The following is a 448065-nucleotide window of genomic DNA, read 5'->3' as shown; positions in this document are numbered from 1 at the left end:
GCCCGATCTACTCCTCGGAGAAGAAGACTTATCAACTGGCTGACGGTCAGGACCAATTGGTCGTCGACCTGAAGTTCAGCAAGGACGGCGTCAACTACATCAAGCGTTTCACCCTGAAACGTGGCCTGTATGACGTGACCGTCACTTATCTGATCGACAACCAGAGCGCTCAGCCTTGGTCCGGTTCGATGTTTGCCCAGCTGAAACGCGATGCAAGCGCCGATCCATCGTCGACCACTGCTACCGGCACCGCGACTTACCTGGGCGCCGCCCTGTGGACAAGTTCCGAGCCGTACAAGAAAGTGTCCATGAAGGACATGGACAAAGGTCAGCTCAAGGAAACCGTCACCGGTGGCTGGGTAGCCTGGTTGCAACACTACTTCGTGACTGCATGGGTTGCTCCGAAGGGCGAAAACAACATCGTTCAGACCCGTAAAGACAGCAAAGGCAACTACATCATCGGTTACACCGGTCCTTCGTTGACCGCTGCACCGGGTGCAAAAGTCGAGACCAGCGCTGTTCTGTACGCCGGTCCGAAAAGCCAGGCAGTGCTGAAAGAGTTGTCCCCAGGTCTGGAACTGACCGTCGACTACGGCATTCTGTGGTTCATTGCCCAGCCAATTTTCTGGCTGCTGCAACATATCCACGCCATCGTCGGCAACTGGGGCTGGTCGATCATCTTCCTGACCATGCTGATCAAGGGGATTTTCTTCCCTCTGTCGGCCGCCAGCTACAAGTCGATGGCCCGCATGCGCGCCGTGGCTCCGAAACTGGCTGCACTGAAAGAGCAACATGGCGATGACCGGCAGAAAATGTCGCAAGCCATGATGGAGCTGTACAAGAAAGAGAAGATCAATCCGCTGGGTGGCTGCTTGCCGATCCTGGTGCAGATGCCGGTTTTCCTTTCGCTGTACTGGGTTCTGCTGGAAAGCGTGGAAATGCGCCAGGCGCCGTTCATGCTGTGGATTACCGACCTGTCGATCAAGGATCCGTTCTTCATCCTGCCGATCATCATGGGCGCGACCATGTTCATCCAGCAGCGTCTGAACCCGACTCCTCCGGATCCGATGCAGGCCAAGGTCATGAAAATGATGCCAATCATCTTCACGTTCTTCTTCCTGTGGTTCCCGGCTGGTCTGGTGCTGTACTGGGTTGTGAACAACTGCCTGTCGATTGCTCAACAGTGGTACATCACGCGTAAGATCGAAGCGGCGACGAAAAAAGCCGAGGCGTAACTTACTCTGTGGATAACACCACTCAAAACGCCCCCTAGTGGGGCGTTTTGCTATCTGCCACTTTTGTCTGGATACCGGTTTATGAGCGCACCTCGTGAAACCATCGCAGCCGTCGCCACCGCTCAGGGCCGTGGCGGCGTGGGCATCGTTCGAATTTCCGGGCCGCTGGCCAGCGTTGCGGCCAAAGCCATCAGCGGCCGCGAACTGAAACCGCGGTTTGCCCACTACGGCCCGTTCTTCAGTGACGATCAACAGGTGCTGGATGAAGGTCTGGCGCTGTATTTCCCCGGGCCGAACTCGTTCACCGGCGAGGATGTGCTGGAACTGCAGGGCCACGGTGGTCCGATCGTCCTCGACATGTTGCTCAAGCGCTGCCTGGAACTGGGCTGTCGCCTGGCCCGTCCCGGTGAATTCAGTGAACGCGCCTTCCTCAATGACAAACTCGACCTGGCCCAGGCCGAGGCCATCGCCGACCTGATCGAAGCCAGTTCTGCACAGGCTGCACGCAACGCGTTGCGTTCCTTACAGGGTGCGTTTTCCCAGCGTGTGCATAACCTCACCGAACAACTGATCGGCTTGAGGATTTATGTCGAGGCAGCCATCGATTTCCCGGAAGAAGAAATCGACTTCCTCGCCGATGGCCACGTGCTGAGCATGCTCGACAAGGTTCGTGACGAGTTATCCACCGTCTTGCGCGAAGCCGGACAGGGTGCATTGCTGCGTGACGGCATGACCGTGGTGATCGCCGGTCGTCCGAATGCTGGCAAATCCAGTCTGCTCAACGCATTGGCCGGTCGAGAAGCCGCCATCGTGACTGAAATCGCCGGCACCACCCGGGATATCCTGCGCGAACATATCCACATCGACGGCATGCCACTGCATGTCGTGGACACCGCCGGTTTGCGTGATACCGACGACCATGTGGAAAAGATTGGTGTCGAGCGAGCGTTGAAGGCCATCGGCGAAGCCGATCGAGTGCTGTTGGTGGTCGATGCTACGGCCCCGGAAGCTGCGGATCCGTTCGCGTTGTGGCCAGAATTCCTTGAAACCCGACCAGATCCGGCGAAGGTCACCCTGATTCGCAACAAGGCCGATCTCACCGGTGAAGCCATTGCCCTGGAAGTCAGTGAAGATGGCCACGTGACCATCAGCCTGAGCGCCAAGTCTGCCGGTGAAGGCCTGGACCTGCTGCGTGATCACCTGAAGGCCTGCATGGGTTACGAGCAGACCTCGGAAAGCAGCTTCAGCGCACGCCGTCGTCACCTTGAAGCCTTGCGTCATGCTAGTGCGGCTCTTGAACACGGTCGCGCGCAGCTGACTCTGGCGGGTGCCGGCGAACTGTTGGCAGAAGATCTGCGCCAGGCTCAGCATTCCCTCGGGGAAATTACCGGGGCGTTCAGCTCTGATGATCTGCTGGGACGGATCTTTTCCAGCTTCTGCATCGGTAAATAGCCCTTCCGTTGTCCACAGACAGGTCCATTCGCGACCTGTCTGTCTCTCCTCTTTGACTTCCCTTCCTCCAGTGCCGGACAGATTTTCTGTTCCTGAGCGGATTTTCCGCGTCCGCGATTCCTTCATTCGTCCGATTTCTGTGGATTAAGCCCTGTGAATAACTGCCGCTGAGGGCAGTTGATAACAGGGCCTGAAAACTGAACATAACTGCCTCTGTGGATAACCACCTCATTCATCCACAGGCTTACACCGGTTATCCAAGGGCCTCCTGAGCACATGGGCACAGGGTTTTGAATCGCTGTACATATTGAATATTAAGGCCTGTAGCAATCTATCCACAGAAATGTTGGGCAGTAAGAATAAGCTTTAAAACAAAGGTTTTATAAATTTCTCTCTTTTTTATTCTTTTAACCGCGAGTTCTCCACAGCTGGTTAATTTTTGTGCAAAGGGTTCTTTAGGAAGGGCGAAGTCCCTATACTTATCGACCAGGTCCAGAAACCTGATCTCAAACTATTCCTGAATTACCTACTTAAGCAGGCACGAGGTGCGTGGTGGATTTCCCTTCCCGTTTTGAAGTGATCGTCATCGGCGGCGGTCATGCCGGTACCGAGGCAGCACTGGCCTCAGCACGCATGGGTGCAAAAACCCTTCTGCTGACGCATAACGTGGAAACCCTCGGAGCCATGAGTTGCAACCCGGCCATCGGTGGCATCGGCAAAAGCCATCTGGTCAAGGAAATCGACGCCCTCGGCGGCGCGATGGCCATGGCCACCGATAAGGGCGGCATCCAGTTTCGCGTGTTGAACAGCCGCAAAGGCCCGGCCGTACGAGCGACCCGTGCGCAAGCCGACCGGATTTTGTACAAAGCCGCTGTCCGCGAAATTCTGGAAAACCAACCGAACCTGTGGATATTTCAACAAGCCGCTGACGACCTGATCGTCGAGCAGGAACAAGTACGCGGTGTTGTCACGCAAATGGGTCTGCGTTTCTTCGCTGATTCCGTTGTGCTGACTACTGGTACGTTCCTGGGCGGACTTATCCACATCGGTTTGCAGAATTTCTCTGGCGGTCGCGCCGGTGATCCGCCGTCGATCGCCCTGGCGCACCGTCTGCGTGAACTGCCGCTGCGTGTCGGTCGCCTGAAAACCGGTACGCCTCCGCGTATCGACGGCAAGTCTGTGGATTTCTCGGTGATGACCGAGCAACCGGGTGATACGCCGATCCCGGTGATGTCGTTCATGGGCAACAAGGAACAGCATCCACGTCAGGTCAGCTGCTGGATTACTCACACCAACGCCCGCACCCACGAAATCATCGCCGCGAACCTCGATCGTTCGCCGATGTATTCCGCGGCCGGCGAGATTGAAGGCATTGGTCCGCGTTATTGCCCTTCGATTGAAGACAAGATCCACCGCTTTGCCGACAAGGAAAGCCATCAGGTGTTCATCGAACCGGAAGGTCTGACCACCCATGAGCTGTATCCGAACGGGATATCCACAAGCCTGCCGTTCGACGTGCAATTGCAGATCGTGCAATCGATCCGCGGCATGGAAAACGCGCACATCGTGCGTCCGGGTTATGCGATCGAATACGACTACTTCGATCCGCGCGACCTGAAGTACAGCCTGGAAACCAAAGTTATCGGCGGTCTGTTCTTCGCTGGCCAGATCAACGGCACCACCGGTTACGAAGAAGCCGGCGCCCAGGGTTTGCTGGCCGGCGCGAACGCCGCGTTGCGTGCGAAAGGCAAAGAAGCCTGGTGCCCGCGTCGCGATGAAGCGTACATCGGAGTATTGGTCGACGACCTGATCACCCTCGGTACCCAAGAGCCGTACCGCATGTTCACTTCCCGTGCCGAATACCGCCTGATCCTGCGTGAGGACAACGCCGACCTGCGTCTGACCGAAAAAGGTCGCGAACTGGGTCTGGTCGATGACGCGCGTTGGGCAGCGTTCTGCAAGAAACGCGAAAGCATCGAACTCGAAGAACAGCGCCTGAAAAGCACTTGGGTTCGCCCGAATACGCAGCAGGGCGATGCGATTGCCGAGAAATTCGGCACGCCGCTGACTCACGAATACAACTTGCTCAACCTCTTGAGTCGTCCGGAAATCGACTACGCTGGTCTGGTCGAAGTGACCGGGCAGGGCGCCGAAGATCCACAGGTCGCCGAACAGGTCGAAATCAAGACCAAATACGCCGGTTACATCGACCGTCAACAGGACGAAATCGCCCGTCTGCGTGCAAGCGAAGACACGAAACTGCCTGTGGATATCGATTACACCAACATTTCCGGTCTCTCCAAGGAGATCCAGAGCAAGCTTGGCGCGACTCGTCCCGAGACGCTGGGCCAGGCTTCGCGGATCCCGGGTGTGACCCCGGCAGCGATTTCGCTGTTGATGATTCATTTGAAAAAACGCGGCGCGGGCCGTCAGTTGGAGCAAAGCGCTTGAGTTCTAAGGTCACTTCGCAACACGCCGAAGAGTTATCCACAGGAGCCCGCGAGCTCGGTGTCAATCTCACTGAAACCCAGCACGAATTGCTGCTGGGTTATCTGGCCCTGTTGATCAAATGGAACCAGGCCTACAACCTGACCGCCGTCCGCGATCCGGACGAAATGGTTTCCCGTCACTTGCTCGATAGCCTCAGCGTGATGTCGTTCATCGAAAACGGCCGCTGGCTGGACGTCGGTAGCGGCGGCGGCATGCCGGGGATCCCTTTGGCGATCCTGTATCCGGACTCGCAAGTGACCTGCCTGGACAGCAACGGCAAGAAAACCCGCTTCCTGACCCAGGTCAAACTCGAACTCAAACTGGATAACCTGCAAGTTATCCACAGTCGCGTCGAAGCGTTCCAGCCTGCACAGCCGTTCAACGGGATCATTTCCCGGGCGTTCAGCAGCATGGAGAACTTCACCAACTGGACTCGCCACCTTGGCGACGCCGATACACGCTGGCTGGCAATGAAGGGCGTCCATCCGGCCGATGAGCTGGTAGCATTGCCGGCAGACTTCAAACTCGATAGCGAACACGCCCTGGCCGTACCCGGTTGCCAAGGCCAACGCCATCTGCTGATACTGCGCCGCACGGCATGATTGGGAACACAAGCAAGAATGGCTAAGGTATTCGCGATAGCGAACCAGAAGGGTGGTGTGGGCAAGACCACCACCTGCATCAACCTCGCAGCATCCCTGGTCGCGACCAAGCGCCGGGTGCTGTTGATCGATCTCGATCCACAGGGCAACGCCACCATGGGTAGCGGTGTGGATAAACATGGCCTGGAAAACTCGGTCTACGACCTGCTGATCGGCGAATGCGATCTGGCCCAGGCCATGCACTACTCCGAACACGGTGGTTATCAACTGCTGCCGGCCAACCGCGATCTGACGGCGGCCGAAGTGGTGCTGCTGGAAATGCAGATGAAGGAAAGTCGTCTGCGCAGCGCGCTGGCGCCGATCCGTGAAAACTACGATTACATTCTGATCGACTGCCCGCCGTCGCTGTCGATGCTCACGCTGAACGCACTGGTCGCCGCTGACGGGGTGATTATCCCCATGCAGTGCGAGTACTTTGCGCTCGAAGGTTTGAGCGACCTTGTGGATAACATCAAGCGCATTGCCGAACTGCTGAACCCGAACCTGAAAGTCGAAGGCCTGCTGCGGACCATGTACGACCCGCGCCTGAGCCTGATGAACGATGTATCGGCCCAGCTCAAGGAACACTTCGGCGATCAGCTGTACGACACGGTGATCCCGCGCAACATCCGCCTGGCCGAAGCCCCGAGCTACGGTATGCCGGCGCTGGCCTACGACAAGCAATCGCGTGGCGCGCTGGCCTATCTGGCCCTGGCGGGCGAGATGGTTCGCCGTCAGCGCAAAAATTCACGCATCGCCGCTGCTCAGCCAACTTAAGGAATCCCCATGGCCGTCAAGAAACGAGGTCTCGGACGAGGACTGGATGCACTGCTGAGTGGTCCGACTGTCAGCTCGCTGGAAGAACAAGCGGCGCAGGCTGACAGCCGTGAGTTGCAGCACCTGCCACTGGACCTGTTGCAGCGCGGCAAGTATCAGCCACGCCGGGACATGGATCCGCAGGCGCTGGAAGAGCTGGCGCAGTCGATCAAGGCCCAGGGCGTGATGCAGCCGATCGTGGTTCGCCCGATTGGTGGTGGCCGCTTTGAAATCATCGCCGGTGAACGTCGCTGGCGTGCAAGCCAGCAGGCCGGGCAGGAAACCATCCCGGCCATGGTCCGTGATGTGCCGGATGAAACCGCGATCGCCATTGCGCTGATCGAGAACATCCAGCGCGAAGACCTGAATCCGATCGAAGAAGCGGTGGCCCTGCAGCGCTTGCAGCAGGAATTCCAGCTCACCCAGCAACAGGTCGCCGAGGCTGTGGGTAAGTCCCGCGTCACGGTGGCCAACCTGCTGCGCCTGATTGCGCTGCCGGAAGTCATCAAGACCATGCTGTCCCACGGCGACCTGGAAATGGGCCATGCCCGTGCATTGCTCGGTCTGCCGGACAATCAGCAGGTGGAAGGGGCGCGACATGTTGTCGCACGCGGTCTTACCGTGCGCCAGACTGAAGCACTGGTTCGTCAGTGGTTAAGTGGCAAACCCGAGCCCGTCGAACCCTCCAAACCCGACCCGGATATCGCTCGCCTCGAGCAACGTCTGGCCGAGCGCCTAGGCTCTGCGGTGCAGATCCGCCACGGGAAGAAGGGAAAGGGTCAGTTGGTGATCGGTTACAACTCTCTCGATGAGCTTCAGGGTGTGCTCGCACACATCCGCTGAAACAATTCCTCTTGTAGCGCGCAGTCGGAAATCACTACCTGACAGTTGAATAGGGGCAGAACCGCCCCTATACTCTGCGCGCATTTTGTCGGCACAAATTATGCCAAGTTATTGAATTTCGGCAGCCGACCATTGGAGAGCAATAGTGATGGAAACCCGCAAGCCAAACCGCCTGCCGTTCCATCGCCTGGCGGTTTTTCCGGTGTTAATGGCTCAATTTGTCATTTTGCTCATTGCCGCTTTGGCGCTCTGGCAATGGCACGGAGTCGTTGCCGGATACTCGGGACTTTGCGGAGGCCTGATAGCCTTGCTGCCCAATGTTTATTTCGCTCACAAGGCATTTCGGTTTTCCGGCGCCCGAGCAGCCCAGTCCATCGTCCGGTCGTTCTACGCCGGCGAGGCAGGCAAACTGATTTTGACGGCAGTGCTGTTTGCACTGGTGTTTGCAGGTGTGAAGCCACTGGCGCCGATTGCTGTATTCGGCGCCTTCGTGCTGACTCAGTCGGTCAGCTGGTTCGCTCCCCTGCTGATGAGAACAAGACTTTCGAGACCTTAGGGCGTTTGAGGCAACCATGGCAGAAACAACCGCTTCGGGCTATATCCAGCACCACTTGCAGAACCTGACCTTTGGTCAGCTACCCAACGGCGGCTGGGGCTTTGCCCACACCGCAGCAGAAGCCAAGGAAATGGGCTTCTGGGCTTTCCACGTCGATACCCTCGGCTGGTCGGTCGCGCTGGGTCTGATTTTCGTTCTTCTTTTCCGCATGGCGGCCAAGAAGGCGACTTCCGGTCAGCCAGGTGCACTGCAGAACTTCGTTGAAGTGCTGGTCGAATTCGTCGATGGCAGCGTGAAAGACAGCTTCCATGGCCGTAGCCCGGTGATTGCACCGCTGGCACTGACCATCTTCGTCTGGGTGTTCCTGATGAACGCCGTCGACCTGGTACCGGTCGACTGGATTCCTCAGCTGGCCATCCTGATTTCCGGCGATCACCACATCCCGTTCCGCGCCGTGTCGACTACCGACCCGAACGCGACCCTGGGCATGGCGTTCTCGGTTTTCGCACTGATCATTTTCTATAGCATCAAGGTCAAGGGCCTCGGCGGCTTCATCGGCGAGCTGACCCTGCACCCGTTCGGCAGCAAGAACATCTTCGTTCAGGCGCTGCTGATCCCGGTGAACTTCCTGCTGGAATTCGTGACCCTGATCGCCAAACCGATCTCTCTGGCTCTGCGTCTGTTCGGCAACATGTATGCCGGCGAGCTGGTGTTCATCCTGATCGCTGTGATGTTCGGCAGCGGCCTGCTCTGGCTCAGCGGCCTGGGCGTTGTTCTGCAGTGGGCGTGGGCTGTGTTCCACATCCTGATCATCACCCTGCAGGCGTTCATCTTCATGATGCTGACCATCGTCTACCTGTCGATGGCGCACGAAGAAAACCATTAAGACCAGTCTCGACTAGTCTGATGTCCTTCCCGGTAAAACGGGAAGGGGCTCCTCACGGGGCACCATGAAACGATTTGTTTTACCGCTTTAATCTAAAAAACCTAAACCATACGACGTAAAAGTCGGGAGGAAAGATGGAAACTGTAGTTGGTCTAACCGCTATCGCTGTTGCACTGTTGATCGGCCTGGGCGCACTGGGTACCGCAATTGGTTTCGGCCTGCTGGGCGGCAAGTTCCTGGAAGGCGCAGCGCGTCAGCCAGAAATGGTTCCAATGCTGCAAGTTAAAATGTTCATCGTTGCCGGTCTGCTCGACGCCGTAACCATGATCGGTGTTGGTATCGCTCTGTTCTTCACCTTTGCGAACCCGTTCGTTGGTCAAATCGCTGGCTAATCATTCGGATTTTCCGAGTGATTTGGTGTGATGGACAACGTAACTGCGAGGTGTTGGCGTGAACATTAATGCGACCCTGATTGGCCAGTCCGTTGCGTTCCTGATTTTTGTACTGTTCTGCATGAAGTTCGTATGGCCTCCGGTCATCGCAGCTCTGCACGAACGTCAAAAGAAGATCGCTGATGGTCTGGACGCTGCCAGCCGAGCAGCTCGCGACCTGGAGTTGGCCCAAGAGAAAGCGGGTCAGCAACTGCGCGAAGCGAAAGCTCAGGCAGCTGAAATCATCGAGCAAGCCAAGAAACGCGGTAACCAGATTGTCGAAGAGGCCGTTGAAAAGGCCCGCGTCGACGCTGACCGTGTGAAGGTTCAGGCTCAAGCCGAGATCGAACAGGAACTGAACAGTGTCAAAGACAAGCTGCGCGCCCAAGTGGGCTTGCTGGCTGTCGGCGGCGCCGAGAAGATCCTGGGTGCCACAATCGATCAAAACGCGCACGCAGAGCTGGTTAACCAACTGGCTGCTGAAATCTAAGCGAGGGCGATCATGGCAGAACTGACCACGTTGGCCCGACCTTACGCTAAGGCGGCCTTCGAGCACGCTCAGGCCCACCAGCAACTGGCCAATTGGTCAGCCATGCTCGGCCTGGCTGCAGCGGTGTCGCAAGACGACACCATGCAGCGCGTGCTCAAGGCCCCGCGACTGACGAGCGCAGAAAAGGCCGCCACGTTCATTGACGTGTGCGGCGACAAGTTTGATGCCAAGGCACAGAACTTCATCAATGTCGTTGCCGAAAACGACCGTCTCCCGCTTCTGCCGGAGATTGCTGCTCTGTTCGACCTGTACAAGGCCGAACAAGAGAAATCGGTAGACGTTGAAGTGACCAGTGCTTTTGCATTGAACCAAGAACAGCAAGACAAACTCGCCAAGGTTCTCAGTGCACGACTCAACCGGGAAGTGCGCCTGCAAGTTGCGGAGGATGCTGCCCTTATAGGTGGTGTCGTTATCCGCGCCGGCGACCTGGTTATCGATGGCTCGATTCGCGGCAAAATCGCGAAACTTGCCGAAGCATTGAAATCTTGAGTTTGAAGGGGCAGCAGAGCAATGCAGCAACTCAATCCTTCCGAAATAAGTGAAATTATCAAGGGCCGCATCGACAAGCTCGATGTGACCTCCCAAGCCCGTAACGAAGGCACTGTCGTCAGCGTATCTGACGGCATCGTGCGGATTCACGGTCTGGCCGACGTCATGTACGGCGAGATGATCGAGTTTCCGGGCGGCGTCTACGGTATGGCCCTCAACCTGGAGCAAGACTCCGTAGGTGCCGTTGTATTGGGCTCCTACCAGTCTCTGGCTGAAGGCATGAGCGCCAAGTGCACCGGCCGCATCCTCGAAGTTCCGGTTGGTAAGGAACTGCTGGGTCGCGTTGTCGACGCACTGGGTAACCCTGTTGACGGCAAAGGTCCGCTGAACAACACCTTGACCGACGCGGTCGAGAAAGTTGCTCCAGGCGTGATCTGGCGTAAGTCGGTAGACCAGCCTGTACAGACTGGCTACAAGGCTGTCGATGCCATGATCCCTGTCGGCCGTGGCCAGCGTGAGCTGATCATCGGTGACCGTCAGATCGGTAAGACCGCTCTGGCGATCGACGCGATCATCAACCAGAAAGACAGCGGCATTTTCTGCGTCTACGTTGCAATCGGTCAGAAACAATCGACCATCGCCAACGTGGTTCGCAAGCTGGAAGAAAACGGCGCCCTGGCCAACACGATCATCGTGGCTGCCAGTGCTTCGGAATCTCCTGCGCTGCAATTCCTGGCACCGTACTCCGGTTGCACCATGGGTGAATTCTTCCGCGACCGCGGTGAAGACGCGCTGATCGTTTATGACGATCTGTCCAAGCAAGCAGTGGCTTACCGCCAGATTTCCCTGCTGCTGCGCCGTCCACCAGGCCGTGAAGCTTACCCAGGCGACGTGTTCTATCTCCACTCCCGTCTGCTGGAGCGCGCATCCCGCGTTTCGGAAGAATACGTAGAGAAGTTCACCAACGGCGCAGTGACCGGCAAAACCGGTTCCCTGACCGCACTGCCGATCATCGAAACCCAGGCTGGCGACGTTTCCGCGTTCGTTCCGACCAACGTGATTTCCATCACCGACGGTCAGATCTTCCTGGAATCGGCCATGTTCAACTCGGGCATCCGCCCTGCAGTGAACGCCGGTGTTTCGGTATCCCGTGTGGGTGGTGCCGCTCAGACCAAGATCATCAAGAAGCTGTCCGGTGGTATCCGTACCGCTCTGGCTCAGTACCGTGAACTGGCGGCATTCGCCCAGTTCGCTTCTGACCTGGACGAAGCGACCCGTAAGCAACTTGAGCATGGTCAGCGCGTTACCGAGCTGATGAAGCAGAAGCAATACGCACCAATGTCGATCGCTGACATGGCGCTGTCGCTGTATGCCGCTGAGCGTGGGTTCCTGACTGACGTTGAAATCGCCAAGATCGGCAGCTTCGAACAAGCGCTGATTGCTTTCTTCAACCGCGATCACGCCGATTTGATGGCGAAGATCAACGTGAAGGGTGACTTCAATGACGAAATCGACGCTGGCATGAAAGCCGGTATCGAGAAGTTCAAGGCCACCCAAACCTGGTAAGCCGCAGCGGGAGCCGCAAGGCTCCCGCTTGCTAACCTGATAGGTGTTACATGGCAGGCGCAAAAGAGATTCGCAGTAAGATTGCGAGCATCAAAAGCACGCAAAAGATTACCAGCGCCATGGAAAAAGTGGCGGTCAGCAAAATGCGCAAGGCACAAATGCGCATGGCTGCTAGCCGTCCTTATGCGGAGCGTATCCGCCAGGTAATTGGGCATCTGGCCAACGCCAACCCGGAATACCGCCACCCGTTCATGATCGACCGCGCCATCAAGCGCGTTGGTTATGTCGTAGTGAGCAGTGACCGTGGTCTGTGCGGCGGCTTGAACACCAACCTGTTCAAGGCCCTGGTCAAGGACATGGCGGTAAACCGCGAAAACGGCGTCGAGATTGATCTGTGTGTCGTTGGTAGCAAGGGGGCGGCCTTTTTCCGCAACTTCGGCGGTAACGTCGTTGCAGCTATCAGCCACCTGGGTGAAGAGCCGTCGATCAATGATCTGATCGGCAGCGTCAAGGTGATGCTGGATGCTTATCTGGACGGCCGTATTGACCGCCTGTCCGTGGTATCCAACAAGTTCATCAACACCATGACGCAACAGCCTACCGTGGAGCAGTTGATTCCACTGGTGGCAACCCCGGATCAAGAACTCAAGCACCACTGGGACTATCTCTACGAACCGGATGCCAAGGAGCTGCTGGACGGCTTGATGGTCCGTTACGTGGAGTCGCAGGTCTACCAGGCGGTGGTCGAGAACAACGCGGCTGAACAAGCTGCGCGGATGATCGCGATGAAGAACGCTACCGACAACGCCGGTGATTTGATCAGCGATTTGCAGCTGATCTACAACAAGGCGCGTCAGGCTGCGATCACCCAAGAGATCTCGGAAATCGTCGGCGGCGCTGCCGCGGTTTAACGGTTCAAATATTCAGAGGATCCAGCTATGAGTAGCGGACGTATCGTTCAAATCATCGGCGCCGTTATCGACGTGGAATTTCCACGCGACAGCGTACCGAGCATCTACAACGCGCTGACAGTTCAAAGCGCGGCCGCAACCACTCTGGAAGTTCAGCAACAGCTGGGCGACGGCGTGGTTCGCACCATTGCGATGGGTTCCACCGAGGGCTTGAAGCGCGGTCTGGAAGTTACCGATTCTGGCGCAGCCATCTCCGTACCGGTCGGTAAAGCGACCCTGGGCCGGATCATGGACGTCCTCGGTAACCCGATCGACGAAGCTGGCCCGATCGACACCGACGAGCGTTGGGGCATTCACCGTCCAGCGCCTTCGTTCGCTGAACAGGCAGGCGGCAACGACCTGCTGGAAACCGGCATCAAGGTTATCGACCTGGTTTGCCCGTTTGCCAAAGGCGGTAAAGTCGGTCTGTTCGGTGGTGCCGGTGTAGGCAAAACCGTAAACATGATGGAACTGATCCGTAACATCGCCATCGAGCACAGCGGTTATTCCGTGTTCGCCGGTGTGGGTGAGCGTACTCGTGAGGGTAACGACTTCTACCACGAGATGAAGGACTCCAACGTTCTGGACAAAGTGGCACTGGTTTACGGTCAGATGAACGAGCCGCCGGGAAACCGTCTGCGCGTAGCACTGACCGGCCTGACCATGGCCGAGAAGTTCCGTGACGAAGGTAACGACGTTCTGCTGTTCGTCGACAACATCTATCGTTACACCCTGGCCGGTACTGAAGTATCCGCACTGCTGGGCCGTATGCCTTCGGCAGTAGGTTACCAGCCGACCCTGGCTGAAGAGATGGGCGTTCTGCAAGAACGTATCACTTCGACCAAGGAAGGTTCGATCACTTCGATCCAAGCGGTATACGTACCTGCGGACGACTTGACTGACCCGTCGCCAGCGACCACGTTTGCTCACTTGGACGCCACCGTCGTTCTGTCCCGTGACATCGCTTCCCTGGGTATCTACCCAGCGGTAGACCCACTGGACTCGACTTCGCGTCAGCTGGACCCGAACGTGATCGGCAACGATCACTACGAGACCGCTCGTGGTGTTCAGTACGTGCTGCAGCGTTACAAAGAACTGAAGGACATCATCGCGATCCTGGGTATGGACGAGCTGTCGGAAGCCGACAAGCAGTTGGTAAACCGTGCTCGTAAGATCCAGCGTTTCTTGTCGCAGCCGTTCTTCGTGGCTGAAGTCTTCACCGGTGCTTCGGGTAAATACGTTTCCCTGAAAGACACCATTGCTGGCTTCAAAGGCATCCTCAACGGTGACTACGACCACCTGCCAGAACAAGCGTTCTACATGGTTGGCGGCATCGAAGAAGCGATCGAGAAAGCCAAGAAACTGTAATCCCGGCGCCCGGCAACGGGCGCTCATTTAGGTTGAGGCAATCAGATGGCTATGACAGTCCATTGCGATATCGTCAGCGCGGAAGGAGAAATCTTTTCCGGCCTGGTCGAGATGGTGATTGCGCACGGTGCTCTGGGTGATCTTGGTATCGCTCTGGGCCACGCGCCGCTGATCACGAATCTCAAGCCGGGTCCGATCCGCCTGATCAAGCAAGGCGGGGAAGCCGAGGTGTTCTACATCTCCGGTGGTTTCCTCGAGGTTCAGCCGAACATGGTCAAGGTGCTTGCCGATACCGTGCAACGTGCCGCCGACCTGGATGAAGCTCAGGCTCAAGCAGCTCTCAAGGCTGCCGAAGCTGCTCTGCATGAGAAGAGCGCAGATTTCGACTACGGAGCTGCGTCCGCACGTCTGGCCGAGGCTGCAGCTCAGCTGCGCACCGTCCAGCAGATCCGCAAGAAGTTTGGCGGTTAATCCGTCAGCCACTTGTTGTGCGATTGATAAAAAAGGGTAGCCTCGGCTACCCTTTTTTCTTTTCCGACTTTCAAAAACCCGGTCGCAGTTGCTGACCACCCAGGATTGGTAGCCAGTCATGTCTCTTGAAATCGTTATCCTCGCGGCCGGTCAAGGCACCCGTATGCGTTCGGCACTGCCGAAAGTGCTGCACCCGATTGCCGGTGACTCGATGCTCGGCCATGTTATCCACAGTGCCCGTCAACTTGATCCCCAGCGCATTCACGTGGTCATCGGCCATGGCGCCGATGTGGTGCGCGAGCGGCTGGCCGCCGATGATCTCAATTTCGTGTTGCAGGACAAGCAGTTGGGCACCGGCCATGCGACTGCCCAGGCAGTGCCGTTCATCACCGCCGACACTGTTCTGATTCTCTATGGTGACGTGCCGCTGATCGAAGTCGAAACCCTGCAGCGTCTGCTCAAGCACGTTGTGCCAGGGCAGATGGGGTTGTTGACCGTCGAACTGGACGACCCGACCGGTTATGGCCGCATCGTGCGTGATGCCAGCGGCAAGGTCGCGGCGATTGTCGAGCACAAGGATGCCAGCGAAGCACAGCGCGCGATCACTGAAGGCAATACCGGCATTCTCGCGGTACCTGCCAGCCATCTGGCTGACTGGATGGGTCGCCTGTCGAACAACAACGCCCAGGGCGAGTATTACCTGACCGACGTGATTGAAATGGCGGTCGGTGATGGCCTGGTGGTTGCGACCGAGCAGCCCCATGATCCGATGGAAGTGCAGGGTGCCAACGATCGCAAACAACTGTCCGAACTGGAGCGCCACTATCAGTTGCGCGCTGGCCGTCGTCTGATGGCTCAGGGTGTGACCCTGCGTGACCCGGCGCGGTTTGACGTGCGTGGTGAAGTGACCGCCGGTCGCGATGTGCTGATCGACGTCAACGTCATTCTCGAAGGCAAGGTGGTCATCGAAGACGACGTGGTGATCGGCCCGAACTGTGTGATCAAGGACAGTACTCTGCGCAAAGGCGTGGTGATCAAGGCCAACAGTCATATCGAAGGTGCAGTGCTCGGTGAAGGCAGCGATGCCGGCCCGTTTGCACGCCTGCGCCCGGGCACCGTGCTGGAGGCTCGCGCCCATGTGGGTAACTTTGTCGAACTGAAAAACGCCCGCATGGGCGAGGGCGCCAAGGCCGGACACCTGACCTATCTGGGCGATGCCGAGATAGGTGCCCGCACCAACATCGGCGCCGGCACCATCACCTGCAACTACGATGGTGCGAACAAGTGGAAAACCGTGTTGGGCGAAGATGTGTTCATCGGCTCCAACAACTCGCTGGTGGCGCCTGTGGATATCTCCGCGGGTGCAACCACCGCAGCCGGTTCGACCATTACCCAGAATGTGGATAACGCTCAGTTGGCCGTCGGCCGTGCGCGGCAGAAGAACATCGATGGCTGGAAACGGCCGGAGAAGATCAAGAAGAGCTGAGTTATCCACAGCGCTTCAATCTGAAAAATCGCTGCCTAAGGGCAGCGATTTTTTTTCATCCCCGTCTTGACGGTTTTGCTGCGATAGGTTTTGATTGCTTTCATTATCTTTCGAATCGAAACTTAGCGCGCCATGTCGAAACGCAACACACCCCAACGTCGCCACAACATTCTGGCCTTGCTCAATGAGCAGGGCGAAGTCAGTGTCGACGAGCTCGCCAAGCGTTTCGAAACCTCGGAAGTTACGATTCGCAAGGATCTGGCCGCACTGGAAAGCCATGGTCTGCTACTGCGCCGTTATGGCGGAGCGATCACCATGCCCCAGGAACTGGTGGCCGACGCCAGTCAGAACGTTTCCAAATACAAACAGGCGATTGCCCGTGCGGCGGTCAGCCGTATTCGCGAACACGCCCGCATCATCATCGACAGCGGCAGCACCACGGCCGCGATGATTCCCGAGCTCGGCCAGCAGCCGGGTCTGGTGGTGATGACCAACTCCCTGCACGTCGCCAACGCCTTGAGCGAACTCGAACACGAACCAGTCCTGCTGATGACCGGTGGTACCTGGGATCCCCATTCGGAATCCTTTCAGGGCCAGGTCGCCGAGCAGGTACTACGCTCTTACGACTTCGATCAGTTGTTTATCGGTGCCGATGGCATCGATCTGGTGCGTGGCACCACCACGTTCAATGAACTGCTCGGCCTGAGCCGGGTGATGGCGGAAGTGGCGCGGGAAGTGATCGTGATGGTCGAGGCCGACAAGATCGGCCGCAAGATTCCAAACCTGGAGCTGCCGTGGAGCAGTGTCCATACCCTAATCACCGATGATCGCCTGCCGCAGGAGGCACGGGATCAGATTCAGGCTCGCGGTATCAATTTGATTTGCGCGACGGTCAGTCAGGAGAAATAAGCATGTGTGGAATTGTCGGCGCGGTAGCTGAACGTAACATCACCGCCATCCTGGTCGAAGGCCTCAAGCGCCTCGAATACCGGGGTTATGACAGTGCCGGTGTGGCGGTGTACACCAATGACGGCACGCTGGAACGCACCCGTCGCGTGGGTAAGGTCAGCGAACTGGACGCAGCCCTGGCGGAACATCCGCTGATTGGCCGTCTCGGTATCGCCCACACCCGCTGGGCAACCCATGGCGCGCCGAGCGAACGCAACGCCCACCCGCATTTCTCCGGCAACGTCGCGGTGGTGCACAACGGCATCATCGAAAATCATGAAGCGCTGCGTGAGCAACTCAAGGCGCAGGGTTACGTGTTCTCTTCCGACACCGACACCGAAGTCATCGCCCACCTGCTGACTGAAAAACTCAAGGCGCTGCCGGACCTTTCCGACGCCCTGAAGGCGACGGTCAAGGAACTGCATGGCGCCTACGGTCTGGCGGTTATCCACGCGCTGCAACCGGATCGCCTGGTCGCGGCTCGCAGCGGCAGCCCGCTGGTGATCGGTCTGGGTCTGGGCGAAAACTTCCTCGCTTCCGACCAACTGGCCCTGCGTCAGGTCACCGACCGTTTCATGTACCTGGAAGAGGGCGATATCGCCGAAATCCAGCGTGACAAGGTGCAGATCTGGGACGTGACCGGCAAAGCCGTCGAGCGCCAGACCGTGCAGTACACCGACGGTGCCGAAGCCGCCGACAAAGGCGAGTTCCGCCACTACATGCTCAAGGAAATCCACGAGCAGCCATCCGTGGTGCAACGCACGCTGGAAGGTCGATTGAGCTCGGATCAGGTGCTGGTGCAGGCGTTCGGCCCGCAGGCCGCCGAGCTGTTCGCCAAGGTGCGCAATGTGCAGATCGTGGCGTGCGGCACCAGTTATCACGCCGGCATGGTTGCCCGTTACTGGCTCGAAGAGCTGGCGGGGATTCCGTGCCAGGTCGAAGTTGCCAGTGAGTTCCGCTACCGCAAGGTGGTGGTGCAGCCGGATACACTGTTCGTCACCATCTCCCAGTCCGGCGAAACCGCCGACACCCTGGCCGCCCTGCGCAACGCCAAGGAGCTGGGTTTCCTGGGCAGCCTGGCAATCTGCAACGTCGGCATCAGTTCGCTGGTGCGCGAATCCGACCTGACCCTGCTGACCCAGGCCGGTCGCGAAATCGGCGTGGCCTCGACCAAGGCGTTCACCACGCAACTGGTCGGCCTGTTGCTGCTGACCCTGTCCTTGGGTCAGGTCCGCGGCACTCTGGAAAAAGGCGTTGAAGCCCGACTGGTCGAAGAATTGCGTCGCCTGCCAACTCGCCTGGGCGAAGCGCTGGCCATGGACAGCACCGTGGAAAAAATCGCCGAACTGTTCGCCGACAAGAACCACACCCTGTTCCTCGGTCGTGGTGCGCAATACCCGGTAGCGATGGAAGGGGCGCTGAAGCTCAAGGAAATCTCTTACATCCACGCCGAAGCCTATCCGGCCGGCGAACTGAAGCATGGCCCGCTGGCGCTTGTGGATAACGACATGCCGGTGGTGACCGTGGCGCCGAACAACGAACTGCTCGAGAAGCTCAAGTCCAACCTGCAGGAAGTCCGTGCACGTGGCGGCGAACTGATCGTGTTCGCTGACGAAAAGGCCGGTATGACCAACGGCGAAGGCACCCACGTGGTGCAGATGCCACACATCCACGACATCCTGTCGCCGATCCTCTACACCATCCCGCTGCAACTGCTGTCGTATTACGTCGCGGTGCTCAAAGGCACTGACGTGGACCAGCCGCGCAACCTGGCGAAGTCGGTGACGGTGGAATAAGTTATCCACATGGGTAACCCGCAATAAGCGGTCACAACCTGGAGGCCCATTGGGGCCTCCAGGTTGTGGCATGTTCCCCACTTTTTGTTACCGAACACCCCAGCAAGGCGCAACGCCACGCTTCTTTAACAGTCTCCCGCCGCTCAAAACACTCCCTGTAAAAAAAACTGAAATACGCCGCAACCCTTGATTTTGGCGCTCTCCAGCCATGTCTGCAGTTCTTGTTGGATAGCTTCTCAGCAAGTTGGCCGTTCAATTGCATATGCTTGTATGTACAAGTAAAGACGTATGCATACGAGTTGAAAGAAACCGAGCATCACGTCCACTGATTCGCTTGTCGCGCCAAGGGGCGCACAAGCCGCTTGCCCATCGCCAGGGTTGGTTTGAATTGATCGCTGAGGAGTCTTTTTCGTGACTGACAACAACCGTACCAAATTCCGTGACGTTGAAATCCGCGCTGCCCGCGGCAACAAGCTGACCGCCAAGAGCTGGCTGACCGAAGCGCCGCTGCGCATGCTGATGAACAACCTCGACCCGGAAGTGGCCGAGAACCCGAAAGAACTGGTGGTCTACGGTGGCATCGGCCGCGCTGCGCGCAACTGGGAGTGCTACGACAAGATCGTCGAAAGCCTGACCAACCTGAACGACGACGAGACCCTGCTGGTGCAATCCGGCAAGCCGGTCGGTGTGTTCAAGACCCACAGCAATGCGCCGCGCGTACTGATCGCCAACTCCAACCTGGTGCCGCACTGGGCGACCTGGGAACACTTCAACGAACTGGACGCCAAGGGCCTGGCCATGTACGGCCAGATGACCGCCGGCAGCTGGATCTACATCGGCAGCCAGGGCATCGTCCAGGGGACTTACGAAACCTTCGTCGAAGCCGGTCGCCAGCATTACAACTCCAACCTCAAGGGCCGCTGGGTCCTGACCGCCGGCCTCGGTGGCATGGGTGGCGCCCAGCCACTGGCTGCAACATTGGCCGGTGCTTGCTCGCTGAACATCGAATGCCAGCAGGTGAGCATCGATTTCCGCCTGAAAAGCCGCTACGTCGACGAGCAGGCCAAAGACCTCGACGACGCGCTGGCGCGCATCACCAAGTACACCAAAGAAGGCAAGGCGATCTCCATCGCGCTGCTGGGCAACGCTGCGGAAATCCTCCCGGAACTGGTCCGTCGCGGTGTGCGTCCGGACATGGTCACCGACCAGACCAGCGCCCACGACCCGCTCAACGGCTACCTGCCGGCCGGCTGGACCTGGGACGAATACCGCGCCCGCGCCAAGACCGAACCGGCCGCTGTGATCAAAGCCGCCAAGCAATCGATGGCGGTGCACGTCAAGGCGATGCTGGACTTCCAGAAGCAAGGCATCCCGACCTTCGACTACGGCAACAACATCCGCCAGATGGCTCAGGAAGAGGGCGTCGAGAATGCCTTCGACTTCCCGGGTTTCGTTCCGGCCTATATCCGTCCGCTGTTCTGCCGTGGCATCGGCCCGTTCCGCTGGGCGGCGCTGTCGGGTGATCCGCAGGACATCTACAAGACCGACGCCAAGGTCAAAGAGCTGATCCCGGACGACGCGCACCTGCACAACTGGCTGGACATGGCCCGCGAGCGCATCAGCTTCCAGGGTCTGCCGGCACGTATCTGCTGGGTCGGCCTGGGCCAACGCGCCAAGCTCGGTCTGGCGTTCAACGAAATGGTTCGTCGCGGCGAATTGTCGGCACCGATCGTGATCGGTCGCGACCACCTCGACTCCGGCTCGGTCTCCAGCCCGAACCGCGAAACCGAATCGATGCAGGATGGTTCCGATGCCGTCTCCGACTGGCCACTGCTCAACGCCCTACTGAACACCGCGAGCGGCGCGACCTGGGTGTCGCTGCACCACGGCGGTGGCGTCGGCATGGGCTTCTCCCAGCACTCGGGCATGGTGATCGTCTGTGACGGCACCGACGAAGCGGCCGAGCGTATCGCTCGCGTACTGCACAACGACCCGGGCACCGGTGTGATGCGCCACGCCGATGCCGGTTACCAGATCGCCATCGACTGCGCCAAGGAGCAGGGCTTGAACCTGCCAATGATTACTTCGGTTAAAGGAGCCTGAACATGACTGCACTGAACCTGATCCCTGGCCAACTGAGCCTGTCCCAACTGCGTGACGTCTACCAGAACCCGGTCAAGCTGACCCTCGATTACAGCGCTGCTGCGCAGATCGAAGCTAGCGTCGCCTGCGTCGAGCAAATCCTCGCCGAGAACCGCACTGCCTACGGCATCAACACCGGTTTCGGCCTGCTGGCCTCGACCCGCATCGCCAGCGAAGACCTGGAAAACCTCCAGCGCTCGCTGGTGCTGTCCCATGCCGCTGGCGTTGGTCAGCCGATCAGCGATGAGCTGGTGCGTTTGATCATGGTGCTCAAGGTCAACAGCCTGAGCCGTGGTTTCTCCGGCATCCGCCGCGTGGTGATCGATGCGCTGATCGCCCTGATCAATGCCGAGGTTTACCCGCACATTCCGTTGAAAGGTTCAGTAGGCGCATCCGGCGACCTCGCGCCATTGGCGCACATGTCGCTGGTGCTGCTGGGTGAGGGCAAGGCGCGTTACAAGGGTGAGTGGATGGAAGCGACCGAGGCGCTGAAAGTCGCCGGTCTGACCCCGCTGACGTTGGCGGCGAAAGAAGGTCTGGCGCTGCTCAATGGCACTCAGGTTTCTACGGCATTCGCGCTGCGCGGTCTGTTCGAAGGTGAAGACCTGTTTGCCGGTGCACTGGCGCTGGGCGGTCTGACGGTGGAAGCGGTGCTCGGTTCGCGCTCGCCGTTCGACGCGCGTATCCACGCTGCCCGTGGCCAGAAAGGCCAGATCGACACCGCTGCTGCCTATCGCGATCTGCTCGGCGAGCGCAGCGAAGTCTCCGACTCGCACCAGAACTGCGAAAAGGTTCAGGACCCGTACTCGCTGCGCTGCCAGCCGCAAGTCATGGGCGCTTGCCTGACTCAGTTCCGTCAGGCTGCCGAGGTGTTGGTTATCGAGGCCAACGCCGTGTCGGATAACCCATTGGTATTTGCGGCCGAAGGCGACGTGATTTCCGGTGGCAACTTCCACGCCGAACCAGTGGCCATGGCCGCTGACAACATGGCTTTAGCCATCGCCGAAATCGGTTCCCTGAGCGAGCGTCGCATCTCGCTGATGATGGACAAGCACATGTCGCAACTGCCGCCGTTCCTGGTGGCCAATGGCGGGGTGAACTCCGGTTTCATGATCGCCCAAGTGACTGCGGCCGCCCTGGCCAGCGAGAACAAGGCGCTGGCTCATCCGCATTCGGTGGACAGCCTGCCAACCTCCGCCAACCAGGAAGACCACGTGTCGATGGCCCCGGCTGCCGGCAAGCGGCTGTGGGAAATGGCCGAAAACACCCGCGGGATTCTCGCGGTGGAATGGCTGGCGGCGGCGCAAGGTCTGGACCTGCGCAACGGCCTGAAGACCTCGACCAAACTGGAACAGGCCCGGGCGATTCTGCGTCGCGAAGTGCCGTTCTACGAGAAGGACCGCTTCTTCGCGCCGGACATCAATGCAGCGACCGAGCTGCTGGCTTCGCGGACGCTGAATGAGTTGGTTCCGGCGAACTTGCTGCCGAGTCTGTAAGTGCCTCATCGCCAACAGGCTGTCTTCCACTCTGCGTGGAGGCCGGCCTGTTGGCGTTTCGATTTTTGCGTCGAATAACAATAAATAAGGACGAAAAATGCAGCAGCCAGCAAAAGGTTTGAAACGCGGGCTTTCGGCCCGACACATTCGCTTCATGGCCCTGGGATCCGCAATCGGTACCGGGTTGTTCTACGGTTCTGCCTCGGCCATCCAGATGGCCGGTCCTGCGGTTCTGCTCGCTTACCTGATCGGTGGCGCGGCGGTGTTCATGGTCATGCGCGCCCTGGGCGAGATGGCGGTGCACAACCCGGTCGCCGGCTCGTTCGGGCATTACGCGAGCACCTATCTCGGCCCGATGGCGGGCTTCATCCTCGGTTGGACCTACGCGTTCGAAATGGTCATCGTCGGCATGGCCGATGTGACGGCGTTCGGCATCTACATGGGCTTCTGGTTTCCGGAAGTCTCGCGCTGGATCTGGGTGCTGGGCATCGTTTCGGTGGTCGGCGGCCTGAACCTGTGCAACGTCAAAGTCTTCGGTGAAATGGAGTTCTGGCTGTCGTTGCTCAAGGTCGCGGCTATCGTCGCGATGATCCTCGGCGGCTTCGGCATCATGTTGTTCGGCATCAGCACCGCCCCCGGGCAGGCGACCGATATCAGCAACCTGTGGACCCAGGGCGGCTTCATGCCCAATGGCGTGGGTGGCCTGATCGCCTCGTTTGCGGTGGTGATGTTTGCCTTCGGTGGTATCGAAATCATCGGTGTGACCGCCGGTGAAGCCAAGGACCCGCACCGTGTGCTGCCCAAGGCGATCAACGCCGTGCCGCTGCGCATCCTGCTGTTTTATGTGCTGACGATGTTGGTGCTGATGTCGATCTTCCCGTGGCAGCAGATTGGCAGCCAGGGTAGCCCGTTCGTGCAGATTTTCGACCACCTGGGCATCAGCTCGGCGGCCACGATTCTGAACATTGTGGTGATCTCGGCGGCGGTGTCGGCCATCAACAGCGACATCTTCGGTGCGGGCCGCATGATGTACGGCCTGGCGCAGCAAGGGCATGCGCCGAAAGGCTTCGCGCGCCTGTCACGCAATGGCGTGCCGTGGCTGACGGTGATTGTGATGAGCTGCGCGCTGTTGCTGGGCGTGTTGCTGAACTACCTGATCCCGGAAAACGTGTTCCTGCTGATCGCTTCCATCGCGACCTTCGCCACGGTGTGGGTCTGGCTGATGATTCTGTTCACCCAGGTGGCCATGCGTCGTTCCATGACGGCCGAGCAGGTGGCGCAACTGAAATTCCCGGTACCGTTCTGGCCGTATGCGCCGATGGCGGCGATTGCCTTCATGCTGTTCGTGTTCGGCGTGCTGGGTTACTTCCCGGACACCCAGGCAGCGCTGATCGTCGGCGTGGTCTGGATCGTGTTGCTGGTGCTGGCTTATCTGACGTGGGTCAAACCGGCGGCCGGGCAGGCTGCGCGGGTGACCAGCGATCAGCCGGTTTCTCAGCCTTGATCTGATCGAAGGGGGCGCCCGGGATATACCGGCGCCCCCTTCACGCATCACTTCTTCGGCGATTTGCTGCCGTTGGGGATGTGCAGGTAAGACATCACGCTTTCGGTCAGCTCGGTCGCCAGTTTGACCGCTTCCTTGTTGCGCGCCATCACGCCTGCGACCAGTCCCTCGATCAATGCCAGCATGGCCACGTTGGAGCTGGTCAGCACCGGATGATCGCAGGGTGCAAACAGCACATGCTCGGCAATGCTGGTGAGCGGCGAGGCCGGTGAGTCGGTGATCGCCAGTACCGACGCGCCGCGTTGGTTGGCGAATCGGGCGAGTTGCAGGGTGTCGAGGGAATAACGCGGCAGGGAAATCGCCAGCAACACATCCTGATCGGTGATCGCGGCCAGTCGGTACGCGGCGTTTTCGTTGCCGCCCTCCATGCTGATGGCGGTGGCGTCGGCGCAGAACGGCATCAGGGTCGAGGCGGCGAGGCCGGCGAAGTAGACGCTGTTGCCGAATCCGAGGATGTAGATCTTGCGCGCAGTGGTCAGCCGGGTGACGAACGCTTCGAAGGCCTCGGCGTGGTTGTTGGTCGCCGCCGTGGCCAGGTTGCTGCTGGCGCTCTCGATCTGTTCATGCAGGCCGAACGCTCCGCCCGGACGATGAGCCAGTTCATTACGCAGCTTGTCGACCGGCGACACCATCTGCTGCAACGTCGCTACCAGTTCAGCCCTCATGCCCATGTAGCCACCGAGGTCCATCGCCTTGGCCAGTCGGTTGACGGCGGCGGGCGAGGTCGATGTTTCGTGGGCCATTTCCTCGATCGTCAGCGTCGCGGCTTTCAGCGGATGACGCAGGATGAAGTCAGCCACCTTGCGCAGCGACGGCGGCAGATCGGCAACGATTTCCGCCAGTTTGCGCATGACCGGTGCGGCGTAGACCGTGGTGTCTTTCGATGGGCTGGGCATATCCGGATCAACAGTTCCTGAAAGTGAGAGAAGGGCTGCGCCTGACAAGGTTGGCTGGAGTGTATCCGAAGCCAACCGTTGCAGGACAACGCCGAGCGAAGCGGTCGGGCTTACTTCAGGCTCCCGGCCAGAAACTGCTGGAGGCGTTCTGACTGCGGATTGACCAGCACTTCACGTGGATCTCCGCGCTCCTCGACCAGCCCTTTGTGCAGGAACACCAGTTGGTTGGAGACCTCGCGGGCGAAGCCCATTTCGTGGGTCACGACCACCATGGTACGACCCTCCTGGGCGAGGTCCTGCATGACCCGCAGCACTTCGCCCACGAGTTCGGGATCGAGCGCCGAAGTCGGTTCGTCGAACAGCATCACTTCCGGTTCCATGGCCAGTGCGCGGGCAATCGCCACGCGCTGCTGTTCGCCACCCGACATGTGGGCGGGCCAGGCATCCTTGCGATGCGCCACGCCGACTTTGTTCAAATAGTGCTCGGCCTTTTCCCGGGCCTCTTTCTTGCCCACGCCCAGTACATGCACCGGGGCTTCCATGACGTTTTCCAGGGCGCTCATGTGCGACCACAGGTTGAAATGCTGAAACACCATCGACAACCGTGAGCGCATGCGTTGCAACTGCCGGGGTTCGGCTGCCTTGAGCCCGCCCAGTTTGTTCGCCACCAGTTTCAGCGGTTCGCCATTGAGCACGATGCTGCCGGCGTTGGGTTGTTCCAGCAGGTTGATGCAACGCAGGAAGGTGCTTTTGCCTGACCCGCTGGAGCCGATGATGCTGATCACGTCGCCAGCCTGGGCCTGCAGGGACACGCCCTTGAGCACCTGGTGGGCGCCGTAGCTTTTGTGCAGGTCCTGAATTTCAAGTTTGTACATGGTGTGAACTCTCTGGCATCAGTCGCTGAGCAAGCGGCCTTGGCGAATAGGGGTGAAACCGGCGACCTTGGCCAGCCACAGACCGGGTTGGGCAAAGCGCAGGCGTTCGCGGGCATAGAGCACGCCGTCGGTGCAGGCGCGGACGATGCTGTGACGGTCGTTGAGCGGATCATGGACTTCGAAAAGAGGATCGCCGACCTTGACCCGCGCCCCCAGCGGTTGCAGGAAACTGACCACGCCCGGGTGCGGCGCACAGGCGTACTGCGCGCCGGCGAACGGCATCGCTTCGCAACGACTCGACGGCGCTGGCGGCCATTCACCGTTGATCAATCCCTGTTCGGCGAGGTAGCCGAGAATCGCCTGCGCACTGTGGGTGCATTGCTCGCGTTCGGTGTCGGCCATGCCGCGCAATTCGATGGTGGTCGCCGCGCAGGCCAAGGGAATGGTGGCTTCCGGGAACAGCTCGGTCAGGCGCAGCCACGGCACCGCGCAAGCCTCGTCGAAAGCACTGCCGCCAGCGTCTTCGGCCAGCAACGTGACCTCGGCACCCAGGCGTGCGGCCAGTGAATGCAGGCGTCCCCAGTGTTGCGGCATGGTGTAGAGCAGCATCACCGACTCGAAATCGCAATGCAGGTCGAGCACCACATCGGCGTCACAGGCATGTTGCAGCAACAGGCGACGCAGGCCATCGAGTTCCGAGGCCGGTGGCGGCATGTCGGCGAGGGTGTCGATCAAGGCGCGGCGGATCAGCGCGATGTTGGCGTCGGCGTCATCGCCCAACCGGCCTTTGAGCAGCGGCGCCACGGCTTCGGCCAGCTCCGGGAAGTCGCGATTGAAGTTCTTGCCGCTGGCGAACTCGAAGCGACCTTGATGGGTGGCCTGGAACATCTGGGCGATGCCGATCGGGTTGGCCATCGGCACCAGCTCGATCACGCCGTTCAGGCGACCCTGTGCTTCCAGTTCCAGCAGGCGGCGCTTGAGCTCGACGGCCACGCGCATCCCCGGCAACTCGTCGGCATGCAGGGAGGCCTGGATGTACGCCTTGCGCGGGCCGGCGCCAAACCGGAACACCGACAGTGTCCGTTCGGTGCCCGAAGCGCTCCACGGCAACAGGTATTGAATCTTTTCCATGTCAGCTCCTTAGTGCTTGCGCGGTGCCAGGTAGGCCAGCCAGCGGCGTTCGGCCAGCTTGAACAGGCGCACCAGAATGAATGTCAGGGCGAGGTAGACGAGGCCGGCGGTGATGAACGCTTCGAACGGCATATAGAACCGCGAGCTCACCGTGCGTGCCGCGCCGGTGATATCCACCAGCGTGACGATCGAGGCCAGGCTGGTGGTTTGCAGCATCATCAACACTTCGTTGCTGTACTGCGGCAATGCCCGGCGCAAGGCCGATGGCAGCAAGATGCGGCGGTACAGGGTCAGGCGGGACATGCCCATCGCCCGGGCGGCTTCGATTTCGCCATGGGACGTGGACTTCAGACTGCCCGCCAGCAATTCCGCGCTGTAGGCACTGGTATTGATGGCGAACGCCAGGCAGGCACAGAACGTGGCGCTGGAGAGGTAAGGCCAGAGCACGCTTTGGCGCACCGCTTCGAACTGCGCCAGGCCGTAATAGATCAGGAACAGTTGCACCAGCATCGGCGTGCCGCGAATCACGTAGGTGTAGAGCCACGCCGGGAAGCTGAGCAGCGGCGAGCGCGACACCCGCATCAGCGCCAGCGGAACCGCCAGGACCAGCCCCAGGCTCAGGGAAATGAGCAGGACTTTGAGGGTCAACAAGGCGCCGTCGAAATACAGCGGCAGGTTTTCCCAGATCAGGTTGTAGTCGAGAATCATCGGCAGGTTCTCCTCACAACTCGGCGGCTTTGATGCCGACCGAATAGTGTTTTTCCAGAGCACGCAGCACCAGCAGCGACACGCTGGTGAGCATCAGGTACAGCGCCGCCACCGCGATGAAAAACGTGAACGGCTCGTGGGTGGCGTCGGCGGCGTTCTTGGCCTTGAACATCATGTCCTGCAGGCCGATGACCGAAATCAGCGCGGTGGATTTGGTCAGCACCAGCCAGTTGTTGGTGAACCCCGGGATGGCGAAGCGAATCATCTGCGGCACCAGAATCCGCCAGAACACTTGCGTGCCGCGCATGCCATAGGCCGCACCGGCTTCCGCCTGACCTTTGGGGATGGCCATGAAGGCACCGCGAAAGGTTTCCGAGAGATAGGCGCCAAAAATGAAGCCCATGGTGCAGACGCCAGCGATGAAGGGATTGATGTCGATGTAGCGGGTGTAACCGCACGCCAGGGCGATGCGGTTCACCAGATCCTGGCCGCCATAGAAAATCAGCAGGATCAGCACCAGATCGGGAATGCCGCGAATCAGGGTCGTGTAGCCTTCCCCGAGCATGGCCAGCCATTTGAGTGGCGACAGGCGAAACGCCGCGCCGATCAGGCCCAGGGCAATGGCCAGCGACATGGAGGTCAGGGCCAGGTTGATGGTCAGCCAGGCACCATCGAGAATGCTCGATCCGTAGCCGTGGAGCATGATGAAGTTCCTCAAGCGTGCGCCCGAAGGCGCGCAAGACAAGCCCGAAGGGCGCCCGCAGCGGGCTGGCGCCGGGCGGAGACGACGGTTTATTCGCCGTAGATATCGAAGGCGAAATACTTGCCCATCACTTGCTGGTATTTGCCGTTGGCGCGGATGGCGTCGATCGCCGCGTTCAGGCGCGCCGTGTTGGCGACGTCACCTTTGCGCACCGCGATCCCGGCACCACGGCCGAAGTATTTCGGGTCGTTGATGTCCGGCCCGGTCAGGGCGAAACCTTGTCCGGCCGGTGTCTTGATGAAGCTTTCGTCGGTGTTGACGATGTCGGCGAGGGTGGCGTCCAGGCGACCCGAGGCAAGGTCGAGGAAGGCTTCGTTCTGCGAGCCGTAGCGCACCACGACGACGCCGGCTTTTTCCAGTTGCTCGGTGGCAAACCGGTCATAGGTCGATGAGCGTTGCACGCCGAGTTTCTTGCCCTTGAGGTCCACCAGCGGGTCGTTGATCACGCTGCCGGCCTTCATCGCGAACTTGCCCGGCGTGTGGTAGTACTTTTTGCTGAAGTCGACCGACTTCATCCGGTCTTCGGTGATCGACATCGACGACAGCACGGCGTCGATCTTGCGCACCTTGAGCGACGGAATCATGCCATCGAACTCCTGAATGACCCACTCGCACTTGACCTTCATCTCTTCGCACAAGGCGTTGCCGATGTCGTAGTCGAACCCGCTGACACTGCCTTCTGGCGTTTTGTAGGAAAAGGGTGGGTAGGCGGCTTCGATACCGATACGCAGGCTGTCTTCATCGGCATGGGCCATGAAGCTGAATGCGCACAGCGCCAGAGCACCTAGAAGTTCTGTCTTGTTCATTTTGTCGACTCCTGGGAGGGCGTTAGGAAAACAGGTGCCCGCCATCCGGGTGGCGCGCTGGATCATTCCTGTGATCGGCGAGGTTATAAATGACACGAAATAAATCATTCATCAATACAGCTGAAAATAAAAATATCAATTCTGGATCGACGGTCGTTCGGCCATGCCCGTTGAAGATCGGGGACTGCCTATAATGCGAGGCGGTTTTTCATCCACTTCGGGGACACCATGGATCGTTTCCAGGAAATGCAGGTTTTCGCGGCCGTTGCTCAGGAGCAGGGCTTTTCCGCGGCGGCGCGGCGCTTGGGTCTGTCGGCGGCCAGCATCACCCGGGCGGTGGCGGCGCTGGAGCAGCGGATCGGTACGCAATTGCTGATTCGCACCACCCGCAGCGTGCATCTGAGCGAGGCGGGCCAGCGTTACCTGGAAGACTGTCGGAGGATTCTTGCCGAGGTGCAGGAAGCGGAAGACTCCGCCGCCGGCAGCCACACCCAGCCCCGTGGGCAATTGACGGTGACCGCGCCAGTGCTGTTCGGCGAGTTGTTTGTCACACCGGTGATGGCGGGTTATCTGACGCAGTACCCGGACGTTTCCATCAACGCCTTGCTGCTGGATCGCGTGGTGAGCATGGTCGAGGAAGGGGTCGATGTGGCGATCCGCATCGGTGATTTGCCGGACAGCAATCAGCATGCGATCCGGGTCGGTGAGGTGCGCCGGGTGATTTGCGGCTCGCCTGGGTATTTTGCCGTTCACGGTCGGCCAACCCATCCACAGGCGTTGGCGGGCGCGCCGGTGGTGGCGACTTCAGCCATCGGCCAACTGCGCAGCTGGCCATTTCTGGAGGACGGTGAACCCTTGAGCGTCAGGCCCGAGCCTCGGCTGGTGGTCACCGCGAATCAGGCCGCGATTGCGGCCGCTTGCCTGGGACTTGGATTGACTCGGGTGCTGTCTTATCAGGTTGCCGGCAAGATCGCCTCCGGTGAGCTGGAAATCGTTCTCGCCGAGTACGAGTTGCCGCCGCTGCCAATCCATGTGGTGTATCAGGGCGGGCGCAAGGCGCCGGCCCGGGTGCGCAGTTTTGTCGATTACACCGTGAACGCCTTGCGTGAGCATCCGGCCCTGAAAAACGCGGCGTTATTTCATCCAGAGAAATAATGGATTGCGTTTGCTGGTGATTCTGTTGTTTTCGCGATAGGTGGAAGATGACTGCCACGGCCGCCGACCCTCCTGAGCGGCACCTAAGCCCTGCGGAGTCGACCATGCAAGCGATCAAACTCTACAACTTCCCGCGTTCCGGCCACGCCCACCGGGTCGAGCTGATGCTGTCCCTGTTGCAACTGCCGACCGAACTGATCTTTGTCGATCTGGCCAAGGGCGAGCACAAACAACCTGATTACCTGGCGATCAACAGCTTCGGGCAAGTGCCGGCCATTGATGACAACGGCGTGGTGCTGGCCGATTCCAATGCGATTCTGGTGTATCTGGCGCAGAAGTACGGCAACGGTCGTTGGCTGCCGAGCGACCCGGTCGGCGCGGCGCGCGTCCAGCGTTGGCTGTCGGCAGCGGCCGGACCGATTGCCTTTGGTCCGGCGGCGGCGCGGCTGGTTACGGTGTTCGGGGCGAAACTCAACGCCGATGAAGCGATCACCCGTGCGCACAACCTGCTGAAGGTGATGGATCTGGAACTGGGCAAGACCCCGTATCTGGTCGGAAACGAGCCGACCATCGCCGACGTCTCGGCCTACAGCTACATCGCCCATGCGCCGGAAGGCAATGTGTCGCTGGACGACTATGCCAACGTGCGCGCCTGGCTGGTGCGGGTTGAAGCATTGCCCGGTTTCATCGGCATGCCACGTACCGTCGCCGGTCTGCAAACCAGCGCCTGAGGTTCACCATCCAGACTGCGCCGCTGGCGTGGGGGAGAGGTCGTCATGGAACGTTCACCCTGGCACGCCGGCGAGCGACAACTGCAAGCGCAGGTCGGCGTTGCCGAGCGCATGGAGGAATTCGGTCGTAAGGTGATTCGCACCTGGATGCCGGATCAGCACCGTCAGTTCTATCAGCAATTACCCTTCATGCTGTTCGGCGCGGTGGATGCCGATGGCCGTCCGTGGGCCAGTGTGCTGGAGGGCGAGCCGGGTTTCGCGCACTCTCCCGAACCGACGCAATTGCACTTCGACAGTCTGCCCGCCGTTGATGACCCGGCGCAGTTACAGGCCGGTGCGGCCATCGGCCTGCTCGGCATCGAGTTGCATACCCGTCGGCGCAATCGCCTCAACGGCCACATTGGCAACCTGGGTACGAGCGGCTTCGACTTGACGGTCGATCAGTCCTTCGGCAACTGCCCGCAGTACATTCAGTTGCGCCAGTTCCAGCGAGTGCCGCTGGCAGACCCGCAAACCCGGCGTGCCGAGCATTTCGATGGGCTCGATGACGCGGCGGTCGCGCTGATCGAAACAGCCGACACCTTCTTCGTCGCCAGTTACGTCGATGTCGACGGCGAGCGCTCGGTGGATGTTTCCCACCGTGGCGGCCAGGCCGGTTTCGTGCGAGTGGAGGGCAATCGCCTGACCATCCCGGATTTTGCCGGCAACCTGCACTTCAACACCCTCGGCAACCTGCTGCTCAATCCCCGGGCTGGCTTGCTGTTCATCGACTTTTCCACAGGCGACCTGTTACAGCTCAGCGGCCGCACCGAGGTCATTCTCGACGGGCCGCAGATCGCAGCCTTCCAGGGCGCCGAGCGGTTGTGGACGTTCGAGGTGGAAAAAGCGGTGCGGCGTCCGGGCGCGTTGGCCCTGCGCTGGCGCTTCGACGGCATGTCGCCGACCAGTCTGCTGACCGGCACCTGGGCTCAGGCCGACGCACGTTTGCAGGCCCAGGCCCTGGGAGACAGCTGGCGGCCGCTGCGGGTGGCGCGGATTGAAGCGCAGAGCCAGCACATTCGTTCGTTCTACCTAGAACCCGTGGATGGGGCCGGTTTGCCGGTGTTTCAGGCCGGGCAACATCTGCCGCTGCGCTTCAAACTCGATGGCGAGGTGTTCATCCGCACTTACAGTCTGTCGGGTGCGCCGTCGGATGATTTCTTCCGGATCAGCGTAAAGCGTGAAGGGCGGATATCGACGCATCTGCACGATCAGGTGCGCGTCGGTGATGTACTGGAGGCGCGCTCGCCCCAAGGGCATTTCACCGTGGCGCCGCTGGAGCGTCGGCCCTTGGTGCTGCTGGCGGCCGGGGTCGGGATCACGCCGTTGCTGTCGATGCTGCGTGAGGTGGTGTATCAGGGCCTGCGCACCCGACGGATTCGTCCGACCTGGCTGATCCAGAGTTCTCGCAGTCTTGCCGACCAACCGTTTCGCGCGGAGCTGGACCGCTTGCTGGAGGACGCCGGCGATGCGGTGCGGGTGTTGCGCCTGCTCAGCCAGCCGGAGCCCGATCTGGTGGAAGGCGAGGATTACGACCTGCACGGGCGCATCGACGGCTCATTGCTGAGGAACCTGCTGGACGTCGAGGACTTCGATCAGATCGACTTTGTGCTCTGCGGCCCCGGCGGTTTTACCCAAGGCCTTTACGACAGCCTGCGTGAACTGGACGTGCGCGATGACCAGATTCACGCCGAAACCTTTGGCCCCTCGACCCTCAAGCGGCAGGCCGATCCGGACGCCATCGTGATCGAACAATTGCCGGCCGCCACCACCTCGGTGCCGGTGGTCTTCGAGCGTTCGGCCAAGGAAGCGCGGTGGCAGCCCGATGGCGGCAGCCTGCTGGAGCTGGCGGAAAGTCGTGGCTTGCGCCCCGAGTTCAGCTGTCGGGGTGGTTCGTGCGGCACCTGCAAGACGCGGCTGATCAGCGGTGCGGTGAATTATCCACAGCCCCCGGCCGAAGTGCCGGAGGAAGGACAAGTGCTGATCTGCTGTGCGGTGCCGGCGCAAAGTGCCCAGCCGCTGGTGCTGGATCTGTAGAGGATCAGGCGTAGGACAGCGCCTTTTCCTCCAGCAATTCCTGATACAGCGCCGTCCACTTGCGACCCATTTCGTCGGCTGTGAATAACTGCCGGTAACGGGCTTCAGCCTTGACGCCCATTTCGGCGGCGCGAGTCGGGTTTTCCCACAGGGTGCGCATCGCTTCGCGAAACGCCTGTGGATGACTTGGCGGCACGACCAGTCCGGTTTCGTTGTGGATATTGATGTAGCTGGTGCCGGTGCCGATCTCGCTGGAGATCATCGGCTTGCCGTACATCGCGCCTTCCAGCAGTGAAATGCCGAACGCTTCCGAGCGCAGGTGCGACGGGAAGACAATGGCGTAGCTCAATTGCAGCAGGGCGACCTTGTCTTCATCGCTCAGGCGTCCGAGGAAGTGGATATTGCGCAGCCCCAGCGCAGCGGCCTGGGCGTGCAGTTCCTGCTCCAGCGGGCCGGCACCGACGATCACCACCGGGTAGTCCACGTCTTTCAAGGCATCGAGCAGGATGTGCAGGCCCTTGTAGTAGCGCATCACCCCGACGAACAGGAAAAACTTATCCCCAAGCTGCTGGCGCCAGCGGTTCATGCGCTCGACGTCGGGTTGTGGATAACCGGCCTTGTTCAAGCCGTAGGGGATGACGCGGGTCTTGTCCTGGAACTGCTGCAACACATCGCTGGTGTGCAGGTAGTTCGGCGAGGCCGCGACAATCCGGTCGGCGCTGGCGAGGAAACGGTTCATCAGCGGACGATAGAGTTTGAGCAGGTTCTTCTGGCGAATGATGTCCGAGTGGTAGGTCACCACGCTCGGTTTGTTCACGCCGCTGGCGAAATGCACCAGGTCCATGAACGGCCACGGGAAGTGGTAGTTGATCACGTCGGCTTCGGCGGCCAGTTCGCGAAACTGTTTGAACACGCTCCAGGAAAACCCGGTGGAAGCGAACTGGATATCGAGCCTGGCCCGATGCACTTCGTGCTGGCCCAGTTGCAGCACCGCCGGCTCGGGATTGGCGCTGAGGGTCAGCACCTGGCCTTCGATACCATGCTGGGCACCGCTTTCGCAGAGCTGGAAGATCACTTGCTCGATGCCGCCGACCGAGTCAGGCAGGTACGTCTTGAAAAAATGAAGAACTCGCATTCAACCTCCCAAAGCCTGGCGGTAGGCGCCGGCCGTGGCCTGCGCGCAACGCTTCCAGGAAAAAAGCCGTGCCTGCTGCAATCCGGCTTCTCGGCATGCCTGCCAATGCACTTGATCGTCGATCAGGCGGCTCAGCGCATCGCGCAAGCCTTCTGCATCGTCAGCTTCAATATAGTTGCCGGCAGCACCCGCGACTTCCGGCATCGCCGAGGATCGGGTGACCACCACGGGCGTGCCACTGGCCATCGCTTCCAGCACCGGCAGGCCAAAACCTTCATACAACGAGGGAAAAACCAGCGCCCGGGCGCCGGCCAGCAATTGCGCCACCTGCTCATCCGGCAAGTAGCCGAGCAGGCACACATGACCGCTGGCCAGGGCCTGACGCAATTCGTCACTGAACTGCTCACGCTGCCAGCCGGCCATGCCGACGATCAACAGCGGGAAGCGCTGGCGCACGGCTTCGGGCAATAGCGCGTGAGCGCGCAGGGCCAGGCTCAGGTTCTTGCGCGGCTCCAGGGTGCCGACACACAGGAAATACTCCCGCGCCTCCACGGCATGGGCCTTGAGTACGGCGTCGATGGCTTGCGGCTCGCGCGGATGAAAGCGCTCGGCGACACCCAGGGGCGCCACCACGAAGCGTTCGGCGGGCAGTCCGAAATAGTCTTGGGCTTCGTCGGCGATGGCTTGCGAGTCGGTCAGAATCACCCGCGCCTGCCGGATGCCGTCGGCCAGCCGCCGCTCGATTTCCTTGAGTCGTGCCTGCGGCTGGGTGTCCGGGAAATGCAGGTGCGTCAGGTCGTGCAGGGTGATCACGGTCGGGCCGTCGAAGGCCAGCGGCCACAGGCTCGGTTCGTGGTAAAGGTCGATGTCGGGCGTGCGGCCCTGATCGAAGCGTTTCTGCTCCAGCCAGCGGCGGGCCTGATAGGCGCCGGGGATCTTGCGCAGCATCGGGGTCAGGCGCGAGTAACCGGGCATTGCCGCTTCCGGCAACTGCGAACTCCAGCCCCAGCCGTGGAACAGCGCCACGTCGATATCGGTTTGCGCGTGCAAGGCGTTCACCAGCTCGACGACGTAGTGGCCGATCCCGGTGCGTGGTGCCTGGAGAATCCGCGCGTTAAGGGCTATGCGCATGGGACCTCGCTTGCGCCGCAGGCGCTTGCAGCACATGGCGTGCGGTGCGTTCGGCCAGTTGCTGACTGGCTTCGCGCCAGCCGATCCATTGCCAGTCGGCCACATTGCGGGCAGCGGGGAATTGGCCGCTGCGCTCGAAGGCGATCACCAGGTCGGCGAGGCATTGCGGGTCCTGCAAATCGAAATAGGCCATGAACTCGCCGCCGATCTCACGGAACACCGCGATATCGCTGCCCATCGCCGGCAATCCGCGCTGCATGGCTTCCACCAGCGGCAGGCCGAAGCCTTCGACGAACGACGGGAACACCAATGCGCTGGAATGGGCATACGCGTGTTCCAGGCTGGTGTCGCTCAGGTCGTTGAACATGAACAGGCGCCGGTTCAGTTCGCCGTGGTTGCGCACCCGGGCGAGCAGGGCGTCGCACTTCCAGCCGATGCGTCCGGCGATGCACAGCCGAGCATTCGAACCGGCCGCCCAGGCACGTTCGAAAGCATCCAGCAGATAGTCGTGGTTCTTGCGCGGCTCGATGGTGCTGACCATTAGGAACATCGGCTCCGGTGTGGCGAACAGACGTTCCAGGCGCGGCTCGACGGCGGCCTCGACGCTCTGCAGATCCAGCTCCGACCCGAGGTGGAAATAGTCGAACCAGCGTTTTTCGACCTGTGCCGAACCGAGGCGGCGCTGCACTTCCTCATGAACCTGATCGCGCACCGTGGCGGAAATCGCCAGATAGCCATCGGCGGTGCGGGTAATCCAGTCGAACCATTCGCTGAAAACCTGCACCAGCCGCGTGTCGTAAAACTGCGGGTGGGTCAGGGGAATCAAGTCGTAGATCACTGCAACGATGCCCACGCCTTCGCGTTTGAGCCGTTCGGCATGCAGGAAAAAGTCCGAGTGCCAGGACGAATCCAGCAACACCAGGTGATCGCCCGGCCGGTGTTGCAAAGGCTCGCAGCGCTGGGGCAACTGAAAGCGGTTGACCTGCTCGACCAGCCGCAACGGAATGCCGAACAGGCCGAACGACGCCAGGCGATAGCTGACGTATAGCGCACGTCGTGTCAGTTGGGTCCGGCAACGACTGTCGAGGCGCTGATGCAGTTGCCAGAAACGATGGGCCAGCCGCTCCAGGCGCTCGCCAAACGTGACGACGGCGTTGAGCAGCGGCGAATCCAGTGGCGCCAGACGTGTCACGCGGTACAGCTTGCCCTTGAGCAAGACCACCGGCACGCACTCGACACCTTCGGCGCTCGGCGGCAATTGCTTGATGACGTTGCGCACCACCCGCTGAATCCCAGAATTGATTTTCGGGTGCCGGAACACGTGGGTGCATTCGACCAGCAACCGGGTCATGGCGCGCGCTCTGTCAGAGCAGCACCGGCATTGCGGGTTATCGAGGCCTTGGCGTTGAGCCACGAGCCACCGACAAAATCCTCCTGGCGGCCGTTGATCACATGAAACACCAGGCCATAGTCACGCCACTCGAAGTTTCGATCCAGATGGGAGTCCAGGCGCGAAAGACTCAGCGATACCGAGTAATTGCCCTTGCCCAGTCCCATCACGAAGGCAAAGCGATAGGTGAAGCGCTCTCCGGCGTGCAGGTCCGTCAGTGCCTTGTCGAGGCGATGGGTATTGATGCCATACATCATCATGCCCAGGCGATCCTTGATCAGGAAGCCGAGCACCAGTCGTTCAATGTCGCTGCGTACTTCGACCTGCACTTCCAGCACCACCGGCTGACCGACCTCGACAGCATCGATGGAACGCTCCTGTTCATCCAGCAGGCGCACCCCGAGAATGACGGCCTCACCGGTGCCGGACACGGTCCGCACTTCGCCGCCGGTGAGTTTTTCCTGACGCACGACCTGGCCTTCGCGTTCGGCCATCACGGCGTTGTAATAATCGAGTACCACTTCCGGCTTGTCGTACATGGCCATGTGGCCGTCCTTGAGCAGGATGGCCGAGTCGCAGATCGACTGGATCGCAAAGCGGTCGTGGGACACGATCAGCAATGTGGTGCCCGCCTTGCGGAAGCTGCGAATGCGGTCGAAGCTTTTGTGCTGGAAGTAGGAGTCACCCACCGACAGGGCTTCGTCGACGATCAGGATATCCGGTCGCCGTGCGGTGGCGACGCTGAAGGCCAGGCGCATCTGCATGCCGCTGGAATAGGTGCGGACGGGATGGTCGATGGCCTCGCCGATTTCTGCGAAATGTTCGATGTCGGGCATCAATGCTTCGATTTCGTCGACCTGCATGCCCAGCAGCTGCCCGGCCATGATCGCATTCTGGCGGCCGGTAAAGTCCGGGTGAAACCCCATGCCCAACTCCAGCAATGCGGCGACGCGACCTTCAGTCTCGATCTTGCCGCAGGTGGGTTGGGTGGTGCCGGTGATCATCTTCAGCAACGTGCTTTTACCCGCACCGTTGGCGCCGACGATGCCCACCGCCTCACCGGGGGCGATTTCGAAAGCGACATCCTGCAACACCCAATGCTGGCTGTGGCGCTGCGGGGAAAACGGGATCAGCCATTCCGCCAGGCGACTCCAGCGTGTCGGATACTGTTTGTAAGCCTTGCCCAGGCCGGTTACGCGGATATGCCCCATCAGAGTTCATCCACCATTTCACCGACGCGCCTGCGAAACAGGCGCAGGCCGATCAGGCACATCACCAGCGAGGCAATGAACACTGGCAGCAGGGAGTTCCAGACGGGCCACTGCCCGTACAGGAACAGGTTCTGATAGCTGCCGATCAGGTTGGTCAACGGGTTGAGTTGCAGCAGGCGCTGGACCCACTCCGGGAGGATGCTCATCGGGTACACGATCGGCGTCAGCCAGAACCAGAACTGCAGGCAGATGGCGAAGAGCTGGCCGACATCGCGAAAGAACACGTTCAATACGCCGAGGACCATGCCCAGTCCTGCGCAGAACATCATCTGCAGCGCAATCAGGGGGATCAGCGCCAGCAGTGCCATGCCCGGCCAGCGCCCGGTGATCAGCAGAAACCCGAGGAACAGGCCGATGATGATGGCAAAGTTGATCGCCGCGTTGCAGAGCACAATCACCGGCAGGCAGATTCTGGGGAAGCTGATTTTCTTCAGCAGGTTGGCGTTGTCCAGAAACATATTCTGGCTTCGCAGGGTGATTTCGGAAAACAGCCCCCATGCCAGCAGACCGGCGCAGAGGTAAATGCTGTAGGCCATGCTGTCATCCACGCCCGGCAAGCGAGCGCGCATGATGTGGGAAAAGATCACGGTGTAAACGATGATCATCGACAGCGGATTGAACACGGGCCACAAGGCCCCCAGCAGTGAATTGCGATACCGCGATTGAAACTCTCGCTGCACGCTGCCGAGAATGAACCCTCGATAGTCATGCAGCGAGCGGTACAGGGAAAACAGCATTTAAACCGTCCTGCCGTATTGGTCTTCGAAGCGGACGATGTCGTCCTCTCCCAGGTATTCGCCACTTTGCACTTCGATGATCACCAGATCGATCACACCGGGGTTTTCCAGACGATGCTTGTGCCCGGCGGCGATGAACGTCGATTCGTTCTTCGCCACCAGCGTGGTGCCACTGCCGTTGTTGGTGACCTTGGCCATGCCTTCGACCACCACCCAGTGTTCGTTGCGGTGATGGTGCATCTGCAACGACAACTTGCCGCCAGGCTTGACCACGATGCGCTTGATCTTGAAGCGCGGGCCTTCCTCGAGCACGGTGTAGGTGCCCCACGGACGGCTGACCGTGCGATGCAGGCGATAGGCTTCGTGGGACTTGTCCTTGAGCTGCTTGGCCACCCGCCGAACGTCCTGCGCACGGTCGGCGTGGGCCACCAGCACGGCGTCGGCGGTGTCGATGACGATCAGGTCTTCCACACCCACGGCGGCCACCAACCGGCCTTCGCTTTGAACGAAATTGTTGCGGCTGTCGATGAAGATCGCTTCGCCGCTGGCGCGGTTGTTGTCGGCATCGGCCGGCACCAGCGCCGCGACGGCGCCCCAGGAACCGATATCGCTCCAGTCGAAACTGGCGGGTACGACCACGACTTTTTCCGAGCGCTCCATCAACGCGTAGTCGATGGAAATGTCAGTGATCTCGGCGAACAGCGCCGGTGACAGTTCCTGTTGCAGGTAACCGGTGGTCTCCAGCGGCTCGCTCGCCGCCATGCAGGTGCGGGTCTGTTCGAGCAGTTCCGGAGCGTGCAGTTGCAGTTCGGCGATCAGCGTTGCAATGGAGAAACAGAACATCCCCGAGTTCCACAGGAAATTGCCGCTTTCCAGGTAGTGGGTGGCGGTTTGCAGATCGGGTTTTTCCACGAAACGCTGCACTTTGGCCGCGCCCCTGGCATCCAGCGGCGCACCGGTCTCGATGTAGCCGAAGCCGGTTTCCGGGGCGGTCGGCACCACGCCGAAGGTCACCAGATAACCGTCCTTCGCCAGATTGACCGCGTGTTCGACCGCACTCTTGAGCGCGTCCTCGTTGACGATCAAGTGGTCGGCGGGCATCACCACCATGATCGCCTCGTCGCCGTGCAGGGCTTGTAGTGCCAGCGCCGCAGCCGCGATGGCCGGGGCGGTGTTGCGCCCGGAGGGCTCAAGCAAAAAGTGCCCGCGATGCCGGGACAGGCGCGCGGCCTGATAGTGATCCTTGCTCTGGAAGTAGTACTCGCGGTTGGTCACCGTGACGATGTCGCCCCAGCCGTCCAGCAGACCGGCGGCACGCCGATAGGTCTTGCCCAGCAGCGACTGGCCGTCGGGCAGGGTCATGAACGGTTTCGGGTGGCCCTCGCGGGACACCGGCCACAAACGGGTACCGGCACCGCCGGACAGAATCACGGGGATCAGCATGGCCTACTCCTTGGCGACGCGTTTCATGTCCGCATCCATCATCATGCGGATCAGGGTGTCGAGGTCGGTTTTCGGTTTCCAGCCCAGCACGCGCTGGGCCTTGGTCGGATTGCCGAGCAGCACTTCGACTTCGGCCGGGCGGAAGAACGCCGGGTCGATCTTCACGTAGTCGCGGTAGTTGAGACCCACGTGATCGAAGGCGATGTGGCACATCTCGCGCACGGTGGTGGTCACCCCGGTGGCGACCACGAAGTCGTCAGGCTTGTCCTGTTGCAGCATCAGCCACATGGCCTCGACGTAATCGCCGGCAAACCCCCAGTCGCGCTTGGCGTCGATGTTGCCCAGGGCCAGTTCCTGCTGTTTGCCCTGCTTGATCCGGGCGGCCGCGTCGGTGACCTTGCGGGTCACGAATTCGATGCCGCGCAGTGGCGATTCATGGTTGAACAGGATGCCGCTGCTGGCGTGCAGGTTGAAACTTTCACGGTAGTTGACGGTGATCCAGTGGCCATAGAGTTTGGCCACGCCGTACGGGCTGCGCGGGTAGAACGGGGTGTTCTCGTCCTGTTGCTCGGCCTGGATCAGACCGAACATTTCGCTGGTGGACGCCTGGTAGAAACGCGTGTGCGGGCTGAACTGGCGGATGGCTTCAAGCAGGTGAGTCACGCCCAGGCCATCGACGATGCCGGTGGTCACCGGTTGATCCCAGGACGCAGCGACGAAGCTTTGCGCGGCGAGGTTATAGACCTCGTCCGGCGCCGACTTGATGACCGCGCGCTGCACCGAGCAGGCGTCGGCCATGTCGCCGTCCAGGTACACGATGTCGGCTTCAACGCCCATTTCCCGCAGGCGCCAGCGCGAGTCGCTGCTGCGCCGCGCCACCAGGCCGTGAACCTTGTAACCCTTGTCGAGCAGCAGTCTGGCCAGATACGCGCCGTCCTGGCCGGTGATCCCTGTGATCAATGCACTTTTTGTCATTCTTGTCGTACTCGCTTCTCCCAGTCGGACAGGATCGCCCGCAGGGATTGTTGTATAGAGATTTGCGGCGTCCATCCTGTGGTCTGGGCGAGCCGTTGATGGCTGCCGCAGACACGACGCTGATCCGCGCGGCGCATGCGCGCGGGGTCCTGAACCAGTTGCAGCTCGACCTCGGCCAGGTCGCCCATCTGCTCGATGAGGCTGCGGATGCTTTGCTCATGGCCCGAACAAATGTTGTAGACCTGTCCCGGCGTGCCTTTTTCCAGCAACGCGAAATAGGCCGAAACCACGTCGTCGACATCGAGGAAGTCCCGGGTGACATCGATGTCGCCGACTTCCAGTTGCGGCGCTTGCAGCCCCTGCTTGATGCGGTTGATCTGCCGCGCGGCGCTGGCGATGACGAAGCTGTCTTTCTGCCCGGTGCCGATGTGGTTGAACGGACGCGCCACCAGCACTGGCCAGCCCTCGCTCAGGCCCCATTGCAGGCTGAGGAATTCGGCGGACAGTTTGCTCACTGCGTAGGGATTGCGCGGGCAGGGCGGTTGCTGTTCGGTGATCGGCAGTGCGGACTCGTCGACCTGACCGTACACGTCGCCGGAACTGACATACAGAAACGGGCCCTTGAAGCCTCTGGCCTTGAGCGCCTGCAACAGGTTCAGGGTGCCGAGCAGATTGATGTCGAAGGTGCGGGCCGGATCGCGGAACGCTTCGGGGACGAATGTCTGACCGGCCAGGTGAATCACGGCGTCAGGCATTTGCGGCCAGAGGTCGATGAGGCTTTGCGGGTCCGTCAGGTCAAAGGGCGAAGCGGCAGGCAGCAGTTCCCATGCCGAGTCATTGCGCCCCAAACGCGACTGGATATGTTGTCCCACGAACCCACTGAGGCCCGTGATGAACAGACGTTTTTTCAAACAGCGACCCCTTGGTCTTTAACTTTCACCGCTTCCCACAGGCTTTGAGGGGATGTCTGTCTGACCGGGAAAAAATCCGGCCGCAAGACGGGTGAAGTCGTTGTTGTAGTTGTTTGGTTGCCAATCTGTGCCAATTGCTCGGCAATTTCAACCGACCAAACCGTGACCGGTCAGTTCTCGTCAGCGTAGCCCGGTTTTTCTCGCCGGGCGGTTCACGAATCCTGAACGGATGTGTTTAGAATGCCCCTCGTCGCGGTTTCCCGAGCGTTGCCCAAGTGGTTGCGCAATACGGTGAAACTGACCACTAAAACAAGAACGACGACGTGCTTCGGACACAGGACGACTGTCGGCCATGCCGACCCGATCCGATGCCTGGCCGTCATAGCGTGAGGCTGCCGGGATGGCGGTCGCACCGTGGGATGCCATGAATTTCATTCTCTACTCGGACGTCAACGACCGCTCCATCAGCCAGAGTCTCGGGCGTCCTGAATACAGCTATTACTTCGTGCTCAAGGCCTATCGCCCGGTGCTCGAAAGTCTGGGGCGGGTGCATGTGGTGTCCGCCCGCGACGAAGTCGATCCACTGTATCGACAACTGCTCGCCTCCGGCGAAAGCAGTGTGTTCCTGTCCTTCACCCCGCCGCAAAATACCCCGACCGATCTGGAATGCCCGACGATCTGCGTGATTGCGTGGGAGTTCGATTCCATCCCCGATGAGTCATGGGACGGCGATCAATGTCAGGACTGGACGCAAATGCTTGCCCGACAGGGACGGGTCATCACGCTGTCGAGCCACACTGCCCGGGCAATCCGACGAGCCATGGGCGAAGACTTTCCGGTCCTGGTATTGCCGACCCCGCTGTGGGAGAACTTCGCGGCCATTCGTGAGCAACATGTCAGCGCGCCGATCAATCCCGGGGCGACGCTGGCGATCAAGGGCTGCATTTTCGACAGCCGCACGCTGGGACTCTCTGCCGATGACCTGCTGCCCAAACCGCTGACCGCCGAGCAACTGGCGGACATCGAGGCGCGCCGCCCGCCACCCCTGACACTCAAGCGTCGACTGGTCATTGCCCGTCATTACCTGCGTCTGTGGGTGTTGAACCCTAGCGATCAACCCGAGCCCATGGCCCGTGTGAAATACCTGCATCACGGCTACTGGGAAGGCTTTCGCGATCTGTTCTCGAACAAGGCCCATGCCTGGCTCGAACGACGCCTGCCGAACATTGCCGGCCCCCATGAAGTGGCGGTGGACGAACCACCACCGCTGGACTTGCCGGAGACCTCGGGGGTGGTCGAAACCACGGTCGATGGCGTGATCTACGTGACCGTGTTCAACCCCAAGGATGGCCGCAAGAACTGGCATCACTTGATCACGGCGTTCTGCTGGGCCTTTCGCGAAACGTCTGACGCAACGCTGGTGCTGAAGATCACCCAGAACGATCTGGCGTCCTATTACAGCGAACTGATGACCTTGCTCGCGCAACTGACGCCGTTCGCCTGCCGGGTGCTGGTGCTGCACGGCTATCTGGACGATCCGCAGTATGCGCGGCTCTACCAGGCTGCCAGTTTTTACGTCAATGCTTCGCGCTGCGAAGGCCTGTGCCTGCCGCTGATGGAGTTCATGTCCAGCGGTAAACCGGTGATCGCTCCGGATCACACGGCGATGGAAGACTACATCGACGATTCGGTGGCCTTTGTCGTCAAGTCCAGCGAAGAGCTGACGATCTGGCCGCAGGACACCCGCATCATCTACCGCACCCTGCGTCACCGACCGGACTGGGGCTCGCTCAAAAGTGCCTACGAAAACAGTTACCGGATGGCCAAGGCGCAACCGCAGGACTATCGCCGAATGTCGGTCGCCGCCGTCGAGCGCATGCACGACTACTGCGCCTTCGCCCCGGTGCAGCAGCGCCTGGCGGACTTCTTCGGCCTTGAGCCAGCGGCCGCCGATGCCGCCCCCGTGACGGACAACGCCTCATGCTGATCATCATTCATTCGGAAACCAACCAGCACACCATCGCGCAGAATCTTGGCCGTTCCGAGTACAGCTATTACTTCGTGCTCAAAGAATACCGGCCGGTGCTCGAGCGTCTCGGGCGGGTGGTGGAAGTGACGGACCCGGCCCGCGAAGTCGACGCGCTGTATCTGGAATGCCTGGCCCGTGGCGAGCCGTGCGTGTTCCTGTCGTTCTCGCCGCCCCATCGCACACCGATTCATCTGGCTTGCCCGACGTTGCCGGTGTTCGCCTGGGAGTTCAGCACTATCCCCAACGAGCCTTTCGACGGCGAGCCACGCAATGACTGGCGCACGGTGTTGCGCGCCTGCGGGGCGGCGATCACCCATTCCAGTTACACGGTCGACGCGGTGCGCGAGGCCATGAGCGACGATTACCCGATTGTCGCGGTGCCGGCGCCCGTGTGGGATCGCTTTGCCGCCCGGGGCGCACAGCTGCAAGGCCAGCCCTCGACGGGGCCGGTGCGACTGAAGATCAAGGGACTGGTGGCCGACAGTCGTCAGCTCGATCTCGACGCCTTCGGCCCGAAGCATCTGCGCCGTGGCAAAGGCATCGACTTCGAGGCGCCGGTCCGCGAGCAAGAGTTGTTGCTGGATGGCGTGGTGTACACCTCGGTGTTCAACCCCGGCGACGGACGCAAGAACTGGGAAGACATGCTCAGTGCGTTCTGCGTGACATTCCGTGAGGTCGAGGACGCAACGCTGGTGCTCAAACTCACCCACCACGATGCCGAAGAGGCCCTCAGCGACATCCTTCATCATCTGTACAAAAACCGCTCCTACCGCTGCCGCATCGTGCTGATCTACGGCTACCTCGCGGACGCGGACTACGAGCGACTGGTGCAGGCGACCCGTTACGTGGTGAACACGTCCTACGGCGAGGGCCAGTGCCTGCCGCTGATGGAGTTCATGTCCTGCGGCAAACCAGCGGTGGCGCCACGCACCACGGCGATGATCGATTACCTGAGCGAGGACAATGCGTTCCTGGTCGAGTCCACCGACGAACTCACCGCGTGGCCCCACGATCCGCGCAAGGCGTTCCGCACGCTGCGTTACGTGACCAACTGGGCGTCGGTCTGCGTCGCCTACCGCGACAGTTACGACGTGGCGAAAAACCAGCCACAACGTTATGCACAAATGTCGTCTCAAGCCGTGCTGAGCCTGCAAGGATTCTGCAGCCAGGCCGTGGCCGAGCAGCGCTTGCAGGACTTTCTGGCGCAGCTGTTCGAACATCGTGAGATGACAACCGTCGAGGTCTCCGGCTCATGATCCGCGTGCTGACTCGAAGCTTGCGACCTCGTCCGGTGATCATCGCCCGCCAACCGCTGCAAACCCTTTCGCCCAACGTCGACCCTTTTTCTGGAGCCAACCCATGCTGAGACTTTTGAAGAAACTCACGGCATCGACGCCTGCACAGCCTGCCGCGCCGGTGGTCGAGGACGTCGACACGTTCCAGCTCGGCTTGCGCGATGCCATGCTCAGCGGCTGGTTCAATCATGACACCGGCGAGCTGTACAAAGGCTTCACGGTGGGCCCCGAGGACACACTGGTCGACGTCGGTTGCGGCGACGGCGGCAACATGCAGTTCTGCGGGATGCGCGGGGCGCGGATCATCGTCGCCGACATCGACGCAGCCAAGATCGAAGCCGCCCGCCAGCGGCTCAGCGAAACCTCGGCCCGCAGCGTCGAGTACCACGTCACCGACGGCAATCCGCTGCCGATCGCCGACAACACCGCGACCCGCGTGGTGTCCACTGAGGTGCTTGAACATGTCGACGATCCGGCACAGTTCCTCGCCGAACTGGTGCGGATTGGCCAGCCGGGCGCCCTGTATCTGCTGAGCGTCCCGCACCCCAGTTCCGAAGATGTGCAAAAAGGCATCGCCATACCGGAGTACTTCGAAAAGCCCAACCACATTCGCATCATCAGCGAGGAGCAGTTCAAGGCCATGGTCAGCGAAGCGGGCCTGGAGATCGTCAGCCACAGCCAGTACGGTTTCTATCGGTCACTGTGGATGTTGCTGTTCTGGGAAGCCAACGTGGATCTGGGCAGCCCCGATCATCCGTTGCTCAATCAATGGACCAAGACCTGGGAGACCGTGCTCAATTCGCCGCGTGGCACGCAGATCAAACATGCGCTGGACAGCGTCATGGCGAAAAGTCAGGTCATCATCGCCCGTAAACCGTAGCGCGTTTTTTCCGGGAGCGGCCGCGCTCCCGTCGGTTTTGTGTAACCTTGCAGCCTTGTGTTGCCAGGGATTTGCACGTCATGCGGTTTCTTTTCGGGCTGTCGGCATTGCTTGCCACAGCCCTGCTGCTGTCTGCCTGTGAGCGTCAGGAAGCAGCGCCTCTCGATCAACAACTCTACGTCTGGCAACGCCAGTGGACGCCGGGCCATGAGGCGGCGCTCAAGGGCAGCCGCACTGATTTCTCGACCTTGCGGGTATTGGCGTTGCAGGCTTTCCCACAAGCAGGCTGGAGCCGGGCGCGGATCGATCCGCAATTGCTGAAAAGCGATGGCCGGCCGCTGATCGCGGTGATTCGCCTCGATGGCCAGCTCAAGGCACTGGATCAGGATCAGGTCACGGCGCAGATCCTTCAGGTGATCAATGACTGGCAAACCCAGGGACTCACGCTGGCCGGGGTCGAGATCGATCACGATGCCGGCAATGCGCGGCTGCCCGCGTACGCTGACTTCCTCCTTCATCTGCGCGCAGCGTTGCCGTCATCACTGCCCTTGAGCATCACCGCATTGCCGGCCTGGCTCGACAGCCCGCAACTGCCGGCGCTGCTGGCAACAGTCGACAGCAGCGTGCTGCAGGTGCATGCGGTCAGCGATCCGCGACGCGGTCTGTTCGACCCTGAGCAGGCGCGCGACTGGGCGAAGCGCTGGGGGCGGATCAGCGACAAACCGTTCTACCTGGCCCTGCCGGCTTACGGTGTAGCGTTGTTGCCGGACAGCGGTGGCGCGCCGGTGGTGGAAAGCGAAGTGACGCTGGAGCGAGGTGGCGAGCGCCGCGAATTGCTGGCCGATCCACAGCAACTGAGCCGACTCGCCAAAGCACTGCGCGAGGATCGACCGGCGCACCTGGCCGGGCTGATCTGGTTCCGCCTGCCGCTGGCCAATGACCGCCGGGCGTGGAGTCTGACCACGTTGCGTGCGGTGGCCCGAGGCGATGCGCTGTCCAGCAAACTCGACTTGAGCTTCAAGGCGCAGGACGGCCTCTACGACATCACGCTCGGCAACGCCGGCAACCTTGATAGCCCCTGGCCTGCGCGCGTTCGGGTAAAAGCCAGCGGCTGTGAAGGCGCCGATGCGCTCGCCGGTTATGCATTGCAACAGACTGCGGATCTGCTTACCTTCACCCGCTTGCGCGACGGCCGATTGCCGGCGGGCGGACAGCGTGCGATCGGTTGGGCACGTTGCGCAAATATTGATCAAGGAGGTTCGCATGTTGACCCGTAACTGGCCCCGCCATCTGCTTTGCCTGAGCCTCAGCCTGCCGCTGGGATCGGCGCTGGCCTGCGGCCCGGATTTCCCGATGCGTCTGCTCGACGATCGCGGGCAATCGCTGGCGGAACTGCCGGAGGGCAACTTCAAGTTCGAGATCAATCGCCTCGGCAAAACCATTGCCGGGCTGAAGAACGTCACGGCGGTCACCTACAACCCGGATGACATCTATGGCGAACCCAAGGAGCCCGCTGAACTGCGTGAGAAGGCCGAGCAGCAGGGCCTGAGCGCGGAGCAGCAGGCGCTGGTCAAGCAATTGCGCAGCCTGACCGATGCGCGTCAGGTTGAAGTGCAGGGCGCGAGCCTGCCGGCGGAACTGCGTCTGTATGTGGCGGGCGCCGTGGCGTTCGGCACCGGTGATCATCAACTGGCCGTCGAGTACTTCCGCCAGTTGCTGGCGCTGCCGGCCGATCAACGCGCGTTGCGCAGCACCTGGGCCGCTTATTCGCTGGGCCGGGCGTTCTTTGCCATGAGCAGCGAAGCAGGCGATGCGCTCGACGCGTTGGAAAACGCCATCGAAGCCTTCCGCCAGACGCGGCAACTGAGCATCGACGGTTTCAGCGATCCGCTGGAGCTGGGCGTGGCCAGCCTCGGCGAAGAAGCACGAGCGCTGCGCACGGCGGGCAGTTGGGACAAGGCCATCGAACTCTATGCCACGCAAAACCTGCATGGCTCGAACGTCGGCTACACCTCGCTGAAGCTGTTGATGAACGATCTGGCCGAAGAACCCGAGGATCGACTGGAAAAGTTGCTGCGCGGCAAAGCGGTGCAGCAACTGGTGACCGCGTCGTTGATCAGCCGGATCGGCTGGTCATTCGGCGACGAGCCGCCGAATGAGAAAAAACTGATCAAGGCGTTGCAGGAGAGCACGCGCGGCAGCCTCGATAACGCTGATCGTCTGGCGGCCATGAATTATCAACAGGGCGACTACGCCAGCGCCAAGGCGTTCCTCGAACACGCCGGCGACAGCGGCCTGGCGTGGTGGCTGCGGGCGAAACTGGCGGTGCGCGATGGCGACAAGGTCGCGGCGGCTGCGGCCTATGCGAAAGCTGCGCAAGCGTTCCCGCAGGGTGAATCCTGGGGCGAGCGGCGTACCGCCGACTGGAATCTCGAATCCCTTCAGCCCAAATGCCGGGTCGAGGGTGAAAGCGCGATTCTGGCGCTGCAACGTGGCGAGTACCTGCAGGCCTTCGATCAGTTGTATCGCAGCCAGAGCATTTACTGGTTCGACGCTGCGACCGTGGCCGAGCGGGTGCTGACGGTCGAGGAGCTGAAAAACTACGTCGATACCAACGTCCCGGCACCGCCCGCGCTGAGCCAGCAGGATCGTGACAATTACGTGCCGCTGCCAGTGGCCGCGAGCCTGCGCAATCTGCTGGGTCGGCGTTTGTTGCGTGAAGGGCACTACAAAGAAGCGGTCGGTTATTTCGACAATGCCGATCTGCAGAACAAGGCCCGGCTCTATGGCGAGCAACGTCTGAAGGCCGATTCGGCGTGGTGGCCGACCAAGCGTGCCAGCGCATTGTTCAATGCGGCGTGGACGGCCCGAGAGTGGGGCATGGACATCCTGGGCTACGAAATGGCGCCGGATTACGCGACCTTCGGCGGCAACTACAGCCTGGAAACCGCTGAGCTGAAAGTCGGGCCGCTGGTGAGCGAGGCCGAAGTGCAACGCCAGAAGGCCAGCGAAGCGCAGCCGGATGAGCGATATCACTATCGGTTTGTTGCCACAGCGCTGGCCAACCGTGCGGCGGATAACTTGCCGCACACCAGCCAGGCGTTCGCCGCCGTGCTGTGTTCGGCCGCCGGCTGGAACAGCAGCCTGGAAGAACAGAGCGCGTTGTACAAACGTTATGTCGACGAAGGGCCGTACGTTCTGTGGGCCGTGGATTTCGGCCATCAGTGCCCTTATCCGGACTTCGAAAACGCTGACAAGCGCTATGTCACTCAGGTGACCGACTCGGTGCGTTCGACACTGCGGCCATACAAGTGGCCGGTGCAGATCGGTGCGATTGTGGTCTTCACTGCGGTGGCGTTGTCGCTGATTGCCCGCCGCCAGCGCAAGGCCCGCAAAGCCTAAGCCTGCTGGACGAACGTCAGGCGCACGGCGAAGCCGATCAACAGGCTGCCGAACAACCACTGCTGCACGCGTTGGGCCGTTGGGCTGTGTTTCAGCCAGCGGCCCAGCGCCGTGCCGAGCAAGGCATAGGCGCTGTCGAACAGCAATCCAGCGGCCACCAGCATCGCGCCGAGCACCGCAAACTGCGTCAGCACCGGTGCGCCATCCGCCACGATGAACTGCGGCAGCAGCACCGAGCAGAACAGCAAGGCTTTCGGGTTGAGCAGATTGGTCAGCAGGCCACGACGGATTGCGGCGCGCCACTGCCCATGGCCGTCCGTTACGGTGCCGGCGTTCAGATCAGGCAGCAGCGTGGTGCGCAGGCATTGAATGCCGATCCACAGCAAGTACGCCGCCCCGGCCATCCGCACCGCATCGAACGTCCACGGTGCAGCCTTGAACAGCGCCGCCAGCCCCAGCGCCGCGAGTGCGACATGACAGCCTCGGGCAACCGCCAGCCCCACCGCCGTGGCAAGTGCTGCGCCGCGACCCTGGCGGGCACCGGTCTGCAACAGCAGGATCATGTCCGGGCCGGGCAGCAGATAGACCACCGCCAAAGCCAGGAAAAACAGCCAGAGACTTGCCATGTCGCACCCCTTTCGTTGTCGATTCGGTGCAACCAGTCTATGACCGAGGGGCAGGGCAGGTGCTTGCGTAGTTCGCTTCTATAACTGTTGAGATTGGCATAACCTGCTTTCTTTTTGCGGTTACACCATCAGGATCTGCCAACCATGAAACTCGACGCCTTCGATCGCAAGATTCTCGCCGCGCTGCAACGGGACGGGCGCCTGAGCAATGTGCAACTGGCGGACGAGATCGGTTTGTCCGCGTCGCCGTGCCTGCGCCGGGTGCGGATGCTCGAAGAGGCGGGGGTGATTCGCGGTTATCAGGCGAACCTGGACCGTGATGAGGTGGGGCTGGGGCTGACGGTGTTCGTCGGGGTCAAGGTGGAACGACACAACGATGAACAGGCCGAGGCGTTTCACCGGGCGGTGACAGCGTTGCCGGAGGTGATTTCGGCGTTTCTGGTCTCAGGGGAATCGGATTTTCTGCTGCAAGTGGTGGTGCCGGACTTGCGCGCCTACGACCGGTTTCTCACTGGCTGCCTGCTGAAGCTGCCGGGCGTGAGCGACATTCGCAGCAATTTCGCGATTCACACGGTGAAGACCCCAGGAGCGCTGCCCCTGGGGCATTTGCCGTCCTGATACTTCCCGCATTGCGCGGGAAGTATCCGCGAAGTGCTTACATCTGCGTTGCCATGCCCTCGACATTCATCGCTGCCTGACGCAACGCCTCGGAACGGGTCGGGTGAGGGTGGCAGGTCAGCGCAATGTCTTCGGCCGACGCGCTGAACTCCATGGCCACGCAGTACTCGCCGATCATTTCACTGACGCTCGGGCCGACCAGGTGCACGCCGAGGACTTCGTCGGTGTGCGCGTCGGCGAGGACTTTGGCAAAACCTTCGGTTTCGTGATTGATCTTCGCCCGGCTGTTGGCGGTGAACGGGAACTTGCCGACCTTGAAGGCCCGGCCTTCAGCCTTGAGCTGCTCTTCGGTCTTGCCGACGCTGGCCAGTTCCGGTCGGGTGTAGATCACGTTGGGGATCAGGTCGTAGTTGACCTCGCCCGCCTTGCCGACGATCTGCTCGATGCAGGCCATGGCTTCGTCTTCGGCCTTGTGCGCAAGCATCGGACCCGACGTGACATCCCCGATCACCCAGACGCCAGGTGCTTCGGTGCGATGGTGTTTGTTGGCAAGCATGCCGCGTTTGTCGGTGCTCAGGCCGACGTTCTCCAGGCCCAGGCCTTGGGTGTAAGGACGGCGACCGATGGCGACCAACACGTAATCGGCTTCCAGCAGCTCGGCGGTGCCGCCGGCTGCCGGTTCGATGCTCAATTGCACGCCGTTGGCCGAAGACGTGGCGCTGGTGACTTTGGAACTCAATTTGAAACTGATGCCCTGTTTGCTCAGCGAGCGTTGCAGGGTCTTGCCGGCCTCGCCATCCACGCCCGGGCAGATGCGGTCGAGGTATTCCACCACGGTCACCTGCGCGCCGAGCCGCCGCCAGACCGAGCCGAGTTCGAGGCCGATCACGCCGGCACCGATCACTACCAGATGCTTGGGCACTTCGCTCAAGGACAGGGCGCCGGTGGAATCGAGAATGCGCTGGTTGTCGATTGCCACGCCGGGCAGGGGAGTGGGTTCGGAGCCGGTGGCAATGACGATGTCGGTGGCGGTCAGTTCGATGCGGCTGCCCTGATCGCCGGTCACGCTGACTTTTCCGGGACCGTCGATGTGGCCCCAGCCCTTGATCCAGTCGACCTTGTTCTTGCGGAACAGGAACTCGATGCCTTTGGTCAGGCCGGCGACGCTTTCGTCCTTCTGCTTCATCATTTGCGCGAGGTTGAGCGTCGGTTTGACCTCGATGCCGAGGTTGGCGAATTCCGCCCCCATCGCCGCGTCGTACAGTTCGGACGCATGCAACAGCGCCTTGGACGGCATGCAACCGACGTTGAGGCAGGTGCCGCCCAGCGTGGCGCGGCCTTCCACGCACGCGGCCTTGAGGCCCAACTGGCCGGCGCGGATCGCCGCGTTATAACCGCCGGGCCCACCGCCCAGAATCACTACGTCATAGTTGCTCATGCGCTTACTCCTGGCTGAAGAATGCGGATCGCTAAAAATTACGTACGTAATATGTGCGTTTCCGGACATTTCGGTCAAGGCTTCAGGAACGCGACAGGTTGGGCATCCTTGAATGTGAAATTGAGTACAAATATTTCACGGATTTCGTTATATCGTAACGAGTTGTGCAGTGAGCCAAGGGTTTTGGGGGGTTATGCAAGTCGATCTGGACGTTGATGGCACGCAAGTGACCGGTTTGCCGCGCTTTCAGCAGGCGTCGGCTCAGGGTCGCCGATTGCGCCGGTTGGCCATCGGACTCGGCGGGTTGGCCGTGGCCGGAGGGGTGCTGGCGTTTTTTGTTGGCCTGTTCGCCTCGCAATCGCTGTGGCCGGCGCTGTTGGTCAATCAGAGCGCGGCGTTGCTGGTGCTGGTCGCCGGGCTGCAATCGGCGTGGTGGGTGGCCGATTGGCGGGCGCGGGTGATCAACCCGGTGGTGCCGGTGACGGCTGTCGACGAGACGCCCGCGCCGGACGGCTGGTACGAGCGGCTGCTGGATCGGCTGAGCCGACGCAGCCTGCATGTGCTGGGACAGATCGGCGCGGCAACCTTGTGGCTGGGCGGTCTGGCGCTGTTGGCGTTGCTCGGCATCGAGCAGGTGTGGAACCTGGCATTGCCTTCGGCTGCGGTGGGTTTGTCCGCTTCCGTCAGCGCGGCGATTGCGCTGCTGCTGGCGTTCGGTCTGCTGGTGTTGGAGCGGCAACTGGCTCAGGAAAACCCGGCGCAATGGCCCGAGGCGGGAGCGCTGGCGCAGCTGGTTCGAGTGGTCATCATCAGTCTGGTACTGGGTGCATTGTGCTTGCTGTTTGCCAGCGAGAATTCGGTCTGGCCTGTGCGACTGGCGGTGTTGATCGGCATCCTGCCGGGGCTGGTCGCGCTGGAGTTGTTGCTGCGTGCCGTGCTGTCGCTGTTCAGTCCGCGCCGCGAACAACTTGAGCCGGTACTGCTGGCCCGCAGTTTCGTCGCCGATCTGCTGCGCTGGCCGCCGCAACCATTGCTCGCCTTGCAACACGAATTGCACAACCGCTTCGGTATCGATCTGCGGCAGATCTGGGCCTTCAGTTACATGCGCCGGGCGTTCCTGCCGGTGTTGGTGCTGGTGGCGGCGGTGGGCTGGTTGCTCACCGGCATTCATGAAATCCCGCTGCAAAGTCGTGGCATCTACGAGCGCTTCGGCAAACCGGTGCAGGTGTTCGGCCCCGGTTTGCATGCCGGCCTGCCTTGGCCGCTGGGCCGGGTGTTGAACGTGGAGAATGGCGTGGTGCATGAACTGGCGACCAGCGTCGGCGAGAACCCGGCACCGGTTCAGCCGGATCCGGCGGAAGGGCCGGCCCCAATCACCGCCAACCGCTTGTGGGATGCCAGCCACGTCAACGATAAATCCCAGGTCATCGCCAGCAGCCGTGGCGAGCAACAGAGCTTCCAGATCGTCAACATGGACGTGCGTTTCGTCTATCGCATCGGCCTCAGCGATCAGGCAGCGTTGGCCGCGACGTATAACAGCGCGGATGTTCCGACGCTGATCCGCAGCACTGCGAGCCGGATTCTGGTCCACGATTTTGCGTCACGCACCCTCGACGGTTTGCTGGGGCAAGACAGGGTAGGGCTGGCAGATGAAATCGGCCGCGCCGTGCAAAACGATCTTCAGAAGCTCGACAGTGGCGTGGAAATTCTCGCCACGGTGGTCGAGGCGATTCACCCGCCGGCCGGTGCGGCCAACGCCTATCACAGCGTGCAAGCGGCGCAGATCGGCGCCCAGGCGTTGATCTCTCGTGAGCGTGGCGCGGCTGCCGAAGCAAGTAATCAGGCGCAGTTGCAGGCCAGTCTCGCGCGCGATCAGGCCAGCGCCAATGCCCACGAAACCAGCTCGACCGCCCGCGCGGCGGACCTGAAGTTCAGCGCCGAGCAAAAAGCCTACGCCAGCGCCGGCCAGGCCTTCGTGCTGGAGCAATACCTCAGCCAGCTCAGTCAGGGACTGGGCAAAGCCAAACTGTTGGTGCTCGACCATCGTCTGGGCGGCAGCAGCAACGCGCCGACCATCGACCTGCGTACGTTCACGCTGCCGGCTGACCCGACGCCGGCGCGCACCACCGCTCAACCAGGAGCCACCCATTGAGCCAGTCGCATACTCACGATCACCATGACCACAGCGGTCACGACCATGCTCATGGCGGCCATCACCATCACGGGCATCACCACCACCATCATGGTGCACCGGAAGAGGCGGGGCCTTTCCCGTGGCGACGCATGGGCTGGGCTGTGTTGCTGGTGGCGTTTGCCATCGCAGCGGCAAGTCTGGTGCAGGTGCGCTCCGGCGAAGCCACAGTCATCACCCGTTTCGGCAATCCGTCCCGGGTGTTGCTGGATCCGGGACTGAGCTGGCGTTGGCCGGCACCGTTCGAAGCAGCGATCCCGGTGGATCTGCGCCTGCGCACCACCTCGAGTGGCTTGCAGGACGTCGGTACCCGCGACGGTTTGCGCATCATCGTGCAAGCGTACGTCGCGTGGCAGGTGCAGGGCGACGCGGACAATGTTCAGCGTTTCATGCGCGCAGTGCAGAATCAGCCAGATGAGGCAGCGCGGCAGATTCGCACCTTTGTCGGCTCGGCACTGGAGACCACCGCCAGCAGTTTCGACCTGGCCAATCTGGTCAACACCGATGCCAACCAGGTGCACATCGCCGATTTCGAAGCGCAGTTGCGTCAACAGATCGATCAGCAGTTGCTCGCCACTTACGGTGTGCGCGTGGTGCAAGTGGGTATCGAGCGATTGACATTGCCGTCAGTGACACTCACCGCGACGGTCGACCGGATGCGCGCCGAGCGTGAAACCATCGCCACCGAACGCACGGCGATCGGCAAGCGTGAAGCCGCGCAGATTCGTTCCGGCGCTGAACGTGATGCGCGAATCGTCCAGGCTGACGCGACGGTGAAAGCAGCCGAAATCGAAGCGCAATCGCGGGTCGAAGCGGCACAGATTTACGGCCGCGCTTATGCCGGATCGCCGCAGCTGTACAACCTGCTGCGTTCGCTGGATACCCTTGGCACTATCGTCACGCCGGACACCAAATTGATCCTGCGCACCGACGCCGCGCCATTCCGTGTGTTGGTGGACGGTCCGCCGAATATGGACAGCAAGACCGGAACGCAGCCATGAGTAAAGTTCCACGTGGAACAAATTCGTTGAACAGTCCGTGGATTCAGGCGGGACGTCTGGCGTTTTTTGCCCTGTACGCGGTGACGGTGTTGGCGGCGTTGGCCTGGGCGTTTTCCAACGTGCGGCAGATCGACCCGCAGAATCGCGCGGTGGTCATGCATTTCGGTGCACTGGATCGCATCCAGAATGCCGGGTTGTTATTGGCTTGGCCGCAGCCGTTCGAACAGGTTGTTTTGCTGCCGGCGGCGGATCGGGTCATCGAGCGTCGAGTGGAAAACCTGTTGCGCAGTCCTGCTGCAATACAGGCCGATCGCGTTGCGACGTTCGCCACACCGCTGAGCGATGCATTGGCCGGTTCAGGCTATTTGCTCACCGGTGATGCCGGGGTGGTGCAGCTGGATGTGCGGGTGTTCTACAAGGTCACCGATCCCTATGACTTCGTGCTGCAAGGCGACCATGTGCTGCCGGCACTGGATCGACTGGTGACCCGCAGTGCGATGGCCCTGACGGCGGCGCGGGATCTGGACACCATTCTGGTGGCGCGACCGGAACTGATCGGCGCCGACAATCAAGCCGCCGAACGACGTGAACGCCTGCGCGGCGATCTGGTTCAGGGCATCAATCGTCGCTTGGCCGAATTGAAGGCGAGTGGGCAGGGCATCGGTATCGAAGTGGCGCGGGTCGATGTGCAATCGAGTCTGCCCGAGCCGGCGGTCGGTGCTTTCAACGCCGTACTGACCGCCAGCCAGCAGGCCGACAAAGCGGTGGCCAATGCCCGCACCGACGCTGAAAAAATCACCCAGACCGCCAACGAACTGGCCGACCGTACCTTGCAGGTCGCCCATGCCCAGGCCGGTGAGCGATTGGCAAAAGCCTCCGCCGATACCGCGACCGTATTGAGTCTGGCCCAGGCCCGACAACAGGGCACTGACCCGCAAATGCTGTTGCGCCTTTACCGCGAGCGGATACCGAAGATTCTCGGCCAGGCCGGTTCGGTCACCACGGTCGATCCGAAAGACGATTCCCGCCTGATCATTCAGGGAGCCAGTAAATGACCGCCACTACCGCCGCACCGAGCCTGTTGTCCTCGGCCGAGCAACGTCGCGCTGCGCGCCAATTGACCCTGGCGATGCTCGCCCTTGGCTTGCTCGGGCTTGGTTTGATCTGGCGCTGGTTGATGCCGGAGCAAACCGGTGTCAGTCAGTTGCTGCTCGGTGTTGCTTCTTTGCTGGTCGCAGTGCCGGTGATGCGTTCGGCGTGGTTCAGCCTGCGTTACCCAAGCCTGCACGGCATCACCGACCAATTGATCGCACTGGCGATGCTCGGCGCCTGGGCCACCGGTGACCTGCTCACCGCCGCGCTGTTGCCGATCATCATGATCTTCGGCCATGTGCTGGAGGAGCGCAGCGTGATTGGCTCGCAGGAGGCGATTCACGCGTTGGGTCAACTTACTCGCAGCCATGCACGGAAAATCCAGGCGGACGGCACCGTCATCGAAGTCGATAACGGCACGCTCAAGGCGGGTGACACCGTTGAAGTCCGCGCTGGTGATCGGGTGCCAGCGGACGGTCGGGTGTTGTCCGGCCAGGCCAGCCTCGACACAGCGTCGATCACCGGTGAGTCGGTGCCGGTGGAGGCGGGCGTCGGAATGACCGTGTTTGGCGGGGCGATCAACCTCGATGGTTTGCTGCGTATCGAAGTGACCCGCACCGGCGATGAATCGACCCTGGGCAAGGTCATCGCGCTGATGCAGAACGCCGAGCGTTCCAAGCCACCGATCACCCGTCTGCTGGAACGTTACGCCGGCAGTTACATGGTGCTGGTGTTGCTGCTGGCGGCGGTGACCTGGTTTGTCACCAACGATGCTCAGGCAATGTTGGCGGTGCTGGTCGCAGCCTGTCCTTGCGCGCTGGTGTTGTCGGCGCCGGCCATAGCGATTGCCGGCGTGGCGGTCGCGGCGCGGCACGGGATTCTGATCCGCAGTTCGGCCTTCCTTGAAGAGTTGGCTGACCTCACGTCCCTGGTGGTCGACAAGACCGGCACGCTCACCTACGGCACGTTGCGTTTGCAGTCGATCAACAGCGCGCAGGCGGATCACGATTCGGTGATGGCGCTGGCTGCCAGTCTTGGCGCAGCCAGCAGTCACCCGGTCAGTCGTGCACTGGCGGGTCTGGTTCATGCGGACAACGTGCTGGTACTGACCGACATTCACGAACGACAAGGTTTGGGTGTGGTCGCCAAGACGGAGCAGGGTGAAGCGGCACTCGGTCGCCCGGAACTGTTTGCGCAACTGGGCATCCCGACCACATCGGTTCCCGATCACGACGGCCCGATCGCCGGCCTGGCCTTGAACGGTGAGTTTCTCGCCTGGCTGTTGCTCGCCGACAGCGTCAAACCGGAAGCACGATTCGCCTTGAGCGAACTGCGCGAATTGGGCCTCGGTCGGCAACTGTTGTTGACCGGCGACCGTCAGAGCGTGGCGCAAACCCTGGCGCGGGATGTCGGCCTGCATGAAGTCGAAGCCCAGGCCTTGCCCGAAGACAAACTCAATCGAGTGTTGAAGGAAATCGACAACGGTTTCCGGCCAATGGTGGTCGGTGACGGCATCAACGATTCGCTGGCACTCAAGGCCGGTGTGGTGGGGGTTGCGATGGGGGCGGGCGGTGCGGACATCGCATTGGCGTCCGCCGACATCGTGCTGATCGGCAGCGATCTGCGCCGTCTCGGCACTTGTGTGCGCCTGAGCCGCCAATGTCGGCGCACGCTGCAGGTGAACGTGATCATCGGTCTGGGCTGGACGCTGGCCATCGTCGTGTTCGCCGCGTTCGGCTGGCTGGGCGCCGCCGGGGCGATGATCGCAGCGTTGCTGCACAATCTCAGCACACTGCTGGTGTTGGGCAATGCCGGTCGCTTGTTGCGATTCCAGGAGCCCCTGTTGAAGCTGAACGAGCAGAATTGATCATTTTTCGAACTGTGCGCCGGTCTTGAAGTCTTCAGAGAAGGCGCACTGAAGCACGGAGATCGGTGCCGTTGCAGCCACGTTGGCTGATAGGTGGCGACTATCGAATCGATAGCCAGCTAATTTTCAAGGATGGTCTACCCTCAGATCAGACGTCTGAAACCAGGGGGATATTCCATGCTCGCGCAACTTCCACCGGCCTTACAGAATCTGCAGCTTCCGCTTCGCCTGCGACTCTGGGACGGCCATGAATTCAATCTGGGCCCGACGCCCAGCGTCACCATCGTGGTCAAGGACCCGTCGATGGTGACCCAGTTTACCCATCCAAGTCTTGATGCGCTGGGGGCGGCGTTCGTCGAGGGCAAGCTCGAACTCGAGGGCTCGATCAGCGAGGTCATCCGGGTCTGCGATGAATTGAGCAACGCGTTGCTCGACGAGGACGAAGACAGTCAGCCGGTGCGAACCGTGCACGACAAGGAAACCGACGCCAAAGCCATTTCCTACCACTACGACCTGTCCAACGCGTTTTATCAGCTGTGGCTGGACAGCGACATGGCGTATTCCTGCGCCTATTTCGAAACCGGTAGCGAAACCCTGGAGCAGGCCCAGCAGGCGAAGTTCCGGCACCTATGTCGCAAGCTGCGCCTGCAACCGGGTGACTACTTGCTGGATGTGGGTTGCGGCTGGGGCGGTCTGGCGCGTTACGCCGCCCGTGAGTTCGGTGCCAAAGTCTTCGGTATCACCCTGAGCAAGGAACAACTGGCGCTGGCTCGGGAGCGCGTCAAAGCCGAAGGCCTGGAAGACCAGATCGAACTGCAACTGCTCGATTACCGCGATCTGCCGCAGGACGGGCGTTTCGACAAAGTGGTGAGCGTCGGCATGTTTGAGCACGTGGGTCACGCCAACCTGGCCGAGTACTGCAAAACCCTGTTCGGCGCGGTGAAAGAGGGCGGTCTGGTGATGAACCACGGCATCACCGCCAAGCACACCGATGGCCGTCCGGTGGGACGCGGTGCCGGGGACTTCATCGAAAAATACGTGTTCCCCAACGGCGAGCTGCCGCACCTGGCGATGATCTCGGCCGAGATCAGCGAGGCCGGTCTGGAGGTCGTCGATGTCGAAAGCCTGCGTCTGCATTACGCGCGCACGCTGGACCACTGGAGCGAACGGCTGGAGGACAACCTCGAAGCGGCCGGCAAACTGGTGCCGGATCAGGCCCTGCGTATCTGGCGCCTGTACCTGGCCGGTTGCGCCTACGCGTTTGCCCGGGGCTGGATCAATCTGCACCAGATTCTCGCGGTGAAGGCCCACCCCGATGGCAGCCATGAACTGCCGTGGACCCGCGACGACATCTATAACCCTTGAGCTAGAGAATCGGTGAAATCAGCCGGGCGATCCGCATGCCGAGTTGTTGCAGGCGGTGGATCTCCCGGCCTTCTTCCTTGGCGATTTCGTAGGCCTGGGCAAAGTCTTCATTGAGCATCTGTTCCACGTGGCCGGCGAATTCGCTGTCGACCGTCAGCAACATCACTTCGAAATTCAACCGGAACGAACGGTTGTCCAGATTGGCGCTGCCGATGGCGCTGATTTCGCTGTCGACCAACACCACTTTCTGATGCAGGAAACCCGGTTCGTAGCGGAACACCCGCACCCCGGCGCGCACCGCTTCGAACGCATAAAGGCTCGACGCGGCGTAAACGATGCGGTGATCGGGGCGCGACGGCAGCAGCAATCGCACATCGACACCGCGCAGCACCGCGAGGCGTAATGCGGCGAAAACCGCTTCGTCGGGGATGAAGTAAGGGCTGGTGATCCACACACGTTCAGTCGCGGCATGGATGGCTTCGACGAAGAACAGCGAACAGGTTTCGTAGGCATCCGCCGGGCCGCTGGCCAGCAGTTGGCAGAGCACGCCGTCTTCCGGATAGACGTCCGGCAGGATCAGCGGCGGCAGCGTACGTGCGGCCCAGAACCAGTCTTCGGCAAATGACTCCTGCATACACGCGACCACTGGGCCGCGCACCTGAACGTGGGTGTCGCGCCAGGGTGCCAGGGGTGGTTTTTCGCCCATGTATTCGTCGCCGACGTTATGCCCGCCAACGAAGCCGATCATTCCGTCGACCACGACAATCTTGCGATGGTTGCGGAAATTCACCTGGAAGCGATTGAGCCAGCCGCTGCGGGTAGCGAACGCTTTAACTTCGACTCCGCCATCGCGCAGGGCCTGCACGTAACTGTGGGGCAGGGCGTGGCTGCCGATGCGGTCGTACAGCAGATGAATCGCAACGCCTTCTGCGGCTTTCTTCAGCAGCAGCTCGCGCAGGCGCTGGCCGAGGTGATCGTCGTGAATGATGAAAAACTGAATCAGCACGGCTTCCCGAGCCTGGTCGATTGCGTGGAAAATCGCGTCGAACGTGGCGGTGCCGTTGATCAGCAATCGCACTTCATTGTTGGCCAGGCACGGCATGCGGCCCAGCTTCGGCATCGCCCGTAGTGAGTCGTAGGCATTCGAGGCGCGAGCGGTCAGGGCTTCCTCTACCCACGGCCGCCAGTTGAGTTCGGAAACGGCCTGACGCATCTGTTCGTTGGCCTGACGCCGGGCCTTGATATAACCGTCGAAGGTGCTGCGACCGAACACCAGGTAGGGAATGAGGGTGAGATAGGGAATGAAGATCAGCGACAGCGCCCAGGCGATCGAGCCTTGTGCGGTACGGACGGTCAACACTGCATGGATGGCGGCAATCGTGCCCAGGCTATGTATCAGAGCGATCAGATAACCGAAGATGTGCGGTCCAAAATAATCCATGGGGCAACCTTGCTCCTGAAGATTCAATGCTTAACAGACCATGTTCCTTTGCGGTTGTCGCTATTTTCTTTTTAGCCATGAAAGCAGGCCATGAACCGAAACAAGCGGCCGGCGTCTAACGGCCACTACTGATCAGGAGTTTTTCAATGAACGTTCGTCTGCTGGGTTTGGCGCTGGGTCTGGGGTTGGCCTTGCCGTTGGTTGCTCAGGCGCAAATGCTGCAGCCGGGGTTGTGGGAAATGACGTCGAGCAACGTAAAGGTCGATGATCAGGCCATGGACGTGCAATCGATCCTCGGCCAGATTCAGGGCCAGATCTCCCCGCAACAGCGGGCGGCGCTGGAGAAGCAAGGGATCAACATCGGTGGCAAAGGCATCCGTGCCTGCCTGACGCCGCAGCAAGTGGCGACCAACGATATTCCGCTGGCAGACCCGCAGTCGGGCTGCAAACAGCAGATCACCGAGCGCAACGGCAACCAATGGAAATTCCGTTTCAGTTGCCCGCGAGCCTCGGGCACCGGTGTGGCGACGTTCGTCAGCGATCGTGAGTTCACCACCATCGCCAACGGCACGTTCAATGCCATCGGGATCAACCAGAAGGGCAGTCTGGAAACCCGCGCCGTGTGGTTGGGCCAGGATTGCGGCACCGTCAAACCAAGAGCCTGAAAATCGAACCGCCCCCACAACAGTGTGGGGGCGGTTTTTTCTAGCGCATGAACCGCAACGGCAATCCCTGACACCCGTCATGCAGCCGATTGTCGTGCCACGCAACCTGTCCCGACACCAGCGTCGTACTCACCCGATGGCGAAAGCTTCGACGAGCAAACGGCGTCCATCCGCACTGTGACAGGATCGGTTGTCGTGATACCGCGACACCCTCGGGCTCTGGCTGAATCAATACCAGATCCGCCCAATAACCCTCCCTCAAATAACCGCGATCCGGAATGGCAAACAGGTCGGCCACCCGGTGGCTGGTCTTTGCCACCAGCGTGGTGATCGGCAGCACGCCATCCGCTACCAGTTCCAACAACGCCGGCAACGCATGTTGCACCAGAGGCAGGCCGGACGGTGCCTGGGCATACGACAGCTGTTTCTCCGCCCAGGTATGCGGAGCGTGATCGCTGCCGATCACATCCAGTCGATTGCTCGACAAGGCCAGACGCAGGGCATCGCGATCAGCCTGGCTTTTGATCGCCGGGTTGCATTTGATCTGGTTGCCGAAGTCCGGATAGTCGCGATCATCGAACAGCAGGTGATGCAGGCAAACCTCCGCCGTGATGCGTTTATGCGCCAGAGGTTTGTCCTCGAACAGTTGCAGTTCCCGGGCGGTGGTCAGGTGCAGCACGTGCAGGCGAGTGCCATGGCGTTTGGCGAGATCTACCGCCAGTGAAGAAGAGCGATAGCAGGCCTCGGCATTACGGATCAGCGCATGGGCGTCGGGAGGGAGATGATCACCGAACTGATCGCGCAACCTGACGGTGTTGGCCTCGACGCTCGGTGTGTGTTCGCAATGGGCCAGCAGGATCGTCGGCACCTCGGCGAACAATCGTTCCAGCGTTTTGGGGTCATCAACCAGCATGTTGCCGGTCGACGCCCCCATGAACACTTTGACCCCGGCCACTTCACTGGGATTGAGCGCTGCGACGGTGTCCAGGTTGTCGTGACTGACGCCGAAGTGAAAGCCGTAGTTGGCCACCGAGTTGATCGCCGCTCGACGCTTTTTGTCGGCCAGCGCTTCGAGGGTGAGGGTGGCCGGGTTGGTGTTGGGCATGTCCATGAAACTGGTGATGCCACCGGCCACAGCTGCGCGGGATTCGGTGTAGATGCTGCCTTTGGTTGGCGAGCCCGGCTCACGGAAATGCACCTGGTCGTCGATCATTCCCGGCAACAGCCATTGGCCGTTGGCGTCGATTTCCAGTGTGGCGTTTTCTCCGAAGATGCTGCGGCCGATCTTGACGATGCGACCGTGGCTGACCAGCAGATCGGCGTAGAACTCATGCCCGTCATCAACCAGGCGCGCATTGCGAATCAGCACACTGTTCATGGTTCAGAACTCGTTCTGCAGGGCTTTGTAGCCGCGCACCAGATCGACGTTGGTGCGCGCCACGTCTTCGGAAAACTCCGAAGCGCTGACGCTCACCGGCGGGAATTGCGAGAGGTCGGTGTTCGGGCCGATGCGGGTGGTGGAGGGCACGTAGAACGCATCCGGCAGATCCCGGCCATCGACCACCGAGTTGTGCCGCACCACGCAACCGTTGCCGACCACGCAGTTGAACAGCACGCTGTTGAAGCCGATGAACACCCGGTCGCCGACCTTGCACGGGCCATGCACGATCGAGCGGTGGGCGATGGAGCTGAACTCACCGATGGTCACCGCCGCGCCGGATTTGGAGTGGATCACCACGCCATCCTGGATGTTCGAGTTGGCGCCGATGGTGATCGGCTCCATCTCGCCCGAGGCGTCTACTTCATCGGCGCGAATGACGGCGTAGGGGCCGACGAATACGTTTTCGCCGATCACCACTTTGCCGCAGATGATCGCGGTTTTATCGACGTAGGCAGACTCGGCAATTTGCGGCAGATCGCCGGAAGGATTTTTGCGGATCATGGTTGGCTCAGGGCGTCGTAAAGGGTGTTGAGGTTGTATTCGAAGAGGCCGGTGAACGTGCTGGCCGGACCCGACGCGGCGAGGGCATCGGAGTACAGCGTGCCGCCGATGTGTGCGCCGCTTTCATCGGCAATCTGTTTGAGCAGGCGCGCGTCTTTGATGTTTTCCATGAACACCGCTTTGACCTTGGCTTGGCGGATCTGGGTGATCAGTGCAGCGACTTCGGCGGCGGAAGGTTCGCGCTCGGTGGACAGACCTTGCGGCGCCATGAAGTCGATCCCGTAGGCTTGTCCGAGATAACCGAAGGCGTCGTGGCTGGTGACGATCTTGCGGTTGCCCGGCGGCAGGGAGCCGAGCTTGGCCTTGGCTTCGGCGAGGAGGGCGTAGATCTGTTTCAGGTAGGCCTTGCTGTTGCGTTCGTAGTCGGCTTTGTTCGCTGGGTCGGCGGCGATCAGTGCCTTGGTGATGTTGGCGACATACAGCTCGGTGTTGGCCAGGTTGTGCCAGGCGTGAGGGTCGGGAACGGTTTCGCCATCTTCATCCAGAGAGCGGGGAATCACGCCGTGGCTGGCGCTGATGACGGTGGCTTTGGTGTCGGTGCTGGTCACCAGCCGATCCAGCCAGGGTTCAAAACCCAGCCCGTTCTTGACGATCAGTTTGGCTTTCAGAAGTGCCTTGGCATCGTCCGGCGTCGGTTCGTAGGTGTGGGCGTCGGCGTCCGGGCCGACCATGTTGGTGATCTGGATATGCTCGCCGCCGACCTGATGCACCATGTCGGCAAGGATGCTGAAACTGGTGACCACCGGCAGTTTCTCCGCCGCCGACAATGACATCGACAGCATCAGGCTGAACAACACAAGTAGAGCGCGCATCGGGAAACACCTCATTGGGATGTGAGCAAGGGCGGGCGACGCAGCAGGCCGTGAACCGGCCCGAGCACGACGGACAACAGGTAACCTATGCCCGCGACCAGCACGATGGCCGGACCGCTGGGCAGCGAGTAGTAGAACGACAGCAACAGACCGAGCCACACCGACAGGCAACCGATGACTGCGGCGATGGCGATCAGGATTGGCAGGCGCCGGCTCCAGAAGCGTGAAGCGGCGGCGGGCAACATCATCAGTCCGACCACCATCAACGCGCCGATGGCCTGAAAACCGATGACCAGGTTGAGTACCACCAGAGTCAGGAACACGCCGTGGGCGATCGGGCCGAGTCGGCTGACGGTGCGCAGGAACAGCGGATCGAGGGTGTCGAGCAGGAGCGGGCGATAGATCAGCACCATGGCAATCAGACTCAGCAGCGAAACGCCCAACATGCCGTTGAGGGTCGGTCCGTCGACCGCCAGTGCCGAGCCGAACAGCAAGTGCAACAGGTCGAGCCGTTTGCCGGCGATGCCCAGAATCAACACGCCGCTGGCCAGGGAGATCGGGTAAATGGCCGCGAGGCTGGCGTCCTCGCGCAGGCCAGTGCGACGGGTGATCCACGCGGCGAGTCCGGCCATGCTCAGGCCAGCGCCGAGTCCGCCGAGGGTCAGCGCGGGCAGACTCAGGCCAGCAAACCAGAAGCCGAGCGCGGCACCGGGAAGGATGCCGTGAGCGACGGCGTCGCCGATCAGGCTCATGCGTCGCAGGATCAGGAACACGCCCAATGGCGCGGTGCTGCACGCCAGCAGCAAACCGCCGAGCAGTGCCCGGCGCATGAACACGAACTCAAGGAACGGTTGCCAGAAATGCGCGGCGGCGTGCATCAGGCCACCTGCACGTTGGGTGTTTGCTGGATCAGTTCGACACTGGGGCCGAACACGCAGCCGCTGTGTTTGATCAGCAGCGTTTGTGGAATGTGTTGGCGGACAGCGGCGAGGTCGTGGCCCACCATGACCAGTGTCCGGCCTTGCTCATGCCAGGTATGCAGGTGTTGCCAGAGCAATGCCTGACCCAGTTCATCGAGAGCGGCATGGGGTTCGTCGAGCAGCAGCAAAGGCGTGTCGGCGAGACTCAGGCGAGCGAGCAGGGCGCGTTGCAGTTCACCGCCGGAGAGGGCCATCAACGGGCGCTGTTCAAGGCCACTCAAGTGCCAATCTTCAAGTGCCTGGGTGAGGCGTTGTGCGCGCAATTGCGTTGACAGTCGACGCCCCCAGAAACCGGCGGCTACCAATTCCTGAAGACTGATCGGGAATTGTCGGTCCAGGTGCTGTTGTTGAGGGAGGAATGACAAGCCGCTTTGGCGAGGGACGCCTAATGCAACGGCGCCGGCCAAAGGTCTCTGCAGTCCGGCGATGACTTTCAGCAGGCTGCTTTTGCCGCTGCCGTTGACACCGATGATGGCGGTCAGGCTGCCGCGTTCCAATTGAAGGCTCAGGGGTGGAGTGAGGGGTTGGCCGGGTGATCCCCAACTCAAGGACTGGAAACGAATCATGCGGTCTCCCGGCGCCAGTGACTTTCTGCGACCGCATCGTGGGCGTGGAGGCTTTCGGCGTGGATCACGCATAGGTGGAATTCGCGGATGCCGGGTGAGCGACGCAGCGCCAGATTCAGGCGGCGCGCGGCGTCTTCGCAGAACATCAGGTTCTGGCCATTGGCGAGGGCGAAGGCTTGTTCGTCGGCGCGCTTTACGGCGGTTTGCACGGCGGTGCCGAGGGCCGCTTCGGCATCGTTGATGCTCGAGGTCAGCGGCAAACCATCGACGAATTCATCCAGGTGCAGATGCAGTTGTGCGGTGCTGCGTTGGCTGTGGGGCGTTGCGACGATCCCCTGAGTCGAGCCCAGCCAGGCCAGAACCTCGGCATGTTGCAACGGCTTGTTGGCGAAGTCGTCGACGAATTGCTGCTGGATCAATTGCCTCGCCAGAGCGGCAGAGCAGGGGCAAGTCGAGGAGTAGGCCACTTCAATTTTCAGTTCCACGTGGAACACTGTGTTTTTCAGCGTGGCTGCAATGGTCACCGGATAGGTTTTCCATCCTGCCAATGGGCTGACCAATGCGGGCCTTCTGAGCAGCAAATCCGTATGGATATTCAAATAGGCGCTGTTGGCCAGGCCTTCATGGCTGTCGAGAAAACGCTGCAAAACCTGGTGCAGAAGTGCGGGAGTGAGGTTCTGTTGTTCCAGCGTTTCCAGCGCCAGATACAACCGTGACATGTGAATGCCACGGGCTTCGCCGTCATCGAGGCTGACACCCGCATCGGCTTTTGCTGCCAGGCGTTGGCCCTCGATAAAGACAGGTAGAGCGATGCCACGCATTCCCACCCAATCAAGCGGCAAAGCTTGGCGGGCAGCTTGCGCGGCGATATCCGGCAGCGTCAGCGCATTCATGTTCAGTACCATCGTGTTGATTGAATTTGATGTTACATTATAACAATTCAAATCACGATGCCTTTTTCATGAACGGGCTTTCATATGCACAGACGCCATTTGCTTAACCTGATGTTGGCCAGCGCTGCTTTGGCTTTTCCTTTCAGTGTCAGCGCCACACAAATTCGCAATGCACGCCTCTGGCGTTCGGATGACAAGCTTCGGTTGGTCTTCGATTTGAGCGGGCCAGTGAGCTACAAGACGTTCACGCTGAGTGCGCCGGATCGTCTGATCATTGACTTGAGTGGTGCCAGTTTGAGTGGCGATTTCAGCCAATTGGCGCTCAGCGAAACGGTTATTCGCAGCATCCGCTCCGGGCACTTTGGTAAGGGTGATACCCGAATCGTTCTGGATTTGAGTGGTCCGGTGCAGCTCAATACCTTCCTGCTGGCACCTCAGGATGGGCAGGGGCATCGCCTGGTTCTGGATCTTTTGAGCGATTCAAAAGTGGCAGCGCCGAGCGTTCCACGTGAAACACCCGGGAAAACCAATCATCCAAAACGAGACATTATTGTCGTGGTCGACCCTGGTCATGGCGGTAAAGACCCTGGTGCAGTCGGTGCAAAAGGCGAGCGTGAGAAAGACGTTGTGCTCTCGATTTCACAGCTGCTCGCCCGTCGGTTGAAGCGGGAAAAAGGCTTCGATGTGAAGCTTGTACGCAACGACGACTTCTTTGTGCCGCTACGCAAGCGCGTTGATATTGCCCGTCAGCACAAGGCCGACATGTTCATTTCGGTGCACGCGGATGCCGCGCCGCGTCTGACTGCTTCCGGCGCATCTGTGTATTGCTTGTCTGAAGGTGGCGCGACGTCGGCCACTGCGCGCTTCATGGCGCAGCGGGAAAACGGCGCGGATCTGCTCGGTGCAACCAGCCTGCTGAATCTGAAGGACAAGGACCCGATGCTCGCCGGGGTCATTCTCGATATGTCGATGAACGCCACGATCGCCGCCAGTTTGCAGTTAGGCAGCACGGTGCTGGGGAGTCTGGCGGGCATCACCACGCTGCATCAAAAGCGTGTGGAGCAAGCAGGATTTGCGGTGCTGAAGTCACCCGATGTGCCGTCGATTCTGGTGGAAACCGGGTTCATTTCCAACGCGCGGGACAGTCAGCGGCTGGTCACAGCACGCCATCAGCAAGCGGTGGCTGATGGATTGTTTGAAGGGTTGCAGCGTTATTTCCAGAAAAACCCACCGACCGACAGCTATATCGCCTGGCAGCAGGAGCAGCAACAAGCGCGTGTCTAGCAGCCCGTGAGTCGGCTGCAGGTGAACTTCCCGGTGCTTCCGCCGGAGCTGGAGAAGCGGTTGATCGTCGTCCAGCCCACCCGGCGGTTGTAGCCTACCCAGGCTTCGCCGTCGGAAGCGATCCCGGTGAAGAACGTCAGTTGCCCGTAAATGCTGTTGGTTTGCGCCCAGTAACGTTGGCCAATCTTCTCGAAGCCCCGCAAATAAATCGTCTTGCCGGCGGTGTTGACGCTATAGGCGTTGCCATTGGCATCGACACACGCCAGCAAGTTAGCGCTGCGCGTGCAGGTAGCGAGCCCTGGGACTTGTGCCCATACGTCGAAGGCCAGCAAGGCGAGACCGAGGAGTGAGCATTTCAGCGCAGTTTTCATGAGGCGGCTCAAGGGCGAAGTGTTTCCAGCTTCCAGCCCTTTGTCATTTCCGGCAAGAAGAAAGTGGATCTTTAATATTGTTATACTATAACATAAATTCGATCGGGCTTTCCGTGGCTCCTGTATTCAAGCGTCTGCTTCTCTGACGGTCTCGTCGAAGCCCAAGAACGCCTGCCGCCGAGAGCGTTTCCTGCGTTTAGCTACCGTTTGATGAGGTTTACCCCATGTCTTCCCCGCTTCCCGTGACCGTTTTATCCGGCTTTCTCGGCGCCGGAAAAAGTACACTTTTGAATTACGTACTACGTAACAGAGACGATCTGCGTGTGGCTGTGATCGTCAATGATATGAGCGAAATCAACATTGATGGCAGCGAAGTTCAGCGTGATGTCGACCTGAACCGCGCAGAAGAAAAACTCGTGGAAATGAGCAACGGCTGTATCTGCTGTACATTACGCGAAGACCTTCTGGAGGAGGTCGCCAAACTGGCCCGGGAAGGTCGATTCGATTATCTGCTGATCGAATCCACCGGCATTTCCGAGCCACTGCCGATTGCCGAGACCTTCACCTTCCGCGACGAGCAGGGCCAAAGCCTCGCGGACATCGCTCGCCTCGACACCATGGTCACTGTAGTCGACGGCCTGAATTTCCTGCCTGATTTCCAGGCCGCCGAAAGCCTGGCCTCCCGTGGCGAAATTCTTGGAGAAGAAGATGAGCGTTCGATCACCGATCTGTTGATCGAACAGATCGAGTTCGCCGACGTTCTGTTGATCAGCAAGATCGATCTGATCAGCAGCAGCGAACGGGAAGAGCTGATGGCGATCCTCAAGCGGCTCAACGCTAACGCCGAAATCATCCCGATGGTGATGGGCGAAGTGCCGCTGGCGAAGATCCTCAACACTCACCGCTTCGACTTCGACAGGGCCGCAACCGCCCCGGGCTGGCTTCAGGAATTGCGTGGCGAACATGTGCCGGAAACCGAGGAATACGGCATCGCGTCCACGGCTTACCGCGCGCGTCGCCCCTTTCATCCTCAGCGTTTTTTCGACTTCATCGATCGGCCCTGGCTGAACGGCAAGCTGCTGCGCTCGAAAGGTTTCTTCTGGCTTGCGAGCAAACCCACGGATGCCGGCAGCTGGTCCCAGGCGGGCGGTTTGATGCGCCACGGTTTCGCCGGGCGCTGGTGGCGCTTCGTGCCAAAGAATCAGTGGCCACAGGATCAGGAAAGTACCGCTGCGATCATGGAAAACTGGACCGCCAGCGTAGGAGACTGTCGTCAGGAGCTGGTATTTATCGGCCAGAACATCGATTTCGCACAACTCAAGTCAGCCCTGGATGACTGCCTGCTCACCGAAGCCGAGATGGCGCTCGGTGTTGAAGGATGGCGATTACTGGCCGATCCGTTCGGCCCTTGGCATGACGAGGCCGCGTGATGCTTGCCCTCAAACCGTTGCAAAACAGAACGCGTCAGCAAGTCCTCGGCCCGACCCCACAAGCGCTGGCGAGCATCCTGGAAGATGAAATCAACCTTGCCGTCTGGCAGCGGCAGCTTCCGCTGCATGTCGCCGATTTCGCGAGATTGTTGCTTTCATTGGATGAGCCCTACGCCGAAGCGCTGAGCCTCGAATTACACGACGAAGACACCGAACCGGACCTCACTGGCCTGGCCAGTGGATTCCGTGATCTGGAAGGCTACGAAGGTTTTATCGCCGACCTGAAATGGCTGGTCAGCGCCTTCGCCTGCCTGCTCGGGGCACGGCGGATTGGCCTGCGCTTGCGTGTGCTGGACAAGGCGATGTGCCCGCGTTTTCACGTTGATCATGTGCCTGTCCGACTGATCACCACCTACGCCGGCATTGGTAGCGAGTGGCTGAAGGAAGGGGAAATGGATCGCCGGCAACTGGGAAAACCACTCGCCGAACCGCAGGAAAAATCGCGGATTCAGCAACTGACGAGCGGCGAGGTGGCGCTGCTCAAAGGAGAAAAGTGGCACGGCAACGAAGGTTTCGGCCTGATCCATCGTTCTCCGCAACCGGCTTCGGGTGAACGGCGTCTGATGCTGACCCTCGACTGGCTGGGCTGATGCCTCAAGGCTTGAGCCAGTTGCCCTGGCTCTGGCTTTCGCAGTACGGCTTCAAATAGGCCGCATCGGTGGGCACGCCGTAATAGTGGATATCCTGGCGATAAGGCATATTGGCGACTTGCGCGTTGCTGCACACGCCAAAAGCCCCGGTTGGGCACTGATCGACGTACTGCACGTCGACTGTCTGCCCCGCCAGAGTGGGTTTGCAGAAGCCGTCATTGAACAGTTTCTCCGGGATGTTGCGGTTCTGCTGGCAGACCTTCACGTCGAGGCGTTCCGCCTGGCTGTGCACCACACAGGCCTGGGCCAGCGCCTCGCCCGACACCAACGCCAACAGCAACGACCATCCCATCCACCGCATTCCCGACCTCCAGAAAACCTTGATCATGTTGCAGAACATTCCCACCCACGTCATCGCAGGTCCCTTGGGCGCCGGCAAGACCAGCCTGATCCGCCAGCTCATGGCGCAGCGACCGGCCGGTGAGCGCTGGGCGGTGCTGATCAACGAGTTCGGCCAGATCGGCCTCGATGCTGCGCTGTTGACCCGGGACGCCGATGGTATCGCACTGGGCGAAGTGGCCGGGGGCTGTTTGTGTTGCGTGAACGGTGCGCCGTTTCAGATCGGGCTGGGCCGTTTATTGCGCAAGTCTCAGCCGGATCGCCTGTTCATCGAGCCTTCCGGATTGGGGCATCCGGTGCAGTTGCTGCAACAACTGAGCGAGGCGCCATGGCAAGGCGTTCTCGCCGTCCAGCCCTGCGTTCTGGTGCTGGACGCCCAGGCACTGGTGGCGGGCAAGACACTGCCTCCGGCTCAACAGGAGGCGATCCCGAATGCCGGCCTGCTGGTGTTGAACAAGGCAGAAAGCCTCGATGAATCCGAGCGTGAGCTGATCGTCCGCCAGCTACCGCCGGTCAGGCTGATCTGGACACAACAGGCGTCGTTGCCCCTGAGCGAATTACCGGGTGTGACAGCTCAAGCGCAAGCGGGTGTGGATAAGTTGATCGTGCCCAAGGGGCTGGCGCAGATGCCGGCCGTCTGGAGCGATCCGGCTTTGCCGATTTGCCTGAGTCAGGCGCAGGAGGGCGGCTGGAGCATCGGCTGGCGCTGGCACCCAAGCCAGACGTTTGACGTGATTCGCATCACTCAGTGGCTGGAATCCCTGCACTGGCGCCGGGCGAAGCTGGTTATCCACAGCCAGGACGGCTGGCGGTCAGCCAATGCGCTGGATAACACCCAACTGGACTGGCAGCCCAGTGAGTGGCGCAGGGATTCACGGATCGAGCTGATTTTCGACCAGCCGCAGGCGATCGACGAGTTGCAGGCAGGATTGGCCGGCTGTCGGATTCAAGCGGCCTGACTCAAGGCTTCCACTTGGTGTGTTCCTGGCGCCACTGGCTCAGCTCGATCACTTGCGCGGTCGGCTTGGCCACTTCCACCACCGGCGGGGTGTCGTCGAACGGTGCAGGGTAGGGCGCCAGTTCGATCTGAGCGCTGTGGGGGCCGAACTGGGTGATGGTGCCGTTGTGACGGGTTTCGCCGGTCACGGTGAATTCGAAGTTGTAGACCCGGGCCAGACGTCGACGGCCACTGGCATCCTTGATGAAACCGATCTTCTTCAGCGCCACGTTGCCGTCGAGCAGTTCGACGCCGACATTCACACAATGCTGCTTGACCCGTTCCAGCGCTCGCTCACGCAGGCCGTGGTTGTGCCACAGCCACGCGCCGGCAACGGCGAACAGCATCAGCACGAAAATGTTTTCCAGGGTCAGCATCAACAAGAAACTCCAAAAGTTGGCATCAGCTTAACTGCGTCGCCGGTCTGTCGTACAGGCTGCGTTTCGTCGCATACTGCGCGGCTTGAATTTCAATCGTTTTACGGAAAAATCCGAATGAAACGTACGCCTCATCTGCTCGCCATCCAGTCCCATGTGGTGTTCGGCCACGCCGGCAACAGCGCTGCGGTTTTTCCGATGCAGCGGGTCGGGGTCAATGTCTGGCCGCTCAACACCGTGCAGTTCTCCAACCACACTCAATACGGCCAGTGGGCCGGGGAAGTGCTGGCACCGCAGCGGATCCCGGAACTGGTTGAAGGTATCGCCGCCATCGGTGAATTGGGCAATTGCGACGCGGTGCTGTCCGGCTATCTCGGCAGCGCGGCGCAGGGCCGGGCGATTCTCAGTGGCATCGAGCGGATCAAAGCGGTCAATCCCAAAGCCTTGTACCTGTGCGACCCGGTGATGGGTCATCCGGAGAAAGGTTGCAGCGTGCCGGCCGAAGTCAGCGACTTCCTGCTCGACGAAGCCGCAGCGGTGGCTGACTTCATGTGCCCGAACCAGCTCGAGCTGGACAGCTTCTCCGGGCGCAAGCCGCAGTCGCTGTTCGATTGCCTGGCGATGGCGTGGGCGCTGCTGGCGCGCGGGCCGAAGGCGGTGTTGGTCAAACATCTGGATTACCCGGGGAAACCGGCGGATGGCTTCGAGATGCTGCTGGTGACGGCTGAGGGCAGTTGGCACCTGCGTCGTCCGCTTCTGGCGTTCCCACGTCAGCCGGTCGGTGTGGGCGATCTGACGTCCGGCCTGTTCCTGGCGCGGGTGCTGCTCGGCGACAGTCTGGTGGCGGCGTTTGAATTCACCGCAGCGGCGGTGCATGAAGTGCTGCTGGAAACCCAGGCCTGCGCCAGCTATGAGCTGCAACTGGTGCGGGCGCAGGACCGGATCGCTCATCCGCGGGTGAAGTTCGAGGCGACGGCGATCAGCCTCTGATCATTGCAGCGCTCGCAGGCATGGCCCGCGAGCGCTCTGTCACTCAGGCGTCGCCCTTGATTTCCTGATAGCGCTTTTCCAGCTCCTGGCGAATCTGCCGGCGCTGCTGGGCCTGCATGTAGCGACGTTTGTCTTCGCTGTTCTGCGGTTGCAGCGGCGGTACGGCGGCCGGTTTGCGCTGATCGTCCACCGCAACCATGGTGAAGAAGCAGCTGTTGGTGTGGCGCACCGAGCGCTCGCGAATGTTCTCGGTGACCACTTTGATGCCGACTTCCATCGAGGTGTTGCCGGTGTAGTTGACCGACGCCAGGAAGGTCACCAGTTCGCCGACATGGATCGGCTCGCGGAAAATCACCTGATCCACCGACAGGGTCACCACGTAGCGGCCGGCGTAGCGGCTCGCGCAGGCGTAGGCCACTTCGTCGAGGTATTTGAGCAGGGTGCCGCCGTGGACATTGCCAGAGAAGTTGGCCATGTCGGGGGTCATCAGTACCGTCATCGACAGCTGGGCGTTTCCGGGTTCCATAACGTTCTCACGGGTCAAGGCAGGGTTGCTGGAAGAAGCACCTCTGCGGGTGCCTGGTCGCTTTTCAAAACCACCGTTATCGGGACGCCGGGCAACTGGCCGCCGTCACGCCCGGATCGATCTGTTTCCATATATTGCACCGCCTTTCAGCCGGAAGTCGCGGTGTTACCCTGCAAAAGCCCACCCCAAGGGCGATTCCTACACCTAAAGCGGATTTTTACTCAGCTCGCCCAGACGTTTTCAGACGCCTGCCGCGAGCATCGTCATTCAAGGAGCCCACGCCATGCATGCCATCAGCTTTATTCAGGATCTGGCAGTGATCATGCTGGTCGCAGGCGTGGTGACCGTGCTGTTCCACCGTTTCAAACAGCCGGTGGTGCTCGGCTATATCGTCGCCGGCTTCATCATCGGCCCGCACACGCCGCCGTTCGGCCTTATCCACGACGAAGAAACCATCAAGACCCTCGCCGAGCTGGGGGTGATTTTCCTGATGTTCTGCCTGGGCCTTGAGTTCAGCCTGCGCAAGCTGTTCAAGGTTGGCGCCACGGCGTTTATCGCGGCGTTCCTGGAAATCATCCTGATGATCTGGATCGGCTACGAAATCGGCCGCTGGTTCGACTGGAACACCATGGATTCGCTGTTCCTCGGCGCGATCCTGGCGATTTCCTCGACCACCATCATCGTCAAGGCGCTCAACGACCTGAAGATGAAGAACGAGCGCTTCGCCCAGTTGATCTTCGGCGTGCTGATCGTCGAGGACATTCTCGGCATCGGCATCATCGCCTTGCTGTCGAGCATCGCGGTCAGCGGCACGGTGAGTTCCGGCGAAGTGTTTTCCACGGTCGGCAAACTCTCGCTGTTCATGATCGTCGCGCTGGTCATCGGTATTCTGCTGGTCCCGCGATTGCTGGCCTATGTGGCGAAGTTCGAAAGCAACGAGATGCTTCTGATCACTGTGCTCGGCCTGTGCTTCGGCTTCTGCCTGCTGGTGGTCAAGCTTGAATACAGCATGGTGCTCGGCGCATTCCTGATCGGCGCGATCATGGCCGAGTCGCGGCAATTGCTGAAGATCGAACGCCTGATCGAACCGGTTCGCGACCTGTTCAGCGCGATCTTCTTTGTCGCCATCGGCCTGATGCTCGACCCGATGATCCTTCTGCAATACGCGTGGCCGATTGCGGTGATCACCGTCGCCGTAGTGCTGGGCAAGATGTTGTCCTGCGGCCTCGGTGCGTTTATCGCTGGCAATGACGGACGCACCTCACTGCGGGTCGGGATGGGCCTTTCGCAGATTGGCGAATTCTCCTTCATCATCGCCGCGCTGGGCATGACGCTGCAGGTGACCAGCAACTTTCTTTATCCGGTCGCCGTAGCGGTCTCGGTCATCACCACGCTGCTGACGCCGTACCTGATCCGCGCGGCCGATCCGCTGTCGATCAAGCTGTCTGCTGCCATGCCGCAGCGTCTCGGGCGGGTGTTCGGGATGTATGGCGAATGGCTGCGCAGCATTCAGCCGCAGGGCGAGGGCGCGATGCTGGCGTCGATGATCCGGCGGATTCTGTTGCAGGTCGGGGTCAATCTGGCGCTGGTGATTGCGATCTTCTTTGCCGGCGCGTTCTTTGCCGGGCGCCTCTCGACGTGGCTGCAGGACTGGATCAGCGATCCGAGCTGGCAGAAGGCGTTGATCTGGGGCGGGGCGTTGCTGCTGTCGCTGCCGTTCCTGATCGCGGCCTATCGCAAGCTCAAGGCGCTGTCGATGCTGCTGGCCGAGATGGGCGTGAAGCCGGAGATGGCGGGGCGTCACACACAGCGAGTGCGCCGGGTGATCGCCGAAGTGATCCCGATCCTCTCGCTGCTGGTGATTTTCCTGCTGCTGGCAGCCTTGTCGGCCAGTATCTTGCCGACCAACAAGTTGCTGGTGCTGGTCGCTGTCGTCGCGGCCGCCGTGGCGGCGCTACTCTGGCGCTGGTTCATCCGGGTACACACGCGGATGCAGGTAGCCTTGCTGGAAACCCTCGACAACCACAAGGAATCGTCGGGGCATTGATCCGGCGGGGCGGCTGGGGGGATCAGCTTTCCAGCCAGACGTCCCGTGCCCAGTGCCAGACCGATTCCCAGGACTCTTCGGTGATCAGCTCTTCTTCGCCGGACCACAACACCACGGTGCCGTCTTCTTCGACGCAGTAGTAGTTGTCGCCGTCCTGGCAGATCGGGATCAGGTCGCGCGGCACGCCGGCGTCCCAGGCGTTGGCCGCCACATCCGGCAGGTAGGTGTGGGACTGCGGGTCGGTGACGGTCACCGGCTCCAGGCTGCCGTAAACCACGTCGCTGACGGTCAGCAGAAATTCCTTGAAGACAAACGGGATGTTGATGAAGAGCTCTTCTTCGACTTCCACCAGTTGGTCTTCGTCAGGCAACTCCAGGGGAACCGGTACGGGTTCGTTGGCTTCGCGCAGTTGTTCGATGATTTCTTCCACGTCCGGGATCCTCTTGCTTGAATGGCGCGGTTTATATGGGGCGGTTTATACAGTAGCTCGCTATAGATGCAACCGCGAAATAGAAAACCCCGGCCGAGGCCGGGGTTTTTATTGCTGCGGGTAAAACGTCGGAGGTGATCAGCCGTTCTGGCGGATACCGGCGACCAGCCAAGGCTGGTTGTCGCCCTGCGGACGTTCCATGTTCCAGCTTTCGTTGAACACTTCGCCCTGGTCGAAACGCGAGGTTTTCGACACACCGGTGAAGGTCAGGGTCGCGATGGTCTTGTCCGCACGATCATCCACGCCATCCAGTTGAACCTGAAGGTTGTCGATGTAGGTGGACTGGAAGCCATCACCCAGATCAGCACGCTCACGCTTGAGGAAGTCGAGCATTTGCGGGGTCACGAACTCGGCGATCTTGTCCATTTCGTTGGCGTCCCAGTGCTGCTGCAACGCCTGGAAGTGGCTGCGGGCGGCTTCGAGGAAGCGCTGCTCGTTGAACCAGGCCGGTGCGTTGATCACCGGACGGGCGGCAGCCGGAGCGGCCGAACCACCGAAGATCGAACCCATGGCAGCCGGCTTCTGCTCGAACACTTCACGCTGCATCGGCGCGCCGGCCGGAGCGAACTGCTCCTGCTGCTTGCGGCGACGAGCGGCGATGAAGCGGAAGATCACGAACGCGATCACGGCCATGATCAGGATGTCGAAGATCTGCATGCCCTGGAAGCCGCCGCCCATGAACATGGAAGCGAGCAGGCCACCGGCGGCGATGCCGGCCAGAGGACCGAGCCATTTGGAAGCGCCACCGGCCTTGGCGGCGGCGCCAGCGGCACCGGCAGCGCCCGAGGTCGCTGCCGCGCCGCCGACGCTTGGAGAAGAAGGAGCCATCTGGCTGGTCTGGTGCGTCGGCGCAGCGCCGGCGCTTTTGCCACCACCAAAGCGCTTGGCGTTGGCGTCGAGGCTCATCGTCAGGCCGATGCACAACGCCATGGCGATGCTAAGAAAACGTTTCATAAAGGGAATTCCCGTTTGTGGAGACACGCGCGCCATGTTGCACAGCTGAAATGTCACTGGCTAGCGAGAGAGTGTTTCGGGCTTTTGCCTGACAGGTTACGTTCAGCTCGGTCGAGGCAATAAGGCCATGTACTTTTGTCTGTAGGAAAAGTAGGTACGTTCAGTGGGAAATTGATCAGCGTCGAAACACCAACATCACCACGCCAGCCGTGATCAGGCCGATGCCGCCCCATTGGCGCAGGTCGAGTTTCTCACCCAGCAGGATCACACCGAGCACCGCCACGAGCACCACGCTGAGCTTGTCCACCGGGGCGACCAGCGAGGCCGGTCCGACTTTCAATGCCCGGAAGTAGCACAGCCACGAAGCCCCGGTACCCAGGCCCGACAGCAGCAGGAACAGATAGCTCTTGGCAGAGATCGATCCCAAGGACTGATATTGGCCCGTGGCGTACAAAATCAAGGCCAGACTGACGAGTACCACGATGGTGCGCAGGAGGGTGGCGAAGTCGGAGTTGACGTTTTCGATGCCCACCTTGGCGAAGATCGCCGTCAGTGCGGCGAAGGTGGCCGAGAGCAGGGCCCAGAATGTCCAGGAGGAAAAGAAGCCAGAGCCCATGTTTCGTACCTTTCAGGATTGAACCGTTGCCGTGTGATCGTTCCCACGCAGACGCCTCGACGTGGGAACGATGAGCAACTTTAGATTGCTTCCAGCTTCGCGTAACCCAGCATCAGCCACTTGCTGCCTTCGCTGAAGTTCACCTGAACCCGCGCCTGGGCGCCGGCGCCTTCGAAGTTGAGGATCACGCCGTCGCCAAAGATCGAGTGCCGTACGGCCTGGCCGAGGCTGAGACCGGTTTCCGGGATCTCGGCGCCGCTGAACAAGTTGCTGCCGCTCATCGACTGGTTGCCGCCGAACGGTCGGCTGACGCTGTTCGACAAGCGCACTTCCTGAATCAGGCCTTTCGGTACTTCCCGTACGAATCGCGACACCTTGTTGTAGGTTTCGCTGCCGTACAGGCGTCGGGTTTCAGCGTAGGTCATCACCAGGTTCTGCATCGCCCGGGTGATGCCGACGTAGGCCAGGCGCCGTTCTTCTTCAAGACGTCCCGGTTCTTCCAGGCTCATCTTGTGCGGGAACAGGCCTTCTTCCATGCCCACCAGGAACACATAAGGAAATTCCAGGCCCTTGGCGCTGTGCAGGGTCATCAACTGAATGCTGTCTTCGTGCTCGTCGGCCTGGGTGTCGCCGGCCTCCAGCGAAGCGTGGCCGAGGAACGCCGCCAGTGGCGTCAGGTCTTCGTCTTCTTCGGTGTTCTCGAAGTTGCGCGCGGCGCTGACCAGTTCCTCAAGGTTTTCCACCCGGGCCTGGCCTTTCTCGCCTTTTTCCGCTTCGTGGTAAGCGATCAGGCCGGATTGCTCGATGACAGTCTGAGTCATCAGGTGCAATGGCATCTCGGCGCACTTGGCGGCGAGGTTCTCGATCAGCTCGATAAACGCGCCGAGGGCGCCGGCGGCACGACCGGTCAGGCCTTTATTGGCCACCAGTTGGCGCATGGCTTCCCACATCGACACATCGCTGTGACGGGCATGGTCGCGAATCGCTTCGACGGTTTTTTCGCCGATGCCGCGAGCCGGGACGTTGATGACTCGTTCCAGCGCCGCATCGTTGCCGCGACCTTCCAGCAAACGCAGGTAGGCCATGGCGTTCTTGATTTCCGCCCGCTCGAAGAAGCGCTGGCCGCCATAGATGCGGTACGGAATGCGTTCGCGCAGCAAGGCTTCTTCCAGAACGCGGGATTGGGCGTTGGAGCGGTAGAGAATCGCGATATCGCTGCGGGCCAGGCCGGTTTTCAGCGCGCTTTCGATGGTTTCGACAACGTAGCGTGCTTCATCGTGTTCGTTGAACGCGGCGTACAGGTTGATCGCTTCGCCGTCGCCGCCGTCGGTCCACAGCTCTTTGCCCAGGCGCCCTGTGTTGTTGGCGATCAAGGCGTTGGCGGCTTTCAGGATGCCAGCGGTGGAGCGGTAGTTCTGCTCCAGACGGATGGTCACCGAGTCCGGGAAGTCGGAGGAATACTGGTGAATGTTCTCGATTTTCGCGCCGCGCCAGCCGTAGATCGACTGGTCGTCGTCGCCAACCACCATCAGGCTGTCACCGCCCTTGCCGAGCAGACGCAGCCAGGCGTACTGCACGGCGTTGGTGTCCTGGAACTCGTCCACCAGAATGTGCCGGAAACGCTTCTGGTAATGCGCCAGCAGGCCCGGATGGTCGCGCCACAGGTCGAGGGCGCGCAGCAGCAGTTCGGAGAAGTCGATGACGCCGGCGCGCAGGCAGGCAGCCTCGTAGGCTTCATAGATGCCGCGCATGGTGGCCAGGTACAGATCGCCGCTGGCCTGAATGTGTTGCGGACGCAGACCTTCGTCTTTCTGCCCGTTGATGAACCATTGGGCCTGACGGGCCGGCCAGCGCTGTTCGTCCAGCCCCAGCTCACGGATCACCCGTTTGACCAGTCGTTGCTGGTCATCGCTGTCGAGGATCTGGAAGGTCTGGCTCAGCCCGGCTTCCTGCCAGTGCGCCCGCAACAGGCGGTGCGCCAGGCCGTGGAAGGTACCGACCCACATGCCGGCCGGGTTGATTCCCAGCAATTGCTCGATGCGGTGACGCATCTCGGCAGCGGCCTTGTTGGTGAAGGTCACCGACAGGATCGAGTGGGGCGAGGCGTTTTCGACCTGGATCAACCAGGCGATACGGTGCACCAGCACTCGGGTTTTGCCGGAGCCGGCACCGGCCAGGACCAATTGACGACCAACGGGAGCCGCTACGGCCTGGCGTTGGGCATCGTTGAGGGAGTTCAGCAGAAGGGAGAGATCATCGCGCATCGGGGCATTCTAGGGTGCGCCGCAGGCCCGGGCAAACCGAGCTTTGCATTAGCCGATGAAAGTGCTGCCAATGACGACCGGTCGGTCACCGGCTACAGGCGTTGGCCCGCCTCGCTTCGGGGCTTTCGCGGGTGTCGGGAGGCCGAAAAGTTTCGGCGAAATTATGATCTGGAGCAGTTTGGCAAGTGGTTGGGCTTGTGTATGCTCCGTCCACGTTTCCGGGCGCATGCTCACACTTATAAGAACAAGAACGTTGCCTATGACCCTCAGCTTCGACCTGTCGGGCCCCTCTGTGGAACCCCGGGTGATCCGCAAGCATTACGCCACCCAGATGGCGGTCGAGCGCACGCGCCTTCTTTATCAGGGTTCGCTGTTGCCCACCCTGTTCATGTTGATCAATGGTCTGGTCTGCGCCGGTCTGCTCTGGAGCCCGCAGCGTTACTTCGTGGTCAGCGTCTGGATGGTGTGGCTGCTGTCGCTGGTAGCGCTGCGGGTGATTCAGGTCGCGGCCTTCGATTCGGCGATTCCCGATCGCCAGGCCCAGCCGATCTGGGGGCGGATGTTCCTGCTCGGTTCGACCATGACCGGCCTGACCCTGGCCGGCGCCGGCATCGCCCTGGTCCCGGCCGACAACTTCATGCAGCAAGCCTGGGTGTTCGGCCTGATCGGTGCCGCGACCCTGTCGGCCAGCGTGGCTTATGCCGTGAGCATTCCCGCCTTTCTTTCCTTTACCTTGCCGTGCCTGCTGCCGGCCATCGGCTATCTGTTCTGGGGTGGTGACGAGCAGGCGCGTGGCTGGGGCTGGCTCGGGCTGATTTTGCTCGGCTCCCTGAGCGTGGTGGCGTGGCAGGTCAATCGGCTGATCGACCGCGGTTTGCTACGACGCTTCCAGAATCAGCACCTGATCGAGCATCTGCAACAGGCGCAATCGCGCAGTGAACAGCTCAATCAGGAGTTGGCGAAAGAAATCGAGCACCGCCGCTGCGCCGAGGGCAAATTGCACGAAGCCCAGGTCGAACTGGAAGATCGTGTGGCCCAACGCAGCCGTGAGCTGGACGCCGCCAATCAGGCCCTGAGCAAAAGCGAAGCGCGCCTGGCGCTGGCGTTGAAGGCCAGTGAGCTGGGGCTGTGGGACTGGAACCTGCAGACCGATGAGGTTCACCACACGCAGATTCAGGAGCTGTTCGGCATTGACCCGGAATACGTCACCGGGCTGCTCAGGCATCTGCGCCCACGCTTGCACCCGGAAGATGTTCCGGCCCTCAAGCGAGCACTGATCGAGCATTTGAAGGGGCGCACCGAGGATTATCAGATCGAGTACCGCGTGCGTCATGGTGACGGCCACTGGGTCTGGATCGAAGACCGGGGGCGTGCGGTGGAGCGCGACGACAGCGGACGGGTGATCCGCATGGTCGGCACCCGGCGCGACATCAGTGTCAGCAAAAGTCTGGAGGCCCAGCAGCAATTGGCGGCCACGGTATTTGAGGCCGCCAGCGAAGGCATTGTGATCCTCGACCCGAACTATTCGCTGATCGCCATCAATCAGGCTTTCAGCCGGGTCACCGGTTACGACATCGACGACATGCTCGGGCGCAACGTCGTTGAACTGCCGTGCAGTCGTGATGCCCGCCGACATTACGTTGCCATCCGCCACGCGCTGGAGCAGCACGGCAGCTGGCAGGGCGAACTGGTGGAGACCCGCAAGAACGGCGAGTTGTACCCGCAGTGGCTGCAACTGAATGCGGTGCGCGACAGTCGGGGAAATGTGAGTCATATCGTCGGCTTCTTCGCCGATCTGTCGGCGCGCCGCGAATCCGAAGAGCGCATGCGCTACCTGACCCACTACGACGAACTCACCGGCCTGGCCAACCGCTCGCTGTTCCGCGAACGCCTGCACGAAGCCCATCAGCGCGTGCGGCAGGGCGGGCGGCGGAGTCTGGCGCTGCTGCACATTAATCTGGATCGATTCAAGCTGCTCAACGACAGCCTTGGCCACGAGATTGCCGACCAGTTGCTGCAAAGGATGTCGCGGCGTCTGGTCAGTGCCTTGCCGGAAGCCGACACCATTGCCCGGTTGTCCGGCGACGAGTTCGCGGTGCTGTTCGATGCCTATGGCAACCTGTCGAGCCTGGCGCGGGTCGCCACGCGACTGTCGGCCAAACTGCGCCTGCCACTGACGGTAGAGGGGCATGAACTGGTGGTCAGCGCCTCGATGGGCATCAGTATGTTGCCGGACAACGCCCGGGAGATTTCCGCGCTGGTCAGCCAGTCGAATATGGCCATGCAACATGCCAAGCATCTGGGCGGCAACAACTTCCAGTTCTACACCGACAGCCTGCAAGCCAGCACGCTGGAGCGTTTGCAGTTGGAAAACCAGCTGCGCAAAGCCATCGAAGACCAGCAACTGAATGTGTTCTACCAGCCGAAACTGTGTCTGGCGACTGGCCGTCTCAATGCGGCCGAAGCGCTGGTGCGCTGGGATCACCCGACCATGGGCCGGGTGCCGCCGGGGGACTTTATCGGTCTGGCTGAAGAGACTGGGTTGATTGGTCCGATTGGCGAGTTCGTACTGCGCCAGGCCTGTTGGCAGGCTTGCGAATGGCAGCGTCAGGGGCTGGCACCGATCCGGGTTTCAGTGAACCTGTCGGTGCATCAGCTGCGCCAGGGAAAACTGGTCAGCCTGGTGCGACAAGTGCTGGAGGAAACCGGCCTGGCGCCGCACTACCTCGAACTGGAACTGACCGAAAGCCAGTTGCTCGACAGCGTCGAACACATCATCGCCACGTTCCAGCAGCTGCGGGATCTGGGGGTGAAACTGGCGATCGACGATTTCGGCACCGGCTATTCATCGCTGAGCTATCTGAAGCGGATTCCGGTGGATTACGTGAAGATCGATCAGGCCTTTATCCGCGGGTTGGGCGAGGGCAGCGAGGACGCGGCGATCACCCGCGCGATCATCGCCATGGCCCATGGTTTGTCCTTGAAAGTGGTGGCCGAAGGCGTCGAGCGGCCGGAGCAACTTGAGTTCTTGAAGGCCGAAGGCTGCGACGAGGTGCAGGGGTATCTGATCAGCCGTCCGGTGGAGGCTGCCGGTCTGGCCGGGTTGTTGCGCCAGCAGGAAATTCCCCGGTAAAGGGCTACATGCAGCGCATGTCGCCTGATCCGGGGCGATCCAGTTACGCATTGAGCAGGCAAAATGCGGATTCATGTAGTATAACTACAAGCTTGCTACATCCTTGGCATCTGGCCAAAGCACATCTTTCCATAACAAGAGTCCAGCCCCTTGAATCTGCTGCAACACATCGCCCAGTCACGTCACCTGTTACGCAAGTCGGAGCTCAAGGTCGCCGACCACGTGCTGCTTGACCCTGCGGCAGTGATGCACAGTTCCATGGCCGACCTGGCCCATAGCGTCGGCATCAGTGAGCCGACCATCGTGCGCTTCTGTCGCGCCATCGGTTGCTCCGGTTTTCAGGATCTGAAACTCAAGCTCGCGCAAAGCCTTGCGGCCGGTGCCAGTTTCGGTCAGTTCGCGATCCATGAAGACGATTCCGTCGCCGACTACAGCCTGAAGATTTTCGACACCACGTTGCACACGCTGATGGAGGTTCGCGAGAAGCTCGATCCGCTGGAATTGCAGCGAGCAGTGACGCTGATGTCGCAGGCCCAGCGCGTCGAGTTCTATGGTTTTGGTGCGTCGGGCGCGGTGGCGGCGGATGCGCAGCACAAGTTCTTCCGCCTGCTGCTGACTGCTGCGGCGTATTCCGACCCGCACATGCAGGCGATGTCGGCGGTGACGCTGAAGCCGACCGACGTGGCGATCTGCATTTCCCAGTCCGGCCGTTCCAAAGACCTGCTGATCACCGCCAACCTCGTGCGCGAGAGTGGTGCATCACTGATCACCTTGTGCCCGAGCCAGACGCCGCTGGCCGAGCTGTCGACCGTCAACCTGGCAATCGATGTTCATGAAGACACCGAAATCTATACGCCGCTGACCTCGCGTATCGCCCACCTGGTGGTGATCGACGTGTTGGCGATGGGCGTGGCCATGGCGCGCGGGCCGAGCCTGGTCAACCACCTCAAGAGCGTCAAACGCAGTCTGCGCAGCTTGCGGCTGTCGCCAAAATCGGTGAAAGCGCTGGATGACTGATGGTCATGGGGTGAAGGCAATCTTCATCTGCCTGTAACCCCGACGCAGCCAAACCGTCATCCCTCGCGCCTATCGTGAAACTCCCGTAATCGCCTTGGGAGACTCGAAATGGCTCAGCCTTACGAAGAACGCAACAGCGCCGCGAAAACCCGTCGTCAGCAGGAAGACCAGCGCCGCATGGAATTTCGCCGCGCTATCGAAGATCGCTTCGAACTCCGTCAGCTTCAGGCCGAAATCGGCGATTTTCCCGAGGACATCAATCACTGGCAGGCAGCGCCTTCAGCTTCCCGTCGAAGCGCTCAACCAGCGCGCTGATCTGCACCCGTTCGCTGCGGATAAACGCCAGGAAGGCGTGGGCCACCGGTGACAACCGTTTGGCTTTGGCTTGCACCAGGCACCAGCTGCGCAACAGCGGCAACTCTTCGACCGGCAGCTCCACCAGGCCGCCGGTCGCCAGCTCCAGGTTCAGGGCGTGGCGCGTCAACAGTGCCAGGCCCAGACCCGCCAATACGCACTCACGCTGAGCTTCCGCCGACGCCACTTCCTGGGTCTGGGTGAAGTGCACGCGCTTCTCCTTGAAGTACTCCTCGCAAGCCAGTCGTGTTCCCGAGCCGGGTTCGCGAATCAGCAGGGTGTAGGGCTCCAGATCCTGCAAACGCAGCGGCCCCATGTGTGCCAGCGGATGGTCCGGTCGGGCGGCCGCCACGATCGGGTTGTTGAGGAACGGCAGGAACTCCAGACCCATGTCCTGCGGCACCATCGACATGATCACCAGATCGTCGCGGTTGTCGGAGAGGCGACGAATCACCTGGCCACGGTTGACCACCGTCAGCTGCAGATTCACTTCCGGATGTTGGCGTTTGAATGCTGCAAACAGGTGCGGCACGAAGTATTTGGCGCTGGATTCCACCGCCAGTTTCAACTGGCCCTGCAGCGAGCCCTGCATGTCCGACAGCTGCATGTCGAGGTTTTCCAGGCGGCCGAAGATGTCGCGGCTGGCGCGCTGGAGTGCTTCGGCCGCCTCGGTCATGTAGAGTTTTTTGCCGACGTAATCGAACAGCGGCTGCCCGATCAGCTCTTCGAGCTGACGAATCTGTAGGCTGACGGCCGGTTGTGTGAGAGACATTTCCTCGGCTGCGCGGCTGTAGGAGCGCAAATCACACACTTCGTTGAAGATCTGCAATTGACGCAATGTCATACGCATCAAGGACTTACGCATTTTCTACAGGCTCTGGCCGCTGGCTGGTGCAACGACTATAAGTCTTTACTTATGCCTGACCCAATTTTTATTCATTTTTGTTAATCCCTTGTGAGCGCTAGTGTGAAGGCGCGACCAGATTGAAACATTTGGTCACGCGTCGACCTGGGTCTAGCAGGTCGTGGGTACCACCGGCTCAAGGGAACCTCCAAGTGATAACAAAGATCCTGATCGCCAACCGTGGTGAGATTGCCGTACGAATCGTGCGTGCCTGCGCCGAGATGGGCATCCGCTCGGTTGCGATTTTTTCCGACGCCGACCGGCATGCCTTGCATGTGAAGCGTGCGGACGAGGCCCACAGCATTGGTGCCGAGCCGCTGGCCGGTTACCTGAACCCGCGCAAGCTGGTGAACCTGGCCGTGGAAACCGGCTGCGATGCACTGCACCCCGGCTACGGTTTCCTTTCGGAAAACGCCGAGCTGGCAGACATCTGCGCCGAACGCGGTATCAAATTCATCGGCCCGTCGGCGGAAGTCATCCGCCGCATGGGCGACAAGACCGAAGCACGCCGCAGCATGATCAAGGCTGGCGTACCGGTGACGCCGGGCACTGAAGGCAACGTCTCGGGCATTGAAGAGGCGCTGACCGAAGGTGATCGCATTGGTTACCCGGTGATGCTCAAGGCCACCTCCGGTGGTGGCGGTCGCGGTATCCGTCGCTGCAACAGCCGCGAAGAACTCGAACAGAATTTCCCCCGGGTCATTTCCGAAGCCACCAAGGCCTTCGGTTCGGCAGAAGTGTTCCTGGAAAAATGCATCGTCAATCCGAAACACATCGAAGCCCAGATCCTCGGTGACAGCTTCGGCAACGTGGTGCACCTGTTCGAGCGCGACTGCTCGATTCAGCGCCGCAACCAGAAGCTGATCGAAATCGCCCCGAGCCCGCAACTGACCCCGGAACAGCGCGCCTACATCGGCGACCTGTCGGTGCGCGCGGCCAAGGCCGTGGGTTACGAGAACGCCGGCACCGTGGAGTTCCTGCTCGCCGAGGGCGAGGTGTACTTCATGGAGATGAACACCCGGGTGCAGGTGGAACACACCATCACCGAAGAAATCACCGGGATCGACATCGTCCGCGAACAGATCCGCATCGCCTCCGGCCTGCCGCTGTCGGTGAAACAGGAAGACATCCAGCATCGCGGTTTTGCCCTGCAATTCCGGATCAACGCCGAAGACCCGAAAAACAACTTCCTGCCGAGCTTCGGCAAGATCACGCGCTACTACGCCCCCGGCGGCCCGGGCGTGCGGACCGACACGGCGATCTACACCGGCTACACCATCCCGCCGTTCTACGACTCGATGTGCCTGAAACTGGTGGTGTGGGCACTGACCTGGGAAGAGGCGATGGACCGTGGTCTGCGCGCCCTCGACGACATGCGTCTGCAAGGGGTCAAGACCACCGCCGCGTACTACCAGGAAATCCTGCGCAACCCGGAATTCCGTAGCGGCCAGTTCAATACCAGCTTCGTTGAAAGCCACCCGGAACTGACCAACTACTCGATCAAGCGCAAACCCGAAGAGCTGGCCCTGGCCATCGCCGCCGCCATCGCCGCCCACGCAGGCCTGTGAGGAATAGAACAATGACTAAAAAGATTTTCGTAACCGACACCATCCTGCGCGACGCCCACCAATCGCTGCTCGCCACCCGCATGCGCACCGAAGACATGCTGCCGATCTGCGACAAGCTGGACAAGGTCGGCTACTGGTCGCTGGAAGTCTGGGGCGGCGCGACCTTCGACGCCTGCGTACGATTCCTGAAAGAAGACCCGTGGGAGCGCCTGCGCCAACTGCGCGCCGCGCTGCCCAACACCCGTCTGCAAATGCTCCTGCGCGGCCAGAACCTGCTGGGCTATCGCCATTACAGCGATGACGTGGTCAAGGCGTTCGTCGCCAAGGCCGCAGTCAACGGTATCGACGTGTTCCGCATCTTCGACGCGATGAACGACGTGCGTAACCTGCGCGTGGCCATCGAAGCGGTGAAGGCTGCCGGCAAACACGCCCAGGGCACCATCGCCTACACCACCAGCCCGGTGCACACCATCGACGCGTTCGTCGCCCAGGCCAAGCAAATGGAAGCCATGGGTTGCGACTCGGTGGCGATCAAGGACATGGCCGGTTTGCTGACCCCGTACGCCACCGGTGAACTGGTCAAGGCACTCAAGGCTGAGCAATCGCTGCCGGTGTTCATCCACTCCCACGACACCGCCGGTCTGGCCGCAATGTGCCAGTTGAAGGCCATTGAAAACGGTGCCGACCACATTGACACCGCGATCTCCAGCTTCGCCTGGGGCACCAGCCACCCGGGTACCGAATCGATGGTCGCAGCCCTCAAGGGCAGTGAGTTCGACACCGGTCTGAACCTGGAACTGCTGCAGGAAATCGGCCTGTACTTCTACGCCGTGCGCAAGAAGTACCACCAGTTCGAAAGCGAATTCACCGCCGTCGACACCCGTGTTCAAGTCAACCAGGTACCGGGCGGGATGATTTCCAACCTGGCCAACCAGTTGAAAGAGCAGGGCGCGCTGAACCGCATGAACGAAGTGCTGGCAGAGATCCCGCGCGTGCGCGAAGACCTCGGCTTCCCGCCGCTGGTGACCCCGACTTCGCAGATCGTCGGCACCCAGGCGTTCTTCAACGTGCTGGCCGGTGAGCGTTACAAGACCATCACCAACGAGGTGAAGCTCTACCTGCAAGGCGGCTACGGCAAGGCGCCGGGCACCGTGAACGAGAAGCTGCGTCGTCAGGCCATCGGCAGCGAAGAAGTGATCGACGTACGTCCGGCCGATCTGCTCAAGCCGGAAATGACCAAGCTGCGTGCCGATATCGGCGCACTGGCCAAGTCCGAAGAAGACGTGCTGACCTTCGCCATGTTCCCGGACATCGGCCGCAAATTCCTCGAAGAGCGTGCCGCCGGCACCCTCACCCCGGAGGTGCTGCTGCCGATCCCGGAAGCAGGCAAGGTGGCTTCGGCCGGCGGCGAAGGCGTGCCAACCGAGTTCGTCATCGACGTCCACGGCGAAACCTACCGCGTGGACATCACCGGTGTCGGCGTCAAGGCCGAAGGCAAGCGTCACTTCTACCTGTCCATCGACGGCATGCCGGAAGAAGTGGTGTTCGAGCCGCTCAACGAATTCGTCGGTGGCGGCAGCAGCAAGCGCAAGCAAGCTTCGGCACCAGGTCACGTCAGCACCACCATGCCGGGCAACATCGTCGATGTGCTGGTCAAGGAAGGCGACACCGTCAAGGCGGGCCAGGCTGTGCTGATCACCGAAGCGATGAAGATGGAAACCGAAGTCCAGGCCGCGATTGCCGGCAAGGTCACTGCCATTCATGTTGCCAAGGGCGACCGGGTGAACCCGGGCGAAATCCTGATCGAGATCGAAGGCTGAGATAACGGCCTCGATACAACGCTTTAAACCTCGGGGGGGGCATGTGCTCCCCTTTTTTTTGCCTTTCAGGCGCTGCCGCAGTGAGCGGCAGCGCCCGACCGGGGCTCAGAACGCCATTCGCCACTGGCCCGATACGCCGTGGTTGCGACTGTCGGTGCCGATTTCTCCGGTCAGACCGACACCCACAGCGTGGCTGTTCGAGATCGCCAGATCCAGCCCGGTGTCGAGCTGCAGACTGTTGCGATCCAGTTCGGCGCCGTAAACGGTGTAGTCATGGCCGCCGGTGGCCAGCCGTTGGCGGGTGCTGGTGTAGGTTTCGCCGTAAACGTGTTTCCACCCCGCGCTGAATCGTGGCGTGAGGCGCATGCCGTTATCCAGCGTGCTGACTTTCGCCATGCGCAGGCCGACGGTGGTGTTGAAGTTGCCTTGGGATTGGGCGTGAACCTTGAGCGCCGCCGCCCCACCTTTCTCGGTGTAGCCATCACGCTGGTAGCGTTGGTAGCCGAGGCCGGCAAACGGTTCGATGCTGACGTTGGCCCGGCCAAGGTTGTATCCCGACTCGATGAACGCTTGCTGGGTGCTGGCGTGGTAGCTGCCCTTGAGCCGTTCATGGAAGCGACCGAACGAGACTTCGCGACGGGTGCTGCCTTCATGGCTGCTCCAGGCTGCACCGAGCCGAAGTGACAACGGACCGGTCTGGCGCAAGGCATAAGCGCCCAGGTGCCAACTGTCGAGATCGCCGTCCAGTTCTTGGCTGTCGATGCGCGTGTCGGAGGTGCCGCCCATCAATCCCAGACGCCATGCTTCATCGATGCGCCAGTCCGCACCGAGTAGCAGTCCCTTGGTGGAGTGCTGCATGGGCTCCACATCGCGATCCAGCTTCCCGCCGTGTCCGAGGGCTTGCAGCCAGACCCTGCCGGTGTCTGCGTTACCGGCCGCATGGCGTGGTGAGTTTCCCGGTGAGTCGTGGGCATTATCGAGTTGGTGCATGGCCGACAGCAGGCTGGCGCTGACCGGCGTGACGCTGCTCAGGGTTGCCTTGGCGAGGTTGGCGTTGCTGCCGCCGGCGAGTTGATCGTAGGCGATGGGGGCCGTGGTTTCGTCGGCAGCGAGCAGGGCTTCGATAGCTGTGTTGCCGGCGGATGGAGGGGAATCCGTTGACGGTGGTTGGTCAACCACTTGGGTTTGTTGAGCTGCGGGCGTTTCGGCCAGAACCGGTTCCGGTAAGGGCGTTGGTTTTTCGATGCTTTCTTCGAGCGCGCTGCCGCTCTCTGTTGTGGCGACTTTCTTGGGTTGAATGTTATCGGATGTGTGAGCGGGTACTGCCGGAACCTCAGTGCTGACGGGGTTTGTTTCGGGTGTCGGAACGATCCTTTCTTCACGCGGTGTTTCTTCGGCGAGACTGAGTGGAGCAGGTATTTCCTTCTTCTTGCGCGGCTTTTTGACCTTCACCTCGATATCGACGTGCGCGCCGGGTTCTGATTGCTCCGCCAGTGAAAATTCTACGCAACCGATAGCCAGCGCAACCGCCAGGACAAGATGTTGGAGCTTGTATTTGCATTGAATGGGCATTCAGTTTGGCCTCATGAAGGATGAGGCCAAACTTTAAAAGTCGAGGCCGGTACACCGATGCCGGGCGATTCCGAGCCGGGCGCAGGGGATGACGTCTGCTTTTGTAGCCCGGTCGGTGGCGAGTGATGAGCCTGCCCTTGTTTACCCGGTCGACCAGATGCCTTTGCCTACAACCCCCGCTGAAGTATCGATTGGCGAAACCTCAGAAACTCATCTGCCACTGCCCGATCAACCCGTGATTGCGACTGTTATTGCCAATCTCGCCGCTGTAGCCGAGCCCCAGCGTATGCCGCGCCGAAACGCCCAGGTCCAGCCCAGCCTCGAGAACCAGGCTGTCACGATCCAGCGAGCTGCCATCGACGCTGAACGCGGTACCGCCCACGACAAATGCCTGACGGGTCGAGCTGCTGACATCGCCATACGTGTGTTTCCAGCCTGCGGCCATGCGCGGGGTCAGGCTCATACCGTTTTCGAGCGAGTTCAGGTGCGCCAGGCGCAGACCGACGGTGCTGCTGAAGTTGTCCTGAGTCTGACTGTCGACTTGTAACGCCGCCGCGCCACCCTTTTCCTGATAGCGGTCGCGGTGATAGCGCTGGTAGCCGAGGCTGGCGAACGGTTCGGCGCTGAGCCGCCCGCTGCCCATGGCGTAGCCGAGTTCGGCGAAGGCTTGCTGGCTGTTGGCGTCGTAATCGCCTTTGGGGCGGTCACTGAAACCGTTGAACGCAATTGTGCGTTTGCTCTCGCCCTGATGACCGCTGTAAGCCGCGCCCAGACGCAAGGCTATCGGGCCGTTTTGATGCTGGGCATAGACCCCGGCGTGCCAGCTTTCGACATTGCCATCGACGCCGGTGGCGTCCAGATCGGTCTTCGAATAACCACCGAGCACGCCCAGTCGCCATTGTGGATTCAGCGCCCAGTCGGCACCGAGCACGCTGCCCTTGGTGCGTTGTTCCAGACTGCCATTGCCATGTTCGCCATCGAGCTTGCCGTAGCCGCCGATGGCTTGCAGCCAGAGCCGGCCCTGAGCATTGGGATCATTCAGGTTTCGGGCTGCGGCCGGTACGCCGTTGGCGGCGAGGATCGGTGTGTCGCGCTGATCGAGGCCGACCATCAAGCCGGGACTGCCGCCCATCTGTTGCATCGCCGAGAGCATGCTGCTGCCGACCTGGCTGCTGGCGCCGAGGGTGGCGCTGGTCAGGTTGGCGTTGCTGGCGCCGGCCAGTTGCTCGATGGCTGCGCCTGCACTGCTTTGAGTGGTGTTGAGCAAGGCGTTGTACAGCGCATTGTTCTTGCCCATCGAGGCCAGGCTGTTGGCCGCGTTGCTGCCGTTACCGGTGGCGGCGAATTCATTGAACGCCACGTCGTTGCGGGTGTAGGTCAGGTCGACCTGAGTCGGCGTGTAGGCGAGGGTTGGCGTGAGGAACGCGTAGTCGCTGGTGACCGCGCCAAACGTACCGTTGACCCGCGCAGCCTGCAGCACCGTGTAATGGCTCTGCCACGGATACGTGCCGCTGCCGGGATTGACCGCCAGTGTCGCGCCATTGAGGTTGGCCGTGCCGCCGACCTGGACCGGCGCGCTGCTGCCATCGGCGTTGACGCCGTAGGCGAGGGTGGATGCGCTGCCCATGTTCAAGTCGTGCACGATGGTTGCTGTACCGAGCCGGGTGTCAGTGCGCAACGTGCCATTCAGGTTGAGGTTGCTCACCGAACCACCGCCGGCATACACACCACCGGCGTCCACGGTCAGGTTGCCGGCGATGCCGCCCTGGTTGATCAGGGTGGCGCCGTTGCGCACGGCACCGCCGTCGCTGAAATCGCCGCTGCCGGTGAGGGTCCAGGCGCCTTGTTTGACCTCCAGCCATTCGAAATTGAGGCTGTTACCGAAGCTGCCGCCCGCCGCGTCGTCCATCACTACCCGGTCGTAACCGGTGCCGCCATCGACCACGCCGACAAAGCGGCTGCCGTTGCGCAGTGTCAGGCTGTCGTTGCCACCGCCCAGGTCCAGCGCCAGGCCGTTGCTGCCGGTGATCGTGCCGCCGTTGATCACGTTGTCGGCGAACTCACCGACGAACTTCACGCCGAAACCGTCGAGCCCTTGAATGGTGCCGTAGTTTTCCAGCGTGGTGGCCGCCAGCCCCGAACCGCCGCTGCCGTCGTCCACCAGAATGGCGCTGTTGGCACCGCTGATCAGGGCACTCTTGGCGTTGAGAATGTAACCGCCGCCCAGCGCGATGCCTTCACTGCCGTTGGCGAAACCACCCTTGTCCACACCGCCGGCGCCAACGCCTTGAATGGTGCCGTAGTTTTCGATGTGGGCGATTTTGTCGATGTCCACGCCGTCACCGTCGCCGTTGGGCTGCAACCCGGAATACGCACCAGTGATGGTGCCGTGGTTGATCACCGTGCCGTCGCCGTCGGAACCGAAACCGGAACCATTGCGCCCGGTGATCTGCCCGTAGTTGACCAGCGTCGCCCCGAGGTCGGTGGTGATGCCATGTCGGCCGCCGGAAATCACGCCGTAGTTGGTCACGCTGACACCGGTTGCGGTGTCGATATCGATGCCGTCGAACTTCTGGTCGGCGTTGTGCGAGTCACCGGTCGAGATCTCGCCATAGTTGCTGATGGTCGCGTTGGCGCCGGTCTTCATGCCGTCGCTGGCGTCGCCGCGAATCAGCCCGCCTGCGCGGTTGATGATGGTGCTTTTCACCCCGTCGCTGCGCAACGCATCCAGATCCAGGCCCTGGCCGGTGGTCGAGCGAATGGTGCCGCTGTTGTCGATCAACAGGCTGCCGCTGACGAAGTTGCTGTCGATGCGAATCGCGTCGTTGGAGCCGAGAATCTGTCCGCCGCTGCGGTTGTAGATGGCGTAATTGCGCGCCTGGGTCAAATCGCCGCTGCTATCAATCGCCCGGCCACCGCTGGAAATGATCTTGCCGGCGTTATCGATGATCACGCCGACACCGCTGGTGCCATCCTTGAGACTCACGGCCTTGCCGCTGTTGGTAATGCTGCCCGGCGCCGAAATCGTCAGGGTGTCGTTGCCGCCCAATGTCTGCGACGCGGTGGTGGCGGTGTCGATTTGCACGGTCTTGCCGTGGGCGGCGCTCGTGGCGATCAACAGGGCGGTGGCGAGCGACAGGCGCTGAGGCGGGAACGACATGGTGAGAACGTCCTTTTTGTTCTAAGCGGGGCGTTCTGTATAGCGGAGGGTTTTTACAGAATGATGTCCGTGACGAACTCGGCTGCATCTGCATTATTTTGCATCTATCGCGAAGTTCAGATGCCTTATCTGCACTTTACTGCAGATAAAGTGCCTCATTTTTCTTCACGAATGCACTATATTGCAGTTTAGATCGACGAATTATTTGTCGGAATGCATTTAATTGCAGGTGATGACCGCATGCACAACCTGACATTGCAGATATTCGACGCCGGCAAATGGCACGACGCGATGGTGTTGAGTTTCGACGCGCCCGACAAAGGTTTCGAAAGCCGTTGCAGTTTTGGTTATGAGACGGCGTATCTGGTCTCAAACATTGAGGCCATCGGATCTCCTTTTTCCAAGGCCGTGAGTGCGTTGTATCCCCTGGATTGGGAAGGTCGGCGATCCATCACGCCTGCATTCATGCATGACATTGCACCGGCAGGCGCCGCTAAAAGGTTTCTCCTCGCACGTCTGGGGCAGGAGAAACCTGCAGACATCGGTGCCGATCTTTATCTGCTCGGACGCTGCACTCCGGCTCCGATCGGCAACATGCGAATAAAAGAATCAGCCGAGGTTGTCGATGAGCGCAAGCCCATCGGGTTTGAGCGCCGGGAGGTCATCAGCCGTGACCACCGGTTTCTTGAATACGCCTATGAAATGGGGGCTGCGATTGGCGGTGCGACAGGGGCCGGAGGCGAAGCGCCCAAGATTCTTCTGGCTGAGGATCGCGCCGGTCTTTTGTACCCCGATGCAGTGCTGGATGATGAAAACGTCCGCCAGCATTGGTTTGTGAAATTCGCCCGGAATAAAGGCAGTCAAACCGATCAAGACATCCTGCGCAGCGAGTTCCACTACTACCAGGCGCTTCAGGCGCTTGGTATCGAAACCGTCGCAGCAGAAGGTCTGGCGTTAGAGGAAGCGAACAAGCCCAGCTTGTGGATGCAGCGTTTTGATCGCCAGGTGACAGAGCAAGGTGTAGAGCGTTTTGCCGTGGAGTCGATCTACTCGCTGGCCGAGGTGACGACGCCGGGAAGCGCTATGAATCATATGGATGTCATTCGCATGCTCGCCAAGCTGTGGCGCAAAGCGGGGCAAGCGGATCAGATTCCGGCGTTGGTGGCGGACTATTTACGCCGGGATCTGATCAACAAAATTCTTGGCAACTCGGATAACCACGGTCGCAACACTGCAATCATTCGCGATGTGGACTCGTATCGTCTGGCCCCCATTTATGACCTGGCTCCCATGGTCATGGATGACGAAGGGGTAACTCGCACGACCAAATGGCCAAAAGAGCTGGAGAGGGCGGGGGATGTCGATTGGCGGGGCGTATGCCGCGCATTGGCGGACATTTCCGATCCTGATGATCCATTGGCAGCGTTGTCCGACGCGCCGGAGTCTTTCGAGCGATTGCGTGAAGATGCGCAGTGCCTGGCCGAGTTGCCGGACATCTTGAGCGCCAGCGGTTTGCCTGAGCGGACAATGAATCATCCGGGCGTTCACCTGAAAAACCTGGAGCAACGATTGAAAGAGTGGGATCTGAAATGAGCATGACCGTCGCCGAGCGCACCGTGCTCATCGAAAGCATTCAAGAAGCACTGGCTCAAGGAACAGTGGAAATCGGTGAAGCCGTTCGCCGTTTGCGCGTGGAGGTGACCGGGTTGCATCAGACCCAGTTTGCGAGGATGTGCAAGATTTCGGTGCGTACGTTGGTGCACATCGAACATGGAGAGGGTAATCAGACGCTCAAATCGCTGAACGCCGTGTTTCGCCCGTTCGGGCTGAAGATGGGTGTGGTGCGGGTTCGACGCGATAACAACTGAACCCGCAACGCAACATACTTGATTTCGATTGAGCTTTAAGCGCGGCACTCAACCAAGCCTTTCACCTGCCCCTCAGCCGTCTGATTCTCGTCGCTCAGCCAGCGCGCGAACCCGGCCGCAATCGCCGGCCATTCCGAGTCCAGGATCGAGTACCACGCGGTATCACGGTTCTGGCCCTTGACCACCATGTGCTGGCGGAACACACCTTCGAAGCTGAAACCCAACCGCTCGGCCGCGTATTTGGAGCGGGCGTTGCCGTTGTTGCATTTCCATTCGAGGCGACGGTAGCCGAGGGCGAAGGATTCCTTGGCCAGCAGGTAGACCGCCTCGGTGCTTTTCGGCGAGCGCTGCATCGGCGCGCCGAAGGTGACGTGGCCGATTTCGATGCGGCCCTGGGCCGGGACGATCGACATCAGGCTGAGGATGCCTTGCACCTGGCCGCTGGCGCGGTCGATGACGCTGAAGAAGTACGGGTCGCTGTGGGCAGCATGGTTGTTCAGCCAGTCATTGAAAGCACTGCGCTCCGGAAACGGGCCGTAGGGCAAGTAATCCCAGAGTTTCGGGTCGGCGCCCGGGCCTTGCAGGGCGTTGAACAGGTCGTCGCCATGGCGCGCCGGGTCGAGTTTTTCCAGGCGGATGAAGCGGCCTTCGATCAGGGTGGTGGAGGGCGGCGGCACGCCTTTCCAGTCGGCGAGAGAAATCGTCATGCGCGTGGCTCCTTAAATGGCTTTGCGAAACTGGATGAAACCCGGACGCTCGGCGATGCGTTCGTAGAGCTGGATCGCGGTGGCGTTGGTTTCGTGGGTCAGCCAGTGCACCTTGCAGCAACCGTCGGCCTTGGCGGTGGCGTAGACGTGTTCGATCAGCAGACGACCGACGCCGGTGCCACGGGTTTGCGGCTCCACCAGCAGGTCTTGCAGGTAGCAGGAGTTTTCGATGCTCCAGTTCGAACGATGGTAGATGAAATGCACCATGCCCACCGCTTTGCCGTCGGCCCAGGCGAGGGCGGCGTGGGTCGGTTCGTTCGGGTCGAGAAAACGCTGCCAGGTGCTTTGGCTGACGGCGTCCGGCAATTCAGTGTTGTAGAAGCGCAGGTAGGCCTGCCACAGCGGCAGCCAGGCCGCGTGATCGGCGGCGCTGACCGGGCGAATGTCGATCTGACTCATGGTGATTTCCTTAACGCATCAAGTGAGCGAGGGTTTGATCGTTGATGTCGGGGCTGGCGGCCAGGCCTTCGCGCACGCCGGCGATGTCTTCGGGGCTGCGGTTCTGGCTGAGCTTGCGCTTGCCTTCGAGACGGTCGATCGGAATGGCAAACCCGACGATGGCCTTGAGCATGCCGTCGATGTAATCGGCCGGTGCATCGTCGACCGACCAGGGCTGGGCGCGGCCGGCCTCATGGCGATTGGTGAGGGTGCTGACAATGTCCAGCAGACGACCGCCATCGCTGAAGGTTTCGGCGTGGCCATAGGCGTGGACGGCGACGTAGTTCCAGGTCGGCACGACTTTGCCGTGCTCGGCCTTGCTCGGATAAAAACCCGGGCTGACATAGGCATCGGCACCGGGAAAAATCAGCATGGCCTCGGCGCCGTCGCGCAGGTCTTTCCACTGTGGATTGGCCTTGGCCAGATGCCCGTACAGCGTGCCGTTCGGGCCTTGTTCACGATGCAGCAGCACTGGCACATGGCTGGCCTGCAAGCCCTGTTCGCCGTGAGTCACCAGAATGGCGAGGCGGGTGGCGAGGATCAGTTCGTGCAGTTGGGACAAGTCGTCGATGGCAAAGGCGCGGGGCGTGTACATGGAGAAATTTTCCTTGGCGAATGCCTGCATCGTAGGCAGGCTATTGGTCTGTTGTAAGAGCCATTGATGACCAATTTCATAGGTCCATTGCCATGCCCGATTCGACCACGCTGTCGCTGCCGTTCAACCCTGCTGGCATTGAGCTCGACCGCCGTAAAGGCCTGAGCCGTCAGCTCTATCAGGCCTTGCGCCTGCGGGTGCTCGACGGGCGCCTGGCCAGCGGCACACGCCTGCCGGCCAGTCGCGATCTGGCGGCAGCGCTGGGGATTTCCCGCAACAGTGTGGTGCGCGCCTACGATCAGCTGTATGCCGAAGGTTTCATCGAAGGGCGGGTCGGGGACGGTACTTATGTGGCGCAGTTGCCCCAATCGACGACACCGACGAAAAAATTATCCACAAAAGTATCCACAGGGTTTTCAACAGGCTTACCCACAGCCTTATCCACAAAACCGGTCGATTCCACTGGGGATTTATCCAGCAAAGTTATCCACAGCGGTGCGATGCAGCGGCTTGAACAGAACCATTTGCCTACGCCGCCGAGTGGTCCGCCACGGGCTTTCAGGGTGGGTGTTCCGGCGTTCGATCTGTTCCCGTTCGACGTCTGGGCCAAGCTGAATGCGGCGTTCTGGCGTAAACCCGATTTGCAGCAACTGTGTTACGGCGACCCGGCGGGCGATGCGCGGTTGCGTGGACTGATCGCTGCCTATTTGCGCAGTTCGCGGGGCATGCAGTGCTCGGCTGAGCAAATTGTGATCACCAGTGGCGCACAGCAAGGAATCAGCCTTTGTGCACAGTTGTTGGTGGAGCCAGGCGCCGGGGTCGGCATCGAGAATCCCGGCTACCGCGCAGCGGGTCATGCGTTCGCATTGGCCGGTGGTCGATTGCACGGCATTGCGGTGGATGAGGAGGGCATCGATTGCGCAGCACTGGCGGCCGCCGAAGATTGCCGGGTGGCCTATGTCACGCCGTCTCATCAATACCCGACCGGGGTGGTGATGAGCCTGGCGCGACGCCTGGAATTGCTGGCCTGGGCCGAGCGCACCGGGGGCTGGATCGTCGAGGACGATTACGACGGCGAATATCGCTACACCGGCGCGCCATTGGCCCCGTTGGCTGCGCTCGATCGCCAGGGTCGCGTGCTGTACGTCGGCACCTTCGGCAAAGTCGCGTTCCCGGCGCTGCGCCTGGGTTATCTGGTGTTGCCGCCGGGGTTGGTGGAGGCCTTTGCACAGCGGCGTGCGGTGGATGTCCGGCATTCCGAGGTGAGCACCCAGGCGGTGATGGCCGAGTTCATGGCGGCCGGGCACTTTCAGCGACACATCCGGCGGATGCGCCGTGCTGCACTCAGCCGGCGCAATGCGCTCATCAATGGTTGGCCCCAGGGTTTGGCGGGTGTCGGCGAACTGCCGGCCGTGTCCGCCGGACTTCATTTGACGGTGGCGGTCGACAGCGTGGCCCGCGAACAGCAATTGATCGAACAGGCCGCCAGCGTCGGGGTGGAAGTCCATGGCTTGAGCAAGTACTGGCTGCCGGACTCGACGACGCCGATCGATCAGCGCGCCGGTCTGGTGCTGGGTTTCGCGGCGGTGCCGGAGCCGGCGATCGAGTCGGCTCTGGCCCGCTTGCGCGAAGTCTGGCGCAGTTAATCATCTTTCGGTCGAGCGTCCGCCTGTGGTTTGAGGAACAGGTCGCGCACCTGCGGATCGACGATACGCCGTAGTGCATTGTCGACGGCGTCGAAGGTGTCCAGTGTCTGGCGGGTCTTGTCATCCAGCGTTTGCAGATACGCATCGGCGAATTTCAGGTGGGCGATGGTGTACAGCTCATCCGCATCCCCGAGCTGGTCGTAATGAAAGTGCGCCACCCATAGCGGTTTGTTTGCGTTGGCCTTGTCGAGAATCCGGTACTCCTGAAAGTAGTCCCCGCGATGCCGGGTGCGAATGCGTCCGCGTGGGTCCTTGATCACGTTGACCTGCCCGTTGTCGTGCAGCCAGTGGAAATAGGTTTCCCGAGGTTTGCGTTGTTTGAGCATGGTTGCGTAGGTCGCAATGCCGTCGGCGTGGGTGCGGGTTGCGCCTTCGCGCAGGCTTGGGATGAGGGAGGCGATGGGCCAAGGATCCTTCCTGGCATTTTTTTTTCGGGTGATCGCGCTGTCGACGTCGATGGCCATCTGTTTGAGGCGGTCGACTTGCTGTTCGAACATGTCGCGGATGTCAGCGGGAATACGCCCCGGTCGCTTGGCGTCCTCGCGGGTTTTCCTGTTGAAGCTCTCGATGTTCGCTTCAAGCGCCATTGCCGCTGAAACAATACCCTCGTCATCGGCGGGCGCCGTCGGTTCGGGTCTTTGCGCGGTGAGTTTGACGAACGATGTCTCGGCCTCCGACTCGCCGCTCTGGGCCATGGGGGCTGACTCACCTGTTTCGGGGCGTGGACGACTTTTGCTCACCTTCACTTTCGGCTGCGACGTTGAAGGCTGCGGCCGGGACTTGACGGGGGCGGGTCGTTCTTCCGGTTCGGGCAATTCTGTGGTCAGGCGTTCGCGGGCCACTTCATGAAACTCGCCGATCAGCTCGCGAACCCTGTCGAGCCTGGCCTGAACGAACTGGCCGGGATGGGCCGCAGGCAATTGCTCCACGCGTTCACCGAGGCTGGCGAAGAGATCGTTCCACTGCGACAAACGTTCGATTCGCGCGTGTTGTCCGTTTGCGATCACCGCGTTTTTACTCAGCAGGATCAGCTCATGACTGGCATCGGCAGCCGTGGCCGTGATGATCCCGATCGCGGCGCGGGCGGCGTTCATGGCGGCTCCTGGCTTCTCCTCCACACAGCGCTCGTAGGACATGCCGATTTCATTGGCCTTGAGATCGAGTGTGTTGAAGTCTGGCAGCAGCAATTCCAGCCTCGTGGCCACTTCTCTGGCCTTGGCTGAATGGCTGTTCAATATCTGGAGCGAGCGATCCAGGGTCTGCAGGGTGCCAATCATTTCGTCGCTCAACGCGGTGGCGACGGTGGCGATTTCGATCTGTTGCTTGCGTGGTACCAGTGTGTGTTGGTTCGCGCTGTCGACAAAGATCTGTGTGGTCTTGGCGTACATCCGCATTTTCACCCGCAGCCACGAGCCGAAACAGCGGTGCTGACCCAGGGTCAGGCTCATCAGTCTGGCCTGGTGTACCGAGCCACCGCCACCCGCCAGACGCCAGCTTTCGAGCTGGTCCAGCGCCTGGGTGTACTCATTGCCCAGCTTCGTGGCCCTGTCCAGATAGACGGATGCGGAGTGCTCGAAGCCGGCTTCGCTGGTGTCCCGTGGAAGGGCTACCAGCGCTCGCAGCAGTTGTGTTTTCGCCTCTGTTTCGTGTGCTTCAAATTGCTCCAGCTCAGTCCAGGCAGCCTCCATTGACTGCTTTTTGGAGCGGCGGAACGCCTCGATCCGGCTTTTCGGCATGCCGCCGCGCAAGCGCAGTTTCGGGTCCCAGTGCCATTGCCCGGCAGTCTCGTCGTATGTCAGCGCCATGCCGATACGCAGTGGATCGGCCGGATCGACGATATGCACCGGCTCGTCTGCCCGGGCGATCACCTGGAACCAGCGCGTACCGACCCGGGCGCAGGTCTTGCCGTCGAGGGTGTACAGGTGAGTGACTGGTGAGGCCTGTTTCCCGCTCAAGTCAGGTGTGGCGATCTTGAAGCGGTCGAGCATCGCGATGAAGCGTGCGCTGGTGTCGGGTCGCAGCAGTGTCCCTTGCTCGAGTTGGGTGAGATGCGCGGCAGGCACCTCGCCAGTGATGGCAACCGGGTCGAGCGTGACTGACGGTGTGACTTCTGGTGCGGACTCCTCTTTCTCCGGCGACAGTCGGGCCGTTTCGCGGGATTCCTTCTGGTGCGGCAGCCACGAGCGGTTGCGTCGCGCCACGACGCGTTGGGTCAGGATGATGCCGAGCGTCAGCAGAACATCGGCGGTGGATTGCCAGGCCACGAGGGTGTCGTCGCGTTCATGGGCATCGATCGCCTGCTGGATCTGCGTGATGGTCTGCCAGACCCAGACGGCGGTACCCGCCGCGCCGCTCATGAAGTTCGCAGCAACGCTGAACATCGCCCAGCCGCTGTCCGCCAGAAGTGCCCAGCGTCGTTCGCTGTTGGACTGCGACTGGCGGTTTGCAAGATCGACCAGTGCCTGGCTGTTGACGGTGTACAGCGAGGCAAGGATGTCGCCGCCGAGGGGGGTGTCCGCCAGTTCGATCGGGCCGGTCAGGTCAAGGTGCATGAACGGTTCGGTGGCCAGTTGAGTGACGATCCACGGCGAGGGCAGACCGACCGGGAAGGCGTACTGTGAGTACTCGAAACTCAGTGCTGCACTGCCCAGCCAGGCCAATACCGAATTGCGCAGTTCGCCATCCTGATACAGCGCGTACATCAGGTTTTGCAGAGAGGCGAACTGCATCAACGGGGTATCCAGCAGCGGCCGGTACAACAGGCAAGGACCCTGGGTATGGTCTCGCGGACAGATGATGAACATGTTGGCGACAACGTCCGAACGCCTGCTCAAGCGGCGGCGAGGGACGAATGCCAACGGACGGATCGTCACCGAGTGTTCGGCTGTTGGAAGTTTGCGGGTGATGGCATCCATCAATTGGCAGACGTAGTCATAACCTTGCTGATCGACGTCGCCCTGGTGCTGGAGCTTGCATTCCAGTGCAAGCATCGGCAGGAGTATCGGCAGCTGGCGCATGTAGCGGGTCTTTTGCTCGCCCGCCCGGATCGGGTCATCGATCAGTGCGCGTTTGATCAGTTGCGGGTAATGACCGCCGATGTCGACTTTTTCGGCGATGGTGGTCAGAAAATCCACAGTCAGCCAGGCCGGTACGACGTGGCCATCATCGAAGGCGACCGTGGCCAGATAGGGCGGGGCGTTTTGCAGGGCGAACTCACCCAGGGTCTCGTGTATTCGGTCAAATGGATTGGGCAGGGTGAAACCACCGCTTTCGAGGCTGTTGGTCACACTGATCCGCAGGTGTTCCAGAGGCAGTTCGGCGGCGCCCTCGGCGCTTTTGTCGGCGATGATTGCTTCGCGCATGCGGCGTTCGGCGTAGGGCTTGATCAGGGGAATGTCGTCATCCCTGAAAACACCCTTCTCGACGTCGTCACGCAAGGTGCCGAGCTCGGCAATGTAGCGACTATAGTCCTGCAGATCACGGAGGGAGCCGGCTTGCAGCCAATCGGGAATGGCCTCTTCCAACTGGTCGAGCCGGGCTCGTTCGAGCGGATTGAAACGACCGCGGCTCTGTCTTGCGGGGGAGGCATGGGCACTGATCGACTGGTTGGCGGGGTCAAGTGCCTCGATCGCGCCGAGCTGATTGCTGATCAGCGCCTGTGCAACGGCGTCGAAGATATGCCCTTCGGGTTCGATCAGGCGCCATTTCAGGGAGCGCCCGGACAGCTCGGGATCGAGTCGCTGTGGCAATGTTTCGCCTAGCGCGACCAGCGACTCGAAGGACTCATAGCCATCGGCAACGGTGTACATCAGGATCCGTTGCCGCTGTTTGACGGTGGCAGTCAGCACCAGTGCGCCGGCAATGAGCAGGTGCGTGCTGTCCTTGCCGTCAACCAGGTCGATGTCCATCAGGCAGGCTTTCAGCCCGCTGAAATCGCTGTTCACTGTCGAGCGTTCTGCCCGATCCGGATGCTGCGCAACAAATCGCGCCAGTGCGCACTCGTCGGCATCCCAGCCACTGGCCGTCTGCACATTCGCGGCCGAACACAACAGGTCGGACAGCTCTTGCCAGCGCGGCTGGGTGCCGGCGGACTCATTCCAGTAATCGAGTTGGCGCTGCTGGTATTCGAGGAACAGAAACGGTGCAAGGTCGTTCACCAGCGAGGTGACGTCGTCCATGCTCACCGGCAGGAGGATGGGCGGAGTGGCGTCGGGTGTGCGGGTCAGGAAGTGCTCGCCTTCGATGTAATCGGCCGTGGTTCTGTTCAAGCAGTGCTGGATAAAGGCATGGGTCAGGGATTCGAAGGCAAAGACCCCGGTGGCGTTCTGTGTGGCATCGGTTTCGCGCAGAGGCGTCGCGAGCATCGTGCGATCCGGATCGATGTGTTGGCCGGGATGGCTTTTCATCAGTGCTTCGCGCAACAGCGCCGAGGCGACTTGATGCAGCGAGTAGCCCCGGCCGGTCAGTTCGACCAGCCGGCTCTGTTTCAGCAAGGGAGGGGAAACGCTGGGCGTAGCGGCGGCGGCAGGTTCAGTCATGGTCGTGTCCATGGGGGAAAACCGGCACATTAAAATTCCGGCCACGGCACGCGGCGGTACATAGATCTTGCAGGCAAAAAAAGACCCGCGGAGGCGGGTCTTGGTGGGGCGGAACGTTTCAGGTGCCGGACTTGATCTTGGTCCACGCCCGGGTGCGTGCCCGTTCTGCATCACGCGGCAACGGTTGCAGGGTGTAGAGCGTATTCATCGCCGCATCCGTCGGGTACAGGTTGGGGTTGTTGCGGATTGCCGGATCGACATGTTCGGTGGCGTCCTTGTTCGGGTTCGGGTAACCGACAAAGTCGCTGACCGGCGCGATCACCTGCGGTTGCAGCAGGTAGTTGATGAAGGTGTAGGCGTCCTGCGGGTTCTTCGCTCCTTTCGGGATGGCGAGCATGTCGAACCAGATCGGCGCACCTTCCTTCGGCAGGCGCATGTCGACCACCACACCGTTCTTCGCCTCTTTGGCGCGATTGGCGGCTTGCGAGAAGCTGCCCGAATAACCGACCGCGACGCAGATGTCACCGTTGGCGATATCGGCCATGTATTTGGACGAATGGAAGTAGGTCACGTACGGACGAATCTTCATCAGCAAGGCTTCGGCCTTGGCGTAATCCGCCGGGTTCTTGCTGTTGGGGTCGAGGCCGAGGTGTTGCAGGGCCAGCGGCAGGATCTCCGATGGCGAGTCGAGCAGGGCGACGCCGCACTGCTTGAGCTTGCTGATGTTCTCCTCCTTGAAGATCAGGTCCCAGCTGTCCACCGGCGCGTTGTCACCCAGTGCAGCCTTGACCTTGGCCGGGTTGAAGCCGATCAGGATGGTGCCGTACATGTAAGGCACGGCGAACTTGTTGCCCGGGTCGTTGGCCTCGATCAGCTTCATCAGTTTCGGATCGAGGTGGTTCCAGTTCGGCAACTGGCTGCGATCCAGCGGCTGGAACACCCCGGCCTCGATCTGCTTGGCCAGGAACACGTTGGACGGCACCACCACGTCATAGCCGGAGTTGCCGGTCAGCAACTTGGCCTCCAGTGCTTCGTTGGTGTCGAAGATGTCGTAGACCAGTTTGGTCTGGCTGTTCTGCGCCTTGAAATCTTCCAGTGCCTTGGGGGTGATGTAGTCGAACCAGTTGTAGACGCGCAGGGTGCGTTCTTCGGCGTGTGCGGCGCCGCTCAGCAGTGCCGCACAAAGCGCGGGCGCGATGAAGTGCTTGAGTCTGTTCATTGTTCGAAACCTTCGAGCACGTTCACCGCGTTGATGCCGATTTCTTCCACCGCGTAGCCACCCTCCATGACGAACAGGGTCGGTTTGCCGAGAGCGGCGATGCGCTTGCCCATGGCCAGGTAGTCCGGGCTGTCGAGCTTGAACTGCGAGATCGGATCGTCCTTGAAGGTGTCGACGCCCAGCGACACGACGATGATGTCGGCGCCGTAGTTGTCGATCTCCTGGCAGGCCTGATCCAGCGCCGCACTCCAGACATCCCAGCCGGAACCCGCCGGCAGCGGATAGTTGAAGTTGAAGCCTTCACCGGCCCCTTCGCCGCGCTCATCTTCATAACCGAGGAAGAACGGGAATTCCGCTTCCGGGTGGCCATGGATCGAGGTGAACAGCACATCGCTGCGCTCGTAGAAAATCGACTGGGTGCCGTTGCCGTGGTGGTAATCGACGTCGAGAATCGCGACCTTCTTGTGGCCCTGATCGAGGAACGCTTGCGCTGCGATGGCGGCGTTGTTGAGGTAGCAGTAGCCGCCCATCAAATCGCCGGCGGCGTGGTGTCCCGGCGGACGGCACAGGGCGAAGGCTCCGCGCGCACCGCGCTGGATTTCCGCTTGTGCGGTCAGCGCCACTTGCGCCGCGCTGTACGCGGCTTGCCAGGTGCCGGCGGTGATCGGCGCGCCGCCGTCGAAGCTGTAATAACCGAGCTGGCCGTGCAGGCTGGTCGGCTTGACCTGACGCAAGGTGCGCGCCGGCCAGGTGTAGGGCAGCAAGTCGCCGTCGGTGTTGAATTCGGTCCAGCGCGCCCAGGCGCCTTTGAAGAAGTCGAGGTAGTCGCGGCTGTGGATGCGCTCGATCGGCCCGAGGCCGAAATCCTTCGGTGCTTCGACCGGGCCGAGGTTTTGGTTTTTCACCCGTTGCAGCACGTGGTCGGCGCGCGACGGCATCTCGAAGCAAGGCTTGAGCTGGCCGTCGATCAATTCGCAGCGGCCATGGTGCAGGTGGTGATCGTCAGAGTAGATCGTCAGCATTTGTTGTTCTCCGCAGGGGCTGATTCGGTTGACCCCAGTGTTGCGGCGCGGGGCGAATCGGAGAACGTCAGGAGCGGCCAAAAGGGGATCGATATGGCCAAAAGAACTGACCGAAATTCGCCCCTTGGATGGATAAGGCGCCCCAGGAAGAGGCGCCGTTCGGATTCAGAGGCGAGTAGCGGTTTTGCCAATGGCGGCTTGATGGCGATCAAGTACCTCAAGCCAATCCGGACGCTGTCGTTGTTCCAGCATCTTGCGCAATGCGCTGTAGGCATCGTCCGTACAGGGCTCACCCAGCGTTGGGTCGGCCCCTTTTTCCAGCATCAGCGTGAACAGCTCAAGGACCTGCTGGTGGTCGATCTCTCGATCCATGTCGCCTCTGGGGGCCTGGCTCGCGAGGAGGTACAGAACCGAATCCAGGCGGTCTCGTTCATGGCAACGTCCGGCAGGGTAGACAAGATTCAGCTGCGCACCGGCTTCAACCAGACGTTTTGCTGCCGAATAGTTGTTGCGGTAGATCGCTTCGTACAACGCGGTTCTCTGTTCTTTGCTTTGTCGGCGATCGAGGTTCTGAGGATGCTTGAGCAGCCAGTTGAACAGCTCGTCATCTTTACCCGATGTACGTTGCATCAGCAGGGTCTCACCCCGTGCATCGGGCTCGTCGATGGCGGCGCCGGCATTGAGCAGAAACTCGGTTCGCTGGCCCTGTTGCGGATCCTTGTCGGCTTTGAGGTCTTTGTTGAATGCTTGCATCACCAGCGGTTCGCTGCCGTTGATGCCGCTGGTTTCAGCCCCACGGTCGAGCAGCAGGCGGGCGATGGCGAAGTTCGGCGCATCCAGTGCGTGCAACAAGGCACTTCGGCCGTCCTCGGCCAGGGTTTTGGCCTGGAGGCCACTGTCGAGCAACTGCCGTACACGCGGTTCGTCCTGCTGGTCCACGGCCTCGATCAATGGCCATTGTGCCTGGCAGGCCTGAGGTTCGGCCTGGGCTAGTCCCAGCCTCTGAACCACGCGCTCCGGAACGCTCAGATTTCGCTGCAGGCGCAGACCGCAGTAAATCCGGTAATACTCCTGCGCCAATGCGTACTGGGTCGTGTAGGCGGGTGCTTTTTCATAGCCTTTCCAGGCCTGATCCGCGAGGTTGAGATAGACCGGAATGCGTTGTGGTGCGCGACGTGCTACTTCCAGCAGCCATTGCCGGGAACCTTCATCTGGCGCCAGGTCACTTTTCCAGTAAGCAATGTCGTTGAGCTGGCCGGGGAAGTCTTTCTGATCGGCACCGATTCGGCGAAAGTCCTGGTTCAAAAACAGCTCATCGACCTTCTTCAGTCCAGGGCCTTTGTCGCTGGCCTTGCTCAGTTGCTGGTGCAGCTCCCACAGTTGCAGGGCGCCGTCGCCAGCCTGGTAGGGCTGTGGATCGACTTCGATACTCAGAGGGGCGTCGGGTACGCTGTAACGCATGGCGTCCCGGGCTCCTTCGATGCCTTTGAGCCAGGTGTCGAGCACGGTTGCAGAGGTTTCCTGCAGCGGCTGGAACGACAGCAGGTGATCGTTGCGCACCCGCCCCAACGCCATCAACGGCTCACCGGGCGTGCGCCAGTCGATCAGCAGGTAGCGCTTGGTTTCCCAGCCATTGGTTTTGACACAGTCGAAACTCAGGGTATCGACCACGATACCCGGCGCGATGTCGGTGCGCATGGCCGACGAGCTCAGATTCATGTACTGAAACTCGGTGATGCAACTGTGAAACTCTTCGGCGGTGAGCAATGGGATCGGTCCCAGTTTGTGCACACGTTCGCGGTAGTTCTCATCGCTGTAAACGTTCAGGTAGAACAGACCGCGAAAGCTGCTGAGCAAGCCTGTCAGAGGTTTCGCAACTCCGGGCGTTTCAGCCGCGGCGGGGATCGGAATGATGGTTTTGCCATATTCGGGTGCGTCAACCACCGAGTGCGGCGGGAGCCCCCACCAGTTCAGTTCGATGGCCTGCGCGGCCAATGGCAGGTTGAACAGTGCAGCGAGCAAGGCGAGGCGTGAATAGCGACGGAAAAGAAGCATCAAGCAAAAACACCGGCAATGGGGGCGGGCCGCGTAATGTAGTGCAGTCAGTGGCGCGATGCCTGATTTATCTCAAGCGCGGAACTGACTCGGCGCCACACCGCTCCAGCGCATGAAGGCATGGCGGAAGCTCGCGGTCTCGCTGAAACCCAGGGTCTCGGCGATGCGGTAGATCGGCAACTGATCCTCGCAAAGCATCTGCTTGGCCCGTTCGAAACGCAGTTCGTCGAGCAGTTCCTGATAGCTGCAACCCATGTCTTTCAGATGCCGGCGCAAGGTGCGCGGCGAGCAGTTCATCTGTTGCGCCAGACCTTCCAGCCCCGGTGCGGCGTTGAGTTGTGCGGTCAGCAACTGGCGGATCCGCCCGAGCCACGCCTGCCTGCCGGTGAACTCGGTGTTCTGTTTGCGGCAACGTTCGGCCATGGCCTGGTGGGTGATGATGTCGGCCAGCGGCAGCGGCTGATCGAGCCAGCGCCGGTCGAAGGCAAAGGCGTTGTCCTTGGCACCAAAGTGCAGGGGCGCGTTGAAGTGTTCGGCGTAGCTGTCGCGGTAATCCGGCGCGGCGTGTTCGAAACGGGTGGCGAGTAGTGGCAGTGGATGGCCGAGCAGGTCATCGCAGATGACTTTCAGTGACACCAGACAGAACTCCGCGTTGAACACCGCCATCCCCGGGCTTTCGCGGTAATCGGCAGCGACGAACCAGATGCGTTCGCCGTCGTCCTCCAGGCTCAGCTCGAAAAGTGTTCCCAGCAGCGCCGGATAACGGATCGCCAGGCGCAAAGCGTCACCGAAGGTGGCACAGGTCAGCAGCGCGTAACCGAGGATGCCGTAGCAGGAAACGTGCATGCGCCGGCCCAGTTCCAGGCCGATGTCGTGCTTGAGCGCGACTGCGTTGGCGCAGACCTGCATCTCCTGATTGGTGGTGATGCGGGTGTCGGCCCGGCTCAGGTCCGCCGCGCTGATGCCGCTGCCGGCGAGCAGCGCTTCACTGGACAAGCCTTCGGTCTTGAACGTGTTGAGGATCAACGAGACCGCATTGAGTGTGGTGAGGTGGGAGTGGAGCATAAGATCTTCCAGCCTTGGGATGCTGGAAACGGCAGCAAGTTGCATGCCGGGCTGTGGGAGCAGAGGGGCTCCCACAGCTTGTTGCGATCAGATGAGTTCGCCGCACAGGTCGAGTTCGACCAGACGCCGCACTTCGGCCGTTTCAAGGCCTGCACCCAGCAAAGCATTCAACTTGCCGAACGCCGCCTCACGGGTCATGCCGCCACCGGACAACACGCCAGCGCCACGCAAGCGGCTGCCCGCTTCGTAGATATCCAGTTCCACACCACCTTCATGGCACTGCGTGACCGCAACCACGACGACACCTTTATCCCGCGCACGGCCGAGGCTGGCGAGGAACTCTGGATTGTCGCTCGGCCCGGTACCGCTGCCGTAGCACTCCAGCACCAGACCCTGAATGCCGCTGTCGAGCAGGCCGTCGATGATCCCGGAGCCGATGCCCGGGAACAACGGCAACACCGCAACCCTGGCCAGTTGCTTGGGCTGGTTGTAGTTCAGCGCGGCTGGCAGCGAGGTGGCTTTCACGCCGCCGCCCTGACGTTCCAGACGTTTGAACGGATGACGGCCAAAGCTGCGCACTTTCGCGCAACGGGTCGGGGCCAGCAGTTCGCCGTGGAAATACAGATGCACACCCGGCGCCAGGCCGTGGCCGAGGGCGACCAGCGCGCCGCTGAGGTTTTCCCAGGCGTCGCTGTCGGTGACGCCGGCCGGCAGCATCGAACCGGTGAAGCACACGCGGGCATGCAGGCCGAGCAACTGGAAGCTCATGGCGGCGGCGCTGTAGGCCAGGGTGTCGGTGCCGTGCAGGATCAGCACGCTGTCGCAGCCTTGCACATCAACGGCGTCGACGACGGCTTCACGCAGTTGCTGCCAGTAGGTCGGGGTCATGTTGGCGCTGTCGATCAGCGGCGACATCTCGCGAAAGCGCCACTGCGGCACCACCAGCTCAGGCTGACTGTGCAGGTAATCGCGCATCCGCGCTTCGAAACCGGAAGCCGGGGCCAGGCCGTTCGCGCTGGCCTGCATGCCGATGGTGCCACCGGTGTACAGCACCATGACGTGCTGGGCGGCAGGGTAGGTCGAGGAATTCATGGGGAGTTCTCCTGAACGAAGACAGCATGCGGTCGAGCATGACGCCGACCGCCGCTTGTGTCACGCCGGGCGCAAGACCTGCGCCCGGTTTTTACCCGATCAGCGTTGCGCTGCGGGGATGCCCTGCGGCTGAGCGTCAGCCTTGGCAGCAACCGACGGATTGGTCGGCCAGGCCTTCAGGTCCAGGTCCAGATCGGTAAATTTGCTGGAGTCGAACACTGGCTGGCTGACGCCGGCGCGGCGCTGCTCGTCGTAGTCACGCATCACGCGCATGCCGACCTTGAACAGCATGGCCAGGGCTATCAGGTTGACGAAGGCCAGGCAGGTCATGGTGATGTCGGCGAAGGCGAACACGGTCGACAGATCCTGCATCGAACCCCAGACCACCAGCGCCAGCACCAGGCCGCGGAAAGTCATCAGCGCAGCGCGGTTGCGGGTGAGGAACTGCAGGCTGTTCTCGCCCAGGTAGTAGTTGTAGAGGATGCAAGTGAAGACGAACAGCGACAGCGCGACGCTGACGAACATGCGACCCCAGTCACCGACCACGGCGGCCAGCGAGTTCTGGGTCAGGACGATGCCGTCACCTTCGAAGCCCGGGGTGTAGAAGCCCGACAGCAGGATCAGCAGCGCGGTGCAGGTGCAGATCACGAAGGTGTCGAGGAACACACTGAACGCCTGAACCACGCCCTGAGCGCCCGGGTGCTTCACGGCGGCCACGGCGGCGACGTTCGGCGCACTGCCCAGGCCCGCTTCGTTGGCGAATACGCCACGTTTCACGCCCATGACAATCGCGCTGCCGAGCAGGCCGCCGAAGGCCGGGTCGAGACCGAAGGCGCTCTTGAAGATGGTTTCCAGCATGGCTGGCACGTGTTCGATCTGGGTGCCGATCACGTACAGGGTCACGCCGATATAGGCCAGGGTCTTGATCGGTACCAGCAGGTCGGACACCGAAGCGATGCGCTTGATGCCGCCGATGAAGGTGATGGCCAGCAGCACTGCCAGGACGATACCGGTGTGTTGCGGGTCGAACGCAAAGGCGTTTTGCAGCGAGTGGGTCACGGTGTAGGACTGCAGGCCAATGAAGGCGAAGCCGTAGGTGACCAGCAACAGGATCGAGAACACCACCGCCATGCCTTTGAGCTTCAGGCCGTGCTGGATGTAGTAGGCCGGGCCACCACGGTACAGACCGTCGCCATCGGCGCGCTTGTAGACCTGGGCCAGGGTACATTCGAAGAAGCTGCTGGACATTCCGACCAGTGCAGTCACCCACATCCAGAACACCGCACCCGGACCACCGAGGGTCACGGCGATGCCGACACCGGCGATGTTGCCTGCACCGACGCGGCCGGCGAGGCTGAGCATCAGGGCCTGGAACGAGCTGAGTTGCCCGGCGCTGCCTTTGAGGCTGTCGCGGAACACCGCGAACATGTGGAAGAAGTGACGCAATTGAACGAAACGCGAGCGAATCGTGAAGTAGCTACCGAGCCCGACAATGAGCACGATCAGTACTTTCCCTGAGAGGAAGTCGTTGATGACTTCGAGCATGGATTTTTCCTCGCTGTTTTTTGTGTAAGCAAATACTGGATGGTCGGAAACATCGCGTTACACCGGTGTGCGTTCGGCACGACAGGCGAGGCGAGGGTTTCGTCCCGGTTCCATTTCGCGGGTTTGTTATTAGTTCGGGTTTCGCATGGGTTATGGCCTCGTTACCGACGACCGCTCACGCGAAGAGGGGCGGCACTATACCGATCAGTGCGGCGCCCGTCTGCACGGTTGTGGTGCAAGCGACGAAACGAGGCTTTGAAACACCCGACGTTACCGGCGTCGGGCTTTTGCGGGATGGCTCCCACAGAAGACGTTTGTCCTTTCAAATAGTTAAAAAAAAGGGCTTGGAGAATGATCTCCAAGCCCTCAAAAGGTGAGAGGTGTCTAGTCCCTCGACCTGGTGAGCGGTGCTACAAGTAACGCGTCGGATCAGCCTTTCAGAGGCACCAGACGCGGAGCAATCATGTTTTCCGGGCGCAGGATGTCGGCGAGCATGGCTTCGTCGAGCAGACCTTCTTCGCGCACCAGTTCCAGCACGCCGCGGCCGCTTTCAAGGGCGATACGGGCGATGCGGGTGGCGTTTTTGTAGCCGATGTACGGGTTCAGTGCGGTGACCAGACCGATCGAGTGTTCGACCAGTTCACGGCAGCGCGCTTCGTTGGCGGTGATGCCGACGATGCAGTGCTCGCGCAGCATGTCCATGGCGCGTTGCAGCAGGCGGATCGAGTCGAGGATCTTGAAGGCGATCAGCGGCTCCATCACGTTCAGTTGCAGTTGGCCGCCTTCGGCTGCCATGGTCAGCGCCAGATCGTTACCGATGACCTGGAATGCCACCTGGTTCACGGCTTCCGGAATAACCGGGTTGACCTTGCCTGGCATGATCGAGCTGCCTGGCTGACGCGCCGGCAGGTTGATTTCGTTGATGCCGGTACGCGGGCCGCTGGACAGCAGGCGCAGGTCGTTGCAGATCTTCGACAGCTTGACCGCGGTGCGCTTGAGCATGCCGGAGAACAGCACGAAGGCGCCCATGTCGGAGGTGGCTTCGATCAGGTCGGCGGCTGGAACCAGCGGTTGACCGCTGATCAGTGCCAGACGCTGTACGGCCAGGGCCTGATAGCGCGGGTCGGCGTTGATGCCGGTGCCGATCGCAGTGCCGCCCAGGTTTACTTCAGTCAGCAGTTCCGGGGCCAGCGTCTTCAGACGGGCCAGGTCTTCGCCCATGGTGGTGGCGAAAGCGCGGAACTCTTGACCCAGGGTCATCGGCACGGCGTCTTGCAGCTGGGTACGACCCATCTTCAGGACGTGGTTGAATTCTTGACCCTTGGCCGCGAATGCCTGAATCAGGCTGTCGAGGCTGGCCAGCAGCGCGTCGTGACCCAGCAGCAGACCCAGGCGGATCGCGGTCGGGTAGGCGTCGTTGGTCGACTGCGCCATGTTGACGTCGTCGTTCGGGTGCAGGTACTGGTACTCGCCTTTCTGGTGACCCATCGCTTCCAGAGCAATGTTGGCGATCACTTCGTTGGCGTTCATGTTGGTGGAGGTACCGGCGCCACCTTGAATCATGTCGACCACGAACTCTTCGTGGAAATCGCCGCGGATCAGACGTGCACAGGCTTCGCTGATGGCAGCGTGCTTGGCTTCGCTCAGGTGACCCAGCTCACGGTTGGCGTCAGCAGCGGCCTGTTTGACCATTGCCAGACCGACAACCAGCTTCGGGTAGTGCGAAATCGGAACGCCCGAGAGACGGAAGTTGTTCACCGCTCGCAGGGTCTGGATGCCGTAATACGCTTGAGCAGGGACTTCGAGGGCGCCAAGCAGGTCGTTTTCTGTGCGGAATGATGCAGCGGAGGACATGATAGAAATCATCTCGATATGGACCCGGTCTGTGCCGGAACGCTGCGAATGCTAGGCTTGTGGGAAATTTTGGGCCAATGCTGTTAAACACTGCCCTATGCACATTCGGCATAATGCCCGTGTGACGCCGCGTGCGCGGCAGACGTGTGACCTGTTTTGGTGCGTGTCCGGGAGGACGTGATGAATCTGGAAAGCAAATGGCTCGAGGACTTCAGTGCTCTGGCCGCCACTCGCAGCTTCTCGCAGGCGGCCGAACGGCGCTTCGTGACCCAGCCGGCCTTCAGTCGGCGGATCCGCAGCCTGGAGGCGGCGCTCGGGCTGACGCTGGTCAACCGCTCGCGCACGCCGATCGAACTGACGGCGGCGGGGCAACTGTTTCTGGTGACCGCGCGCACGGTGGTCGAACAGCTCGGCGAAGTGCTGCGCCACCTCCATCATCTGGAAGGCGGGCAGGGCGAAGTGATTCAAGTGGCGGCGGCGCACTCGCTGGCGCTCGGTTTCTTCCCGCGCTGGATCGCGCAACTGCGCAACGAAGGCCTGAACATCGCCACGCGGCTGGTGGCGACCAACGTCGGCGATGCCGTGCACGCGCTGCGTGAAGGTGGCTGCGATCTGATGCTGGCGTTCTACGACCCGGACGCAGCGATGCAGATGGACCCGGAAATTTTCCCGTCGCTGCACCTGGGGCAGACCGAAATGCTTCCGGTGTGCGCGGCGGACGCCAATGGCAAACCGCTGTTCGATCTTGAAGGCGAGGCCAGTGTGCCGCTGCTGGCCTACAGCGCCGGGGCGTTTCTCGGGCGCTCGGTGAACGGCTTGTTGCGCCAGCGTGCGCTGCGCTTCACCACTATTTATGAAACCGCCATGGCCGACAGCCTGAAAAGCATGGCCCTCGAAGGCCTCGGCATTGCCTGGGTGCCGCAACTGAGCGTGCGCAACGAGCTCGCCCGTGGCGAACTGGTGGTCTGCGGCGGCCCGCAATGGCACGTGCCGCTGGAAATTCGCCTGTACCGCTGCGCGCTGGTGCGCAAGGCCAATGTACGGTTGTTGTGGCGCAAGCTTGAAGGCGGTGCGGCACAATCTTCCTGAATGCGCTGGCGCTGACCTTTGAGTCAATAAAACCGGGGCTTTGGCTCATTTGACAGATGGTCGCATCGGGGGCTGTTTATTGCTTTCTTTGCGGTATACTGCGCGGCCTTCGGCCGGTTCGTCCGGCCATTTTTCCTACAACAAGCCACGCATTCTGCGTGGCTTGTTGTTTTTGACGCGCCTGCGGGCGCCCAGAGAGAAGAGGCGCGACGATGAGTGCACTGGTTGGCGTGATCATGGGCTCCAAGTCCGATTGGTCCACCCTTAGCCACACCGCCGATATGCTGGAAAAGCTCGGCATCCCGTACGAGGTCAAGGTGGTTTCTGCCCACCGCACCCCGGATCTGCTGTTCCAGTACGCCGAAGAGGCTGAAGGCCGCGGCATCGAGGTGATCATCGCCGGTGCCGGTGGCGCAGCCCACCTGCCAGGCATGTGTGCGGCCAAGACCCACCTGCCGGTGCTGGGCGTACCGGTGCAGTCGGCGATGCTCTCGGGCGTCGATTCGCTGCTGTCGATCGTGCAGATGCCGGCCGGCATCCCGGTTGCCACCCTGGCCATCGGCAAGGCGGGCGCGATCAACGCAGCCTTGCTGTCTGCGAGCATCCTGGGCGCCAAGCATCCACAATTCCACGCGGTACTGAAGACCTTCCGTGCCGAGCAGACAGACAGCGTCCTGGACAATCCAGACCCACGTATTGCCTGAGGTTGTTGAGATGAAGATCGGTGTAATCGGTGGCGGCCAGTTGGGTCGCATGTTGGCCCTGGCGGGCACCCCGCTGGGCATGAACTTCGCTTTCCTCGACCCTGCGCCGGACGCTTGCGCCGCTGCACTGGGTGAACACCTGCGGGCCGATTACGGCGATCAGGATCACCTGCGTCAGCTGGCCGATGAAGTCGATCTGGTGACCTTCGAGTTCGAAAGCGTCCCGGCTGAAACCGTGGCGTTCCTTTCGCAATTCGTGCCGGTCTACCCGAGCGCTGAAGCCCTGCGCATCGCTCGCGACCGCTGGTTCGAGAAGAGCATGTTCAAGGACCTGGGGATCCCGACCCCGGCGTTCGCCGACATCCAGTCGCAAGCCGATCTGGACGCCGCCGTCGCTTCGATCGGCCTGCCTGCCGTGCTGAAAACCCGCACCCTGGGTTACGACGGCAAGGGCCAGAAAGTCCTGCGCAAGCCTGAAGACGTGGTCGGCACATTCGCCGAGCTGGGCAGCGTGGCCTGCCTGCTGGAAGGCTTCGTGCCGTTCACCGGCGAAGTGTCGCTGATCGCCGTGCGCGCCCGTGATGGCGAGACGAAGTTCTATCCATTGGTGCACAACACCCACGACAGCGGCATTCTCAAGCTGTCGATCGCCAGTACCGATCACCCGTTGCAGGCCCTGGCCGAAGGCTACTCCAGCCGCGTCCTCAAGCAGCTGGACTACGTTGGCGTGATGGCATTCGAGTTCTTTGAAGTCGACGGTGGCCTCAAGGCCAACGAAATCGCCCCGCGCGTGCACAACTCCGGGCACTGGACCACCGAAGGCGCCGAGTGCAGCCAGTTCGAAAACCACCTGCGGGCCGTAGCCGGTCTGCCGCTGGGTTCGACCGCGAAGGTCGGCGAGAGCGCGATGCTCAACTTCATCGGTGTCGTTCCGCCGGTTGAAAAAGTCATCGCCATCGACGATTGCCACCTGCATCACTACGGCAAGGCGTTCAAGGCCGGGCGCAAGGTCGGTCACGCCAACCTGCGTTGCAAGGACAAGGCGACCCTCGAGCAGCAGATCCTCAAGGTTGAGGCGCTGATCGCCGAGTAACGAGAGTTTCATCTGGCAGCGGCGGAACCATTAGGGGCCGCCGTTCTCTGATGGCAGGATGCCAAAGTCTGGCTAGGCTATAGCCAATCAATCAGAGGGAAATGCCATGGGAATTATCGGAACCATTTTTATCGGCCTGATCGTTGGCCTGCTGGCACGGTTCCTGAAACCGGGCGATGACAGCATGGGCTGGATCATGACCATCCTGCTGGGCATCGGCGGTTCGCTGGCAGCCACTTACGGCGGTCAGGCCCTGGGCATTTATCACGCGGGCCAGGGTGCAGGCTTCATCGGTGCGCTGGTGGGCGCGATCATCCTGCTGGTGATCTACGGCCTGATCAAAAAGAACTGATCCAAAGCGACAAAGCCCTCTCTGCCAAACCGGTGGAGAGGGCTAGAATGCTCGGCGATTGACTGTTTCCTCCTTCCTGCGAGCATCTTCATGCGCCGTCTTCTGTTGACTCTCCTTTTGCTGGGCAGCGGTCTGGCCCACGCCGGCGATCTGCCGGAAACCGACTGGCTGGAACTGATGCCCAAGTCGGATCAGAAAGCCCTCGAGGCCATGCCTGAAATCGACCACAACTCCCCGGAAGCCACCGGCACCTTCACCGAGAAGGGCGGGATGAAGCAGGCCAAAGGTTTGCCGGCGGTGATGTACTCGACCAAGACCGTGGCGTCGATGAACGACAAACACATCCGTATCGGCGGTTATCCGGTGCCGCTGGAGTCCGACGCCAAGGGCCGCAGCACGTTGTTTTTCCTGGTGCCGTACCCGGGCGCGTGCATCCACGTGCCGCCACCGCCGCCGAACCAACTGGTGCTGGTGCGTTATCCAAAGGGTTTGAAGCTGGACGACATCTATACACCGCTGTGGGTGACCGGCACGCTGAAGATCGAAAAGGTCAGCAATGACCTGGCCGATGCGGCCTATGCGCTGGAAGCGGACAAGGTGCGGGTGGTGCAGGAAAAGGATCTGTAAATCCAAGCAGCAAAAAAAATCGCAGCACTGGGGCTGCGATTTTTGTTTTCAGAGTGGCTGGCTGCCGACGCTGACACCCATGGTGTGGCTGGCTTCCGGTGCCAGGGTCACCACATCGTCCATCACGTTCGCCGTCTCGATGCACAGCATGCGCTGCCAGCCATCGTTGTCCATGTCGCTGAACGCGGCGGCGCGGTCGATCCACGGGTTCCAGATCACTGCCGTGCGTGAACCGCTGGCGGTCAGCACAATGCGCCGTTCCCAGGCCGGATCGACGATGCTCAGTTGCGGCGGAGCATCGAGGTAGATGCGGTCGGTTTCCCCGGCAAAGCGCAAGTCACCGTGCTGGTTGTGCGTCTTCCAGTCATCCAGGGTCTCGATGTAATCCAGGCCGTCCACGCCTTCGACGCGCACGTTGCGCACATCGCTGACGGCGAAGTAACTGTGCAGCGCCTGGCTGATGCTGACGGTGTCGGCGCCCCGGTTGTGGCTGGTCAGGCTGATGTGCAGTTGGTCGTCGAGGCGCAGGGTCAGGGTCAGATCGACCTGATGCGGCCAGCCCGGAAAACCACCTTCCGGGTAGGGCAGCTTGAATTCCACTTTCAGGCTTTCGCCCTCGGTTTCGATACCGCCCAGTTCCCAATCCATCGCCCGGACAAAACCGTGAGCGGCGGCCGGTTCTTCGCTCACACGCATCGCCTGAACGCTCTGCGGGTTGCGGGCGAAGACGCCGAACCATGGCCAGCACACCGGCACGCCGGCGCGGATGCTCTTGCCGGTCTTGAACACGGCCTTGTCGTTCAGCCAGATCAGCGGCGGCTGGCCGTCCACCTGATAACTGAGGATGTGCGCGCCTTGCTGGGCGACCAGCACTTCAGCCTGACCGTGGCGGATGCGCCAGCAGTTCAATTCATCCAGTTTCACGGCTTCAACGTTGGGCGTGTTCATGGGACAACTCTCGAATCAGCAACTTGGGACGACTATCGACCTGCAAACGGCCGCGAGGTTTAACGTGCGCGTGGCGGAACGGAGCGAGTGCGACCGCTGCCATCGATGGCAACGAACACGAACACCGCTTCGGTCACCTTACGCCACTCGCTGGACAGCGGATCGTCGCTCCACACCTCGACCATCATCTGGATCGAGCTGCGACCGATTTCCAGGGTCTGGGTATAAAAGGACAATTGCGCGCCGACAGCCACCGGCACCAGAAACGCCATGCGATCGATGGCAACGGTCGCGACACGGCCACCGGCGACGCGGCTGGCCATTGCAGTGCCGGCCAGGTCCATCTGCGCCACCAGCCAGCCGCCGAAAATATCGCCAAAGCCGTTGGTTTCGCGAGGAAGCGCGGTGATTTGCAGGGCCAGGTCGCCTTGCGGGATCGGATCTTCTTGTTCGAGCTCTATCATGCCGGGGGTGCCTCTGACCCGTGACTCTTCGTTGGGTATTGCTGGTGGTAGCCGTCTTCAGGAAAAACGATTCAGCACCGAACATACTACGTTCGTCACGTTTTCCATAAGGCGTCTAAAGGGGAAACTCTGCGAAACCGGCTGGATCCACGCGCCAAGGCGACCAACGACGTTTTCGCACAGCAACCCCCTACAAGCGGGAGCAAGATTGCGAGTATATCGGTCGGTAGACTCCGCGACGACCGTCCGGTTCTCATTTCGACCGTCAAAAACGCGCCTCTATGTGCTTTTTCGAACAATTTGCTATGGTGCCGAACCTGCCCGAGCCACAGCCAGCGTTGTTGTGGCGGCAGATCCGACTATAAGAGAAGACCTTGCCATGACCACAGCGCCCTCGAGCCTCGCGCAGTCCGACCAACCCGCACGACCGTTGACCCGCAATGACTACAAGACTCTGTCGCTATCGGCCCTGGGGGGCGCGCTGGAGTTTTACGATTTCATCATTTTCGTGTTCTTTGCCACCGTGGTCGGCAAGTTGTTCTTCCCGGCCGACATGCCCGAGTGGCTGCGCCTGATGCAGACCTTCGGCATCTTCGCCGCCGGTTACCTCGCGCGGCCGTTGGGCGGGATCGTCATGGCGCACTTCGGCGACCTGCTGGGGCGCAAGAAGATGTTCACCCTGAGCATCTTCATGATGGCCGTGCCGACCCTGATCATGGGCCTGCTGCCAACTTATGCACAGATCGGCATGTGGGCGCCGATCCTGCTGCTGTTGATGCGCGTCATCCAGGGCGCGGCGATTGGCGGCGAAGTGCCGGGGGCGTGGGTCTTCGTTTCCGAACACGTACCCGGGAAGCACATTGGTTACGCCTGCGGGACCCTGACCAGCGGCCTGACCGCCGGCATCCTGCTGGGCTCGCTGGTCGCCACCGCGATCAACAGCATCTATACGCCAGTGGAAGTCTCGGATTACGCCTGGCGGATCCCGTTCCTGCTCGGTGGCGTGTTCGGTCTGTTCTCGGTCTACCTGCGCCGCTGGCTGCACGAGACCCCGGTGTTCGCCGAGCTGCAACAGCGCAAGGCCCTGGCCGAAGAAGTGCCGCTGCGCGCGGTGCTGCGTGACCATCGCGGTGCGATCGCCATTTCGATGCTGCTGACCTGGCTGCTGTCCGCCGGCATCGTCGTGGTGATCCTGATGACCCCGACCGTGCTGCAGACGGTCTATCACTTCTCGCCGACCACCGCGCTGCAATCCAACAGCCTGGCGATCGTGTTCCTGAGCCTGGGCTGCATCATTTCCGGTGCATTGGCCGATCGCTTTGGTGCCGGTCGTGTGTTCGTGTTCGGTTGCCTGGGCTTGCTGATCAGCTCCTGGACCTTCTATCACAGCCTCGCCGATCACCCGAACTGGCTGTTCCCGCTGTATGCGCTGACCGGTTTTCTGGTCGGCACCATCGGCGCGGTGCCGTATGTGATGGTCAAGGCGTTCCCGCCGGTGGTGCGCTTCAGCGGTCTGTCCTTCTCTTATAACGTCGCTTACGCCATCTTCGGCGGCCTGACCCCGATGGTGGTCAGTCTGCTGCTGAAGGAAAGCGCGATGGGGCCTGCCTATTACGTGGCGGTACTGTGCGGGATGGGGATCCTGGTCGGCGCCTGGCTGTGGAGCAAGGGCCGGTAATTCACGCCGCTGAATCAGCCTCACACGTTCGGTTACAACTGAAAGGCCAGCCTTCCGACAGGGGATGCTGGCCTTTCATCCAATTGTCATATTTCAGCCATAGAGTGTTCACACGGCCTGCTGATACTTGGCCCCGACTTAACACCCCCTATCTGCTAGGAGTAAGGCATGAAACTGAAGCGTTTGATGGCGGCAATGACTTTTGTCGCTGCTGGCGTTGCGACCGCCAACGCGTTCGCCGCTGTTGACCCGTCGATCCCGAGCTACACCAAGACCACTGGTGTGTCGGGCAACCTGTCCAGCGTCGGCTCCGATACCCTGGCCAACCTCATGACCTTGTGGGCCGAGAACTACAAAAAAGAATACCCGAACGTAAACATCCAGATTCAGGCCGCTGGCTCCGCCACCGCGCCACCTGCGCTGACCGAAGGCACCTCCAACCTGGGCCCGATGAGCCGCAAAATGAAGGACACCGAACTGGCGGCCTTCGAACAGAAATACGGCTACAAGCCAACCGCTATCCCGGTTGCCGTGGACGCCCTGGCTGTATTCGTGCACAAGGACAACCCGATCCAGCACCTGACCATGGAACAGGTTGACGCGATCTTCTCGTCCACCCGTCTGTGCGGCGCCAAAGCCGACGTTAAAACCTGGGGCGACCTGGGCGTGACCGGTGACCTGGCCAACAAGCCGGTTCAACTGTTCGGTCGTAACTCGGTATCCGGCACCTACGGCTACTTCAAGGAAGAAGCCCTGTGCAAAGGCGACTACAAGCCTAACGTCAACGAACAACCAGGCTCGGCTTCGGTCGTGCAGTCGATCAGCTCCTCGCTGAACGGCATCGGTTACTCGGGCATCGGCTACAAGACCGCCAGCGTGAAAACCGTTGCTCTGTCGAAGAAAGGCAGCACCGATTTCATCGAAGACACCGAAGAAAACGCCCTGAACGGCAAGTACCCGCTGTCCCGTTTCCTGTACGTATACGTCAACAAAGCCCCGAACAAGCCTCTGGCCCCGCTGGAAGCCGAGTTCGTGAAACTGGTTCTGTCGAAACAGGGCCAGGAAGTGGTAGTGAAAGACGGCTACATCCCACTGCCGGCCAAGGTTGCTGCAAAAGCACTGGCTGACCTGGGCCTGCAGGAAGGCGGCGCTGAAGTCGCAAAAAAGTAACAAACTGAGTCAGGGGTGAACCCCGCCTGACTCACGTGTGGGGCCCGGCCCGCAAGCGGCCCGGCTCCCACACTCCCCGAATTCTTTTATCCACTGCCAGTGCCCTGCTGGCGGCGGATTTGGTGCGTCACTGCATTGTCATCTTTCTGTCATACAGGATCGCTAGGGTGTGCGCATGAATGATCTGGCCAATTCCAAAATGACTACGAACCCTCCCAAGCGCATTGACTTCAATACGCCTGAGTTGCAACGCAAGCGCCGCATTCGCGCGCTCAAGGATCGCTTCACCCGCTGGTACGTCCTCGTCGGCGGTCTGGCGGTGCTGGCAGCCATCACCCTGATCTTCTTCTTCCTCGCTTACGTCGTCGCGCCTCTGTTCAAGGGCGCTGACCTGACCGCGAAAGATGCAATCACCCCGGCCTGGATGCAGGACGCCGGCAAGCCACTGATGATTTCGCTCGAAGAGCAGAATCAGGTGGCCATGCGCGTTTCCGACAAGGGCCAGGCGCTGTTCTTCGACATCGACAGTGGCGCTGAATTGAAGCGCGTCGATCTGCCGTTGCCGGCAGGCGCCAGTGTGACCTCCATCGGCGAAGACCAGCCGGGTCATCCGCTGGTGGCCGTGGGCCTGTCCAACGGTCAGGCGCTGGTGTTCCGTCACACCTATAAAGTCAGCTACCCGGATGGCAAGAAAACCATCACCCCGGCGGTCGAGTTCCCGTACGGCGAGACGCCGATTGCGCTGAACGAGAGCGGCGGTGCGCTGGAGCACGTCAGCCTCAACGCCACCGACTCGACGCTGATGCTGGTCGGCTCCACCGGTTCGCAACTCAATGTGCTGTCGCTGACCAGCGAAGAAAACATGATGACCGGCGAAGTCACCAACGAGCAGAAACGTATCGATCTGCCGCAGATGACCGAGCCGGTGAAAAACATCTTCGTCGATCCGCGTCAGCAATGGCTCTACGTGATCAACGGCCGTGCCCAGGCCGATGTGTTCAGCCTGCGCGACAAGAGCCTCAACGGTCGCTACAAACTGCTGGAAAACGCCGACGCGCAAGTTACCGCTTCCACCCAGCTGGTGGGCGGTATCTCGCTGATCGTCGGCGACTCCACCGGTGGCCTGGCCCAGTGGTTCATGGCCCGTGACACCGATGGCGAACTGCGCCTGAAGCAGATCCGTACCTTCCAGATGGGCAAGACGCCGATCGTTGAAATCACCGCTGAAGAACGTCGCAAGGGCTTCCTGGCCCTGGATGCCAGCGGCAAGCTCGGCGTGTTCCACAGCACCGCGCACCGCACCTTGCTGGTCGATCAAGTGGTCGAAGGCGAGGGCCTGTTCGGTCTGTCGCCGCGTGCCAACCGTGTGATCGTCGAGGCCGGCGGCAAGCTGCAACCGCTGCTGCTCGACAACCCGCACCCGGAAGTCTCGTGGAGCGCGCTGTGGAGCAAGGTCTGGTACGAGAACTACGACGAGCCTAAATACGTCTGGCAATCGACCGCTGCCAACACCGATTTCGAACCGAAACTGAGCCTGTCGCCGCTGACCTTCGGCACCCTGAAAGCCGCGTTCTACGCGATGCTGCTGGCTGCACCACTGGCCGTTGCTGCTGCGATCTACACCGCGTACTTCATGGCCCCGGGCATGCGCCGCAAGGTCAAACCGGTGATCGAGCTGATGGAAGCGATGCCGACGGTGATCCTCGGCTTCTTCGCCGGCCTGTTCCTCGCGCCGTATGTGGAAGGGCATCTGCCGGGCATTTTCAGCCTGCTGATGCTGCTGCCGATCGGCATCCTGGTCGCCGGTTTCACTTTCAGCCGCCTGCCTGAATCGATCCGCCTGAAAGTCCCGGATGGCTGGGAAAGTGCGCTGCTGATCCCGGTGATCCTGTTCGTGGGCTGGCTGTCGCTGTACATGAGCCCGTTCATGGAGAACTGGTTCTTCGGCGGTGACATGCGCATGTGGATCTCCCACGACCTTGGCATCACCTACGACCAGCGCAACGCACTGGTGGTCGGTCTGGCCATGGGTTTTGCGGTGATCCCGAACATCTACTCGATCGCCGAAGACGCCGTATTCAGCGTGCCGCGCGGCCTGACCCTGGGCTCGCTGGCCCTCGGTGCCACGCCGTGGCAGACCATGACGCGCGTGGTGATCCTGACCGCCAGCCCGGGCATTTTCTCGGCGCTGATGATTGGTATGGGCCGTGCGGTCGGTGAAACCATGATCGTGCTGATGGCCACTGGCAACACCCCTGTCATGGAAATGAACCTGTTCGAAGGCCTGCGCACCCTGGCCGCCAACGTCGCGGTGGAAATGCCGGAGTCGGAAGTCGGCGGCAGCCACTACCGCGTGCTGTTCCTCTCGGCGCTGGTGCTGCTGTTGTTCACCTTCGTCATGAACACCCTCGCGGAACTGATTCGTCAGCGTCTGCGCAAGAAATACTCGTCGCTTTAAGAAAGGTAGAAGTCTGTGAAACAGAACTCCCTGAATGGATGGTTCAAGAGCGGCGCCCCGGGCGTCTGGATCAGCGGTGGCGCGGTGTCCATCGCGGTCATCATGACCATTGGCCTGCTGGCGGTGATTGCCGTGCGCGGTCTGGGTCACTTCTGGCCGGCGGATCTGATCCACGCCAGCTACGACGTCCCGGGCCAGGGCAATCACCTGGTCATCGGCGAAGTGGTGCAGAAGGAAGAAGTGCCGCGTGCACGTCTGAAGAGCGCCGGTCTGCCGGTGCCGGACGCCGGCCCGGAATTCATGACTCGCGAGCTGATCAAGGTCGGCAACCGTGACCTGAACGGCAACGACTTCACCTGGATCGTCGGCGAGTGGCTGACCAACCAGACCACGCCGCCAGAGCTGATGGCGATCGAGCGTCGCGAGTGGGGCAACTTCTACGGCTACCTGGTCAACGTCAAACAGGACGGCAAGGTGATCGCCGAAGGCGAAGCGGCCTGGCCGGAGCTGCAAGCGCGGATCAACCGTGTGAACGGCCTCGCCGCGCAGCTCAAGTCGCTGGAAAAAACCGACATCGGCGCGATCAACGCCGGTCTCGAGCGCATCCGTCTGCACGGCCGCAAACTGGAGCTGGAAGGCAAACTCGACGCCACCGCGCAAGCGGACATGGATGCCGAGCGCGCCGAGCTGAACGCCCGCTATCAAGACGTTGAAGCCCGTCTGGCCGACCTGCACGCGCAGTTCAACCGTGACGCTTTGACCGCTCGTGATGCCAACGGCAAGGAAATCGAAATCGGCCTGGGCAAAGTGGTTCACGCCTACCAGCCGAACGCCATGAGCACCTTCACCAAGGTCGGTTTCTACTTCAGCAAGATCTGGGAATTCCTGTCCGACGATCCGCGTGAAGCGAACACCGAAGGCGGGATCTTCCCGGCCATCTTCGGCACCGTGATGATGACCCTGATCATGGCGATGATCGTGACCCCGTTCGGCGTGCTGGCGGCGGTGTACCTGCGCGAATATGCCAAGCAGAACGCCCTGACCCGGATCATCCGGATCGCGGTGAACAACCTCGCGGGTGTTCCGGCGATCGTCTACGGCGTGTTCGGCCTGGGCTTCTTCGTCTACGTGCTGGGTGGTTCGGTCGACCGCTTGTTCTTCCCGGAAGCGCTGCCGGCACCGACCTTCGGTACGCCGGGTCTGCTGTGGGCTTCGTTGACCCTGGCGCTGCTGGCGGTGCCGGTGGTGATCGTGGCCACCGAAGAAGGCCTGGCACGGATTCCCCGCACCGTGCGTGAGGGCTCGCTGGCCCTCGGCGCGACCAAGGCTGAAACCCTGTGGAAGATCGTGATCCCGATGGCCAGCCCGGCCATGATGACCGGCATGATCCTCGCCGTGGCCCGCGCCGCCGGTGAAGTGGCGCCGCTGATGCTGGTGGGCGTGGTGAAACTGGCGCCGTCGCTGCCGGTGGATGGCAACTATCCGTACCTGCACCTGGACCAGAAGATCATGCACCTGGGCTTCCATATTTATGACGTCGGCTTCCAGAGCCCGAACGTCGAAGCCGCACGACCGCTGGTATACGCCACCGCGTTGCTGCTGGTGCTGGTGATCGCCGTGCTCAACCTGTCGGCGGTGTGGATTCGTAACCACCTGCGCGAGAAGTACAAGGCGCTGGACAGCTGATCGCCGTTACAAGAATTGAAGGGCTGCCGGCCTGATTCCCGGCAGCCAACCGAACCGAATTTGTTAGCACAGGGAGCCTCCCATGCAGCACGAAACACATACCCACGGCATCAACATGTCTGCCCTGGGCCGCGACAAGCAGAGCCTGAACCTCGAACAGGAAACCGTGGCCATCGAAGTGCCGGGCCTGAGCCTGTTCTACGGCGAGAAACAAGCGCTGTACGACGTCAGCATGAACATTCCGAAACAGCGCGTGACCGCCTTCATCGGCCCGTCCGGCTGCGGCAAGTCCACGCTGCTGCGTACCTTCAACCGCATGAACGACCTGGTGGATGGCTGCCGTGTCGAAGGCGCGATCAACCTCTACGGCAACAACATCTACCGCAAGGGCGAGGACGTGGCCGAGCTGCGTCGCCGGGTCGGCATGGTGTTCCAGAAGCCTAACCCCTTCCCGAAGACCATCTACGAGAACGTGGTCTACGGCCTGCGCATCCAGGGCATCAACAAGAAACGCATCCTCGACGAAGCCGTCGAGTGGGCGTTGAAAGGCGCGGCCCTGTGGGACGAAGTGAAAGACCGTCTGCATGACTCGGCACTCGGCCTGTCCGGTGGTCAGCAGCAACGTCTGGTGATCGCCCGTACCATCGCCGTGGAACCGGAAGTGCTGCTGCTCGACGAACCGTGCTCGGCCCTCGACCCGATCTCGACCCTGAAAGTCGAAGAGCTGATCTACGAGCTCAAGTCCAAGTTCACCATCGTCATCGTGACCCACAACATGCAGCAGGCGGCACGGGTGTCCGACTACACGGCGTTCATGTACATGGGCAAACTGGTGGAATTCGGCGACACCGATACCCTGTTCACCAATCCGGCCAAGAAGCAGACCGAAGACTACATCACCGGTCGTTACGGCTAGCAGACACTGGTTGTCGCTCACTGAATTGACGCTGCGGCCCGCCGCACCTTACCGGACGCTCCAAGGACGCCAACATGATTAGTAAAGAAGGCCTTACCCACCACATTTCCGCGCAGTTCAACGCCGAACTGGAAGAAGTGCGCAGCCACCTCCTGGCCATGGGCGGGCTGGTCGAGAAGCAGGTCAACGACGCGGTCACCGCGCTGATCGAGGCCGACTCGGGTCTGGCCCAACAAGTGCGCGAGATCGACGACCAGATCAACCAGATGGAACGCAACATCGACGAAGAATGCCTGCGCATTCTGGCCCGTCGTCAGCCAGCGGCTTCCGACCTGCGTCTGATCATCAGCATCTCCAAGTCGGTGATCGACCTGGAACGCATCGGCGACGAAGCGACCAAGATCGCCCGTCGTGCGATCCAGCTGTGCGAAGAAGGTGAAGCGCCGCGCGGTTACGTCGAAGTGCGTCACATCGGCGACCAGGTGCGCAACATGGTCCGCGATGCGCTGGACGCGTTTGCCCGCTTCGACGCCGATCTGGCGTTGTCGGTGGCGCAGTACGACAAGATCATCGACCGCGAATACAAGACGGCCCTGCGCGAGCTGGCGACCTACATGATGGAAGACCCACGCTCTATTTCGCGGGTCTTGAGCATTATCTGGGTGCTGCGTTCGCTGGAGCGGATCGGCGATCACGCACGCAACATCTCCGAGTTGGTGATTTACCTGGTGCGCGGCACCGACGTGCGCCACATGGGCCTCAAGCGCATGAAGGAAGAAGTTGAAGGAACAAGTGGTGAAACCGCTAATGTTCCGGGCGATGCTGACGATAAGTAAGATTGCCTGAGAAAAGCGCCCGGCCCTTTGGCCGGGCGTTTTTGTTTCTGCTTTTCAGAAGGCAGAAGCGAATTAAAAAGCAGCACCCGCGAACGAAAAGTCCCGGCGTGACTGAAGAGTTTTGGCAATGTGCCATCAGCCAGCGTTATGCTTGCCGGGATTTTAATAGGGGTGTTGGATGAGCAAGATCAGTGTGTTGGTCGTGGACGATGCATCGTTCATTCGTGACCTGGTGAAAAAGTGCCTGCGTAATTACTTCCCGGGGATCCGCACCGAGGACGCCGTCAACGGTAAAAAGGCTCAGGCCATGCTGGCCAAGGAAGCGTTCGACCTGGTCCTGTGCGACTGGGAGATGCCGGAAATGTCCGGCCTCGAACTGCTGACCTGGTGCCGTGAGCAGGACAATCTCAAGACCATGCCGTTCGTCATGGTCACCAGCCGTGGCGACAAGGAAAACGTGGTACAGGCGATTCAGGCCGGCGTTTCCGGCTACGTCAGCAAGCCGTTCACCAACGAGCAACTGTTGACCAAGGTCAAGCAGGCCCTGAACAAGGTCGGCAAGCTCGACACCCTGATGAACAGCGCCCCGACCAAGATGAATTCGGCGTTCGGCAACGACTCCCTGAGCGCGCTGACGGGCGGCAAGGCAGCGGTCATCGGTTCCGCACCGGCGGCAGCTCCCGTGAATCCGTTTGCCAAACCTGCTGCAGCGGCCCCGGCACCTGCCGCCGCGCCACAGCGTGGTCTGCTCAACAGCCCGCCCGTGAAAGCACCGGCAGCCTCCGCCGCTCCGGCCAGCGGTCGTGGTCAGGGCCAGCTGCGCCTGCCAAGCGGCACCCAGCAATGCGTGATCAAGGCCCTGAGCATCAAGGAAGCGCTGCTGGTGGTGAAACGCACCGACACCCTGCCGCAGATCCTCGACAGCGCCGTACTCGATCTGGAGCAGGGCGACAACGCCGAAATCGCCCGCCTCAACGGCTACCTGCACGCCATCGTGGCGCATGAGCAGAAAGCCGACAGCGACTGGCTGCAACTGACCTTCCGTTTCGTCGACCAGGACGCGCAGAAGCTCGACTACATCTCCCGCCTGATCGCACGCGGCACGGCGCAGAAGCACTTCGTTCCGGGCGCGTAAGCGTCGCGGCCAAAAAGGTCGCAGCCTGGGGCAGCCCCGCAAAGGATGGTATTCCAATGCGGGAGCAGCCCAGGGCTGCGACCTTTTGTTTTGTGCTGTGCCAAATTTGAAACATCTGTCGACTAGCCTGGTCTGCTTCAGCTGCTAGGCTCATTCCCAGGCCTTACTCGACAGAACTTTTGCCCATGCCCCTGCGCCTGCTGTTTTTCTGTGGTCTGCTCATGGCCTCCACCTCGACTGTGGCCATGACGATCTACAAATCCACCGATGCCAACGGAGTGGTTTCGTACAGCGACCGTCCGAGCAAAGGCTCCCAGGTGTTCGTGTTTCAGGACCGGATGGTCGAGCGCCTCGAACGCCAGGTCTATCTCGATATCAAGAAGCAGAAGGGCACGGACGTGGTGTTCGTGCGCAACGACCTGTATGCGCCGGTCGAGGTTGCACTGGCGTTTACCGGGATGAGCAACGTGCGTGGCGCACCGGCTGAAACGATCCGCCGGGTGCTGCCGGCGCGCAGCAATACGCGGCTGGCGTTGCTGACGGCGGTGTCCGGCGGCAAGCCGCTGGTGTACACCCCGATGTTCCAGTATTCCCTCGGTGACCCCGCTGGCGCGGCTCAGAGCTATCGCTACCCGTTTCCATGGCGGGGCGGGCCATTCCGTCTGAGTCAGGGTGCCAATGGCGACTACAGCCATTACGGGCCGAAGAACAAATACGCGATGGACATCGCCATGCCGGTCGGTACGCCGATCATCGCGGCGCGGGCCGGTGTGGTGGTGAAGACCGAGAACTCCCAGAGCGGGCGCGGCACCGATCCTTCCGGCAATTTCGTGCGGGTACTGCACGACGACGGCACGATGGGTGTGTATCTGCATCTCAAGCAAGGGTCGGTGGGTGTGCGGGAAGGGCAGCGAGTGGCGGTGGGCAGTCCGCTGGCGCTGTCCGGCAATACCGGCAACAGCAGCGGCCCGCACCTGCACTTCGTGGTGCAGCGCAATACAGGAGGGGGGCTGGTATCGATTCCGTATCAGTTCAACCAGCCACTGGGGGCGTTGCCCAACTTTGCGTTGGGCAAGCGATAATCCCCGTCAGTCGAGCATCAGCACCTTGGCCAGAATGATCTTCGGGCCTTTCATCTTCTTGATGATGATCCGCAGACCTTCGACTTCCAGCACTTCTTCCTCTTCCGGCACCCGTTTCAGGGTTTCATAGATCAGCCCGGCGAGGGTTTCGGCTTCGATGTGATCCAGGTCGATACCCAGCAGGCGCTCGACCTTGAACAGCGGTGTATCGCCCCGTACCAAGAGTTTGCCCGGCTGATAGGCGAGGATGCCGCGCTCGGCCTTGCGGTGTTCGTCCTGGATATCGCCGACCAGCACTTCCAGCACGTCTTCCATGGTCAGGTAGCCGATGATGTTGCCGTCGGCCTCTTCGACCACGGCGAAGTGCGAGCCGCCCTTGCGGAACTGCTCAAGCAGCTGCGACAGCGGCATGTGTCGCGATACGCGCTCCAGCGGACGGGTCAGTTCGGCGAGGTTGAACGACTCGGGAATGTGATCCAGCGCCGCCAGCTCCAGCAGCAGATCCTTGATGTGCAGCAGGCCGACGAACTCCTGGCGCTCGCTGTCGTACACCGGATAGCGGCTGAACTTGTGGCGACGGAACATCGCCAGGATTTCTTTCAGCGGGGCGTTGAACTCGAGGGTGATCAGGTCTTCCCGGGAGTTGGCCCAGTCGACCACTTCCAGCTCGCCCATTTCCACCGCCGAGGCCAGCACGCGCATGCCCTGGTCGCTCGGGTCCTGGCCACGGCTGGAGTGCAGGATCAGTTTCAGTTCTTCACGGCTGTAGTGGTGCTCGTGATGCGGGCCGGGTTCACCTTGCCCTGCGATGCGCAGGATGGTGTTGGCGCTGGCGTTGAGCAGGTAGATCGCCGGGTACATGGCCCAGTAGAACAGGTACAGCGGCACCGCCGTCCACAGCGACAGCAATTCGGGTTTGCGGATCGCCCAGGATTTGGGTGCGAGTTCGCCGACCACGATGTGCAGGTAGGAAATGATGAAGAACGCGGTGAAGAACGAAATGCCTTTGACGACTTCGGCCGACTGCACGCCGACCGCGCTCAGCAGCGGCTCGAGAATGTGCGCGAACGCCGGCTCGCCGACCCAGCCCAGGCCGAGGGAGGCGAGGGTGATACCGAGCTGGCACGCCGAGAGGTAAGCATCGAGCTGACTGTGCACCGTGCGCAGGATGTGCCCGCGCCAGCCATGCTGTTCAGCGATGGCTTCGACCCGGGTCGAGCGCAGTTTGACCATGGCGAACTCCGCCGCAACGAAGAAGCCGTTGAGCAGAACCAGGATCAGAGCGAAAAGAATCATGCCGAAATCGGCGAAAATGGTAGCGAGGGACAAGCCAGGGGAAGGGTCCATGATGGAGTTTTGCGGGTTCCGTGTGATTCGTAAGAGAGAAGAAATCGCGCCTGAAAGGCAGGCGCAAGTCAGCCAATGTAGCGGCTGACCTGGCGATTGCCTAGTCCGGCATTACTCAGCGGCGCTGATGACCCGTGCCTGGGCGACCTGCGCCGGGGCGAAATGGCAGGTGAATGTGCTGCCGTGGCCGGGCACGCTGCTGATCTCCATCCGTGCGCGGTGGCGCAGCAACACGTGTTTGACGATGGCCAGGCCCAGGCCCGTGCCGCCGGTGTTGGAGTTGCGGCTGGAGTCGACGCGGTAGAAGCGTTCGGTCAGGCGCGGCAGGTGTTTGCTGTCGATGCCGATCCCGGAATCCTGCACGCTCAGGTGCGCGCCCTGATCGTCGCCCCACCAGCGGATGCGGATATTGCCTTCGGCCGGGGTGTATTTGACGGCGTTGAACACCAGGTTGGAAAACGCACTGCGCAGTTCCGCCTCGCTGCCCTTGAGCAGGATGCTGGTGTCGGCTTCCAGGGTGATGCGCTGATTCTTTGAGCCTGACAACTGCTGCGCATCGCTCTTGATCGACTGCAGCAGGGTGTCGATATGCACGGGCTGGTTGTCCGACGGGTAATCGGTGGCTTCCAGTTTGGCCAGCAGCAGCAAGTCGTTGAGCAGGGTTTGCATGCGTCCGCCCTGTTGCTGCATCTGCTGCAGGGCGCGGCTCCAGCGCGGGTTCACTTCCTCGACGTTGTCGAGCAGGGTTTCCAGGTAGCCACAGATCACCGTCAGCGGTGTGCGCAGCTCGTGGGAGACGTTGGCGATGAAGTCTTTGCGCATCTGTTCCAGCTGATGAATGCGCGTGACGTCGCGCACCAGCATCAAGTGTTCGTTGTTGCCGTAGCGCGTGAGGTACAGCTGGATGCGTACGCGGTCATTGGTCGGCGAGGGGATTTCCAGCGGTTCGGCGTAGCTTTCCTGCTCGAAGTATTCCTTGAAGCGCGGATGGCGAACCAGGTTGGTCACCGGCTGGCCGCTGTCCTGTGGGGTTTTCAGGCCGAGCAGGGTTTCGGCGGCGCGGTTCCACCATTCCAGGTTGCCGTCGCTGTCGAGCATGATCACCGCGTCTTTCAGCGCGGCGGTGGATTCCTGAACGCGGTCGATCACCGCTTGCAGGCGTCCGCGTACCCGTTGGTCGCGGCGTTGCAGGTGGTAGATGCTGTCGAATACTTCACCCCACAGGCCATAGCCGTCGGGCGGTGCTTCATCGGGTTGGTGCAGGCGCAGCCATTCGTGCAGGCGCAGCAGTTGCTTGAGCGTCCAGGCCAGGTACAGGCCCAGTCCCGCCGCCAGACTCCAGCCGTAGTAGCCGGTGATCAGGCCGATCACCAGGCAGCCGGTGACCAGCAACAGCATGTGGCGAATCAGGGTGCCATGCCAGTTTTGGTTCACGGAAAATGCGGTCCTTGTCTGCGGGGAGGGCGCTCGGCTCAGGCCTTGGTGGAGAACCGATAGCCAGTGCCGCGCACGGTTTGTACCAGATTTTCGTAGGCGTCGCCGAGCGCCTTGCGCAGGCGTCGGATGTGCACGTCGACCGTGCGCTCTTCAACATAGACGTTGCCGCCCCAGACCTGGTCCAGCAACTGGCCACGAGTGTAGGCACGTTCCTGGTGGGTCATGAAGAATTGCAGCAGACGGTATTCGGTCGGGCCCATTTCGGCCGGACGGCCGTCGATGGTCACGCGGTGGCTGATCGGGTCGAGCAGCAGGCCGCCGACTTCGATTGGCGCTTCGCCATCGGTCGGACCGGCGCGACGCAGCACGGCCTTGAGGCGTGCCACCAGTTCGCGTGGGGAAAACGGTTTGGTGATGTAGTCGTCGGCACCGACTTCCAGACCCTGGATCTTGTTGTCTTCTTCGCCCTTGGCGGTGAGCATGATGATCGGGATGTCCCCGGTCAGCTCGTCACGCTTGAGGCGGCGGGCCAGCTCGATGCCGGAGGTGCCGGGCAGCATCCAGTCGAGCAGGATCAGGTCCGGTTTGCGGTCGACGATAATGGCGTGCGCCTGCTGCGAGTTCTCTGCCTCGAGGCAGTCATAGCCGGCCATTTCCAACGCAACGGCGATCATTTCGCGAATGGGCGCTTCGTCGTCGACGATCAGAATGCTCCTGCCAACCATGCCTTAATCCTCTTGTCATTTAACTGTCTTGCGCCGCATTAGATAACGGAATTATTGCAGTCGTGTGACAGTATTTTAGTCCAGCGGCGATTGTGCAGATCCTGAACTAAGCTCTAAGTCCGAATCCTGACAACCACAAAAGAAGGTTTCCATGACTCAAATGACTGCTTCCTTTAAGGCTTTGCTGATGGCTGCCGCCCTGACTCTTCCTGGACTGGCGATGGCGGCCGAGCCGGCCATGATGAAAGACGGCATGATGGTCGATCACAAAGGCATGACCGTTTATACGTTCGACAAGGACGCTGGCGGCAAGTCGATGTGCAACGGCGATTGCGCCAAGAACTGGCCACCGATGATGGCTCCGGCGGGCGCCAAGGCCGAAGGCAAATGGACGGTCATCAAACGTGATGACGGCATGATGCAGTACGCCTACGACGGCAAACCGCTGTATACGTTCATGAAGGACGAGAAGCCTGGAGAGATGAAAGGCGATGGGATGAAGGACGTGTGGCACGTGGTTCACGAGCACAAGTAAGCCATTCGCAGTGAAACCGGATCGCGGCCCGCAGGCATTGCCTCGGGCCGCGATGCTTTGAGGTCAGCGCAACGCGTAATCCAGCACGATCCCGACGAAAATCGCCAGTCCGGCCCAGTGGTTGTGCAGGAACGCCTTGAAGCACCGCATCCGATCCCGGTCGCGGGTGTACCAGAACTCCCAGGCGTAGCACCCGGCCGCCACCAGCAGGCCGAGGTGGAACCACATCCCCAACTCGAACTTCGACCCGGCCAGCAACAGGCAGCCCAGCGACAGTGCCTGCAAGGTCAGGATGATCACCCGGTCCGCCTCGCCGAACAGGATCGCCGTGGATTTCACGCCGATCTTCAAGTCATCGTCGCGGTCGGTCATCGCGTAATAAGTGTCGTAGCCCACCGTCCACAGCAGGTTGGCGATCCACAGCAGCCAAGCCGTTGCCGGCAGCTCACCGGTTTCGGCGGTGAACGCCATTGGCATGCCCCAGGAAAACGCCGCGCCCAGCACCACCTGCGGGTAATAGGTGTAGCGCTTCATGAACGGGTAAGTGAACGCCAGCGCCAGGCCACCCAGCGACAACCAGATCGTCGCGGCGTTGGTGCACAGCACCAGCAGGAAACTCACGCCCATCAGCAGGGCGAAGAACACCAGCGCCTCTTTCGAACTGATCCGGCCGGCGGCCAGCGGGCGTTCGGCAGTGCGCTTCACATGGCCGTCGACCTTGCGGTCGGCCCAGTCATTGATCACGCAACCGCCGGCGCGGGTCAGTACCACGCCGAGGACGAAAATCACGATGTTGGCCAGCGACGGCGAGCCTTTGCCGGCAATCCACAGGGCCCAGAGCGTCGGCCACAGCAGCAGGTAAATGCCGATCGGCTTGTCCATCCGGGTCAACTGAATGAAATCCCAGGCACGCGGGTTCAGGCGATTCAGGGATTTGAGCAGGCTTTGATACATCAGCAGTTCTCCGGACGGGCGCGGACGGCTTCCCACAGCGTAGGCAGGAAAATCTCCGCCACCAGTACGCTCAATGCACCACGGTCGAAACGCGAGCGGCGGCCCCACAGTCCGGGAGCCCGGGAATCCTCGGGTAGCCAGTGTTCCGGGTAATGGCAGACTTCGATGGCGCGCCGCTGGAACGCGTGATCGCAGAACAGCAGTTCGCCCAGCGAGCGGCTGCCCAACTCATCCATATGCAACCCGTCGCCCTGCAAGGCACTGCGCGACGCCACGCTGCGGGCGAACACCCAGGCCTCGCCATGACCGCGCAGATACACCTCGCGCACCCAGCCTTCGCTGCCTTCGGCCAGCTCCAGCGCCGCGCATTCGTCGTCGCGCAGGGTCTGCCAGCCTTCGAACAGCGGCGTGACGCTGAAGCCGTCATCGGACAGGCGGGTCAGGCGGCGGGTCAGGGAGCCTTCGTCGAACAGCCAGTCGAGCGTGGACGTGTCGGGGAGGGGGTTCAGGTGGCTTTGCAGGCGCCACAGCGGGGCGTTTTTGAGTTGCACAATGAGTCATTATTGGCAGCAAATGAGGCGGCGAGCTTACCATGGCGAACCGCGAGTTTGATTGATCCGGGCCGCCATTGCGCCGAACAGGCTTGCATCTGGCCGGTACGATCAGTACAAAACGCCCTGAGCCGGACGGCAGCGCTGCACCATCGACCGTCCGCGCCGGCTAAAGCCTGAATCCTGAGGAAGTACCTGAATGAAGAAGTGGCAATGTGTGGTCTGCGGCCTGATCTATAACGAAGCCGATGGCTGGCCGGACGACGGCATCGCGCCGGGCACCCTGTGGCAGGACGTGCCGGAAGACTGGCTGTGCCCTGACTGCGGCGTCGGCAAGATGGACTTCGAAATGATCGAAATCAACTGAGCACCCACAAGGAGTAAGGCATGAGCGCACCTGTCGTAATCGTCGGCACCGGGCTGGCGGGTTACAACCTGGCCCGTGAGTTTCGCAAACTCGATGGCGAAACCCCGCTGCTGTTGATTACCGCCGATGACGGTCGCTCCTACTCCAAGCCGATGCTCTCCACCGGCTTCGGCAAGAACAAGGACGCCGACGGCCTGAGCATGGCCGAACCTGGCGCCATGGCCGAGCAATTGAAGGCCGAGATTCGCACGCACACCCGCATCAGCGGTATCGACGCGGGCCACAAGCGGTTGTGGATCGGTGAGGAAGCGGTGAGCTATCGCGACCTGATCCTCGCCTGGGGTGCCGAAACCGTGCGTGTGCCGATTGAAGGCGATGGCGCGGATCTTGTGTTCCCGATCAACGATCTCGAAGACTACGCACGGTTTCGCGCGGCGGCGGCGGGCAAGCGTCGGGTGTTGCTGCTCGGTGCCGGCCTGATCGGCTGTGAGTTCGCCAACGACCTGATCCTCGGCGGTTATGAGGTACAACTGGTTGCGCCGTGCGAGCAAGTGATGCCGACCCTGCTGCACCCGGCCGCAGCGGCAGCGGTGCAGGCCGGGCTGGAAAGCCTCGGTGCGCGTTTCCACCTCGGCCCGGTGCTGACCCGACTGCAAAAAGTCGCCGATGGACTGGAAGCCCACCTGTCCGACGGCCAGGTTGTCCCTTGCGATGTGGTGGTGTCGGCCATCGGTCTGCGCCCACGGATCGATCTGGCGGCAGCAGCCGGTATCCAGACCAATCGCGGCGTGATGGTCGACCGCCATCTGCAAACCTCTCACGCCAACATTTACGCCTTGGGCGACTGCGCCGAGGTCGACGGGCTGAATCTTTTGTACGTGATGCCCCTCATGAGTTGTGCGCGAGCGCTGGCACAGACCCTGGCCGGCAACCCGACGGCGGTGAACTACGGGCCGATGCCGATCACGGTTAAAACGCCGGTCTGCCCGCTGGTGGTTTCGCCGCCGCCACGGGGCCGCGAAGGCGTCTGGACGGTCGAAGGGCAGGGGGCCGACGTCAAGGCGCTGTGTCACGACGCAGAAGGGCAATTGCTCGGTTATGCCCTGACTGGCGCGGCGGTGATGGAAAAACTCGCGCTGAACAAACAGCTTCCGGCCTTGCTGGCGTAAATACCGGTCGTTCTGTCGGAATCACCCCGCTTTTGCCCCCACAAAGGTCGCGGGGAGACTGGCGCCGCCCTTAACCGCGTGCCATCCTCACTCCCGTCTGCCGCAGAGTAGAGCCTGCGGCGCCTTGGGCGCTGTTCCAACGAGAACAGCACGGACATAACAACAAAAAACCGACTCAAAGGGGCTTCACTAATGCGTAAACCAGAACTCGCCGCTGCAATCGCTGAAAAAGCGGATCTGACCAAAGAGCAGGCCAACCGCGTTCTCAACGCCGTCCTCGAAGAAATCACCGGCGCCCTGCATCGCAAGGACAGCGTCACGCTGGTGGGCTTCGGCACCTTCCTGCAACGCCATCGCGGTGCCCGCACCGGCAAAAACCCGCAAACCGGTGAGCCGGTGAAGATCAAGGCCAGCAACACCGTTGCGTTTAAGCCAGGCAAATCGTTGAAAGACAGCGTCAATCCATAATTGCGGCGCACTCCCTGAGTAACGGGGGAGAACCGTAATGAAAAAATGGGCACACCGATTGCGGTCGGGTGCCCATTTTTTGTGGCCGTATGTCGAGTCATTTACGTCGGAAACAGGCTTTTCCGTTTCCAAAGTTGACGGCGAGGCAGTCGGGTTCGATGGCTAGTTGCAGATCGTTGAACAGCACAGAGAGATCGCCGTTGGCAGGGTCAGGATAGGTTTGCCAGTCCAGCGTCGCCCATCGAGTTTCCGGCATCACGGTGAACCATTCGATGTCATCAGGCGAATTTTGAGTATGCAGACCGATTTTCTCCAGTGTCCTATTTGGGGAGAAGGGTTGTGTCAGCTTGGTCTGCTGCGAATCTGCCCAGACCTGCTTCAACGTCGAGCCATCTTCGAATTTCCAATAAACATCCACCGGCTGGATAGCGGGTGGTGAGATCGGGTCGAAGTGATACAACGTCAACCAGTAGTTATGGGCAACTCGCTGTTGCTCTTCCTGTGACAGATATCGGCTGGTAGTCGCCAGATCAAATCCGGTGGGTTGTTCGAACGTTAAGGGCTGGTTTTTTCGTTTCTTCCAGCCAATGTTGAAGGCGCGGCTATCCGGCGAAACATCGAACCATTGATCTGCCCCGTGATTGTGATCTGTGCCAAAACCAATTTTCTTCAGCGTTCTCTTGGGATCGAAAGGAAGCCAGAGGTCAGTTTGTTGATTTGAACTCAATACTAATTGGCCTCGCGGACCTGAATTGAACTCAAAATAGACAGTCACGGGTTTCAGGGGCGGTGGCGGAGGTTGGCGATCGTACCGTAGCTCTAAAACGTAGCTTTCTTTAGCCAACTCATTTTTTTCGTTGTCGGCATACTCCTTGAGTTCGACCAGCGTTCTCTCGCGTGAAAGATTGTAGGAAAGCTTCTTTGCTGGTTGGGTGGCAGGATCCTGCTCCAGCATGAGAGTGTTTTCCTCGACATACCAATTTCCCTTGGCGACACCGCCAGCCGAACCATAGGCGATACCGGCAGAAAAGGTGCCGTCCTTACGCAGCAACAACTCCGCGCCCATCTCCATTGCACCTTGAAGGTAGTAATGGCCGTCCAGTGTGCGGACATCTGCGTAGGCCTCGGTGAAGGGAAAACTCAAAAAAGCCGCCATTAACAATATTTTTAACTCCATGTAATCACTCTCCTTACCAGCTTTCAAAGGGGATGCCGAATTGTTCGATGTAAGCCTTGGACTCTTCAGCGAGCGGTCGATGCCTTCCGTTGGACCTTCCATCGTAGGGGCCTTTGGGATTGATCGTGCCCTGGACCCGCATGACTTCGGTCGACAAAAGACATTGGCCGCCCAGCCAGACCTTGGCGATGCCGCCGGGGGCGAGGCCAATGATCACCATATTTCGGTAATCCGTGATCCATTTGCCGTCTGCCCGACAGAACGTTTGCTCACTCTTGAGCATGGTTCGGCGAGCCAAATCCGGGATTTCTATGTAGGCTTCGTAGGTTTGTGGCTCAGCCATGGACTGCCAGCGCACGTAGACCAGTCGCGGTAGTGCGGCCTCCCTGATATATCGACCTTTGCCTACAGGATGTTCCGGCCATCCTCTCGGTTGTCCCCGAAAAATGGCGGGTACACCTTGATTGAGTGGTCGAGGATAAGCGATGGCTGGAACTCCCCTGGCTGCACCTCGAAAAATTCGCTTATTGACGTCCACGACGTCTGCGGTTTCGATCCAGACCTGCATGTAGTCGGGTGCAAAAAACCTGAGGTTCCAGTCTTCGTAAGGCAGTGATCTTCTGTCGCCGAATGCACAGCCACCCAGCAACACAGCAAATGTCAGCGCAAAGCCAATTTTGAGCATGCACGAGTTCTCACGCATTGGGGTGCACCATGCGAACATACTTATCGGCGGGGCGATTGATAAACAGGATGTTCAGCTCAGTTTCGTTGAATCCCTTCGCAGCATTCCAGTTTGACGACAGATGAATGTAGCGTTGAGAGAGTATCTCTTGCTCATTCAGGCTCAGACCGATACTGCGTGTTTCACCCAGCGCATAAGTCATTATTTTTTTGGCGATACCTCTGAGTTCTTCCGGTAATGGATATTTCTGATCTTCTTCATCAATCGTATCGAACTCGACCCCATTCCTGGCTGCTAACTCCCGCATGACGCGCAGGTAAATCAGGGACAGATCATTGCGCACGATCCGTTCGCTGTAGACCGCTGCATACACATTCTTCGATTTCCGCCTGTCGCCCTTGACGTTACTGACCGTTTCCACCACCCAGCTCTTTACTTGAAGGGGCAGCCCATAGAGTTTCAATTGGTCTTGGCGTCGGTAGAGTTCTTGTTCAGCCAACCGATAAGCGTTGGTCGACGACGAAGGGGTATTAAAGTCCACATCGCGGCTGCAGCGCGGCTTGCTAAGCAGAACCCGTTCAACAAGATTCGGCAGATACCCGCCTCCCAGGTCAGAGTGGACGCCTGGCAGCACAATATCGGCGTTGCCGGCACTGTTGAGCGAAAAGTTGTGGCGACGCTCGTCCTGGGCAACCAGGTGCACGATTTTCTTCGCGAGGTCGGGCGCCAGATACAGATTGACGCCGGGGTTGTTGGCATCATGGACACTGAAATCGCCGTCGGCCATGCTTCCTATGGCGGCAGCCGTGTCGAAGATTCCGATGAAGTTGATGCTGACATCAATGTTGACCCGCCAGGAGAAGTCCTCAAGGAACAATGACGATTCCGCTGGCAGTAGCTGCGCCAGCGGGCTTTGCTCACCTTTCAACACTTCATTGGCGAAGTGCCTCGCAGCAGCGGCGCCACGGCTGAAGCCGAAGATATCGAACTGAACTGAATCAACCTTCCGGTTGGGGTTTGCCAACTCAAACAGACGAACTCCTTCGAGGATGCTTGCTGGACTTTGTTTGACTCTCGCCAGTACACCTTGCGCACCTGTGCCTGTCAGTTGCGAAAAAAACGAGTCGCCCTTGCGCCCTCTCGTACCGATACCATCAAGGTAAATGGGGATATACCCGATAGTTTCCTCTTCAGCTAATTGCCGGTTTCGGTCATCGATATACAATTCGTATAACTTCGCCACATTGCTCGCATCATTCCCATAACTGTTATCCGGCACATTGCCCTGCCCGTCATACCCATGCGATTGGCAGAACTGTCGAATGTCCTCGGCTTCCTCCTCAAGATTTACATCCCGCGCATAGCAACCTTTCACCTGCTCGCTGTTGAACAGATTGTTCCCCGTCCCATCGAAAAACACGCCGATCCGCAACGTAATCCCGGCAGGCTTTTCATCCTCCAACTCGACTTCTTCTTCCTCTTCTTCGAGTTCGCTGTTTTCCGGAGCTTGAGTAGAGGCAGCTGAACTTCCAGCGGCCAGGGCCGCCGCCATTTCGGCCGCTGGAAGTTCAGCTGCTTTACCTGCGGATAACTTTCCCCCCGTCACAATCTCGGTACTGCTGTGGATCCCGCCTTCGTCGATCACGATGTGGTGACCGCCCGCTTTCAGCGTGATGCTGGCGCCCGCATCCAGTACCACGCTTGAGCCGGCCTTGATCTGCACTTGCTGTCCCGCCTTGACGGCAATGACCTTTCCGGCAGATGTCTGGCTGCTGCCCTGGATGCTTTCCCATCGATCACGCCCGACTTCCAGCCGACTGTCATGGAGAATCTGCCGCTCCATGTCGCGTTGGGCACGCAGATAAACCAGTTCCTGGCCGGCACGGTCTTCAAGCGTCAGTTCGTTGTAGCCGCCGGTGTCGGGTGAGCTGCGACTGCGCAGCACGGTTCGGGTCTTGTGCTCGGGCAGTTTGTAAGGCGCAGGCGTGAGTTTGTTGATCACGCAGCCGGTGATCAGCGGATGGTCGGGGTCGCCCTCCAGAAAGGTCACCACCACTTCCATCCCAATGCGGGGGAGGGTGACGGCACCGAAGCCGTTTCCGGCCCAGCTCGACGACACGCGTACCCAGCAACTGCTGCGTTCGCTGTTCAACGCGGCCCGGTCCCAGGGGAATTCGATCTTCACGCGACCGAATTCATCGCAGTAGATCTCTTCACCTTTTGGCCCGGTCACCCGCGCGGTCTGGCTCACCAGCGGTGGCCGGTGCGCAGGCAGAGGCGGGCGGAAAACCACATCGGCAGGAATGGCGCGGAAGCTGTTGCGGTATCCCTGGGTGAAACCGTCGGTGGGCTTGAGTTGGTTGGTGGCCGATTCCTCCAGCACTTGAGGTTGTCGCCCGGTGTGGGTGACTTCAAGCAACTGCCAAAGGCCGTTGCATTGCTTGCGGGTGTGTTCGGTCAGCTCGAACAGGTAACCACAGCGCAGGGTCGGCTGGTTGCTCTGGCCCTCGGCCGTTTCATAGTCGGCGCGATGGCGCTCCAGGGCCTGACGGGCAAGTTGTTTGCCGCGTTTTTCGTTCTCCATCGCTAATGGGTAGCGATAGTCTTCAAGTCGCGGCGTGAACCCGGCGCTGAAGCGGCTTTCCAGCAAGAGATGCGGGCGTTTCAGATCGTAATCGCGGCGTGTGACATGACTGGTGCGTGTTCGGGCGTGCAGCGAAAACCGGCTGACCACCGGGTACTCGGGCACCATCCCACAATCCTGCCGATAGGGAGTCGCATGCAGAGTTGGCAGGAACACCGTGTCATCGGTGAACAGCAGCAGATGCCCCTTGGCCGAGTGTTGGTGATGCCACGCAATACCTTCTTCGGCGCACAACCGCTGGATGAACTCGAAATCGGTTTCACCGTACTGGGTGCAATACGCACGTGGTGGCAAGGTCTGGACATGGAACCTGAACGCATCGGCAAGGATGCTGTGCCGTTTGAGCACTTGCGTGATGATCTGCGGGACAGTCTGGTTCTGGAAAATCCGTTGGTCGTGACTGAACTGCAAATAGTGAAGCTCTGGAACCAGTGTCAGGCCATAGTGCGACAGTCGCTTTTCCGACTCACCGGCCTGCACATTCTCGATGCGCCCATGAATACCTTCGCCGTCCAGCCCGAATCGCAGGAACGCCGGCTGCCCCAGCAAACTTTCCACGTCGAAGTCAGGGACCTCGCTGACGAGTTCAACCTTGATGGCATAAAGCGTGCTGACGGCCTCGGAGCCTTCGAAAGCCAGTACCTTGAAGTCGTTGCGAACGGCGGGGATCTGCAGCGTAAAGTACGCAGAACTGACAGCTCCAGACATACGCTTGTCCTTAAGCAGAGAGGGAAATTTGGCGTGATGTCAAAACCCTCCCTGGTCTGCGCACGCGAACATTGCCCGGCACGCTAACAAGGCATGAAACAAATTTATGTAAGAAGAGTCCCTGGTTTAAGTCGGAGTATTCCGTGTTGTAAAACAACCTCAGGGTTGTGGGAAATGCCTGTGGGAAAGTGATTCAAGGCGATAAAGAACCCGCGCGATAATCCTGTCTGTGCAGGTATTCCAACAATATTCAACATATGAATTGCCATCAATTTGATGGCACTTTTATTGTCCGCAGTTGTCGCCATTCATTTGTTAATAGATGAGGGTGTATTTTCGGAAGCGTCCTACTTCAATTTTTTTCCGGTTTTGTCATGCTTTCATCCGTATTTATGGAACGGGCGTGCCATCACTGTTGCTGGCTTTCGCTGGGCGCTCTAGATCAATGCTTACGGGGTTGGAGGCCGAAAATGTGAAATATAAACCGATATCGGGGAAACCCCTGTCGCATATAGGGCGATCTCCTACACATCCCAATGAACAGTTCGTCTTGTTGTTTAATCGGATGCTTGCTAGTGGCCATCATTGTGATTACGATGCGCGCACTTGAAAGAGCACACACTCAATTGGATGAGTCTTCTCACTGCTCTTCGATACTGTCCCCGCGCCGCAGCAACTCCAATAGGCGCACGACCGTAATCCAAATAAAGGCCATGGATGTCCTACTCAAGCAAACTTTCCGCCCATTACCTCGAACTCGCTAAAGTCTCTGTTTCCAAAGAGAATTTCGCGGGCGAAGACGTTCGTTTTTCGAGCGAATTCGAGGCCCTGGAAAGCGAGCTGGCCAAAGCCTCGTCGATGCACGAAAGCGGGCAGATCGACTGGCTGAAAATCCGCGAAAACAGCGAAAACCTGCTGCGTACCCAATCCAAGGATTTGCGTGTTGGGGCCTGGCTCGCCTGGTCGTTGTACCAGCGTGAATCCTTCCCCGGGCTGCTCGCCGGCCTCGGTTTGCTGCACCACTTGTCGGAAAACAATTGGGCCGAGGTCCATCCGCTCAAACCCCGCACCCGGGCCGCTGCCATCGGCTGGCTGGTGCCGCGTCTGGAGCAGGTGATCACCGAGAACATCGCGATCAAGGAACAGTTGCCGATGTTCCGGCAGTTGTCCGAGCATCTGTCCGGTCTCGATGCGGCCTGTACCGAACATCTGGGCGATGATGCGCCGCTGCTGCTGCCGCTCTCCCGCCGCCTGAAAACCATGATCCAGCGCGCCGCCGACAACCAGCCGGCCCCCGGTGTTGTGGGCGCGGCGGTGGCGCAGGTCAAACAGGCCGCCAGCCAGTTGCTGGCGCCCGGCGCGCCGATCGACAACGAGAAAGAAGCCCACAAGGCCCTGCGTGCCCAGCAGGAAAGCGCCCGTCCGTTGTGCGCCTGGTGGCTCAAGCAGAAGGCTACCGACCTGCGCGCCCTGCGCCTCAACCGCACCTTGCTGTGGATGACGATCGACGCGGTGCCCGAGCGCAACGCCGAGCAGATCACCATGCTGCGCGGGTTGCCGGTGGACAAGCTCAAGCAGTATCAGGACCGTTTTGACCAGGGCAAATACGCCGACCTGCTGGTGGAACTGGAGGCGAGCCTGGCGAAGGCGCCGTTCTGGTTCGATGGCCAACGAATGGTCTGGGAATGCCTCCAGAACCTCAACGCCGAGCTCGCCATGCGCGAAGTGGAAATCCACTTCGCGCTTTTGGTTCAGCGCCTGCCCGGCATCATCGAGTTGCGATTCCATGACGGCGCGCCGTTCGCCGATCCGTCCACCCGGGCGTGGATCGCCGGCAACGTCATGCCGCACCTGCAAAGCGCCAGCGCGCCGCGCAAGGTCGAGTCCGATGACGTCCAGACTCAGCCGGCCTGGGAAAAGGCGCTGGAAGAAGTCCAGCCGATCCTGCGCAAGGAAGGCCTAAAACCGGCGGTGCAGATCCTCAAGCAGGGCCTGCAATCGGCTCACGGCGGCCGCGAACGCTTCTTCTGGCAGTTCGCCCTCGCGCGGCTGTGCTTCCTGGCCAAGAAATACGAACTCGCCAAGAACCAGCTCGAAACCCTCGATCAGACATTACAGGACTCAGGCCTGCACGCCTGGGAGCCCGATCTTGCATTGGAAGTGCTGCACCTGCTGCACAGTTGCTGCGAGTTGTTACCGCAGAACCATGCAGTGCGTGAACGCAAGGAAGAGATTTATCGCAGGCTGTGCCACCTCGATCTCGAAGTGGTACTCGAATAGGCCCCAGGGCCACAACCGCAAGGAGAAAAGCCATGGCCAAAGAAGGCTCGGTAGCCCCCAAGGAACGCATCAACGTCACCTTCAAACCCGCCACCGGCGGTGCTCAGGAAGAGATTGAACTGCCGCTGAAGCTGCTGGCAATCGGTGACTACACCCACCGCAAGGACGATCGCAAGATCGAGGATCGCAAGCCGATCAGCATCGACAAGATGACCTTCGACGAAGTGCTGGCCAAGCAAGAGCTGCAGCTGACACTGAGCGTACCGAACCGTCTGCAGGAAGATGGCGAAGCTGACGAACTGGCCGTGCAACTGCGCGTCAATTCGATGAAGGACTTCAACCCGGCCAGCCTGGTCGAGCAAGTGCCTGAGCTGAAAAAGCTGATGGAACTGCGCGACGCGCTGGTGGCCCTCAAAGGCCCGCTGGGTAACGCACCTGCGTTCCGTAAAGCCATCGAAGGCGTGCTCGCCGACGATGAATCCCGCGGTCGCGTACTCGGTGAGCTGGGCCTGAACGCCGCAGCCCCGGACGCCTGAGACTCCAGCAGCCAAGGAAGCCAACACAATGAGCACTAGCGCAGCACAACAGAACGCCGCTGAAAACGGCGAATACAGCATCCTCGACAGCATCATCGCCGAAACCCGCCTGACGCCGGACGACGAAGCCTACGACATCGCCAAGCGCGGTGTGTCGGCGTTCATCGAAGAGCTGCTCAAGCCGCAGAACAACGGTGAGCCGGTCAAGAAAGCCATGGTTGACCGCATGATCGCCGAGATCGATGCCAAGCTCAGCCGTCAGATGGACGAAATCCTGCACCACCCGGACTTCCAGTCGCTGGAATCGTCGTGGCGTGGCCTGCAACTGCTGGTCGACCGCACCAACTTCCGCGAAAACATCAAGATCGAAATCCTCAACGTCTCCAAGGACGACCTGCTGGACGACTTCGAAGATTCGCCGGAAGTGATGCAGTCGGGCCTGTACAAGCACATCTACACCGCTGAATACGGCCAGTTCGGTGGTCAGCCGGTTGGCGCGATCATCGCCAACTACTACCTGTCCCCAAGCTCGCCGGACGTGAAACTGATGCAGTACGTGGCCAGCGTATCTTGCATGTCCCACGCGCCGTTCATCGCCGCTGCCGGCCCGAAATTCTTCGGCCTGGAAAGCTTCACCGGTCTGCCGGACCTGAAAGATCTGAAAGATCACTTCGAAGGCCCGCAATTCACCAAATGGCAGAGCTTCCGTACCTCGGAAGACTCCCGCTATGTTGGCCTGACCGTTCCGCGTTTCCTGCTGCGTAACCCGTACGACCCGGAAGAAAACCCGGTCAAATCGTTCGTGTACAAGGAAAACGTTGCCAACAGCCACGAGCACTACCTGTGGGGCAACACCGCTTACGCGTTCGGCACCAAGCTGACCGACAGCTTCGCCAAGTTCCGCTGGTGCCCGAACATCATCGGCCCACAGAGCGGCGGCGCCGTTGAAGACCTGCCTCTGCACCACTTCGAAAGCATGGGCGAAATCGAGACCAAGATTCCTACCGAAGTTCTGGTTTCCGACCGTCGTGAATACGAACTGGCCGAGGAAGGCTTCATCTCCCTGACCATGCGTAAAGGCTCCGACAACGCGGCGTTCTTCTCCGCAAGCTCGGTGCAGAAGCCGAAGTTCTTCGGCATCAGCGCAGAAGGCAAGGCTGCAGAGCTGAACTACAAGCTCGGCACCCAACTGCCGTACATGATGATCGTCAACCGCCTGGCTCACTACCTGAAAGTGCTGCAGCGCGAGCAACTCGGTTCGTGGAAAGAGCGTACCGACCTCGAGCTGGAACTGAACAAGTGGATCCGCCAGTACGTGGCCGACCAGGAAAACCCGAGCGCCGAAGTGCGTGGCCGTCGTCCGCTGCGCGCTGCGCAAGTGATCGTCAGCGACGTTGAAGGCGAGCCGGGCTGGTACCGCGTCAGCCTGAACGTGCGCCCGCACTTCAAGTACATGGGTGCCGATTTCACCCTGTCGCTGGTTGGCAAGCTGGACAAAGAGTAAGAGCGACTCATGGACGGATACGGCAGCCTTTTCGAACGCCTCAACGGCGACGCGGAACTACGCAAGGGCAGGAGCCTCGAGGCTTCTGCCATGGCGTCGGTGGCTGCCCATCTGGCCAAAATGCTCAGCACCCGGGCCGGCAGCGTGCAAACGCTGTCCGACTACGGGTTGCCCGATCTCAATGACATGCGTCTGAGCCTGCACGACTCCCTGAGTCAGGCCCGCCTGGCCATCGAAAGCTTCATCGAAGCCTACGAGCCGCGCCTGAGCAACGTGCGTGTCATTTCCCTGCCGCGTGACCACGATCAGCTTCGCCTGGCCTTCAGCATCGAAGGCCTGCTGGAAGTCGAGGGTTTCAAGCGTCAGGTCAGTTTCGCCGCGCGCCTGGATGGCAGCGGTCAAGTGAAGGTCAACTAAGGAGAACCCCGATGTCTGGCAAACCCGCTGCACGTTCCACCAGAAAATCCGGGTTCGTTCTCCTGATGGCGGTTCCCTTGTTTCTGGTGATGTTCATCGTATTGAAAGTGCTCAGTTCGCTGACTGCAAAGCCATTGAAAATCTATGAAAGTGAATCCGGTAAATGCCATATCTCCCGATATGCACCTGATTACGCGTTCCTGGGCGTGATGGGCGGTATTTTCGAACTGTTCAGCAGTCAGTTTTTCTACCGTGTTTACGCAACAGACGGTCGGCTCTTGAAAACGTCGGAGTGGAATCTGTGGATGAGGGAAGGCGACCCAGGCGCTGCCCCGGAGTTTCAAGGCGAGATGATTTTATATCCGGGCTCTGAGGGCTGGGAAAGTTGGGTAATTCCAGAATGCCGGTGAGAAAAGTCATCGTGGGTTTGCCTGTCTACCTGCTGGTCGGTGCGCTGTATTTTTTCGTCCATGATTTTGGTGTTGTTTTTTATAAAGCGCATATGGGCGGTTTTACTGATCGAGGTGTCGGGACTGGCATCACTGCTGAGCTGACGTTTTATTTTTTTATTGTGGTCAATGCTGCAGTTTTTTTTATGCCCTGGCATTCGATAAAGCTTGGTTTGATCGCGGTGATGGTGGGCGTGATCATGCTTTATTTCCTGCCTGACAACCCGGTGAGAGCGATGGCTTACAGCGCCCTGACAAGTGTCATGAGCCTGTTGGCGTTGAGCGTTCGCTGGATGGTCGAACAGCAGATTTCGCGACGTTGGCAGGAAGCGCCGTGAGTTCCTCCTCGTGGGTGAAGTGGGGGCGTAGCGCGTTGCTGCTGCTTGCCCTGGCTTTCGTTGCCTTGGTTGCAGCTGCCTGTTACGTGAAAACGGCGGCGTCTCGGCTTGCACACGTGTACTCCACGGACTGGAACGACGCCGGTACTTGCTACATCCAGTCCTACATTCCGCAGTATTCGGCCGTCGGCATACCGGGAATGATCTTCAAGCTGTTTGCCAGCGAAGCCTTTTTCCGGGTCTACGCAAAAGACGGCACGCTGCTGAAATCGTCCGAATGGTTGCTCTGGCAGAACGAGTTCACCACCGATGAACGCTCGCAGTGGGTGTACGGTCACGCGATCTACCCGACAGCGACGGGTTACGAAGGCTGGAATATTCCAGCGTGTGGTCAAGAAATGAACAGTCATCAAGCCAAGGTCAACTAAGGAGAACACCGATGTCTGGCAAACCTGCAGCACGCGTATCCGACCCCACCGCTTGCCCGCTTCCCGGCCACGGCACCAACCCGATCGCCGCCGGTTCCGGCGACGTGTTCTTCGACGGCCTCGCGGCCGCCCGCGAAGGCGATGCCTCCGCGTGTGGTGGTGCGCTGGTCGGCGGTTTGGCCACAACTGTAAAAATCAACGGCAAGTCAGCTGCTACCGTCGATTCCGAAGGTACGCATGGGAACAAGGTTACGGCGGGTTCCGGCACGGTGATTATTGGTAACTCGCATTCGCCGGTGCCGTTTGTGCCGCCGTTGCCGCTGATGCTGTTCTCTCACACACAACACGTAGTGATGAAAGATCAGGACGGCAATCCATTGCAAGGTATTCCTTACTGCATCCGAAACGCCAAAGGAGAAGTCATTACGGGTAGAACCGATGCAATGGGTAGAAGCCAACTGGTCGGTGGTAAAGAAGGTGAAAGTTTTGATTTTCACCCGGCAGTCAAGGAGCTCGAAAAGTGAGTGCTGAAGTACTTTCGATGTTGACCATGAGGTCGGTGGCGCTCACTCCGAAAGCCGAACAGGCAGGTAAGGAAGTTGTTCTCAAGGTTTTTTGGGCAACCACTGAGCATTGGGATGAAACATACATCGCCAACTACCATAAAGAAGTACCTGCAATCGTTGAGCGGCTAATGAGTTCCCAATATAAGAACTCGGCCGGAGAGACGAGAAATAATGAATTCACCTGTGAGGATTTTGCGATCAGGGTGTTGTCGGAGTTTGCGCAGAAGTACGGACTTCCCGTTAAATTGACAACGGGTGTTAGAACATACCGGAATATGGAGAATTACAATCCAGGTCAGCATTCCGATTACACCTCCGATCAGTATGGTTTCGCTGAGATGGTGATGAAGAGCTATGGCGCTCGCGACATGCAGAAAGTCGATGTCAACACCGTTGTAGTCGCGTCTCCGACAGAGCTGATGTCAGGCGATATTCTGGCTCAGGCAAAAGACAAAGATAAGGGCATCGCTCACCACATTCAGCTAGCCCTTGAAGTAGCTGATGACAGGATTGATATCCGTCAGGGCAACGCCGCTTTGCCCATCGTTCGACCATTCACCTGGATTGTGACCGCCCTCGGGATGAATATGGCTGACCCTCAGAGCATCCTGTATGCAGGTGTTCCCGTTCAAAAAGGGTACTTTGAAAAGACTGGGGAATCCTGGACCTACCATAATCCAGGTACGGGAGTCGTGAAGGAAAATTATCTTTCCATCTTTGAACTTTATCGTTGGAATTTTCTCGAGTTCAATAAGGAGTAAAGAGATGGAAAGGTATTTCCTTGATTTAATCGATGATAACTATTTTGGCGATCTCGCCCTTGTTTGTTTTGTTGTTGGTTTACTGGGGCTGTTTCCGAAGTTTCGCAACAACAGGATTCATCAAGTGCTGAATTTTCTGTGTGTGATGGCTATTCCGCTGATGTTTGCCATCGGGGTTTATTACATGATGAGTTCAGGGGTGTGACCTTGGCGTCGGTGGCGGGTCGTTCGGCGGGGAGACTGTCGCTGTTTTTTTCTGGGAACATGAAACCGGAATGAACACCTACGTCCGCGTTGCCATGTGCCTGGCTTTCCACGTCGCAGGATGCGTTGCGTACACGTTCCTGAACGACGCTGTGGTCGATGCCTATAAAGCCTTCAATGGCGGCTTTACCACGCGTGGCGTGGGCATCGGTATCGCGCATTACACGTTCATTTATATTTTTTTCGGGGTGAATGCACTGGCCGCCGTTCTCCCCAGCCTGTGGGGCAAACTCGCTTTGCTCGCGCTGATGGTTGCCTGGATTTTGTTCATGATGGTGCCCCACAACCCCTTGCGTGCGCTGTTCTACACCGTGGCCCAAGGTGGCGTCACGTTGCTGGCGATTCTGCTCACGCAGGTCATTGAGCTGCGTTGGGAAAACCGCCTGCTGACGGGGCGGACGTTGCCTGCCCGTCCTTCGCAGGAGGTGGTCGCACCCGCTCAGGCCGCCTCGGCCGGGGGTGCGTATGAATAGCCGTCGAGTCATCGGTCTGACCGTGCATGTGCTGGCCTGCGTGATTTATATCGTCCTGAATGGCTATGCCGTGCCCGCCTATAAACAGCTGGTCGGTGGGCTGACCTCGCGTGGCGTTGCCATTGGCATGGCGATGTACCTGATTTTCTACTTTTTCGTTTCTCTGAATCTGATTCTGGTCTTCATTCAGCGCCAGGCCATTGCGTTTGGCCTGGTGATTTTCATGATGCTGACGATCCTGTTTTACCTGCTGCCGCAGTATCCCATCCGGGGTTTGGCGTACTGCGCACTTACGGGTGGTTTGACGGTTGGCGCGATCCTGCTGACCAGCGCCATAAATTCGGTGTACACCCGCTGGCGCCGGCAGACTGGGGCGCAACCGCTGACGATTCATCCGCGTCGAGCGACATCGCGAATGCTGTTGGTGGCCGCGCTGGTCGGTGTGTGCATTTGTACTGTTTTGCTGGGGTTGAAGATTTTCGGTGGTGTAACGGCAGAGCCCATCACCCGGCACTCGAACGATTCGGGCGAGTGCTATCTCGTAACCTACGCGCCTGGCTATCACAAGCTGGGATTGATCGGGGGTGTGTTCGAGTTGTTCGCCAGTGAGTACTTTTTCCGCGTGTACACCGCTGACGGCACGCTGCTGGAATCGTCCGAATGGAATTTTCGGGTGACTGAAGTTTTTGTTGAGCCTCCGGATTTCAGAGGCGCGACGGTGCTGTATCCAGGTACGCAGGGTTATGAAGACTGGTGGGTGCCGGAATGCGCCTGATCGCCAAAAACAACCAGTGCACAGGCTTCGACAAGCGCGATGTGCGCACATGGTGCACGCCATGATGCCTTGGCCGCGCGTATGGAAATGGCTCAACCACCTGCTGAGCCTGATCGGAGCATTGGCAATCATCGCGGTCGTGATGGTCGTGAGCAAATTGAGCTGGAGTCACTCGAAAAAACCGGTATTGCCCGGTCATCCCGACGCGGTTTGGCGTGGTGCCGAGGATGGTGGCGACTTCATCGAAATTACCCGGTCGAGTCCACCGGACTACTTCATTGAGGTGCGCTCAGAGGGCGGCAGTCTCGTCAAGGAAGGCTGGGTGCGCTTCGCCACTCACGATGGCAAACCGTTGACGATGAATCGGGTCAGCGCTTTCGACGGTGAATACCTCTTCGTTGATTCGTACGTGCCGGTCACGACGAGCAAGGGAGGGCGTGTTCAGTGAAATTCAGCGCCTGCATGACATCGCTGTCGGCGATTGGCCTGTTGTTCGGGGGCTGCACGACGCAGCTGGTTTATATAAACGACATTTACCTCGTCAACACCTGTGGCGTACCGCTTGAAGTGCAACCGCAGCATTCGACCAACTGGTTGCCGCCGATCACGCCGCGTCTGGTTGCACCGGGCGAGCGAGTCAGTGTTGCCAGCTACAAGTCCTACGGTGAAGACGTCGAAGAGCAAATCAGCGGTCGCTATTCGCTCTTTGTGAAAGGGCCGGAGCGTGAGCGCCTCGTCAGCGCAGATGAAATGCGCCACGCCTTGCTCGGTGCCAAACGCGAGCGCGATGGACTGCAACGCAGCTGGATTCTCAAGGATGGAGTGTTTTGCCCATGATCGCGGTATCCGACGAGATGCGCATGTATCTGATGTTCATCGCCGACAGCAATCTGTTCGGCGGCATCGCGATCCTGAGTTTTATGTTGATCGTCACGGCGATCAGCAAACGTCTGCGCCAGTCATGGTTGCATCGAGCACTGACGTTCATGGTTCTGGTTTCGCTGGTCACAATCGAACTCGCCGGCGGTTACTACTCATCGGTGCCTCCCGCATGAATACATCGCTGACGCTGCTTAGCCGCGCGCAACTGAATTTCTTCATGGCTGCCTTGTGGTCGCCATTGCTGCTCATGCTGGCGTTTTCATCCTATGGCCTGTGGATCGGCGAATATTCGACATTCCATTCGTCCGAGACCCACTGGGTGTACCTGTTGTGGTTCGGTATGCCCGGGCTGTTGTTGTTTGCGCTGTGGGTATCGCGGGCCGCGAAGAACCGCAATGAGCAGCAGGCGCTGCGGATGGTCTGGTTGGCACCGTTGAAGTTCATCCCTTTCTACGCGGTGCCATGGATGCTTTATGGCTTGTGCAGTCTGGTCGTCGGGCCGTTCAACGATGCTTTCATGGCCTACGGCTGGATTCTGCTCGTGCCGTACCTCCTGATCGCCGGTTACTGCTGTGCCGGCGTGACGGTCGCGCTCTACAGGATATTTTTTTGATGAGTTCCACTACCAGGCAGGTAACCCGTGTCCTTTAACCACTACTACCAAAGCGAACTCACCGCACTGCGCCAACTGGGCCGCCGTTTCGCCGAGCGTAGTCCGGCGTTGGCGCCGTTCCTGGGGCAGGCCGGGCGGGATCCGGACGTGGAGCGGTTGCTGGAAGGCTTTGCGTTTCTGACCGGGCGGCTGCGCCAGAAGCTCGATGACGAGTTGCCGGAGCTCAGCCATTCGCTGATGCAGTTGCTGTGGCCGAACTACATGCGCCCGCTGCCGGCGTTCAGCATTCTGCAGTTCGATCCGCTCAAGCGCTCGGGGCCGGCGCTGAAGGTCGAGCGGGATACGCCGATTGAAAGCGTGCCGATCGAAGACGTGCGTTGCCGCTTCCGCACCTGCTACCCGACCGAAGTCATGGCGCTGGATCTGGCCGCGCTGAACTACTCGGTGAAGGGCGACGGTTCGCTGCTCAGCCTGCGCCTGGAAATGAGTGCCGACGGCCACCTCGGCGAGCTGGAGCTGAGCAAGCTGCGTCTGCACTTTGCCGGTGAGCGCTACATCAGCCAGATGCTCTACCTGAGCCTGCTGCGCAACCTCGACGGCATCGAACTGATCCCGCTCGACGGCGCCGGCAAGCCTATCGACGGCGTGAGCGGCAAGCCGATGGCGTTCAAGATTCCGGGCGACCGCGTCAAGCCAGTGGGTTTTGCCGAAGAAGAAGCGTTGATCCCGTATCCGCTGAACACCTTCCGGGGCTATCGCTACCTGCAGGAATACTTCGCTTTCCAGGACAAATTCCTGTTCGTCGATGTCCACGGTCTGGACATTCTCAAGGCGCTGCCGGAAGACACCCTCAAGCAGATGCGTGGCCTGGAATTGCGCTTCGACATCCGCAAGAGCGGCATCATGCGCATGCGTCCGACGACGGATAACGTGAAGCTGTTCTGCACACCGATCGTCAACCTGTTCAAGCACGACGCGCTGCCGATCCGCCTCGACGGCAAACAGGATGAATACCTGCTGCTGCCGGCGGAATTCGATCTGGAAAACTGCGGCGTGTTCTCGGTGGAAACCGTGACCGGCTGGAAGCCCGGCGGCCTCGGTTATCAGGAATACGTGCCGTTCGAATCCTTCGAGCACGACCCGAGTTTCGATGTGCCCAACAGCCGTCCGCATTACAGCATCCGCCAGCGTTCGTCGCTGCTGCACGATGGCCTCGACACCTACCTGAGCTTCGGCATTCGCCACACCGAAGCCCACGAAACCCTGTCGATCGAGCTGGTCTGCACCAACCAAAACCTGCCGCGCAAACTCAAGCTCGGGCAGATCTGCATGGCCTGCGAAGAGACCCCGGAGTTCCTGAGTTTCCGCAACATCACCCCGGCCACGTCCAGTTTTGCGCCGCCGCTGAACCGTGACTTCCTGTGGAAGCTGATCAGCAACATGTCGCTTAACTATCTGTCGCTGGCCGACGTCAATGCACTGAAGGTGATTCTCGAAACCTACGACCTGCCGCGCTACTACGACCAGCACGCGGAGAAGGTCAGCAAGCGCCTGCTCGGCGGTCTGAAACTGATCAAGCATCACCACGTGGACCGGCTGCACCGTGGTCTGCCGGTGCGCGGTTTGCGCACCGAACTGACCATCGACCCGGAAGGGTATATCGGTGAAGGCGACCTGTTCGTCTTCGCCTCGGTTCTCAACGAGTTTTTCGCGCTTTACGCCAGTCTCAATTCGTTCCACGAGCTGCGAGTAAAAAGCACACAGGGAGAGGTGTACCAATGGACACCACGTATGGGTCTGCAGCCCCTGCTTTAAGCGGGCTGACCCGGGTAATACGCGAGTACTCGCTGTTTCAGGCCGTGTTGCTGGTGATCGACCGGCTGCGCGACGCGCACCCGTACCTGAGCGAAGACGATCTGTACGACCAGCTGGAATTCCAGGCCAACCCGAGCCTGGGATTTCCCGGCAGCGACGTCGATCGCGTGGAGTTTTTCGAAGAACACGGGCAGATGCGCGCGCGCCTGCGTTTCAACCTGATCGGCCTGGTCGGTTCCGGTTCGCCGCTGCCAGCGTTCTATGGCGAGCAAGCTCTGGGCGACAGTGAAGACGGCAACCCGACGCGCAACTTCCTCGACCTGTTCCACCATCGCCTGCAACGCCTGCTGCTGCCGATCTGGCGCAAGTATCGCTATCGCGCGAGCTTCCAGAGCGGTGCGGTTGACCCGTTCTCGTCGCAGCTGTTCGCCCTGATCGGCCTCGGTGGCGACGAGATCCGCCGGGCCAAGGAACTGAACTGGAAACGCCTGCTGCCGTACCTCGGCCTGCTCAGTCTGCGGGCGCACTCGGCGGCGCTGATCGAAGCGGTGCTGCGTTACTACTTCAAGCACGAAGACCTGGTCATCGAGCAGTGCATCGAGCGCCGCGTGGAAATCCTCGAAGAGCAACGCAACCGCCTCGGCTTCGCCAACAGCGTGCTGGGTGAAGACCTGGTGCTGGGCGAACACGTGCGCGACCGCAGCGGCAAGTTCCGCATTCACATCACCGAACTCGACTGGGAACGCTTCCACGAATTCCTGCCCATCGGTTTCGGTTACCAGCCGCTCTGCGCGCTGGTGCGGTTCACCTTGCGTGACCCGCTCGATTACGACATTCGCCTGGTGCTGCGCCCGGAAGAAATCCGCGAACTGCGCATTGGCGAGAAGAACGACTGTCGCCTGGGGTGGACCAGTTGGCTGGGCTGCGAGAAAGCAGACGGCGTGGTGACACTCGGCAGCAAAATTCATTAAGGACGTGAGCCATGATCAACGTAGACCTGCAACAACTCATCCAGGCGCTGGACGCCGAAACCCGTCGCGATCTGGAGCGTTCGGCCGAGCGCTGCGTCGCTCGTGGCGGCAGCAAGATTCTGGTCGAAGACCTGATGCTGGGCCTGCTGGAGCGCCCGAACGGTCTGCTTTCCCGCGCGCTGCAAGATGCCGACGTTGACGCTGGCGAACTGAGCGCCGCTCTGCAATCGCGGGTTGAACACAGCGCTTCGCGCAACCCGGTGTTCGCGCCGGAGCTGGTGCAGTGGCTGCAAGACGCGCTGCTGGTGGCCAACCTTGAACTGGGCCAGACCTCGGTCGAAGATGCGGCGCTGATCCTCGCGCTGCTGCGCAACCCGATGCGCTACGCCGGCAGTCGCTACCAGCCGTTGCTCGCCAAACTGAACATCGATCGCCTGAAAGAATTTGCCCTGTCGCAACAGCCGCAAGCAGCGGCCAGCGGCAAGCCGGCCGCCCAGGGCGAATCGCTGCTGGAGCGCTTCACTCACAACCTGACCCAACAGGCCCGCGACGGCAAACTCGATCCGGTGCTGTGCCGCGATGGCGCGATCCGCCAGATGGTCGACATCCTCGCCCGTCGCCGCAAGAACAACCCGATCGTGGTCGGTGAAGCCGGTGTCGGTAAAACCGCCATCGTCGAAGGCCTGGCCTCGCGCATCGCTGCCGGTGAAGTGCCGCAAGTGCTCAAGGGCGTCGAGTTGCTGTCGCTGGACATGGGCCTGTTGCAGGCCGGCGCCAGTGTCAAAGGTGAATTCGAGCGTCGTCTGAAAGGCGTGATCGACGAGGTCAAAGCCTCGCCGAAGCCGATCATCCTGTTCATCGACGAAGCCCACACCCTGATCGGCGCGGGTGGCAATGCCGGCGGTTCCGACGCGGCCAACCTGCTGAAACCGGCGCTGGCCCGTGGTGAACTGCGCACCATCGCCGCGACCACCTGGGCCGAGTACAAGAAATACTTCGAGAAAGACCCGGCACTGGCCCGTCGTTTCCAACCGGTTCAGCTGCACGAACCGACCGTGAGCGAAGCAGTGACCATCCTGCGTGGCCTGGCTCAGGTCTACGAGAAGAGCCACGGCATTTACCTGCGCGATGATGCGGTGGTGTCGGCAGCGGAACTGTCCGCACGTTACCTCGCCGGTCGCCAACTGCCGGACAAAGCGGTCGATGTACTCGACACCGCCTGCGCCCGCGTTCGCATCAGCCTCGCCGCTGCCCCGGAAAGCCTGGAGCGCCTGCGTGGCGAGCTGGCTGAAGGTGGCCGTCAGCGCCAGGCCCTGCGCCGCGATGCCGAAGCCGGTCTGCTGATCGACCACGAAGCGCTGGATGCACTGGAAGCGCGTCTGGACGAAGCCGAAGACGAAATGGTCGCACTGGAAACCCTGTGGACCGAGCAGAAACAACTGGCCGAGCGCCTGCTGGAACTGCGTCAGCAACTGGCCAAGGCCCGTGAAGCCGCTGCGGTCGAGCCGGTTGTCACCGTTGAGGAAGACGCCGAAGGCACCGTGATCGAAACCCACGCAGCCGAAATCGACGAGGCCCTCAGCGTCGAAGCGCTGGAAGCGCAACTCAACGAAACCCACGGCGCCCTGACCGCCGCTCAGGTCAAGGAGCGTCTGGTCAGCTTCGAAGTCTGCCCGCGTCTGGTGGCCGAAGTGATCAGCGCCTGGACCGGCGTACCGCTGGCGCAACTGGCCCGCGAACACAACGCCAAAGTCGCAAGCTTCGCCACTGACCTGCGCACCCGCATCCGTGGTCAGGAACAAGCCGTCCACGCACTGAATCGCTCGATGCGCGCCACCGCTGCCGGTCTGAACAAGCCTGACGCACCGGTCGGCGTGTTCCTGCTGGTGGGCCCGAGCGGCGTCGGCAAGACCGAAACTGCTCTGGCACTCGCCGACCTGTTGTACGGCGGTGACCGCTTCATTACCACCATCAACATGTCCGAGTTCCAGGAGAAGCACACTGTTTCCCGCCTGATCGGTGCACCGCCAGGCTACGTCGGTTACGGCGAGGGTGGCATGCTCACCGAAGCCGTGCGCCAGAAGCCGTACTCGGTGGTGCTGCTCGATGAGGTCGAGAAGGCCGACCCGGACGTGCTCAACCTGTTCTACCAAATCTTCGACAAAGGCGTGGCCAACGACGGCGAAGGGCGCGAGATCGATTTCCGCAACACGCTGATCCTGATGACCTCGAACCTGGGCAGCGACAAGATCAGCGACCTCTGCGAAGACGGCGCGCGTCCGACCGCCGAAGTGCTGGAAGAAACCATTCGCCCGGTGCTCAGCAAACACTTCAAACCGGCGCTGCTGGCGCGGATGAAAGTGGTGCCGTACTACCCGGTCGGCGGCCCGGTGCTGCGCGAGTTGATCGAGATCAAACTCGGTCGTCTGGGCGAGCGCCTGAACCGTCGTCAGCTGGATTTCAGCTGGTGCCAGAACCTCGTCGATCACCTGTCCGAGCGCTGCACCCAGAGCGAAAGCGGTGCGCGCCTGATCGACCACTTGCTCGATCAGCACGTGTTGCCGCTGGTGGCCGACCGCTTGCTCGACGCCATGGCCACCGGTGAAAGCCTCAAGCGCGTGCATGCGACGCTCGACGGCGACGCCAGCGTGACCTGCGAGTTCGCCTGAGGTGAGTGTGATGTTCACTCAAGTGCCGCAGCCACTGCTCTATGCCGAAGCCTTGCTGGCGCAGTTCGCCAGCCTGTCGCGCTCGGCGGACGGTGCTGCGCTGCTGGGTGACTTCGTGCGGGGCGTGGCCGGGTTGAGCGGTTGCGAATTGACGCAGCTGTACCTGCTCGACGCCACGCACACCAGCCTCGGAATGAACGCCGAGTGCCTCGACGGCTTGCTGCAACCGCGTGGTGCGGCGAGCCTGCCGGCGGATTACAACGGCGAGCAATTGCTGCAGTTCGCCCTGTGCCAGAACCGCGTGGTGTGCCTCGACGACCTGGGCGGCAGCCTGCACGAAACCAGTTTCCTGCCGGCATCGTTCGCGGCGTGGCAGTCGCTGTTGTGCGTGCCGCTGGTCAACGGGCAGAAGGCGGTCGAAGGCCTGTTGCTGTGCGCCAGCCGTCGCCACATCAACCTGCAAGGGTTTGCCGATTCCCTCGGTCAGCTCGGCTCGTTCGTGCTCGGTCAGTTGCATTTGCTGCAACGTCTGCGGCAACCCATGGATGCGGCGGCGCCAGTGGTGCGCAGCCTGCCGAGTGCCAGCGGCTACGGCCTGATCGGCAAGAGCGCAGCGATGCGCCAGACCTACTCGCTGATCAGCAAAGTCCTGCACAGCCCGTACACCGTGCTGTTGCGCGGCGAGACCGGCACCGGCAAGGAAGTGGTGGCGCGTGCGATCCACGATTGCGGCCCGCGCCGGTCTCAGGCGTTCATCGTGCAGAACTGCGCGGCGTTCCCGGAAAACCTGCTGGAAAGCGAGCTGTTCGGCTACCGCAAAGGCGCATTCACCGGCGCCGACCGCGACCGCGCCGGGCTGTTCGACGCGGCCAATGGCGGGACCCTGTTGCTCGACGAAATCGGCGACATGCCGCTGGCGTTGCAGGCCAAATTGCTGCGGGTGTTGCAGGAAGGCGAGATTCGTCCGCTGGGTTCCAACGACACCCACAAGATCGACGTGCGCATCATCGCCGCGACGCACCGCGACCTGTCGGTGCTGGTCAGCGAAGGCAAGTTCCGCGAGGACTTGTACTACCGCCTCGCGCAATTCCCGATCGAGTTGCCGGCCCTGCGTCAGCGCGAAGGCGACATCCTCGATCTGGCCAAGCACTTCGCCGACAAGGCTTGCGTGTTTTTGCAACGGGATCCGGTGCGCTGGTCGGAAGCGGCGCTGGATCACCTGTCCGGTTACACCTTCCCCGGCAACGTGCGCGAACTCAAAGGTCTGGTCGAACGGGCAGTGCTGTTGTGCGAGGGCGGCGAGTTGCTCGCCGAGCACTTTTCGCTGCGACTGGAACCGGCGCCGGCGCCGGAAGACCACTGCGGCCTCAATCTGCGCGAACGACTGGAAGCGGTCGAACGCAATCTGCTGCTCGATTGCCTGCGCAAGAACGACGGCAACCAGACGCTCGCCGCCCGGGAACTGGGCTTGCCCCGGCGCACGCTGCTTTACCGGCTAGGCCGTTTGAACATCAATCTGGGTGACTTCGATGGGTAGGCAAAAGTCCGTCGGTTTCACCTCGTCCGCTTATATCAGCGCCGCCCGAAAGGGTCGGCGCTTTGTGCTTTGTCTACACCTGGAGACCCTCTGATGTCTGTTCGTCACTGGCACGCTGTCCTGCTGACCCTCGTCGTTCTATGCGGCCTCGGCGGCTGTAGCGGCAATTACAAATTCAACGATAACGATTACCGCCCATTGGGTGATCCGCAGGCGGTCAATCGCGGCAAGTGACCGCAAGGAGCATCAAACATGGAATTGGTTTTCGAAATGCTGAACACCAAGCAGTTCGTGCCCACCGAGCTGTGCCAGCGGACCTTCAAACAGGCCGGCGGCGTGATCGGGCGGGGTGAGGACTGCGACTGGATCATCCCTGACCGCAAGCGTCACTTGTCCAACCACCACGCGATCGTCAGTTATCGCGAGGGCACGTTCTTCCTGACCGACACCAGCAGCAACGGTGTCCAGGACGGCGACAGCGGCGCACGCCTGCACAAGGGCGAACCGGTGCGCATCGAGCACGGCAGCACCTACGTGCTGGGCGACTTCGAGATTCGCGCGCGTCTGGTGCGCGACCCGGCGACCTTCGACGGTGAAGCGGGCCTGCCACGGGCCGCCGGCACCATCATTCCGGACGACGCGTTCCTCGACCTCGACCCGCTGAAGTCGCTGGAGCAGCAAGAGCGCGTGTACTCGGAATTCGAGGAAATGCTCGCGCCGGTCACCGACCCTGAAGACTCCCGTCAGCGCGCCGACTATGCGCGCATCGACATGGAAAGCCTGATGGTGCCGGAGCTGATCGTCGAGCCCAAGCCTGAACCTGCGCCGGCACCGAAAGAGGTCGAGCGTCAGCCACAGGGTTTCTGGGATCACTTCGGTGCAGCGCTGGGTGTCGATCTGAAAGGCCTGAGCCATGACGAGCGCGAAGCGCTGGCGGTCAATGCCGCACGTCTGCTGCGCCAGAGCATCGGCGGCCTGCAACAGAGCCTGCGCACCCGCTCCGAGCTGAAAAACGAACTGCGTCTGGCACAGACCACCGTGCAAGGCACCAACAAGAATCCGCTGAAATTCGCCGTCGATCCGAGCGAAGCGCTGGACATCCTGTTGCAGCCGCACAAGCCTGGCCACTTGCCGGCCGAGCAGGCGATCTCCCGTGCGTTCCGCGACTTGCAGGCGCATCAGGTGGCGCTGCTGACCGCCAGCCGCGCGGCGGTGCGCGGCACGCTGGAGCACTTCTCGCCGGAGCAGTTGACCCTGCGTTTCGAGCGCGACAACAAGCCGTTGCTCGCCACTTCCGGCGGCCGCTGGAGAGCGTTCAACCGCTACCACCACGCGCTGCGTCAGGACGATGAGTGGAGCGAGCGCCTGCTGGCCCGCGACTTCGCCCAGGCTTACGAAGAACAGATCCGCCTGATCTCCACCCTCCACACCGACCACCAAGGATGATGCGCATGTCTCGCCGCTCGACCGCTTTTTTCCAGACGCTGACCGCGCTCACCCTGTTGGTGCTGCTCGCCGGTTGCTCGTCGATGTCGCCGTATTCGAAAGTGACCAAGATCAACCTCAAGATCACCGGCAGCGATCAACTGAACCCGGACCTCAACGGGCGTCCGTCGCCGATCGTGGTGCGCCTGTTCGAACTCAAGCACCCGGTGACCTTCGAGAACGCCGATTTCTTCAGCCTCTATGAGCGCGCCAAGGAATCCCTCAACCCGGACCTGGTGGCCAGCGAAGAACTCGAACTGCGCCCGGGTGAAACCGTGGAACTGAAACTCAGCGTGGAGGAGGGCAGCCGCTACATCGGCATCCTCGCCGCCTACCGTGACCTGCCGGAAACCAAGTGGCGCCACACGTTCCCGATCACGCCGCTGGAAGTCACCGAAGCCGATCTGACGCTGGACCAGGCCGGTATCCGCAAAACCAACGAAGTGCTCGCCAAGGCGGATGACTGATCATGAATACCCATAAAGTCATCTGGCAGGAAGGCATGCTGCTGCGTCCGCAGCACTTCCAGCACAACGACCGCTACTACGATCACCAGATGAAGACCCGCACCCAGTTGCTGGGCGGCTACACCTGGGGTTTCCTGAATCTCGAGATCGACTTGCAGTTCCTCAACATGGGAAAACTGGTGATCAGTGAAGCCTCGGGGATCCTGCCGGACGGCAGCCTGTTCGAACTCGGTGGCAACACCGAACCGCTGGCGCTGGACGTGCCGCCGAACACCGGCAACATGCCGATCTACCTGGCGCTGCCGCTGGTCACCGGTAACCACATCGAGGCCCGTCGCCCGGAGCAGTCCGACGTGCTGGCGCGTTACACCGCTTATGAAACCGAAGTGGCCGACTCCAACGCCGGCGACGATTCGGCGAGCCAGGTCAAATGCGGTCGCCCGGACTTCAAGCTGTTGCTCGGCGAGCAGCAGAGCGACCAGGCTTACGTGAAACTGAAGATCTGCGATGTACTCGACACCACGCCGGACGGCGTGATCAGCCTCGACCCGGACTTCGTGCCGACCTACATTCAGGCCCACGCTTCCAGCTACCTGCTGTCGTGCCTGAAAGAAGTGATCAGCATGCTCGGTCACCGTGGCGACACCATTGCCGAGCGGATTCGTTCGAACGGCAAGGTCGGCGGCGCGGAAATCGGCGACTTCATGATGCTGCAACTGATCAACCGCACCGAACTGCTGCTGCGCCATTACCTGGGCCTGGAGCAGGTTCACCCGGAAGAGTTGTACCGCACGCTGCTGACCATGCTCGGCGATCTGGCGACCTTCTCCAGCGACAGCAAACGCCCGCGTCTGGACAGCCGTTACTCCCACGCCGACCAGGGTGCGAGTTTCCGCAAACTGATGGAGTCGATCCGTCAGGTGTTGTCGATGGTGCTGGAACAGCACGCCATCGAGCTGATCCTGCAAGCGCGTCAGTACGGGATCATCGTGTCGCCGCTGCACGACCACAAACTGCTGGGCTCGGCGTCGTTCGTGCTGGCAGCCAGTGCCAACTGCGACTCCGAAGAACTGCGCAACCGCTTGCCTGCGCACCTCAAGGTCGGCCCGGTGGAGCGCATCCGCCAACTGGTCAACCTGCACTTGCCGGGGATCAAGGTCAAACCGTTGCCGGTGGCCCCGCGGCAGATCGCGTTCCACTCGAACAAAACCTATTTCATCCTCGAACTCAGTTCCGAAGACCTGGCACAACTCGAGCGCTCCGGCGGCTTCGCGTTCCACGTGTCCGGCGAATTCGCCGAGCTTGAACTGAAATTCTGGGCCATCAGGAACTGACCGACATGATCAAGGACATGGAACACAACCAGGACGATAAAACCGTCCTGCTCGACCGTCAGGGCCATGGCCCGGCGGCGAGTCCGCTGACCGACTTCGCTGCGCCACCGCGTTTCGAACAACTGGAAGAACGGATGATCTACGCCGCGCGCCTGCGCCCGGCGGAGGCCTTCAACATCAGCCTGAATTCGCTGGTGGCGGCGTCGTCCGAACTGCTGTCGGAAGTGGTGCGCCTCAAGCACAGCGAAACCCGCGAAGACCTCTACGCGCTCAACGAGCGCCTGACCGCCGGGCTCAAGCTGTTTGAAGTGCGCGCCCTGCACAACGGCGCCGAAAGCAGCCAGGTGATGGCCGCGCGTTACGTGCTCTGCACCGTGGTCGACGAAGCCGTCGTGACCACGCCGTGGGGCAACGAAAGCGAGTGGTCGCAGATGAGCCTGCTCAGCAGCTTCCACAACGAAACCTTCGGTGGCGAGAAGTTCTTCCAGCTGCTCGATCGGCTGTCGAAAAACCCGGTCAAGCACCTGCCGATGCTGGAGCTGATGTACCTGTGCCTGTCCCTCGGTTTCGAGGGCAAGTACCGCGTACAGGCGCGCGGCATGCTGGAACTCGAAGGCATCCGCGACGCCCTGTACCGGCAGATCCGTCAGTTGCGTGGCGACGTGCCGCGCGAATTGTCGCCGCAGTGGGAAGGCCTCAACGATCAGCGCCGCAACCTGGTGCGCATCGTGCCGGCGTGGATGGTGGTGCTGTTCACCTTCGTCTGCCTGGTGATGATGTATTCGGGTTTCGCCTGGGTCTTGGGCGAGCAGCGCGACACCGTGCTGCAACCTTATCAGCCGCTTGATCCGGCCGCGGTCCAGCCGCAGTCGCAGCCGTAAACAGGGACGTGTGATGAAAAAGTTTTTCAAGAAAGTCGGCGCCTTCCTGCGCCAGACCTGGGTCTGGACCTTGCTGCTGGTGCTGTTCGTGGCCCTGCTGGTGTGGTTCGTCGGCCCGTTGTTGGCGGTGGATGACTACAAGTTCTGGGAAGGTTCGACCTCCCGGTTGCTGACCATCAGCGTGCTGTTCCTGATCTGGGGCCTGACCATGGTCTTCGTCAGCTGGCGCGCCGGTATCCGCAAGAAAGCCGTCGAAGAAACCGAAGATGGCCAGGACCGTATCCGTCGTGACGACCTGATCGAAGAAGAGCAGAAAGAGTTGAAGGAGCGTTTCAAGGACGCCCTGAAAACCCTGAAGACTTCGAGCCTGTATCGCGGCCGCAGCGAGCGCTGGCGCAGTGACTTGCCGTGGTACTTGCTGATCGGCCCGCAGGCCAGCGGCAAGACCAGCCTGTTGGACTTCTCCGGGCTGGAATTCCCGATCAACAAGATCGACCGCAAGCTGACCCGTGACACCCACGGCACCCGTCATTGCGACTGGTACTTCGCCGATCACGGTGTGCTGATCGACACCGCCGGCCGCTACCTGACCCAGCCGGATTCGGAAGTCGACGGCAGCGCCTGGACCACTCTGCTGGAACTGCTGCGCAAGCGTCGTCGTGGCCGTCCGCTGAACGGTGTGCTGGTGACCATTCCGGTGGAAACCCTAACCAGTGGCAGCGAGCAGGACATCGACACTCTGGCTCGCCAGGTGCGTGCGCGTCTGCAAGACGTCTATCAGAAGCTGCACGTCGATGTGCCGGTGTATCTGGTGCTGAGCAAGGCTGACAAGCTGCTGGGCTTCGACGAGTTCTTCGACCAACTGACCCGCGAAGAAAGCGATCAGGTGCTGGGTACCAGTTTCCGCAAGGATCAGGTCGGCACCGACGTGGCTGTGCTGCGCAGCGAGTTCGAAGAGCTGCTGCGTCGCCTCAACAGCCAGGTGATCATGCGCATGCACTCCGAGCGCGACACCCAGCGCCGTGGCCGCATCCTCGACTTCCCGCACCAGATGGGCCAGATCGGCGAGCGCCTGTGCCTGTTCGTCGACATGGCGTTCACCGGCAACCGCTACCAGCGTGCGACGCAACTGCGTGGTTTCTACCTGACCAGCGCACCGCACCTGACCCACGAAATGGATTCGACCACCGCCGGCATCGGCGCGAGTCTGGGCATGAGCGCCGGCGTGCTGCCGACGCTGCGCAGCGGTCGTTCGCGTTTCATCCACCACTTGCTCAGCCGGGTGATTTTCCCGGAGGCTGATCTGGCCGGTCTGGACAAGCGCGAACGCAGCCGTATCCATTGGGGCCAGCGTGCGTTGTACGTCGGTGCATTGGGTGCACTGGCGCTGTTCGGCATGCTCTGGGCCGGTGGTTTCTCGGCCAACTACGAGCGTCTGGAAAACCTGCGCAATCTGGCGCAGAACTGGACCCAGCAACGCACGGCACTGTCGCCGCGCGATGACGCCATGGGCACGCTGAAAACCCTCGACACCAGCTACGCCGCGACTCAGGTGTTCCCGAAGAAGGGCGACGCTGCGTACCACGAGCGCGTTGGTCTGTATCAGGGCCAGGACGTCAATCCGGTGGTCAAGGAAGCGTACGAGCGCGAGCTTGAAAAGCAACTGCTGCCACGAGTTGCAACCATGCTCGAAGGCCAGATCCGCGCCAACATGAAGGACCGCGAAAAGCTGATCAACAGCCTGCGCGCGTACCTGATGCTGAACATGAAGGATCGTCGCGACGCGGCATGGCTCAAGGACTGGGTCGCCACCGACTGGTCGCAGCGCTACACCGGCAACACCGCGGTGCAGAACGGTTTGAACGCGCACCTTGAGCGTCTGCTGAAGCTGCCGTTTATCTACCCGCTCAACGAGCAACTGGTGACTCAGGCGCGTCAGGTTCTGCGCAGTGAATCGCTGGCAAACGTGGTTTACCGCATGCTCCGTGAGCAGGCGCGCAACCTGCCGGACTATCGCTTCAGCCAACATCTCGGCCCGCAGGGCTCGCTGTTCATCGGCACCGAATACGTGATCCCGGGCTTCTACACCCAGACCGGTTATCAGCAGTATTTCTCGGTACAGGGTTCGGCGCTGGTGACCGACATCCTGCGTGACAACTGGGTGCTGGGCGAAGGCGCGGGCATCAGCGACATGGATCTGCGTCGCCTGATGGTCGAGCTGGAGCAACTGTACTTCCGCGACTATGCCAACTACTGGAGCGAGGCCGTTGGCCAGGTGGCACTGCCGCCGATCAGCGATGCCGGTGAAGGCGCCGAGCAACTGGCGGGCCTGACCTCGGCCAACTCGCCGGTGCTGGCGCTGTTGACTGAAGTGCGCGAAAACACCCGTTTCCAGGCAGCCCCTGAGCCGGTGGATGAAGCCGGTGACGCCGCCGATGCGCTGGCGGGGCAGAAGGGCAAACTGGGCAAGGTCGGCAAACTCGCTTCCGCTGTCGCGGACAAGGCTTCGGCCATGAACGTGGCGAAGAACCTGCCGGACACCGCCAAGAAGTCCCTGCAACGTCGCTTCGAACCGCTGCACAAGCTGCTCGACGACAACAACGGCCCGGCCGCTGACCTGACTCCGGCATTCGCCGCGCTCAACGACCTGCAACTGCAACTGGCGGGCCTCGCCCGTTCCAGCACGCCGGAGCAAGCCGCGTTCGAACTGGCCAAGACCCGCATGAGCGGCCAGCGTGATGCGCTGACCAACCTGCGCAATGCGTCGGGTCGTCTGCCGCGTCCGCTGAGCGTGTGGTTCAACGTGCTGGCCGAAGACTCGTGGCGCCTGGTGCTCAACGATGCCTACCAATACCTGAACGGTCGTTATCAGAGCGAGCTGTACAGCGTGTATGGCAAGACCATCAACCAGCGTTACCCGTTCAGCGCGTCGAGCACCAGCGACGTGGCGATCAGCGATTTCCGCGAGTTCTTCCGGGCTCAAGGCACCATCGACCGCTTCTTCGACAGCTACATGCGTCCATTCGTCAGCGGTGATCCGGGCAGCTACCGGATGCGCAGCATCGACGGTCGCAGCCTGCCGGTGTCCAAAGTCTTCCTCGACCAGATGGCGGCTGCACTGAACATTCGCCAGAGCTTCTTCTCGATCAACCCGGCCGAGCCGACCGTGCAGTTCAAGCTTGAGCCGTACACCCTCGATCCGGCCGTCAGCCGTTCCGAGTTCAAGTTCGGCGACAAGACCATGGAATACCGCCACGGTCCGATCCTGCCCATGAACTTCAAGTGGCCGACCGATGCTGAAGACGGTCGCACCAGCCTGGTCATGGACAAGATGGCCGGTCGCCCGATCGGTATCGAGAAGAACTCCGGCCCGTGGTCGCTGTTCCGTCTGTTCGACCTGATGCAGACCGAATACCTGACCGGTCGTGACGTGCTGGTGCTGAAAGCCGACGTGGGTGGCCTGCGCGCCAACTACCTGCTGACCAGCCAGCGCACGCCGAACCCGTTCGACATGGGCGTGATGCGCACCTTCCGTATGCCGGTGCAGCTCTGATGCTGGTGGCCAGTCCCTGGCGCAGCGCGGCGCGAACCGACCCGGGCAAGGTGCGGTCGCGCAACGAAGATGCCTTCCTCGACACCCCGCAGCATGGGCTGTGGGTGGTCGCGGACGGCATGGGCGGTCATCAGGGTGGCGACATTGCCAGCCAGTTGATCGTCGCCAGCCTGGCTGAACTGCCGCAGCACGAGGACTTCGACGAACGCCTCAAAGCTATCCGCCAGTGTCTGCACTGGCTGAACCGGCGCCTGGGGCAAGAGTTGACCGTCACCGCCGGGCGTCACGACAGCATCATGGGCAGTACCGTCGTGGCGCTGCTGGTGGACGGCAATCGCGCGGCCTGCATCTGGGCCGGCGACAGCCGTTGCTACATGTGGCGCGGGCAGCGGTTGTATCAGCTGTCGAAGGACCATTCGCTGCAGCAACAACTGATCGACGAGCAACAGATGAGCGTCGAACAGGCAGCGGCGCACCCGGCAGCCCAGGCCTTGACCCGGGCGGTCGGCGCGGCGGAACAACTGACCCTGGATGTGCTGGAACTCGAGGTCTATCCGGGCGATGTGTTCCTGCTGTGCAGCGATGGTTTGTATCAAGGCTTGAGCAGCGATGCCCTTGGCAACGCTCTCAGCCTGGCGGCGCCGCATGTGGCGCTGGAACGTCTGTTCGACGGTGCCCTGCGGGGTGCCGCTCGCGACAATCTGACTGCCGTGGTGATCCGCCAATGACTGAAATCGAATCCTCAGTCGACGACTTGTTGATGAGCGAAGAGCAGGCCAACAACCTGACCTACTTCGCCTTCGCCAAGGAAAACAAGGCAGAGCCTTTGCTGGCGCCAACCAAGGCCAGCATCGGTGCACTGCCGGACGTACTTGCCGGCCGCTATCACCTCGAGCGTCTGCTCGGGGCCGGCGGCATGGGTGCGGTTTACCGGGCCCGGGATCTGCTGCACGAACAGTTCGGCGATCCTGATCCTTACATTGCGCTGAAAATCCTCAGCGAAGAATTTGCCGAGTCGCCGGACGCCAGCGCCTTGCTCTACAGCGAGTTCGCCCTGACCCGACGCCTGCGCCACGACAACGTGCTGCGACCGCACACGTTCGAAGTGGACACTGATTGCCAGCGTGCCTTCATCACCATGGAACTCATGCGTGGCCTGACCCTGGACAAACTGCTCTGCGAGCGGCCGCTGGGCCTGCCGTGGAAAGAACTGCGCGACATCGCGCTGCCGCTGCTCGACGCGCTGGCCTACGCCCACCGTCGCGGCGTGCTGCACGGTGACATGAAACCGAGCAACGTCATGCTCTGCGAAGACGGCGTGCGCCTGTTCGACTTCGGTCTCGGGCAAGCCGAGGAGGGCATCCTGCCCGGCCTGCCGCACCTGAGCCGCGAGCGCTTCAACGCCTGGACCCCGGGTTACGCCGCCCCCGAACTGCTTGAGGGCCAACCGCTGTCGGCCAGCGCAGACGTGTACGGCGTGGCCTGCGTGATCTATGAACTGGCGGGCGGCAAACACCCGTTTCGCCGCTTGCCCTCGACCCAGGCCCGTGACGAACACCTGGATCGCGAACTGCAAGCCCCGGCAAATCTGCCGACACACTGCTGGCCCGCGCTGCGCACCGCGCTGGCCTTTGACGCGGCAGAGCGCAACATTTCTGCCGACCAATTGCGTGACGCCTTGGGCGCCACTTCGTCCTGGCTGCAGCGTTTGCGGCTGAGGGCGTAACGGATGACATTCGAACAGGGAGCACACTATGTTCAACCCAGCTAACGAAACGCACTTCAGCCTGACGGTCGAAGACTACGTAGGCGACCTGCAAGTCCTGTCGTTCACCGGCACCGAAGGCATCAGCCAGCCGTTCCGTTTCGACCTGGAACTGGTCAGCGAAAACCCGGATCTGGACCTGGAAAAACTCCTGCACAAACAGGCATTCCTCGCCCTCGACCCGCAAGGCTCGGGCATCCACGGCCAGATCTACCGCGTCGCCCAGGGCGATGCCGGCAAGCGCCTGACCCGCTACAAAGTCTCGCTGGTGCCGCAGCTGCAATACCTGCATCACCGCACCAACCAGCGCATCTACCAGCAGATGTCGGCGCCGAAAATCATCGCGCTGATCCTCGACGAGCACGGCATCAAGGGCAACGCCTACAGCTTCCAGCTCAGCCAGCCGTGCCCGGATCGCGACTACTGCGTGCAGTACGACGAAACCGACCTGCATTTCGTCCAGCGCCTGTGCGAAGAGGAAGGGATTCACTACCACTTCCAGCACAACCCGAAAGGTCACCTGCTGGTGTTTGGTGATGACCAGACCGTGTTCCCGAATCTCGGCCAGCCGACCGCGTATGTGCAGGGCAGCGGCATGGTCGCCGAAGAGCCGGTGATCAAAGGCTTCCGGCTGCGCCTGGAAACCCGCACCAGCCGCACCACCCGCCGCGACTACGACTTCGAAAAGCCGCGCCTGCAAATGGAAGCAGCCTACAAACCGGACGGCGAAAGCACTGAACCGGATCTCGAAGACTACGACTACCCCGGCCGCTTCATCGACCGCGCGCGGGGCAAGTTCCTCAGCCAGCGCGCCCTCGAACGCCACCGCGCTGATTATCGTCAGGCCGAAGGTCGCGGCGACCAGACCAGACTGGTCAGCGGCCACTTCATGGAAATGTCCGACCACCCGCGCAGCGAGTGGAACGACCTGTGGCTGCTCACCGAAATCTTCCACGAAGGCAAACAGCCGCAAGTCCTCGAAGAGTCGGTGACCAGCGACACCACCGACAACAAGGACGACTTCCACCAGGGCTACCGCAACACCTTCCTCGCCACCCCGTGGGACGTGTTCTACCGCCCGGCCCTCGAACACCCGAAACCCCGCGTGCTCGGCAGCCAGACCGCCATGGTCACCGGCCCCAAAGGCGAAGAAATCCACTGCGACCAATACGGCCGCATCAAGGTGCAATTCCACTGGGACCGCGAAGGCCTGGCCGACGACAAGACCAGCTGCTGGCTGCGCGTCTCCAGCAGTTGGGCCGGCGACCGCTACGGCGCCATCTCCATCCCGCGCATCGGCATGGAAGTCCTCGTCACCTTCCTCGAAGGCGACCCCGACCAACCACTGGTGACCGGCTGCCTGTACCACAAGGAAAACCCGGTGCCCTACGCCCTCCCGGCGAACAAAACCCGCACCGTCTTCAAAACCCTCAGCTCCCCGGGCGGCGGTGGCTACAACGAACTGCGCATCGAAGACAAAAAAGGCGCCGAACAAATCTTCATCCACGCCCAGCGCGACTGGGACGAAAACGTTGAGCACGACCAGAAAATCCGCGTCGGGAATGAACGCCACGACACCGTGGTGAAGAACACCTACACCGAACTCAAGGCCGAAGAACACCGCACCACCATCAGCGACCGCAAGATCGAAGCACGGATGGACGACCACCTGACCATTGGTGAGAACCAGCATGTGAAGCTCGGGACGGCGCAACTGACGAGTGCCGGGAAAGAGATTCACATCAAGGCTGGGGACAAGATTGTCATTGAGGCGGGGACTGAGCTGACGATTCTCGGCGGCGGCAGTTTCATCAAGCTGGATGGCGGTGGTGTGACCGTGGTTGGGCCGGTGGTGAAGATTAATGCTGGCGGGTCGGCGGGGAGTGGCACCGGGATCGGGATTAAACCGCCGGTGTTGCCGGGGGCGGCGGATAAGGATAAGGCGGGGAGTTTGATGGATCAGGCGATTGCGAATGCGCCACAAGAATTGAAGCCTGAAGTGGATTATCCGTTTTCGCTCTGAAGTCAGCGCATGACGGATTGGAAAAATGTTTGAATACGGACACAAACTATGTTGATTAGCCCCCCCTTTGCTCCTATAGCTGCTGCAAATGAGCGAGATCAAGATTACTTAAGCCGAGCCATGATCGGTGGTGAGCCGGGAAACGGTGCTTTCCCTGTCAGTCACGATATGGGATGGCATGGTGGTATTCACCTGACAGCCCCAGAATCTGGTAATGCACACTTACCAGTCCGTTCAATTGCAGATGGAGTTGTTGCTTATTTTCGAGTGCCAGAGCCTAAAACCGATGCATTGGATCACCCTCTTAATTACCGCGGAGGCTGGACCGATAGCGGGTGTATAGTTATAAAGCACGAAACAGAAGTGGGAGAGGGAGCACAAGCAAAAGTTGTGTTTTACTCAATTTATATGCATCTGTCATCGATAGCTCTGGCTGATATTCATAAAGGTTTGCGTGTCTATAGAAAGGATGTGTTAGGGGCGGCTGGTAGCATATATGGTGCGGATAATAAAATTCATTTTGAAATAATTGCTAGTCAAGAACACGTATCGCGGTTGGTGGGACGGGCTAGCGAAAAGCTAGCTATTTTGGCAAGTGGCCGGACTGATAGTCACTGGGGAGATACGCACTTTCATCTTCCGCCGGAAGTTGTTTTTTATGCTGAGCCACCTAGCGATCTCAGAAGCGCGATAAATAGTTCTGCGATAATCCATCGTCCGACAGAAGCATATTTTGTCAGAATGAACTACGACCAAGGTCAGTGTACTGTTACTACCTATGATGAGAAAGGTCAGAAGAAAGGAGAGCGTAGAGAAGCTCAAGATTATGAGTATAAGCTATATAAAACCGCATCTACGGTTTATCCTGACTGTCCAAGTGCTGGCTATGAGCTGCTAAAGTTCGGAAAAGTACTTGGTCCCGATCAACTTCAACCAGTCGATGCCGCTCATTGGCGTCAAATTGCATATTCAGATGGAGTGGGTTGGGTCAATCTCAATGGGCCCACTGTTACATTTTACAGTGATGCGGATTTTCCTCATTGGTCAGGCTGGCGCTTGGTAGATGATGACAATAATGGAGACGGACGCTGTCAATCACGTATTGTCTTGGATCTATTAGGTGTGGTGGAAGTCCCATCAACACAAGAGGAGCGCGAAGCATGTAAATCTTTATTGTTGCTGCAAGAAAACCAGGAAAAACTGAAACGATTGATCTTTAAGTTTCCTAGTGAATGGAAGAAGAGTGATTTCAATGGTCGCTACGGTTGGTTGTTGGAAGGAACTATACCTATCGTAACGTCGGAAGGCTTTCAGAAACTAAAGCTGCATTATGAAATGTTAGCTTTTTGGGAGGATGGTGAATTTAATGATATTGATTCAGAACACTGGCACTTTCATCCAAAAGTTTTTGTGGAGACTTTTAGGAAGTGTGCTTGGTTTAGTTTGGAAGAGTTGGCATATACGCTGCCGAAATATCACTTTTACACTCAAGTAGGTAGCAACTGGGTTGCGACGACAGTAGGCAATCCTAATCTATTTCAAATATCGCACTCGGCGGCCAAGACTAGGTTGAGCTTGTATTATGTTAATTTGAACAAAGCTATGATTAAATATGGCATAACAACAGTCACTCGAAGAACGCATTTTTTGGCGCAAGTAATACTAGAGACAGGGCGCTGGAGAACCGTCACCGAAGTTGGGACAGGGAGCCCACATCCAAGCTTGCCCATGGCGCAATATTATGCAGCTTTTTATGGGCGTGGAATTATGCAGCTGACGTGGGCCGGACTATATGAGAAATACGGCATTTACAGATCTGTAAGATCTCTACCTACTGTTCCCAATGGAGGTTACGACGACCCAAGAATTACAGCCACCTCTACTCACTACTGGGAGGACCCCACTCTACGCGATTCCCATAACCAAATTATTGGGGTTGTCGGTACTCCGCATCGTTGGGCGCCGCGATATGATCCAAACTTGATTGAAAGTGACTCGTACAATGCGTGTGATAGTGGCGGTTTTTTTTGGGTGTCGACATTTATTAATCAGTCTGGCGCTATGAATATTAATAGACATTGTGATAAACCTTTTACCCCTGTAATAGTCGGTGCTGTTTCTACAGTGGTTAATGGTGGTACTAATGGCTATCATGAAAGGCAGGCTTATGCACAGTACATATATCGATTTTTAAGTGAGTCTACTGATACAAGTTCTACGGTGAACTTGAGTACCCCGAGACAGCATATTGTCGTGCAGTTTGCAATGAGTCGGCCATCATGAAGAATATCGTAATTCTATTTTCTGTATATATATTGAGCACTGTTTTTGCGTTTGGCGATGGAGGGGGAAAGGTTCCAGAGGTTGTAAACGTTCCAGAAGTCGTGCGGCTGAAAATTTTAAAAGAAAATGAAATGCAAAGCGCGGATGTGCATTTTTTACCTAGGGGTACAGTTGGTTTTAATGGCGCGTATGTAAGTGCGGTTGTGTTCGAAGATAAAATTAAAAACTGCTCGGTTTTTATATACTCTGAGGATGATCTCTACGGGGCATATGACGGGGTGCCTTGTGAATTTATAGGCACAGCCGAAATAGATTGGTCAAGAGGGGCGGTGGTGCCGGATATCTACTATAGAGTTAATGTATTTTCGCTTAGGTTAGGTGCTAACGTTAATGACCTTGTTGCATTTTATTATGACTCCGATGCAAAGAAATTTTGCGAAAGTAAGTCATTGGCTACCTGGCTGACAAATGGGAATAAGAATATCCGTCCTAATCTAAATGATGGGATTTGTGGCACCGTTCAATAGAACGCAAAAGAAAAGAAGGAAAAAGGGGACGGATTTATTGATAAAGAGGGGACGGATTTATTTGTTCTGGATGATTCGACTAATCGGACTGCTGTTTTCTATCTATAGTGGTGCTGCTTATTCTAGTTCAGTAGAGCATGGCCTGGTATGCAAGGAAGCTGATCAGAATTCCGATTCCGCTAGCTTGGCCCTTTCTTTTGAAGGGGAAATCTTTTTTCTTGATAATACTGATCGCGGATGCCGGTCAGATTATGTTGTTAGAGAAGCGTCAGGAGCAGAGAATGAAGTTGTTATATTTTCTTATCCAACAAGTGATGATATGGGCCTAAATGCTCAGGTGATGATTTTTTCTGCTCTAGCTAAGGGCGGAAAAGCCAACTATATCGGAGATATTCCTGCTAGTGCTTCGGAACTGGAGGATGGGACTTACAAAGACATTCAACAGTCTGGTGGTTCAATATACAAGAATTTTTATCGTATTGAAGACTTTAGAGATGTGATTTTGACGCGAGGCAAAGAGTTAATTATTTCTGGTGAGTATTGTGTTTATAAGGAAATAGATGCCGCTGTTTGCCAGAAAGTGCGAGGTACCTTTAAAAAGCCTTTGTGCGTTCTCAACAGTGGCGAGCGTAAAGTCTTTGCTGATATGAGTGAGTGTGCTGATATGAAAGAGAACTTTTAAGAGTTTACGAAGCCAGAACCAAGGAGTGAAAAGGGGACGGATTTATTTGGCTAAAAGGACATTGTGATGAAAATTTTGTTTCTGCTGTTCAGTGGTTTTTATTTCATTGCATTTTTTTTGCCAATTGCTCAACCAGCATCTCTGGATAGCTGTGGTGTTTTAATTCCCGAGGTTCCCGGCTTCAAGTTGAACGTGAGGGCAGAGGGTGGTGTGTGCTATGGCGAACTTGTTTCGAATGTCAATTTAAATCCAGATGTTTTGACAGAAGAAAATGTTTTCCTGATTGAGCCTGTTGAGTTTGAAAAGAGCTTAGCAGCATCTGGACGTTTTGATGGAAGTGGTAGATATATCTACAACTACGCTGCGGATGCTTCGTTTCAGCAAGGATTGGAAACGGGAACGGTAGATCTTGCTCATTCGTCAGCGTCGGGTTCCGCCGAAGTCAGAGTATTAATATCTCCCTTCATGCTCTGGAGTTCTGATGATGAAGTTGCCGCTGCCGAGAGCAAATTCTCTTTGGAAAAGAATGGCCTGTGGTTCGATTGCTTTTATGGGTTGAAAGGTGTGAAAGGTGCGACAGTCACATTTTCTGCATGTTTACCTAGGTCAAATCTAAAAAGTGATCCGAAGCTAGGTGATATTAAAGCGTCATTTGAGGCTGTGATGCCTAGCAAGATTTAGTTAGATAAAGCGCAAAGAGGGGCGAATTTATTTGTTGCGCTCGGTTTTGCGAAAATAGATTAGTCCGGTTTTTTATCTATTTTCTTCGATTCTTCGTATGGGGTCGGCCTTTCTCAAGGTGTTGTAAGGCCTGGTGAAAATTATTTTATTATGAATGTTTGATATGAAATATTTAGCTTTTTTTATAGTCGGTATTGTTCCATGTTTAACATGGGCTTCTGATAGTGAAGTCTGCAATGTTCAGAAGGATTCAGTCAGTTTTATTTCCGATTGGAAAATCGGCGAAAGCAAAATTAAAGTGTTGTCGACACAAGACGGCAAGGAGCTTCTAGTCGATCATGGAAGGGTCGTTTTTGTCGGCGATTTGAATGATGATGATATCGATGATTTCATCTTTGAAGCATCAACTGGTGTCGGCTCAAGCGGTGATCGAGTTTTTAGTTTTTTACTTCAGTGCCACGGGTATTTGAAGTTGATTGGTGCTAGCTACTTTGCAAAAGTTAAAGTTCTGGATTTTGGAGGTGAGCAGGAAAACGTTTTTAAAGATATCAAGGTTTATTCGTATAAGCGGGAGTCAAACGGCAGAATAAAATACAAAGATGGAGAGCCCTTGACTACTCCGCACATTTGGCGATTCAACTCTGAGTCTCAGAAGTACGAAGGGGAGTCGGAGTAACTGGGGTCGGCGGGTAAGTATCAAAAGAGGTGGGTTTGTCTGTTGCGCTCTTTGGTTTTTATGGCGAGATGTTTAAATAGATCTGCATCACTTGTTAGTCGATCAAGCTCAGGCGAGATGATTTACAAGCTTTTATTGATTTTCCAGGTAAACAAAGGAATGAAAGTGTTTAGATTCGGCGTTGTTTTCTTGCTGTCATTGCTGTCGTCTCTTGCCAAGGCAGAGGGAACGTTTATCGCAACGGTGCTTCAGGCAGATTTTTCCAAAGATCCAGAAATACGACTGCTCGTCAGGGTTCTCGACGTAGGAGGGGGGCCGGGTGATACCTCTATGGCTCTTCGTAAAGAGTGTCTGGAGCGGGTTAAGTCAGCCGATCGCCCCGGTCCGGACCCATGCTTTTCGATTGAAATCACCGAGAGCAAAAAACAACGGGCCATCGTTCGCCAAACGCTGCTGAATGATCCTCAGCGCTCAACCGACCCGATCTATCTGGAGATTGTTTACCAGTCTGAAGTCAGTGCGACCGATCCGACCAATCATCATAGGCGCTCTGCCTGGCTGAAGATTGAAGAGAACGGTTTCTACAATTGGAACAACGAAACCAAGCAGGCGTTGGCGGACGTTGTGTGGCCAACTGCGTCGAGTGGGACGCTTGATCTGGTTGTTACGGATACGGATGCACTGCTCAACCTCGTTTACCGGGAGCGCATGGAACGGTTGGACGAAAATGCACAGAAAGGCCTGAGAGAAACCCAAAGGGCCTGGATGAAATTTCGCGATGCGGAGTGTCTGCCTGAGCCGAAATCGTCTAAGTCGGTTTTCGGGGAATGGTCGGACTCCTGTTTGATTCGCGCGACGATAGAGCGAGCCCGTCAATTGGCTATGGCTCCGGACAAGAGCAAACAGTGAACTAAAGCATTTGATCAGCAGGTTTATGGAGTGGGTGAGTCTTGAAAGGATTGTCGCTGTTTTCAGTTTTGTGTTTTTCATGTTGTGCATTTGCAGGCAACGCACGAGGGCCGGTCGTCGATATATACAAAGCCGATGTCGCTTACGTTTCCGGAAAACTGGTCCGTTACTACCAAACGTTCGATAGTCCCTGCGTCAATATTCAGATTCTCAAGCCTGGGGGACAAGGGGCTGCAAGCGACTCGATGGAGTTCTGCGACATTGAAGGGAAGAACTTTAACAACGGCTTCTCCGACGTCTCATTGGATAAGGCCACGTTTTCCGACACCGAATTGCAGTTGACCTTCAAGCTGATGTCGCTGGTTGGAGTGAATGAAACTACCGAATTATGCAGATTCCGCGTTGATGGTGAACATCTCGCAGAACCTGAATGTACGGCGCAGTAAGGGTCGTGCATTGCATATCGGTCAGCCATGCCATCGGAGATTCAGAGTGAAAGTCGTTCCCCTGTTGTTCCTGGCGTTGACGTGGGCGTTGTCCGCAAACGCAGCGCCAGCCGGTGTCAGTACAAGCCATACAATGCCCACCGCGATGGTCGCTGCACTCACAAAGGAAGACCAAATGCCTGCCGAGAGTTTTCGCGCCATTGCAGATGGCGTGGTGAACTGGAGCGGTGGAACGATAGCTGCCGTGGTGATTGAAGATCCGAATGGTATTTGCGCGATTTACAGGTATCAAGACGGCCGGTTGGATCTGCCTTTTGACGGCGTGCCTTGTAAGTTTCTGGGGCCACCCACGCTGATGTCGGACAGAAAAACTGCTTTGCCCGATGTCGTGTTCGCCGTCGAGTTGTTTGTCCCCAACCGGGGCGGGATGGCCAAGCACAAGGTCGCGTTTTATTACGATGCCGAGAAGAACGCTTATTGCGAGAGTCAGTCGCTTGCGAGTTGGTATCTGTTGGGAAATCGGGCGCTGGCTCCTAATCTTCGGGACGGTCAGTGTGTAGCGGGATCGGAATAGGCCCGTGCCCCTGATCTCTCATAAGGAAATGAACGTGAAAAAAGCACTTCTTCTGCTGGTCAGCCTCTTCCCCCTGATGGCTTATGCGGAGGTCACCACCGAATCACTTTGCTTCGAACTTTCACAGGACAGCCCGGTGAAGTTCGAACTGCGTACCTACTACGACTCATCCAGCAAGTGGTCAGGTGGATTCGTCAAGTACGCCAAGTCCAGCGAGCCGATTTCCATTGTGCTGACCGACTCCGAAAGCGAAATCCTCGACCCGGAAGCCCCTTGGCAACACACCCGGACGTGGTCTGAAGTGGTTTACGGCAAAGTAACGGGCACCTACGAACTGATGACTCAAGGCTCGCAGATTGTCTCGATGTCGTACACGAAGAAGTCCAACGGCAAGACATACAGTTTCATGGTCAATACCTTTGTCGACTCGACACTGGAGTCCGGATGCAAGTGGGAGTAGGGCGAGCACATGCCATTCAAAACTCTGGCGCTATCACTGCTCGGCCTGCTGTGGACTGTGCCGGTGTGGGCCGAAACCACCACGTTTATTCCCACCCAAGGCGTCGAAGCAACATGGGTTCTCGAAGGTTCCACGCTGAACGTCTCTGTTAAAAGCGCAGCCCATAGCGAGTCGCAGGCAATCGATTTTCAAGCGGAAAAACCGCTGCATATGCAGATCGGCGATTTCAATTTCGACGGTATGAAGGACTTTTCTGTCTGGCAGATTGATGACGGGATGGGTACTTACTCCTACTTCAGAGTCTTCATCTACCAACCTGAGACAAACCGTTTCGAAGAGGCTAAGCCCGATTGCGGCGATGGCTTCGTCAACCTGCGCGTAGACAAAAAGCGTAAGGCGTTGCTCAGCACTTATTGGGGCATGAGCGGGCCAGAGCAATGCATTACCCGATTCACCAAACGCAAGACCTGAATGGCTCAAGGAAGAACACTGTTGAAACGATTTTTTGCGGTACCGAGTTGCGGTATGACAACACGCAGGCTGAATCAGTGGCTTTCCGTTGCATTGTTGAGCACCGGCCTGTTCACAAGCGCCTTCGCCTCTACTGAACAGCAATGCCCGGCTAACAACTTCGCTGACTTCGTCAAAGCCTTTTCATTGGACTCGGCGGTACAGAAAGCGTTTACCGCGTCGCCGATTCAGGCAACTCATGTCGTGGCTGAAGGCAACATACCCAAGGTTGTCGTGCGCAGCGTCAAGCATTTGCCCGCCGATGAATTGAGCGTGCTGGGTACGGTAAATGCTGCCGCGTTGAGCCTGTCTACCGAGATCGCATTTCCGAACAGGGTGGTCGTGCGTGATCAGCAGGGTACCTTCTTGAAGATTTTCGTCTTCAAACACAGCGACTGCTGGGTGCTGAACAGTGTTGAAGACTGGACGCTCGAAGCGGTGATGGATGACGTGGCTCGAACAGATCACCCTTCACCCGGTGAGCGCGAGTTGAAGAAAGGCGTGATGTTCGATCGGCTGGTCAACAAGGCATCAGGTGAATCCGGTGTCTCTTTGTACGCGGCAGCGCTGGACAGCTATGTGGACGGCGCCCGCAAAGGTTCGGCCCAGGCGGCAGTGGCGGCCGCGGGAATCAGTCTTTCCGGGCAGGCACCGCGATTGCCGAATGAACAGATTCTGGAGCTCATGAATCAGGCATTTCAGAGTAATCCCGACAATGGCGTGTTCCTCTCCTTGTTTTACTGCGATGAGGGTGAGTACGACGATCACAAGGCCTGCATCGATCCGCAAAAATCGATGGCGACATTGGAAAGCGCCGCGCTACGAGGCTCTAGCCACGCACTCCTGCGATTGGGTGACGTCTACGAAGCCGGCACGGTCGTCGCTGCTGATCTGCCCCGTGCAATGGCCTGTTACCGCGAGGCCAGCAAGACCGAGCTTAAGTCGGGCCCTGCTGCGGTCGAGCGCTTGTCGGCCCGAGGCGTCGTCATGGACAACTCAATTGAATGTATTGGCGCAGGTGGCACTCAGTGAATGTCGCGCGTTGGATGTTTTGTGCATTTGTGGCGATGTCAGTCTCGTCAGTCAGTTTTTCCCAAGATGCAGGTTGTGAGGCAGTAGCGGCTGGGCAACGTGACGAGTGCGCAGAAAAAGCGATGAAGGCTGCCGATCGTGTCCTTAATGACAGTTACGACGCGGTGATTGATAGAGCAGGGTTTCGGTATATTTTTCAGTACCAGTCTCGGCATGAAGAGCATAAGGCGTTTCTAGATCGACTGAAAAACTCCCAGCGGGCATGGATAAAGCTGAGGGATTCGAACTGCAGGCTTGAGGGGTTTGAGAATGAATGGGACACGACATCCTATTCTGCAGATCTGAACAGATGCGCCGCGAAGATGAGTCTGGAGAGAGCTTCATATTTGGACGGTATCCTTCCTGCACATTGATGTTGTACTGATTAATGTTTTTGCTTGGTTGGGTGGGGATATGGGAATGCGTAATAAGGCCATTCAATTGAGCGTGCCCCAATCCTGTTTCACCTGGGGGCTCGCGTTCTGCACGGCACTTCTATCACCGACAGTATTTGCTCAAGAATCCACCTGCGAGTTTCACGACGTCCAGTCAACCCTTGAGGTGGTCAGTTGCCTCAACGAGGGCGCCGTGGAAGTCTTGAAGCTGTCGCCGCGCAATCATCCAGCTTATGAGAGTGATATAGACCGCCTCTCTACGTTTATCGTGCGGGGTCATGACCTCAACGAGGTCAAGAAAACGGTGGGGATGAGTGCTTTGTCGTCGCCCTACAACTTGCTCGTCAAGTTGCCGAATGCTGAGGGAATCATGTATTTCGATCAGTTGCCCGAATCAGCCACTAAAAAACTGACGATACCAGGCTGGGTACTGATGGATGCGCGGGATGTCGTGTATGAACGACAGGGTGGCGGGGAAGGTTTTGGACTTGTATGCAGTACCCATGGAAAAGCGACCGGCTCTGAATATGTAGTCGTCACCCAATGTAATGGCTTTTACGAAGAAGATATTGCCAGGTTGAAGAGTTTATTCGGCGTGATCGACGCTCACTCCGCGCAATAGAGATCACTGAACGCGACCAAACGTTTTGTCTTCGCGCGACTGACACCCCCCATTTTCCTTTAAACTCCCCGCCCTCAAGGAATACGCTCAGGACACGGAATGCCAGCCCCCTCTTTCTCTCTTCGCTCCGCGATGGTGCTTTGGCTGTATGCCGCGGCAATCGTGCATGTGCTCGCCGGTCTCACGTTGACCTGGGCCGGTCATTCCGGATTACTCGACGGCTATTTGCACACCCTCGAACTCGCCTTCTGGGGCGCCGATGCGGTTCCCGCCGCCGGCCACGAGCAGCAGGTGTGGTGGCTCGCACTGTTCGGCGCGACGCTGCAAAGTTATTCGCTGTACATGCTCGCGTTGGTGCATCTCGGCAACCGTCTTAGAGCTCCCGCAATTTGGGGATGGTTGATGGCGGGCGTGCTGTTATGGGCGCCGCAGGACATGTGGCTTTCGGCGCAACAGCAAGTCTGGTCGCATCTGTGGCTCGACGGTTTTGCGCTGCTGGTGCTGTTGCCGCCGCTGATCTGGTTGTTGCGTCATGATCGTCGGAAGTCTCCGCCAGAAAGGGCCGTGAGCAAATCCAACCCGTTTGCCGGCGGCGCCTACAAGCGGGTACTGATCACCGGTGGCACCGGGTTTATCGGTGAAGCCGTGGTCAATCAGTTACTCGACGCCGGCCACACGGTCAGCGTGTTGGCGCGGGATCCGTTGAGAGCGGCGAACCTGTTTGACGGTCGCGTTCGCTGTGTGCGTTTGCTGAGCGAACTCGGCTGCGACGAACCCTTCGACGTGGTGATCAATCTGGCCGGCGCACCAGTCGCCGGGCCGCGCTGGAGCCCCGAGCGGCAGGCGCAACTGATCGCCAGTCGGGTCAACACCACTGAAGCGTTGATGACCTGGCTGAAAAACGCCAGGCACAAACCCGCGCTTTGGATTCAGGCCTCGGCCATCGGTTTTTACGGTGTGCGTGATGCCAGCGAAAGCCTCGATGAACAGGCCAGTAAGGGCGTCGGTTTCATGGCCGAGCTCTGTGCGCGTTGGGAGGCTTCGGCGCAACCCGCGACGCAGTTTGGCGTGCGTCAGGTTGTGCTGCGCCTCGGCGTGGTGTTTGGTCCGGGCGGTGCGCTGCTGCCATTGCTGATTCCGTTTCGCCTGGGTTTCGGCGGGCGCATGGGCGATGGTCAGCAGATCATGAGCTGGGTGCACCGCGACGATGTAATTCAGGTAATCGCTCGATCCTTCCACGATGAAAATTTGCGCGGCACCTACAACATGGTCGCGCCTGAAACGGTCAGTCAGGCAGCGTTCGCCGAGAACGTCGGCAAGGTCCTCAAGCGCCCGGTGTGGTTCCACATTCCAGCCGCGCCAGTGCGTGTGTTGGCCGGGGAAATGGCTCAGCTGTTCTTCGACGGTCAGCGTGTGGTGCCGCAGCGTTTGAGCGAGGCGGGCTACACGTTCCGCTATCCGACCCTCGACGCCGCGCTGCGCGATCTGGCCTGAGGATCGCCCATGAGCAAGCCTCTGATGTACCTGCTGGCCGGCAACGGCAGCGCCGCCGATTGGTGGGATGACGCGCTGCCGCATTTTCAGCGTTACACCGTGGTGCCGCTGGAGCTGCCGGGCTTCGGCGCCAACCCGCAGCCACCCTGCGAGGATCTGGCGGATTACGCCCAGACCTTGTTGGCGATGACGCAAAAGGGCAGTGCGATCATGGCCGTCGGGGTCAACGCTTTGCTGGTGCTGCATGCGCTGCAACGTCGGCCCGGGCACTTTTCTCGCAGTGTATTGCTGGCGCCGGTGGGCGCCTTTTTGTGGCAGCGCCGATTGCCGGCGCTGATGTCACCGCTGCCAATCCGCAAGTCCATTCATTGGCTGCTGTCGAACAGACCCACGCTGTTCGCGCGCAAGTTTTCCAACCAGACTTGGACGCCCGCGCAGTACCAGCGCATGGGCGCCGGTTATGCGCGCTGCCGTGCGTTTGTGCCGCACTGGGATCTGATCCGTGCCGACACCGCGCTGCCCTTGCTGGAGTGGATCACCGACCCGGTCGAACTGGTCTGGGGCGATCAGGACAAGGTGCTTGGCATCGAACAAGCGGCGGCATGGTCGGCGATTCTTGCGCGCGCGGATCTGACCATCAGCCTGAAACCCGGTTGGGGTCATTACCCGTGGATCGACGCGCCCGCGCAGTTTGCGCAGTGGCTGGAGTCGGGCGAGCGCGGCTTCGTCGCGCACACCAAGGGCGGGCGTTTGCGTCTGGCGGAACTGGCCCGGCAACCGGTGCCGACGGCGCTGACTCTCAACGATTGCAACGATCCGCGACTACCGACCTTTCTCGCCAGCCAACCACAGGCGAGCTGGGCGGTGCGTTCCTCCAGTTATGGCGAAGATCAGGCCGACTCGGCGAATGCCGGTTTGAGCACGACCTATCTGCGCGAGCCGGCCGCCAACGTGCCAGCGCGTATTGCCGCGCTGACTGCCGAAGGTGTCGAGGAAGTGGTGGTGCAGCGCTTCATCACGCCGCAGGTGTCGGGCATCGCGTTTGTGCGTCATCTGTCGGTGGAACTCGAATGGGTTGAAGGTCATCTTGAGTCCCTTGCCGACGGCCAGATCAGCCCGGAACGAGCGACGCTTTCGCGGCTCGGCGATGCCTGGCGCAGCGGCACGTTCACGGCCACCCATGGGTTGGCCGAAGACGTGCTGTGGCGCTTTCTCCAGGATGTCTTGCGGGTGTTTCACTATGTGCCGGGCGATGTCGAATGGGCCTGGGACGGTACGCAACTGTGGCTGCTGCAATACCGGCCGATCAGCGACTACGGCTGGCGCCGGCACCTGACTGCCGCCAACATCGCCGAGATCCTGCCGCCGCAACCCAGCGTGCTGGTGGAGTACGCCCAGCGCCGGGCCGCCGCGAGCATTCCGGCGATCATGGCCCGTTGGGATGCGCGGGTGTTGCAGGACAACGAACCGTTCACGGCGGTATTTGGCGGCGCGTCCTACATCAACAACGACCTGTTTCTCGCACGATTGGCCGACTGGGGCATCAGCGCCAGCAACTATGCCGGTGAAGTCGGCGGCGCGACTCCACATCTGCCGTGGCGACCGCTGCGGATGATGCGTTCGCTGCCGTTGTTTTTGCGCATGCAGCGTATCGCTCGCGGGCATTTGCTGAGCCTTGAACACGGCTTGCAGCGCTTCGACAAAGAGCTGACCGACCTCGTCGCCCAGGGTGCTGACGGTCAGCAACTGGCCGACTGGTTCACCCGGTTTTATGTGTTCGTGGTACAGGGCAATCTGTGCATCGCCACGGCGCTGGCCAGCAGCGGCGGGGACTGGCTGGGCCGACCACCCACCGCTTACGACAACCTGGAAAACAGCCCCCATCGACTGCCATGGGAGACCGATCCCGCCACACCTCGACCCGCGTCGAACGCGCTGCCCTTACAGGCCTTCCCGCAATGGTCAGGGCTGATTCACCTCGCTCACTCGACCGGCCTGCCGGGCCTGCGTGGTTACTACCTGCAAGTGCGCGAGTGGTATCGCGACAACCTGATGCGCATCTTCTTCCGCCTGCATCACGCCATGCCGCTGGCGGATCGCGATCACTGGTTTGCGCCGCACCCGGACATCCGCACGCGCGACGGCAGCTTCTGGCAGGACGGCCGCGAAGGTGCCGAACAGGCCACCGGGTTCATGATTTACCCGGGGCAGGTGAGGGGCATTCTTGGCGCCGACATCTTGCTGGAAGACACCCTCGATCCGGGGCGTCATGCGCACTATCAGGCCGCGCGGGCGGTGATTGCGCGAATGGGCGGGCGGTTGTCGCATGGTTCGACGTTGTTGCGGGAACTGCGCAAGCCTTCGGCGGTGATGCCGCAGGTGGATCTGGCGTGGATCGGGTGCGAAGTGTTGTATCGGGATGGTGAGCTGGAATTGATGAATTCGAAGGATGTGAAGTGAAGCGACTGTCGTTGATGTGTATGGCCTGGTTGCCGATGGCGAGCATGGCGATGGATGTGTGCAATTCCGAGTCTGATACCAAGCACTTTCTCTCTCAGTGGTCAGAGAGTCGAGATAACAAGCCTGACGACATACTTTCCGGCCTCCACAAGGACCAATTTTCTGTGGAGTACGGCAAGGTTGTGTACCGCGGTGATCTCAATGACGACGGTCAGGAAGACTTCATTTTCACCTCCTACTCAAGTCGCGGATCAGCGGGTGACTCAACCTTCGCCTTCCTGATCCAGTGCCATGGTTACTTGAAGCATGTCGGTGGAGATTATTTCGCCAGAGTGAAGGTCTTGGATGGTCCGCCCAAGAACGGCGGAGACTTCAAAGACATCGCAATCTATTCCTACGTCAGGGATAAGCGCGACCAGATCAGTTACATGGGAAAAGACGCGTTAACTCGGCGTCATCTATGGCAATTCAACCCGCAGACACAGCGTTATGAAGGTCAGTCCGAGTAAGCCAACGGTTTCCCACTGCAGTTATGGAGTTAGTACTTGAAAGGATTTTCGATTGTTCTCGGCAGCTTGCTATCAGCTGCCTCTTCCATGGCATTCGCCGCCGATCCCGACTTCAAGGATTACGCCGTCACCCCCGTTTTCAGCGGCCCCAACCATGAACCGGTGCAGCAGGAACAAAGCAACCCGGTCATGGACGGCACCCGGGCGAAGGCCCTGCAAGGCAAGGTCAACTTCGCCGGCCATTACATCCTGTACAGGTTCGGCTGTGGCGGCGGCGCCATTTGTGGCGAAGTGCTGGACGCCCAGACCGGTGATGTCGTTGGCGGTCTTCCGAATGCCTATGACGGCAGCACTTTCGACACGACGTATTTGCCCGATAGTCGCTTGATCATCATTTCCGGCGTCACGCTCGATGGTGAAGAAGACACCCAGGGAAAACGCCTGGAAAACCGTAACCGGGATCGGTACTACGAATTCGTAAACAATGAGTTCCGGCTGCTTGGCATGACCAACGTGGAATCGCCGTCAATTGATGAGGAATGAGTGGATGAACCGACTACTCGCGGGCAGCCTTTCGCTGTTGCTCTCGTTTCCAGCTTTCGCTGCTCCCAAGGACGCCTACACCCAGCGCGATGTCATGCAATGTGGCGGCGTTGAAGTGGTGATGGTGTCGTCCTGCCGATCCGTGACGGTGGATGACGCGGAAACCCACCTCATCCCGGTTTGCTCCGACCAGACGATCAACATCGGCGGCAAAGTCTTGCGCCGCAACATCGACAAGGTTTCACAGCTCACGTCTGACGGTAAGAAAGCGAAGATGCTGAGTAACGTTGTCGTGGCGATGGATTGTGTGAAAGGAACCAAGGGCAGTCTTGTTTCGATAGGTGGCTACGGCGGTTGCGGTGCCTGTCCTGAATGGCACGGGTATTACTCGACAGTGGGGCGATTGGAGCAATACAGCTTCGATAATAATCAGCGCTCATTTGGTTCGAAGGGGTCCTGGGAAGAACTGATCAAGGCTTATGGCGTGACCAAGAGGCAGCTGCAGTCGGAAAGTCCCTCGGTTAAAAGGATCGACTATGGGCAGCCTTAAGCGGGTATTGATGATCGGCAGTCTGTGCAGCGCTATGAGCGCCTTTGCCGAGGACCCGCCGATAGTCGGTGTCGACGGGCACACGGTGTCGTTTCGGGCTACAGAATGGACGATGCCCGGTGTGGATTCGGCGACCGCATGGTTCACCGCCAATGGCAAAACCTTCCCGCTCTTTGGCGCCGATATTGGCGCCGATGGGCACTCCAATATGCTCAGTCCTGACAAGAAAACCTTGCTGCTCGACCCAGTGATATTCGGCATGTTGTCGGACGAAAATGGTGAAGAAAAGTTGGTGTCGCAACAGCATTGCACGGTTATCTCAATGGAGACTGGTTGCGTGTTGGCTGATCGTTCGGCCACTTTTTGTGTCGGGCAGTGGAAGGGCAATCAATGGGTTACCGAAGACGGCGATGTGCTCACTCCCGCCCTGGAGACGAGGTCTCCAAAGGACTTGCTGAAACATGTCACAAGTAACGAACTGGCGCAGTCTCGCGCAGAGTCCATCGAATGGGGCCTGGTCTATTTAAGTCCGGAGTCCTACATGGCGTGTCATGCCCCGGCGCAAAATGTTCAGGCCTATAACGACTTGGGCTTTTACCTGGCCGAGGGCGGCAAAGATGAGCTGGCGCTGAAGTTCTATCGCGGCGTTGAGGCCGTCGGCAAACGCACAGTGCTGATGTTGAACATCGCCGATTCACTCTGGCGCCTTGATCGCAAAGACGAAGCGCAGCGCTATTACAACCAGTACCGCGACGCGATGAGTGCGGACGGCAAGGCGCAGAAAATACCTCAACGCGTAGTTGAGCGATCCGTCATTCAGGGAATGAAACATTGAACATGTTTGTGCGCTTTATCGCGTTGTCCTTAGGCCTGCTGTCCGCTTCAATCGCGCTCGCTGAGGACAACTGCAAAGTCATTACGGTGAGCTGGCAATACGACGAGTGCGTGGAAGCTGAGCGGAAAGATGCCGACGCGAAACTCAATTCCAGCTACAAGAAATTGTTGGCTCGGTTCGAGTCTGGGTGGGAGTCTGAGCCTGAGGAGGGGAAGGCTTTCATGGTCATCGCCAGAGACTCGCAACGGGCCTGGATCAAGTTGCGCGACGCCACGTGCCCCCTTGAAACCACGGCTGCACAATTCGGGTCGGCGGCGCATACCATGGTTATCAACAAATGCGTCACCAGAATGAGTCTGGAGCGTGCCGTCTATCTTGACGCTATCGCACCTGATGGCCCGAGTGAGGTGGTCAATGTCGTTAACGTTTCGAAAGCTGCTTCTCAGCGTTTCGGCGATGTTGTGGTTCGCTATATCACTACGTTTGGCAACCCATGCCTGAACGTTCAAATTGTTGCACCGGATGGTAACTGGAAGGTGCTTTCCTCTACGCGGTTTTGCAGCTTTGACGGCAAACCGTTTTGGTCGGGTTATTCCTCTGCGGGGTTTGAGGATCATGTGTTCGCAGAAGATGGTTTGCATGTGACGCTTAGCCTGACAGAGCTTCGTTCTACTGGCGCCAAGCGCCTCGCCTGTGTGATTCCGATTCAGAACGAGCAGATCAAAGAGCTGAAATGCGGCGCACCTAAGTCCGGTTCCTAGTCGGCCAGGTTCTCCCGCGGCGTATCTGGACATCATCTGAATGAATCAAGGATCGAAGAAAGTGAAACGCGTTTTGCAGAGTGTTCTCTGCGTACTTACTTGTTATGTCATCGTCCCGGGTTCTCCCGCACTCGCTGCGCCCCAAGTCCTCAAGGAAATCCCGGCGAGCCTGCTGGGTGATGGGTCACGGCAAAACGTGTTCGTTCTGGCGGGAGATGCGGACGAGGCATCCAACCGGTTGTTGATCGCGCCGGTGCAAGCACGCAATGAGGACGTATTGCTCGATACGTCCAAGGCGTTGCCTCTGACGAAGAGTCAGTACTCGTCTGTTCTTCTGGATAGTTTCAGCGTTCGGGTTTTCAAAGGTCGGCCCGGTGTCATGACGGTTGTGAGTCCACTAGAGGAAGAGGCTCTGGTCAAGCAGCGGTTCGTTGACGCGGGGGACTACATTACGCTGGTGACCAATGAAGAAGACAATCCGGTTTATAACTTCAATCTTTTGTTCACCTTCAATAACGGCTCAAAGCAGTTTGAGCTGAAGAAAGTGCTGCTAGTGGTCAATAACAACTCCTGCGATCGTTCGCTTGTGAGCGTAGCGGAGTTTCCGATTGAGACGCTGGGCCCAACCACTCTGGCTTCATTCAACGGCCTTGAAGCGCTTAAAAAGTTGCGGGCTGCAAGCGTTGGCGGCTCGCAGGGCGGTTATAAAAAACTGATGACGGTCGATTCTGCTGATCTGTTGGATATGGCGCTGGCAGCCTACCGAAAGGGTGATGACCTCTCCTTCAAGGATACGATGAGCTACGCGTTGATGGACGGTGGCTCGCATGACACGTGCCCGCCCGACAGCTACATCGTCGAAAAGTACTACTACCCGCAGCGTCCCGGTTGGTCCAACGACTTCGGTTTTCTACTCGGCGAAGCGGGGCATTACGCCGAGTCGATTGAGTTGCTGAATGCAGTGATTGCCAACAACCCGGGCCGGACAGTTGCCTATCTGAATCTCGCTGATAGCTATTGGGGTGCGAACGATAAAGAGCGGGCATCGGCGGCGTACAAGCAATACGCGTCGCGTATGTTGGACGCGGGAAAGGCTTCGAAAATTCCTGCTCGGGTAGCTGAGCGCAGTGCCGGAGTGTCCGGATCATGATCAAACTCAAGGCGTTTTTTGGGCTGGTCGCGGGTGCTTCTTTGACTGCTTTGCTGGTTCCTGCGCATGCCAAGGAAACCTGCAATCCCGACAGCTTTTCCAATCCCGATATGATTATTTGCGGTCAGCAAACTTTCGAGAAAGTCGATGCGTTGTTGAATGAGCAATACAAGAAAGCGTTGGTCAGTTTGGCGCCTGCCGACAAGAAACAACTGACTGATGTGCAAAAGAAGTGGGTGCGCTTCAAAGAGGCGTATTGCGAGGATATCTATCAGTCGGCTTTGCCCGGTGCAGAGGCGCCCATCGAAAAGCTTGGGTGCCTGGTGCAAACGACCAATGCCCGGTTGGGGGAATTGGTTGCTCTACAGACTGGCATGATGATTGATGGCTTCTACAAAGCGGCATCCGCAATGGCCGGGGCCGGTGAGAACCGGGAGAAGGAAATGGTGGCCTCAATGGAGCGATTGGGAGGGGCGGAGCTCGATGATCCGCTATTTAAGCAATACGCTAGTGGGCACTGTGAAATGAGCGAACGTGTGCTCCGGGAAGATTTAGTCTATTGCACGGCGCGAATGCGCTTTCAGTTGCCTCTGAACCGTTAAGGATTGATCGGTTTGAAATCATTGTCTGTGTTTCTTCCTGCGTTTTTACTTCTCTGTCCACTGATGGCCCACAGTGAGATCAAAGCGGAGGTTTATTGCTTTCGCTCGAAAGAGGGCAAAAGCATCAATTTCGAATTCAGAACCTACTACGACTCCGTTTTGAAATGGAGCGGAGCGGGGGTCAGGTACAGCACCTCGAAGAAAGCTATTGATCTGGTTCACCGCAGTACTGAACAAGAAGAGTTGTTGTATGGGCGTCCGTATCAGTACACGACGACTTGGGTTGAAGTGGCTGACGGTGCGCTGACAGGTGAGTATCAAATGGTCACTCAGGGCGGCCGGGTGGATGGGATGACTTACACAAACTACAAATCTGGAAAAAAGTATTCGTTTGACCACGCTTTCAACATGGAGCCGTCACCAAAAGCGGGCTGTCAGTGGTGAGTCGTAATCACTGAAGAAGGGGACTCAACGTCCCCTTTTTTCCGCCCGTCATTCAGCTACGGCTTGGCTTGGTAATCTCGAAACTCAATGTGATCGAGCGTGCCTTCCACCATCAAGCGCACGCCATCCGCCATTCTGCTCAGGCCCAATGCCATCGAGCGGCGGGGGCCGTCGAGGTCGTCGGCCAGGTTGGCGGCGAAGGCGCTGATGGACAGGAGGTCTTCGGAGGCGTTGGCCATGAGGGCTTCGGCGTCGGCGTTGGGGCAGAGGGCGAACAGGCCGCCGAGGCGTTTGGGGCGTGGGGCTCTGGGTTTGAAGTGGTGGTCGAGGGCGCGTTCGGCGGCTTCGTGGAGTTTCTTTGAATCGGGGGATTCGTAGGGGGAGGTTTCTGGCGTTTCGGGTGGATTGGGTGTTGGTTTGATCATGGATGTCATCCCTGGAGTTAAGACGCTGACACCGTTTCGCTTTGCACTTCGAAATAGGTGGCAGCTGTGCGTTGGTGTGCAAGACCGGTCCAGGTGCCCGGCAGACCCGAAGGTCTCCGACGCACAGCCGCCATAACGATCCGCGAGCATAGGAAAAGGCTCGGCGAAATGCCATTGCGATTGTGCACCTGAACCGGACTTGCACGTCCGAGTCACCGATTTTGCGGCGACACATAGAGGCTATCGACGATGTTCCAGCCTGCCTAGTTCATGGACAGCACCGCAGTTTGAAGGACATTTCCCAAGGATTTGCGGGGTAGAGGAACAAGAAACCACTGCTATCGGCAGCTCCTACAGGAATGTGTTTCTTCAGGTGTAGGACGGGGGTGGTGTGACGCGGAGCGTCACGGGATGCATTCCCACGCGGAGCGTGGGAGCGATCAGGTTCAAGAATTGGGAAGCGTGACTTGGCAGTCATCATGCGAGAAAAGACCTACATCGTCTTCTATCAGTCTTGGATAGTGGCGAATTCGTCCGAATCCCTTACACTCCCCCAGCCGTTCATTTTCCTTTTGAGGCTGTGCGCATGAAATTTCGTTTTCTTCTGTGGATGCTGGGTCTGTTGATGGGTAAGGCCAGTCGGACAAATCCTGCGTTCCAGCAGCAGTTGGGTGACAAGGATCTGGTGTTTCAGCTACAGACTCTGGACGGGAAAGTGGCGCGGCATTTCGTGGTGAAGGATCAACGCATTACCAGCAAGTCCGGGGTGGTGGCGGAGCCGGCGTTTGCGATTGCCTTTAAAGACGCGGCGTTCGGGTTTGCCACGATGCAGGCGAAGAACAAGCAGTTGGCGTTCATGCAGGGGATTCAGGACAAGTCGATCCAGCTCAAGGGCAACCCGGCGCTGGTGATGTGGTTTCAGGGGTTGATGAAGTATTTGAAGCCGCGGAAGGCCAAGCCGAAGGCTGCTTGAGTCTGAGGTGAGGCGGTGACGCGGAGCGTCACGGGCTGCATTCCCACGCAGACGGTTCGACGCCTCGACGTGGGAACGATCAAACGATCAACAAAAAAGGCCCCACACTCGTTTGAGTATGGGGCCTTTTTTATAGGCGCAAATCAGGCCTGGCTAAACTGCGAAGCCAGTTCACGCAACAACACTTCAGCCTCAAGCACTTTGCTGACGACGTCATTGGCCTTGTCGCGAGTCAGGCCAACGCGCTCCAGCAGCGCATCCGGAATGTCTTCATCCGGCCCGGAGCCAATCCCGCGACCGCGCAGCAGGCGCACGGCCAGGCAGACGAGGTTCGGGTATTCGGCGTAGGCGCCGTCGTAGTTCGGGTCGTGCTGGAAGCGCAGGGCGGTGGCCAGTTCGTCCGGCATGTCCCAGTAGCGCATCAGCCAGGAGCCGATCTGTTCGCGGCTGATGCCCAGCAGGTGTTGCTCGACATAGCTGTGGCACAGGTGCGGGTTGACCTCCAGGTGGCGGCAGATCAGCGAGAAGTGCGGCGGGAACACGTGGGCCAGCAGCAGGTAGCCGAAGTTGTGCAGCAGGCCGGCGAGGTAGGTCAGGCCGGCTTCCGGGCGCTGGGCGCGCGGCATGGCGCGGGTCAGGCCTTCGATGACGGCGGCGGTGTAGATCGACTGCTGCCAGTACGGCGTGGTGTGTTGCGGGTGATCCTTGGGCAGGCTCAGGGTCTTGCCGAGGGCCAGGCCCAGCGCCAGGTTGATCACCAGATCGAAGCCCAGCACGCGGACGATCGCGTCTTCCACCGAACGGATCTTGCCCGGCGAAGCGTAGTACGGCGACGCCGCCCAGCTCACCACTTGCGCCGCCAGCGCCGGGTCGGTTTCGACCACGCCGGTGATGTCGTCGATGGTGGCGTTCGGGTCGACGCGCAGCTTGATGATTTTTTGTGCGGTTTCGGCCAGCGGCGGAATCTCGATGGTCGCTTCCAGACGTTGCTGGATGCGCCGCGCGGTGAACGCCTGCACGGCCTGGGTGATTTCCTCGCGGTCATCGTCCGGGCGGTCGAGGTTCGGGCGGATGCTGCTCAGGGCTTCGCCGAAGTTGGCGGCGCTGGCCTTGGTCAGCATGGTCTTGAAGTCTTCGCTGGCGATTTCCAGCAGCAGGCCCGGCTCGCCGGAGTTGATCAGCAACTTGGGCTCGCGCAGCAGGCTTTCTTCGTAGAGACACGGCGAGCTGGTCAGCGCCGGCAGGCCCGGCAGCAGGCTCAGGCTGTGTTTGCCGAGCATCTTTTCCAGGCGCTCGGTGGACACGGCGGTCAGGCGACGGCCCGTCAGCTCGGCGAGGCGGTTGAGATCCAGCAACTGGCTCTGTGGAAACAGCACCATCAGCGCACCGACTGCGTCGTCCAGCAACACGGCCTGCACTTTGCGCGAGGCGTTGAGGCCGTGGTGGTCGAGCACTTCTTCGTAGGCGACGCCCAGCTTGTTGAGCAGCAGCCGAATAACAGACGGAGCGTGCGGGGATTCGGGGGCGAGAGCAGCTTCGGTCATGGTCTGTATCCGTTTTTGAAACAATTGCTGGAGTATAACCAGCTTGGTTGGAACGAGCTTTGAGAAACTGCGACGGTGCTCACACTTGGCCGTATTGCTGCCCGTGTCGCAGCCATCGGTCGAGCAGCGGGCTGACGTGGGTGGGCCAGCGTTCGAGCAATGCCTGGGCGGCATCGCGCACGGCGGGCAGCAGATCGGCGTCGCGCATCAGGTCGGCGACCTTGAATTGCAGCAGACCGGTCTGGCGGGTGCCGAGCATTTCGCCGGGGCCGCGCAGTTCGAGGTCTTTTTCGGCGATGACGAAACCGTCGTTGGTCTCGCGCATGATGCCCAGGCGCTGGCGGCCGATCTGTGACAGCGGCGGATGGTAGAGCAGCACGCAATGGCTGACTGCGCTGCCCCGGCCGACGCGGCCGCGCAACTGGTGCAGTTGCGCGAGGCCCAGACGCTCGGGGTTTTCGATGATCATCAGGCTGGCGTTGGGTACGTCGACGCCGACTTCGATCACGGTGGTGGCGACCAGCAGTTGCAGGTTGCCGGCCTTGAATTCGGCCATGACGGCGGCTTTCTCGGCGGGTTTCATGCGGCCGTGGATCAGCCCGACCTTCAGCTCGCCAAGGGCGGCGGTGAGGTCTTCGAAGGTGGTTTCGGCGGCCTGGCAGGTCAGCTCTTCGGACTCTTCGATCAGCGTGCACACCCAATAGGCCTGACGGCCCTCGGCGCAGGCGCTGCGCACCCGTTCGATGACTTCGACGCGGCGGGTATCGGTGACCAGCACGGTGTTGACCGGGGTTCGGCCGGGCGGCAGTTCGTCGAGGATCGAGGTGTCGAGGTCGGCGTAGGCGCTCATCGCCAGCGTCCGGGGAATCGGCGTGGCGGTCATGATCAATTGATGCGGGCACATGCGCCCGCCGACGCCTTTCTGCCGCAGCGCCAGACGTTGTTGCACGCCGAAGCGGTGTTGTTCGTCGATGATCACCAGCGCGAGGTTCTTGAACTGCACTTCGTCCTGAAACAGCGCGTGAGTGCCGACCACCATCGGTGTGCCACTGGCGATCTGTTCCAGCGCGGCGACGCGGTTCTTGCCCTTGAGCTTGCCGGCCAGCCACGCCACCTCGATGCCGAGCGGTTCGAGCCAGCGCTTGAAGGTGATGAAGTGCTGCTCGGCGAGGATCTCGGTCGGCGCCATCAGTGCGACCTGATAACCCGCCTCCAGCGCTTGCAGCGCGGCGAGGGCGGCGACCACGGTTTTACCCGCGCCGACGTCGCCCTGAATCAACCGCAGCATCGGTTCGTGCTGACTGAGGTCGTAGGCGATTTCGTTGCCGACTCGTTGCTGAGCGCCGGTCGGGTTGAAGCCGAGGTTGGCCAGGTATTTCGGAGGCAGCTTCGTGGCTTTAGGCATCGACGGTGCGCGCAGGGAGCGCATGCTTTCGCGCAGGCGCTGCTGGGACAGTTGATGGGTCAGCAGCTCTTCGAAGGCCAGGCGATGCTGGGCCCAGTGATGGCCGAGGGCGAGTTCATCGACGTCGGCATCGGCGGGTGGGTTGTGCAGGTAGCGGATCGCATCGGCCAGTGGCGCCAGTTGATAGTCGCGGGCCAGTTCGGTCGGCAGCCAGTCGGGCAGGGTGGCCGGCTTGAGCAGGGTCAGCGTCTGCATGCACAACTGGCGCAGACGGGCCTGGGTCAGGCCTTCGGTCAGCGGGTAGACCGGGGTCAGGGTCTCATCCACCGGCGGCGGTTCGTCGCCGTTGATGGCGCGGTATTCCGGGTGGTAGATCTCCAGCCCCGAGGCGCCGGGCCGGGCTTCGCCGTAGCAGCGAATCCGCGTGCCGCGCTTGAGGCCTTCTTTCTGCGCGTTGCTGAAGTGGTAGAAGCGCAGGCTCAAGCCGCCGGTGCCGTCCTGCAAGCGCACGACGAGGCTGCGGCGCCGGCCCATGACCACGTCGGCGCCGCTGACGGTACCTTCGACCACGGCGTCCTGCCCCGGCCGCAATGCGCCGATCGGTACCACGCGGGTGCGATCCTGATAACGCAGCGGCAGGTGGAACAGTACGTCCTGAAGGTTTTCCAGGCCGACCTTGGCCAGTTTCTCGGCCATGGCCTCACCGACACCCTTGAGTGCGGTGACCGACACCTGCGACAGCTCAGACATGACGCTGGCTTAACCGGCCGTGACCGGCGCGGCGGGTTTGGCGACCGAGCACAGGCGAATGGAGTCGGCGAGGATCTCGATGGCTTTCGGCCTTGGGAAGCTTGCGCGCCAGGCGATGGCCACGGTGCGGAACGGCACTGGTGCCGACAGTGGACGCACTTCGATCACGCCCGGAGCGTAGTGATGGCTGTCTACCGCCGACAGCGGCAGGATCGAGATGCCCAGGCCGGACGCGACCATGTGGCGAATGGTTTCCAGCGAGCTGGATTCGACCGTGGTGTGCTTGGCGCCGTCGTTGCCCTTGGTCAGGGTCGGGCAGGCTTCCAGCACTTGATCGCGGAAGCAGTGGCCTTCGCCGAGCAGCAGCAGGCTCTTGTCGTTGAGCAGCGCGGCGTCGATGGATTCTTTCTGGGTCCACGGGTGCTGGGCCGGCATCAGGACGTAGAACGGCTCGTCGTAGAGTTGCAGGGTCAGCACGTCGGCTTCGTTGAACGGCAGGGCGATGATGATCGCGTCCAGTTCGCCGTTGCGCAGTTTGTCGCGCAGCACGTGGGTGAAGTTTTCTTCGATGTACAACGGCATCTGCGGGGCGACCCGGTGCAGTTGTGGAATCAGGTGCGGGAACAGGTACGGGCCGACGGTGTAGATCGCACCGACTTTCAGCGGGGCGGTCAGCTGGTTCTTGCCGGCCTGGGCCAGTTCGCGGATGCCCTGGGCCTGTTCTAGCACTTTCTGCGCCTGGGCGACGATGCCTTCGCCGACCGGGGTCAGGCGCACGGCGCTTTTGCTGCGCTCGAAAATCAGCACACCGAGTTCGTCTTCAAGCTTTTTCACGCCCACCGACAGGGTCGGCTGGCTGACGTGGCAACGCTCGGCCGCGTGGCCGAAATGCTGCTCTTGGGCGAGGGTAACGATGTAGCGTAATTCTGTGAGGGTCATAGCAAGCGTCCATGAAGATGCGGGCCAAGCATACCGGCTGCAATCGATAGACGCACGTTATCAGACTGAGTGATGAATGCGACACCGGGCAATGCCGGTTTGCCGTTTGCAGATATGAGAAAGGCACCTTTCGGTGCCTTTCTGGCGGGATCGAGCCGTGTTCTGCCAGTGCAGATCAGCGGCGGCGTTCCAGCGAGTAAACAAACGGCGCAACAATTTCGATTGAGCCATTGGTCAACATGTCGGCCGGTGGCTTGGGCAGCGGTTGAGCGCGGCGGATCATGTCCAGGGTGGCCCGGTCCAGATCGGCGTTGCCGGAGCGGCCCACCAGTTCGAACGACAGCACGTTGCCTTCGGCATCGACCACGAAACGCAGCCGGTTCAAGCCTTCCTTGCCCCGTGCCTGTGCGCTTTGCGGGTACTTCTTGTACTTCTGCAAATGCGCGAGCAGGGTGCCCTGCCAACTGGCCTTGGCCGCCAGTTGTGCTGGCGACGGGCCCGGTGCCGGCTGGGCGGATTTCTCCGTCGGCGCCTGGGTCTGCTGAGTTTCTGCCGGTTTTTCCTCGGAAGGTTTTTCCTTCACAGGCTCCGGTTTCTTCTCAACCGGCTTTGGCGGTTGCGGCTTCGGCTTGGGTTTCACTGGCTTGGGCACGGCAATTTCTGCCTTGGGGGCTTCGGCTAGCTTGGGGATCGGCAGTTCTTCGACCGGAGCCGGTGGCTGCGGTGGCGTGACGACTTTCGGCGGTGCAGGCGGTGGCGGGGCCGGAACCGGTGCCAGCTCGACCATCATTGCCTGGGGCGGCAATTCGATGGGCGGGCGGGCGGTCCAGTTCAGCGCCAGCGCGATGGCCAGCGCATGAACGCCCAGCACCACGGCCAGGCTACCGCTGTAACGCGTCAGCTTATGGCGCGTCGTGATCATTTCTTGACTGCGCTCTCGAGTCCGACCAGACCGACCTTCAGGTAACCGGCGGCGCGCAGGTTGTCCATCACGCTCATCAGGTCGCCGTAGTCCACGCCTTTGTCGGCCTGGAAGAAGATCGTCGTGTCTTTCTTGCCTTTGGTCCGGGCGTCGAGGGTGGCGCCGAGGGCTTCGGCCTTCACTTCGTCTTCGCCGAGGAACAGGCGCTGGTCAGCTTTCACGCTGAGGAACACCGGTTTCTCCGGCCGCGGCGCCGGTTTGGCGGTCGAGGCAGGCAGGTCGACCTTGATGTCCACGGTGGCCAACGGAGCAGCCACCATGAAGATGATCAACAGCACCAGCATCACGTCGATGAACGGCGTGACGTTGATTTCGTGGTTCTCGGCCAGATCGTCGTCTGCGCCTTCTTTCAAATGCAGGCCCATGGCCGATTACCCCACTTTCACCATGTGCGGTTGCGAGCTGCTGCGCTCAGGCTGGTGGTCGAGGTCGCGGCTGACCAGCAGCAGGACTTCTGCCGACGCATCGGACACCTGAGCCTTGTAACCGGCGATGGAGCGGGCGAACACGTTGTAGATCACCACCGCCGGAATTGCAGCGACCAGACCCAGTGCGGTGGCCAGCAGCGCTTCAGCGATGCCCGGTGCCACGACGGCGAGGTTGGTGGTCTGGGTTTTGGCGATGCCGATGAAGCTGTTCATGATGCCCCACACGGTGCCGAACAGACCGACGAACGGTGCGGTGGAACCGATGGTGGCGAGTACGCCGGTGCCGCTGCTCATGTTGCGGCCACAGGCAGCCACCAGACGCTCGAGGCGGAAGCTGACGCGTTCCTTGATGCCTTCTTTCTCGCGTGCGTTGGTCGACAGGCGCATCTCTTCAAGGGCGTCGTGAACCAGCAGGTTGGCGAGGGTGCCTTCCTTCGCCGCAGTGGCGCTGGCTTCTTTAAGGGTGGTGGCTTTTTTCAGGGCAGCGATTTCGCCACGCAGACGACGCTTGGCGCCCATCAACTCAAGGCCCTTGGCGATCCAGATGGTCCAGGTGATGATCGAAGCGATGGCCAGGCCGATCATCACGATTTTCACGATGATATCGGCGTTCTGGTACATGCCCCAAGGCGACAGGTCGTGGGCCATGCCCAGGGTGTTGTCGGCTTCGAGGACTTCAGGTGCGTCTTCGGCGCTGGCGTCCACGGCCTGAACCGGGTCGGTCGCGGCCGGCGCTGCGGCAGGGGCGGCCGGTGCAGTCTGCTCGTGAGCGGCTGGAGTGGCTGGCGCCTGAGCGTCAGCGAAAGCGGCGGTTGGCGCCAGCATCAGGCTGAGGAGCAGGGCAGCCACCGCGCTCCAGGCGCGAGGTCGTTTGGTTGGCGAAGCGGGGATTTGATTGCGTGTCATGCTGGCCGGACCTGAGATAGAAAAACGGTGATGCTCTTCCAGGCCTCGTGAGGCCGAGAACAAAAGTGGCGTGCATTATTGCAAGTAATTCTTGTTAACAAAAGTAATAGAGTTGCTTTTTTTCCTTCATTGCTAGCCGCTCGTCCCCTGCCAAGGCTAGTCTGTCGCTTTCCGATGGGAGATTTTTGATGTCCGCGCCCTCTGTTTTGATCGCCGGTTGCGGTGATGTCGGCAGCCGTCTGGCAAAGCAATTACTGGCTGCCGGTTTTCAGGTGTATGGCCTGCGCCGGGATGTTTCACGTTTGCCGGAAGGCGTTATCGGTGTGGCCGGTGACTTGTTCAATGAAGATTGCCCCGAGACCTGGCCGGTCGGCGCCGTGGATTATCTGGTGTATTGCGCGGCCGCGACCGAGCACGATGAAGCCGGTTATCGCGCGGCTTATGTGCAGGGTTTGCAGCATGTGCTGGAGTGGTTGAACGACTACGGCCAGGTGCCAGACCGGCTGCTGTTTGTCTCCAGCAGCAGTGTTTATGGTCAGCAGGACGGTGAGTGGGTGGATGAAACCTCTGCGACCGTCGCTGCCGGGTATTCCGGTCGGTTGATGCTGGAAGCCGAGCAGGTTGCGCTCAGCAGCGGCATTCCGGCGAGTATCGTGCGTCTGACCGGCATTTACGGCCCGGGCCGTGAATGGCTGCTGACCCAGGTGCGGCGTGGCTATCGCGTGGCGGTCGATCCGCCACTGTATGGCAATCGCATTCATGCCGATGACGCGGCGGGGTTGCTGGCGTTTCTGCTGGAGGCGGATCGCAAGGGTGTGGCGCTGGATGACATCTACATCGGCGTGGACGATGCGCCGGCACCGCTGGCCGAGGTGGTGGCGTGGCTGCGCGAGTATCTGGAAGTCACCGAATGGTCGGAAGACGAGAGCGTGCGTCGAACCGGCAGCAAGCGTTGCAGCAATGCGCGGGCGAAGGCGTTGGGCTGGGTGCCGACGTATGCGAGTTATCGCGAGGGGTATGCCGCGATTCTTGAAGGTCGCTGCTGACTTCCTTCCGGACGTAAAAAAGGCGGGAGCAATGGCTTGCTTCCGCCTTTTTTGTTTCAAGCGCAGATCACTGCTTCTCGAGTAACCACTTGCGTTCGCCGGGGCTGAACTGCGGTTGTTCGTCCGCCAGTGCCGTGTTCACGGCCTGCAGGATTTCCAGTTCCTTGCCCTTGCGCACAAAGATCCAGTTATTGCCCTGACCGTTCTGCTGCAGCCACATGCTGTCGTTGCCGCTGCTCATCGACGCGCAGTCGCCTGCCAGGCACAAGGCATAGCGGTCGGCGCCGGGCAGGCCGGAGACTTGCCCGTCAGCCTGGAATTGCACGGTGGCGCCTTCGCCTTGGCCGCTGGCGATCTTCCAGTTGCCACCCAGATAAGCTGCGTAGAGTGCGCGCTCGAAGCTGGCACCGATCGGTGCGCCTTCCGGCACGGGGATCTGGGCACGGTCGAAGAGCTGCTGTGGTTCGTTTTCGCTGGCGGCCTGGTGCAACTGGCCACCGTCGCGCTTCAGCTCGCTGCCGGAGCTGCCGTAGAAATCGACTTTCCAGGCGCCGGACTGTTCGCCCAGCAGCCGTCCTTCGACGTTCTCAAAACCGTTGGTGAAGCGGGCCTGACTGGCCTTGGTGTTGATGTCCCATTCCAGGTTCGGGCCGTAGGCCTGAAGCGCTTCGCGCAGGGGGCCGCCCTTGGCGGCGGCATCGATGGCGACCTGGTTGATCCAGGTGCCGCTGATGTCACGGTCGGCAGGGTTGCTGGCGCAACCGCCGAGGAAAATGGCGAGCAGCGAGAGAGCAAGCGCTTTGCGCATGGTGGAATCCTTTCAAAACCTTTTCTTTACCGCAGAGCAGTCGGCGCGACCTTGAAGGGCCGCGCCGTGCGCATTACTCGATGACCAGAATGGCATCCATTTCAACCTGCGAACCCTTTGGCAGGGCAGCAACGCCGATGGCGGCGCGCGCTGGGTACGGCTGGTCGAAGTACTTGCCCATGATCTCGTTGACCTTGGCGAAGTGGCTCAGGTCGGTGAGGAAGATGTTCAGCTTGACGATGTCCTTGAACGAACCGCCGGCAGCTTCGGCCACGGCTTTCAGGTTCTCGAAGACCTGGACGGTCTGGGCTTCGAAGCCTTCGACCAGTTCCATGGTTTTCGGGTCCAGCGGGATCTGGCCCGACATGTAGACAGTGTTGCCAGCCTTGATCGCCTGGGAGTAAGTGCCGATGGCGGCCGGGGCCTTGTCGCTGGTGATAACGGTCTTGGTCATGTATGACTCCTTGTAATGTTTGAGTTATGCACGCATGCGGGTGATGCGGATCACCCCGGTCAGGGCGCGCAGTTTCTTGATCACGCGGGCCAGGTGCACACGGTCGTGGACGCTGACCACCAGTTGGACGACGCTGATGCGGCCATCGCGTTCGTCCATGCTGATTTTCTCGATATTGCCGTCGGCCGCGTTGACGCTGCTGGCCAGCAGGGCGATCAGGCCGCGCTGGTGCTCCAGTTCGACGCGCAGTTCGACGTTGAATTCGCCGGTGACATCCTTGGCCCACGAGAGCTGGATGCATTTTTCCGGGTTGTGGCGGATCTCGCTGATGTTGCGGCAGTTGTCCAGGTGAACGACCATGCCTTTGCCCGCCGACAGGTGACCGACAATCGGGTCGCCCGGGATCGGCGTGCAACATTTGGCGTAACTGAGCACCAGGCCTTCGGTGCCGCGAATCGCCAGCGGACCTTCCGGGCTTGGCAATTGTTCGCCTTCGCCGAGCAGTCGGCGCGCCACGACGTAGGCCATGCGGTTGCCCAGGCCGATGTCTTCGAGCAGGTCTTCGATCAGTTCGAGGCGGTACTCGGTGAGCATCGCCTTCACGCGTTCGGCCGGAATCTGTTCCAGCGCGCTGTCGAAACCGTTGAGTACCTTGTTCAGCAGGCGTTCGCCGAGGCTGATGGACTCGGAGCGGCGTTGCAGTTTCAGCGCATGGCGAATGTGGGTCCGCGCCTTGCCGGTGACCACGAAATTGAGCCACGCCGGGTTCGGCCGCGCGCCGGGGGCGCTGACGATCTCGACCGTGGAGCCGCTTTGCAGCGGTTCGGACAGCGGTGCGAGACGACGGTTGATCCGGCAGGCGATGCAGCTGTTGCCGACGTCGGTGTGCACCGCATAGGCAAAGTCGACCGCCGTGGAGCCTTTGGGCAGCTCCATGATCCGGCCTTTGGGCGTGAACACGTAGACCTCGTCCGGGAACAGGTCGATCTTCACGCTCTCGATGAATTCCAGCGAGTTGCCAGCACGTTGCTGCATTTCCAGCACGCCCTTGACCCACTGACGGGCGCGGGCATGGGTGCCTTTTGGCTGTTCGTCGCCGCTGGATTTGTACAGCCAATGGGCGGCGATGCCGTTGTTGGCCATCTCTTCCATTTCGCGGGTGCGGATCTGGATCTCGATCGGCACACCGTGCATGCCGAACAGCGTGGTGTGCAGCGACTGATAGCCGTTGGCCTTGGGGATCGCGATGTAATCCTTGAAGCGCCCCGGCAACGGTTTGTACAAATTATGTACAGCGCCCAGCACGCGGTAGCAGGTATCGACCTTGTCGACGATGATCCGGAACGCGTAGACGTCCATGATTTCGTTGAAGGCCCGACGCTTGCCGCGCATTTTCTTGTAGATGCCGTAGAGGTGTTTCTGGCGACCGCTGACTTCACCCTGGATGCCGTCGATGGCGAGGCAGTGGCCAAGGGACTCTTCGATCTTGTTGACGATTTCCTTGCGGTTGCCCCGGGCGCGTTTGACCGCCTGGTAGATCCGCGCGGAACGCATCGGGTGCATGGCCTTGAAGCCGAGGTCTTCGAACTCGATGCGGATCGCGTGCATGCCCAATCGGTTGGCGATGGGTGCGTAGATCTCGAGGGTTTCCTTGGCGATGCGCCGGCGTTTTTCGCCGGACAGCACTTCCAGCGTGCGCATGTTGTGCAGGCGGTCGGCGAGCTTGACCAGGATCACGCGAATGTCGCGGGCCATGGCCATGGCCATTTTCTGGAAGTTTTCAGCCTGGGCTTCGGCCTTGGTCTCGAAGTTCATCTGGGTCAGTTTGCTGACCCCGTCGACCAGTTCGGCCACGGTTTCACCGAATTGCGCTTGCAGCGCTTCTTTGGCGATACCGGTGTCTTCGATCACGTCATGCAGCATCGCGGCCATCAGGCTCTGATGGTCCATGTGCATGTCGGCAAGAATATTGGCCACGGCAAGAGGATGCGTGACGTACGCCTCGCCACTGCGGCGGCGTTGGCCGTCGTGGGCTTGTTCGGCGTAGAAATACGCTCGGCGGACCAGGTTGACCTGGTCGTTGCCGAGGTAGGTCGATAAGCGATCGGCGAGGGCGTCTATGCTCGGCATGATAACTCCTGCCGTAGGCTGTGATCCCGCGCCGTGCTACGTCGACCAGGCATAGGCTTAGACGGCCTCGTTGGACTCGTCCTCGAACGCAGCGAAGACCGGGTCTTCGTGGACGATTTCCTGCTCGGCGATGAACTCGTAGCTCATCAGGCCTTCAGCGATTTCACGCAGCGCAACTACGGTCGGTTTGTCGTTTTCCCACTGTACCAGGGGCTCTTTGCCGCCGGTGGCCAGTTGACGGGCACGCTTGGTAGAGAGCATGACCAGCTCAAAGCGGTTTTCCACGTGTTCTAGGCAGTCTTCAACGGTTACGCGGGCCATGGTATTCCTCGGAGCGAATGCAATATGCGCGCTGCCCGGTTGGGCGAGCGGACTCAACAGTTTAAAAAATCACCAGCGATTAGGGAAGCGCTGATTTTTTGACCAGACTCTTCAACGCGCTGCAAGCACCAATGTAAAGCCCTTGCAGCGGTTTTGGGAAGTGCTGTTTCAGCCCAGCAATTCAGCCAGCAATTTGCCGAAACGCACTTGTTGGCGTTTCTGTTGCAGCTGATTGGCGCGGAAAATCGCTTTCAGATCGTCCAGCGCGTGGGCGAAATCGTCGTTGATGATCAAGTAGTCGTACTCGACGTAGTGGCTCATCTCGCTGACCGCTTCACGCATCCGGCCGTCGATGATCTCGTCGCTGTCCTGGCCGCGGTTGGTCAGGCGCTGGTGCAGGGCCTGCAGCGATGGCGGCAGGATGAAGATCGAACGGGCCTGCGGCATCAGCTTGCGCACTTGCTCGGCGCCTTGCCAGTCGATTTCCAGAATCAGGTCGTGGCCTTCGTCCAGGGTCTGCTGCAGTCGGCTTTGCGAGGTGCCGTAGAAGTTGCCGAAGACTTCGGCGCGTTCCAGGAAGTCGCCGTGCTCGCCCATCTTCACGAACTCTTCGCGGGTTACGAAGTGATAGTTCACGCCGTCCACTTCGCCCGGGCGCATGGCGCGGGTGGTGTGGGAAATCGAGACGCGGATTTCCGGGTTGGCGTCGGTCAGGGCCTTGACCAGACTGCTCTTGCCCGCGCCCGAAGGGGCGGAAATGATGTACAGGGTGCCGGTGCTGTGGGTCATGTCGGGGTAGCCTTACTCAATATTCTGCACTTGTTCGCGCATCTGCTCGATCAACACCTTGAGGTTGACCGCCGCCTGGGTGCTGCGCGGGTCGAAGGCCTTGGAGCCCAGTGTGTTGGCTTCGCGGTTGAGTTCCTGCATCAGGAAGTCCAGGCGCCGACCGGCGGCACCGCCGGATTTCAGCACCCGGCGAACTTCGATGATGTGGGTGCTCAGGCGATCCAGTTCTTCAGCCACGTCGCTCTTTTGCGCGAGCATGACCATTTCCTGTTCCAGGCGCTGCGGGTCCATCTCGGCCTTCATGTCGGCGAAGCGGTCGAGGACTTTCTGGCGCTGGGTGGCGAGCATCTGCGGAACCAGTTCGCGCAGGGTCACCACATCTTCCTCGATGGAAGTCAGGCGATCGTTGATCAGGCGTGCCAGCTCCCCGCCTTCGCGCTCGCGCCCGGCCTTGAGATCTTTCAGGCCTTGATTGAACAGGGCCAGCGCCTCGGCGTTCAACGCCTGCGGGTCGGTGGCGTCGGCGACCAGTACGCCGGGCCAGGCCAGCACTTCCAGCGGGTTCAGCGCGGCCGGGTTCTTGATCAGGCCGGCGACGGTTTCAGCGGCAGCGACCAGTTGCGCAGCGCGCTCGCGGTCCACTTGCAGCGGCTTGCCGGTGCTTTCTTCGGTAAAACGCAGGGTGCATTCCAGTTTGCCGCGCGACAGGCCCTGGCGCAGGGCTTCGCGGACGGCGCCTTCGAGGTCGCGGAACGACTCCGGCAGGCGCAGATGGGGTTCCAGGTAGCGGCTGTTGACCGAGCGCAGTTCCCAGCTCAGGGTGCCCTGAACGCCGGCTTTCTCGACGCGGGCGAAGGCGGTCATGCTGTGCACCATGGCGGTGACCTCGCGATACAGATCGGCGCGGATTGAAGCTCCGCAGCTCGATATCAATGAATTTAAGCCGACTGGCAGCAAAGGCGCAGGATTGTAGCGCAGTGCGGCAGATGCGCCCAAACACACGGTGTGACAAAGGGCTGCAGGCCGTCGGCGAAGTGCGTTTCAGGGCCCTTGATCGACGGCCGGAATTTTTAAGCAGTGCCCAGGCGCGGTGCGCAGCTCTATAATGCTCCGCAGTTTTCCGTCCCCAGTACAGGTATCTCCTATGAAACGTCCAAGTGGTCGCGCTGCCGATCAGCTCCGCTCGATCCGCATTACCCGCAACTACACCAAGCACGCCGAAGGATCGGTACTGGTCGAATTCGGTGATACCAAAGTCATCTGCACCGTCAGCGTCGAAAACGGCGTACCGCGTTTCCTGAAAGGCCAGGGCCAGGGCTGGCTGACCGCCGAGTACGGCATGCTGCCGCGCGCCACCGGCGAGCGTAACCAGCGTGAAGCGAGCCGTGGCAAGCAGGGCGGCCGCACCCTGGAAATCCAGCGTCTGATCGGCCGTTCCCTGCGCGCCGCGCTGGACATGTCCAAGCTGGGCGACGTCACCCTGTACGTCGATTGCGACGTGATCCAGGCTGACGGCGGCACCCGTACCGCGTCGATCACCGGCGCGATGGTTGCACTGGTCGATGCCTTGAAAGTGATCAAGAAGCGCGGCGGCCTGAAGGGCGGCGACCCGCTCAAGCAAATGATCGGCGCTGTCTCCGTGGGCATGTACCAGGGCGAGCCGGTACTGGACCTGGACTATCTTGAAGATTCCGCCGCCGAGACCGACCTCAACGTGGTCATGACCAGCACCGGTGGTTTCATCGAAGTGCAGGGCACCGCCGAAGGCGCGCCGTTCCAGCCTGAAGAGCTGAACGCGATGCTGGAGCTGGCCAAGAAAGGCATGAACGAGATCTTCGAACTGCAAACGGCCGCACTGGCCGACTGAGACGGTTCGTACCCACAAGGAAGACGCGATGAGTGATGAGCAAGAGTTACTGCCCAAGCCGAGCCAGGAGGTTCGCCAATGGGCGATGTTCTGTCACTTGTCCGGCTTGCTGGGGATCTGGTTTCCATTTGGCAGTTTGATCGGGCCGCTGATCCTCTGGCAGATGAAGCGTGAGAAGGACTCGTTTATTGATGCGCAGGGTAAGGAAGCGCTGAATTTTCAGATCACGATGACCATTGCTACGCTCATTGGCGTGGGGCTGACGGTAGTGCTTATTGGGTATCTGCTGATTATCCCGGTGGTCATTTGCTCGTTTGTGCTGCCGATTATTGCTGGGGTGAAGGCTAACAACGGATTCCCTTACCGCTATCCGTTCACCTGGCGATTGCTCAAATAACGATCAACTCGAGTCTCCTGCATAAAAGCAAAAATCAGCGCCCACAAAAAAGCCGACAGCGATGTCGGCTTTTTTGCATCCACGAATCGACGCTTAGATGGTCAGCGTCCAGTCGTAGTCGACGATCAGCGGCGCGTGCTGCGAGAACCGTGGCTGACGCGGAAGGCGTGCACTGCGCACGAAGCGCCGCAGGCCCGGAGTCAGGATCTGGTAGTCGAAGCGCCAGCCCAGATTCAGCATCTCGGCCTGTTCGTTGTCCGGCCACCAGCTGTACTGGTCGCCTTCGCGGCTGACTTCGCGCAGGGCATCTACGTAGCCCATGTTGCCGACAATCTCGTCCATCCAGGCGCGTTCTGGCGCCAGGAAGCCCGGGGATTGCTGGCTGTCGCGCCAGTTCTTGATGTCGAGCTTCTGCTGCGCGACGTACAGCGAGCCACAATAAATGTACTCGCGACGTTTGCGCCGCTGTTTGTCCAGGTACTTGCCGAAGTCGTCCATGAGCTTGAACTTCTGGTTCAAGTCCTCATCGCCGTTCATCCCCGAAGGAAGCAGCAAGGTGGCAATACTGACTTTGTCGAAATCTGCTTGCAGGTAGCGCCCGTAGCGGTCGGCCGTCTCGAAACCGAGACCGCTGATGACAGCCTTCGGTTGCAACCGCGAGTACAAAGCCACGCCACCTTGGGCGGGAACTTCTGCGTCGCAGGCATAAAGGAAGTAGCCATCCAGTTGGAAGGCTGGGTCGTCCAGTTCAAAGGCGGAGGCACGGGTGTCCTGCAGGCAGATGACGTCGGCATTCTGTGCCTGCAGCCAACTGAGCAAACCTCGCTCGACTGCAGCCTGAATACCATTGACGTTCACACTGATGATCCGCATAAATGGCCCCAAAAATCGCGTGCGTGTATGATACACGGCGTCAAGCTAATTAGCTAAATCCGTGGTATTTGGGGTTTTTTTCATGCAAGCGTATCAGCGCGATTTCATTCGTTTTGCCATCGATCGCGGCGTTTTGCGCTTCGGTGAGTTCACCCTGAAGTCCGGGCGCACCAGTCCTTACTTCTTCAATGCCGGCCTGTTCAACTCGGGCTCCGCGCTGGCGCAGCTGGGTCGTTTCTACGCCGCAGCCATCGCCGAGAGCGGAATTCCGTTCGACGTGCTGTTTGGCCCGGCCTACAAAGGCATCCCGCTGGCGGCAACCACTGCCGTGGCGCTGGCCGAGCACCATAACCGCGATTTGCCATGGTGCTTCAACCGCAAGGAAGCCAAGGCCCACGGCGAAGGCGGCAGCCTGGTCGGCGCACCGCTGACCGGTGAAGTGCTGATCATCGACGACGTGATCACCGCCGGCACCGCGATCCGTGAAGTGATGCAGATCATCGCTTCCCAGGACGGCGCCAAGGCTGCCGGCGTGCTGATCGCCCTGAACCGTCAGGAGCGCGGCAACGGTGAGCTGTCGGCCATTCAGGAAGTCGAACGTGATTTCGGCATCCCGGTCATCAGCATCGTGTCGCTGAACCAGGTGCTGGAATTCCTGGCTGACGACCCGCAGCTCAAGCAGCACCTGCCAGCCGTTGAAGCCTATCGCGCCCAGTTCGGCGTCTGATCGCTTCTTCAGGGCAAAAAAAGACCCCGCTCAGCCTGGCTGAGCGGGGTCTTTTTGTTTGCGCTACGGCTTACGGACGCTTGCGATTGCTGATCAGCGTGCCCACACCGGTGTCGGTGAAGATTTCCAGCAGGATCGCGTTCGGCACGCGGCCGTCGATGATCAGCGAGCTGCCCACGCCGCCCTGAACCGCTTCCAGTGCACAGCGGATCTTCGGCAGCATACCGCCGTAGATGGTGCCGTCGGCGATCAGGTCGTCGACCTGTTGGGTGCTCAGGCCGGTCAGCACGGTGCCCGACTTGTCCATCAGGCCGGCGATGTTGGTCAGCAGCATCAGCTTCTCGGCTTTCAGCGCTTCGGCGACTTTACCGGCCACCAGGTCAGCGTTGATGTTGTACGACTCGCCGTTCTCACCCACGCCGATCGGCGCGATCACCGGGATGAAGTTGCCTTTGACCAGCAGGTTCAGCAGTTCGGTGTTGATCCCGACGACTTCGCCCACCTGGCCGATGTCGATGATTTCTGGCTGAGTCATCTCCGGGGTCTGGCGGGTGACGGTGAGCTTTTTCGCACGAATCAGCCCCGCGTCTTTGCCGGTCAGGCCGATGGCGCTGCCGCCGTGACGGTTGATCAGGTTGACGATGCTTTTGTTGACCTGACCGCCGAGGACCATTTCCACCACGTCCATGGTCGCCGCGTCGGTCACGCGCATGCCGTCGACGAAGTGGCTTTCGATCGACAGGCGCTTGAGCAGATCACCGATCTGCGGGCCGCCGCCGTGAACCACGACCGGGTTGATCCCCACGGCTTTCATCAAGACGATGTCGCGGGCGAAGCCGGTTTTCAGCTCCTCGCTTTCCATCGCGTTGCCGCCGTATTTGATCACCAGGGTCTTGCCGACATAACGTCGGATGTAAGGCAGCGCTTCGGACAGGACCTGGGCGGTGTGGGCGGCGGCTTCGCGTTCGAGGGTCATTCAGGGCTCCGGGTGAATCAGAAATCAGAACGGTAGTTGGAGATCAGGTGCAACGCGTTTCAGTTGGGCATGGAACACAGCCTGGATGCGCTGCAATTCAGCCTCGTCATCGGCCTCGAAGCGCAGCACCAGCACCGGTGTGGTGTTGGAGGCGCGCACCAGGCCCCAGCCTTTGGCGTAATCGACCCGCACGCCGTCAATGGTGGTCAGGTCGGCGCCTGGACCCCACTGCGCATCGTGCAGTGCATCAATGATGCTGAATTTGCTCTCTTCGGTCACATGGATATTGATTTCCGGCGTGGAAATATCGTTCGGGAAGGTCGCGAACAGCGTTTCCGCGTCGGATTTTTCCTTGCTGAGGATTTCCAGCAGCCGTGCGGCGCTGTAAATGCCGTCGTCGAAACCGAACCAGCGTTCCTTGAAGAAGATGTGCCCGCTCATTTCACCGGCCAGCAACGCGCCGGACTGTTTCATTTTCTTTTTGATCAACGAGTGACCGGTCTTCCACATTAGCGACTGGCCGCCATATTCCTTGATCAGCGGGATCAGGCGACGGGTGCATTTGACGTCGAAGATGATTTCCGCGCCCGGGTTGCGGGCCAGCACGTCGCGGGCAAACAGCATCAGCAGACGGTCCGGGAAGACGATGGTGCCGGTGTTGGTCACCACGCCGACGCGGTCGCCGTCACCGTCGAAGGCCAGGCCGATGTCAGCCTTGGTTTCCTTGACCTTGGCGATCAGGTCGACAAGGTTTTCAGGCTTGCCCGGGTCCGGGTGGTGGTTCGGGAAGTTGCCGTCGACTTCGCAGAACAGCGGGATGACTTCGCAGTTCAGCGCTTCGATCAGTTGCGGGGCGATCACGCCGGCCGCGCCGTTGCCGCAGTCGACCACGACTTTCAGGCGCCGGGCCAGTTTGATGTCCTGGACGATTTCGGTGGTGTAGCGGTCGAGGATCTCGACCTGGGTCACGCTGCCTTGGCCGCTGCTCAGGTTGCCGGTCTTGATACGCTCGTGCAGAACCTGGATCTGTTCGTTGGCGAGGGTGTCGCCGGCGATCACGATCTTGAAGCCGTTGTAGTTCGACGGATTGTGGCTGCCGGTAAGCATCACGCCGGATTTGCCGGCCAGCACGTTGGCGGCGTAATACAGCGCCGGGGTCGGCACCAGGCCGACGTCACTGACGTGGCAGCCGCTTTCGGCGATGCCGCGAATCAGCGCGGCAACCAGTTCGGGACCGGACAGGCGGCCGTCACGGCCAACGGACACGTTGGGTTCACCCTGGGCCAGGCTCTGGGAGCCAATGGCGCGGCCGATCCAGTAGGCGGTTTCGGCATTGAGGAATTCCGGCACGGTGCCGCGAATGTCATAGGCGCGGAAGATGCTGTCGGGAAGCTTCGGGGCGACTTGGGCGGGGGTGCTCATCTGCGGAAATGCTCCATCTCGAAAGTGGCGGGACACGCCGACGAATCATCTCGGCGGCTGGCTCAAACTGAAGGGTATGACGGCGGTTTTCACAGAGAGTTCGTGGTGTGAAAGGGCCATGACGCCTTGTCCGGCGTGGCTTTGGCCTGCCAATGCCTTGATTTTCGGTGCTAAACCTTGCAGATGACATTTTGAAATTCGTGGCGAAAAACACGCCCTCGCCACGACAGATTTCTAGCCGATCACTTGGTGCCGGAGTGGCCGAAACCGCCAGCGCCGCGCTCGGTTTCGACGAACTCTTCAACCATTTCGAAGTGCGCCTGCACCACCGGCACCAACACCAGTTGCGCCAGACGCTCGCCGACCGGCATGGTGAATTCGGTCTGGCCACGGTTCCAGCAGGAGACCATCAGCGGGCCCTGGTAATCGGAGTCGATCAGACCGACCAGATTGCCCAGCACGATGCCGTGCTTATGGCCCATGCCCGAGCGCGGCAGGATCAGCGCGGCAAGGTTCGGGTCGCCGATGTACACCGACAGACCGGTAGGGATCAGCACGGTTTCACCCGGCTTGATCACGATTTCCTCTTGCAGCATGGCGCGCAGGTCGAGACCGGCGGAGCCTGGTGTGGCGTATTGCGGCAGCGGGAATTCGGTACCGATGCGTGGGTCGAGGATCTTGGCTTGCAAAGCGTGCATGTAAATTAAACCTGGTTCAGACGTTCGGCGATAAAAGTGACCAGTTGGCGAGCGATCTTGCTCTTGCTGGTCTGGGCGAAAACCGTGGCGTGCAGCGCACGGTCGATGACGCTGCAGGCGTTTTCTTCGCTGTTGAAGCCGATACTCGGGTTGGCGACGTCGTTGGCGACGATCAGATCGAGATTCTTGTCCTTCAGCTTGCGTGCAGCGTAGTCGAGCAGGTGTTCGGTCTCGGCGGCGAAGCCGACACTGAACGGACGGTCGGGACGGGTCGCGATGGTGGCCAGGATGTCCGGGTTGCGCACCATTTGCAGGACGAAGCCGTCACCGCTCGTAGGATCTTTCTTTAATTTTTGCGGGGCGACGACTTCCGGACGGTAGTCCGCGACCGCCGCCGAGGCGATGAAGATGTCACAAGGGATCGCGGCTTCACACGCGGCGAGCATGTCGCGGGCGCTGACCACGTCGATCCGGGTGACACGATCCGGCGTCGGCAAATGCACCGGGCCGCTGATCAGGGTCACACGGGCGCCGGCTTCCACCGCCGCTTCCGCCAGGGCGAAGCCCATTTTGCCGGAGCTGTGGTTGGTGATGTAGCGCACCGGGTCGATGTTTTCCTGGGTCGGGCCGGCGGTGATCACCACGTGTTTGCCGGTCAGTGCCTGACGCTGGAAGCAGTCTGCCGCGAGCTGGGCCAGGTCGGTGGCTTCCATCATGCGGCCCATGCCGACGTCGCCGCAGGCCTGGCTACCGGAGGCCGGGCCGAAGGTCTTCAGGCCACGGCTTTCAAGGAGTTGCAGGTTGGCCTGGGTCGCCGGATCGCGCCACATGGCCTGGTTCATGGCCGGAGCGACAGCGACGATGGCGTCGGTGGCCAGCACCAGCGTGGTCAGCAGATCGTTGGCAATGCCTTGGGCCAGACGGGCCAGCAGGTCGGCGGTGGCCGGGGCGATCAGCACCATATCGGCCCATTTGGCCAGTTCGATGTGGCCCATCGCCGCTTCGGCGGCCGGGTCGAGCAAATCCAGGTGAACCGGGTGGCCGGACAGGGCCTGCATGGTCAGCGGGGTGATGAATTCGCTGCCGCCACGGGTCATGACCACGCGCACTTCGGCGCCCTGATCGATCAGGCGGCGAACTAGGTCAGCGCTCTTGTAGGCAGCGATACCGCCGCCGACGCCCAGAACGATGCGTTTCCGATACAGCCGCTGCATAGGTCTGCCTTTCATTTCGTTGGTGACATACGTGGCGAAACCCCCTCCCCAGGGTGAATTCGCCCGCAAAAAAGATGGGCTACGATATCACAGCGACCGCTACGGAACAGCGGCGCCCACAGACAAGGAATGTGTATGAGTATTCGCGATTGGCCGGCGGCGGAAAGGCCGCGGGAGAAGCTGCTTGAACAGGGTTCGGGAAGTCTTTCCGATGCCGAATTGCTGGCGATTTTTTTACGCACCGGCGTATCCGGGAAAAGCGCGGTGGATCTGGCGCGACACTTGTTGAATCAGTTCGGCAGCCTTCGTGCGTTGCTGGAGGCAGATCTCGGGGCGTTCAGCGAGCAATTGGGGCTGGGGCCGGCGAAATTTGCTCAATTGCAGGCGGTGCTGGAGATGGCCCGGCGGCATCTGGCCGAGCGCATGCGCCAGAAACCGACGCTGGAAAATCCACAGGTCGTACGCGACTACCTCAAAGCCATGCTGCGCCACGAGCCACACGAGGTGTTCGGTTGCCTGTTTCTGGACTCAAAACACCAAGTGCTGACCTTCGAACCGCTGTTTCGCGGCTCCATCGACAACACCGCCGTACATCCCAGGGAAGTGGTGAAACGTGCGCTGGCGAACAATGCGGCAGCCGTGATCCTGTGCCACAACCACCCGTCGGGAAACACGGATCCCAGTCAGGCTGATCGATTATTGACCAAGCGATTGCAGAAAGCGCTTGAGCTGATCGATGTGCGAGTGCTCGACCACTTCATCGTCGGAGATGGCGAGCCGTTGTCGATGGCGGAGTGTGGCTGGATGTAGCTTGCAGCGACTGCAGTCGCTGCAAGCCGGGGCGGATTACTTCAGGGTGACCTTGGAGTAATCCTGCCGCCCGAACGGGCTCACCGAGTAACCCTGTACGTCTTTACGCGTCAGCGCATAGGCCGTCGGATGTGCCAGCGGCAGCCACAATGCCTGCTGCTGGATCTGCGCCTGTGCCTGTTCGTAGAGCTTGGTGCGTACGCCTTGCTCGCTGGTGGTCTTGCCGGCGCTGATCAGCTTGTCCAGATCGGCGTTGCAGTAGCGGGCGAAGTTGGTGCCGGACTTCACTGCTGCGCAGGAAAACTGCGGCGTGAGGAAGTTGTCCGGGTCGCCGTTGTCGCCGGCCCAGCCCATGAACAGCAGGTCATGCTCGCCAGCCTTGGCGCGACGGATCAACTCGCCCCATTCGATCACGCGGATTTCCGCCTGAATGCCGATTTCCGCCAGGTCCGATTGCAGCAGTTGTGCACCCAGGCTCGGGTTCGGGTTGAGCAGGCTGCCGGACGGGCGCGTCCAGATGGTGGTCTGGAAGCCGTCCTTCAATCCGGCCTTGGCCAGCAACGCCTTGGCCTTTTCCACGTCGTGCGGGTAGCCCGGCAGGCTCTTGGCGTAGCTCCAGGTGTTCGGTGGATACGGGCCGTTGGCGGCTTCGGCGGTGTCTTCGAACACAGCCTTGAGGTAGTTGGCCTTGTCGAAGGCGAGGTTGATCGCCTGACGAACTTCCGGCTTGTCCAGTGGCGGATGCTGGCTGTTGATGCCGACGAATGCGGTCATGAACGCGTCAGTTTTTTCGACTTTCAGCGTCGGTTCTTCCTTCGCAGCCTGTACGTCCAGAGGCTTTGGTGACAGGGCAATCTGGCACTCGTTACGCCGCAGCTTTTGCAGGCGCACGTTGGCGTCCGGGGTAATGGCGAAGATCAACGGATCCACCGCAGGCTTGCCGCCGAAGTAGTCCGGGTTGGCCTTGTAGCGGATCGACGCGTCTTTCTGGAACCGGGTGAGGACGAACGGGCCGGTGCCGACCGGTTGGCTGTTGAGCTTGTCGGTCGCGCCGGCCTTCAGCAGTTTGTCGGCGTATTCGGCGGAATAGATCGAGGCGAAACCCATGCTCAGGGTCGCGAGGAACGTCGAGTCTGGGTGGTCGAGGGTGAAACGCACGGTCAGCGGGTCCAGTGCGTCGATCTTCTTGATCAGGCTCGGCAACTGCATCGACTGGGCGTGCGGGAAGCCGCTCTGGGCGACCTTGTGCCACGGGTTGGCCGGGTCGAGCATGCGGTCGAAGCTGAATTTGACGTCTTCGGCGGTCAGCTCGCGGGTCGGCTTGAAGTAGTCGGTGGTGTGAAACTTCACCTGCGGGTGCAGTCTGAAGACATAGCTCAGGCCATCGGTGCTGACTTCCCAGCTATCGGCCAGGCTCGGGACCACCTTGCCGCTGGCGGTATCGAAGTCCACCAGGCGATTCATCAGCACGTCGGCCGAAGCGTTGGTGGTGGTCAGCGAGTTGTATTGCACCACGTCGAACCCTTCGGGGCTGGCCTCGGTGCACACGCTCAGGGCGGCGGCATGGGCCAGGGGGCTCAGCAATAGCGGGGCGAGCAGCAGGGGGAGGGCAGCGAGGCGCATGGTCGGCTTCCTTTACAGATCGAAGGCCCATCTGCAAGTGCAGTCTGGAAAAGGCCTACCCTAGTGGTCGCGATTGCAAATGACTATCCCCTTTTTGCATTTTCGGGGCTGCGCGGCTGAGGATTTATCGGAAGTGGCGGCAGGAAAAGTCTCGATTGCGGGTATGATCGGTTTTCTTCGACGAATGGTAAAAATTGCCGCCAGCCTTTGCCCAAGCCGCTTGCGGGCGGAAAAAGCGGCTTTTTAGCCATTCTTTGCACACGGAAAGTTGTTGCTCCGTGGTCTTTCTGGTATAAAGCAGCGCTCTTTTCTAGGGGCCCGGTTCCTTCGCTTGTAGGTGTAGCCGGTAAGACCTCTAAAGAATCGCGGCGCCTGGCGCCACAATGACTAGAGATTAAGCGGCCAACCCATGCCGGGTTGGGCATGTGGTTTTAGAGGGCTGAGGCATGTCTAGAGTATGTCAAGTTACCGGTAAGGGTCCGGTGACTGGGAACAACATTTCCCACGCAAACAACAAAACCCGTCGTCGTTTCCTGCCGAACCTGCAGCATCACCGCTTCTGGGTTGAAGAAGAGAAACGTTTCGTACGCCTGCGCGTTTCCGCCAAAGGCATGCGTATCATCGACAAGCGTGGCATCAGCGTTGTGCTGGCCGAGCTGCGTCGCGACGGCAAGGTTTAAGGGAGCTAATCATGCGTGAATTGATTCGTTTGATCTCGAGCGCCGGTACTGGTCACTTCTACACTACCGACAAGAACAAGCGTACTACCCCGGACAAAATCGAGATCAAGAAATATGATCCGGTTGTTCGCAAGCACGTGATCTACAAGGAAGGCAAAATCAAGTAATTGATTTTTCCCGACTTACGAAAAAGGCCCGTATCTCACGATACGGGCCTTTTTTGTTGCCTGATGAAAGGCCTCAGGCCTTCTGTTCGAAGATCACATAGACCTTGCGGCAGGCTTCCAGCACTTCCCAGGTGCCACGGAAGCCGGCCGGAATCACGAAGCGGTCACCGACACGCAGGGTTTTGGCATTGCCTTCGCCGTCACGTAGCACCGAAACGCCTTGCAGGATTTCGCAGTATTCATGCTCGGTGTAATTCACTGTCCATTGCCCGACTGCACCTTCCCACACGCCGACGCCCATCTGCCCGCAAGGGCTGTCGTATTGATTGAACACCGCTTGTTCGGGATCGCCCTTGAGGACTTTTGCCGGGTCCGGGCGGTAGCGTTCGGCCTGGTCCATGGTCAGGCTGATGTCGACGACGTTCTGGATGTTCATTGTTGTTTTCTCCCGTGATGACGGCGCGGTGGCTTGAAGGGGCCAAAGTCTATGTTGATTAAATTGAACGCCGCAAGGCTGTATAACCGCCTTATGTCAAATATATTGAAACAACCCCGGCCGCTGGTTTAGGGTGGCGGGTGCCTTGGGCCGAAAACAGGCTGGCCGGGCAGAATTCCTGAGGACGCCGGCGAAGATCGCGCGGCGCTCGTATTCAACAAGAGGAGGACACTCGAATGACCACCCTGACTCGTGCCGACTGGGAACAACGCGCCCGCGACCTGAAGATCGAAGGCCGCGCCTACCTTAATGGCGAGTACACCGATGCCGTCTCCGGCGAGACCTTCGAGTGCATCAGCCCGGTCGATGGCCGTCTGCTGGGCAAGATTGCCAGCTGTGACGCCGCCGATGCCCAGCGCGCTGTGGAAAACGCTCGCGCCACTTTCAATTCCGGCGTCTGGTCGCGCCTGGCACCGACCAAACGCAAAGCCACCATGATCCGTTTCGCCGGCCTGCTCAAGCAGCACGCCGAAGAGCTGGCCCTGCTCGAAACCCTCGACATGGGCAAGCCGATCAGCGATTCGCTGTACATCGACGTTCCGGGCGCGGCGCAAGCGCTGAGCTGGAGCGGTGAAGCGATCGACAAGATCTACGACGAAGTCGCCGCGACTCCGCACGATCAGTTGGGACTGGTAACCCGCGAGCCGGTGGGCGTGGTTGGCGCCATCGTGCCGTGGAACTTCCCGCTGATGATGGCCTGCTGGAAACTCGGCCCGGCGCTGTCGACCGGTAACTCGGTGATCCTCAAGCCGTCGGAAAAATCCCCGCTGACCGCCATCCGCATCGCCGAACTGGCGGTTGAAGCCGGCATTCCGAAAGGCGTGCTGAACGTGCTGCCAGGCTACGGCCACACCGTCGGCAAGGCGCTGGCTCTGCATAACGATGTCGACACCCTGGTGTTCACCGGTTCGACCAAGATCGCCAAGCAACTGATGATCTATTCCGGCGAATCGAACATGAAACGCGTCTGGCTGGAAGCCGGCGGCAAGAGCCCGAACATCGTGTTTGCCGATGCGCCGGACCTGCAGGCTGCGGCCGAGTCCGCTGCCAGCGCCATCGCCTTCAACCAGGGCGAAGTCTGCACCGCCGGTTCGCGTCTGCTGGTCGAGCGTTCGATCAAGGACAAATTCCTGCCGATGGTGATCGAGGCGCTGAAAGCCTGGAAGCCGGGCAACCCGCTGGATCCGGCCACCAACGTCGGTGCGCTGGTCGACACCCAGCAGATGAACACCGTGCTGTCCTACATCGAGTCGGGCCACACCGACGGCGCCAAACTGGTGGCTGGCGGCAAGCGCATTCTTCAGGAAACTGGCGGGACCTACGTCGAACCGACGATATTCGACGGCGTGAGCAACGCGATGAAGATCGCTCAGGAAGAGATCTTCGGCCCGGTGCTGTCGGTCATTGCCTTCGACACGGCCGAGGAAGCGATCAACATCGCCAACGACACGCCTTACGGCCTGGCGGCAGCGGTCTGGACGCAGGACATTTCCAAGGCTCACCTGACCGCCAAGGCACTGCGTGCCGGCAGCGTGTGGGTCAATCAGTACGATGGCGGCGACATGACCGCACCGTTTGGCGGCTTCAAGCAGTCGGGCAACGGCCGTGACAAGTCGCTGCACGCGTTCGACAAATACACCGAGCTGAAGGCGACCTGGATCAAGCTGTAAACCGTTGAGGGAGTCTGCTCCGGCAGGCTCCCGAACGATACAAAGATCCCTGTGGGAGCGAGCTTGCTCGCGAAAGCGGTGTATCAGTCAGCACATCTGCTGAATGTGAAACCGTTATCGCGAGCAAGCTCGCTCCCACAGTGTTTTGTGGTGCACATAAAAATTATCCACAGGAGCGTGGACCATGCGTTGGGCGACGTATTTCGCCGTGTTGGCGTCTGTCTTGAGTGTTGGCCTGGCCCTGGGTGTCAGCATGCCGCTGGTGTCGTTGCGTCTGGAGGGCTGGGGTTATGGTTCGTTCGCCATCGGCGTGATGGCGGCGATGCCGGCCATCGGTGTGTTGCTGGGGGCTAAGGTTTCAAGTCATCTGGCGGCGCGCTTCGGTACGGCGAACCTGATGCGCCTGTGCCTGTGGGGCGGGGCATTGTCCATCGGCCTGCTGGCATTGTTGCCGAGTTATCCGATCTGGCTGGTACTGCGGCTGATGATCGGGGTAATCCTGACGATCGTGTTCATCCTCGGCGAGAGCTGGATCAATCAACTGGTGGTCGAGCAGTGGCGCGGGCGATTGGTGGCGCTGTATGGCAGCAGTTATGCATTGAGCCAACTGTCTGGCCCGTTACTGCTGGGTGCGCTCGGCACCGAGCATGATTACGGCTTCTGGGCGGGTGTCGGCCTTTTGATCGCTGCGCCGCTTCTGCTGCTGGGGCGCAGCGGTGCACCGAGCAGCGAGGCCAGCAGCGTGACCTTCGGCGATCTGTGGGGCTTCAGCCGAGAATTGCCGGCAATTGCCTGGGCGGTGTCGCTGTTCGCCGCATTCGAGGCGATGATTCTGACCCTGTTGCCGGTGTACTGCCTGCAACAGGGCTTCACGGCGGAAATCGCGCTGGCGATGGTCAGCACCGTGGTGGTCGGCGATGCGCTGCTGCAATTGCCGATCGGTGCGCTGGCCGACTATCTGTCGCGGCGGACCTTGTTCACCGGTTGCGCCGTGGTGCTGATGCTGTCGAGTCTGGCGATCCCGATGCTGATCGACACCTTGCTGATCTGGCCGCTGTGGGTGCTGTTCGGCGCCAGTGCCGGTGGTTTGTTCACCCTGTCGCTGATCCTGATCGGCGAGCGCTACCGCGACGACGCGCTGGTGCGGGCCAATGCGCATGTCGCGCAACTGTGGGGTGTCGGTTGCCTGATCGGGCCGTTGGCGGCGGGGGCGGGCAGTCAATGGATCAGCGGGCACGCATTGCCGTGGTTCATGGCGGCCGGGGCGTTCGGTCTGGTGATTCTGCTGTCGCGGCAAGGGGCGTTCGGCAAGGTGCCGGAGCCGGCCTGATGATCCGGCTGGAGCGGGCTGCTACAGCATCCGCTCCAGCCCCACCGTGGTGCTGAACCACGCATTGAACCGCCGCCACCAGCTGCCGGGCTCCTTGGTCAGCGTGTGCATCTGGCCGTTGTCCTCGGTGACCCAGACGACTTTCCCGTCCTGAAGTTTTGCCTCGTAACTCAGCGCCGGCGCCATGCCCTGCAAGGCCAGTTCCCGAACGCGGGCAGCCAGTTCGGGACTGTCCACCAGCACCCCGACTTCGGTGTTCCACAGCACCGAGCGCGGGTCGAAATTGAACGAGCCGATGAACGCTTTTTTCCCGTCGAAAATCATCGCCTTGCTGTGCAGGCTGGAGTCCGAGCCGCGAAACGACTTGCTGTAAAACAGGTGCGGGCCACTTCCGAACTTATCCCCAGGCTGGCGCCGCAGCTCGTACAGCTTCACGCCATGTTCCAGCAACGCCTTGCGATAGGGTGCGTAACCGCCGTGCACTGCCGGCACGTCGGTGGCTTCCAGCGAGTTGGTCAGCAGGCTCACCGACACACCTGCATCGGCGCGGCCGGTCAGGTAGACCAGCCCCGGCTGTCCCGGTACGAAGTAGGCGGAAATCATCATCAGTTCTTTGCTGGCGCCCCGCAGCTCTGGCGCGAGTTGCGTGGTCAGCAGCAGTTGTGGATCAGGCTTGCCGTCCGCCAGCACCTTGCTCGGTGCATCCCACAACGCCTGGTTCCAGGCCCAGATCAGCTCCCGGCGCCAGATGTCCATGCGCGGGTGGGTGGTGAAGGTCATCAACTGTTGGTACAGCGCGTGGTTCTGTTTGCGGGTTTCTTCGAGGGATTCTTCCAGGCGCGTGCGGGTGTTCTGCAGGTCTTTGGCCGAGGGTTTGCTGGAGAGAAACTCGTCGATCGGTTTGCTCAGGGCGCTGTTCCAGTACTGGTCGAAACTGTGCCCGAGCTGCTCGGCGACCGGCCCGACGCTGAGCATATCGATGTCGGTGAAGTTCAGGTTCGGCTCGGCATCGAAGTACTCGTCACCCAGATTGCGCCCGCCGACGATGGCGGCGCTGTTGTCCGCCAGCCACAGCTTGTTGTGCATCCGCCGATGCTGCAGTGACAGGTTGAACAGCCGCCCGGCCGCACGGGTCACGCCGGTGCTGCGCCCCAGGTTCAGGGGGTTGAACAGACGGATCTGGATGTTCGGGTGCGCCGCCAGCGTGGCGATGATCAGGTCGAGGCCGTCGCTGGTGGTGTCGTCCAACAGAATGCGCACTCGCACACCACGGTCGGCAGCCTTGAGCACTTCTTCCACCAGCATTCGCGTACTGATGCCGTCGTGGACGATGTAGTACTGCAGGTCGAGGCTGCTCTGGGCGTTGCGGATCAATTCGGCGCGGGCGGTGAAGGCTTCGGTGCTGTTGGACAGCAGGCGGAATCCGGACTGGCCTTTGTACGGTGCCGCCTGGGCCTGGATCGAGCGGCCGAAACTCGATGCAGAGGCCGGCAATGCCTGGCTCGGCTCGCGCGGTACGTCGAGGGTCGCGCAACCGCCAAGGAACGAGGCGAGTAACAGCAGAGCGAGTAGGGGCTGTCTGAAGCTCACGTAGGATCGTTCCGATTGGCGGCAAGGGTCGGCATATGGACGCGGGTCTCTCGAAAAAGGTCAGTCGGCTTCAGCCAGCAGTTTGATCGCCGCCGCACCGACCTTGCGCACTGCCTCTTCGACCAGCGCGGTCGGTTTGGCAGCGTAGTTCATGCGCAGGCAATTGCGGTACTTGCCCGAGGCAGAAAAGATGCTGCCGACGGCAATCTGTACGCCCTGATCGTGCAGCGCACGATTCAGTTTCAGCGTATCGAAACCTTCCGGCAGTTCCACCCAGAGCATGAAGCTGCCTTGCGGGCGGCTGGCGCGGGTGCCGGCCGGGAAATAACGGGTCACCCAATCGATCATCACGTCGCGATTGCGCTGGTATTGCGTGCGCATCCGCCGCAAATGCGGTTCGAAGTGCCCGGCCTTGATAAATTCGGCGATGGCGATCTGCGGTTGTGTCGCGGTGGAGCCGGTGCTGATGTATTTCATGTGCAGTACGCGTTCGAGATAGCGACCGGGCGCGACCCAGCCGATACGCAGCCCCGGCGCGAGGGTCTTGGAAAACGAACTGCACAGCAATACGCGACCGTCTTCGTCGAAGGATTTGATCGTGCGTGGGCGCGGGTAGGTGTAGGCCAGTTCGCCGTAGACATCGTCCTCGATGACTGCCACATCGAAGCGCTGGGCCAGGTTCAACAGGGCACGTTTGCGCGACTCCGGCATGATGTAGCCGAGCGGGTTGTTGCAGTTGGGGGTGAGCTGGATGACCTTGATCGGCCACTGCTCCAGCGCCAGTTCCAGCGCTTCGAGGCTGATGCCGGTGAGCGGATCGGTGGGGATTTCCAGGGCTTTCATGCCCAGCCCCTTGAGGGTCTGCATGGCGCCGTGAAAGCTTGGCGAATCCACGGCGACGATGTCGCCGGGCTCGCAGATCGCGTGGATGCTGGTGGACAGCGCTTCGTGGCAACCGGTGGTGACCACCAGATCACTGGCGCTCAACTGGCAGCCGGAGTCGAGCATCAACCGAGCGATCTGTTCGCGCAGTTCGAGGGTGCCGTGGATGTTGTCGTAATACAGACCGGGCATGTCCTGGCGGCGGCTGATGCGTGCCAGTCCGCGCAGCAGCGGTTTCATCGTCGGTGACGAGATGTCCGGCATGCCGCGACCGAGTTGCACCACGTCCTTGCGCGGCACGGCGCGAATCAGCTCAAGCACCTGATCCCACTGGGAAATCTCTACCGGCCGTTGGGCCGGGCGCCCGACCGCCGGCAATTCCGGCAGCTCCCTCCCAGCGGGCACAAAGTACCCGGACTTGGGCTTTGGCGTGGCCAGGCCGCTGTCTTCCAGCATCCGATAGGCCTGCTGCACCGTGCTCAGGCTGACCCCATGTTCTACGCTCAAGGCGCGCACCGACGGCAGGCGATCACCCGGACGGTAGAAGCCTTGTTCGATGCGGGTGCCGAGCAACTCGGCAAGGTTCACATACAGGGTCATGGCACTGCCTCGATGCAGGTGATTCGAAAAACCAGTACAGATGCGGCGTAAATCGACAATTCAGTCTCGGGAACAGCAAATCTGTATGGAGTTAATACAGATGTGTTGAATCTGTAATGCTTTTGTCGACCCGCGCATCATGGAATCTCTGGCTACCCAAGTAAACAGGAGCAATGAAAATGAACGGTTTGAGCGATGTGCGGCTGACGTTACACAGTCAGGAACTGGAGGCAGGGCAACAGGACAACGCGCGCGACGAGATCATGCGCAACGCACCGTCCGGGCTGAGTCGCTGGGGTCTGTTCTGGCATCGTCTGCACACGCGCAAGGCGTTGCTGGGCCTGACGCCGGAGCAGCTCAAGGATGTCGGGCTGACACGGGAACAGGCGCTGGAGGAGGGGTTGAAGCCGTTCTGGCGGATCTAGAGGGATCGTTCCCACGCAGAGCGTGGGAACGAGCTCAGACCAGCTCTTTGAGTCGATGCCACAACATCCCCAATGCCAGCAACGGCGAACGCAGATGCTTGCCGCCGGGGAAGGTGATATGTGGCACTTTGGCGAACAGGTCGAAGCCACCGCTGTGCTGGCCGCTGATGGCCTCGGCCAGCAACTTGCCCGCCAGGTGCGTGGCGTTCACACCATGGCCGGAATAGGCCTGGGCGAAATACACGTTCGGCTGGTCGGCGAGCCGGCCAATCTGCGGCAGACGGTTGGCACCGATGCCGATCATCCCGCCCCACTGATAATCGATCTTCACTGATGCGAGCTGCGGGAACACTTCCAGCATCTTCGGCTGCATATACGCGGCGATGTCCTTCGGATCACGCCCCGAGTAATGGCAAGCGCCGCCGAACAACAGGCGGCGGTCCGCCGAGAGCCGGTAGTAATCCAGTGCCACGCGCTGGTCGCAGACCGCCATGTTCTGCGGCAGCAGGGCGTGGGCCTGTTCTTCGCTCAGCGGTTCGGTGGCGATGATATAGCTGCCGGCGGGAAGCACCTTGCCGCTGAGTTGCGGATTCAGATTGTTGAGATAGGCGTTGCAGCCGAGCACCAGCGTCTTCGCCCGCACCGAGCCTTGCGCCGTGTGCACCCGGACTTCGGGGCCGTAATCAATGTGGGTGACCGCCGATTGTTCGAACAGTTTGACGCCCAGTTGCTGCGCCGCCGCGGCTTCGCCCAATGCCAGGTTCAGCGGGTGCAGGTGACCGGAACCCATGTCGATCAAGCCGCCGACATAGCGCTTGGAACCGACCACGGTGTGCATTTCATTCGCTTGCAGCAGGCGGGTTTCGTAGCGGTAACCAAGGCCTCGCAGTTCTTCGGCGTCTTCGGCAAAGCCTTCCAGGTCGGAAGGTTTGTTGGCGAGGTCGCAATAACCCCAGGTCAGGTCGCAGGGGATCTGAAATTTTTCGACGCGCTGTCGGACGATTTCCACCGCTTCCAGGCCCATGAGCTTCATCTGACGTACGCCGTCGGTGCCGATCACGTTGGCGAACTGGTCGAGCCCGTGGCCTACCCCGCGAATCAGTTGCCCGCCGTTGCGCCCGCTGGCGCCCCAGCCGATCCGGTGCGCTTCCAGCAGCACCACGCTCAAGCCCCGTTCAGCCAGTTCCAGCGCGGTGTTCAGCCCGGAGAAACCGCCACCGACCACGCACACGTCGGCAATCAGTTCGCTTTGCAGCACCGGATGGTCGGGCTGCGGCAGGCTGCTGGCGGCGTAATAAGAGGCAACGTGGGGTTGGCTCGCGGAGGCGTGGGCGCGGGCATTCATGGGCGTCATCCTGAACGGGTGTCGAGAAAATTTGACGGAGCATAAGCCGCAGGCCCGAGGCCGGGCAACATTGGTCGGCTTATGGTGTCTGGATCACGGCTTTTGCGGCACAATTGCCGCCTATTTCGCTCCGGTTACCGCTGCAATGAGCTGCAACAGTCAGAAAATCCGCACCCTGCGTCAGCAGATTCCCACGTTCGAGTGCGTGCCAGGCTGTCATGACTGCTGTGGGCCGGTGACCACCTCGCCCGAGGAAATGTCCCGCCTGCCGCGCAAGACGCGCGCCGAGCAGGACGCGGCCATGGAAGAACTCAACTGTGTGCACCTGGGGCCGAACGGCTGCACGGTGTATGACGAGCGGCCACTGATATGCCGGTTGTTCGGCACCACCCAGACCCTGCCGTGCCCCAACGGCCGGCGGCCGGTGGAGCTGATTCACCCACGGGTCGAGAAGCAGGTGTTCGAGTACATGGCCGAAAACCGGCAGGTGCTGGTCTGAGCGATCAGTCCGGAATCGGCAGGCTCAGGCTCTCTTTCACTTCTTCCATCACGATGTAGCTCTTGGATTCACGCACGTGCGGCAGCTTGAGCAGGATGTCGCCCAGCAGCTTGCGGTACGAGGCCATCTCGGAAATCCGCGCCTTCACCAGATAGTCGAAATCCCCTGACACCAGGTGGCATTCGAGCACGTGGGGCAATTTCAGCACCGCGCGTCGGAACTCTTCGAAAGTATCGCCGGATTTGTAGTCGAGGCTGATCTCGACGAACACCAAGAGACTACCCTTCAAGTGCTGCGGATTCAGGCGGGCGTTGTAGCCCATGATGATCCCCTCGCGCTCAAGGCGCCGCACCCGCTCCGTGCAAGGCGTGGTGGAGAGCCCGACCTTCTCACCCAGTTCGGTGAATGAAATCCGCCCGTCCGCCTGCAGGATCCGCAAGATGTTGCGGTCGATCTTGTCCAGCTCACGTTTGGTCTGAGTGTTGGTACGCATAGGGGATGCGCCTCCGTGAAAAGGGTTTTTGCCGAGAATTGTCGCCAAATATAGGCGCTTATACAGTGAAAAGCACTGGCGAATCTTTTTTACACTGCGCGCATCATTGCTCTAACAACAGACGTACGCGGCACGCCGCGATGAGGGATACAAAAATGCGCGTTATGGTCTTGGGTAGCGGCGTCATCGGTACCGCCAGTGCTTACTATCTGGCCCGTGCCGGGTTTGAAGTGGTGGTGGTCGACCGGCAGCCAGCCGCGGCCATGGAGACCAGTTTCGCCAACGCAGGCCAGGTCTCGCCGGGCTATGCCTCGCCGTGGGCCGCGCCGGGCGTTCCCCTCAAGGCCATCAAGTGGCTGCTGCAACGCCACGCGCCTTTGGCGATCAAGGCCACCGCCGACATCGACCAATACCTGTGGATGGCGCAGATGCTGCGCAACTGCACCGCCAACCGTTACGCGGTGAACAAGGAGCGCATGGTGCGTCTGTCCGAGTACAGCCGCGACTGCCTCGACGAATTGCGCGCCGAAACCGGCATTGCCTACGAAGGCCGCAGCCTGGGCACCACCCAGCTGTTTCGCACTCAGGCGCAGCTTGATGGCGCCGCCAAGGACATCGCCGTCCTGAAAGAGTCCGGTGTACCGTTCGAAGTCCTCGACCGCGCCGGCATTGCCCGCGTCGAGCCGGCCCTGGCCAGCGTCACCGACATCCTCGCCGGTGCCCTGCGCCTGCCGAACGACCAGACCGGCGACTGCCAGATCTTCACCACCCGCCTTGCCGAAATGGCGGTGAACCTGGGTGTGGAATTCCGCTTCGGCCAGGACATCCAGCGCCTCGACTTCGCTGGTGACCGCATCAACGGCGTGTGGATCGACGGCAAGCTGGAAACCGCCGACCGTTACGTGCTGGCTCTCGGCAGCTACTCGCCGCAACTGCTCAAGCCGCTGGGCATCAAGGCCCCGGTCTATCCGTTGAAGGGCTACTCGCTGACCGTGCCGATCACCAACCCGGCGATGGCCCCGACCTCAACCATTCTCGACGAGACCTACAAGGTTGCGATTACCCGTTTCGACAACCGCATCCGCGTCGGCGGCATGGCGGAGATCGCCGGTTTTGACCTGTCGCTGAACCCGCGTCGGCGTGAAACCCTGGAGATGATCGTCAACGACCTTTATCCTCAGGGCGGCAATCTGGCCGAAGCGAGTTTCTGGACCGGCCTGCGTCCAACCACGCCGGATGGCACGCCGATCGTCGGCGCGACACCGTTCAAGAACCTGTTCCTGAACACCGGTCACGGCACCCTCGGCTGGACCATGGCGTGCGGCTCCGGTCGTTTGCTGGCCGACCTGATGGCGAAGAAAAAGCCGCAGATCAGCGCCGAAGGCCTCGATATTTCCCGTTATGGCAACAAGACCCAGGAGTCCGCAAAGCATGGCAATCCAGCGCCAGCTCACCAATGAGCGCATGAGTCAGATCGTCAGCCACAACGGTACGGTGTATCTGTCCGGGCAGGTCGGCGATGACTTCAACGCCGGGGTGGAACAGCAGACCCGCGACGTACTGGCCAACATCGAGCGTTTGCTGGATCTGGCCGGGACTGACAAGCAGCATCTGCTGTCGGCGACGATCTACCTGAACGACATCGAGGCGCACTTTGCCGGCATGAATTCGGTGTGGGACCAGTGGCTGCCCAAAGGCGCCGCGCCAGCCCGTGCCACCGTCGAAGCGAAGATGGCCAAGCCGAGCATTCTGGTCGAGATCTCCATCGTCGCCGCCTTGCCGTAACCTGTTTTAAAGATCCCTCTCCCGGTGCTGTTGGCGGTTCACGCCGCCAGCCAGCGCCGGTTTTTATTCCCATGACCGCCAAGAAGTCTGCTGCCATGCGTCCTGCCCGTGCCCTGATCGACCTTCAAGCCCTGCGTCACAACTACCGTATCGCCCGTGAAGTCACCGGTGCCAAGGCACTCGCGGTGATCAAGGCCGATGCCTACGGCCACGGCGCAGTGCGTTGCGCCCAGGCACTGGAAGCCGAAGTGGACGGCTTCGCGGTGGCGTGTATCGAAGAAGCCCTGGAGCTGCGTGCCGCGGGCATTCGTGCGCCGGTGCTGTTGCTTGAAGGCTTTTTCGAGGCCGATGAGCTGGCGCTGATTGTCGAGCATGATTTTTGGTGCGTGGTGCATTCGCTGTGGCAGCTCGAAGCGATCGAGCAGGCAGCGTTGAGCAAGCCGATCACCGTGTGGCTGAAGCTCGATTCGGGCATGCACCGCGTTGGCTTGCATCCGAAGGATTACCCGGCGGCTTACCAGCGCCTGCTGGCCAGCGGCAAAGTGTCGAAGGTCGTGCTGATGAGCCACTTCGCCCGTGCCGATGAATTGCATGAGCAGAGCAGCGCCGATCAGGTTGCGGTATTTGAAGCTGCGCGTCAGGGGCTGGCAGCCGAAGTCAGCCTGCGCAACTCGCCGGCGGTGCTGGGCTGGCCACAGATTCACAGCGACTGGGTGCGCCCGGGCATCATGCTCTACGGCGCCACCCCGTTTGAAGAAGCCAACGCCGTGGCCGATCGCCTGCAACCGGTGATGACACTTGAATCAAAAGTCATCAACGTACGCGAGCTACCGGCCGGCGAACCGGTGGGCTATGGCGCGAAATTCGTCACCGACAAACCGATGCGCATCGGTGTGGTTGCCATGGGTTACGCCGACGGTTATCCGCGTCAGGCGCCGACCGGCACACCGGTACTGGTGGCCGGCCAACGCAGCCGCATTCTTGGCCGGGTGTCGATGGACATGCTCTGCATCGACCTGACCGACGTGCCGCAAGCCGGTCTCGGTTCGACCGTCGAGCTGTGGGGCAAGAACATCCTCGCCAGCGACGTCGCGAAGTGGGCGGACACCATTCCGTACCAGATCTTCTGCAACCTGCGTCGGGTGCCAAGGCTCTATTCCGAGGGTTGAAGCCCAGGCTGGGCCCAAGTGTTGTAAATACTGAACGCTGTCGCCATGATAACGCTCAATATTTCTACAACACTCAGGAGGCCCAAGCCTTGGACGTCGGTGAACGACTGCAATCGATCCGCAAGCTCAAAGGGCTTTCCCAGCGTGAACTCGCCAAGCGCGCGGGCGTCACCAACAGCACCATTTCGATGATCGAAAAGAACAGTGTCAGCCCTTCGATCAGTTCGCTGAGGAAGGTGCTGGGCGGGATTCCCATGTCCATGGTCGAGTTCTTTTCCGAAGAAATCCTGCAGGAAAAACCGACCCAGATCGTCTACAAGGCCAACGAGCTGATCGACATTTCCGACGGCGCCGTGACCATGAAACTGGTCGGCCGCGCGCACCCGAGCCGGGCCATCGCGTTCCTCAATGAAATCTATCCGCCGGGCGCCGACACTGGCGAAGAAATGCTCACCCACGAAGGCGAGGAAACCGGGATTCTGGTGGAAGGGCGTCTGGAACTGGTGGTGGGACTTGAAACTTTTATCCTCGAAGCCGGCGACAGCTACTACTTTGAAAGTACCAAGCCGCATCGTTTCCGTAATCCGTTCGACTCGCCTGCGCGACTAATCAGCGCAGCCACGCCGGCGAATTTTTAAACCGAGAGACGCCAGGCCAGTGCGGCAAAGGTGTCCGGACTGTTTGACCGATGCGCAACAAGACCCCTTTAACTTTGGGGTTGTTTCAGTGTGGCGGGCTAACCGCTATACTTGCGCCCGCCTGCGAACCGTGGCCGCAGGCGTGAATAGCCACCATTGAGGGTGAACGCGTGAATCTAATTATGAAAATGCTGGCTGCACCAGCAACCGTACTGGCCCTCTGGGCTGTCAGCGCTCAAGCTGCGACGAATGACGACATTGCCAAACGCCTCGAGCCCGTCGGCCAGGTCTGTGTTCAAGGGCAAGAGTGCAAGGGGATGGAAGTCGCTGCTTCGGCAGGCGGCGGTGGCGGCGCCAAGACGCCGGACGAAGTGATTGCCAAACATTGCAACGCTTGCCACGGCACCGGCCTGTTGGGCGCACCGAAAATCGGTGACGCAGCAGCCTGGAAAGACCGTGCCGATCACCAGGGCGGCCTCGACGGCCTGCTGGCCAAAGCCATCACCGGCCTGAACTCGATGCCTCCGAAAGGCACCTGCGCCGATTGCTCGGATGACGAGCTGAAGGGCGCCATCCAGAAGATGTCCGGCCTGAAATAAGCCGCGCTTCTGACGAAAAAAACCGTCTTCGGACGGTTTTTTTGTGCCTGCGATTCAGGCCTGAGGCTGTTCATTGCAGCAAACAACCGGCAATCTCGGTCGTACCTCTATTCACGGAACGGGCGGGAGGCTTCAGATGGTGCAGTTGTGTTCGATCGAACAGGCAGTGGACGACGTACTGGCTCGGTTGCCGGCGCACATCCACATGGGTCTGCCGCTGGGGCTGGGCAAACCCAATCTCTTCGTCAACGCGCTGTACCGGCGCATCGCCGGTTTGCCGGAGCGGCAACTGACGATCTACACCGCGCTGTGCCTCGGCCGACCTTCGTTGGGCGACGGTTTGCAGAAGCGCTTCATCGAACCCTTCGTCGAGCGGGTGTTCGGTGATTACCCGGAGCTGGATTTCCTCGCCGACCTGCACCGCGACAGCCTGCCGGCCAACATCCGTATCGAGCAATTCTTCATGCAGCCCGGCAGCCTGCTCAACAGCGCGCCGGCCCAGCAGGACTACGTCAGCAGCAACTACAGCCATGCAGCCCGCGACATCTACGCCGCCGGGCTGAACCTGGTAGCGCAGTTGCTCGCCAGCAGCAGCGAACATCCTGATCGCTTGAGCCTGAGCTGCAATCCGGACATCACCCTCGACCTGTTCCCGATGATCGCCAAACGCCGGGCGGCGGGGGAGACCGTTCTGCTGGTCGGCCAGGTGCACACCGAGTTGCCGTACATGCCGGGCGACGCCGAAGTCGAAATTGACACCTTCGACCTGCTGATCGACGAGAAGGACAACAGCACGCTGTTTTCCACGCCGAACATGCCCGTCGGCTTTCAGGATCACTTCATCGGTTTGCATGCCAGTACGTTGGTGCGCGACGGCGGCACCTTGCAGATCGGCATCGGCTCGATGGGCGATGCGCTGACCGCCGCGTTGCTGGCGCGTCAGGCCGACAATGTCGGCTACCGGGAGTTGCTGGCCGATGTGAATCTCAGCCAGTGGGCGCAATTGATCGAGCGCGAGGGCGGCATCGAACCGTTCGCCAAGGGCCTTTACGGTTGCAGCGAAATGTTCGTCAACGGCCTGCTGGTACTGGCGGACGCCGGGATCATCCGGCGCAAGGTCTACCCGGACGTGCAGACCCAGCAACAGGCCAACGCCGGCAACCTCGACGAGGCGGCGCAAACCGACGGCATTTCAGTGCACGGCGGTTTCTTCCTCGGGCCGCGAAGTTTCTATGAGCGCTTGCGTGAGCTGCCCCACAGCAAACGCCTTGAATTCAACATGACCCGCATCAGCTACATCAACGAGCTGTACGGTCAGGAAGAACTCAAACGCCTGCAGCGCCTTGATGCACGATTCATCAACACCGCATTCACCATGACCCTGCTCGGAGCCGGGGTGTCCGATCAGCTACAGGATGGCCGGGTGCTCAGCGGCGTCGGCGGGCAGTACAACTTCGTTGCCCAGGGCCATGCGCTGCACGATGCGCGTTCGATTCTGCTGCTGCGCAGCTGGCGCGAGTCCGGCGGTGACGTCAGTTCGAACATTGTCTGGGAGTACGGCCACTGCACGATCCCACGGCACCTGCGTGACATCGTGGTCACCGAATACGGCATCGCCGATCTGCGCGGCAAGTCAGATGCGGTGGTGATCGAAGCGCTGCTCAATATCAGTGACTCGCGCTTTCAGCAGGGCCTGATCGAGCAGGCACAGAAGGTCGGCAAACTGCCGAAGGATTTCCGCCTCGATCCACGCTTTACCGACAACACCCCGCAACGCTTGCAGGCGATTGCCGCACGGCATCCGAATCTGTTTCCGGAATATCCGCTGGGCTGCGATTTCAATGAGGTCGAGAAGGATTTGCTGCGGGCGCTGAACTGGCTGAAGAGCAAGTTCAAACTGACCGAGATTCTGGAGCTGGGCAAGGCAGCGCTGGATGCGCCGGAGGCTTCGCTGTATCCGGAGCATCTGGCGCGCATGCAGCTCACCCACCCGGAAGGTCTGAAAGAAGACCTGTTTCAGCGGTTGTTGCTCACTGGCCTGAAGGCCACCGCGCAATAACTGTCCACCCCAAAACAACGGTGGGAGCCAGCAAACTGGCTCCCACAGAAGTCCTGCGGTGTTGCGGGTTACTCGATGAAAGTAACCACGCCATCCTTCAGCGATTTCACGCGAGCCAGCGACTCGACGCGGTAACCCTGCGAATCCAGCTCCGCACGGCCGCCCTGGAACGACTTCTCGATCACGATGCCCAGGCCCGCCACGGTGGCGCCGGCTTGCTTGATGATCGAGATCAGCGCCTGGGACGCCTTACCGTTGGCCAGGAAGTCGTCGATGATCAGCACGCGGTCGCTGCTGGTCAGGTGACGCGGGGAGATGGCCACGGTGCTTTCGGTCTTCTTGGTGAACGAGTAAACGGTCGCCGACAGCAGGTTTTCAGTCAGGGTCAGGGACTGTTGCTTGCGGGCGAAGATCACCGGCACGCCGAGGTTCAGACCGGTCATGATCGCCGGGGCGATGCCCGACGCTTCGATGGTGACGATCTTGGTGATGCCGGAATCCTTGAACAGCGAGGCGAATTCGTCGCCGATCAGCTTCATCAGGGCCGGGTCGATCTGGTGGTTCAGGAAGGCGTCGACCTTCAGGACCTGGTCGGAAAGCACGATGCCTTGTTCGCGGATTTTCTGGTGCAATGCTTCCATGAAGCTGTCCTCATTTGGCGCTTTGTGCGCCGAAGGTCTAGTAAAAAGTGGTCAATTCTAGCGCTTTAACATCGCGCGTATATCAGCCAATGCGCTATTGCCTCGCACGGCTTTGACTTCGGTCGGTGTGTCGTCGTTGCCTTCCCAGGCCAGGTCGTCCGGCGGCAGCTCATCGAGGAAGCGGCTTGGCGCGCAGTCGATGATCTCGCCGTACTGTTTACGCTTGGCGGCGAAGGTGAACGCGAGGGTCTGGCGCGCGCGGGTGATGCCCACGTAGGCCAGGCGGCGTTCTTCTTCGATGGTGTCGGCTTCGATGCTGGAGCGGTGCGGGAGGATTTCCTCTTCCATGCCCATGATGAACACGTAAGGGAATTCCAGGCCCTTGGACGCATGCAGGGTCATCATCTGCACGCCTTCGGCGCCGTCTTCCTCTTCCTGCTGACGTTCCAGCATGTCACGCAGGACGAGTTTGCCGATGGCGTCCTCGACGGTCATTTCGCCGTCTTCGTCTTTTTCCAGGGTGTTCTTCAAGGCTTCGATCAGGAACCAGACGTTGCTCATCCGGTAGTCGGCAGCCTTGTCGCTGGAGCTGTTGGTGCGCAGCCAGTTCTCGTAGTCGATGTCCATGACCATGCTGCGCAGGGCGGAGATCGGGTCTTCGCCGGCGCACTGCTCGCGCACCTTGTCCATGAAGCGCTTGAAGCGCGACAGGCGATCGGTGAAGCGGCTGTCCAGATGCTCGCCGAGGCCGAGTTCGTCGGTGGCGGCGTACATCGAGATCTTGCGTTCGGTGGCGTAGTTGCCAAGTTTTTCCAGGGTCGTCGAGCCGATTTCCCGGCGCGGTACGTTGATCACGCGCAGGAAGGCGTTGTCGTCGTCCGGGTTCACGATCAGGCGGAAGTAGGCCATCAGGTCTTTCACTTCCTGGCGGCCGAAGAAGCTGTTGCCGCCGCTCAAGCGGTACGGAACCTGATGGTGCTGCAGTTTCAGTTCGATCAGCTTGGCCTGGTAGTTACCGCGATAGAGGATCGCGAAATCACTGTACGGGCGATCGGTGCGCAAGTGCAGGCTGAGGATTTCCATCGCCACGCGCTCGGCTTCGGCGTCCTCGTTGCGGCAGCGGATCACGCGGATCTCGTCGCCGTGGCCCATTTCACTCCACAGCTGCTTTTCGAATTCGTGGGGGTTGTTCGAGATCAGCACGTTGGCGCAGCGCAGGATGCGGCTGGTGGAGCGATAGTTCTGCTCCAGCATCACCACTTTCAGGGACGGATAGTCGTCCTTGAGCAGCATCAGGTTTTCCGGCCGCGCGCCGCGCCAGGCGTAGATCGACTGGTCGTCGTCGCCTACCACGGTGAACTGGTTGCGCTTGCCGATGAGCATTTTCACCAGCAGGTACTGGCTGGCGTTGGTGTCCTGGTATTCGTCGACCAGCAGGTAACGCACCTTGTTCTGCCACTTTTCGAGGATGTCGGCGTGCTCTTCGAAGAGCTTCACCGGCAGCAGGATCAGGTCGTCGAAGTCCACCGCGTTGAACGCCTTGAGCGTGCGCTGGTAGTGGGTGTAGACGATGGCGGCGGTCTGTTCCTTGGGATTGCGAGCGTTTTCCAGGGCTTCGGCCGGCAGGATCAGGTCGTTTTTCCAGGCGCCGATCATGTTTTTGATCTCGTCGACGCCGTCGTCGCCCGCGTATTCCTTCTGCATGATGTCGGTCATCAGCGACTTGACGTCGGTTTCGTCGAAGATCGAGAAACCGGGTTTGTAGCCCAGCCGTTCATGTTCCTTGCGGATGATGTTCAGGCCCAGGTTGTGGAAGGTGCAGACCGTCAGGCCACGACCTTCGCCGGCACGCAGCAGGGTGCCGACCCGTTCCTTCATCTCGCGCGCGGCCTTGTTGGTGAAGGTCATGGCGACGATGTACTGGGCACGGATGCCGCAGTTCTGGATCAGGTGCGCAATCTTGCGCGTGATCACGCTGGTCTTGCCGGAGCCAGCACCGGCGAGCACCAATAGAGGGCCGCCGACGTAGTTCACGGCTTCTTGCTGCCGGGGATTGAGTCGGGACATACGAAAATTCGGGAGTCGTTGACGAAATGGGCCGGCATTTTAACAGGCTCAGCGATTTGTGCTGCTCTCTCCGACTTGTGACGCAGCACGCGATTCAAATTTGCCGGTTTTGTTACTTTCACGCAGGATGCGCGGTGATTTTGCGGCTAATGTTCTCATTCGTGACACAAAATAACGTTTTGATAACCGTTGTCATTTGGTCATTGGTTGGCAGAACGGCATAATGCCCGCCGCCCACATCATTGCAGAGTCTAGGGAGTCAGCTTGACTACGCCTGTCGAACCCTTGCGTTTGCTGCTACTGGCCGAAGAGCCAGCGTGGACAGCGTTATTGCGCGAGTGTCTGGCTCCGTTGGGGAGTGCGGCGGTGCTGATCAGCGCGCCGAACTGGGAGTCGGTCAGCAGTCTGTTCGAAGACAACCGCCATGCGGTGTTGTTGACCGTTCCTGCTTTGCAGCCGGCGCCCGGCCGGTGCAACCTGCCGACGGTGTTGCTGCTGGAGCACGAGCCGGCGACCGCACCCGATGGCGTCAGTGACTGGCTGGTGTTCGATGCCCTCGATGCCGGCATGCTTCGCCGATGCCTGCGCCATGTGCGCGAACGCGGCGTGCTGGAAAACACCCTGCAACGCCTGGCCGAACAGGATCCCTTGACCGGCATCGCCAACCGTCAGGGTTTCCAGACCCTGCTCACGGCTCGGCTGGCCGAAAACGACGGTCGCGGCCTGGCCCTCGGACACCTCGATCTCGACAACTTTCGTCACGCCAACGACGCCCTCGGCCATCAGGCCGGCGACCGCCTGATCCTGCAAGTCGTCGCACGGCTGAAAAGCCAGCTGGAGGCCGGCGATCAACTGGCGCGCCTGGGCAGCGACGAATTCGCCTTGCTGATCGACACCCGCCGCGCCCCGCAACGGGCCGAATGGATGGCCGAACGCATCACCGAAGCCTTGGCCGAACCTTACTGGGTCGATGGCGAAAGCCTGCTGATCGGTTCCAGCCTCGGTATCGCCCATGCCCGCGCCCAGGGCGGCGCCGATCCGCTGATGTGGCACGCACACATCGCCATGCAACAGGCCAAGAGCACGCAAGGCTGCACTTTTCACATCTTCAACGAGCGGATCAACCGCAATGCGCGAAGCATGGCCGACCTCGAAAGCGAGCTGCGCCGGGCCTTGCGTCGCGATGAACTGGAGCTGCATTACCAGCCGCGTCTGAACATGCAGGACGGCCAGATCGTCGGCCTCGAAGCGCTGGTGCGCTGGCGTCACAGTGAGCGCGGCTTGCTGCCACCGAGCGAATTCGTGCCGCTGGCCGAGCAGAGCGGTCTGATCGTGCCGCTGGGTTACTGGGTGATTTCCCGGGCTCTGCGTGACATGCAGGCCTTGCGCGAACGCGGATTGCCGGCGCTGCACATGGCGATCAACCTGTCGTTCCGCCAGTTCCAGGACAGCCAGTTGCTGCCGACGCTCAGTCGTCTGATCGCCGAGCGCGGTGTCGAGGCGCAGTGGCTGGAGTTCGAACTCACCGAAACCGCCGTGATGCGCCGCAGCGATCTGGTCAAACAGACCATGGACGCCCTTGGCCGCCTCGGCGTGCGCTTCTCGCTGGATGATTTCGGCACCGGGTTTTCGTCGTTCGTGCACCTCAACAGCCTGCCGATCACCTTGCTGAAGATCGACAAGAGCTTCGTCGGCGGCATGGAACAGCGCGAAGAGAACCGCAAACTGGTGCACGCGATGATCAATCTCGCGCACAACCTGCACCTGGAAGTGGTGGCCGAAGGGGTGGAAACCCCGGAGCAGATGGAATTGCTGCGCGGGTTCGGCTGCGATCAGGTGCAGGGGTATCTGATCAGCAAGCCGTTGCCGCTGGCGGAGCTGGTTGAATACCTGACCTTCGATGCGAGTCAGCAGCCACCGCTGGAAATCGTGGTTTAACCACAGAACCCTATGGGAGCAAGCCTGCCCCCACAGGGAAACACCTATTCAGGCTGGGCGACTGCGAACGGCTTTGAGGGTGCAGGCTCCAGGCGAATCATCCGCTTCATTTTCCATTCGAACGCCAGCGTCAGGCTGATCGCCGCGCACGCCAGCCCCAGCGCCAGTCCCCACCAGACGCCGGTCGGTCCCCAATGCAGATGGAACGCCATCAGCCACGCCGCCGGCGCGCCGATCAGCCAGTAGCAACCGAGTCCGACCAGAAACGTGGTTTTGGCATCCTTCAGCCCACGAATACAGCCCATGGCAATGGTCTGCGTGCCGTCGAACAGCTCGAACCACGCCGCCACCGCCAGCAGGCTCACGGCCAGACGAATCACCTCGGCAAAGGCCGGGTCGTTATGGTCGAGGAACAAACCGACCAGCTGATTCGGCAGCAACCAGAACACCATCGCAAACCCCAGCATCACCACTGCACCGAAGACGATTCCTACCCGCCCGGACATCCGCGCATCGTTCAATTGCCCGGCGCCGTAATGCTGGCCGACGCGCATGGTGATCGCATACGACATCCCCGCCGGCACCATGAACGCCACCGAGACGATTTGCAGGGCAATCTGGTGCGCTGCCAGTTGGGTACTACCCATGGTGCCCATGCACAGCGCCGCGAAGGCGAACAGCCCGACTTCCACCGCGTAGGTGCCGCCAATCGGCAGACCCAGGCGCCAGAGTTCTTTCAGGTACTGCCGGTTTGGCCGCGACAGGCCCTCGCGCAGCGGGTAAGCGTCATAAGCCGGATGTCGACGGATATGCCACGCCAGCGCCAGCGCCATGCAGTTGGCGACCACCGCCGTGACCAGTCCGATACCGGTCAGCCCCAGTTTCGGCAGGCCGAACATGCCGGTGATCAGCGCGTAATTGAGCAGGAAGTTGGCCACGGTGCCGGCGAGGCTGATGACCATCACCGGTGTCGCCCGGCCGATGGCGCTGGTGAAGCCGCGCAGGGCCATGAAGCTCAGGTAGCCGGGCAGGGCAAACGGCAGCGCGATCAGAAACTGTCCGGCCGCGTTGACGTTGGTCTCGGTCTGGCCGAACAGCAACAGCACCGGTTTCAGATTCCACAGCAGCAGCCCGGCACCGAGCGCCATCAGCCACGCCAGCCACAACCCGGCCTGGGTCAGTTTGGCGGCGCCGATAATATCGCCGGCACCCTGACGGATTGCCACCAGGGTGCCGACCGCCGCGATCACGCCGATGCAGAAGATCGACACGAACGAATAGCTCGCCGCACCCAGACCGCCACCGGCCAGCGCTTCGGGGCTGAGGCGGGCCATCATCAGGGTGTCGGTCAGCACCATCAGCATGTGTGCCAACTGCGAGGCAATCAACGGCCCCGCCAGCCGCAGGATGGCCCAGAGTTCGGTACGCACAGGACGCTGCATGGTGTTCACATCCGTATAAAAGAAGGGGCAAGAGACCGTCGATTCTCAGGGTTTGGCGCGGCTTGCACAAAGGGATAAAAAGGATGGATGGCATGATTAAAACTCATCCAGGAGCAATTCTGCTAAGTTGGCGCAATCCCGCCATTGGAGCGCTGTACATGTCCCGTCGCCTTCCACCCTTGTATGCCCTGCGCGCATTCGAAGCGGCGGCACGCCACAGTTCGTTCACCCGCGCTGCCGAAGAACTGTCGATCACTCAGAGTGCGGTCAGCCGGCATATCCGCACGCTCGAAGAGCACTTCGCCTGTCGGCTGTTCCATCGCAGCGGACGCAATTTGCAACTGACCGAATCGGCGCGCTTGCTGCTGCCGGGCATCCGCGAGGGGTTCGCCGCGCTGGAGCGAGCCTGCAATACCTTGCGCGCCGAAGATGACATCCTGCGCATGAAGGCCCCGTCGACCCTGACCATGCGCTGGTTGCTGGCGCGGCTCAGTCGCTTTCGCCATTTGCAGCCGGGCAATGAAGTGCAACTGACCAGTGCCTGGATGGACGTGGATTCGGTGGACTTCAACAACGAACCTTTCGATTGCGCGGTGCTGCTGAGCGACGGGCATTTTCCGCCGGACTGGGAGGCCAGCCTGCTGTTTCCGGAAGAGCTGATTCCGGTGGGCGCCCCGAGTCTTTTGCACGACCAGCCCTGGGATGTGGCGCGACTGGCCAGCGCCGAATTGCTGCACCCGACGCCGGATCGCCGCGACTGGCGCAGTTGGCTGGAGCACATGGGACTGTCGGATCAGGTATCGCTCAAGGGCGGGCAGGTGTTCGATACCCTGGAACTGGGGATGATCGCGGCGGCCCGGGGTTATGGCGTGTCGATGGGTGATTTGCTGATGGTGGCCGAGGATGTCGCGCAAGGGCGTTTGAGTCTGCCGTGGCCGACGGCAGTTGCCAGTGGCCTGAATTATTACCTGGTGTGGCCAAAGACCCGTCCGGGAGGTGAACGTTTGCGCCGGCTCAGCGACTTCCTGCAAGGCGAAGTCCACGCCATGGTGTTGCCGCCGGTCACGCGCTTGAGCTGAAACGTTCGAGCCGCCACAATGCCGGCCTTCGGCCATAACCCCGCTGTGCACTCAAGTATTCGGCTTTACCGCCGAATACGTGCAAGTGGGACCGTCGTGCCGGTTCCAGGCTTCACCCCCATTATTAGAATTTTCCGAGCCGCGATCAGGGAGGATCCGCAGACTCGGCCAGGAGCTGTCCATGTCTCAACCTCGCGCCCGGATCGCCTCGCAGCTGGGCCTCGCGCTCGCCGTGATACTGGCGGTTGTCATCAGTGGCAGTACGGTGTTCGCCCTGCGTTCGCTGGACACCGCCAACCTCGCCACCCGTGAAGAACACCTGGCCAGCGAGGCACGTCTGCTCGCCGACCAGTTGAGCACCTTCCACGGCACGCTGCGTGAAAGCACCCAGCGCCTGAGCGGGTTGTTCGAGAAGCGCTTCAGCGCGGGCCTGAGCATTCACCCGAGCGAGCCGGTCAGTGTGGCGGGCACCCAGACCCCGGGCCTGCACCTGGGCAGCGAAGTGTTGAACAACAACTTCAAGGAAGTCGACGAGTTCAAGCAGATGACGGCGGGCGTTGCCACGCTGTTCGTGCGCAGCGGCGAAGACTTCGTGCGGGTCAGCACCTCGCTGACCAAACAGGATGGCACCCGCGCCATCGGCACCTTGCTCGATCACGCTCACCCGGCTTATGCGAAGTTGATGGCGGGGCAGGGCTACGTCGGCCGTGCGCTGCTGTTTGATCGCTCCTACATGACTCAGTACACCCCGGTGCGTGACAGCAGCGGCAAGGTGATCGCGGTATTGTTCGTCGGCTTCGATTACACCGACGCGCAAAACGCCCAGTTCGACAACCTCAAGCGTTTCCGCATCGGCCAGAGCGGCTCCCTGGCGCTGCTGGACGAACAGAATAAATGGCTGGTTGCGCCAGCGGGCGTGCAGGCGCCGGATCAAGCGGTGCCGGTGGTCAACGGTCTGGCGAAGACGCCGGGCAAGGGCCGGTTCTGGAGCGACAAATCCGAAGACTTCTACAGCATCGCCGTACCGTTCGAGGGTGGACCGTGGTCGGTGGTGGCGAGCATGCCGAAATCCGAGATCCGCGAAGTGACCTGGAGCGTTGGCATCCAGTTGGCCATCGGCAGCCTGCTGGCGATGCTGATTGCGGTCGGTTCGGCGGTGTGGCTGCTGCGCAGCAAACTGCAACCGCTGGGTGATCTGGTGCGTCAGGCGGAAGCCCTGGGTGCCGGCGATCTGAGCGTGCGGCTGAACGTGTCGAGCAACGATGAAATCGGTCAGTTGGCCCGTGCCTTCAACCAGATGAGCCAGGCGCTGTCGACCATGGTCGAGCACATCCGCCGCGCTTCGGAAGAGGTCAACAGCCGTGCGCAGGCGCTGTCCGGTTTGTCCGGCGGCGCGTATGAAGGCATGGAGCAGCAGTCCGGCGAGATCACCAGCATGGCGGGTGCGGTTGAAGAGTTCTCCGCCACCTCGCTGAACATTGCCGACAACATGGGCAACACCCAGCGTCTGGCCCAGGAAAATGCCCAGCAGACCCAGATCGGTCGCAGCTCGATGGAAGAAGCGTCGTCCTCGCTGGAGCAGATTGCCGGCGCGCTGAACACCACGGCGACTGTAATCAACACGCTCGGTCAGCGCTCCCAGGAAATCGGCGGCATCGTCAGCGTGATCACCTCGATTGCCGAACAGACCAACCTGCTGGCACTCAACGCTGCGATTGAAGCGGCCCGTGCCGGTGAACAGGGTCGCGGTTTTGCTGTGGTGGCTGACGAGGTGCGCAATCTGGCGTCGCGTACCCGTCAGGCAACGGACGAAATCTCCGGGATGATCCACAGCATCCAGCAGGAAACCGGCAACGCCATCAGCACCATGGAGCAGGGCAACGTGCTGATGCAGGAAGGCCTGTCGCGCAATGCCAACGTCGCGTCGGCGCTGGCGCGGATCGATGAGCAGAGTCGTTCGGCGGGTCAGCAGTTCGCGGCGATCACCACCGCGACGCAGGAGCAGAGCAGCACCGCGACGTTGTTGAGCAGCAATCTGCAGAGCATCGCGATGGCCAACAGCGAGCAGCGCGAAGTGGTGTCGAACCTGGCCATTACGGCGAAGGAGCTGGAAAGCCTGGCGGCCGACCTGCGCCAAGAGGTCGACCGCTTCCGCTGAGAGGGCGTATCCGCTTACTGGTACGCGCAGAGGTCTTCGCTGGAGTCGACCTCTCCCCATTCTCCCGTGTAAGCAACGGCTTCGACGGGAACCTGGCCAGCATCGATGACGCGTTGCAGGGTGTTGGTCATGTGCATCTTGTCGCGTTGTTCCGGGGTCAGTTCGGCTCGTAGCCGAACGACCTCTGCCCAGCCCTCGGGGGTGAAGCGCAGCAGTCCCATGTATTGGCCCTGAACTTCGTCCACCGATTGCGGCTTGTTGCCGATTTCCGCCAGCGTGCCGGCGTTGGTCAGGCGGAACGTTTCGGCATCCAGCAGCGGATCACCGAAACGTTGCGTCCACAGTTCCAGCCAGTTGGGGTCATAGGTCACCGCCAGTGATGCCGTGTTGGCCATCAACGACTGAACGGCCGCCGGGCTGTAGAAAATATCGGAATAACTCACGAGGCACGGCTGCCCCTGCAGCCACGATTCGGCGCAGGCCAGTGACGACACCATGTTGGTGTCCGCCCAGCGCGGGTTGTGAAACTCGATCAGGCCACGGTCGGCCAGCAACTCATGCTTATAGCCGGTGACCACGGCGATTTCACTGATACCGGCCGCGCGCAGGGACTCCAACTGCCATTCGAGCAGGGGTTTGCCCCGCAACTCGACCAGGCACTTGGGCCGCTCATCCGTGAGGCTTTTCATGCGACTGCCACGTCCGGCAGCCAGAATAATGGCTTTCACAACACGTCTATCCCGTGGGTTATTGAGAGGAGTGGGGTTCGCCGAACAACTGCCGGATTCGCTGAAGATCGTGGAAGGCAAAATCCGCTTCACGTTCCGGGTGCCACATCCAGCCTTCCCACGGCAGCTGGAGGTGGCGGATGGCTTCGATTTCCCCGTCTTCGCTGCGCGCCATGACTTCAAACCCCTGCGGGCAACTGGCAAGAGCGAGGCCGTGATAGCTGTTCACTTCGGCGACGATCCGGCCGGACAACCGATGCCGGGTTCGCACATGACCGGTGACCGGTTTCAGCTCGCCGCCGGACCAGTGCGCCAGCATCTGCATGCCGCGACAAATGCCCAGCACTGGCAACTGACGCGCGCGCGCGTGATCCAGCAGCTCGCTTTCGGTACGGTCGCGGGCCGGGCACTGACCGATGTCATTGCCCCCCGACAGCACAATGGCGTGTGGCGCGACAGCCGCCAGCCAGTGAGCGAGCGGCAAACCGTTGGGCACCGGCACCGGGACAAAACCGGCTGCCAGAAGGAAACCGATCAGTCGCTGATCCAGCGCATCACGGGTTTCTCCGCGTTCCGGATGACTGTCCACTCGCTGACTGACGGCGACAACCTTCATGTCATCATCTCCACCCGGCGGCCCGGGCAATCCAGGTGCAGGAAATCTGCGGTCGACCAGCGCCGGTAAAGCACTTCACCCGCACCAATGACGGCCGGCAAGCCCAGTTCGCCGGCCCTGATCGCCATGTGCGAATTGGCACCGCCCCACGCTGTGATCAATCCGGCAATCGGGTAGGCGAACAGCCAGTCGAACCCCGGATCGGCGTTGGGAATGCAGACGATCGCCCCGGCGAGTTTGTCCCGGTCGTCGCACAGCACAACCGGCGCGGTCACGCGTTTCTGGGTGATGAAATTGGGCGCCGTTTCCGGCCACTCGAAACTCCAGACATCTTCCGGTCGGGTGATCACCGGCGGCAGGGAGACCTTGAGCGTCTCGGCATAGCGCGCCTTGCCCTGTTCGATGCTGCGCAGCAGCACCTCTTTCGGATCCGCTGCCGCCACGTGCAGTTCGGTGAAGGCGCGGATATCGCAATAGGCCAGGTCTTCGCGACCGATGCCGTGCTCGGCACCGACTTGCGCAATCAACGCCAGCGCGTCGGAGAGATTGCGGGTGAAGTGAAACTTGGCCAGTTCCCGCAGTTCGATACCGTTTTGCAGGAAGTCCAGCAAACCGACCGGATCGGGCTGCAAGCCATGGGCTTCGAGCAGTTTCACGATCTCGCGCATCTGTGGCAGCGTCAGCGAAAACGGTTGAAGCGGTTCCGGAGCGGCTGGACGTTGAGTCCAGTCGAAATAAAGCTCCGGCGCTTCATCGTAGCGGGGTGAAAGGATGTCGTAGGTGCCCGGTCGCAGATGCCCGTAACGCGCCAGGAAAGTCGTCTTGTCGAGCGTCGCCCGGTCGCGTGCCAATTGCCCGCTGACGGTGGAAACACCGGCCATGAACGCATCGTAGTCTGCCTGCGAAAACACGCCCACGGACACCAGCGACCTGAGCATCTGCACGGCGACGAAGCCGGCGCGCGCCAGACCGGCGAAGGGCAGGGTGCCGTAGCGTTTCGCATCTTCCAGCAGCCAGTAAATGCGCTCCAGCGGATCGGCATCGGAAGCCAGCAACTCATCGCGGCGGGCATTGAGCACATCGAGTTTGTTGGCATCGCTGCGCCACAGACCGTCCTTGGGGTGGACGATACGATTGGTCAGCTTGCGCAGGCTGGTGCTGATCGCGTCCAGCTCGTGGGGCTGGAAGCCTGCATCGGCGAGGCGCTCCAGTTGTTGCGACAGATCCAGGGTGTAGCACGAGAACACGATCTCGAACTCGACCTTGTCGTGGAGTGTCGGTTCAGCCAGCAACCGATCGATGTAGTAGTCGACCAGCCGCCCGGCCAGATCTTCATCAAGGTCTGCCGGAATGAAGGAGTTGAACGACAAGCGCACATCGATATAGGGCAGGCCGAAAAAATGCGGCATCAGCGGAAAGCTGCGCAAGTTGCGGTAGCCGTAGTTGTGACGCTGATAGGCCCAGATGGAGTCGGTCACCAGGTCCCGGTACAGCGAGAGTGCCAACGGTTTGGGCCGGATACCGATGATCTCGGCCGGGTTCCAGTCAGGCATCACGCCATAGACCGTGCGCTGGCCGATCAGGAAAGGATGCGGTCGCATGCCGCGCGCCACTTTGCGCTGAATGCTTTCCAGGCGGGCCGACTGCTCTGCATCGGATTCCGGACGGGAAGGCAGAATCAACGGCCGGGCCTGTAACAGCCAGAGCACTTCGCCTTCGGTTTCACGGGTGACTGCAAACTCGCAGTCGACAGGCCCGCCACCGAACAGCTCCAGCAACTCTTCGAGCAAGCCGACCACAGGCGCGAGCGCCGCTGGTGCTGAAACCTTGCTGTGGGCCGCCTGCTGCCAGAGCCGACCGCCCATGCCACCGGTCACCGAGGCCGTGTCGCTGCCTTCCGACCAGTTCACCACCCGATATGGCGCGCAGGTGTTGGGGTCGTGGGAAAACGCCACGCCGGAGCGCAGCACATTCCCCAGCATGGGCTGGACCAGGATCTCGTCCGACGGATACACCTCGCCATAACTGGCGATGACCTGTTCAACCGCCGAGGCCAGCCCTGTGTCATCGACATCCGGGATCGACAGGAAGGCGCCCGCGAAGGACGCCTGGGCGCTGTCTTCGCGTCCGCAGCTGGAACGCACGATCCAGGGAGCGGCAGGCAGCCGCCCCCGGATAGCCTGGACACAGGCTTGCCGATCCCGTTGCCAGTCCGCCACGGTGAATGCCAGCAGCGGCGCAATGCGGGCCGACGCGAGTCGTCCTTGCAGGCTGGACAGCGTGCCGGCCTTGGTAGAGAAATGCAGGGCCATCAGGCGTTATCTCAGCTGAGCGACCCAAATGTTCGTCGAGTACGGAATCTGGATCGAAGGCGTCTTCAGGCCTTTCAGGTAGTCGTCGATGGCGCTGATCACTTCGTGGAAGTTCGCACCGGCCTGACGCTCCAGCGTGGCGTGGGAGCGCCAGGCTTCCAGGCATTCTTCAATGCTCTGCTCGTGAATGACACGGGCGTCCAGGTGTACGACCGGGCCGAACAGTTCGCTGGCGTCGATCACGGCCGTCTGGTCTTCGCGACGGGTGCCGTAGCCATAACCCGGTACGCGCTCCTTGATGATGGCTTCGATCCGGGCCTGGATCGGGTCTTCGAGATTGCGGTGGTTCCACATGCAGGCGAACCAGCCACGAGGCTTGAGAATGCGCGCGGTTTCTTTCAGGGCCTGCTGGCGGTCGCAGACGTTGAACGAGCTGCCGAAGGTGACCATGTCGAACGCCTGGGTCGCTTGACCGGTCACTTCGCCGGTGCCTTCGTGCCATTTGACATTGGCCAGCTCGGCGGTGCGCTTGATGCCGTTGGCGCGCATCGCATCGTTGGGCTCCACAGCGGTGACGTCCAGGCCACGAGCGGCCAGCATCAGCGTCAGGTGGGCAACGCCAGCACCCACGTCGCAGAACTTGTCACCCTGTTCGGCACCTGCGATCGAGAGCATCGCGTCGATGGCGGCATCGGCGTAGTCAGGACGCTTCAGATAGGCGTCGGCCAGGGTGGTGTAATCCCATTCGGTTTTCATACCAGATTCCTTGTATAAATTTTATTGAGTAAATCGTCTGCCAGGCTTTGCCCGGAGCGCAGGGGGTCGAATTCAACCAGCCAGTCCGCCGCTTGCGGTTCATCAATGGGCAGGTCAAGTCCGGCAACGTTGTTCAGTTCACCGGCATGAAACCGACGGTAGATGCCCTTGGGATCCCGGCGGCTGAGTTCCTCTACCGGTACTTTCAGGTAAACCTCGAAATAACCGGGCAGATGGGCGCGGTTCCACGCATGAACTTCACGAAACAGCGAGATCGTCGCGATCACCACGGTGTGGCCTTGCGCCGCGATCATTCTGCAGAGATGGGCGTATTGCATGGCCAGCGCGAGTCGACCTTCAGGGCCATGGTTCTGCGAGTTGGCGGCGGTGGCGCCGAACACCTCGCGCAATTCATCGCCATCGAGCATCACAACCGATTGGCCATCGCTGCGCAGACGGGCAACGAGCTCACCGGCCAGCGTTGATTTGCCGGCGCCGGAAAGGCCCGTAATCCATATCACCTGCGCGCGAGGGTCACATTTCATAGCATTCTGACCAGTGTTCCGTGTGGGTAAATGGCGTTGAACCTTGCGGCAGGTTCAACGCGCTTTATCTGTGTTCAGTCACGTTCTTTGATATTGCCAAAGGAGTCGATGGTTAACTGGCAGAACATCGAATCATGCTTGTTTTCGATCAAGTCATGAAACACATCCTGCGGCAACGGCAAGTTGCGGTACTGCGTTTCGTAGAACTTCTTGTATATAAAGTAATTGTCGTCGGGGGACATCAGACTGAAACCCAGTGCCAGCTCTTTTAGTTCGTCGCCGTTTTTCGCAATGGGCAGCAGGTTATTCATCTGTTGCAGCCAGGCGTCGACAATCGGATTGCATTCATCGGAGGTCGGAACGTAATAGATTGGCAACTTGCACGAGTTGAGCATGAACGACACACCACCGGTCGAGGCATCGGTAATGATGGTGTCGCACTGCTGGTAGAAAACCGTGCTGCTGGTGCCTGGCTCGTCTATGGTGATCCAGTCATACACAGAGAGCTGTTTGCACAGGTCCTTCAGGGTTGGATGCTCGAGGTCGGCCATGTACGGACGCAGGATGAACCGGGCATGTGCAATCTGTGACCTGACGGCATTGATCACGGTTTGCAGGTTTTCGTACAGCGATGCGCCACTTGGGCAAATGCCCAATTGGGTCGGCAACAGCCCGACAACGTAGTCCCCCGACGCCTTGTTCGACACCGGAGCGGACTCGAAGAATCGGGGGACCTTGATTGGCAACGTCGCGACCGGACTTGTCTTGCGCATGTCGGTGCGCAATGCAATGCCATCGGCAATCAGGGATTTCAGGGCTTTTCTGTCGGGTCTGTAGCGTTGCAGGCCGGTTTTGATCAGGTCAAAACCTGATCGGGATGAAGCAATGACCACGTCCCAATAGGACGTCAGTTCGGCGTAGTAATACTTGTCCTTGGTCGGCATTCCGATATTGCCGTGGGTCATGAAGATGCCAAAGTTCGAATCGTCGAGCAGGCGGCCAACCCAGGCGTCGTTTGAAATGACGATTTGTGATTCCAGGTTCGAAATCTCTTCTACACCTACCTGCTGAACCGGGTAGTCGAGGATCTCTTCTGCCTCTTGCCGGCTCAGCCCCGTCTTGTCTGTTTGCAGGACGATGCAGTTGTAGGTGTTGCGCAGGGCATTGAGCGCAGGGATCAGGTATTCGAGGTATGTTTTGCCGCCACGGGTGACATTGCTGATCAGATAGACGTTTTTCATTATTGACTGGTACTTATAAAATTTGCCGTGGCAAAACAAAGTTGGATCAGCTAGGTGCGCGTGGACAATTAATTGATTGATATTGTCTTGGCGCGTTCGCCATTGAAATCTGTCATCGGCAGTTGTTTTAAGTCTGCCGTCTCATGACGATTTTAATTGATCAAGTATATTGCGCCCGGTGGGCTGAAGAGATCTTTTCCATGATGTGCCGCCTCCATTTTATATTGCTTTAAAGTTTGAGCTTTTAACTAAAGGCTCTGGTGCCTGATGAAGAGCGCCGTCGTTATATCACATCTTGGCTAATGGCTATCAGCGTGCGCGGACTTTATTTTCAGCCGGCACAGACCACTTGCAAACAGCCTGTCCATACCGTCATTGCGTCGCTGGGCGATACTGAAGCGCTTCGGCCAGATGTTCGCGGGAGATGGCATCAACCTTCTCTATATCGGCCAGTGTCCGTGCAACCTTGAGCAACCGATGCGCCGAACGCAGTGAAAGTGTCAGCCGTTCGCATGCAGACTCCAACCAGTGTTCATCGGTTGTGGATAACTTGCAGTGTCTGCGCAACCCCGGCAGATCCAGAAATGCATTGGCGCAGCCTTGACGCTTTTGCTGTCGCTCCCGGGCTTCGGCGACCTGAATCGCTGCACTGGCGCTGTCCTCGCCGGGTTTGATTGCCGGGTTCAATGCAGTGGCTTCCCGTGCAACGGTCAGGTGCAGGTCGATCCGGTCGAGCAACGGCCCCGACAGTTTGTTGCGATAACGCTGCACCATGTCCGGGGTGCACGAGCAACGCCCCGTTGGCTCGCCAAGATATCCACAGGGGCACGGGTTCATCGCCGCGACCAGTTGAAAACGTGCGGGGAAGCGCACGCGATCCTTTGCGCGCGCGATGACGATATGCCCGGACTCCAGGGGTTCGCGCAGAACCTCCAGCACCTTGCGATCAAACTCCGGCAGTTCGTCGAGAAACAGCACGCCGTGGTGGGCGAGGGTGATTTCGCCGGGCTGAGGTTTTGAGCTGCCACCGACCAGTGCCGGCCCGGAGGCCGAATGGTGAGGTTGGCGAAAGGGCCGTTGCGGCCAATGGGTGAGCGGGGCGCCACTGGCGACCGACTGAATCGCTGCCACTTCCAGCGCCTCACTCTCGGCCAGAGGCGGAAGCAACCCCGGCAATCGACTGGCCAGCAACGTCTTGCCCGTTCCCGGTGGCCCGCTGAGCAGCAGGTTATGCGCACCCGCCGCCGCTATCAGCAGCGCCCGCTTGGCGGCCAGTTGACCCTGAACTTCATTCAGGTCGGGATAGGGTCTGGTGGCATGGATCAACCCGTCCGAAACATAAGGTTCGATCGGCGTATGCCCATTGAAATGCGCCACCGCCTCCAGCAGATGATCCACCGCGATCACCTTCAGTCCTGATGCCAGGCATGCTTCCTCGGCATTCGCCCGCGGAACCATCAGCGTCCGCCCGGCCTTGCGCGCCGCCAGTGCCGCCGGCAATACCCCGCGCACCGCCCGCACCGCGCCGGACAACGCCAGTTCACCCAGGCATTCCACGTCATTCAGCGTCAGCGTCGGCACTTGCACACTCGCCGACAGAATCCCCAGCGCAATCGCCAGATCGAACCGCCCGCCATCCTTGGGCAGATCCGCCGGGGCCAGATTCAGCGTGATCCGCCGCGCCGGAAACTGCAGCCCGGAATTGATGATCGCACTGCGCACCCGATCCTTGCTCTCCTTCACTGCTGCTTCGGGCAGGCCAACCATGGTCAACGAGGGCAGACCATTGGCCAGGTGGACTTCGACGGTGACGGCGGGAGCATCCACGCCAATCTGGGCGCGGCTATGGACGATGGCGAGGGACATGGTCATTCCTTGAGTTGAATCGGGGGCCGCTTCCTGCGGGTTTTTGAAGGGTAGTCGGGGAGGACGGTGTTGGAGGGATGGTTGCTTGGGCAAACTTTCACTGGATGTTGCGGGGCAGAACTGAGGAAGCCCTCTCCAGCATTGCAAGCAGATGTGCCGGGTTTTCCTGTAGGAAATGCTGAAGTTTTTTGTGGGGCTTAGATGGGCTGAGTAGTCCGTTTCCTAAAATATTGAGAGACCATTGTGAAACCTCAATGGGCCATTTGCTTTCAAGGATTCCACGAATAAACTCAAGATTAATGCATAACGTTAAGCTTTAAATTGTGATCGTTAGCTTTAAGTGTTCTGAAACCGAATACCTGTTCTGCAGCGGTAAAACCCGTTTCTGGTCAGCCATATTGAGTGTCGCGGAACGTAAGCTGACGATGCTTGATGCGGCAGCTGTACTCGCTGATTTACGATCTCCTCCGGGTAATCGACTCGAGGCTCTGGAGGGGGATCGAAAAGGGCAGTACAGCATTCGAATCAACGCCCAATGGCGAATCTGCTTCGTTTGGGGCCTCAATGGACCCGAGGATGTCGAAATCGTCGATTATCACTGAGGTGAGTATGACTAAGAATGGTATGCGCCCGGTTCATCCAGGCGAGATCCTCAAGGAGGAATACCTGGAGCCTCTGAACCTGACAGCTGCTGCATTGGCCAGAGCTTTGAGTGTCTCCACGCCAACGGTGAATGACATCGTCCTGCAGCGCCGAGGTGTCAGCGCGGATATGGCGCTCCGGCTTTCCATATGCCTGGATACCACCCCTGAGTTTTGGCTCAACCTGCAATCGACTTACGATCTGCGCAAGGCCGAGATTGAACGGGGGGCATCAATTAGAGATCAAGTTGAGCGACTTGCTCGCTGTGCCTGATCGCTACAAAAGAAAGAACCCCACGTTGAATGACGTGGGGTTCTTTTTATTCGGTTTCTGAAGGTGGCGTCAGCTTCGCTTCCAGCTCAGCCACCTTCGCCTCAAGGCTCTCAAGCCGAGCGCGAGTCCGCGCCAGCACCACCATCTGACTATCAAACTCTTCCCGGCTCACCAGGTCCAGTTTGCTGAAGGCACTTTGCAGCAGCATCTTGAACTGGCTTTCGATTTCGGCTTTTGGCAATGGCGTGTCGCCGCTGAACAGGCGGGAGGCGGTGCCGCTCAGGGCGTCGAGGAAGTCTTTGGGCGCGAGCATGGGATATGTCCTGGAAACAATGGCCGGCAGTGTATCACGCAGTGTCTATAGTCATTTGCGTTGGCCGGGATGCACGCTTTTCGCGCAAAAGGACGAACGGCTGCGCACCGTTGTTGTGCGTATCCCGTGTGCCATTTCGGTGATGGCATCTTCGGCAGCGGCCAAGGGATTGAAATCAGGGGATTTTGGCGAGATGGCAAGCTTTCTGCTTAGTCGGTAGTGACCCATGCACTGATGCAGTCGCTGTGACGAATGCAGTGCGGCAGGCGGAGCGGGGAGTTTCGTCAGCAGCGGTTAGCTGGCGTCAGTCGGGCAGGTAGGGCCGACGATGCGTTACAAAGCCAGGCACTGCGCTTAGACTTGAGTCGGGTTTGTTTTCCTGGGGCAAGTCCACCAATTCGGGAGAGAGTTTCATGAAGCTAGTCACTGCCATCATCAAGCCGTTCAAGTTGGACGACGTGCGCGAGTCGCTGTCCGAAATCGGCGTGCAGGGCATTACCGTTACTGAAGTCAAAGGCTTCGGGCGGCAGAAGGGTCACACCGAGCTGTATCGCGGCGCGGAGTACGTGGTCGATTTTCTGCCCAAGGTGAAAATCGACGTTGCCATCGACGACAAGGATCTGGATCGGGTTATCGAGGCGATAACCAAGGCTGCCAACACCGGCAAGATCGGTGACGGCAAGATCTTCGTGGTCAATCTGGAACAGGCGATTCGCATCCGTACCGGCGAAACCGATACCGACGCGATCTAAACGCCGCCACAAACCCAACGCCCCAGGAGAAAACAATATGACTCTGCGTAAATTCGCAGGGCTAGGCGCCCTGTTGTCCATCGTAATGCCCGGCCTGGCTTTGGCGGCAGATCCGGTGGCGCCTCCAGTCCTCAATTCCGGCGATACCGCCTGGATGCTGACCTCGACGGCCCTCGTGCTGTTCATGACCATTCCCGGCCTCGCGCTGTTCTACGGCGGCATGGTTCGGTCGAAAAACATTCTTTCCGTGATGATGCAGTGCTTCGCCATTACCGGCCTGGTCACCATCCTGTGGTTCCTTTATGGCTACAGCATGGCGTTCGACACCACCGGGATGGAAGCCAACGTCGTCAACTTCAACTCCTTCGTCGGCAGCTTCGGCAAGGCCTTCCTCGCGGGCATCACGCCTGCCAGCATTACTGGCCCGGCGGCGCTGTTCCCTGAAGCCGTGTTCGTCACTTACCAGATGACGTTCGCCATCATCACCCCGGCGCTGATCGTCGGTGCCTTCGCCGAGCGTATGAAGTTCTCCGCGATGCTGGTGTTCATGGGCGTCTGGTTCACCCTGGTGTATGCGCCGATCGCGCACATGGTCTGGAGCGGTCCGGGCTCGCTGCTGGGTGACTGGGGCGTGCTCGACTTCGCCGGCGGCACCGTGGTGCACATCAACGCCGGTATCGCCGGTCTGGTGGCGTGCCTGGTGCTGGGCAAGCGCAAAGGCTTCCCGACCACCCCGATGGCGCCGCACAACCTCGGTTACACCCTGATGGGCGCCGCCATGCTGTGGGTTGGCTGGTTCGGCTTCAACGCCGGTTCCGCCGCCGCCGCCAACGGCACTGCCGGCATGGCGATGCTGGTCACCCAGATCGCCACCGCCGCCGCTGCACTGGGCTGGATGTTCGCCGAGTGGATCACCCACGGCAAACCTAGCGCACTGGGTATCGCTTCGGGTGTGGTTGCTGGTCTGGTAGCAATCACTCCGGCAGCCGGCACCGTGGGCCCGATGGGCTCGCTGATCATCGGTCTGGCCGCCGGCGTGGTGTGCTTCTTCTGCGCTACCACCCTGAAACGCAAACTCGGCTATGACGATTCCCTGGACGCCTTCGGCGTGCACGGTATCGGCGGTATCCTCGGCGCGATCCTGACCGGTGTGTTCGCCGCTCCAGCGCTGGGTGGCTTCGGCACCGTCACCGACATCGCCGCACAAGTCTGGATTCAGTGCAAAGGCGTCGGCTTCACGGTGATCTACACCGCGATCGTCACCTTCATCATCCTCAAGGTGCTGGATGCCGTGATGGGTCTGCGCGCTACCGAGGAAGAAGAATCGGTGGGCCTGGACCTGGCACAGCACAACGAGCGCGGCTACAACCTGTAAGTACGCGCCTCAAAAAAACTTGCCCGGTTCGCCGGGCATTTTTTTGTCCGGAATTTGTCATCCTTGAGATGGCTGTAAGGATTTTTCGTACTGCTTTGGTCGTGTTTACGACGGGTGTTTTTCTACGGCCAATGGCTTACATCATTGAAGGAATATTAGGGCCTTTGTTTTTTTTCAGAGCGCGCTAGAATGCGCCCCGAACGTGCGGAGAACTGTATGTGGCAACAGACTCTGATAACCCTGCGGGCACGGCCCCGGGGCTTTCATCTGGTAACGGAAGAGTTGCTCGCCGGACTGCCTGAACTCAAGGCATGCCGGGTCGGTCTGTTGCATTTGTGGCTGCAGCATACCTCGGCGTCGTTGACCATCAACGAGAACGCCGATCCGGCGGTACGTCGCGACTTCGAACGATTTTTCAATCGTCTGATCCCACAAGGAACAGACGGCTATGAGCATAACGACGAAGGCCTGGACGACCTCCCGGCGCACTTCAAGGCCAGCGTGCTGGGCTGCCAGATCAGCCTGCCGGTTTCGGCGGGTCGGCTGGCACTGGGCACCTGGCAAGGCGTTTACCTGGGCGAGCACCGCGATCATGGCGGTGCCCGTAAAGTCCTCGCCACCTTGCACGGTGAAGAGGCATAAACCGTTGGTCACCAATGGTTACCGATTTTTTTACGGCGACTTTCGACAGTCGCCAAAGCTGGTCTATAACTAATCTGCTTTTCGCAAGTCATGAGGTAGAACATGAGCGACGATGATCTGGAAAACGACGACCTCGAAGTAGGCGACGAAGACGAGGCCGAGGACGGTCTGGAAGCAGCAGCGGAAGACGTTGCTGAAGACGATGGCGGTGACGATACGCCGGCCCCGGCTGCCAAAGGCAAGGCCAAGGCTGCGGTGTCGGTCGATGAGTTGCCGAGCATCGAAGCCAAGAACAAGGAGCGCGATGCCCTGGCCAAGGCCATGGAAGAGTTCCTTGCGCGCGGCGGCAAGGTGCAGGAAGTGGAGGCTAATGTGGTCGCCGATCCGCCCAAGAAGCCGGACAACAAGTACGGCAGCCGCCCTATCTGAGGCGTGCCGCTTGCTTGCTGAAAAAGCCCGCCGTCGCTGCGGGCTTTTTCATGGGCGAAAGAAATCTAGCCGCGGCTGTTCCAGCGGGCGAGAACAGCCGGTAGATCGGTCAGGCTGCGAATTTCGGCATCCGGCAAACGCTCCGCTTCCCAGACCTTGCCTGCCGGGTTGAACCAGATGGCACGCAAGCCGGCCTGCTGCGCCCCGGCGATGTCATCTCCCGGGTGATCGCCGATATGCACCGCCGCTTCAGCGCTCACGCCGCCGCGTTGCAGAGCTTCATGGAACAGTCGCGCATCCGGCTTGGCGATGCCGATGTCTTCGGCGCACAGCGCAAACTTGAAGTAATCCGCCAGCCCGAGGCGACGCACATCGGCGTTGCCGTTGGTGACCACGCCAAGGGCGTAATGCTTGGCGAGTGTTTCCAGGATCGGCTCGACTTCCGGGAACACCTCTATCTGATGCCGGGCATGCAGAAACACTTCGAAACTCTTGTCCGCCAGCGCCGAGGCTTCACCGTGGGCATAACCGGCTTCTTCAAGGGCGTGGAACAGCACCCGCCGACGCAACGCACTGATGCGGTGCTTGAGTCCCGGCTCGCTGGCCAGCACCCGTTCGCGGATCGACCACAGGTGTTCCACCGGCACCGCGCCCAGATTCGGCGCATGTTCGCTCAGCCATTCGCGCAAAACCGCTTCGGCGCTGACGATCACCGGGGCGGTGTCCCACAGGGTGTCGTCGAGGTCGAAGGTGATCAACTGGATGCTCATGAATCGTCGCCTTTCATGCGTTTGGCCCGTGGATGGGCGCTGTCGTAGACCGCCGCCAGGTGCTGGAAGTCCAGGTGGGTGTAGATCTGGGTGGTCTTGATGTCCGAGTGGCCGAGCAGTTCCTGCACGGCGCGCAGGTCTTGGGAGGACTCCAGCAAATGGCTGGCAAAGGAGTGCCGCAGCATGTGCGGGTGCAGGTTCTGCCCCAGTTCGCGCTCGCCGGCCAGTTTGACCCGCACCTGAATTGCGCGCGGGCCGAGGCGTCGGCCTTGCTGGCTGACAAACACCGCATCATCCGCCGGGTTGGTCAGCGCCCGCAGCGGCAACCATTGCTCCAGCGCTTCCCGGGCCTTTTTGCCCACGGGTAACAGGCGCGTCTTGCTGCCTTTGCCGAGCACTTGAACCATGCCGTCGGCGAGGTCGAGTTGATCGAGATTGAGCCCGGTCAGCTCCGACAGGCGCAGGCCGGACGAATAGAACAATTCCAGAATCGCCTGATCGCGCCGGGCCAGAAAGTCGTCCTCGACCGCACCTTCAAGCAGTTGCAGGGCGCGATCGGTATCGAGGGTTTTCGGCAGGCGACGTTCGCCTTTGGGCGGCGCCAGGCCGGTGGCCGGATCGTGATCGCAGAGACCTTCGCGATTCAGATAGTGATAGAGACCGCGCACCGCCGACAGCAGGCGCGCCAGGCTGCGCGAGGACTGGCCCTGGGCATGCAGGCGGGCGATCAGGCTGCGCAGGCGCTGGATGTCCAGGGCCTGCCAGCTGCCGATGTTCTGTTTGTTGCACCAGCCGAGGACTTTATCGAGATCGCGCCGGTAGGCCGACAGCGTGTGCGGCGACACCTGCCGCTCACTGCGCAGGTGTTCGCAGTAAGCGTCCAGTTGTCGTTCCATGGTCAGCGTACCGAGCGCAGGGAGCTGTTGACCCGTGGCAGCACGCGGCCCATGACTTCGGCGATGTAGCTGAGGAACAGCGTGCCGACCGAGCTCTTGTAGTGCTGCGGATCACGGCTGGCGATGGCCAGAATCCCGTGGATGCCCTGGTGGCTGACCGCGACCACGGCGGTGGAGCCGATCTGCTTGCGCTGCTCTTCGCCGAACAGGAAGTCCAGCTCGTGTTCGCGCAGGCTGCCGCTGATGCTCTTGCCTTCGGTGAGCAGGCCGCCGATGGCGGTTTGCGCGTCGGCGTGGGTCACCCAGCGGCCGACCGGAGCCGGGTTGTCGCCGAGCAGGATCAGGCTGACGAAGGGCACCTGGAAGTCCTGGCGCAGACTGTCTTCGACGCTGATCACCACGTCTTCCAGGGTGGCGGCGTCCATCAGGGCGAGGATCAGGCGACGGGTCTTGTCGAACAGGCGATCGTTGTCCCGGGCGACGTCCATCAAGTGCGAGAGGCGGTGACGCATCTCGATGTTGCGGTCGCGCAGGATGGACATCTGGCGCTCGACCAGCGACACGGTGTCACCGCGACGATGGGGGATGCGCAGGGACGGCAGCAGTTCTTCATGTTCGACGAAAAAATCCGGATGAGCCTCCAGGTACGCGGCAACCGCTGCCGCCTCCAGGCTCTCGGACGCTGTTTCACCGGACTGTCGGGCGGGTACCTGAGGCTTATCGGTCATGGCTTCTGCTCACTCAAAGACGGACTTGTCCTTCGTATACACGCACTGCCGGACCGGTCATCAGCACCGGTTGGCCAGGGCCTGCCCATTCGATGGACAAGCGCCCGCCCGGCAGGTCGATCAGCAGTGGCGAATCCATCCACCCCTGGCTGATCGCAGCTACAGCAGCAGCGCAGGCGCCGGTGCCGCAGGCCTGGGTTTCCCCGGCGCCACGTTCCCAGACGCGCAGTTGTGCGCGATTACGGTCGATGACCTGGATAAAGCCGACGTTGACCCGAGCTGGAAAGCGCGGGTGGTGTTCGATTTTCGGACCCAGCTCATGCACCGGTGCGGTATTGATGTCCTGCACGCGCAGCACGGCGTGGGGGTTGCCCATCGACACTGCCGCCAGTTCGACCGATGTACCGTCGACGTCGACCTGATAGCTCAGGGCCTGCTCGGTCGCCTGGAACGGAATATCCGCCGGCACCTGACGCGGGGCGCCCATGTTCACGCCGATCTGGCCGTCGTTACGCACGTCCAGTTCGATGATGCCGCCCTTGGTCTCGACGCGAATCAGACGCTTGGCGGTCAGACGCTTGTCGAGCACGAAGCGTGCAAAGCAGCGCGCACCGTTGCCGCACTGTTCCACTTCGGAGCCGTCGGAGTTGAAGATCCGGTAACGGAAATCCACATCCGGATTGCTCGGCGCCTCGACGATCAGCAACTGGTCGAAACCGATGCCGGTGTGCCGGTCGCCCCACATTTTTGCGTGCTTGGGCTGAATGTGCGCGTGCTGGCTGACCAGGTCGAGGACCATGAAGTCGTTGCCCAGGCCGTGCATCTTGGTAAAACGCAGCAGCATGGGGTTACTCCGGCAGCAGGCTTTCGCCGGCAAACAGCTCGGCCACGGTCTCGCGGCGACGCACTTCAAACACCTGATCGCCATCTACCAGCACTTCGGCGGCACGGCCGCGAGTGTTGTAGTTGGAGCTCATCACAAAACCGTAGGCACCGGCCGAATGCACGGCCAGCAGGTCGCCTTCTTCCAGCGCCAGTTCGCGATCCTTGGCGAGGAAGTCGCCGGTTTCGCAGATCGGGCCGACCACGTCGTACTGGCGTGCGGCGGTGTCGCGCGGTTTGACCGCAGTCACGTCCATCCAGGCCTGGTACAGGGCCGGGCGGATCAGGTCGTTCATGGCGGCATCGACGATGGCGAAGTCTTTGTGCTCGGTGTGCTTGAGGTACTCGACCTGAGTCAGCAGCACGCCGGCGTTGGCGACGATGAAACGGCCCGGCTCGAACACCAGCGCCAGATCACGACCGTCGAGACGCTCGCGCACAGCCTTGATGTAGTCGGCGGCCAGCGGCGGCTCTTCATCGCGATAACGCACACCCAGGCCACCACCGAGATCGATGTGGCGCAGGTGGATGCCGCAATCGCCCAGACGATCCACCAGATCCAGCAAGCGATCGAGGGCATCGAGGAACGGCGGCAGGGTGGTCAGTTGCGAGCCGATGTGGCAATCGACGCCAACCACTTCCAGGTTCGGCAGATGCGCGGCACGTACGTACACGTCTTCGGCGTCGGCGATGGCGATGCCGAACTTGTTCTCTTTGAGACCGGTGGAAATGTACGGGTGGGTGCCAGCATCGACGTCCGGGTTCACGCGCAGCGAGATCGGCGCGACAACGCCCAGCTCGGCGGCGACCACTTGCAGGCGCTCCAGCTCGTCGGTGGATTCGACGTTGAAGCAATGCACGCCGACTTCCAGCGCGCGACGCATGTCGTCACGGGTCTTGCCGACGCCGGAGAACACGATCTTGTCAGGGCTGCCGCCGGCGGCCAGGACGCGTTCCAGCTCGCCACGGGAAACGATGTCGAAACCGGCGCCGATGCGGGCCAGGACATTCAGTACGCCGAGGTTGGAGTTGGCCTTGACCGCGTAGCACACCAGGTGCGGCATGCCGGCCAGTGCATCGGCGTAGGCCAGGTACTGGGCCTCGATGTGGGCGCGGGAGTAGACGTAGGTCGGTGTGCCGAAGCGATCGGCGATGGCGGACAGCGCCACACCTTCCGCGAACAGCTCCCCGCCACGGTAGTTAAAAGCGTCCATGGCGATCCCTTAGTAAACGTCGTGCTTGTGTGCCTTGGAGGCAGGCTGCTTTTGCGAAGACTGGGCTTGTGCTGCCGGGTCCTGATCTTCATCGGGCAGGTACAGCGGGCCTTTCTGACCGCAGGCCGATACGAGACAGGCAACCGCGACGAGCGCAGCAAGGGAAGAGATCAGGCGCTTCATGGCGAAATCCTTGAATATGCGTTAATTGCGCCGGAGTATACCGGCCACCCGGCAGCTTGCCTATGCGACGGAACTCCCGTCCGGCGGGGCTCGGGCTGCGGCGAAGAAACTTTTCCCGCGTGACGGGTGCATATTTCGTCGCCGGGCAGGGCGCTTGGTCGTTATCCTTTGCAATCGGCTGGCAGCGACCGTATCTTGCGGCGCTTGAGCCTGATCAGACATTTTTTGAGGTTGCCGCAATGAGTTTGTCCGAAGCCCGTTTCCACGATCTGGTCGATGAAACCCAGGAAAAACTGGAAGACATCTTCGACGACAGCGACCTGGACATCGACATGGAGAACTCGGCCGGTGTGCTGACCGTCAAGTTCGAGAACGGCACCCAGCTGATCTTCAGTCGTCAGGAACCGCTGCGTCAGCTGTGGCTGGCCGCTGTCTCCGGTGGTTTCCACTTCGATTACGACGAAGAAAGCGAACGCTGGATGTGCGACAAGAGCGAAGAGCAGTTGGGCGAGATGCTCGAGCGCATCGTCAAGCAGCAGGCCGGTACCGAATTCGATTTCGAAGGCCTGTGATTTCGTGACTGACACCGCGCCCGCCCGTCCGCCGAAGCCGCTCTACAGCAACGTCAGCCCGGCCGTGCCTTCGCCGTGCACCGGCGTGTGTCGGCTGGATGAGCAGAAGGTCTGTCTCGGCTGCATGCGCCATGTCGAAGACATCCGCGAGTGGCGCTCGGCCGATGACGAGCGCCGCCGGGTAATCTGCGCGCAGGCGATGCAACGCCGACAGCTCGCCGGAGCGTAGCTTGTATATTTTTTGAGCTGTGATAGTGTCCGGAAACGCCTCAACCCATCGAGGCCTGGTGAAAACCCCGTCTTTTTTGGCGGGGTTTTGCTTTTTTTGTGTGCAGAAGAAAGGAGTCTGCCCGGATCATGACCGCACCTTCCATCACCCTTACCCGTCTGGACGTGCAACGTCTGGAGCGCCTGATCGACAGCCTGGATGACACGCTGCCGGGCGTGATCGCGCTGCAAACCGAACTGGACCGCGCCGATACGCTGGTCGGCCACGATGAAGTGCCCGCCGATGTCGTGACGATGAATTCCCGTGTGCATTGTCGCGAAGAGGGCAGTGGCAAGGACTATCACCTGACTCTGGTTTATCCGAAGCACGCCAACGCCGATGAAGGCAAAATCTCGATCCTGGCCCCGGTCGGCAGTGCGCTGCTGGGCCTGAAAGTCGGCCAGCACATCGACTGGCCGGCACCGGGCGGCAAGACCCTGAAGCTGACCCTGCTGGAAGTCGAATCGCAGCCGGCCAACGGCGGCGACTTCCCGGAATAACCCCGCCTCAGACCTGCTCGAGCGCCTCGTTCAGAGAGCGCTCCAGGTCAGCCTTGTAACGCAGATACAGATTGCTCGAACTCTGCCCGTCACCGATCACACCCGAGAGATCGAGGTCGGTGATGTAGCAGCGGTAGCGCTCGGTTTCCCGGCGCTGCCCGACAATCTCCCGGGCGACCACGCTGAACAACTGGTCGCCATGTTCCAGCTCGCTGAATTCCCGCTGATTGCAATACAACGTGACCTGCACTTCGCCCGGTGCGGCTTTGCCGATGATCGCCTGCACGTCGTAGAACGGCTTGTTGACCGGGGTCTGCGGTGCCGGGCGCATTTCGACGCGTCGCGCGCGTCCCGGTCCTGAAGGCAATAACTGGTAATACAAGATTTCAAGGCTGGCGGCGTGGTTCGAGTCCATCGGCAGCAGTGCTTCGCGACGGAACTGGATCGATTGCAGGAACCGTTGCAACGGCACCAACAGGCTTTGCTCGTCGTGATAGGGCAAGTGTTGTTGCCACAGCGCATTGAATTCGTCGAGCACGTACAGCTCGGCCGTTTGTTCGGTGATCCGGTAGAACACCTGAATGCATTCGGGCTGGCCCATCGGCAGGATCAGCGCGAGGTCGTGGTCTTCCAGCGCCATCGGGTCCAGGTGCAGCGGGCTGTAGCGCGGTTGCTCCTCGCCCAGGTAATCGAGCAGCGCTGGCAGGGTGGCGAGAGCGACATGGCTGACCTGGCCCGGCACCAGTTCCAGTACGTGATAGTGCTGTTGCACCTGAATCAGGTAGCGGTGATTCAGGTCGCTGAGCAGCAGGTTCTGAGCGGTGTCGACGATCTCTTCCACCCGGCGGGCGATGAATTGCGCACGGTTGTGGCAGAAGCAGCGCACCCGCAGCGATGGCTGCTGCGGCCCGCGCGGCAGGTTGTTGAGGTAGTCGCGCAGGCAATCGAGCAGCGCATGCGGGCCGTCGAAGCGATTGACCAGCACTTCGTTCCAGCTGTTGAGCGTGACCTGATCGAGGGTCAGCACCAGGTTTTCGCGCACGCCGGCATAGCTCAGGGAGTCCGTGCGCTCGGTGGTCATCAGGATGTTCAGATCGCGGTGATGCTTGAGCGGGTCGACCCCGACATTCACCAGTATCAGCACTTCGCTCGGCACGCTGGCGTGCAGCAGCGGTTCTTCGGCAACGGTGGGCAAGGGCAGGGCGATGCTCTGTTGCAGGCTGCCGAGCAGGTTGAACAGCTCGAATTCGCTCAGGTCGCTGGTGCCGGGATGCAGGGCCAGTCGTGTGCTGCTATCGATTACGCCGTTGCGATGGCACCAGGTCAGCAGTTCCAGCAACTCGCGGCTGCGCTTGATCGGTGCGAAGTGTTCCCACTCCAGCGCCGTCAGGCTGCCGTTGTACAGGCCCCACTGGGTTTGGCCCGGTTCCTTTTTGTTCGGCGACTGCACCAGGGTCAGGGTGTCTTCGGCCAGATCCGGGGCGATGCCGGGGTTGATGAACTCGACCTTGTCGGCCTTGCGTTCGAACGCGGCGTACAGGCGTCGGCCGAGAACGTTGAGATCACGTTTGTTGATCAGGCTGACAGTCTGCTCGGTGCGGGCGAACTGGGTGAGAAAGCGGTAGCTGTAGTTCAGCTCGTTGACCAGGGCCCGGCGCTCGGCGCTGACCTGGCGGACTTTCCACTGGCTGCGGCTGTCGAGCAGCGCCAGTTGCCGCTGGTCCCAGTGCCATTCGCTGGCCAGCCTTTCCAGCAACGAACGCTGCCAGCTCTGGGTGCGACTGTTGCCGGTGAGCTTGCGGTTGACCTTGAGGTACAGCGCCCGACGCACCAGTTCAAGTCGTTCCGGTTCGTTGCGTGCGGTGAGGTATTCCTCGATCCGGCGGTAAACCACCATGTACGGATCCAGCTCGTCGAGGTCCAGCCGGTTGGCGAATACCGCCTGCTTGAAGCGCAGGCTCAGGCACTGCACCTGCGGGTGCTCGCTGGCGTAGACCTCGATCAGCAGCAGCTTGAGCACCGACTTGTAAGGCGATTCGATGCCCTTGAACAGCTGCCACAGCCCGGCGCCCACGAATTCGCCCGGTGGAATGTGCGCCAGCGGCCCCAGGTCGAGGGTTTCATCGTTGCGGATGAAGCGTTTGGACAGCAGCGTGTGGGTGTACTGATCGTAGGCCCGTTCTTCGTAGACCGGCACCAGCCACCAGATCGGCGTACGCCCGGCCAGCCAGATCGCGGTGCGGTAGAACTCGTCCAGCAGCAGGTAATGCTGGGTGGTGCCGCAATCCTCGGAACTGAGCTGGGTATCGCGCTCGCCTTTGACGAAGCGTGTCGGGTCGATCAGGAAGAAATGCGCCTCCGCGCCCTGGCTCGCGGCCCAGACTTCGAGCAACTGGCACTTTTTACGCAGCTCGGCGAGTTCGCTGTCGCTCAGGTCGGGGGCGTGGCACACCCACACGTCCATGTCGCTCTGGTCGGCCTGGGCCAGGGTGCCGAGGCTGCCCATCAGGAACAGGCCATGAATCGGCCGTGGCGGATTGCTGCCGTGGCGCGGCTTATAGGAAAACGAACGCGTCAGGCGCTGGGCTTCGGTGAGGGCGTCGGCGTCCGGCTCGTAATTCGACAGTCCGGCCGGCGTGCTGCCCGAAACATAGCCGGGCAACAGCGGATGATTGACGTGGAAAAACAGCGGCAGCAAGGTCAGCACGCTTTGCTGGCGCGTCGACAGGCCTTCCAGCGCCCGGCTCAGGCGGCCTTCGTTGAGTTTCAGAAAGCGTGCGCGCAGCTGGCTGAGTACCTTGCGGTCGATTCCCTCGTCCAGGTCGGGGCGGATTTCATGGGTGCGGGTCATGTCGACTCAAACCGGCTCGCAGGGCTCGGAGGCAGAGGGTCACGGAATGCGGGGGAGTTTAGCGCCTGTGCAGCGCGAGCATTAAGCTGAATTTGTTTTTTGACGTCAGATTTCCACCGCGTGGCGATGGCTTGCAGCCGGGCTGGCCCGCGGAAATCCCGTGGCAGAGGTTTCCGTGGGCAAAGTCGGGAGGATCAGGCGGTTTGTTGCTCTTTCAGAATCGTCAGTACGGTTTGCACGTTTTGTGCGGCATCGCGACCGAGGCTGGTCAGGTAACCGCCATCAGGCTGGTCTGTCAGTTCTTTTTCAAAGAGGCGTTGGGCAGCAGCAATGTGCTTCGGGGCAGCGGTCTGATGAATTTTCAGGCCTTCCTGGGAACTGTCCAGGTTGAAGAGTGCGAGGACTTCCAGTTCGGCAACCAACTCAGGGGTAAGCGACATAAGGACTCCAGACTTTCTAGGAATTGGACGACAGCGCCCCTAAGGTGAACCTGCCGGCGCGACCTGTCCAGTGTGCGTCGGGGTTTTTGTCTCGGGGGTGGATTCCAGTGTAGTCAGGGGCCGGGAGAAGGCCGCAGAGATGGGTGACAAATTGTGTGGGAGCAGAGCTGCTCCCACATCGGGTTGCCCGGTTAAGCCTTTTCCGGTGGCAACTCGGGCAGTGCACGAAGGGCCGCTTCGTACCATTCGGTATTGAACGCGCGGTCGTCATCGAGCATGGCGTCGATCTCGTAAGCCAGCACGTGGGCCATCAGATTCAGGATGTCTTCGCGCTCATAACCGACCAGCGTCAGCTTGTTGAACGTCGCCTTGGCCGCTGGCGGGTTGTCGCTTTCGATCTGGTTTTCGATGGCTTCGATCAAAGTGCTCTCGGTGAACTCTTCTTCGTCGTTATCGATGTCTGTCGGCTCGCTCATGGCAGGCTCCTCAAGGAAAGGCGCCAGTTTACCCGCATTCAGCGGCGTGATGCTGCTGGCAGGATTCCCCGGAGCGATCTATAAACAGGCACTGCCCACCCCGCACGGCCTGGAGGCTATGTGATGTTCAAGCTCTACGGATTCTCAGTCAGCAACTACTACAACATGGTCAAACTGGCGCTGCTGGAAAAAGGCCTGCCGTTCGAGGAAGTCACGTTCTACCCGACGCCTACGCCTGAGTCTCTGGCCATCAGCCCGCGCGGCAAGGTGCCGGTGCTGGGCGCCGAAGGTGGCTACATCAACGAAACGATGGTGATGCTCGAATACCTCGAAAGCACCCAGAAGGGTGTCTCGCTGCTGCCGAGCGATCCGTTTGCGCGCGCCCAAGTGCTGGCGGTGGCCAAGGAAATCGAGCTGTACATCGAGTTGCCGGCCCGTGCCTGTTACGGCGAAGCGTTTTTCGGCGCGGCGCTGCCGGAGGCGATCAAGGAGAAGACCAAGGCTGAATTGCTGCTGGGGTTTGCGGCGCTGGGCCGTCACGGCAAGTTTGCCCCGTATGTGGCGGGCGACAGCCTGAGTATTGCGGATTTGTATTTTCTCTACAGCGTGCCGCTGGCGGCTGCGGTGGGGCACAAGCTGTTCGGTCTGGATCTGCTGGCGGACATGCCGAAGGCCAAGGCGCTGCTGGAGCGACTTGAACAGAATCCGCATGTGCAGAAGATCGCAGCGGACAAGGAAGCGGCGATGCCAACGTTTTTGGCGATGATCGCGGCCAAAAAGTAGAAGTTTTGTTCTGAAACAAGTTCGCGGGCAAGTCGATAGTTCGACTTGCCCGCGATGCTTTTAGCGGCTGGCGATCAGCGCCTGACCGCGAGCTACGGCAGCCTTGACCTGCGCCGGCGCAGTGCCGCCGATGTGGTCACGGGCATTCACCGAGCCTTCCAGGGTCAGCACGGCAAACACGTCCTGCTCGATCTGGTCGCTGAACTGACGCAGTTCTTCCAGGCTCATTTCCGCCAGATCCTTGCCGGTGTCGACGCCGTATTTCACGGCATGGCCGACGATCTCGTGGCAGTCACGGAACGGCAGGCCACGGCGAACCAGATAGTCGGCCAGATCGGTGGCGGTGGAGAAGCCGCGCAGCGCCGCTTCACGCATGATCGCGTGCTTCGGTTTGATCGCCGGGATCATGTCGGCAAAGGCACGCAGCGAGTCGCGCAGGGTGTCGGCGGCGTCGAACAGCGGCTCCTTGTCTTCCTGATTGTCCTTGTTGTAGGCCAGCGGCTGGCCTTTCATCAGGGTCAGCAGGCCCATCAGGGCGCCGAACACACGGCCGGTCTTGCCACGTACCAGCTCTGGCACGTCGGGGTTTTTCTTTTGCGGCATGATTGAGCTGCCGGTGCAGAAACGGTCCGGCAGATCGATGAACTGGAACTGCGCGCTGGTCCACAGCACCAGCTCTTCGGAGAAGCGCGACAAGTGCATCATCGCGATGCTCGCGGCCGAGCAGAATTCGATGGCGAAGTCACGGTCGGACACGTTGTCCAGCGAGTTGCCGCCGACGGCGTCGAAGCCCAGCAGTTGCGCGGTGTATTCGCGGTCGATCGGGTAGGTGGTGCCGGCCAGCGCGGCGCTGCCCAGCGGCATGCGGTTGGTGCGCTTGCGGCAGTCGACCAGTCGCTCGTAATCGCGGCTGAGCATTTCGAACCAGGCCAGCATGTGGTGACCGAAGGTCACGGGCTGGGCGGTCTGCAGGTGAGTGAAGCCCGGCATGATGCTGCCGGCTTCGCGCTCGGCTTGCTCCAGCAGGCCTTTTTGCAGGCGGGTGATCTCGGCCAGGATCAGGTCGATTTCGTCGCGCAGCCACAGGCGGATGTCGGTGGCGACCTGGTCGTTGCGGCTGCGGCCGGTGTGCAGCTTTTTACCGGTCACGCCGATGCGGTCGGTCAGGCGCGCCTCGATGTTCATATGCACGTCTTCGAGGTCGATGCGCCAGTCGAACTGGCCGGCCTCGATTTCACCCTGGATGGTCTTCAGGCCATCGATGATGCTGTCGCGCTCGGCATCCGTCAGCACGCCGACCTTGGCCAGCATGGTGGCGTGGGCGATCGAGCCCATGATGTCGTGGCGATACAGGCGCTGGTCGAAAGTGACGGAGGCGGTGAAGCGGGCGACGAAGGCGTCGACGGGTTCACTGAAGCGGCCGCCCCAGGACTGATTGGTCTTGTCAGTGCTCATGAATTCGCTCGTATCGGCTTGAAGAAAGAAGGCGTGAAACGCTGGCGCGGATAATAACAGGGTTGCCAATCCTGTCGCTGACACTGGTCGATACGTTTTTTTCTCATGTCGAGGTTCATAGTCGCCGCCGGTTCCGGGGGATTTGCTCAAGGATATTTTCCGATTGAGCAATATCGGCCCGGCGAGCGTCTACAGTAGGACTAAGGGTCGGCGCAACTGTGGATCGCGCAAAGGTCTGGCCGCCGACTATAAGAAGAGAGGGGTGGGTGTATTGACCATCGGCATACCCTGCGTAAAACGCAGACAGCAGCGAGCTCTGAGTGGTGCGTCCCGGGTGTCGGCAAATATTGCCGGCCGACGTACGGCACTTTTTGGCGCTCGCGCTAGTCTTAGCGTGGATCGCGGTGACGGACGTCACTCCACTTGTCTACGCTATCCTTGTGCGAGACTCACGCAGGAATCCAGCGCAATATGAATGTCCTGATCGTTGATGACGAACCACTGGCCCGCGAGCGCCTCGCCCGAATGGTGAGCGAGCTCGAGGGCTACACAGTCCTGGAGCCCAGCGCCACCAATGGCGAAGAGGCGTTGGCACTGATCGACAGCCACAAGCCGGATATCGTGCTGCTCGATATCCGCATGCCAGGCCTCGATGGCCTGCAAGTGGCTGCCCGCCTGTGCGAACGCGAAACCCCGCCCGCCGTGGTGTTTTGCTCCGGTATCGATGAATTTGCCTTGGAGGCCCTGCAGGCCAGTGCCGTGGGCCATGTGGTGAAACCCGTGCGAACCGAACATCTGCAGGAAGCCCTGAAAAGGGCTGAACGTCCGAATCGGGCTCAGCTTTCGGCCCTGACTCGTCCCGCCGCCGAAAGCGGCACCGGCCCGCGCAGCCACATCAGCGCGAGAACCCGCAAAGGCATCGAGCTGATCCCGCTGGATCAGGTGGTGTACTTCATTGCCGACCACAAATACGTGACCTTGCGCCATGAAACCGGTGAAGTCCTGCTGGACGAGCCCCTCAAGGCCCTGGAAGACGAATTTGGCGAGCGCTTCGTGCGCATCCATCGCAACGCGCTGGTGGCTCGAGACCGCATCGAGCGACTGCAACGTACGCCGTTGGGCCACTTCCAGTTGTTCCTCAAGGGGCTGAACGGTGACGCGCTGATCGTCAGTCGCCGGCATGTGGCGGGCGTGCGCAAAATGATGCAAGGGCTTTAGTCCGCAGGCGTCGGGCGGCTCTCAACTCTTTTCACCAGGCATTGCCGGCCAGGGAGGCCACGCCGTTTCTGATTCAGGTCAAAGTGGATTTGGCTGAGCTGTTATTATCCGCCGTATCTATTCAGTACGGATTGATCCATGTCCTCTCGCGAAATCCGCATCGCCACCCGCAAAAGTGCACTGGCCCTCTGGCAGGCCGAATACGTCAAAGCCCGTCTGGAAGCAGCCCACCCGGGACTGCTGGTGACGCTGGTGCCCATGGTCAGTCGTGGCGACAAGCTGCTCGATTCCCCCCTGTCGAAAATCGGCGGCAAGGGTCTGTTCGTCAAGGAACTGGAAACCGCGCTGCTGGAAAACGAAGCCGACATCGCCGTCCATTCGATGAAAGACGTGCCGATGGACTTCCCCGAAGGCCTCGGTCTGTTCTGCATCTGCGAGCGCGAAGACCCGCGTGACGCCTTTGTCTCCAATAACTATTCCAGCCTCGATGCATTGCCTGCCAGCAGCATCGTGGGCACCTCCAGCCTGCGTCGCCAGGCGCAGTTGCTGACCCGCCGTCCCGACCTGGAAATCCGTTTCCTGCGCGGTAACGTCAATACCCGTCTGGCCAAACTCGATGCCGGCGAGTACGACGCGATCATTCTCGCGGCGGCCGGCCTGATCCGTCTCGGTTTCGAAGACCGCATCACCTCGGCCATCAGTGTCGACGACAGTCTGCCCGCCGGTGGCCAGGGCGCCGTCGGTATCGAGTGCCGCAGTGCCGATACCGAAATCCATACCTTGCTCGCGCCTTTGCATCACGCCGATACGGCTGACCGTGTCAGCGCCGAACGTGCCCTCAACAAACACTTGAATGGCGGCTGCCAGGTGCCGATCGCCTGCTACGCCGTGCTTGAAGGCGAGCAGTTGTGGCTGCGTGGTCTGGTCGGCGAGCCGAGCGGCGGCAAGCTGCTCAGCGCTGAAGCCCGTGCGCCGCGCGCTGCCGCTGAAACGCTGGGCGTGCAAGTCGCTGAAGATTTGCTCCGCCAGGGTGCCGCCGACATTCTCAAGGCTGTCTACGGCGAGGCAGGTCACGAGTGACGGCCTGGCGCCTGCTGCTGACGCGCCCCGCTGACGATTGCGAGGCGCTGGCCGAGGTGCTGGCCGGACAGGGGATTTTCAGCAGCTGCCTGCCGCTTTTGGAAATCGCGCCGCTGCCGGTCTCTGACACAATTCGCCAGACGTTTGCCCGGTTGTCGCGCTACAGCGCGGTGATCGTGGTCAGCAAACCGGCGGCGCGTATCGCTGTGCAATGGATTGATACCGATGAGGCGTCGCTGCCGGCCATGCCCTGGTTCAGCGTTGGCGCGGCGACGGCGCAGATTCTTCGGGATCGGGGCCTGGATGCGCACTGCCCGGACGAGGGTGATGACAGCGAAGCCTTGCTGCAATTGCCGCGTCTGCTCGACGCCGTTGCACAGCCCGGCGCGCCGGTGTTGATCCTGCGCGGAGAGGGCGGTCGCGAGCTGCTGGCCGAGCGCCTGCGCGCGCTTGGTGCTAGTGTCGAGTATCTGGAACTGTACCGCCGTGACCTGCCGGACTATCCGCCGCGGGAACTGCCCCGACGGATTGAGGCGGAACGCCTGAACGGGCTGGTGGTCAGCAGTGGACAGGGTTTTGAGCACCTGCGCCAATTGGCCGGCGACACTTGGCCAGTGCTTGCGCAGATGCCGTTGTTTGTTCCAAGCCCAAGGGTCGCCGAGCAGGCACGTGCCGCCGGGGCCCGAACAGTTGTGGATTGTCGCGGCGCCAGTGCCGCGGCCTTGCTGACGGCGTTACGGGAGCATCCCGTGCCCGTTCTCTAATGCAAAGGATGGATACGTGAGCGAAACAGCCTTGCCTAAAGATGACGTTCAACCTGTGATCGATGCACCGGTTGAAGTACCGCCACCGGCCGCTGAACCGCGCCGAGGCAACGGATTGGCCATTGTCGCGCTGCTGCTCGGCGCTACCGGTATCGCAGTGGGTGGCTGGGGTGTCTGGCAGGTGCGACACCTGCAAGCCAACACTCAGGAGCAATTGAGTCAGGTACAGGCGTTGAGTGACCAGGCCCAGACCCTGAAGCTCAACGACCAGCGTCTGACCGAGCGTCTCGGGCAGTTGCCGGGCGCTGACGAACTCGCCGACCGCCAGCGTCTGGTGACGCAGCTTCAAGGTGATCAGCAGCGCCTCAATCAACGTCTGGAAACGGTTCTCGGTGCCAGCCGCAAGGACTGGCGCCTGGCCGAGGCTGAGCACTTGTTGCGTCTGGCCAGTCTGCGTCTTTCTGCCTTGCAGGACATCAGCAGCGCTCAGGCGCTGGTGCAGGGCGCCGATGAAATCCTGCGCGAGCAGAACGACCCGGGTTCGTTTGCCGCGCGCGAGCAAGTGGCGAAAACCCTGGTGGCGCTGCGCAGTACCGCGCAGCCTGATCGTACCGGTCTGTTTCTGAGACTGGGTGCGTTGCGCGATCAGGTCATCGAGCTCACCGAGCTGGCACCTGAGTACAAAGATCGCGGTGATTCCCTGCTGGGTCTGACTGCCGATGGCGACGGTGCCAGTCGCTGGTCGCAGTGGTGGGATCAGATCTCGCGATACATCCGTATCGATTTCAACGCGGACAAAAAAGTCCGGCCGCTGCTCGCCGGTCAGAGCCTGAGCCAGGTGCGTCTGGCCTTGAGCCTTTCGCTCGAGCAGGCGCAATGGGCCGCCCTCAATGGCCAGGCGCCGGTGTACACCCAGGCATTGGCTGAGGCGCGGGACGTGCTCAAGGGCAATTTCAACCCGGACAACCCGCAGAGCAAAATCATGCTCGAGCAAGTGGCGGAGCTGAGCAAGCAACCGGTCACGGTCGTCACCCCGGATCTGGCGGGCACCCTCAGCGCTGTGCAGGCCTATCTTGAGCGACGTAACGTCAACGCTGAAGACTCGGTGAAACCCTTCGCCAAACCTGCTGCCAGCACCGCGCAGGAGGCCACGCCATGAAGCGTCTGTATGTCATCGTGTTTCTGGTGATTGCTGCGACGGCGGCGCTCGGTCTGGCGATCGCCGAGCATTCCGGTTACGTGCTGGTTGCCTACAAAAGCTTCCGCTATGAGTCGAGTCTGTGGGCAACGCTGGCGCTGGTGGCGGTGTTATGGCTGCTCATCTGGGGCATCAAGGCGCTGGTCGAGCTGGTGCTGACTTCGGGTGGCGTAGTCAATCCGTGGTCGCGCCGCAACCGCAGTCGACGCGTACAAGTGGCGATCGAGCACGGTCAACTGGATCTGGCCGAAGGTCGCTGGGCCAGTGCCCAGCGCCATCTTTACCGGGCCGCCGAGGCCGAGCGTCAACCGTTGCTGTATTACCTTGGCGCCGCCCGTGCCGCCAACGAGCAAGGCAATTACGAGGAAAGTGATCGTCTGCTGGAGCGCGCCCTCGAACGTCAGCCTCAGGCTGAGCTGGCGATTGCCTTGAGTCATGCGCAACTGCAAACCGACCGTGGCGATACCGAAGGTGCGCTGGTGACCTTGCAGGCGATGCGCGAGCGTCATCCGCATAACGTTCAGACCCTGCGTCAGTTGCAGCGCCTGCATCAACAGCGTGGTGACTGGTCGGCGGTGATCCGCATGCTGCCCGAACTGCGCAAGGACAAGGTCCTGCCTCCTGCCGAACTGGCCGAGCTGGAGCGTCGTGCCTGGGGTGAGAACCTGTCGCTGGCGGCGCACCGCGAGGAAGATGGCGCGGTGGGTCTGCAGTCGCTCAATCGTGCCTGGCAGCAACTGACCTCGTCGCAGCGTCAGGAGCCTCCGCTGGTCCTGGCGTACGCTGAGCAACTGCGCCAGCTCGGCGCTCAGGTCGAAGCGGAAGAGGTGCTGCGCAACGCCCTCAAGCGCAAGTACGACAGTCACCTGGCGCGCCTCTATGGCCTGGTGCGCGGCAGTGATCCGACGCGTCAATTGCAAGCGGCCGAGGGCTGGCTCAAGGATCATCCCGCCGACCCGAGCCTGCTGCTGACACTCGGTCGACTGTGCCTGCAAGCGAGTCTGTGGGGCAAGGCGAGGGACTATCTGGAAAGCAGCCTGCGTACGCAGCGCAACCCGGAAGCCTGTGCGGAACTGGCTCGATTGCTGGCCCGACTCGGCGATACCGAGCGCAGCAACCAGCTGTTCCAGGAAGGTCTGGGGTTGTTGGATGAGCGTCTGCTGGCGGCGCCTCTGCCGGTACAGGTTCACGCCTGAATGGACGAGGGAGTGCGCTCCCTCGCTCATGTTCTCGACTGAATAGTTACCGCTAATTCGCTTCTGAGGCAAAGTCCTACAGAGGCCTACATTCTTTCCTCTCAAGCCTGTCGGGATTTCCCTACACTTCTGGTGAAGTGTCGTCAGCGGCCCGCCTTGAAAGGCCGCGTCCCTTTCCTCTACCGTAACTGCCTGTCTTTATTGTTACGGATAACCCATGTCGTTGACCTGCTCACGCTCCCTGTTTTTTATGGCTTTCACGGCGGGAACACTGGCGCTGGGAGCTTCCTATTACCTCGAGTACGCGGTCGGCCTGGTGCCTTGCAGCCTGTGCCTGGTGCAACGGCTTTTCCTGAGTATTCTTACCGCCTGCTGTGGTGTGGCGGCTGTGCATGGGCCAAGTCGTTTCGGTCTGTCGCTCTACTGGTCTGGCGCGTTGTCAGCCGCTCTGGGTGGAACGATGGCGGCCTGGCGGCAGGTGCTGCTGCAGAGTGATTCGATGCATCACCTGGCGCAATGCGCACCCAACCCGGAAGAGCTTTTCAGTTCTCTGCCCTGGCTCTGCGCCCTGGCACGGATGTTCAACGACAGCGAGGATTGCGCGCAATTGTCCTGGACATTGTTTGACCTGAGCATTCCGGAGTGGAGCCTGCTGTTCTTCGTCGCGCTGTCGATCCTGGCGGTTTACCAGTTGCTGCGGCTGGCCTGGAGCGCTCTGCAACGACCGCTCAGCGGCGAAGCGTCGCACCGGGCGCTGCTCGGGGATTAAACACTTGTATGAACTTTCTCTCCTGCGTACCTTGAAGCCATAGGCGTGCGGGCATAATCTGGCCCGCACGTGTCATTGGATTTGTGTTGCTCGATGACGCTCTGCCTGGCCGCCTCTCAAAGCAATACCCACAAAAAGGGGCGCGGGAGTAGGGCAGCATGACCCACAAGGGAAGAGAGATCGCCATGCTCGAAAGTTGTCAGAATGCTCAGGAACGTTGGGGTGGAGTTCATCTGCTGATCGACCGCTGGCTCCAGGAGCGTGAGGAGCTGATCGCTGCTTACGACAAGCTGGGCGCAGAGCCTCAGTCACTCTCCGTGGATCGAAAGCCCTTGCAGGAATTCTGCGGCGTGCTGGTCGATTACGTGTCGGCCGGGCATTTCGAAATCTACGAACAGCTGACGGGCGAGGCCAAGGCCTTCAACGACAAGCGCGGCCTGGAACTGGCCGAGACGATTTATCCGCGCATCGATGTCATCACGGAAAAACTGCTGGCCTTCAATGACCTTTGCGATGAAGGCAAATGCGTTGCCGAAAAATTCAAGGAGCTGGGTGGGCTGCTCCACGAGCGCTTCGAACTGGAAGACTGCCTGATCGAAGTGCTGCACACCGCTCATAAGGAAGAGGATTCGGTTCAGGCCTGAACCGACCCTGCAAGACACAAAAACGGTGCGCCAACAGCGCACCGTTTTTTATTGGGCGATCAACTGGTCGCGCCGCGCAATTCGACTTCGAACACCAGCGGTGTGAACGGCGCGATCAAGTCGCCGGCACCGTCGGCGCCGTAAGCCTGATCCGATGGAATCACCAATCGCCACTTCGCACCCACCGGCATGTTTTGCAGCGCGGTGCGCCATCCGGCGATCACGCTGTCGAGATTGAACCACTGTGGCTGAGTGTTCTGATCGAACACGGTGCCGTCCGGCAGTCGACCGACATACAGCACCTGTACTTTTCCATCAGGGCCGGCCTTGCTGCCATTCCCCGGCGCCAGCTCGGTCAGCAGGATGCCGTCGGCCAACTCTTTCACTCCCGGTTTGGCTTTTTCGGCGGTGAGAAAACGTCGCTCGTTTTCCATCGCAGCTTCAGTCGACGGCATGGCGGCATGCTCGGCCGTCTGCGATTCGTGATCGGCCAGGATCTGCTCGATACGTGCCTCGCTCAGGGCCAGCGGCTTGCCTTGATAGGCCTGTTGCAGACCTTCGATCAATGCCTGGATCTGTAGCTGCGGCACTTCTTGACGCAGCCGTTCACCGAGGCTCGCGCCGAGACTGTAGGCCAGATCATGAGCATCGTTCGCGGTATTTTTTTCGTCGGCCTGAACCGCCGAAAAGATCATGCAGAGGGATAAAAAAAAGTAGCGCGACATGGGCACTCTCCGTCCTGAATTGCGGTGGATTATGCCAGCGCGAACGTCTGCACCGGTGAACTGCTTTGAGCAATGTGCAGAAGTTTTTCGCAAGCCTGCAACCGAGTGTATTCGATACTGTCAACATGCCCTAGCGGCGGTAGCAGCAGAGGTCTAGTATGAGCCGCACTCACGTCAGCCAGGAGGTAAACCATGTCGGCCACCAAGAAGCCTGTAAATACTCCGTTGCACTTACTCCAACAGCTCTCGGGCAGCCTGCTCGAACATTTGGAAAACGCTTGCTCCCAAGCCTTGGCTGATGCTGAAAAACTGCTCGCCAAACTGGAAAAGCAACGCGGCAAGGCGCAAGAAAAACTGCACAAATCCCGCACCAAATTGCAGGACGCAGCCGCAGCCGGTAAAGCCAAGGCGCAGACCAAGGCCAAGGGTGCCGTGAAGGAACTCGAAGACCTGCTGGATGCGCTGAAGGATCGCCAGTCCGACACCCGCAGCTACATTCTGCAACTCAAGCGCGATGCCCAGGAAAGCCTGAAACTGGCCCAGGGTGTCGGTCGTGTTCAAGAAGCCGTCGGCAAGGCGTTGTCCCTGCGTTCGGCCAAGCCGGCAGCGGCGCCTGCGAAAAAAGCGGCCGCCAAACCTGCTGCAAAAGCCCCGGCCAAGGCACCTGCCAAAGCCCCGGCAAAAGCGCCAGTGAAAGCCGCCGCAAAACCTGCAGCGAAGAAACCCGCAGCCGCCAGCGCTGCAAAACCTGCGGCTAAAACCGTCGCGGCAAAACCTGCTGCCGCCAAGCCGGCTGCTGCCAAACCAGCCGCTGCCAAACCAGCTGCCAAGCCTGCCGCGAGAACCGCTGCTGCAAAAGCTGCTCCGGCGAAAACCGCAGTTGCCAAACCGGCTGCAAAACCAGCCGCCAAAACCGCCGCTAAACCGGCAGCAAAACCTGCGGCCAGAACGGCTGCTGCCAAGCCAGCAACCAAAACCGCGGCCAAACCGGTTGCCGCTAAACCTGCAGCGAAACCAGCCGCCAAGCCTGCGGTAAAAGCCGTGGCTAAACCTGCTGCAAAACCGGCCACCGCCGCCAAGCCTGCAACTACTGCGGCCAAGCCAGCAGCTACCGCTAAACCAGCAGCGGCTGCCGCCAAGCCAGCAGCGAAACCCGCCGCAAAACCTGCCGTGAAAAAACCTGCCGCTGCCAAGCCAGCTGCAGCGAAACCGGCTACTGCACCTGCTGCCAAGCCAGCCGCGCCGGCAACCCCGGCATCGACCGCAGCACCTGCATCCGCCGCCACTACCTCGACCACCACCGCGCCATCGTCGGCACCGGTGTCGAGCGTCGCCAGCAACCCGACCAGCGCTTCCTAAGCACCGGTCGCCGCGACGCGCAGCACTTGCAGCGCGTCGCGGTTCAGGTTGGCCGCACTGCCGGCCAGAACCTCCAGCCAGTCACTCGATTCCTTCGAGTTGCGCCTCCAGCCCTGCGCCGCGCCTTCAAGTCGCGACAGCAAAGCGCGCTCCGCCTCCAGTTCCAGCCCCTTGATCTGCTCGCGCATACCCTTGAGCACCGGATCCGTGTCAGTCAGCGTTTTCCACTGCATGCGCATCGCTCGCAGCGGTTGAATCACCTCTTTGTCCCAAGGGATGGTCAGCTCTCGAAGCTGTTTCGCACGCATCTCGTCGCAGGTCGCATCGCGCTGTTCCAGCCACAAACCGCACAGCATCAGGCACACATTGGCCCCCGCCGATTGCAGGCGCAGGCAGGCATCCTCTACGCCGGGACGGGCATAGACGGCAAGGGCAAAGCTCCACAGGTCAGAGGACATCGTGCTACTCGCGCCAGTTGTGAGCGAAGCTGGTAGACTCCGCCGCCATTATGATCCGACTTCAGAACCTGACTTTACAGCGTGGCCCGCAACGTCTGCTAGAAGACGCCGAGCTGACCCTGCACGCCGGCCACAAAGCCGGCCTCATCGGTGCCAACGGCGCCGGCAAATCCAGCCTGTTCGCCTTGCTGCGCGGTGAGTTGCACCCGGACTCGGGCGATTGCCTGCTGCCGGCCGACTGGCGTATCGCCCACATGCGCCAGGAGGTCGACACCCTCGAGCGGCTGGCGGTCGACTATGTGCTCGACGGCGACCTGCGTCTGCGCAAAGTGCAGCGTGAGCTCGCGGCAGCCGAAGAGGCTCACGACGGCACCGCACTGGCCCGCCTGCACATCGAACTCGACAGCGCCGACGGCTACACCGCCGATGCGCGTGCGCGCAAGTTGCTGGCCGGTCTCGGTTTCACCAATGAGCAGATGGATCGTCAGGTAGGAGATTTCTCCGGTGGCTGGCGGATGCGTCTGAACCTTGCGCAGGCTTTGATGTGCCCATCGGACCTGCTGCTGCTCGACGAACCGACCAACCACTTGGACCTCGATGCCATCATCTGGCTCGAAGAGTGGCTGAAAAGTTACCCCGGCACGTTATTGCTGATCTCCCACGACCGGGATTTCCTCGATGAAGTCGTCGATCATGTGGCCCACGTCGATCAGCGCAAGCTGACCCTCTACCGTGGCGGCTACACCGCGTTCGAACGCGCCCGTGCCGAACGTCTGGCCCAGCAGCAACAGGCCTACGAGAAGCAGCAGGCGCAACGTGCGCACATGGAAAGCTACATCGCCCGCTTCAAGGCCCAGGCCACCAAGGCCCGTCAGGCCCAGAGCCGGATCAAGGCGCTGGAACGGATGGAAGAGCTGTCGGCGGCCCACGTCGATTCGCCGTTCGACTTCGTGTTCCGTGAATCGACCAAGATTTCCAGCACGCTGATCGACCTGTCCGATGCCAACCTGGGCTACGGCGACAGAACCGTGCTGGAGAAGGTCAAGCTGCAACTGACCCCCGGCGCGCGGATCGGCTTGCTCGGCCCCAACGGCGCGGGCAAGTCGACCCTGATCAAGAACCTCGCCGGCGAACTCGAACCGTTGGCCGGGCGCCTGACCCGTGGCGAAAACACCGTCGTCGGCTACTTCGCCCAGCATCAGCTCGACTCGCTGGACGCCAAGGCCAGCCCGTTGCTGCACTTGCAGCGCCTGGCGCCGACCGAGCGTGAGCAGACCCTGCGCGACTTCCTCGGTGGTTTCGACTTCCGTGGTGCGCGACTCGACGAGCCGGTACTGAATTTCTCCGGTGGTGAGAAAGCGCGTCTGGCCCTGGCGTTGATTGCCTGGGAACGGCCGAACCTGTTGCTGCTCGACGAACCGACCAACCACCTCGATCTGGAAATGCGCCTGGCGCTGACCATGGCGTTGCAGGAATTCAGTGGCGCGGTACTGGTGGTTTCCCACGATCGGCATCTGCTCAAGAGCACCACCGACAACTTCTACCTGGTCGCGGACGGCAAGGTCGAAGAGTTCGATGGCGACCTCGAAGACTACGCCCGCTGGCTGGTGGAATACCGCCAGCGCAACGCCCCGGTCAGTAACACGCCGGTCAACCCGGACAAGACCGACAAGAAGGCCCAGCGTCAGGCTGCTGCCGCGTTGCGCCAGCAACTGGCGCCGCACAAGCGCGAGGCCGACAAGCTCGAAGCCGAACTCGGCAAGCTGCACGAGAAGCTGGCGAAGGTCGATGCCAGCCTCGGCGACAGTGACATCTACGAGCCGGCGCGCAAGAACGAATTGCGCGACCTGCTGGCCGAACAGGCCAAGCTGAAAGTGCGCGAAGGCGAACTTGAAGAGGCGTGGATGCAAGCGCTGGAAACCCTGGAAAGCATGCAGTCGGAGCTGGAGGCGCTGTCCTGATGGACGCGTTCAAGCTGCCGCTGCCAGCGGTGTGGATCGAGCCGATCTGGCTGGGCGTGCAGATTCTGCTGATCCTGCTGGCCGGTTACTTCGCCCAGCGCGTCGTCGCCCGATTCCTGACACGCCTGGGCGAGAAGTATCCGTTCCCGCCGCAGCTGCTGATGCCGCTGCGCGGGGGGCTGCGTTGGCTGATCATGGGCAGCGCGCTGATCTTCGTGCTGGAACGCCTCGGAGTCTCCGCCACGGTGCTGTGGACGGCGTTGTCCGGCTTCGTCGCCGTCGCGGCGGTGGCGTTCTTCGCCATGTGGAGTGTGCTGTCGAACCTGCTCTGTGCGATTCTGATCTTCACCGTCGGCCCGTTTCGTCTGGGCGATGTGGTGGAGCTGGTGGACACCACCGACAAGCCCGGCGTCAAAGGCCGGGTGGTGGCGATCAATCTGCTCTACACCACGCTGATCGAAGCCGAAGAACTCGGCACCGGCAGCGCCATGGTGCAGGTGCCCAACAGCCTGTTCTTCCAACGCTCCGTGCGACGCTGGCGCGGGTCGGATGTGTTTCCTTCCAGCGGTTTCGAAAAGTGATCGGGCGCCGGCCACGTTGGTCGGCAGCCGCAACATCCTGAAAAAAATCGGTAGTCATCCAGCCTGAATCGCATTAGCTTGGACGTTTGTCACGAGTCCGAGTCGAGGTGTGCGATGGAGCTTCAAACATGGCTGGCGTTTTTTGCCGCCTGCTGGGTGATCAGCCTTTCTCCTGGTGCCGGCGCGATTGCGTCGATGTCCAGCGGTCTGCAATACGGTTTCTGGCGCGGTTACTGGAACGCCCTGGGCCTGCAACTGGGTCTGGCCCTGCAGATTGCCATCGTCGGCGCCGGTGTCGGCGCCATCCTCACCGCTTCGGCCACCGCGTTCCATGCGATCAAATGGTTCGGTGTCGCGTACCTGATTTATCTGGCGATCAAGCAGTGGCGCGCACTGCCGATGGACATGAGCGATGACGCGGCGGTACGCCCGATCGGTCGGCCGATGGCGCTGGTATTCCGTGGGTTCCTGGTGAACATCAGCAACCCCAAGGCTCTGGTGTTCATGCTGGCGGTGCTGCCACAGTTCATCAACCCTCACGCGCCGTTGCTGATCCAGTACGTGGTGATCGGCGTGACCATGATCTGCGTCGACCTGATCGTCATGGCCGGCTACACCGGGCTGGCGTCGAAGGTGCTGCGCCTGCTGCGCACACCGACCCAGCAGAAGCGCATGAGCCGCACGTTTGCCGGGCTGTTCATCGGTGCGGCGGCGTTCATGGCGACGTTGCGCAAAGCCGCCGCGTAAAGCGGGCAGGCATAAAAAAGGCGACCTTTTCAGGTCGCCTTTTTCGTTTTCGGCAGTCGGTCAGTGAAGAATCACCGGCGCCGTATCACGCGGCAGATTGTTGCGCTGCTGCGGTTCGCGCGGTTGCTCGTAACCGTTGCCACCGAGCTGCATGCTCAGCTGTCCGGCGACGTCTTCGCCCAGCGCTTTCGAGACATCACGCACCACCCGTGGGCGGTTGAGAGAGATCTTGATGTCGCGGTGGTTCACCAGTTTGGTGTCCTGTGCTTCACCCATCGCCGTGAAGGCCGAGGTGATTTCGTAGGTCTTGGTGTTGATCAGGCTGAAATCCGCCACCAACGTCAGGCCCAGAACGGCCGAATAGCTGTCGGTGTTCGCCAGCTCGTTCATGTCCTGGGTGAAGTCGATGTCAGACACCGTGCCGAACAGCACGTAGTCGGCGCCCTTGAAGTTGCCGGCCTTGATCCGCTTGATCACATCGTAGATGTCACCCTTGGACGAGGCAGTGTATGGCGTGCCCTGGATCAACTGGAACATGCCGGTGCGCAGGATTTCACCCTTGATGTCGCCGGTGAATTTGCGCAGCTCGGCCTGCTCGATGTAACTGGTGTTGGCTTCGAACTCGTCGTAGCTCGAAGAACCGCTGGAGCTGTAGTAGCCCTCGCGGTAATTGTTCTTCGACGAAACGATGTGGATGTATTGCTCCACACGTTCCTGGTACGCCAGATCCGTTACCGCGACTTTCGGGGCCGCTTGCGCGCTGAACGCGCAAGCCAGGGCCATCATGCCAATCCATGCGCGCATCAATTAACGCTCCGTGGTTTTGCGGATCTCTTTCTCGTCCATCCACTCGGCCAGACCGCTTTCAACGTCGATCAGTTGCAGGCTGAATTTGTAGAAGACGTCCTTGTAGTCGCTGCTGCGCTTGACGATCGAGCTGATCGAACCTTCAAGACGGTATTTGGCGGCGATCATGTTGCCGGTCTTGGCCACGGTGTTCTTCTTGTACAGGCCGCTCTGGTTTTGCAGCTTGAGCTGATCGACTTGGCTCTGCATGGCGGTGTTGTCGCTGGCGAAACGGGCGGCGCCGGACTTCATCAGCTGAGTCTTGATGCTGGTGGTGATTTCACGGGTGTCGATGTATTCGCTGGTCTTGTTCTTGACGTCGTAGACCTGCACCACAGGGCGGCCCTGCAGAATGCCGGACTGGGCGAGGGAACGGGTCATCGACTCGGCGATCATCTGCAGGTCGGTCGAACCGAACTCGTTGGTCACGGTTTCAACGGCCTTGGTGTCGCCGTAGCTGATGTTCTTGCTGCCCAGGGTCGGCGAAGTGTTGGCGCAACCGCTGGCCAGCAGGGCGATGACGGCGATGAAGGAAAAGCGTGCAAACATGGGAATGCTCTCTGAATCAGGAATAGGGTGTCGGGCTTAAGGCGTCTTGAGTTCCAGACGGAAATCCACGGCTTTCGGTGTCGGGGCGATTCCCTGAATGAAGCTGGTCTGGGCGCCGTACATCATCTGGCTCTTCCAGACTTCTTCTTCGGCAATCGGAAAGCCTTCCGCGCCGAGCCAGGCGAAGCGGTAGTAGAACGTCTTGTTGCTGTTGAGGGTGTTGGTCAACTGCACATTGACGGTCATGAAGCCGTTCTCACGGGCGACGCGCATGGCACCGACCGCGATGTGTTTCTGCGGGCCCATGGCCACGACCTTGCTCGCGGCGCTGCCCGGCTCCGGTGGTGGCGGGGTGGCGCAGCCGCTGGCCAGCAAGGCGAGGGCGGCGACGGCGAAGAGTTTGAAACGCATGCAAAGACTCCGTTCTTAAGGTTGTTTGAGGCTGGCCACAGCAGTGGCGTTGGCGCTCGGGATCACGTGGGCGGCGAGCCCGGCGGCAAACACCTGGTTGCCCACGGCGCGCAGGGTGATCACCTGATAACGCTGATCGACGGTGATCTTGACCACCGAACCACCCACGGCGCTCGGCAGGGTAACCTGATGCTCACCCTTTTTCAGGCGCAGACGCACCACCTGGGTGGTGTCCGGCAAGGTACGCCACGTACGGGTATCGGCACCTTCGAGCACAGCTGAAGAGATACCGACCGCCAGGCCCGCCAGCGGGTTGGTTTCGTTGATCTTCTTCTGCGCCACGCCTTTGGTGATCGCGCGCACCATGGTGCGTACGATGATCCCCGGCATGTCATCGCGCAGGGCGCGGCGGGACATGGCAGTGGTGCTGTTGAGGGCGGTCAGGTTCAGTTGCTGGCCGTCGACACCGATCTGCGCGAACGGCGCGGTCGAGGTGTCAGGCTTGATGATCGGGAACGACAACGGGGTGATCACCACGCTGTTGGAGATCGGCAGCGGCAGCGGGACGCGGATCGAGTCGCGGGCCGGTGCCAGACCGCTTTGCACCACGATCAGGATGTCGCTGTCATCGCTCTTGACCGGTTTGTCCAGGTTGACCAGCGCCTGTTCCAGCAGCGGCGTGTTCGGGCGCAGCTCGGCGGCCTTGCGATAACCCGGTGCCGCCAGGTCTTTTTCGTCCAGGGCTTCGTAGACGAAACCGGCCAGGTAGTGGCTGAACGCGCTCTGGTAGCTGTTCTTCAGGCCGACCACTTCCGGGGCGTCGAGGCTGGCGACCGGGTAGCCTTGCAGGTCCTTGTACTGGGTCTTGATGCCTTCCTTCTCGGCTTCCTCTTCGCTCTTGAGGTATTCCTTGTCGCGCAGGTCGGCGATCACGGCTTCACGTTCGTGGGTCTTTTTGATCGCGGTGCGGGCGCCGTCGAAATCGTTGACCGCCAGCAGGTTCAGGGCCATCTGCGTGGTCAGCATGACTTTTTCGTAGTCGTAGCCTTCGTAGCGACGAACCTTGTCGTTGACCAGGAAGCTGCCGAACTGGGCCAGGTATTTGTCGGTGTCGAGCTTGACCGAGTCTTCCCACTTGCCCACTACCTGGTCGGCGCTGGTCCAGGCGTTCTGGCTGCCGGACAGATCACCCTTGGCGCGCAGCAGTTCGCCTTTTTCGAAGTAGTAGAGCAGGTCCTTGTCTGGACCGGTGTTGTTCTTTTCCAGCAGGGTCAGGGCGGCGTCGACGTTGCCGGTGGCCAGTTGCTGGTTGGTCTGGGCCAGTTCGGAATCGTAGTTGCGAAACGCCGAACAGCCGGACAGCAGGGTGACTGCGCCAAGCGCGATCAGAGTGGGAGCGCGGAATGCCATGGGGTACTTCTTCCATGAGTAGCGACAGCCTCGGGTGCGGGTCGGGCTGCTGGGACCGATCGGCAGTGGCGTTGGCCTCCTGCCAATTCCTCATAATCAGAGGAGCTTTAATGCCGCATCGCGATAACGAGGGCGCGGCATTATAGGCGGCCGATGCTGGCTATGTAATAGCTTTTTAATCGCACCGGTTAGTTCTGTGCCACTACTTATCAGGCAGCCCGGCATTGCCGATCGCATTGCCGATATCGCTCAAAAGTCTCAAGTTGACCAATTGATGATCGCGATCGATCCGCAGGGTGACCGGTGCGGCACCCGGCACATTGGGGGCGCCGAACTGATGATTGCCCTTTTTCAGCCGCAGCCGTGCCACCAGTGTCTTGTCTGGCAGGGTGCGCCAGGTTCGCGTATCCGCTTCTTCAAAGGGGTCGTGCTCAGTGACGACCAGCGAGGCCTTGGCCGGGTTGCGTTCATTTTCATGGGCCTGAGAAATGGCCGCCATGTTGGCGCGGAACATCGCCCGGGAAATGATCGCCGGCATATCGTCGCGTAACGTGCGAAATGCCATGTCGGTGACGCTGTTGATCGCGGTCAGCGGCCGTTTGCGGCCATCCACCATGATGTGGTCGAACGCCGGTGTGACAGTGTCCGGCACCAGGATGGGAAAGGAGATCGGCGCGGTAATGACCAGGTTTTCATTGAGCCGCACCGGGATCGGCACGCTGACGGAGCTGCGAGCCGGGGCCAGACCGCTCTGGACGACGATCAGCACGTCGCTTTCATCATTGTTGGCCGGTGGCTTGTCGAGGTTGCGCAGCGCCTGTTCGAGGAACGGTGTATTCGGGCGCAACTCGATTGCCTGGCGATAGCCCGGAGCCGCCAGACCCCGCTCGCCCAGCGCTTCATAGGTGAATCCGGCCAGGTAATGGCTGAAGGCACTCTGGTAGCCGTTTTTCAGTTCAATCACCGCCGGCGCATTCAGGGTCTGGACCGGATAGCCCTGCAGATCCTTGTATTGCACGGAGATGCCTTGAGTCTTGGCCTGCTCCTCGAGTTCCTCGTACTGACGTTCCCGTTGACGGGCAATCAGTGTTTCGCGCTCGTGGGTTTTCTTGATGTCGGCCCGGGCGCCGTCGAAATCGCCGACGGCCAGTTGGTTGAGGGCCATCTGCGTGGTCAGCATGACCTTTTCGTAGTCGTAGCCGTCGTAGCGGCTCAACTTGTCGTTGACCAGCATCGTGCCCATTTCATAGGAGAACTGATTGAGCAGCTTCATGGGCGCAGAAGGCACGACCTCTTCACGTTGAAACACCATGCGGTCGGCGCTGCGCCAGGCCGTCTGACTCTGCGGCAAGGCGTTGGCGAAGCTGAGTATCGAGCCCTTTTCGAAGTAATAGAGCAGATCCTTGTCTTCCCAGGGGTTGTGCCATTCCAGCAGATCCAGCGCGCCCTGAAAGTCGCCGCGCATCAACTGGGCATTGGTCTGTTGCATCTCCAGATCGTAATTGCGGTAGGCGGCGCACCCGCTCAGTTGCAGGATCGTGCCGATTAACACCGGGAACAGCAGGCATTGGCGCATGGAGTGCAGCTCGTCCTTGAACAGTGAGGCGGGAGGTGTCGGATTATAGGGGCGGGCGATGGCTATGTGCCGGAGATTGGAGAGAAAGCTTGAGTCAGGCTTCCGCGACGTGAACAATGTGTTACTTCGCATTTCCAATTGAGACCCCTTCATGACTGCCTCGTCCCGATTCCTGGCCTGGCTGGTGTTCCCGTTGTTTGCCCTGAGCAGCTTCAATCTGCTGGCCGAAACCGTGGAAGGCGCGCCGCAAGCGCTGCACCTGCTCGATTACATCAGCGCCGATTACCCGCCAACGGTAGAGGCGGGCAAGGTCATCGACGATGCCGAATACCGTGAACAACTGGAGTTCACCCGCGCGCTGCAAGGCTTGATTGCCGGCATGCCGGCCAAACCGGAGAAGGTTGGTCTGGAGCAAGGCATCGACGCTCTGCTCGCCGCCATCACCGCCAAGCAGGACGGCGCGGACGTCGCCCGTCAGGCCCGGCAACTGGGGGCGAAACTGGCGGTGGCCTATGAAGTCAGCCAGGCCCCGATCATCACCCCGGATCCGACCCGTGGCGCGCCGCTCTATACCCAGCACTGCTCGGTGTGTCATGGCACCAACGGTGCCGGCGATGGCCCTGCGGGTGTCGGCATGGAGCCCGCGCCGGCCAACCTGCGTGATGCGGCGCGCCTGGATCACCTGAGCCTGTACGCGATCTACAACACCCTCGGCCAGGGCGTCGAAGGCACCGACATGCCGCCCTTCGCCGATCAACTGGACGATCGTCAGCGCTGGGATCTGGCGACCTATATCGCTCAGTTCAGCGCCGATCCGGCCACGGCCAAAACCGACAAGACCTACAACATCGCCGACCTCGCCCGTCAGACACCGGCCGAAGTGCAGGCCGCCGAAGGCCCGGCCGCGGCCGCGACCTTCCGCGCACAGCGGGCGCAACCGCCGCAGGTCAAGCGAGGCCCGGCGCAGTTGCTCGACTACACCGCCGCGACGCTGGACAAGAGCCTTGCCGCTTACCGCGCCGGCGAGCGTGATCAGGCTTATGACTTGTCCGTTGCCGCGTATCTGGAAGGCTTCGAACTGGTCGAAAGCTCACTGGATAACGTCGACGCCAACGTGCGCAAGGACACCGAAAAATCCCTGATGGCCTACCGGCAATCGCTGCAGGATGGCTTGTCGGTCGAGCAGGCCGAGCAGCGCCTCGACGCGGCCAAGGCCAAACTCAAGGAATCCGCCGGCCTGCTGGGCAGCGACGGACTGAGCTGGTCGCTGAGTTACATCTCCGGGCTGCTGATTCTGTTGCGTGAAGGGCTGGAAGCGATTCTGGTGCTGGCGGCGATCCTCGCGTTCCTGCGCAATACCGGCCAGCAATCGGCGGTGCGCAGCGTCAACGTCGGCTGGGGCCTGGCGCTGTTGGCCGGTCTCGGCACCTGGGCGCTGGCGGCGTACGTGATCGATGTCAGCGGCTCCCAGCGCGAACTGCTGGAAGGCGCCACCGCGCTGTTCGCCAGTGTCATGGTGCTGTGGCTCGGGGTGTGGATGCACGACCGTCGCCACGCAGCGGCCTGGCAGGACTACATCAAGCAGAGCCTGGTCGGTGGCGGTGGTCGATTCGGCTTCGCGATCCTGGCGTTCTTCTCGGTGTACCGCGAGCTGTTCGAGGTGATCCTGTTCTACGAAACCCTGTGGTTGCAGGCGGGGCCTGCCGGGCACAACGCGGTGTTGGCGGGTGGGGCGACGGCGCTGGTGCTGCTGTTCGGTCTGGCGTGGGTGATACTGCGCGGCTCGGCGAAACTGCCGCTGGCACTGTTCTTCAGCATCAACGCGGCGCTGCTCTGCGCGCTGTCGGTGGTGTTTGCCGGTCATGGTGTGAAGGCGCTGCAGGAGGCCGGGATTTTCGGCACTCGCCCGGTGGCGTTCTTCGATTTCGAATGGCTGGGGATTCATGCCGACGCCTACTCGCTGACGGCTCAGGCTGTGGCGATTGCGGCGATCATCGTGCTGTATGGCCGCAGTTGGGTGGCTGAAAAGCGCCGAGTGGCGGCTTGAGATGATGCGCGTATGGATCGATGCCGACGCCTGCCCGAAGATGGCCAAGGAGTTGGTGGTGAAGTTCGCCCTCAAGCGCCGCTTCGAGGTGGTGCTGGTGGCGGGGCAGCCGCAAAGCAAACCGGCGCTGGCCATCGTCAAGCTGATCGTGGTGCCGAGCGGCCCGGATGCGGCGGATGATTATCTGGTGGAACACGCGGTGCCGGGCGAACTGGTGATCTGCAGCGATATCCCGCTGGCCGACCGGCTGGTGAAGAAAGGCGTTGTAGCGCTGGACCCGCGAGGCAAAGAGTTCGACGCGCAGAACATGGGTGAACGGCTGGCGACACGCAACCTGTTCACCGATCTGCGTGAGCAGGGCCAGGTCAGCGGCGGCCCGGCGCCGTTCGGCGACCGGGAGAAGCAGGCGTTCGCCAATGCGCTGGACCGGATCCTGACGCGGTTGGCGCGCCAGTCCTGAGGCAATCATTCCCACGCAGCGCGTGGGAATGATCACTGTCGCGCGTCAGGCGTCGTTTTCGTGGGTCAGTTCAAGCACGCGATCCACCAACTTGTTGATCCCCGAAGCCGCTTCACTGATCGACTGCGCCAGCATGTAGGCCGGGGTGGTCACCAGTTTGCGCGCCTTGTCTTCGATGATGTCGGTCACGGCGCAGTCTTCGTGGGTGGCGCCCATCTTGCCGATCGCCGTGGCGGTGTCGGCATCGTTGCCGATGGTGCAGGTCACGCCCGGGCCGTAGATCTTGGCGGCCAGCGCCGGCGAAATGCACATCAGGCCCACCGGTTTACCCGCTTCGGCAAAGGCCTCGGTCAGCGCCAGTACGTCCGGCTGAACGCAGCAGCCCGCGCCGTCGACGGCGAAGTTCGACAGGTTCTTCGCTGCGCCAAAACCGCCGGGCACGATCAGCGCATCAAAGTCATCGACATCGGCTTCACGGACATCCTTGACGTTGCCCCGGGCGATGCGTGCCGATTCCACCAGCACGTTGCGCGACTCGGGCATCTCCTTGCCGGTGAGGTGGTTGATCACATGCAATTGCGCGATGTCCGGGGCGAAGCACTGCACCTGGGCGCCGCGCTGGTCGAGGCGCAGCAGGGTGATGACGCTTTCGTGGATCTCGGCGCCGTCGTACACGCCGCAACCGGACAGGATCACTGCAACTTTTTTGCTCATGGGTTTCTCTCCAGATTCATGGCGCTAAATGTCCACTAATTTGTCGTTCGTTGCCATAGGGTCGAGCCGCGGCTACACCTAGGATCTGTGCACACGGATCTCGATCAGGGCGCGTCATGAACTTCATTCTGTATGCGGTGCCGTTTTTCTTCGTATTGATCGTGGCAGAGCTCATCGCCGACCGTTGGCGCGGGGTGAGCAACTATCGCCTGGCCGATGCGGTGAACAGCATCAGCACCGGGGTGTTGTCGACCACCACCGGCCTGCTGACCAAAGGCGTGGGGCTGGTGACCTACGGCTTTGCCCTGGAGCATCTGGCGCTGGTCAGGTTGCCGGCGGACAGTGCCTGGGTGTGGGTCTTCGCTTTTGTCCTCTACGACTTCTGTTACTACTGGCTGCACCGCATGGGCCACGAGCGGAACATTCTCTGGGCGGCTCACTCGGTGCATCACCAGAGTGAGGACTACAACCTTTCCACCGCGTTGCGCCAGACCAGCACCGGGTTTCTGCTGGGCTGGATCTTCTACCTGCCGATGGCGGTGCTCGGCGTGCCGTTGCTGGTGTTCGTCAGTGTTGCGGCGCTCAATTTGCTGTACCAGTTCTGGGTTCACACCAAGCACATTCCCAAGCTTGGCTGGTTTGAATGGTGCTTCGTCACACCGTCGAATCATCGGGCCCACCATGCACAGAACGCTCTCTACATGGATCGCAACTACGGCGGGGTGTTCATTATCTGGGATCGTCTGTTCGGTTCGTTCCAGGAAGAGGACGACAACGAGCCGGTGATTTTTGGCGTGACCACTCCGCTGGCGAGCTGGAATCCGCTGTGGGCCAACGTGCAGTTTTACGCGCAGCTGTGGGACGACGCGCGCCGCGCCGGGAGCAAATGGGACAAGCTGCGGATCTGGTTCATGCGCACCGGCTGGCGTCCGGCAGACGTGGCGGCGAAATACCCGATGCACAAGCCGGACTTGAGCCGGTTCCGCAAATTCGAAGTACCGTTGGGCACCCGGCAGCAGTGGTACGTGGTGCTGCAATTCGGTGTTTACGTGGCGCTGGGCAGTTATCTGATGAATCTGGAACACAGCCTGTCGACCGGCGCCCTGATTCTGGGCTGGGGCGCGGTGGCATTCGGTTTGTTTGTGTTGGGCGTGGCCCTGGAGAATCGCCCGTGGGCGCTGAGGCTGGAACTGCTGCGCTTGGCCGCGAACCTGCCGCTGGTATGGCTGGCGCCGCAGGTCGGGTTATGGCCGGCCGGCCCGCAGATGTGGGTCGGCCTGTTCGGTTACAGCCTGCTCAGCGGCGTCGGGCTGTATTGCTGCCGCCAGCGGTTTATTCGGCTGGCGTCTTAGGGTCGGTAGCCTTGGCCAGTTCGGCCTTGTGCCGTTCGGCTTTGGCCAGTTGTTCGGCCTGCTCGTCCTCGTAGACCTTCTTGGCCAGCCGGGCATTCTTGAACCGGCGGCGCAGCCACAGGCCGACACCCAGCACCAGCAGCGCACCGAGTACCCACAACTCATATTTCTTGATGCTGCCCAGCATGCCTTCGAGCACCGCACCGAAGTGGTATGCGGCCGCAGCGAGGGCGGCGGCCCAGATCGCAGCGCCAATCCCGTTCAGCAGCAGATAGCGTCCCGGCGGGTAGCCCGACAGGCCGATCGCCACCGGCATTACCGTGCGCAGGCCGTAAACGAAGCGGAAGCTCAGGACCCAGATGTCCGGGTGCTTGCGGATATGCTCCAGCGCGCGGTCGCCCATCATTTGCCAGCGCGGTTTGCGCGCCAGCAACTTGCGTCCGTGTTTGCGGCCCAGGAAGTACCACAGCTGATCGCCGGCATAGCTGCCGAAGAACGCCACGACCACCACCAGGTTGATGTCCATGTATCCACGGAACGCGAGGAAGCCCGCGAGCACCAGGATGGTTTCGCCTTCGAAGAACGTGCCGAGAAACAGGGCAAAGTAGCCGAAGTCATGCAGAAATTGTTGGAGCATTGTCTGGGTGCTGGCGAAATGAACGCGCAGCCTAACCCTTCGGACACATTCAGGAAAGTGTCGAAATGTGTCTCGACGTGAACATTTCCTACAACGACAATGGAATGCGACTACCTGCCACAGGGGTGCACATAACTGTAATACGTTGGTCATAATGGCCATCTATAACTGTCACGCTCGCCCGTTTGCGCGGGCTCAGGAGTCTGCCGTGAGCTTTACCCCAGCCAACCGTCTGTTCCCTGCCACCCGCCTGCGTCGCAATCGCCGTGATGATTTTTCCCGGCGACTGGTGCGTGAGAACGTGTTGACGGTCGATGACCTGATCCTGCCGGTGTTCGTGCTCGACGGTGAAAACCGCCGCGAAGCCGTGGCCTCGATGCCAGGTGTCGAGCGCCTGACCATCGACCTGCTGCTTGAAGAAGCCGCCAAATGGGTCGAACTGGGGATTCCGGCGCTGGCGCTGTTCCCGGTCACGCCACCTGAGCTCAAATCCCTCGATGCCGCCGAAGCCTGGAATCCCGAAGGTATCGCCCAGCGCGCCACCCGCGCCCTGCGTGACCGATTCCCGGAGCTGGGCGTGATCACCGACGTCGCCCTGGATCCGTTCACCACTCACGGTCAGGACGGCATTCTCGACGAAGAAGGCTATGTGCAGAACGACATCACCGTCGATGCACTGGTCAAACAGGCGCTGTCCCACGCCGCCGCCGGCGCCCAGGTGGTTGCCCCGTCGGACATGATGGACGGCCGCATCCAGGCGATCCGTGAGGCGCTGGAGCTGGCCGGTCACGTCAACGTGCGGATCATGGCCTACTCGGCCAAGTACGCCAGCGCCTATTACGGCCCGTTCCGCGATGCCGTAGGTTCGGCCGCGAACCTGGGCAAGGCGAACAAGGCTTCCTATCAGATGGACCCGGCCAACAGCGACGAAGCGCTGCACGAAGTGGGCGCGGACTTGTCTGAAGGCGCGGACATGGTCATGGTCAAACCCGGCATGCCGTACCTGGATATTTTGTTCCGGGTAAAAGATGCCTTCAAAGTGCCGACCTTCGTCTATCAGGTTAGCGGCGAATACGCCATGCACATGGCGGCGATCCAGAATGGCTGGTTGAGCGAAGGCGTGATCCTCGAATCCCTGACCGCCTTTAAACGTGCCGGCGCTGATGGCATCCTGACTTACTTTGCTGTCCGTGCCGCTCAATTGTTACGAGAGCAGAAATAGCCCTCCCAGGAACATTCGATGAATACCGAAGGACTCACTGAAGTTGCCGTAAAAGAAGCTCAACCCGTGGTCGAGCAGATTACCGAAACCCCGCCGGAACTGGAGCCCGCGCCACCCGCGCCGGCAACTGAACCCGCTCCGGCGGCCCCGGCGATCGCGATTCCCGGCCTGGATGACAGCAGCCTGTATATCCACCGGGAATTGTCGCAACTGCAGTTCAACATCCGCGTGCTGGAACAGGCGCTGGACGAGTCCTATCCGTTGCTGGAGCGGCTGAAGTTCCTGCTGATCTTCTCCAGCAACCTCGACGAGTTCTTCGAGATCCGCGTCGCCGGCCTCAAGAAGCAGATCACCTTCGCCCGTGAACAGGCCGGCGCCGACGGTCTGCAACCGCATCAGGCATTGGCGCGGATCAGCGAGCTGGTGCACGGTCATGTAGACCGTCAGTACGCGATCCTCAACGACATCCTGCTGCCGGAGCTGGAAAAACATCAGGTGCGCTTCATACGTCGCCGCTACTGGACGACCAAGCTCAAGACCTGGGTGCGCCGTTACTTCCGCGACGAGATCGCGCCGATTATCACCCCGATCGGCCTCGACCCGACGCACCCGTTCCCGTTGCTGGTGAACAAGAGCCTGAACTTCATCGTCGAGCTCGAAGGCATCGACGCCTTCGGTCGCGATTCCGGTCTGGCAATCATCCCGGCGCCACGCTTGCTGCCGCGGATCATCAAGGTGCCGGAAGAAGTCGGCGGCCCTGGCGACAACTATGTGTTCCTGTCGTCGATGATCCACGCCCACGCCGATGACCTGTTCCAGGGCATGAAGGTAAAAGGCTGCTACCAGTTCCGTCTGACCCGAAACGCTGACCTGGCGCTCGATTCCGAAGACGTCGAAGACCTGGCCCGCGCCCTGCGTGGCGAGTTGTTCTCACGTCGTTACGGTGACGCCGTGCGCCTGGAAGTCGCCGACACCTGCCCGAAACACCTGTCGGACTACCTGCTCAAGCAGTTCAACCTGAGCGAGACCGAGCTGTATCAGGTCAACGGTCCGGTCAACCTGACGCGTCTGTTCAGCATCACCGGTCTGGACAGCCATCCGGAGCTGCAATACACGCCGTTCACGCCGCAGATCCCGAAACTGCTGCAAAACAGCGAGAACATTTTCAGCGTTGTCAGTAAACAGGACATCCTGCTGCTGCACCCGTTCGAGTCGTTCACCCCGGTGGTCGACCTGCTGCGCCAGGCTGCGAAAGACCCGCACGTTCTGGCCGTACGCCAGACCCTGTACCGCTCCGGCGCCAACTCGGAAATCGTCGATGCGCTGGTGGACGCCGCGCGTAACGGCAAGGAAGTGACGGCGGTCATCGAGCTGCGTGCGCGCTTCGACGAAGAATCCAACCTGCAACTGGCCAGCCGTCTGCAAGCGGCCGGTGCGGTGGTGATCTATGGCGTGGTCGGCTTCAAGACCCACGCCAAGATGATGCTGATCCTGCGTCGCGAAGCCGGCGAGATCGTGCGTTACGCGCACCTCGGCACCGGTAACTACCACGCCGGCAACGCCCGTCTGTACACCGACTACAGCCTGCTGACCTCCGACGACGCCTTGTGCGAAGACGTCGGCAAACTGTTCAGCCAGTTGATCGGCATGGGTAAGACGCTGCGCATGAAGAAGCTGCTGCACGCGCCGTTCACCCTGAAGAAGGGCATGCTCGACATGATTCTGCGCGAGACGCAATTCGCGCTCGACGGCAAACCTGCGCACATCATCGCCAAGTTCAACTCGCTGACCGATCCGAAGATCATCCGCGCGCTGTACAAGGCCAGCCAGTCTGGCGTGCGTATCGACCTGGTGGTGCGCGGCATGTGCTGCCTGCGTCCGGGCATCGCCGGGGTTTCGCACAACATTCACGTGCGCTCGATCATCGGTCGCTTCCTTGAACACACCCGCGTGTTCTACTTCCTCAACGGTGGCGAGGAGCAGATGTTCCTGTCCAGCGCCGACTGGATGGAGCGCAACCTCGACAAGCGCGTCGAGACTTGCTTCCCGGTGGAAGGCAAGAAGCTGCTGACCCGGGTCAAGAAAGAGCTGGAGTTGTACCTGACCGACAACACCCACAGCTGGAGCCTGCAGTCGGACGGCCGCTACATCCGCAACACGCCGACCGGCAACCAGAACCCGCGCAGTGCGCAGGCGACGTTGCTGGAGCGGCTGGGCAGCCCGATTCTGCCGGTCAGCAGCTGACCGCAGGTCTCAAAGCAATAAAAAAGGCGATCCATCCGGATCGCCTTTTTTGTGCCTGCCGGTTACTCAGTGCACGGTCAGAACAATCCCAACCCGCGTCAGCCACTCGGCCTCAAGTGCGAAATCCGCCTGAGTCAGCTGGTTTTCATCCAGCCAGTTCTCCGGGAATTCCACATCGAGGTTGTCGCCATTGGCGTGCAGCGCGACCTGCGGCATGGTCTGGGTGCCGCGAATGTGGTGGAACAGGATCGCAAAGCGCAGCAGCACGCACAGGCGGATCAGCTTGTCGCCGTCGTCGCCGAATTCGGCAAACTTGTCCTTGGGGATGTTGCGGCGGTGGCCGCGCACCAGCAGGGCGAGCATTTGCTGGTCTTCGCGGGAGAAGCCGGCCAGGTCCGAGTGCTCGATCAGGTAGGCGCCGTGCTTGTGGTATTGGTAGTGAGCGATGTCGAGCCCGACTTCGTGCACTTTCGCCGCCCAGCCCAGCAGTTCGCGCCAGATACCATCGTCCAGCTGCCAATCGACAGCCACTTGATCGAAGGCGTGCAGGGCTTTGCGCTCGACGCGTACGGCCTGTTCCAGGTCGACGTGGTAGCGCTCCATCAGCGAGGTCAGGGTGCGTTCGCGCACGTCTTCGTGATGATGGCGGCCGAGCAGGTCGTAGAGTACGCCTTCGCGCAGCGCGCCTTCGCAGTGATCCATACGTTGCAGTTCGAGGGCGTCGAAGATCGCTTCAAGAATCGCCAGGCCGGCCGGGAAGATCGCGCGGCGATCCGGCTTGATGCCTTCGAAATCGATCTTGTCGACATCGCCGAGCTTGAACAGGCGGCGCTTGAGCCATGCCAGGCCTTCGGCGTTCACTTCGCCGGTGCCATGTCCGCCGGCCTTCAGCGCCAGGCCGATGGCGCGGATGGTGCCCGAGGAGCCGATGGCTTCATCCCAGGTCAGGCGGTGCAGGGCGTGTTCGATGCTCATGATTTCCAGCCGCGCCGCCGTGTAGGCCTGGGCGTAGCGTGCCGGGGTGATCTTGCCGTCCTTGAAGTAGCGCTGGGTGAAACTCACGCAGCCCATTTGCAGGCTTTCGCGCAACAACGGCTCGAAGCGTTGGCCGATGATGAATTCGGTACTGCCGCCGCCGATGTCGGCGACCAGGCGTTTGCCCGGAGTGTCGGCGAGGGTGTGAGAGACGCCGAGGTAGATCAGGCGCGCCTCTTCACGGCCGGAGATGACTTCCACCGGGTGGCCGAGGATTTCTTCGGCGCGGCGGATGAATTCGCCACGGTTGCGCGCCTCGCGCAGGGCGTTGGTGCCGACGATCCGCACGGCGCCCAGCGGCATACCGTTGATCAGTTGGGCAAAACGCTTCAGGCAATCGAGCCCGCGCTGCATGGATTCTTCGTTGAGATGGCGCTCATCGTCGATGCCGGCGGCCAGCTGAACCTTCTCCCCGAGACGTTCGAGAATACGGATTTCGCCGTTCTGGGCCTTGGCCACGACCATGTGGAAGCTGTTGGAGCCCAGGTCGATCGCGGCGATCAGGGACAGATTCTTGGCTTGGGATTGCGGCATGGTCTGGGGGTCTCGGTCGATAACCTCGACATCGTGCCACGATCAAACGCTGCCGCCAACGCGCATGGTACAAACCCTTGATTTAGCGCACTGACGGCCTGCTTTCAGCCTGCGACTTCCACGGTTCCGATGAAATTCGCCAGTTCCGGCGTCTGCGGATCGGCAAACAACACCTTCGGGTCGCCCACCTCATGCACCTTGCCCTGGTGCATGAACACCAGTTTGTCCCCGACCTCCCGGGCGAAGCGCATTTCGTGGGTGACCATGATCAGCGTCATGCCTTCCTTCGCGAGCTGGCGGACCACGCTGAGCACTTCGTTGACCAGTTCCGGGTCCAGCGCCGAGGTGATCTCGTCGCACAGCAGCACCTTGGGCGACATCGCCAGCGCCCGGGCAATCGCCACGCGTTGTTGCTGGCCGCCCGAGAGGCGTTCCGGGAAGGCGTCGAACTTTTCGCCGAGGCCAACGCGCTCAAGCATCTGCCGCGCCAGTTCCGCAGCCTTGGCCTTGGGCACCTTCTGCACCACCTGCGGCGCGAGCATCACGTTTTCGCCCACCGTCAGGTGCGGGAACAGGTTGAACTGCTGGAACACCATCCCGACTTTCTGTCGCAGGCTGCGCAGATCGGCGCGGGCGGCGTCGAGGTATTCGCCATCGACTTCGATCACGCCGTCGTTGATCGATTCCAGGCCGTTGAGGGTGCGCAGCAGGGTGGATTTGCCCGAGCCGCTGCGGCCGATGATCGCCACGACCTGACCTTCCTCGACGCTCAGGTCGATGCCTTTGAGTACGTGGTGATCGCCGTAGTATTTATGCAGGGCGGAAATTCTAAGCAGAGGCATGCAGTCTCCTTTCCAGGTAGCGCGCACTGAGGGACAAGGGGTAGCAGAGCAGGAAGTAGCCGGCGGCGACGAGGCCGTAGACCATGAACGGTTCGAAGGTGGCGTTGGCGAGCATGCCGCCGGTCTTGGTCAGTTCGGTGAAGCCGATGATCGAGGTCACGGCGGTGCCTTTGACCACTTGCACCGAGAAGCCCACGGTCGGCGCCACGGCGATGCGCAGCGCTTGCGGCAGAATCACGTAGCGCAATTGCTCCAGCGGATTCAGCGCCAGGCTCGACGAAGCTTCCCACTGGCCATTGGGAATCGCCTCGACGCAACCGCGCCAGATCTCCGCCAGATAGGCGCTGGTAAACAGCGTCAGGGCAATGGCCGCCGCCATCCACGGCGAAATCTCCACGCCGGCCAGCGCCACGCCGAAGAACACCAGAAACAGCTGCATCAGCAACGGCGTGCCCTGGAACAGTTCGATCCAGGTGCGGGCGATGCTGCCGGGCAGCGGGTTTTTCGAGATGCGCATGATCAGGATCAGCAACCCGACGATCCCGCCGCCAATGAACGCCACCAGCGACAACGCCAGCGTCCATTGCAGGCCGGTGAGCAGGTTGCGCAGGATGTCCCAGAACGTGAAGTCGCTCATTGGCTGCTCCTTGCGCTGCTTTTCGACAGGTAGCGCCGACCGAGCCAGTTCAGTAACTGACGGATCAGCAGCGCCATGCACAGATAAATGAGGGTGGTCAGGGCATAGGTTTCAAAGGCGCGGAAGTTGCGCGACTGAATAAAGTTGGCGGCGAAGCTCAACTCTTCGGTGGCGATCTGCGAACACACCGCCGAACCGAGCATGACGATGATGATCTGGCTGCTCAGGGCCGGCCAGACCTTGCCCAGTGCCGGCAGCAGCACCACGTGGCGGAACGCTTCGAAACGGCTCATCGCCAGCGCAGCAGCGGCCTCCAGTTGCCCGCGCGGGATCGCCTGGATGCCGGCACGGATGATCTCGGTCGAGTACGCACCGAGGTTGATCACCATTGCCAGCACCGCCGCCTGCCACTCGGAGATCTGCACGCCAAGGGACGGCAGACCGAAGAAGATGAAGAACAGCTGCACCAGGAACGGCGTGTTGCGAATCAACTCGACGTACACGCCGAAGATTGTCGAGAACGGACGGATGTTCCACGCCCGCACCAGCGCTCCGACAATACCCACACCAACCCCGAACAGCGCGCCGATGGCTGTCAGCTCAAGGGTGAACAGCGCCCCGCGCAGCAGCAGGTCGGTGTTTTCCACCACCGGCAAGAAATCGAACTGATAGGCCATGAAAGTCTCCCGCGCCGCCGGTCAGAGGTCGGCCGGCAGCGGCTCTTTGAGCCAGGTCTGCGCGTTCTTTTCCAGCGCGCCGTCAGCCTTGGCGGTGGCCAGGATCTCGTTGACCTTGCCCAGCAGCGCCGGCTCGTTCTTGTTCACGCCGACGTAGACCGGCGAATCCTTGAGCTTCACTTTCAATGCCGGTACGCGTTTCGGGCTCTTTTCGCTGATCGCCACCATCACCACGTTGCCGCTGGCGATCAGGTCGACCTGGCCGGCGAGGTAGGCGGCGATGGTCGAGTTGTTGTCTTCGAAGCGCTTGATGGTCACGCCTTCAGGGGCGACCTTGGTCAGCTCGATGTCTTCGATGGCGCCGCGAGTGACACTGATGGTCTTGCCCTTGAGGTCGTCCAGGGTGCTGACGGCTGCCTCCGGCGGGCCGAACACAGCGAGGTAGAACGGTGCGTAGGCACGGGAGAAATCGATGACCTTCTCGCGTTCGGGGTTCTTGCCGAGGCTGGAAATCACCAGGTCGACCTTGCCGGTGGTCAGGAACGGGATGCGGTTGGTGCTGTTGACCGGGGTCAGTTCGAGTTTGACCTTGAGCTGGTCGGCCAGCAGTTTCGCAGTATCGATGTCCAGACCGCGCGGCTTCATGTCCGGGCCAACCGAGCCGAAGGGCGGGAAGTCCTGAGGCACGGCGACTTTCAAGGTGCCGCGTTTGACCACGTCGTCCAGACCGTCGGCATGGGCGGGGGCCTGGCTCAGCATCAGACCGGCAAACAGGGCGGCGAGGAGGGCGCTGTAACGCTTCGTCATGGACAATCTCCGGATCGGCGGGAAGTGAATTCTGCGATCGGACAGAGCATGGGCCGTGCCAAGACAGCGGTTTGGCTGCGCAAAGCCACGGGTTTAGCGGGTTTGTTCGGTCTTACTGGTCTGAACAGTCAGGTTGGATTTCGCACTGCGATAGCGCATCGGCGTGCGCCGTCGAACCCCGCTGGGGCATGACTTGCCTGACGCCTCGAATAGCTTTACAACTGGCCGCACCTTGGCCTGGTCCGACTGGAAAACCATGAACTCGATCTCCCGCGCCGTACCCGAAGTGGCGCTGCAAGCGATCCGCAAACTGATTACCGAGCAGGGTTTCGGCCCCGGTGATGCGCTGCCCTCGCAGCGGGATCTGGCGGTGCAGTTGGGGGTCAGCCGGGCGTCGTTGCGCGAGGCGTTGTCGTCCTTGAGTGCGCTGGGGGTGGTCAGCATCCAGCCGGGCAAGGGCGTATTCGTGCAGTCGCCGGTTGAGCTGCCGCGCGGGGAGGGTGCGCCGGCCTGGCCGTTTGCAGCCCAGGCCTCGCCGCTGGAGATCTTTCAGTTGCGCTATGCGCTGGAAGGGTTCGCGGCCGGGCTGGCGGCGGTGACGCTGAGCACGTTTGATCTGGATGAACTGGAAGACAACGTCGCCGCCATGCGTGAGCAACTGCGCGCCGGCGACTTCGAGGCCGCGGCGAAACTGGATTTCGAATTCCACCGGCGGATCCTGCGGGCCAGCGGCAATCAGGCGATGCTGAGCATCCTCACCGCCAGCGCCGACATCTTTCTGGAGAGCCAGAAGCTACCGTTCATCCGCGCCGAACGGGCCATGGAAACCTGGCAGGAACACCGCAAGATCCTCCGCGCCCTGGCTCGTCGGGCCTCCGCTGCCGCGCAGAAAGCCATGCAGGAGCACGTGCGCAACGCGGCGTTGCGCACTGGAATTGCCTTCATCGCCCCCGCCGGCGCGTGACTTGAGCTATACCCAAACTCATCGAGTGCCATAGCAAGACTCAATCATCTGCAGCTTCCTGAACAAGGGAAGGGCGGCTATGATGGGCCACGTTTTTTTGCTTACAACCTGGAGAATTCCATGAGCAGCGATCTGATCAAACACGTTAGCGACGCTAGCTTCGAAGCCGACGTACTCAAGGCCGAAGGCGCTGTCCTGGTCGACTACTGGGCTGAATGGTGCGGCCCTTGCAAAATGATCGCTCCGGTTCTGGACGAGATTGCAGAGACTTACAAAGGCAAGCTGACCGTTGCCAAGCTGAACATCGACGAAAACCAGGAAACCCCGGCCAAGCACGGCGTACGTGGTATTCCGACCCTGATGCTGTTCAAGAACGGCAACGTGGAAGCGACCAAGGTCGGCGCTCTGTCGAAGTCGCAACTGGCTGCTTTCCTCGACGCCAACATCTAAGCGTCGCGGTAAAGATTGTCCTCAAAAAGCCCCGCAAATCGCGGGGCTTTTTGCGTATTCAGGGCTAGACGCTCCGAAACTCAGGTGATACATTCGGCCCCGCACTGGTTTCTCCACTGCCCCCTGCTAGCCGTCGCCGACGCACTCCTTTTCGAACAAGTACGCGATCCTGTCGCCTTCTCCGCGGCGCGGCCTCATTAAGCCAAAAGCTTAATTTCCCCCCCTCCATAAATGATTACGTCATTCCTATATGAATCTGACTGAACTCAAGCAAAAGCCGATTACCGAACTGCTCGAATTGGCCGAACAGATGGGCATAGAAAATATGGCCCGTTCGCGCAAGCAGGACGTGATTTTCTCCCTGCTGAAAAAGCACGCGAAAAGCGGTGAGGAAATCTCCGGTGATGGCGTGCTGGAGATTCTCCAGGACGGCTTCGGCTTCCTGCGCTCCGCTGACGCTTCCTACCTCGCCGGCCCTGACGACATCTACGTCTCGCCGAGCCAGATCCGCCGTTTCAACCTGCGCACCGGTGACACCATCGTTGGCAAGATCCGGCCGCCAAAGGAAGGCGAGCGTTACTTCGCCCTGCTCAAGGTCGACACGATCAACTTCGATCGTCCAGAGAACGCGAAAAACAAGATTCTCTTCGAGAACCTGACCCCGCTGTTCCCGACCGTGCGCATGAAGATGGAAGCCGGCAACGGTTCCACCGAAGACCTGACCGGTCGTGTGATCGACCTGTGCGCCCCGATCGGCAAAGGCCAGCGCGGTCTGATCGTTGCACCGCCGAAAGCCGGTAAGACGATCATGCTGCAGAACATCGCGGCCAACATCGCCCGTAACAACCCTGAAGTTCACCTGATCGTGCTGTTGATCGACGAACGTCCGGAAGAAGTGACCGAAATGCAGCGCACCGTGCGCGGCGAAGTGGTTGCCTCGACCTTCGACGAGCCGCCGACCCGTCACGTACAAGTGGCTGAAATGGTGATCGAGAAGGCCAAGCGCCTGGTCGAACACAAGAAGGACGTGGTGATCCTGCTCGACTCCATCACCCGTCTGGCCCGTGCCTACAACACCGTGATCCCGAGCTCCGGCAAGGTGCTGACCGGTGGTGTCGATGCCCACGCCCTGGAGAAGCCGAAGCGTTTCTTCGGTGCCGCGCGTAACATCGAAGAAGGCGGCTCGCTGACCATTATCGCCACCGCGCTGGTTGAAACCGGCTCGAAGATGGACGAAGTGATCTACGAAGAGTTCAAGGGTACCGGCAACATGGAACTGCCTCTGGATCGCAAGATCGCCGAGAAGCGTGTGTTCCCGGCCATCAACATCAACCGTTCCGGCACCCGCCGTGAAGAGTTGCTGACCGCCGACGACGAACTGCAGCGCATGTGGATCCTGCGCAAGCTGCTGCACCCGATGGACGAAGTAGCTGCCATCGAGTTCCTGGTCGACAAGCTGAAAACGACCAAGACCAACGACGAGTTCTTCCTGTCGATGAAGCGCAAGTAACGTCGTCGGTTGAGTCCGAAAGATGGCGCCCTTCAGGGGCGCCATTTTTTTGCCTGATTTTTGTCCGGGCGATCGCAGGTGTGCGATCTGTTAAGGTCCGTGTGCCGGAAAAACAAGAAGCAGCGCCTTGGGCTGTACAAAAAATAACCACCTGATTGGCATTAAAGATTTATGAGCACACTCGCTTATCGAAGGGATATCGACGGCTTGCGCGCAGTCGCTGTGATTGCCGTGGTGCTGTTCCACTTTGGCGTCCCGGGGTTCACCGGTGGATTTGTCGGCGTGGACGTGTTTTTCGTGATTTCCGGCTACCTGATCACCTCGATCATCTGGAACCAGCGCCAGGCCGGGCGTTTCAGCTTCGTCGAGTTCTGGGCCCGACGCGCCCGGCGGATCCTGCCGGCGCTGTTTGCGATGATCATCGCGGTGCTGGCGGTGGGCTGGTTCCTGCTGGCACCCAAGGACTACGAAGAACTCGGGCGCTCGGTGCGCTACCAGGTGACCTTCGTCTCGAACATTCTGTTCATGCGTCAGGATGGCTATTTTGACGTCGCTTCGGATCTCAAGCCGCTGCTGCACACTTGGTCGCTGGCGGTGGAGGAACAGTTCTACATTCTCTTCCCGCTGTTGCTGACCTTGCTGTCGAGCCGTCTGAAACACTGGCGGCTGGCGCTGTTCGGCGTGTTGCTGCTGTCCTTCGGGCTGAGCGTGTGGGCGGTCCATCATTACCCGGAAAAGGCGTTTTTCCTGTTGCCGATGCGGGCGTGGGAGCTGCTGGCCGGTGCGATGCTCGCCGTGGCGCCCCGGCATTCGTGGCGCCTCAAACCGATGGCAGCGCAGGGGCTGAGCCTGCTCGGCATGGCGCTGATCCTGCTGGCCGTCTTCGGGTACGACAAAAGCACTCCATTCCCCGGCGCCGCGGCGCTGCTGCCGGTGCTGGGCGTGGTGGCGCTGATCCTGGCCAACGGTCATCGTGAAACGTTGATGGGTCAATTGCTGAGCAGTCGGGTGATGGTCGGCCTCGGCCTGATTTCCTATTCCTGGTACTTGTGGCACTGGCCGGTGTTCGTGTTTTCCAGCTATGCCAGCGTCGAGGAACCGGGTGCGCTGGACATCGCAGGATTGATCCTGCTGACGCTGGTGCTGGGTTACCTGTCATGGAAGTTCGTCGAAACACCGTTCCGCGAGCGTCGCCTGCTCGCCGGACGCCGGCAGGTTCTGCTGGCCGGTTTCTGCGGCATTCTGGTGCTCGGCCTGGCAGGACAAGCCCTGCGCTGGACCGATGGCTTGCCGTCGCGTCTGTCCGAGCAGGCGCTGCAATATGCCAAGGGCCACGAGTGGCGGCCGGAGCTGATGGCGTGCCTGACGGACGACAAGGCCCCGGATGACAAGCTGTTCTGCCATTACGGTGTGGAAAGCCTGCCGGCCCAGGCGATGGTCTGGGGTGACAGCCACGCTACGGCACTGATTCCGGTGCTGGAGGACGCTGCGCAAGCCCATGGCGTCAACGTGATCCTCGCCAGCTCTGCCGGTTGTATTCCGGTTGAAGGGTTGGAGCATGACGCGGCCTGTACGCGTTTCAATCGGCGTGTCGAGCAGGGGTTGAGCGCGCAACGTATCAGCGATGTGGTGCTGGTCGCGCGTTGGAGCCTCTATCTGTATGGCGACGCCAAAGGGGATCTCGACCATGCGCTCAGAAAGCCGGATGGTAAGTACGACAGTGCCGTCGCTGAACAACGCCTGGCCGATGGGCTGCGCGCACGGCTTGCTCAATTGCGTGAGGGCGGGCATCGGGTCTGGCTGGTGAAAGAGGCGCCGTTGCAGGCGTTCAACCCGCCGTATCGCCTGACACGCCTTGCGATGCTGGGTCATTCGGTGGATGAGGTCGGCCTGGCCATCGGCGAGCATGACAAGCGCCAGGCATTCATCAGCCGGTTGTTCGCCCAACTGGCGCAGGATCCGATGGTGCGGGTGATCGATCCGGCGCCACGGCTGTGTGATGAAAACGGTCTGTGTCGCGCCGAACTCGACGGCTATTCGCTGTACAAGGATGACAATCACCTGTCGGAAGTCGGTGCGCGATTCGTGGCGCCGATCCTCGAACCGCTGTTTGTCAGTCTGCAGGCCGGTAAAAATCCGGGTAGCGGCCAGGTGAATGCAGCCAAGTAAGCAGTGACGGGCTGCCAGCGACCGGCATAGCAGGTAGGATGTACGCCTATTTTGAGGGTGCCATCGTCAATGAAATTCAAGGATCTTCGGGATTTCGTGCAGCAGCTTGAGCAGCGCGGAGAGTTGAAACGCATCCAGATTCCCGTCTCGCCGGTGCTGGAGATGACCGAAGTGTGCGACCGCACACTGCGGGCCAAGGGCCCGGCGCTGCTGTTCGAGAAACCGACCGGCTATGACATTCCGGTGCTCGGCAACCTGTTCGGCACGCCCGAGCGGGTCGCCATGGGCATGGGCGCCGAGTCGGTCAGCGAGCTGCGCGAAATCGGCAAGCTACTGGCGTTCCTCAAGGAGCCGGAGCCGCCGAAGGGCTTGAAAGATGCGTGGTCGAAGTTGCCGATCTTCCGCAAGATCATCGCGATGGCGCCGAAAGTCGTCAAAGATGCCCCGTGCCAGGAAGTGGTCATCGAAGGTGATGACGTCGACTTGGCGATGCTGCCGGTGCAGACCTGCTGGCCGGGCGACGTGGCGCCGCTGATCACCTGGGGCCTGACCGTCACCAAAGGTCCTAACAAGGATCGGCAGAACCTCGGCATCTACCGTCAGCAAGTGATCGGCCGCAACAAGGTCATCATGCGCTGGCTCAGCCACCGGGGTGGCGCGCTGGATTTTCGTGAGTGGTGCGAGAAACATCCGGGCCAGCCGTTCCCGGTGTCCGTGGCCCTCGGCGCGGATCCTGCAACCATTCTCGGCGCCGTCACCCCGGTGCCGGACAGCCTCTCCGAATACGCCTTCGCCGGCCTGTTGCGCGACAGCCGCACAGAATTGGTGAAGTGCCGTGGCAACGACCTGCAAGTGCCGGCCACGGCCGAAATCATCCTTGAAGGCGTAATCCATCCGGGCGAGATGGCCGACGAAGGCCCGTACGGCGACCACACCGGTTACTACAACGAAGTCGACAGCTTCCCGGTGTTCACCGTCGAGCGTATCACCCACCGGATCAAACCGATCTACCACAGCACCTACACCGGCCGTCCGCCGGATGAGCCGGCGATCCTCGGCGTGGCGCTGAACGAAGTGTTCGTGCCGATCCTGCAGAAACAGTTCCCGGAAATCACCGACTTCTACCTGCCGCCGGAAGGCTGCTCGTACCGCATGGCCGTGGTGACGATGAAGAAGTCGTATCCGGGCCACGCCAAGCGCGTGATGCTGGGTGTCTGGTCGTTTTTGCGACAGTTCATGTACACCAAGTTCGTTATCGTCACCGACGACGATATCAACGCGCGGGACTGGAACGACGTGATCTGGGCCATCACCACGCGCATGGACCCCAAGCGCGACACGGTGATGATCGACAACACGCCGATCGACTACCTCGACTTCGCCTCGCCGGTGTCGGGTCTTGGCTCGAAGATGGGCCTGGATGCCACCCACAAGTGGCCGGGCGAAACCACTCGCGAGTGGGGCCGCGTCATCGTCAAAGATGATGCCGTCACCCAACGGATCGATGCCATCTGGAATCAGTTAGGAATAGATTGATGCGTGTAACCCTGCAGCCCTCCGGAGCGGTGCTCGAGATACGGCCCGGAGAGCGGATTCTCGATGGTGCGCGGCGCCTGGGCTACGAATGCCCGCAAAGCTGCCGCAACGGCAATTGTCACGTGTGCGCAGCGCTGCTGGTGGAAGGCCGGGTCGAACAGGCCGGCAAGGTGCATGACCACGGCGAGTTCTACACTTGCATAGCGGAGCCGCTGGAAGACTGCATCCTGCTGTGGGATGGCGTGCTCGCGCTGGGAGAACTGCCGGTGCGCAGCCTGTCGTGTCAGGTCATCGAATGCCGGGACGTCGGTGGCGATACCTGGCGCGTGCGCCTGCGGGCGCCGGCCGGCAAGCCGCCGCGTTATCACGCGGGCCAGTACCTGATGATCGAGCGCGAGAGCGGCGAGAAGTCAGCCTTTTCCATGGCCTCGGCGCCCCACGGCGGGCGAGACCTGGAAATCCACGTGCTGGCGCGCGAAGCCAGTGCCCTGAGCCTGATCGAGCAACTGCAGCGCAATTCGATGGTGCGGGTCGAACTGCCGTTCGGCGACACCCACCTCGCGGAATTGCCCGACGGGCCGCTGGTGCTGATCGCCGCCGGCACCGGCATGGGCCAGATTCACAGCCTGATCGAACATTGCCGGGCCAACGGCTTCAAACATCCGGTGCATTTGTACTGGGGCGTGCGTCGTCCGGAAGATTTCTATGAAATCGAACATTGGGACGAATGGCTGAAGCTGCCCAACCTGTTCCTGCACAAGGTCGTCAGCGACCAATGCGGCTGGGAAGGGCGCTGCGGGATGTTGCATGAGGCGGTGTGCGAGGACTTTCCGGATCTGAAACCCTTGCACGTCTATGCCAGTGGTTCGCCGGCGATGGTCTACGGCACGCTGGATGCGCTGGTGGAAGCCGGGATGGACGCCCACCAGATGCGCGCCGATGTGTTTGCATATGCGCCGCGCTCTTGAGCCGCGCGACTGAGCCCTCGGCTGAGCCTTCCTAGAACCGCACGCCCGTCGTCACCATGGCCGCGTTGGCGCCGAGAAAGACCAGCTCGGCGGCCAGCGGGCCGTAATGGGTGCCGACGGACGGGATGATCACCGGTGCAACGCCGAAGTGATTGAGCGGGATCTTGTCCTTGTAGTCACCCCGATAACCCTGCAGCAACCCACCGGTGAGTTTCACGTACACCGGATAATCGGCACTGTCGAAGCGTTTGCCGGCATAGGCGTAATTGGAGCGCTGGCGGAACGAGTTGCGGAAAGTTGCCCCGCCAAATACCCAGCCGGAAGCCTGATTGCGTTCAATGCCGATCAAGTCCTGATGATTATTGTGTTCGGGGTCGGGTGAGTAATGTTTGGTATAGACACTGGTCTGTGCATACCAGAAACCCTTGTCCTCTTGCGAATCATCGGCGGCCAGTGCCTGGCCGGTCTGAATCAATAAAAGTGCGGCAAAAAGCCTTGGTGTGTTCATCGTGCAGCCTCGGTTGAACGGGTTGGCTTGCGCCAGAGGAAAGCCGTTGTACGTAGGCGTTCAGCGACGGTAAATATGGAAAGTCCGAAATTTTAGTAGGAAAAATCCCGGGACTTCATGAACGAAACCTGAACGAAGCGAAGGCTTATCGATATTTCATTCGGGTATTTAAGATATCTGCGCAATGGTATTAGGCTATATCAAACAAGATAGCCCTCGCGGATAACCCCGAATTAGCGCTATCAAAGGTGTCATACATCCTTTAGCACTTTTCGTTTTACAGTTACTGCTATATGTTCTATCAAGCGAATTGTGCTTACATCTTGTAATACTTGCGGGGCCGAATACTTCCGTCATGACAGCCATTGAATCTGCTTTTCTGAATCTGGCTTACCCTCCGCGGCTCGACCTGGGGCCGCAGCTGACTCACGAACAACTTCTCGCTTCCATGCAATCGACCATGGCACGCCACAAGGGTGGGCCGGTGTGGTTGTTCGCGTATGGTTCGTTGATCTGGCGGCCGGAATGTTCGGCGGTGGAGCGGGTGCGCGGGCGGGTGCATGGCTACCATCGCGGTTTGTACCTGTGGTCCCACGAACATCGCGGCACACCGGAAATGCCGGGGCTGGTGTTCGGTCTGGATCGCGGCGGCTCGTGCAGCGGCTTCGCCTATCGGTTGCCGGAAGACAACCTCGACAGTGCGCTGTATGCGCTGTGGAAACGCGAGATGCCGTTCCCGTCCTATCGGCCACACTGGCTCAACTGCCGTCTTGAAGATGGCAGCCAGGTACAGGCGTTGGGATTTGTCTTGGAACGACACCTGCCCAGCTATGCCGGCAATCTGCCGGATCATGTGCTGAGCCAGGTGTTCGAAAGCGCTTGCGGGCGTTACGGCACGACTCGCGATTATGTCGAGCAGACCGCTCACGCCCTGCGCAGCCACGCCATGCCAGACCGGAATCTGGAGGCGCGGCTCAAACGCTGTAAGTCAAAAACCGATCAGGCGACTGCTTCGCGGCTCTGACTGGCGACTTGCTTGTGCCACAGGGTCGGCGCCAGGAAGGCCATCGACAGCAGGCAAGCGCCCACCAGCAGCACGAAACCGCCATCCCAACCGAAGTGGTCCACGGTGTAGCCCATCGCTGCACTGGCCGCGACCGAACCACCCAGATAACCGAACAGGCCGGTGAAGCCCGCCGCAGTACCGGCGGCTTTCTTCGGCGCCAGCTCCAGCGCCTGCAGACCGATCAGCATCACCGGGCCGTAGATCAGGAAGCCGATCGAGAACAGCGCGATCATGTCGACGGTCGGGTTGCCGGCCGGGTTCAGCCAGTAAACCAGGGTCGCCACGGTCACCAGGGCCATGAACACCATGCCGGTCAGGCCACGGTTGCCACGGAAGATCTTGTCCGACATCCAGCCGCACAGCAGCGTGCCCGGAATACCCGCCCACTCATAGAAGAAGTACGCCCACGAAGTCTTGTCGACGTCGAAGTGCTTGGCTTCCTTGAGGTAGGTCGGCGCCCAGTCCAGTACGCCGTAGCGCAACAGGTAGACGAAGACGTTGGCCAGGGCGATGTACCAGAGCATTTTGTTGCGCAGCACGTATTTGACGAAGATTTCCTTGGCGCTGAATTCGTCTTCGTGGCTGGCGTCGTAGCCTTCCGGGTAATCGTTCTTGTACTTCTCGATCGGCGGCAGGCCGACCGATTGCGGGGTGTCACGCATGGTGATGAAGGCAAACGCCGCCACCGCCAGGGCTACCGCCGCCGGCACATAGAACGCCGAATGCCAGTCGTTGAACAGGCCCATGCCGATCAGGAACAGCGGGCCGATCAGACCGCCACCGACGTTGTGCGCCACGTTCCACACGGACACCACGCCACCGCGTTCCTTCTGCGACCACCAGTGCACCATGGTCCGTCCGCTCGGCGGCCAGCCCATGCCCTGGGCCCAGCCGTTGATGAACAGCAGGATGAACATCATGGTCACGCTGGACGTTGCCCAAGGCGCGAAACCGAAAATGAACATCACCCCCGCCGAAACCAGCAGGCCGAATGGCAGGAAGTAGCGCGGGTTGGAGCGGTCGGAGACCAGGCCCATCAGGAACTTGGAAAGACCGTAGGCGATTGCGATGGCCGACATCGCCAGACCCAGCTCGCCACGGGTATAACCCTCGTCGATCAGGTACGGCATGGCCAGGGAGAAGTTTTTGCGCAGCAGGTAGTAACCCGCGTAGCCAAAGAAGATACCGGCGAAGATCTGCCAACGCAGGCGTCGGTAAGTACTGTCTATTTTTTCTTCAGGCAATGGAGCCTGATGTGCGGCAGGTCGAAAGAAAGCAAACATTCAAGAGCTCCAAATTTCTTGTTTTGACTGCGGATGCGAATGTTACAGTTTCGTTACCGAAAATAGCACCGGTTCGCATCGGCAAAACAGCGGAAAATGTTGGAAGTCGCACGTTCTTTTACGAACCTGTCGCTCTGCTGTAAGAACAGGGCGTTTTCACCACTTGTGAACATGGGGTGGCTTAGACTCGCGATCCGTCGACCGACTGATCAACAGAGATGAATGATGGCTTTGAAGGTTCGCATGCTGATGCGCCGATTATTGGCAGCGACGGTCATTGTCGTTGCGGTGCTGACATTGATTTACGCCGATCACCCTGCCCAGTCCGGTTTGCGCAATGCCACGGTGCTGATCATTCGCCATGCGGAAAAGCCGACTGAGGGGACAGTACTCAATGCCCGTGGCGAGCAACGGGCTCAAGCCTATGTGGACTATTTCAATCCGTTGAAGCTGGATGGCCAGACACTGACTCCGGAGCGACTGATTGCCGCTGGCGACAGCCCGGTGAGTTCCCGCTCACGCCTGACGTTGACCCCGCTGGCCGAACGCCTGGGCCTGTCTGTCGAACAGCCTTACATCAATAACGATGCCCACGAACTGGTCAAGCTGCTGCGCAAGAGCAATCAGGCGCCGACGATCCTGATCGCCTGGCATCACGGCCATATCAACCACCTGATTCAAGCATTCGGCGGTGACAGCACGGCCCTGATGGGCCAGAAAAAATGGCCGGACGAAGTCTACGACTGGTTGATCGTCCTGCGCTTCGATGAAGAGGGCCACCTCATCAAGGCCCGCAGCCGGAAGGTTCAGGAACATCTGTTGCCGGGCGATGCCGGGGACGACAGTCAGAGAGAGTAGTCCGTCAGAAAAGTTACCTGCGACTGTTTACGCAGCGCTTTCGCCCGATTTCCCGTCGCAGCTTAGGCAATGTCCTGCATCCAAAGCAGAAGTTGCGCCATTCAGTTGAACGCCATTGCTCCGTAGTCTTTGTGCTGTTGCCGATTCGGCATTTCAGCTTGAAGGGGTGGGTCATGCGGTGGTTTTTTGCTCTGTTTCTATTGGCGTTTCTTGGTGCTGTAGAAGCAGCAGAGGTGGTGTTGATCCCCGACAATAATCCGGGCCCGGTTTATCCTCGCGAACTTGCCAAGGCGGGGGTTATGGGTGAGGTTCGTGTCCGCTTCACCGCCAATGCAGATGGCTCGGTGAGTGACATCGGCATTCTGGAAAGTGAACATCCTGACTTTTCCGAAGCGGTCACTGATGCCCTGCGGCAATGGCGATTCAGGCCATGGACCGTAGAGGCGGGCAAACCCGCAGAACGGGAAGTCATCGCCCCCATGGTTTTTCGACTGGATATTGATTCACCGATTCACGCAAACCAATGGCTGCGCAGAGTGCGATGTGTCGATCTCCACCAATACGCTATTCGCCGTCCGGTTTCTTCTTGGGTTCACTTGCCAGTCTTCCATTACACGCGGGCGTATTTATCCAGCGTGGTTTATACAGCTCAGCTTTCGGACGAGCGTCGACTGGGCTTGATTGCCAAACTCAATGAGCGTGTCCGCTACATTATTGATCGCTGCGGAAAAAGCCCGAATAGTCGGTATGTGAATTTGTTGCCGGAGGATATTCGCGAATTGCTTTAGTAAAAAGCCAGGCAGTGTCGCTGTAGGTGTGACACTGTCTGGCTGATGAATTATTCAGCTTTGAACCCAGGCTTGCCGTTTGCTTGGCGCCATTCTTTGATTTCGTCCAATGCACCTTTTGGACTATCTTCTCGGCCATTTATTGGGCGAGTTAGAACCATGCGCTGACGAGGGTGTTCAGTTATCTTCTCAAAGTGGCGCATGCGCTCAGATGAGTAAGCGCTATACGCATCACCTGACAGCCCAGTTGTATTTTTATAAAAACCTTCTAAGAAAGCTAGAAATTCAGCTTCCGTATAATCTTCCAGCTTGTCTTTAAGGATCATTGTTGTATACCACTTTTGTGCAGTTCTATATGTGCTTTTGGGGTCAAGACAGTCAAGTTGTCCACATCATACACCGCGCCTTCATCAGCAATTCTTTGCTTATGGTGTATTTCATATTTTTCTCTGCCACCGACATTGTCATTTAGGTCGGTATAAGGTGCTGCGCCATTTCACATCTCTTCAAGATCAACATTGCCAAACTGCCCGCTCAGCGAGCTATCAGATGCAATCGCCCTCCAAAATTTTTCCCTGAATCTGTCAAAATTCCTGAAGTCCTGACCACGTAGCTGATCCGCAATCTGTGCAGGGACAGGGGAGCCACTTGATTGTGTTGCGCCACCCAGCCAATTTTCGCCGACCTCTTGCCCCTTGCCTGTAGCCGTCCCTGGCTCATACCGAGGGCCACCGCGAGTGGCCATCATGTAGATGGATTCGATTCCCGACTCGATGGGAAACGTCAGGATATAGTCATCAGGGTCGTCTATTTCACAGGCAGGGTGCTCGTCTAGCCGGCCTTCAATCTGGGTAACGCGGGCTCCGGGATAAATTCTGGTTCCAGAATCGGTTGCGGGCAATTCAGTGGTTGAGGGGATGTCGTCTCCAGGAGGCGTCTTGGGCGTCCAGGTCAACGTGATCGGGAACAAACCCTCGGTCGTGAAGGTGTAGAGATTGTCCGAGCGATTAAACTTTGCTTGCCTGACTCTGACCGTTTGACCTGGATCAGCTGAACGTAAATAGAGCTGCGTGTGCTCTCCCTTAACCGACGATACCGCGCGGGTAGGGAGCCAGTTGGCCTCGGCCAGTCCAGGAAGTGCTACACGCTCATCGTTGTGGGCGAGTTGTGATAAAGGGATCGTAAGAATCAACGGGCTGCGCTGCAGTTCGCCGTTGCCGAGTGTCGGCGTATAAAAAACTGAAGCTAGAAACGTACTGACTGGCCCAGCGGAAATTGCCCCGCGTAGGGCGCTGAGAGTGTCGAGCGCCTTGTCTAACGTAAGAGGCGAGCCTTCGAACCCCGCGATTAGTCCGTCAGAGCTGACTACCAGGGGGTAGGCAGATGTAACAGTGCCGTCAACAGCGGGCGGTTTTATCTTTGTACTATTCTTTATCTGGTGTGTTAGCTCGCTAATTTCTTTTTGTGTGTCCTTAATTGTTTTCCAGCGTCTTTTCCGTCTTTGAAAATTGTAGAAGTCTTTGAATGCGCGCTCGGCTTTTGATGCTTCGACATGTGCGGCATACAGCTTTTGATGTGTTTCCTTTAATCGTTGAAGTTTTTCACTTGAGGTCTCTGGCTTATTTACCGTCAGCTGTTTAAGCACAGCATCGAACCGGTCTGCAACTTCAGAAGCGGCCCTGTGTGCTCTCTGTTCTTCAATCTGCTTCTCCGCTTCGCGTCGCCTGGCTTGTTCCTGTGCCGCTTGTTCGGCAGCAGCACGCACCGCCTCTGCTCGCGCTGCTTGTTCGGCAGCAGCACGCACCGCCTCTGCTCGTGCTGCTTGTTCAGCAGCCGCTCGTGCCGCCGTGGCCTGTTGAACTGCCGCTTGGTGTGCCGCATGTTGACGAGCCTGCGCAGCTGCGAACGCGCTATCTAGCTGGTGAGCTCTGTGTGTGAGGATACGAATCGACTCTGCATACACTCTGACGGAATAGCCCGCGATATACGATTTCTTCCACTGTCTGTGCACCTCTCCGGGCGCCCTCTCGTTTCCTATTAGGTTGCTGTTGAACGTGTTTATATATTCTTGCAGGGATTTATTGTGGGGGTCGCTCCCATAGAAGCTGTTAGCTTCGACGACACTACGTTGCAGGTTTTCGTTTTTTTGCTGAATCATCCGAATTACGATGTTTTTCTCATGTTGAATAGTAGCAATATCAGAGGGTGGGTTAGTGTCAGCGCTCGTTGCTCCGTTATTTATCAATTCTGAATTGATAGTTGCTGGTGTTATGGAAAGTTTTTGATGGTGTTCGCTGTCTAGGTTGGTACGGACTTTCAGTGCCTGCTGCGCGGTTGCGGCATTTACTCGATAACCGGGTCTCGCTCCGCCGTATCCACCGCCGTCGGCAACTGAAGTTGGGGTTTTGTATGGGTTAACTTCAGTGGTATCTAAAAGTACTTGCTGGCCGGGTCGCCAGTTTTCATCGCTCATACAGTTACTCCTTGTGTCTGTATGAGATAAAACTACTGTGATCTGCTGAAATTCCTGCGGTATATAGTTACCACTTCTTAATTGATTTTATTGGTTGTTGGAATTTAAAAAGTAGTTGAGGAGGCCGGGTTTATTGTGCTAATGCCCCCGGCTTTGTTCATGAAAGTCTTTCAGCGCACCTGCACCACAACCTTGCCCACAGCCTTGCGCTGCCCGAGATCATTGATCGCCTGCGCCGCCTCGCTCAGCGGATACACCTGCGACACCAGCGGTTTCAACTTGCCCTCGGCAAACCAGCCGAACAGTTGCTGGAAGTTCGCTGCGTTGTCCTGTGGCTGGCGTTGGGCGAAGGAGCCCCAGAACACGCCGAGCACGGCCGCGCCCTTGAGTAACGCAAGGTTGACCGGCAGTTCGGGGATGCGTCCGCTGGCGAAGCCGACCACCAGCAGGCGGCCATTCCAGGCGATGGCGCGGATGGCCTGGTCGAACAGGTCGCCGCCGACCGGGTCGTAGATCACGTCGGCGCCCTGGCCGTCGGTCAGGCGCTTGATTTCGTCCTTGAGGCTGGTTTCGCTGTAGTTGATCAGTTCGTCGGCACCGGCGGCCTTGGCCACGGCAAGCTTCTCGGCGCTGCTGGCGGCCGCGATCACCCGGGCGCCCATGGCTTTGCCGATCTCCACGGCGGCCAGGCCAACGCCGCCGGAGGCGCCGAGTACCAGCAGGGTTTCGCCCGGTTGCAGGTTGCCGCGTTGCTTGAGCGCGTGCATCGAAGTGCCGTAGGTCATGCTGAACGCGGCGGCGGTGTTGAAGTCCATCGACGGCGGAATCGGCAACACGTTATAGCCCGGCACGGCGACCTGCTCGGCGAAGCTGCCCCAGCCGGTCAGGGCCATGACCCGGTCACCGACCTTCAAATGACTGACTTTCTCACCTACCGAGCTGACCACGCCGGAGGCTTCACCACCCGGGGAAAACGGGAAGGGCGGCTTGAACTGGTACTTGCCCTCGATGATCAGCGTGTCCGGGAAGTTGACCCCGGCGGCGTGCACGTCCAGCAGGATTTCATTCTTCTTGGCGACAGGACTGGCGACGTCTTCCAGCACCAGCGATTCGGCAGGGCCGAAGGCTTTGCACAGCACGGCTTTCATCAGGGCTATTCCTTTGGGAGTGATGGCCGATAAGTGTAGGTGTGGCAGTCAACGGGTCAACGAGCATGCCCGGCCCTGATAGTCCGCCATAAGCTTGTGCTTGCGCGGCGGGTCGTTATGCTAGGCCGCAAACCGGATAAGGAGCGAATTGTGAAAGCGTGGATCATGTTGTTGCTGGCCCTGTCTCTGCCTGTGGCAGCGCTGGCCGAAGAAGCCAAAGAAGGCGAGGCGCCGAAGGTCAACTACATCACCCTGAGCCCGCCGTTCGTGGGCAACTACGGGCTGGACGGCACGCCGAAGCTCAAGGTCTACAAGGCCGACGTGGCGTTGCGGGTGACCGGTGACGAGGCGACCAAACTGGTCAAGGCCAACGAGCCGCTGATCCGCAATCAGTTGGTGGCGCTGTTCACCCAGCAGACCACCGATGCGATGGGCAGCATCGAAGGCAAGGAAAAACTGCGTCAGGAAGCCTTGAAGCAGACCCAGCAAGTGATGAATGACGAGACCGGCAAGCCGGTGGTCGAGGATCTGTTGTTCAACAACCTGATCATTCAGTAAGACTGGAATGTGCATGAGCCGGTTTGCCGGCTCCTGCACAGGCGCATTAGCGCAACGCAATAACCGCCGCCCACTGCTCGGCCGTCACCGGCATCACCGACAGCCGCGAACCCTTCTGCACCAGTGGCATTTCGGCCAGGGCGGTCTGCTGTTTCAGGTAATCCAGCTTCAATACCCGGGCAAACGTCTCGACATGGGCGACATCGATCGCACTCCAGGCGTTTTTCTCTGGCGTGGCTTTCGGATCGTAGTAGTGGCTCTCGGGCTCGAGTGCCGTCGGGTCGGGGTAGGCCGCCTCGATAATCTTTCCGATTCCGGCAATGCCCGGCTCCGGGCAGCTGGAGTGATAGAAAAAGAACTCATCCCCCACCGCCATGGCCCGCAGGAAATTGCGCGCCTGATAGTTGCGCACCCCGTCCCAGCGCGCTTTGCCGAGTTTTTCCAGACCCTTGATCGAAAGTTCGTCGGGCTCGGATTTCATCAGCCAATAGGCCATGGTGTGTGCTCCTGAAACGGTCATTGGGCAGGTTGTCGGGCAATTTTATGACAAACCGACAGTCGGTTGACGCCAGCATTTGCGCAGAGGTTCACGTTGTCGCAAAATGCCGGCCTTTAAAGCTTGACGCTGCTGCACGGCCTACGAATGGAAACCGCTGCTGTCATCGTGATGATGTGCCTTGAGGGGGGCAATCGATGAAACGCAAACCGGATTTGCTGTGGACTTTGGTGATTTTGTTTGGTCTTGGCGTCGTGACCACCGGTTATGCGCAAAGTCTGTGGGCCAACAAGGCCGATGCTCCGATTGAAGTGGCGCAACAAGTACAGCAGTCGACAGCGTTCAAACGCTGACACCGTCCTTCCGACGCCGCTGAATCCCTCGCGGCGTCTACCCTGCGAAATACCACGCCTTGTCGGTCACCGTTCCCTGCAACGGTACATCCCAGCTGGCCTGCGCCAGTCGTTCGACTTTCTGACATTCATGGGCCAGGCCCAACAGCGTCGGCTTGCGCCAGTTCTGGCGTCGGGCCAGATACGCCAGGCTGCGGTCGTAGAATCCGCCGCCCATTCCCAGGCGTCCGCCGACATCGTCAAACCCCACCAGTGGCAACAACACCAGATCCAGTGCCCAGATCTTGCGCTGACGGGCGACATTGACCCGGGGCTCAAGAATACGGAAACGGTTGGGCCGCAGCTTTTCGCCGGGCCGAATCTGCTGAAAGACCATTTTGGTTCGTGGCCAGGCGCTCAGCACCGGCAAGTAGGTTTTCTTGCCTCGTCGCTGGGCGGCGCGCAGCAGCAGGCGCGGGTCGATTTCACCGTCGGTGGGCAGGTACAGGGAAATGTGTCTGGCCCGGCGAAATTGCGGGTCCTGCGCGAGCTGCTTGTACAGGCCTTCGGCGGCCTGGCGTTGCTGACTTGGCGTCAGGGAGCGGCGGGCCTTGCGCAGCAGGCGGCGCAGTTGGGGGCGGGGCAGCAACGCGGGTTCGGTCATGGTTCGGCTTCGGCAGGATGAGGACGAAAACGTACGCATAAAAAATCCGATGCCGGCATGCACCGGCATCGGATTCGAATCAGGCTCCCCGGATGAGCCGCTGTCGACTTAGCCCTTGAACCCGAGAGTTCAAGGTGGAGGATGCAGTAGGCTTTAAGGCTTTCCGTCTGGCGGACATGCACACCAGCCCAACGTGCAACCCCCAGGGTAGTGCAAATCGGCTCAGGGACATCGTCAACTGGCAAGCACCCCAGGGAGTGCGGCGAGTATACCTCAAGCCGCCTGGCGAATCAGCCCTTGCTGATGTCCGGATCGTCGGCCAGCGCCAGATCGACACGATCGAGCAAGTCTCGCACCTGTTCACGGGTCGAGCCGCTGGCCTGGATGTCCGGGCGCTCTTCTTTGTGCAAGAGATCGTGGGTGATGTTCAGCGCGGCCATCACGGCGATGCGGTCGGCGCCGATGACTTTACCGCTGCTGCGGATCTCGCGCATCTTGCCGTCCAGGTAACGCGCGGCACTGACCAGATTGCTGCGTTCTTCCTGCGGACAGATGATCGAATATTCTTTGTCGAGGATCTGCACGGTAACGCTATTGCTTGAACTCATGAGTCTTGCTCCAGGGCCTTGAGGCGCGAAATCATCGATTCGACCTTACGCCGGGCGATTTCGTTTTTTTCAATGAGGTGAGCGCGTTCCTCGCGCCAGGTCTTTTCCTGAGCTTGTAAGAGTGCGTTTTGACTCTTTAGTTGCTCAACCCGAGTAATCAGCAGTTCGAGTCTGGCCATCAGCGCTTGCAGGTCGGTGTCTTCCATTGTGTCCACTGATTCGGTCTGATGGGTTTGGCTGGCGGACAGCCTTTAATGGTCTTGGCGAGTCTGTCGATGTAGGATACAAGGCCTTCATTCTAGACATAGCGCCGTCTGGCGCCTAGCTGCCCATGCCCATTCAGAATTCCCCGTACCAAGGCTTTGCCACCCTGCTGAATTCCAGCGGTCACTCCGTTTCGCCTGCCGAACTGCACGGCCTGTTGCTGGGCCGCAGTTGCGCCGGCGCCGGCTTCAATGCAGACGAATGGCTGATCGATGCCGCCGAGCTGCTCGAAGGCGAGCCGCAGGACAACGTTCGTGCCGCGCTGATCGGTCTGCAGGAAATGGTCAAGAGCGAGCTCACCGGCGACGACGTCACCGTGGTTCTGCTGCTGCCGAACGATGACGCGCCACTGGCCGAGCGCGCTGCCGCGCTGGGTGAATGGTGCCAGGGCTTCCTCACCGGTTTCGGCCTGAACTGCCGCGACAGCAGCATGCTGAGCACCGAGGCCACCGAAGTGTTGCAGGATCTGGCGGCGATCTCCCAGGTGCAAGACGCCCTGGAAGAGTCCGAAGACGGCGAAAGCGACTACATGGAAGTCATGGAGTACCTGCGTGTAGCGCCGCTGCTGCTGTTCTCCGAAACCAAGAAAACCGACGTGCCGCCAGCCGCCAAGCCGTCGCTGCACTGATCGCGTGCCAGGGAAAGCCATCTGCCCATGATCCATATCCCGAAAGCGGAATACAGCCGTCGCCGCAAGGCGCTGATGGCGCAGATGGAACCCAACAGCATCGCCATCCTGCCCGCCGCTGCGGTTGCCATTCGCAACCGTGACGTCGAGCACGTCTACCGTCAGGACAGCGACTTCCAGTACCTGAGCGGTTTCCCCGAGCCACAGGCGGTCATCGTCTTGATGCCTGGTCGCGAACATGGCGAATACGTGCTGTTCTGCCGTGAACGCAATGCCGAACGGGAACTCTGGGATGGCCTGCGCGCCGGCCAGGAAGGCGCGATTCGCGATTTTGGCGCCGACGACGCCTTCCCCATCACTGACATCGACGACATCCTGCCGGGCCTGATCGAGGGCCGCGACCGGGTGTATTCGGCCATGGGCAGCAACCCGGAATTCGACCGCCACCTGATGGACTGGATCAACGTGATCCGCTCCAAGGCGCACCTCGGTGCCCAGCCGCCGAACGAATTCGTTGCCCTGGATCACCTGCTGCACGACATGCGCCTGTATAAATCGGCGGCAGAAGTGAAGGTGATGCGCGAAGCGGCGCGGATTTCCGCCCAGGCCCACATCCGGGCGATGCAGGCCAGCCGCGCCGGGCTGTACGAGTACAGCCTCGAAGCCGAACTCGATTACGAGTTCCGCAAGGGCGGGGCGAAGATGCCGGCCTATGGTTCGATCGTCGCCGCCGGGCGCAACAGTTGCATCCTGCATTACCAGCAGAATGACGCGTTGCTCAAGGACGGTGATCTGGTGCTGATCGACGCCGGTTGCGAAATCGACTGCTACGCCAGCGACATCACCCGCACCTGGCCGGTCAACGGCAAGTTCTCGGCCGAGCAGAAAGCGATCTACGAATTGGTGTTGGCCTCGCAGGAAGCGGCGTTCGCCGAAATCGCTCCGAACAAGCACTGGAACCAGGCACACGAAGCGACGGTTCGGGTGATCACCGCCGGGCTGGTGAAGCTGGGGTTGTTGCAGGGCGAAGTGGACGAGTTGATCGCGTCCGAAGCCTACAAGGCGTTTTACATGCACCGCGCCGGCCACTGGCTTGGGATGGATGTGCATGACGTCGGCGAATACAAGGTCGGCGGCGAATGGCGGGTGCTGGAAGTCGGCATGGCGCTGACCGTGGAGCCGGGCATCTACATCGCCCCGGACAATCAGAACGTAGCGAAGAAATGGCGCGGCATTGGCGTGCGCATCGAGGACGACGTGGTAGTGACCAAGAGCGGTTGTGAAATTTTGACCCACGGCGTGCCGAAAACCGTCGCCGAGATCGAAGCCCTGATGGCGCAAGCACGGATCTGCGCGGCATGAGTCGGGTCAATCTGGCAATCATCGGTGGTGGTCTGGTCGGCGCCAGTCTGGCGCTGGCCTTGCAGGCCGGGGCCAAGGCCCGTGGCTGGAAGATCGTGCTGATCGAACCGTTCGCCCCCGGCGACACCTGGCAGCCAAGTTACGACGCCCGTTCATCGGCGCTGTCTTTCGGCTCGCGGCAGATCTATCAACGGCTGGGCGTGTGGCAGGAAATCTCCCGCCGCGCCGAGCCGATCAAGCAGATTCACGTGTCCGACCGTGGTCGTTTCTCCACCGCCCGACTGTCGGCGATGGAAGAGGGCGTCCCGGCGCTCGGTTACGTGGTGGAAAACGCCTGGCTCGGCCAGTGCCTGTGGCAGCACCTCGATAAAGAGGTGATCAGCTGGCGTTGTCCGGCAGAAGTCACCCGCATGGAACCGTTGCCCGACGGCTATCGCCTGACCCTCAACGATGAAACCACGGTCGAGTGCGATCTGGCGGTGCTCGCCGATGGCGGTCGTTCCGGTCTGCGCGAGCAACTGGGCATCAACGTGCGCAAACGCCCGTACAACCAGAGCGCGCTGATCGCCAACATCACCCCGAGTGAAGCGCACAACGGCATGGCCTTCGAGCGCTTCACCGACGAAGGCCCGATGGCGCTGCTGCCGCTGCCGGAGAACCGCTGCGCGCTGGTCTGGACCCGTCTGGGCATGGACGCGCAACGTCTGGCGGACCTGAGCGAGCGGGATTTCCTCAGCGAGCTGCAAGGCGTGTTCGGCTACCGCCTCGGCACCCTGAAACAGGTCGGCGCGCGGCATCTGTATCCGCTGTCGCTGGTGGAAGCCGAAGAGCAGGTGCGTTCGCATCTGGCCGTGCTCGGCAACGCCGCCCACAGCCTGCACCCGATTGCCGGGCAGGGTTTCAACCTGTCCCTGCGCGATGCCGATGCGTTGGCCGCCGCACTGCTGGCCAGCGACAAACCGCTGGGGGATTTCGCCACGTTGCAGGCCTATCGCGAGCGCCAGCGCCTCGATCAGGACCTCACCGTCGGTTTCTCCGATCAGGTCACGCGCCTGTTCGGCAGCACCCAGCCACTGGTGTCGCTGGGCCGCAACATCGGCCTGCTCGGCCTCGATCTGCTGCCGCCGGCCAAGCGCTGGTTCGCCCGTCAGGCCATGGGGCTGGGGACGCGGCCGGATGCGTGAGTGGCTGATCAAACAGTTTGGCAAGGCGCAGCTGATGCGCTGGATCATGACGTTCTACCCGCCGTACTTCGGCGCCGGCGTCCGGGTGAAGCACATCAGCGATGACTTTCGCGACATCCAGGTCTCGATGGGCCTGGGCTGGTACAACCGCAATTACGTCGGCACCCAGTTCGGCGGCAGTCTGTATTCGATGGTCGATCCGTTCTTCATGTTGATGCTCATGGAAAACCTCGGCTCGCGGTACATCGTCTGGGACAAGGCTGCCGATATTGATTTCATTGCGCCGGGCAAAGGCCCGGTGTTCGCCCGGTTCAACATCGACGACACCCTGCTCGACGAGATCCGTCGGCAGACCGCCAGTGGCGAGAAATACCTGCCGCAGCTGCAGGTCGACATTCATGACGGCGCCGGCAACCTGGTGGCGCGGGTCGGTAAAACCCTTTACGTGCGGCTCAAGCCGCAAGCGAGACAGGCTTAAAGCATGGAAATGCGCGCAGATCTGCTGATTGTCGGAGCCGGAATGGTCGGCAGCGCCCTGGCGCTGGCGTTGCAGAACAGCGGGCTGGAAGTCCTGCTGCTCGACGGCAGCCCGCTGAGCGTCAAACCCTTCAATGGCGATGCGCCGTTCGAGCCGCGAGTCAGCGCGTTGTCGGCCGCCAGCCAGCGGATCCTCGATCGCCTCGGCGTGTGGGACGGCATCGTCAACCGACGCAGCAGCCCGTACACCGACATGCATGTCTGGGACGGCAGCGGCACCGGGCAGATTCATTTCTCGGCCAGCAGCGTGCACGCCGATGTGCTCGGCCACATTGTCGAAAACCGCGTGGTGCAGGATGCCTTGCTCGACCGTTTGCACGATTGCGACCTGGGCTTGCTGCCCAATGCGCGGCTGGAGCAGATGCGCCGCTCCGGTGACGATTGGCTGCTGACCCTGGCCGATGGCCGCACCTTGCGTGCGCCGCTGGTGATCGCGGCGGACGGGGCCAACTCCGCCGTGCGCCGTCTGACCGGTGTCGCCACTCGCGAGTGGGATTATCTGCACCACGCCATCGTCACCAGCGTGCGCAGCAGCAAACCGCACCGCATGACCGCGTGGCAGCGCTTCACCGATCACGGGCCGCTGGCGTTTCTGCCGCTGGAGCGTGATGGTCAGCAGGATTGGTGCTCGATCGTCTGGTCGACCACGCCGAGCGAAGCCGAACGGTTGATGGCGCTGGATGAAGCAGATTTCTGCCGTGAGCTGGAACGCGCCTTCGAAGGTTGCCTCGGCGACGTCATCAGCGCCGATCCGCGTCTGTGCGTGCCGCTGCGCCAGCGTCACGCCAAGCGCTACGTGGCCGAAGGCCTGGCGTTGATCGGCGATGCCGCGCACACCATCCACCCACTGGCGGGGCAGGGTGTGAACCTCGGTTTCCTCGACGCCGCTGTGCTGGCCGAAGTGCTGCTGCAAGCGAACGAACGCGGCGAACGCCTGGCGGACGTGAAAGTGCTGAGCCGCTACGAGCGCCGGCGCATGCCGCATAACCTGGCGCTGATGGCCGCGATGGAAGGCTTCGAGCGCTTGTTCCAGGCTGATCCGCTGCCGTTGCGCTGGTTGCGCAACACCGGGCTGAAAATCGTCGAGCAGATGCCCGAGGCCAAAGCACTGTTTGTGCGTGAAGCGTTGGGGCTGACCGGGGACTTGCCGGCCCTCGCCAAGGCCTGACGAATGTCGTGCAACATCTGGTAACTCCTTGGGAAAGTGATCGATTGAGCTGGTAAATGTGAGTCCTTATCATTTGGGCCACTTTTCCCGACCGAGAGATCACTCCCATGTTGGCACCCCAGCGTCTTCTGACCGCACTGGCCCTGACCCTGATTGGCAGCACCGCCGCCCAGGCCGCCGATGAGGTGGTGGTCTACTCGTCGCGTATCGATGAACTGATCAAGCCGGTGTTCGATGCCTACACCGCCAAGACCGGGGTGAAGATCAAGTTCATCACCGACAAGGAAGCGCCGCTGATGCAGCGGATCAAGGCCGAAGGCGAGAACGCCACCGCCGACCTGCTGCTGACCGTCGATGCCGGCAACCTCTGGCAGGCCGAGCAGATGGGCATTCTCCAGCCGTTCACCTCGAAAACCATCGACGCCAACATTCCCCTGCAATACCGCTCGTCCACCCACGCCTGGACAGGTCTGAGCCTGCGTGCGCGGACCATCGCCTATTCCACCGCACGGGTAAAACCGGGCGAGCTGACCACCTACGAAGCGCTGGCCGACAAGAACTGGGAAGGTCGCCTGTGCCTGCGCACGGCGAAGAAGGTCTACAACCAGTCGCTGACCGCCACCATGATCGAAGTCCACGGCGCCGAGAAAACCGAGAAGATCCTCAAGGGCTGGGTCAACAACCTGTCCACCGACGTGTTCTCCGACGACGTTGCGGTGCTGGAAGCGATCAACGCCGGCCAGTGCGACGTCGGCATCGTCAACACCTACTACTACGGTCGCCTGCACAAGCAGAAACCAGATCTGCCGGTGAAACTGTTCTGGCCGAACCAGGCGGATCGCGGTGTGCACGTCAACCTGTCGGGCATCGGCCTGACCAAACATGCACCACACCCGGAAGCGGCCAAGGCTCTGGTCGAGTGGATGACCACGCCTGAGGCGCAGAAGATCTTTGCCGACGTGAACCAGGAGTTCCCGGCGAATCCGGTGGTGAAGCCCTCGGAAGAAGTGGCGGCGTGGGGTCAGTTTGTGGCCGATACGTTGCCGGTTGAGGTAGCGGGCAAGCGTCAGGCTGAAGCGATCCGGATGATGGATCGGGCGGGTTGGAACTGACGTTGCGAGTCGAATCGCCGCAAGCGTGACGCGTAGCGTCACAGGATGTGTGCCCACGCAGAGAGTGGGCACATTCATTTAACGAGAGTCTTTCCTTGGCCCACCCCGCCCAACGTCGCTGGTACCCCATCGTCTTCGCCATCGCCGCGTTGGTGCTGCTCCCCCTCAGCGTCCTCCTGCTGTCGTGGCAGACCATCGACCAGCAGATCTGGTCGCACCTGTGGGAAACCCAGATGCCACGCCTGTTGGGCAACACCCTGACGCTGGTGCTCGGTGTCGGCATCGGCGTGACCCTGCTGGGCGTAAGCCTTGCGTGGCTCACCAGCCTCTGTGAATTCCCCGGTCGGCGCTGGCTCGACTGGGCGTTGATGCTCCCGTTCGCAATCCCGGCTTACGTGCTGGCGTTCGTGTTCGTCGGCTTGCTGGACTTCGCAGGCCCCGTGCAAACCCTGCTGCGAGAATGGTTCGGCACCGGCCTGCGCCTGCCGCGAGTGCGCTCCACCGGCGGGGTGATTCTGGTGTTGGTGCTGGTGTTCTATCCCTATGTTTACTTGCTGGCGCGCACCGCGTTCCTAGCGCAGGGCAAGGGATTGATGGAAGCCGCGCGAGTGCTCGGCCAGTCGCCGTGGCAGGCGTTCTGGCGGGTGGCATTGCCGATGGCGAGGCCGGCCATCGGCGCTGGCGTGGCGCTGGCACTGATGGAAACTCTGGCGGATTTCGGCGCGGTCTCGGTGTTCAACTTCGACACCTTCACCACTGCGATCTACAAGACCTGGTATGGCTTCTTCAGCCTGTCGAGTGCCGCGCAACTGGCCAGCCTGTTGTTGCTGGTGGTGATGCTGGTGTTGTACGGCGAACGTCGCGCGAGGGGCGCCAATCGGGCGAGCAACGAGCGGCCACGGGTCAAGGCGTTGTATCACCTGCGCGGGCCCAAGGCCTGGGCGGCGACCGGATGGTGCGGTCTGGTGTTCGCCTGTGCGTTTGTCATCCCGGTGCTGCAACTGCTGGTGTGGTTCTGGCAGCGCGGGCGTTTCGATCTGGATGAGCGTTACGCCGGGCTGATTCTGCACACCCTGTATCTGGGTGGCATGGCGGCGTTGATCACGGTCAGCGTGGCGATGTTGCTGGCGTTCGCCCGACGTCTGGCACCGACCCGGGCGATCCGTTCCGGCGTCAGTCTGGCCAATCTCGGCTACGCGTTGCCGGGCTCGGTGCTGGCGGTGTCGATCATGCTGGCGTTCAGTTATCTGGATCGTGAGCTGGTGATTCCACTCTCCGGCTGGCTCGGCGGTACAGGCAAACCGTTGCTGCTGGGCAGTCTGGCGGCGTTGTTGATGGCTTATCTGGTGCGGTTCGTGGCGGTGGCCTACGGGCCGTTGGAAAACAGCTTGGCGCGTATACGGCCCTCTTTGCCTGAAGCGGCACGTAGCCTGGGTGTCAGTGGGCCGCGACTGTTTTTCAAAGTGTATCTGCCGCTGTTGCTACCCGGCACACTCAGCGCTGCACTGCTGGTGTTCGTCGATGTACTCAAGGAAATGCCCGCGACCCTGCTGATGCGCCCGTTTGGCTGGGACACGCTGGCCGTGCGGATCTTCGAAATGACCAGCGAAGGCGAATGGGCGAGGGCGTCGTTGCCGGCGCTGACCCTGGTTCTGGTCGGCCTGTTGCCGGTCGTCTGCCTGATCCGGCGCTCGGCCCACAGAAACACTTAGTCGTCAGTCCTGAATCATGCGGCTACAATGCGCGGCATTCGGTGCGGTCCGTCTGACAGACCCTGTCGCTGAAATCGGCTGAAAGCCTTCTTCTACAGGGCTTTCAAACCGTGCAGCAGCGCTCCGCACCTTCGCCACGCCCGGAAGGAGAAACCCATGGGACAGCGTACGCCTCTGTATGACCTGCATCTCGCCCTCGGCGCGAAGATGGTCGATTTTGGCGGTTGGGACATGCCACTGCATTACGGCTCGCAGGTCGAGGAGCACCACGAGGTGCGTCGCGATTGCGGGGTGTTCGATGTATCCCACATGACCGTGATCGATGTCGCCGGCCACCAGGCCAAGGCCTGGCTCCAGCATTTGCTGGCCAATGACGTCGAACGCCTGCACAGCCCCGGCCGTGCGTTGTACAGCACCATGCTCAACGAGCGCGGCGGTATCGTCGACGACATGATCGTCTACCGCCTCGAGGACGGTTACCGACTGGTGGTCAACGCCTCGACCCGCGATCAGGACCTGGCGTGGATGCAGGCTCATCTCACCGGCTACGACGTGCAACTGCACGAGCGTACGGATCTGGCGATGCTCGCCATTCAAGGCCCCCATGCCCGGCACAAGATTGCCGAGCTGGTGACCCAGTCCCGCGCCAATCTGATCCAGATGCTCAAGCCTTTCGAAGGTCACGTCGACGGTGACTGGTTCATTGCACGGACCGGCTACACCGGTGAGGACGGTCTGGAAATCGCCCTGCCGGCCGATCAGGCCCCCGGATTTTTCAACGATCTGGTGGGCGCCGGCATTTCCCCCATCGGCCTCGGTGCCCGCGACACCTTGCGGGTGGAAGCCGGGATGAACCTCTACGGCCAAGACATCCATCAAGACGTTTCGCCACTGGCTTCGAACATGGCCTGGAGCATCGCCTGGGAACCGGCCACGCGTCGGTTCATCGGTCGCGATGCGCTGGAAGCGGAAAAAACCGCCGGCGTGCAGCACAAACTGGTGGGTCTGGTGCTCGAGGAACGCGGGGTTTTGCGTGCGCATCAGGTGGTTCGTATCGCTGATGTTGGCGAAGGAGAGATCACCAGTGGTAGTTTCTCTCCTACGCTTAGCAAGTCGATTGCCCTGGCGCGTGTACCGATGGCGACTGCCGACCGCGCCGAAGTGGAAATCCGTGGCAAGTGGTATCCGGTACGAGTGGTCAAACCGACCTTCGTCCGTCACGGCAAAACCTTGATCTAACCTTTTCCGGCGGGCACGACCGCTGACAATTTCTTGAGGACACCGAGCATGAGCAACATCCCAGCCGAACTGCGTTTTGCCGAAAGTCATGAATGGGCGCGCCTGGAAGCCGATGGCACCGTCACCGTGGGCATCAGCGATCACGCCCAGGAAGCGTTGGGTGATGTGGTGTTCGTTGAACTGGCCGAAGTCGGCAAGGTGTTTGCTGCCGGTGATGCTGCCGGTGTTGTCGAATCGGTGAAGGCCGCTTCCGACATCTACTCCCCGGTCGGCGGTGAAGTGATCGCCGTCAACGAAGACCTGGCCAGCGCGCCGGAAGAACTGAACAACGATCCGTACGCCGCGTGGATCTTCAAGCTCAAGCCAAGCGACAAGGCCGAGCTGGACAAGCTGCTCGACGCTGCCGGCTACAAGGCTGCCATCGGCGAATAAGCTTCACGCAACACCGCAAAGCCCCGATCCGTCGGGGCTTTTTTGTGGCCGCAGCTTTCAATCGCGCGGCTCAGGCGTTGCCCAGTACCGCTTTGACCGCCGCCACCGAGCGCTCGACATCTGCCTTGTTCATGGTGGTGAACATCGGCAACGACACAATCAGCCGCCCGACGCGCTCGGCCACCGGCAACATCCCTTCCTTGAAACCGCGCTCGCGGTACAGGCTCAGCAGGTGGATCGGCGGGTAGTGATAGCCGATGCCGACGCCCAGCGCCTGCATCTGCTCCATGAACGTGGCCCGCGCCGGCAAGCCGTCCTTGCGCTCCGGCAACACCAGCTGGAACAGGTGCCAGTTGCTGTTGGTGAAGTCGGCTGGCGGCAGTTGCGCGCCGTACGTGGCTTCGAAGTCGTCGCCAAAGCATTTGAAGTAGTGGCGAGCCAGTTCCTGACGATGGGCGGTCAGCGTTTCGATGTGGGCGAACTGCCCGAGGCCGATGACGGCCGCCACATCGGTCATGTTGAACTTGCCACCCAGCACATCGACATCCAGACCGTCGAACCCGGTGCGGGTGACGCCTTGCAGGCGATATTTCTCCGCCAGACGCACTTCTTCCGGCGTATTCAGCACCAGGCATCCGCCTTCGGAGCAGGTCACGTTCTTGTTGGCCTGGAAGCTGAACGACACGAAATCACCGGTGGCACCGATGCGCTGGCCGTTCCAGCTCGAACCGAGTGCCTGCGCGGCGTCTTCGACGATGCGCAGGTTGTGTTTTTTGGCGATGGCGTACAGGCGCTCCATATCCGCCGGCAACCCGGCGAGATAGACCGGGATGATCGCCTTGGTGCGCGGGGTGATGGCCGCTTCCAGTCGATCCAGGTCGATGTTGCGGGTGACCGGGTCGATGTCGGCGAACACCGGTGTGGCCCCCACCTCAAGAATCACGTTGGCCGTGGCCACCCAGGAAATCGGCGTGGTGATCACTTCGTCCCCCGGGCCGATGCCGGCGATGCGCAGGGCGATTTCCATGGTGCAGGTGCCGGAGTTGAACGTGCGTACCGGGCGCCCGCCGAAATATTCCGACAGTTGCGCCTCGAAGGCCTGGACCTTCGGCCCGCTGGTGATCCAGCCGGAACGCAGGACATCGCCGACGGCGGCAATGGTGGCTTCATCGATGACAGGTTTGGAAAACGGCAGAAACGGCAGTTGGCTCATGAGGATTCGATCATCCGAGGGTTGGGCGCGTGTTACAGGTGCCACAGCATGCCCCGTCAGGCCACCCGCCGCCAAGCCGTCCGCGACGGTATCGACTGCTATGCTGGTTTGACCGTGTTGCATTGACGCCGAGCCGCCAGCCAAGAGAGAGCCCGTCATGTCCCAGTTGCCATCCCTGAGCCAGTTACGCGACCCCCATGCCTTCCTGCGCCGTCACCTCGGCCCCGATGCCGCCGAGCAGCAGGCGATGCTCGACAGCCTGGGCCTCGGCAGCCGGATCGAACTGATCGAGCAGACTGTCCCGCCCGCCATCCGCCTCAACCGCGAACTGGACCTGCCGCCCGCGCTGGACGAGCAGGCCGCGCTGGCGAAACTGCGCGGGTACGCCGAACAGAACCAGGTCTGGACCAGCCTGATCGGCATGGGCTACCACGGCACCCTCACGCCGGCGGTCATTTTGCGTAACGTGCTGGAAAATCCCGGTTGGTACACCGCCTATACGCCCTATCAACCGGAGATTGCCCAGGGCCGGCTCGAAGCGTTGCTCAACTTCCAGCAACTGACCATCGATCTCACCGGTCTGGAACTGGCCAACGCCTCGTTGCTCGATGAGGCGACTGCGGCCGCCGAGGCCATGGCGCTGGCCAAACGCGTGGCGAAGTCGAAGAGCAATCTGTTTTTCGTCGACGAAAACTGTCATCCGCAAACCATTTCCGTGGTGCAGACCCGCGCCGAAGGCTTCGGCTTCGAGCTGATCGTCGACACGGTGGATAACTTGAAGCAGCACCAGGTGTTCGGCGCGCTGCTGCAATACCCCGACACCCACGGCGAGGTCCGCGACCTGCGCCCGTTGATCGATCACCTGCATGCGCAACAGGCGCTGGCATGCGTGGCGGCCGATTTGCTCAGTCTGTTGTTGCTGACGCCACCGGGTGAACTGGGCGCCGATGTGGTGTTCGGCTCTTCACAGCGCTTCGGTGTGCCGATGGGTTACGGCGGGCCGCACGCGGCGTTTTTCGCCAGTCGCGAGGAGTACAAACGGGCGATCCCCGGGCGGATCATCGGCGTGTCGAAGGACGCTCGTGGCAACGTGGCGCTGCGCATGGCCCTGCAAACTCGGGAGCAGCATATTCGCCGGGAGAAGGCCAATTCGAACATCTGCACCGCCCAGGTGTTGCTGGCCAACATCGCCAGTTTTTACGCGGTCTATCACGGGCCGCAAGGGCTGAAGCGGATCGCCCAGCGCGTGCACCGGCTGACCTGCATCCTTGCTGCCGGCCTTGAGCGGCATGGCATCAAGCGTATCAACGAGCACTTTTTCGACACACTCACCCTGGACGTCGGCGGCGCGCAGACCGCGATCATCGAAAGCGCTCAGGACGCGCAGATCAACCTGCGGATTCTCGGTCGCGGCCATTTGGGCCTGAGCCTCGATGAAACCTGTGACGAGAGCACGGTCGGCAAACTGTTCGATGTGCTGTTGGGTGTCGATCATGGATTGAACGTCGAAGAACTCGACGCTGAAACGCTGGTGTCCGGGATTCCGGATAATCTGCTGCGCAGTTCACCCTATCTGCGCCACCCGGTTTTCAACGCCCATCACAGCGAAACCGAGATGCTGCGCTACCTCAAGCAGCTGGAGAACAAGGATCTGGCGCTCAACCAGTCGATGATCCCGCTCGGCTCCTGCACCATGAAACTCAACGCCACCAGTGAAATGATCCCGATCACCTGGCCGCAGTTCGCCAACCTGCACCCGTTCGTGCCCCGAGAGCAGGCCGTCGGATACACGTTGATGATCGAAGAGCTGGAGCGCTGGTTGTGCGCGATCACCGGGTTCGACGCGATCTGCATGCAGCCCAACTCCGGCGCCCAGGGCGAATACGCCGGGTTGCTGGCGATCCGCAAATACCACGAAAGTCGCCACCAGGGCGGGCGCGACATCTGCCTGATTCCGTCCTCGGCCCACGGCACCAACCCGGCCTCGGCGCAGATGGCCGGGATGCGGGTGGTGATCGTCGAGTGCGACGAGGCGGGCAACGTTGATCTGGATGACCTGAAATCCAAGGCATCCGAGGCGGGAGACAAGTTGTCGTGCCTGATGGCGACGTATCCGTCGACCCACGGCGTGTACGAGGAGGGCATCAGCGAAATCTGCGAAGTTATCCACAAGCACGGCGGCCAGGTGTACATGGACGGCGCCAACCTCAATGCCCAGGTCGGACTGGCGCGGCCGGCGGACATCGGCGCCGACGTTTCACACATGAACCTGCACAAGACCTTCTGCATTCCCCACGGCGGAGGCGGGCCGGGCATGGGGCCAATCGGTGTGCGGGCGCATCTGGCGCCGTTCGTCGCCAATCACCCGGTGGTGCCGATCGACGGGCCGCAACCGCAGAACGGTGCGGTGAGCGCAGCGCCCTGGGGCAGTGCGAGCATTTTGCCGATCAGCTGGATGTACATCGCCATGATGGGGCCGCAACTGGCGGACGCCAGCGAAGTGGCGATCCTCGCGGCGAATTACCTGGCGCAGCATCTGTCCGGCGCCTTTCCCGTGCTCTACACCGGGCGCAATGATCGGGTGGCCCATGAATGCATTCTGGATCTGCGGCCGCTGAAAGCGCAGACCGGCATCAGTGAGGAAGACATCGCCAAACGCCTGATGGATTACGGCTTCCATGCGCCGACCATGTCGTTCCCGGTGCCGGGTACCTTGATGGTCGAGCCGACCGAGAGTGAGTCCAAGACCGAACTGGACCGCTTCATCGGCGCCATGTTGAGCATCCGCGCGGAAATCACCGAAGTGCAAAACGGCAACTGGCCGGCCGAGGACAATCCGCTCAAGCGTGCGCCGCATACGCTGGCCGATGTCACCGGCGTCTGGGAGCGGCCTTACACTATTGAGCAGGGCATCACGCCGGATGCGCATACCAAGGCGCACAAATACTGGCCGGCGGTGAACCGGGTGGACAACGTCTATGGCGACCGCAACCTGTTCTGCGCGTGTGTGCCGGTGGATGATTACCGCTGATTGGCGGGCAAAAAAATGCCGCTCATGTGAGCGGCATTTTTTTGGGCGAAAGGTTTATTCCGATGCTACGGCGTTCTTCGCCAGGATCGCGTTCGCCAGTTCCATGTCCGTCGCTTGCAGGCCCGGGTTGTCGGCGCGGACTTTCTGCATGGCGGCTTCCAGGTACGGGCCACGGATGCCGCCATCGCTGGCGACGAAACTGCCGGCGTCATCCTGGGCGGCGACGATCAGCTTGTGATCCTTGAAGGTCAGGTACGTCGAGCCAGTGGTGGCGCCGGACGAAATGACGTTACGCCAAAAGCTGTCGGCCATCGCTGAACCAACGGGAAGGGACAGCAGGGCGAGGGTGGCGACAGCAAGTTTGAGACGCATGATGGGTGACTCCACAGGGGGTTGAACTGAGACCTTGGATCGCCATTTACCCTGTCGAGTTCCATGGCGGCTCAAGTAGCGCTAGAGGCGCGGTCACTTGTTTGAGACCATGCCCCCTGATTTTTTCGCAGGGATGCAATCGTGGGTGTTATCGCGCTGATTTACGGGGTGATGTGGACGGTGCTGATGGGCGCGTTCATCGGCCTTCCTGGCCTTTTGATCATGCTCTGTGTTCCGCCATGGCGCAGGGCGCTGCTGCGCCATCCGCGCAAATTTGCTGTCCTGATGCTGGTCTGTGTCTGCGTGGTTGGCTTTACCTTGTTTCAGGTGGTGGTCAGTTATCGGGAAAATAAGCTCCTTAATCCGAAACTGGAGGATGCGGTTCAAGTTCAGGGTCTGAATTTTCCTGCCGGCACCCGGTTGCACCTGAGATCAGCCGAACCGCTGGACGGGAGCGGCCAGCCTCAGGTCTATGGACTGGCCAACCTGCGGGGTGCCGAGTTTGCTGTACCGCATACCATCAAGGGAATGCGAGTTTCTACCCTGCAGATGATTCTCCCGTTGGCAGTAGATTTGAAGCTCGTCGGGGATCAAGAGGTGGAGGGCTGGCCCTGTCGCGGAGGGAGTTGGGTCCATCTGGGCTTCGGCGAGCATACCCGGTTTCAGCCGGAGCATTGGCAGTTCAGCGATTGTCAGTTGGTGGCTGGTACGAAAATCGCCGGGCTGAACTGGCCGGACTCCAGCCAGCTCTACAAGCTGGACACCGGCTACGCTGTTACCCATTTTCGTTCGACATCCACGGTTTTCATCGACGGCATTGAACTGGCGAACGTGAGCGTCCGTCTGGACCCGCAGCGCACGCTCGTGCGTTGGGAGGGGAACCTGAAGAGCCCGCTGACCCTTGGCGAGTGGACGTACCCTCAAGGAATGAGAGTGCAACAGAACGCGCCATCCACATTGATATTCAGTGCGGACGAATACTACACCGGACGAAACCTGCACTCCGGCAAGAGGCTGGGTCCCGGCCAGTCGATTGAGCAGCACAGGCTGGACGGCTCCGAGCTATGGATCAAACCCAGCACCGAGGTTGAGGGGTTCAACCGGTAACCGAGCTATTTCTGCTCACTCTGCGGCGTCACCCGCAACACCTCCTCGATAGTCGTCAGCCCCGCCGCGACTTTCTGCGCGCCGGACAATCGCAGGCTGCGCATGCCTTCCTTGAAAGCCTGGCGCCGGAGCGCCGTCAGATCGGTATCCGGGCTGATCAACGCCTTGAGGCTGTCGGTCAGTTGCATGATTTCGTAGACCCCGGCACGACCGTGATAACCGGTGTCGCGGCACTCGAGGCAACCGATGGCCCGTTGTGCATTGCCCGGCAGCGGCGCCTGCCACGGTCGGGTCAGGGTTTGCCAGTCTTCCTCGCCGATGGGCAATGGCACCTTGCAGTGCGGGCACAGCGTACGCACCAGCCGTTGGGCCATGACCCCGAGCACCGTGGCCTTGATCAGGTAATGCGGCACGCCGAGTTCCAGCAGGCGGCTGATGGCGCTCGGTGCATCGTTGGTGTGCAGGGTTGATAGCACCAGGTGCCCGGTCAATGCAGCCTGGATCGCCATTTCGGCGGTCTCCAGGTCGCGGATCTCGCCGATCATGATGATGTCCGGGTCCTGCCGCATCAGTGCCCGTACCCCGGCGGCAAAGGTCAGGTCGATGTTGTGCTGCACCTGCATCTGGTTGAAGGCCGGCTCGACCATCTCGATCGGGTCTTCGATGGTGCAGAGGTTGATTTCCGGGGTCGCCAGTTTTTTCAGGGTGGTATAGAGCGTGGTGGTCTTGCCCGAACCGGTCGGCCCGGTCACCAGAATGATGCCGTTGGGCTGGCGGGTCATGTCCTGCCAGCGGCGCAGGTCGTCGGCGGAAAACCCGAGCTGATCGAAATCCTTGAGCAGTACTTCCGGGTCGAAGATCCGCATCACCATTTTTTCGCCGAACGCGGTGGGCAGCGTCGACAGGCGCAACTCGACCTCGCCACCGTCCGGGGTCTTGGTCTTGACCCGGCCGTCCTGGGGTTTGCGCTTCTCGGCGACGTTCATTCGGCCAAGGCTTTTCAGGCGACTGACAATCGCCATCGTCACCTGCGGCGGAAATTGATAGACGTTGTGCAGTACGCCGTCGATACGAAAGCGCACCGTGCCTTGCTCGCGGCGTGGTTCGATGTGGATATCGCTGGCCCGTTGCTGGAAGGCGTACTGGAACAGCCAGTCGACGATGTTGACGATGTGTGCGTCGTTGGCGTCCGGCTCCTGATCGCTGGCGCCGAGGTTGAGCAGTTGTTCGAAATTGCCGAGGTTGCTGCCCGGCTGGTCGGCGTTGCTGGCGCCGCTGACCGATTTGGCGAGACGAAAGAACTCGACGCTGAAGCGCTGGATGTCCACCGGGTTGGCGACCACCCGTCTGATCGGCAGTTTCAGCACGTGGGTCAGGTCGGCTTCCCAGCCATTGACGTAGGGCTGGGCGCTGGCGACGGTCACTGCATCGCGGTCGACCGACACCGCAAGGATCCTGTGGCGCTGGGCGAAGGCGTAGGACATCAGCGGGGTGATGGCGGCGACGTTGATCTTCAGCGGATCAATCCGCAGGTACGGTTGGCCTGCCTGCTGCGCCAGCCACAGGGTCAGGCTTTCCAGGTCCAGGTGTTTGCCCGGCCGGCTGAGGTCGTCCAGTTGCTGGCCGGCGATGAATTCCAGCGGATGCACCTGCCCGTGGGTTGCATGTCGGCGGCGCGCATTCAGCGCGTGCTCGGCGGAGTCCTGGCTGATGAAGCCCTGGGCGACCAGTTCACGCAATACATCATTGAGATCCAGCCAGCGGTCCTGAGTGGCGAGTTGAACGGACATGCGGGCTCCTTTTGAACGACAGTTCGCAAAGGATAGTCGTGGCCCCGTAGACCGTTGGGCCACTACCCGACAAAGGCGTTTCCGCTTTTGTCAGCCTGCCGCCTGAGTGGGCGCATCCCACGCCGTCTCGGGGTTTTGCAGGTTCACCGAGCAGACGCTGATCAGGTTACGAAGTTTTTCCGCGATCACCTGGGCGCGATGCCAGCTCAGGCCACTCATGACGATGTCGATGGACAGCAGGTCGTCCAGGCGCTGGACATTGACCTGTTCCGGGGTGAGGAACTGCAAGGCGAACAGGTTCAACACACGCACCAGCAAATCCGGCTCGGCCTCGGCCAGTATCTGGTATTGCGCGTGGCAATGGGCGTTGCTGGCGTTCCACACATCGGCACGGGGCGCTGGGGTGTTGACGGCTTCGAGGTGTGGCATGGCTGGTCTCCGGAATCATTGGGGGAATTTTTACATTCGATGCCGGGCATTTCTTATCTAAGATGAGCTGATTACGTGATTGATCGGTCTGATCAATTCGCCATTGGCTTGTTTTGAGGATTTTTTATGCATAGTGAGCTGGACAGCTACGACCGGCGCATTCTCGCCCTGCTGCAAGAGGACGCTTCCTTGTCCAGCGCACAGATCGCCGAACAGGTGGGCCTGTCGCAGTCGCCTTGCTGGCGGCGGATTCAGCGGATGAAGGAGGAGGGGATCATTCGCGGCCAGGTGACTTTGCTCGATCGCAAGAAAATCGGCCTGAACACGCAGATCTTCGCCGAAATCAAACTCAACGCCCACGGCCGTTCGAACTTCACCGAATTCACCGAGGCGATTCGCGGCTTTCCCGAGGTGCTGGAGTGTTACGTGCTGATGGGGGCGGTGGACTTTCTGTTGCGGATTGTCGCGGCGGACATCGAGGCGTATGAGCGATTCTTCTTCGAGAAGCTGTCGCTGGTGCCGGGGATTCAGGAGGTGAACTCGATCGTGGCGCTGTCGGAGATCAAGTCGACGACGAGCCTGCCGGTATTGCGCTGATGATCGTTCCCACGCGTGGGAACGATCATCAGCCGGGGATTACATGCGCAGCAGCATTTTCCAGGCGCGGTTCTGGTAAACCGCAATTGCCTGATGCTTGCGCGCATCGAGCAGTTCATCCGTGATGGTCGGCTCGTTGGCCAGTTGCGCCAGTTTGTTCAGCTCGCCGTACAGACGATCCATTTCCGGGATCTCCAGCACGTTGCGCGCATGGTGCAGCCAGACCTGGATGCGCTCGATGCGCGGCAGTTGCTCGGCCAGATCTTCCGGCTGCTGCTGATAACGCTGCAATTGCAGCGAGGTGGCTTCTTCGCCCAGCAGGCGCGGCAACCAGCTGCCCAATTGCGCCGCACCCTGGCGATTGCCACGGGTGTTGCGGTCGGCCGCCCAGGTGCGGGCCAGCAACCAGCGCGACGTGTTCAGCGAGAACAGGCCCCAGCGCGGGTCTTCCAGTTCTTCGAGGAACTGCTCCGGCGCGGCTTTGCGCACGTCTTCGTCTTCAATACCGACCTGTACCAGTGGACGCCAGTCTTCCAGCAAGGCGTCCAGTGCAACGCGCAGGTCGTGGGTCGATTGACGCGGTGCGGCCTGGCCGAGGCTGCTGAGCAGGGCGCGCATTTCCGCGAGGTTCTCGACCCAGTCCTGCAGCAGGCGCCAATGGCCGTTGAAACGATACTGTTCGGCCAGACGCTGGCTGCTGCCGAGCAAGTGCCAGCTCAGGGCGGCGAAGGCATCGTCCAGCGGGGTTTCAGCGGTGATGGCCGGTGCCGGCAGGCTCAGCGAATAGCTGTTGGCGTCGTACAGGCGATAGCCGCGCTCGGCCTTGCTGATGTCGCACGGCATCAGGGCCAGGGTTTCGGCCAGTTCGGCGGCCAGTTCCAGCAACGCGGCAGGCTCGCCTTCGCGCAGTTCCAGTTCCAGCTCGCAGATTTCTTCTTTCTGTTTGCCGACTACCACGTGGCCCAGGTCCAGCGCGGCTTCGATGACTACTTTGGTCTTGCCACGGCCCCAGGCGATTTCGGCGCGCTCGCGGACGAAATCGGTGGTGAAGATCGGCTTCAGGGTTTTCTTGTCCAGCTCGGCGAGGGACTCGGGCCAGCATTCGCCGTCGAGTTTCTTCACGTCGAGCTTGGCTTTGGGCAGGTTCCAGTCGTATTCGTTACGCTCGGACAGACCGGCAACGCTCTGGCCACGGGTCTTGAGGGTCTGAATCACTTCTTCGCCGTCCTTGCGCAGGCGCAGGGCAACCTTGGCCCGGGCCAGGTCACGCTCGGGCGTGTCGAAGTACTGATTCATCAACTCACGGCGTTCCCAGCCACTTTTGTTGCGTTTTTTCAGGAGAGGGTGCTCGCGCAGGGCGGCGAGAGTTTCGCGGCTGACGCGGAGTTTGATTTCGGTTTCTTTCTGCATGGCCGGAAAATCCAGGATCGGGAGCGCAGCCGGGGGAATGTGTGGCTGCCAAGGCCGTGCAGTGTACAGGACTCAAACTTCCTACGCCTTGCGGCGGTTTATTCTCGGCGCCGGATGGTTCTATGATGGACTTCAATCCGGGAGTTGGAGTCAGCGATGCCTTTGCCGTCCATGCAAGACCAGTTCGCTGCACTGATCGCCGTGCCGTCGGTCAGTTGCACCCAGCCGAGCCTCGATCAGTCCAACCGGGCAGTGATTGACTTGCTCGCGGGTTGGCTCGGTGATCTGGGCTTCAGCTGCGATATCCAGCAGGTCAGCCCCGGCAAATTCAACCTGCTCGCCAGTTTCGGCAGCGGCCCCGGCGGGCTGGTGCTGGCCGGGCACAGCGACACGGTGCCCTACGACGATGCGTTGTGGAAAACCGATCCGCTGAAACTCACCGAAGTCGACGGCCGCTGGGTCGGCCTCGGCAGTTGCGACATGAAGGGCTTCTTCGCCCTGATCATCGAAGCCGTGCAACCACTGCTCGACCAGCCGTTCAGGCAACCGCTGCTGATCCTCGCCACCTGCGATGAAGAAAGCTCGATGTCCGGCGCCCGGGCGCTGGCCGAAGCGGGGCGGCCGCTGGGCCGGGCGGCGGTGATCGGCGAGCCGACCGGGCTCAAGCCGATCCGCATGCACAAGGGCATCATGATGGAGCGCATCGACATCCTCGGGCAGAGTGGCCATTCGTCGGATCCACGCCTGGGGCACAGCGCCCTCGAAGCGATGCACGACGCCATCGGCGAACTGCGTGGCCTGCGCCTGCTGTGGCAGCGCGAATTCAACAACCCGCAGTTCAGCGTCCCGCAGCCGACCATGAACTTCGGTTGCATCCATGGTGGCGACAACCCCAACCGTATCTGCGGTCAGTGTTCGCTGGAGTTTGATCTGCGGCCGTTGCCGGGAATGGACCCGAAGGTCCTGCGGGCCGAGATCCTGCGCAAGCTCAACCCGGTCGCCGAACGGCATCAGGTGAAGATCGACTACGCACCCTTGTTCCCCGAAGTGCCGCCGTTCGAGCAGGCCGAGGACGCCGAACTGGTGCGAATTGCCGAAAAACTCACCGGCCACACGGCCGAAGCGGTAGCGTTCGGCACCGAAGCGCCTTATCTTCAGCGCCTTGGCTGCGAAACCATCGTGCTCGGCCCCGGCGACATCGCCTGCGCCCACCAGCCGGACGAGTACCTTGAAATGTCACGTTTGCAGCCTACCGTGCATCTATTGCGGCAGTTGATCGAACATTACTGTCTCAAAGCTGTATAAATTGCCGTCCGGCCAACCCGTATTCATGAGGAGAGCGCGCGTGTCGCCAAGCCTGTTCCGACGATAACCATCAGCCCGCTGTGCGTTTTCCGTTTCGCCCTTTTTCCGGCTGCTATTTATTACAGGCCCAGGTTCATGCCCGAATACGTCAATTGGCTTCGTCACGCGTCCCCTTATATCAATGCCCACCGCGACTGCACCTTCGTCGTCATGCTGCCCGGCGACGGCGTGGAGCATCCGAATTTCGGCAACATCGTCCATGACATCGTGCTGCTGCACAGTCTTGGCGTGCGACTGGTGCTGGTGCATGGCTCCCGTCCGCAGATCGAAACCCGTCTTGCCGCGCGCGGCCTGACCCCGCATTACCACCACGGCATGCGCATCACCGATGCCGCGACGCTGGAGTGTGTGATCGACGCGGTTGGCCAGTTGCGCATCGCCATCGAAGCGCGGTTGTCCATGGACATGGCCTCGTCGCCGATGCAGGGCTCGCGCCTGCGAGTGGCCAGCGGCAATCTGGTGACCGCACGGCCGATCGGCGTGCTGGAAGGCGTCGATTATCACCACACCGGTGAAGTGCGCCGGGTCGACCGCAAGGGCATCAACCGTCTGCTCGATGAGCGCTCCATCGTGCTGCTGTCGCCGCTGGGTTATTCGCCGACCGGTGAAATCTTCAACCTGGCCTGCGAAGACGTCGCCACCCGCGCCGCTATCGATCTGGGCGCCGACAAACTGCTGCTGTTCGGCGCTGACCTCGGTCTGATCGACGAAAACGGCAAACTGGTGCGCGAACTGCGCCCGCAACAGGTGCCGGCGCATTTGCAGCGTCTGGGCAGCAACTATCAGGCAGAACTGCTGGATGCCGCCGCCGAAGCTTGCCGTGGCGGCGTGGCGCGCAGTCACATCGTCAGTTATGCCGAGGACGGCGCGCTGCTGACCGAACTGTTCACCCGTGACGGTGGCGGTACGCTGGTGGCCCAGGAGCAATTCGAGCGGGTGCGCGAGGCGGCGATTGAAGACGTCGGCGGCTTGCTCGACCTGATCAGTCCGCTGGAAGAGCAGGGGATTCTGGTGCGCCGTTCGCGCGAAGTGCTGGAGCGTGAGATCGAGCAGTTCAGCGTGGTCGAGCGTGAAGGGATGATCATCGCCTGTGCGGCGCTGTATCAGATTGCCGATTCGGATGCCGGTGAGCTGGCGTGCCTGGCGGTGAACCCGGAATACCGCCATGGCGGTCGTGGCGACGAATTGCTCGAACGCATCGAGACCCGTGCCCGGGCGCAGGGCCTGAAGACACTGTTCGTCCTCACCACCCGCACCGCCCACTGGTTCCGCGAGCGCGGCTTCGAGCCGAGCAGCGTCGAGCGCCTGCCGGCGGCCCGGGCTTCTCTCTACAACTATCAGCGCAACTCGAAGATCTTCGAAAAAGCCCTGTGATCGGCAATTGCCCCCACGCGACTCGTGGGGGCATATCCTTTACTCCGCGACAAACTTCGCACTGACATACGGCGAATAGTCGGGCAGTACGCTTTCGACCTTGCCTTGTTCCTTCAGGAATTTAGCCGTCTCACCAATCGCCTTCGCCGTGCCGCCATCCAGCAGCGCAGTGGTCTGTTGCGCCTTGGCATCGGGGAAAGCCGAACCGGCGAGCAATTCCGGGACGTCGGCAGCGTTGGCACCGGTCAGTTTGGCGATTTTCTGCACCGGCACCGAGTCGGCCGTCCAGCTGTCTTTATGGGCGGCATAGTCGGCGAACGAGTCCAGAGTCACCTTGGCAAATTTGGCCACGACCTCAGGATGCTTCTCCGCAAAGTCCTTGCGCGCTACCCAGACTTCGAAGGTCGGCGCGCCCCACTGGCCGACCTGCGCGGCATCGGTCAGGGTCTTGCCGGTCTTGCGGATCTCGCCCAGCGCTGGCGACCAGACAAAGGCGCCGTCGATGTCACCGCGTTTCCAGGCCGCCGCGATTTCTGCGGGTTGCAGGTTCACCACTTTGACTTTCGAGGTGTCCAGGCCCCAGTGCTTGAGCGCACCGAGCAGGCTGTAGTGGGAGGTGGAGACGAACGGGGTGGCGATGGTCTTGCCGATCAGATCCTCGGGCTTGTTGATACCGCTGCCGTTGCGAACGACCAGGGCTTCGGCGGCATTGATCTGTGCCGAGACGATGAACGCAACAATCGGCAGGTTGCGCGAAGCGGCGGCAGCCAGCGGGCTGGAACCGAGGTTGCCGATCTGTACGTCACCGGAGGCGATGGCTGTCACAACTTCCGGGCCACTGTTGAAACGGCGCCAGTCGATTTTTTCGCCTATGGTCTTCTCGTAAACGCCATCGGCCTGAGGGACTTTGCTTGGATCGATGCCGGTCTGGTAGCCGACAGTGAGGTTGGCGGCGTGGGCTGAGAAAGAAATCAATGCCGATACAAAAACTGTAACAAATTGACTAGATAGTGCGCGTTTGGCCATGATGGCGTCGCCTTTTCGATAGGGTTTGACGAATCGGGGTTTCGCCAAAGCTAAACGATCTAAAAAAAGGCTAATAAATACCATTTAGGAATGAGATTAGTCGCCGATACGCTGTATCCCGGTGCAGATGGCCATTACAGAGCCATATACCCGAATGGTATGAAAAAGAATGAATAAATTCTTTTTGGGTTTATCAGGAAATCTTTACCCTGCAAGGACCAAATAACTGCGATTAGACCTTGGTCGTAGACACACAAGGTTACGATTGACTTGTCAGTCACGGTCTGGCGCTAATCGCGCATCTTAGGATCCAGGGGCATCAGACTCCGGACCAGGAACACAAGAATTAGAAACGAGAGGAGCGATACATGAACAAGTCCACCTTGGCCCTGGCCGTGGCTGTAGGGGTTATGGCGCAGCAGGCAGGCGCCGCCGGTTTCATCGAAGACAGCAAGGCCACATTGGGGCTGCGTAACTACTACATCAACACCGACAACCGCGATGGCCAGCCGTCTGCAACGTCGAACACTCGCAACAAGAACGCCGAGTGGGGCCAAGGCTTCGATCTGCGCTTCATCTCCGGTTACACCCAGGGCACCGTTCAGTTCGGTGTTGACGCAATCGGCCTGTACGGCGTGCGCCTGGACTCCAGCCGTGCAGAACACGGTAACTACACCGGCACTGCTTCGGGCGGCACCGTTTTCCCAAGCGATGGCAACAAAGCCGTACACGATTTCGCCAGCCTGGGTGTGACCGGCAAGGTCAAGATCTCCCAGACCGAGCTGAAGGTCGGTACCTTGCTGCCGAACAACCCGGTCATCAAGTACAACGATGGTCGTCTGTTGCCACAAACCTTCCAGGGCGAAGCGATCACGTCGAACGAGATCAAGGACCTGACCCTGACTGCCGGTCAGGTTGAAGCCGTGAAAGGTCGTAACTCGAGCAACAACGAGAACATGTCGATCGCTGGCGCGAACGCCGGTTCGAACTACGACACCGGCGTGTTCAGCAACAAGTTCTACTACGCGGGTGCTGACTACAAAATCACCAAAGACCTGACCGCCTCGTACTACTACGGCGAGCTGAAGGAGTTCTACTCGCAGAACTTCCTGGGTCTGGTACACAACTGGGCAATCGGTCCAGGCGTACTGAAAAGCGACCTGCGTTACTACCGCAGCCGTGACAACGGCAACAACGGTGACACCCCTGCCTACTACACCAGCGGCTTCTATGGCGGCAAAACCGTCAAGGGCAAGGTCGACAACGATCTGTACAGCTACCTGGCGCTGTACTCGATTGAAGGTCACACCTTCGGTGGCGGCTATCAGTACACCAAGGGTGACAGTGACTTCCCTTGGCTGAACCAGGGTGACGGTTCGTCCAACAGCACCATCACCGACATGCAGATCCAGAAGTTTGCCCGTGCCGGCGAACGTACCTGGCAAGCTCGCTACGCCTATGACTTCGCCAAGGTCGGCGTACCTGGCCTGACGGCTGGCGTGATCTACCTGCGTGGCAACAACATCAATACCCCTCTGGGCGACAGCACCGAGTGGGAACGTGACCTGACCGTTGGTTACGTGATTCCGGAAGGCCCGCTGAAGAACCTCGGCGTTGCCTGGAAGAACGCCATGTGGCGTACCGACCTGGCGAACACTCGTTCCCAGGACGAAAACCGCCTGATCGTCAGCTACTCGATCCCGCTGCTGTAATAGCGCTCAAGTAACCGACGTAAAAAAGCCCCGTCCGGCATCGCGCCGGACGGGGCTTTTGCGTTTTCGGGTCAGGCCCACCCCCGTAGACCTTTCCCGACATTTCCCTCTTTGCAGCAACTCAAGGCCTTCTCGAACCTTGGGGCCGATGTTCGGCGCGTTGCCGGCAGGCGTCCAGTGAACAGATGTTTAATATTCTTAAACGATATAAATATCTCGTTATTTATTCTTTTTCAGATAGGCAAATCCCGAGCTACAGTTGAGGTCTCCAACAACTCATCAGGAGCAGCACCATGAGCCTCAGACTCGGCGATATCGCCCCCGATTTCGAACAGGATTCCAGCGCTGGCAAGATTCGTTTCCACGAGTGGCTGGGCGATAGCTGGGGCGTGCTGTTCTCCCACCCGGCGGACTTCACCCCGGTCTGCACCACCGAGCTGGGCTTCACCGCCAAGCTCAAGGATGAGTTCACCAAACGCGGCGTGAAGGCCATCGCCCTGTCGGTCGATCCGGTGGATTCGCACCACAAGTGGATCGAAGACATCAACGAAACCCAGCACACCATTGTCAACTTCCCGATCCTGGCCGATGCCGATCGCAAGGTGTCCGATCTCTATGACCTGATCCACCCGAACGCCAGCGATACTCTGACTGTGCGTTCGCTGTTCGTGATCGATCCGAACAAGAAGATCCGCCTGACCATCACCTACCCGGCGAGCACCGGGCGCAACTTCCACGAGATCCTGCGGGTGATCGACTCGCTGCAACTCACCGACAACTACAAGGTGGCCACCCCGGCCAACTGGCAGGACGGTGATGAAGTGGTGATCGTGCCGTCGCTCAAGGATGAAGACGAAATCAAGCAACGCTTTCCGAAGGGCTACCGCGCGGTGAAGCCGTACCTGCGCCTCACGCCACAGCCGAACAAATAACCTTCCTCGGATCGTTCCCACGTCGAACCGTCTGCGTGGGAAGCGATCAGTACGAACCACGATGCAGGGTTTCAGGCCGTTTTCACGGCCTGTTTTTTTGCCCGGAAGAACGTGAAACGCATATCTCCATAAAGAATAACCAAATGAATAAATATGATTTATGGATATATGAATCAGCTGGTAAGGTCAGTGTCATTGAAGCGAGATCGCAACCCGCGAATCGCCGGTAACGCTCAAGGAATTGTCTGAATGCTGGTCGTCTCACTCGGTGGCAGTCCCAGTCAACGCTCCCGTTCCGGGGTGTTGCTGGAGCGCTCGCAACGCTGGTTGCAGCAGCAAGGGGTGGAAGTGGTGAGTTATCAGGTGCGGGACTTCCCGGCCGAAGACCTGCTCCACGCCCGCTTCGACAGCCCGAAGGTGCTCGACCTGCTGCAACAGATTGAAAACGCCGATGGCCTGCTGATCGCGACTCCTGTCTACAAGGCGTCGTTCTCCGGCGCACTGAAGACCGTACTGGATCTGCTGCCCGAGCGCGCCCTGAACCACAAGATTGTCTTGCCGATGGCCACGGGCGGCAGTATCGCCCACATGCTGGTGGTCGATTACGCCCTCAAACCAGTGCTGTCGGCGTTGAAGGCCCAGGAAATGCTGCAAGGGATTTTTGCCGAGGACAGCCAGATCGCCTACGGCGAAGGCAGTGCCGCGGCGCAGTTGGCGCCAGCTCTGGAGCAGCGGCTACATGAAGCGCTGGACCAGTTTGTCAGCGCCATGGCCCGCCGGCCGAAGCCACTGGAGCCGGGGCTGTTGAACGAACGTTTGTTGAGTGCTCGCTGGAGCATTTGAGCCACATCGAAACTTGAAGTACTGGCCTTACTCGCCCGCCAACGGGCAAGCAGGTGCAGCCAAAACCCAACAGCAAAAAGGAGAGCGCTATGCGCACTGTATTTTTGCGTCGTGGTCTGGTCGCTCTGTTTGCTGCGGCTGTGTCCTTCGGCGCCATCACTCAAGCTCAAGCCGAGACGCTTCGTATCGGTTATCAGAAATACGGCACGCTGGTGCTGCTCAAAGCCAAAGGCACGCTGGAAAAGCGTCTCGCCGCCCAAGGCGTCGACGTGCAATGGACTGAATTCCCCGGCGGCCCGCAACTGCTGGAAGGCCTGAACGTCGGCTCGATCGACTTCGGCGTCACCGGCGAAACCCCGCCAGTCTTCGCCCAGGCGGCCGGTGCCGACCTGCTCTACGTGGCTTACGAGCCGCCAGCGCCAAACAGCGAAGCGATCCTCGTGCCGAAAGATTCGCCGATCAAATCGGTGGCGGATCTGAAGGGCAAGAAAGTCGCCCTGAACAAAGGTTCCAACGTCCACTACCTGTTGGTGCGTGCGCTGGAAGACGCCGGCCTCAAGTACACCGACATTCAAACTGTATTCCTGCCGCCGGCCGATGCCCGCGCTGCGTTCGAACGTGGCAGCGTCGACGCCTGGGTCATCTGGGATCCGTACCAGGCCGCCGCCGAGAAGCAACTGCAAGCGCACACCCTGCGTGACGGCAAAGGCATCGTCGACAACCACCAGTTCTATCTGGCGACCAAACCCTACGCACAGAAAAATCCCGAGGTGATCAAGACCCTGGTGGAAGAAGTGCGCGCCGTCGGCGAATGGTCCAAGGCCAATCCTGAAGACGTGACCCAACAGGTGTCGCCGCTGCTCGGCCTGCCGGCAGACATCACCCTGACCTCGGTGAAGCGCCAGGGCTACGGCGCGCTGTTCCTGACCCCGGAAGTGGTCGCCGCGCAACAGAAAATCGCCGACACCTTCTACCAGCTCAAGCTGATTCCCAAGCCGTTGAGCATCAAGGATGTGATCTGGACACCACCGGCCGCTGTGGCCCAAAGCTCGGCCACCCAAGCCCAGTAAATCGAATTCCCAAGGAGACCACTCCATGAGCCTCAACATCTTCTGGTTCCTGCCTACCCACGGTGACGGCCATTACCTTGGCACCGCCGAAGGCGCCCGCGCCGTCGACCACGGCTATCTGCAACAGGTCGCGCAAGCGGCGGATCGACTGGGCTTCGGCGGCGTGCTGATTCCTACCGGCCGCTCCTGCGAGGATTCATGGTTGGTGGCGGCATCGTTGATTCCAGTGACCCAGCGCCTGAAGTTTCTGGTCGCCCTGCGCCCCGGGATCATTTCCCCGACGGTGGCGGCGCGTCAGGCCGCGACCCTGGATCGGTTGTCCGGTGGTCGTGCGCTGTTCAACCTGGTGACCGGTGGCGATCCGGAAGAGTTGGCCGGCGACGGGCTGTTCCTCGATCACGAAGCGCGCTATCAGGCCTCGGTGGAGTTCACCCGGATCTGGCGCAGGGTGCTGGAAGGCGAAACCGTGGATTACGACGGCGAGCACATCAGTGTGAAGGGCGCCAAGTTGCTTTATCCGCCTATCCAGCAACCGCGTCCGCCGTTGTACTTCGGTGGCTCTTCGGAAGCGGCGCAGGATCTGGCCGCCGAGCAAGTGGAAATGGTTTTGACCTGGGGCGAGCCGCCAGCAGCCGTTGCCGAGAAGATCGAACAGGTTCGGGCCAAGGCCGCCAAACTCGGCCGCACTGTGCGCTTCGGCATCCGTCTGCATGTGATCGTGCGGGAAACCAACGCCGAAGCCTGGCAAGCGGCGGATCGCCTGATTTCGCATCTGGACGACGACACCATCAAACGTGCCCAGGCGTCACTGGCGCGGTTCGATTCGGTCGGCCAGCAACGCATGGCCGCGCTGCACGGTGGCAGTCGTGACAACCTCGAAGTCAGCCCGAACCTGTGGGCCGGCGTCGGCCTGGTGCGCGGCGGTGCCGGTACAGCGCTGGTCGGCGACGGTCCGACTGTAGCTGCACGCGTGAAGGAATACGCGGATCTGGGCATCGATACCTTCATCTTCTCCGGTTACCCGCACCTCGAGGAGTCGTATCGGGTCGCCGAGCTGCTGTTCCCGCACCTCGACGTCGAGCGTCCGGAACTGCCGAAAAGCGCCGGTTACGTCAGCCCGTTCGGCGAAATGGTGGCCAACGACATTCTTCCCAAAGCCGCGTCCCAGAGCTGAGGCGCCGCCATGAAGAAATTTATCCACAGCCTCGCGCCCTGGGCGTTGCCGGTGTTGCTGCTGGCGGTGTGGCAGTTGTCGGTGTCGGCGGGTTGGCTGTCGACGCGGATTCTGCCGGCGCCGGTGGCGGTGATCGAAGCCGGTGTGAGCCTGGTGCGCAGCGGTGAAATCTGGACGCACCTGGCAATCAGCGGCTGGCGCGCGGCGCTGGGCTTCACCATCGGTGGCAGCATCGGCCTGGTGCTGGGCTTTATCACCGGCCTGTCGAAGTGGGGCGAACGCCTGCTCGACAGCTCGGTGCAGATGATCCGCAACGTGCCGCATCTGGCGTTGATTCCGTTGGTGATCCTGTGGTTCGGCATCGACGAGTCGGCGAAGATTTTTCTGGTGGCGTTGGGCACGTTGTTCCCGATCTACCTCAACACCTATCACGGCATCCGCAACGTCGATCCGGCGCTGGTGGAAATGGCCCGCAGTTATGGCTTGTCCGGTTTCAGCCTGTTCTGGCAGGTGATTCTGCCGGGGGCGTTGCCTTCGATTCTGGTCGGCGTGCGTTTTGCGCTGGGCTTCATGTGGCTGACGCTGATCGTGGCGGAAACCATCTCTGCCAGCTCGGGCATCGGTTACCTGGCGATGAATGCCCGTGAGTTTTTGCAGACCGACGTGGTGGTGCTGGCGATTCTGCTTTACGCGGTGCTCGGCAAACTGGCCGACCTCGCGGCCCGTGGACTTGAGCGTGTGTGGCTGCGCTGGCATCCGGCGTATCAAGTGGCGAAAGGAGGTGCGGCATGACCGCTCAACAACCTCCACGCCTGCTGCGCGGCATTCCGCTGGCGGTGCGCAATCTGCAAAAGACCTTCGGTTCGCGGCAGGTGTTGCGGGGCATCGACCTGCACATTCCGGCGGGACAGTTCGTCGCCGTGGTCGGACGCAGCGGATGCGGCAAAAGCACGTTGTTGCGCTTGCTCGCTGGCCTCGATCAACCCACCGGCGGCGACCTGCTGGCCGGCGCTGCACCGCTGAGCGACGCGCAGGAAGACACCCGATTGATGTTCCAGGAAGCACGGTTGCTGCCATGGAAAAAGATCATCGACAACGTCGGTCTCGGCCTTAAAGGCAACTGGCGTCCGCAAGCCCTGGAAGCGCTGGATGCAGTCGGCCTCGCCGATCGCGCCAACGAATGGCCGGCGGCCTTGTCCGGCGGGCAGAAGCAGCGTGTGGCACTGGCGCGCGCCTTGATCCATCAACCGCGCCTGCTGTTGCTCGACGAACCGTTGGGCGCACTGGACGCGCTGACCCGGATCGAGATGCAGCAACTGATCGAACGTCTCTGGCAACAGCATGGTTTCACCGTGTTGCTGGTGACCCACGATGTCAGCGAAGCGGTGGCGATTGCCGACCGGGTGATTCTGATCGAGGACGGCGAAGTCGGCCTCGACCTGCAGGTGGAGCTGCCGCGCCCTCGGGTGCGTGGCTCCCATCGACTGGCAGCGCTGGAAACCGAAGTACTCAACCGTGTGTTGTCCCTGCCCGGCGAGCCGCCGGCGCCGGAACCCGTTTCACCCTTGCCTACGCAACTGCGTTGGGCTCAATAACTCAAGCAAACGACAGGAATCAATGCCATGACTATCAAAGCCATCAACGTACGCAACCAGTTCAAAGGCGCGATCAAGGAGATCGTTCTCGGCGACGTGCTGTCGGAAATCGACGTGCAGACCGCCTCCGGCATCGTCACGTCGGTGATCACCACCCGTTCGGTCAAGGAGCTGGAACTGGAGGTCGGCAGCGAAGTGATCGCCTTCGTGAAATCCACCGAGGTGTCCATCGCCAAGTTGTAAGCCTGTGAGTAAAAAACAACCCCGAAGGGTGTGAGCCCTTCGGGGTTTTTTGTGTCTGTCGTGCGGCGCTAGAGAACCCGCTTGGGCAGATAGGGCGGCAGATACAGCCCGATGTAGGCATCGAACACGCGCATTCCTTCCTCGGCCATGCGCGGCGTGATCTGTCCGTGCTGCTGCACCGAGCGGGCGTAGACGCGGTCGCCCAGTTCCATCGCCAGTGCGAACACGTCGACGTCGTCCGGCAGCTTCGGCAGTTCGAAGTGATGATCGAACAGCTTGTGCATCAGGTCGCCCAGTTCCAGATCGTGCTGGCGGTCGGCCTGGGTGACTTCGGTGAGGCCGTGTTGCGCGAGGATCAGTTGCCGGGCGGCGGCGTCTTCGTCGTAGATCTCCAGCATCCGTTGCTCGACCAGTCGTGACAGGTCGCGCCAGTCGCGCAGGGCGTCGTGATCGATCGGCGCTTGCAGGCAGGCGCGGAAAGCCGCGTGGACATCCGCCGTCAGGCCCTCGAGCAAGGCCGGGACGCTGGCGAAGAAATGGTAGACCGAGGAGGGTGGGATCTGCGCGCGCTCGGCGACGCTGTAGACCGACAGGCTCGCCACGCCCTCGGCGGCCAGCAGCGTGCGCGCGGCGTCGAGTATCGAATCGATCCGCGCCTGGCTGCGGGCACGGGGTTTGCGGACGGGGGCGGGACGCGTCATGAAAGTCTCCTGCGGGGCATCGGTCATTGTACGCAGAGCTTGGCCATGTGCCACAGGGGCCAATAAAAAACGCCGCGGGCTGAGAAGCCAACGGCGTTTTCTTTTGCTGCAATCCGCTTAAACGGTATGCAGGTACCAGTTGTACTCAAGGTCGGAGATGGAGTGTTCGAACTCCTCCAGCTCGCTTTCCTTACAGGCGACGAAGATATCGATGTACTTAGGATCGATGTACTTGGCCATCACCTCGCTGTCGTCCAGCTCGCGCAGGGCATCGCGCAAGTTGTTCGGCAGGCTCTGCTCGTTCTGCTCGTAGCTGTTGCCTTCGACCGGAGCGCCCGGTTCGATTTTGTTGACCAGACCGTGGTGCACGCCCGCCAGGACCGAAGCCATCAGCAGGTACGGGTTGGCGTCGGCGCCGGCAACGCGGTGTTCCAGACGGACCGCGTCGGCGGAGCCGGTCGGTACGCGCAGGGCCACGGTGCGGTTGTCCAGGCCCCAGCTCGGCGAGTTCGGCACGTAGAACTGTGCGCCGAAACGACGGTAGGAGTTGACGTTCGGGCAGAGGAAAGCCATCTGCGCGGGCAGGGTCTCGAGCACACCGCCGATCGCGTGACGCAGTGCGGCGTTCTGCTCGGGATCCTCGCTGGCAAAAATGTTTTTGCCTTGTTTATCCAGAATCGAAATGTGGACGTGCAGACCGTTGCCGGCCTGACCCGGGTACGGCTTGGCCATGAAGGTGGTGTCCATTTCATGGTCGTAGGCGATGTTCTTGATCAGACGCTTGAGCAGGACCGCGTAATCGCACGCCTTGATCGGGTCGGCGACGTGGTGCAGGTTCACTTCGAACTGCGCCGGGGCACTTTCCTTGACGATGGCGTCGGCCGGGATGCCTTGCTCTTTCGCACCTTCCAGAATGTCCTGGAGGCAGTCGACGTATTCGTCGAGGTCGTCGATCAGGTAAACCTGGGTCGAATGCGGGCGTTTGCCGGAGATCGGCGAGCGTGGCGGCTGAGGGCGGCCGTTCACGTTTTCCTGGTCGATCAGGTAGAACTCGAGTTCGAATGCGGCGCAGATGGTCAAGCCCAGCTCGTCAAACTTTGCAACAACTTGACGGAGTACTTCGCGCGGATCGGCGAAGAAAGGGTCACCTTCGAGTTCGTGCATGGTCATCAACAGTTGCGCGGTAGGGCGCTTCTGCCATGGCTCGTTGCACAGGGTGTCGGGGATTGGATAGCAGATACGGTCGGCGTCGCCGATGTCCAGGCCCAGGCCGGTGCTTTCCACCGTCGAACCATTGATATCCAGAGCAAATAGAGAGGCCGGCAGGTTGATGCCTTTCTCGTAAACCTTGTGGAGGCTGGTGCGTTCGATGCGCTTGCCGCGCACCACACCATTCATATCCGCAATCAGAAGGTCAACGTACAGAACCTCAGGATGTTCCTTAAGGAACGCGTTCGCTTCGTTAAGCTGAACGGCACGCGGGGGTACCGACATGATGCAACACCTTTGTTGTTAAAAATATCAATCATTGATCTTTTCTGGTTTCAGTCAACCCGAACGGCCTGCCGAAGTCAAGCGAGGCCTTTTTTGCCCTGAAAAAGCGCCATGAGGGCATTTATGGGGCACTTTGGGGCATTTTTTTATCCATGGAGGACACGCCACCCGCAGGCTTGAGCAGGCCGTGTTGTATTTTTTACGGGGGTGTTGTGTAAAAAAATGAACAAGGCTAAGCTCGGGTCAAACCCATAACAGCAATAATACCGGGGTGCTTCATGTCTCGCCTGCCGTTAATCGGCGTCACCGACTGCTCCTTGCAGTCCGGTCTGCATGCTTATCACATCAGTGGCGACACGTCCGTCCGCAGCGCAGCCAGCAAGGCTCGCAGCCTGCCAGCGGTGTCTCTGTCCACGGCAGATCAGGCGACAGCGTCCGATATTCTGGACGCATGCGGGGGCATCCTCTTTAGCGGTTCTCCTTTCAATATAGATCTCTTTCCTTCTTCCGGCCTGCACCGCGCCCGTCGCCGTGCCCGTGATTCTGCACGCCCGGAATGTGCACAGGAAATGCAACGCCAGCGTAAAGGGCAGGTAAGCTCCTCCTTCATTGTCTATGCGCGGTGCCAGGCGTAAGCCGGTACTGCGCGCAAGCAAGCCCCCTTAACGCGACGCCCCGTGCGTCAAACTTGCCTGACACGCGTCAGGAGACTCAGCCCAGAGGCATTTATGAGTAACAACCTCGACCAGCTCACCGATTGGTTGAAAGACCACAAGATCACAGAAGTCGAATGCATGATCGGCGACTTGACCGGTATCACCCGGGGCAAGATCTCGCCGACCAACAAGTTCATCGCCGAAAAAGGCATGCGCCTGCCAGAGAGCGTTCTGTTGCAGACCGTGACCGGCGACTACGTCGAAGACGACATCTATTACGAACTGCTCGACCCGGCCGACATCGACATGATCTGCCGCCCCGACCAGAACGCCGTGTACCTGGTGCCATGGGCCATCGAGCCGACCGCCCAGGTGATCCACGACACCTACGACAAGCAAGGCAACCCGATCGAGCTGTCGCCGCGCAACGTCCTCAAGAAAGTCCTGAAACTCTATGCCGACAAGGGCTGGCAGCCGATCGTGGCGCCGGAAATGGAGTTCTACCTGACCAAGCGCAGCGACGACCCCGACTATCCGTTGCAGCCGCCAGTCGGCCGTTCCGGGCGTCCGGAAATCGGTCGTCAGTCGTTCTCCATCGAAGCGGCGAACGAATTCGATCCGCTGTTCGAAGACGTCTACGACTGGTGCGAATTGCAGGAGCTGGACCTCGACACGCTGATCCACGAGGACGGCACCGCGCAGATGGAAATCAACTTCCGTCACGGCGATGCCTTGTCCCTCGCCGACCAGATCCTGGTGTTCAAACGCACCATGCGTGAGGCCGCCCTCAAGCACAACGTGGCCGCCACCTTCATGGCCAAGCCGATGACCGGTGAGCCGGGCAGTGCGATGCACCTGCACCAGAGCATCATCGACATCGAGACCGGCAAGAACGTGTTCTCCAACGAAGACGGGACCATGAGCCAGTTGTTCCTGCACCACATCGGTGGCCTGCAGAAACTGATCCCGGAATTGCTGCCGCTGTTCGCACCGAACGTCAACTCGTTCCGCCGCTTCCTGCCGGATACCTCCGCGCCAGTAAACGTGGAGTGGGGCGAAGAAAACCGCACCGTGGGCCTGCGCGTACCGGATGCCGGCCCGCAGAACCGTCGGGTGGAAAACCGCCTGCCGGGCGCCGACGCCAACCCGTACCTGGCGATTGCCGCGAGCCTGCTCTGCGGCTACATCGGCATGGTCGAGGGCCTCAACCCGAGCGCGCCGGTCGTGGGCCGTGGTTACGAGCGCCGCAACCTGCGCCTGCCACTGACCATCGAAGACGCGCTGGAGCGTATGGAAAACAGCGCAACCATCGAGAAATACCTGGGCAAGACCTTCATCACCGGCTACGTCGCGGTCAAGCGGGCCGAGCATGAAAACTTCAAGCGCGTGATCAGTTCCTGGGAGCGTGAGTACCTGCTCTTCGCCGTCTGATACGCCGGGCGCGGTGGCCAGCCGCCGCGCCTTCACCGATAACAAGGAGAATTGGCATGACCAGCAACAACCCGCAAACCCGTGAGTGGCAAGCCCTCAGCAGCGATCACCACCTGGCCCCGTTCAGCGACTTCAAACAGCTGAAAGAAAAGGGTCCACGGATCATCACCAACGCCAAGGGCGTGTACCTGTGGGACAGCGAGGGCAACAAGATCCTCGATGGCATGGCGGGTCTGTGGTGTGTGGCGATCGGTTATGGGCGCGATGAACTGGCCGATGCGGCCGCCAAGCAAATGCGCGAACTGCCTTACTACAACCTGTTCTTCCAGACCGCGCACCCACCGGCACTGGAACTGGCCAAGGCCATCGCCGACGTGGCGCCGGAAGGCATGAACCATGTGTTCTTCACCGGTTCCGGTTCCGAAGGCAACGACACCATGCTGCGCATGGTTCGCCACTACTGGGCGATCAAGGGCCAGCCGAACAAGAAAGTCATCATCAGCCGCAAGAACGGCTACCACGGCTCCACCGTGGCCGGCGCGAGCCTGGGCGGCATGACGTATATGCACGAGCAGGGCGACTTGCCGATTCCGGGCATCGTCCATATCGCTCAGCCGTACTGGTTCGCCGAAGGCGGCGACATGACCCCGGAAGAATTCGGGATCTGGGCAGCCAATCAGCTGGAAGAGAAGATTCTGGAAGTCGGCGTCGACAACGTCGGTGCCTTCATTGCCGAGCCGATCCAGGGTGCCGGCGGCGTGATCATTCCGCCTGACACCTACTGGCCGCGCATCAAGGAAATCCTCGCCAAGTACGACATCCTGTTCGTGGCGGACGAAGTGATCTGCGGTTTCGGCCGTACCGGCCAATGGTTCGGCAGCGATTTCTACGATCTCAAGCCACACATGATGACCATCGCCAAAGGCCTGACGTCCGGCTACATCCCGATGGGTGGCCTGATCGTGCGCGACGAAGTGGTGGCGGTGCTCAACGAGGGTGGCGATTTCAACCACGGCTTCACCTACTCCGGTCACCCGGTGGCAGCGGCGGTGGGTCTGGAAAACATCCGGATTCTGCGCGAAGAGAAAATCATCGAACGCGCCCATGAAGAAACGGCACCGTATTTGCAGAAACGTCTGCGCGAGCTGAACGATCACCCGTTGGTGGGAGAAGTGCGCGGAGTCGGTCTGCTGGGGGCCATCGAGCTGGTGCAGGACAAGGCCACTCGCAAGCGTTACGAAGGCAAGGGTGTGGGCATGATCTGCCGCCAGTTCTGCTTCGACAACGGGCTGATCATGCGCGCCGTGGGCGACACCATGATCATCGCGCCGCCGCTGGTGATCAGCAAGGCGGAAATCGATGAGCTGGTGACCAAGGCGCGCAAGTGCCTGGACCTGACCCTCAGTGCATTGCAGGGCTAAGTGCTAGGCTCTGAGCGATGGAGCTGTTGCGCTGTCGCTCGGAGCTGTCAGAAAGGCTGGTCTTTTCTTGAAAGACCGCCTCGTATCTTGCCAGACTAGCCGCGGTTCCAGTTGTCCGGGTTCGGCCGCTGAACAAAGTGGTTCAAAAAAGAAAAATTTGGAGCATGACGCATGAAGGCATTAGGTAAAAAGCTTGCTGGCAAGACTCTTCTGGCCCTGTCCGTCGCGGGCATGATGGCGGGCGCGGTTCACGCGGACGACAAAGTGCTGCACGTCTACAACTGGTCCGACTACATTGCTCCGGACACCATCGCGAACTTCGAGAAAGAGTCGGGGATCAAGGTCGTCTACGACGTGTTCGACTCCAACGAAACCCTGGAAGCCAAGCTGCTGGCGGGCAAGTCCGGCTACGACGTGGTCGTGCCGTCGAACAACTTCCTGGCCAAGCAGATCAAGGCCGGTGTCTACCAGGAGCTGGATCAGTCCAAGCTGCCTAACTGGAAGAACCTGAACCAGGACCTGCTCAAGGCCGTGTCGGTCAGCGACCCGGGCAACAAGCACGCCTTCCCGTACATGTGGGGTTCGATCGGCATCGGCTACAACCCGGAGAAGGTCAAGGCTGCGCTGGGCGTCGACAAGATCGATTCCTGGGACGTACTGCTGAAGCCGGAAAACATCGCCAAGCTCAAGGGCTGCGGCGTGAGCTTCCTCGATTCGCCGACCGAAATGCTCCCGGTCGCGCTGCACTACCTGGGCCTGCCAACCGACTCCCAGAAGAAAGAAGACATCAAGAAAGCCGAGGACCTGTTCCTCAAGATTCGTCCTTCTATCACCTACTTCCACTCGTCCAAGTACATCTCGGACCTGGCCAACGGCAACATCTGCGTAGCGGTCGGCTACTCGGGTGACGTGCAGCAGGCCAAGTCCCGTGCCGCCGAGGCCGGTGACAAGGTGAAAGTCAGCTATGCAATTCCGAAAGAAGGCGCTGGCAGCTTCTTCGACATGGTCGCCATTCCGAAGGATGCCGAAAACGTTGAAGGCGCCTACAAGTTCATGACCTTCCTGCAGAAGCCTGAAGTCATGGCCGGCATCACCAACGCCGTACGTTTCCCGAACGGTAACGCCGCTGCAACGGCACTGGTGGAAAAAGACATCACCAGCGATCCAGGCATCTACCCGCCAGCCGACGTGCAGGCCAAGCTGTATGCCATCGCCGATCTGCCGGCGGCGACCCAGCGTGAAATGACTCGCAGCTGGACCAAGATCAAATCCGGTAAATAAGCCGGTTTGACGCAGCAACCGCTGGCCGTCGCGTTCGCAAGGACGGCCAGCGGTGCAATTAAATGACAGAAAGTTTTGCTGGAACGGTTTTTCGAGGGTAAGTTGCGCGCCGGTTTTGTTGCCGGGCAACCGTGACTGTCATGCAGCGCGGGGCAACTTGGGCCCAACTAAATTAGAGGACCTCCACTTGCCTATTTTTTCTTCTTTGCGCAATGCCCTGCTGGCCGCTGCCGGCCTGACGTTCGCTGTCGGTGCCCAAGCCGCCGGTACTGTGCATATTTATAACTGGTCGGATTACATCGGCGAGACCACCCTGGCCGATTTCCAGAAAGAAACCGGGATCAAGCCGGTCTACGACGTGTTCGACTCCAACGAGACCCTGGAAGGCAAACTGCTTGCCGGGCGTACCGGTTACGACGTGGTCGTGCCGTCGAACCACTTCCTTGGCAAGCAGATCAAGGCGGGCGCGTTCCAGAAGCTCGACAAGGCGCAGCTGCCGAACTATTCCAACCTCGACCCGGTGCTGCTCAAGCGTCTGGAACAGAACGATCCGGGCAACCTGTACGCCGTGCCGTACCTGTGGGGCACCAACGGCATCGGCTACAACGTCGATAAAGTGAAAGCCGTGCTCGGCGTCGACAAGATCGACTCCTGGAGCGTGCTGTTCGAGCCTGAGAACATCAAGAAACTGCACAGCTGCGGCGTGGCGTTCCTCGATTCGGCCGATGAAATGATGCCGACCGTGCTCAACTACATGGGCCTGAACGCCAACAGCACCGATCCCAAGGACTACGAGAAAGCCACGGCCAAGTTGCTGGCGGTGCGTCCCTACGTGACCTACTTCCACTCCTCGAAATACATCGGCGATCTGGCCAACGGCGACATCTGCGTGGCCATCGGTTTCTCCGGCGACATCTTCCAGGCCAAGCACCGCGCCGAAGAAGCCAAGAAAGGCGTGAACATCGCCTACGCCATCCCGAAAGAGGGCGGCGCGCTCTGGTTCGACATGCTGGCGATCCCGAAGGACTCGTCCAACGTCAAAGAGGCCCACGCTTTCATCAACTATTTGCTGAAACCTGAGGTGATCGCCCAGGTCAGTGATTACGTCGGTTACGCCAACCCCAACCCGGGTTCGGACAAGCTGATGGAGCAGTCCATTCGCACCGACGAAGCGGTTTATCCACCGCAGGCCGTTCTCGACAAGACTTACGTGTCGATCGAGTTGCCGCCGAATATTCAGCGTTTGATGACCCGCAGCTGGACCAAGGTCAAGTCGGGTAAATAGCTTCAACGTACAAACTATCCTGGGTTCGTCTTGCGTGGGCGAACTGCACTCTTTTTTTCTGGGAGTTTCGTAAATGGCAGTTGCCTCCGGCGCCTATAAGAAAGCCCTCGAGGGCGACCAGACACCTAAGCAGGTGCTGGTTAAAATCGACCGGGTCACGAAGAAGTTCGACGAGACGGTTGCCGTGGACGATGTGTCCCTGGAAATCAAGAAGGGCGAGATCTTCGCCCTGCTCGGCGGTTCGGGATCGGGCAAATCCACTCTGCTGCGGATGCTGGCAGGGTTCGAACGGCCCACGGAGGGGCGCATTTTCCTCGACGGCGTCGACATCACCGACATGCCGCCGTACGAGCGACCGATCAACATGATGTTCCAGTCGTACGCCCTGTTCCCGCATATGACCGTGGCGCAGAACATCGCGTTCGGCCTGCAACAGGACAAAATTCCCAAGGCCGAGATCGACGCCCGCGTGGCCGAGATGCTCAAGCTGGTGCAGATGAGCCAGTACGCCAAGCGCAAGCCGCACCAGTTGTCCGGCGGCCAGCGTCAGCGTGTGGCGCTGGCGCGTTCGCTGGCCAAGCGGCCGAAGCTGTTGCTGCTCGACGAACCGATGGGCGCACTGGACAAGAAACTGCGTTCGCAGATGCAGCTGGAACTGGTGGAAATCATCGAGCGCGTGGGTGTGACCTGCGTGATGGTGACCCACGACCAGGAAGAGGCCATGACCATGGCCGAGCGCATCGCGATCATGCACCTGGGCTGGATCGCCCAGATCGGCAGCCCGATCGACATCTACGAAACCCCGACCAGCCGCCTGGTCTGCGAATTCATCGGCAACGTGAACATCTTCGAAGGTGAAGTGATCGACGACGCCGAAGGCCACGCGACCATCACCTGCAAGGACCTCGACCGGCAGATCTACGTCGGCCACGGCATCAGCACCTCGGTGCAGGACAAGTCCGTGACCTACGCGATCCGTCCGGAAAAACTGCTGGTCACCGCCGAAATGCCGACCTGCGAATACAACTGGTCCAGCGGCAAGGTGCACGACATCGCCTACCTCGGCGGCCACTCGGTGTTCTACGTCGAATTGCCGAGCGGCAAACTGGTGCAGTCGTTCGTGGCCAACGCCGAGCGTCGTGGCGCACGTCCGACCTGGGGTGATCAGGTGTACGTGTACTGGGAAGATGACAGCGGCGTGGTACTTCGCTCATGAACATGCGCAAATTCAAACGCCGGCTCAATCGAATAATTCCCGGTGGCCGCCAACTGGTCATCGGGGTGCCGTTCATCTGGCTGTTCCTGTTCTTCATGCTGCCGTTCTTCATCGTTCTGAAGATCAGCTTTGCCGAAGCAGACGTGGCCATCCCGCCGTACACCGAGATCTACAGCTTCGTTGACCAGAAGCTGCAAGTGCTGCTGAACCTGGGCAACTACGCGATGCTCGGCGACGACGAACTCTACATCTCGGCGTACCTCGGTTCGCTGAAGATGGCGTTCTTCAGCACGCTGTTGTGCCTGCTGATCGGCTACCCGATGGCCTATGCCATCGCCAGTGCCCGCAAGGAAGTGCAGACGGTGCTGGTGCTGCTGATCATGATGCCGACCTGGACCGCGATCCTGATCCGCGTCTATGCGTGGATGGGCATCCTCAGCAACAACGGCCTGCTCAACGGTTTCCTGATGAGCATGGGCTTCATCGACGAGCCGCTGCAGATCCTCAACACCAACCTCGCGGTGTACATCGGCGTCGTCTACTCGTACCTGCCGTTCATGATCCTGCCGCTGTACGCCAACCTGGTGAAGCACGACAACAGCTTGCTGGAAGCGGCGTCCGATCTGGGTTCGAGCACGTTCAACAGCTTCTGGAAAATCACTATTCCGCTGTCCAAGAACGGGATCATTGCCGGCTGCATGCTGGTGTTCATCCCGGTGGTGGGCGAGTTCGTGATCCCGGAACTGCTCGGCGGTCCGGAAACCCTGATGATCGGTAAAGTGCTCTGGCAAGAGTTCTTCAACAACCGTGACTGGCCGGTGGCGTCCGCCCTGGCGGTGGTGATGCTGGCGATCCTGATCGTGCCGATCATCCTGTTCAACCGCAGTCAGGCCAAGGAAATGGAGGGTAAAGAATGAAGCGCTTCCGTTTCTCCAGCCTGATGCTGGTGCTCGGCCTGTTGTTCATCTATCTGCCGATGCTGATCCTGGTGATCTACTCGTTCAACGCCTCGAAACTGGTGACGGTGTGGGGCGGCTGGTCGATCAAGTGGTACGTCGGCCTGCTCGACAACACCCAACTGATGGGCTCGGTGGTGCGCTCGCTGGAAATCGCCTGCTACACCGCCGTCGCGGCAGTGGCGCTGGGTACGCTGGCGGCGTTCGTCCTGACCCGTATCACGCGCTTCAAGGGCCGTACGCTGTTCGGCGGCCTGGTCACTGCGCCGCTGGTAATGCCTGAGGTGATTACCGGTCTGTCGCTGTTGCTGCTGTTCGTGGCCATGGCGCAGATGATCGGCTGGCCACAGGAGCGTGGCATCGTCACCATCTGGATCGCTCACACCACGTTCTGTGCGGCGTATGTGGCGGTGGTGGTGTCGGCGCGTCTGCGTGAGCTGGACCTGTCCATCGAAGAAGCGGCGATGGACCTGGGTGCGCGGCCGTGGAAGGTGTTCTTCCTGATCACCATCCCGATGATCGCGCCGTCGCTGGCGGCGGGCGGCATGATGTCGTTCGCCCTGTCGCTGGACGACCTGGTACTGGCGAGCTTCGTCTCCGGCCCGGGTTCGACGACCCTGCCGATGGAAGTGTTCTCGGCGGTGCGTCTGGGCGTGAAGCCTGAGATCAACGCCGTGGCCAGCCTGATTCTGTTGGCGGTGTCGCTGGTGACCTTCATGGTCTGGTTCTTCAGCCGCCGTGCCGAAGAGTCGCGCCGCAAGGCGATCCAGCAAGCCATCGAAGAAGGCGCTGCCGATTCGTGGAAACAACCGGACGTGCGCCGGGCGCAGACGCCGGAAGCGGCTTAAGTCTTCCGACACAAAAAAACCTCGCGACCGTTACCGGCCGCGAGGTTTTTTTATGCCCGGTCAGGACACCCAGGGCGATTGGCGGATGACTTCGACAAAGTTCATCGGCTTGAACCCCGGCGCCTGATCCTTCAGCACATCAGTCTTTACATTGCCGAACGTCGTCTGCGGGCGATGACGCAAGCCATCGGCGAACGCGCAGATGATGCACTCCTTGAAACCCTCGCCCCGTGGATGCGCATGCACCACTGCCTCGCGCTGCACGGTGGTGAACGCGGCGTAATCCATGCCCAGCACATCCATTTCAACGCCTGCCGTCACCAGCGCCACGGTCGGACGCAGATGCTTCGGTACGCCCGGCGTAGTGTGCAGGGCGATCGACAGCCAGACCTGTTCGATGTCGTCGTCGCTCAGCCCATAAGGCTTGAGAAACCCCGCTGCCGCGTTGGCGCCATCGACTTCGAAGCGCTCGTCGTCGCTGCGGTGACCTTCGACCAGGCCCAGATCGTGGAACATCGCGCCGACGTACAGCAACTCCGGATCGTAGGCCAGTTGCCGGCGTTCACCGCTCAACGCACCGAACAGAAACACCCGGCGCGAGTGGTGGTAGAGCAGGTCGGATTCGATGTCGCGGATGTATTCGGTGGTGGCCCGGGCGAGGGCGCTATCGGGGATCTGGATACCGGCGATGGTCGTGGTCATGTTGAGCTTCCTCGTCGAAAACGCCGTCACGGCGCTGATGGGGAAAGTCTGTTCCCGGGGGCAAAACCGGACAATCGATCCATGGCTGCGATCCTTGCCATTCCACCTGCAAATCGTGCCAGCTCGCTTCTGCGGCGCGGATTGGCTAGGGTTGGCGCTGATCCGCCATTCCCCGGGAGCCGATATCGCCATGAACAAAACCATTGCCATCGTGGTGTTCCCCGGCGTGCAGGCGCTGGACGTCAGCGGGCCCATGGACGTGTTCGCCGAGGCCAATCGCTTCCTGGCGCCGGAGGATCATTACCGGCTCGAAGTGATCGGCGTCGAGCGCGGACCGATGGCGTGTTCCAACGGGCTGACCCTGAGTGCTCACCGGCATTTCAGCGACGTGCAGGAAGCCTGCGATTTGCTGCTGGTGGCCGGTGGGCCGCAGTTGCCGTTCCTGGATTTCGGCAGCACGTTCGATGCCTGGTTGCGTGAGGCCTGCGGGCGGGCGCGGCGGTTCGGTTCGATCTGCAACGGTGCGTTCATGCTTGCCCGTGCCGGGTTGCTGGAAGGGCGTACGGTCACCACTCATTGGAACGACGCCGAGGCGCTGGCGCAGTTGTGCCCGTCGAGCCGGGTCGAGGCCGATCGGCTGTACGTCGAGGATGGTCAGCTCTACACCTCGGCGGGGGTGACGGCGGGGATCGATCTGTCGCTGTACCTGCTGGCGCGTGACTACGGTGCCGAGGTGGCGCTGAGCGTGGCCAAGCGGCTGGTGGTGTTTACCCAGCGCTCGGGCGGGCAGTCGCAGTTCAGCCCGTTTCTCACGCCTCATGCCGAACCGACGTCGGCGGTGGCGATGGTGCAACTGTACGTGCTGGCCAATCTCACCGGCGACCTGACCATCGCCGACCTGGCGAATGCCGCCAACATGAGTGCGCGGAATTTCTCCCGGGTGTTTGCTCGCGAAGCGAAAGTCACCCCGGCGGAATTCGTCGAGCGAGCGCGGGTGGATGCGGCGCGGGTGATGCTCGAAAGCACCACGGCGCCGCTGAAAACGGTGGCGTATCAATGCGGGTTTCGCGATGCGCAACACATGCGCAGCGTGTTCAACCGCCGGCTGGGGGTGACGCCGCAGCAGTTTCGGCTGAACTTTGCGGCGATGGTTTGAACGGCGCTTATTGCGACGCCCGTGCCGGCAACAGCTTCAAGGTACTGCGCGTATTCGCCGTCACCTCTTCATCACTGAAATGCGCCTGCACATACAGCCCGTCCACATACGCTTCCGCCTGATCGTCATAGTGACTGTCGAACGGCACGCCGCTCTGGCCGACCGGGTTGATCGTCAGGCTGTGAGCAGGGTCGGCGAAGTCCACCAGCCGCCGAGTCGACGGGCCGTAGGTCACCGGCCATGGCGCCGGGCCGATCTTCGCCGAGAGGTTGTTCGGCACTTCATGGGTGCCCGGTGCGGCGAACGGGCCGACATTGAAGATGCGATCCAGCGGTTTCTGCTGACCCAACGGATGACCATGGGTCAGCGTGTGCGCCTTGCCCCATTGCCAGCCGGAAGCATCGTCGCCGAGGGTCTGTTTCAGGTGCGCCATGCTCGCCTGCCACGCGGTGCGCACGGTGTCGGCGCGGGTCTCCTTGCCTGGCGTGTTGCGGTTGTCCCACCACGGTGAATCGGCGTTGGCTGCCAGTCGCGGCAACGCTGCATCGAGTACGCGGGTCGACAGCAAGGTCTCGAACATGTCATTGCCCAGCTCATCGCGCATCGCCGCGTCGGCCAGGTCATAGAGGAACTGGTTGAACACCGTCGCGCTGACCGAATCCAGCGGATAGTCGCCCTGCCACTGGGCCAGTTGCTCGACCAGTTTCAGTTGCGCCGGGTCAGTCACCACTTCACGCAATACCGGCAGCAATGGCGCGAGCACGCGCGGGCCGTAACCGGTGGTGGTGCCCAGTTGCAGCTTCTGGTTGGCTTCGTTGTCCCACTTCACGTTCTTGTCGGCGAGCTGGCGGTTGAGCTGCTGGCCACGGTCAGCGAGGTTGTAGTAACCGGGAATCTCCATGCCGGTCGGCGACACGGGCTGGAAGTTGGCCGAGACGATATAGCCCCGCGCCGGGTTCTCTTCCTGCGGGTTGGCGCTGAACGGGAAGTAGCCGTCCTTGTCCGCCTGATTGCCGCTGCCGTCGAGGATGAACTCGGGTTTGACCCCGGCCGGACGCTTGGGCAACAGCGCCGAGGCCCACCAGGCGATATCGCCCTTGGCGTTGGCATAGACAATGTTCAGCCCCGGCGCCTGCACCTTGGCAGCAGCGGCGCGAGCCTTGGCCAGGGTGTCGGCGCGGTTGAGCTGGTAGAAACCTTCGAGGATCGGGTTCGGCGTTTCGAGGAATGCCCACCACATCGCAATCGGGGTTTTCCCGGCGGCGCTGCCGAGGACGTCGTTGACGATCGGCCCGTGGGGCGACTGGCGCAGGGTGATGGTCACCGGCGCCTGGCCTTTCACCGCAATCTGCTGCTCGGTGCTGACCATGTCGGTCCACTGACCGTGATACCAGACCTGATTCGGGTTGTCCGGGTTGACCTTCTCGGCGATCAGGTCCAGGTCATCGTTCTGGAACATGGTCAGGCTCCAGCCGAAATCCAGGTTGTGCCCCAGGAACGCAAATGGCACCAGCGCCTGATGATGGCCGTAGAGTTCAAAACCCGGCGCCGACAACTGTGCTTCGTACCACACCGATGGCACTGAGAAGCGGATGTGCGGGTCGCCGGCCAGTAATGCCTTGCCACCCCTGCTGCGGCTGCCGGCAATCACCCAGGCGTTGCTGCCTTCGTACTGCGGCAGGCCGTTTTCGATCAGCGCCTGTTCGCTGAGGCGGGCGAGGGCGTTCAGGTCTTTCCAGTCTTCGGCGGCGAGTGCCGGTGCTTTGCCGGCGTGGCCCTTGGCGAGCACGCCCTTGGGCTGCCACTCGAGGTCGAAGACGTTGAGGTAATCGGCGCCGAGCTGATCGCGCACGTAGGTCAGCAACGGTTCGGTGCGAAACGCGGCGGCGAAGCTGTAGGCCATGTAGCCGGCGACGCTGATGGTGTCTTCGGCGGTGAACGGCCGCTTGGGGATGCCCAGCACGTCGAACTCGACGGGGGCGGCGTGCGAGTCCTGATATTGATTGATGCCGTCCAGATAGGCTTGCAGGGCCTTCCAGGCCGGGGACTGCTTGTCGAGGCTGGCCACGTAAGTGGCAGCGCGTTCGCGAATGCGCAGGCTGCGGAACAGTTTGTCGGTGTCGAGCAGTTTCGGCCCGAGTACTTCGGCCAGTTCGCCCCGAGCCAGGCGGCGCATGGCTTCCATCTGGAACAGCCGGTCCTGGGCGTGCACGTAACCGAGGGCACGATAGAGGTCAGTTTCGTTTTCAGCACGGATGTGCGGCACGCCGCGTTCGTCGTAACGCACGGTCACCGAGCCTTGCAGGTTGCGCAACTCCACCTGGCCCTGACGCGTCGGTTGCTTGCTGTACACGTACCAGCCGCCGGCGGCGAGCAGTGCAACGATGAGCAAGGCAAGAACGGTAAAGACGCGTTTCATGGTGACTCCTTGTGCATTCGGGGTTGCCGCCCGTGCGGGCTGCAAACAATTAGCACACGCCTCGTGTGCCGCGCATCGCTGTCCTTGAAATGTCCGGAATGCCTTACTTCGTTTCTACCGGCCACGGGCAGTAGCAACCGACCGCCAGCGTGTGGGTGGCATTCACCGGACGATCATCACTCAATGCCTGCAGGATCGGCTCGATAAAACTGTTGCTGGAGTTGCACGTCAGGCCTTCGCTGTACGGGCCGAAGTACGCCAGTTTGCCGCTGCGATCCCAGATCGCCACGGCCGGGCTGGCGGGGATCTGTTCGGAGCCGGGCAGCACCGCGATGGTCTTGAGATTGCTGAGCGTGGCGGGCAACTGGCCGTGGCTGCCGGACTTCTGCACGGCATAGAACTCCACACCTTTAGGGCCGAACTGTTCGACCATCTCGGTCAGGTGCTGCTGATTGCCGACGTTGCACGGGCAGGCCGGGTCCCAGAAATGCACCAGGCGGATGTTGCCGGGGCCGGCGAGGTCGTCGGGCAGTCGCAGCGGATCGCCGGAAAACACCGCAGTGTGTTCGCTGAAGGCCCGCAGGTAGCGGCCCTGAAACCAGTCGTACGCGGCCCACAGCACGCCGGCACACACGATGGCGAGCAGGCTGGCAAACAGTGCGGTGCGGTAGGGCGAGCGCATGGGTTTGGTTCCTCAAGAGCGCGCTAGCTTGCCATGCTTGCTTCTACAGATGAATATCGCAGGCCGATAAAGTCCGTTTACCGTTTTGGAATTGCCCATGTCTGCTGCCTTCAATCCCGATCATCTGCGTGCGAGCCTCAAGCCGTTGGCCGAGTGGCAGCCGTTGTCCGAGGAGGCGAAGGCGTATCAGCGGTTTTACAAGACCGACTTCCCGGAGCGCGATGTCTGGCGTGGCATGGGCCGGTTCGACGTCGATGGTTATGAGTTGGTCAGTCATTGCTGGTGGCCGGCGGAAACGGCCAAGGCCACGCTGTTTCTGGTTCATGGTTTTTATGACCACACCGGTCTCTATCGGCATGTGATCGAGTGGGCGCTGGATCAGGGGTTCGCGGTGATTGCCTGCGATCTGCCGGGGCATGGTCTGTCGAGCGGCGAGCGGGCGAGCATCCGCGATTTCTCCGAGTATCAGGATGCGCTGCAAGGTCTGTTCGCCGAGGCGCATTCGATCGCGCTGCCGCAGCCGTGGCACTTGTGCGGGCAAAGTACCGGCGGTGCGATCATTGTCGATCACGTGCTCAACCATGGCGAAAACAGCCCGGCGCAAGGCCAGCTGATTCTGCTGGCGCCGCTGGTGCGTCCGCGGGCCTGGGGCTGGTCGCAGTTCAGTTATTACCTGCTCCGGCCCTTCGTCCGGGGCATCGCCCGGCGTTTCAGCGAGAACTCCAATGATCCGGATTTCCTGCCATTCCTGCAGGCCGATCCATTGCAGCCAAAACGCTTGCCGACGGCGTGGGTCGGGGCGTTGTCACGCTGGATCAACCGCGTGGAATACGCGAAGAAAAGTCCGCGTCGGCCGTTGATCATTCAGGGCCAGGCGGACATGACGGTGGATTGGCCGCACAACCTGCAAGTGCTGAAGTGGAAGTTCGACCGGCCGCAGATTCTGTTGCTGGCGGAGGCGCGGCATCACCTGGCCAATGAGACGGCGGAAATGCGCGAGGAGTATTTCGAGTTCCTGAACAAGCGGATCAAGGGCCGCAATCCCTAGATCACTGATTGAGGTTCGAGGTGCTTTGCCCCACGGCCAGCCCGGCGCGAATCGCCGCCAGCGCTGCCTGATAGTAGGCCTTGCCTTCGGTGGATTCGGCGAAGGTCGCGAATTCTTCCAGTTCTTCATCCGACAAATCGCGATAGACGTACAGCAGCGTGTTGTTCAGGTCGGCGCCGATCTGATCCATCAGTCGCTGGCGTTGACCGTTCAACATGCCCTGGGCCTGACCGCCGCCGAGCAGGCCAGGGATCATCGAACTCAGGCTGTCCGCCGCCACGCCGGCAATCGCCAGGCTGACTTCGGCGCCGGCTTCGCGGGCCGGCAGGGCCTGGGCGAGGTGGCCGATGATCAGCAGGCGGCTGTCGCTGGCCGGCATCTTCGGCAGGCCCTTGGCGTTTTTGGCCAATTGATCGCGGCGGGTTGCCAGCAGTTCGGCGGCGACGATCTTCTTGCCCAGCGGTGACTGAAAGAACGACAGGGCCGGTTTCGGGTCGGCGAGGTTCTTGCGCAATTGCGCTTCGGCCCGTTGATCCACGGCCTGGGGGGCGAAGCGCTGATTGCTGTTGTTCACCAGCGCCTGAAACACCGCCGGCGGCAGGCTGTTCTGGTAGCGCTGTTGCGCGGCGCTCAGGGCGTCATTGAAATGCGCGCGTTGTTCCGGCCAGCCGGCGACCTTGTACAACTGGTCGTGGCCGTCTGCCCAGGCGGGCAAAACGCAGAACATCAACAGTGAAAAAAGCAAACGGCGCATAGGGACTCCTGTCAGCAGCGGACTATTCTCCGTGCGGTGCCAGTACTTGTCGAGAATTCGTATCAAGCCGCCGCGTGGCTCTGTCGGAATTCCCGGCGCAGGCATACTATGCGCGCCATGCAAATATCCTCTGAACACCCGCTGCTGTTACGTATCGTCGACGACCTGGCCGAGCGTGGCTGGTCGCAGCAGAACATTTTCCTGCCTGCGGATCTGACCCGCGCGCTGGCCGCTGAGTGCCGCAAACGTGACGCCGAAGGTGAACTGGCGCCGGCGGGGGTTGGGCGTGGCCCGTTGTCGGAGGTCCGCGAGGGTATTCGTGGTGACCATATCCAGTGGATCGATCCCGGCCAGGCCGAGGCCAGTGACCGTTATCTGAACCTGATGGACAGCCTGCGTGAGGCACTCAACCGTGGGTTGTTCCTGGGCCTGGAAGATTTCGAGTGCCATTTCGCCCTGTACCCGCCGGGTGCGTTCTATCGCAGGCATGTCGACCGTTTTCGCGACGATGACCGGCGTATGGTCTCGGCGGTGATCTACCTCAATGACGGCTGGCTGCCGGAGGATGGCGGGCAGTTGCGCATGTACCTGGAAAATGATCGCGTCCATGACGTGCAACCTACCGGCGGTTGTCTGGTGGTGTTTCTCTCCGGTGAAGTGCCCCACGAAGTGTTGCCGGCCCATCGCGAGCGCCTGTCGCTGACAGGCTGGTTCCGCCGCCGTGGCAACGAGCCGTTCTGAGATGCACAGGATTCTTGTGAGTCGCTGCCTGCTGGGGCACCGCGTGCGTTATGACGGCGGGGCCAGCGGGCCGTTCGATCTGCTGGAACAGTGGATTGCCGAAGGGCGTGTCGTGCCGCTGTGCCCGGAAGTGGCCGGCGGATTGCCGACACCCCGGGCGGCGGCGGAGATTCCAGGCGGGCAGGGCAGTGAAGTGCTGGATGGTCTCGCGGCAGTGATCACCACCGAGGGCGAGGACGTCAGTGCGCAATTTCTCGACGGTGCGCGACAGGCATTGGTGCTGGTGCAGAAACACGGAATTCGTGTGGCGGTGCTCAAGGCCAACAGTCCTTCCTGCGGGAATCTGCTGACCTATGACGGGACGTTCAGCGGCGTTAAGGTGAGTGGCGAAGGTGTCACGGCAGCCTTGCTCAAGCGCCATGGCGTGCAGGTCTTCAGCGAACTGGAACTGCCGCAGGCCGCACAGGCGCTCAAGGCACTCGACTAGACACCGTCACTTCAGGTTTTCAGTAGCCTGCGCGTTCAACCACTTCTGCGACAACGCCTCCAGCCGCCCATCCGTCCTGATCCGCTGCAACGCATTCTCAAGACTCGCGTGAAACGCCGGGTTGCCCTTCTGAAACGGAATCGCCAGATCTACCGGCGGACCGACCTTCGGTTTTTCCTCAGTCAGCGTCTGTACCAGCACCAATGGGCGGGGCTGCTCATCCTTTTTTGCCAATAACTGCGCATTGACCTGCGTGTAAGGTTCGCTGAAGTCGAAACGATCCTTGAGTTCCGGGGTCAGTGCTATGTGGTTGAGCGCGACGTCGTACTTGCCGCTTTCGACGCCCTGGAGCAGATCGGCTTCGTCGGTGACGATGAAGTCGGCGCGCACATCCAGCTCGTTGGCCAGCAGTTGCCCAAGCTCGACCTCGAACCCCGTGAGTGTGTCGCCGTCCTTGAAATTGAAGGGCGGTGTATTAGCCTCAAGGGCAATGCGCAACTCGCCACGGTCGTTGATGTCATCAATCAGTTCGGCATGAGCCAGCGGGCTCAGAAGGGGAAGCAGGCAGATCAGGCCAGGCAGAAAGCGCATGGTCACTCCTTTGAAATCATTGTCGCGGCCTGCTGTTCAGGCTCGCTTTGCTATGGTTGTCGAGTGCCTTCGACAACGAATGGTCATGAAGTTGTCATGACCGCGCGGATTTTACGGAAAAACTGGAGAAGAGAATGAAAACATTCATGTCACGCGCCGCTTTGGCAGGGCTTCTGTTAAGTGCTTCGATGATGGCCAGCGCCGCTACACCGGCACCGGCCGGTGCTTCAGTGAGTATTGTCGAGCCGAGCAGCGGTGCCGTTGTGGACAAGACATTCAAGGTCAAGTTTGAAGTCAAAGGCATTGCCCTGGCGCCGGCCGGCGACCCGACCGCGAACACCGGGCACCATCACCTGCTGGTCGATGCCAAGGAAATCGTCCCGGCGGGCAGCGTGATCCCGACCGATGCCAACCACCTCCACTTCGGCAAGGCCCAGACCGAAACCGAACTGACCCTGGCGCCGGGCAAGCACACCTTGCAGCTGGAGCTGGGCGACAAGGGCCACATGGCCTTCGATCCGCCAATCGTTTCGGAAAAGATCACCGTGACGGTGAAATGACTTTTCCGCCGGCATGAAAAAGGGAGCCCCGAGGGGCTCCCTTTTTTGTGGCTCAGCGCTGAATCAGAACAGCACGCGGCTACGGATGGTGCCGTTGACGTGTTGCAGCTTCTCTTGCGCCAGCTCCGAGTACTCGGCGTCGACGTCGATCACCACGTAGCCGACCTTCTCGTTGGTCTGCAGGAACTGACCGGAGATGTTGATGCCGTTTTCGGCGAAGACCTTGTTGATCTCGCTCATCACACCCGGGATGTTCTCGTGGATGTGCAGCAGGCGGTGCTTGCCAGGGTGAGCCGGCAGGGCCACTTCCGGGAAGTTCACGGACGATACCGAAGTACCGTTGTCGCTGTACTTGACCAGTTTCTCTGCCACTTCCAGACCGATGTTGGCCTGCGCTTCAGCGGTGGAACCACCGATGTGCGGGGTCAGGATCACGTTATCCAGGCCACGCAGCGGGCTTTCGAACTCTTCATCGTTGGAGCGCGGCTCGACCGGGAACACGTCGATGGCGGCGCCGATCAGGTGCTTGTCCTTGATCGCAGCGGCCAGGTGGTCCAGCTCGACCACGGTGCCGCGTGCAGCGTTGATCAGGATGCCGCCCTTCTTGATGGCGCGGATTTCCTTCTCGCCGATCATCCACTGGGTCGCAGCGGTTTCCGGAACGTGCAGGGTGACGATGTCGGACATGCCCAGCAGCTCGTGCAGGTTGCCGACCTGGGTCGCGTTGCCCAGCGGCAGCTTGGTCACGGTGTCGTAGAAGAACACCTGCATGCCCAGACCTTCAGCCAGGACCGACAGCTGAGTACCGATCGAGCCGTAGCCGACGATGCCCAGTTTCTTGCCGCGGATCTCAAAGGAGTTGGCCGCCGACTTGATCCAGCCGCCACGGTGGCAGGAAGCGTTTTTCTCAGGGATGCCGCGCAGCAGCAGGATCGCTTCGGCCAGCACCAGCTCGGCAACGGAGCGGGTGTTGGAGTACGGCGCGTTGAACACGGCGATGCCGCGCTCGCGGGCCGCTTCCAGGTCAACCTGGTTGGTGCCGATGCAGAAACAGCCGACTGCCACCAGCTTCTTCGCGTGATCGAAGATCTCTTCGGTCAGTTGGGTGCGCGAACGAATGCCGATGAAGTGAGCGTCAGCGATCTTTTCCTTGAGCTGGGCTTCCGGCAGGGAGCCTGTCAGGTATTCGATGCTGGTGTAGCCCGCCGCCTTGAGGACGTCGACAGCCGATTGGTGGACGCCTTCGAGAAGAAGGAACTTGATCTTGCTCTTATCGAGAGAAGTCTTGCTCATCTGCGTAAACCTGTATCCCGGAGAAAAATGGCAGGAAATGGTCAACAGACATTGACCTTGACGACAAGAATGCCGTCACCGCAGAACCGCCGTTGGGCACTGGCCTGCGGGGTCGGTATGCTAGCATAGCCGCCCCGCTAATCACTCATTCCTGCGACGTGAAGCGTTCTCAGGATGACCATGAATTGTTCGAGAGTTCCGTCGATGACCAATCCTGCCCTGATTGATGAACTGAAGACCCTGGTCGAGCCTGGCAAGGTCCTGACCGATGCCGACTCCCTGAACGCTTACGGCAAGGATTGGACCAAGCACTTCGCCCCGGCGCCCAGCGCCATCGTGTTCCCCAAGACCATCGAGCAGGTGCAGGCCATCGTCCGCTGGGCCAACGAACATAAAGTGGCGCTGGTGCCCTCGGGCGGCCGCACCGGTCTTTCTGCCGCTGCCGTGGCCGCCAATGGCGAAGTGGTGGTGTCGTTCGACTACATGAACCAGATTCTCGACATCAACCTCACCGACCGCACCGCCGTGTGCCAGCCGGGCGTGGTCACCGAGCAATTGCAGAACGCGGCCGAAGAACATGATCTGTACTACCCGGTGGACTTCGCGTCGGCCGGTTCCAGCCAGATTGGCGGCAATATCGGCACCAATGCCGGCGGGATCAAGGTCATTCGCTACGGCATGACCCGCAACTGGGTGGCGGGCATGAAAGTGGTCACCGGCAAGGGCGATGTGCTGGAACTGAACCGGGACCTGATCAAGAACGCCACCGGTTACGACCTGCGCCAGCTGTTCATCGGCGCCGAAGGCACCCTCGGGTTCGTGGTCGAGGCCACCATGCGCCTGGATCGCGCACCGAAAAACCTGACCGCAATGGTGCTCGGCACCGCGGATTTCGACTCGATCATGCCGGTGCTGCACGCCTTCCAGGGCAAGCTCGACCTGACCGCGTTCGAATTCTTCTCCGACAAGGCCCTGGCCAAGGTCATGGGCCGTGGCGATGTCCCGGCACCGTTCGAAACCGACTGCCCGTTCTATGCGTTGCTGGAATTTGAAGCGACCACCGAGGAAGTGGCCAACAGCGCCCTGGAAACCTTCGAGCATTGCGTGGAGCAGGGCTGGGTGCTGGACGGCGTGATGAGCCAGAGCGAAACCCAGTTGCAGAACCTGTGGAAGTTGCGCGAGTACATCTCCGAAACCATCTCCCACTGGACGCCGTACAAGAACGACATCTCGGTCACCGTCTCGAAAGTCCCGGCGTTCCTGCGGGAAATCGACGCGATCGTCGGCAAACATTATCCAGACTTCGAAATCGTCTGGTTCGGCCACATCGGCGACGGCAACTTGCACTTGAACATCCTCAAGCCGGACAACCTGAGCAAGGACGAGTTTTTCGCCAAGTGCGCCACCGTCAACAAGTGGGTGTTCGAAACCGTCGAGAAGTACAACGGTTCGATTTCCGCCGAACACGGCGTGGGCATGACCAAGCGCGACTACTTGACCTACAGCCGCTCGCCGGTCGAAATCGAATACATGAAAGCGGTCAAGGCGGTGTTCGACCCGAACGGCATCATGAACCCGGGCAAGATCTTCGCGGTTTGATTGGCAATCCCTGATGAATCAATGAAGGCAGGAGTCGGTAATGAGCTATCAGCACCAGTATGTCGACGGTACGCGGATTCATTTTCCGCTGGGGAAAGTGGTGTGCATCGGCCGCAACTACGCCGAACACGCCAAGGAACTGGACAACCCGGTCCCTACCGAACCGTTGCTGTTCATCAAGCCGGGCAGTTGCGTGGTGCCGCTGGAAGGTGGTTTCAGCATTCCGACCGAGCGTGGCTCCGTGCATTACGAAGCGGAAATCGCCGTGTTGATCGGCAAGCCGCTGTCGACCAAGCCCAGCCGTGAAGAAGTGCTGGACGCGATCTCCGGATTCGCCCCGGCGCTGGACCTGACCCTGCGCGACAAGCAGGCCGAGCTCAAGTCCAAGGGACTGCCGTGGGAAATCGCCAAGTCGTTCGACGGCGCGGCGGTGATTGCACCGTTCGTGGTCGGCAGCACCTTTGCCGACCTGACCGACATCGGCATCCGCCTGACCATCAATGGCGAAGTGCGCCAGGACGGCAACAGCAGCGCGATGCTCAACCCGATCGTGCCGATGATCCAGCACATGGCCGGCTGCTTCTCGCTGCAGGCCGGTGACGTGATCCTGACCGGCACGCCGGTGGGTGTCGGTCCGCTGAACGTTGGCGATGACATCGTGCTGGAACTGCCGGGCGCCAGCCGCTTCACCAGCAGCGTTCGCTGATCCGGACACCGCGCTCTCAAATGGGAGATTGCAGGTTTGAGGAATGCCCTCAAGCCGGCAATCTCCCATTTCTGTTTTGTGATCCCGCCTGCAAAGGCGCAGGGCAATCCGGCCATTTGCCGTTTTTTTCACATCCTGTCCGGATAATTCCGGTCATTCTGGCGTCTGAGCCGGCCTCTTTGTGCTATTACCCATAGCCTGAATTTTTCGGAACGCGTCCACTGATGTCATCTCAAACACAGCTCAACACTGCTCGCCGTTCACGTTTCGCCCTGCGCTGGTATTACTGGCTGTTGCTGGTGGTCGCGGCCGGTTACGGTCTGGCGTATGCGATGCATTGGGATGACCGTGGCCTGTTGTGGGTGCGCGAGCGCTTCGAAAGCCCGGCTGAACGCACGGCGAGTGTCTGGTTGCCGGACTATCGGGTGGTGATCGACGCCAAGCTGTTGCCGGGGATGGAAAAGGACGAGGCCTCGGACCTGTCCTACGACCCGCAGAGCAAGACCCTGTTTTCGGTGATGGGCAAGAACCCGTTCCTGGTCGAGCTGACCTTACAGGGCGACGTGCTGCGCAAGATGCCGCTGGTGGGCTGGATCAACCCGGAAGGCGTGACCGTCATGGGCAATGGCTTGCTGGCTATTGTCGATGAGCGTGAGCACATGCTGTCGATCGTCAAGGTCGATGCCAATACCCGCGAGCTGAAGCGCGACGATTTCCCGAAATACGACCTCGGCCCCTCGAAAAACCAGAACAAGGCCTTCGAAGCCATCACCTGGGATGCCCGCAACCAGCGATTGTTGCTGGGCGAAGAACGTCCGCCAGCGCTGTTCACCTGGAAAAGCGACGGCAGCCAGACCCTCACCGGCGACAAGCAGAAACTGCCGAACGATGAACTGGACATCCGCAACCTCTCGGCCCTGGCCATCGATCCGCGCACCGGTCATACCCTGGTGCTGTCTGCCGATTCGCACCTGCTGCTGGAGCTGGACGAGAAGGGCGAACAGGTCAGTTTCATGACCCTGCTGGGCGGCTTCAACGGTCTGAAGCAGACCATCCCCCGCGCTGAAGGCGTGACCATGGACGAGGCGGGCACGCTGTACATGGTCAGCGAGCCGAACCTGTTCTACCGCTTCGAAAAACAGAAATAACCCGCCTGCCGCCGCAAGGTTGTCGTCCGGGGCAAGTGGCCTTTAAGCTTCGATTCAGACAGGCGTGATATTTCATCCGCCTGTTTTGATCCCGAGCCCAGCCCGCATGCGTCGATTTGCCCGTCCCAAGCCCCTTCTGATCATCCTCTCGGTGATTGCCCTGATCGCATTGATTGCGATCGGCCAATACCTGCGTCTGTTCGAGCGCGCCTGGTTCAACCTGCAAAGTCACTGGCAGCCCCACAGCATTGAGGCGATCAATCTGGATCAGTACAGCGTGGGCATCGAGGCTCGGGTCATCGAGGGGCTGAACGATGACGTTTCCGCGCTGACTTACGATCCGGTGCGCAAAAGCCTGTTCACCGTCACCAACAAGAATGCCGAGCTGATCGAATTGTCGCTGGAGGGCCGGATCCTGCGCCGTGTCGCGCTGATCGGTTTCGGCGATCCGGAGGCGGTCGAGTTCATCAGTGCCGACACTTACGTGATCACCGACGAACGCCAGCAGCGCCTGATCAAGATCCATCTGGAGCACGACACTACGTTCCTCGATGCGGCGGACGCCGAGCAGATGACGCTCGGCGTGCACATGAGCGGCAACAAGGGTTTCGAAGGTCTGGCTTACGATTCAGTGGGCAAGCGTCTGTTCGTGGCCAAGGAGCGCGATCCGATGCTGATCTACGAAGTGCACGGCTTTCCGCACTTCAACCCGGAAAAGTCCTACGCGGTGCATGTCATCAACAACCCCAAGCGCGACGCCGGGATGTTCGTGCGTGACCTGTCGAGCCTGCAATACGACGAGCGCAGCGGCCATCTACTGGCGCTGTCGGACGAGTCGCGGCTGATTCTGGAACTGGATGTGGACGGGCGCCCGATGAGCACGATGTCGTTGAGCGGTGGTCGGCAAGGGCTGAAGAAAACCGTGCCGCAGGCGGAAGGCATAGCGATGGATGACGATGGGACGTTGTATCTGGTGAGCGAGCCAAATCTGTTTTATGTCTTCAGAAAGCCAGACCGGAACTGACATTCTTCAATGAACCCCCGTGGGAGCGGACAGGCTCCCACAGGTTCTTCAGGCTTACTCGGCCTTCAGGGTCTTCACGCCTTCGCTGGTGCCCAGCAACAGCAGATCCGCCGGACGTGCCGCGAACAGGCCGTTGGTGACCACGCCGACGATTGCATTGATCTGCGCTTCCAGCTCCACCGGGTTGGTGATCTGCAGATTGTGCACGTCGAGGATGATGTTGCCGTTGTCGGTCAGCACGCCTTCGCGGTAGACCGGGTCGCCGCCCAGTTTCACCAGTTGGCGGGCCACGTGGCTGCGGGCCATCGGGATCACTTCCACCGGCAGCGGGAACGCGCCGAGCACCGGCACCAGTTTGCTGCCGTCGGCGATGCAGATGAAGGTCTTGGCCACGGCCGCGACGATCTTCTCGCGGGTCAGGGCTGCACCGCCGCCCTTGATCAGGTTCAGGTGCTCGTCGCTTTCGTCGGCGCCGTCGATGTAGAACTCCAGGTCGCTGACCGTGTTCAGTTCGTACACCGGAATCCCGTGGCCCTTGAGGCGCGCGGCGGTGGCTTCGGAACTGGCGACCGCGCCATCGAACGCGCCCTTGTGCTGGGCCAGGGCGTCGATGAAGCAGTTGGCGGTGGAGCCGGTGCCGACCCCGACGATGCTTTTGTCGTCAAGTTTCGGAAGGATGAAGTCGACGGCGGCCTGGGCCACGGCCTGTTTGAGTTGATCCTGGGTCATGCGGGCTCCGGAAGCGGGCAAGGTAAGAACGGAAAGGCCGGCATTATAGCCTCAAGCCGGGCTAAAACCTCTGGATTCGTGTGGTCGTGCGCCCGAAAGCCGGGTTAGACTCGTTGGCCCTGCCCAACCCGCTCAGTGATGCTTTCCGATGCTCGAACAGTACGTCAAGAAGATCCTCACCTCGCGCGTTTATGACGTTGCCGTAGAAACCCCGCTGCAGAACGCCCGCCAGCTCTCCGAGCGGCTGGGCAACGACATCTGGCTCAAGCGCGAAGACTTGCAGCCGGTGTTCTCGTTCAAGATTCGCGGCGCCTACAACAAGCTGACCCAGTTGAGCGACGAAGAACGCGCTCGCGGCGTGGTCACCGCGTCGGCGGGCAACCACGCGCAGGGCCTGGCCCTGGCGGCGAAAGTGCTGGGCGTGAAAGCGACCATCGTGATGCCCAAGACCACCCCGGAGATCAAGGTCGAAGGCGTGCGCTCTCGTGGCGGCAAAGTGGTGCTGCACGGTGATTCGTTCCCGGAAGCCCTGGCCTACTCGCTGAAACTGGTCGATGAGAAAGGCTACGTCTACATCCACCCGTACGACGATCCGCACACCATTGCCGGGCAGGGCACCGTGGCGATGGAAATTCTGCGCCAGCACCCGCAGCCGCTGGACGCGATCTTCGTACCGGTGGGCGGTGGCGGTCTGATCGCCGGCATCGCGGCGTACGTGAAATACCTGCGGCCGGACATCAAGGTCATCGGCGTCGAGCCCGACGACTCCAACTGCCTGCAAGCGGCGATGGCGGCGGGCGAGCGCGTCGTGCTGCCGACCGTGGGCATCTTCGCCGACGGCGTGGCGGTGGCGCAGATCGGCCAGCACACGTTCGACATCTGCAAGGATTACGTCGATGAAGTGATCACCGTCAGCACCGACGAAATCTGCGCGGCGATCAAGGACATCTACGACGACACCCGTTCGATCACCGAACCGGCCGGCGCCCTGGGCGTGGCCGGGATCAAGAAGTATGTCGAGCAGCGCGGCGTCAGCGGCCAGACCTTCGTCGCCATCGACTCCGGGGCCAACGTCAACTTCGACCGCCTGCGCCACGTCGCCGAGCGCGCCGAGCTGGGCGAGGGTCGCGAAGCGATCATCGCCGTGACCATCCCGGAGAAGGCCGGCAGCTTCAAGGCGTTCTGCGAAGCCATCGGCAAACGCCAGATCACCGAATTCAACTATCGCTACAACACCGGCAGCGAAGCGCACATCTTCGTCGGCGTGCAGACTCACCCGGAAAACGACCCGCGCAGCGCGCTACTGGCGAGCCTGACCGAACAGGGTTTCCCGGTACTCGACCTCACCGACAACGAACTGGCCAAACTGCATATCCGTCACATGGTCGGTGGGCGCGCGGCGCAGGTGGTCGATGAAGTGGTGTTGCGCTTCGAGTTCCCGGAGCGTCCGGGCGCGCTGTTCAACTTCCTCAACAAGCTCGGCGGGCGCTGGAACATTTCGATGTTCCACTACCGCAACCACGGCGCGGCCGATGGCCGTGTGGTCGCCGGTCTGCAAGTGCCTCACGAAGAACGTCACCTGGTTCCCGCAGCGCTGGCGGAAATCGGCTACCCGTACTGGGACGAAAGCGACAACCCGGCCTATCAGCTGTTTCTTGGCTGAGCGGCTACGCTGATGGGCAGGCCTTAAGGAAATCGGACAATGGAAACGTTAACTGCCCTGAAAACGGCGCATATGGTCGCCACCGTGGTTCTGCTGGCGAGTGCGCTGGGACTGGGCGTCTGGGTTTTACTGGCCCGGCGCAAAGGTGATGCGACGGCGGGCAGCCGCACGTTGCAGCGGCCACGGGTGTTTGTCTGGCTGCTGATGGGCCTGGCGCTGCTGAGCATGCCGTTTACGGGTTGGTGGATGGTGCATCTGGTGGGCTGGCCGTTGGGGCAGACGTGGATTCTGGCCTCCAGCGTGCTGTACACCGTGGCGGCGCTGGCGTGGTTCTGGCTGCTGGTGCGCTTGAACCGCTTGCGCAAGGCGCCGGGCGGCGTCGGCCGGTTCAGCTTTGCCCTGGCGCTGTTCAGTTTTGTCTGCTTTGTCGCGATTGCCGGGTTGATGGGCGCCAAGCCGGTTTAAGGCCCGGCACCCGACCTCGAGATCAATCGCGCAGCGAGATGACCGACCAGCCGCGTTTCTCGGCTTCGGCCCGCAGATTCGGGTCCGGATCAACAGCGACCGGGTTCACCACCTGCTCCAGCAGCGGCAAGTCGTTCATCGAGTCGCTGTAGAAATAGCTGTCTTGCAGCGAATGCCCGGTCTCTTCCAGCCAGCGGTTCAGGCGCGTCACCTTGCCTTCACGGAAGCACGGCACGTCGGTGCTGCGACCGGTGTAGCGACCGTCCTGCATCTCGCACTCGGTGGCGATCAGGGTTTCAACGCCCAGGCGCTCGGCAATCGGTGCGGTGACGAAGCGGTTGGTGGCGGTGATGATCACCAGTTTGTCGCCGGCGTCGCGGTGCTTTTTCAGCAGCTCGACCGCTTTTGGCAACATCAGCGGCTCGATGCAGTCGCGCATGAAGTCGCTGTGCCATTGCTCGAGCACGGCCATGTCGGTGCGGCCGAGAATTTCCAGGCAGAAGTTCAGGTACGCGGCGTTATCCAGTTTGCCCGCCAGGTAGTCCTGATAGAACTCGTCGTTGCGTGCCTTGTAAGCGATCGGGTCGAGGAAGCCGCGTTCACACAGATAATCGCCCCAAGCGTGATCGCTGTCGCCGCCCAGAAGGGTGTTGTCCAAATCGAATAAAGCCAGGCGCATTGCAGTTACCCGCTGAAAAGTCAGTAAAAAGGCCACAAGAATACGGTCTTTTCACAAGAGTGCACATAAGGTAGGAAGCTTCATTGCTGCCTTCACAATCTTTGTGGAACAATGCGGCGACATGCGTTTGCGAGGTTGTTGCCGTGATCGACCCCGATGGTTTCCGTCCTAATGTCGGGATCATTCTGACGAATGACGCCGGACAGGTGCTATGGGCTCGCCGTATCAATCAAGATGCCTGGCAGTTTCCGCAAGGAGGGATCAATCCCGAGGAGACGCCGGAAGACGCCTTGTACCGCGAGTTGAACGAAGAAGTGGGCCTGGAACGCGAGGATGTTGAAATTCTCGCCTGTACCCGGGGCTGGTTGCGCTATCGTTTGCCGCAACGTCTGGTGCGAACCCACAGCCAACCGCTGTGCATCGGCCAGAAACAGAAGTGGTTTCTCCTGCGCCTGATCTCCAACGAGCAGCGGGTGCGGATGGATTTGACCGGTAAACCGGAGTTCGATGGCTGGCGCTGGGTCAGCTATTGGTATCCGTTGGGCCAGGTGGTGACATTCAAGCGCGAGGTGTATCGCCGCGCTCTCAAAGAGCTTGCCCCGCGCCTTTTAGCGCGCGACTGACGACGGAGTTCGACCCCGAGCCATGCTCAATACGCTGCGCAAGATCGTCCAGGAAGTTAACTCCGCCAAGGATCTCAAGGCGGCGTTGGGGATTATTGTATTGCGCGTCAAAGAGGCCATGGGCAGCCAGGTCTGCTCGGTCTACCTGCTTGATCCCGAGACCAACCGCTTCGTCCTGATGGCCACCGAGGGCTTGAACAAGCGCTCGATCGGCAAGGTCAGCATGGCACCCAACGAAGGTCTGGTCGGCCTGGTCGGCACGCGTGAAGAACCCCTGAACCTCGAAAACGCCGCGGATCACCCGCGCTACCGCTACTTCGCCGAAACCGGCGAGGAGCGCTACGCCTCGTTCCTCGGGGCGCCGATCATTCACCACCGCCGCGTCGTCGGCGTGTTGGTCATCCAGCAGAAAGAACGCCGCCAGTTCGATGAAGGTGAAGAAGCCTTCCTCGTGACCATGAGCGCGCAGCTCGCTGGCGTAATCGCTCACGCCGAGGCCACCGGGTCGATCCGTGGTCTGGGCCGTCAGGGCAAGGGCATCCAGGAAGCCAAGTTCGTCGGCGTACCGGGTTCGCCGGGCGCAGCGGTCGGTACGGCGGTGGTCATGTTGCCGCCGGCGGATCTGGACGTGGTGCCGGACAAGCACATCGACGACATCGATGCCGAGCTGGAGCTGTTCAAGACCGCCATCGAAGGCGTGCGCGCCGACATGCGTGCCTTGTCGGCCAAACTGGCGACCCAGTTGCGTCCGGAAGAGCGCGCGCTGTTCGACGTCTACCTGATGATGCTCGACGATGCCTCGCTGGGCAGCGAAATCACCACCGTGATCAAGACCGGCCAGTGGGCCCAGGGCGCGTTGCGTCAGGTGGTCACCGATCACGTCAACCGTTTCGAATTGATGGACGATGAATACCTGCGTGAGCGGGCGTCGGACGTCAAGGACCTGGGCCGTCGTCTGCTCGCCTACTTGCAGGAGGAGCGTCAGCAGAACCTGGTCTACCCGGAAAAAACCATTCTGGTCAGCGAAGAACTGACGCCGGCAATGCTCGGCGAGGTGCCGGAAGGCACGCTGGTCGGTCTGGTCTCGGTACTCGGTTCGGGCAACTCCCACGTCGCGATCCTGGCCCGGGCCATGGGCATCCCGACGGTCATGGGTCTGGTCGACCTGCCGTATGCCAAGGTCGACGGCATCGACATGATCGTCGATGGCACCAAGGGCGATGTCTACACCAACCCCAGCGAAGTGTTGCGCAAGCAATTCGCCGACGTGGTGGAAGAAGAGAAACAACTGGCGCTGGGCCTCGATACCCTGCGCGACCTGCCGTGCGTGACCCTCGATGGCCACCGCATGCCGCTGTGGGTCAACACCGGCCTGCTGGCGGACGTGGCGCGGGCGCAGAAACGTGGCGCCGAAGGCGTCGGTCTGTACCGCACCGAAGTGCCGTTCATGATCAACCAGCGTTTCCCGAGCGAGAAGGAACAACTGGCGATCTACCGTGAGCAGCTTGCCGCGTTCCACCCGCAACCGGTGACCATGCGCAGCCTGGACATCGGCGGGGACAAGTCGCTGTCGTACTTCCCGATCAAGGAAGACAACCCGTTCCTCGGCTGGCGCGGGATCCGCGTCACCCTCGACCACCCGGAAATCTTCCTGGTGCAGACCCGCGCGATGCTCAAGGCCAGCGAAGGCCTGAACAACCTGCGGATCCTGCTGCCGATGATCTCCGGCATCCACGAGCTCGAAGAGGCGCTGCACCTGATTCACCGTGCCTGGGGCGAAGTGCGCGACGAAGGCACCGACGTGCCGATGCCGCCGGTGGGCGTGATGATTGAAATTCCTGCGGCGGTCTACCAGACCAAGGAACTGGCGCGGATGGTGGACTTCCTGTCGGTCGGCTCCAACGACCTGACCCAGTACCTGCTGGCCGTGGACCGCAACAACCCACGGGTGGCCGATCTCTACGACTACCTACACCCGGCGGTGCTGCAAGCCCTGCAAACCGTGGTGCGCGACGCCCATGCCGAAGGCAAGCCGGTGAGCATCTGCGGCGAGATGGCCGGTGACCCGGCGGCCGCGGTGCTGTTGATGGCGATGGGCTTCGACAGCCTGTCGATGAACGCCACCAACTTGCCGAAGGTGAAGTGGATGCTGCGTCAGATCAACCTGAGCAAAGCCAGGGATCTGCTGGCGGAACTGATGACTATCGATAACCCGCAAGTTATCCACAGCTCGCTGCAGTTGGCGCTGAAGAACCTCGGATTGGCGAAGATGGTCAGTCCAGCGGCGGCCAAACCTCTCTGAGCACAGGATCGCAGCCTTCGGGCTGCGATCTTCAGAGGTTGATTTCCACTTCCCCCAAGTGCCCACCATACGGCCCGAAACTACGCTCCACCATCCGCCGCGTCCCGTCGGCCTGCACAATCATCGCCGTACTCGCTCGGGTTCCATAGCTCTGGCTGGCAATAAACACACTCGACAACAACGACTCGGTCGCCAGGCCCACGCCGGTGTCCGGCAGTTCGGCAAACGGCGCGGTCTGCGCATCGCCCAGCAGCGCAAGCAACTGCTCGGGTTGTGGATCATCCAGCACCGCATTCAATGCAGCCTTGGCCTTGAGCAGTTTCGGCCACGGCGTATCCAGCCCGGCGTTTGAAAGCCCGTAGAGGCCCGGCTGCAACATCACCGGTTCCGAAGACCGGGCGTTGAAATGCCACAGCTCATGAGCATTGCCCAGCAGCAGATTGAACCCGGCATACTCCGGCGAACGGGCGACAACGTCGGACAAATAGTCATCGATCGACAGGTTTCCGGTCAGAAACCCCGCCACCAACTCGCCCCGAGAACGTCGGGCCGGTGGCTGATGCGGATCGCGGATGTTGGTCAGTGCGGCAAAACGTCCATTGGCGCCGAGGCCGAGCCAGGTGCCTCCGGCTTCCAGATCCCGTCCGGCATGGACGTGCGGCGCTTCCGGCCACTGGGCCAGCGGCAGGCTGGGCCGGGCGTAGAACTCGTCACGGTTGGCCGCGACGATCAGCGGCTGGGCATGCCCCGGCCGCCAAGCGAAAACGATCAGGCACATAAGGTGGTCCTTGTGTGTTTTCTGCCCACTCTACGCAGACATCGTCCGTGCATCCATCGCCAGTGGAGCCGAAGGCCATGCATCCGTTACCATGCCGCTCCGGTTTTGGGATGCGCCTCTGGAGGCAGTCATGGAATTTCTGCTCTATCTGGCGCTGGGTGCCTGTGCAGGCGTGCTGGCCGGGCTGTTCGGGGTTGGCGGCGGGATCATCATCGTTCCGGTGCTGGTGTTCAGTTTCACCTTGCAGGGCTTCGATCCGTCGATCCTGACCCACCTGGCCGTCGGCACGTCGCTGGCGACGATCATCTTCACCTCGGTCAACGCCGTGCGTGAACATCATCGACGCGGGGCGGTGCGTTGGCCGATCTTCAAGTGGATGACCGTCGGGATCCTGCTTGGCGCCGGTTTCGGCGCGCTGACGGCCGAAGCGATCTCCGGGCCCAATCTGCAGAAAATCATCGGTGTATTCGCCCTGGTGATCGCGGCGCAGTTGGCGCTGGACGTCAAACCCAAGGCCAGCCGAACGGTGCCAGGCAAACTCGGTCTGACCATGGCCGGCAGTGTGATCGGCTGGGCGTCGGCGATTTTCGGGATTGGCGGTGGCTCGCTGACCGTGCCGTTCCTGACCTGGCGCAGCGTGCCGATGCAGCAGGCGGTGGCGACATCGTCGGCCTGTGGCCTGCCGATTGCCGTGGCAAGTGCAATAAGTTTCATGATTCTGGGCTGGCATGATCCGTTGCTGCCGGCCCATAGTCTCGGGTTTGTGTATCTGCCGGCGCTGCTGGGCATTGCGCTGACCAGCATGGTGTTCGCCCGTCTCGGCGCGCGGCTGGCGCACAAGTTGTCGCCGAAGTTGCTGAAACGGCTGTTCGCCGCTTTGCTGTTCTGCGTGGGGCTGAGCTTTTTGTTCTGAGCAGGCCACAATCCTGGCTTAATCCTGAGGTGGCAGCGTCGCCCGGGAATTTTGAAGATTTGAACTCTAACGAGGAGTCGCAATGCTGCCTTACCCGCAGATCGACCCGGTGGCCCTGGCCATCGGTCCGCTGAAAATCCACTGGTACGGCCTGATGTATCTGGTCGGCATTGGCGGTGCGTGGCTGCTGGCGTCGCGCCGGCTCAACCGTTTCGATCCGACCTGGACCAAGGAGAAACTCTCCGATCTGGTGTTCTGGCTGTCGATGGGCGTGATTGTCGGCGGGCGACTGGGCTATGTGCTGTTCTACGATCTGAGCGCCTACATCGCCAACCCGACGCTGATTTTCGAAGTGTGGAAGGGCGGCATGTCGTTCCACGGTGGCTTCATCGGCGTGATGCTGGCGGCGTTGTGGTTCGGCAAGCGTAACGGCAAGTCGTTCTTCCAGTTGATGGACTTCGTCGCGCCGATGGTGCCGATCGGTCTGGGCGCCGGGCGCATCGGCAACTTCATCAACGCCGAGCTGTGGGGCAAGGCCACCGACGTGCCGTGGGCCATGGTGTTCCCGCCGTTCAGCGACCCGGCGCAACTGCCGCGTCACCCGTCGCAGCTGTACCAGTTCGCGCTCGAAGGCGTCGCGCTGTTCCTGATCCTCTGGCTGTTCTCGCGCAAGCCGCGCCCGACCATGGCGGTCTCGGGCATGTTCGCGCTGTTCTATGGCATCTTCCGTTTCATCGTCGAATTCGTCCGCGTGCCGGACGCGCAACTGGGCTACCTCGCCTGGAACTGGCTGACCATGGGTCAGGTACTGTGTGTACCGATGATCATCGGCGGGCTGTTCCTGATCTGGCTGGCCTACCGTCGTGCCCCGGCGGCACCGGTTGCACCGACGGCTTAAATATTCGAACCCCGGCGCGGTTGGCCGGGGCTCAAGGACACAGGTAACTCATGAAGCAATATCTCGATCTGGTGTCGCACGTCATCAACAACGGCACCAAACAGGCCAACCGTACCGGCGTGAACACCATCAGCTTTCCGGGCGCGATGCTGCGCTTCGATCTGCAGGAAGGTTTCCCGGCGATCACCACCCGCAAGATGGCCTTCAAATCGGCCATCGGCGAGATGTGCGGCTTTCTGCGTGGCGTGAACAATGCTGCGGAATTCCGTGCGCTGGGCTGCAAGGTCTGGGATCAGAACGCCAACGAAAACGCCCAGTGGGTGGCCAACCCGTTCCGCCAGGGCGAAGACGACCTCGGCGAAATCTACGGCGTGCAATGGCGCAAATGGCCGGCGTACAAGCAGATCCCGCTGAGCAACACCGCCGCCATCGAACAAACCCTGAGCAACGGCTACAAGCAGATTGCCCAGGGCGAAGAAGACGGCCAGGCCTACGTGGTGCTGTATAAAGCCATCGATCAGGTGCGCCAGTGCGTCGACACGATCATCAAGGATCCGGGCAGTCGCCGCATCCTGTTCCACGGCTGGAACTGCGCCCAGCTCGATGAAATGGCCTTGCCGCCGTGCCATCTGCTGTATCAGTTCCACCCGAATGTCGAGACCAAAGAGATCTCTCTGACCCTCTACATCCGCTCCAACGACCTGGGTCTGGGCACGCCGTTCAACCTCACCGAAGGCGCTGCACTGCTGAGCCTGATCGGTCGCCTGACCGGTTATACGCCGCGCTGGTTCACCTATTTCATCGGCGACGCCCACGTCTACGAGAACCACCTCGACATGCTCAACGAACAGCTCAAGCGCGAGCCGTTCGCCATGCCGAAGCTGAAGATTTCGGATCGCGTGCCGGAGTTTGCCAAGACAGGCGTGTACCAGCCGGAATGGCTGGAGCTTGTAGAACCGAGCGACTTCTCGCTGGAAGGCTACGAGCACCATGCGCCGATGACCGCGCCGATGGCGGTCTGAAGCACGAGTGACTAAACACTGAGGGAGCCAAATGGCTCCCTCAGTCGTTTCTGGCGTTCTTAATGGCCGTGACTGCGGCCCACATGCGAATGCTCAACCTCCGCTGCCACAACTCCGCCACTCACTTCCAGCCGCTGCAGGATCCCGCACTGATCCGCTTCCGGCCCTTCGCCACAACGCTGGCGCAGGTCGAGCAATTGCGTCTGCAACGCCAACAACCCATCGATTCGCGCCTTGACGTGCTGGATGTGCTCGTCGATCAGCGCATTCACGCTTTCGCACTGATCCTGCGGGCTGTCGCGCAAGGCGAGCAGGCTGCGGATTTCTTCGAGGGTCATGTCGAGGGTGCGGCAGTTGCGGATGAACGTCAGGCGCTCGGCGTGGGCCTGGGTGTAGACGCGGTAGTTGCCGTCACTGCGGGCCGGTTCCGGCAGCAGGTTTTCGCGCTCGTAGTAGCGGATGGTTTCCACGGCGCAATCGGTCTGTTTCGCCAGTTCTCCGATCTTCATGACAGCGATCTCCAAAAGGGTGCTTGACCCTATAGTGGCTACAGGGTCTTTACTTGGCAACAGGCACCTTCATGGACGCGACCAATGAGCGATTCCCAGCACACCCACCCTCACACCCACAAACCGGGCGACGGGCACGATCACAGTCATAAATTGCAGCCTGTGCATAAGCATTCCCACGGCGGCGATTCCTGCTGTTCGTCGAAAGCCGCTGCGCCGGCGCTGGTACAACTGAGCGAGGCGAAAAGCGCCGACGCCCGGCTGAGCAGTTTCCGCATCGAGGCGATGGACTGCCCGACCGAGCAGACGCTGATCCAGAACAAACTCGGCAAACTCGCCGGGATCCAGCAGCTGGAATTCAACCTGATCAACCGCGTGCTCGGCGTGACCCACAATCTGCCGGACACCGCGCCGATCATCGACGCGATCAAATCCCTCGGCATGCAGGCCGAGCCGCTCGAGGCGGGCGTTGATTCCCCGGCCGCCGCCCCGGTGAAAAAACACTGGTGGCCGCTGGCGCTGTCCGGCGTCGGTGCGCTCGCTGCCGAAGTGATCCACTTCACCAGCGCCGCGCCGACCTGGGTGGTGGCGATCATCGCGCTGATCTCGATCCTCAGCGGCGGCCTCACCACCTACAAGAAGGGCTGGATCGCCCTGAAGAACCGCAACCTCAACATCAACGCCCTGATGAGCATCGCCGTGACCGGCGCCGTGTTGATCGGCCAATGGCCGGAAGCGGCGATGGTGATGTTCCTGTTCACCGTGGCCGAGCTGATCGAAGCGCGCTCGCTGGACCGCGCGCGCAACGCCATCAGCGGTTTGATGCAGATGACGCCAGAGCAGGCGACTGTGTTGCAGGCTGACGGCAACTGGGTCGAACTGGATGTGAAAAGCATCGAACTTGGTGCTCGTGTGCGAGTGAAACCGGGCGAGCGCATCGCACTGGACGGTGAAGTCGTGAGCGGTAGCTCGACTATCGATCAGGCGCCGATCACCGGCGAAAGCCTGCCCGTGGAAAAAACCGTCGGCGACAAAGTGTTCGCCGGCACCATCAACCAGGCCGGTTCGCTGGAGTATGCGGTGACGGCAGCGGCGAACAATTCCACCCTGGCGCGAATCATCCACGCCGTGGAACAGGCGCAAGGCGCGCGGGCGCCGACCCAGCGCTTCGTCGATCAGTTCTCGAAAATCTACACCCCGGTGGTCTTCGTCCTGGCCCTGGCCGTGGCGATCATCCCGCCGCTGTTCATGGGCGCCGCGTGGTTCGACTGGATCTACCGCGCGCTGGTGCTGCTGGTCGTCGCGTGCCCGTGCGCACTGGTGATTTCCACCCCGGTGACCATCGTCAGTGGCCTCGCCGCAGCGGCGCGCAAAGGCATTCTGGTCAAAGGCGGCGTGTACCTGGAGGGCGGTTTCAAACTCGACTATCTGGCCCTCGACAAGACCGGCACCATCACCCACGGCAAACCGGTGCAGACCGACTACCTGTCCCTCGATCCGACCGCCGACGCCACGGCGCCGGCGATTGCCGCCGCGCTGGCCGGGCGTTCCGATCACCCGGTGTCGCTGGCTATCGCCAATGCCGCTGTGGATAAAGGTTTCGCGACGCTGGTTGTGGATAACTTCGAAGCGCTGGCCGGGCGTGGTGTGAAGGGTGAGGTCAACGGCCAGGCCTACCACCTGGGCAACCATCGTTTGGTGGAAGAACTGGGCCTTTGCTCGCCGCAACTGGAAGAAAAACTGTTCGCGCTGGAAAAACAGGGCAAGTCCGTGGTGCTGCTGCTCGACCGTTCCGGCCCGCTGGCATTGTTTGCCGTGGCCGACACAGTCAAGGAAACTAGCCGCGAAGCGATTCGCCAGCTGCACGATCTGGGCGTGAAAACCCTGATGCTCACCGGCGACAACGTCCACACCGCGCAGGCCATTGCGGCGCAGGTCGGGATCGATCAGGCCAAGGGCGACTTGCTGCCCACCGACAAACTGCAAGCCATCGAAGACCTGTATGCGCAGGGCCGTCGGGTCGGCATGGTCGGCGACGGTATCAACGATGCGCCGGCACTGGCTCGGGCGGAGATCGGTTTTGCGATGGCGGCGGCTGGCACCGATACGGCTATTGAAACCGCCGATGTCGCCCTGATGGACGACGATCTGCGCAAGATTCCGGCGTTCATCCGTTTGTCCCGCAACACGGCCAGCATCCTGAAACAGAACATTGCGTTGGCATTGGTGATCAAGGCTATCTTTCTTGGGGTAACCTTCGCCGGGCTCGCCACCATGTGGATGGCGGTGTTCGCTGACATGGGCGTGAGCCTGCTGGTGGTGTTCAACGGTTTGCGCCTGTTGCGCAAATAGAGGAAGAGGGGCGGTTGTGCTGAGTGCCGAGCTGAAAGCGTTTTACATGGTGGCCCGCCTGGGCAGCATCACGCTGGCGGCGAAAAAGCTCGGCCTCAGTCAACCGACCGTGACCACCCAGATCCGTAATCTGGAAAGTCAGTACTCGGTGGAACTGTTCTACCGTGGCGGCCGGCGCCTGAGTGTCAGCGATGAAGGTGCGCGGCTGTTGCCGATGGTCAAGGCGCTGTTGCAGCAGGAGGCCGATATCGAGTTCTTCCTGCGCAACAGTGGTCAGGTTCAGGGCACCCTGCGCATCGCCGCCACCGCGCCGTATTACATCCTCGATCTGGTGAAGACCTTCCGCGAACGGCTGCCGCAGGTGGAAGTGTCGGTGGAAATCGGCAACTCGCAGCAAGTGCTCGAAGCGCTGGAGGATTACCGGGTGGATGTCGCGGCATCGTCGCAATTGCTCGACGATGCGCGGCTGATCCGCCGGGTGCTTGGAAGCGATCCGCTGGTGCTGGCGGTGCATCGTAATCATCCGCTGGCGGCGCATGACCATGTGACGCTGAGTGCACTGGCCGGGCATACCCTGTTGATGCGTGAACCGGGTTCGACCACCCGTCGCTTGACCGAAGAATTGCTGGCCGGTGCCGGGGTCAGTTTCGGCCCGTTGCTGGAGATCGGCAGCCGTGAATCGATCCGCGAAGCGGTGCTGCGCAACATCGGCATCAGCATCATCGCCCGACAGGAAGTGCCGCATGATCCGCAGTTGCGGGTGCTGACCCTGGAGAATGCGCCGCAGATTCCCGAATACCTCTACTGCCTCAAGGAACGCAAGAACGCCCGGTTGCCGGCGGCGTTTCTCGGGCTGGCGCAGGAAATGTCCCCGGCCTGATCAACCCAAATCCCTGAATACCACTATCGGTCGTTTTTGCCTTACTGCCATATGACCGACGCATTACAACTCTAGGATTTGCCTCATCTGCTTGATGAGGTCTGTCCATGAACCCTGCAATCGCAACTGCCCTGACCAACCCCGGCGCCCCGATGAAAGTGCGCGGCGTGCAGAAGCGCTTCGGCGCCTTCACCGCGCTGGATAACGTCTCCCTCGATGTCGCGGCCGGTGAGCTGGTGTGCCTGCTCGGCCCGTCGGGCTGTGGCAAGACCACGCTGTTGCGCTGCATCGCCGGTTTGGAGAAGCAGGACAGCGGCGAGTTGTACCTCGGCGAGCGCGACGTTTCCCACCTCGCCCCGCAGGCTCGGGACTACGGCATCCTGTTCCAGTCCTACGCGCTGTTCCCGAATCTGACCGTCGAGGCGAACATTGCCTACGGCCTCGCCGGCAGTGGTCGCGATGAAGTGCGCCGTCGCGTCGGTCAGATGCTGGAACTGGTCGGCCTCACTGGCAGTGAGAAAAAGTACCCGGGCCAGTTGTCCGGCGGCCAGCAGCAACGAGTTGCACTGGCCCGAGCCCTGGCCCCCGCGCCGTCGTTGTTGCTGCTCGACGAACCGATGTCAGCCCTCGACGCCCGGGTTCGCGAGCATCTGTGCACCGAGTTGCGCCAACTGCAACGCAACCTCGGCATCACCACCCTGATGGTCACCCACAATCAGGACGAAGCCATGCTGATGGCCGACCGCATCGCCGTGATGAACAACGGCAAGGTCGAGCAGTACGCCACCCCGCAGGAAATCTACAACCGCCCGGCCACGCCATTTGTGGCCGAGTTCGTCGGCCAGGGCAACTGGCTGCCGTTCCAGCGCAGCAGCGACAGCCACGCCAAGGTCGGCGGGATGAACCTGCGCCTGGCCGATGGCAGCGTCCATAGTCCGTCGGGCCGACTGTTCTGCCGTCCGGAAGCGATCAACGTCAATCCGCTGGTGCACGAAGAAAACCTGTTCCCGGCCAAGGTCCGCGAGATCACTTTCCTCGGCAACCGCTGCCGCATGAGCTTCGAACTCGATCAGTTACCCGGTCACGCCTTGCTCGCCGAACTGGCACCGGAAGCCATGCCACGTCTCGGCGCCCAGCAAATCATGGTCGCCTTGCCGCCACGCAGCCTGCAGGTGTTTGCCTGATGAACAGCAACCTCGCACTGCCGCTACCGCAAAAGCAGGCGCGGCAGGTGTCCGGGGCCGAGGTCGGCGACCGGATCTTCGTCCTCGGCGGCAAACTCCTGCTGCTGGTGCTGCTCGGTGTGGCGGTGCTGTTACCGTTGCTGGCGATCTTCTGGCGCGGTTTCAGCAGCGAAGCCGGGCAGGGTGGTGGCTGGCTGGCGGCGAAGGAACTGGTGACCAGCGACAATTTCCACTGGCTGCTCGGTAACAGCCTGAAGGTTTCCCTCAGCGTCGCGGCGATCGTCGTACCGCTGGCCTACCTGTTTGCCTACGCCTTGCAGCGCACGTTGATTCCAGCAAAAGGCATCTGGCGCGGGATTTCCCTGCTGCCGCTGATGGCGCCCTCGATGTTGCCGGGGATTGCCTTGGTCTATCTGTTCGGCAATCAGGGCATGTTGCGCGGGCTGCTGTCGGACAACATCTACGGTTTCTGGGGCATTGTTCTGGGTGAGGTGATCTACACCTTCCCACACGCCTTGATGATTTTGCTGTCAGCCCTGTCGCTGGCGGATGCACGACTGTTCGACGCCGCGTCGAGCATGGGCGCGAGCCCTGCGAAAGCCTTCCGCAGCATCACTTGGCCGGCAACCCGCCAGGCTGTGTTCGCCGCGTTCTGTCTGGTGTTCACCCTGACCATTACTGATTTCGGTGTGCCGGTGGTGGTCGGTGGCGACTATCAGGTGCTGGCGCTGGAAGCCTACAAAGCGGTGGTCGGCCAGCAGCAATTCGGTCGCGGCGCGTTGATCGGCATGGTTCTGCTGCTGCCGGCGCTGTTCAGCTTCGGCGTCGATGCCTGGCTGCGTCGGCGTCACGGCGACTCCATGAGCGGCCGCGCCCAGGTGTTCAAACCGGCGCCGTCGAAGAGGCGCGACGCCTGTTATCTGGCCATCGTCCTGTTGATCAGTGCGGCGTTGCTGCTGGTGTTCGGCATGGCGGTGTTCTCGTCGCTGGTGAAGTTCTGGCCGTACAACCTGTCGCTGTCACTCAACCACTATCAGTTCAACGAGACCGCCGGCGGTGGCTGGCTGGCCTATGGCAACAGTTTGAAAATGGCGCTGGGCACGGCGTTGATCGGCAGCGTACTGATCTTCACCGGCGCCTACCTGATGGAAAAGACCCGCAGCCAGCGCGGGCTGAATCTGACCTTGCGCATGCTCAGTTTCGTACCGATGGCGGTGCCGGGGCTGGTGCTGGGGTTGGGTTACGTCTTCTTCTTCAACCTGACCGGCAACCCGCTGCACGTGCTGTACGGGACCATGACCCTGCTGATCGTCTGCACCATTGCTCACTATTTGACCACTGCGCAGATGACCGCCACCACTGCGCTGCGCCAGCTCGACGCCGAGTTCGAAGCCGCCGCGCTGTCGCTCAAGGCGCCGCTGTACCGGCATTACCTGAAGGTCACCGTGCCGATCTGCCTGCCGGCGCTGCTGGACATCGTGCGCTACCTGTTCGTCTCGGCCATGACCACCGTGTCGGCGGCGATCTTCCTCTACAGCCCCGACACCATCCTCGCGGCGGTGGCGGTGCTGAACATGGATGACGCTGGCAACGTCGGCGGCGCGGCGGCGATGTCGACCCTGATTCTGTTCACCTCGGCGGGCGTGTCCTTGCTGCTGGCGTGGGCTTCGCGCGGCTTGCTGCGCCGTTCCCAGGCCTGGCGGCAAACGGCGCCCGGCCACTGATCCACGACTTATCCCTATCGCCTCAACTCACCTACAGGAAAACGATCATGTTCAAGCCTATGGCCCTGGCCGCTGCTGTGCTCGCTACTTTCAGCCTGAATGCCTTCGCGGCAAAAACCGAGTTGACGGTGTACACCGCCCTCGAAGCCGAACAGCTTAAGAGCTATAAGGAAGCGTTCGAAAAGGCCAACCCGGACGTCGAGATCAAGTGGGTACGCGATTCCACCGGGATCATCACCGCCAAACTGCTGGCCGAAAAAGAGCGTCCACAGGCTGACGCGGTGTGGGGCCTGGCGGCGTCGAGCCTGGCGATCCTCGATCAGCAAGGCATGCTGCAAAGCTATGCGCCGAAGGATCTGGGCAAGATCGGCGCGAACTACCGCGACGCCGCCAACCCGCCAGCCTGGGTCGGCATGGACGTCTGGGCCGCAACCATTTGCTTCAACACTGTCGAGGCCGAGAAACAAGGCCTGACCAAACCGGTGAGCTGGCAGGACCTGACCAAGCCTGAGTACAAAGGCAAGATCGTGATGCCGAACCCGGCCTCGTCCGGCACCGGTTTCCTCGACGTCAGCGCCTGGCTGCAAACCTTCGGCGAGAAGCAGGGCTGGGCTTACATGGACGGTCTGCACCAGAACATCGGCCAATACGTTCACTCCGGTTCCAAGCCTTGCAAACTGGCGGCCGCTGGCGAATTCCCGATCGGGATTTCCTTCGAATACCCGGCCGTACAGTTGAAACGCCAGGGTGCACCGCTGGACATCATCCTGCCGAAGGAAGGCCTGGGCTGGGAGATCGAAGCGACTGCCGTGATCAAAGGCACGCCGCACGAAGAGGCTGCGAAGAAACTGGCTGACTTCTCCGCCAGCGCCCCGGCGATGGATCTGTACAAGGAAAACTTCGCCGTCCTCGCCCAGCCGGGCATCGCCAAGCCACAGACCGAGCTGCCGGCCGACTACGAGCAGCGCCTGATCAAGAACGACTTTGCCTGGGCCTCGAAGAACCGCGACGAGATCCTGACCGAATGGCGCAAGCGCTATGACGGCAAGTCCGAGAAAGTGGTCGCCAAGTAAAATCTTCATCGACTGACAGGGCCCCATCGCTGGCTTGTCAGCGATGGCGGTCTCTTATTCAGAGCACCTCTCAATGACACAACACAAAGACTTGCTGATCGTCGGCGCCGGCATCCTGGGCCTGTCCCACGCCTATGCCGCCGCCCGGCGTGGTCTCAAAGTCACGGTTTTCGAGCGCACCGCTACGCCACTCGGCGCGTCGGTTCGCAACTTCGGCCAGGCACTGGTCACCGGTCAGCCACCGGGCCCGATGCTCGAACTGGCCAAGGCCAGCCGCGAGATCTGGGGTCAGTGGGCGCAGCTCGCCGGCCTGCAACTCAAGCGCAACGGCTCGTACCTGTTCGCCCGTACCGAGGCCGAAGAGCACTTGCTCGATGCCTTCTGCGTCGGGCGCGCCGTGGAGCACGACTATCGCGTCAACCTGTTGCGCGGTGGTGCATTACGAGATCTGTATGGCGGCCAGTTCAGTCATCACCGCGCCGCGCTGCACGGGATGGACGATCAACAACTGTATTCCCGGGAAGCGATTCCGGCGCTGATCGATTACCTGCGTCGCGAACTCAACGTCGAGTTCCGCTTCTCGACGCTGGTGCGCGATGTCGAGCCGGGGAGGCTGCAAAGCACTGCCGGCACTTTTACCGCCGAGCAGATCATTGTCTGTTCCGGCCACGATTATCAGACCTTGCTGGCCGAGCCGATTGCCGCCCTCGACCCGCAGATCTGCCGCCTGCAAATGCTCCGCGCCCGGCCGCAGATCGGCCTGAATCTGCAACACGCCTTGCTCACCGGCCTCAGCTGCGTGCACTACGGCGCCTTCGCTGACTTGCCGGAAGCCGCAGCGGTGCAGGCGCAGATTCTGCGCGAGCAGCCGCACTTGCAGGAAAACGGCATTCACCTGCTGATCAGCCCGACGCCGTATGGCGAACTGATCATCGGCGACTCGCACCATTACGGCAGCGATCCGTCGCCGTTCAACGCCGAGCAGGTCGACAACTGGATGCTCGAACTGGCCGAACAGACCCTCGGCTGCAAGGTGCAAGTGGTCGAGCGCTGGCAGGGTGTCTATGGTTCCCGGGGGCCGGGGCCGTTTTCGTTCCTGCGTCCGGCGCCGGGGCTGAGTGTGGCGCTGATGCACAGCGGCGTCGGCATGAGCGTCGGCCCGGCCATGGCCGAGCGCAATGTCGCACAGCTTTTTGGAGAGAACCGATGTTGAGTCACGAGCAAGTCATCGACCGGGTGTTCGGGCTCTATGAGCGGTTTGGTGCCAGCGACTATATCGGCGAACCGGTGTCGCAGATCGAGCACATGTCCCAGGCTGCGCAACTGGCCATCGCCGAAGGTTTTGACGATGAAGTGGTGCTTGCCGCGTTCTTCCATGACATCGGTCATTTGTGTGCCGAAGGTGCGGAGAACATGGGCGGTTACGGCGTCGTCAGCCACGAGCGCCTCGGTGCCGATTATTTGCGTGAGGCCGGATTCAGCGAACGCATGGCGCGTCTGGTGGAATATCACGTCCAGGCCAAGCGCTATTTGACGCTCAGGGACACCGGCTATTACGAGCGCTTGAGCGAAGCCAGCCGACGCACTCTGGAATATCAGGGCGGGGTGATGACGGAGGCTGAAGCCGATGCGTTCGAGCGGGATCCGTTGTGCGCTGTGAGTTTGCGGATGCGCCAGTGGGATGAGCTGGCGAAGGAAATGGCGGTGCCGGTGATGGATCTTGTGGTGTTGAAGCACAAGGCTTTCACGTTGCTGTCCCGCGAGGCGCGCTGAACCTTCTTACGCCAAACCGGGAAACGGTGCATGGCGCGTGTTGCCCCTTCGGCACAGACTGTTTTTTTTGCCGAAGGAGCGCACGGATGCGTTTTTTGAAAGTGATTGCCCGGGATCGATCGGGCAGCGGCGCAGGGGACAGTGTCCAGCTGCGCTTTCATGACAGCGAACAGGACTGGCGCGAAGCCTCGGCCCGTGAAGTCGCGCAACTGCGCAGCTTCTCCAGCACCTATCTGAAATGCGCCTGGTTCAACGCAGCCGATGAAGACGCGCGGCATCTACGGATCTTTGCCCTGAACCCCGGCAGCGATGGAACGCCGGAGTCAGTGAGGCTGCACTTTCACCAGGGCGAAACCATCGCTTACAAAGCCGCCGTCCACGACCTGGATAACGATGGCGGCTTCGAGGTTGTCCTGTGTTCGGACGTCGACAACGACGGGCGCGCCAATCGCACGGATCGCCGCCGCGTGACGGCGCTGGTCAAGCAGTTCCTCAAGGTTGGCTGGCTCTAGAGTTCGAGCACCTTGCCCACCAACCCTTCGATCTGTTCCTGGCGCTGGGCCTGATTCAGCTTCGGATGCGGATTGAGTGACGACCATTGCGGGTGGGCCCGGGCGATGTTCAGCGCCTCCGGCAACTTGCCTTCGCGCCAGGTCTTGTCCTGTGGCGTCGCCACTTGAACGGCATCAATCGCCGCATGACCACGGGCATTCAGCGCTTGCAACAGTTGCCGCTGACGCAGCGCCAGCAGGCGCAACACGTTGTCGTCGACCGTCAGTTCCCTTTGTCCCTTGATCTTGCCCAGCAGGCGATTGCCGTAGCTGCGGGCGGTTTGCAGGGCGCCGCCGGCAATTGCGCCGGCCAGGGCGGCGGCGCCGAGGGTGATGCCGCCCACCAGCAGATCCACACCTGCACCGGCCGCTGCGCCGGCCGCAATCCCGCCGCCGACTCGCACCCCCAATTGCTTGAGGGTTTCCGGATTGAACAGGTCATCGCCCCAACGCCCGTCGAGCAGCGGCAAATCACTGGCCGCGGCGTCTTGCGGTCGGAAGGCGTAGAGCTTGAGCAGCGCTTCGACGCATTTCTGCTCGCGTTGGCGCACGGCCTTGCGCAGTTCGCTGATGGCCTGTTGTTCCTGTTCCGCGTTGCTCGCCACGCTGCGCCGGCACGCGGCGCAGTCGATCAACAATTCGGCGATCAGGCGTGCGGCACTTTGTTCGCGGGCGAGGCGTTGGGCCTGTTGATCGGCGATCAGGCGTTCAAGTTGTGGGCGGGCATTTTCCAGCAACAACGCGAGGCTTTCGTACAGTCGTCGCTCACCATCCTCGGGCGGGGCGACGCTGTCGAAGCGCACCAGCGCGTGCAGTCCCAGGCGCGCCAGTGCTTCACGCCAGTCCGGCTCGCGGTGGTTGGCGCTGCTGACGAAATTCAACACCGGTAGCAACGGCTTGCCGCAACTGGCCAGCACCTCCAGTTCATCGCGGTACTTGGCCAGCACCGGTTCTCGGGCGTCGATCACATACAGGCCGGCGTCGGAGTCGAGCAGTTGCCGCAACACTTTGGCTTCCTGTTCGAAACGCTGGCGCGCTTCGCTGCCGTCGAGAAACCGCGCCAACCGCGCCGGGCCGTCGAGGCGTTCGCCGGGGCGTTCCAGGCGCTCGAGAAAATCCAGCAGGGCGATGGCGTCTTCCAGACCCGGTGTGTCATAGAGGTCGAGCAACGGTTCGCCATCCACCGACAACCGCGCGCCTTCGACATGCCGCGTGGTGCTCGGGCGATGGGAGACTTCGCCGAAGCCGACATCGCGGGTCAGGGTGCGTAGCAGCGAAGTCTTGCCGACGTTGGTGTGGCCGACCACGGCCAGTTTCAGCGGCGCTTTCCAGGCATCAGTCATGTCCGTGCTCCAGCCAGTTCAACGGGGCGCAATCGGCGAACGGCAGTTCGAGTTGTTGCAGCGCCACGTGCCAGTCGCCGAGGCGTTCGGCGTCCAGTCCTTGTCCCGGCGGCGCCTGCAACAGCCAGATTCGGGTCGCGGCGGCATTGCGCGCCAGCTCGGCGATCAGCGCAAGGCTGCCGCGATCCGGGGAGCGTCTCGGATCGCAGGCAATCGCGAGGCGTACCGGCGGAAAACGGCTGAGCTGTTCGAGCAGTTTGTTGCGTGATTCACGACTGTCGAGGATGCCGGCGTTGCTGACGTTCTTCGGCAGCGTCGGCGGCCATGGGTGTTGATCGTCGAGTTCGATTGCCACCAGCAACGCGCCATCGCTGGCGAGTTCGCCGACTGAGCTTTCAACGCGGTGCAGTTGCGCAGGTTCTGGGTCGGTGATGCCGAGGCGTTCGCTGGTCGGCATCAGGCGTTCGCGCAGTTGGACGTAGCCGGGGAGGTTCAGGTCCAGACGCAACGCAGCCTTGCCGCTGTTCCAGCGCCAGAAGCAAAACAGCGCCAACAGCAGACGCGGCAGCACGCCGTACACCACCAGCACGCCGACCAGCCAGGTTGCCCAGGCTTGACGGGCGCTTTCGATGTTCAGCGCGGTGTCGCCGCTGGCGCGGATCATTTCGACGGTCGGTACGTTGAAGCCCAGCAGCGCCGGCAACGCGCCTAGGGTCTGGGTCATGTTGATGAAGGTGTCGGCACTGAGAATCGTGGTTTCCCAGACGAAACCGTAGCGCCGGGTCGCCATCAGCGTCAGCAACAAAACCAGCGCGCTGAACATCGCCAGCAACCACAGGCCATTGACCAGCGAGCCGAGCGCCCAGCGATTGAGTTTCTGGCGTTGCAACATCAACAGCAGGGCTGGCGCCAGTTGCGCAGCCTTGGCGTCGCGAGCGAGTTTTTCACTGAGCCACAGCCACAAGCGGCCGAGGGTGGCGCCGTGTTCGCCAGCGAAGATCAGCCCCAACGCCCAGCTCAACAGCAGAATCAGGTTCAGCCCGAGCAGACTGCCCAGCGCCCAGAACACATTGACCGGCGTCTGGCCCAGTGCGGCGAAAGCCAGGCCGGCGCCGCTCAGTACCGCGAAGATCGCCAGCAGCACCAGCGCCAGACGGGCGCCTTGCAGCCAGTGCTTGAGCGCAGAGGTCAGGCCGTCGCGCTCGGCCAGCCACAAGGCCCGGCGTTGAATGCGGCTCGGCAGATCGCCGCCGGCCGCGCGGGCCAGGCGATTGGCTTCCAGATCGTCCAGCGGGCCTGCGTGTTCTTCGCGCAGGCGCACGGTTTCGGTGAGCCAGAGGTTTTGCAGTGGAGTCAGTTCAGTCACGCGGCATCCCGTTGCTTGATTGAGCCGTGAGCATAACCGCTGTGGCGCTTATCGGGGTAAGCGCGGCTCTGGTATCCTCGCCGGCATGACTAAATCACTCCCCCTCAGCCTGATCGCAGCCCTCGGTGAAAACCGCGTGATCGGCGTCGACAACAGCATGCCCTGGCACCTGCCGGGGGACTTCAAATACTTCAAGGCCACGACGCTCGGCAAGCCGATCATCATGGGCCGCAAGACCTGGGATTCGCTGGGTCGTCCGTTGCCGGGCCGTTTGAATATCGTGGTCAGCCGTCAGGCCGATCTGGTGCTGGAAGGGGCGGAAGTCTATCCGTCGCTGGAAGCTGCCGTGGTTCGCGCCGAAGAGTGGGCGAAAGAGCAGGGCGTCGACGAATTGATGCTGATTGGCGGGGCGCAACTGTATGCGCAGGGGCTGGCGCAGGCGGATCGTCTGTATCTGACCCGTGTGGCACTGAGCCCGGAAGGCGATGCGTGGTTTCCGGAGTTCGATCTGAACCAGTGGAAACTGGTGTCGAACGTGCCGAATCCGGCTGAAGGCGACAAACCGGCTTACAACTTCGAAGTCTGGGAAAAAGCCTGAATCTGTAGCGAGGGAGCACGCTCCCTCGCTACAACGTCAATCAAGCCTGAGCAAGCTCCGCATGCTCATCGGCATCCAGCAGGGCCTTGTCGGTCTGCTGCATCACCTGGCTGGTAATCGCGCCAGCGGTGATCGAACCACTCACGTTCAACGCCGTACGACCCATGTCGATCAGCGGCTCGACCGAAATCAGCAACGCCACCAGCGAAACCGGCAAGCCCATGGCCGGCAGCACGATCAGTGCCGCGAAAGTCGCACCGCCACCCACGCCCGCCACACCGGCCGAACTCAAGGTCACGATCGCCACCAGCGTCGCGATCCACAGCGGATCCAGCGGGTTGATGCCGACCGTTGGCGCAACCATCACCGCCAACATTGCCGGGTACAGACCGGCGCAGCCGTTCTGGCCGATGGTCGCACCGAACGATGCGGCGAAGCTGGCAACCGATTGCGGAATGCCCAGACGACGGGTCTGCGCTTCGATGCTCAGCGGGATGCTCGCGGCGCTGGAGCGACTGGTGAACGCGAAGGTCAGCACCGGCCAGATCTTGCGGAAGAAGCGCAGCGGGTTGATCCCGGCCGCCGACACCAGCAGACCGTGTACCACGAACATCAGGCCCAGACCGAGGTACGACACCACCACAAAACTGCCGAGTTTGATGATGTCCTGCAGGTTGGAACCGGCAACGACTTTGGTCATCAGCGCCAGCACGCCGTACGGGGTCAGCTTCATCACCAGACGCACCAGACGCATCACCCAGGCTTGCAGGGTGTCGATGGCGTTGATCACTTTCTGACCTTTTTCGATGTCATCCTTGAGCAGTTGCAGCGCGGCAACCCCAAGGAATGCGGCGAAAATCACCACGCTGATGATCGAGGTCGGCTTGGCCCGCGCCAGGTCGGCGAACGGGTTCTGCGGGATGAACGACAGCAGCAGTTGCGGCACATTCAGGTCGGCGACCTTGCCGGCGTAGTCGGTCTGAATGGTTTGCAGACGGGCCATTTCCTGAGTGCCGGCGACCAGGCCTTCGGCGGTCAGGCCGAACAGATTGGTCAAGCCGATGCCGATCAGCGCCGCAATCGCGGTGGTGAACAGCAGTGTGCCGATGGTCAGGAAGCTGATCTTGCCCAGCGACGAAGCGTTGTGCAGGCGGGCCACGGCGCTGAGGATCGAGGCGAACACCAGCGGGATCACGATCATTTGCAGCAGTTGCACGTAACCGTTGCCGACCAGATCGAACCAGCCGATCGAGGCTTTCAGCACCGGGTTGCCGGCACCGTAAATCGTGTGCAGCGCGACGCCGAATGCCACGCCCAGCACCAGCGCGAGCAGGACTTTTTTCGCCAGGCTCCACGAGGTGTGGCGGGTTTGTGCCAGACCGAAGAGCAGGGCGAGGAACACCAGCAAGTTGAGAATCAGGGGCAGATTCATGAGGACTCCAGAAAAGACTGTGCCAACAACCTTCCGGGGCTGTTGCGAACCGGCAAGCCTAACAGTTTGATTTCCAATGAATTAATACCGAAATCGAAGGTCGTCCGTCGTTTTTGGAATAAGCGTGTGTCGCTCTCGGGGATGCAACTGGCGCGGAAGGGACGCGGACGGTCGCTGACAGACGAGGACTGTCACATTTATTTGTTAGCGTCGATTTCTTTGACTCAGGGAGAAGTGTCCATGAAGTTTGCACCGAAATTTCTGGCTGTCGCGCTGACTGTGGGGATGGGCCTGGCCACTCAGGCGTTCGCCACCGACCTGAAACACTGGCCGGCGGATCAGGCCAAGGCGCTGGACGCGATGATCGCCGCCAACGCCAACAAGGGTAACTACGCGGTGTTCGACATGGACAACACCAGCTACCGCTACGACCTCGAAGAGTCGTTGCTGCCGTTCATGGAAAACAAGGGCCTGATCACCCGCGACAAACTCGACCCCTCCCTGAAACTGATGCCGTTCAAGGACACCGCCGACCACAAGGAAAGTCTGTTCAGCTACTACTACCGCCTCTGCGAAGTCGACGACATGGTCTGCTATCCATGGGTCGCGCAGGTGTTCTCCGGTTTCACCCTCAAGGAACTCAAGGGCTACGTCGATGAGCTGATGGCCTCGGGCAAACCGGTGCCGGCAACGTATTACGATGGCGATGTGGTGAAGAACCTCGACGTCCAGCCGCCGAAAGTCTTCGCCGGTCAGGCCGAGCTTTACAACAAGCTGATGGAGAACGGCATCGAGGTCTATGTGATGACCGCCGCCTCCGAAGAACTGGTGCGGATGGTCGCGGCCGATCCGAAGTACGGCTACAACGTCAAACCGCAGAACGTGATCGGTGTATCGCTGCTGCTCAAGGACCCGAAAACCGGCGAACTGACCACAGCACGCAAGCAGATCACCGCCGGCAAGTATGACGAGAAGGCCAACCTTGGCCTGGAACTGACGCCTTATCTGTGGACACCTGCAACCTGGATGGCCGGCAAGCACGCGGCGATCCTGACCTACATCGACGAATGGAAAAAACCGGTGCTGGTGGGCGGTGACACCCCGAGCAGCGACGGCTACATGCTGTTCCACAGCGTTGACGTGGCCAAGGGCGGCATTCACTTGTGGGTCAACCGCAAGGACAAGTACATGACCCAGCTCAACGGCATGATGGCCAAACACGCAGCGGCGCAGGCGAAGGAAGGTTTGCCGGTGACCGCGGACAAGAACTGGGTGATCGTGAAGCCGGAAGAGATTCAGTAATCCTCAAGGCAAAAAAATGCCCCGCACTTGGCGGGGCATTTTTATGCGCGACGGTTAAGTATCACTGCCCGTCGAGCATCGCCTTGTTACGCACCGCACCCTTGTCGGCGCTGGTCGCCAGCAGGGCGTAGGCCTTGAGGGCGGTGGTCACTTTGCGTGGACGTATTTCCACCGGTTTCCAGCCCTTCTTGTCCTGCTCGACCCGGCGTGCAGCCAGTTCTTCGTCGCTGATCAACAGGTTGATCGAGCGGTTCGGAATGTCGATCAGCACCTTGTCACCGTCCTGTACCAGACCGATCGCGCCGCCGGCTGCAGCTTCTGGCGAAGCGTGGCCGATGGACAGGCCGGAGGTGCCGCCGGAGAAACGGCCATCGGTCAGCAGGGCGCAGGCTTTGCCCAGGCCTTTGGATTTCAGGTACGACGTCGGGTAGAGCATTTCCTGCATGCCCGGGCCGCCTTTCGGGCCTTCGTAGCGAATGATGACGATGTCGCCTTCCTTCACTTCGTCGGCGAGGATGCCGCGCACGGCGCTGTCCTGGCTTTCGAAGATCTTCGCGTTGCCTTCGAAGACGTGGATCGACTCATCGACGCCGGCGGTTTTCACCACGCAGCCGTCCAGGGCGATGTTGCCGTACAGCACGGCCAGGCCGCCTTCTTTCGAATAGGCGTGCTCGAAGCTGCGGATGCAGCCGTTTTCACGGTCGTCGTCCAGGGTTTCCCAACGGGTCGACTGGCTGAACGCTGTTTGCGTCGGAATGCCTGCCGGGCCGGCCTTGAAGAAATGATGCACGGCTTCATCGTCGGTCTGGGTGATGTCCCACTTGGCGATGGCTTCTTCCATGCTGCGGCTGTGCACGGTCGGCAGGTCGGTGTGCAGCAGGCCGCCACGGGCCAGCGAACCGAGGATGCTGAAGATGCCGCCGGCGCGGTGCACGTCTTCCATGTGGTACTTCTGGATGTTCGGCGCGACTTTGCACAGTTGTGGCACTACGCGCGACAGGCGATCGATGTCGCGCAGGTCGAACGCAATCTCGGCTTCCTGGGCAGCGGCCAGCAGGTGCAGGATGGTGTTGGTCGAGCCGCCCATGGCGATGTCGAGCATCATCGCGTTCTCAAACGCCTTGAAGTTGGCGATGTTGCGCGGCAGTACCGACTCGTCGTTCTCGCCGTAGTAGCGTTTGCACAGTTCGACGATGGTACGGCCGGCCTGCAGGAACAGCTGTTCGCGGTCACTGTGGGTGGCGAGGGTCGAACCGTTGCCCGGCAATGCGAGGCCCAGGGCTTCGGTCAGGCAGTTCATCGAGTTGGCGGTGAACATGCCGGAGCACGAACCGCAGGTCGGGCAGGCGCTGCGCTCGTACTCGGCAACCTTCTCGTCAGAAGCGCTGGAGTCGGCGGCGATGACCATGGCGTCGACGAGGTCGAGACCGTGGCTGGCCAGTTTGGTCTTGCCGGCTTCCATCGGGCCGCCGGAGACGAAGATCACCGGAATGTTCAGGCGCAGGGCGGCCATCAGCATGCCCGGGGTGATCTTGTCGCAGTTCGAGATGCAGACGATGGCGTCGGCGCAGTGGGCGTTGACCATGTACTCGACGGAGTCGGCGATGATCTCGCGGCTCGGCAGCGAATAGAGCATGCCGTCGTGGCCCATGGCGATGCCGTCGTCCACGGCGATGGTGTTGAATTCTTTCGCCACGCCACCGGCGCGTTCAATTTCACGGGCAACCAGTTGGCCCAGGTCCTTCAGGTGAACGTGGCCCGGTACGAACTGGGTGAAGGAGTTGGCAATCGCGATGATCGGCTTCTTGAAGTCGTCATCTTTCATCCCGGTGGCGCGCCACAGTGCGCGGGCGCCGGCCATGTTGCGGCCGTGGGTGGATGTTTTCGAACGGTAATCTGGCATGGAGCACTCCGGGCGGCTAATCACTTACTAATCAGGTGCAAAAGGGGAGTGAGCTTCTATTGACGTCTGGAACACTCAGAAATGGCCGTGTGTCCTGAAGTTGCCGATGACGTTGCGGGATCGCCGCTGGTCTCAGCCTGAGCTCATAAACCCGCCGGGGATGAATGGCGATGAATCTCGCGATTCTACACCGCTGGCGTCAGGAGGGAATGGCGCAAAACGTTGTTCCAGCGCTGACGCCCCGTGCGGAATGACGACTGGCAGGTTTAATCGCCGCCCGGCTGTGCGATGGCACCGGTTTGCAGGATTCTGGCGCGACGGCTGATCCGGTTGTTCAAGGCGAGCGCCACACCACTGAGCAAGACAAAGCTGTAGCCCAGGGTGGATTGCAGGTTGGTCGGGCTCAGACTGATCAAGGCACTGATCAAGCCGCCGCAGATGAAAATGATCGTGCTGCCGGCCGAAGCCGAGGTGCCGGCGATGTCCGGAAACAGGCTCATGGCCCGTGAGGTGGCGGCCGGTCGGGCGATGGTGGTGCCGGCGGTGCAGATCAGCATCGGGATCAGCACTGTCGCCGGAGCCAGTGCAAAGCTCGACGACAGGTACAGCATGGTCACACCGGCGAACAGGATCAGGCTCAAACCGACGACCATCTGCTGGCCGCTGGTGATGCGCCTGCTCAGCACGCTGGCGAGGATGCCCCCGGTGACGTACGCCGCACCGTAGATCAGCAGGATCAAGGAAAATTCGTAGGCGGTCAATTGCAGCCGGTCCATGAAGATCAGCGGCGAGATCACGATGAATGAAAAGTGGCAGGCGAACGCGAATGCCGAAATCAGCCAGTAGCCGACGAAGTCGAAATCCCCCAGCACCCGACGGTAGGCCTTGAGGAAGTGTGTACGTGTGCCGCTGGTGGTCGGTCGGCTGTTTTCCAGAAACAGACAGGCCTTGAGCAATACCACGGCGGATAATGCGATGAACACCCAGAAGCTGCCACGCCAACCCAACGTTGCCTGCATGAAAGTCCCTGCCAGCGGTGATACCGAGATGAAAATCCCGCCGGCGGTGACCATCAGGATTCGCAGGCGATCACGTTCCTCGCCTTCGAACAGATCCTGGACCAACGCCTGGGACAGCACGAAGCAACCGCAACCCAGCGCCTGAACGACCCGGAATATCAGGAACAGCGAATAGTCCGAGGTCATCACACACCCGAGGGCGCCGAGCATTGAAACGCTCATGCCGGCGAGCAGCAGGCCCTTGCGCCCGATCACATCCGAAAGCGGCCCGATCAGCAACTGGGCGAAGGCGATGCCGACGGCGAACAGGCTGATGGACAGCGCGATGTCCGCCGGCGTGCGGCGAAAGTGTTCGGCCAGTGCCGGGAACGAAGGCAGCAGGACATCCAGCGGAAATACACCCAGCAACACCATCGCCAGCAACAGGCTGACGGCCCCGCGACGTTGTCGGGTCGTCACCCCGGGTTTTCCTTTATCCATCGATCAATCCTGCCTTGGCGAAAAGTATCTGGTTTTGAGGTTCAGTGAAAAATCCGGCTTTCTTCAGTGCATTCAACGTGGCGACGCTGCCTGCCCGTGCGCGCGATCGGGTGGCTTGCACCGTTACCAGCTTGCCGAGTATCTCCGTCACGACGCTGTCTGCGATCCCGGCGTTGTACAGGCTTTGCCGCAGCCACGGTTCATCGATTTCGAAGAAGATCCCGAGGATCTCAAGCAGGGTGGCGGCGGCGAACGTTCGTTGTTGCGCGCCCAGGTGCAGCCAGAGGTAGTGGAACACTTCAGTGAAGTAGCGACTGTGGCGCGCTTCGTCCGCGAGGTGATCGCGCAGCATGTCGTTGACCCCGGACACCAGGCTGTCCCGGCAGACGTCGAGCAGTTCCCGGGCAATGATGGTTTCCGAGACGAAGCCGAGCAGGAACCCTGTCAGCGGTCGCTGCTCTTGAGGGGTTCTGGCGATCAGCCCGTTCATCCGCGTGATGCGCCTGGGCATCACCGGGCGCCCGGTGATGGCGTAGAACCCGGCGATCTGTTCCGCGACCTGATGGGAAAACAGGGCGTGGTAGCCCTCATCGGTGTAGAGCTGCAGTGCAGCGGTTTTCATGGAGGGCGGAACATCGACCGGCAGTTCGCCGTGGACGATGACTTCCACGGCGCGATTGACGATGCGGTGTTCAAGCAACGTGGTGTAGTCGAGAAAATGCACCAGATGACTGGCCGTGAGCCGATGCACTACCGAACGGCCCGCCGCTTCGATGGCCGGGTGGGCAAGATAGGGCAGAAATGCCGGCGGGAACCAATGACGGGTTTCCAGTTGTTGCGCGATGTCAGCCGGCAAGCGGTAATCGTGGGCGCTGGTACGCACCGAAGCGCGGGTGTTCCAGTCGCCTAGTGAAAACTCGAAGGCCGGGGCTTGGGAGAGAAGGCTCATGCTTGCGACTCACGCAGCAGGTCGCGCATTTCCTGGCACATCGCCTGACCGTCGCTTTCGCCGCAACCGACAAAGAACAGCGGTTGCTCGGTACCGTTCTCCAGTTGCAGCAATGTGTCGACCTGATCGTCGGCGAATGCACCTGTCAGCCAGGTGTTCATGCCTAGCGCGGTGGCGGCCAGTTGAAACGTCTGTGAAAGATGCCCGGCCTCGACGAACGCCATTCGGTAGGCGCGCGAGTGGGGATACTTCCACCAGAGCCTGTCGAAACGGGCGGTGATGAACAGGCCCAGTGGCAGGTTGTTGATGAAGTGCTGGCCTCCCAGCAGATTGCCCAGCGCTGTGTCGGGCGACGGGTTGATCAGGCTCAAGGCGTGTTCGGTCGGGTGATAGGCATATACGCCAGATGCCAGTCCTTCGACGTTCTGGATCAGCAGGTAACCTTCGCAGGCATTGAGCCCGCCACCGGAAGGGCTGCTGCGGCGGGCGTCGAGTCCTTCGGCGATGCTGTCGTCGCAATCGCCTTCGCGCTCGTGCAGATAGCCGAGAGTCAGGTACAGCAAGGAGCCGACATCACTCAGCCGAACGGCTGAACCGGTGAAGGACCGGCAGGTTTTTCGCCGGGTCAGGGCGTTCGACAGACTGTCGTCATTCAATGTCGACGGCGCGGGGAGAGCGATGCGTCTGCCTGGGGGGCGCTCAGCCGTGTCATCGGCCGGGGGCGAGGAGGCGAGCACTTCGTTGCAATGTTCCAGGTATTGTCTGGCCCATTCATGAATGTTTTTCGGAATGTATTCGCAGGGAATGTTGCGGGTGCCGATGTGATAAATCTTCGACAGTTCATCCCAGCCCCATATGGGGTTGTTTATTGTCGATGTTGTCAGTATTCCGGCATTGAGTAACTGTGTATCTATGATGTTGTCGTTGTCGTACAGCTCGGGGTTGTGGATTAGTTGTGCCAGGCGAGATGAATAGTCCAGATCGAGTTCATGTTGCGTGTGATCTTTATAGTTCCAGACTATTTGTCCTGGCGTGCGCGGCAATATGAATAGATAGGGATTTATTTGCATGTTAAGGCAAGGCTCTCTGGATAGGTCATCAAAGACGCTGGGTAGCCGGCAATACCCAGCGCCGCCTTACTTATCGGGTTTTAGGTGCAACCAGAAAAGCCAGGTTTGCGATTTTGCGGGATTCCAGAGTAATTGCTTTCATGTTTGAACTCCTTGTTCATTGATGCTTCGTTGTTTGTTGAGTGTCACCTCGTGGTGACGACTTAATAATAGTTTGTAATGGATTAATCGCAAGCGGATATTAAGTAGGAATATTCCAGTAATTTTGTCGGAGTGATCTTCCGCTTGAAAAGGTCTTGTAAGTTAGATATTGGTAAATGATGGATGTAAGGAAATGTCCTGCACGCTGACCGGACGATAAATGTAGGAAAGCCAATAACGGAAGGCAAAAAGAAGGGGAGCCCGTTGGCTCCCCTTCTTTTATGCATCGATACCGTTAGCTGTTGGGCAGCAGACGGCAGGTGATGCTCTTGATGTAGCGGGTTTCCGGAATGGCCGGGTGCACCGGGTGATCCGGGCCCTGACCACCACGCTCCAGCAGCTGGATGTTGCGGTCCAGGTGGCGGGCGCTGGTCAGCAGGATGTTCTGCAGATCGTCTTCCGGCAGGTGCATCGAGCACGAAGCGCTGAACAGGATGCCGTCCTTGTTGAGCAGGCGCATGGCTTGCTCGTTCAGGCGGCGGTAGGCGCCTTCACCGTTTTTCATGTCCTTCTTGCGTTTGATGAACGCAGGCGGGTCGGCAACGATCACGTCGAAGCGCTCTTCGCTGGCCTTGAGTTCCTTCAGGGCTTCGAAGACGTCGCCTTCGATGCAGGTCATCTTGTCGGCGAAGCCGTTCAGCGCGGCGTTGCGCTCAACACCGTCGAGGGCGAAGCCCGAGGCGTCGACGCAGAACACTTCGCTGGCGCCGAATGCGGCAGCCTGCACACCCCAGCCACCGATGTAGCTGTAGAGGTCCAGCACGCGTTTGCCTTTGGCGTAAGGGGCCAGGCGCGCGCGGTTCATGCGGTGGTCGTAGAACCAGCCGGTTTTCTGGCCCTGAATCACCGGGGCTTCGAATTTCACGCCGTTCTCTTCCAGCGCCACCCACTCCGGCACCAGGCCGAACACGGTTTCGGTGTAGCGCTCGAGGCCTTCGGCATCACGGGCGGCGGAATCGTTCTTGAACAGGATGCCGCTTGGCTTGAGCACTTGGGTCAGCGCCGCGATCACGTCATCTTTATGCGCTTCCATGGTCGCCGAAGCGATCTGCACCACGAGGATGTCGCCGAAACGGTCGACCACCAGACCCGGCAGCAGGTCGGAATCACCGTAGACCAGACGATAGAACGGCTTGTCGAACAGGCGATCGCGCAGGGACAGGGCCACGTTCAGGCGATGCACCAGCAGCGACTTGTCCAGCGGCAGCTTGATGTCGCGCGACAGCAGGCGGGCGCAGATCAGGTTGTTCGGGCTCATGGCGACGATGCCCAGCGGCTTGCCGCCGGCGGCTTCGAGGGTCGCCTGGTCGCCGGCCTTGAAGCCGTGCAACGGGGTCGCGGCCACGTCGATTTCGTTGCTGTAGATCCACAGGTGACCGGCGCGCAGGCGACGGTCGGCGTTGGCTTTGAGGCGCAAGCTAGGCAGGGACATGACGTCGCTCCGGAAAAAAGAGCGGGAGTATACCGTGTTGCGCTGCACGCGGGTTCGGTGCTGGACATGTGGCGCGCAAGCCCGGCCTGTCAGCGGATGAAGGCAGAATTGGCCAAATGGTCTTGAATGAAAGTTTCCGTCGATCTGCCCCCGATGTGTCGTTCGTCGGTTTTTAGGGGTTAGAATCGCCGCCTGTCCCAGAGTGTGTACTTATGTCCCAAGAGCTGACCACCGAACAGATTCAACAGTCCCTGCAAGGCATCAGCGTGCCTGCGCAACCGCAGATCATGGTGGATCTGCAAATGGAGCAGTACATGCCCGACCCGGACCTGGAGACGATCGCCAAGCTGATCTCCCAGGACCCCGGCCTGTCCGGCTCTCTGTTGAAAATCGTCAATTCGCCGTATTACGGCCTGAGCAACAAGATCACTTCGATCAAGCGCGCGGTGAACCTGCTGGGCAGTCGTTCGATCATCAACCTGATCAACGCGATGTCGATCAAGGGCGAGATGAACGATGACACCATCGTCACCCTGAACCGCTTCTGGGATACCGCCCAGGACGTGGCCATGACCTGCCTGACCCTGGCCAAGCGCGTCGGCACCGAGGCGAGCGACGAGGCCTACGCATTGGGCCTGTTCCATGACTGCGGCGTGCCGCTGATGCTCCAGCGTTTCCCGGATTACATGAAGACACTCGAAGAGGCCTATGCCAACGCGGGTGCCGAACGCCGGGTTGTGGACACCGAGAACGATGTCTACAACACCAATCACTCGGTGGTCGGTTACTACACCGCCAAGTCCTGGCGCCTGCCGGAACACGTCAGCGCGGCCATCGCCAACCACCACAATGCGATGGCGATCTTCAGCGACGAGACTTCACGCAACAGCCAGATGAAAAACCTGCTGGCGATCCTGAAAATGGCCGAGCACATCTGCGCGTCGTATCGGGTGCTGGGCAACCAGACCGAAGACTTCGAATGGCAGGCCGTCGGGCCGCTGGTGCTCGAATACATCGGCCTCTCGGATTACGACTTCGAAACGTTGAAGCAGACGATCCGCGAACTTGGCGCACATTGATTTAGCAAACTGATTCGAGACACCCATGCCTGAATTGCCGGAAGTCGAAACCACCCGCCGCGGCATCGCCCCGCACCTGGAAGGCCAGCGCGTCAGCCGGGTGATCGTGCGTGACCGGCGGCTGCGCTGGCCGATTCCCGAAGACCTCGATGTGCGCCTGTCCGGGCAGCGCATCGTGCTGGTCGAGCGGCGCGCCAAGTATCTGCTGATCAACGCCGAGGTCGGCACACTGATCAGCCACTTGGGCATGTCGGGCAATCTGCGGCTGGTTGAAGTCGGGTTGCCGGCGGCCAAACACGAGCATGTCGACATCGAGCTGGAATCCGGCCTGGCCCTGCGTTACACCGATCCGCGGCGCTTCGGCGCGATGCTCTGGAGCACCGACCCACTCAATCACGAATTGCTGATTCGCCTGGGCCCGGAGCCGTTGACCGATCTGTTTGATGGCGAGCGTCTCTATCAGTTGTCACGCGGGCGGTCGATGGCGGTCAAACCGTTCATCATGGATAACGCAGTGGTGGTGGGCGTCGGCAACATTTACGCGACGGAAGCGCTGTTCGCCGCCGGTATCGATCCGCGTCGCGAAGCCAAGGGCATTTCCCGGGCGCGCTATCTGAAGCTGGCAATCGAGATCAAGCGCATCCTCGCCGCCGCCATCGAACGTGGCGGCACCACGTTGCGTGATTTCATCGGTGGCGATGGGCAGCCGGGGTATTTCCAGCAGGAACTGTTTGTCTACGGGCGTGGTAACGAGCACTGCAAAGTCTGCGGCACCGGTCTGCGGGAAGTGAAACTGGGTCAGCGTGCCAGCGTCTTCTGTCCGCGCTGCCAAAGCTGAGCGCAAAAGCTGAAAAAGTCCTACGGTCTATAGTGAGTTGTCTCACTGTTCAGCCCGAAGGATCGTGCCATGAAATCCTCGCAAGCCCTGTTTCTCGCACTGCTGCTGTGTTCCGGCCTGACCGTTCATGCCACGGAAGGCGGCAGCGGTGACCCGCGATACGCCATCCAGAATCCACCGGCCTACGCCATGATTGGCGATCTGCTGATTGCCCGCCCCTTGCTGGTGGCGGCGACGGTGATCGGGGCGGGGGCGTTTGTGGTGTCGCTGCCGTTTACCGCACTGGGTGGCGGCGTCGGCGATGCGGGGGAGGCGCTGGTGGTGGCACCGGCGAAAGCGGCGTTCGTGCGCTGCCTGGGCTGTACCGGGGAAGGATTCGAGCAGCGTGAATGACGCGATCGCAGCCTGGCGCTGCGATCGGGGTCAGAGGCTCAAGCCTTGCCGGTAATCTTGCGGTACTTCTCCATCAACTGTTCTTCAGTCTCCGGATGGGCTTCGTCCAGTGGAATGCAATCCACCGGGCAGACCTGCTGGCACTGCGGCTCGTCGTAGTGGCCGACGCACTGGGTGCAGAGGTTCGGGTCGATCACGTAGATCTCTTCGCCCTGGGAAATGGCGGCGTTCGGGCACTCAGGTTCGCAGACGTCGCAGTTGATGCAATCGTCGGTGATGATCAGGGACATGCTAACTCCAGCCGGGGCGGGGAGCCCGGGCGCTATGAATCAATGCGCGCAATTGTGCCGCATTGGCGCCCGCAGTGCACGCGGGCGCCGTTTGAACGGTCGTTACTTCTTGAAGCGCAGGGTCAGGGCGTCAGCCACCGCCGGGTGGACGAACTTGCTGATATCGCCGCCCAGGGCTGCAATTTCCCGCACCAGCGTCGAGGAAATGAACGAATAACGCTCGGACGGGGTGAGGAACAGGCTCTCCACATCCGGTGCCAGTTGGCGGTTCATGTTGGCCAGCTGGAATTCGTATTCGAAGTCCGACACCGCGCGCAAACCACGCAGGAACACGTTGGCGTTCTGCTCTTTGGCGAAATGCGCCAGCAGCGTCGAGAAGCCGACCACTTCCACGTTCGGCAGGTGTTTGGTGACCTCGCGAGCCAGCTCGACCCGTTGTTCCAGCGGGAACAGCGGATTCTTCTTGGGGCTGGCGGCGACGGCGATGATCACATGGTCGAACAGGCGCGAGGCGCGTTCGACCAGATCGCCATGGCCCTTGGTAATAGGGTCGAAGGTACCTGGGTACAACACTCGGTTCATCGCGTCGTCCTGGCGGGAATCCGTTGGGGAGTCGGATGGTATCGCAGCCGTCCCGGTCGGCCAAGTCGCCTTTTGGGTAAGAAAGCACTATAGACGGTACGAATCTTCGGCTTTTTCACGGGTTTCTCAACCGTTCGCCGAGGGATGTCGCCAGTTGCGCCGTCAGACCATATACCGACAGCTGCGGGTTGGCGCCGATGCTGGTGGGGAACAGCGAGCCGTCATGAATCGACAGATTGCGCAGTTGATGATGCCGGCCAAGGCTATCGGTGACGGCGGTTTTCGGGTCTTCGCCCATTGCACAACCGCCCATGACGTGGGCGCTGCCCAGGCGTGTGCGGTACAGCTCAAGGCTCAAGCCGTCGATCATTTTGCGTGCCTCGGCCAGACTGTTCACATAGCGCGCATCGGCGTGCATCGGCATCACCGCTTTGGCGCCACCGGCGAACTGGATTTCGGCCATGACGTGGAAGGCCCGGCGCAAACCGTCCCAGGCGTAGGACGACACCTGATAATCGAGCACCGGCGAGCCGTCGCCACGCAATTCGACACTGCCGCCCTGGCTGTCCTGATGAAAGCCGTCACGCAGCAACGCCAGCATGGCGTGGGTATGGGGCAGGTCGGCCATGTGCTGCGCGTTTTCCTGGCCGAAGCCGCCGAGCAGGGTGGCGGCCAGCGCCGGGTGCAGCGGCGGCACTTCGAGTTTGAAGGCCATCGGCCCGGTGGTGCCGTCCTTCCACTGGAAGTGGTCGGAGTAGATCGACTGCGGCGCGCCATAAAACGGGTTGATGACCTCGTCGAAGCGCCCGGCGGACATGTTCACCGGGTGCAGAAAGGTGCGTTTGCCGAGGCGCTGATGGGGATCCGGCGCATCCGAGCGCAGTAGCAGGGCAGGGCTGTTGATCCCGCCGCCGGCCAGCACGTAATGGCGGGCCTTGACCGTGATCTTGCGCCCGGTCGGCTCGACGCAGCGTTCGTCCATCGCCACGCATTGCAGTCCGGTCACTTTGTCGCCGCTGATCAACAGCTTCTCGGCACGGGCCAGATAAAGCAGTTCACCGCCCTTTTCCAGGGTCGCCGGAATGGTCGTGACCATCATCGATTGTTTGGCGTTGGTCGGGCAGCCCATGCCGCAATAACCCAGATTCCAGCAGCCGCGCACGTTGCGCGGGATCACGTGCCAGCTGTAGCCCAGTTGTTCGCAGCCTTTGCGGATTACGTCGTTGTTGGCGTTGGGCGGGATCATCCATGGCGCTACGCCGAGGCGCTGCTCCATTTTTTCGAACCACGGCGCCATGTCGGCGGGGCTGTGGCCTTTGACGTTGTGTTCTTTAGCCCAGTGTTCGAGGGTCGGCTCGGGGGTTCGGAAGCTCGATGTCCAGTTGATCAGGGTGGTGCCGCCGACCGCGCGACCCTGAAGGATGGTGATCGCGCCGTCCTTGCTCATGCGGCCGATGCCTTCCTGATAGAGGCTGCTGTAGGCCTTGTCTTCCAGCATCTTGAAGTCGCTGCTGGTCTTGAGCGGACCTTCTTCGATCAGCAGCACTTTATAACCGGCGGCGCTGAGGATTTCCGCCGTGGTGCCGCCGCCGGCACCGCTGCCGATGATGGCCACGTCGGCTTCCAGAGTCAGGTCGTCGGTCAGTTGTGCGCCGTTGTAGGTTTTCCAGCCACGGGCAAGGCCTTCGCGAAACGGGTCAGGTACGGGCATCAATCAGGCTCTCTTATTATTTTTCGGAGGAGGCGCGCGTCTCAGACGGTGGGCGGGCCGGGATAACCGCAGTGCGCCCAGGATTCGGCGCGGGTGTACCAGGCCATCATCACCATTTGCTGCAGGGAGCTGTGGCCCATGCGCAGCAGGCTCAACGAGCTGTTTTCCCAGCGATCGAGGAAGTGTCGGATCGCCTCGGGACTGGCGTTTTCCCAGCTGCCCCAGATTCCGGTCAGCGGTCCTCGGGTCACGGCCATGCCCAGTACGTCGAACAGTTGCCGGGTGAGTTTGAGCATTTCCGGCGACAGGTGATCGAGGCTGTAATCCAGGGACTTCAGCGCTCCGTCGACAGCAGCGGGCATCTTCTCCACTGCGACAGCGCCATCGAGCATCACCGGAATCAGCGCGCGCAGAAACAGCAGGTCGCCGCTACGCAACGCGGTGAATCCGTTGGCCGATACGCTCGACGAACAGCCGCTGAGGCTGGCGCCGAGGCCGGCGGTGGCGAGGAAAGCCGTGGCGCCCAGGCTGAATTTCAGCAGGCCACGGCGCGACAGTGCAGGTGTTTCGGTCAGGCTTGGGTGCATTGTTGTTATTACCCGGCGGTGACGTTAGCGAATGAACAGTTTCTGGATCAGTTTCTGGATGGATTTGCCGTACGGCGGGTAGATCAGCTTCGCCGCGTTGAAGCGCTGTTTAACCAGTACACCCTTGGCCTTGCTGAAGGTCAGAAAACCTTCGTGCCCGTGGTAATGGCCCATCCCCGACGGCCCGATACCGCCGAAGGGCATGTCGTCCTGGGCCACATGCAGCAACGTATCGTTGAGGCAGACGCCACCGGAATGGGTTTCGTGGAGCACGCGTTTTTGTTCGCGTTTGTCGTAGCCGAAGTAGTAAAGAGCCAGAGGACGTGGCCGTTGATTGATGTAAGCAAATGCCTGATCCAGATCCTGATACGGCACGATCGGCAACAGCGGGCCGAAGATTTCGTCCTGCATCACCGTCATCTCGTCACTGACATTCAGCAGCAGGCTGTGAGGCATGCGTCGGCCCTGGCCCTGATCGAACAGCGGAATCAGCAGCGCGCCCTTGCTGGTGGCGTCGCTGAGGTAGCTGTTCAGTCGAGCCAATTGGCGCTCGTTGATGATGGCGGTGTAGTCCGGGTTGTCGGCGAGTGTCGGATAAAACCCGCGCACGGCCTGGCGATAGGCTTCGACGAAACCGCCGACCCGATCTTCCGGCACCAGCACGTAGTCCGGGGCCACGCAGGTCTGGCCGGCGTTGAGCGTCTTGCCGAAGGCGATGCGCTCGGCGGCGTCCTTGAGCGGCACATCGCGGGAGACGATGGCCGGGGATTTGCCGCCCAGTTCGAGAGTCACTGGCGTGAGGTTTTCCGCCGCTGCGCGCATCACGTGCTTGCCGATGCTGGTGGCGCCGGTGAACAGCAGGTGATCGAAGCGCAGTTTCGAGAACGCCACGCCGACATCGGCCTCGCCGAGCACCACGCAAACCAGGTCTTCCGGGAAGATCCGCGCCAGCAACTCCTTGAGCAGCAGGCCGGTGGCCGGGGTCGATTCGCTGAGTTTGAGCATCACCCGATTGCCCGCTGCGAGCGCGCCGGTCAACGGGCCCATGGCCAGAAACAGAGGGTAGTTCCAAGGCACGATCACGCCGACCACGCCCAGCGGCTGATACACCACTTTTGCCGATGCCGGCTGGAAGGCGACACCCACTTTGCGCCGCGATGGCTTCATCCACTGGCTGATATGGCGGCTGGCGTAATGAATGCCATGCAGGCTCGGCATCAACTCGGCGAGCAGGGTTTCATCGGCGCTGCGGTGGCTGAAATCCGAACTGATCGCCTCGACCAGCGCCTGCCGTTCGCTGCTCAGCAGATCGCGCAACGCCTTGAGCCATTGCTGGCGCTGGGCGGCCGGCGGCATCGGGTTGGCGGCGTAGGCGGCGCGCTGCGCGTTGAACAACCGGTTGAGCTCTTCCAGCGGCTGTTGCAACGATTGCAGGTAGGCAATATCGGCGGTCATTGTCGGCTCCGGATTTGTTGTCGTGAGGAACTTTTTAGAGTCTATGCTCTAGAAAGTCAAATGACTTCCTTGTGCGTCATGGTTTTATCCCATTCCGGTTAGGTCGTAAGATGCCCCCCAACGCACTCTGAATTAAAGCTCAAGCCATGGCCCCACGGATCAAAACCAGCGAGCGCATCGTGCAGAACAGCCTCGAGCTGTTCAATCAGCAGGGCGAGCGCAGCATCAGCACCAACCACATCGCCGCTCACATGGAGATTTCTCCGGGCAACCTGTACTACCACTTCCCCAACAAGCAGGCGATCATCTCCGTGCTGTTCAGTGAGTACGAAAGCCTGGTGGACAGCTTCCTGCGCCCGCCTCAGGGGCGTGCGGCGACGGTCGAAGACAAGCGTTTCTATCTCAAGGAACTGTTGTCGGCGATGTGGCGCTACCGCTTCCTGCATCGCGATCTTGAGCACCTGCTCGACAGCGACCCGGACCTGGCCGGGCGTTACCGGCGCTTTTCCCAGCGCTGTGTGATTCAGGGCGCGGCGATCTATGAAGGCTTCGTCGCCGCCGGCATCCTCAAGATGGACCGGGTGCAGATCGAATCCCTGACCCTCAACGCGTGGATCATCCTCACCTCCTGGGTGCGCTTTCTGTGCACGACCCGGGAAAACTCCAATCACCTCAGCGAGCAGGCCATTAAACGTGGCGTGTATCAGGTGCTGGTGCTGGAAGCGGGGTTTGTCACCGAGCAGGCCCGCGATGAGGTCAACGCACTGTTCGAAGAATTCTACGTACCGTTGGCCCAGGCCCTCGAAGAAAGGTCCTGACCCATCCGCTCACAGGAGTCGTTCGCTATGCCGATTGCGCAACTGATCAGCCCGACCACGCTGGATGCCCGCAAGGAGCAACCGGGGCTGGTGATTCTCGACTGCCGTTTTGCCCTCGAAGACCCGGACTACGGCCAGCGCAGCTATGCCGAAGGACACATTGCCGGGGCGAGCTATGCCGATCTTGAGCGAGACCTCAGCGGCCCGGTGACCAAGGGCGTGACCGGGCGTCATCCGTTGCCGGAGCCGGCAGCGCTGATCGAGCGCCTGCAAGCCTTCGGCATCAACAACGACAGCGACGTGGTTCTGTATGACGACGGCCCCGGTGCCTACGCGGCGCGGGCCTGGTGGTTGCTGGCGTGGCTGGGCAAGCGCGACGGCGTGTTCATTCTCGATGGCGGGCTCAAGGCCTGGCACGCGGCCGGTCTGCCGCTGAGCCTGGATGCGCCTTCGGTGACTCGCGGGACGTTCAGCGGGCATCCGGACAAACATCTGCTGCTCAGCGCCGAGCAATTGCAGCAACGCCTCGGTCAACCGGCTCTGACTCTGCTCGATGCCCGCGCCTTGCCGCGTTTCAAGGGAGAAGTGGAGCCGATCGACCCGATCGCCGGGCACATTCCCGGCGCGCAATGCGCGGCGTTCACCGACAATCTGGGCAGCGATGGGCGTTTCCTGCCGTCCGACCAGCTCAAGCAGCGCTTTGCCGCGAAACTCGGCGCGCGCTCGCCGGCCGATCTGGTGGCGTATTGCGGCTCGGGGGTGACGGCGTGTCACAACCTGTTCGCCCTGTGCCTGGCGGGTTATCCGTTGGGTTCGCTGTATGCCGGGTCGTGGAGCGAGTGGATCAATGAGCCTTCGCGCGGTATCGCCACCGGCGAGTAAGCGCGTTCAGCGGTCCAGCCGCGCGCTGCGATAGGCCGCCGGGCCCACACCATAAACCTGTTTGAACTGCCGGCTCAGATGGCTCTGGTCGGCAAAGCCCAACTGTGTGGCGACTTCCACCGGAAGGCAGCCGCTCTGCAACAAGCCCCGCGCGCAGGCAATCCGCTGTTGCATCAGCCAGGTGTGCGGCGGCATGCCGGTGGCGCGGCGGAACACCCGGGCGAAGTGGAAGGGCGACAGGTTCACCGCTGCCGCCAGTTCTTCCAGCGAGGGTGGCGCCGCCAGTTGTGCGTGCAGCAATTCCTTGGCCATCACCACCGCACGATGTTCCTTGCCGGGTTTGCCGTTGATCTGCACCGCCGCGTGGCGTTGCAACAGCAGCATCATCATTTCGCGCCACACCGTTTGCTGTTGCAGCGCGGTGGCGGGGCTTTCCAGCAAGCGGTGCAACTGGCTGAAGCCGTTGACCAGATCCGGATCGCGGTATAGCGTCGCGCCAAAAGCCGGCATCGGCGCAGTCGGCAGTTCCAGTTCTTCGAGCAGCGAGACAATCTTGCCGGTATCCGGATAAAACGCCCGGTACAGCCAACCGTCCTCGGTGCCTTTGTGGCCGGTGTGCAATTCGTCCGGGTTGATCAGCACCAGCGTGCCGCTGCCGGCCAGGTGTTCGGCACCGCGATAGCGGTAGCGCTGGGCGCCGGCCATGATCATGCCGATCACGTAGCCGTCGTGGACATGCGGGGCGAAGCGATGCTCGATGTAGCGCGCCGACAGTAATTCGACCCCGGCCAGTGGCGCGGTTTGCCAGAAACGGATCGACTCGCCCTGTTCGCTCATGACGTCACCCGCGCCCCGAGTCGGCCAGCCACTGGGGAATGCGCCGTTCCAGGTAATAACCCGGTTGGCGGAACGAGCCATCGACGAAGCCGACATGCCCGCCCTTGCTCTGCAATTCGAACGCGGTCGAACTCGACAGCTCACTGGCTGAAGGCAGGCTGTGGGGGAACACGAACGGGTCGTCCGCCGCTTGAATGATCAGGGTCGGTGTACGGATCTCGCCAAGAAAGTAGCGGCTCGATGCCCGGCGATAGTAATCCTCGGCATCGGCAAAGCCATTCAGTGGCGCCGTCACCCGGCCGTCGAAATCCCAGAAGGTGCGCATGTTTTCCAGTGAGCCGAGGGCGGCCAATGCGGCAAGACCCTCCTCGCGGCCGTCGTGCTGGAACTGGCGCTGCTTGTTCTTGATGTAGGCGACCATCTCGCGCATGAAGTGCGCCTGATAGACCTTCGAGAAACCCTGGCCAATACGGTCGGCGCACTGATCCAGACGAAACGGCACCGACACCGCCACCGCACCGAGCACGCCGCTGGCGCTGCCGGTTTCCCCCAGATGCTTGAGCAGCACGTTGCCACCGAGGGAGTAGCCGACCGCATACAGCGGCGCCAGTGGCCGCTTGGCCTTCAGATGACGGATGGTTTCGGCGAGGTCTTCGCTGGCGCCGGAATGGTAGCTGCGCGGCAACAGGTTCGGCTCGCCCGAGCAACCACGCCAGTTCAGCGCAACACTCGCCCAGCCTTGGGCGGCGAGCGCTGCCTGGATTCCGGCCACGTAAGGCGAATTGGATGAGCCAGTCAGCCCGTGCAGCACCAATACCAACGGCGCTTCCGCACTGTGGGGGCCGTGCCAGTCAAGGTCGAGGAAATCGCCGTCGTCCAGCCACAATCGTTCGCGCTGGCGATCAAGGTGCACGGTTTTGCGCCACAGCGGCCCCCACAAGGTTTGCAGGTGCGGATTGCCGAGGCCGAAGGCGGGGATGAACGATTTTGACGAAAGGGACACGTTTGCTCTCGATGCAGCGCAGCGAGCCTCGGCTGAAGCTCGCCGCTTTTTCAGGCCGGTCGGTTAACCGGCGATCACTGCCATACGTTGCCACAACGCGTAGTACACCCGCCCGGATTTCTGCTCGCGGTGCAGGCGCCAGTTGCCTGGCAGGCCGAGGGTCGATGGCGCGGTTTCGCTTTCAGTGTAGATCCACGAATCATCGGCCAGCCATTGGCGTTCTTCCAGCAGCGTGCACACGGCGGGCAGCAGGTTCTGGTTGAACGGCGGGTCGAGGAACACCAGATCGAACGCGGTCGCGGTCTGGGTTTCCAGATAGCGCAAGGCATCGGCGGTCTGCACGTGGCCGTTGGTGCAGCGCAGCGTGCCGAGGTGTTCTTTCAGGCTGGAGACCGCAACATGGCTGGCATCCAGCGCCTGACCCATGGACGCGCCGCGAGACAGCGCTTCCAGGAACAGCGCGCCGCTGCCGGCGAACGGATCGAGCACCTTGGCCCCGGCAACGTACGGCGCGAGCCAGTTGAACAGGGTTTCACGCACCCGGTCCGGCGTCGGACGCAGGCCCGGCGCATCAGGGAAGCTCAGTTTGCGGCTGCGCCATTCGCCGCCGATGATGCGCAACTGGTTCACACCGTTGTGCAGTTTTTGTACAGGTTTCTTTGGGCTGGCCATTAATGCTCCGGAACCCCGAGCGGCTGCTCGGCAGGTTTATCAGATGGGGCCGGTAACGGCTTTTGCGGCACGGTCGGGCCAGCGCTGACGATGACCAGTTTATCCGTGCTCAAGTGTTTGTTCAGGGCGTCGCGAACCTGCTCGACGGTCAGGCTCTGGGACTGACGCATGAAGTCGTCCAGATAATTCAGCGGCAGGTTGTAGAAACCCATGGCGCCGAGTTGGCCGACGATATCGGCGTTGCTCGCAGTGGACAGCGGGAAGCTGCCGGCCAGTTCGCGCTTGGCGTCATCAAGTTCTTTCTGGGTCGGGCCGGTCTTCAGGTAATCGGCGAGCACATCCTGCACCAGTTTCAGGGTGCCTTCGCTCATTTCCGCGCGGGTCTGCAGATTGATCATGAACGGGCCGCGCGCCTGCATCGGGCTGAACGCCGAATACACGGTGTAGGCCAGACCACGTTTCTCGCGGACTTCACTCATCAAACGAGTGCCGAAACCACCACCGCCGAGGATCTGGTTGCCCATCGACAGTGCGGCGTAGTCCGGGTCGTCACGGTCGATGCCCAGTTGCGCAAGCATCAGGTTGGTCTGCTTGGACGGGAACTCGATATGGCCGACGCTGGCCTTCGGCTCCTGCGGCTGGGCGATCTTCGCCAGCGCCGGGCCTTTTGGCAGGGCGGCAGAAACCTGATTGGCAATTGCCTCGGCCTCGGCACGGGACAAGTCGCCGACCAGCGCAATCACCACGTTGCCGGCGGCATACGCCTTGGCGTGGAACTCACGCAGTTGCGCCAGGGTGATCTTCGGTACGCTTTGCGCGCTGCCATCGCTGGAGTGCGCGTACGGGTGATCGCCGTACAGGCGCTTCATCAATTCCAGGCTGGCGAGTTTGCCGGGGCTCTGTTTCTGGTATTCGAAACCGGCGAGCATCTGGTTCTTGATGCGCGCGAAGGAGTCGGCGGGGAAGGTCGGTTTGCCGATCACTTCGGAGAACAGCTTCAGCGCCGGTTCGCGTTTGTCGGCGGCACTTAGGCTACGCAGCGATGCGATGGCCATGTCCTTGTAGGCGCCGTTGCCGAAATCCGCGCCCAGGCCTTCAAAGCCCTGGGCGATGGCGCCGACATCCTTGCCCGCCACGCCTTCGTTGAGCATGGCGTTGGTCAGCAGGGCCAGGCCCGGCGCGTTGCCGTCCTGGCTGCTGCCGGCGGAAAAGATCAGGCGCATGTCGAACATCGGCAGTTCGCGAGCCTCGACGAACAACACCTTGGCGCCTTCGGCGGTGTTCCAGGTCTGCACGTCGAGCTTGCGGCTGGCCGGGGCCTTTCCGTCGAGTTCTGCCAGCGATTGCAGCTTCTGGCTGGTCTTGGCGTTATCCAGTGCTTCGCTGGCCTTGCTGTTGTCGCTCGGCGCCAGGTAGAACGCGGCGGAGCCGATCACCGCCACGGTGATCATGCCGAGCAGCAACAGGCGTGGGGTTTTGCGCTCACTCATGAGTCGTCTCCAGTGGCAGGACGTGGGCGACGCTGAGACGTTCGCGGGTGAAATACAGCTTGGCGGCGTTCTGGATGTCTTGCGGGGTGACGCTTTCCAGATCGGCCAGTTCGGTGTCCATCAATTTCCACGACAGGCCGACCGTCTCCAGTTGGCCGATGGCGGTGGCCTGGGCAGTGATCGAGTCACGCTCGAAGACCAGACCGGCGATGACTTGCGCACGCACGCGCTCCAGTTCTTCGGCGGACGGTGCGGTGGTTTTCAACTGTTCCAGCAGTTTCCACAGACCGGCTTCAGCCTGGGCCATGGTCTTTTTCTTCTGGGTGTTCGGTGTGGCGGACAGGGTGAACAGGCTGTCACCGCGTGTGTAGGCGTCATAACTCGACGAACCGCCGGACACCAGCTCTTCGCCGCGCTCCAGTTGCGTCGGGATACGACCGCTGTAGCCGCCGTCCAGCAGCGCCGAAATTAGGCGCAAGGCATTGATGGAGCGCTTGTCCTCGACGGTGGCCAGGCTTGGCACGTTGAAACCGAGCATCAGGCTGGGCAGTTGGGTCTGCACATGCAGAGTGATCTGGCGTTCGCCGGGTTCGGCCAGTTCCAGCGGTTTTTTCGCCGGTGGCACGTCGCGTTTCGGGATCGGCCCGAAATAGCGCTGGGCGAGGGTTTTCACCTCGTCCGGGGTCACGTCACCGACCACCACCAGCGTGGCGTTGTTCGGCACGTACCAGGACTGGTACCAGTGGCGCAGCTCTTCGACCTTCATCCGGTCGAGGTCGGCCATCCAGCCGATGGTCGGCGTGTGATAGCCGCTGGCCGGGTAGGCCATGGCCTTGTAGCGCTCGTAAGCCTTGGACATCGGTTTGTCGTCGGTGCGCAGGCGGCGCTCTTCCTTGATGACTTCGATTTCCTTGGCGAACTCGTCGGCCGGCAGACGCAGATTGGCCATGCGGTCGGCTTCCAGTTCAAAGGCTACGCCCAGGCGGTCGCGGGCCAGCACCTGGTAGTAGGCGGTGAAGTCATCGCTGGTGAACGCGTTCTCTTCGGCGCCGAGGTCGCGCAGGATCAGCGAGGCTTCACCGGGGCCGACTTTCTCGCTGCCCTTGAACATCATGTGCTCAAGGGCGTGGGACAGGCCGGTCTGGCCCGGGGTTTCGTAGCTGGAGCCGACCTTGTACCAGACCTGCGACACCACCACCGGCGCGCGATGATCTTCGCGCACGACAACCTTCAAACCGTTGTCGAGGGTGAATTCGTGGGTCGGTTGCGGGTCGGCTGCCAGGGCCGAAAGGGGCAGGCAGACTGTGCTGAGCAGCAGGCCTGCGGCGCGGCGGGCTAGAGCATTCATTCGTTTTTAAACCTGTTGGGCTGCCCGCTTGGTCTTAGCCTAGGCGGGCGAGGAGGTGCTAGGATACTGATCCGTTTTACCGGCGACCACGCCTATCCGGTTTTGAAACTTGATCAGGTTGTATGGGTTTGCGGCAGAAGGCCTTGGTTTATCAGCTAAACTTCGCTTTTTCGCCGATTTTGCCGGCTAGTCCTTCATTAAAACGATTCCTTTGAGGTGCCGTTGGCGCTTCGACAAAATGTTGCGCGTGAACAAGCTGGGTGAAACGCAGTCTGTTCTGCATCGAATATTTATTTGCCGGGGCGCCCCTGTGGCGCGTCGCTACCGTGAGATAGCCGTCCTCCATGTTTGGTTCCAACGACGACAAGAAGACCCCAGCTGCGGCTGGCGAGAAGAAGAGCCTGTTCGGATGGCTGCGCAAGAAACCGCAGGAACCCGTCGTCGAACAGCCGACGGCCATTCCTGAGCCGGCCCCGGCGCCAGCACCGGTAATAGAGGAAGCGCCGGCCCCGGTTGTGCTGCCGATTGCCGAGCCGGTGTTGCAACCGGTGGCTGAGGCCGAACCTGAAATGCCGGCTGCCGCCGAACTGCCGCTGACTCCGGTTGCCCAGCCGTGGTTGACCTTGCCGGTGGCCGAAGAGCCGGTGGCACTGGTTGAAGAGGCTGCGCCGCATGTGACGCCGGTGATTCCTGCGCCGGTTGCTTGGGTGCCTGAGCCGGTTCCCGTTCCGGCGGTCGAGCCTGTGATCGAGACCGCACCGGTTCCTGCAGAGCCTGTCGCAGTTGCTCCGGTTGCTCCGGCTATCGAAATCCCCGAGCCTGCACCTGCACCTGCACCTGCACCTGCACCGGTCGTCGTTGCGCCTGTCGCGGTCGTCGAAACTCCGGTCGCTGCGCCTCGCACCGAAGAAACCAAGGCCGGCTTCTTCGCCCGTCTCAAGCAAGGCCTGTCGAAGACCAGTGCCAGCATCGGCGAGGGCATGGCCAGTCTGTTCCTCGGCAAGAAAGCCATCGATGACGAGTTGCTCGACGACCTCGAAACCCGTCTGCTGACCGCTGACGTCGGCGTCGAAGCCACGTCGGTGATCATCCAGCGTCTGACCCAGAAGGTCGCACGCAAGGAATTGGCCGATTCCGACGCACTGTACAAATCCCTGCAAGCCGAGCTGTCTGCGATGCTCAAGCCGGTCGAGCAGCCGCTGAAGATCGTTTCGCAGAACAAGCCGTTCGTGATCCTCGTGGTCGGCGTCAACGGTGCCGGCAAAACCACCACCATCGGCAAACTGGCGAAGAAGCTGCAACTGGAAGGCAAGAAAGTCATGCTCGCCGCCGGTGACACCTTCCGTGCCGCGGCGGTCGAGCAGTTGCAGGTCTGGGGCGAGCGCAACAAGATTCCGGTGATCGCCCAGCACACTGGTGCTGACTCAGCCTCGGTGATCTTCGACGCCGTGCAGGCCGCCAAGGCCCGTGGCATCGATGTGCTGATCGCCGACACCGCCGGTCGCCTGCACACCAAAGACAACCTGATGGAAGAACTGAAGAAGGTTCGCCGGGTAATCGGCAAGCTCGACGCCGATGCGCCGCACGAAGTGCTGCTGGTGCTCGACGCCGGCACCGGTCAGAACGCCATCAACCAGGCCAAGCAATTCAACCAGACCGTCGAACTGACCGGCCTGGCGCTGACGAAGCTCGACGGCACCGCCAAGGGCGGGGTGATTTTCGCCCTGGCCAAGCAATTCGGCCTGCCGATCCGCTACATCGGCGTCGGTGAAGGCATCGACGATCTGCGTACCTTTGAAGCCGAACCCTTTGTCCAGGCACTGTTTGCCGAGCGGGAGCGTTCATGATTCGTTTCGAACAGGTCGGTAAACGCTACCCGAACGGTCACGTCGGCTTGCATGAGCTGAGCTTTCGAGTCCGTCGCGGCGAGTTCCTGTTTGTCACCGGCCATTCCGGTGCCGGTAAATCCACTCTGTTGCGCCTGCTGCTGGCGATGGAGCGTCCGACCAGCGGCAAACTGCTGCTGGCCGGGCAAGACCTGAGCACCATCAGCAATGCGCAGATTCCGTTCCTGCGCCGGCAGATCGGCGTGGTGTTCCAGAATCATCAACTGTTGTTCGATCGCACGGTGTTCAACAACGTCGCGCTGCCGTTGCAGATCCTCGGGCTGTCCAAGGCGGAAATCGCCAAGCGCGTCGATTCGGCGCTGGAGCGCGTGGCGCTGTCGGACAAGACCGATCTGTACCCCGGCGACCTGTCCACCGGTCAGCAACAGCGCGTCGGCATTGCCCGCGCCATCGTTCACCGTCCGGCCCTGCTGCTGGCGGACGAACCGACCGGTAACCTCGATCCGCGTCTGGCGGCCGAAATCATGGGTGTGTTCGAAGACATCAACCGTCTGGGCACCAGCGTGCTGATCGCCAGTCACGACCTGGCCCTGATTGCGCGCATGCGCCATCGCATGCTGACCCTGCAACGCGGCCGATTGATCGGTGACGGGGAGGCTGGCGAATGAGTGCAACACGTAGTCCGAAGGTTTCCGAGCGTGTGGCTCCCAAAGCCGCCGATCCGCAGCCGCCAAAAAAGAAAAAGCACGACGATGACGATGGCCCGGATTTCGCCACGCTGTTCCGTGCCTGGGTGGAAAACCACCGTGCCAGCCTGCTCGACAGCCTGCGCCGCCTCGGCAAGCAGCCGATCGGCAGCTTCTTCACCTGCATGGTGATGGCGGTCGCACTGAGTCTGCCGATGGGGCTGTCGCTGTTGCTTAACAACGTCGAGCGCCTGGGTGGTTCGTGGCAGCGTGCGGCACAGATCTCGCTGTACCTGGAGCTCGAAGCCAGTCCGGCTCAGGGCGAGAAACTGCGCGATCAGATCAAGGGCATGCCCGGTGTAGCTGATGCTGAATATGTCGGCCGCGATCAGGCGCTGGAAGAGTTCCAGCAGCAGTCCGGATTGGGCGAAGCCCTGCGCGAGCTGCCGGAAAACCCGCTGCCGGGCGTGGTGCTGGTCACGCCGAACGAGGTCGACAAGTCGACGCTGGAAGCATTAAGACAAAAACTTTCCGAGCTGCCCAAGGTACAACAGGCGCAACTTGATCTAGTCTGGGTCGAGCGTCTGGCTGCCATCCTCAAGCTCGGCGACCGCTTTGTCTTCGGTCTGACGGTGTTGCTGGTTTCCGCATTACTTTTGGTGATAGGCAATACCATTCGTCTTCATATTGAAAACCGCCGCACCGAGATAGAAGTGATTAAACTCGTTGGCGGCACTGACAGCTATGTGCGTCGTCCCTTCCTTTATATGGGCGCGTTGTATGGCTTCGGTGCGGGGCTGCTGTCCTGGGGTGTGCTGGCGTTCGGCCTGAACTGGCTGAACGACGCGGTGGTTGGACTGGCCGGCTTGTACGGCAGTGATTTTGCACTGGCCGGAGTGCCAGTTGCCGACGGTCTGTCGCTCTTGCTTGGCGCGGTGCTGTTGGGTTATATCGGTGCATGGATTGCAGTCGCACGTCATCTCAGGGAGCTGGCGCCGAAGTAGAATCTTTTTTTGCGCGTGATTGACCTTACGGTTTTTAGGGAACTTGTACTTGAGTTTCCGGTCAATTTTTCGCAGTGCCGAAAGGCGCGAGTATGTAAGTCGGAGGTTTTTTCGTATGACCAATTCTTTGCAACCTGCGTATGCATTGGTTCCGGGCGCAAACCTGGAAGCCTATGTACACACCGTCAACAGCATTCCATTGCTGACGCCGGAGCAGGAGCGTGAACTGGCCGAGAGTCTCTACTATGAGCAGGATTTGGGGGCGGCTCGGCAGATGGTGCTCGCCCACCTGCGTTTTGTTGTACACATTGCCCGTAGCTATTCCGGCTACGGTCTGGCTCAGGCTGACCTGATCCAGGAAGGCAACGTCGGCCTGATGAAGGCCGTGAAGCGTTTCAACCCGGAAATGGGCGTGCGTCTGGTGTCCTTTGCGGTGCACTGGATCAAGGCCGAGATTCACGAGTTCATCCTGCGCAACTGGCGGATCGTGAAAGTCGCGACCACCAAGGCCCAGCGCAAGCTTTTCTTCAACCTGCGCAGCCAGAAGAAACGTCTGGCCTGGCTGAACAATGAGGAAGTCCACCGTGTGGCGGAAAGCCTCGGCGTCGAGCCGCGTGAAGTGCGTGAGATGGAAAGTCGCCTGACCGGTCATGACATGGCCTTCGACCCGGCTGCCGAAGCGGACGACGACAGTGCTTTCCAGTCGCCGGCCAACTACCTGGAAGACCACCGGTACGACCCGGCGCGTCAGCTGGAAGATGCCGACTGGAGCGACAACTCCAATCACAACCTGCACGAAGCGCTGGAAGTGCTGGACGAACGCAGCCGCGACATCCTCTACCAGCGCTGGCTGGCAGAAGAGAAAGCCACGCTGCACGACCTGGCGCAGAAGTACAACGTGTCGGCCGAGCGGATCCGTCAGCTCGAGAAGAGCGCGATGAACAAGCTCAAGTTGTCGATTGCCGCGTAACCGGTAGTCCGACAATAAAAAACGCCCCGATCAGTGATGATCGGGGCGTTTTTGTTTGCCTGTCAGTAAGTCATTGAGCCCAGGGTGCCCGCCGCGAATCATTGAGTGTCAGCAAATAGCTGTCGCCACCCAGTTGGCTCATCTGCTGGCGAATCCATCCGGCCCTGCGTGAAACATAGGAGGTCGGGTGGCTGGCGCTCCAGACCCGGGGATTGGGCAATACGGCTGCCAGGTAGCTCGCCTGCTGCCGGGACAAAGACTTGGCGCCTACGCCAAAGTGATGCCTTGCTGCCGCTTCGGCACCAAACACGCCGTCATCCCACTCGACACTGTTCAGGTACACCTCGAGAATTCGCTGCTTGGGCCAGAACACTTCGATCAGCGCGGTAAACCACGCTTCCAGGCCTTTGCGCAGATAGCTGCGGCCGGACCACAAAAACAGGTTCTTCGACACTTGCTGGCTCAAGGTGCTGGCGCCGCGAATCGAGCCGCCGAGTTCGTTGTGGGCCAGTGCGGCCTTGATCGCGCTCAGGTCAAAACCCCAATGCTCGGGGAATTTCTGGTCTTCGCCGGCAATCACCGCGACCTTCAGGTCATCGGAGATCTCGTCCCACGGCTTCCAGGTGCGCTGCAGATCAATCGGCTCGCCGTCGACCCAGGATTCGATCTTGCGCTCGACCATCAGCGCCGTGCCCGGTGGCGGCACGAAGCGAAACACCAGCACCAGCAATACGCTGCCGCCCGCGAACCAGAGCAGAGCCTTCGTGAAACGACGGAGAAATAAACGCAGCATAGAGATGGCTTGGCCGAACCGGTTGAGCGGGCCATTATACAGACCCTGCCGATCGAGTCTGACTGGAGTTCTACATGCTGCGTAGCTTTCTGATGCTGGCTGCCTTCTTTGGTTTTACCGGTGTCGGCCTCGGCGCATTCGCCGCCCATGGCCTGAAAAACCGCCTGACCCCCGAGTACCTCGCGATCTTCCACACCGGCGTCACCTATCAACTGGTGCATGCGCTGGCGTTGTTCGGCGTGGCACTGCTGGCCACGCAGCTTCAGGGGCGACTGGTTGCCTGGGCCGGTATCTCGTTCAGCATCGGCATCCTGCTGTTCTCCGGCAGCCTGTACCTGCTGACCACCGTCGGCATCGGCAAGTTCGGCATCATCACCCCGTTCGGTGGCCTGGCGTTCCTGATCGGCTGGTTGTGCCTCGGACTCGCCGCCTGGCGCCTGCAGCCAACCGCTTGACGCTTGGTGCTGACCTTTAGGTCATGATCGGGATAGAATGCCACCCCCTAAAAATGATGGCGGCATCCGGCATGCGCATTCAGTTGAACGGCGAATCCCTTGAACTGCCCGACGGTGAAACCGTTGCGGCCCTGCTGACCCGTCTGGACCTGACCGGACGCCGTGTGGCGGTCGAACTCAATCTGGATATCGTCCCGCGCAGCCAGCATGCCGACACCACGCTGAACGACGGCGACAACGTCGAAGTGGTACACGCCATCGGCGGCGGCTAGTCGCCAGGCCTGCATGGGCCGAGAATTCTGCAAGACCCTCACCCCAACAGAGGATTTCCCATGAGCATCGTTCGTAGCGACAAGCCTTTCGTTCTGGCCGGTCGTACTTACCAGTCGCGTTTGCTGGTCGGTACCGGCAAGTACCGTGACATGGAAGAAACCCGTCTGGCCATCGAAGCCTCGGGTGCCGAGATCGTCACCTTCGCCGTGCGCCGCACCAACCTGGGCCAGATCGAAGGCGAGCCGAACCTGCTCGACGTGCTGTCGCCGGATCGCTACACCTTCCTGCCGAACACCGCCGGCTGCTACGACGCGGTCGAGGCTGTGCGCACCTGCCGCCTGGCCCGTGAGCTGCTCGATGGCCACAACCTGGTGAAGCTGGAAGTGTTGGCCGACCAGAAAACCCTGTTCCCCAACGTGATCGAAACCCTCAAGGCCGCCGAAGTGCTGGTCAAGGAAGGCTTCGACGTGATGGTTTACACCAGTGATGACCCGATCATCGCCCGTCAACTGGCTGAAATCGGCTGCATCGCAGTGATGCCGCTGGCCGGTCTGATCGGTTCGGGCCTGGGGATCTGCAACCCGTACAACCTGCAGATCATCCTCGAAGAAGCAAAAATTCCGGTGCTGGTGGATGCCGGTGTCGGCACCGCTTCCGACGCCACCATCTCCATGGAGCTGGGCTGTGATGCGGTGCTGATGAACTCGGCCATCGCCCACGCCCAGCAGCCGATCATGATGGCTGAAGCCATGAAACACGCGATCGTCGCGGGCCGCCTGGCCTACCTCGCCGGCCGCATGCCGAAAAAACTCTATGCCAGCGCCTCTTCGCCGCTGGATGGTCTGATCAAGTAAGAGCTATTGATGACTGAATCGAACGACACGCCAATCCAGACGGAAGAAGGCGACGAGCGCCAACACCGCCGCATCAAGAGTTTCGTGATGCGCGCCGGGCGCATGACCGAAGGCCAGCAGCGCGGCCTGGATCAGGGCGCGCCGAAGTTCGTCCTGCCGCTGGCCGATGCGCCGGTGGATTACGACCAGGTGTTCGGCCGTTCCGCGCCGCGTTCGCTGGAGATCGGTTTCGGCATGGGCCACTCGCTGCTGGAAATGGCAGCCGCTGCGCCGGAGCAGGATTTCATCGGTGTCGAAGTTCACCGTCCTGGTGTTGGTGCGCTGCTCAATGGCGTGCTGACGCAGGGCCTGACCAACCTGCGGGTCTACGATTGCGACGCGATCGAAGTGCTCAATCGCTGCATCGCCGACAACAGCCTCGATCGCCTGATGCTGTTCTTCCCGGACCCGTGGCACAAGAGTCGTCACCACAAGCGCCGCATCGTTCAGGCGTCCTTCGCTGAGCTGGTGCGCAGCAAGCTGAAGGTTGGCGGCATTCTGCACATGGCCACCGACTGGGAACCGTACGCCGAATACATGCTGGAAGTGATGAACGTCGCCCCGGGCTATCGCAACCTCGCCGAAGACGGCAAGTGCGTGCCACGCCCGGCCGAACGCCCGATCACCAAGTTCGAACGCCGCGGCGAACGTCTTGGGCATGGCGTGTGGGATCTGAAGTTCGAAAAGCTCGCTTAAGCATCACGCAATAAAACTGTGGGAGCCATTGGCTCCCACAGTTGTTTTAGCAGTACTCGGAAGTTACACCGTTGAAAGAAATTCCGCCGGAACCCGCTCGGTCAGCCAGACGCCATTCTCGGCCTGATAGAACTTGAAACCCTGTTCCTGCATCTGCCGCGCTGCAACCTTCAGAATCACCACCGTTCCGTAACGTTGCCCAACCGCCGAGGCGGTAGCGGTTTCCTGAGAAAGGTGCACGTGATGGCGTGACCCCGGAATCAATCCCTGCTCGTTGATCGAGTCCATGAAGCGCGTCGCGGTGCCGTGATACAGCGTTTCCGGAGGCTGCTTTTCTTCGAACTGCAGCTCCACGCTTTTCGTCGAGTGTCCCTGAACCGCACGAATCGACTGACCGTCGGCGGAGATCGAAAAGCGCTTCTTGTCGCTGCTCGCCACGACGTTTTCGATTAGCGCGCGATCCAGCGTTCTACCGTCCCGCGCCGCGCCATTGATCAAGGCGTCGATGTCTGCCCAGCCTTCAGAGTCCAGCGTCAAGCCAATCGCCTGTGGCTCATGACGCAGCACGAAGCTGAGAAATTTGCTTGTTTCGTCCAGCAGTTTCTTGCTCATGAACTTCCCTGTCTGTTTTCAATGCGCGGTCAGCGGCGATCCGCGACTACGCCGATCAAAACGAGCACCACCAACAACACCGGTGCCAGGCTGTAGTTGTTGAACTGGCTCAAGCCCTTCACCACCCAAGGCGTGGCGTAGATCAGTGCCGCGCCGCTGCCGATCAGGCAGAGCAGGGCCATCAGCGGGACGCGCAGGGCGCCGGCGATGCTGCCCAGGCGTTGGTCGACCCAGGCCTTGAAGTCAGCGCCGAACAGCACCAGCAGGCAGCCCACCAGGGCCAGCGCGATTTCCGAGAGGTTGCTGCGACTCCAGCGGGACACGGTGGCGAGCAGGTCGAGAATCAAATCCATGGTTTTTCCTTGGGGCTGCCGTTGGGCGTTGGGCTCAGTTCAGAAAATTCTGCAGCAAGTCATTGAGGAACAGTTGTCCGCGCTCGGTGGCCGCCAGACGTGACGGTTCGACCTGCAACAGACCGCTTTGTTCGGCCTCGCGGCGGTGTTCGTCGAGGCTCTCCAGCGGCAGGCCGGTGCGCTCGGGGTACAGGCGTGATTCGACGCCGGCAGTCAGGCGCAGGGCGTTCATCAGGAACTCGAACGGCATCTCGTCATTGGTCAGCGCTTTCTCGCCAGCCTGGAAGCTTTTGGCCGGGTTGAGGTAGTCCTTCGGCAAGCGCGTCTTCCAGGTGCGCACGATCCGCCCGTCCGGGTGGCTGAGCTTGCCGTGGGCGCCGGCGCCGATACCGATGAAGTCGCCGAAGCTCCAGTAATTGAGGTTATGCCGCGCCGGGCGACCGGGCTGCGCATAGGCGGAGACTTCGTACTGCGCGTAACCGTGTTCGGCCAGCAGCGCCTGTCCGGCCTCCTGAATGTCCCACAGCGTGTCGTCTTCCGGCAGCACTGGCGGCTGGTTCCAGAACACGGTGTTCGGCTCCAGTGTCAGCTGATACCAGGAAATGTGCGTTGGCTTCAGCTCGATCGCCTGACGCAGGTCGCTCAGGGCATCGTCCAACGACTGATCCGGCAAGCCGTGCATCAAGTCGAGGTTGAAGTTATCGAACCCGGCCTGGCGCGCCATGCCGGTGGCGCGGATGGCTTCGTCGCCGTTGTGGATACGGCCGAGGGCCTTGAGCTTTTCCTGCTGGAAGCTCTGGATACCGATCGACAGGCGATTGATCCCCAGTTTGCGGTAGGCGACGAACTTCTCTTGCTCGAAAGTCCCGGGGTTGGCTTCCAGGGTGATTTCGATGTCATCGGCAAACGGAATGCGTTGTTTCACACCTTCGAGCAAGCGGCCGAGGGCTTCGGCACTGAACAGGCTCGGCGTGCCACCGCCAAAGAAGATCGAACTCAACTCACGGCCGTACACCGCGTGCAGGTCCTGATCGAGGTCGGCCAGCATCGCGTCGACGTATTCCTGCTCCGGTAGCACCGGGCTGGCGGTGTGGGAGTTGAAGTCACAATACGGGCATTTGCGCACACACCACGGGATGTGGATGTACAGCGCCAGGGGCGGCAGCGTCGGCAACGGCGCCCGAGGCGAGGAGGCGGCGCCGCCGATGATCAGCGACGACGCGGAGGAGCTATCGGTCATTTCAAGCCCAGACGCAGGCGCAGCAGATCCATTGCACGGGCGCGGTGGCTGATCTGGTTCTTGTCGGCCGGGCTCAGTTCGGCGCTGGACACGCTACGCTCCGGCACCCAGAACAGCGGGTCATAGCCGAAGCCGTGTTCACCGCTGGCGGCAGTCAGGATGCGCCCATGCCACAGACCTTCGCAGAGGATCGGCAGCGGATCATCGGCATGACGCACCAGCGCCAGCACGCAGACGAACTGCGCGCCGCGCTCGGCTTCCGGTACGTCCTTCAAGGCGTCGAGCAGTTTGGCGTTGTTCGCCGCATCGCCCTTGCCGTCGGCGTAGCGCGCCGAGTAGATACCCGGCGCACCGCCGAGGAAATCCACCGCCAGACCCGAATCGTCGGCCAGCGCCGGCAGCCCGGAGATGCGCGCAGCATTTCGGGCCTTGAGGATCGCGTTCTCGATGAACGACAGACCGGTTTCTTCCGGCTCCACGCTGCTGAATTCGCCGATCGAGCGCAGATGCACTGATTCGCCGAGCATGGCCTGGAGTTCCTTGAGTTTGCCGGCGTTATGGCTGGCCAGTACGAGTTGCTTGAGGTTCATCATTCGCCGGGGAAAAGCTCTTGGTTGAAATTGATGGTGTTGATCTTGTCACCGTTCTGCACCTTGATTTCAAAGGTGCGGGTTTCCTGCTGTTCCACCGGATACTGGGCGATGTAATAGATCGCGCCCTGTTCGGTGATCTGGCGGAATTTCAGCGGCACGCTCTGGCTGGTCAGGTCTTTGACCGTGCCGGTGACATTGGCGATCAACGGCTTGCCGTCCTTGATCACCGAGACATTGATCACGCCCTGATTCTTGCTGCGGATCAGCTCGGCGGCCTTGGCAATGTCCGGTTGCAGGTAGGTCGAGTTGAAGGTGTTGTAGTGCACCGTCACGTCGCCGAAGGTTTCCTGGCGCTCGCCTTTGATGACGTCGGCAGCGATGGCCGAGAGGCTCAGGCAGGCGGCCAATAGCGCGGTAATCAAGCGTCCCATGTTCGTTCTCCTCGCAATGTCGTGGTTCAGACCGCGATTCTGTGATCCTGCAGCCCCGGGCTGCTGACGCGGTAGATACCGATCTCACCTAACAGATTAGGCCATAGCTTACTGGCCCACCCGTGGCGGTGCTGTTGATCCACGGCAAGCCGATCAATGACCTTCGCCTCACGTTCGCGGCAAAGTTCTTCAAAGTCTTCGAAGGTGCAGAAGTGAATGTTCGGCGTGTTGTACCAGGTGTACGGCAGGAACTCGGACACCGGCATCCGGCCCTTGCTCGCCAAGTACCAGCGGCAGCGCCAGTGGCCGAAGTTGGGGAAGGTGATGATGCACTGGCGACCGACCCGCAGCATTTCGTCGAGGATCTTGTCCGGGTAGTGCACGGCTTGCAGGGCCTGGGTCATCACCACCACGTCGAAGCTGTTGCTGGCGAAGTTGCCCAGGCCCTTGTCCAGGTCCTGTTCGATGACGTTGATGCCCTTGGCCACGCACTCGGCGATGTTGTCCGGGTCGTTTTCCAGGCCATAACCGGTGACCTGCTTGTGGTCGCGCAGCCAGGTCAGCAACTCGCCGTCACCGCAGCCGAGGTCGAGCACGCGGCTGCCGGCGGGGATCCATTCCTGGATGATTTCCAGATCAGCTCTCATGGCTTTCTCACAACGTAATGCGGTTCATGTAATTGCCGAACGCCTGCAAATAGCGCGGGATCGGAATCAGGAAGGCGTCGTGGCCCTGCGGCGCATCGATTTCCAGGTAGCTGACGTCCTTGCGCGCGGCCATCAGCGCGTCCACCAGTTCCCGCGATCGGGCCGGGGAGAAGCGCCAGTCGGTGGTGAACGACATCACGCAGAACTTCGCTTTGGCACCTTCGAAGGTTTTCGCCAGGTTATCGTCGAAGTTCGCCGCCGGATCGAAGTAATCCAGCGCCTTGGTCATCAACAGATACGTGTTGGCATCGAAGCGCCCGGAGAACTCTTCGCCCTGGTAGCGCAGGTAGCTTTCGACCTGGAACTCGACGCTGTGGAAGTCGTAGTTGAGCTTTTCGCTCTTCAGGCCACGGCCGAATTTCTCGCCCATGGAGTCGTCGGACAGGTAGGTGATGTGCCCGACCATCCGCGCCAGCATCAGCCCGCGCTTGGGGATCACGCCCTGTTCCTGGAACGAGCCGCCGTGGAATTCCGGGTCGGTGAGAATCGCCTGGCGCGCCACTTCGTTGAAGGCGATGTTCTGCGCCGACAGCTTGGGGGCCGAGGCGATGGCCAGGCAGTGGCGCACGCGATCCGGATACGTGATGGTCCATTGCAGCGCCTGCATGCCGCCGAGGCTGCCACCGATCACTGCGGCCCACTGGCCGATGCCGAGCAGGTCGGCGAGGCGTGCCTGGCTGTGCACCCAGTCTTCCACGGTCAGCACCGGGAAGTCGGCGCCGAACGGCTTGCCGGTTTCCGGGTTGAGGCTGCTCGGGCCGGTGGAGCCGTTGCAGCCGCCGAGGTTGTTCAGGCTGACCACGAAGAACTTGTTGGTGTCGATCGGTTTGCCGGGGCCGATGCAGCTGTCCCACCAACCGGGCTTGCGGTCGTCGACGCTGTGGTAGCCGGCGGCATGGTGGTGGCCGGACAAGGCGTGGCAGATCAACACGGCGTTGCTCGCTTGCGCGTTCAGCGTGCCGTAGGTTTCGTAGATCAGGTCATAAGCGGCCAGCGAACGGCCGCAGGCCAGGGCCAGCGGTTCGCTGAAGTGCGCCGTTTGCGGCGTCACCAGACCAACAGAATCGGGGGGAAAGGCAGCTGGCATCGACCCTGCTCTCGTTGAAATGAGGCGTAAGTCTAAAGACCGCTGCCCCCAGCGGCAAGCAACGATCAGGGGTGTTGAAGCCCCGGCAGATCCGGCAGTTTTTTGGGGGCGTGGATGCGCACACGTTTCTGCCGGTTCAACTCACCGCTGATCAGGCTGACCTGACTCTTGGAAACTCCAAAAGCCTTGGCCAGAAACCCCATCAGGTACGCATTGGCCTTGCCCTCGACCGGCGGGGCGGTCAGGCGGATCTTCAAGCGGTCGCCGTGCAGCCCGCAGAAATCATCGCTGCGGGCTGCCGGTTGCAGGTGACACTCGAGGATCAAGTCGTCACCGTCCCAACGAAACCAGCTCACATCAACAGGCGCAAAATTTCCGGCATCATCGTCATCGCCGCGAGGTTGTTGATCACCAGCATGTCGATCAGCTTCAGCGCGAGGAAGGCGAAGATCGGCGACAGGTCCAGACCGCCCATGCTCGGCAGGAAGCGACGGAACGGCGCCAGGGCCGGTTCGCAGATCTGGTTCACCAGCTCGGCGCCCGGGTTATGGCTGCCCGGAGCGACCCACGACAGGATCACGCTGATGATCAGGGCGAAGAAGAAAATCTTCAGGAACAGCGCGGTCACGCCGATGATCGACCAGATGAACAGTTGCAGCGGGTTGCCGGTGGTGCCGTAGGTCAGCAGCAGGGTCAGCGCCATCAGTGCCAGTTGCACGAGGATTGCCAGCACCAGCGACGACATGTCGAGGCCGAAGACGCTCGGGATGATCCGGCGCAGTGGCTTGAGCAGCGGCTGGGTGGCCTTGACCACGAACTGGCACAGCGGGTTATAGAAGTTCGCCCTTACCAGTTGCAGGACGAAGCGCAGCAGCACGATCAGCAGGTACAGGCTGCCGAGGGTTTGCAGCACGTAGACCGCTGCAGTGTTCAATCCAATCATGTAAGGCTCCTTATTTGCCCAGTTGTTCGGCCATTTCGGCCGAGCGGTGCGCGGCGGCGCCGAGTGCTTTTTCCACCAGGGCTTCGAAGCCGCCGGCCTGGAACGATTTGATCGCCGCTTCAGTGGTGCCCGCTGGCGAGGTCACGCGGCGGCGCAGTTCGGCGGCGTCGACGTCGCTGGACACGGCCATGTGCGCGGCGCCCAGTGCGGTTTGCAGGGTCAGTTGCTCGGCGGTTTCCTTCGGCAGACCGAGTTTGACGCCGGCGGCGGTCATGGCTTCGATCAGCAGGAAGAAGTACGCCGGGCCGGAACCGGAGACAGCGGTGACCGCGTCCAGTTGTTGCTCTTCGTTCAGCCACAGGGCGATGCCCACGGCGGACAGCAGCTCTTCAGCCTGCTGGCGCTGTTCGGCGCTCACGTCGCCAGTGGCGTACAGACCGCTTACGCCCTGACGCAGCAGCGCCGGAGTGTTGGGCATGCAGCGCACGATTGGCTGCTCGCCGAGCCACGCGGTCATGCTGGCGCAGGTGATGCCGGCAGCGATGGACACCACCAGTTGATTCGGTTTCAGGCTCGGGCGGATCGCTTCGCACACGGCTTTCATGGCCTGTGGCTTGACCGCCAGCACGACAACGTCGGCACCGTCGATGGCCTGGGCGTTGTCGGCGAAGGTTTCGATGCCGTGCTCGGCGCTGACCCGGTTGCGGGTCTCTTCGCCCGGATCGCTGGCGCGGATCGATGCGGCTTCCAGACCCTTGGCCCGCAAGCCGCCGATCAGGCTGGCGGCCATGTTGCCGGCACCGATAAAGGCAATACGTGTGTTGCTCATGTCAGGTCCTTATCTGGAAATCATCAAGATTGGGAGTAGTCGCGAGCGCCAAACAGGGCCGTACCGATACGGACCCAGGTGGCGCCCTGGGCAATGGCCGACTCGAGGTCGTGGCTCATGCCCATGGAAAGTGTGTCGAGCGGCAGATCGAGGCTGGCCTGCAGCTTCTGAACAGCGGCGAATGCGGCGTCTTGCTCGGCGCGATCGTCGGTCGGCTCGGGAATCGCCATCAGCCCGCGCAGCTTCAGGCGCGGCAGGGCGCTGATGGCCTGGGCCAGCGCCGGCAGGTCGGCCGGGGTGCAGCCGGACTTGCTGGCTTCACCGCTGACGTTGACCTGAATGCAGATATTCAGTGGCGGCAGCTCCGCCGGGCGTTGTTCGGACAGGCGTTGGGCGATTTTCAGGCGATCCACGGAATGCACCCAGGCGAAATGCTCGGCAATCGAGCGGGTCTTGTTCGACTGAATGGGGCCGATGAAGTGCCAGATCAAGGGCAGGTCGGCCAGTTCGAGCTGTTTGCCCAGGGCTTCCTGCAGATAGTTCTCGCCAAAGTCGCGCAGGCCGGCGGCGTACGCTTCGCGCAGGGCTTCGGCGGGTTTGGTCTTGCTCACGGCCAGCAGCTGGACGCTGTTTTCATCGCGGCTGGCGGCTTTGACGGCTGCCTGAATGCGCGAACTAACCAGTGAGATGTTGTCTGCTATCGTGGACATCAAGAGGCGCCAGCGGTCTGTAGGTTCGCGGCATTCTACTGGAATTGAGGAACGCTATGGATATCACTGAACTGCTGGCCTTCAGCGCCAAACAGGGCGCTTCCGACCTGCACCTGTCAGCCGGACTGCCGCCGATGATCCGCGTGGATGGTGATGTGCGGCGGATCAATCTGCCGGCGCTGGATCACAAGCAGGTGCATGAGCTGATCTACGACATCATGAACGACACCCAGCGGGTGGAGTACGAGAAACATCTGGAAACCGACTTTTCCTTCGAAGTACCGGGTGTGGCGCGCTTTCGGGTCAACGCCTTCAACCAGAACCGTGGCGCCGGCGCCGTGTTTCGCACCATTCCGTCGAAAGTGCTGAGCATGGAAGACCTCGCCATGGGCGACGTCTTTCGCAAGATCACCGACGCCCCGCGCGGGCTGGTGCTGGTGACGGGGCCGACCGGTTCCGGCAAGTCCACCACGCTGGCGGCGATGATCGATTACCTCAACACCCATCGCCATCACCACATCCTGACCATCGAAGACCCCATCGAATTCGTTCACGAATCGCGCAAATGCCTGATCAATCAGCGTGAGGTCCATCGCGATACCCGCAGTTTCGCCACGGCGTTGCGTTCAGCGCTGCGTGAAGACCCGGACGTGATCCTGGTGGGCGAGATGCGCGATCTGGAGACCATTCGCCTGGCGTTGACCGCCGCCGAGACCGGGCATCTGGTGTTCGGCACGCTGCACACCACGTCGGCGGCCAAGACCATCGACCGGGTGGTGGACGTGTTCCCGGGGGATGAGAAGTCCATGGTGCGCTCGATGTTGTCCGAGTCGCTGCTGGCCGTGGTGTCGCAAACGCTGATCAAGAAGATCGGCGGTGGGCGGGTGGCGGCGCACGAGATCATGCTCGGCACGTCGGCGATCCGTAACCTGATCCGCGAGGACAAGGTGGCGCAGATGTATTCGGCGATTCAGACCGGCGGATCGCTGGGGATGCAGACACTCGACATGTGCCTGAAGGATCTGGTGACCAAGGGCCTGATCAGTCGCGAACATGCGCGGGAGAAGGCGCGGACACCGGATAATTTCTAGGGACGAAAAAAAACGCAGACCGAAGGCTGCGTTTTTTATGATCTGTACAGATCAGCGCTGAACCACACGCATCTGCTTGCCACCTGGTTCTTTCGGCAGCACGCGCTTGGCTACCACGTAATGCTGTTCCCAATACGGCTTGTTCAGCGTATCGATGCTCACCGCTTTACCACGACGCGGCGCGTGGATGAAGCGGTCGTTGCCCAGGTAGATGGCAACGTGATTGACCCGACGGCTCTTGATGTTGAAGAAAATCAGGTCGCCCGGCTTGAGATCCTTGCGCTCGACTTTCTCGCCGTGGCCGCTGGCCATGGCATTCGAGGTGCGGGGCAGGTCGAAAGTCGCGTCGTTGAACGCGTATTTCACCAGGCCGCTGCAATCGAAGCCTTTACTTGGGCTGCTGCCGCCCCAACGGTAAGGTGTACCGAGGACGTTCACCGCGCGACTGAGGACGTTGCTGCTTTCCTTGTTCGCCATCGGTGGGACCAGCTTGCCGTGACTCTTGCTGGCAAGCGTGGTGTGTTTCGTTTGCTTGCCTTTGTTCGAAGGAGCAGAGGCATGGGATTTAGGGGTGAAGCCGTTGACGTTGGGAAGACGTTGCTCACGATTGGTGGCGTGGGCGGCCAGTGGCATTAATAGGCAAATGGTTAGCCATGTCTTGAAAAATGGACGCATTAGGCAGGGCTCTTATGTGTTAGCGCGCAACTTTATAACAGCTTTTTTGTCCCTTCCGAGGCCGTTGGTCGATTCAAAAGGCGGGCAACGGAACCAAACAAGCGGCAAATAGACGCAATTGTCGGACAGAAGTCAGGTGCTATAAGGCTTTGACGGAACACACGGTAGCATTTGCCGTACGTCGGCTACCTGTAAAAAAGTCACAAAGAATTAAAGAATATTTATCTATCGTGTGAATCGAGGTCTTCATGAACAGCTATCAGCTACCCCGTGTGAAGGAAAAAGACACCCATAGCAAAGTGATCGGTTACCTGCTGTGGATCTTCGGTTTTACCGGTTCTCACCGCTTCTATTACGGCAAGCCGGTGACCGGAACGATCTGGTTTTTCACCTTCGGGCTACTGGGGATCGGCTGGCTGATCGACGTGTTCCTGATCCCGGCGATGGATCGGGAAGCGGATCTGCGATTTGCTGCGGGGCCGATCGAATACAACGTGGCGTGGATCCTGCTGACGTTCCTCGGGGTGTTCGGTGTGCACCGGATGTACCAGGGCAAGTGGATCACAGGCTTGCTGTACCTGTTGACCGGCGGATTGTTCTTTATTGGCGTGCTGTATGACTTCTGGACGCTGAACGATCAGGTGTCGGTGCGTAACGCGCAGAATCGCGGCGCCTTCCAGTAAGTGATGGCGAGGGAGCAAACTCCCTCGCCATTTTTTTATGCCTGGTGGCTGATCCGGCCATCCACCAAGGTGTAACGCACCACACTCGGCAGGCTATGACCGAGGAACGGGCAGTTCTCGCCCTTCGACAGCCAGGTTTCGCCGGCAACGGTCGAGGCCTTCGGATCGAACAGCACGATATCCGCCGCGCCACCCACCGCCAGTTTGCCCGCCGGCAGGCGCAAGGCCTCGGCCGGGCCGGCGCTCAGGCGTGAGAGCAGGGTCGGCAGGTCCAGCAGACCGTCCTCGACCAGCGTCATCGCCAGCGGCAGCAGCAGCTCGACGCTGCTGATGCCCGGTTCGGTCGCGCCGAACGGTGCCAGTTTCGCATCACGCTCGTGGGGTTGGTGATGGCTGGAAATCGCCGAAATCACCCCGGACTTCACCGCTTCACGCAGACCGTCGCGGTCGGCGCGGGTGCGCAGCGGCGGTTGCACGTGATACAGGCTGCTGAAGTCGATCAGCGCTTCGTCCGTCAGGATCAACTGATACAGCGCGACATCCGCCGTGACTTTCAAACCACGGGCTTGTGCCTGAGCGATCAGCGCAACGCCGCGAGCGCTGGTTAGCTGGCTGAAATGCGCGCGCACGCCGGTCTGCTCGACCAGCAGCAGGTCACGGGCCAGGGCCACGGTTTCAGCGGTTTCCGGGATGCCCGGCAGACCGAGGAAACTGGCGGTGGCGCCTTCGTGGGCCAGGCCGCCGTCGGCCAGGTCGTGATCCTGCGAATTGAAAATCACGGTCAGGTCGAAGGTCGCCGCGTAATCCAGCGCCCGGCACAGGGTGCGGGTGTTGCGGAAGCTTTCCAGGCCGTTGCCGAAGGCCACGCAACCGGCGTCGCGCAGGGCCACCAGCTCGGCCAGTTGCTCGCCATCCAGGCCTTTGCTCAGGGCGCCGATCGGGAACACCTTGGTGTTGCCGGCCTCGCGGGCGCGGTCGAGGATCAGCTCGGCCACGGCGGAGGTGTCGAGCACCGGCTTGGTTTTCGGCGGGCAGCACAGGCTGGTCACGCCGCCGGCCGCCGCAGCGCGGGTTTCGCTGGCGATGGTGCCTTTGCGGCTGTAGCCCGGCTCGCGCAGGGCGACGTTCAGGTCTACGAGACCTGGAGCGGCCACCAGGCCTTGGGCATCGATGGTTTCGAGGGCAGTGAAACCGGCCGGTGCGGCGCCGAGGGCGACGATCTTGCAGGCTTCAACGTGAATATCGGTGACTTGATCCAGGCCGCTGCTTGGATCGATGACGCGGGCGCCGAGAATGCTGAGCTTCACTGGGCGTTCTCCTGCTCGAATTGGCGCTGGGCTGTTTGTCCGCTCATGGCCATCGACAACACGGCCATACGGATCGCGATGCCGTAGGTGACTTGATTGAGGATCACCGAGTGCGGGCCGTCGGCCACCGCCGACTCGATCTCCACGCCGCGGTTGATCGGCCCCGGGTGCATGACGATGCAATCGGGCTTGGCGCCGGCCAGGCGCGCGGTGGTCAGGCCGAACAGGCGGTAGAACTCGCCTTCGCTCGGCAGCAGGCCGCCGGTCATGCGCTCACGCTGCAGGCGCAGCATGATCACCACGTCGACGTCTTTCAGGCCTTCGGTCATGTCGGTGTAGACCTTCACGCCGTATTGCTCGATGCCGATCGGCAGCAGGGTTTTCGGTGCGATCACACGGATGTCCGGGCAACCGAGGGTCTTCAGGGCGAGCATGTTCGAGCGCGCCACCCGCGAGTGCAGGATGTCGCCGACGATGGCCACCGAGAGGTTTTCGAAGCTGCCCTTGTGCCGACGGATGGTCAGCATGTCGAGCATGCCCTGGGTCGGGTGGGCGTGACGGCCGTCGCCGCCGTTGATGATTGCCACTTGCGGGCACACATGTTCGGCGATGAAGTGCGCAGCGCCCGAATCACCGTGGCGTACGACGAACATGTCGGCGGCCATGGCTTCGAGGTTGCGCAGGGTGTCGAGCAGGGTTTCGCCCTTGCTGGCCGACGAAGTCGACACGTTCAGGGTGATCACGTCCGCCGACAGCCGCTGGGCCGCCAGTTCGAAGGTGGTGCGCGTGCGGGTGGAGTTTTCGAAGAACACGTTGCACACGGTCTTGCCGCGCAGCAACGGGACCTTCTTCACGGCCCGTGCGCCGACTTCGAGGAACGAGTCGGCGGTGTCGAGGATTTCCGTCAGCAACTCGCGGCGCAGGCCGTCGAGCGAGAGGAAGTGGCGCAGCTGGCCCTGATCATTGAGCTGCAGCGGGCGCTTGGTATCTAGAGGCGTCATCGCGAAGGGGACTCTCAATAGGGCGGATTAAAGGGCGAGGTCTTGCAGTTCGAGGGCCAGCTCCGGGCCGGACAGCTTCACTCGTTCGTGGGGGGCGAGCGACAGCGTCGCGCCGACCACGTTCGGGCGGATCGGCAGTTCGCCGGCGTCCAGGTCCAGCAGGCAGACCAGCGTCACGCTGGCCGGGCGGCCGTAGTCGAACAGTTCGTTCATGGCGGCGCGGATGGTGCGGCCGCTCATCAGTACGTCGTCGATCAGTACCAGATGCTGGCCTTCGATTTCGAAGGGCAGGGCGGACGGGCGCACTTGCGGGTGCAGGCCGTTCTGGCTGAAGTCGTCGCGGTAGAAGGAAACATCCAGCGTGCCCAATGGCGCATCGCTGCCCAGCTCTTCGAGCAGGGCCTGGGCGACCCAGACGCCACCGGTGCGGATGCCGATGTAACGCGGTTCGCTGATATCACGCTGGGCAAGGTGCGCCTTGAGGCGGGTCGCCATCTGGCTGATCAGATCGGCGGGATTGGGCAGGCTCATGGTTGCTCCTTCTTGGGGTCGAGCCGGTTCTCGCGAACCGAGGCTCGGGTTGTAACCAAAAGAAAAGCGCCGTAGCGCTTGTCAGGATTCAAATAGTGCGGTGTTTTCGTCGAGCCAGCCTTGCAGCAGCAAGGCGGCGGCGATGGCGTCCACCGGGTTGTCGCGGTAACTGCCTTTCTGCCCGCCGCGCACCAGTCGTTCGCCTTTGGCTTCGAAGGTCGTCAGGCGCTCGTCGTGGGTATAGAAGGGCAGGTTGTAGCGGCCGTTGAGGCGACGGGCGAATTTCTCGGCGCGCAGGCACATCTCGCTGGGCGTGCCGTCCATGTTCAGCGGCAGGCCGACCACCACGGCGTCGGGTTTCCATTCCTTTATCAGGGCTTCGACCTGATTCCAGTCCGGCACACCGTTCTGTGCCTTCAAGGTGCACAGCTCGCGGGCCTGGCCGGTAATCACCTGGCCGACCGCCACGCCGATCTGTTTGGTGCCGTAGTCGAAGCCGAGGATCAGGCGCAGGGCCATCAGGCGTGCCCTGCCTGGCTGGTCAGCAGATTGAGGTTGATCCCCAAATGCTTGGCCGCCGCTTCCAGACGCAGCTCGCTGCTGGTGTTGAACAGGATGTCGGCGTCGTACGGGCAGGTCAGCCAGGCGTTGTCGGCCATTTCAGCCTCCAGTTGCCCGGCTTCCCAGCCGGCGTAGCCGAGGGCGATCAGGCTTTTCGCCGGGCCCACGCCGTCAGCGATGGCAAACAGCACGTCTTGGGAAGTGGACAGTGCCAGCTCGCCTTCCAGTTCGACGGTCGCCTGGAAGGTCTTGCCCGCCGGGTGCAGCACGAAACCGCGATCGGTCTGCACCGGGCCGCCGATGAAGATCGGCACATGCTGGCACAGCGCTGGCGGATCGATGTCCGGGCGCAGTTGCTCGAGGATGTCGGCCAGATTCAGCTCTTGCGGTCGGTTGACCACCAGCCCCATGGCCCCATTGGCCGTGTGCTCGACGATGTAGGTCAAGGTGTGGGCAAAGTTCGGGTCGGCCATGTGTGGCATGGCGATCAGGAAGTGATGCTTGAGGTAGCTGGGGCTGACGTTTTTCATGTGCGGTAGTGTGGCGTTCGGGGGGCGAACTGACAAGCTGGAGCGGTCAAAAGATCGGCTCAGTTGCTGGACAACCGGTCGCCCCGGGCGAATTTCCAGGTGCGGATGATTTCCAGTCGGTCGATGTCCGACAGATCCCCGGTAAACGGTGCAAACGGTGCCGCCAGACGCACGATGCGCTGCGCCGCCTGATCCAGCAGCGGCTGGCCGGAGGATTCCAGCACCAGCACTTCATACAGCGAGCCGTCGCGGTTGATCGACACCATCAGGCGCAGATTGCCGTAGATCTGTTGGCGACGAGCTTCGTCGGGGTAATTGAGGTTGCCGATGCGCTCGACCTTCTTGCGCCATTCGTCCTTGTACCAGGCGCCCTTGTCGCGCATGGTCGAGGCCGCGCTCAGGCGGTGGATGCGCGGGCGCTTGGCGTACAGCTGTTGTTCGTTGGCCAGTTCGGCTTCCAGGCTGGCGATGTCGCTGGAGAGCTGCGAGCTGTCGAAAGTCGGGGCGTCGACCGTCGGTTTGGTCTCGGTCTTGGCTTCTTCTTTTTTGGTCGGTGCCTTTTTCGGTTTCGGCGCGACAGTGGTCACGGCCGCCTTGGGCGCGGCTTCCTGCACTTCCGGCTTGGCGGCCGGCGGCGGGGTGACCTTCTTGACCTGATTGTCCTGGAACGGCGCGACCTCGGTGGTCTTGGGGATCGCCTTCTTGTCGAGGGTGCCGCTGCCTTCCTGGTTTTCCTGGGCGAGGAAATCAGCCTTCTTGGGCTTGGTTTCGCTCTTGAAGGTGGCGAGGGTGATTTCCAGGGTTTTGCTGATCTGCTTGGGCTCGACCATGGTGAAACCCACGCCGAGCAGCAGCGCCAAATGGATCAGCGCCGCGAGAAACAGGGTAAATCCGAGGCGATCGACCGGGCGCACGCCTTTATGGGCGAGTTCAGCGGGCAGATCGGACGGAAGTGTCATGACAAGAAAACCAACATCGCGTTTTTCACAGGCCGCGCATGATAACGCAATGTTGGTTTCTCGCCTTGGGCTTCAAGCATCAAGCGACAGGCTGCATGTGACACACATCAAGCTTGCAGCTTTTTCTCGATGGCATCCATCAGCAGACCGCCGATGTCGGTGCCGAAGGCATTGTCGATCTCGCGGATGCAGGTCGGGCTGGTGACGTTGATTTCGGTCAGGTGCTCACCGATCACGTCCAGGCCGACGAACAGCAGGCCCTTCGCGCGCAAGGTCGGGCCGACCTGAGCGGCGATCCAGCGATCCTTGTCGGTCAACGGACGGGCTTCGCCACGACCGCCGGCCGCGAGGTTGCCACGGGTTTCGCCCTGGGCCGGAATCCGCGCCAGGCAGTAATCCACCGGCTCGCCGTCGATCATCAGGATGCGTTTGTCGCCATCCTTGATCGCCGGCAGGTACGCCTGGCCCATGATCTGTTGGGTGCCGAGGGCGGTCAGGGTTTCGAGGATCACTGACAGGTTCGGATCGCCGACGCGGTGACGGAAGATCGACGTGCCGCCCATGCCGTCCAGCGGTTTGAGGATCACGTCGCCATGCTTGGCGGCGAATTCACGCAGCACGTCGGCGCGGCGGCTGACCACGGTTGGCGGCGTGCACTGCGGGAACAGCGTGGCGAACAGTTTTTCATTGCAGTCGCGCAGGCTCTGCGGCTTGTTGACCACCAGTACGCCGGCGGCTTCGGCCTGTTCGAGCAGGTAGGTGGAGTAGACGAACTCCATGTCGAACGGCGGATCCTTGCGCATCAGGATCACGTTCAGGTCGCTCAGCGGCAGATCCTGCTCGGCGCCCAGTTCGAACCATTTTTCCGGGTTGGCGAAGACTTTCAGCGGCTTCATCCGCGCCCGTGCCTGACCTTCGCCCTGATAAAGGTCCTGCTGTTCCATATAGAACAGTTCCCAGCCGCGCTTCTGCGCCGCCAGCAGCATGGCCAGCGAGCTATCCTTTTTATAGGAAATGCTGGCGATTGGGTCCATGACTATCCCGACGCGAACGCTCATTGGGTTTTCCTCGAAAATTGGCTACCGGATCGGTATGAAAAAAGTGCCGCCAGAGTGGCTCCGGGCGGGTTTTCGGTCAAGGAAAAACCCGTCGATAGATTGCTTCTGGAGACTGTGCTAAAAAGGCTGCCATATCGTGCTGGCCCTTAAGCATCAAGGGTTTCCGGCCATTACGCATCGCAAAACGGACAAATTGATTCGCAAAGGCGACGGTAGAGCCCCCTTATGGAACAGCAGTCCAGCGCCTTGAAGGTCATGGTGATCGACGACTCGAAAACGATTCGTCGCACCGCCGAGACCCTGTTGAAAAATGCAGGCTGCGAAGTCATCACGGCGATCGACGGTTTCGACGCCCTGGCGAAGATCGCCGACAACCACCCCGGGATCATTTTTGTCGACATCATGATGCCGCGTCTGGATGGTTATCAGACCTGCGCTTTAATCAAGAACAACAGTGCTTTCAAGGCAACGCCGGTGATCATGCTGTCGTCCCGCGACGGGCTGTTCGACAAGGCCAAGGGGCGGATTGTCGGTTCCGATCAATTTTTGACCAAGCCTTTCAGCAAGGAAGAGCTGCTCGACGCGATTGCGGCCCATGTTCCGGGCTTTACCGCTGATTTGCCGCAGTAAGACACGCACAGTGACGCTCGGCCAGCGGGCCCGGTGTCGACAAGAAAAATGGGGAAGACCATGGCACGTATTCTGATCGTCGATGATTCGCCGACCGAAATGTACAAACTGACCGGCATGCTGGAAAAGCACGGCCACGAAGTGTTGAAAGCCGAAAACGGCGCCGACGGCGTGGCCCTGGCCCGTCAGGAAAAACCCGACGCGGTGCTGATGGACATCGTCATGCCCGGCCTCAACGGTTTCCAGGCGACCCGCCAACTGACCAAGGACGCTGAAACCAGCCACATCCCGGTCATCATCATCACCACCAAGGATCAGGAAACCGACAAGGTCTGGGGCACTCGCCAGGGCGCCAAGGATTACCTGACCAAACCGGTCGACGAAGACACGCTGATCAAGACCCTGAACAACGTGCTGGCCGGTTGATCGCGCCGCCATGAGCGAGTCGCTGACCGCGTTCGAACTGTTGTGGCAGATCGACCAGCGCTGTCGCCTGCTGGCGGCGGACCTGCCGTCGCAGCCGGCGCGCCAGGATCGCTGGAGCGGCATCGGCTTTCGCCTCGGCGAGCACTGGTACGTCGCGCCGATGGGCGAAGTCAGCGAAGTGCTGCCTGAACCGCGTTTCACCCAATTGCCGGGGGTAAAGCCGTGGGTCAAGGGCGTGGCCAATCTGCGCGGGCGGTTGTTGCCGATCATGGACCTGTGCGGATTCTTCGGCCATGAGCTGTCACCCATGCGCAAGCAGCGGCGGGTATTGGTAGTGGAGCATCAGGACGTTTTTGCCGGTGTGCTGGTCGATGAGGTTTTCGGCTTGCAGCACTTCGAGCAAGACAGCTTCGAACCCGTCTCGATCCGTAAACGGCAAGGCTCCAAGGGCGAGTTCGTCAAAGGGTATTTCCGACGCGAGCAGAACTGGCGAGTGTTCAGCCTGTTTGCGCTGGCGCAGTCACCGAGTTTCATGCACGTCGCGGTTTAACAGGCGAGGACCGATGATCAAAGCAAAAACCAGCAAGCCCGCAGAAGGCTCGCGCAGCCGCTCGCAGATCATCGTGCTGTTCATCGCGCTGATCGTGTTCATCATGCTGCTGTTCGCCAATTTCGCTTACCTCAACACCCAGGCCAACTACGACAAACAGTACATCGGCCACGCCGGTGAGCTGCGGGTGCTGTCGCAGCGGATCGCCAAGAACGCCACCGAAGCGGCGGCCGGCAAGTCGGCCGCGTTCAAGCTGCTCAGCGATGCGCGCAACGATTTCGCCCAGCGCTGGGGTTACCTGAAGAAGGGCGATCCGGCCACCGGCCTGCCGCCGGCACCGTCCACCGTGCGCCCGGAAATGCGCGCTGTGCAGCTGGACTGGGAACGCCTGCTGAAAAACACCGACGCCATTCTGTCCAGCGAACAGACCGTACTGTCCCTGCATCAGGTCGCCGCAACCCTGGCCGAAACCGTGCCGCAGTTGCAGATCGAATACGAAAAAGTCGTCGAGATCCTCCTGCAACGCGGCGCCCCGGCGGCGCAGGTGGCGATGGCCCAGCGTCAGTCGCTGCTGGCCGAGCGGATTCTCGGCGCGGTGAATACCGTGCTCTCCGGCGATGAAAACTCGCAACAGGCTGCCGATGCCTTCGGTCGTGACGCCGCGCGTTTTGGTCAGGTGTTGAACGGCATGCTGCAAGGCAACCCGACACTGAAGATCAGCCAGGTCGAAGACCGCGACGCCCGCGCTCGTCTGAGCGAGATTTCCGAGCTGTTCCAGTTCGTCTCGGGCTCAGTGGATGAAATCCTCGAAACCTCGCCGGAGCTGTTCAAGGTCCGCGAGTCCGCCACCAACATTTTCAGCCTGTCGCAGACCCTGCTCGACGAAGCCTCGCACCTGGCCACCGGTTTCGAGAACCTCGCCGGCGGGCGCAACACCGACACCATCGGCGGTTACGTGCTGGGCCTGCTGGCGCTGGCGTCGATCATCCTGATCGGCATGGTCATGGTCCGGGAAACCAACCGGCAGTTGCAGGAAACCGCAGAGAAGAACGAACGCAACCAGAACGCGATCATGCGTCTGCTGGATGAAATCGAAGACCTCGCCGATGGCGACCTGACGGTGACGGCTTCGGTGACCGAAGACTTCACCGGGACCATCGCCGACTCGATCAACTATTCGGTCGACCAGTTGCGCGACCTGGTGGCGACCATCAACCTCACCGCCGGCCAGGTCGCCGCTGCGGTGCAGGAAACCCAGGCCACCGCCATGCACCTGGCCCAGGCTTCGGAGCATCAGGCCCAGCAGATTTCCGAAGCCTCGACCGCGATCAACGACATGGCCCAGTCCATCGATCAGGTGTCGGCCAACGCTGCCGAATCCTCGGCGGTGGCCGAGCGTTCGGTGGAGATTGCCAACAAGGGCAACGAGGTGGTGCACAACACCATCCACGGCATGGACAACATTCGCGAACAGATCCAGGACACCGCCAAACGCATCAAGCGCCTGGGCGAGTCGTCCCAGGAAATCGGCGACATCGTCAGCCTGATCGACGACATTGCCGACCAGACCAACATCCTCGCCCTCAACGCCGCGATTCAGGCCTCGATGGCCGGTGACGCCGGGCGCGGTTTTGCGGTGGTTGCCGACGAAGTACAACGGCTGGCCGAACGTTCGTCCGCCGCGACCCGGCAGATCGAGACACTGGTACGGGCGATCCAGACCGACACCAACGAAGCCGTGATTTCCATGGAACAGACCACCACCGAAGTGGTGCGCGGCGCGCGGCTGGCGCAGGATGCCGGTGTGGCCCTGGAAGAAATCGAAGGCGTGTCCAAGACCCTCGCGGCGCTGATCCAGAGCATTTCCAACGCGGCGCAGCAGCAGACGTCTTCGGCCGGGCAGATTTCCCTGACGATGAACGTGATCCAGCAGATCACCTCGCAGACCTCGTCCGGCTCCACGGCCACCGCCGAAAGCATCGGCAACCTGGCGAAAATGGCCAGCCAGTTGCGGCGTTCGGTGTCCGGGTTCACCTTGCCCGCGGCGGCAGCGCCCGCCACGGACAAGGCGTGAGTTCATGTCGAGCGGAGTGGTTATGGGTGACCGGCACGACTACGTGGCCCTCGAATGGGTCAAGGGCGAAATTGCCGAAACGCTGAGACAGGCGCATCAGGCCATCGAAGCCGTGCTCGACGATCCGCAGTCGGTGCCCGGCCTCGACGAGTGCCTGGCGTGCATCCACCAGGTCCACGGCAGTCTGCAGATGGTCGAGTTCTACGGCGCGGCCTTGCTCGCCGAAGAAATGGAACATCTGGTCGAAGCCCTGCAGAACGATCGCGTCAGCCACCGCGACGAAGCCTTGCACCTGCTGTTGCAGGCCTTCGGCCAATTGCCGATCTACCTCGATCGCGTGCAAGGTGCCCGTCGTGACTTGCCGTTGGTGGTGCTGCCGCTGATCAATGATCTGCGCAGCGCCCGGGGCGAAAGCCTGTTGTCCGAGACCAGCCTGTTCAGCCCGCAATTGCCCGAGCTGCCGCCGCTGAGCCCTGAAGCGTTGGCCCTGCTGGAACCGGCGGATCTGCCCAATGTGCTGCGCAAGTTGCGGCAGATGTTGCAGATGGCACTGGTGGGATTGCTCCGCGAGCAGGACGACCAGACGCATCTCGGTTACCTGAGCAAAGTCTTCACCCGCCTCGAAGCCTTGAGCGGCGAGGCACCGCTGAGCCCGTTGTGGCAGGTCGCCTCGGCGCTGGTCGAGGGCATGCGCGAAGGCCGGATCGCCAACAGCCCGGCCCTGCGCAGCCTGTTCAAGGACGCCGACAAGGAACTCAAGCGTCTGCTCGAGCAAGGCATGGCCGGCCTCAACCAGCCACCGCCGCCCGAGCTGTTCAAAAGCCTGCTGTTCTATATTGCCAAAGCCGAACATCCCACCGGGCAGATGCTGACCATGAAAGATCGCTACTCCCTGGACGACGCGTTGCCCGACAGCGCGATGGTCGACGAAGAACGCGCGCGCCTGGCCGGCCCCGACCGCGATGCCATGCGCTCGGTGCTCGCGGCGTTGTGCGAAGAGCTGGTGCGGGTCAAGGAGCGCCTCGACCTGTTCGTGCGCAGCGACCGCCAGCACACCTCGGATCTGGACAGCCTGCTGGCGCCGCTGCGGCAGATCGCCGACACCCTCGCGGTGCTCGGTTTCGGACAGCCGCGCAAGGTCATCATCGATCAACTGGCGGTGGTGCTCAGCCTCGCTCAGGGTCAGCGCGAACCGAACGACGCCACGTTGATGGACGTCGCCGGTGCCTTGCTTTACGTCGAAGCGACGCTGGCCGGAATGGTCGGCACGGTGGAACCGGAGAGCCCGGAAGACTCGCGCCTGCCGACCACCGACCTGACGCAGATCCATCAGATCGTGATCAAGGAAGCGCGTATCTGCCTGCAACAGGCCAAGGACATGATCGTCGACTACATCGACGCCGACTGGGATCGCCAGCAACTGCAACCGTTGCCAGCGCTGCTGACCCAGGTGCGCGGCGCACTGGCGATGATTCCGTTGACCCGTGCGGCGAGCCTGCTGGAAGCCTGTAACGGGTTCATCCGCGAGCATCTGCTGCTCGATCCCCATGAGCCGGGCTGGCAGCAAC

Annotated in this window: 431 protein-coding genes, 1 other RNA gene and 2 pseudogenes (2 of these 434 only partly in view); 253 read left to right on the top strand and 181 right to left on the bottom strand. The window is 60.8% G+C overall.

The window, feature by feature from the left end:
- From yidC to AC1RMX_RS03070, 21 genes are all read left to right on the top strand, one after another.
- On the top strand, nucleotides 1-1235 hold the 3' portion of the coding sequence (yidC, locus tag AC1RMX_RS03170) for a membrane protein insertase YidC (RefSeq protein ID WP_119429880.1). It extends 448 nt beyond the left edge of the window; 1235 of the gene's 1683 nt are visible here — the last part of the coding sequence; its start codon lies beyond the left edge, outside the window; the stop codon is at nucleotides 1233-1235.
- Nucleotides 1236-1316: 81 nt separating this feature from the next.
- Nucleotides 1317-2687 carry a tRNA uridine-5-carboxymethylaminomethyl(34) synthesis GTPase MnmE gene (mnmE, locus tag AC1RMX_RS03165; RefSeq protein ID WP_493070396.1) on the top strand — a complete coding sequence of 457 codons (1371 nt, stop codon included), beginning with the start codon at nucleotides 1317-1319 and terminating at the stop codon, nucleotides 2685-2687.
- A 552-nt stretch (nucleotides 2688-3239) separates the two neighbouring features.
- The gene (mnmG, locus tag AC1RMX_RS03160; protein WP_096822379.1) at nucleotides 3240-5138 is read left to right on the top strand and encodes a tRNA uridine-5-carboxymethylaminomethyl(34) synthesis enzyme MnmG; all 1899 of its coding nucleotides are present in this window, start codon (nucleotides 3240-3242) and stop codon (nucleotides 5136-5138) included.
- Nucleotides 5135-5779 (top strand): 16S rRNA (guanine(527)-N(7))-methyltransferase RsmG, encoded by a 645-nt coding sequence (rsmG, locus tag AC1RMX_RS03155; RefSeq protein ID WP_007911906.1) that lies wholly within the window; start codon nucleotides 5135-5137, stop codon nucleotides 5777-5779. Before mnmG ends, rsmG begins: the two co-directional genes overlap by 4 nt.
- Before the next feature lie 18 nt (nucleotides 5780-5797).
- The gene (locus AC1RMX_RS03150) at nucleotides 5798-6595 is read left to right on the top strand and encodes a ParA family protein (RefSeq protein ID WP_007954142.1); all 798 of its coding nucleotides are present in this window, start codon (nucleotides 5798-5800) and stop codon (nucleotides 6593-6595) included.
- A gap of 9 nt (nucleotides 6596-6604) precedes the next feature.
- Nucleotides 6605-7477 carry a ParB/RepB/Spo0J family partition protein gene (locus AC1RMX_RS03145; RefSeq protein WP_064600630.1) on the top strand — a complete coding sequence of 291 codons (873 nt, stop codon included), beginning with the start codon at nucleotides 6605-6607 and terminating at the stop codon, nucleotides 7475-7477.
- A gap of 148 nt (nucleotides 7478-7625) precedes the next feature.
- Nucleotides 7626-8033, top strand: coding sequence for a F0F1 ATP synthase subunit I (locus AC1RMX_RS03140; RefSeq protein ID WP_003229783.1), 408 nt, complete (start codon nucleotides 7626-7628; stop codon nucleotides 8031-8033).
- Nucleotides 8034-8049: 16 nt separating this feature from the next.
- Entirely contained in the window at nucleotides 8050-8919 is an 870-nt protein-coding gene (atpB, locus tag AC1RMX_RS03135) for a F0F1 ATP synthase subunit A (RefSeq protein WP_007954148.1), read from the top strand.
- 134 nt (nucleotides 8920-9053) lie between these two features.
- Entirely contained in the window at nucleotides 9054-9311 is a 258-nt protein-coding gene (gene atpE, locus AC1RMX_RS03130) for a F0F1 ATP synthase subunit C (protein ID WP_003097235.1), read from the top strand.
- Between the two features lie 58 nt (nucleotides 9312-9369).
- The gene (locus AC1RMX_RS03125; RefSeq protein WP_007954149.1) at nucleotides 9370-9840 is read left to right on the top strand and encodes a F0F1 ATP synthase subunit B; all 471 of its coding nucleotides are present in this window, start codon (nucleotides 9370-9372) and stop codon (nucleotides 9838-9840) included.
- Between the two features lie 12 nt (nucleotides 9841-9852).
- The gene (locus AC1RMX_RS03120; protein ID WP_007911956.1) at nucleotides 9853-10389 is read left to right on the top strand and encodes a F0F1 ATP synthase subunit delta; all 537 of its coding nucleotides are present in this window, start codon (nucleotides 9853-9855) and stop codon (nucleotides 10387-10389) included.
- A 21-nt stretch (nucleotides 10390-10410) separates the two neighbouring features.
- Nucleotides 10411-11955 carry a F0F1 ATP synthase subunit alpha gene (gene atpA / locus AC1RMX_RS03115; RefSeq protein ID WP_096822378.1) on the top strand — a complete coding sequence of 515 codons (1545 nt, stop codon included), beginning with the start codon at nucleotides 10411-10413 and terminating at the stop codon, nucleotides 11953-11955.
- Between the two features lie 50 nt (nucleotides 11956-12005).
- Nucleotides 12006-12866 (top strand): F0F1 ATP synthase subunit gamma, encoded by an 861-nt coding sequence (gene atpG, locus AC1RMX_RS03110; protein ID WP_092297368.1) that lies wholly within the window; start codon nucleotides 12006-12008, stop codon nucleotides 12864-12866.
- A gap of 27 nt (nucleotides 12867-12893) precedes the next feature.
- Entirely contained in the window at nucleotides 12894-14273 is a 1380-nt protein-coding gene (gene atpD, locus AC1RMX_RS03105) for a F0F1 ATP synthase subunit beta (protein WP_096822377.1), read from the top strand.
- Nucleotides 14274-14318: 45 nt separating this feature from the next.
- Nucleotides 14319-14744, top strand: a complete 426-nt coding sequence (locus AC1RMX_RS03100) for a F0F1 ATP synthase subunit epsilon (RefSeq protein WP_007954164.1) — start codon at nucleotides 14319-14321, stop codon at nucleotides 14742-14744.
- Between the two features lie 118 nt (nucleotides 14745-14862).
- On the top strand, nucleotides 14863-16230 hold the full coding sequence (gene glmU / locus AC1RMX_RS03095; RefSeq protein ID WP_096822376.1) for a bifunctional UDP-N-acetylglucosamine diphosphorylase/glucosamine-1-phosphate N-acetyltransferase GlmU: 1368 nt from the start codon (nucleotides 14863-14865) through the stop codon (nucleotides 16228-16230).
- A gap of 132 nt (nucleotides 16231-16362) precedes the next feature.
- Complete coding sequence (locus tag AC1RMX_RS03090; protein ID WP_493070393.1) at nucleotides 16363-17139, top strand: DeoR/GlpR family DNA-binding transcription regulator; 777 nt, start codon at nucleotides 16363-16365, stop codon at nucleotides 17137-17139.
- 2 nt (nucleotides 17140-17141) lie between these two features.
- Nucleotides 17142-18974, top strand: a complete 1833-nt coding sequence (glmS, locus tag AC1RMX_RS03085; RefSeq protein WP_096822374.1) for a glutamine--fructose-6-phosphate transaminase (isomerizing) — start codon at nucleotides 17142-17144, stop codon at nucleotides 18972-18974.
- Nucleotides 18975-19385: 411 nt separating this feature from the next.
- On the top strand, nucleotides 19386-21077 hold the full coding sequence (gene hutU, locus AC1RMX_RS03080; RefSeq protein WP_492574052.1) for a urocanate hydratase: 1692 nt from the start codon (nucleotides 19386-19388) through the stop codon (nucleotides 21075-21077).
- A 2-nt stretch (nucleotides 21078-21079) separates the two neighbouring features.
- Complete coding sequence (gene hutH, locus AC1RMX_RS03075) at nucleotides 21080-22612, top strand: histidine ammonia-lyase (RefSeq protein ID WP_493070391.1); 1533 nt, start codon at nucleotides 21080-21082, stop codon at nucleotides 22610-22612.
- A 97-nt stretch (nucleotides 22613-22709) separates the two neighbouring features.
- Nucleotides 22710-24116, top strand: coding sequence for an amino acid permease (locus AC1RMX_RS03070; RefSeq protein WP_192559377.1), 1407 nt, complete (start codon nucleotides 22710-22712; stop codon nucleotides 24114-24116).
- 47 nt (nucleotides 24117-24163) lie between these two features.
- Here AC1RMX_RS03070 and AC1RMX_RS03065 read toward each other — a convergent pair whose 3' ends face one another.
- The 6 genes from AC1RMX_RS03065 to AC1RMX_RS03040 form a co-directional block, all read right to left on the bottom strand.
- On the bottom strand, nucleotides 24164-25072 hold the full coding sequence (locus tag AC1RMX_RS03065) for a MurR/RpiR family transcriptional regulator (RefSeq protein WP_096817037.1): 909 nt from the start codon (nucleotides 25070-25072) through the stop codon (nucleotides 24164-24166).
- A 110-nt stretch (nucleotides 25073-25182) separates the two neighbouring features.
- Nucleotides 25183-25947, bottom strand: a complete 765-nt coding sequence (locus AC1RMX_RS03060) for an ABC transporter ATP-binding protein (RefSeq protein ID WP_096817039.1) — start codon at nucleotides 25945-25947, stop codon at nucleotides 25183-25185.
- An 18-nt stretch (nucleotides 25948-25965) separates the two neighbouring features.
- Nucleotides 25966-27078 carry a succinylglutamate desuccinylase/aspartoacylase family protein gene (locus AC1RMX_RS03055; protein ID WP_493070388.1) on the bottom strand — a complete coding sequence of 371 codons (1113 nt, stop codon included), beginning with the start codon at nucleotides 27076-27078 and terminating at the stop codon, nucleotides 25966-25968.
- Between the two features lie 9 nt (nucleotides 27079-27087).
- Nucleotides 27088-27786, bottom strand: a complete 699-nt coding sequence (locus AC1RMX_RS03050) for an ABC transporter permease (RefSeq protein ID WP_493070386.1) — start codon at nucleotides 27784-27786, stop codon at nucleotides 27088-27090.
- 13 nt (nucleotides 27787-27799) lie between these two features.
- Entirely contained in the window at nucleotides 27800-28489 is a 690-nt protein-coding gene (locus tag AC1RMX_RS03045) for an ABC transporter permease (RefSeq protein ID WP_096817045.1), read from the bottom strand.
- Nucleotides 28490-28578: 89 nt separating this feature from the next.
- On the bottom strand, nucleotides 28579-29355 hold the full coding sequence (locus AC1RMX_RS03040; protein ID WP_493070384.1) for an ABC transporter substrate-binding protein: 777 nt from the start codon (nucleotides 29353-29355) through the stop codon (nucleotides 28579-28581).
- 228 nt (nucleotides 29356-29583) lie between these two features.
- On the opposite strand from AC1RMX_RS03040, the gene AC1RMX_RS03035 reads away from it, so the two are divergent.
- The 3 genes from AC1RMX_RS03035 to AC1RMX_RS03025 all read left to right on the top strand — a co-directional run bounded on the left by AC1RMX_RS03035 (nucleotide 29584) and on the right by AC1RMX_RS03025 (nucleotide 33317).
- Nucleotides 29584-30510, top strand: a complete 927-nt coding sequence (locus AC1RMX_RS03035; RefSeq protein WP_102622633.1) for a LysR family transcriptional regulator — start codon at nucleotides 29584-29586, stop codon at nucleotides 30508-30510.
- A gap of 104 nt (nucleotides 30511-30614) precedes the next feature.
- Nucleotides 30615-31241 (top strand): glutathione S-transferase family protein, encoded by a 627-nt coding sequence (locus AC1RMX_RS03030; protein WP_096817050.1) that lies wholly within the window; start codon nucleotides 30615-30617, stop codon nucleotides 31239-31241.
- A 45-nt stretch (nucleotides 31242-31286) separates the two neighbouring features.
- The gene (locus tag AC1RMX_RS03025; protein ID WP_493070382.1) at nucleotides 31287-33317 is read left to right on the top strand and encodes a 2Fe-2S iron-sulfur cluster-binding protein; all 2031 of its coding nucleotides are present in this window, start codon (nucleotides 31287-31289) and stop codon (nucleotides 33315-33317) included.
- Nucleotides 33318-33321: 4 nt separating this feature from the next.
- Here AC1RMX_RS03025 and AC1RMX_RS03020 read toward each other — a convergent pair whose 3' ends face one another.
- From AC1RMX_RS03020 to AC1RMX_RS02985, 8 genes are read right to left on the bottom strand one after another with little or no spacing between them, the layout of a single operon-like run.
- Nucleotides 33322-34452, bottom strand: a complete 1131-nt coding sequence (locus AC1RMX_RS03020; RefSeq protein WP_096817053.1) for a glycosyltransferase family 4 protein — start codon at nucleotides 34450-34452, stop codon at nucleotides 33322-33324.
- On the bottom strand, nucleotides 34453-35583 hold the full coding sequence (locus AC1RMX_RS03015) for a glycosyltransferase family 4 protein (RefSeq protein ID WP_493070379.1): 1131 nt from the start codon (nucleotides 35581-35583) through the stop codon (nucleotides 34453-34455).
- Nucleotides 35567-36934 carry a glycosyltransferase family 4 protein gene (locus AC1RMX_RS03010; protein ID WP_493070377.1) on the bottom strand — a complete coding sequence of 456 codons (1368 nt, stop codon included), beginning with the start codon at nucleotides 36932-36934 and terminating at the stop codon, nucleotides 35567-35569. Before AC1RMX_RS03010 ends, AC1RMX_RS03015 begins: the two co-directional genes overlap by 17 nt.
- Nucleotides 36931-38184: an ABC transporter ATP-binding protein gene (locus AC1RMX_RS03005; RefSeq protein ID WP_493070375.1), complete on the bottom strand. Its 1254-nt coding sequence runs from the start codon at nucleotides 38182-38184 to the stop codon at nucleotides 36931-36933. The genes AC1RMX_RS03010 and AC1RMX_RS03005 overlap by 4 nt, the downstream gene beginning before the upstream one ends.
- The gene (locus tag AC1RMX_RS03000; protein ID WP_493070373.1) at nucleotides 38184-38981 is read right to left on the bottom strand and encodes an ABC transporter permease; all 798 of its coding nucleotides are present in this window, start codon (nucleotides 38979-38981) and stop codon (nucleotides 38184-38186) included. The genes AC1RMX_RS03005 and AC1RMX_RS03000 overlap by 1 nt, the downstream gene beginning before the upstream one ends.
- Complete coding sequence (locus AC1RMX_RS02995; protein WP_493070371.1) at nucleotides 38982-40424, bottom strand: mannose-1-phosphate guanylyltransferase/mannose-6-phosphate isomerase; 1443 nt, start codon at nucleotides 40422-40424, stop codon at nucleotides 38982-38984.
- 3 nt (nucleotides 40425-40427) lie between these two features.
- Nucleotides 40428-41399 (bottom strand): GDP-mannose 4,6-dehydratase, encoded by a 972-nt coding sequence (gene gmd / locus AC1RMX_RS02990; RefSeq protein ID WP_493070369.1) that lies wholly within the window; start codon nucleotides 41397-41399, stop codon nucleotides 40428-40430.
- Complete coding sequence (locus AC1RMX_RS02985) at nucleotides 41396-42310, bottom strand: GDP-mannose 4,6-dehydratase (RefSeq protein ID WP_493070367.1); 915 nt, start codon at nucleotides 42308-42310, stop codon at nucleotides 41396-41398. Before AC1RMX_RS02985 ends, gmd begins: the two co-directional genes overlap by 4 nt.
- Before the next feature lie 424 nt (nucleotides 42311-42734).
- Here AC1RMX_RS02985 and AC1RMX_RS02980 point away from each other — a divergent pair, with 424 nt between their 5' ends.
- The 5 genes from AC1RMX_RS02980 (at nucleotide 42735) to AC1RMX_RS02960 (ending at nucleotide 49916) form a co-directional block, all read left to right on the top strand.
- Nucleotides 42735-44297 carry a glycosyltransferase gene (locus tag AC1RMX_RS02980; protein WP_255261892.1) on the top strand — a complete coding sequence of 521 codons (1563 nt, stop codon included), beginning with the start codon at nucleotides 42735-42737 and terminating at the stop codon, nucleotides 44295-44297.
- Nucleotides 44291-45595 carry a glycosyltransferase gene (locus tag AC1RMX_RS02975; protein ID WP_096817069.1) on the top strand — a complete coding sequence of 435 codons (1305 nt, stop codon included), beginning with the start codon at nucleotides 44291-44293 and terminating at the stop codon, nucleotides 45593-45595. The genes AC1RMX_RS02980 and AC1RMX_RS02975 overlap by 7 nt, the downstream gene beginning before the upstream one ends.
- 103 nt (nucleotides 45596-45698) lie before the next feature.
- Nucleotides 45699-46514 (top strand): class I SAM-dependent methyltransferase, encoded by an 816-nt coding sequence (locus tag AC1RMX_RS02970; RefSeq protein ID WP_096817070.1) that lies wholly within the window; start codon nucleotides 45699-45701, stop codon nucleotides 46512-46514.
- Nucleotides 46515-46594: 80 nt separating this feature from the next.
- On the top strand, nucleotides 46595-47791 hold the full coding sequence (locus tag AC1RMX_RS02965) for a DUF3142 domain-containing protein (RefSeq protein ID WP_493070364.1): 1197 nt from the start codon (nucleotides 46595-46597) through the stop codon (nucleotides 47789-47791).
- Nucleotides 47778-49916 carry a hypothetical protein gene (locus tag AC1RMX_RS02960; protein WP_493070362.1) on the top strand — a complete coding sequence of 713 codons (2139 nt, stop codon included), beginning with the start codon at nucleotides 47778-47780 and terminating at the stop codon, nucleotides 49914-49916. Before AC1RMX_RS02965 ends, AC1RMX_RS02960 begins: the two co-directional genes overlap by 14 nt.
- On the opposite strand, the gene AC1RMX_RS02955 is transcribed toward AC1RMX_RS02960, so the two are convergent.
- Nucleotides 49913-50542: a LysE family translocator gene (locus tag AC1RMX_RS02955; RefSeq protein ID WP_096817074.1), complete on the bottom strand. Its 630-nt coding sequence runs from the start codon at nucleotides 50540-50542 to the stop codon at nucleotides 49913-49915. The genes AC1RMX_RS02960 and AC1RMX_RS02955 overlap by 4 nt on opposite strands.
- A gap of 144 nt (nucleotides 50543-50686) precedes the next feature.
- Here AC1RMX_RS02955 and AC1RMX_RS02950 point away from each other — a divergent pair, with 144 nt between their 5' ends.
- The gene (locus AC1RMX_RS02950; protein ID WP_007954205.1) at nucleotides 50687-51160 is read left to right on the top strand and encodes an Lrp/AsnC family transcriptional regulator; all 474 of its coding nucleotides are present in this window, start codon (nucleotides 50687-50689) and stop codon (nucleotides 51158-51160) included.
- A 37-nt stretch (nucleotides 51161-51197) separates the two neighbouring features.
- On the opposite strand, the gene lpdA is transcribed toward AC1RMX_RS02950, so the two are convergent.
- The gene (lpdA, locus tag AC1RMX_RS02945; protein WP_096817076.1) at nucleotides 51198-52598 is read right to left on the bottom strand and encodes a dihydrolipoyl dehydrogenase; all 1401 of its coding nucleotides are present in this window, start codon (nucleotides 52596-52598) and stop codon (nucleotides 51198-51200) included.
- 193 nt (nucleotides 52599-52791) lie between these two features.
- Between lpdA and hflK (AC1RMX_RS02940) the strand changes: the two genes are divergently transcribed.
- The 5 genes from hflK (AC1RMX_RS02940) (at nucleotide 52792) to cfaB (ending at nucleotide 60114) form a co-directional block, all read left to right on the top strand.
- Complete coding sequence (gene hflK / locus AC1RMX_RS02940; RefSeq protein ID WP_493070359.1) at nucleotides 52792-54750, top strand: protease modulator HflK; 1959 nt, start codon at nucleotides 52792-52794, stop codon at nucleotides 54748-54750.
- A complete protein-coding gene (hflC, locus tag AC1RMX_RS02935; protein ID WP_096817078.1) occupies nucleotides 54747-55790 on the top strand; it encodes a protease modulator HflC in 1044 nt (347 codons plus the stop codon). Before hflK (AC1RMX_RS02940) ends, hflC begins: the two co-directional genes overlap by 4 nt.
- Nucleotides 55787-56845, top strand: a complete 1059-nt coding sequence (gene hflK, locus AC1RMX_RS02930) for a protease modulator HflK (protein ID WP_493070357.1) — start codon at nucleotides 55787-55789, stop codon at nucleotides 56843-56845. Before hflC ends, hflK (AC1RMX_RS02930) begins: the two co-directional genes overlap by 4 nt.
- Complete coding sequence (locus AC1RMX_RS02925; RefSeq protein WP_493070355.1) at nucleotides 56842-58749, top strand: heavy metal translocating P-type ATPase; 1908 nt, start codon at nucleotides 56842-56844, stop codon at nucleotides 58747-58749. The genes hflK (AC1RMX_RS02930) and AC1RMX_RS02925 overlap by 4 nt, the downstream gene beginning before the upstream one ends.
- 177 nt (nucleotides 58750-58926) lie before the next feature.
- Nucleotides 58927-60114 carry a C17 cyclopropane fatty acid synthase CfaB gene (cfaB, locus tag AC1RMX_RS02920; protein WP_096817081.1) on the top strand — a complete coding sequence of 396 codons (1188 nt, stop codon included), beginning with the start codon at nucleotides 58927-58929 and terminating at the stop codon, nucleotides 60112-60114.
- Between the two features lies 1 nt (nucleotide 60115).
- Here cfaB and cls read toward each other — a convergent pair whose 3' ends face one another.
- Nucleotides 60116-61555 (bottom strand): cardiolipin synthase, encoded by a 1440-nt coding sequence (cls, locus tag AC1RMX_RS02915; RefSeq protein WP_192559352.1) that lies wholly within the window; start codon nucleotides 61553-61555, stop codon nucleotides 60116-60118.
- A 146-nt stretch (nucleotides 61556-61701) separates the two neighbouring features.
- On the opposite strand from cls, the gene AC1RMX_RS02910 reads away from it, so the two are divergent.
- The gene (locus tag AC1RMX_RS02910) at nucleotides 61702-62220 is read left to right on the top strand and encodes a DUF3617 domain-containing protein (RefSeq protein WP_096817084.1); all 519 of its coding nucleotides are present in this window, start codon (nucleotides 61702-61704) and stop codon (nucleotides 62218-62220) included.
- A gap of 40 nt (nucleotides 62221-62260) precedes the next feature.
- On the opposite strand, the gene AC1RMX_RS02905 is transcribed toward AC1RMX_RS02910, so the two are convergent.
- Genes AC1RMX_RS02905 through folE2 form a run of 6 tightly spaced genes read right to left on the bottom strand, consistent with a single transcriptional unit; the run spans nucleotide 62261 to nucleotide 67473 of the window.
- Nucleotides 62261-63598 carry a dihydroorotase gene (locus tag AC1RMX_RS02905; RefSeq protein WP_493070352.1) on the bottom strand — a complete coding sequence of 446 codons (1338 nt, stop codon included), beginning with the start codon at nucleotides 63596-63598 and terminating at the stop codon, nucleotides 62261-62263.
- Nucleotides 63599-63601: 3 nt separating this feature from the next.
- Complete coding sequence (locus tag AC1RMX_RS02900) at nucleotides 63602-64162, bottom strand: gamma carbonic anhydrase family protein (protein WP_096817088.1); 561 nt, start codon at nucleotides 64160-64162, stop codon at nucleotides 63602-63604.
- On the bottom strand, nucleotides 64159-65034 hold the full coding sequence (locus tag AC1RMX_RS02895) for a metal ABC transporter substrate-binding protein (protein ID WP_102620634.1): 876 nt from the start codon (nucleotides 65032-65034) through the stop codon (nucleotides 64159-64161). The genes AC1RMX_RS02900 and AC1RMX_RS02895 overlap by 4 nt, the downstream gene beginning before the upstream one ends.
- 11 nt (nucleotides 65035-65045) lie before the next feature.
- On the bottom strand, nucleotides 65046-65912 hold the full coding sequence (locus tag AC1RMX_RS02890; RefSeq protein ID WP_096817091.1) for a metal ABC transporter permease: 867 nt from the start codon (nucleotides 65910-65912) through the stop codon (nucleotides 65046-65048).
- Nucleotides 65912-66580 carry a metal ABC transporter ATP-binding protein gene (locus tag AC1RMX_RS02885; RefSeq protein WP_102620636.1) on the bottom strand — a complete coding sequence of 223 codons (669 nt, stop codon included), beginning with the start codon at nucleotides 66578-66580 and terminating at the stop codon, nucleotides 65912-65914. The genes AC1RMX_RS02890 and AC1RMX_RS02885 overlap by 1 nt, the downstream gene beginning before the upstream one ends.
- Nucleotides 66577-67473 carry a GTP cyclohydrolase FolE2 gene (gene folE2, locus AC1RMX_RS02880; RefSeq protein WP_493070349.1) on the bottom strand — a complete coding sequence of 299 codons (897 nt, stop codon included), beginning with the start codon at nucleotides 67471-67473 and terminating at the stop codon, nucleotides 66577-66579. Before folE2 ends, AC1RMX_RS02885 begins: the two co-directional genes overlap by 4 nt.
- 84 nt (nucleotides 67474-67557) lie before the next feature.
- Between folE2 and AC1RMX_RS02875 the strand changes: the two genes are divergently transcribed.
- A complete protein-coding gene (locus AC1RMX_RS02875; RefSeq protein ID WP_493070347.1) occupies nucleotides 67558-68757 on the top strand; it encodes an N-acetylmuramoyl-L-alanine amidase in 1200 nt (399 codons plus the stop codon).
- On the opposite strand, the gene AC1RMX_RS02870 is transcribed toward AC1RMX_RS02875, so the two are convergent.
- Complete coding sequence (locus tag AC1RMX_RS02870; RefSeq protein WP_096817097.1) at nucleotides 68754-69128, bottom strand: glutamine synthetase; 375 nt, start codon at nucleotides 69126-69128, stop codon at nucleotides 68754-68756. The two genes, AC1RMX_RS02875 and AC1RMX_RS02870, sit on opposite strands and share 4 nt — an antisense overlap.
- Nucleotides 69129-69352: 224 nt before the next feature.
- Between AC1RMX_RS02870 and zigA the strand changes: the two genes are divergently transcribed.
- Nucleotides 69353-70558, top strand: a complete 1206-nt coding sequence (gene zigA / locus AC1RMX_RS02865; RefSeq protein ID WP_493070345.1) for a zinc metallochaperone GTPase ZigA — start codon at nucleotides 69353-69355, stop codon at nucleotides 70556-70558.
- Entirely contained in the window at nucleotides 70558-71208 is a 651-nt protein-coding gene (locus tag AC1RMX_RS02860; RefSeq protein ID WP_493070343.1) for a DUF1826 domain-containing protein, read from the top strand. Before zigA ends, AC1RMX_RS02860 begins: the two co-directional genes overlap by 1 nt.
- A gap of 4 nt (nucleotides 71209-71212) precedes the next feature.
- Here the strand turns inward: AC1RMX_RS02860 and AC1RMX_RS02855 are convergent, their stop codons facing one another.
- Nucleotides 71213-71569: an NADH:ubiquinone oxidoreductase gene (locus tag AC1RMX_RS02855; protein ID WP_102620641.1), complete on the bottom strand. Its 357-nt coding sequence runs from the start codon at nucleotides 71567-71569 to the stop codon at nucleotides 71213-71215.
- 25 nt (nucleotides 71570-71594) lie between these two features.
- Here AC1RMX_RS02855 and AC1RMX_RS02850 point away from each other — a divergent pair, with 25 nt between their 5' ends.
- Nucleotides 71595-72566 carry a CobW family GTP-binding protein gene (locus AC1RMX_RS02850; protein ID WP_493070341.1) on the top strand — a complete coding sequence of 324 codons (972 nt, stop codon included), beginning with the start codon at nucleotides 71595-71597 and terminating at the stop codon, nucleotides 72564-72566.
- 1 nt (nucleotide 72567) lies between these two features.
- Here AC1RMX_RS02850 and AC1RMX_RS02845 read toward each other — a convergent pair whose 3' ends face one another.
- Nucleotides 72568-72981, bottom strand: coding sequence for a DUF3301 domain-containing protein (locus tag AC1RMX_RS02845; RefSeq protein WP_096817106.1), 414 nt, complete (start codon nucleotides 72979-72981; stop codon nucleotides 72568-72570).
- 117 nt (nucleotides 72982-73098) lie between these two features.
- On the opposite strand from AC1RMX_RS02845, the gene pdxY reads away from it, so the two are divergent.
- On the top strand, nucleotides 73099-73971 hold the full coding sequence (gene pdxY / locus AC1RMX_RS02840) for a pyridoxal kinase PdxY (RefSeq protein WP_096817108.1): 873 nt from the start codon (nucleotides 73099-73101) through the stop codon (nucleotides 73969-73971).
- Nucleotides 73972-74014: 43 nt separating this feature from the next.
- On the opposite strand, the gene AC1RMX_RS02835 is transcribed toward pdxY, so the two are convergent.
- Nucleotides 74015-74497 (bottom strand): acyl-CoA thioesterase, encoded by a 483-nt coding sequence (locus tag AC1RMX_RS02835; RefSeq protein WP_003229693.1) that lies wholly within the window; start codon nucleotides 74495-74497, stop codon nucleotides 74015-74017.
- Nucleotides 74498-74780: 283 nt separating this feature from the next.
- Between AC1RMX_RS02835 and AC1RMX_RS02830 the strand changes: the two genes are divergently transcribed.
- Nucleotides 74781-76544, top strand: coding sequence for a cation:proton antiporter (locus AC1RMX_RS02830; protein ID WP_085708788.1), 1764 nt, complete (start codon nucleotides 74781-74783; stop codon nucleotides 76542-76544).
- 22 nt (nucleotides 76545-76566) lie between these two features.
- On the opposite strand, the gene AC1RMX_RS02825 is transcribed toward AC1RMX_RS02830, so the two are convergent.
- The 4 genes from AC1RMX_RS02825 to uvrD all read right to left on the bottom strand — a co-directional run bounded on the left by AC1RMX_RS02825 (nucleotide 76567) and on the right by uvrD (nucleotide 80868).
- Nucleotides 76567-76974 (bottom strand): SMI1/KNR4 family protein, encoded by a 408-nt coding sequence (locus AC1RMX_RS02825; RefSeq protein WP_007995855.1) that lies wholly within the window; start codon nucleotides 76972-76974, stop codon nucleotides 76567-76569.
- 138 nt (nucleotides 76975-77112) lie between these two features.
- Nucleotides 77113-77988, bottom strand: a complete 876-nt coding sequence (locus tag AC1RMX_RS02820; RefSeq protein WP_493070338.1) for a Tim44 domain-containing protein — start codon at nucleotides 77986-77988, stop codon at nucleotides 77113-77115.
- 175 nt (nucleotides 77989-78163) lie between these two features.
- Nucleotides 78164-78604 carry an EamA family transporter gene (locus AC1RMX_RS02815; RefSeq protein WP_493070336.1) on the bottom strand — a complete coding sequence of 147 codons (441 nt, stop codon included), beginning with the start codon at nucleotides 78602-78604 and terminating at the stop codon, nucleotides 78164-78166.
- A gap of 80 nt (nucleotides 78605-78684) precedes the next feature.
- Entirely contained in the window at nucleotides 78685-80868 is a 2184-nt protein-coding gene (gene uvrD, locus AC1RMX_RS02810) for a DNA helicase II (protein WP_102620645.1), read from the bottom strand.
- A 259-nt stretch (nucleotides 80869-81127) separates the two neighbouring features.
- On the opposite strand from uvrD, the gene AC1RMX_RS02805 reads away from it, so the two are divergent.
- The 3 genes from AC1RMX_RS02805 to AC1RMX_RS02795 all read left to right on the top strand — a co-directional run bounded on the left by AC1RMX_RS02805 (nucleotide 81128) and on the right by AC1RMX_RS02795 (nucleotide 85333).
- Nucleotides 81128-84001 (top strand): putative bifunctional diguanylate cyclase/phosphodiesterase, encoded by a 2874-nt coding sequence (locus AC1RMX_RS02805; protein WP_493070334.1) that lies wholly within the window; start codon nucleotides 81128-81130, stop codon nucleotides 83999-84001.
- Between the two features lie 150 nt (nucleotides 84002-84151).
- A complete protein-coding gene (hexR, locus tag AC1RMX_RS02800; RefSeq protein WP_007954250.1) occupies nucleotides 84152-85018 on the top strand; it encodes a transcriptional regulator HexR in 867 nt (288 codons plus the stop codon).
- Between the two features lie 108 nt (nucleotides 85019-85126).
- Nucleotides 85127-85333, top strand: coding sequence for a PA3496 family putative envelope integrity protein (locus AC1RMX_RS02795; protein ID WP_096817116.1), 207 nt, complete (start codon nucleotides 85127-85129; stop codon nucleotides 85331-85333).
- Here the strand turns inward: AC1RMX_RS02795 and AC1RMX_RS02790 are convergent.
- Nucleotides 85275-86237, bottom strand: a complete 963-nt coding sequence (locus AC1RMX_RS02790) for a LysR family transcriptional regulator (RefSeq protein WP_096817118.1) — start codon at nucleotides 86235-86237, stop codon at nucleotides 85275-85277. The genes AC1RMX_RS02795 and AC1RMX_RS02790 overlap by 59 nt on opposite strands.
- Before the next feature lie 191 nt (nucleotides 86238-86428).
- On the opposite strand from AC1RMX_RS02790, the gene AC1RMX_RS02785 reads away from it, so the two are divergent.
- Both AC1RMX_RS02785 and oadA read left to right on the top strand, forming a co-directional pair.
- Nucleotides 86429-87844 carry an acetyl-CoA carboxylase biotin carboxylase subunit gene (locus AC1RMX_RS02785; protein ID WP_096817120.1) on the top strand — a complete coding sequence of 472 codons (1416 nt, stop codon included), beginning with the start codon at nucleotides 86429-86431 and terminating at the stop codon, nucleotides 87842-87844.
- Nucleotides 87845-87855: 11 nt separating this feature from the next.
- Nucleotides 87856-89664 carry a sodium-extruding oxaloacetate decarboxylase subunit alpha gene (gene oadA, locus AC1RMX_RS02780; RefSeq protein WP_096817122.1) on the top strand — a complete coding sequence of 603 codons (1809 nt, stop codon included), beginning with the start codon at nucleotides 87856-87858 and terminating at the stop codon, nucleotides 89662-89664.
- Between the two features lie 105 nt (nucleotides 89665-89769).
- Here oadA and AC1RMX_RS02775 read toward each other — a convergent pair whose 3' ends face one another.
- Both AC1RMX_RS02775 and AC1RMX_RS02770 read right to left on the bottom strand, forming a co-directional pair.
- The gene (locus AC1RMX_RS02775) at nucleotides 89770-90843 is read right to left on the bottom strand and encodes an autotransporter outer membrane beta-barrel domain-containing protein (RefSeq protein ID WP_493070332.1); all 1074 of its coding nucleotides are present in this window, start codon (nucleotides 90841-90843) and stop codon (nucleotides 89770-89772) included.
- A gap of 595 nt (nucleotides 90844-91438) precedes the next feature.
- Complete coding sequence (locus AC1RMX_RS02770) at nucleotides 91439-94396, bottom strand: autotransporter outer membrane beta-barrel domain-containing protein (RefSeq protein WP_493070330.1); 2958 nt, start codon at nucleotides 94394-94396, stop codon at nucleotides 91439-91441.
- Nucleotides 94397-94636: 240 nt separating this feature from the next.
- Between AC1RMX_RS02770 and AC1RMX_RS02765 the strand changes: the two genes are divergently transcribed.
- Complete coding sequence (locus AC1RMX_RS02765) at nucleotides 94637-95989, top strand: HipA domain-containing protein (RefSeq protein ID WP_493070328.1); 1353 nt, start codon at nucleotides 94637-94639, stop codon at nucleotides 95987-95989.
- Entirely contained in the window at nucleotides 95986-96264 is a 279-nt protein-coding gene (locus tag AC1RMX_RS02760) for a helix-turn-helix domain-containing protein (RefSeq protein WP_096817132.1), read from the top strand. The genes AC1RMX_RS02765 and AC1RMX_RS02760 overlap by 4 nt, the downstream gene beginning before the upstream one ends.
- 35 nt (nucleotides 96265-96299) lie before the next feature.
- Here the strand turns inward: AC1RMX_RS02760 and AC1RMX_RS02755 are convergent, their stop codons facing one another.
- Genes AC1RMX_RS02755 through AC1RMX_RS02745 form a run of 3 tightly spaced genes read right to left on the bottom strand, consistent with a single transcriptional unit; the run spans nucleotide 96300 to nucleotide 98064 of the window.
- A complete protein-coding gene (locus AC1RMX_RS02755; RefSeq protein ID WP_493070326.1) occupies nucleotides 96300-96971 on the bottom strand; it encodes a GNAT family N-acetyltransferase in 672 nt (223 codons plus the stop codon).
- A gap of 12 nt (nucleotides 96972-96983) precedes the next feature.
- On the bottom strand, nucleotides 96984-97430 hold the full coding sequence (locus AC1RMX_RS02750) for a GNAT family N-acetyltransferase (protein WP_011336633.1): 447 nt from the start codon (nucleotides 97428-97430) through the stop codon (nucleotides 96984-96986).
- 10 nt (nucleotides 97431-97440) lie between these two features.
- Nucleotides 97441-98064 (bottom strand): FMN-binding negative transcriptional regulator, encoded by a 624-nt coding sequence (locus AC1RMX_RS02745; protein ID WP_096817136.1) that lies wholly within the window; start codon nucleotides 98062-98064, stop codon nucleotides 97441-97443.
- A gap of 92 nt (nucleotides 98065-98156) precedes the next feature.
- On the opposite strand from AC1RMX_RS02745, the gene pdxR reads away from it, so the two are divergent.
- The gene (pdxR, locus tag AC1RMX_RS02740) at nucleotides 98157-99710 is read left to right on the top strand and encodes a MocR-like pyridoxine biosynthesis transcription factor PdxR (RefSeq protein ID WP_493070324.1); all 1554 of its coding nucleotides are present in this window, start codon (nucleotides 98157-98159) and stop codon (nucleotides 99708-99710) included.
- Here the strand turns inward: pdxR and AC1RMX_RS02735 are convergent.
- The 8 genes from AC1RMX_RS02735 to aspA all read right to left on the bottom strand — a co-directional run bounded on the left by AC1RMX_RS02735 (nucleotide 99707) and on the right by aspA (nucleotide 114160).
- A complete protein-coding gene (locus AC1RMX_RS02735; RefSeq protein ID WP_493070322.1) occupies nucleotides 99707-104308 on the bottom strand; it encodes a dermonecrotic toxin domain-containing protein in 4602 nt (1533 codons plus the stop codon). The genes pdxR and AC1RMX_RS02735 overlap by 4 nt on opposite strands.
- 118 nt (nucleotides 104309-104426) lie before the next feature.
- Entirely contained in the window at nucleotides 104427-105527 is a 1101-nt protein-coding gene (locus tag AC1RMX_RS02730; RefSeq protein WP_096817142.1) for a polyamine ABC transporter substrate-binding protein, read from the bottom strand.
- Entirely contained in the window at nucleotides 105524-106549 is a 1026-nt protein-coding gene (locus AC1RMX_RS02725; protein ID WP_007954279.1) for a histone deacetylase family protein, read from the bottom strand. Before AC1RMX_RS02725 ends, AC1RMX_RS02730 begins: the two co-directional genes overlap by 4 nt.
- A 165-nt stretch (nucleotides 106550-106714) precedes the next feature.
- On the bottom strand, nucleotides 106715-108604 hold the full coding sequence (locus tag AC1RMX_RS02720; protein ID WP_493070320.1) for an ankyrin repeat domain-containing protein: 1890 nt from the start codon (nucleotides 108602-108604) through the stop codon (nucleotides 106715-106717).
- Between the two features lie 72 nt (nucleotides 108605-108676).
- Nucleotides 108677-109669, bottom strand: coding sequence for an AraC family transcriptional regulator (locus tag AC1RMX_RS02715; protein ID WP_096817146.1), 993 nt, complete (start codon nucleotides 109667-109669; stop codon nucleotides 108677-108679).
- 87 nt (nucleotides 109670-109756) lie between these two features.
- Nucleotides 109757-110761 (bottom strand): asparaginase, encoded by a 1005-nt coding sequence (locus AC1RMX_RS02710; protein ID WP_493070318.1) that lies wholly within the window; start codon nucleotides 110759-110761, stop codon nucleotides 109757-109759.
- A 99-nt stretch (nucleotides 110762-110860) separates the two neighbouring features.
- Nucleotides 110861-112306 carry an alanine/glycine:cation symporter family protein gene (locus AC1RMX_RS02705; RefSeq protein WP_493070316.1) on the bottom strand — a complete coding sequence of 482 codons (1446 nt, stop codon included), beginning with the start codon at nucleotides 112304-112306 and terminating at the stop codon, nucleotides 110861-110863.
- Between the two features lie 429 nt (nucleotides 112307-112735).
- Nucleotides 112736-114160 (bottom strand): aspartate ammonia-lyase, encoded by a 1425-nt coding sequence (gene aspA, locus AC1RMX_RS02700; protein ID WP_096817152.1) that lies wholly within the window; start codon nucleotides 114158-114160, stop codon nucleotides 112736-112738.
- Between the two features lie 180 nt (nucleotides 114161-114340).
- Between aspA and AC1RMX_RS02695 the strand changes: the two genes are divergently transcribed.
- The 5 genes from AC1RMX_RS02695 to AC1RMX_RS02675 all read left to right on the top strand — a co-directional run bounded on the left by AC1RMX_RS02695 (nucleotide 114341) and on the right by AC1RMX_RS02675 (nucleotide 118025).
- Nucleotides 114341-115249, top strand: a complete 909-nt coding sequence (locus AC1RMX_RS02695; protein ID WP_493070314.1) for a LysR substrate-binding domain-containing protein — start codon at nucleotides 114341-114343, stop codon at nucleotides 115247-115249.
- 212 nt (nucleotides 115250-115461) lie between these two features.
- Nucleotides 115462-115953 carry a 5-(carboxyamino)imidazole ribonucleotide mutase gene (purE, locus tag AC1RMX_RS02690; protein WP_007954291.1) on the top strand — a complete coding sequence of 164 codons (492 nt, stop codon included), beginning with the start codon at nucleotides 115462-115464 and terminating at the stop codon, nucleotides 115951-115953.
- A gap of 10 nt (nucleotides 115954-115963) precedes the next feature.
- Nucleotides 115964-117046: a 5-(carboxyamino)imidazole ribonucleotide synthase gene (locus AC1RMX_RS02685; RefSeq protein ID WP_102620660.1), complete on the top strand. Its 1083-nt coding sequence runs from the start codon at nucleotides 115964-115966 to the stop codon at nucleotides 117044-117046.
- A 106-nt stretch (nucleotides 117047-117152) separates the two neighbouring features.
- On the top strand, nucleotides 117153-117398 hold the full coding sequence (locus tag AC1RMX_RS02680) for a GlsB/YeaQ/YmgE family stress response membrane protein (RefSeq protein ID WP_096817158.1): 246 nt from the start codon (nucleotides 117153-117155) through the stop codon (nucleotides 117396-117398).
- Between the two features lie 90 nt (nucleotides 117399-117488).
- Nucleotides 117489-118025, top strand: a complete 537-nt coding sequence (locus AC1RMX_RS02675) for a DUF3299 domain-containing protein (protein ID WP_096817160.1) — start codon at nucleotides 117489-117491, stop codon at nucleotides 118023-118025.
- Nucleotides 118026-118073: 48 nt separating this feature from the next.
- Here the strand turns inward: AC1RMX_RS02675 and AC1RMX_RS02670 are convergent, their stop codons facing one another.
- Nucleotides 118074-118973: a D-hexose-6-phosphate mutarotase gene (locus tag AC1RMX_RS02670; RefSeq protein ID WP_493070312.1), complete on the bottom strand. Its 900-nt coding sequence runs from the start codon at nucleotides 118971-118973 to the stop codon at nucleotides 118074-118076.
- Nucleotides 118974-119032: 59 nt separating this feature from the next.
- Nucleotides 119033-119437: an acyl-CoA thioesterase gene (locus AC1RMX_RS02665; protein ID WP_003229628.1), complete on the bottom strand. Its 405-nt coding sequence runs from the start codon at nucleotides 119435-119437 to the stop codon at nucleotides 119033-119035.
- Between the two features lie 379 nt (nucleotides 119438-119816).
- On the opposite strand from AC1RMX_RS02665, the gene AC1RMX_RS02660 reads away from it, so the two are divergent.
- The 8 genes from AC1RMX_RS02660 (at nucleotide 119817) to AC1RMX_RS02625 (ending at nucleotide 130398) form a co-directional block, all read left to right on the top strand.
- Nucleotides 119817-121115 (top strand): MFS transporter, encoded by a 1299-nt coding sequence (locus AC1RMX_RS02660; protein ID WP_493070310.1) that lies wholly within the window; start codon nucleotides 119817-119819, stop codon nucleotides 121113-121115.
- A 168-nt stretch (nucleotides 121116-121283) separates the two neighbouring features.
- Complete coding sequence (locus AC1RMX_RS02655; RefSeq protein WP_065258236.1) at nucleotides 121284-122285, top strand: phosphate ABC transporter substrate-binding protein PstS; 1002 nt, start codon at nucleotides 121284-121286, stop codon at nucleotides 122283-122285.
- 424 nt (nucleotides 122286-122709) lie between these two features.
- Entirely contained in the window at nucleotides 122710-124743 is a 2034-nt protein-coding gene (locus AC1RMX_RS02650) for an ABC transporter permease subunit (protein ID WP_173861303.1), read from the top strand.
- 15 nt (nucleotides 124744-124758) lie between these two features.
- Nucleotides 124759-126429, top strand: coding sequence for a phosphate ABC transporter permease PstA (gene pstA / locus AC1RMX_RS02645; RefSeq protein WP_096817169.1), 1671 nt, complete (start codon nucleotides 124759-124761; stop codon nucleotides 126427-126429).
- An 82-nt stretch (nucleotides 126430-126511) separates the two neighbouring features.
- Entirely contained in the window at nucleotides 126512-127345 is an 834-nt protein-coding gene (pstB, locus tag AC1RMX_RS02640; protein WP_065258233.1) for a phosphate ABC transporter ATP-binding protein PstB, read from the top strand.
- 74 nt (nucleotides 127346-127419) lie between these two features.
- Nucleotides 127420-128181 carry a phosphate signaling complex protein PhoU gene (gene phoU / locus AC1RMX_RS02635; RefSeq protein WP_007954334.1) on the top strand — a complete coding sequence of 254 codons (762 nt, stop codon included), beginning with the start codon at nucleotides 127420-127422 and terminating at the stop codon, nucleotides 128179-128181.
- A 178-nt stretch (nucleotides 128182-128359) separates the two neighbouring features.
- The gene (locus tag AC1RMX_RS02630; RefSeq protein ID WP_096817171.1) at nucleotides 128360-129316 is read left to right on the top strand and encodes a response regulator; all 957 of its coding nucleotides are present in this window, start codon (nucleotides 128360-128362) and stop codon (nucleotides 129314-129316) included.
- Nucleotides 129317-129501: 185 nt separating this feature from the next.
- The gene (locus AC1RMX_RS02625; protein ID WP_096817172.1) at nucleotides 129502-130398 is read left to right on the top strand and encodes a peptidoglycan DD-metalloendopeptidase family protein; all 897 of its coding nucleotides are present in this window, start codon (nucleotides 129502-129504) and stop codon (nucleotides 130396-130398) included.
- 6 nt (nucleotides 130399-130404) lie between these two features.
- Here AC1RMX_RS02625 and AC1RMX_RS02620 read toward each other — a convergent pair whose 3' ends face one another.
- From AC1RMX_RS02620 to phoB, 3 genes are all read right to left on the bottom strand, one after another.
- A complete protein-coding gene (locus AC1RMX_RS02620) occupies nucleotides 130405-131745 on the bottom strand; it encodes a hemolysin family protein (protein ID WP_096817174.1) in 1341 nt (446 codons plus the stop codon).
- 111 nt (nucleotides 131746-131856) lie between these two features.
- Nucleotides 131857-133143, bottom strand: a complete 1287-nt coding sequence (gene phoR, locus AC1RMX_RS02615; RefSeq protein ID WP_218887987.1) for a phosphate regulon sensor histidine kinase PhoR — start codon at nucleotides 133141-133143, stop codon at nucleotides 131857-131859.
- A gap of 74 nt (nucleotides 133144-133217) precedes the next feature.
- Nucleotides 133218-133907 (bottom strand): phosphate regulon transcriptional regulator PhoB, encoded by a 690-nt coding sequence (gene phoB, locus AC1RMX_RS02610; protein ID WP_003229608.1) that lies wholly within the window; start codon nucleotides 133905-133907, stop codon nucleotides 133218-133220.
- A gap of 151 nt (nucleotides 133908-134058) precedes the next feature.
- Between phoB and AC1RMX_RS02605 the strand changes: the two genes are divergently transcribed.
- Nucleotides 134059-134442, top strand: a complete 384-nt coding sequence (locus AC1RMX_RS02605) for a COG4315 family predicted lipoprotein (RefSeq protein ID WP_096817176.1) — start codon at nucleotides 134059-134061, stop codon at nucleotides 134440-134442.
- 63 nt (nucleotides 134443-134505) lie between these two features.
- Here AC1RMX_RS02605 and ubiA read toward each other — a convergent pair whose 3' ends face one another.
- Complete coding sequence (ubiA, locus tag AC1RMX_RS02600) at nucleotides 134506-135396, bottom strand: 4-hydroxybenzoate octaprenyltransferase (RefSeq protein WP_096817178.1); 891 nt, start codon at nucleotides 135394-135396, stop codon at nucleotides 134506-134508.
- Nucleotides 135396-135947, bottom strand: coding sequence for a chorismate--pyruvate lyase family protein (locus AC1RMX_RS02595; RefSeq protein ID WP_096817180.1), 552 nt, complete (start codon nucleotides 135945-135947; stop codon nucleotides 135396-135398). Before AC1RMX_RS02595 ends, ubiA begins: the two co-directional genes overlap by 1 nt.
- A gap of 199 nt (nucleotides 135948-136146) precedes the next feature.
- Between AC1RMX_RS02595 and AC1RMX_RS02590 the strand changes: the two genes are divergently transcribed.
- The 3 genes from AC1RMX_RS02590 (at nucleotide 136147) to AC1RMX_RS02580 (ending at nucleotide 137951) form a co-directional block, all read left to right on the top strand.
- On the top strand, nucleotides 136147-136314 hold the full coding sequence (locus tag AC1RMX_RS02590) for a rubredoxin (RefSeq protein ID WP_007954349.1): 168 nt from the start codon (nucleotides 136147-136149) through the stop codon (nucleotides 136312-136314).
- Nucleotides 136315-136334: 20 nt separating this feature from the next.
- Nucleotides 136335-137483: an NAD(P)/FAD-dependent oxidoreductase gene (locus AC1RMX_RS02585; protein ID WP_096817182.1), complete on the top strand. Its 1149-nt coding sequence runs from the start codon at nucleotides 136335-136337 to the stop codon at nucleotides 137481-137483.
- Nucleotides 137484-137675: 192 nt separating this feature from the next.
- Nucleotides 137676-137951 (top strand): HU family DNA-binding protein, encoded by a 276-nt coding sequence (locus AC1RMX_RS02580; protein WP_003213368.1) that lies wholly within the window; start codon nucleotides 137676-137678, stop codon nucleotides 137949-137951.
- A gap of 97 nt (nucleotides 137952-138048) precedes the next feature.
- Here the strand turns inward: AC1RMX_RS02580 and AC1RMX_RS02575 are convergent, their stop codons facing one another.
- The 3 genes from AC1RMX_RS02575 to tssI are packed head-to-tail and all read right to left on the bottom strand — an operon-like array spanning nucleotide 138049 to nucleotide 143165.
- Nucleotides 138049-139128 (bottom strand): hypothetical protein, encoded by a 1080-nt coding sequence (locus tag AC1RMX_RS02575; RefSeq protein WP_493070306.1) that lies wholly within the window; start codon nucleotides 139126-139128, stop codon nucleotides 138049-138051.
- 13 nt (nucleotides 139129-139141) lie between these two features.
- On the bottom strand, nucleotides 139142-139831 hold the full coding sequence (locus AC1RMX_RS02570) for a DUF2931 family protein (protein ID WP_192559327.1): 690 nt from the start codon (nucleotides 139829-139831) through the stop codon (nucleotides 139142-139144).
- Complete coding sequence (tssI, locus tag AC1RMX_RS02565; RefSeq protein WP_493070304.1) at nucleotides 139824-143165, bottom strand: type VI secretion system tip protein TssI/VgrG; 3342 nt, start codon at nucleotides 143163-143165, stop codon at nucleotides 139824-139826. Before tssI ends, AC1RMX_RS02570 begins: the two co-directional genes overlap by 8 nt.
- Nucleotides 143166-143882: 717 nt before the next feature.
- On the opposite strand from tssI, the gene tssA reads away from it, so the two are divergent.
- The 52 genes from tssA to AC1RMX_RS02305 all read left to right on the top strand — a co-directional run bounded on the left by tssA (nucleotide 143883) and on the right by AC1RMX_RS02305 (nucleotide 191135).
- Nucleotides 143883-145445 (top strand): type VI secretion system protein TssA, encoded by a 1563-nt coding sequence (gene tssA / locus AC1RMX_RS02560; RefSeq protein WP_102620672.1) that lies wholly within the window; start codon nucleotides 143883-143885, stop codon nucleotides 145443-145445.
- A gap of 32 nt (nucleotides 145446-145477) precedes the next feature.
- Entirely contained in the window at nucleotides 145478-145981 is a 504-nt protein-coding gene (gene tssB, locus AC1RMX_RS02555) for a type VI secretion system contractile sheath small subunit (protein WP_096817191.1), read from the top strand.
- Between the two features lie 28 nt (nucleotides 145982-146009).
- Entirely contained in the window at nucleotides 146010-147485 is a 1476-nt protein-coding gene (gene tssC, locus AC1RMX_RS02550; protein ID WP_096817193.1) for a type VI secretion system contractile sheath large subunit, read from the top strand.
- Between the two features lie 9 nt (nucleotides 147486-147494).
- Nucleotides 147495-147902: a type VI secretion system baseplate subunit TssE gene (gene tssE / locus AC1RMX_RS02545; RefSeq protein ID WP_007954373.1), complete on the top strand. Its 408-nt coding sequence runs from the start codon at nucleotides 147495-147497 to the stop codon at nucleotides 147900-147902.
- An 11-nt stretch (nucleotides 147903-147913) separates the two neighbouring features.
- Entirely contained in the window at nucleotides 147914-148312 is a 399-nt protein-coding gene (locus AC1RMX_RS02540) for a hypothetical protein (protein WP_493070302.1), read from the top strand.
- A complete protein-coding gene (locus tag AC1RMX_RS02535) occupies nucleotides 148303-148689 on the top strand; it encodes a hypothetical protein (protein ID WP_096817197.1) in 387 nt (128 codons plus the stop codon). The genes AC1RMX_RS02540 and AC1RMX_RS02535 overlap by 10 nt, the downstream gene beginning before the upstream one ends.
- Entirely contained in the window at nucleotides 148686-149117 is a 432-nt protein-coding gene (locus AC1RMX_RS02530; RefSeq protein WP_096817199.1) for a hypothetical protein, read from the top strand. Before AC1RMX_RS02535 ends, AC1RMX_RS02530 begins: the two co-directional genes overlap by 4 nt.
- Before the next feature lie 11 nt (nucleotides 149118-149128).
- Nucleotides 149129-149641, top strand: coding sequence for a PAAR domain-containing protein (locus AC1RMX_RS02525; protein ID WP_096817201.1), 513 nt, complete (start codon nucleotides 149129-149131; stop codon nucleotides 149639-149641).
- Nucleotides 149638-150444: a hypothetical protein gene (locus AC1RMX_RS02520; protein WP_102620674.1), complete on the top strand. Its 807-nt coding sequence runs from the start codon at nucleotides 149638-149640 to the stop codon at nucleotides 150442-150444. Before AC1RMX_RS02525 ends, AC1RMX_RS02520 begins: the two co-directional genes overlap by 4 nt.
- Before the next feature lie 4 nt (nucleotides 150445-150448).
- Nucleotides 150449-150649 (top strand): hypothetical protein, encoded by a 201-nt coding sequence (locus AC1RMX_RS02515; protein ID WP_096817204.1) that lies wholly within the window; start codon nucleotides 150449-150451, stop codon nucleotides 150647-150649.
- Nucleotides 150650-150719: 70 nt separating this feature from the next.
- Nucleotides 150720-151181 carry a hypothetical protein gene (locus tag AC1RMX_RS02510; RefSeq protein WP_493070299.1) on the top strand — a complete coding sequence of 154 codons (462 nt, stop codon included), beginning with the start codon at nucleotides 150720-150722 and terminating at the stop codon, nucleotides 151179-151181.
- Between the two features lie 22 nt (nucleotides 151182-151203).
- Nucleotides 151204-151956 carry a hypothetical protein gene (locus tag AC1RMX_RS02505; RefSeq protein ID WP_493070297.1) on the top strand — a complete coding sequence of 251 codons (753 nt, stop codon included), beginning with the start codon at nucleotides 151204-151206 and terminating at the stop codon, nucleotides 151954-151956.
- Nucleotides 151957-152017: 61 nt separating this feature from the next.
- Nucleotides 152018-152404: a hypothetical protein gene (locus AC1RMX_RS02500; protein WP_096817207.1), complete on the top strand. Its 387-nt coding sequence runs from the start codon at nucleotides 152018-152020 to the stop codon at nucleotides 152402-152404.
- Nucleotides 152401-152793, top strand: coding sequence for a hypothetical protein (locus AC1RMX_RS02495; RefSeq protein WP_493070295.1), 393 nt, complete (start codon nucleotides 152401-152403; stop codon nucleotides 152791-152793). Before AC1RMX_RS02500 ends, AC1RMX_RS02495 begins: the two co-directional genes overlap by 4 nt.
- Entirely contained in the window at nucleotides 152790-153011 is a 222-nt protein-coding gene (locus AC1RMX_RS02490; RefSeq protein WP_493070294.1) for a hypothetical protein, read from the top strand. The genes AC1RMX_RS02495 and AC1RMX_RS02490 overlap by 4 nt, the downstream gene beginning before the upstream one ends.
- Nucleotides 153008-153451, top strand: coding sequence for a hypothetical protein (locus AC1RMX_RS02485; RefSeq protein WP_493070292.1), 444 nt, complete (start codon nucleotides 153008-153010; stop codon nucleotides 153449-153451). The genes AC1RMX_RS02490 and AC1RMX_RS02485 overlap by 4 nt, the downstream gene beginning before the upstream one ends.
- Nucleotides 153452-153478: 27 nt before the next feature.
- On the top strand, nucleotides 153479-155266 hold the full coding sequence (gene tssF / locus AC1RMX_RS02480) for a type VI secretion system baseplate subunit TssF (protein WP_007954380.1): 1788 nt from the start codon (nucleotides 153479-153481) through the stop codon (nucleotides 155264-155266).
- Nucleotides 155230-156237 (top strand): type VI secretion system baseplate subunit TssG, encoded by a 1008-nt coding sequence (gene tssG, locus AC1RMX_RS02475; RefSeq protein ID WP_096817216.1) that lies wholly within the window; start codon nucleotides 155230-155232, stop codon nucleotides 156235-156237. The genes tssF and tssG overlap by 37 nt, the downstream gene beginning before the upstream one ends.
- A gap of 11 nt (nucleotides 156238-156248) precedes the next feature.
- Complete coding sequence (gene tssH / locus AC1RMX_RS02470; RefSeq protein ID WP_493070290.1) at nucleotides 156249-158906, top strand: type VI secretion system ATPase TssH; 2658 nt, start codon at nucleotides 156249-156251, stop codon at nucleotides 158904-158906.
- A 10-nt stretch (nucleotides 158907-158916) separates the two neighbouring features.
- Nucleotides 158917-160443 carry a sigma-54 interaction domain-containing protein gene (locus AC1RMX_RS02465; protein WP_493070288.1) on the top strand — a complete coding sequence of 509 codons (1527 nt, stop codon included), beginning with the start codon at nucleotides 158917-158919 and terminating at the stop codon, nucleotides 160441-160443.
- A gap of 93 nt (nucleotides 160444-160536) precedes the next feature.
- A complete protein-coding gene (locus AC1RMX_RS02460; protein ID WP_003229566.1) occupies nucleotides 160537-160677 on the top strand; it encodes a hypothetical protein in 141 nt (46 codons plus the stop codon).
- 18 nt (nucleotides 160678-160695) lie between these two features.
- Nucleotides 160696-161889, top strand: coding sequence for a type VI secretion system-associated FHA domain protein TagH (gene tagH / locus AC1RMX_RS02455; protein ID WP_096817222.1), 1194 nt, complete (start codon nucleotides 160696-160698; stop codon nucleotides 161887-161889).
- 5 nt (nucleotides 161890-161894) lie between these two features.
- Nucleotides 161895-162395 carry a type VI secretion system lipoprotein TssJ gene (gene tssJ, locus AC1RMX_RS02450; protein ID WP_102620680.1) on the top strand — a complete coding sequence of 167 codons (501 nt, stop codon included), beginning with the start codon at nucleotides 161895-161897 and terminating at the stop codon, nucleotides 162393-162395.
- Between the two features lie 2 nt (nucleotides 162396-162397).
- Nucleotides 162398-163729 (top strand): type VI secretion system baseplate subunit TssK, encoded by a 1332-nt coding sequence (gene tssK, locus AC1RMX_RS02445; RefSeq protein WP_096817226.1) that lies wholly within the window; start codon nucleotides 162398-162400, stop codon nucleotides 163727-163729.
- 5 nt (nucleotides 163730-163734) lie between these two features.
- A complete protein-coding gene (gene icmH, locus AC1RMX_RS02440) occupies nucleotides 163735-164610 on the top strand; it encodes a type IVB secretion system protein IcmH/DotU (protein WP_007954389.1) in 876 nt (291 codons plus the stop codon).
- Nucleotides 164611-164623: 13 nt separating this feature from the next.
- Nucleotides 164624-168163, top strand: coding sequence for a type VI secretion system membrane subunit TssM (tssM, locus tag AC1RMX_RS02435; protein ID WP_102620681.1), 3540 nt, complete (start codon nucleotides 164624-164626; stop codon nucleotides 168161-168163).
- Nucleotides 168163-168891 carry a PP2C family protein-serine/threonine phosphatase gene (locus tag AC1RMX_RS02430; RefSeq protein WP_011336583.1) on the top strand — a complete coding sequence of 243 codons (729 nt, stop codon included), beginning with the start codon at nucleotides 168163-168165 and terminating at the stop codon, nucleotides 168889-168891. The genes tssM and AC1RMX_RS02430 overlap by 1 nt, the downstream gene beginning before the upstream one ends.
- On the top strand, nucleotides 168888-169889 hold the full coding sequence (locus AC1RMX_RS02425) for a serine/threonine-protein kinase (protein WP_096817229.1): 1002 nt from the start codon (nucleotides 168888-168890) through the stop codon (nucleotides 169887-169889). The genes AC1RMX_RS02430 and AC1RMX_RS02425 overlap by 4 nt, the downstream gene beginning before the upstream one ends.
- A gap of 28 nt (nucleotides 169890-169917) precedes the next feature.
- Nucleotides 169918-171951 (top strand): type VI secretion system Vgr family protein, encoded by a 2034-nt coding sequence (locus AC1RMX_RS02420; protein ID WP_493070286.1) that lies wholly within the window; start codon nucleotides 169918-169920, stop codon nucleotides 171949-171951.
- A 48-nt stretch (nucleotides 171952-171999) separates the two neighbouring features.
- Nucleotides 172000-174234 (top strand): hypothetical protein, encoded by a 2235-nt coding sequence (locus AC1RMX_RS02415; RefSeq protein WP_493070284.1) that lies wholly within the window; start codon nucleotides 172000-172002, stop codon nucleotides 174232-174234.
- Complete coding sequence (locus tag AC1RMX_RS02410; protein ID WP_493070282.1) at nucleotides 174231-174761, top strand: hypothetical protein; 531 nt, start codon at nucleotides 174231-174233, stop codon at nucleotides 174759-174761. The genes AC1RMX_RS02415 and AC1RMX_RS02410 overlap by 4 nt, the downstream gene beginning before the upstream one ends.
- The gene (locus AC1RMX_RS02405) at nucleotides 174745-175443 is read left to right on the top strand and encodes a hypothetical protein (protein WP_493070280.1); all 699 of its coding nucleotides are present in this window, start codon (nucleotides 174745-174747) and stop codon (nucleotides 175441-175443) included. The genes AC1RMX_RS02410 and AC1RMX_RS02405 overlap by 17 nt, the downstream gene beginning before the upstream one ends.
- Before the next feature lie 66 nt (nucleotides 175444-175509).
- Entirely contained in the window at nucleotides 175510-176124 is a 615-nt protein-coding gene (locus AC1RMX_RS02400) for a hypothetical protein (RefSeq protein WP_493070278.1), read from the top strand.
- A 163-nt stretch (nucleotides 176125-176287) separates the two neighbouring features.
- The gene (locus tag AC1RMX_RS02395) at nucleotides 176288-176800 is read left to right on the top strand and encodes a hypothetical protein (RefSeq protein WP_493070276.1); all 513 of its coding nucleotides are present in this window, start codon (nucleotides 176288-176290) and stop codon (nucleotides 176798-176800) included.
- Between the two features lie 117 nt (nucleotides 176801-176917).
- Nucleotides 176918-177709: a lysozyme inhibitor LprI family protein gene (locus AC1RMX_RS02390; protein WP_493070274.1), complete on the top strand. Its 792-nt coding sequence runs from the start codon at nucleotides 176918-176920 to the stop codon at nucleotides 177707-177709.
- 41 nt (nucleotides 177710-177750) lie between these two features.
- Nucleotides 177751-178155, top strand: a complete 405-nt coding sequence (locus AC1RMX_RS02385) for a hypothetical protein (RefSeq protein ID WP_192559311.1) — start codon at nucleotides 177751-177753, stop codon at nucleotides 178153-178155.
- A gap of 175 nt (nucleotides 178156-178330) precedes the next feature.
- The gene (locus AC1RMX_RS02380) at nucleotides 178331-178729 is read left to right on the top strand and encodes a hypothetical protein (RefSeq protein ID WP_192559310.1); all 399 of its coding nucleotides are present in this window, start codon (nucleotides 178331-178333) and stop codon (nucleotides 178727-178729) included.
- A gap of 28 nt (nucleotides 178730-178757) precedes the next feature.
- Nucleotides 178758-179189, top strand: a complete 432-nt coding sequence (locus AC1RMX_RS02375) for a hypothetical protein (RefSeq protein WP_425220397.1) — start codon at nucleotides 178758-178760, stop codon at nucleotides 179187-179189.
- A 9-nt stretch (nucleotides 179190-179198) separates the two neighbouring features.
- Nucleotides 179199-179660 (top strand): XAC2610-related protein, encoded by a 462-nt coding sequence (locus tag AC1RMX_RS02370; protein WP_493070271.1) that lies wholly within the window; start codon nucleotides 179199-179201, stop codon nucleotides 179658-179660.
- Nucleotides 179661-179681: 21 nt separating this feature from the next.
- Entirely contained in the window at nucleotides 179682-180731 is a 1050-nt protein-coding gene (locus AC1RMX_RS02365; protein ID WP_192559307.1) for a sel1 repeat family protein, read from the top strand.
- Nucleotides 180704-181144: a lysozyme inhibitor LprI family protein gene (locus AC1RMX_RS02360; RefSeq protein WP_493070269.1), complete on the top strand. Its 441-nt coding sequence runs from the start codon at nucleotides 180704-180706 to the stop codon at nucleotides 181142-181144. The genes AC1RMX_RS02365 and AC1RMX_RS02360 overlap by 28 nt, the downstream gene beginning before the upstream one ends.
- A gap of 46 nt (nucleotides 181145-181190) precedes the next feature.
- Nucleotides 181191-181787: a hypothetical protein gene (locus AC1RMX_RS02355; protein WP_493070267.1), complete on the top strand. Its 597-nt coding sequence runs from the start codon at nucleotides 181191-181193 to the stop codon at nucleotides 181785-181787.
- A gap of 99 nt (nucleotides 181788-181886) precedes the next feature.
- Entirely contained in the window at nucleotides 181887-183281 is a 1395-nt protein-coding gene (locus tag AC1RMX_RS02350) for a TIGR01777 family oxidoreductase (RefSeq protein WP_493070265.1), read from the top strand.
- A 9-nt stretch (nucleotides 183282-183290) separates the two neighbouring features.
- Nucleotides 183291-185741 carry an alpha/beta hydrolase gene (locus AC1RMX_RS02345; RefSeq protein ID WP_493070263.1) on the top strand — a complete coding sequence of 817 codons (2451 nt, stop codon included), beginning with the start codon at nucleotides 183291-183293 and terminating at the stop codon, nucleotides 185739-185741.
- Complete coding sequence (locus AC1RMX_RS02340) at nucleotides 185738-186250, top strand: hypothetical protein (RefSeq protein WP_256580563.1); 513 nt, start codon at nucleotides 185738-185740, stop codon at nucleotides 186248-186250. Before AC1RMX_RS02345 ends, AC1RMX_RS02340 begins: the two co-directional genes overlap by 4 nt.
- 87 nt (nucleotides 186251-186337) lie before the next feature.
- On the top strand, nucleotides 186338-186793 hold the full coding sequence (locus AC1RMX_RS02335) for a hypothetical protein (protein ID WP_493070485.1): 456 nt from the start codon (nucleotides 186338-186340) through the stop codon (nucleotides 186791-186793).
- Between the two features lie 4 nt (nucleotides 186794-186797).
- Entirely contained in the window at nucleotides 186798-187343 is a 546-nt protein-coding gene (locus tag AC1RMX_RS02330; protein ID WP_096817253.1) for a hypothetical protein, read from the top strand.
- Nucleotides 187330-188178, top strand: a complete 849-nt coding sequence (locus AC1RMX_RS02325) for a tetratricopeptide repeat protein (RefSeq protein ID WP_493070261.1) — start codon at nucleotides 187330-187332, stop codon at nucleotides 188176-188178. Before AC1RMX_RS02330 ends, AC1RMX_RS02325 begins: the two co-directional genes overlap by 14 nt.
- Nucleotides 188179-188180: 2 nt before the next feature.
- Nucleotides 188181-188939 carry a lysozyme inhibitor LprI family protein gene (locus AC1RMX_RS02320; RefSeq protein WP_493070259.1) on the top strand — a complete coding sequence of 253 codons (759 nt, stop codon included), beginning with the start codon at nucleotides 188181-188183 and terminating at the stop codon, nucleotides 188937-188939.
- Between the two features lie 40 nt (nucleotides 188940-188979).
- Nucleotides 188980-190089, top strand: a complete 1110-nt coding sequence (locus AC1RMX_RS02315; RefSeq protein WP_493070257.1) for a tetratricopeptide repeat protein — start codon at nucleotides 188980-188982, stop codon at nucleotides 190087-190089.
- The gene (locus tag AC1RMX_RS02310) at nucleotides 190086-190691 is read left to right on the top strand and encodes a lysozyme inhibitor LprI family protein (RefSeq protein ID WP_493070256.1); all 606 of its coding nucleotides are present in this window, start codon (nucleotides 190086-190088) and stop codon (nucleotides 190689-190691) included. The genes AC1RMX_RS02315 and AC1RMX_RS02310 overlap by 4 nt, the downstream gene beginning before the upstream one ends.
- Before the next feature lie 12 nt (nucleotides 190692-190703).
- Complete coding sequence (locus AC1RMX_RS02305) at nucleotides 190704-191135, top strand: hypothetical protein (RefSeq protein WP_375744503.1); 432 nt, start codon at nucleotides 190704-190706, stop codon at nucleotides 191133-191135.
- A 56-nt stretch (nucleotides 191136-191191) separates the two neighbouring features.
- Here the strand turns inward: AC1RMX_RS02305 and AC1RMX_RS02300 are convergent, their stop codons facing one another.
- Nucleotides 191192-191560 carry a DUF6124 family protein gene (locus tag AC1RMX_RS02300; RefSeq protein WP_493070254.1) on the bottom strand — a complete coding sequence of 123 codons (369 nt, stop codon included), beginning with the start codon at nucleotides 191558-191560 and terminating at the stop codon, nucleotides 191192-191194.
- Nucleotides 191561-192146: 586 nt separating this feature from the next.
- Between AC1RMX_RS02300 and AC1RMX_RS02295 the strand changes: the two genes are divergently transcribed.
- The gene (locus AC1RMX_RS02295; protein WP_011336568.1) at nucleotides 192147-192533 is read left to right on the top strand and encodes an SCP2 sterol-binding domain-containing protein; all 387 of its coding nucleotides are present in this window, start codon (nucleotides 192147-192149) and stop codon (nucleotides 192531-192533) included.
- Between the two features lie 143 nt (nucleotides 192534-192676).
- Here AC1RMX_RS02295 and AC1RMX_RS02290 read toward each other — a convergent pair whose 3' ends face one another.
- From AC1RMX_RS02290 to exbB, 6 genes are all read right to left on the bottom strand, one after another.
- Nucleotides 192677-194077, bottom strand: a complete 1401-nt coding sequence (locus tag AC1RMX_RS02290; RefSeq protein ID WP_085708861.1) for an aminoacyl-tRNA deacylase and HDOD domain-containing protein — start codon at nucleotides 194075-194077, stop codon at nucleotides 192677-192679.
- A gap of 79 nt (nucleotides 194078-194156) precedes the next feature.
- On the bottom strand, nucleotides 194157-196232 hold the full coding sequence (gene recG, locus AC1RMX_RS02285; protein WP_493070252.1) for an ATP-dependent DNA helicase RecG: 2076 nt from the start codon (nucleotides 196230-196232) through the stop codon (nucleotides 194157-194159).
- 9 nt (nucleotides 196233-196241) lie between these two features.
- Nucleotides 196242-197171, bottom strand: a complete 930-nt coding sequence (locus tag AC1RMX_RS02280; RefSeq protein WP_007954418.1) for a hydrogen peroxide-inducible genes activator — start codon at nucleotides 197169-197171, stop codon at nucleotides 196242-196244.
- Between the two features lie 175 nt (nucleotides 197172-197346).
- On the bottom strand, nucleotides 197347-198093 hold the full coding sequence (locus AC1RMX_RS02275; RefSeq protein WP_096817268.1) for an energy transducer TonB family protein: 747 nt from the start codon (nucleotides 198091-198093) through the stop codon (nucleotides 197347-197349).
- A complete protein-coding gene (gene exbD, locus AC1RMX_RS02270) occupies nucleotides 198090-198518 on the bottom strand; it encodes a TonB system transport protein ExbD (protein WP_096817269.1) in 429 nt (142 codons plus the stop codon). Before exbD ends, AC1RMX_RS02275 begins: the two co-directional genes overlap by 4 nt.
- Nucleotides 198519-198524: 6 nt before the next feature.
- Entirely contained in the window at nucleotides 198525-199487 is a 963-nt protein-coding gene (gene exbB, locus AC1RMX_RS02265) for a tonB-system energizer ExbB (protein ID WP_096817271.1), read from the bottom strand.
- 188 nt (nucleotides 199488-199675) lie between these two features.
- On the opposite strand from exbB, the gene AC1RMX_RS02260 reads away from it, so the two are divergent.
- Nucleotides 199676-200533 carry an SDR family oxidoreductase gene (locus AC1RMX_RS02260; RefSeq protein ID WP_096817273.1) on the top strand — a complete coding sequence of 286 codons (858 nt, stop codon included), beginning with the start codon at nucleotides 199676-199678 and terminating at the stop codon, nucleotides 200531-200533.
- 67 nt (nucleotides 200534-200600) lie between these two features.
- Here AC1RMX_RS02260 and AC1RMX_RS02255 read toward each other — a convergent pair whose 3' ends face one another.
- From AC1RMX_RS02255 to AC1RMX_RS02230, 6 genes are all read right to left on the bottom strand, one after another.
- Nucleotides 200601-201341 (bottom strand): putative periplasmic lipoprotein, encoded by a 741-nt coding sequence (locus tag AC1RMX_RS02255; protein WP_096817275.1) that lies wholly within the window; start codon nucleotides 201339-201341, stop codon nucleotides 200601-200603.
- 73 nt (nucleotides 201342-201414) lie between these two features.
- Nucleotides 201415-201795 (bottom strand): RidA family protein, encoded by a 381-nt coding sequence (locus AC1RMX_RS02250; protein ID WP_003229509.1) that lies wholly within the window; start codon nucleotides 201793-201795, stop codon nucleotides 201415-201417.
- 24 nt (nucleotides 201796-201819) lie between these two features.
- Nucleotides 201820-203925: a bifunctional GTP diphosphokinase/guanosine-3',5'-bis pyrophosphate 3'-pyrophosphohydrolase gene (gene spoT / locus AC1RMX_RS02245; RefSeq protein WP_007954439.1), complete on the bottom strand. Its 2106-nt coding sequence runs from the start codon at nucleotides 203923-203925 to the stop codon at nucleotides 201820-201822.
- A gap of 57 nt (nucleotides 203926-203982) precedes the next feature.
- Complete coding sequence (gene rpoZ / locus AC1RMX_RS02240) at nucleotides 203983-204246, bottom strand: DNA-directed RNA polymerase subunit omega (protein WP_003229503.1); 264 nt, start codon at nucleotides 204244-204246, stop codon at nucleotides 203983-203985.
- Between the two features lie 168 nt (nucleotides 204247-204414).
- A complete protein-coding gene (gmk, locus tag AC1RMX_RS02235) occupies nucleotides 204415-205035 on the bottom strand; it encodes a guanylate kinase (RefSeq protein WP_003229498.1) in 621 nt (206 codons plus the stop codon).
- A 12-nt stretch (nucleotides 205036-205047) separates the two neighbouring features.
- Nucleotides 205048-205911, bottom strand: coding sequence for a YicC/YloC family endoribonuclease (locus AC1RMX_RS02230; protein WP_192559294.1), 864 nt, complete (start codon nucleotides 205909-205911; stop codon nucleotides 205048-205050).
- Nucleotides 205912-206179: 268 nt separating this feature from the next.
- Here AC1RMX_RS02230 and rph point away from each other — a divergent pair, with 268 nt between their 5' ends.
- Both rph and AC1RMX_RS02220 read left to right on the top strand, forming a co-directional pair.
- Complete coding sequence (rph, locus tag AC1RMX_RS02225) at nucleotides 206180-206902, top strand: ribonuclease PH (protein ID WP_085731379.1); 723 nt, start codon at nucleotides 206180-206182, stop codon at nucleotides 206900-206902.
- 28 nt (nucleotides 206903-206930) lie between these two features.
- Nucleotides 206931-207299 (top strand): DUF4870 domain-containing protein, encoded by a 369-nt coding sequence (locus tag AC1RMX_RS02220; RefSeq protein WP_096817279.1) that lies wholly within the window; start codon nucleotides 206931-206933, stop codon nucleotides 207297-207299.
- Between the two features lie 93 nt (nucleotides 207300-207392).
- Here the strand turns inward: AC1RMX_RS02220 and crc are convergent, their stop codons facing one another.
- Nucleotides 207393-208172: a catabolite repression control protein Crc gene (gene crc, locus AC1RMX_RS02215; RefSeq protein ID WP_007920349.1), complete on the bottom strand. Its 780-nt coding sequence runs from the start codon at nucleotides 208170-208172 to the stop codon at nucleotides 207393-207395.
- Between the two features lie 82 nt (nucleotides 208173-208254).
- Here crc and pyrE point away from each other — a divergent pair, with 82 nt between their 5' ends.
- On the top strand, nucleotides 208255-208899 hold the full coding sequence (pyrE, locus tag AC1RMX_RS02210; RefSeq protein WP_007954442.1) for an orotate phosphoribosyltransferase: 645 nt from the start codon (nucleotides 208255-208257) through the stop codon (nucleotides 208897-208899).
- A gap of 70 nt (nucleotides 208900-208969) precedes the next feature.
- Here the strand turns inward: pyrE and argB are convergent, their stop codons facing one another.
- The 4 genes and pseudogenes from argB to coaBC all read right to left on the bottom strand — a co-directional run bounded on the left by argB (nucleotide 208970) and on the right by coaBC (nucleotide 213209).
- Complete coding sequence (argB, locus tag AC1RMX_RS02205; RefSeq protein WP_003229488.1) at nucleotides 208970-209875, bottom strand: acetylglutamate kinase; 906 nt, start codon at nucleotides 209873-209875, stop codon at nucleotides 208970-208972.
- A gap of 24 nt (nucleotides 209876-209899) precedes the next feature.
- Nucleotides 209900-211303: pseudogene (locus AC1RMX_RS02200) on the bottom strand (phosphomannomutase/phosphoglucomutase); the annotation flags it as partial.
- A gap of 236 nt (nucleotides 211304-211539) precedes the next feature.
- A complete protein-coding gene (gene dut / locus AC1RMX_RS02195; RefSeq protein WP_096817283.1) occupies nucleotides 211540-211995 on the bottom strand; it encodes a dUTP diphosphatase in 456 nt (151 codons plus the stop codon).
- Between the two features lie 5 nt (nucleotides 211996-212000).
- Entirely contained in the window at nucleotides 212001-213209 is a 1209-nt protein-coding gene (gene coaBC / locus AC1RMX_RS02190; RefSeq protein WP_096817285.1) for a bifunctional phosphopantothenoylcysteine decarboxylase/phosphopantothenate--cysteine ligase CoaBC, read from the bottom strand.
- 135 nt (nucleotides 213210-213344) lie between these two features.
- Here coaBC and radC point away from each other — a divergent pair, with 135 nt between their 5' ends.
- Nucleotides 213345-214019 carry a RadC family protein gene (gene radC, locus AC1RMX_RS02185; RefSeq protein WP_096817287.1) on the top strand — a complete coding sequence of 225 codons (675 nt, stop codon included), beginning with the start codon at nucleotides 213345-213347 and terminating at the stop codon, nucleotides 214017-214019.
- Nucleotides 214020-214055: 36 nt separating this feature from the next.
- On the opposite strand, the gene AC1RMX_RS02180 is transcribed toward radC, so the two are convergent.
- Entirely contained in the window at nucleotides 214056-215642 is a 1587-nt protein-coding gene (locus AC1RMX_RS02180) for an ABC transporter substrate-binding protein (RefSeq protein ID WP_493070247.1), read from the bottom strand.
- Between the two features lie 446 nt (nucleotides 215643-216088).
- On the opposite strand from AC1RMX_RS02180, the gene rpmB reads away from it, so the two are divergent.
- Complete coding sequence (rpmB, locus tag AC1RMX_RS02175) at nucleotides 216089-216322, top strand: 50S ribosomal protein L28 (protein ID WP_003177273.1); 234 nt, start codon at nucleotides 216089-216091, stop codon at nucleotides 216320-216322.
- 11 nt (nucleotides 216323-216333) lie between these two features.
- On the top strand, nucleotides 216334-216489 hold the full coding sequence (rpmG, locus tag AC1RMX_RS02170; RefSeq protein ID WP_003177274.1) for a 50S ribosomal protein L33: 156 nt from the start codon (nucleotides 216334-216336) through the stop codon (nucleotides 216487-216489).
- A 73-nt stretch (nucleotides 216490-216562) separates the two neighbouring features.
- On the opposite strand, the gene AC1RMX_RS02165 is transcribed toward rpmG, so the two are convergent.
- Nucleotides 216563-216925, bottom strand: coding sequence for a cupin domain-containing protein (locus AC1RMX_RS02165; RefSeq protein WP_085708876.1), 363 nt, complete (start codon nucleotides 216923-216925; stop codon nucleotides 216563-216565).
- A gap of 236 nt (nucleotides 216926-217161) precedes the next feature.
- Here AC1RMX_RS02165 and AC1RMX_RS02160 point away from each other — a divergent pair, with 236 nt between their 5' ends.
- The gene (locus AC1RMX_RS02160; protein ID WP_085708877.1) at nucleotides 217162-218655 is read left to right on the top strand and encodes an aldehyde dehydrogenase; all 1494 of its coding nucleotides are present in this window, start codon (nucleotides 217162-217164) and stop codon (nucleotides 218653-218655) included.
- 184 nt (nucleotides 218656-218839) lie between these two features.
- The gene (locus AC1RMX_RS02155; RefSeq protein WP_096817292.1) at nucleotides 218840-219985 is read left to right on the top strand and encodes an MFS transporter; all 1146 of its coding nucleotides are present in this window, start codon (nucleotides 218840-218842) and stop codon (nucleotides 219983-219985) included.
- A 21-nt stretch (nucleotides 219986-220006) separates the two neighbouring features.
- On the opposite strand, the gene AC1RMX_RS02150 is transcribed toward AC1RMX_RS02155, so the two are convergent.
- Together AC1RMX_RS02150 and AC1RMX_RS02145 are read right to left on the bottom strand one after the other, a co-directional pair.
- Complete coding sequence (locus tag AC1RMX_RS02150; protein WP_493070245.1) at nucleotides 220007-221575, bottom strand: phospholipase D family protein; 1569 nt, start codon at nucleotides 221573-221575, stop codon at nucleotides 220007-220009.
- Between the two features lie 60 nt (nucleotides 221576-221635).
- Entirely contained in the window at nucleotides 221636-223057 is a 1422-nt protein-coding gene (locus AC1RMX_RS02145; protein ID WP_192559290.1) for an aminotransferase-like domain-containing protein, read from the bottom strand.
- 179 nt (nucleotides 223058-223236) lie between these two features.
- On the opposite strand from AC1RMX_RS02145, the gene AC1RMX_RS02140 reads away from it, so the two are divergent.
- Nucleotides 223237-223482: a DUF1127 domain-containing protein gene (locus tag AC1RMX_RS02140; RefSeq protein ID WP_096817297.1), complete on the top strand. Its 246-nt coding sequence runs from the start codon at nucleotides 223237-223239 to the stop codon at nucleotides 223480-223482.
- Between the two features lie 34 nt (nucleotides 223483-223516).
- Here the strand turns inward: AC1RMX_RS02140 and AC1RMX_RS02135 are convergent, their stop codons facing one another.
- Nucleotides 223517-224827, bottom strand: a complete 1311-nt coding sequence (locus AC1RMX_RS02135; RefSeq protein ID WP_493070242.1) for an NAD(P)/FAD-dependent oxidoreductase — start codon at nucleotides 224825-224827, stop codon at nucleotides 223517-223519.
- Between the two features lie 145 nt (nucleotides 224828-224972).
- On the opposite strand from AC1RMX_RS02135, the gene AC1RMX_RS02130 reads away from it, so the two are divergent.
- Complete coding sequence (locus AC1RMX_RS02130) at nucleotides 224973-225326, top strand: YkgJ family cysteine cluster protein (protein ID WP_007954485.1); 354 nt, start codon at nucleotides 224973-224975, stop codon at nucleotides 225324-225326.
- Nucleotides 225327-225330: 4 nt separating this feature from the next.
- Here AC1RMX_RS02130 and AC1RMX_RS02125 read toward each other — a convergent pair whose 3' ends face one another.
- Nucleotides 225331-225819: an Lrp/AsnC ligand binding domain-containing protein gene (locus tag AC1RMX_RS02125; RefSeq protein WP_003177284.1), complete on the bottom strand. Its 489-nt coding sequence runs from the start codon at nucleotides 225817-225819 to the stop codon at nucleotides 225331-225333.
- Nucleotides 225820-225974: 155 nt separating this feature from the next.
- Here AC1RMX_RS02125 and dadA point away from each other — a divergent pair, with 155 nt between their 5' ends.
- The 6 genes from dadA (at nucleotide 225975) to AC1RMX_RS02095 (ending at nucleotide 232069) form a co-directional block, all read left to right on the top strand.
- Nucleotides 225975-227279: a D-amino acid dehydrogenase gene (dadA, locus tag AC1RMX_RS02120; protein WP_085731396.1), complete on the top strand. Its 1305-nt coding sequence runs from the start codon at nucleotides 225975-225977 to the stop codon at nucleotides 227277-227279.
- Nucleotides 227251-227604, top strand: coding sequence for a RidA family protein (locus tag AC1RMX_RS02115; protein WP_039765240.1), 354 nt, complete (start codon nucleotides 227251-227253; stop codon nucleotides 227602-227604). Before dadA ends, AC1RMX_RS02115 begins: the two co-directional genes overlap by 29 nt.
- 95 nt (nucleotides 227605-227699) lie before the next feature.
- Entirely contained in the window at nucleotides 227700-228773 is a 1074-nt protein-coding gene (gene alr, locus AC1RMX_RS02110; RefSeq protein ID WP_493070483.1) for an alanine racemase, read from the top strand.
- An 89-nt stretch (nucleotides 228774-228862) separates the two neighbouring features.
- On the top strand, nucleotides 228863-229411 hold the full coding sequence (locus AC1RMX_RS02105) for a cupin domain-containing protein (protein WP_096817305.1): 549 nt from the start codon (nucleotides 228863-228865) through the stop codon (nucleotides 229409-229411).
- Nucleotides 229412-229593: 182 nt separating this feature from the next.
- Nucleotides 229594-230010, top strand: a complete 417-nt coding sequence (locus tag AC1RMX_RS02100) for a c-type cytochrome (protein ID WP_025112727.1) — start codon at nucleotides 229594-229596, stop codon at nucleotides 230008-230010.
- Nucleotides 230011-230146: 136 nt separating this feature from the next.
- On the top strand, nucleotides 230147-232069 hold the full coding sequence (locus tag AC1RMX_RS02095; RefSeq protein WP_102620716.1) for an acetyl-CoA hydrolase/transferase C-terminal domain-containing protein: 1923 nt from the start codon (nucleotides 230147-230149) through the stop codon (nucleotides 232067-232069).
- 68 nt (nucleotides 232070-232137) lie between these two features.
- On the opposite strand, the gene AC1RMX_RS02090 is transcribed toward AC1RMX_RS02095, so the two are convergent.
- Complete coding sequence (locus AC1RMX_RS02090) at nucleotides 232138-232710, bottom strand: xanthine phosphoribosyltransferase (RefSeq protein WP_007920398.1); 573 nt, start codon at nucleotides 232708-232710, stop codon at nucleotides 232138-232140.
- Nucleotides 232711-232767: 57 nt separating this feature from the next.
- Nucleotides 232768-234777 (bottom strand): DNA helicase Rep, encoded by a 2010-nt coding sequence (rep, locus tag AC1RMX_RS02085; RefSeq protein WP_085731399.1) that lies wholly within the window; start codon nucleotides 234775-234777, stop codon nucleotides 232768-232770.
- Between the two features lie 264 nt (nucleotides 234778-235041).
- Between rep and AC1RMX_RS02080 the strand changes: the two genes are divergently transcribed.
- On the top strand, nucleotides 235042-236715 hold the full coding sequence (locus tag AC1RMX_RS02080; RefSeq protein ID WP_096817309.1) for a putative bifunctional diguanylate cyclase/phosphodiesterase: 1674 nt from the start codon (nucleotides 235042-235044) through the stop codon (nucleotides 236713-236715).
- Nucleotides 236716-236759: 44 nt separating this feature from the next.
- Here AC1RMX_RS02080 and AC1RMX_RS02075 read toward each other — a convergent pair whose 3' ends face one another.
- Nucleotides 236760-238157 (bottom strand): NorM family multidrug efflux MATE transporter, encoded by a 1398-nt coding sequence (locus tag AC1RMX_RS02075; RefSeq protein ID WP_493070239.1) that lies wholly within the window; start codon nucleotides 238155-238157, stop codon nucleotides 236760-236762.
- A 158-nt stretch (nucleotides 238158-238315) separates the two neighbouring features.
- Here AC1RMX_RS02075 and AC1RMX_RS02070 point away from each other — a divergent pair, with 158 nt between their 5' ends.
- Both AC1RMX_RS02070 and AC1RMX_RS02065 read left to right on the top strand, forming a co-directional pair.
- Nucleotides 238316-239236 carry a LysR substrate-binding domain-containing protein gene (locus AC1RMX_RS02070; RefSeq protein ID WP_273538012.1) on the top strand — a complete coding sequence of 307 codons (921 nt, stop codon included), beginning with the start codon at nucleotides 238316-238318 and terminating at the stop codon, nucleotides 239234-239236.
- Between the two features lie 181 nt (nucleotides 239237-239417).
- Nucleotides 239418-241394, top strand: a complete 1977-nt coding sequence (locus tag AC1RMX_RS02065; RefSeq protein WP_102620718.1) for a methyl-accepting chemotaxis protein — start codon at nucleotides 239418-239420, stop codon at nucleotides 241392-241394.
- 14 nt (nucleotides 241395-241408) lie between these two features.
- Here AC1RMX_RS02065 and AC1RMX_RS02060 read toward each other — a convergent pair whose 3' ends face one another.
- The 7 genes from AC1RMX_RS02060 to AC1RMX_RS02030 form a co-directional block, all read right to left on the bottom strand.
- A complete protein-coding gene (locus AC1RMX_RS02060) occupies nucleotides 241409-242122 on the bottom strand; it encodes a phosphocholine cytidylyltransferase family protein (RefSeq protein ID WP_493070237.1) in 714 nt (237 codons plus the stop codon).
- A gap of 19 nt (nucleotides 242123-242141) precedes the next feature.
- Entirely contained in the window at nucleotides 242142-242738 is a 597-nt protein-coding gene (locus tag AC1RMX_RS02055) for a gamma-glutamyl-gamma-aminobutyrate hydrolase family protein (RefSeq protein WP_493070235.1), read from the bottom strand.
- Nucleotides 242735-245050 carry a PEP-utilizing enzyme gene (locus AC1RMX_RS02050; protein WP_102620721.1) on the bottom strand — a complete coding sequence of 772 codons (2316 nt, stop codon included), beginning with the start codon at nucleotides 245048-245050 and terminating at the stop codon, nucleotides 242735-242737. Before AC1RMX_RS02050 ends, AC1RMX_RS02055 begins: the two co-directional genes overlap by 4 nt.
- A 6-nt stretch (nucleotides 245051-245056) precedes the next feature.
- Entirely contained in the window at nucleotides 245057-245806 is a 750-nt protein-coding gene (locus AC1RMX_RS02045) for a class I SAM-dependent methyltransferase (protein ID WP_096817321.1), read from the bottom strand.
- A complete protein-coding gene (locus AC1RMX_RS02040; protein WP_493070232.1) occupies nucleotides 245803-246351 on the bottom strand; it encodes an adenylyl-sulfate kinase in 549 nt (182 codons plus the stop codon). The genes AC1RMX_RS02045 and AC1RMX_RS02040 overlap by 4 nt, the downstream gene beginning before the upstream one ends.
- Nucleotides 246352-246425: 74 nt before the next feature.
- On the bottom strand, nucleotides 246426-247592 hold the full coding sequence (locus tag AC1RMX_RS02035; protein ID WP_096817325.1) for a hypothetical protein: 1167 nt from the start codon (nucleotides 247590-247592) through the stop codon (nucleotides 246426-246428).
- Nucleotides 247593-247964: 372 nt separating this feature from the next.
- Nucleotides 247965-249458, bottom strand: coding sequence for a YifB family Mg chelatase-like AAA ATPase (locus tag AC1RMX_RS02030; protein WP_493070230.1), 1494 nt, complete (start codon nucleotides 249456-249458; stop codon nucleotides 247965-247967).
- Nucleotides 249459-249781: 323 nt separating this feature from the next.
- Between AC1RMX_RS02030 and AC1RMX_RS02025 the strand changes: the two genes are divergently transcribed.
- Both AC1RMX_RS02025 and AC1RMX_RS02020 read left to right on the top strand, forming a co-directional pair.
- A complete protein-coding gene (locus AC1RMX_RS02025) occupies nucleotides 249782-250060 on the top strand; it encodes a type II toxin-antitoxin system RelE/ParE family toxin (RefSeq protein ID WP_096817328.1) in 279 nt (92 codons plus the stop codon).
- Between the two features lie 7 nt (nucleotides 250061-250067).
- Entirely contained in the window at nucleotides 250068-250373 is a 306-nt protein-coding gene (locus AC1RMX_RS02020) for a HigA family addiction module antitoxin (RefSeq protein WP_096817330.1), read from the top strand.
- Nucleotides 250374-250419: 46 nt separating this feature from the next.
- Here the strand turns inward: AC1RMX_RS02020 and AC1RMX_RS02015 are convergent, their stop codons facing one another.
- Nucleotides 250420-250686, bottom strand: a complete 267-nt coding sequence (locus tag AC1RMX_RS02015) for an accessory factor UbiK family protein (protein WP_096817331.1) — start codon at nucleotides 250684-250686, stop codon at nucleotides 250420-250422.
- 413 nt (nucleotides 250687-251099) lie between these two features.
- Between AC1RMX_RS02015 and glnK the strand changes: the two genes are divergently transcribed.
- The 4 genes from glnK to sutA all read left to right on the top strand — a co-directional run bounded on the left by glnK (nucleotide 251100) and on the right by sutA (nucleotide 253884).
- Nucleotides 251100-251438 (top strand): P-II family nitrogen regulator, encoded by a 339-nt coding sequence (glnK, locus tag AC1RMX_RS02010; RefSeq protein WP_002555808.1) that lies wholly within the window; start codon nucleotides 251100-251102, stop codon nucleotides 251436-251438.
- A gap of 37 nt (nucleotides 251439-251475) precedes the next feature.
- Nucleotides 251476-252813, top strand: a complete 1338-nt coding sequence (locus AC1RMX_RS02005) for an ammonium transporter (RefSeq protein ID WP_096817333.1) — start codon at nucleotides 251476-251478, stop codon at nucleotides 252811-252813.
- A gap of 216 nt (nucleotides 252814-253029) precedes the next feature.
- Nucleotides 253030-253455, top strand: a complete 426-nt coding sequence (locus AC1RMX_RS02000; RefSeq protein WP_085731425.1) for a secondary thiamine-phosphate synthase enzyme YjbQ — start codon at nucleotides 253030-253032, stop codon at nucleotides 253453-253455.
- Between the two features lie 102 nt (nucleotides 253456-253557).
- Nucleotides 253558-253884, top strand: a complete 327-nt coding sequence (gene sutA / locus AC1RMX_RS01995; protein WP_007951900.1) for a dormancy-specific transcriptional regulator SutA — start codon at nucleotides 253558-253560, stop codon at nucleotides 253882-253884.
- Between the two features lie 65 nt (nucleotides 253885-253949).
- Here the strand turns inward: sutA and AC1RMX_RS01990 are convergent, their stop codons facing one another.
- From AC1RMX_RS01990 to lptM, 6 genes are read right to left on the bottom strand one after another with little or no spacing between them, the layout of a single operon-like run.
- Nucleotides 253950-254654 (bottom strand): HAD family hydrolase, encoded by a 705-nt coding sequence (locus AC1RMX_RS01990; protein WP_096817335.1) that lies wholly within the window; start codon nucleotides 254652-254654, stop codon nucleotides 253950-253952.
- Nucleotides 254651-255550, bottom strand: a complete 900-nt coding sequence (xerC, locus tag AC1RMX_RS01985; protein WP_007951897.1) for a tyrosine recombinase XerC — start codon at nucleotides 255548-255550, stop codon at nucleotides 254651-254653. The genes AC1RMX_RS01990 and xerC overlap by 4 nt, the downstream gene beginning before the upstream one ends.
- Before the next feature lie 2 nt (nucleotides 255551-255552).
- On the bottom strand, nucleotides 255553-256278 hold the full coding sequence (locus AC1RMX_RS01980; RefSeq protein WP_096817337.1) for a DUF484 family protein: 726 nt from the start codon (nucleotides 256276-256278) through the stop codon (nucleotides 255553-255555).
- 13 nt (nucleotides 256279-256291) lie between these two features.
- Nucleotides 256292-257122 carry a diaminopimelate epimerase gene (gene dapF, locus AC1RMX_RS01975; protein WP_096817338.1) on the bottom strand — a complete coding sequence of 277 codons (831 nt, stop codon included), beginning with the start codon at nucleotides 257120-257122 and terminating at the stop codon, nucleotides 256292-256294.
- Nucleotides 257123-257126: 4 nt separating this feature from the next.
- Nucleotides 257127-258374, bottom strand: coding sequence for a diaminopimelate decarboxylase (lysA, locus tag AC1RMX_RS01970; RefSeq protein WP_096817340.1), 1248 nt, complete (start codon nucleotides 258372-258374; stop codon nucleotides 257127-257129).
- 9 nt (nucleotides 258375-258383) lie between these two features.
- Nucleotides 258384-258557 carry an LPS translocon maturation chaperone LptM gene (gene lptM / locus AC1RMX_RS01965; RefSeq protein WP_085731736.1) on the bottom strand — a complete coding sequence of 58 codons (174 nt, stop codon included), beginning with the start codon at nucleotides 258555-258557 and terminating at the stop codon, nucleotides 258384-258386.
- 239 nt (nucleotides 258558-258796) lie between these two features.
- Between lptM and cyaY the strand changes: the two genes are divergently transcribed.
- The 3 genes from cyaY (at nucleotide 258797) to rnk (ending at nucleotide 259897) form a co-directional block, all read left to right on the top strand.
- Nucleotides 258797-259129 (top strand): iron donor protein CyaY, encoded by a 333-nt coding sequence (gene cyaY / locus AC1RMX_RS01960; protein WP_007951887.1) that lies wholly within the window; start codon nucleotides 258797-258799, stop codon nucleotides 259127-259129.
- A 4-nt stretch (nucleotides 259130-259133) separates the two neighbouring features.
- Nucleotides 259134-259358 carry a DUF1289 domain-containing protein gene (locus tag AC1RMX_RS01955; RefSeq protein ID WP_096817341.1) on the top strand — a complete coding sequence of 75 codons (225 nt, stop codon included), beginning with the start codon at nucleotides 259134-259136 and terminating at the stop codon, nucleotides 259356-259358.
- Between the two features lie 128 nt (nucleotides 259359-259486).
- The gene (rnk, locus tag AC1RMX_RS01950) at nucleotides 259487-259897 is read left to right on the top strand and encodes a nucleoside diphosphate kinase regulator (RefSeq protein WP_065258140.1); all 411 of its coding nucleotides are present in this window, start codon (nucleotides 259487-259489) and stop codon (nucleotides 259895-259897) included.
- Nucleotides 259898-259904: 7 nt separating this feature from the next.
- On the opposite strand, the gene AC1RMX_RS01945 is transcribed toward rnk, so the two are convergent.
- The 3 genes from AC1RMX_RS01945 to AC1RMX_RS01935 all read right to left on the bottom strand — a co-directional run bounded on the left by AC1RMX_RS01945 (nucleotide 259905) and on the right by AC1RMX_RS01935 (nucleotide 263664).
- Complete coding sequence (locus tag AC1RMX_RS01945) at nucleotides 259905-262748, bottom strand: class I adenylate cyclase (RefSeq protein ID WP_096817343.1); 2844 nt, start codon at nucleotides 262746-262748, stop codon at nucleotides 259905-259907.
- Between the two features lie 194 nt (nucleotides 262749-262942).
- Nucleotides 262943-263188: a TIGR02647 family protein gene (locus AC1RMX_RS01940; protein WP_007951883.1), complete on the bottom strand. Its 246-nt coding sequence runs from the start codon at nucleotides 263186-263188 to the stop codon at nucleotides 262943-262945.
- Nucleotides 263189-263379: 191 nt separating this feature from the next.
- On the bottom strand, nucleotides 263380-263664 hold the full coding sequence (locus AC1RMX_RS01935) for a hypothetical protein (RefSeq protein ID WP_102620727.1): 285 nt from the start codon (nucleotides 263662-263664) through the stop codon (nucleotides 263380-263382).
- A 123-nt stretch (nucleotides 263665-263787) separates the two neighbouring features.
- On the opposite strand from AC1RMX_RS01935, the gene AC1RMX_RS01930 reads away from it, so the two are divergent.
- Nucleotides 263788-264447, top strand: a complete 660-nt coding sequence (locus AC1RMX_RS01930) for a glutathione S-transferase family protein (protein ID WP_096817345.1) — start codon at nucleotides 263788-263790, stop codon at nucleotides 264445-264447.
- A 60-nt stretch (nucleotides 264448-264507) separates the two neighbouring features.
- On the opposite strand, the gene argH is transcribed toward AC1RMX_RS01930, so the two are convergent.
- Nucleotides 264508-265902, bottom strand: a complete 1395-nt coding sequence (gene argH / locus AC1RMX_RS01925) for an argininosuccinate lyase (protein ID WP_493070226.1) — start codon at nucleotides 265900-265902, stop codon at nucleotides 264508-264510.
- 471 nt (nucleotides 265903-266373) lie between these two features.
- Here argH and AC1RMX_RS01920 point away from each other — a divergent pair, with 471 nt between their 5' ends.
- The 7 genes from AC1RMX_RS01920 (at nucleotide 266374) to rsd (ending at nucleotide 272771) form a co-directional block, all read left to right on the top strand.
- Complete coding sequence (locus AC1RMX_RS01920) at nucleotides 266374-267120, top strand: LytR/AlgR family response regulator transcription factor (RefSeq protein ID WP_096817349.1); 747 nt, start codon at nucleotides 266374-266376, stop codon at nucleotides 267118-267120.
- A 138-nt stretch (nucleotides 267121-267258) separates the two neighbouring features.
- A complete protein-coding gene (gene hemC / locus AC1RMX_RS01915; RefSeq protein WP_493070224.1) occupies nucleotides 267259-268200 on the top strand; it encodes a hydroxymethylbilane synthase in 942 nt (313 codons plus the stop codon).
- Nucleotides 268197-268964, top strand: a complete 768-nt coding sequence (locus tag AC1RMX_RS01910; RefSeq protein WP_096817353.1) for a uroporphyrinogen-III synthase — start codon at nucleotides 268197-268199, stop codon at nucleotides 268962-268964. Before hemC ends, AC1RMX_RS01910 begins: the two co-directional genes overlap by 4 nt.
- Nucleotides 268965-268980: 16 nt before the next feature.
- Nucleotides 268981-270123, top strand: coding sequence for a uroporphyrinogen-III C-methyltransferase (locus tag AC1RMX_RS01905; RefSeq protein WP_493070222.1), 1143 nt, complete (start codon nucleotides 268981-268983; stop codon nucleotides 270121-270123).
- A complete protein-coding gene (locus tag AC1RMX_RS01900; protein WP_102620729.1) occupies nucleotides 270120-271358 on the top strand; it encodes a heme biosynthesis protein HemY in 1239 nt (412 codons plus the stop codon). The genes AC1RMX_RS01905 and AC1RMX_RS01900 overlap by 4 nt, the downstream gene beginning before the upstream one ends.
- 217 nt (nucleotides 271359-271575) lie before the next feature.
- Entirely contained in the window at nucleotides 271576-272127 is a 552-nt protein-coding gene (locus AC1RMX_RS01895; protein WP_493070220.1) for a disulfide bond formation protein B, read from the top strand.
- Between the two features lie 185 nt (nucleotides 272128-272312).
- A complete protein-coding gene (gene rsd / locus AC1RMX_RS01890; protein ID WP_085731442.1) occupies nucleotides 272313-272771 on the top strand; it encodes a sigma D regulator in 459 nt (152 codons plus the stop codon).
- Nucleotides 272772-272830: 59 nt separating this feature from the next.
- On the opposite strand, the gene AC1RMX_RS01885 is transcribed toward rsd, so the two are convergent.
- Nucleotides 272831-273496 (bottom strand): FKBP-type peptidyl-prolyl cis-trans isomerase, encoded by a 666-nt coding sequence (locus tag AC1RMX_RS01885; RefSeq protein WP_493070218.1) that lies wholly within the window; start codon nucleotides 273494-273496, stop codon nucleotides 272831-272833.
- A 192-nt stretch (nucleotides 273497-273688) separates the two neighbouring features.
- On the opposite strand from AC1RMX_RS01885, the gene AC1RMX_RS01880 reads away from it, so the two are divergent.
- Complete coding sequence (locus AC1RMX_RS01880) at nucleotides 273689-274855, top strand: AlgP family protein (RefSeq protein ID WP_102620730.1); 1167 nt, start codon at nucleotides 273689-273691, stop codon at nucleotides 274853-274855.
- Here AC1RMX_RS01880 and AC1RMX_RS01875 read toward each other — a convergent pair.
- Nucleotides 274852-275313: a TIGR02444 family protein gene (locus AC1RMX_RS01875; protein WP_493070216.1), complete on the bottom strand. Its 462-nt coding sequence runs from the start codon at nucleotides 275311-275313 to the stop codon at nucleotides 274852-274854. The two genes, AC1RMX_RS01880 and AC1RMX_RS01875, sit on opposite strands and share 4 nt — an antisense overlap.
- A gap of 50 nt (nucleotides 275314-275363) precedes the next feature.
- Here AC1RMX_RS01875 and AC1RMX_RS01870 point away from each other — a divergent pair, with 50 nt between their 5' ends.
- From AC1RMX_RS01870 to AC1RMX_RS01860, 3 genes are all read left to right on the top strand, one after another.
- Nucleotides 275364-277274: an ATP-binding cassette domain-containing protein gene (locus AC1RMX_RS01870; RefSeq protein WP_096817366.1), complete on the top strand. Its 1911-nt coding sequence runs from the start codon at nucleotides 275364-275366 to the stop codon at nucleotides 277272-277274.
- Entirely contained in the window at nucleotides 277274-277855 is a 582-nt protein-coding gene (locus tag AC1RMX_RS01865) for a mechanosensitive ion channel family protein (RefSeq protein ID WP_096817368.1), read from the top strand. Before AC1RMX_RS01870 ends, AC1RMX_RS01865 begins: the two co-directional genes overlap by 1 nt.
- Nucleotides 277856-277969: 114 nt before the next feature.
- A complete protein-coding gene (locus AC1RMX_RS01860) occupies nucleotides 277970-278602 on the top strand; it encodes a LysE family transporter (protein WP_493070214.1) in 633 nt (210 codons plus the stop codon).
- Nucleotides 278603-278662: 60 nt separating this feature from the next.
- On the opposite strand, the gene AC1RMX_RS01855 is transcribed toward AC1RMX_RS01860, so the two are convergent.
- From AC1RMX_RS01855 to AC1RMX_RS01835, 5 genes are all read right to left on the bottom strand, one after another.
- A complete protein-coding gene (locus AC1RMX_RS01855; protein WP_096817370.1) occupies nucleotides 278663-279406 on the bottom strand; it encodes a penicillin-binding protein activator LpoB in 744 nt (247 codons plus the stop codon).
- 3 nt (nucleotides 279407-279409) lie between these two features.
- Nucleotides 279410-279997 (bottom strand): penicillin-binding protein activator LpoB, encoded by a 588-nt coding sequence (gene lpoB / locus AC1RMX_RS01850; RefSeq protein ID WP_096817372.1) that lies wholly within the window; start codon nucleotides 279995-279997, stop codon nucleotides 279410-279412.
- Nucleotides 279998-280033: 36 nt separating this feature from the next.
- Nucleotides 280034-280408, bottom strand: coding sequence for a YcfL family putative periplasmic lipoprotein (locus tag AC1RMX_RS01845; protein ID WP_096817374.1), 375 nt, complete (start codon nucleotides 280406-280408; stop codon nucleotides 280034-280036).
- A 15-nt stretch (nucleotides 280409-280423) separates the two neighbouring features.
- The gene (locus AC1RMX_RS01840; RefSeq protein ID WP_102619623.1) at nucleotides 280424-281818 is read right to left on the bottom strand and encodes a COG3014 family protein; all 1395 of its coding nucleotides are present in this window, start codon (nucleotides 281816-281818) and stop codon (nucleotides 280424-280426) included.
- Between the two features lie 202 nt (nucleotides 281819-282020).
- Nucleotides 282021-283394: a COG3014 family protein gene (locus AC1RMX_RS01835; protein ID WP_096817378.1), complete on the bottom strand. Its 1374-nt coding sequence runs from the start codon at nucleotides 283392-283394 to the stop codon at nucleotides 282021-282023.
- Nucleotides 283395-283545: 151 nt separating this feature from the next.
- On the opposite strand from AC1RMX_RS01835, the gene AC1RMX_RS01830 reads away from it, so the two are divergent.
- On the top strand, nucleotides 283546-285441 hold the full coding sequence (locus AC1RMX_RS01830) for an FTR1 family protein (protein WP_493070212.1): 1896 nt from the start codon (nucleotides 283546-283548) through the stop codon (nucleotides 285439-285441).
- 4 nt (nucleotides 285442-285445) lie between these two features.
- Nucleotides 285446-285901, top strand: a complete 456-nt coding sequence (locus tag AC1RMX_RS01825; RefSeq protein WP_493070481.1) for a YaiI/YqxD family protein — start codon at nucleotides 285446-285448, stop codon at nucleotides 285899-285901.
- A gap of 45 nt (nucleotides 285902-285946) precedes the next feature.
- Here the strand turns inward: AC1RMX_RS01825 and elbB are convergent, their stop codons facing one another.
- Nucleotides 285947-286615 carry an isoprenoid biosynthesis glyoxalase ElbB gene (gene elbB, locus AC1RMX_RS01820; protein ID WP_096817382.1) on the bottom strand — a complete coding sequence of 223 codons (669 nt, stop codon included), beginning with the start codon at nucleotides 286613-286615 and terminating at the stop codon, nucleotides 285947-285949.
- A gap of 116 nt (nucleotides 286616-286731) precedes the next feature.
- On the opposite strand from elbB, the gene AC1RMX_RS01815 reads away from it, so the two are divergent.
- Nucleotides 286732-287967 (top strand): sterol desaturase family protein, encoded by a 1236-nt coding sequence (locus AC1RMX_RS01815; RefSeq protein ID WP_493070210.1) that lies wholly within the window; start codon nucleotides 286732-286734, stop codon nucleotides 287965-287967.
- On the opposite strand, the gene AC1RMX_RS01810 is transcribed toward AC1RMX_RS01815, so the two are convergent.
- Nucleotides 287948-288604, bottom strand: coding sequence for a DedA family protein (locus AC1RMX_RS01810; protein ID WP_096817385.1), 657 nt, complete (start codon nucleotides 288602-288604; stop codon nucleotides 287948-287950). The two genes, AC1RMX_RS01815 and AC1RMX_RS01810, sit on opposite strands and share 20 nt — an antisense overlap.
- A gap of 208 nt (nucleotides 288605-288812) precedes the next feature.
- Here AC1RMX_RS01810 and hemB point away from each other — a divergent pair, with 208 nt between their 5' ends.
- Nucleotides 288813-289826 (top strand): porphobilinogen synthase, encoded by a 1014-nt coding sequence (gene hemB, locus AC1RMX_RS01805; RefSeq protein WP_007951836.1) that lies wholly within the window; start codon nucleotides 288813-288815, stop codon nucleotides 289824-289826.
- A gap of 18 nt (nucleotides 289827-289844) precedes the next feature.
- Nucleotides 289845-292070, top strand: coding sequence for a polyphosphate kinase 1 (gene ppk1, locus AC1RMX_RS01800; RefSeq protein ID WP_096817387.1), 2226 nt, complete (start codon nucleotides 289845-289847; stop codon nucleotides 292068-292070).
- Nucleotides 292071-292136: 66 nt separating this feature from the next.
- On the opposite strand, the gene ppx is transcribed toward ppk1, so the two are convergent.
- The 5 genes from ppx to AC1RMX_RS01775 all read right to left on the bottom strand — a co-directional run bounded on the left by ppx (nucleotide 292137) and on the right by AC1RMX_RS01775 (nucleotide 296602).
- Nucleotides 292137-293639: an exopolyphosphatase gene (ppx, locus tag AC1RMX_RS01795; RefSeq protein WP_096817389.1), complete on the bottom strand. Its 1503-nt coding sequence runs from the start codon at nucleotides 293637-293639 to the stop codon at nucleotides 292137-292139.
- Between the two features lie 104 nt (nucleotides 293640-293743).
- Nucleotides 293744-294481, bottom strand: a complete 738-nt coding sequence (locus AC1RMX_RS01790) for an amino acid ABC transporter ATP-binding protein (RefSeq protein WP_249483018.1) — start codon at nucleotides 294479-294481, stop codon at nucleotides 293744-293746.
- Nucleotides 294468-295118, bottom strand: a complete 651-nt coding sequence (locus tag AC1RMX_RS01785) for an amino acid ABC transporter permease (protein WP_493070208.1) — start codon at nucleotides 295116-295118, stop codon at nucleotides 294468-294470. Before AC1RMX_RS01785 ends, AC1RMX_RS01790 begins: the two co-directional genes overlap by 14 nt.
- Nucleotides 295115-295795: an amino acid ABC transporter permease gene (locus AC1RMX_RS01780; protein ID WP_011336489.1), complete on the bottom strand. Its 681-nt coding sequence runs from the start codon at nucleotides 295793-295795 to the stop codon at nucleotides 295115-295117. The genes AC1RMX_RS01785 and AC1RMX_RS01780 overlap by 4 nt, the downstream gene beginning before the upstream one ends.
- A 21-nt stretch (nucleotides 295796-295816) precedes the next feature.
- Entirely contained in the window at nucleotides 295817-296602 is a 786-nt protein-coding gene (locus tag AC1RMX_RS01775; RefSeq protein WP_096817393.1) for a transporter substrate-binding domain-containing protein, read from the bottom strand.
- 256 nt (nucleotides 296603-296858) lie between these two features.
- Here AC1RMX_RS01775 and AC1RMX_RS01770 point away from each other — a divergent pair, with 256 nt between their 5' ends.
- The 6 genes from AC1RMX_RS01770 (at nucleotide 296859) to AC1RMX_RS01745 (ending at nucleotide 304199) form a co-directional block, all read left to right on the top strand.
- The gene (locus AC1RMX_RS01770; protein WP_192559263.1) at nucleotides 296859-297566 is read left to right on the top strand and encodes a FadR/GntR family transcriptional regulator; all 708 of its coding nucleotides are present in this window, start codon (nucleotides 296859-296861) and stop codon (nucleotides 297564-297566) included.
- A gap of 120 nt (nucleotides 297567-297686) precedes the next feature.
- Complete coding sequence (trxA, locus tag AC1RMX_RS01765; RefSeq protein ID WP_003206727.1) at nucleotides 297687-298016, top strand: thioredoxin TrxA; 330 nt, start codon at nucleotides 297687-297689, stop codon at nucleotides 298014-298016.
- A 250-nt stretch (nucleotides 298017-298266) separates the two neighbouring features.
- Nucleotides 298267-299526: a transcription termination factor Rho gene (gene rho / locus AC1RMX_RS01760; protein ID WP_003229334.1), complete on the top strand. Its 1260-nt coding sequence runs from the start codon at nucleotides 298267-298269 to the stop codon at nucleotides 299524-299526.
- Nucleotides 299527-299697: 171 nt separating this feature from the next.
- On the top strand, nucleotides 299698-301695 hold the full coding sequence (locus AC1RMX_RS01755) for an acyltransferase family protein (protein ID WP_493070205.1): 1998 nt from the start codon (nucleotides 299698-299700) through the stop codon (nucleotides 301693-301695).
- 69 nt (nucleotides 301696-301764) lie between these two features.
- Nucleotides 301765-303231, top strand: a complete 1467-nt coding sequence (ubiD, locus tag AC1RMX_RS01750) for a 4-hydroxy-3-polyprenylbenzoate decarboxylase (protein WP_007951823.1) — start codon at nucleotides 301765-301767, stop codon at nucleotides 303229-303231.
- Nucleotides 303231-304199: a CDP-6-deoxy-delta-3,4-glucoseen reductase gene (locus AC1RMX_RS01745; protein ID WP_192559260.1), complete on the top strand. Its 969-nt coding sequence runs from the start codon at nucleotides 303231-303233 to the stop codon at nucleotides 304197-304199. The genes ubiD and AC1RMX_RS01745 overlap by 1 nt, the downstream gene beginning before the upstream one ends.
- 31 nt (nucleotides 304200-304230) lie before the next feature.
- Here AC1RMX_RS01745 and AC1RMX_RS01740 read toward each other — a convergent pair whose 3' ends face one another.
- Nucleotides 304231-304707 (bottom strand): sn-glycerol-3-phosphate transporter, encoded by a 477-nt coding sequence (locus tag AC1RMX_RS01740; RefSeq protein ID WP_493070203.1) that lies wholly within the window; start codon nucleotides 304705-304707, stop codon nucleotides 304231-304233.
- A gap of 355 nt (nucleotides 304708-305062) precedes the next feature.
- On the opposite strand from AC1RMX_RS01740, the gene AC1RMX_RS01735 reads away from it, so the two are divergent.
- Nucleotides 305063-305731 carry a gamma-glutamylcyclotransferase gene (locus AC1RMX_RS01735; RefSeq protein ID WP_096817401.1) on the top strand — a complete coding sequence of 223 codons (669 nt, stop codon included), beginning with the start codon at nucleotides 305063-305065 and terminating at the stop codon, nucleotides 305729-305731.
- On the opposite strand, the gene glpT is transcribed toward AC1RMX_RS01735, so the two are convergent.
- Nucleotides 305707-307056, bottom strand: a complete 1350-nt coding sequence (gene glpT, locus AC1RMX_RS01730; protein WP_096817403.1) for a glycerol-3-phosphate transporter — start codon at nucleotides 307054-307056, stop codon at nucleotides 305707-305709. The two genes, AC1RMX_RS01735 and glpT, sit on opposite strands and share 25 nt — an antisense overlap.
- A gap of 225 nt (nucleotides 307057-307281) precedes the next feature.
- Between glpT and AC1RMX_RS01725 the strand changes: the two genes are divergently transcribed.
- A complete protein-coding gene (locus tag AC1RMX_RS01725) occupies nucleotides 307282-307914 on the top strand; it encodes a flagellar basal body-associated protein FliL (protein ID WP_096817404.1) in 633 nt (210 codons plus the stop codon).
- 173 nt (nucleotides 307915-308087) lie between these two features.
- Entirely contained in the window at nucleotides 308088-308702 is a 615-nt protein-coding gene (locus AC1RMX_RS01720; RefSeq protein WP_493070200.1) for an energy transducer TonB, read from the top strand.
- A 50-nt stretch (nucleotides 308703-308752) separates the two neighbouring features.
- On the opposite strand, the gene AC1RMX_RS01715 is transcribed toward AC1RMX_RS01720, so the two are convergent.
- The 3 genes and pseudogenes from AC1RMX_RS01715 to AC1RMX_RS01705 form a co-directional block, all read right to left on the bottom strand.
- Entirely contained in the window at nucleotides 308753-309028 is a 276-nt protein-coding gene (locus tag AC1RMX_RS01715; protein WP_096817408.1) for a bacteriocin immunity protein, read from the bottom strand.
- A pseudogene (locus tag AC1RMX_RS01710) lies at nucleotides 309025-310860 on the bottom strand (S-type pyocin domain-containing protein). Before AC1RMX_RS01710 ends, AC1RMX_RS01715 begins: the two are co-directional and overlap by 4 nt.
- A 485-nt stretch (nucleotides 310861-311345) precedes the next feature.
- Nucleotides 311346-312323, bottom strand: a complete 978-nt coding sequence (locus AC1RMX_RS01705; protein ID WP_096817411.1) for an NADPH:quinone oxidoreductase family protein — start codon at nucleotides 312321-312323, stop codon at nucleotides 311346-311348.
- Nucleotides 312324-312473: 150 nt separating this feature from the next.
- Here AC1RMX_RS01705 and AC1RMX_RS01700 point away from each other — a divergent pair, with 150 nt between their 5' ends.
- The gene (locus tag AC1RMX_RS01700; RefSeq protein ID WP_065259922.1) at nucleotides 312474-312881 is read left to right on the top strand and encodes a flagellar basal body-associated protein FliL; all 408 of its coding nucleotides are present in this window, start codon (nucleotides 312474-312476) and stop codon (nucleotides 312879-312881) included.
- A 46-nt stretch (nucleotides 312882-312927) separates the two neighbouring features.
- Here the strand turns inward: AC1RMX_RS01700 and AC1RMX_RS01695 are convergent, their stop codons facing one another.
- A complete protein-coding gene (locus tag AC1RMX_RS01695; RefSeq protein WP_096817412.1) occupies nucleotides 312928-313377 on the bottom strand; it encodes an EVE domain-containing protein in 450 nt (149 codons plus the stop codon).
- Between the two features lie 197 nt (nucleotides 313378-313574).
- On the opposite strand from AC1RMX_RS01695, the gene AC1RMX_RS01690 reads away from it, so the two are divergent.
- Nucleotides 313575-313730, top strand: coding sequence for a hypothetical protein (locus AC1RMX_RS01690; protein ID WP_007911192.1), 156 nt, complete (start codon nucleotides 313575-313577; stop codon nucleotides 313728-313730).
- Between the two features lie 37 nt (nucleotides 313731-313767).
- On the opposite strand, the gene AC1RMX_RS01685 is transcribed toward AC1RMX_RS01690, so the two are convergent.
- The 4 genes from AC1RMX_RS01685 to AC1RMX_RS01670 all read right to left on the bottom strand — a co-directional run bounded on the left by AC1RMX_RS01685 (nucleotide 313768) and on the right by AC1RMX_RS01670 (nucleotide 315187).
- Complete coding sequence (locus tag AC1RMX_RS01685) at nucleotides 313768-314373, bottom strand: 5-formyltetrahydrofolate cyclo-ligase (protein ID WP_096817414.1); 606 nt, start codon at nucleotides 314371-314373, stop codon at nucleotides 313768-313770.
- Nucleotides 314374-314454: 81 nt separating this feature from the next.
- Nucleotides 314455-314633, bottom strand: a non-coding RNA gene (ssrS, locus tag AC1RMX_RS01680) — 6S RNA.
- A gap of 30 nt (nucleotides 314634-314663) precedes the next feature.
- Nucleotides 314664-314981, bottom strand: a complete 318-nt coding sequence (locus AC1RMX_RS01675; protein ID WP_096817416.1) for a cell division protein ZapA — start codon at nucleotides 314979-314981, stop codon at nucleotides 314664-314666.
- Nucleotides 314978-315187: a TIGR02449 family protein gene (locus AC1RMX_RS01670; protein ID WP_096817418.1), complete on the bottom strand. Its 210-nt coding sequence runs from the start codon at nucleotides 315185-315187 to the stop codon at nucleotides 314978-314980. Before AC1RMX_RS01670 ends, AC1RMX_RS01675 begins: the two co-directional genes overlap by 4 nt.
- 125 nt (nucleotides 315188-315312) lie before the next feature.
- On the opposite strand from AC1RMX_RS01670, the gene AC1RMX_RS01665 reads away from it, so the two are divergent.
- The 9 genes from AC1RMX_RS01665 (at nucleotide 315313) to gcvH (ending at nucleotide 324619) form a co-directional block, all read left to right on the top strand.
- Complete coding sequence (locus AC1RMX_RS01665) at nucleotides 315313-315873, top strand: YecA/YgfB family protein (RefSeq protein WP_192559256.1); 561 nt, start codon at nucleotides 315313-315315, stop codon at nucleotides 315871-315873.
- 27 nt (nucleotides 315874-315900) lie between these two features.
- Complete coding sequence (gene pepP, locus AC1RMX_RS01660; RefSeq protein ID WP_493070197.1) at nucleotides 315901-317235, top strand: Xaa-Pro aminopeptidase; 1335 nt, start codon at nucleotides 315901-315903, stop codon at nucleotides 317233-317235.
- Nucleotides 317232-318419 (top strand): 2-octaprenyl-6-methoxyphenyl hydroxylase, encoded by a 1188-nt coding sequence (ubiH, locus tag AC1RMX_RS01655; RefSeq protein ID WP_007951808.1) that lies wholly within the window; start codon nucleotides 317232-317234, stop codon nucleotides 318417-318419. The genes pepP and ubiH overlap by 4 nt, the downstream gene beginning before the upstream one ends.
- Nucleotides 318412-318897, top strand: coding sequence for a DUF4442 domain-containing protein (locus AC1RMX_RS01650; RefSeq protein ID WP_102619639.1), 486 nt, complete (start codon nucleotides 318412-318414; stop codon nucleotides 318895-318897). Before ubiH ends, AC1RMX_RS01650 begins: the two co-directional genes overlap by 8 nt.
- Before the next feature lie 9 nt (nucleotides 318898-318906).
- Nucleotides 318907-320124, top strand: a complete 1218-nt coding sequence (locus AC1RMX_RS01645; RefSeq protein WP_176504800.1) for a 2-octaprenyl-3-methyl-6-methoxy-1,4-benzoquinol hydroxylase — start codon at nucleotides 318907-318909, stop codon at nucleotides 320122-320124.
- Between the two features lie 107 nt (nucleotides 320125-320231).
- A complete protein-coding gene (locus tag AC1RMX_RS01640) occupies nucleotides 320232-321236 on the top strand; it encodes an extracellular solute-binding protein (protein WP_493070195.1) in 1005 nt (334 codons plus the stop codon).
- A gap of 95 nt (nucleotides 321237-321331) precedes the next feature.
- Entirely contained in the window at nucleotides 321332-322948 is a 1617-nt protein-coding gene (locus AC1RMX_RS01635) for an ABC transporter permease (RefSeq protein WP_493070193.1), read from the top strand.
- A 156-nt stretch (nucleotides 322949-323104) separates the two neighbouring features.
- Nucleotides 323105-324187, top strand: a complete 1083-nt coding sequence (gcvT, locus tag AC1RMX_RS01630) for a glycine cleavage system aminomethyltransferase GcvT (protein ID WP_096817431.1) — start codon at nucleotides 323105-323107, stop codon at nucleotides 324185-324187.
- Nucleotides 324188-324235: 48 nt separating this feature from the next.
- A complete protein-coding gene (gcvH, locus tag AC1RMX_RS01625) occupies nucleotides 324236-324619 on the top strand; it encodes a glycine cleavage system protein GcvH (RefSeq protein WP_007951795.1) in 384 nt (127 codons plus the stop codon).
- Between the two features lie 70 nt (nucleotides 324620-324689).
- Here the strand turns inward: gcvH and AC1RMX_RS01620 are convergent, their stop codons facing one another.
- On the bottom strand, nucleotides 324690-325832 hold the full coding sequence (locus tag AC1RMX_RS01620) for a DegT/DnrJ/EryC1/StrS family aminotransferase (protein ID WP_493070191.1): 1143 nt from the start codon (nucleotides 325830-325832) through the stop codon (nucleotides 324690-324692).
- Nucleotides 325833-325989: 157 nt separating this feature from the next.
- On the opposite strand from AC1RMX_RS01620, the gene gcvP reads away from it, so the two are divergent.
- A complete protein-coding gene (gene gcvP / locus AC1RMX_RS01615; RefSeq protein ID WP_493070189.1) occupies nucleotides 325990-328863 on the top strand; it encodes an aminomethyl-transferring glycine dehydrogenase in 2874 nt (957 codons plus the stop codon).
- 54 nt (nucleotides 328864-328917) lie between these two features.
- Here the strand turns inward: gcvP and AC1RMX_RS01610 are convergent, their stop codons facing one another.
- On the bottom strand, nucleotides 328918-329238 hold the full coding sequence (locus tag AC1RMX_RS01610; RefSeq protein WP_169843014.1) for a DUF2388 domain-containing protein: 321 nt from the start codon (nucleotides 329236-329238) through the stop codon (nucleotides 328918-328920).
- A gap of 138 nt (nucleotides 329239-329376) precedes the next feature.
- Here AC1RMX_RS01610 and AC1RMX_RS01605 point away from each other — a divergent pair, with 138 nt between their 5' ends.
- The gene (locus AC1RMX_RS01605) at nucleotides 329377-330342 is read left to right on the top strand and encodes a hypothetical protein (RefSeq protein ID WP_493070187.1); all 966 of its coding nucleotides are present in this window, start codon (nucleotides 329377-329379) and stop codon (nucleotides 330340-330342) included.
- Between the two features lie 5 nt (nucleotides 330343-330347).
- Here AC1RMX_RS01605 and tfpB read toward each other — a convergent pair whose 3' ends face one another.
- Both tfpB and AC1RMX_RS01595 read right to left on the bottom strand, forming a co-directional pair.
- Entirely contained in the window at nucleotides 330348-332132 is a 1785-nt protein-coding gene (gene tfpB / locus AC1RMX_RS01600; protein WP_096817439.1) for a type IV pilus assembly ATPase TfpB, read from the bottom strand.
- A gap of 90 nt (nucleotides 332133-332222) precedes the next feature.
- On the bottom strand, nucleotides 332223-332561 hold the full coding sequence (locus tag AC1RMX_RS01595) for an ACT-like domain-containing protein (RefSeq protein ID WP_096817440.1): 339 nt from the start codon (nucleotides 332559-332561) through the stop codon (nucleotides 332223-332225).
- A 126-nt stretch (nucleotides 332562-332687) separates the two neighbouring features.
- Here AC1RMX_RS01595 and AC1RMX_RS01590 point away from each other — a divergent pair, with 126 nt between their 5' ends.
- Nucleotides 332688-333158: an Lrp/AsnC family transcriptional regulator gene (locus AC1RMX_RS01590; RefSeq protein ID WP_007951785.1), complete on the top strand. Its 471-nt coding sequence runs from the start codon at nucleotides 332688-332690 to the stop codon at nucleotides 333156-333158.
- A gap of 39 nt (nucleotides 333159-333197) precedes the next feature.
- Here the strand turns inward: AC1RMX_RS01590 and AC1RMX_RS01585 are convergent, their stop codons facing one another.
- Nucleotides 333198-334568 carry a CYTH domain-containing protein gene (locus tag AC1RMX_RS01585; protein WP_096817442.1) on the bottom strand — a complete coding sequence of 457 codons (1371 nt, stop codon included), beginning with the start codon at nucleotides 334566-334568 and terminating at the stop codon, nucleotides 333198-333200.
- Nucleotides 334569-334724: 156 nt separating this feature from the next.
- On the opposite strand from AC1RMX_RS01585, the gene argE reads away from it, so the two are divergent.
- Both argE and argA read left to right on the top strand, forming a co-directional pair.
- A complete protein-coding gene (gene argE, locus AC1RMX_RS01580) occupies nucleotides 334725-335873 on the top strand; it encodes an acetylornithine deacetylase (RefSeq protein ID WP_096817444.1) in 1149 nt (382 codons plus the stop codon).
- A 135-nt stretch (nucleotides 335874-336008) separates the two neighbouring features.
- Complete coding sequence (gene argA, locus AC1RMX_RS01575; RefSeq protein ID WP_102619648.1) at nucleotides 336009-337307, top strand: amino-acid N-acetyltransferase; 1299 nt, start codon at nucleotides 336009-336011, stop codon at nucleotides 337305-337307.
- Between the two features lie 39 nt (nucleotides 337308-337346).
- Here the strand turns inward: argA and tauA are convergent, their stop codons facing one another.
- Nucleotides 337347-338336 carry a taurine ABC transporter substrate-binding protein gene (gene tauA, locus AC1RMX_RS01570; RefSeq protein WP_102619804.1) on the bottom strand — a complete coding sequence of 330 codons (990 nt, stop codon included), beginning with the start codon at nucleotides 338334-338336 and terminating at the stop codon, nucleotides 337347-337349.
- Nucleotides 338337-338701: 365 nt separating this feature from the next.
- Here tauA and AC1RMX_RS01565 point away from each other — a divergent pair, with 365 nt between their 5' ends.
- The 8 genes from AC1RMX_RS01565 (at nucleotide 338702) to AC1RMX_RS01530 (ending at nucleotide 345902) form a co-directional block, all read left to right on the top strand.
- Complete coding sequence (locus AC1RMX_RS01565) at nucleotides 338702-340045, top strand: OprD family porin (RefSeq protein ID WP_493070184.1); 1344 nt, start codon at nucleotides 338702-338704, stop codon at nucleotides 340043-340045.
- Nucleotides 340046-340338: 293 nt separating this feature from the next.
- Nucleotides 340339-340977: a peroxiredoxin gene (locus AC1RMX_RS01560; protein ID WP_102619650.1), complete on the top strand. Its 639-nt coding sequence runs from the start codon at nucleotides 340339-340341 to the stop codon at nucleotides 340975-340977.
- 249 nt (nucleotides 340978-341226) lie between these two features.
- The gene (gene ssuE, locus AC1RMX_RS01555) at nucleotides 341227-341820 is read left to right on the top strand and encodes an NADPH-dependent FMN reductase (protein ID WP_085731495.1); all 594 of its coding nucleotides are present in this window, start codon (nucleotides 341227-341229) and stop codon (nucleotides 341818-341820) included.
- Nucleotides 341821-341909: 89 nt separating this feature from the next.
- Nucleotides 341910-342890, top strand: a complete 981-nt coding sequence (locus AC1RMX_RS01550; protein WP_096817451.1) for a sulfonate ABC transporter substrate-binding protein — start codon at nucleotides 341910-341912, stop codon at nucleotides 342888-342890.
- Between the two features lie 25 nt (nucleotides 342891-342915).
- Nucleotides 342916-344064: an FMNH2-dependent alkanesulfonate monooxygenase gene (ssuD, locus tag AC1RMX_RS01545; protein WP_011336452.1), complete on the top strand. Its 1149-nt coding sequence runs from the start codon at nucleotides 342916-342918 to the stop codon at nucleotides 344062-344064.
- A 9-nt stretch (nucleotides 344065-344073) separates the two neighbouring features.
- Nucleotides 344074-344856 carry an aliphatic sulfonate ABC transporter permease SsuC gene (ssuC, locus tag AC1RMX_RS01540; RefSeq protein ID WP_011336451.1) on the top strand — a complete coding sequence of 261 codons (783 nt, stop codon included), beginning with the start codon at nucleotides 344074-344076 and terminating at the stop codon, nucleotides 344854-344856.
- Nucleotides 344853-345659 carry an aliphatic sulfonates ABC transporter ATP-binding protein gene (gene ssuB, locus AC1RMX_RS01535; protein ID WP_096817453.1) on the top strand — a complete coding sequence of 269 codons (807 nt, stop codon included), beginning with the start codon at nucleotides 344853-344855 and terminating at the stop codon, nucleotides 345657-345659. The genes ssuC and ssuB overlap by 4 nt, the downstream gene beginning before the upstream one ends.
- 27 nt (nucleotides 345660-345686) lie before the next feature.
- On the top strand, nucleotides 345687-345902 hold the full coding sequence (locus AC1RMX_RS01530) for a TOBE domain-containing protein (protein WP_007953520.1): 216 nt from the start codon (nucleotides 345687-345689) through the stop codon (nucleotides 345900-345902).
- 68 nt (nucleotides 345903-345970) lie between these two features.
- On the opposite strand, the gene AC1RMX_RS01525 is transcribed toward AC1RMX_RS01530, so the two are convergent.
- Together AC1RMX_RS01525 and AC1RMX_RS01520 are read right to left on the bottom strand one after the other, a co-directional pair.
- The gene (locus AC1RMX_RS01525) at nucleotides 345971-346603 is read right to left on the bottom strand and encodes a TetR/AcrR family transcriptional regulator (RefSeq protein ID WP_102619652.1); all 633 of its coding nucleotides are present in this window, start codon (nucleotides 346601-346603) and stop codon (nucleotides 345971-345973) included.
- Nucleotides 346604-346720: 117 nt separating this feature from the next.
- A complete protein-coding gene (locus AC1RMX_RS01520; RefSeq protein WP_096817455.1) occupies nucleotides 346721-348097 on the bottom strand; it encodes a glutamine synthetase family protein in 1377 nt (458 codons plus the stop codon).
- A gap of 278 nt (nucleotides 348098-348375) precedes the next feature.
- Between AC1RMX_RS01520 and AC1RMX_RS01515 the strand changes: the two genes are divergently transcribed.
- The 8 genes from AC1RMX_RS01515 (at nucleotide 348376) to AC1RMX_RS01480 (ending at nucleotide 357191) form a co-directional block, all read left to right on the top strand.
- Nucleotides 348376-348732, top strand: a complete 357-nt coding sequence (locus tag AC1RMX_RS01515) for a gamma-glutamyl-gamma-aminobutyrate hydrolase family protein (RefSeq protein ID WP_141401752.1) — start codon at nucleotides 348376-348378, stop codon at nucleotides 348730-348732.
- A gap of 93 nt (nucleotides 348733-348825) precedes the next feature.
- Entirely contained in the window at nucleotides 348826-350184 is a 1359-nt protein-coding gene (locus AC1RMX_RS01510; RefSeq protein ID WP_096817456.1) for a glutamine synthetase family protein, read from the top strand.
- A gap of 56 nt (nucleotides 350185-350240) precedes the next feature.
- Nucleotides 350241-351605, top strand: coding sequence for an aspartate aminotransferase family protein (locus tag AC1RMX_RS01505; protein WP_011336447.1), 1365 nt, complete (start codon nucleotides 350241-350243; stop codon nucleotides 351603-351605).
- Between the two features lie 171 nt (nucleotides 351606-351776).
- Nucleotides 351777-352886, top strand: coding sequence for a polyamine ABC transporter substrate-binding protein (locus AC1RMX_RS01500; RefSeq protein ID WP_096817458.1), 1110 nt, complete (start codon nucleotides 351777-351779; stop codon nucleotides 352884-352886).
- 187 nt (nucleotides 352887-353073) lie between these two features.
- Nucleotides 353074-354171, top strand: a complete 1098-nt coding sequence (locus AC1RMX_RS01495; protein WP_096817460.1) for a polyamine ABC transporter substrate-binding protein — start codon at nucleotides 353074-353076, stop codon at nucleotides 354169-354171.
- 73 nt (nucleotides 354172-354244) lie between these two features.
- The gene (locus AC1RMX_RS01490; protein ID WP_096817462.1) at nucleotides 354245-355387 is read left to right on the top strand and encodes an ABC transporter ATP-binding protein; all 1143 of its coding nucleotides are present in this window, start codon (nucleotides 354245-354247) and stop codon (nucleotides 355385-355387) included.
- Between the two features lie 35 nt (nucleotides 355388-355422).
- Entirely contained in the window at nucleotides 355423-356304 is an 882-nt protein-coding gene (locus AC1RMX_RS01485; RefSeq protein ID WP_244142489.1) for an ABC transporter permease subunit, read from the top strand.
- A complete protein-coding gene (locus AC1RMX_RS01480; RefSeq protein WP_085709000.1) occupies nucleotides 356301-357191 on the top strand; it encodes an ABC transporter permease subunit in 891 nt (296 codons plus the stop codon). Before AC1RMX_RS01485 ends, AC1RMX_RS01480 begins: the two co-directional genes overlap by 4 nt.
- A 60-nt stretch (nucleotides 357192-357251) precedes the next feature.
- On the opposite strand, the gene AC1RMX_RS01475 is transcribed toward AC1RMX_RS01480, so the two are convergent.
- Nucleotides 357252-357893 carry an HD domain-containing protein gene (locus tag AC1RMX_RS01475; protein ID WP_493070180.1) on the bottom strand — a complete coding sequence of 214 codons (642 nt, stop codon included), beginning with the start codon at nucleotides 357891-357893 and terminating at the stop codon, nucleotides 357252-357254.
- A gap of 190 nt (nucleotides 357894-358083) precedes the next feature.
- Between AC1RMX_RS01475 and AC1RMX_RS01470 the strand changes: the two genes are divergently transcribed.
- Entirely contained in the window at nucleotides 358084-359049 is a 966-nt protein-coding gene (locus AC1RMX_RS01470; protein ID WP_493070178.1) for a GlxA family transcriptional regulator, read from the top strand.
- Between the two features lie 7 nt (nucleotides 359050-359056).
- Here the strand turns inward: AC1RMX_RS01470 and AC1RMX_RS01465 are convergent, their stop codons facing one another.
- Together AC1RMX_RS01465 and AC1RMX_RS01460 are read right to left on the bottom strand one after the other, a co-directional pair.
- A complete protein-coding gene (locus AC1RMX_RS01465) occupies nucleotides 359057-361468 on the bottom strand; it encodes a penicillin acylase family protein (protein WP_493070176.1) in 2412 nt (803 codons plus the stop codon).
- Between the two features lie 103 nt (nucleotides 361469-361571).
- A complete protein-coding gene (locus AC1RMX_RS01460) occupies nucleotides 361572-362150 on the bottom strand; it encodes a DUF6436 domain-containing protein (RefSeq protein WP_273536564.1) in 579 nt (192 codons plus the stop codon).
- A gap of 97 nt (nucleotides 362151-362247) precedes the next feature.
- Between AC1RMX_RS01460 and bipL the strand changes: the two genes are divergently transcribed.
- The gene (gene bipL / locus AC1RMX_RS01455; RefSeq protein ID WP_096817472.1) at nucleotides 362248-363198 is read left to right on the top strand and encodes a phospholipase BipL; all 951 of its coding nucleotides are present in this window, start codon (nucleotides 362248-362250) and stop codon (nucleotides 363196-363198) included.
- A gap of 1 nt (nucleotide 363199) precedes the next feature.
- Here bipL and AC1RMX_RS01450 read toward each other — a convergent pair whose 3' ends face one another.
- A complete protein-coding gene (locus tag AC1RMX_RS01450) occupies nucleotides 363200-363952 on the bottom strand; it encodes a DUF2059 domain-containing protein (RefSeq protein ID WP_007953496.1) in 753 nt (250 codons plus the stop codon).
- A gap of 108 nt (nucleotides 363953-364060) precedes the next feature.
- On the opposite strand from AC1RMX_RS01450, the gene AC1RMX_RS01445 reads away from it, so the two are divergent.
- Together AC1RMX_RS01445 and AC1RMX_RS01440 are read left to right on the top strand one after the other, a co-directional pair.
- Complete coding sequence (locus tag AC1RMX_RS01445; protein WP_096817474.1) at nucleotides 364061-364693, top strand: 2OG-Fe(II) oxygenase; 633 nt, start codon at nucleotides 364061-364063, stop codon at nucleotides 364691-364693.
- Between the two features lies 1 nt (nucleotide 364694).
- Complete coding sequence (locus AC1RMX_RS01440; RefSeq protein ID WP_096817476.1) at nucleotides 364695-365180, top strand: 2-thiouracil desulfurase family protein; 486 nt, start codon at nucleotides 364695-364697, stop codon at nucleotides 365178-365180.
- A gap of 6 nt (nucleotides 365181-365186) precedes the next feature.
- On the opposite strand, the gene AC1RMX_RS01435 is transcribed toward AC1RMX_RS01440, so the two are convergent.
- Nucleotides 365187-365771, bottom strand: coding sequence for a transporter substrate-binding domain-containing protein (locus AC1RMX_RS01435; protein WP_493070173.1), 585 nt, complete (start codon nucleotides 365769-365771; stop codon nucleotides 365187-365189).
- A gap of 134 nt (nucleotides 365772-365905) precedes the next feature.
- Here AC1RMX_RS01435 and AC1RMX_RS01430 point away from each other — a divergent pair, with 134 nt between their 5' ends.
- Nucleotides 365906-366331, top strand: a complete 426-nt coding sequence (locus AC1RMX_RS01430) for a DUF4399 domain-containing protein (protein ID WP_102619659.1) — start codon at nucleotides 365906-365908, stop codon at nucleotides 366329-366331.
- 63 nt (nucleotides 366332-366394) lie between these two features.
- Here the strand turns inward: AC1RMX_RS01430 and serA are convergent, their stop codons facing one another.
- Nucleotides 366395-367624, bottom strand: coding sequence for a phosphoglycerate dehydrogenase (gene serA, locus AC1RMX_RS01425; RefSeq protein ID WP_007953487.1), 1230 nt, complete (start codon nucleotides 367622-367624; stop codon nucleotides 366395-366397).
- 204 nt (nucleotides 367625-367828) lie between these two features.
- Between serA and AC1RMX_RS01420 the strand changes: the two genes are divergently transcribed.
- From AC1RMX_RS01420 to AC1RMX_RS01405, 4 genes are all read left to right on the top strand, one after another.
- A complete protein-coding gene (locus tag AC1RMX_RS01420; protein WP_096817482.1) occupies nucleotides 367829-369223 on the top strand; it encodes an FAD-binding oxidoreductase in 1395 nt (464 codons plus the stop codon).
- 40 nt (nucleotides 369224-369263) lie between these two features.
- Nucleotides 369264-369929 carry a fumarylacetoacetate hydrolase family protein gene (locus AC1RMX_RS01415; RefSeq protein ID WP_096817485.1) on the top strand — a complete coding sequence of 222 codons (666 nt, stop codon included), beginning with the start codon at nucleotides 369264-369266 and terminating at the stop codon, nucleotides 369927-369929.
- Between the two features lie 224 nt (nucleotides 369930-370153).
- Nucleotides 370154-371077 (top strand): SdiA-regulated domain-containing protein, encoded by a 924-nt coding sequence (locus tag AC1RMX_RS01410; RefSeq protein ID WP_192559233.1) that lies wholly within the window; start codon nucleotides 370154-370156, stop codon nucleotides 371075-371077.
- A gap of 106 nt (nucleotides 371078-371183) precedes the next feature.
- On the top strand, nucleotides 371184-372101 hold the full coding sequence (locus AC1RMX_RS01405) for an SdiA-regulated domain-containing protein (RefSeq protein WP_493070169.1): 918 nt from the start codon (nucleotides 371184-371186) through the stop codon (nucleotides 372099-372101).
- Between the two features lie 54 nt (nucleotides 372102-372155).
- Here AC1RMX_RS01405 and rpiA read toward each other — a convergent pair whose 3' ends face one another.
- Nucleotides 372156-372830, bottom strand: a complete 675-nt coding sequence (gene rpiA / locus AC1RMX_RS01400; RefSeq protein ID WP_096817491.1) for a ribose-5-phosphate isomerase RpiA — start codon at nucleotides 372828-372830, stop codon at nucleotides 372156-372158.
- 148 nt (nucleotides 372831-372978) lie between these two features.
- On the opposite strand from rpiA, the gene ilvA reads away from it, so the two are divergent.
- Nucleotides 372979-374493, top strand: coding sequence for a threonine ammonia-lyase, biosynthetic (gene ilvA, locus AC1RMX_RS01395; protein WP_249483631.1), 1515 nt, complete (start codon nucleotides 372979-372981; stop codon nucleotides 374491-374493).
- 39 nt (nucleotides 374494-374532) lie between these two features.
- Nucleotides 374533-374958, top strand: coding sequence for a DUF2269 domain-containing protein (locus AC1RMX_RS01390; RefSeq protein WP_085709022.1), 426 nt, complete (start codon nucleotides 374533-374535; stop codon nucleotides 374956-374958).
- Nucleotides 374959-374980: 22 nt separating this feature from the next.
- Here the strand turns inward: AC1RMX_RS01390 and AC1RMX_RS01385 are convergent, their stop codons facing one another.
- The gene (locus AC1RMX_RS01385; RefSeq protein ID WP_096817495.1) at nucleotides 374981-375637 is read right to left on the bottom strand and encodes a histidinol-phosphatase; all 657 of its coding nucleotides are present in this window, start codon (nucleotides 375635-375637) and stop codon (nucleotides 374981-374983) included.
- Between the two features lie 143 nt (nucleotides 375638-375780).
- Here AC1RMX_RS01385 and AC1RMX_RS01380 point away from each other — a divergent pair, with 143 nt between their 5' ends.
- A complete protein-coding gene (locus tag AC1RMX_RS01380) occupies nucleotides 375781-376260 on the top strand; it encodes an RNA pyrophosphohydrolase (protein ID WP_003229203.1) in 480 nt (159 codons plus the stop codon).
- A 22-nt stretch (nucleotides 376261-376282) separates the two neighbouring features.
- A complete protein-coding gene (gene ptsP / locus AC1RMX_RS01375; RefSeq protein WP_096817498.1) occupies nucleotides 376283-378562 on the top strand; it encodes a phosphoenolpyruvate--protein phosphotransferase in 2280 nt (759 codons plus the stop codon).
- A 31-nt stretch (nucleotides 378563-378593) separates the two neighbouring features.
- Here ptsP and AC1RMX_RS01370 read toward each other — a convergent pair whose 3' ends face one another.
- Nucleotides 378594-379340 (bottom strand): NRDE family protein, encoded by a 747-nt coding sequence (locus AC1RMX_RS01370; protein ID WP_493070166.1) that lies wholly within the window; start codon nucleotides 379338-379340, stop codon nucleotides 378594-378596.
- 130 nt (nucleotides 379341-379470) lie between these two features.
- On the opposite strand from AC1RMX_RS01370, the gene AC1RMX_RS01365 reads away from it, so the two are divergent.
- The 3 genes from AC1RMX_RS01365 to AC1RMX_RS01355 all read left to right on the top strand — a co-directional run bounded on the left by AC1RMX_RS01365 (nucleotide 379471) and on the right by AC1RMX_RS01355 (nucleotide 382173).
- Nucleotides 379471-380253, top strand: coding sequence for a sulfite exporter TauE/SafE family protein (locus tag AC1RMX_RS01365; RefSeq protein WP_096817504.1), 783 nt, complete (start codon nucleotides 379471-379473; stop codon nucleotides 380251-380253).
- Between the two features lie 82 nt (nucleotides 380254-380335).
- Complete coding sequence (lgt, locus tag AC1RMX_RS01360) at nucleotides 380336-381151, top strand: prolipoprotein diacylglyceryl transferase (protein ID WP_096817506.1); 816 nt, start codon at nucleotides 380336-380338, stop codon at nucleotides 381149-381151.
- A gap of 50 nt (nucleotides 381152-381201) precedes the next feature.
- The gene (locus AC1RMX_RS01355; protein ID WP_493070163.1) at nucleotides 381202-382173 is read left to right on the top strand and encodes a thymidylate synthase; all 972 of its coding nucleotides are present in this window, start codon (nucleotides 381202-381204) and stop codon (nucleotides 382171-382173) included.
- Between the two features lie 59 nt (nucleotides 382174-382232).
- On the opposite strand, the gene cadR is transcribed toward AC1RMX_RS01355, so the two are convergent.
- Nucleotides 382233-382682, bottom strand: a complete 450-nt coding sequence (gene cadR, locus AC1RMX_RS01350) for a Cd(II)/Pb(II)-responsive transcriptional regulator (RefSeq protein ID WP_007953454.1) — start codon at nucleotides 382680-382682, stop codon at nucleotides 382233-382235.
- Between the two features lie 84 nt (nucleotides 382683-382766).
- On the opposite strand from cadR, the gene AC1RMX_RS01345 reads away from it, so the two are divergent.
- From AC1RMX_RS01345 to AC1RMX_RS01310, 8 genes are all read left to right on the top strand, one after another.
- Nucleotides 382767-385034: a heavy metal translocating P-type ATPase gene (locus AC1RMX_RS01345; RefSeq protein ID WP_493070161.1), complete on the top strand. Its 2268-nt coding sequence runs from the start codon at nucleotides 382767-382769 to the stop codon at nucleotides 385032-385034.
- A gap of 16 nt (nucleotides 385035-385050) precedes the next feature.
- On the top strand, nucleotides 385051-385914 hold the full coding sequence (locus tag AC1RMX_RS01340; protein WP_102619666.1) for a LysR family transcriptional regulator: 864 nt from the start codon (nucleotides 385051-385053) through the stop codon (nucleotides 385912-385914).
- Between the two features lie 107 nt (nucleotides 385915-386021).
- Complete coding sequence (locus AC1RMX_RS01335; protein ID WP_007953451.1) at nucleotides 386022-387098, top strand: putative 2-aminoethylphosphonate ABC transporter ATP-binding protein; 1077 nt, start codon at nucleotides 386022-386024, stop codon at nucleotides 387096-387098.
- Nucleotides 387098-388822 carry a putative 2-aminoethylphosphonate ABC transporter permease subunit gene (locus tag AC1RMX_RS01330; protein ID WP_096817515.1) on the top strand — a complete coding sequence of 575 codons (1725 nt, stop codon included), beginning with the start codon at nucleotides 387098-387100 and terminating at the stop codon, nucleotides 388820-388822. The genes AC1RMX_RS01335 and AC1RMX_RS01330 overlap by 1 nt, the downstream gene beginning before the upstream one ends.
- A gap of 47 nt (nucleotides 388823-388869) precedes the next feature.
- Nucleotides 388870-389895: a putative 2-aminoethylphosphonate ABC transporter substrate-binding protein gene (locus AC1RMX_RS01325; RefSeq protein ID WP_096817517.1), complete on the top strand. Its 1026-nt coding sequence runs from the start codon at nucleotides 388870-388872 to the stop codon at nucleotides 389893-389895.
- A gap of 43 nt (nucleotides 389896-389938) precedes the next feature.
- Nucleotides 389939-391108 carry a TIGR03364 family FAD-dependent oxidoreductase gene (locus AC1RMX_RS01320; protein WP_493070158.1) on the top strand — a complete coding sequence of 390 codons (1170 nt, stop codon included), beginning with the start codon at nucleotides 389939-389941 and terminating at the stop codon, nucleotides 391106-391108.
- Nucleotides 391102-391668 (top strand): phosphonate degradation HD-domain oxygenase, encoded by a 567-nt coding sequence (locus AC1RMX_RS01315; RefSeq protein ID WP_493070156.1) that lies wholly within the window; start codon nucleotides 391102-391104, stop codon nucleotides 391666-391668. The genes AC1RMX_RS01320 and AC1RMX_RS01315 overlap by 7 nt, the downstream gene beginning before the upstream one ends.
- Before the next feature lie 86 nt (nucleotides 391669-391754).
- A complete protein-coding gene (locus tag AC1RMX_RS01310) occupies nucleotides 391755-392180 on the top strand; it encodes a hypothetical protein (RefSeq protein WP_096817523.1) in 426 nt (141 codons plus the stop codon).
- Here the strand turns inward: AC1RMX_RS01310 and AC1RMX_RS01305 are convergent.
- Both AC1RMX_RS01305 and AC1RMX_RS01300 read right to left on the bottom strand, forming a co-directional pair.
- Nucleotides 392177-393562: a GTPase/DUF3482 domain-containing protein gene (locus AC1RMX_RS01305; protein WP_096817525.1), complete on the bottom strand. Its 1386-nt coding sequence runs from the start codon at nucleotides 393560-393562 to the stop codon at nucleotides 392177-392179. The genes AC1RMX_RS01310 and AC1RMX_RS01305 overlap by 4 nt on opposite strands.
- Nucleotides 393555-394928, bottom strand: a complete 1374-nt coding sequence (locus AC1RMX_RS01300; RefSeq protein ID WP_096817527.1) for a DUF2868 domain-containing protein — start codon at nucleotides 394926-394928, stop codon at nucleotides 393555-393557. The genes AC1RMX_RS01305 and AC1RMX_RS01300 overlap by 8 nt, the downstream gene beginning before the upstream one ends.
- Before the next feature lie 85 nt (nucleotides 394929-395013).
- Between AC1RMX_RS01300 and AC1RMX_RS01295 the strand changes: the two genes are divergently transcribed.
- Complete coding sequence (locus AC1RMX_RS01295; RefSeq protein ID WP_096817529.1) at nucleotides 395014-395526, top strand: dihydrofolate reductase; 513 nt, start codon at nucleotides 395014-395016, stop codon at nucleotides 395524-395526.
- A 40-nt stretch (nucleotides 395527-395566) separates the two neighbouring features.
- On the opposite strand, the gene AC1RMX_RS01290 is transcribed toward AC1RMX_RS01295, so the two are convergent.
- Nucleotides 395567-396958: an L-cystine transporter gene (locus AC1RMX_RS01290; protein ID WP_096817531.1), complete on the bottom strand. Its 1392-nt coding sequence runs from the start codon at nucleotides 396956-396958 to the stop codon at nucleotides 395567-395569.
- A 240-nt stretch (nucleotides 396959-397198) separates the two neighbouring features.
- On the opposite strand from AC1RMX_RS01290, the gene AC1RMX_RS01285 reads away from it, so the two are divergent.
- Nucleotides 397199-398260, top strand: a complete 1062-nt coding sequence (locus AC1RMX_RS01285) for an HAD family hydrolase (RefSeq protein WP_096817534.1) — start codon at nucleotides 397199-397201, stop codon at nucleotides 398258-398260.
- A gap of 61 nt (nucleotides 398261-398321) precedes the next feature.
- Here AC1RMX_RS01285 and ilvD read toward each other — a convergent pair whose 3' ends face one another.
- The 5 genes from ilvD to AC1RMX_RS01260 form a co-directional block, all read right to left on the bottom strand.
- Nucleotides 398322-400163 carry a dihydroxy-acid dehydratase gene (gene ilvD, locus AC1RMX_RS01280; protein WP_493070151.1) on the bottom strand — a complete coding sequence of 614 codons (1842 nt, stop codon included), beginning with the start codon at nucleotides 400161-400163 and terminating at the stop codon, nucleotides 398322-398324.
- Between the two features lie 266 nt (nucleotides 400164-400429).
- On the bottom strand, nucleotides 400430-401662 hold the full coding sequence (locus AC1RMX_RS01275; protein WP_493070149.1) for an MFS transporter: 1233 nt from the start codon (nucleotides 401660-401662) through the stop codon (nucleotides 400430-400432).
- Nucleotides 401655-402611 (bottom strand): diiron oxygenase, encoded by a 957-nt coding sequence (locus tag AC1RMX_RS01270; protein ID WP_096817541.1) that lies wholly within the window; start codon nucleotides 402609-402611, stop codon nucleotides 401655-401657. Before AC1RMX_RS01270 ends, AC1RMX_RS01275 begins: the two co-directional genes overlap by 8 nt.
- Nucleotides 402608-403681, bottom strand: a complete 1074-nt coding sequence (locus AC1RMX_RS01265; RefSeq protein ID WP_493070147.1) for a SagB family peptide dehydrogenase — start codon at nucleotides 403679-403681, stop codon at nucleotides 402608-402610. The genes AC1RMX_RS01270 and AC1RMX_RS01265 overlap by 4 nt, the downstream gene beginning before the upstream one ends.
- Nucleotides 403682-404117: 436 nt before the next feature.
- Nucleotides 404118-405314 (bottom strand): class I SAM-dependent rRNA methyltransferase, encoded by a 1197-nt coding sequence (locus tag AC1RMX_RS01260; RefSeq protein ID WP_493070145.1) that lies wholly within the window; start codon nucleotides 405312-405314, stop codon nucleotides 404118-404120.
- A 266-nt stretch (nucleotides 405315-405580) separates the two neighbouring features.
- Here AC1RMX_RS01260 and AC1RMX_RS01255 point away from each other — a divergent pair, with 266 nt between their 5' ends.
- From AC1RMX_RS01255 to AC1RMX_RS01245, 3 genes are all read left to right on the top strand, one after another.
- Nucleotides 405581-406393 (top strand): HDOD domain-containing protein, encoded by an 813-nt coding sequence (locus AC1RMX_RS01255; RefSeq protein ID WP_173861305.1) that lies wholly within the window; start codon nucleotides 405581-405583, stop codon nucleotides 406391-406393.
- Between the two features lie 25 nt (nucleotides 406394-406418).
- Nucleotides 406419-407231 (top strand): bifunctional DNA-formamidopyrimidine glycosylase/DNA-(apurinic or apyrimidinic site) lyase, encoded by an 813-nt coding sequence (gene mutM, locus AC1RMX_RS01250; RefSeq protein WP_192559222.1) that lies wholly within the window; start codon nucleotides 406419-406421, stop codon nucleotides 407229-407231.
- 69 nt (nucleotides 407232-407300) lie between these two features.
- Complete coding sequence (locus tag AC1RMX_RS01245) at nucleotides 407301-407624, top strand: multidrug transporter (RefSeq protein WP_102619681.1); 324 nt, start codon at nucleotides 407301-407303, stop codon at nucleotides 407622-407624.
- Nucleotides 407625-407662: 38 nt separating this feature from the next.
- On the opposite strand, the gene AC1RMX_RS01240 is transcribed toward AC1RMX_RS01245, so the two are convergent.
- The 5 genes from AC1RMX_RS01240 to AC1RMX_RS01220 all read right to left on the bottom strand — a co-directional run bounded on the left by AC1RMX_RS01240 (nucleotide 407663) and on the right by AC1RMX_RS01220 (nucleotide 412249).
- The gene (locus tag AC1RMX_RS01240; RefSeq protein ID WP_003195146.1) at nucleotides 407663-407914 is read right to left on the bottom strand and encodes a YfhL family 4Fe-4S dicluster ferredoxin; all 252 of its coding nucleotides are present in this window, start codon (nucleotides 407912-407914) and stop codon (nucleotides 407663-407665) included.
- 102 nt (nucleotides 407915-408016) lie between these two features.
- Nucleotides 408017-408496 (bottom strand): pantetheine-phosphate adenylyltransferase, encoded by a 480-nt coding sequence (gene coaD, locus AC1RMX_RS01235; protein ID WP_003229157.1) that lies wholly within the window; start codon nucleotides 408494-408496, stop codon nucleotides 408017-408019.
- Nucleotides 408497-408611: 115 nt separating this feature from the next.
- The gene (locus AC1RMX_RS01230; protein WP_493070143.1) at nucleotides 408612-410207 is read right to left on the bottom strand and encodes a GMC family oxidoreductase; all 1596 of its coding nucleotides are present in this window, start codon (nucleotides 410205-410207) and stop codon (nucleotides 408612-408614) included.
- Nucleotides 410208-410248: 41 nt separating this feature from the next.
- Nucleotides 410249-410794 (bottom strand): twin-arginine translocation pathway signal protein, encoded by a 546-nt coding sequence (locus AC1RMX_RS01225; protein WP_493065682.1) that lies wholly within the window; start codon nucleotides 410792-410794, stop codon nucleotides 410249-410251.
- A 24-nt stretch (nucleotides 410795-410818) separates the two neighbouring features.
- Nucleotides 410819-412249 carry a coniferyl aldehyde dehydrogenase gene (locus AC1RMX_RS01220; RefSeq protein WP_096817565.1) on the bottom strand — a complete coding sequence of 477 codons (1431 nt, stop codon included), beginning with the start codon at nucleotides 412247-412249 and terminating at the stop codon, nucleotides 410819-410821.
- Between the two features lie 146 nt (nucleotides 412250-412395).
- On the opposite strand from AC1RMX_RS01220, the gene AC1RMX_RS01215 reads away from it, so the two are divergent.
- Together AC1RMX_RS01215 and AC1RMX_RS01210 are read left to right on the top strand one after the other, a co-directional pair.
- Nucleotides 412396-413067, top strand: a complete 672-nt coding sequence (locus AC1RMX_RS01215; protein WP_096817567.1) for a TetR/AcrR family transcriptional regulator — start codon at nucleotides 412396-412398, stop codon at nucleotides 413065-413067.
- Nucleotides 413068-413094: 27 nt separating this feature from the next.
- Entirely contained in the window at nucleotides 413095-413949 is an 855-nt protein-coding gene (locus AC1RMX_RS01210; protein ID WP_493070140.1) for a sulfurtransferase, read from the top strand.
- A gap of 6 nt (nucleotides 413950-413955) precedes the next feature.
- On the opposite strand, the gene AC1RMX_RS01205 is transcribed toward AC1RMX_RS01210, so the two are convergent.
- The 6 genes from AC1RMX_RS01205 to AC1RMX_RS01180 form a co-directional block, all read right to left on the bottom strand.
- On the bottom strand, nucleotides 413956-414786 hold the full coding sequence (locus AC1RMX_RS01205) for an AraC family transcriptional regulator (protein ID WP_085731553.1): 831 nt from the start codon (nucleotides 414784-414786) through the stop codon (nucleotides 413956-413958).
- Between the two features lie 4 nt (nucleotides 414787-414790).
- Nucleotides 414791-415789, bottom strand: a complete 999-nt coding sequence (locus AC1RMX_RS01200) for a hydrolase (protein WP_493070138.1) — start codon at nucleotides 415787-415789, stop codon at nucleotides 414791-414793.
- Nucleotides 415790-415852: 63 nt separating this feature from the next.
- Nucleotides 415853-416461: a 16S rRNA (guanine(966)-N(2))-methyltransferase RsmD gene (gene rsmD / locus AC1RMX_RS01195; protein WP_096817575.1), complete on the bottom strand. Its 609-nt coding sequence runs from the start codon at nucleotides 416459-416461 to the stop codon at nucleotides 415853-415855.
- On the bottom strand, nucleotides 416461-417951 hold the full coding sequence (locus tag AC1RMX_RS01190; protein WP_493070136.1) for a M16 family metallopeptidase: 1491 nt from the start codon (nucleotides 417949-417951) through the stop codon (nucleotides 416461-416463). Before AC1RMX_RS01190 ends, rsmD begins: the two co-directional genes overlap by 1 nt.
- A complete protein-coding gene (locus AC1RMX_RS01185; RefSeq protein ID WP_096817578.1) occupies nucleotides 417944-419299 on the bottom strand; it encodes a M16 family metallopeptidase in 1356 nt (451 codons plus the stop codon). The genes AC1RMX_RS01190 and AC1RMX_RS01185 overlap by 8 nt, the downstream gene beginning before the upstream one ends.
- A 151-nt stretch (nucleotides 419300-419450) precedes the next feature.
- Nucleotides 419451-419645 carry a hypothetical protein gene (locus tag AC1RMX_RS01180; RefSeq protein WP_096817581.1) on the bottom strand — a complete coding sequence of 65 codons (195 nt, stop codon included), beginning with the start codon at nucleotides 419643-419645 and terminating at the stop codon, nucleotides 419451-419453.
- Here AC1RMX_RS01180 and ftsY point away from each other — a divergent pair.
- From ftsY to rpoH, 4 genes are all read left to right on the top strand, one after another.
- Nucleotides 419644-421146 carry a signal recognition particle-docking protein FtsY gene (gene ftsY / locus AC1RMX_RS01175; protein WP_493070134.1) on the top strand — a complete coding sequence of 501 codons (1503 nt, stop codon included), beginning with the start codon at nucleotides 419644-419646 and terminating at the stop codon, nucleotides 421144-421146. The two genes, AC1RMX_RS01180 and ftsY, sit on opposite strands and share 2 nt — an antisense overlap.
- Nucleotides 421143-421814 (top strand): cell division ATP-binding protein FtsE, encoded by a 672-nt coding sequence (gene ftsE / locus AC1RMX_RS01170; RefSeq protein ID WP_008065082.1) that lies wholly within the window; start codon nucleotides 421143-421145, stop codon nucleotides 421812-421814. The genes ftsY and ftsE overlap by 4 nt, the downstream gene beginning before the upstream one ends.
- Nucleotides 421811-422836, top strand: a complete 1026-nt coding sequence (ftsX, locus tag AC1RMX_RS01165) for a permease-like cell division protein FtsX (protein ID WP_096817585.1) — start codon at nucleotides 421811-421813, stop codon at nucleotides 422834-422836. The genes ftsE and ftsX overlap by 4 nt, the downstream gene beginning before the upstream one ends.
- 115 nt (nucleotides 422837-422951) lie before the next feature.
- The gene (rpoH, locus tag AC1RMX_RS01160) at nucleotides 422952-423806 is read left to right on the top strand and encodes an RNA polymerase sigma factor RpoH (RefSeq protein WP_003229146.1); all 855 of its coding nucleotides are present in this window, start codon (nucleotides 422952-422954) and stop codon (nucleotides 423804-423806) included.
- 70 nt (nucleotides 423807-423876) lie between these two features.
- On the opposite strand, the gene mtgA is transcribed toward rpoH, so the two are convergent.
- Nucleotides 423877-424599 (bottom strand): monofunctional biosynthetic peptidoglycan transglycosylase, encoded by a 723-nt coding sequence (mtgA, locus tag AC1RMX_RS01155; RefSeq protein ID WP_096817587.1) that lies wholly within the window; start codon nucleotides 424597-424599, stop codon nucleotides 423877-423879.
- Between the two features lie 74 nt (nucleotides 424600-424673).
- On the opposite strand from mtgA, the gene AC1RMX_RS01150 reads away from it, so the two are divergent.
- From AC1RMX_RS01150 to trmB, 4 genes are all read left to right on the top strand, one after another.
- Entirely contained in the window at nucleotides 424674-425054 is a 381-nt protein-coding gene (locus tag AC1RMX_RS01150) for a DUF423 domain-containing protein (protein WP_493070132.1), read from the top strand.
- Between the two features lie 71 nt (nucleotides 425055-425125).
- Nucleotides 425126-425326, top strand: a complete 201-nt coding sequence (gene thiS / locus AC1RMX_RS01145) for a sulfur carrier protein ThiS (protein WP_167394879.1) — start codon at nucleotides 425126-425128, stop codon at nucleotides 425324-425326.
- Nucleotides 425327-425386: 60 nt separating this feature from the next.
- Nucleotides 425387-426181 (top strand): thiazole synthase, encoded by a 795-nt coding sequence (locus AC1RMX_RS01140; RefSeq protein ID WP_085731561.1) that lies wholly within the window; start codon nucleotides 425387-425389, stop codon nucleotides 426179-426181.
- 9 nt (nucleotides 426182-426190) lie between these two features.
- Complete coding sequence (gene trmB, locus AC1RMX_RS01135; protein ID WP_085646976.1) at nucleotides 426191-426916, top strand: tRNA (guanosine(46)-N7)-methyltransferase TrmB; 726 nt, start codon at nucleotides 426191-426193, stop codon at nucleotides 426914-426916.
- Between the two features lie 63 nt (nucleotides 426917-426979).
- On the opposite strand, the gene AC1RMX_RS01130 is transcribed toward trmB, so the two are convergent.
- The 11 genes from AC1RMX_RS01130 to AC1RMX_RS01080 all read right to left on the bottom strand — a co-directional run bounded on the left by AC1RMX_RS01130 (nucleotide 426980) and on the right by AC1RMX_RS01080 (nucleotide 434421).
- Nucleotides 426980-427528 carry an RNA 2'-phosphotransferase gene (locus AC1RMX_RS01130; RefSeq protein ID WP_493070130.1) on the bottom strand — a complete coding sequence of 183 codons (549 nt, stop codon included), beginning with the start codon at nucleotides 427526-427528 and terminating at the stop codon, nucleotides 426980-426982.
- A 29-nt stretch (nucleotides 427529-427557) separates the two neighbouring features.
- On the bottom strand, nucleotides 427558-427881 hold the full coding sequence (locus AC1RMX_RS01125; RefSeq protein ID WP_102619691.1) for a DUF3392 domain-containing protein: 324 nt from the start codon (nucleotides 427879-427881) through the stop codon (nucleotides 427558-427560).
- 34 nt (nucleotides 427882-427915) lie between these two features.
- Nucleotides 427916-429121: a radical SAM family heme chaperone HemW gene (gene hemW / locus AC1RMX_RS01120; protein ID WP_493070128.1), complete on the bottom strand. Its 1206-nt coding sequence runs from the start codon at nucleotides 429119-429121 to the stop codon at nucleotides 427916-427918.
- Nucleotides 429118-429714, bottom strand: a complete 597-nt coding sequence (gene rdgB, locus AC1RMX_RS01115; RefSeq protein WP_493070125.1) for an RdgB/HAM1 family non-canonical purine NTP pyrophosphatase — start codon at nucleotides 429712-429714, stop codon at nucleotides 429118-429120. The genes hemW and rdgB overlap by 4 nt, the downstream gene beginning before the upstream one ends.
- Nucleotides 429711-430145, bottom strand: a complete 435-nt coding sequence (locus AC1RMX_RS01110; protein WP_096817597.1) for a DUF4426 domain-containing protein — start codon at nucleotides 430143-430145, stop codon at nucleotides 429711-429713. The genes rdgB and AC1RMX_RS01110 overlap by 4 nt, the downstream gene beginning before the upstream one ends.
- Nucleotides 430146-430171: 26 nt before the next feature.
- Nucleotides 430172-430792: a methionine biosynthesis protein MetW gene (gene metW, locus AC1RMX_RS01105; protein ID WP_096817600.1), complete on the bottom strand. Its 621-nt coding sequence runs from the start codon at nucleotides 430790-430792 to the stop codon at nucleotides 430172-430174.
- A 7-nt stretch (nucleotides 430793-430799) separates the two neighbouring features.
- Nucleotides 430800-431939 (bottom strand): homoserine O-succinyltransferase MetX, encoded by a 1140-nt coding sequence (gene metX / locus AC1RMX_RS01100; RefSeq protein ID WP_096817602.1) that lies wholly within the window; start codon nucleotides 431937-431939, stop codon nucleotides 430800-430802.
- Nucleotides 431940-432004: 65 nt separating this feature from the next.
- Nucleotides 432005-432295, bottom strand: a complete 291-nt coding sequence (locus AC1RMX_RS01095; RefSeq protein ID WP_096817603.1) for a DUF167 domain-containing protein — start codon at nucleotides 432293-432295, stop codon at nucleotides 432005-432007.
- Entirely contained in the window at nucleotides 432292-432882 is a 591-nt protein-coding gene (locus AC1RMX_RS01090; protein WP_096817605.1) for a YggT family protein, read from the bottom strand. The genes AC1RMX_RS01095 and AC1RMX_RS01090 overlap by 4 nt, the downstream gene beginning before the upstream one ends.
- 10 nt (nucleotides 432883-432892) lie before the next feature.
- Nucleotides 432893-433711, bottom strand: coding sequence for a pyrroline-5-carboxylate reductase (gene proC / locus AC1RMX_RS01085; protein WP_096817607.1), 819 nt, complete (start codon nucleotides 433709-433711; stop codon nucleotides 432893-432895).
- A gap of 23 nt (nucleotides 433712-433734) precedes the next feature.
- Entirely contained in the window at nucleotides 433735-434421 is a 687-nt protein-coding gene (locus AC1RMX_RS01080) for a YggS family pyridoxal phosphate-dependent enzyme (RefSeq protein WP_493070121.1), read from the bottom strand.
- Between the two features lie 56 nt (nucleotides 434422-434477).
- Here AC1RMX_RS01080 and AC1RMX_RS01075 point away from each other — a divergent pair, with 56 nt between their 5' ends.
- Complete coding sequence (locus AC1RMX_RS01075) at nucleotides 434478-435512, top strand: type IV pilus twitching motility protein PilT (RefSeq protein ID WP_085709073.1); 1035 nt, start codon at nucleotides 434478-434480, stop codon at nucleotides 435510-435512.
- A 51-nt stretch (nucleotides 435513-435563) separates the two neighbouring features.
- On the opposite strand, the gene AC1RMX_RS01070 is transcribed toward AC1RMX_RS01075, so the two are convergent.
- On the bottom strand, nucleotides 435564-436187 hold the full coding sequence (locus AC1RMX_RS01070; protein WP_096817610.1) for a C40 family peptidase: 624 nt from the start codon (nucleotides 436185-436187) through the stop codon (nucleotides 435564-435566).
- A gap of 248 nt (nucleotides 436188-436435) precedes the next feature.
- On the opposite strand from AC1RMX_RS01070, the gene AC1RMX_RS01065 reads away from it, so the two are divergent.
- Nucleotides 436436-436870 carry an NINE protein gene (locus tag AC1RMX_RS01065; protein WP_493070119.1) on the top strand — a complete coding sequence of 145 codons (435 nt, stop codon included), beginning with the start codon at nucleotides 436436-436438 and terminating at the stop codon, nucleotides 436868-436870.
- 35 nt (nucleotides 436871-436905) lie between these two features.
- Here the strand turns inward: AC1RMX_RS01065 and AC1RMX_RS01060 are convergent, their stop codons facing one another.
- The 7 genes from AC1RMX_RS01060 to gshB all read right to left on the bottom strand — a co-directional run bounded on the left by AC1RMX_RS01060 (nucleotide 436906) and on the right by gshB (nucleotide 442817).
- Nucleotides 436906-438177 (bottom strand): dihydroorotase, encoded by a 1272-nt coding sequence (locus AC1RMX_RS01060; protein WP_493070117.1) that lies wholly within the window; start codon nucleotides 438175-438177, stop codon nucleotides 436906-436908.
- Nucleotides 438174-439178: an aspartate carbamoyltransferase catalytic subunit gene (locus AC1RMX_RS01055; protein WP_095164512.1), complete on the bottom strand. Its 1005-nt coding sequence runs from the start codon at nucleotides 439176-439178 to the stop codon at nucleotides 438174-438176. Before AC1RMX_RS01055 ends, AC1RMX_RS01060 begins: the two co-directional genes overlap by 4 nt.
- Nucleotides 439179-439205: 27 nt before the next feature.
- A complete protein-coding gene (gene pyrR / locus AC1RMX_RS01050; RefSeq protein WP_096817616.1) occupies nucleotides 439206-439709 on the bottom strand; it encodes a bifunctional pyr operon transcriptional regulator/uracil phosphoribosyltransferase PyrR in 504 nt (167 codons plus the stop codon).
- 81 nt (nucleotides 439710-439790) lie between these two features.
- Nucleotides 439791-440228 carry a Holliday junction resolvase RuvX gene (ruvX, locus tag AC1RMX_RS01045; RefSeq protein WP_096817618.1) on the bottom strand — a complete coding sequence of 146 codons (438 nt, stop codon included), beginning with the start codon at nucleotides 440226-440228 and terminating at the stop codon, nucleotides 439791-439793.
- Entirely contained in the window at nucleotides 440228-440800 is a 573-nt protein-coding gene (locus AC1RMX_RS01040) for a YqgE/AlgH family protein (protein ID WP_096817620.1), read from the bottom strand. Before AC1RMX_RS01040 ends, ruvX begins: the two co-directional genes overlap by 1 nt.
- Nucleotides 440801-440859: 59 nt before the next feature.
- A complete protein-coding gene (locus AC1RMX_RS01035; RefSeq protein WP_273539168.1) occupies nucleotides 440860-441759 on the bottom strand; it encodes an energy transducer TonB in 900 nt (299 codons plus the stop codon).
- A gap of 107 nt (nucleotides 441760-441866) precedes the next feature.
- Nucleotides 441867-442817 (bottom strand): glutathione synthase, encoded by a 951-nt coding sequence (gshB, locus tag AC1RMX_RS01030; RefSeq protein WP_096817624.1) that lies wholly within the window; start codon nucleotides 442815-442817, stop codon nucleotides 441867-441869.
- Between the two features lie 225 nt (nucleotides 442818-443042).
- On the opposite strand from gshB, the gene pilG reads away from it, so the two are divergent.
- The 5 genes in view from pilG to AC1RMX_RS01005 are tightly spaced (at most 60 nt apart) and all read left to right on the top strand, a layout consistent with a single transcriptional unit that may run on beyond the window.
- Entirely contained in the window at nucleotides 443043-443447 is a 405-nt protein-coding gene (gene pilG / locus AC1RMX_RS01025) for a twitching motility response regulator PilG (protein WP_096817626.1), read from the top strand.
- 60 nt (nucleotides 443448-443507) lie between these two features.
- A complete protein-coding gene (gene pilH / locus AC1RMX_RS01020) occupies nucleotides 443508-443873 on the top strand; it encodes a twitching motility response regulator PilH (RefSeq protein WP_007953328.1) in 366 nt (121 codons plus the stop codon).
- Nucleotides 443874-443883: 10 nt separating this feature from the next.
- The gene (locus tag AC1RMX_RS01015) at nucleotides 443884-444423 is read left to right on the top strand and encodes a chemotaxis protein CheW (protein ID WP_085731577.1); all 540 of its coding nucleotides are present in this window, start codon (nucleotides 443884-443886) and stop codon (nucleotides 444421-444423) included.
- A gap of 13 nt (nucleotides 444424-444436) precedes the next feature.
- Nucleotides 444437-446497, top strand: coding sequence for a methyl-accepting chemotaxis protein (locus AC1RMX_RS01010; protein WP_096817628.1), 2061 nt, complete (start codon nucleotides 444437-444439; stop codon nucleotides 446495-446497).
- 22 nt (nucleotides 446498-446519) lie between these two features.
- On the top strand, nucleotides 446520-448065 hold the beginning of the coding sequence (locus AC1RMX_RS01005) for an Hpt domain-containing protein (RefSeq protein WP_493070114.1). It continues 4370 nt past the right edge of the window; the window shows 1546 of its 5916 coding nt (coding positions 1-1546); it begins with the start codon at nucleotides 446520-446522; its stop codon lies beyond the right edge, outside the window.

It is taken from the genome of Pseudomonas sp. GW822-FHT03F04 (assembly GCF_058801405.1).
This window is presented reverse-complemented; position numbering and strand designations above follow the sequence as displayed.

What these genes read in the sequence shown, in the direction of transcription:
- mnmE (WP_493070396.1), top strand. Translation starts at nt 1,317, where the DNA reads ATGAGCGCACCTCGTGAAACCATCGCAGCCGTCGCCACCGCTCAGGGC.
- AC1RMX_RS03150 (WP_007954142.1), top strand. Translation starts at nt 5,798, where the DNA reads ATGGCTAAGGTATTCGCGATAGCGAACCAGAAGGGTGGTGTGGGCAAG.
- AC1RMX_RS03145 (WP_064600630.1), top strand. Translation starts at nt 6,605, where the DNA reads ATGGCCGTCAAGAAACGAGGTCTCGGACGAGGACTGGATGCACTGCTG.
- AC1RMX_RS03140 (WP_003229783.1), top strand. Translation starts at nt 7,626, where the DNA reads ATGGAAACCCGCAAGCCAAACCGCCTGCCGTTCCATCGCCTGGCGGTT.
- atpB (WP_007954148.1), top strand. Translation starts at nt 8,050, where the DNA reads ATGGCAGAAACAACCGCTTCGGGCTATATCCAGCACCACTTGCAGAAC.
- atpE (WP_003097235.1), top strand. Translation starts at nt 9,054, where the DNA reads ATGGAAACTGTAGTTGGTCTAACCGCTATCGCTGTTGCACTGTTGATC.
- AC1RMX_RS03120 (WP_007911956.1), top strand. Translation starts at nt 9,853, where the DNA reads ATGGCAGAACTGACCACGTTGGCCCGACCTTACGCTAAGGCGGCCTTC.
- atpA (WP_096822378.1), top strand. Translation starts at nt 10,411, where the DNA reads ATGCAGCAACTCAATCCTTCCGAAATAAGTGAAATTATCAAGGGCCGC.
- atpG (WP_092297368.1), top strand. Translation starts at nt 12,006, where the DNA reads ATGGCAGGCGCAAAAGAGATTCGCAGTAAGATTGCGAGCATCAAAAGC.
- atpD (WP_096822377.1), top strand. Translation starts at nt 12,894, where the DNA reads ATGAGTAGCGGACGTATCGTTCAAATCATCGGCGCCGTTATCGACGTG.
- AC1RMX_RS03100 (WP_007954164.1), top strand. Translation starts at nt 14,319, where the DNA reads ATGGCTATGACAGTCCATTGCGATATCGTCAGCGCGGAAGGAGAAATC.
- glmU (WP_096822376.1), top strand. Translation starts at nt 14,863, where the DNA reads ATGTCTCTTGAAATCGTTATCCTCGCGGCCGGTCAAGGCACCCGTATG.
- AC1RMX_RS03090 (WP_493070393.1), top strand. Translation starts at nt 16,363, where the DNA reads ATGTCGAAACGCAACACACCCCAACGTCGCCACAACATTCTGGCCTTG.
- glmS (WP_096822374.1), top strand. Translation starts at nt 17,142, where the DNA reads ATGTGTGGAATTGTCGGCGCGGTAGCTGAACGTAACATCACCGCCATC.
- hutH (WP_493070391.1), top strand. Translation starts at nt 21,080, where the DNA reads ATGACTGCACTGAACCTGATCCCTGGCCAACTGAGCCTGTCCCAACTG.
- AC1RMX_RS03070 (WP_192559377.1), top strand. Translation starts at nt 22,710, where the DNA reads ATGCAGCAGCCAGCAAAAGGTTTGAAACGCGGGCTTTCGGCCCGACAC.
- AC1RMX_RS03065 (WP_096817037.1), bottom strand. Translation starts at nt 25,072, where the DNA reads ATGCCCAGCCCATCGAAAGACACCACGGTCTACGCCGCACCGGTCATG.
- AC1RMX_RS03060 (WP_096817039.1), bottom strand. Translation starts at nt 25,947, where the DNA reads ATGTACAAACTTGAAATTCAGGACCTGCACAAAAGCTACGGCGCCCAC.
- AC1RMX_RS03055 (WP_493070388.1), bottom strand. Translation starts at nt 27,078, where the DNA reads ATGGAAAAGATTCAATACCTGTTGCCGTGGAGCGCTTCGGGCACCGAA.
- AC1RMX_RS03050 (WP_493070386.1), bottom strand. Translation starts at nt 27,786, where the DNA reads ATGATTCTCGACTACAACCTGATCTGGGAAAACCTGCCGCTGTATTTC.
- AC1RMX_RS03045 (WP_096817045.1), bottom strand. Translation starts at nt 28,489, where the DNA reads ATGCTCCACGGCTACGGATCGAGCATTCTCGATGGTGCCTGGCTGACC.
- AC1RMX_RS03040 (WP_493070384.1), bottom strand. Translation starts at nt 29,355, where the DNA reads ATGAACAAGACAGAACTTCTAGGTGCTCTGGCGCTGTGCGCATTCAGC.
- AC1RMX_RS03035 (WP_102622633.1), top strand. Translation starts at nt 29,584, where the DNA reads ATGGATCGTTTCCAGGAAATGCAGGTTTTCGCGGCCGTTGCTCAGGAG.
- AC1RMX_RS03030 (WP_096817050.1), top strand. Translation starts at nt 30,615, where the DNA reads ATGCAAGCGATCAAACTCTACAACTTCCCGCGTTCCGGCCACGCCCAC.
- AC1RMX_RS03025 (WP_493070382.1), top strand. Translation starts at nt 31,287, where the DNA reads ATGGAACGTTCACCCTGGCACGCCGGCGAGCGACAACTGCAAGCGCAG.
- AC1RMX_RS03020 (WP_096817053.1), bottom strand. Translation starts at nt 34,452, where the DNA reads ATGCGAGTTCTTCATTTTTTCAAGACGTACCTGCCTGACTCGGTCGGC.
- AC1RMX_RS03015 (WP_493070379.1), bottom strand. Translation starts at nt 35,583, where the DNA reads ATGCGCATAGCCCTTAACGCGCGGATTCTCCAGGCACCACGCACCGGG.
- AC1RMX_RS03010 (WP_493070377.1), bottom strand. Translation starts at nt 36,934, where the DNA reads ATGACCCGGTTGCTGGTCGAATGCACCCACGTGTTCCGGCACCCGAAA.
- AC1RMX_RS03005 (WP_493070375.1), bottom strand. Translation starts at nt 38,184, where the DNA reads ATGGGGCATATCCGCGTAACCGGCCTGGGCAAGGCTTACAAACAGTAT.
- AC1RMX_RS03000 (WP_493070373.1), bottom strand. Translation starts at nt 38,981, where the DNA reads ATGCTGTTTTCCCTGTACCGCTCGCTGCATGACTATCGAGGGTTCATT.
- AC1RMX_RS02995 (WP_493070371.1), bottom strand. Translation starts at nt 40,424, where the DNA reads ATGCTGATCCCCGTGATTCTGTCCGGCGGTGCCGGTACCCGTTTGTGG.
- gmd (WP_493070369.1), bottom strand. Translation starts at nt 41,399, where the DNA reads ATGACAAAAAGTGCATTGATCACAGGGATCACCGGCCAGGACGGCGCG.
- AC1RMX_RS02980 (WP_255261892.1), top strand. Translation starts at nt 42,735, where the DNA reads ATGAATTTCATTCTCTACTCGGACGTCAACGACCGCTCCATCAGCCAG.
- AC1RMX_RS02975 (WP_096817069.1), top strand. Translation starts at nt 44,291, where the DNA reads ATGCTGATCATCATTCATTCGGAAACCAACCAGCACACCATCGCGCAG.
- AC1RMX_RS02970 (WP_096817070.1), top strand. Translation starts at nt 45,699, where the DNA reads ATGCTGAGACTTTTGAAGAAACTCACGGCATCGACGCCTGCACAGCCT.
- AC1RMX_RS02965 (WP_493070364.1), top strand. Translation starts at nt 46,595, where the DNA reads ATGCGGTTTCTTTTCGGGCTGTCGGCATTGCTTGCCACAGCCCTGCTG.
- AC1RMX_RS02960 (WP_493070362.1), top strand. Translation starts at nt 47,778, where the DNA reads ATGTTGACCCGTAACTGGCCCCGCCATCTGCTTTGCCTGAGCCTCAGC.
- AC1RMX_RS02955 (WP_096817074.1), bottom strand. Translation starts at nt 50,542, where the DNA reads ATGGCAAGTCTCTGGCTGTTTTTCCTGGCTTTGGCGGTGGTCTATCTG.
- AC1RMX_RS02950 (WP_007954205.1), top strand. Translation starts at nt 50,687, where the DNA reads ATGAAACTCGACGCCTTCGATCGCAAGATTCTCGCCGCGCTGCAACGG.
- lpdA (WP_096817076.1), bottom strand. Translation starts at nt 52,598, where the DNA reads ATGAGCAACTATGACGTAGTGATTCTGGGCGGTGGGCCCGGCGGTTAT.
- hflK (WP_493070359.1), top strand. Translation starts at nt 52,792, where the DNA reads ATGCAAGTCGATCTGGACGTTGATGGCACGCAAGTGACCGGTTTGCCG.
- hflK (WP_493070357.1), top strand. Translation starts at nt 55,787, where the DNA reads ATGAGTAAAGTTCCACGTGGAACAAATTCGTTGAACAGTCCGTGGATT.
- AC1RMX_RS02925 (WP_493070355.1), top strand. Translation starts at nt 56,842, where the DNA reads ATGACCGCCACTACCGCCGCACCGAGCCTGTTGTCCTCGGCCGAGCAA.
- cfaB (WP_096817081.1), top strand. Translation starts at nt 58,927, where the DNA reads ATGCTCGCGCAACTTCCACCGGCCTTACAGAATCTGCAGCTTCCGCTT.
- cls (WP_192559352.1), bottom strand. Translation starts at nt 61,555, where the DNA reads ATGGATTATTTTGGACCGCACATCTTCGGTTATCTGATCGCTCTGATA.
- AC1RMX_RS02910 (WP_096817084.1), top strand. Translation starts at nt 61,702, where the DNA reads ATGAACGTTCGTCTGCTGGGTTTGGCGCTGGGTCTGGGGTTGGCCTTG.
- AC1RMX_RS02905 (WP_493070352.1), bottom strand. Translation starts at nt 63,598, where the DNA reads ATGAACAGTGTGCTGATTCGCAATGCGCGCCTGGTTGATGACGGGCAT.
- AC1RMX_RS02900 (WP_096817088.1), bottom strand. Translation starts at nt 64,162, where the DNA reads ATGATCCGCAAAAATCCTTCCGGCGATCTGCCGCAAATTGCCGAGTCT.
- AC1RMX_RS02895 (WP_102620634.1), bottom strand. Translation starts at nt 65,034, where the DNA reads ATGCGCGCTCTACTTGTGTTGTTCAGCCTGATGCTGTCGATGTCATTG.
- AC1RMX_RS02890 (WP_096817091.1), bottom strand. Translation starts at nt 65,912, where the DNA reads ATGCACGCCGCCGCGCATTTCTGGCAACCGTTCCTTGAGTTCGTGTTC.
- AC1RMX_RS02885 (WP_102620636.1), bottom strand. Translation starts at nt 66,580, where the DNA reads ATGATTCGTTTCCAGTCCTTGAGTTGGGGATCACCCGGCCAACCCCTC.
- folE2 (WP_493070349.1), bottom strand. Translation starts at nt 67,473, where the DNA reads ATGAATGCGCTGACGCTGCCGGATATCGCCGCGCAAGCTGCCCGCCAA.
- AC1RMX_RS02875 (WP_493070347.1), top strand. Translation starts at nt 67,558, where the DNA reads ATGCACAGACGCCATTTGCTTAACCTGATGTTGGCCAGCGCTGCTTTG.
- AC1RMX_RS02870 (WP_096817097.1), bottom strand. Translation starts at nt 69,128, where the DNA reads ATGAAAACTGCGCTGAAATGCTCACTCCTCGGTCTCGCCTTGCTGGCC.
- zigA (WP_493070345.1), top strand. Translation starts at nt 69,353, where the DNA reads ATGTCTTCCCCGCTTCCCGTGACCGTTTTATCCGGCTTTCTCGGCGCC.
- AC1RMX_RS02860 (WP_493070343.1), top strand. Translation starts at nt 70,558, where the DNA reads ATGCTTGCCCTCAAACCGTTGCAAAACAGAACGCGTCAGCAAGTCCTC.
- AC1RMX_RS02855 (WP_102620641.1), bottom strand. Translation starts at nt 71,569, where the DNA reads ATGCGGTGGATGGGATGGTCGTTGCTGTTGGCGTTGGTGTCGGGCGAG.
- AC1RMX_RS02850 (WP_493070341.1), top strand. Translation starts at nt 71,595, where the DNA reads ATGTTGCAGAACATTCCCACCCACGTCATCGCAGGTCCCTTGGGCGCC.
- AC1RMX_RS02845 (WP_096817106.1), bottom strand. Translation starts at nt 72,981, where the DNA reads ATGCTGACCCTGGAAAACATTTTCGTGCTGATGCTGTTCGCCGTTGCC.
- pdxY (WP_096817108.1), top strand. Translation starts at nt 73,099, where the DNA reads ATGAAACGTACGCCTCATCTGCTCGCCATCCAGTCCCATGTGGTGTTC.
- AC1RMX_RS02835 (WP_003229693.1), bottom strand. Translation starts at nt 74,497, where the DNA reads ATGGAACCCGGAAACGCCCAGCTGTCGATGACGGTACTGATGACCCCC.
- AC1RMX_RS02830 (WP_085708788.1), top strand. Translation starts at nt 74,781, where the DNA reads ATGCATGCCATCAGCTTTATTCAGGATCTGGCAGTGATCATGCTGGTC.
- AC1RMX_RS02820 (WP_493070338.1), bottom strand. Translation starts at nt 77,988, where the DNA reads ATGAAACGTTTTCTTAGCATCGCCATGGCGTTGTGCATCGGCCTGACG.
- AC1RMX_RS02815 (WP_493070336.1), bottom strand. Translation starts at nt 78,604, where the DNA reads ATGGGCTCTGGCTTCTTTTCCTCCTGGACATTCTGGGCCCTGCTCTCG.
- uvrD (WP_102620645.1), bottom strand. Translation starts at nt 80,868, where the DNA reads ATGCGCGATGATCTCTCCCTTCTGCTGAACTCCCTCAACGATGCCCAA.
- AC1RMX_RS02805 (WP_493070334.1), top strand. Translation starts at nt 81,128, where the DNA reads ATGACCCTCAGCTTCGACCTGTCGGGCCCCTCTGTGGAACCCCGGGTG.
- AC1RMX_RS02795 (WP_096817116.1), top strand. Translation starts at nt 85,127, where the DNA reads ATGGCTCAGCCTTACGAAGAACGCAACAGCGCCGCGAAAACCCGTCGT.
- AC1RMX_RS02790 (WP_096817118.1), bottom strand. Translation starts at nt 86,237, where the DNA reads ATGCGTAAGTCCTTGATGCGTATGACATTGCGTCAATTGCAGATCTTC.
- oadA (WP_096817122.1), top strand. Translation starts at nt 87,856, where the DNA reads ATGACTAAAAAGATTTTCGTAACCGACACCATCCTGCGCGACGCCCAC.
- AC1RMX_RS02770 (WP_493070330.1), bottom strand. Translation starts at nt 94,396, where the DNA reads ATGTCGTTCCCGCCTCAGCGCCTGTCGCTCGCCACCGCCCTGTTGATC.
- AC1RMX_RS02765 (WP_493070328.1), top strand. Translation starts at nt 94,637, where the DNA reads ATGCACAACCTGACATTGCAGATATTCGACGCCGGCAAATGGCACGAC.
- AC1RMX_RS02760 (WP_096817132.1), top strand. Translation starts at nt 95,986, where the DNA reads ATGAGCATGACCGTCGCCGAGCGCACCGTGCTCATCGAAAGCATTCAA.
- AC1RMX_RS02755 (WP_493070326.1), bottom strand. Translation starts at nt 96,971, where the DNA reads ATGACGATTTCTCTCGCCGACTGGAAAGGCGTGCCGCCGCCCTCCACC.
- AC1RMX_RS02750 (WP_011336633.1), bottom strand. Translation starts at nt 97,430, where the DNA reads ATGAGTCAGATCGACATTCGCCCGGTCAGCGCCGCCGATCACGCGGCC.
- AC1RMX_RS02745 (WP_096817136.1), bottom strand. Translation starts at nt 98,064, where the DNA reads ATGTACACGCCCCGCGCCTTTGCCATCGACGACTTGTCCCAACTGCAC.
- pdxR (WP_493070324.1), top strand. Translation starts at nt 98,157, where the DNA reads ATGCCCGATTCGACCACGCTGTCGCTGCCGTTCAACCCTGCTGGCATT.
- AC1RMX_RS02735 (WP_493070322.1), bottom strand. Translation starts at nt 104,308, where the DNA reads ATGACTGAACCTGCCGCCGCCGCTACGCCCAGCGTTTCCCCTCCCTTG.
- AC1RMX_RS02730 (WP_096817142.1), bottom strand. Translation starts at nt 105,527, where the DNA reads ATGAACAGACTCAAGCACTTCATCGCGCCCGCGCTTTGTGCGGCACTG.
- AC1RMX_RS02725 (WP_007954279.1), bottom strand. Translation starts at nt 106,549, where the DNA reads ATGCTGACGATCTACTCTGACGATCACCACCTGCACCATGGCCGCTGC.
- AC1RMX_RS02720 (WP_493070320.1), bottom strand. Translation starts at nt 108,604, where the DNA reads ATGCTTCTTTTCCGTCGCTATTCACGCCTCGCCTTGCTCGCTGCACTG.
- AC1RMX_RS02715 (WP_096817146.1), bottom strand. Translation starts at nt 109,669, where the DNA reads ATGCTCCACTCCCACCTCACCACACTCAATGCGGTCTCGTTGATCCTC.
- AC1RMX_RS02710 (WP_493070318.1), bottom strand. Translation starts at nt 110,761, where the DNA reads ATGAATTCCTCGACCTACCCTGCCGCCCAGCACGTCATGGTGCTGTAC.
- AC1RMX_RS02705 (WP_493070316.1), bottom strand. Translation starts at nt 112,306, where the DNA reads ATGCTCGAAGTCATCAACGACTTCCTCTCAGGGAAAGTACTGATCGTG.
- aspA (WP_096817152.1), bottom strand. Translation starts at nt 114,160, where the DNA reads ATGTCCTCCGCTGCATCATTCCGCACAGAAAACGACCTGCTTGGCGCC.
- AC1RMX_RS02695 (WP_493070314.1), top strand. Translation starts at nt 114,341, where the DNA reads ATGAATCTGGAAAGCAAATGGCTCGAGGACTTCAGTGCTCTGGCCGCC.
- purE (WP_007954291.1), top strand. Translation starts at nt 115,462, where the DNA reads ATGAGTGCACTGGTTGGCGTGATCATGGGCTCCAAGTCCGATTGGTCC.
- AC1RMX_RS02685 (WP_102620660.1), top strand. Translation starts at nt 115,964, where the DNA reads ATGAAGATCGGTGTAATCGGTGGCGGCCAGTTGGGTCGCATGTTGGCC.
- AC1RMX_RS02680 (WP_096817158.1), top strand. Translation starts at nt 117,153, where the DNA reads ATGGGAATTATCGGAACCATTTTTATCGGCCTGATCGTTGGCCTGCTG.
- AC1RMX_RS02675 (WP_096817160.1), top strand. Translation starts at nt 117,489, where the DNA reads ATGCGCCGTCTTCTGTTGACTCTCCTTTTGCTGGGCAGCGGTCTGGCC.
- AC1RMX_RS02670 (WP_493070312.1), bottom strand. Translation starts at nt 118,973, where the DNA reads ATGAACACGCCCAACGTTGAAGCCGTGAAACTGGATGAATTGAACTGC.
- AC1RMX_RS02665 (WP_003229628.1), bottom strand. Translation starts at nt 119,437, where the DNA reads ATGATAGAGCTCGAACAAGAAGATCCGATCCCGCAAGGCGACCTGGCC.
- AC1RMX_RS02660 (WP_493070310.1), top strand. Translation starts at nt 119,817, where the DNA reads ATGACCACAGCGCCCTCGAGCCTCGCGCAGTCCGACCAACCCGCACGA.
- AC1RMX_RS02655 (WP_065258236.1), top strand. Translation starts at nt 121,284, where the DNA reads ATGAAACTGAAGCGTTTGATGGCGGCAATGACTTTTGTCGCTGCTGGC.
- AC1RMX_RS02650 (WP_173861303.1), top strand. Translation starts at nt 122,710, where the DNA reads ATGCAGGACGCCGGCAAGCCACTGATGATTTCGCTCGAAGAGCAGAAT.
- pstB (WP_065258233.1), top strand. Translation starts at nt 126,512, where the DNA reads ATGCAGCACGAAACACATACCCACGGCATCAACATGTCTGCCCTGGGC.
- phoU (WP_007954334.1), top strand. Translation starts at nt 127,420, where the DNA reads ATGATTAGTAAAGAAGGCCTTACCCACCACATTTCCGCGCAGTTCAAC.
- AC1RMX_RS02630 (WP_096817171.1), top strand. Translation starts at nt 128,360, where the DNA reads ATGAGCAAGATCAGTGTGTTGGTCGTGGACGATGCATCGTTCATTCGT.
- AC1RMX_RS02625 (WP_096817172.1), top strand. Translation starts at nt 129,502, where the DNA reads ATGCCCCTGCGCCTGCTGTTTTTCTGTGGTCTGCTCATGGCCTCCACC.
- AC1RMX_RS02620 (WP_096817174.1), bottom strand. Translation starts at nt 131,745, where the DNA reads ATGGACCCTTCCCCTGGCTTGTCCCTCGCTACCATTTTCGCCGATTTC.
- phoR (WP_218887987.1), bottom strand. Translation starts at nt 133,143, where the DNA reads ATGCTGTTGCTGGTCACCGGCTGCCTGGTGATCGGCCTGATCACCGGC.
- phoB (WP_003229608.1), bottom strand. Translation starts at nt 133,907, where the DNA reads ATGGTTGGCAGGAGCATTCTGATCGTCGACGACGAAGCGCCCATTCGC.
- AC1RMX_RS02605 (WP_096817176.1), top strand. Translation starts at nt 134,059, where the DNA reads ATGACTCAAATGACTGCTTCCTTTAAGGCTTTGCTGATGGCTGCCGCC.
- ubiA (WP_096817178.1), bottom strand. Translation starts at nt 135,396, where the DNA reads ATGTATCAAAGCCTGCTCAAATCCCTGAATCGCCTGAACCCGCGTGCC.
- AC1RMX_RS02590 (WP_007954349.1), top strand. Translation starts at nt 136,147, where the DNA reads ATGAAGAAGTGGCAATGTGTGGTCTGCGGCCTGATCTATAACGAAGCC.
- AC1RMX_RS02585 (WP_096817182.1), top strand. Translation starts at nt 136,335, where the DNA reads ATGAGCGCACCTGTCGTAATCGTCGGCACCGGGCTGGCGGGTTACAAC.
- AC1RMX_RS02580 (WP_003213368.1), top strand. Translation starts at nt 137,676, where the DNA reads ATGCGTAAACCAGAACTCGCCGCTGCAATCGCTGAAAAAGCGGATCTG.
- AC1RMX_RS02575 (WP_493070306.1), bottom strand. Translation starts at nt 139,128, where the DNA reads ATGGAGTTAAAAATATTGTTAATGGCGGCTTTTTTGAGTTTTCCCTTC.
- AC1RMX_RS02570 (WP_192559327.1), bottom strand. Translation starts at nt 139,831, where the DNA reads ATGCGTGAGAACTCGTGCATGCTCAAAATTGGCTTTGCGCTGACATTT.
- tssI (WP_493070304.1), bottom strand. Translation starts at nt 143,165, where the DNA reads ATGTCTGGAGCTGTCAGTTCTGCGTACTTTACGCTGCAGATCCCCGCC.
- tssA (WP_102620672.1), top strand. Translation starts at nt 143,883, where the DNA reads ATGTCCTACTCAAGCAAACTTTCCGCCCATTACCTCGAACTCGCTAAA.
- tssB (WP_096817191.1), top strand. Translation starts at nt 145,478, where the DNA reads ATGGCCAAAGAAGGCTCGGTAGCCCCCAAGGAACGCATCAACGTCACC.
- tssC (WP_096817193.1), top strand. Translation starts at nt 146,010, where the DNA reads ATGAGCACTAGCGCAGCACAACAGAACGCCGCTGAAAACGGCGAATAC.
- tssE (WP_007954373.1), top strand. Translation starts at nt 147,495, where the DNA reads ATGGACGGATACGGCAGCCTTTTCGAACGCCTCAACGGCGACGCGGAA.
- AC1RMX_RS02540 (WP_493070302.1), top strand. Translation starts at nt 147,914, where the DNA reads ATGTCTGGCAAACCCGCTGCACGTTCCACCAGAAAATCCGGGTTCGTT.
- AC1RMX_RS02535 (WP_096817197.1), top strand. Translation starts at nt 148,303, where the DNA reads ATGCCGGTGAGAAAAGTCATCGTGGGTTTGCCTGTCTACCTGCTGGTC.
- AC1RMX_RS02525 (WP_096817201.1), top strand. Translation starts at nt 149,129, where the DNA reads ATGTCTGGCAAACCTGCAGCACGCGTATCCGACCCCACCGCTTGCCCG.
- AC1RMX_RS02515 (WP_096817204.1), top strand. Translation starts at nt 150,449, where the DNA reads ATGGAAAGGTATTTCCTTGATTTAATCGATGATAACTATTTTGGCGAT.
- AC1RMX_RS02510 (WP_493070299.1), top strand. Translation starts at nt 150,720, where the DNA reads ATGAACACCTACGTCCGCGTTGCCATGTGCCTGGCTTTCCACGTCGCA.
- AC1RMX_RS02500 (WP_096817207.1), top strand. Translation starts at nt 152,018, where the DNA reads ATGATGCCTTGGCCGCGCGTATGGAAATGGCTCAACCACCTGCTGAGC.
- AC1RMX_RS02490 (WP_493070294.1), top strand. Translation starts at nt 152,790, where the DNA reads ATGATCGCGGTATCCGACGAGATGCGCATGTATCTGATGTTCATCGCC.
- AC1RMX_RS02485 (WP_493070292.1), top strand. Translation starts at nt 153,008, where the DNA reads ATGAATACATCGCTGACGCTGCTTAGCCGCGCGCAACTGAATTTCTTC.
- tssG (WP_096817216.1), top strand. Translation starts at nt 155,230, where the DNA reads ATGGACACCACGTATGGGTCTGCAGCCCCTGCTTTAAGCGGGCTGACC.
- tssH (WP_493070290.1), top strand. Translation starts at nt 156,249, where the DNA reads ATGATCAACGTAGACCTGCAACAACTCATCCAGGCGCTGGACGCCGAA.
- AC1RMX_RS02465 (WP_493070288.1), top strand. Translation starts at nt 158,917, where the DNA reads ATGTTCACTCAAGTGCCGCAGCCACTGCTCTATGCCGAAGCCTTGCTG.
- AC1RMX_RS02460 (WP_003229566.1), top strand. Translation starts at nt 160,537, where the DNA reads ATGTCTGTTCGTCACTGGCACGCTGTCCTGCTGACCCTCGTCGTTCTA.
- tagH (WP_096817222.1), top strand. Translation starts at nt 160,696, where the DNA reads ATGGAATTGGTTTTCGAAATGCTGAACACCAAGCAGTTCGTGCCCACC.
- tssJ (WP_102620680.1), top strand. Translation starts at nt 161,895, where the DNA reads ATGTCTCGCCGCTCGACCGCTTTTTTCCAGACGCTGACCGCGCTCACC.
- tssK (WP_096817226.1), top strand. Translation starts at nt 162,398, where the DNA reads ATGAATACCCATAAAGTCATCTGGCAGGAAGGCATGCTGCTGCGTCCG.
- icmH (WP_007954389.1), top strand. Translation starts at nt 163,735, where the DNA reads ATGATCAAGGACATGGAACACAACCAGGACGATAAAACCGTCCTGCTC.
- tssM (WP_102620681.1), top strand. Translation starts at nt 164,624, where the DNA reads ATGAAAAAGTTTTTCAAGAAAGTCGGCGCCTTCCTGCGCCAGACCTGG.
- AC1RMX_RS02430 (WP_011336583.1), top strand. Translation starts at nt 168,163, where the DNA reads ATGCTGGTGGCCAGTCCCTGGCGCAGCGCGGCGCGAACCGACCCGGGC.
- AC1RMX_RS02425 (WP_096817229.1), top strand. Translation starts at nt 168,888, where the DNA reads ATGACTGAAATCGAATCCTCAGTCGACGACTTGTTGATGAGCGAAGAG.
- AC1RMX_RS02420 (WP_493070286.1), top strand. Translation starts at nt 169,918, where the DNA reads ATGTTCAACCCAGCTAACGAAACGCACTTCAGCCTGACGGTCGAAGAC.
- AC1RMX_RS02415 (WP_493070284.1), top strand. Translation starts at nt 172,000, where the DNA reads ATGTTGATTAGCCCCCCCTTTGCTCCTATAGCTGCTGCAAATGAGCGA.
- AC1RMX_RS02410 (WP_493070282.1), top strand. Translation starts at nt 174,231, where the DNA reads ATGAAGAATATCGTAATTCTATTTTCTGTATATATATTGAGCACTGTT.
- AC1RMX_RS02400 (WP_493070278.1), top strand. Translation starts at nt 175,510, where the DNA reads ATGAAAATTTTGTTTCTGCTGTTCAGTGGTTTTTATTTCATTGCATTT.
- AC1RMX_RS02395 (WP_493070276.1), top strand. Translation starts at nt 176,288, where the DNA reads ATGAAATATTTAGCTTTTTTTATAGTCGGTATTGTTCCATGTTTAACA.
- AC1RMX_RS02390 (WP_493070274.1), top strand. Translation starts at nt 176,918, where the DNA reads ATGATTTACAAGCTTTTATTGATTTTCCAGGTAAACAAAGGAATGAAA.
- AC1RMX_RS02380 (WP_192559310.1), top strand. Translation starts at nt 178,331, where the DNA reads ATGCCTGCCGAGAGTTTTCGCGCCATTGCAGATGGCGTGGTGAACTGG.
- AC1RMX_RS02375 (WP_425220397.1), top strand. Translation starts at nt 178,758, where the DNA reads ATGAACGTGAAAAAAGCACTTCTTCTGCTGGTCAGCCTCTTCCCCCTG.
- AC1RMX_RS02370 (WP_493070271.1), top strand. Translation starts at nt 179,199, where the DNA reads ATGCCATTCAAAACTCTGGCGCTATCACTGCTCGGCCTGCTGTGGACT.
- AC1RMX_RS02360 (WP_493070269.1), top strand. Translation starts at nt 180,704, where the DNA reads ATGTATTGGCGCAGGTGGCACTCAGTGAATGTCGCGCGTTGGATGTTT.
- AC1RMX_RS02355 (WP_493070267.1), top strand. Translation starts at nt 181,191, where the DNA reads ATGCGTAATAAGGCCATTCAATTGAGCGTGCCCCAATCCTGTTTCACC.
- AC1RMX_RS02350 (WP_493070265.1), top strand. Translation starts at nt 181,887, where the DNA reads ATGCCAGCCCCCTCTTTCTCTCTTCGCTCCGCGATGGTGCTTTGGCTG.
- AC1RMX_RS02345 (WP_493070263.1), top strand. Translation starts at nt 183,291, where the DNA reads ATGAGCAAGCCTCTGATGTACCTGCTGGCCGGCAACGGCAGCGCCGCC.
- AC1RMX_RS02335 (WP_493070485.1), top strand. Translation starts at nt 186,338, where the DNA reads ATGGCATTCGCCGCCGATCCCGACTTCAAGGATTACGCCGTCACCCCC.
- AC1RMX_RS02330 (WP_096817253.1), top strand. Translation starts at nt 186,798, where the DNA reads ATGAACCGACTACTCGCGGGCAGCCTTTCGCTGTTGCTCTCGTTTCCA.
- AC1RMX_RS02325 (WP_493070261.1), top strand. Translation starts at nt 187,330, where the DNA reads ATGGGCAGCCTTAAGCGGGTATTGATGATCGGCAGTCTGTGCAGCGCT.
- AC1RMX_RS02320 (WP_493070259.1), top strand. Translation starts at nt 188,181, where the DNA reads ATGTTTGTGCGCTTTATCGCGTTGTCCTTAGGCCTGCTGTCCGCTTCA.
- AC1RMX_RS02315 (WP_493070257.1), top strand. Translation starts at nt 188,980, where the DNA reads ATGAATCAAGGATCGAAGAAAGTGAAACGCGTTTTGCAGAGTGTTCTC.
- AC1RMX_RS02310 (WP_493070256.1), top strand. Translation starts at nt 190,086, where the DNA reads ATGATCAAACTCAAGGCGTTTTTTGGGCTGGTCGCGGGTGCTTCTTTG.
- AC1RMX_RS02300 (WP_493070254.1), bottom strand. Translation starts at nt 191,560, where the DNA reads ATGATCAAACCAACACCCAATCCACCCGAAACGCCAGAAACCTCCCCC.
- AC1RMX_RS02295 (WP_011336568.1), top strand. Translation starts at nt 192,147, where the DNA reads ATGAAATTTCGTTTTCTTCTGTGGATGCTGGGTCTGTTGATGGGTAAG.
- AC1RMX_RS02290 (WP_085708861.1), bottom strand. Translation starts at nt 194,077, where the DNA reads ATGACCGAAGCTGCTCTCGCCCCCGAATCCCCGCACGCTCCGTCTGTT.
- recG (WP_493070252.1), bottom strand. Translation starts at nt 196,232, where the DNA reads ATGTCTGAGCTGTCGCAGGTGTCGGTCACCGCACTCAAGGGTGTCGGT.
- AC1RMX_RS02280 (WP_007954418.1), bottom strand. Translation starts at nt 197,171, where the DNA reads ATGACCCTCACAGAATTACGCTACATCGTTACCCTCGCCCAAGAGCAG.
- AC1RMX_RS02275 (WP_096817268.1), bottom strand. Translation starts at nt 198,093, where the DNA reads ATGATCACGACGCGCCATAAGCTGACGCGTTACAGCGGTAGCCTGGCC.
- exbD (WP_096817269.1), bottom strand. Translation starts at nt 198,518, where the DNA reads ATGGGCCTGCATTTGAAAGAAGGCGCAGACGACGATCTGGCCGAGAAC.
- exbB (WP_096817271.1), bottom strand. Translation starts at nt 199,487, where the DNA reads ATGACACGCAATCAAATCCCCGCTTCGCCAACCAAACGACCTCGCGCC.
- AC1RMX_RS02260 (WP_096817273.1), top strand. Translation starts at nt 199,676, where the DNA reads ATGTCCGCGCCCTCTGTTTTGATCGCCGGTTGCGGTGATGTCGGCAGC.
- AC1RMX_RS02255 (WP_096817275.1), bottom strand. Translation starts at nt 201,341, where the DNA reads ATGCGCAAAGCGCTTGCTCTCTCGCTGCTCGCCATTTTCCTCGGCGGT.
- AC1RMX_RS02250 (WP_003229509.1), bottom strand. Translation starts at nt 201,795, where the DNA reads ATGACCAAGACCGTTATCACCAGCGACAAGGCCCCGGCCGCCATCGGC.
- spoT (WP_007954439.1), bottom strand. Translation starts at nt 203,925, where the DNA reads ATGCCGAGCATAGACGCCCTCGCCGATCGCTTATCGACCTACCTCGGC.
- rpoZ (WP_003229503.1), bottom strand. Translation starts at nt 204,246, where the DNA reads ATGGCCCGCGTAACCGTTGAAGACTGCCTAGAACACGTGGAAAACCGC.
- gmk (WP_003229498.1), bottom strand. Translation starts at nt 205,035, where the DNA reads ATGACCCACAGCACCGGCACCCTGTACATCATTTCCGCCCCTTCGGGC.
- AC1RMX_RS02230 (WP_192559294.1), bottom strand. Translation starts at nt 205,911, where the DNA reads ATGGTGCACAGCATGACCGCCTTCGCCCGCGTCGAGAAAGCCGGCGTT.
- rph (WP_085731379.1), top strand. Translation starts at nt 206,180, where the DNA reads ATGAAACGTCCAAGTGGTCGCGCTGCCGATCAGCTCCGCTCGATCCGC.
- AC1RMX_RS02220 (WP_096817279.1), top strand. Translation starts at nt 206,931, where the DNA reads ATGAGTGATGAGCAAGAGTTACTGCCCAAGCCGAGCCAGGAGGTTCGC.
- crc (WP_007920349.1), bottom strand. Translation starts at nt 208,172, where the DNA reads ATGCGGATCATCAGTGTGAACGTCAATGGTATTCAGGCTGCAGTCGAG.
- pyrE (WP_007954442.1), top strand. Translation starts at nt 208,255, where the DNA reads ATGCAAGCGTATCAGCGCGATTTCATTCGTTTTGCCATCGATCGCGGC.
- argB (WP_003229488.1), bottom strand. Translation starts at nt 209,875, where the DNA reads ATGACCCTCGAACGCGAAGCCGCCGCCCACACCGCCCAGGTCCTGTCC.
- dut (WP_096817283.1), bottom strand. Translation starts at nt 211,995, where the DNA reads ATGCACGCTTTGCAAGCCAAGATCCTCGACCCACGCATCGGTACCGAA.
- coaBC (WP_096817285.1), bottom strand. Translation starts at nt 213,209, where the DNA reads ATGCAGCGGCTGTATCGGAAACGCATCGTTCTGGGCGTCGGCGGCGGT.
- radC (WP_096817287.1), top strand. Translation starts at nt 213,345, where the DNA reads ATGAGTATTCGCGATTGGCCGGCGGCGGAAAGGCCGCGGGAGAAGCTG.
- AC1RMX_RS02180 (WP_493070247.1), bottom strand. Translation starts at nt 215,642, where the DNA reads ATGCGCCTCGCTGCCCTCCCCCTGCTGCTCGCCCCGCTATTGCTGAGC.
- rpmB (WP_003177273.1), top strand. Translation starts at nt 216,089, where the DNA reads ATGTCTAGAGTATGTCAAGTTACCGGTAAGGGTCCGGTGACTGGGAAC.
- rpmG (WP_003177274.1), top strand. Translation starts at nt 216,334, where the DNA reads ATGCGTGAATTGATTCGTTTGATCTCGAGCGCCGGTACTGGTCACTTC.
- AC1RMX_RS02165 (WP_085708876.1), bottom strand. Translation starts at nt 216,925, where the DNA reads ATGAACATCCAGAACGTCGTCGACATCAGCCTGACCATGGACCAGGCC.
- AC1RMX_RS02160 (WP_085708877.1), top strand. Translation starts at nt 217,162, where the DNA reads ATGACCACCCTGACTCGTGCCGACTGGGAACAACGCGCCCGCGACCTG.
- AC1RMX_RS02155 (WP_096817292.1), top strand. Translation starts at nt 218,840, where the DNA reads ATGCGTTGGGCGACGTATTTCGCCGTGTTGGCGTCTGTCTTGAGTGTT.
- AC1RMX_RS02145 (WP_192559290.1), bottom strand. Translation starts at nt 223,057, where the DNA reads ATGACCCTGTATGTGAACCTTGCCGAGTTGCTCGGCACCCGCATCGAA.
- AC1RMX_RS02140 (WP_096817297.1), top strand. Translation starts at nt 223,237, where the DNA reads ATGAACGGTTTGAGCGATGTGCGGCTGACGTTACACAGTCAGGAACTG.
- AC1RMX_RS02135 (WP_493070242.1), bottom strand. Translation starts at nt 224,827, where the DNA reads ATGAATGCCCGCGCCCACGCCTCCGCGAGCCAACCCCACGTTGCCTCT.
- AC1RMX_RS02130 (WP_007954485.1), top strand. Translation starts at nt 224,973, where the DNA reads ATGAGCTGCAACAGTCAGAAAATCCGCACCCTGCGTCAGCAGATTCCC.
- AC1RMX_RS02125 (WP_003177284.1), bottom strand. Translation starts at nt 225,819, where the DNA reads ATGCGTACCAACACTCAGACCAAACGTGAGCTGGACAAGATCGACCGC.
- dadA (WP_085731396.1), top strand. Translation starts at nt 225,975, where the DNA reads ATGCGCGTTATGGTCTTGGGTAGCGGCGTCATCGGTACCGCCAGTGCT.
- AC1RMX_RS02115 (WP_039765240.1), top strand. Translation starts at nt 227,251, where the DNA reads ATGGCAATCCAGCGCCAGCTCACCAATGAGCGCATGAGTCAGATCGTC.
- alr (WP_493070483.1), top strand. Translation starts at nt 227,700, where the DNA reads ATGCGTCCTGCCCGTGCCCTGATCGACCTTCAAGCCCTGCGTCACAAC.
- AC1RMX_RS02100 (WP_025112727.1), top strand. Translation starts at nt 229,594, where the DNA reads ATGAAAATGCTGGCTGCACCAGCAACCGTACTGGCCCTCTGGGCTGTC.
- AC1RMX_RS02095 (WP_102620716.1), top strand. Translation starts at nt 230,147, where the DNA reads ATGGTGCAGTTGTGTTCGATCGAACAGGCAGTGGACGACGTACTGGCT.
- AC1RMX_RS02090 (WP_007920398.1), bottom strand. Translation starts at nt 232,710, where the DNA reads ATGGAAGCATTGCACCAGAAAATCCGCGAACAAGGCATCGTGCTTTCC.
- rep (WP_085731399.1), bottom strand. Translation starts at nt 234,777, where the DNA reads ATGTCCCGACTCAATCCCCGGCAGCAAGAAGCCGTGAACTACGTCGGC.
- AC1RMX_RS02075 (WP_493070239.1), bottom strand. Translation starts at nt 238,157, where the DNA reads ATGCAGCGTCCTGTGCGTACCGAACTCTGGGCCATCCTGCGGCTGGCG.
- AC1RMX_RS02070 (WP_273538012.1), top strand. Translation starts at nt 238,316, where the DNA reads ATGTCCCGTCGCCTTCCACCCTTGTATGCCCTGCGCGCATTCGAAGCG.
- AC1RMX_RS02065 (WP_102620718.1), top strand. Translation starts at nt 239,418, where the DNA reads ATGTCTCAACCTCGCGCCCGGATCGCCTCGCAGCTGGGCCTCGCGCTC.
- AC1RMX_RS02055 (WP_493070235.1), bottom strand. Translation starts at nt 242,738, where the DNA reads ATGAAGGTTGTCGCCGTCAGTCAGCGAGTGGACAGTCATCCGGAACGC.
- AC1RMX_RS02050 (WP_102620721.1), bottom strand. Translation starts at nt 245,050, where the DNA reads ATGGCCCTGCATTTCTCTACCAAGGCCGGCACGCTGTCCAGCCTGCAA.
- AC1RMX_RS02045 (WP_096817321.1), bottom strand. Translation starts at nt 245,806, where the DNA reads ATGAAAACCGAATGGGATTACACCACCCTGGCCGACGCCTATCTGAAG.
- AC1RMX_RS02040 (WP_493070232.1), bottom strand. Translation starts at nt 246,351, where the DNA reads ATGAAATGTGACCCTCGCGCGCAGGTGATATGGATTACGGGCCTTTCC.
- AC1RMX_RS02035 (WP_096817325.1), bottom strand. Translation starts at nt 247,592, where the DNA reads ATGAAAAACGTCTATCTGATCAGCAATGTCACCCGTGGCGGCAAAACA.
- AC1RMX_RS02030 (WP_493070230.1), bottom strand. Translation starts at nt 249,458, where the DNA reads ATGTCCCTCGCCATCGTCCATAGCCGCGCCCAGATTGGCGTGGATGCT.
- AC1RMX_RS02020 (WP_096817330.1), top strand. Translation starts at nt 250,068, where the DNA reads ATGACTAAGAATGGTATGCGCCCGGTTCATCCAGGCGAGATCCTCAAG.
- AC1RMX_RS02015 (WP_096817331.1), bottom strand. Translation starts at nt 250,686, where the DNA reads ATGCTCGCGCCCAAAGACTTCCTCGACGCCCTGAGCGGCACCGCCTCC.
- glnK (WP_002555808.1), top strand. Translation starts at nt 251,100, where the DNA reads ATGAAGCTAGTCACTGCCATCATCAAGCCGTTCAAGTTGGACGACGTG.
- AC1RMX_RS02005 (WP_096817333.1), top strand. Translation starts at nt 251,476, where the DNA reads ATGACTCTGCGTAAATTCGCAGGGCTAGGCGCCCTGTTGTCCATCGTA.
- AC1RMX_RS02000 (WP_085731425.1), top strand. Translation starts at nt 253,030, where the DNA reads ATGTGGCAACAGACTCTGATAACCCTGCGGGCACGGCCCCGGGGCTTT.
- sutA (WP_007951900.1), top strand. Translation starts at nt 253,558, where the DNA reads ATGAGCGACGATGATCTGGAAAACGACGACCTCGAAGTAGGCGACGAA.
- AC1RMX_RS01990 (WP_096817335.1), bottom strand. Translation starts at nt 254,654, where the DNA reads ATGAGCATCCAGTTGATCACCTTCGACCTCGACGACACCCTGTGGGAC.
- xerC (WP_007951897.1), bottom strand. Translation starts at nt 255,550, where the DNA reads ATGGAACGACAACTGGACGCTTACTGCGAACACCTGCGCAGTGAGCGG.
- AC1RMX_RS01980 (WP_096817337.1), bottom strand. Translation starts at nt 256,278, where the DNA reads ATGACCGATAAGCCTCAGGTACCCGCCCGACAGTCCGGTGAAACAGCG.
- dapF (WP_096817338.1), bottom strand. Translation starts at nt 257,122, where the DNA reads ATGCTGCTGCGTTTTACCAAGATGCACGGCCTGGGCAACGACTTCATG.
- lysA (WP_096817340.1), bottom strand. Translation starts at nt 258,374, where the DNA reads ATGGACGCTTTTAACTACCGTGGCGGGGAGCTGTTCGCGGAAGGTGTG.
- lptM (WP_085731736.1), bottom strand. Translation starts at nt 258,557, where the DNA reads ATGAAGCGCCTGATCTCTTCCCTTGCTGCGCTCGTCGCGGTTGCCTGT.
- cyaY (WP_007951887.1), top strand. Translation starts at nt 258,797, where the DNA reads ATGAGTTTGTCCGAAGCCCGTTTCCACGATCTGGTCGATGAAACCCAG.
- rnk (WP_065258140.1), top strand. Translation starts at nt 259,487, where the DNA reads ATGACCGCACCTTCCATCACCCTTACCCGTCTGGACGTGCAACGTCTG.
- AC1RMX_RS01945 (WP_096817343.1), bottom strand. Translation starts at nt 262,748, where the DNA reads ATGACCCGCACCCATGAAATCCGCCCCGACCTGGACGAGGGAATCGAC.
- AC1RMX_RS01940 (WP_007951883.1), bottom strand. Translation starts at nt 263,188, where the DNA reads ATGTCGCTTACCCCTGAGTTGGTTGCCGAACTGGAAGTCCTCGCACTC.
- AC1RMX_RS01935 (WP_102620727.1), bottom strand. Translation starts at nt 263,664, where the DNA reads ATGAGCGAGCCGACAGACATCGATAACGACGAAGAAGAGTTCACCGAG.
- AC1RMX_RS01930 (WP_096817345.1), top strand. Translation starts at nt 263,788, where the DNA reads ATGTTCAAGCTCTACGGATTCTCAGTCAGCAACTACTACAACATGGTC.
- argH (WP_493070226.1), bottom strand. Translation starts at nt 265,902, where the DNA reads ATGAGCACTGACAAGACCAATCAGTCCTGGGGCGGCCGCTTCAGTGAA.
- AC1RMX_RS01920 (WP_096817349.1), top strand. Translation starts at nt 266,374, where the DNA reads ATGAATGTCCTGATCGTTGATGACGAACCACTGGCCCGCGAGCGCCTC.
- hemC (WP_493070224.1), top strand. Translation starts at nt 267,259, where the DNA reads ATGTCCTCTCGCGAAATCCGCATCGCCACCCGCAAAAGTGCACTGGCC.
- AC1RMX_RS01900 (WP_102620729.1), top strand. Translation starts at nt 270,120, where the DNA reads ATGAAGCGTCTGTATGTCATCGTGTTTCTGGTGATTGCTGCGACGGCG.
- AC1RMX_RS01895 (WP_493070220.1), top strand. Translation starts at nt 271,576, where the DNA reads ATGTCGTTGACCTGCTCACGCTCCCTGTTTTTTATGGCTTTCACGGCG.
- rsd (WP_085731442.1), top strand. Translation starts at nt 272,313, where the DNA reads ATGCTCGAAAGTTGTCAGAATGCTCAGGAACGTTGGGGTGGAGTTCAT.
- AC1RMX_RS01885 (WP_493070218.1), bottom strand. Translation starts at nt 273,496, where the DNA reads ATGTCGCGCTACTTTTTTTTATCCCTCTGCATGATCTTTTCGGCGGTT.
- AC1RMX_RS01880 (WP_102620730.1), top strand. Translation starts at nt 273,689, where the DNA reads ATGTCGGCCACCAAGAAGCCTGTAAATACTCCGTTGCACTTACTCCAA.
- AC1RMX_RS01875 (WP_493070216.1), bottom strand. Translation starts at nt 275,313, where the DNA reads ATGTCCTCTGACCTGTGGAGCTTTGCCCTTGCCGTCTATGCCCGTCCC.
- AC1RMX_RS01870 (WP_096817366.1), top strand. Translation starts at nt 275,364, where the DNA reads ATGATCCGACTTCAGAACCTGACTTTACAGCGTGGCCCGCAACGTCTG.
- AC1RMX_RS01865 (WP_096817368.1), top strand. Translation starts at nt 277,274, where the DNA reads ATGGACGCGTTCAAGCTGCCGCTGCCAGCGGTGTGGATCGAGCCGATC.
- AC1RMX_RS01860 (WP_493070214.1), top strand. Translation starts at nt 277,970, where the DNA reads ATGGAGCTTCAAACATGGCTGGCGTTTTTTGCCGCCTGCTGGGTGATC.
- AC1RMX_RS01855 (WP_096817370.1), bottom strand. Translation starts at nt 279,406, where the DNA reads ATGCGCGCATGGATTGGCATGATGGCCCTGGCTTGCGCGTTCAGCGCG.
- lpoB (WP_096817372.1), bottom strand. Translation starts at nt 279,997, where the DNA reads ATGTTTGCACGCTTTTCCTTCATCGCCGTCATCGCCCTGCTGGCCAGC.
- AC1RMX_RS01845 (WP_096817374.1), bottom strand. Translation starts at nt 280,408, where the DNA reads ATGCGTTTCAAACTCTTCGCCGTCGCCGCCCTCGCCTTGCTGGCCAGC.
- AC1RMX_RS01840 (WP_102619623.1), bottom strand. Translation starts at nt 281,818, where the DNA reads ATGGCATTCCGCGCTCCCACTCTGATCGCGCTTGGCGCAGTCACCCTG.
- AC1RMX_RS01835 (WP_096817378.1), bottom strand. Translation starts at nt 283,394, where the DNA reads ATGCGCCAATGCCTGCTGTTCCCGGTGTTAATCGGCACGATCCTGCAA.
- AC1RMX_RS01830 (WP_493070212.1), top strand. Translation starts at nt 283,546, where the DNA reads ATGACTGCCTCGTCCCGATTCCTGGCCTGGCTGGTGTTCCCGTTGTTT.
- AC1RMX_RS01825 (WP_493070481.1), top strand. Translation starts at nt 285,446, where the DNA reads ATGCGCGTATGGATCGATGCCGACGCCTGCCCGAAGATGGCCAAGGAG.
- elbB (WP_096817382.1), bottom strand. Translation starts at nt 286,615, where the DNA reads ATGAGCAAAAAAGTTGCAGTGATCCTGTCCGGTTGCGGCGTGTACGAC.
- AC1RMX_RS01815 (WP_493070210.1), top strand. Translation starts at nt 286,732, where the DNA reads ATGAACTTCATTCTGTATGCGGTGCCGTTTTTCTTCGTATTGATCGTG.
- AC1RMX_RS01810 (WP_096817385.1), bottom strand. Translation starts at nt 288,604, where the DNA reads ATGCTCCAACAATTTCTGCATGACTTCGGCTACTTTGCCCTGTTTCTC.
- ppk1 (WP_096817387.1), top strand. Translation starts at nt 289,845, where the DNA reads ATGAATACCGAAGGACTCACTGAAGTTGCCGTAAAAGAAGCTCAACCC.
- ppx (WP_096817389.1), bottom strand. Translation starts at nt 293,639, where the DNA reads ATGCCGCAATCCCAAGCCAAGAATCTGTCCCTGATCGCCGCGATCGAC.
- AC1RMX_RS01790 (WP_249483018.1), bottom strand. Translation starts at nt 294,481, where the DNA reads ATGCCTCTGCTTAGAATTTCCGCCCTGCATAAATACTACGGCGATCAC.
- AC1RMX_RS01785 (WP_493070208.1), bottom strand. Translation starts at nt 295,118, where the DNA reads ATGAGCGACTTCACGTTCTGGGACATCCTGCGCAACCTGCTCACCGGC.
- AC1RMX_RS01780 (WP_011336489.1), bottom strand. Translation starts at nt 295,795, where the DNA reads ATGGCCTATCAGTTCGATTTCTTGCCGGTGGTGGAAAACACCGACCTG.
- AC1RMX_RS01775 (WP_096817393.1), bottom strand. Translation starts at nt 296,602, where the DNA reads ATGACGAAGCGTTACAGCGCCCTCCTCGCCGCCCTGTTTGCCGGTCTG.
- AC1RMX_RS01770 (WP_192559263.1), top strand. Translation starts at nt 296,859, where the DNA reads ATGAACTCGATCTCCCGCGCCGTACCCGAAGTGGCGCTGCAAGCGATC.
- trxA (WP_003206727.1), top strand. Translation starts at nt 297,687, where the DNA reads ATGAGCAGCGATCTGATCAAACACGTTAGCGACGCTAGCTTCGAAGCC.
- rho (WP_003229334.1), top strand. Translation starts at nt 298,267, where the DNA reads ATGAATCTGACTGAACTCAAGCAAAAGCCGATTACCGAACTGCTCGAA.
- AC1RMX_RS01755 (WP_493070205.1), top strand. Translation starts at nt 299,698, where the DNA reads ATGAGCACACTCGCTTATCGAAGGGATATCGACGGCTTGCGCGCAGTC.
- ubiD (WP_007951823.1), top strand. Translation starts at nt 301,765, where the DNA reads ATGAAATTCAAGGATCTTCGGGATTTCGTGCAGCAGCTTGAGCAGCGC.
- AC1RMX_RS01745 (WP_192559260.1), top strand. Translation starts at nt 303,231, where the DNA reads ATGCGTGTAACCCTGCAGCCCTCCGGAGCGGTGCTCGAGATACGGCCC.
- AC1RMX_RS01740 (WP_493070203.1), bottom strand. Translation starts at nt 304,707, where the DNA reads ATGAACACACCAAGGCTTTTTGCCGCACTTTTATTGATTCAGACCGGC.
- AC1RMX_RS01735 (WP_096817401.1), top strand. Translation starts at nt 305,063, where the DNA reads ATGACAGCCATTGAATCTGCTTTTCTGAATCTGGCTTACCCTCCGCGG.
- glpT (WP_096817403.1), bottom strand. Translation starts at nt 307,056, where the DNA reads ATGTTTGCTTTCTTTCGACCTGCCGCACATCAGGCTCCATTGCCTGAA.
- AC1RMX_RS01725 (WP_096817404.1), top strand. Translation starts at nt 307,282, where the DNA reads ATGGCTTTGAAGGTTCGCATGCTGATGCGCCGATTATTGGCAGCGACG.
- AC1RMX_RS01720 (WP_493070200.1), top strand. Translation starts at nt 308,088, where the DNA reads ATGCGGTGGTTTTTTGCTCTGTTTCTATTGGCGTTTCTTGGTGCTGTA.
- AC1RMX_RS01715 (WP_096817408.1), bottom strand. Translation starts at nt 309,028, where the DNA reads ATGATCCTTAAAGACAAGCTGGAAGATTATACGGAAGCTGAATTTCTA.
- AC1RMX_RS01705 (WP_096817411.1), bottom strand. Translation starts at nt 312,323, where the DNA reads ATGAAAGCCGTGCTGTGCAAAGCCTTCGGCCCTGCCGAATCGCTGGTG.
- AC1RMX_RS01695 (WP_096817412.1), bottom strand. Translation starts at nt 313,377, where the DNA reads ATGGCCTATTGGCTGATGAAATCCGAGCCCGACGAACTTTCGATCAAG.
- AC1RMX_RS01690 (WP_007911192.1), top strand. Translation starts at nt 313,575, where the DNA reads ATGAAACGCAAACCGGATTTGCTGTGGACTTTGGTGATTTTGTTTGGT.
- AC1RMX_RS01685 (WP_096817414.1), bottom strand. Translation starts at nt 314,373, where the DNA reads ATGACCGAACCCGCGTTGCTGCCCCGCCCCCAACTGCGCCGCCTGCTG.
- AC1RMX_RS01675 (WP_096817416.1), bottom strand. Translation starts at nt 314,981, where the DNA reads ATGAGTTCAAGCAATAGCGTTACCGTGCAGATCCTCGACAAAGAATAT.
- AC1RMX_RS01670 (WP_096817418.1), bottom strand. Translation starts at nt 315,187, where the DNA reads ATGGAAGACACCGACCTGCAAGCGCTGATGGCCAGACTCGAACTGCTG.
- AC1RMX_RS01665 (WP_192559256.1), top strand. Translation starts at nt 315,313, where the DNA reads ATGCCCATTCAGAATTCCCCGTACCAAGGCTTTGCCACCCTGCTGAAT.
- pepP (WP_493070197.1), top strand. Translation starts at nt 315,901, where the DNA reads ATGATCCATATCCCGAAAGCGGAATACAGCCGTCGCCGCAAGGCGCTG.
- ubiH (WP_007951808.1), top strand. Translation starts at nt 317,232, where the DNA reads ATGAGTCGGGTCAATCTGGCAATCATCGGTGGTGGTCTGGTCGGCGCC.
- AC1RMX_RS01650 (WP_102619639.1), top strand. Translation starts at nt 318,412, where the DNA reads ATGCGTGAGTGGCTGATCAAACAGTTTGGCAAGGCGCAGCTGATGCGC.
- AC1RMX_RS01645 (WP_176504800.1), top strand. Translation starts at nt 318,907, where the DNA reads ATGCGCGCAGATCTGCTGATTGTCGGAGCCGGAATGGTCGGCAGCGCC.
- AC1RMX_RS01640 (WP_493070195.1), top strand. Translation starts at nt 320,232, where the DNA reads ATGTTGGCACCCCAGCGTCTTCTGACCGCACTGGCCCTGACCCTGATT.
- gcvT (WP_096817431.1), top strand. Translation starts at nt 323,105, where the DNA reads ATGGGACAGCGTACGCCTCTGTATGACCTGCATCTCGCCCTCGGCGCG.
- gcvH (WP_007951795.1), top strand. Translation starts at nt 324,236, where the DNA reads ATGAGCAACATCCCAGCCGAACTGCGTTTTGCCGAAAGTCATGAATGG.
- AC1RMX_RS01620 (WP_493070191.1), bottom strand. Translation starts at nt 325,832, where the DNA reads ATGAGCCAACTGCCGTTTCTGCCGTTTTCCAAACCTGTCATCGATGAA.
- gcvP (WP_493070189.1), top strand. Translation starts at nt 325,990, where the DNA reads ATGTCCCAGTTGCCATCCCTGAGCCAGTTACGCGACCCCCATGCCTTC.
- tfpB (WP_096817439.1), bottom strand. Translation starts at nt 332,132, where the DNA reads ATGTCCGTTCAACTCGCCACTCAGGACCGCTGGCTGGATCTCAATGAT.
- AC1RMX_RS01595 (WP_096817440.1), bottom strand. Translation starts at nt 332,561, where the DNA reads ATGCCACACCTCGAAGCCGTCAACACCCCAGCGCCCCGTGCCGATGTG.
- AC1RMX_RS01590 (WP_007951785.1), top strand. Translation starts at nt 332,688, where the DNA reads ATGCATAGTGAGCTGGACAGCTACGACCGGCGCATTCTCGCCCTGCTG.
- AC1RMX_RS01585 (WP_096817442.1), bottom strand. Translation starts at nt 334,568, where the DNA reads ATGCAGAAAGAAACCGAAATCAAACTCCGCGTCAGCCGCGAAACTCTC.
- argE (WP_096817444.1), top strand. Translation starts at nt 334,725, where the DNA reads ATGCCTTTGCCGTCCATGCAAGACCAGTTCGCTGCACTGATCGCCGTG.
- argA (WP_102619648.1), top strand. Translation starts at nt 336,009, where the DNA reads ATGCCCGAATACGTCAATTGGCTTCGTCACGCGTCCCCTTATATCAAT.
- AC1RMX_RS01565 (WP_493070184.1), top strand. Translation starts at nt 338,702, where the DNA reads ATGAACAAGTCCACCTTGGCCCTGGCCGTGGCTGTAGGGGTTATGGCG.
- AC1RMX_RS01560 (WP_102619650.1), top strand. Translation starts at nt 340,339, where the DNA reads ATGAGCCTCAGACTCGGCGATATCGCCCCCGATTTCGAACAGGATTCC.
- ssuE (WP_085731495.1), top strand. Translation starts at nt 341,227, where the DNA reads ATGCTGGTCGTCTCACTCGGTGGCAGTCCCAGTCAACGCTCCCGTTCC.
- AC1RMX_RS01550 (WP_096817451.1), top strand. Translation starts at nt 341,910, where the DNA reads ATGCGCACTGTATTTTTGCGTCGTGGTCTGGTCGCTCTGTTTGCTGCG.
- ssuD (WP_011336452.1), top strand. Translation starts at nt 342,916, where the DNA reads ATGAGCCTCAACATCTTCTGGTTCCTGCCTACCCACGGTGACGGCCAT.
- ssuC (WP_011336451.1), top strand. Translation starts at nt 344,074, where the DNA reads ATGAAGAAATTTATCCACAGCCTCGCGCCCTGGGCGTTGCCGGTGTTG.
- ssuB (WP_096817453.1), top strand. Translation starts at nt 344,853, where the DNA reads ATGACCGCTCAACAACCTCCACGCCTGCTGCGCGGCATTCCGCTGGCG.
- AC1RMX_RS01530 (WP_007953520.1), top strand. Translation starts at nt 345,687, where the DNA reads ATGACTATCAAAGCCATCAACGTACGCAACCAGTTCAAAGGCGCGATC.
- AC1RMX_RS01525 (WP_102619652.1), bottom strand. Translation starts at nt 346,603, where the DNA reads ATGACGCGTCCCGCCCCCGTCCGCAAACCCCGTGCCCGCAGCCAGGCG.
- AC1RMX_RS01520 (WP_096817455.1), bottom strand. Translation starts at nt 348,097, where the DNA reads ATGTCGGTACCCCCGCGTGCCGTTCAGCTTAACGAAGCGAACGCGTTC.
- AC1RMX_RS01515 (WP_141401752.1), top strand. Translation starts at nt 348,376, where the DNA reads ATGTCTCGCCTGCCGTTAATCGGCGTCACCGACTGCTCCTTGCAGTCC.
- AC1RMX_RS01510 (WP_096817456.1), top strand. Translation starts at nt 348,826, where the DNA reads ATGAGTAACAACCTCGACCAGCTCACCGATTGGTTGAAAGACCACAAG.
- AC1RMX_RS01505 (WP_011336447.1), top strand. Translation starts at nt 350,241, where the DNA reads ATGACCAGCAACAACCCGCAAACCCGTGAGTGGCAAGCCCTCAGCAGC.
- AC1RMX_RS01500 (WP_096817458.1), top strand. Translation starts at nt 351,777, where the DNA reads ATGAAGGCATTAGGTAAAAAGCTTGCTGGCAAGACTCTTCTGGCCCTG.
- AC1RMX_RS01490 (WP_096817462.1), top strand. Translation starts at nt 354,245, where the DNA reads ATGGCAGTTGCCTCCGGCGCCTATAAGAAAGCCCTCGAGGGCGACCAG.
- AC1RMX_RS01480 (WP_085709000.1), top strand. Translation starts at nt 356,301, where the DNA reads ATGAAGCGCTTCCGTTTCTCCAGCCTGATGCTGGTGCTCGGCCTGTTG.
- AC1RMX_RS01475 (WP_493070180.1), bottom strand. Translation starts at nt 357,893, where the DNA reads ATGACCACGACCATCGCCGGTATCCAGATCCCCGATAGCGCCCTCGCC.
- AC1RMX_RS01470 (WP_493070178.1), top strand. Translation starts at nt 358,084, where the DNA reads ATGAACAAAACCATTGCCATCGTGGTGTTCCCCGGCGTGCAGGCGCTG.
- AC1RMX_RS01465 (WP_493070176.1), bottom strand. Translation starts at nt 361,468, where the DNA reads ATGAAACGCGTCTTTACCGTTCTTGCCTTGCTCATCGTTGCACTGCTC.
- AC1RMX_RS01460 (WP_273536564.1), bottom strand. Translation starts at nt 362,150, where the DNA reads ATGCGCTCGCCCTACCGCACCGCACTGTTTGCCAGCCTGCTCGCCATC.
- bipL (WP_096817472.1), top strand. Translation starts at nt 362,248, where the DNA reads ATGTCTGCTGCCTTCAATCCCGATCATCTGCGTGCGAGCCTCAAGCCG.
- AC1RMX_RS01450 (WP_007953496.1), bottom strand. Translation starts at nt 363,952, where the DNA reads ATGCGCCGTTTGCTTTTTTCACTGTTGATGTTCTGCGTTTTGCCCGCC.
- AC1RMX_RS01445 (WP_096817474.1), top strand. Translation starts at nt 364,061, where the DNA reads ATGCGCGCCATGCAAATATCCTCTGAACACCCGCTGCTGTTACGTATC.
- AC1RMX_RS01440 (WP_096817476.1), top strand. Translation starts at nt 364,695, where the DNA reads ATGCACAGGATTCTTGTGAGTCGCTGCCTGCTGGGGCACCGCGTGCGT.
- AC1RMX_RS01435 (WP_493070173.1), bottom strand. Translation starts at nt 365,771, where the DNA reads ATGCGCTTTCTGCCTGGCCTGATCTGCCTGCTTCCCCTTCTGAGCCCG.
- AC1RMX_RS01430 (WP_102619659.1), top strand. Translation starts at nt 365,906, where the DNA reads ATGAAAACATTCATGTCACGCGCCGCTTTGGCAGGGCTTCTGTTAAGT.
- serA (WP_007953487.1), bottom strand. Translation starts at nt 367,624, where the DNA reads ATGAGCAAGACTTCTCTCGATAAGAGCAAGATCAAGTTCCTTCTTCTC.
- AC1RMX_RS01420 (WP_096817482.1), top strand. Translation starts at nt 367,829, where the DNA reads ATGACCAATCCTGCCCTGATTGATGAACTGAAGACCCTGGTCGAGCCT.
- AC1RMX_RS01415 (WP_096817485.1), top strand. Translation starts at nt 369,264, where the DNA reads ATGAGCTATCAGCACCAGTATGTCGACGGTACGCGGATTCATTTTCCG.
- AC1RMX_RS01410 (WP_192559233.1), top strand. Translation starts at nt 370,154, where the DNA reads ATGTCATCTCAAACACAGCTCAACACTGCTCGCCGTTCACGTTTCGCC.
- AC1RMX_RS01405 (WP_493070169.1), top strand. Translation starts at nt 371,184, where the DNA reads ATGCGTCGATTTGCCCGTCCCAAGCCCCTTCTGATCATCCTCTCGGTG.
- rpiA (WP_096817491.1), bottom strand. Translation starts at nt 372,830, where the DNA reads ATGACCCAGGATCAACTCAAACAGGCCGTGGCCCAGGCCGCCGTCGAC.
- ilvA (WP_249483631.1), top strand. Translation starts at nt 372,979, where the DNA reads ATGCTCGAACAGTACGTCAAGAAGATCCTCACCTCGCGCGTTTATGAC.
- AC1RMX_RS01390 (WP_085709022.1), top strand. Translation starts at nt 374,533, where the DNA reads ATGGAAACGTTAACTGCCCTGAAAACGGCGCATATGGTCGCCACCGTG.
- AC1RMX_RS01385 (WP_096817495.1), bottom strand. Translation starts at nt 375,637, where the DNA reads ATGCGCCTGGCTTTATTCGATTTGGACAACACCCTTCTGGGCGGCGAC.
- ptsP (WP_096817498.1), top strand. Translation starts at nt 376,283, where the DNA reads ATGCTCAATACGCTGCGCAAGATCGTCCAGGAAGTTAACTCCGCCAAG.
- AC1RMX_RS01370 (WP_493070166.1), bottom strand. Translation starts at nt 379,340, where the DNA reads ATGTGCCTGATCGTTTTCGCTTGGCGGCCGGGGCATGCCCAGCCGCTG.
- AC1RMX_RS01365 (WP_096817504.1), top strand. Translation starts at nt 379,471, where the DNA reads ATGGAATTTCTGCTCTATCTGGCGCTGGGTGCCTGTGCAGGCGTGCTG.
- lgt (WP_096817506.1), top strand. Translation starts at nt 380,336, where the DNA reads ATGCTGCCTTACCCGCAGATCGACCCGGTGGCCCTGGCCATCGGTCCG.
- AC1RMX_RS01355 (WP_493070163.1), top strand. Translation starts at nt 381,202, where the DNA reads ATGAAGCAATATCTCGATCTGGTGTCGCACGTCATCAACAACGGCACC.
- cadR (WP_007953454.1), bottom strand. Translation starts at nt 382,682, where the DNA reads ATGAAGATCGGAGAACTGGCGAAACAGACCGATTGCGCCGTGGAAACC.
- AC1RMX_RS01345 (WP_493070161.1), top strand. Translation starts at nt 382,767, where the DNA reads ATGAGCGATTCCCAGCACACCCACCCTCACACCCACAAACCGGGCGAC.
- AC1RMX_RS01335 (WP_007953451.1), top strand. Translation starts at nt 386,022, where the DNA reads ATGAACCCTGCAATCGCAACTGCCCTGACCAACCCCGGCGCCCCGATG.
- AC1RMX_RS01330 (WP_096817515.1), top strand. Translation starts at nt 387,098, where the DNA reads ATGAACAGCAACCTCGCACTGCCGCTACCGCAAAAGCAGGCGCGGCAG.
- AC1RMX_RS01325 (WP_096817517.1), top strand. Translation starts at nt 388,870, where the DNA reads ATGTTCAAGCCTATGGCCCTGGCCGCTGCTGTGCTCGCTACTTTCAGC.
- AC1RMX_RS01320 (WP_493070158.1), top strand. Translation starts at nt 389,939, where the DNA reads ATGGCGGTCTCTTATTCAGAGCACCTCTCAATGACACAACACAAAGAC.
- AC1RMX_RS01315 (WP_493070156.1), top strand. Translation starts at nt 391,102, where the DNA reads ATGTTGAGTCACGAGCAAGTCATCGACCGGGTGTTCGGGCTCTATGAG.
- AC1RMX_RS01310 (WP_096817523.1), top strand. Translation starts at nt 391,755, where the DNA reads ATGCGTTTTTTGAAAGTGATTGCCCGGGATCGATCGGGCAGCGGCGCA.
- AC1RMX_RS01305 (WP_096817525.1), bottom strand. Translation starts at nt 393,562, where the DNA reads ATGACTGATGCCTGGAAAGCGCCGCTGAAACTGGCCGTGGTCGGCCAC.
- AC1RMX_RS01295 (WP_096817529.1), top strand. Translation starts at nt 395,014, where the DNA reads ATGACTAAATCACTCCCCCTCAGCCTGATCGCAGCCCTCGGTGAAAAC.
- AC1RMX_RS01290 (WP_096817531.1), bottom strand. Translation starts at nt 396,958, where the DNA reads ATGAATCTGCCCCTGATTCTCAACTTGCTGGTGTTCCTCGCCCTGCTC.
- AC1RMX_RS01285 (WP_096817534.1), top strand. Translation starts at nt 397,199, where the DNA reads ATGAAGTTTGCACCGAAATTTCTGGCTGTCGCGCTGACTGTGGGGATG.
- ilvD (WP_493070151.1), bottom strand. Translation starts at nt 400,163, where the DNA reads ATGCCAGATTACCGTTCGAAAACATCCACCCACGGCCGCAACATGGCC.
- AC1RMX_RS01275 (WP_493070149.1), bottom strand. Translation starts at nt 401,662, where the DNA reads ATGGATAAAGGAAAACCCGGGGTGACGACCCGACAACGTCGCGGGGCC.
- AC1RMX_RS01270 (WP_096817541.1), bottom strand. Translation starts at nt 402,611, where the DNA reads ATGAGCCTTCTCTCCCAAGCCCCGGCCTTCGAGTTTTCACTAGGCGAC.
- AC1RMX_RS01265 (WP_493070147.1), bottom strand. Translation starts at nt 403,681, where the DNA reads ATGCAAATAAATCCCTATCTATTCATATTGCCGCGCACGCCAGGACAA.
- AC1RMX_RS01260 (WP_493070145.1), bottom strand. Translation starts at nt 405,314, where the DNA reads ATGTCCCTGCCTAGCTTGCGCCTCAAAGCCAACGCCGACCGTCGCCTG.
- mutM (WP_192559222.1), top strand. Translation starts at nt 406,419, where the DNA reads ATGCCTGAATTGCCGGAAGTCGAAACCACCCGCCGCGGCATCGCCCCG.
- AC1RMX_RS01245 (WP_102619681.1), top strand. Translation starts at nt 407,301, where the DNA reads ATGAAATCCTCGCAAGCCCTGTTTCTCGCACTGCTGCTGTGTTCCGGC.
- AC1RMX_RS01240 (WP_003195146.1), bottom strand. Translation starts at nt 407,914, where the DNA reads ATGTCCCTGATCATCACCGACGATTGCATCAACTGCGACGTCTGCGAA.
- coaD (WP_003229157.1), bottom strand. Translation starts at nt 408,496, where the DNA reads ATGAACCGAGTGTTGTACCCAGGTACCTTCGACCCTATTACCAAGGGC.
- AC1RMX_RS01230 (WP_493070143.1), bottom strand. Translation starts at nt 410,207, where the DNA reads ATGCCCGTACCTGACCCGTTTCGCGAAGGCCTTGCCCGTGGCTGGAAA.
- AC1RMX_RS01225 (WP_493065682.1), bottom strand. Translation starts at nt 410,794, where the DNA reads ATGCACCCAAGCCTGACCGAAACACCTGCACTGTCGCGCCGTGGCCTG.
- AC1RMX_RS01220 (WP_096817565.1), bottom strand. Translation starts at nt 412,249, where the DNA reads ATGACCGCCGATATTGCCTACCTGCAATCGTTGCAACAGCCGCTGGAA.
- AC1RMX_RS01215 (WP_096817567.1), top strand. Translation starts at nt 412,396, where the DNA reads ATGGCCCCACGGATCAAAACCAGCGAGCGCATCGTGCAGAACAGCCTC.
- AC1RMX_RS01210 (WP_493070140.1), top strand. Translation starts at nt 413,095, where the DNA reads ATGCCGATTGCGCAACTGATCAGCCCGACCACGCTGGATGCCCGCAAG.
- AC1RMX_RS01205 (WP_085731553.1), bottom strand. Translation starts at nt 414,786, where the DNA reads ATGAGCGAACAGGGCGAGTCGATCCGTTTCTGGCAAACCGCGCCACTG.
- rsmD (WP_096817575.1), bottom strand. Translation starts at nt 416,461, where the DNA reads ATGGCCAGCCCAAAGAAACCTGTACAAAAACTGCACAACGGTGTGAAC.
- AC1RMX_RS01190 (WP_493070136.1), bottom strand. Translation starts at nt 417,951, where the DNA reads ATGAGTGAGCGCAAAACCCCACGCCTGTTGCTGCTCGGCATGATCACC.
- AC1RMX_RS01185 (WP_096817578.1), bottom strand. Translation starts at nt 419,299, where the DNA reads ATGAATGCTCTAGCCCGCCGCGCCGCAGGCCTGCTGCTCAGCACAGTC.
- ftsY (WP_493070134.1), top strand. Translation starts at nt 419,644, where the DNA reads ATGTTTGGTTCCAACGACGACAAGAAGACCCCAGCTGCGGCTGGCGAG.
- AC1RMX_RS01180 (WP_096817581.1), bottom strand. Translation starts at nt 419,645, where the DNA reads ATGGAGGACGGCTATCTCACGGTAGCGACGCGCCACAGGGGCGCCCCG.
- ftsE (WP_008065082.1), top strand. Translation starts at nt 421,143, where the DNA reads ATGATTCGTTTCGAACAGGTCGGTAAACGCTACCCGAACGGTCACGTC.
- ftsX (WP_096817585.1), top strand. Translation starts at nt 421,811, where the DNA reads ATGAGTGCAACACGTAGTCCGAAGGTTTCCGAGCGTGTGGCTCCCAAA.
- rpoH (WP_003229146.1), top strand. Translation starts at nt 422,952, where the DNA reads ATGACCAATTCTTTGCAACCTGCGTATGCATTGGTTCCGGGCGCAAAC.
- mtgA (WP_096817587.1), bottom strand. Translation starts at nt 424,599, where the DNA reads ATGCTGCGTTTATTTCTCCGTCGTTTCACGAAGGCTCTGCTCTGGTTC.
- AC1RMX_RS01150 (WP_493070132.1), top strand. Translation starts at nt 424,674, where the DNA reads ATGCTGCGTAGCTTTCTGATGCTGGCTGCCTTCTTTGGTTTTACCGGT.
- thiS (WP_167394879.1), top strand. Translation starts at nt 425,126, where the DNA reads ATGCGCATTCAGTTGAACGGCGAATCCCTTGAACTGCCCGACGGTGAA.
- AC1RMX_RS01140 (WP_085731561.1), top strand. Translation starts at nt 425,387, where the DNA reads ATGAGCATCGTTCGTAGCGACAAGCCTTTCGTTCTGGCCGGTCGTACT.
- trmB (WP_085646976.1), top strand. Translation starts at nt 426,191, where the DNA reads ATGACTGAATCGAACGACACGCCAATCCAGACGGAAGAAGGCGACGAG.
- AC1RMX_RS01130 (WP_493070130.1), bottom strand. Translation starts at nt 427,528, where the DNA reads ATGAGCAAGAAACTGCTGGACGAAACAAGCAAATTTCTCAGCTTCGTG.
- AC1RMX_RS01125 (WP_102619691.1), bottom strand. Translation starts at nt 427,881, where the DNA reads ATGGATTTGATTCTCGACCTGCTCGCCACCGTGTCCCGCTGGAGTCGC.
- hemW (WP_493070128.1), bottom strand. Translation starts at nt 429,121, where the DNA reads ATGACCGATAGCTCCTCCGCGTCGTCGCTGATCATCGGCGGCGCCGCC.
- rdgB (WP_493070125.1), bottom strand. Translation starts at nt 429,714, where the DNA reads ATGATGAACCTCAAGCAACTCGTACTGGCCAGCCATAACGCCGGCAAA.
- AC1RMX_RS01110 (WP_096817597.1), bottom strand. Translation starts at nt 430,145, where the DNA reads ATGGGACGCTTGATTACCGCGCTATTGGCCGCCTGCCTGAGCCTCTCG.
- metW (WP_096817600.1), bottom strand. Translation starts at nt 430,792, where the DNA reads ATGAGAGCTGATCTGGAAATCATCCAGGAATGGATCCCCGCCGGCAGC.
- metX (WP_096817602.1), bottom strand. Translation starts at nt 431,939, where the DNA reads ATGCCAGCTGCCTTTCCCCCCGATTCTGTTGGTCTGGTGACGCCGCAA.
- AC1RMX_RS01090 (WP_096817605.1), bottom strand. Translation starts at nt 432,882, where the DNA reads ATGATTGGATTGAACACTGCAGCGGTCTACGTGCTGCAAACCCTCGGC.
- proC (WP_096817607.1), bottom strand. Translation starts at nt 433,711, where the DNA reads ATGAGCAACACACGTATTGCCTTTATCGGTGCCGGCAACATGGCCGCC.
- AC1RMX_RS01080 (WP_493070121.1), bottom strand. Translation starts at nt 434,421, where the DNA reads ATGTCCACGATAGCAGACAACATCTCACTGGTTAGTTCGCGCATTCAG.
- AC1RMX_RS01075 (WP_085709073.1), top strand. Translation starts at nt 434,478, where the DNA reads ATGGATATCACTGAACTGCTGGCCTTCAGCGCCAAACAGGGCGCTTCC.
- AC1RMX_RS01070 (WP_096817610.1), bottom strand. Translation starts at nt 436,187, where the DNA reads ATGCGTCCATTTTTCAAGACATGGCTAACCATTTGCCTATTAATGCCA.
- AC1RMX_RS01065 (WP_493070119.1), top strand. Translation starts at nt 436,436, where the DNA reads ATGAACAGCTATCAGCTACCCCGTGTGAAGGAAAAAGACACCCATAGC.
- AC1RMX_RS01055 (WP_095164512.1), bottom strand. Translation starts at nt 439,178, where the DNA reads ATGACGCCTCTAGATACCAAGCGCCCGCTGCAGCTCAATGATCAGGGC.
- pyrR (WP_096817616.1), bottom strand. Translation starts at nt 439,709, where the DNA reads ATGAGCCTGCCCAATCCCGCCGATCTGATCAGCCAGATGGCGACCCGC.
- ruvX (WP_096817618.1), bottom strand. Translation starts at nt 440,228, where the DNA reads ATGGCCCTGCGCCTGATCCTCGGCTTCGACTACGGCACCAAACAGATC.
- AC1RMX_RS01040 (WP_096817620.1), bottom strand. Translation starts at nt 440,800, where the DNA reads ATGAAAAACGTCAGCCCCAGCTACCTCAAGCATCACTTCCTGATCGCC.
- AC1RMX_RS01035 (WP_273539168.1), bottom strand. Translation starts at nt 441,759, where the DNA reads ATGACACTTCCGTCCGATCTGCCCGCTGAACTCGCCCATAAAGGCGTG.
- gshB (WP_096817624.1), bottom strand. Translation starts at nt 442,817, where the DNA reads ATGAGCGTTCGCGTCGGGATAGTCATGGACCCAATCGCCAGCATTTCC.
- pilG (WP_096817626.1), top strand. Translation starts at nt 443,043, where the DNA reads ATGGAACAGCAGTCCAGCGCCTTGAAGGTCATGGTGATCGACGACTCG.
- pilH (WP_007953328.1), top strand. Translation starts at nt 443,508, where the DNA reads ATGGCACGTATTCTGATCGTCGATGATTCGCCGACCGAAATGTACAAA.
- AC1RMX_RS01015 (WP_085731577.1), top strand. Translation starts at nt 443,884, where the DNA reads ATGAGCGAGTCGCTGACCGCGTTCGAACTGTTGTGGCAGATCGACCAG.
- AC1RMX_RS01010 (WP_096817628.1), top strand. Translation starts at nt 444,437, where the DNA reads ATGATCAAAGCAAAAACCAGCAAGCCCGCAGAAGGCTCGCGCAGCCGC.